This is a genomic window from Enterococcus sp. AMC1252 (assembly GCF_058216515.1).
Map to the genome: position 1 here is coordinate 2,248,818 of NZ_CM177097.1, position 461,373 is coordinate 2,710,190.

Below are 461,373 nucleotides of genomic sequence, written 5' to 3' on the forward strand. Positions count from 1 at the left end.
AATAACAGAGATTCTTCGAAACTTGGTATTGCATTAAAAATAATGGAAGATGCTAGATATCAATTGGATGAAGATGATATGAGAGATTATTTTTCAAGATTAGTTGCTGGAACAATAGATAATCGTAAAAATTCAAAAATCTCACCTCGCTTTTCAAGTATCTTATCTGAGCTTACAACTACAGATGCAAATTTATTAAAATTAATTTATAACAATAACTCAGCCCGAAGAGCTGCTTTAGCGAGGGTTAGAATCGTCAACAATAAAACAAAGGTATGGCGAGATATCGAAGGAAAGATAATTTTAACACCTAATAAAATTACTTATCAACCTACTTCATTCGAGACATTAGTTTCATTTGGTCTAATTAATTACAACGAAACTGAGGTTGCCTCTAGCAAAACATTTCGTGATGTCTATTCTTCCTTTCAGAGTTCTAACTATTATAAAAATCTAAAAAAAAGAGCAGCTGAAATTACAAAAAAATCAAACGCTTATCCTCCCGCTGAATCTTCTATTCAATACGCTAGAGGGAGTGTAAAATTGACACAAAGTGGCAGAGACTTTTGCTCACTAATTTTTCCTAGCGAGATCAACAATTAGTTTAATTCTTTCTCTGCAACCAAAGTTAATAAGAAATTGTGTTGCAGAGAAAGTGACTATACAGTTAACAAAGAAGTCAAAAACGACTTCACTATTCAGTTAAAAATACCCATTTATAAAAAGGGTTGATCGTTTTGAAATAAAAAACAGATTTTTTATACATTATCATCTTCTTCAATCTTTCGAACCACTTTGGCTGGACTTCCTACTACGACCACATTATCAGGAACATCCTTTGTTACTGTTGAATCCGCAGCAACAATCGAATTTTCTCCAACTGTAATACCAGGTAAAACAGTCACATTTGCCCCTAGCCATGCATTCTTCTTAATACAAATCGGCTCTACTTTAATGCCACGTCTTTTTTTAGGAGAAATCAAATGATTCACTGTAATTAGTCTAGATCCTGGGCCAATCAATACTTGATCTTCAATCGTAATTCCACCCAAATCAACAAACGTTACATTCTGATTGATAAAAATATCTTTTCCGAATGTGATGTGCTGGCCAAAATCGCTATAGAAAGGTTGTGAAATCGTTACTGATAAATCAATTTTTTGACCGGTAATTTTCTCTAAATATTGTAAGACCTCTTCATTAGAATAATATTGTGCGTTCATCGTCATCATCAATCGCTCATTATTTTGTTTAACCAAATGGATTTCTTTAAATAAAGATGAATCATTTAAAATCTCTTTTCTTACAATTTTCTGCAGTAAACTTATGTTTGACATTTTCTTTCCCTCCTAATTTATTCACTAAATTTTCACTATCCAAATTATACCTGAATCGTTTATACTTAACTAATACCAATAAAACATAGACAACTATTCTTTTTAGTTATAGGAAGGAATGCTAACATGGAACTTCGTGTATTAACTTACTTTTTAACTGTGGCAAGAGAAAAAACAATTAGTAAAGCTGCTGAAGTCTTACATCTATCTCAACCAACTCTTTCAAAACAATTAAAAGAATTAGAAGATGAGCTTGGTGTTACATTATTTATTAGGGGAAATCGATCCATCACATTAACAGATGATGGTATCTATCTCATGAATAGAGGGAAAGAAATCCTTTCTTTAGTTGAATCAACAACGACAAATCTTATTAAAAATGAAGTGATTAGTGGTCAAATATCGATTGGCGGAGGTGAAACACAGGCCTTCGAGTTTCTTGGAACTATTTTGCATGAACTAAGAGACAACTATCCAGAAATCGATATACATCTTTATAGTGGAAATGCGGATGATGTACTAGAAAAAATTGATAAAGGCCTTTTAGATTTTGGATTAGTTATTGATCCTGTAGAAAAACAAAAATACGAATATATTCGCCTGCCTTTAATTGATCATTGGGGAATTTTAGTCAATACCTCACATCCTCTTGCCAACAAAAAGACAGTCACCCCAAAAGACATTTACCATACTCCTCTCCTTATTTCAAGCCAATCATTAGTTGATAATCAACTCTCTGAATGGCTTGGTGGAAACATGGAACATTTGAATGTTATTGGTACGTATAATCTACTTTATAATGCTTCTATTTTAGCAAAAGAAGGTATTGCGAGTGTTTTATGTATTGAAGGTATTGTAAATACAGCGAATACAAATCTAACGTTTATCCCTTTTTCACCCTCGTTGATTGCAAATATCAGCATTGTTTGGAAAAAAAATCAAATTCTTTCAAGTGCTGCAAAAGAATTTTTGCGCCTACTGAAATGAGTCTTGTCTCCCTCGATTTATTATATTTTCAAACAGATAGCATCTACTGAATTTTGGATAAAAAACTAGACCTAAAAAACATAATCTCTAAGTATCTTCTTCATCACTACTCATTTCTTGTGCTATAATTTATTTATTACTAATTACTGAGGTGTTAAATGAAAACTTTTGGTATTTCAACAGGCAAAGCAGCACTATTATTTTTGCTTGGAATCTTTATCGATTTTTATTTAGACATTAAAGGCATTGAATTAATTTTTTATAATGATAACTGGCTCTATAAAGGGTATGGAAATACTGTGGGTATGTTGTTCGCTGGTTCTATCATCAGTATAATTGGGCTTTCTAGTAGGTTGAGAACTGATTCGATAACATTGACAAATAAAAATAAAATAGGCACTTTTATTTTTATTTTGTTTGCTTTGATTTTATTTTTCGTATCAGCTATAAACTTATTCAAATACTTCTTTACTTAAACCTTGGTAGGACTATTTTAACTCCTACAAGTTGTAGGGATTACTTTCATCCAGCATTCAATGCAAAAAAATAGACAGTAGAAATTAGTAAATGTTTAATAATAGCAAATGTAAAAAACCAGAAATCTTGTTAAATTAAGAATTCTGGTTGTGCTATTTAAATTCTGTTTTGTTTTAGTGACAGAACCGTTATTAAAAGTTACTTACCATCGATAATTTCTACTCGTTCTGCTAAAACCCATCCATTCATTCCATATGAAGAATATAACACTTGATAGGTCATGTGCTCTTTCCTTACTTCTTCTTCCAGCTCTTGTATTGAATCATACATTATCGGCCAGGCATAATTTTTTGTTTGATCTAGCAATTCTTTATTTTCTTTTAAAAAATTTTCTATCGGTCTTTCCTCTAAATCTAAAATTATGCTATATGGCATTTCATCCTTTTTGAAACAACGTATCCAGTTCATTTAGAACTCTTCTGGCTATTTTTCTCTATACCTTTGTTGATATAGCTCTCAACTTTTTTAACACCTTCGTTTATTCCCAAGGTAGTAAAATGAAATACTTCAGCGTTTAAGTAAATTACTAGTTTAGCGCTTGATCGTGAACTTCCTTTTGAGCTTCCTCTTGAACCTACACCATAACTCAATTCTGCCTTAACTCTACGTATTTTATTCATCTGAATTATAATTTCGTCACTACCAACCAAAATCCTTACACCCTTTGTGCATTTAGTTATTACAACTTCTTTCAAGAATAACCTTTCATAAATTATCTCAGACAAATATATTGCTCCTACAAAATAGATTGTTCCAAATAGAATTAGCAACACTTCACCATCAAGATTAACGCTAGTGTTACTAATTATCTCTATTCCAAATAGAAATACAAAGATAATTGTAAGAACTAACAAAATTCTTACTGACGTTTTTTTTAATTTTGAATTAGAATAGTTAAACTTTCCTTTCATTAAAACTTTTGCTTTTTTGTACACCCTTTCTATCTACCTTTCTATCCTTTTTGGGAACTAACCTAAAATTGTATGTTACTGTAAATTTCTGTCTCTACTGAACCAATATTTGGAGCAATTATATAATCATAAGGAAGTTTATCTAATGTTTTAGGTATTTCTGCTATAGGAATTATTTCAAGTCCACTAGATTTTAAAAAAATTAGAAATTTTAGTTTCCCTTTATATTGGTATATCCATTCAAGAATTTTTTTGTCCTTTCCTAAAATATAGCTGGAAAAAATATTCGGATTCCCAAATCTTTTATCATTCTCATTAGTTATATATTCTCCCATTGATAACGCTTGATCTTCTGTATACTCAATTAAAAATATTCCTAGCTCTTTTCTACCATTAAAGGCCTCTAGTCTATCTAAATGATTACCTACATTTTTTCTTATTGAAGAAAACAGATACTCATGAGAATGCTGCGGATAATGGAAAGAATGTTTAACAAACGGACGATCTGAACTAAGCTCTCTTTGAATTTTCATGCTTGCTTCATCAAATTTCTTTTTCTTTGCAATATGCTCCGCACCTTTTTTATTTTCTTTGGACGAAGTAACTGCAAAATGTTCTAAATATCCATTACTCATAACGAAATCAGGAAAATCATTTGATTGAGGATTAGGTTTGAGACGATCCAATATTTTCCTAATCTCATTTACTAATTTACAGTTTCTTGCATTAGCATCATTTTCCAAATGATAGTCAATTATACTTTTTACCTTTTCTAACGCTAATTCTTCTTTTTCATTTTGCTGTCTCTCATTTTCACTCATTATAGCTTCCTTTCTTATTGTTTTTGGATCTCATACATGCAGCTGCCTATCCTTTTGATTAGTATTTGATTCAAGTTAATGTAACTGGCTCAATAATTGATAGCTGTCTTACACCATTCAGTATCTTTAACGGGATTTTCCCATTACTCCGACCATGATTCTTATCCCAAGAGGCAGGTGAAATAAATAATTCTACAAGCTTATCATGTGGCACTATCATCCAATCTTCCAATGGTTTGTTATCATCTTTCGGGAAAGCCATATAAATGTCTTTACCAAAATATTTCCGTTCCACTGATATTCTTCCCTTTAACTGAATTTTTAGAACATGGTTTGTTTTACAGTGAACTGCTATAAAATCTGCACCTTGATCATCAACTGGCAACCAAGAACACATATAACCATAATCAACTAATACTGACGAAAGCTTCAGAAAATTTCTATGTTCTCTAAAGGTAGGTGACATTTCATTAAAATTTAGTTTTTCCACGACGACACCTCATTTCTATTAATTATTTAGCTTATCAATAAACTTATCCTTTTTGCTACAATTTTGTACCTTATAAATAGTAACTTATTTAGCTATTAAAATAAAAATGGAGTAAATCATAATAATGTCTAATATAGAACCACTTATAAAACATACCCATAATTTTTTGGACTTGATATGCATTTGTAATCCAGCAACTATTCCACTTAGTCCACCTGCACATAAATTTATAATGGCTAATTTTCTCAAACTAAATTTTGTCTTATAATTTGGATTAAACGTTGAAAATGTATACATCCAAACAAATAGATTCCAAAAAATTGGGATTAACGATAAAGTTAATGGACCTCTCATTTTTTATCTCCAATCTGATTAATAATAGTATTCATCCTTTTTAGGAATCACTTTTTTCTTTTTGCCAACAGTGCTAATGTTGTTACACCCACTGAAAAGGTTCCTAACAGGGCATACACAACATAATAGAACCAACTAACAGATAACAGTTTAATAAATACAAAAATCAATGCAAATACTACTATCCACGGTACAACCTTACTTAATACTTTCATTCAATTATCCTTTCTGATCCTTTTTGAAAATCCTATTTATCAAATTGCGAATCTGCAATTGCCCAAGAATTAAAATCATTTAAACTTGTACTTTTTTGTCTGACAACGCACACTCGTTACAAATATGTATATCTAAATCTATAGCGCTTAGATTAGATCTTGCAGCCAATGCTACATCACCTGGCAAATAACTTTTACCACATCTTGGACAAAGACACGTTGAGATATACGACTGCATTGTCTCGCACTCAAGCTCATAGGCTTTACTATACACCCCAATTTTCATTACAAATAAGTTTAGCTCCATTGCTCACCCTTCTTTCCTATCCTTTTTGGTAACATCTATTTGTAAGTTCTTTAATTCCTTCAAAAACATGTTAATATTCTCTCCATACTTAAATATTCGTGGACTTTCTGATATATTGTAACTTTTTACAATAAAAACAATATCATTAGTAAAATTATCAATTGCCCACATGAGTGAACTTATTAGAAGATCATAGTAATGGGGAGGTAGGTTCTGTGTAAAACCTGTAACGTTTATATTTTCTTCTAATCTTTGAGGGTGTACCCAATTAGATAATTCATCATAGTTTGCAAAATACTCTGTTCCTGTGTAATACTCATCGCTTAGCTCTTTTAATGATTTATCACTCGCCAATTCATACCAAATTTTAAATGGTGATTTGGCAAAGCTTTCTTTAATAGATAATTTGTATTCTTTTTTTAAATCACTTAATATTTCTCTATCTTTATCAGTAAATAAGTCTGCATTGTTACTATTTGAAACTCTTTCCCACTTTACACTATTTTCAAATCCTTTTTTATTAAAGTAAGACATAAGGAATCTCTCCTTTTCATCAGATTCCGAATACACTTTAAAGGCAATCTGCAATTCAAAGACAGTTCGCTGTAATGGAAGTACCCCGTCTATAATATTATTCTCTAAAAGAAAAAAGATAGTATTCAAGCGTAAATTTATATTGCCAACAATTAAAAATAGGAACTTATCGGTATCTTCTAACTCACCTGTTTTTTTTGTACCTAACTTTTCCAGGGTTTTCAGACGTCTATTTGTTTCTTCAAATATTTTTGTATAGCTAGGAAACTTTACTAACATAAGCAATGACTTCCTCCTTCAGTTATTTATCCTTTTTGGCGATCATTGATAATTTTTTCCCATCAATTTAATTTTGGACTTTTTTTTGATCACATAAAAAATACTCAAAACAATCCAATAACATATTGGTACTATTACCCAAGACATATATAAAAACAAGCCAAATCCAATCATAAATCCCTCTTCTTGTCGAGCAAATAAAAAAGAATAAATCACATGCCAATCCACTACATAACTAATCACTCCAGCTATCAATCCTGTCATATATAAATGAAGTTCAAACGTTAATTTCCACTTTATCTTATTGATTAAATGATACAAAATATAGTGAATTACTCCTATTTCTAAAAACACAAAAACAGGCATTAATAAGAATAACATTGCACAGCCTCCTTCAATTATCGTTTTTGATAAATATTTCTTTTAAATAGTTTACAGGTTTTGGAACCTCAAAAATTGAAGTTGCTAACATGAAAACTGTATGTATTCCGTGTTATTCGTAATGGACGAGTAGTCCTCACTATCTAAGTATTTCTTAAAATCTTTTTCTTTAAACTCAAACTCTACAATAAAGTCATCGATAGAATCATTTTTGCTTTCTACCATGTAGGTCATCACTTGAGCCATGCGCTGTAGTATCCAATACTTTCATTTTTATAGTCTTTTGTCTCTTTTTCCATGCTATTCTCCTACCTATAGTTTTAAAAAAAAAATTATTTGTCAAGTTAAACTAAAGAAGTTTTTACTTCCAACACCATACTTTACCAATAGATTCCATTGAATCTTCCTAATAATTGTAACAAAAAATAAAAGATAAAAAACAATACAAATAACCATTTAAAAAAATAACTTAATACTTGTTTATAAACTAATTTCTTATATTCCTTTGATGTAGTATCAATACTGTGTTTTTTCATAATACCGCTTGTTTTTCCAAGAATTGTTTTCTGAAATTCTGTTAATTTTAATCCACACCCACTTAGATATGTTATTAATTGCTGTACATCTGCATCGTTTTGATTGACTATCCCAACAGAGATAAACATATATATATAATCTTTTTCAACTTGTGTAATATTTGATGGTTTTTTTTTGTAATAAGTTCCCCATACATTAGGCTTCACTTTTAATTGTAGCGTATATGTAGTAGTTGATTTTACAGTAACAGAATCATAGGCGATTCCTAAAATATCATCTAAATCAACCTCTTTATTTTTCCTTAATCCATTATCAATAAATAGTTTTCTCTCTTTTTTATCAACCAAAAAATGATACTCTTTTCTCCATAGGACGAGTTGGGACAAAAGACCAAACAACAGAAAACTGATTGATAAAATAAATATCATATACATTCCCTTATTTCTATCAAAATCAAGTATAAATAATGCAAAGAAAAAAAGTACCACCGTTAAAAACATTAACAATGTCACAAAAGGTCTCTTTCTATAGCGTAACTTTAACTGTTGTCCCTCCACTTAGTCTGCTTCCTTTCTATCCAACGTAAATAAATTTATCTCTTCACCATCAACATCATCTGATTTTTTTATCATAAGTACCAATTCATCAGGAGATTTTCGATTGTATATAAGCATATAGCTATTTAGCGTATCTTGTTTATCGTAAAATGAATAAATTATGTCACCTTTATCAAAATTTTTTCGAGCAATGGATGACCTGTTCGACTTAGATCCGTAACTAATATGAATAGTTCTATTTCCATCCATTTTTATTTGATTAGGCTCTATGATGACCTCTTTAGGAATTGATTCAAACCCATAGTCAATTGAACTATCACTAATTACCCACGTTCCTTTCATTTTTGCTTGTAAAAAATTTGAACTAAGATACATAGCCCCAATAATGGAGAAGAATAAGGCAAAGAAAAATGCCCATTTTTTTTGCCAAGTACTCAAAAAGTCCTGGTTACTTTGTTCCATATACTGATTCTCCCTCTATTAGTTGACATACCCATTAATAAGTAATAGGAAACAGTCACTCCAAATATTCTAATAAAATCTGGTTGTTTCATTTGCTTACATGAAATGATTACCCACAGTCATCCTTTTTGGCAATCAATCAATATTAGTTTGTACTTAACTCTTGTAACTTTTGAGAAAATTTTTCTACATTATTACCATACTTAACAAGACGTGGGCTTTTTAACACTTTGAATTTCTTCGCTATATAAGCAATATCATCAACTAAATTCTTCACATCCCACATTAACGAACCAATTAGAAGTTCATAGTATTCTGCTCGTAGTTGCTGCCTAAAATTATCAGGCGTAAGATTTTCTTCTAATCGTTGTGGGTGTACCCAATTTGATAATTCATCATAGTTAGCAAAGTATTCTATTCCTGTGTAAAATTCATCGCTGATCTCTTTCAATGACTGATCACTTGCTATTTCGTACCAAACTTTAAAAGGCGATTTTTTTGTTTGCTCCCTAATAGATTCTTCATAGTCTTTTTTAAACTCTTTTATCACTTCTCGTTCTTCATCACTAAATAAATTTGAACCATCACCGTTCAATACTCTGTCCCATTTTATTGAACTCTCAAAACCTTTTTTGGTAAAATACGCTTTGAGAAACTTTTCTTTCTGATTGGAACTTGAATATACTTTGAAAGCTACTTGTAATTCAAATACTGTTCGTTGCAACGGTAATACGCCATCTGTAATACCATTTTCTAATAAATAAAAAATGGTATTTAGCCTTAAATTTATATTTCCTATCAATAGAAATAGAAAACTATCCTCATCTTCTAACTGTCCGGTCTTTTTTTCTCCCAATTTTTTTAATCCTACTAAACGCCTTTTTGTTTCTTCAAAAACTTCTTTGTAGCTAGGGAATATTCTCTCCATTATAGTTTTATTCCTCCTTGCTATAACTTTTAGATTTAATATATATAACTATTAATCCTTTTTGATAGATACTGTTGTATCAACATCTTCAATCATTTGTTCAATCGCTTCTTCTATATCCTCCGATTTAAAATAATCTGACATGTACAAGCCATGCAAAATCAGACCTAGTTCATTTAAATTTACTTCCATTAATACTCAACTTCCTTTCTGATGCTTTTTTAAATTGACATTACTGCAACAGTCATTTAATATTAAAATCAAGGTAGCTCTTTGTTCTACCTAAAACGAGAGTTTTCGATAATTTGCATAATTAATGATTCAATGAATATGAAATACTGGTATTACTGGAAGTTGTCCTAGTTTTGGGATAGCTTTTTTATTTTACCTAAAACGTCGTTTTAGGTAATCACTAGATTACTTGTTCAAGATAATCCCTCAGTTTAAAAGTTGAAATGAGCTTAGAATCTCTCTACCATTAACGTAGTTTTACCGAATATAGATTTAGTTATAAGTTTTGGTACTTTCTTCGTCTTTTTTCTCTGTAAAGAGACGCTTCACTTATTCCAGTTTTACGTGAGACATTTTTCGTGGTATCTTTCTTCAGCACTTCCATTGCTAGATCCAATTGATCCTTGCTGAATTTTTTTGGCCGTCCTTCTCGAAAATCAGGATTTAATCTAGCAATCGCTTTACCTTCTTGTGTACGTTCTACAATTATATCACGTTCAAATTCTGCAAATGCCGAAAAAATTGTAAATGTCAATCTTCCAGTTGGTGTGTTCTCGATTATACCCATATTTAAAATATGAACTTTGATTCCTCTTTTGAAAAGATTTTGAACAGTCTCTAGTCCTTGAACCGTTGATCGAGCGAAACGATCTAATTTTGTGACGACTAACGTGTCACCTTCAGATAATTCTTTAAGCAGCGTTTGAAATTCTTTTCGATCGATTTTTGTTCCTGTGAATTTTTCAGTGTAGATTTTTTCGCAACCGGCTTTTTTTAAAGCGACAATTTGAGATTCTAAATCTTGTCCCCAGGTACTCACTCTTGTATAGCCAAAAATCACAATTTTTGCCCCATTTCTCACCTTATTTATGATAGTAAGATATGACAGTCTTACAAGCCTTATTTTATTACACCACACAAGCACTATCAATACTTTTGAGTTTTGATAGCTAATCTAAAAAGAAAATGAGTAAAAATACCTTACTCATTAAAGTTTTATCAAATATAATGTTGTTGTGGATCCCATGCTAAAAAATCTACTCAATTGAAATATTACTTTTTTCCCTTTCAGAAAAAGAAACCAATTCTACTTCACCATGAATAATTCCTCCATCTGGTAAAATAACAACATTATCTGTGTCTTCAAGATCTGAAAATAGTTGTTCAATGATTTCTTCGTCATTTTCGGGTATATTTATCTCAGCACGGGTTTGTTTAACTGGTTTGTACTCTGCTGCACTAACTTCACTCATACCTCCAACACCCATTATTAAAATTGACAATAACAAAAAACACAGTTTCTTCATAAATTCCTCCTACTATTCATTCTGATAGATTTTATACAACTCTTCTTGATTTTTTTTCAAAAAATCTTTTAGCTCTCTATAAGTTATTGCATTGGGATCTGTATCAGGATTAATCTCAGCTACTTTATATTCTAATCCATCATTAGAGATTTTCTCTAACGTAGCATTTCCTTTCCCACTAATACTTCCTATAATTCCACCTCCACTAGGAGCAACAACCTTATCGGTATCATCAAGATCAGGAGAATAATTGTCTATTTGATCATCAGTCAAATAGCCAAATCTGGCATATAGTTCTTCAGTACTCATATTATTTAATGAAACTGTATGTGATTTTATATCTTGTTTATCATTTTCAATTTTAGGAACATGTATTTCTGAATAACTCGTGGTTGAAATTGAACCATTTTCAGCTTGAACATATTTATCACTTAAATTTAGTTTTTCTATGACAAAAAAAATACTTAAACAAGCACAAATTAATAATAGCGATTTTTTCATAATTTAACCTCCGTTACTTTTAGTAATATAATCATAATATGTTCACGTCACTTTGTAAACGTTTTTAGTTCGTTTTACCTTTTATAGCGTTCGGTAATAAAATAATTTACTTGATATATAGACGTACTGTTCGTACTGCAAGCGTTCCTCTGCCTGCTCTAACAACTTAAAGGAAAATCTAGTTTTTAGTTCTACAATTATATTAGCGCTTCCTGAAATTCCGAGAACATTAGCATCTGAAATTTCAGAGTACACATTTTCACAGCCTACTTCATTTAGCAACCATTCTTTCACTGGTTCATATAGATCTTTCTCTTTCATTTTTCACCTATGCCAAAAACCACTGTTTTTGGGAATCCCTTATTTAAGAGAATCTGACTCAATGTGCTTATTTCGTATCTGTATTTCAACAAAAAAAGAGTGCAATTATCTGCACTCTTCTTTAACTCAATTTTAACCAAAATAAATAGAATTTCTTGCTGTATAGTAGGCTCTACCATGAATATATATGCTCATGTTTCTCAACAAAAGAAAGATGAAACTGCAACACGTTTTGCTAATTATATGAGTAACTAAACTGAACCTACATCAATCTCTACATCAGAAAAACAAAAAGGCATTACAAACGTTGTTATTTCAACATCTGTAACGCCTTTTATTGTCTCACAATGGAGACGGCGGGAGTCGAACCCGCGTCCAAACACATTGTCACTTAAACTTCTACGCTCATAGTCATACTATTTTAAGGCTTCGCTGAAGTTCATGCCGCATAACAGGCCCAAACTCTCGCTAGTCTGATGATCTCTTCTAAATTTTACAGACGGAAAAATTTAGCGTATCCCACTTAATTTGAGACCCTTACCCGAGCACATGGGCGATGCCGGGAGGATCTTCACCCGCTGTTTTTACGCAGCTAGAGCGAAAGTATTGTTTTCGTTTTTAGCAGTTATATTTAACTGTAACGTTTTTACGTAGACGTAACCTACGAAACGCAATTCAAGCTCAACTATGCCTGTCGAATCCGTAACGTCCCCGTTAAGATTAAATAGCATAATATACGCTTTAGTTAGTATAACATATTATTCTTGATTTTTAAAGGTTTAGGTGTTGATTGTTCGCCTTTCTATTACAACTGGATAACACTCACTAAACTGGTTCACAGATTAAATAATCAATGTCCTGTTCCGAAAGTATTAACTAAAACCGTACCAATCACAATAAAACCAATACCAATCATTGTCGGGGTGTTTACTTGTTCCTTCCAATAAACCACTGAAAAAATAGTAATCAAGATAATTCCAATTGCTCCCCAAAGTGCGTATGCGACATTTAACGGCATAAATTTGATTGCTTTAGATAAGCTATAAAAACAAACAATATAAGCAGCTAAACATTCGATTGATGGTACCAATTTGCTAAATCCATCTGTGGCTTTTAATAAATTTGTAGCAATGACCTCACTTATTATAGCTATAAAAAGATAGACATATCCTATCAAAAACTTCCCCTCCTCATGTCATTCCTAAGCCATTATATCAAAATTCCAACAAAATTAAACGTAGATTTTTCTTAACCGCCTCACAGATTTTTTTATATAAAAAATCACCAACGGATTTAACGAATCCATTGATGATCTTCAATTCAGTTTTTTCAGTTGATTCTGTTTAAAATCAAGGTTCAACGAAGCAATTAAGCATCCAATTGATGCCAAACTTATCAACAACCATGCCATATTTTTTAGACCAGAATGTTTCTCCTAGTGGCATTGTTACTTTACCGCCTTCGGCCAAACGATTAAAAATCCGGTCGATTTTTGCTTCATCTTCTGTGCTGATTACTAAAGAAACATTATTCCCTTCAATAAATGTCAACCCCATACCATCTGGCACATCAGAAAACATGACTGGTACACCTTCGATCGTCATTGAAGCATTGATAATCAAATTTTTCCATGCTTCTGGTGTCGGATGTTCAGGATCTTGAGGTGCCTCTGCAAAGGTCATGACCCCTTCACTTTTAACATCAAATACAGTTTCATAAAAAGCAATTGCATCCGCTGCTTCATTCTTAAAATTCAAGTACACTTCTAACATGATCGTCATCCTTTCAATCTATTTTTACTAATTATCTCATGCAAAAATAAATTAAGCGAAAAGGAAGCTCATATTTCAATAAAAATCTGTCCCTTGTAAAAGTACCATTATAAATTGTTCCAAGTACTCTTGATCCGTTTTATCATATCCATATGTTACTGAACTATCTAAATCTAAAACACCAACCAATTTTCCATCCTTGACCATTGGCACGACAATTTCTGAGCGCGCAGCAGAATCACAAGAAATATAATTTTGATGATTTTTCACATCATCGACAATCAAGGTCTTACGCGTTTCAGCCGATTCACCGCAAACCCCTTTTCCCATTCTAATTCGAGTACAAGAAACTTTCCCTTGAAAAGGACCTAAGACTAGCTCTTCTCCGTCAAATAAGTAATAACCGGCAAAAACGGTATTAGGTAATGCATTTGCTAATAGTGCAGATGAATTGGCAAGATTGGCGATTTTATCATGTTCGATTTCAATAATAGCCGCTTGTTGCTGTACCAATAATTTGTACGCAGCTGATTTTTCTTCTGGTGATTTCCACATTGTACATTCACTCTCTTCTCTAAGACTAAAATAAGAAATAGTTGTATTTTTTTCTTATTATATCATAGATTAGTCGTAGCAAATTGAGAAGACTAATTCGTTTCCCCCACTCACTATAGATTTACTTACCAACTTCTTGTTTACGGTATTCATGTGGTGTCATTTGCAAATACTTCGTAAATACTCTGGTAAAATAGGAAGAATCAGCAAAACCAACTTCTGTTGCAATTCGATATAATGGTAAGTCTGTTTCATGTAAAAGACGGCACGATTCTTCTATTTTCAAAATATTGATATAATCATTTACACTAATGCCCAATTCCTTGCGAAATAAACGTCCAAAATATTGCGGATTTAAATAAACATGGTTGGCAATATCGTCAATCGTTATCTTCTGATTGAAGTTTTTCTTGATATATTGGATTGCTTTATTGATTCCTTCGCTAAATTGTTTATTGTATTGATCTGAGAGAGTGTATTTTTTTTTACGAGTCATAAACTTATCTAAATACTGCATCATTTGATTTTTTGAATAAGGTTTTAATAGATAACCACAAATATTATAAGACAATCCTTGGCTTAATAATTCAAAATTAGAATAAATCGATGTCCAAATCGTATAAATTGTTGGCTTGATTTGTAGCATTTCTTTTTGTAATTCTAACCCATTCACACCCGCAACTTCTATATCCATTACAACTAACTCAGGCTGAAATACCCTAGCCTTTTTTAATGCCTCTATTCCGTTTTGAACCTCAACCACATTTAAATTTTCTCTTTGATAATTTTCTTTGATAATATCTTTTATAAATTGACGTTCTAATTCATCCTCTTCAACAATCATTATATTTTTCATGTACTTCATCCTCTGGTCATACTATTAATCCTTTAGAAGCTGGGAGCATCACCTCAACAACTAACATATTTAACGATTCTACCATTCGCACATGTGCTTGATCTCCTAATAAATCAACTAATCTCGAATTACTTTTAGCAATTGCATATAGAAATTCTTCTTCTACAGCTAATTCTCTTTTTCTATCTAAGTGAATCTGCTCTTGAATCGTAATAACGATATTTCCCTTGGTTTCAGCTACTGTAAATAATAGAGTAAACTCATCTCCATACTTTGGGAGTCTGATTTCTAATAAGTTTTCTACAATTGGGATCAGCGTCATTACAGGTATACGATACTCCATCAAATCTTGGGGAAGATCAACTTCATAGGATAAACGCTTCAAAGATCTAGTTGTACTGAGCTCCAAATAGTTGTTTAAATAGATAAATGCCTCTTTTAAAGAGATACAGTGATTTTGCGATTGATAATTATAACGGATAACACTAGATAGTTTATATATTGCTTCTTCTAAATCAGGATTCTCATTAAAATGAGCTAATCTTGCCAATGTTGTCAGTGAATTAAATACAAAATAGGGCGTTAATCCTTTCTTGTTATCCTGGTTTTCAATATGTTTGATTTTTTGAGTGAGGATTTTTAAGTTATTTTCAGTTTTCCTCTTTTCTTTTTCCAACTTCTCCATCGTTAACGTTTGCGATAGAAACGCAGCAAAAAACGAAGCAAAGTTTTCAACTTTCTCTAACTCATTCTCTTCAAAAAGATGTAAGATATTCATTTTTTCATTTGCACCAACCTTATCGATGTCAGATACGATCAATAAATTGATATCTGTTTCATCTTTAAAAAAAGGACCAAAAATCAGCAAACCACGCTCGTTGCCGCAGTATTGAAACGGATAGATAAATTTACTTAATCCATAACTGCAACGGTGACAATAAGAAGCGATTTTCTTCTTTCTAAAAATACCACTGCTTGAGGGGCAAGAAGAACAATCCGTTGATCGCTTACAGAAGCTTTGGTTTGTTTCATCAATCGTTGAACTCACTTTATTTAAAATTTGAAAATGCGGACGGACCTTGAATGGAAACCTTTTTAGTAGTTCTTGAGACTGCTCGATCGTTTGTTGAGAAAGCTCTGAACTGGTGTAGATAGTTAGATAAACATTTTCCACACTAATTGCTCCTTTTAACACAATTTTGTTGTACATACAGTATAACATAAATAACATTTACTACAATTTCAGCTTTTAGCTAAATAGTTGTATGATAGTCTAAAATGGAGATGAAATAGACAAATATGATCAACAATTGTATTTGCCACAGCAATCCTTTAATTTGCGTAGTGATTTTCTATAAATCCAATGCTTTGATAATTTTTAACTAGTTTTTTACCTTTCCATTGATTGAATCTCTTATACTATTGAAATTGAACGTCTTTTTATTTATTTAATGTTTGATCACTCTAATGGGTAAATCGAATTGCGCCATATAGTCTCTAATTTTTTCAAGTTCTTCATCTGTATACGACATATCAATATCTTTTAATGGATATGTCTGACCTAATTGTTCATATTTAGCTACCCCTAATTTGTGGTATGGTAAAATATCGATACTTTTCAAATGCCCATTTGTTTGGATTTCTTTAATATACATAATAGTGGCTTTTAGTGTTTCTAAAGAGTCATTTAACCCTTTGATCAAGGGCATTCTAACTGAAATATTCGCACCTGCTTGAAACAGTCGTTCTAAATTCGTCATGATACGGTCATTTCGTGCACCAACTAATTCACGGTGCCGTTGCGGATCAAAATGCTTCACATCAAATAAAAATAAGTCTGTCACATCAACAAATTTTTCCATTGTTTCCCATTTTGTATACCCGCAGGTCTCAATTGCGGTGTGAATACCATTTTCTTTACATTCAGCCAAAAGTTCAACAGCAAAATCGCCTTGATAGGTTACTTCACCACCCCCAAGAGTGACTCCACCATTTGAACTCATATAAAACAGCATATCTTGTAAAATTACATCCATCACTTCAGTAACGGTCATATCTTGTCCCATTATTGTCAAAGCATTTTTAGGACATTGCTCTTCACAAATGCGGCAGCCACTACAAGAGATTTCTCGATCAATATAATGTTCTTTCTTGCCATCGGTTGTTGTACGTATTTTGTGAATATTCTTAGGGCAAACTTTTGCACAAATACCACAATCATCACATAATGTTTGTTGTTTCATTACCTGAAAACCAGATTCCACACTTTCAGGATTTGAGCACCATTTGCACCGTAACGGACAGCCTTTAAAGAAGACTAACGTACGAATCCCATCTCCATCATAAATCGAATATTTCTGAATATTAAAGATCCGGGCCGTTTTTTTTGCTGGTATCATCTTCTCTCACTACTTTCCATTATTTTTTCGGTAAATATTTTCTCAACATTTCTTTTCCAGCCTCATTTATTTGATAGGTCGTTAATAATTGGTTTTGCTCATTGATATAGGCATCCGCTTCTTCTAACAAACCATTTTCCTTTAACGCAAGTACATGATCTAAAAACGCAGCTTCATTAAATTGCTTTTCTGTGCCATATTCAGGGTGCAAACAAGTCATCAATTCTTGAAAATGCATTTTTTTGTCTTCTAATTCTTTTAATACACGAAAACGTAATGGTAATAAGGTTTCTGCCATTATGCTGCCTCCCTTTTAAAGAATGAGAGTGGATTAACTGATACCATGATTGCACCAAATGTTATCAATAATGCACCTAGGATAACAGTTGGTGTAATGGCTGAAAAATCTTGGGAAACAATTGCTGAAAAAATAATTCCCCACATCACATACGTACTGTTTAAGGCCATCCCTTTAGCTACTCCGCACATACTGTTGGCGTTATACCATTGCAAAAATGAGATTGCGGCAACTAGCGCTGCTAAAGCTAACACGACTAACGTTTTTGGTGATTGGAACACTTGTTGAAAAACACCAAATCCATTGACTAAAGGCATCACGATCAAGAAAAAGGTCAATCCAGATGTGATGTCACGAATCGTAATTGTTACTTTAGGATCTAAAACAGAACCACCAAAAGCAGAGAGAACACCTTCTAGACCCCATCCTAAAGCCGCCACTGCTGCACAAATAATCCCTAAATAAAAATTCTCTACGTTCCCTGCTGGCGGTGTATAGGAAATAACAACTGCACCGACAACACAGATCGCCATGCCTGCCCAAACACGCTGAGTTATTTTTTCCTTCAAAAAAACCGCAGACAATAATGCGCCAACGACTGGACATAAAGCCGAAATCGGTACTGCATATGTTGGCCCTGCAAAAGCAATCCCTAAAAGGTAGGCTCCCTGAGCAACTGGACCACCCATTAAAGCAGCTAAACAGGTCATTTTTCCTGGAAATAATTTTAAACTTCTGATAATTTCTTTTAATCTCCCTTGCTGAGCATTATAAATAATCAACCAAATCGCAGCTAAAAAATCATTAAACCCTGCAAAAACTAAAGGTAAGGCATAGGCGTTAGGTTCATCTGAAAAAAGAAACAACGAAATTGCCAAAGCCAGTAATGCACTATTCAATCCAAAAAGTAATCCAGAAGATAAACCATTTAGTAGTCCTTTCCGCTCGAAACTGCTCGCTTGTTTTACTTTTGCTTGTTCTATGGTAGCAGTGCTTAAGTCATTTATATTATTCATTTTAATTTTCCTCCATCTGCAAAATGAATTTAAGATAAAAGTTGTTTAATCACCCCAGTGTTTGGAATGGACTAAACAACTTTTTCTCACCATTCTTGAACATTTAAACTACTGTGAAAGAATAAGTGTCCTTTCAATATAAATTAGAAATGCTCGATCATTGTCCGACTAATGATCTCATCTTGTACTTCTTTACATAATTCAACAAAGTACGCACTGTAGCCCGCTACACGAATAATCAAATCACGATGTTTTTCAGGTTGTTTTTGGGCTTTCAGCAGCAAATCATTGTCAATATAACTAAACTGCATCTGACCATTCCCTAATATCGATGCTGTACGTAAAAGGTTAATCAAGCCGTTTTCGCCTTCTGGCGTCTCTAAAATCCCTTTAAGTAATTTGAAATTATGCACCATACCGATCGTCATACTTTCAACACCTAATTTGCTGACAGACTTGATAATCGCTGTTGGACCAAATTTATCTGCTCCTTGACTTGGAGAGATACCGTCAGAAAGCGGTACCCAAGCATTACGGCCATTGGGTGTTGCAGCAGTCATTTCTCCAAATGGTGTATTATTGGAGATCGACAATGTTCCATGACTCATTTTCGAATAAAGCATGTCATACTGCTGATGCTCTCTCTCTGTCCAGTTGATGATTTCAGCTGCAATTGAGTCTGCATAATCATCATCATTTCCATATTTAGGTGCACTTAAACAATCACGTTTCAGTTGCTCATATCCCACAAAATCTGCATCTAATGCTTCTTTGAGTTGCTTTAATGTATATTTTTGTTCTTCAAAAACTAACTTTTTGATCACAACCATAGAATCAACGTACGTCCCTAAACCAGACCAGACTAATCCTGGTCCATTATTAACTACCGCACCGCCATGAGTGACATCTTTTCCTGTCTCCATACACCCTTCCACCATCAATGACATCAATGGTTTTGGTGCAACATCTGCATGGACACGTTGACTGATTACAGTACCGATTGCTGATAAATTAACGATTCTTCTCAACTGCTCTTTAACCGCTTCATCAAATTGTTCAAATGTTTTAAATTGATCTAAATCTCCCGTATCGATTCCTTGTTTTGTACCATGCCATTTCATGATGCCGCGATTTAACACAAACTCAATTGCAATCGGCCATTGTGTATAGCCTGTTGAAGTCCATTGATAGATTCTGCCAGATTTTTGTGGTTCTACACAGCCCATTAAACAATAATCTCGTGCATCTTCAATCCCAAATCCTTTAGCTAGCATCATCTTGATATGAGAGTCATCGAAATGACAAGCTGGAAAACCCATCCCCGCTTTTACAACTTCTACAATTTTTTTCAAATACTTTTGTGGTGATTGGTTATGAATACGGCACGCTAATGAAGGTTGATACACTTTCGTCAAACGAATCGCTTCCATGATTGCATAAGTCAATTCATTCGTTGCGTCCCCACCTGTTCGTTTCACACCGCCAACAGTACAGTTGATGAAGGGCTGATAACCTGCGAAAAATTTGGCTCCGCCTTCACTAGACAGCCACATATATTCTGAACATTTGATAAAGAAACAGCCTAGTAACTCAATTGCTTCTTCTTCAGTCATTCGACCCGCTTCAAGGTCAGCTTTATACATTGGATAGATATATTGGTCTAAACGACCTAATGAAATCCCAGTTTGATTTTCTTCAATAACAAATAATGATTCCATTGTCCAAATTGATTGCAACGCTTCTTTAAATGTTTTAGGTGGATTTGCTGGAACAGCTAATAAAATTTCTGCTGTTTCTAAAAGTTCAGCTTTCCGTACTGGGTCACTTTCGACTTCGGCCAGTTCTTTAGCATGGTCAGATAAACGTTTAGAATAATTTAAAATCCCTTCACAAGTTTCAATTTCAGCTCTATAAAAATAAATTTTTTCGATATCTTCTGGATTGCTCATCAATAATTCAGAAAGTTTTGTTTCCGCTTCTTCTTTAATTTTATTGATTCCTTTTTCGATCAACAAAATGTCATACCCCGGGCACGTATCTCCTCCACCATTGATTTGATGATATGATAAATCACTTACGAATGCTTCACCGGAAAATTCCCAAAGCCCCGCTTCTTCATATTGAGACTGACAGACTTCATCTAATGAGCGAGTTTCCCAGAATGGGAAGATATCTTCACGAAGCGTTCTTTTTGTTTCTTCACTAATCTCAAAAGGATCTTGTGGTCGTGAATCAATCGTATCCAGTTCATCTAGTACCCAACGCCAAGCAATATCTGGGGCAACTGCCCCAGCTCTAGGACGACCACAAGCATGGCCTACAATCAATTCATTATCTTGAATCAATAATGGCGCTGTTTCACATGCGTGTTTAAAGGCTTTTGCTCGTAAAATAATTTTTGGCATCCCCCAATATTTTTTAGCAATTTCTGTCACTGCTTTTGCCCGATGTGCTGTTACTGAAGGACGAATTGTTAAATAGTGATCCTTTAATTTTTTTAACCTAGGACTAAATCGACTTAATTCATCTCCAGGAAATGTTGAGATATTTGATACCACTACTGGATCTTCTTCTTTTAACTCTTGAATAACCCCTGAAAATACTTTAACCAACTCTTGAGAATCCGAACCAGATAGATTCTTTGTTGCATCGAGTAATTGTTTCTCTAAAACTTCATTGTTCATTTAATTTTCCTCCCTTTTCCTCTTCTTACATGTTCCATCTAATTTGTTTACGCTTACATGCTTTAGTTTAACTTGTAAAATTCATAGTTTTTTTTAAAATAAAGACCTTATATTGTAAAAAAAAGACGTTGTGTACACTTTTATTATTAAAGATGTTCATACTCTTCATAGCAACTTCAAACGAATTCACACTTTTTTCACTCTTTTTTACGTTTGATTTAATCTATTAAGGTTATAGTTTAATCATAGTAAACAACAACTAATTTTGTGGATGAACGTGGTGTTAAAACTCTTTGAGGACTAACGGATGTTTATTCTCGACCTGATGAGGTGTAGGTTCGAATCCTACCGTCCACGTACGTACAGAGTTTGTACTTGAACATAGATTCATGAGCGATAGCGAAAGGAAAGATGTTTATGAAAAAAATCTTGGTTACAGGAGCAACATTATCTGCTATTACATTTGCGGCCTATTCATTTTTGAAACGTATGCCAAAGTGTCAATATGATTATGGAAATCTATAATAAAAAAGAGCTCATGAACGGAAACAGTTCATGTAGTGACCCCAAAAAGTTAGACTTTTTATAGAGTGGATTTTTTCACTCTATTTTTTATGCAGTTTGTTGATTAAATTGTCGAAACTCGACTGGACTTTTCCAGTTAAGTTTTTCTTTAATCCGATGATGATTATAATAATAAATGTAGTTCTCAATTGCTTGTCTTAACTCATTTTGACTTTGATAGACTTTACCGTAATACAATTCTTGCTTTAGAATGCTGAAGAAATTCTCCATAGGAGAATTATCCAAACAGGTTCCTTTTCGAGACATACTTTGAAAGATACTGTTGTCCTTTAATGTTTGTATATAGGCGTTCATTTGATACGCCCACCCTTGATCAGAGTGGAAGGTGCGACGATAGGGACAATCATTTGTTTGAGTGATAGCTTCTTCTAGACCGCTCATAATCGTTTTACCGTTTGGTTGATTAGACAGACTGTAACTTAAAATTTCACGGTTATACATATCCATAAATGGATCTAAATAGAGTTTTTTCTGACGAAGAATACCTGCTTTATCTGCTTCAAAGTACTTAAATTCAGTTGTATCTGTTGTGATTTTTTGGTGAGGAACAGAGGTGTTGAATCGGCGATGAATCAAATTTCTAGCGATCTTACCAACGGTTCCTTTATATGAATTGTATTTCCTTGATTTCTTAGTGAAAGCATTGACTTGTAACTGTAGCTTTTGAATTAATCGCTGCACTTTCTTTTTATTTACTTGAAATCCACGTCTCTTCAATTCTTGTGTTATTCTTCTATAGCCATAATGTTGATGTTCCTTACGGATCGCTTGAATTTCTTCTTCAATCATTTGTGTTGAATTTATTCTGTCTAAACGTTTTTGCCAGTACATGTAAGTGGCTTTTGGAAACCTTAAGGTTTCCAGAATATCTTTTAATTGAAAGTGTCCTCGGAGGCTGTGAATGATTCGGGCGATTCGTTCATTTTTTGTTCGTCCTCTAAACGTAGCCTCCTCAATTCTTTTAAATAGGCATTCTCAATTTTTAACATTCTATTTTCTTTTTCTAGTTTATCTAATTGAGATTGTTCACTTGGTAATGGTTGGGCTTCATTTAATTCCTTCTTAGGCATTCTAGGTGGACGTCCTTTCTGTTTAGAAAGTCCATCTATACCAAACTGACGATATGTTTTAAGCCAATTCGCAATCAATGGTGGATTGTTCATTTTGAGAAGATTGGCTACTTTTTGATAGGACAACTCTGTAGTTAAATACAACTCTATCGCATCTAACTTAAATTGAACAGAGTAATTCTTATTTTCCCGACTACGAAGTAATCCTTCTTCACCAAATTCTTTATAGCCATTAATCCATTTACTTATTTGAGAATTATTTTTAAACCCATACTTTTTTGCGAGAAACGGTGTGCCTCCTTGACCAGATAAGTAGTCATGGACAATTTTAAGTTTAAATTCAAAACTGTATTTTGCCATACAAAAAAACCTCCAAAAGTTAGATTTTCAGGTCTAACTTTTGGGGGTCGGTACATCATGAGCTCTTTTTTATTTCACAGAACCACTAGTCATCCCAGAAATAATGTTCTTTTGCAAAATTAAATAAACAATTGAAATCGTAATTATGCCAATCACATATGACACAAATGATGGGCCGTAATCACTGAAATATTGTCCTTGATAATTATATTGGAATAATGGAAGTGTCCACATACTGTCATCTTTATTTAAAATTAGCAGAGGTAACAAAAAATCATTCCAGATCCATAATGCATTAATAATCAAAGCTGTAGCATGCATGGGTTTCATTAATGGAAAAGCAATCTTAAAATACATAGTGAACTTATTACAACCATCTATTTGAGCTGCTTCATCCAACTCTACAGATATGCCTGTTTTAATATATCCTACATATAAAAACAACGTTTGCGGTATTGCATATGCCAAGTACAAAATAATTAATCCAGGTATATTTGATAACCCTAGTTTTGTCATCATCGAGGTAATGGGGATCATGATAACTTGAAATGGAACAAATATTCCTAAAATTAAAAATGAATACATCACTGTAAACGCTCTTTTTTTAGAAATATTTCTTGCAATAGAAAATGCTGCCGTCGGAACCAAAAGAGTAATCAAAAGAATCGATATGACGGAAATAATCGCAGAGTTAAAGAAATAACCAGCTACTTCATCCTCTAATAAACGAGAAAAATTTTCTGCTGTAAAGGGATACGGTACTCCAAAAAAATTGTCAGTAATCTACGGTGTATTCTTAAATGAGCTGACAACTGTCAAGTACAAAGGAAGCAAAATAACCAATACACCGATAGCCAAAAAAAGATAATTTGTATATGCTGTTTTCTTTTTCATGTCTTTTCCTCCTATACTTCAAATCGTTTAGTCAATTTAATTTGAACAGCAGCCCTTTTCTTTAAATGCTCCATATCTTGCTTTCATTTCTTTTTTTTGAGAGAAAAATTCAATTTCTGTTTTCCCATTTGTATTTTCCTGCTTTTTCTGGCAGGCCGCCATACTTAGCATGTCACTGACGACTATAACTATTTTTGTCCACTTTTTCATTTGAATCTCCTACACTTTCAGTTTTATTAATCACGCGGTTCAAAACTAGTGTCATTTATATTTTTGTAAAATGATAAACATTATTTGAAAAGTCTCCTTTACTATAAGGAATAGTCAAGCCAACATTCATCAGCTCATCCCCACCATATCGTCGTCCAGACGTCGATTCCTGATAGACCGCTTCTTTATTAAGCCCTTTTAATTTGATTGTCGTGATTGGCGCTTCCGCTATTGCTAATTTTCTGACATATGTCACAACAGCTTCATTTTGATCTTTAGCGACATAACTGAACGCTACTTCATTGTTACAATCGATAAATCTATCCAATCGATAAAGTTGACCTTTTTGAATAAGCGGTCTAATTCCCTTATAAAAAGCAATTTGTTTCTTGATTATCATCAATTCTTGAGTAGAAAGTTTTGTTAAATCAAGCTCATATCCTAAATTACCAGCCATTGCAACTGCTCCTCTGGTTTCAAGCGAAACACTTCGACCAACTTGATGATTTGGTACCGCTGAAACATGGGCACCCATCGTAACAGCTGGAAAAATCAAGCTGGTTCCATATTGAATATCCAAACGACAAATCGCATCAGTATTATCACTTGTCCATGTTTGCGGCATAAAGCATAACATTCCTAAATCATACCGTCCGCCACCACCAGCACAACTTTCAAATAAAATTTCTGGAAAGCTTTGTGTTAATTCAGTTAAGATACGATAGAGGCCCAACATATAGCGATGTGCTACTTCTTTCGCATTCTTATCCTTTGAATGGGAAGATACATTCGTTATATTACGGTTCATATCCCATTTTACATATCGAATATTAGCAGAAGTAAATATCTCGGTCATCGCTTGAATAATATAGTCGCAAACACCCTTTTGTGATAAATCTAAAACCAATTGATTGCGACTAAATGTGTGTTCACGACCACTAGCATGCAAACACCACTCCGGATGCTTACGGTATAACTCACTATCTACCGAAACCATCTCAGGTTCCACCCACAAACCAAAAGCCATGCCGCGCTCATTGATTTTTTTCGCTAAACCGTTCAACCCACTTTCCAATTTACTTTGATTCACAGTCCAATCTCCTAAAGAAGAATTGTCGTCATTTCTTTGTCCAAACCAACCATCATCTAAAACAAACAATTCAATACCTGCCTCAGCTGCGTGATCCGCCAATTCCAATAATTTATCTGTGTTAAAATCAAAATAGGTTGCTTCCCAATTATTTAATAAAATGGGGCGTTCTTTCTCTTGATAACTCCCTCGTAAAACAAACTTATTTACAAACTCATGAAGTTCACGACTCATCTGGCCTAATCCCTGATCATGATAGGCTAGAATTGCTTCTGGTGTTGTAAAGGTCTCTCCTTTATTTAATTGCCAGCCAAATGTTTCATGATTGATCCCGATAAATAATCGCGTGTTTAGAAGTTGATCTACAAAAACTCCTGCTTCAAAATCACCGCTATAAATCAATTGTAAGCTGATGATTTCACCATAGTTTTCATTTGTATCTGGTTCTACTAAAGCAATAAATGGCGTACTAGCATGACTCGATGCTCCTCTTCTAGAATTAATGACAGATAATCCTTGTTGTAATTTACTCCTTTGCACTGTTTTTTCTCTAGCATAACTGCCTGCCAGTCTTATAAGGTCATAATTTGAACTTGGTAAATCGATCATAGTACTAAGTGCTTTATCTAGTAGCAAGTTTTGATTTGAACCGTTAATAAATTTTGTATGCGTTGCAACAACATTGGTTCCATAAAAAATTGTAAAAAACAATTGAACTCTTAATTCCAAAAGTGAATCGATTAATTCAATTTCTAGCGTTAGGCATTCGTTATCTTTACTGACACTCGATGGTAGATTAGTCAACTTTTCTTTCCCAGAATAAATTTTGTGCGTATGGTATCGTAAATCTACTAATGCATCCTGTTCATTTATCACCTCAAACGCTGGAGTTCTAAAATCACCTAAACCTGTACTGCTATAAACTAACGGTTGTGTATCAAGCGAAAATGTACGATCTATTGAATAAGGACCTGGTGAAAATGCTCGATCTAAATATTCATATTGATTTGATTCATGGTATTCTTTAATCTGTTTTCCAAAATACTTCTGTACCAAGTAGCCTTCTTTTGTAATCCCTAGAATCAAACTTATTTTACCTGAATGTAAGTGAAACATTTTATTGCGATCATCAAATTGTATGTTCATTTCTTCACCTCTATTATTGATATCTCTCATTTTATATCATAAAACCGTTTACAAAAATGGCGAAATGTTGCCAGCATATGGTAAAATGTCCTTAATCAATCGATAGAGGTGAAGTTCATGGATTTCTCTTTTTATGAATACGAAAAAAAACAACTGGATATAAATATTGATTTCTGTGGTAGAGAAGCCTGCCTACCAAACTATTCGTTTGGTCCATCTATAAGAGAAAACTACGTTCTTCATTTTATTTTAAATGGTTCGGGTTATCTACACATCGATGAACGATCCACTCATCTTGTAGCTGGGGACTGCTTTATTTTACCCAAAGATCGCATTACATTTTATCAGTCTGATGAACTAACACCATGGGAATATGTATGGATTGGAATTGGTGGAACAAAAGTCGAAGAGTTTCTTCAGCGTTCTTCATTAATAGAGTATTTTTACTTAAAAAATGTTGCTGATAGTGCTTTTATTAAAGAATTTATTTTATTAGCAGAGTTATCAGAAAATGTAAATGATCCCAATATCGATTTATTGATGGATAGCCAAATATATAAACTACTTTATATATTAGCAAGCGAATTCCCATCCAATAAGCAAATCAAAAAAAAACAAAAAGAGCGTTATTTTTTAGAAGCTATTAAATATATATCTAACCACTATAATAGTGCCATAACTGTTACAGATATTTGTTCCCATTTGAATTTGAGTCGAAGTTACCTCCATACGATTTTTAAAGAACAGATTGACTACTCACCACAGCAGTATTTACTACAATTCAAAATGGGGAAAGCAGCCGATTTATTAGTTAATACGTCAAATGCTATATCGATGATTTCATCTTCGGTTGGTTACAATGATCCGCTAAATTTTTCTAAAGCCTTCAAATTATACTACGAACAATCAGCAACTGAGTATCGAATAAACCATACTGAAATCAAACAGGATCGATTGATCTTTTCGAAAAAAACGAACTAAGACTTTTGTAAAACGACTTACAATAATAAAAAAAAAAGCCCGCGACTGGCTTTCGTTCCGTCACTGACTTATTTAAATGCCAAATGAGATTCTCCTGTTTCTGCGCTATCTAAAAATTGATACAAAATCAATTCAAGAATCGCCAATATTGGAATGTGAGAAGTGATTTCTACTTTCGTAAAATCATTTGTATCAATAAAGTTTCTTTATTATTATTTCTTCCGCCAGTCTATCTTGATTTTTTATTGTTGGATTCCTCGAGTTTTCCTTTTGACGGATTAAACGTACACCGAAGTTCGCCTTTTTTAAAGTGATTTGGAAACACTTTATGAAGTGAAAAGTAGCTTGTATTTTGTTCCATTTTGAGGAACAGGTCACATGAGTAATTTGAATTCTATATAGCAAAAAGGACAAAAACAAGATTTACTTACTCGTTTTTGTCCTTTTATTATTAGTAAGAATAGAGTTAGTTCGTTAAATCTTCTCCATTTGTTGCAATGACTTTTTTATACCAGTCAAATGATTTTTTCTTCGAACGTTTTAAAGTCCCATTTCCATCGTTGTCGCGATCGACGTAGATGAAGCCATAACGTTTTTTCATTTCGCCTGTTCCAGCAGAGACTAAATCGATACAGCCCCATGTTGTATAGCCTAGTAAATCTACCCCATCAAGCTCTACCGCATCTTTCATCGCTTGGATATGTGCTGCCAGATAGTCAATGCGATAATCATCGATCACGTTGCCGTTTTCGTCTGGTGTATCTACCGCTCCTAAGCCGTTTTCAACGATGAATAATGGTTTTTGATAACGATCATATAGATCATTCATTGTTGTACGTAAACCTAGTGGATCGATTTGCCAGCCCCATTCACTTGCTTCTAAGTATGGGTTTTTCACTGAGGCAAAGATATTGCCAGCTGTTTTTTCGTTCACTGCTGGATCCGTTGATTGTACACGTGATGAATAGTAAGAGAATGAAATAAAGTCGACTGTGTGTGCTTTCAATAATTCTAAATCGCCGTCTTCAATTGGCAATTCAATGCCTTCACGTTCCAACTGTTTCAACGCATACGCTGGATATTCCCCACGAGATTGAACATCGATAAAGAAGAAATTCTCACGATCAGCTTTGCGAGCTGCCCAAACATCTTCTGGTTTACATGTATAAGCATAGTTTGTTCCAGCCGCTAACATACACCCTACTTGGTTTTCTGGATCGACTTCGTGGGCGATTTTGGTTGCGATCGCACTTGCCAATAATTCGTGATGTGCCGCTTGGTATTTGACTTGTTCTTTGTTTTCACCTTCTTCAAAGTAAAGTCCTGCGCCCATAAACGGTGCGTGTAAAATCATATTGATTTCATTGAATGTCAACCAATATTTTACCAAGCCTTTATAACGGTTAAAGATTACATTACATAAATTCTCATAAAACCCAACCATTTCACGACTGCGCCATGCGCCGTATTTTTCCACTAAGTGCATTGGACAATCAAAGTGAGTGATCGTTACAAGAGGCTCTATATTGTGTTTGCGGCATTCTTTGAACAAATCTTCATAGAACTTCAAGCCTTCTTCATTTGGCTCTGTTTCGTCTCCTAGAGGGAAAATACGACTCCATGCAATTGATAGGCGATAAGTCTTAAAGCCCATTTCACCAAACAAGGCGATATCTTCTTTATAGCGATGGTACATGTCGATTGCATTTTGAGCCGGATAAAAATGGTCCTCATCAAACGCAAACATCTTTTTCTCACCTGTGATCACCGGAAAACGATCTGGTCCAACGGGTGCAAGATCTACGTTCGCTAAGCCACGTCCTCCTTCGTTATAGCCGCCTTCACATTGATTGGCTGCAGTTGCGCCGCCCCATAAAAAGTCTTTTCTAAATGCCATTCAAATCATCCTCCAATATATTAGAATAAAGGGATTCGTGTTATCGAATAACCTTCATTACTTGCTCACCTGGTTCAGACAATGCTTTGGTCAACGTAATAATATCGCCAAAATCTGCTGAATTTGTTACCACAACGGGTGTAATTATATTATAGCCTTTTTCAGCAATTTTTTCTAAGTCAAATTCAATTAATTTATCTCCAATTTCAACATTTTGACCTTTTTCAACAAAATATTCATAGCCATCTCCATTTAATTGGACTGTGTCAATACCAATATGAATCAGTAACTCCACACCTGAATCGCTGGTTAATCCAATTGCATGTTTAGAATCAAAAATTGCCGTTACAGTTCCTGAAACTGGTGCATAAACAACACCCTCTACTGGTTTGACTGCAAATCCTTTACCTAGAATCTCTTCAGAAAACATGCCATCTTCAACAGAAGTCAACGCGACTATTTCACCTTTGATTGGTGTTGCAACTTCTGTAATAGAACTTACATCCGCTGATTGACTGTCTTCACTTTTTTTAATGGTTGTCTTTGTTGTTTCCGCTACTGGGTCTTTATATAAAATATATGAAATGACAAATGAAATAACAATACTAATAACTGCTCCAATACAAGCCATATATAAATGACTTAACGTATCATCACCAATGTAACTTGGAAGTGTTAACAAGCCTGGTGAACCGCCAGTAAAGTTTTTCACTCGGGTGATCCCCATAAATAAACCACCGATTCCCCCACCGATCATTGCAGCGTATAAAGGCGTTTTAAATTTCAAGTTGACCCCATATAATGCGGGCTCAGTAATCCCAAACAAACCTGTTAAACCAGCAGAAGCAGCTACTTGTTTAATTGAAGAATCTTTACTTTTAACACCAACGGCTAATGAAGCAGCTCCTTGACCAAGGTTTGACGCTAACATTCCTGGATAGATTACACTATCATAACCAGTTGTCATACGATTGTTGATCCCAATCGGTACTAAACCGTAATGTGTTCCTGTCGCAACAAACAATGGAGTCAACGCGCCAATAATCGTTGGAACTAACCAAGGACTAAAGTTTTCCAGAGCCTTGATTCCATTTGATATACCATCACTAATGAAATAACCAACAGGTCCAATAACCACTAAAGAAACAGTACCAACAATTGCAATTGTAATCAATGGTTTACTGAAAAATTTGATTGCTTTAGGCGATATTTTATCAGCAATCGGTTCAACATAAGACATAAACCAAACAGCTAAAATAATCGGAATAACGGATGATCCGTACGTTACCGCAGAAATTGGTAATCCAAATAAATGAATGCCGCCTTCTCCAGCTTCTTTGATTGCGTTAACCATTCCAACAAAGTTTGGATGCAGTAGTATGCCTCCAACCATCATTGCTAAATACATATTCGTTTTAAATTTTTGTGCAGATGACGCTGCTAACAAAATAGGTAAAAAGTAAAAGGCTGAATCTGCCATAAAATCAATAATAATGTATGTTTGCCCAGTTTTATCGATTGCATTAAAGACAACCAAAAGTGACAAAACAGCTTTTAACATCCCAGCTGCTGTAATTGCTGGTAAAATCGGTGTAAAAATACCTGTGATCGTATCAATAATTTTCGAAGCAGTACCACGATCATCTTTTTCATTAGACTCAACTTGCTCTCCATCTAAAGTGGGTACTTCTTTTAAGATCTCTTTATAAACACTGCCGACATCACTGCCGATAATCACTTGATATTGTCCCCCTTTTGAAACAACACCCATCACGCCAGCCGTATTTTTCAGTTCCTCTGTTTGCGCTGCTTTTTCGTCTTTTAAATTGAAACGTAATCTTGTAGCGCAGTGAGTCAAACCAGAGACATTTTGTTTGCCACCGATTTTTTCAATAATTGTTTGTGCTAATTCTTGATAATTCATTATTCATCCCCCAAATTTTAAACATTAAATCGTACAGTTTGATAACATAAAAAAATACCTAAGAAACCTCTTATTCCAAAGAGATTTTTCTTAGGTATAGCCTGCTCTAACACAGTAACAATCCTTTAATTGTTGGTAATTCTTCTGATATGGATAGTGAGATAAATCATCTCATCTTCTTGTAAATCACGACCAAATTCTTTGCTAATATACTCACGAATTTTCAATGCACAAAGGTATTCTTCTTGATATTTTTCTTTCAACATAAACAAGAAACCTTCATCTTTATCTTTATCCAACTCTATACCGCTAAATAATCGCTGTACAAAGAACTTTAAATGAGTAATAAATCGCTCATAATTCAGCGTGTATTCATCTAAATCAGTTTTATAATGATATTTAACAATATTGATGATTTTTTGAATGACTTTTGTCATTTCAGAGACTTGACTGACTTGTGATAAATCTAGTTCTGCATTGACAATATGCAATGCAATAAAACCCGCTTCATCTTCAGGCAACACAATTCCCAAACGATTGGAAATCATATTTAACGCTTCTTTTCCTATCAAGTATTCATGATTGTAAAAACGTTTAATTTCCCAAAGAAGTGCATTTCTAACAGGTAAGCCATTATTATGACGCTCAATCGCATAATCAATATGATCTGTTAGTGTCAAGTAGATATTTTCGTTCAACTTTTTTCCTAAGGAAACTTTTGCAAAACCAATAATTTCATTTGCCACCTGTAGATGCTCTAAACGGACATTTGCTAGTAGCTGAGTAAGCTTATTTGTGTTTAAATCGGCATTGCTTGTATATACTTTTTCAATAAGAGTATCATCAATGACATCACCGATATTTTTTTTAAAGCCAATACCCTTGCCCATCACTAGCACTTCAAGACCGTCGGCATCAAGAGATTTTATAATATTATTATTGATTACTTTTTTTACTTCCATATTGTCCCCTCAATGAAATTAGATCAGCTAGCTAATTAAATGTTGATAAAAAGAAATAAAGTATAGCCTGAAATTTCAGTAACAATCTTGATTTCTCTTGTTATTAAAACATGAAAGTAAAGCGTTGTCAACAAAGGAAAAAACTACATTTAGTTTTTAAGGTCTACTAATTTCTTAAATCAACTATTTTTGTTACTTATCGTAAAATAATAAATAGTAAAACAGATTTATTACACTCTCTTGCTACTCATCTTTTTCTGATTCTCTCTATCCAACTGGATACAAGTATCTGCTTTTTAAAGTTTCTAACTGACTAGCATCTACTTCTAACACTTCTTTTAAGTAATTCTCTAATGTACCATAATGCTCTTCTACAGTTGTGTACGCACCATCAAGATACTCTTTTCGGGTTTGCTGAAGTGAGGCTAAAAAAGCTAAAACATCTTCATTACTTGTATATTTTTTGTAGATCGCCATTCTTTTGGCATTTCTAGGTGCATTCATCTTATCAGTCAACAGGTAATCCTCATAGATTTGTTCTTTTCCTACTCCTAGTGCCCCTAAATACAAAGCAGCTGCCCAGCCAGTCCGATCTTTTCCACCTTGGCAATGGAAAATTAATGGTGTCACAGAGTTTTGTAAGAGTACTTCAAAAAATTGTTTATATGCTTTAATAGCATTTTCTCCTACTACTAATTGTTTCATTTGTTTAATCATAACGTTACGATTTTTGATTAATTGAGCTCGACCTGCTTCAGTTTTAACCATTTTTTCCAACTGGATGATTTTATCTTCATCCTTTTTAGAAACTGATTGTGTACTAGCTTGTTGAGCGACATCGGCATGTGGATTAAAATTAAGCACCTCACTGGTTGAAATTGATTTATTTGGGTCTTTCGCGATTTCTTCTGGTGAACGAAAATCAATAATTCGTTTGATACCCATCGCCTCTATATAAGCCTGTTCCTCATCATCTAATTGATGAAGTGCATCTGAACGAAAGACTTTGCCCCAGCTTGTTAAACGACCATCTTCCGTTAAATATCCCCCCATATCACGGCAATTATACAAGTTTTTTAATGGTAAGCGTCGTTCTGCTCCAATAAAAGTTTCTGAACTCACGCTTAATTTGAAGTAAGTTCGCTTTTTAGGATTAGGGTCCACCACTTTTTGCCAACCTTTTTCAGTGAATTCTATATAGTTAGAATCCGTTTTTCCTGTGCCATCGGCTCCAGAGTAGACTTTTACCGGAAGCTTTGCCATGCTAGGAATATAGATTGCTAATCCATCCTCATCTCTTTTTACTTGAAGTGATTGCATCATTTCACGCTCCTAATTATTCTCAAGATTTGCTGATTCTTCGGCTACACCTTGACTATCTAATTTTTTCATAAATGGCAGATACAGTAATAATACCACAACAAATTGAATCAGCTGAACAACCAATCCTTGCCAACCAGCTGCCATAAAGCCTGATAAGAAGGTAGGTAGATTTTTAGGTACATTGACACTAATTACAGGTAAAAATCCAATGATTGTTGCCAAATAAGCAATTCCAACACAGACAGCTGCTGAAAGAGTTAATGGAATAAAGATGACCGCATTCATAATCATTGGGATACCAAACTTCATTGGTTCAGTGATCCCAAAAATACTTGGTACTAAAGAGATTTTACCAATCGACTTGAATTTTTCACTCCTACTCATCCATACAAGAATCACTGCTAAGGCTAAAGCTCTAGGACCTTTAAAAGCGTCTAAAAAGAATGAATTGATAATATTAGTAGCTACTTCTCCAGCAGCTACTGCTTCCATATTCGCATATGCTTGAGTTGTGAATAAAACAGCGATAACAGAACCAACAACCATACTTCCATGAATACCAAAAAACCATAATAATTCTGATAGGAACATAATAAATAGTGCAGACCATATAGAACCACCTAAAGATTCAAGTGGTGTTTGAAGATTAGTATAAATAAAGTCGTGAACATTTCCAAATTTTGTTTCAGCAAATGCTGTGCTTATTAGAATAACAACAATAAAAATAATAGCAGCGGGAACAATTGCTTCGAAAGTTTTAGCAATTGCTGTGGGAACACTTTCTGGCATTCTGAACGTAATTCGTTTTTCTACCATTTTAGCAAACAACCACGTTACGACCAAAGCTACGATCATCCCAACAAAAATACCTTTTGAACCTAAATAGGTTAATTCGAAAGCCATCGCTGGTTTTTCTTTACCGATATCAAATGAAGTTATTGGGGTTAAAACGAAGAATGACGCTAATGACAAAATAATCGAAGAAATCATATCTCCTTTTTTCTCCTTAGCCATTGCACTTGAAATACCAATAATCACGTAAATCGTAATTAAATTACTTGAAATTGATGTTCCCAATGAACAGGCCTTCACAACAATTTCTGGTAAGCCTGGAATCATTCCAATAATAGTTGTCAAACTTCCGACGATAGTAATCGGCAGAGTCATCATCATTCCATTAGCAATACTCTTAACAAATGTATTATTTGAAAACTTATTAACAAATACATTCAACCCATTAGTAAATGAACTTTTTTTCGTTTCTGACATTTGTACTCCTCCTTTACCTAACCCTAATTAGACGCAATCACTTCTTGAGCTTTCTTAAAGACTTTTTCTCCGTTCATCATGCCATAATCCATCATTTCGATCACAAGTACTGGAATAGTTGGGTATTCTTTTTCTACATCATCCAACTGGTACCCAACTTGAGGACCTAATAAAATAATATCTGAACCTGCTACACGTTCTTCTAACTCACTTAATCCACACGCCGAAATATCTGCTTCGATTCCTTGTGACTTTGCGTACTCTTCCATTTTCTTAACTAACATTCCCGTTGACATTCCGCCTGCACATGCTAATGTAATTTTCATCTTAATCACCTTTTCCATTTAGTTTTATGCGTTCTGTTTAATTAAGATACGCATTTCTTGTAACTCTTCATGCAAATCAATAAATTCTTTCGTAAAATCTGTTGCTGTGATTGCGGCCATCATATGATCTTGGGCATGAGTCAAAAACATATTAGCTGGTTCATCTGGATTGTTCGCAAATTTCTGTAAAATATCTGTATGATGTTGATGCGCAATTTTTAGATTGCTCTTACTTTCTTCCAGCATTTTTTTAGCTCCCGCTATTTCCCCACCTTTTGCTTCCTTGATTGCATTCATGGCCAGTGACTTTGCATTACCAGCATAAACAATGATCTGCATTACATCTGTCTCTGAAATCATTTGACATTCTCCTTTCAAACACTAATTACGTTGTCATAGTTATATAAGCAATAAACATGCCAAACAGTCCTACGCTTGGTAAAACAATGATTTTCTAAAATGTGTTTCGTATTCCACTGAATTAAAACACATTCTACTCCAATATAAAAACACATTGTCAAAAATAAAACACATGACTTTGACTAATTCATTTCACACGATTATACTAACCATAGAACACAACACACACTATTCATTAAAGGTCGGGGTAAAATGAAAAGAATCGATAAAGTGGCAGAATTACTAATGCAATATTCTGAAAAAAAACCAGTCACTGCGAGCATCCTTGCAGAGCAATTAAACATTACACGAGCGAATGTCAGTAGTGACCTAAATCAGTTAGTCAAATTAGGAAAAGCAGAAAAAACCGGAACTAAGCCTGTTTTTTTCTTCTCAACTACTCCAAAAGAAAAAACTGAGACTAATATTTTAGACAACTTCATCAAAAAAAGCCCTAGTTTGTTTCACTGTGGTGAACAAGCTAAAGCTGCTGTTTTGTATCCACCAAACGGCATGCATATTTTATTAACTGGCGAAACAGGTGTTGGGAAAAGTATGTTCGCCGAACTGATCTATACTTATGCATCCTCTCAAAATAAAGTGAAAGCGGATTCTAAATTTGTCACATTCAATTGTGCTGACTATGCAAATAACCCTCAATTATTGGTCGGCTCTATTTTTGGTGTATTGAAAGGTGCTTATACTGGCGCAGACAGTGATCGACCTGGATTATTAGAAAAAGCCAATGGGGGGATTCTATTTCTTGATGAAATCCATCGTCTTCCTCCAGAAGGTCAAGAAATGTTGTTCACCTTCATTGATCGTGGTGTTTATCGTAGACTTGGTGAGACCAATAGTGAACGCCAGGCACAAGTTTTACTAATCTGTGCAACAACAGAAGATACTGCCTCTTCTTTACTGCAAACGTTCATTCGTAGAATTCCCATGAGAATCGAAATTCCTAGTTTAGCTGAACGAGGTTTAGAAGAACGATTGAGCTTAATTGCAACTTTTTTTCAAACTGAAACTAAAAAATTAGGTACACCAATAGAAGTTTCGACGAATACGATTCGTGCATTGTTAGGTTACCATTGCCCAAATAATGTAGGACAACTTAAGGCAGATATTCAGCTTCTCTGCGCAAAAGCATATGCCCAGTTCATCGCTCGGCAAGAAGAATCCATTAAAATTAGTAGTTATGAATTACCTCATTATATCCGTGAAGGCCTTTATAATACTGAAGATCGTAAAAAAATATGGTTACTTCTACCTAATATGAATACTCGCTTTTTCCTTTTTAATGAAGAAGAAACCACTCTTTTTTTACCTAAAGATACAAAAGGAAATGATATTTACCAAATCATTGAACAAAAAATGAATGATATGGAACGGATCGGTCTCGATTTTTCACAAACTTCTGAGATTATCGATACCACGATCACGAATTACTATCGCTCGTACGATACGGATTCAATAATTGATTTAACTAATTTAGAACAAATTGTTGGTTCAGAAATCGTTGCAACCGCGAATAAAGTATGTGAGAAAGCGTCTCGATTATTGAATGTTTATTTATCAGATAATGTTCGTTATGGCCTCTCTCTTCATCTATATAACACGATTCAACGAATAAAAAGAGGCCAAACTATCATTAACCCTCGAATTGCTGAGATAAAACAAGAGCATCCTCGACATTTTGAAACGGCTCAACACTGCCTTTCTGTTATTGAAACTGATTTCAGCATTCAGCTGCCTGAAGACGAGGTTGGCTTCCTTGCATTATTTTTTACAACTGATGAAAATAAAAGCAAAAAAAGAACGAAAGTTGAAGTCATTGTCGTAGCTCACGGTGAATCCACCGCAACAAGCATGGCAACGGTCGTTAACAAACTTCTTGGTGAACAAATAGCAGTAGGCTTTGATATGACTCTCGAGGAAAAACCAATCACCGCATTAACGAATATACAAAATTATCTTTCTTCCAAAGATCAGTTAAAAGATGTGCTTTTACTGGTAGATATGGGTTCTTTGATTAATTTTAGTGATGAGTTAGAAAAAAAATTAAAAATCCAAATTCGCTGCATTGAATTAGTTAGTACACTTCACGTCTTAGAAGCGAGCAGAAAAGCCTCACTAGGTTATGGCTTGAACGAAGTATTTGAATCTACTATAAATATCAGAGGTCTTTCTACCTATAAAAAAAACATAGAAGAAAAAAAACCATCAAAATTGTATATACTCACTTTATGTACTACAGGTGAAGGTTCTGCTCAATTGATCAAAAAAATGTTAAGTAGCCGTTTGAAACTGAGAGGTGCTGCCTGTGAGATAGTATCTCTACAAATCACAGATCAAAAATTACTTGAACGAACCATCACAAATTTAAACCAATCTGGAAAAATAATCTGTACGATCGGAACGTTTCAATTACCGTTCGCTGCACCACATTTTTCGATCACTGATGCATTAGATGAAACAAAAACAGAAAAAATTCAATCACTCATCGATTATGAAATTGCTTTTGAAGGTATGCGTATAAATATTGCAAGTATGTTGGACTATAAAGATGGCGAAAATTTAATTATGTCAATACGAGAATGGGTAGAAATGATGGCGAATGAGATCAATCCTGCTATTTCTTATGAAGTAAAAGTTGGGTTAGCTTGTCATATTGTTTGTATGATCGACCGTTTAAAACAAGGAAAAAATGTCAGTACTTTTCCGCAATCGATTGCTTTTAGGGAAAAATATTCAGCTGAAATTACCATTGTTGAAAAAAATAGTCGCTTTTTAGAAGCTTACTATGCTATTAGTATTCCTACAGATGAAGTCTTTTATATTACTGCTTTTTTTATGAATGAATCATTAATTTAAATTCATCGTTCAAAAATATTAAGGATAGCAATTAAGACTTAGATTTTAGAAATTTTGAAACTATACAAATAAAGGGTCGGATCAATCTAAACTATACAAGATTGATTCGATCCCTTTATTTTCCGACTCTACTTAATTTTTTTAGTTACTATCCATAATTTTTAAAATGGAAAACGAACATTTACCAGTTCTGAAAGCGGCTCTTTCTATCGTTCACCAAAACTGCATTCTTTTACTAAATCTATTCATACTCTTCTTCTGTAGCAAAGTATTGATTATGAACGACCACAAATACAAGACCTATCAAGACCATAACTGATGCAAAATAAAATGGAAGACTTGTATTCCAAATTTCCCCTAGCTTCCCCGCAATAAACGGAGCAATCGCTCCTCCAAAAAAGCGAATAAAACTATAAGAAGATGATGCCACGCTTCTTTCAATCTCAGGTATTTCCATTGCGATAGTTGTCAAAAGTGTATTGATCAAGCCTTGAAAAAAACCTGCCATGATAACGCCAAGAGCAACTAATTCAGGTTTTTGTGCGCTAAAGCCAATAAAGAACAGGCACACAAAGAATAAAAACAATGCAAGTAAAATGGTTCGATACGTATTGATCTGTTTCTCTAAAATAGGTGCGATGAATACCGAAGCAATTGCTAGCAGCGTTCCCCAACCAAAAAAGACAAACCCAACTTGCATTTCCGAAAATCCTTCAAGTAAAAATGGTGCGTATGCTAGTAAAGTAAAGAAACCAAAATTATATAATAGTGCGATAATTCCGACTGAACGTAATTTATGATTACTTAGAGCTTTGATTCCAGCCCAAAGAGATACTTTTTTCTTTGGTTTGGCTATAGGAGCCAATAAAAAACCAATCGCAAAAGTTGCAATAAGCATCAATGTAGCAACCCCAAAGAATGGCATACGCCAAGACATACTTCCTAATACACCGCCTAGCAACGGACCAATAGCCATTCCTAGACCCATTGATGCTTCATACATAATAATTGCTTTCTCCGTTTGACCTGCTAATACTCCTACAATAGCTGATAAAGCAGTTGAGATAAATAAAGCATTTCCTAAACCCCAACCTGCACGTAAGTAAATCAGACCTTCAATTGTTTCAGAAAAACCTGCTAAACACGAAAATCCAATAATAATAATAAGTCCAAAAATCAATGTTTTCTTTGCACCAATCCGACTAGAAATAAAACCAGTAAATAACATCATAACACCGGTCACTAACATATAGCTTGTAAACAATAACGTTGTTTGAGCTGGCGTTGCATTTAATTGACGAGCAATTGTCTTTAATATAGGATCAACTAAACCAATTCCCATAAATGCAATCATACATGTAAATGCGACTGCGTAAGCAGACCGAAGACCTGCCTTATTCACAATCTCCTCTTGTTCTTCTAAAATCTCTGTTTCTTCCATTCGATTCCCTTCTTTCTATAAAAAGATACTACAAAAAAATAAACATGTCAATATTTACATGTTTATAAGAACATATATTTTTGTGGTATAATAAAGAAAAATGAAGAAAAGGAGACTAGCTTCAAATGAATACTCTTAGTTATATTTTACTTTGTATGTTAGTTAGAAAACCTTGTACGGGTTATGAATTAAAGCAATACCTAACTCTTTTCTGGGAAGCACATCACAGTCAAATTTACACGTCTCTAGCGAAACTTTTAAAAGAAGGATATGTATCAGTAGAAAATGATGATACCCATTCTCAAAAAAAAATCTACCATCTAACAAAAAAGGGGGAAGAAATCGTTAACGTCTGGATTCAAGAAGAAACCAAAGAGCCCTCTCAAAAAGATGAGTTTCTAGCAAAAATATACGTAGCTTCTATCTTAGACAAAAATACCGTCAAAGGACTGCTCTTTGAAAGAAAGCAGCACCAATTAAAAATCCTAAAACAAAACCAAGAAAAGCAAAAACAAATCGAATTGTTAAGCGATCCTGTTGAACAGAAAAAAAATTTTGGGCGTTTCCTTGTTATCCAAAGAAGAATACGTATCTGCGAAGAAGAACTGCGTTGGTGTCAGTGGGCGGAAGAACAGATTGAACAATTATTTCAGTCAATCTAGAAACTTGATCCTATTTATATACTAAAAGGAGGAAAAACATTTCAGTGTCTTTCCTCCTTTTTCATCTTTTTGTTGTCTATAGAACATCTTTTCGTAAATTTAACAGGATAACTGATAACATAGAAATAAATAACCCAAATATCACAAGAAACAGATGATTTTGTTCGCCTGTCTTAGGAAACAAACGATTAGTAATCTTTTTGGTAGTATTTTGATTTTTCAGATTGATTTCATCTTTATTTGCGTAGTTATCTTTATCACCATTAATTTCTTTGTTATTTTCTTCGACAAACACAACAACGGTCAAAACCACGGTGTCATAAGCATATGTTATTTCATATCTTCCTGCTTTTGAAGTATCGACATTCCCAATTACGGTAATATCTTTGAAGCTTATTTGACCCCCATCTTTATCAGTTGCCCCTTTGAAATTGTCTTCAGCTTTCCAACGGTCACCAACTTTAATAGTTGAGTCATTTGCCTGAATACTTAGTTGATTCTCTTTTACAGTCACAGCTATCTTACTTTTAGCTTGACCATTCGTATAATCAACACTATATATTCCTGGAGTTTTCGTATCCACAACGCCAGTTAACATAGCGTCATTATACGACAATTCATTCCCATCCTTATCAGTCGCTGATACAAAATTATCATGACCTTTCCAGTCATCTCCTACATAAATAATGGAATCATTTGCATTGATACTTTCTTTATTTTCTTTTACAATCACTTCAATTGTTTTAGATGATCTTCCGTTTGTATAGGTCACATGATAGATTCCCGGAATGCTTGTATTCACAATATCTGCTGTCATGCTTGTATTAAATTCTATACTTTGCCCATCTCTATTAGTAGCTGAAAGGAAATTATCTTCTGATTTCCATGTATCGTCAACATAAATCATTGAATCTTTCGCATCAAGCGTTTCTAGGTTCTCTTTTACAATTACTATAATTGTTTTTGACATAGTACCATTTCTATAGGTGACTTCATAGCTTCCTGGAATATCAGTATTTACACTATCCGTAGTCATAGATGAGGAGAACGGAAGTATATTACCATCTTCATCAGCAGCTGAAATAAAATTATCGATTGGATCCCAAGTATCTCCCTCATAAATTATAGAGTCTCTAACTTCTAGCGTTGGTTGTTTTTCAGCCCAATAATAATTTCCATTCATTGTTAAGCCATCGTACTGCTCTGCTAACTCATCTGAAGTATATGCCTCTCCTTTATGATCCCTTTGCCATTTACCATAATAAGGTAAAGAATTACTTGGAGCTGGCAGTGTTACTTCATCTTTAAATTGAAAGTTTTCACCTAGATTAATATGCTTAAGTTCGTTCATTCTTGCAAACATCTCATACATATAAACAACTCGGCTCGTATCAAAACTAGAAATATCAAGACTATTGATTTTACTATTGCTAAACATATTATTTATATTCGTTACGTTTCCTGTATCAAAATTCGATAAATCTAAGCGACTCATTTGAGTTTCGCTAAACATATCACTCATGCTTTTTACCAGGCTAGTATTAAAATTAGATACATCTAAATCATTTATCGCACTCCAACTAAACATATCACTCATATTTCTTACTTTTTCTGTGTTAAAATTAGATAAATCGAGACTATCCAAGGTAAGATTACTAAACATCCCGCTCATATCATCCACATTACTTGTATTAAAATGAGTGATATCTAGATGTTTTATTCCGCTTCCATAAAACATCCCACTCATATCTTCTACACTACTTGTATCAAAACTTGATAAGTCCAAGCTTCCAATATTTTGGGTATTTAAAAACATACTTCTCATATATACTACATTACTTGTATCAAAACTTGATACATTTAAGTCTACTAAACTACTCATGTAGGTAAACATAAAACCCATGTCAGTTACTTTGCTTGTATTAAAATTCGATAAATCCAAACTTTTTAAACTAGATAAATTGGAAAACATATCTCTCATTAATGTAACAGCACTCGTATCAAGCTCACTTAAATTTTCGAATTCGGTAACACGATCCAAATTTGAAAATAAATGGGAAGAATTGCTGCTAGCTTTTACAGGACCATCAAAAACTACTTTATTAATTTGATTTCTGTACAAAAACCAAGGCGAACTATTTTTAGTATTTATAAATTCACCACTACCAATATGTAACACTCCAGTATTATCAATTTGCCATTTACTCGTACCAAACAAGCCTGTAGCTATGATTACTCTCAAGTTTTGTTCATTATTTTCTTGTTTTGTTCCATCCGATAATTCTATCTCACTTTCATTTTCTAAATTATCCATTTCAGGTTTTTCCTGAGATGTAGTAATTTCAGTGTTTTTGTCATCATTTTCGATGGTGCTCTCTGGCTCATTTTCTACCACGACTTCTGTATTTTTTTCTATCGGCTCATCTAATTTATAATCATCTATTATCGTTTCTGCATTCACAAATACTGGACAAGTATAACTTATTAGTAAAATAAATAAGCAATAAATTTTTATTTTTTTCATAATAACCTCTTCTACTAATATACTAAAAAAAAATATATCAACGTTTGAAAACGTTGATATATTACTTATACCGGCGGCCGGGGTCGAACCGGCACGCCCTCGCGGGCACTGGATTTTGAGTCCAGCGCGTCTGCCAATTCCGCCACGCCGGCATTAAATAGATTTGTAAGGCGGTAACCGGATTTGAACCGGTGATGAAGGTTTTGCAGACCTCTGCCTTACCACTTGGCTATACCGCCATATTCTAAATAAATAATCTCTATAAGAGAAAACTGGGGTAGCTGGATTCGAACCAACGCATGACAGGATCAAAACCTGTTGCCTTACCGCTTGGCTATACCCCAAAAATTAAAGCTAAGGGCGACTGATGGGAATCGAACCCACGCGTGGCGGAACCACAATCCGCTGTGTTAACCACTTCACCACAATCGCCATAAAACAAATAATAAATTAATACTAAGGGCGACTGATGGGGATCGAACCCACGCATGGCGGAACCACAATCCGCTGTGTTAACCACTTCACCACAATCGCCATAAATATTAACAGGGATAGTAGGAATCGAACCCACAATGACGGTTTTGGAGACCGTAGTTATACCGTTTAACTATATCCCTACTATGTAATGGAGGAAAGTGGATTCGAACCACTGAACCCTAAGGAACGGATTTACAGTCCGTCGCGTTTAGCCACTTCGCTATTCCTCCAAATGGCGCAAGACAGAATCGAACTGCCGACACACGGAGCTTCAATCCGTTGCTCTACCAACTGAGCTACTGCGCCAAATAAATATGATACTAACGGTCTGGACGGGACTCGAACCCGCGACCTCCTGCGTGACAGGCAGGCATTCTAACCAGCTGAACTACCAAACCGTAATTTAATGGAGGTTGACGGGATCGAACCGCCGACCCCCTGCTTGTAAGGCAGGTGCTCTCCCAGCTGAGCTAAACCTCCAAAAAATATAAATGACCCGTACGGGAATCGAACCCGTGATACCGCCGTGAAAGGGCGGTGTCTTAACCGCTTGACCAACGGGCCAATAAAATAAAAACTTAATACGGAGAGTAAGGGATTCGAACCCTTGAGACAGTGTTTACCGTCTACATGATTTCCAATCATGCTCCTTCGGCCTCTCGGACAACTCTCCAGAGTTAAAAGAAGCAAAATATTACTCATAAATCCTATATTAAGGAACTCCGGCAGTAGGACTCGAACCTACGACATCATGATTAACAGTCATGCGCTACTACCAACTGAGCTATGCCGGAATAATCAGCGTGGCGACGTCCTACTCTCACAAAGGGAAACCCTTCACTACAATCGGCGCTAAGAAGCTTAACTTCTGTGTTCGGCATGGGAACAGGTGTATCCTTCTCGCTATCGCCACCACACTGGGTGTTGTTGCTATTCAATTGAGTGATTATTCACTCAAAACTGGATTGAAGTAAGGTAATCAAACAGTCCGAAAAACTTTTTTATTTCGTTTCTTTGGTTAAGTCCTCGACCGATTAGTATTGGTCCGCTCCGTACATCACTGCACTTCCACTTCCAACCTATCTACCTCATCATCTCTGAGGGGTCTTACTTTCTTAAAGAAATGGGAAATCTCATCTTGAGGTGGGCTTCACACTTAGATGCTTTCAGCGTTTATCCCTTCCCTACATAGCTACCCAGCAATGCCCTTGGCAGAACAACTGGTACACCAGCGGTAAGTCCATCCCGGTCCTCTCGTACTAAGGACAGCTCCTCTCAAATTTCCAACGCCCGCGACGGATAGGGACCGAACTGTCTCACGACGTTCTGAACCCAGCTCGCGTGCCGCTTTAATGGGCGAACAGCCCAACCCTTGGGACCGACTACAGCCCCAGGATGCGACGAGCCGACATCGAGGTGCCAAACCTCCCCGTCGATGTGGACTCTTGGGGGAGATAAGCCTGTTATCCCCAGGGTAGCTTTTATCCGTTGAGCGATGGCCCTTCCATGCGGAACCACCGGATCACTAAGCCCGACTTTCGTCCCTGCTCGACTTGTAAGTCTCGCAGTCAAGCTCCCTTCTGCCTTTACACTCTGCGAATGATTTCCAACCATTCTGAGGGAACCTTTGGGCGCCTCCGTTACTCTTTAGGAGGCGACCGCCCCAGTCAAACTGCCCACCTGACACTGTCTCCCACCACGATAAGTGGTGCGGGTTAGAGGGTTCATAACACAAGGGTAGTATCCCACCAGCGCCTCCACCGAAACTAGCGTTCCGGGTTCATCGGCTCCTACCTATCCTGTACATGTGGTACAAACACTCAATATCAAGCTACAGTAAAGCTCCATGGGGTCTTTCCGTCCTGTCGCGGGTAACCTGCATCTTCACAGGTACTAAAATTTCACCGAGTCTCTCGTTGAGACAGTGCCCAAATCGTTACGCCTTTCGTGCGGGTCGGAACTTACCCGACAAGGAATTTCGCTACCTTAGGACCGTTATAGTTACGGCCGCCGTTTACTGGGGCTTCAATTCTGAGCTTCGCCGAAGCTAACCCATCCTCTTAACCTTCCAGCACCGGGCAGGCGTCAGCCCCTATACTTCATCTTTCGATTTTGCAGAGACCTGTGTTTTTGATAAACAGTCGCTTGGGCCTATTCACTGCGGCTGACCGAAGTCAGCACCCCTTCTCCCGAAGTTACGGGGTCATTTTGCCGAGTTCCTTAACGAGAGTTCGCTCGCTCACCTTAGGATACTCTCCTCGACTACCTGTGTCGGTTTACGGTACGGGCAGTTGTTTTCTCACTAGAAGCTTTTCTTGACAGTGTGACATCAGGAACTTCGGTACTATTATTTCCCTCCCCATCACAGCTTGTCCGTATAGAGTAAAGCATTTGACTCTACTCAAGACTTACTGCTTGGACATGCACTTCCAGTCGCATGCATTCCTTAGCCTCCTGCGTCCCTCCATTGCTCAAACAAAAACAACTGGTACAGGAATATCAACCTGTTGTCCATCGCCTACGCCTATCGGCCTCGGCTTAGGTCCCGACTAACCCTGGGCGGACGAGCCTTCCCCAGGAAACCTTAGTCATACGGTGGACGGGATTCTCACCCGTCTTTCGCTACTCATACCGGCATTCTCACTTCTAAGCGCTCCAGCCGTCCTCACGATCGACCTTCAACGCCCTTAGAACGCTCTCCTACCATCACACCAGAGGTGTGATCCACAGCTTCGGTAATATGTTTAGCCCCGGTACATTTTCGGCGCAGGGTCACTCGACTAGTGAGCTATTACGCACTCTTTAAATGATGGCTGCTTCTGAGCCAACATCCTAGTTGTCTGTGCAACCCCACATCCTTTTCCACTTAACATATATTTTGGGACCTTAGCTGGTGGTCTGGGCTGTTTCCCTTTCGACTACGGATCTTATCACTCGCAGTCTGACTGCCGAATATGAATGAATGGCATTCGGAGTTTATCTGAATTCGGTAACCCGAGATGGGCCCCTAGTCCAAACAGTGCTCTACCTCCATCATTCTTAACTTCGACGCTAGCCCTAAAGCTATTTCGGAGAGAACCAGCTATCTCCAAGTTCGTTTGGAATTTCTCCGCTACCCACAGCTCATCCCCGCACTTTTCAACGTACGTGGGTTCGGTCCTCCAGTGCGTTTTACCACACCTTCAACCTGGCCATGGGTAGATCACATGGTTTCGGGTCTACGACTACATACTCATTCGCCCTATTCAGACTCGCTTTCGCTGCGGCTCCGGCTCTTCACCTTAACCTCGCATGCAATCGTAACTCGCCGGTTCATTCTACAAAAGGCACGCCATTACCCATTAACGGGCTTTGACTTGTTGTAGGCACACGGTTTCAGGATCTATTTCACTCCCCTTCCGGGGTGCTTTTCACCTTTCCCTCACGGTACTGGTTCACTATCGGTCATTAGGGAGTATTTAGCCTTGCGGGATGGTCCCCGCGGATTCCGACGGAATTTCTCGTGTTCCGCCGTACTCAGGATCCTCCTAGGTGTTGCCAACATTTCGTCTACGGGGCTATTACCCACTTTGGCGAACCTTTCCAGGTTCTTCGACTATCTTGACAGACTACCACAACGGAGTCCTACAACCCCAACAAGCAAGCTTGTTGGTTTGGGCTCTTCCCGTTTCGCTCGCCGCTACTCAGGGAATCGAATTTTCTTTCTCTTCCTGCAGGTACTAAGATGTTTCAGTTCTCTGCGTCTACCTCTATCCAGCTATGTATTCACTGAATAGTAACATCCTATAAAAGATGTTGGGTTTCCCCATTCGGAAATCTCTGGATCATAGCTCACTTACAGCTCCCCAAAGCATATCGGTGTTAGTCCCGTCCTTCATCGGCTCCTAATGCCAAGGCATCCACCGTGCGCCCTTATTCACTTAACCTTATGACCTTACGGTCAGTTTGTTTGGTTCGTTTCTCTAGCGATAGAGGCGTCACCAATAAAATAAGCTTCGAACAGTTAATTAACTCTTCAACGCGGTGTTCTCGGTTTGTTTTGATTACTTTTTTTACTTCAATATCCAGTTTTCAATGAACAATAGTAGTAACCTAACGGTTACTAATGGAGCCTAGCGGGATCGAACCGCTGACCTCCTGCGTGCAAAGCAGGCGCTCTCCCAGCTGAGCTAAGGCCCCATGGTACTTATTTACTTGAGAGTAAACCTCTCAAAACTGAACAAAGTATCGACGAATGTGTAAGTTTCCGTAATATTCCTTAGAAAGGAGGTGATCCAGCCGCACCTTCCGATACGGCTACCTTGTTACGACTTCACCCCAATCATCTATCCCACCTTAGGCGGCTGGCTCCACAAGGGTTACCTCACCGACTTCGGGTGTTACAAACTTTCGTGGTGTGACGGGCGGTGTGTACAAGGCCCGGGAACGTATTCACCGCGGCGTGCTGATCCGCGATTACTAGCGATTCCGGCTTCATGTAGGCGAGTTGCAGCCTACAATCCGAACTGAGAGAAGCTTTAAGAGATTTGCATGACCTCGCGGCCTAGCGACTCGTTGTACTTCCCATTGTAGCACGTGTGTAGCCCAGGTCATAAGGGGCATGATGATTTGACGTCATCCCCACCTTCCTCCGGTTTGTCACCGGCAGTCTCGCTAGAGTGCCCAACTGAATGATGGCAACTAACAATAAGGGTTGCGCTCGTTGCGGGACTTAACCCAACATCTCACGACACGAGCTGACGACAACCATGCACCACCTGTCACTTTGCCCCCGAAGGGGAAGCTCTATCTCTAGAGTGGTCAAAGGATGTCAAGACCTGGTAAGGTTCTTCGCGTTGCTTCGAATTAAACCACATGCTCCACCGCTTGTGCGGGCCCCCGTCAATTCCTTTGAGTTTCAACCTTGCGGTCGTACTCCCCAGGCGGAGTGCTTAATGCGTTAGCTGCAGCACTGAAGGGCGGAAACCCTCCAACACTTAGCACTCATCGTTTACGGCGTGGACTACCAGGGTATCTAATCCTGTTTGCTCCCCACGCTTTCGAGCCTCAGCGTCAGTTACAGACCAGAGAGTCGCCTTCGCCACTGGTGTTCCTCCATATATCTACGCATTTCACCGCTACACATGGAATTCCACTCTCCTCTTCTGCACTCAAGTCTCCCAGTTTCCAATGACCCTCCCCGGTTGAGCCGGGGGCTTTCACATCAGACTTAAGAAACCGCCTGCGCTCGCTTTACGCCCAATAAATCCGGACAACGCTTGCCACCTACGTATTACCGCGGCTGCTGGCACGTAGTTAGCCGTGGCTTTCTGGTTAGATACCGTCAAGGTAAGAGCAGTTACTCTCCTACTTGTTCTTCTCTAACAACAGAGTTTTACGATCCGAAAACCTTCTTCACTCACGCGGCGTTGCTCGGTCAGACTTTCGTCCATTGCCGAAGATTCCCTACTGCTGCCTCCCGTAGGAGTCTGGGCCGTGTCTCAGTCCCAGTGTGGCCGATCACCCTCTCAGGTCGGCTATGCATCATGGCCTTGGTGAGCCGTTACCTCACCAACTAGCTAATGCACCGCGGGTCCATCCATCAGTGACACCCGAAAGCGTCTTTCAAATCAACACCATGCGGTGTCGACTGTTATGCGGTATTAGCACCTGTTTCCAAGTGTTATCCCCCTCTGATGGGTAGGTTACCCACGTGTTACTCACCCGTCCGCCACTCCTCTTTTCAAATGAGTGCAAGCACTCGGTAGAAAAGAAGCGTTCGACTTGCATGTATTAGGCACGCCGCCAGCGTTCGTCCTGAGCCAGGATCAAACTCTCATAATAAAAGTTGAACACAATCCGAAGATTGTTAAGCTCATTTGTTTGCTAGCATATTGCTTCGCTTTGTTAAAAATTGTTGTTTGTTTTTACCGTTGTAAAAACAACCTACACATTTGGTTCGTCTTACTTTGTTCAGTTTTCAAAGGTCTACTGTGCCACCTCGCAGCAACTTTTATATCATACCAAATCTTCGATTTGATGTCAATACTTTTTTTCAAAAGTTTCAAAGTTTTTTTCTGCTTGATGTTATCGAATGTTTTGCGACAACTTCATTAGTTTACCAGGTCGTTTGTTATTTGTCAACAACTTTCTTCCTGATTTTCCAAGGTGTTTTTGCTGTTTTAAATTAACAACTTTGTTATTCTATCATGTTTGTATTACCTACGTCAAGCATAAAAAAAAGATTTTTTTCCACTTATCCTCATATAGGCTCACTCACAAGAACATGTATAAATATAACAAGACTTATCGTAAAAAGCAACTAGAAAATGCCTATTTTCAATTCTTTTTTTCGATAACGAACAAACCGTATAAACTTGATACAACCATTCGCTTTTTCCGATATGTTTCAATTTATGAAGATCAGATTATTCGGTTAAGTCACAAAAAAAGTAGGAGCATATATGCTCCTACTTTACTATTTCATCTTTATCTACTATTGGAATATAAATTCGAAATATCGTCCCTTGGTGAACGACGCTTTCAGCATCTATTCTTCCCTTGTAATTCTCAACTAATTGTTTGGCTATTGATAACCCCAAACCATTCCCACCTTTATTGCGGGCTCTTGCTTTATCAACACGGTAAAAACGATTAAATATTTTCTCCAAATCTTCTTCTGGTATCCCTTCACCAAAATCTTGAATAGCAATTTCAAACTCATTCAATGTTTTCGAAATAGAAATATGAACTTCTTTGCGAGTTGTTGAATACTTAACTGCATTATCCAAAATAATAATCAAAAGTTGTTCAAAATGATTACGATAGATACCTAAAGTTACTTCATACAGCAAATCATCATCTAAAGTAATAACAAAATCTGGGTATAATATTTTAAAGTTATTAAACACTTGATATACGACTTGCTTAGCATTTGATGTATGATTTGAATATTGAACATCTACTTGTTCTGCACGTGATAGGTCCAACATTTCTTGAACCAGACTCTTCATACGAACAATCTCTTGCAAGCTGGCTTCTAAAGATTCGTCTAAAACTTCTGGATCCTCTTTTCCCCAACGATTCAATAAATTCAGATGCCCCTCAATAATCGCAACTGGGGTACGCAATTCATGAGAAACATCCTCCACAAACTGCTCTTGTTGTTCAATATAACGTCTCATACGGTCTAACATTTCATTGAAGATCTCTGCAAGATCAGCCAACTCATCATTGGAATGAATATCCGGCATATGAATATCTGATTGAGGATCTTTCCGAATAGTATCCATTGTGTCTCTTAATACTTTCAATGGTTTTAAAAAGTATGACGATAAAATAAATCCTAATATGCTACTTAAAATCAAGGAGATACCTTCTAGTACAAATAATGTTAACAACAAACGATTTCTAATATCGTAAAAAGAAGACAGCTCATAAAAAGCTTGTATATAACCAACCGTCTCCCTATTCTCTTTGGAATGGATTGGCTGAATCATCAAAAATCCTGTCTTATCATCTATAGTTTTGATTTCAGCTGACTGTTTTTCTTTTTTTAGCAACTGATTTTGTGCTTTCTGTGTTTCAAAAATTAGTGTCCCTTTCGTGTCATAAACAGACAAGAATAAGGCTGGTTGCCCTAACTCAGAAATCATACTATCCATTTCCATCAATGATCCTTCTACAGATATCTTTTTGTTATCTAGATCATTCTCATCCACACTTGGAGTTTTTAGTTTTTCATAGGCATCTGAAACCGTCAAATTTCCTTCTGCATTCGCTAATCGATTACCCACTTCAGCAACAGTTCTCTCTACATTTTCACGTTCTTTTTCAACGATTAGATTAACTGAAGATTTATAAGTAATTACTGCAAAAATAGTGAATACAACAAATATGAAGAAAGAACTTGCAGAAGCCCACTTGATGGTCAAGGAAGGCCCCTTCAGTTCTTTTTTTGTTGCTTTTTTCATTTTTATTGTCTTCACGAGCGCATCACGTAACCTGTTCCACGAACAGTTTGAATGTAGCTCTCCTCGCCTGGAACATCAATTTTGTTACGAAGATAACGGATATACACATCGACAACATTAGTTTCGACTTCTGTTTCGTAACCCCAGACTTTATTTAATAGTACGTCACGGGCTAGTACAACATTTACATTTTCCATTAATGTTAGAAGTAACTCATATTCACGTTTAGTCAATTCAATCATTTCTGAATTACGACGGACAACGCGGTTCTCTTTTTCGATTGTTAAATCACGATATGTAATCGTTGTTTGTTTCGCCACATTTTTATCACCTTCAATATCGATTCGGCGAAGTAACGCACGTAAACGTGCTAATAATTCTTCAATGGCAAATGGTTTAACAATGTAATCGTCTGCTCCATGATCTAAACCTGATACACGATCAATCACAGAATCACGTGCAGTCATCATAATAATTGGTGTGTTCTTCACTTGACGTACACGACGACAAACTTCAAGTCCATTCAATTCAGGCAACATCAAATCTAAAAGGATAGCATCCCAATCATTATTTAAAGCCGCTTCTAAACCAGTACGTCCATTGTAGTGAACCTCTGTAGTGTAACCCTCGTGTTTCAGCTCCAGCTCTACAAAACGTGCTAAGTTCTTTTCATCTTCAATAATTAGAATATTACTCATTGGTTATTTGTCCTTTCTCTTTAAAAGCTATCTTAAAGCCTACCCATTATACCCACTTTTAACTCAAAAAGCTAGCAACAACCTGTTTTCTCCTTAATAACAGACAGAAAACCATGAGAAATCTTTGAATCCCATGGTTTTCCAACTTATTATTCTTCGTTATACCAACTATAGTGGTAAGTGCCTTCTTTATCAGTACGTTGATACGTATGAGCACCAAAATAGTCTCTTTGAGCTTGAATCAGATTTGCTGGCAAACGTTCTGAACGGTAAGAATCATAGTAAGCTATCGCTGATGCAAAAGTTGGAACTGGAACACCCGCTTGAATAGCAATTGATACAACATCACGAACAGACTGTTGATATTTTTTAGTAATATCAATAAAGTATTCATCTAATAATAAGTTTTCGATTGTCGGATTTTTATCGTATGCATCTGTGATTTTTTGTAAAAATTGAGCACGGATGATACAGCCTGCACGCCAGATTTTAGCGATTTGACCAAATGGCAAGTCCCACTCGTAATCTTCTGATGCAACACGCAATTGAGCAAATCCTTGTGCATAACTCATAATTTTACTGAAATACAAAGCTTCACGAATTTTTTCGATTAATTCCTTTTTATCACCTTGATAAGCAGGAGTTTCAGGTTTAGCTAATACCTTACTTGCTTTTACGCGTTCATCTTTATACGCAGAGATATAACGTGCAAACACAGATTCCGTAATCAGCGGTAATGGTACACCTAAATCCAATGCACTTTGACTTGTCCACTTACCTGTTCCTTTATTTCCGGCAGCATCCATAATCACATCAACGATTGGTTTACCTGTCCCTTCATCGTCTTTTCGAGTTAAAATATCTGCTGTGATCTCTACAAGATAACTATCTAGTTCTCCTTGATTCCACTCTTTGAAAATCTCAGCCATCTCATCAACAGAAACGCCAAGAATATTTTTCATTAAGTCATACGACTCAGCAATCAGCTGCATGTCGCCATACTCGATACCGTTGTGTACCATCTTAACATAGTGACCGGCACCATTTGGGCCAATGTAAGTCACACAGGGTTCGCCATCTTCTGCTTTAGCTGAAATTTTTTCTAAAATTGGAGCAACTAATTCATACGCTTCTTTTTGTCCCCCAGGCATAATTGAAGGTCCTTTTAACGCACCTTCTTCACCACCTGAAACACCAGTACCGATGAAATTGATTCCTGAATTCGCTAATTCTTCGTTTCTACGAATCGTATCTTTAAAGAATGTATTCCCACCGTCAATCAAAATATCCCCTTTATCTAAATGAGGTAATAATTCCTGGATGGTCGCATCTGTCGCAAAACCAGCTTGCACCATCAACATAATACGGCGAGGTTTTTCGATAGAGTCTACAAACTCTTCAATAGTATAAGTCGCTTTAAAATTTTTATCTGGATGTTCTTCCACGACATCCGTTGTCTTTGAACCTGTACGATTAAATAGAGCAACTGAGTATCCTCTGCTTTCTATATTCAATGCCAGATTTTTTCCCATCACGGCCATTCCGACTACACCAAATTGTTGTTTTGTCATCTTGTATCCTCCCACTATCTTAGAAAAGAACTTCATTAGAACTTTCTTATAATCTACATCATTATAACGTAGAATGCTTGATATGAAAACAAAATAGTTCGAATAATTTTATTTATTCTTGTTTATTTTTTCGATTTTGGACAATTACAAAGAAATGTCGATTAAAATAGTTCTCGCTAACTAAAATAAATCCCCTAGGCTCCATGGTTAGCCTAGGGGATTTTAACATTTTCTAAAAAATGTTTTATGCTTCTTTAGAGATTACGTCTTTTCCATCGTAATGACCACATGCTGGACATACGTGATGGCTTTTTCTCATTTCACCACAATTTGAACATGCATTCAAACCTTTAATAGTTAATTTGTAATGAGTACGGCGTTTGCCCTTTTTAGCTTTTGAAGTTCTTCTAGCTGGTACTGCCATTGGTGTTCCACCTCCTTGTAAAGATGTGTGCATAAAATGCACGATATATTCCAATCTTACTAGTTATCGTCATCTTCAGTTGTTTCATTAAATAATTCAGATAATTTAGCAAGACGAGGATCCATTGTTTGTTGTGCTTCAACTTGTCTTTTCTGTTCATACTCTTCTTCTGACAGAACTTCCCAGTCATTGCCTTTTGGCATATCTTGACTTGTTTGTTCTTCTTCTGACAATACTTGAATCGGAATAGATAAAAGAATGTTATCTTCGACAGATTCATCTAAATCAATCGTTGGTTTTTCCAACAAAATAATTTCTTCATCTGCCAAACGTTCATCTCTTTGCTGATATTGTTCCGAAGTCATAAAAACCTCATCCACATCAATCGCAAGAGCAAGAGGAACAGGTGTTAAAGAACGTGAAGATGGCACTGTTACAATAACATCGATTCTATAGTGCAGCAAATACTCTTCTTTTCCTACTGTTAATATCCCAGTTGCTTTAACAGGACTAACATCTAGAATTAAATTGTCTCTTTTCAGTAAAGACTCTTTTAAATCAAGTGTCTCTGAAAATTCACATGGTTTGTCTTTGTATTTGTTTAGTTCCAGTAAAGACCATTTCATATTCATCACCTCATAACGCAACAAAAGCAATTATACAAGGGTTTGAAAGCTTTGTCAATGAAATTTTCTTGACAGTGTTTTCTTCTTTCAACTTTTTTCAAAGTCTTCTATTCTATTCTTGGTTTTTAATGGTAAAATAATGCAAAGGAGGAGTTAGTATGAAAGCTTTTGAGTTTAAAGACGTCTCTTTTATTCGGGATAAAAAGACGTTGTTAAATAACGTTAACTGGTCAGTCGGCACATCTGAAAACTGGGCTATTCTTGGTCTCAACGGAGCTGGGAAAACACTACTTTTACAGTTGATTTGTGGCTACTTATGGCCGTCAAAAGGACGCTTGGAAGTCTTAGATCAAGTATTCGGCCGAGCTTCAATACCAGAGCTACAGCGTCGAATCGGTTGTGTTAGCACAGCTTTACAGTATCGGATGAAAAATTGGGAGGTTGCTGAAAAAATTGTTCTTTCCGGAAAATTTGCTAGTATTGGAATCTATCAGCATTATACTGATAACGAACTAGAACAAGCAAAGAAAATCTTAAAAAATGCTGGTGGAGATTCTCTTATTGGGAAGAAATATGAAGTTTTATCCCAAGGAGAACGCCAACTAGTTTTGATTTCAAGAGCCTTAATGGCAAATCCAGAATTGTTGATTCTAGATGAACCTTGCAATGGTTTAGATTTATTTGCTCGAGAAAAACTCCTGTCTCAAATTCAGAACATCGCCAAGCAAAAAAATCATCCTACATTGCTCTATGTCACACATCACACCGAAGAGATCCTACCGTGTTTCAATCATTTAATGCTATTGAAAGATGGACAAATTTTTGCCAAAGGAACGCAAAAAGAATTATTTAATGAAGAAACATTTGCAGAGTTTTACTCAGAACCCATTCAAATCATCCCTTTAAAGGACGAACGATTTGCTGTTTATCCAAAGTAAATAATCGTCAAACAAAAAAGTTAGAGCGTTGCTCTAACTTTTTTGTTTATGATAAAACTTACTCAATACTCTCATCTTTTTCTTCAGCTTGTTTAAATGCCTCGATTGCCGCCAAAAATTTCTCACCATATTTATCTAATTTATTCTGGCCTACACCTTTTACTTGCAATAATTGAATAGAATTTTTAGGAAGTTTTTCGCACATTTCTTTCAAAGTGCTATCTGAAAAAATTAAGTATGGTGGCACCCCTGCCTCCTGAGCTAAATCCATTCGTAACGCTCTTAATGTTTCAAATAGTCCATCATTGACCGCGACTTTACGAACACGTTGATCTTCTTTCCTAAACACCGTCTGCTCCCCTAAAAGTACTTGAACCCCAGTAGGTGATACCGATAAGAGTGGATATTGTCCATCAGACGGATTTAAATATCTTTCAGCTGTCAAATAGTCAATCAGTTGATTTACTTCTTTTTGCGTCCGATCTTTCATCAATCCATAGGTAGGCAAACGATTAAAATGCCACTGATCGATTTTTTGGTCTTTTGAGCCAGTCAATACTTTGCCAACTAAACCCTTACCAAATTTTTCACCCATTCGTTTTACACACGATAAAACTTTTTGAACGTCAATTGTAATGTCTACTAACTCTCGCTCGTCCAAACAATTAGAACAACGGCCACAGTCATGCCCTTTTTCACCAAAATAGCGCAAAATAAATTTTTGCAGGCACATTTGGGCATTAGCATATTGGGACATCTCTCTCAATTTCATATACTCTTTTTGTTTATAGTCAATAGTCATTTCTGATTGATCGATAAAAAATTGCTGAATTTGAAGGTCTTGCGGCGCATAAAGTAAAACAGCGTCACTTGGAAGTCCATCGCGCCCGGCACGTCCAGCTTCTTGATAATAAGACTCTATATTTCCTGGAATTTGTGCATGGATGACAAAACGAACATTACTCTTATTTATTCCCATTCCAAACGCATTCGTCGCAACCATTACTTGTAGTTTATCGAATAAAAACTCTTCTTGGTTATGATTTCGTTCCTTCTCATTCATTCCGCCATGATACATACCTACCGCTATTTTTTTACTTTTAAGTAAATGATAGATACGCTCAACTTCTTTTCTAGTACTAGCATAAACAATACCAGACTGTCCTTGATTCAATTTCAAATATTCCAGCAGAAAGACATCACGATTTTGATCTTTAACAACTTGGAAGGATAGATTCTCTCGGGCAAAACCTGTTTGGATTTGATTCTCTTTCGGAATATGTAATTGTTTTAGGATATCTTCTGCTACTTGCGGTGTCGCTGTTGCAGTTAATGCAATCACGGCTGGCTGTTGTTGGAACTGTTCAATAATTTCAGCCAAACGCAGGTAACTTGGACGAAAATCATGTCCCCATTGTGAAATGCAATGTGCTTCATCTACCGCCAACAAATCGATTGGAACGTGCAACAACAATTGTTGAAAATCAAATGATTCTAAACGCTCAGGCGCTACATATAAAAGTTTCACTTCACGATTAACTGCCATCTGGACACGTTTATTCATTTCTTGCTGTGAAATTGTACTATTGATAAACGTAGCTGGGATTCCCATCATATTTAATGCATCAACTTGATCTTTCATCAGAGAGATCAAAGGCGAAATCACCAATGTTAAGTTCTCCAACATCAAGGCAGGCAATTGATAGCAAATTGATTTTCCACCGCCTGTCGGCATGATGCCTAAGACATTTTCTTTATGCAAAACATGATTGATAATATCTTCTTGACCTTGACGAAATTCGTCGTATCCAAATTTTTCTTTTAGTAAATCTTTAATGTCAATCATGAAATTCTCTCCGTTCTTTGCGTCTGGTTGTTATTTTAGCATGCGTTATAGTGCAATTCAAGGGAGTCTTCCCTTCTCTGTGAAACAATATACACTACGTGAAACATACTTGTTTTTCCTTCAAGATCCAAAAACCTTTATTTATCAGGGTTTATATAGTAATATACGCTTTTCCCTACATTTTTTATTACTAGTTATCCACAAAAAAAGGGGAACAAAACGTTTTAAGTCTTGTTCCACCTTTTTAACTTTTTTCTTTATTCAGCTACTTTTTTCTTTTTACTTGCTTTTTCACGTTCGTTTTTATTAAGAATTTGTTTTCTCAAACGAATGCTTTCTGGTGTTACTTCACAATATTCATCTTCATTTAAGAATTCTAAAGATTCTTCTAATGTAAGAATTTTTGCTTTTTTGATTACAGAAGTTTGGTCTTTATTGGCAGAACGAACGTTAGTCATTTGTTTTGCTCTTGTGATATTTACAGTCAAATCATTATCACGGTTGTTTTCACCGATAATCATTCCTTCGTAAACATCTGTTGTAGGCTCTACAAAAACTGTTCCACGCTCTTCAATACTCATAATACTGTAAGTTGTTGCTTTACCAGTATCGATTGAAACTAATGCACCTTGATGACGTCCGCCAATTGTTCCTTGAATCATAGGTAGATATTGATCAAATGTGTGGTGCATGATACCGTATCCGCGAGTCATTGATAAGAATTCAGTTGTATAACCGATCAAACCACGAGCTGGAGCTAAGAAGATCAAACGAATTTGACCATTACCTGTGTGGATCATATCTTGCATTTCGCCTTTACGTAGGCTTAATGATTCGATGACACTACCCATGTATTCTTCTGGAGTATCGATTTGAACACGTTCAAACGGTTCGCATTTTACCCCTTCGATTTCACGTTCAATAACTTCTGGACGAGAAACTTGTAATTCATAGCCTTCACGACGCATATTTTCAATCAAGATTGATAAATGTAATTCGCCACGACCAGATACTGTCCAAGAATCAGGACCGATTGGTTCTACACGTAGGGATACATCTGTTTGTAATTCTGACATTAAACGTTCTTCAATTTTACGAGAAGTAACAAATTTACCTTCACGACCAGCAAATGGAGAATTATTTACTAAGAATGTCATTTGTAATGTTGGTTCATCGATGTGTAAAATCGGCAAAGCTTCTTGATGTGCCACATCAGCAACTGTTTCACCAACGAAGATATCTTCCATACCAGAAACGGCAATTAAATCGCCGGCTTTGGCTTCATTGATTTCAACACGTTGTAAACCAAAGAAACCAAAGATTTTAGTAACACGGAAGTTTTTCACGCTACCATCTAATTTCATTAAGGCAACTTGATCGCCAACTTTCATCGTTCCACGGAAGACACGACCAATACCAATACGTCCTACATAATCATTATAGTCTAATAATGACACCTGGAATTGTAATGGTTCATCTGAATTGTCAACGGGTGCAGGTACGTGCTCAATAATTTGATCAAAAATTGGTGCCATTGTTGGTTCTTGATCTTCCGGGTTATCAGAATCGCTTGACGTTCCATTTAATGCAGAAGCGTAAACAACTGGGAAGTCCAATTGATCATCATCCGCACCTAATTCGATAAATAATTCTAAAACTTCATCAACAACATGTTCAGGACGTGCTGATGGTTTGTCAATTTTATTTACAACAACGATTGGTGTTACTTTTTGTTCCAATGCTTTTTTCAATACGAAACGTGTTTGAGGCATTGTTCCTTCGTATGCATCAACAACTAAAACGACACCATCTACCATTTTCATGATACGCTCTACTTCACCACCGAAGTCCGCATGTCCAGGTGTATCCAAGATGTTAATACGAGTGCCTTTGTAATCAACCGCTGTATTTTTAGCTAAAATCGTGATTCCACGTTCGCTTTCAATCGCGTTTGAATCCATCGCACGTTCTTGTAATTGTGTGTGTCCATCTAAAGTATCTGATTGTTTTAAAAGTTCATCTACTAGTGTTGTTTTACCGTGATCGACGTGGGCGATGATTGCCACGTTTCTAATATCTTCTCTGTATTTCAATGTAATTGCTCCTTATCCTTTTGCCTTACGTCACTTGTTCATTAAATCCGACTTTTTATTATACCAAATTTTTTTCATGAAATATAGTCTAAAGCTTTCAAAAGTTGTGAAAGCTTCATATTTTATTGCCTTTTTTTGAAAAAATAACACATTTACTGAAAAAAAGCAATATTTTCTTTCAAGAGAGTACCACATTTCTATAATACAGACAGGCTTTTTTTATTTTATATTTTGTGGTTCTATTTTTGAATAAAGTTTTCCAGAATTTCTGTATATGCTGTAGGAGTTGCTGCTAGAAAATATTCACGCTTAGTAAATGTTAATGGTTTTCCATCTATATTAGAGTACTTGAATCCAAATTCATCAAGTAAAACCAAACCTGCTGCATAATCCCACGGGCTTAGATTGGAAATATAGCCGATATGATTACCTTTAAGCATTGCAATCAGTTCCACTCCAGCACAACCGCTAACTCTGATGCCCATACTTGTATGTCCTATTTCTCCAGCAGAATGAATATTTTTTCCATACATATACGCATTCATTCCCAGTAATCCCTTTGATAACTGAACATCATTTGGTTGTGTCAGCTTTTGATCGTTAAGAAACACACCGCGGTTTTTCCCGCCCCAATACAATTCCTCTTTCATCACATCATAAATAAAACCTAATTGCCCGATACCTTCTTCAAAAAAAGCAAGCATAATACAAAAATTTTCCTGCTCCATTACAAAATTCATCGTACCATCGATTGGGTCAATGATCCAAATTCGACCAGCTAAAGAATCAATAGCATCAAACCCTTTTTCTTCAGCTAAAATCCGATCATTCGGATAGGTTTGCTTGATTTTTTTGATAAGAAATGATTGCGTTTCTTCATCGATATTTGTAACTAAGTCAGTTCTGCCTGACTTTTGAGAAACTTTAAATTCATTAGTCAAACTCACACGAATGTAGCCTGCTGCTTCTTTTAACCATTCTTTGATTTCAACGATCATTTTTTCATTTGTCATTTTAATCAGCTCCTAGCTTCAATCTACCTACCTCTTGTTTTTTTGCTTGTTGAAGTGTTCGATATAAAGAATACCCAGATACTTTTTGAAATTCATTCCCTAAACGCTTTTCTTCACCGATGCTTTTAACTACGGTTTTAAATTCTTTATACGTATTCAAAAACACTTTAGTATCAATTCCAGTTTCATTTGCTTGTTCTACTGCTGACCAAAGATTGGTTACGCTCACCATTTCATCCGTTGTCCAGTCTAAATCTAAAGGATATTGATAATCTTTCATGCCTTCACCTCATCTTATAGTTTGTCACAAGCTAAGAAAACTATTGACATAGCCTGTCATTTCTTATTCTTATTTTGCCAGTTTGTCAAAATCGGTAAAAATAAAACACCTTTTTCTATTTCTACTTTTTGAGCTGAGTAAATCCCAGCATTTCCTGAGCACATGTAGCTCATCAAACAAATCATAAAGAAAAATAATGCTGCTTCACTTCCAAATAATTCAATGCCCATGATAAAACAAGCAATTGGCGTATTCGTAGCTCCGGAAAAAACACCTATAAAACCTAATCCAGCTAAAAATGGAATTGATAAATGCAGAATCGATGCCAAACTGCTACCTAATGTCGCACCAATTTCAAATAATGGTGTCACCTCACCACCTTGGAAACCTGCACCTAGTGACAACACTGTGAAAAAAAGCTTTCCAAGAAAATCAAACCAGTGATTATCTCCACTAAATGCCTCCTTTAGTAGCGGTAGGCTTAATCCTAAATAGCGCTGAGTCTGTAGAATAAAAACTGCAGCTACTACCACTACTCCTCCAATAAAATTTCTCAAAACAACATTTCTAAACCAAGTTGCGTATATTTTTTTGATTAAAACAATGGAGCGGCTAAAAAGCCAGCCAACTAAACCAAAACACACACCTGCAATCATCAACTTAATGAAGATCAGTAATGACCAACTAGGTACTTGTCCCATACTATAGTGTGTATGCGTTATACCAAATGATTCAGTAACAAAATTTGCAAAAAAAGCTGCAAAAAAACTCGGAAATACCCCATCAGATCGTAAACGTCCAATTACCAAGACCTCTAATCCAAAAATGGTACCTGCCAAAGGAGTACCAAAAACAGAGCTAAATCCTGCGCTGATTCCACTTATAATAACAATTTCTCGTTCAACTTTATCTAATCGAAAAAGGTGCCCAACAGCGTTTGCTACTGTCCCTCCCATTTGAACAGCTGTCCCTTCTCTACCCACAGAGCCGCCAAATAAATGCGTTGTGATTGTTCCAAATAAAGTCAGTGGAATAAGCCGTAACGGAATGTTTTCCTTTTCACCATTAGCCTGATCAATCACAAGATTATTCCCCCGAATCGCATTTGCACCGTATTTCTTGTAAAGAAAAGCAAAAATAGCCCCACTGATCGGCAGAAGAAATAAAAGCCATGGATTCTCTAGTCTAATTTGGGTCACTTTATCTAAACTTTTTAGGAAAAAAGCTGACAACATCCCCATTATTAAACCTATCAAGGCAGTAATCGTCAACCACTTGACCATATAAAGGCTAATTTTTATCGGCATATTGATTTCACTTTTCATTTGGTCATCTCCTTATAAATACATCAACTACTCTATGATACCACTTCTTAAATCCACGCTGTTAAATTATAGCAATTTTTGTTAAAAGAAACGAGAAATAAATAATCTATCTCTTGTGACCAGCCTGTAAAGTTTTATTCAAAATAAAAAAGAATCTACCTTTAAAAATCACTTGCAAATGCCCGATATTGTGCTACTATAAATAGGAAATTTTGAATTGCTTTACTATCTGTTTACCAGTAAACTTGATCGTTGATTTTGTTAGAACTGTAGAGAAAATCTACCAACGGATTGTTCTCTCATAATGAAAGGATGTTTTCATTGAAAGAATTAACACATGGTAATCCTGCAAAACTAATTTTTTTCTTCACGATCCCGCTATTGATCGGCAATATTTTCCAACAATTCTATAATATGGCCGATATGATAATCGTTGGTCAAACTTTAGGGAAAGATGCTCTAGCAGCTGTAGGTTCAACGGGAAGTATTACTTTTTTGATCATTGGCTTTGCCCAAGGTTTGACAGCAGGACTGTCCATCTTAACATCACAGCGGTTTGGTGCACAAGATTATCGAGGAGTTAAAAAAAGTTTTGCCACAGGAATCATCATCAGTGCCATCGTAACAATCATTTTAACTGCATTGAGCTTGATTTTTGTTCGTCCGATGCTACAGATTATGCAAACCCCACAAGAAATCATCGATGATGCTCAAACCTTTATTTCTATTATATTTATTGGAATCTTTGCTGCAATGGCTTTCAATCTATTATCAAATGTGATTCGAGCTCTAGGAGATAGTCGAACCCCTCTATTGTTTTTAATTATTGCCAGTGTTATCAATGTTGGACTGGACTTGATTTTGATCCTTAATTTTCATATGGGTGTAGCTGGAGCTGGTATTGCAACAATCACAGCTCAAATTATATCCAGTCTTCTATGCGTGGGCTATATTCGTTGGAAAATTCCTAACCTTCAATTACGTAAAAAAGATTTTTCCATTGACAAACGAGAGTTTCAAGCTCATTTGAATATTGCTTTACCAATGGCTTTTCAATCGTCAATCATTGCGATCGGTGCGATTATTTTACAAGCAGCATTAAACAGTTTAGGTACGGATGTTGTAGCAGCTCAAGCAGCTTCAGGAAAAATCGAACAGTTCGCGACTCAGCCAATGATGTCGTTTGGGATTGCAATGGCAACATTTACCGCCCAAAACTATGGCGCAAAAAAATATAAACGAATTTTACAAGGCGTAAACCAATGCCTTGCAATGAGTATTGGGTTCAGTCTTTTGGCTGGTGGAATCGTGATACTCTTTGGACAGAACTTAGTTACTCTTTTTATCAGCGGAAAAGAAACTGAAGTGCTCAACCTTTCTCAGATTTATTTTAATATCAATGGTAGCATGTATTGGCTGTTAGCAATTCTATTTATTATTCGTTATACGTTACAAGGTCTTGGACAAAGCGTGATTCCAACCTTAGCAGGGATCATGGAGCTGATCATGCGTTCTTTTGCTGCAATTATTTTAACTGCGTCTTTAGGCTTTGCCGGCGCTGCTTTAGCCTCTCCACTTGCTTGGGCTGGCTCTGTAGTTGTGCTACTGGCCTCTTATCTAAAGGCAATCAAACGTTTAAAGAAATTAGAGTATGAACAAACAATTGTTAGCCAATAATTTACGTACTAAAAAACGCTTGACTCTCTATTTGAGAATCAGGCGTTTTTTTATATGGATTGTTTTCTCGGGAAAAATTGACGCCATTTCGCTTTTACTGAGTTCGTCATCGGCTCAGATGCTTCTTTGACCGCACAATATTTATCCACCATGGTAACAATATAGCTCTCTTTGTACTTCGGCGGTGCAATTGTAGCACCCCACATATGTTTGATGATGATATCACGTTCTAAATCTGAAAGTTCGGTTAACTTCTCAGCATTTTTCACTGCAATTCTAGGATGCATATAAGCATGAGATCCTTCATCGAACTTCGTCGTACGCCAATCATAGTAAAACAAATCATGTAAAAGTCCAGCACGAGCTGTTGCTCTAGCATCACCATTCCATTTTTTAGCTAGTTTATAACTATAGTAAGAAACGCTGATTGAATGATCTAAACGAGTTGAGTGAACATGCTGCGTATAATTTCCTAAACGCTGTACTTCTTCCGTTTCCAATAAATCTTCAACATAAGACATATATTCTTGATCTTCACGCCATTTTTCAGTCATTAATTCTGGTTCCACCTTTTTAGAGACTTAAAATTTCTATTTTTACTGAGTTTAAGAAAAAGTCTTTTTTTAACTTGATGAAAGTATAGCACCTTGATTTTACAAATGCTAGGATTTTTGAATTCCGTAACCAAACTTTAACATTTACTTTATAAATATTCTTTTTCTTCCTTACAATTGTTATATCATATTACCAAAATAATATAAAAATTAACGTTCAAAAAAACAAATCAATGCATTCTACCAATATGTCTATAGCAGGCAGGAAAAAATTGCCTGAAATGAATGAGATAAAAGAAAATTTGTTCTTTGTGCCTAGCATCATTTTCCTGTTAAGTATCGGTTTTATTTAATGAAGAAAAAAATTATTTGACTTTTAATTGCACTCAAACATCTACAAAAGCCTTAGAAAAAATGTTGATGCTTTCTAAAGCTTTTGAAAATCTGTATTCACATTTTAATAAATTGATCCTTTTCATAGTTACTTTTCATTCTGTTGTTTTGCAAATTCAGCTTTGATTTCTATAAATGATTGAAACACTTGCAAAAATTGAAAAAGTTGAGCTCGGTTTTCAAACTCTATTCTGGTCTTTGGTAATTCTTTTTTCCTGTAAGCTTCGTACACTAAAGCGATTCTGTCCAATATCTCTTGTCCATCATTATTTTCAGCAAAAGTTTCCGCAGTATATTGTAATAACTCTTGAATGTTGTTCACTTGTTCTGGTTCAACTGTGATGTTCTCCAATATCCGTAACATATCTTTCAAGCTATTACTTTGCAATCGCCGCATCGTAAAATATTCGATATAATAATGATTTGAAGACATCAATTGATTCTCTGCATGATTTTTCGCCCAATTTTCACCCGTTCGGATGAAGTTCTTTAAATCATTACATTTTTCAAACAAATTTCTTTCTTTCACATGCTGATTTAAATACGCTGCCATATTATTCAGAATTTTACGAAACATCGTTTCAATAATTTCTTGGTCTTCTTTTAAGCGTTTTTCTGTATCCGGCATATACAAATTCATGAGTAAGGCAAATCCAACCCCTATTGTCATTAATAAAAACTCATTTCCAATAATCCCCCAAGATAAATCTTGTTCTACTAGGTATTGAGTTACTAAAACGGAACTAACTACGATCCCATCTGAAAGCTTAAAATACACCGCCGCTGGGATAAATAACAGTAAATAGACCCCGAAAGCAAGTGCATTAAATCCTAGAATAGAAAAACATAGGTAGGCAATAACAGTAGCTAGGGCTAAAGAAAGTAACCGGTAAAATCCTGTTAATAAAGAAGTTTTCTTTGTGTTAGTCACACTCAACACAGAAATAATACCTGCTGACGCAGGATATAATAACCCAAAACTTCCCGCAACCATCATTGACAAGGTCGCACTCACTGCGGTCTTGATTGTTCGTAATCCAATTTTCATTTGACTGCTCCTCACAAAATGATTAATCTTTTGTTTTATTACTAGTAATTTTACCTCTATTTCGGTTATCATTAAATAGAAAACTGATTAAATGTTGATTATAGGAGAGAAAGCTCATGGAAGTCGGTCCTTTTCGCTTAGGTATGCGTACATTGAAAACAGCTCTAGCTGTGATGCTTTGTATTATTTTGTTTAAAGTATTCGATCGTGGAGCACCTATGATTGCTGCTCTAGCAGCTGTCTTTTCTTTGCGGCAAGATTTAACGACAAGCCTTACCTTTGGTAAATCAAGAATACTTGGCAATACTCTAGGTGGCGGTTTAGCAATTGTCTATTTTTTAGTCAAAGATCTTTTTTCCAATGATTTTTTAGTTGAATTATTCTTATTGCCTTTTTTAGTGATTGTGGTCATTGTCATTTCTGACGGCATGAACAATAATTCTGGAATCATCTCTGCAATTGCGACATTATTATTGATTTCATTGAGTATTCCACAAGGTGAATCGGTTTATTTTGCTTTATCCAGAGTGATTGATACGTTTATTGGCACATTTATTGGCATCGGATTGAATTTCTTTATCAAGCCAAAACCAGTTGAAGAAAAACATGAAATCGAAGAAGATATGGCAGAACTTGCGAGAAAAGAAAAAGAATTAGAAGTTCTTAAACAAAAAATACAAGCGACTATAGAGAATCAAAGCAAGAATAAATAAGTGATTGCAACAAGAGGTTTTTAGGAGATGGCAATGTCTCTAGCACACAGGACATCCTCTTTGATTCAATAGCCAAAACATCACGTTTACTTTTATTGATAAGGTCTGATTCAAACGGATGCGTCATTTCATCTTGAAGTATTTGTTCAAATAAGAAACCAAAGCTATCTTTTAGAGCGTTTTATACGCCACCAACTTTTCTAAGTTTTAGCTTTCTAGAATGGTCTTTGCTAATTCAACGGTTTTTAGGAACTCTTTTCTTACTTCAACTAGCCTTGCTTCCTTTCACATCTATTTTACCTGAATTTCCTCTACACGAAAAAAACTGTGTAAGTAGCTTTTCTAGAATTCGCTACTTACACAGTTTATTTTACTCCTGTTTTATATAAAAACTTCATATCTTTAATCAACCATTCTAGTTAATTATTTCCTTCTTGGCTAGAATTTCATTTCATTTTTCTTATTATTCTTTCAGCCTCCCTTTCTCCTGAACGCACAGCTCCTTCAAAATATCCATTCCATATTGTTGCCGTTTCGGTTCCTGCCCAGTGAATCCCGTCAACCTCTTGTCTAATAAATTCACCATATTTCAAGAAACCACAAGGTATAAAATGACTCGTAAAACAACCATTTGTGAAGACCTCTTTATTCCAGTCCTGTGTTAAGAAATATTTTGGCTTTCTAGCTGCTTCTCCATATAATTTTACTAGTTCTTTTATTAACAACTGCTTTCTTTCTTCTTCTGGTAGTTTGTTTAATCGAATAGAGTCAACACCATAAACGAAAAACGTTAGAATCCCTTCCTGAGCATTCTCATTAGAATTATCAATAGACTCCATGATCCAGCCGTTACTCATATTAAATTGACCAGATAGACCTTTTTCTCGCCAGAAAGGTTTATCATAGACTGCATGATACTTTGAAGCACTTCCAGGTAAATAGTTTTGCAACATTTTTTTCTTCATAATTGGTAATTCTGGGGTAAAAGTAATCGTTGCATTCACAACGCTTGGAGGTAATGCTATCAATACAAATTTACTTTTATAGCTCTTCCCATTTTCTGTTTTGACAATATATTCATCAGCTACTTTTGTTATAAAACGAACATTTTGGTTGAGCTTCAAACTTGTGCCATAATCTTTAGCCATTTTATTTGCTAATGCTTGAGGCCCACCAACAATGCGATCTTGCTGAGCTCCTCCTTTTGTTTCTAAAAGAATCTCAGTTCCTTGACCTGAAGCAATGTAATAAAGCATTTGAAAAAGCGAAATTTCTCCTGCATCCGACGCCAGTAAGCCACCAGCTAAAATTCTACCTAAAAATTCTGCCACTTCTTCATTCTCTGTTTGGGTATTTAACCATGTATCAAATGTAATTCTATCTTGATAATCGATATCTCGACTATTTTGAGGTTCCTCTAAATTAACATTCTTTGCTAAATCATCAATAATAGTAAGCAAAGACTTCATTTCGTCTGACATTTGATCATGCATGGCATTATAGTAAGAATATTGCCCTTTCCCAAAAAGCTGTGTTGAGAAAGTTTTCATTCCATATTTCTCTACTAATTCATACATACGGTCTTGTGTTGGCCCAATCCACTGTCCGCCTAAATCAATTTGGATATCTTCATCAAGCCATTTTGTTTCTGTACGCCCTCCAACTCGATCTCTGGCTTCTAAAATACAGGTTTTTATCCCTTTTTCTTTTAGTGCTAAACCGGCGGATATACCTGCAAATCCTGCACCTACAATTATTACGTCATAGTTATTATTTTTCATATAACGACCTCCTTCTAATGTTTAAATAAAGTATAAACGTTAGAACGGTTCTAAGGTCAACCCTTTTCTATTCTCACTTGAATTTCGGTCAAATATTCTTTCTTGTCATTTGTTTCATGAAAATCAATTAAGTAAAATTCATAAAATGGCGGAATAGCACGATAATGTATATTCCTTAGCTCTGTTAGTATCTCCTCAATGTATTTTCCCGTGTTCTCATAAATCCCTTGATAATAATAGGAAGCATAAGTTCCTTTTTCTAGAGTAGAGTGGTCTAGTTGGTTACTCATCAATGTTCCAGCTAAAATAAATACTCCGTTATATTTAAGTTGGGATGAATGCCAGTCAATTATTCCTCCCACATGATTAACTTGATACAATTCAGAGAGATCTAGAAGTTCTCCATATAATTTTCTCATTTCTTTTTCAAAACTGGCTTCATCTGTAAATTCAGTAAGACGCTGAAATACACGTCGTTCCTTTAATTCCTTAATGGTTAATTGATTCAACTGATTTTCGACAGTTTTAAGTTGTTCCATACTTTCTATTCGGGAGTTGACTCCAGATAATTTCTTTTTTAACAAAAGAATCTCCGCTTCCAAAACTTTAGCTTTTTCTTGAAGTAGATGCGCAGTATTTTCCACCGTCCGATTTGTTAAATAGGACTGAATTGTTTTTAAAGGAACCTTCAATTCTTTTAAATCACGAATAATATTTAAATTATAGATATCTCTTTCAGAAAACAATCGATAATTATTTTCTTCTCTTTCTGGTTGGATTAGGTTTAATTTTTCGTAATGTCGAATTGTGTGAGTGGAAATACCATACATTTTTGCAATTTCTTTTATTGTAAAATAAGCTTTTACCATGATTTTACTCACCCCTTTACTGCTGTAGTGGATACTAACTAAGCAATTTTTTTATATTTTTCAGTTTTTTTCTTTCCTAGCTTGAAGAATATGGAACAAAAGAATCATCCACCTTTGTCCCATACCATAAATACTCAAACTAGCTGAAATAGAAGCAACTCCTTCAGATTGCTGTCTTTTTTTCCAAGATAATATTTAGCTATTTTTAGTAATTCTAGATTGAGTACATTTCTGTCTGAAGGCCTTATCTAATTCTGTGATCATCAAAATTAAAATACCTGAAACAATAGAAATTATCCAACCTATCAAAGATATATTTGTTGTATAAAAAGCCTTTTGCATAAGCGGAACATACGTTAATAACAGTTGCATCGCAATCATTAGTGTAATAATAAAGAACGCTTTCGGATTAGTAAAAAATGACTTTGAAAAGACTGATTGGTTAGTTCGAATATTGAATAAATAGAAAATTTTGCTAAATACTACAATATTGATCATCGTCGTACTAGCAACATCTTGACTAACTTTTTGAGAAAGTAGCCATTCATAGGAAACAAGACAAAATACGGCCATTAAAATTGAAACATACGCCATTTGCCAAATATCTTGTTTAGTTAATAAACTACTTCCTGATTTTCTTGGTCTGCGCTTCATAAGTCCTTGTTCAGCAGGTTCAAATATAAACACAAACTGAATCGTGATTGCAGAAACCATATTGATCCACAGCAGCTGAATTGACTGCAAAGGCATCTCCTTTTGCATCAGAATGGTGAACGCAATAATTAGTCCTTCTGCAAAAGATGTTGGCAATAGAAATAAGATACTTTTCTTAATGTTTTCGTAAATTCTTCTACCTTCACAAATTGCCAGAGACATTATTCCGAAGTTATCATCTGTTAAAATCATATCCGCCGAATCCTTTGCAACATCTGTTCCCTTCATTCCCATCGCTATGCCTATATCTGCCATTTTTAAAGCAGGTGCATCATTTACACCATCTCCAGTCATGGCTGTTACTTTTCCATTTTCTTGTAAGGCTTGTATTATTTCCAGCTTGTTTTTAGGAGTCGTCCTTGCAAATACTTGATTATCTAGAACTGCTCTTTTAAGCATATCAGGCCCCATATCATCTAACTCTGTTCCTGTCACAACATTGATTTCTGCGGCTAATCCTAATTGTTTGCCGATTGCTTTTGCAGTTAATGGGTGATCTCCTGTGATCATTTTGATCTCCACACCAGCTTCGTTCATTTCTTTTAATGCTGTAATGACCTCTTTTCTTGGCGGATCAATAATACCAGCAACACCAATTAAATTGATCCCCTCGCTCAGCAAGTCCTGTGTGATTTCCCGAATATCGTCAGGAACAATTTTATAGCCAACTGCAATGACTCGCTTCCCTGTGGTAGATAACATTTGAACTTGTTTGTCCCAGTATTCTTCTGGGAATGAAGGATCTTGTCTTTTTGCCATTTCAAATAGTTTATCTGGTGAGCCTTTGATGAATAATATAGTTGGTTGATTGTGATTTTTGACCAACTTCGCCATATAGCGATTGTCAGAATCAAAAGGCAGCAAATCAATTTCTTTATAATTAGGGATTCCCAAAAAACCAAACACTTTATGATACAGTGTCAAAAAAGAACCATCTGTTGGTTCACCACTAATTATCCATTGATTTTCTTCTTGGATTAAAACGGTATCATTTGCTTCATACCCTGATTCTAGAAAAAGTTTTAATTGCGAATCTATTTCAGCTGGGCTTCCGTTCTTTAGGATTTGTCCTGTCGGCTGATAGCCATCCCCTGTGACCTGATAGTTTTTGTCGAATAAGACGATATCCTTAATCGTCATTTCATTTTTTGTTAACGTTCCTGTTTTATCGGTTGCAATAACATCAACAGAACCCAGTGTTTCCACAGCTGGTAGTGTCTTGACTATTGTATTTTTTTTCTTAGCCATATCGCTAACACCCATTGCTAAAACAACCGATGTCGTCGCAGGTAATCCTTCTGGTATTGAGCCCACAATCATAGTAACAACGGCTAGAGATAATACGACTAACGAATATGTTTCTAAAAATAAGCTGACTATAAATAAGCCAATTGCAACGCCCATGATCACATAAGTGATTCCTTTTCCTAACCCCTCGATCTCTTTCATTAAGGGGGTTCTTCTTGTTTGAGTTGTACTCACCTCTGAAGAAATTTTACCAATTTCAGTTTGTGTTCCTGTGGCTACTACCAGCCCTTTCCCACTGCCGGAAGTAACAAGCGTTGAAGAAAACGCCATATTGATTTGTTCTGCTAAAGGTGTATTCTGTATTGCTAACCTGTCAGTTATCTTCTCTATAGAATCTGGTTCACCTGTTAAGGCAGACTCTTGCACGCGCAAGTTATCTGCTTCTATGATTCGTAAGTCAGCTGGAACATTATCTCCGGCTTCTAAGAACACGATATCTCCAACTACAATTTGTTCTGCTGGTATCTCTTTTCTCACACCCTCACGGTAAACTGTTGCTTCCGATGAAAGCATTTCCTTGATACGTTCTAATGCATCCGATGCGTTTGCCTCTTGATAATAACCAATCAAAGCATTGACAAATACAACAATTGAAATTATAACCGCATCAGATTTGTGTCCCATTACAAAGGTAAGCGATGCAGAAAAAATTAAAATATAAATTATCATATTGTTAAATTGGCGTAGTAATAACTGCCATTTTGAAACTTTTTTTACATTTATTTTATTGAGTCCAAACTCTTCTAAACGTTCTTTGGCTTGAGAATTATTTAATCCTTCATCGCTGTCTTTTATTCGATATTTTCTCATTATCTCTTCAATCGTTAACTGAAAGTCTTTTTGTGCATCCATGTCTCTACCATCCTTTTTTTTATTGTCTAACAAAAATAAGCCCCTTATGTTCTACTAGTCTATGCAGACTGTACAGTAGAAAATAACGTGCTAATAGATTTTATGCCATTCAATAAAAAACAAAATAGACAGACTGAGCTTTTCTGATCACCTTCCGCCGAATCACTACTCATAATGTAAACCACCTCCTTTTCCTTAAATTAAACGTATGATATCAAAACATTAGTGCGATTGTCAATAGTTTGATTTCTACCTTTTACAACTTAAACGCTTGTTTATGACCAGTTACTATGTAAATAAATAATCTCAAATTTACTTATCTAACTAAATATAAATAACTAAAATCAGTTAAAATAGGAGTAGACTAAAAAAGTATTTTTAAGAAATAAGATAAGATTTACAAGGAATGAATCTCGTTAGTTATATAAATCTATTTTTACTCGCTAAAGATAACTGTTTTAGTTTACTCCTAAATTCCCCAATTTTAGTTTGCTTGCAATTTTTATTAGACGTATACGTATCTTTTATTTAATCATGTAAAACAAGATCCATTGGCTGCGGTCCAGCCAACCCAATAAAAATAAAATCTTCATCCCCAGTGTTTTTCATCCCATGTTGTTCACCTGGTAAAGACACAATGAGGTCTCCTTTTGATATCTGAACTTCTTCTCCATGTCCTGGAAAAAAAGTTCCTGTTCCTTTTGTAACAAACCAAAGGTCATCTGACGTAGTATGTGAATGATTAACTACACTTTGACCTGGTTTTAAACACCACACTGCGCCAGCAGTCTTTTCAGTTTCATAAAATATAGTTTTCTTACCTTCACGATTACAAAAATTGCTTACTTCATCTAATTTAATTAATCGTTCATCCATTCTTGTTTTTGACATCCTACATCTAATCCTTTCTGTTTAAAATCAAATAAATAATTGTACTAGTCGAAATAATTGTTGTGCAGTTTCTCTGATTGCTTCAAGAGTATTATCTCGATCAAGTATTTCTCTTTCTGAGGCAATTTTCCTAATTGTTGGGAAAAAAGCATCAATTCCTTTACCATTACACTTTACTGCATCCTTGGACACGCCGCCTGACAATGCAATAACCGGCTTGTTGTATTTTTTGGCCAAGGTCGCAATTGCCACTGGTACTTTTCCCATCATAGATTGAGCATCCAACATTCCTTCTCCAGTTATAACTAAATCATGTTGTTCAATCTGATGTTCTAAATCAAGAATTCTTGCCACCTCAGCAAATCCAGAAACAATCTCGCTATCGAAGTACGACAACAATGTAAAACCTAGTCCACCAGCTGCGCCTGCTCCTTTTGTATGTTGATAGATCGTTTTCGTCAATTGATTTGTCAAATAAGCAAAGTTTTTAAGTATGCTATCAATTTCATTTTCACTTTCTTTTGTTACCCCTTTTTGCTTGCCAAAAATTAAAGTCGCTCCGTTATCTCCATATAATGGATTTTCAACATCACTTGCTATCCGTATAGAACAATCTGCTAATTCAGGCAAAACTAAGGAATCATCGATTTTACTCAAGTACTTCATATCTTTCATCAAATGACCAAGTGATCGCCCTTTAGCATCAAGAAAATCGTATCCTAAAGCACTTAAAAATCCGATACCACCATCATTCGTTGCACTACCGCCTAAACAAATAATAAACTTGCGATAACCCGCCTGGATGTTTCTTTTCATCAGTTGACCCAATCCGTATGAAGTAGCAGACCAAGGATCAAGTTCTTTTTTTTCAACTAACATAATCCCTGATGTTTCTGCAACTTCTAAAACGACAGTTTCATGGTCAACGCCATATTTTGCATTTACCTCTTGGCCTAACAAAGGTCCTTGTACTTTTTCAGAATAAATAAAGTCAGGCTCGTTGTAAAATAAAGCTTCGACGGTTCCTTCTCCCCCGTCTGCGATTGGAAATACATTTACTTCAATCGTCTCTTCCATGTTAAAAGATTCTTTGATCCCTTTTTTTGCAGCTTCCCCAACTTCGACTGACGTCGCGCTACCTTTAAACGAATCCATCGCTACTACTATTTTCAAACGATCACCTTCCATCATTTATTGCAAATTATCCATTTACTACATTCGTCGGCTGGCCATTGAGATAGGCACTTACATTTTCCACAGCGATATTCATTAAACGTAAGCGAGATTCTTTAGAGGCCCAAGCGATATGTGGCGTAATAATTATATTTTTGGCCTTCAACAAAGGATTATCCGCTTCAATCGGCTCTTTAGAAACAACGTCTAAAGCTGCTCCACCTACCTTACCTGACGCTAAAGCATCCGTCAGATCTTGTTCATTAATCAATTGTCCTCTGGAGTCGTTGATAATCAGTACACCTGTTTTCATTTTTGAAATATTTTCTTTATTAATGAATCCTTCATTTTCAGGCAGTAGTGGGCAATGCAGTGTTATAACATCTGATTCAGTAAAAATCGTTTCAAGATCCACTAAGGTTGCTTCGTCCGTTACACTTCCGTCTGCCTTTCCATTAGTTGCAATCACATTCATACCTAAGGCCTGAGCGATTTCTCCAACTTTTTGTCCAATTCTCCCATGGCCAATTATTCCTATGGTTTTTCCGGATAATTCTATCAATGGGTGATTCCAATAACACCAATCCTTAGAGTTTGACCAGTCCCCATTTTTTACACTATCTGAATGCGCGCCGATATGATGACATAATTCTAACAATAATGCAATCGTATATTGGGCAACTGCATTTGTACCATAGGTCGGAATATTGGTTACAATTACACCTTTGGCTTTGGCGGCAGTTACATCAACTACATTGTAACCCGTTGCTAAAACACCAATATATTTTAAGTGCGTCGCAGCTTGAATTACATTTTCCGAGATAGGGGTTTTATTCGTTAAGATAACTTCTGCATCACCGATTCGTTTAATAAGCTCTTCATCTGGAATAAGACTACGATCATAAACGGTCAAATTACCTAAGGCTTCTAACCCTTCCCAGGATAAGTCTCCTGGGTTTTCTGTATATCCATCAAGAACAACAATATTCATAATTTTTTTCCCTCTCTCTTTTTTAATCTTCTAATAAAGCCCATGCACGGTTGATTACTCGTTTGGTTTGTGCAACAATCACATCTGCATCTTCATTATCTCTAGGAGTCACTTCAAAAGATAAAATCATCGGTTCGTCTTTATTAAAGAGACCTTCTTCTTTACACACTTTGAAAAAGTCGGTTAATTCAGCTGTATCATTTGCACTATTTGGATAACCAAATCTTGGATGTTGGTCCCCATAAGCATCAAAACCTTCTTTAACGACAGCGTTTCCGATGTGTAAATGTGTAATATAAGGACGAGTAGTTTGAATCACAAATTTACTTGTTTCATAAGTTGTCGGGAAATGGGACAAATCAACAATCAGCCCAAAATTATTGCAACTTTTACGAACATCTGCCGCAAATTCTGCTGCTAAAGGTGCAGGCCCAATCAAAGATTTTTTATCCATATCAAAATCAAACACTTCTAACTCTACCATCATCTCTTTAGTAGCAGCATATTTACAGACGTTTATCGTGGTTTTTAATAGCTGATTATAGGCTTCTGATTTTGTCGCTTCCTCCCAGTGTCCAGATAAAAAGGCAATCCCTTTAGCACCTAAATATTCTGCTTCATCAACGGCTTCAAGCAACGTTTTTTCTGCTAAAATACGGTCATCTTCACTTATTGCATTTGGATTTAGCCCTGGCCCCAACAATCTAGGTTGAGCCCCATAGCCAACTCTTAGTCCAGATTGTTCCAACAATTGTTTCACTTCTAAACGAGTTTTATCATCTTTAATTTGAGTAATTTCAATTGCTCTGAAATCAGCATCTTTCGCTATTTGTAAAAGGGTTTCCTTTAAGTCATAATCTTTTGGTGGATAGCTCATCCATTGAATTAAACCTAAATCAAAATATGTTTCAATTTTTTCTTTCATTTCTATCTTCTCCTTTTGCTCCATTTTCTATTTTCTCAGCTTATTAATCTCCAAAGCTTTTGATTTGGTCGAGTGCGCCACCCATATCACAAAGTTGTTCAGGTTCACAAATAACATCGATTACATATGTTTTACCTGATTCAACCGCTCGCTTAAATGTACTTACTAATTCTTCAGGATCAAAAACTCGCTCTCCTATACAACCAAATCCTTCAGCAACTTTCACATAGTCGATCAACCCATCTTGGTTATAGGGCATATCAACACCGTATTCAAAACCATACGCTGAAATTTGATTTTGGCGAATCAAACCTAGATAAGCATTGTTCACAATAATCACGACAATTGGTTTTTTAGCGGCCGCAGCCACTGCAATTTCTTCACCCATAAAAGTAAAGCCGAAATCACCTAACACAGTGACAGATGTTGCGTTTGGATCTGCTACTTTCGCACCAAAAGCTGCTGGTACTTCAAAACCTAAAGTCCCTGCGCCACCAGATGGTAAATAACGTCTAGGACGATCAATATTTTGTAATTGTCCACTCCAAATTTGTGTGATACCACATCCAGCTGTAAACATCGTATTTGCATCAAAGAACTCATTAATTTCTCTAAATACTCTGTGAGGCTTGATTGGTTTATTATCAAAATCTGTTTTTCTAGCTAATTCTTTTCTCAACTCGGGAAGATCCTTGACGCCATCCCTGTTCACTTGTGCTATATTGCGAGATTCAATTGCTTCTAACAAGTCATTGATTGCTTCTTTTGCATCTGAGACGATGCCAAGATCAGGTGCAAACACTTTGCCTATTTGATTTTTTTCAATATCGATATGAATAAATTTCCGACCATTTCGATAAACATCTAAATTTCCCGTATGACGGTCAGTAAAACGATTTCCGATACCAATCACTAGATCAGAATCTAGAAAAATTTTATTACCAATTGGTTGCCCTACCTGGATTCCCGCATGTCCAGCATTTAACGGATGATCAATAGGAACACCACCTTTTGCCATGTAAGTTTGAATAATAGGGATTTGAAGCCTTTCCGCCAGTTTAATCAATTCTTTTTCAGCTTTTGCTAAGATCACGCCACCTCCCATGATAATTACAGGAGCTTTTGATTCATTGATCATATCAAGTACTTGATTGATTTGTGCTGGAGCTGCCTTAACCGTTTCCACTTTTTTAGGTTCATACTTATTGATATCAAAATCGATTTCTACTTGTTGAATATCAAGCGGCAAATCAAGTAATACAGGTCCAGGTTTTCCTGAACGCATAATATAAAATGCTTCTCTTAAAATATCAGGAATCTCATTAGCATCTAACGGGCAGTACACTTTCTTACATACTGTTGATGCAATACTAACCATATCAACACATTGGAAGGCATCTTGTTCCATTTGCCAGCTGTTAGCCTGTCCTGTAATTGCAAGAACTGGGATTGAATCAATATTTGCTGTATATAAACCTGTAACAAAGTTTGTTGCCCCTGGTCCAGAAGTACAAATTGCTAACGCAATTTCATGTGTTGCTCGATAATAACCATCTGCCGCGTGAACACAGGCTTCTTCATGACGCATACAATAATGTTCGATTGGCGCTCCTTCTAAATATTTATAAACGGGATTGATCCCCGCACCTGGAATACCAAAAGCATCTTTGATTCCTTCTTTAACCATAATTTGTACAATTGCTTCTGCAGCGTTCATATTTTTTCCTTCTTTCTACTCTTTTATTTTTCGTTCCACAATGTGGCATTGCGTTTCACTTAACAACATGTTACCATGACTTCATAGCATGGTCTTTGACTCTTTCAGACTAAAAACAATTCTGATTTTTGTACAAGATGAACAAATACAGGAGGTAACACATGAATGAAAAAAAAGTAAAATTAAATCAATCTGTGATAAAAACGTTTGCGATTATCGAATGTTTCACTAACGCTAAACAAGAAATGTCACTGGTTGAACTTGCTCAAACAGTTGAGCTTCCAAAATCAACAACATTGCGCTTTTTGTATACACTTATGACATTGGGCTATATTCAACAAAATCCGGAAAATCAACAATACTCATTATCTAAAAAATTTGAGATCATATCAGCAAACCTAATTTCATCTGAAAATTTGATTCAATTAACTCAACCTGTACTCTATCGTTTATCCTCTTTATTGGCAGAGGCTACTTGCTTATCTGTGCGCGCAGGAAATCAACTACAATATATTAACTCGATAGATAGCCAGGAAAGAATTTTAAGTATTACTCAAAAAATAGGAAAAAAAGCGCCTTTATATTGTACTGGTGCTGGAAAGTTATTTTTATCAACTTTTTCAAATGAAGAATTGACAAACTATTTAGAATCAGTTGAACTACAGGCTTTTACGGCAAATACGATTTCAGATAAACAACAACTGATAAAAGAAATCAAACAAGTAAAAAAACAACAATTTGCTGTTGACAATGAAGAATGCGAACTGGGAGTTTTTTGTATTGCATCACCTATTTTAAATTCTGCTAATCAAATCATTGCAGCAATCAGTGTATCAATCCCAACCATTAGAATAAGTAATGAAAAAGTCCAAACTGTCTTAAACTTATCAAAACAGGAAATAGCAACTATCAACTAAATAAATTCAAAATGATTCAGCTGTATTAAACTTACAAAAAAGGAGAAACTATTATGAAAAATCTTAGAGAAATTTTAAGCGTTCCCCGTTTTTCAGATTTAGTAGTTTTAAATAAACAGGCAAATTTAGATGTTCCTTTGCATACAGTCGAGATATCCGAAACACCTGATGTTGCAAATTACTTATCACCTCATTCTTTATTGTTAACAACAGGAATGGCTTATAAAGATGATCCAAATGAATTATGTACACTTATTGAACAATTGAATAAGCTCCCCAGTGCTGGGTTGGCAATCAAGTTAGGACGTTTTATTCCTCAAGTAAATAAAAAAGTTCTGGATTATGCCGATTCTCTCAACTTTCCAATCATTCAACTTCCAATGAATAGAACGTTAGGAGCTATTTCTCATAAATTGCTTAGTCACGTGTGGAGTGATCAGACCGAAGAGATGTTTTTCTCTCTTGAAATACAGCAAAAATTTGCTGAGTTGCTTTTTCGTGGAGCGTCAACTTCTACTTTGATCGATCAATTAAGTCATATGATCAAGCAACCTATTATGCTAATCGATTCATTTGGCGAAATTTCTGCAACTAGTCGACATCATTCTGTGACAAGTTTTTTAAGCCCTGCAACAGAAAATAAGCTTTTAGCTCGGGTAACTGATAATCAAAAAAATGCCAAGAAAGAATCTTTCTTGTTTGATACTAATGAATACGAACGTACTTTAGTCAGTGTAATTCCAATCAATTCTGACAGTTACATTCCTTATTTACTGATCCTTTTCAAAGTAGATCAGTTAAGTTATCCTTTTTCACAGTTTGCAATCGAACAGTCTCTGATTATTCTGGCTCTCTCTGTGCACAAAGAGCAAACAATCAAACATGAAAATCGCCTAGCAAAGCGTCATCTATTCCACCACTTGCTTCAGTCTGAAAAAAATGGACATTCACTAGATTTTGCTAAACTGCCGTCAATTGTTAATTCATTTGAATCAAATTATTTTCGAGTGGTGATTGCTTTAGTTCAAATACCTAAACATAAGATTTTCTATGAAAAAGAAATAGATCTATTTGTTTACGATTTTATGGAAAAATATCTCTCTGAAAAAAATGGCAGTATCTTGCTATTACCAACAGATGAAGATAATCGATATGCTTTGCTGTTCAGAAATAAAGAGAATTTACAAGTCATACTTGAGGACTTACATGATAAAGTATTGAATTTGCTAGACGTCAGTCTTTATTTTGGCGTCGGTGATCCAGTCAATCAATTGAATTTGTTTCATTTTTCATATAAAGAGGCAAAAAGTACACTTCAATCATCGCCTACACAGACAAACTTTATTTTTTATAATACTGCTCAAGGAATTAATCGCATTGCTGAAAATCTTTCAGAAGATGAAGTGAAACATTTCTGTCAATCTATACTCAAAAACCTTGCCTATCCAACCAACCAAACTAATTTGGACTTAAGAAAAACCCTTACTACCTATTTAGATTGCCAATGTAAAATCACAGAAACGGCTGAACAACTTTTTGTTCATCGAAATACAGTAAAATATCGCATAGAAAAATGTAATCAACTCTTCGGACAACCTGTCGATGATTCTATACTATCTCTTAAATTACGAGTTGCTCTATCTCTTTCAGAAAATGAAAGCGTCATCGAAACGAATGTGAAGGAATGAACTTTCATTAACCAGATTGGACTACTCAGTTTATAAAAAAATTTGGCTTACTCAAATCAAGTATGCCAAATTTTTTTTTGCTCCTGTTTCTGAATTGGACGATTGTTACTTGTCCAATTTTTTTCTTTTATCAATTTTAATATCGTACGACTAAAGAGAGAAGAAATCGTTGAAAAGACAATCCATTGAACATTACCTACACATGGCGGAGTCGTATATGAACCATAATAAGCATAATACTTTTCTGGCTGAGAGATAAAAACTTTTGGATTTAAACGTAGACTCTTTTTTCTTAAATCCCAATTTATTGTTGTACAACGTTCCTCAATCTGCAACAACTCTTCATTTCCTACTATTTTCTTGAATAAAACAGCAAGAACTAACGGTTCATTTTCTTTTGAATGGTGAACAAAATGAAACTCGATAGGATGAACAGCATTTTCCAAACTATGTTCACTTGGAATATGAAAGTGAATATCCTCTAGATAAAAATATTTACCGTCAAAATGCACTTTATTATTTTGGGATTTTGGAATAAAATGAAACGTATGCTTAGACCACTGTATTTGAAAATCATCACACTCGTACTCTATTTCTAAAGCATCTTGGTTTAATTTATTTGTGATTTTATTTCTAGACAAAGCAATTGGTGACTGCATATACTTGGTACAGGCTTGATGGTAGTCCTCGCACAAGTTTATCCATGATTCTGGCCCTTTGTTTAATGAATAATCCCACTCTATTTCTTTTTCCATAACGAAGTATCCTTTCTAAGGTTATAAAACGCTTACAAACCATATTTGAAGATAGTATAATCGATGGCGTTGTTGTTGTATTTGTCCAAATAGAGCAAAGAAATTTAGAAATATTAGCCAGAATGTACCATGAATTAAATTTCATTTCTTATTATGATATAAAAAAGCGTTTACATTTCCAGTTTTAATCAATACATGATCTACTACAACCGCTATAGGAGGAAAAAAATGAATAACAGCAGTGAAAAAATTGACACGCATTACTGGAAAAGAATTGTCGTATTACTATGTTTTGGTTGGGTCACTATTTGGGTTTATCGCGCATCCCTAACCCCTTTATTTTCAGAAATCCAAGGAACAGTCGGGCTTCATACCAATGCTCAAATGGGCTTGATCTCCAGTTGCTATTTTTTAGGAGCAACAAGTATGCAGATTCCAGCTGGGATGTTAGTCGATCGACTTGGAAAAAAAACGGTGATGATTCCCGGGTTTATTTTATTCGGTGTAGCAGCATTTATGATCACTCAAGCGCAATCTTTAACACTTATTTATTTTGCTAGTGTACTTGCTGGTTTGGGTTGTGGTTCGTACTATGGTGCAGCGTTCTCACTTTCATCTGAGAGCATTCCACAAAATAGAAAAGGTCTTTCCACGGCTATCATTAACAGTGGTTCTGCAGTTGGTATGGGAATTGGCATGATTCTCTCTAGCCTTTTAGTCAAGCAATTAAATTTTCCATGGCAATCAATGATGTTCCTTTGTTTCGGTCTTATTGTTACAATGATCATCGCTTTTACTTTTGGTATAAAAAGTAGTCCAGCCAAACAAAAAAACGAAGCCGTTGACACTGCAGATACAATAACAGAAGTACCTACTACTGGAGAAAAACCAACTGGACTTTTTTCAGCTAAAATGCTTGTTTCCTACTTGTTGTATTTCGGTACTTGCTACGGCTACTACATGGTTGTTACATGGCTACCTGCATTTTTACAAGATGAACGTGGTTTTAAAGGAGTTGCAATTGGATTTTCATCAGCTCTTGTAGCTTTTGCTGCTATTCCAGGAGCTTTGATTTTCAGTCGAATTTCTGATAAATGGCAATCTAAGAAAATAACAATCATCTTAGCACTGGAACTTGGCGCAGCAGCAATGTTACTTTTGACCGTAACTGCTAAGACTTCTTCGTTATTATTAGTCGCGTTGATTCTTTATGGTTTCTTAGGAAAACTAGCTGTCGAGCCGATTATTATTTCATTTATCAGTGATCAAGCGAACCCTTTAATTTTAGGTACTACACTTGGGGTTTCAAACTTTTTCGGTTTAAGCGCATCGATTTTTGCACCAACAATTACAGGAGTTATCTCTGATGCTTCTGGAACAAGAGAAATGGGTTTTTATATCTCGATCATTATTATGGTACTAGCTGCAGTCGCTTTTTTCATCGTGAACAAAGTACCTGAGAAAAATAGTGCCTATGAGCTAGATTAACTCGCAAAAGGATAGACTGGGAATAAAACGCCAGCAACAATAAAATCATTAACTAAAAAAAGAAACAGTTAGCAGAGTTTTTCCGCATACTGTTTCTTTTTTTACTAATGGTTATTGTTCTTCTTTCTCATCCCCATAAAAATTCACATTGCTATTTGTTCCTTTTTTTGAGAAATTTTCAATCAGTTCTTTGACGTCTAAACCTGTTGTTTCCTTCAATGTTTCTTGTGTACCCGCTAATAAATTCGTTGCATAGTTCGTAATCCGGTTCGCGCCAGCATTTTCTCCACCACCACCTGTATCAACGACAGAAATTTTGTCGATATTGCTAAGTGGTTGAGCCGCTTCTTTCATCAATTGCGGTAACATTTCCATTACCATGCTTAAGACCGCAGCTTCCCCGTATTCCTTAAAGGCATCCGCAATTTTTTGTTTTGCTTCCGCTTCGGCAGCACCACGAGCTAAAATAGATTCAGCTTCCGCTTGACCAGCCAAACGAGTTTGGTTCGCTTCAGCCTCTGCTAAAGATTCCACACGGAAACGTTCAGCTTCTGCTTCTGCTACTTCACGAGCTTTTTGAGCTAAGGCTTCTTGTTCTTTCGCATAACGATCTGCATCCGCCTTTTTCTTCACTTCTGAATCGTATTGTTTCTCACGACGAATGATTTCTTTTTCTTCCAACTCGATTTGTTTTTGACGCTCAATAACTTTAACTTCCATTTCTTGAGCAATAACATCTTGTTGTGCTTTGGCTGTTTCTAAGTTATACGCTTGGTCAGCTTTGGCCTTAGCAATATCTTGTTCTTCTTTGTATGTTGCTAATTTCAGTTCTTTTTCTTTTGATGCTTCAGCAATTTCAGTTTGTCTTTGTAATTCAGCTTGTTGAGATTCTTTTTCAGCTTCCGCTTTTTTAATACGTGTTTCTTTCCACGCTTCTGCTTCAGCGATATCTGCATCACGTTTTACTTGTGCGATTCTAGGCTTCCCTAAAGAATCTAGATAACCATTTTTATCACGAACTTCTTTGATCGTAAACGATACAATGATCAGACCCATTTTGGCCAAATCTACACTAGCAACTTCTTGTACGCTTTGGCTGAATTTATCACGGTTTTGATAGATTTCTTCTACCGTCATTGAGCCTAAAATCGAACGTAGGTGTCCTTCTAACACTTCCCGCGCTTCATTTTCTAGCTCTTCACGTGTTTTACCTAAAAATTGTTCCGCCGCAGTTGCGATTTCTTCAACTGAAGAGCCAATTTTGATGATCGATGTGCCATCACACATCACTGGAACTCCTTGTTCTGTATAAACTTCTGGCGTCGATACGTCCAACTTGCTTGATAACAAACTAATTCGGTTAGATCGTTGGAATACTGGCAGCACAAAGGCACCTCCACCTCGAACGATTTTTATCTTGTTGCCACGCTCATCGGCATGTACATTCTTGCTACCTAAATAACTCCCACTAATAATCAACGCTTCATCTGGTTTGGCTGTTTGATATTTCGAGATAAAAACAATCAACATCATCAATAAAATAAACACAACCAGAACAATTGGTCCTAAAATCCCTAATTCCATTTTCTTCTACCCCTTCTCGTTTATAATTGTAAACTACCCTCATAAGGAACTACATAGCACACACGATCTTTGATTTCAATAATCAGAACCTGTGCACCTCTTTCGATTGGTTGATCTTGTGGCGCATAAAAAGCTGCTGGCCGGCTAATTGATCCTGTAACACTTTTAAATTGAATCTCACCCATGCCACTGACCGGAATCGGAGTAACAACCGTTGCAGTATTTCCTTCCATGTCTTTTTCAGAAATCGAAATAGTTGATTCTGCATTTTTCATTGGCATCAAAACATAAAAATTCAAGAAAAAAACGAGAATCGAAGCAATTGCTCCACTGACGACAAACAACAACAGATGATTCCAATCAAGTAATCGCTCTCCTAGATAACCAAATAATGAGGCAAACGCCAACCAAGGAATAGCTAGCATTGGATCGATAGGCCCATCAAAATCAAAGACATCTCCAAAAATCACCAATAAAACAGCAATTCCTGCACAAATAATCAATGTGTAAAGGTAAATTGTTTCAATCGGAATCCCTTGTATCATGTTCTCACTCCTTTCTCCTTTTAGGTCCATCAAGCTCCCAATTTTTTCGTTGCTTTATGCTTTAGCACTAAGCAAGTTCTTCCCTTCTCTCCCGACGTTCTCATGAGATACTTATATTTTACCAATACTTTGTACAAAATGACAGTGAATCTTGAAGAAATCATTTGAAGAATGTATCTGCTTTCACAAAAAAAATTGGAACAAGCTAATCCTAATGAAAAGATTTGCCGTTCCAATTTTAAAAAGCTTTATTCATTTGATTTTAACGCTTCGATCATATCAACTTTTTTCAATTTTCTATGCATAAAAACCATGACCAATAGTGTAAAGAACAAGGTTATCAATGCAGAATAAAGATAACTAAACCAATGGATCGTCGGAGAAAACATCAACATGTCCACTTCAACTGTTGTCAAAACATAACTATGCACAAGTTTTCCAAAGAAACAGCCGAAGAATATACCGATCAACGTTAAAATAATATTTTCACGATAAACATACATCGTCACTTCTTTATCATAAAAACCCAATACTTTGATTGTTGATAGTTCTCTGATCCGTTCTGAAATATTGATATTCGTCAAATTGTACAAAACGATAAATGCCAACAAACCAGAAACTGTGATCAAAACCCAAACCACAATGTTTAAACTATGAATCGTATCATCTAAAGCATCGCTTGATATAGATAGGAAAGAAACATTTAACACTTTTTGATTTTCCATCAATTCTTTACCGATCGAAGCCTCTACTTTTTCATTTGGGACTTTATCAAATAGTAAAAACTCTGTGTTATAGCGAGGTATTTTTTTGATCACTTTTTCATAATAGGCCGGTGACATATAAGCAAAGTGACCTGTATAATTTTCAGCGATCGCACTGATTTTAAACTTGTATTCTTGATTATCACTATTCTTCAAAACAAGTGTGTCACCTGGTTTGTAGTGAAATAGATTTGCCAGCTTCTCATTGATGATCACACCATCATCCGTTAGCTGATATTTTGCCCCGGATTGTCGATCATTAAACAAGATAAATTGATCGATTTCTTTAGGATTTTCAGGAACATAGATAGAAACATCTTGTTTAGCATTGGATTCTTTCGTTGTTTTTAAAGACTCAATATATAATGGCATTGTTTTGTTCAAACCATCCACTTTGTCCAGTACCGTTTGATAGTCCTTGGTATCTTTCTCAGAACTATCTTCTTTAAACGTCACGATTGCCTGATAATGCCAAATTTTATTAAACTGTACTTCTACAATATCTGAAATTGAATCTTTTAATCCAAAACCTGTGATGATCAAAGCCATACAACCAGCAATTCCTAAAACAGTCATCAACATGCGCTGTTTATAACGGAATAGATTACGCGCTGTAACTTTTTGAATAAAACTTAGTCGATTCCACATTGGTTTTATGCGCTCTAAAAAAATTCTTTGCCCCGCTTTAGGTGCTTTGGGACGTAATAGACTTGCAGGTGTACTGAATAAATCGATTCGTAACACTACCATGGCAGCTCCAGCTGTACATAACACAGCAACCAAAATCCCAATCAAGCTATAATTTAAATACCAAGGCGTAACAAAATCAGGAATGTTATACAACTGTCCATAAGCGTCAAAAATAATCGTTGGGAATAAATAATAACCAACTAACAGCCCTAGAACTGCTCCACATACACTAGCGATTGTTGCGTAAACTAAAAACTTGAACGCAATTTCGCCATTACGATATCCTAACGCTTTCAGACTGCCAATCTCCATCCGTTTTTCTTCGACCATTCGTGTCATTGTCGTTAAACTAACTAAAGCTGCTATTAAGAAAAAGAAGATTGGAAAGACTGTTGATAATGAAGAAATACGGTTAGCATTATCTTCGTATTCAGAATAACCCGGGTTATCATCTCTTGTAAAATAATAATAATCCGCCGCTTTTAAATCCGCCAATTCTTTTTGTTGCTTCTCTAATTGTTGTTTGGCATCATTTAATTTTGGTAATGTTTCTGTTTTTTCCTTTTGGAACTCCGCTAAGCCTTGATCATAGGCCCTTTGACCTTCGTCAATTTTGGCTTGAGCTTCATTTAGTTTTGCTTGCCCATCACTTTTTGACTGCTCTAATTGAGCTTGCCCAGCTGCTAGCTGTTCTTTCCCAGCAACTAATTGCGCCTCAGCTTGGGCGATTTGCGCCTCGGCTTGAGCCAATTGTTGTTGTCCTTCAGTGTACTGAGCAATTGACTGATTGATTGTACCAATCGTTTGATCAAGAGTTTGTAATCCTTCCGAAACCTGAGCTTGTTGGCCTGATAGAGTAGCTACCGCTGTGTTGATAGTTGTCATAACCCCTGCAATATTTCCTCTTTCTGGTTGGGCGATCAATTGATTGATCGCCGCAGAAATTTCAGCTGGTGCTCCTAATGATTGGACTGCTGCTTGCAATTGAGGAGCAGCTTCTGTAACACTTTCTGCTAATAAATCGTCAGGTACGCGATCTAAAATAGCCACGGATGCTGCCAAACTTTGATAGCCATTCATTAATTGATTCAACGATTCATTTGATGTCGCTAATTCATTATGTTGTTGCTGTAAGCCAGGCAACGCATTTTGACCTTGTATCACCTGTGCAGAAGCTTGTGCTAGTTCATTTCTTTTTGCTTCAAGCATGTTTTTTTGATTAGCAAGTTCACCCTCGCCGCTTGTGATCGTCGCTTGGTTTGCTGAAAGTTCATTTTCAGCGTCTGCTATTTGCTGTGTATATGTTGCTTGAGCTTGCGCTAACTCTTGCTTCCCTGATGCTAATTCTTGCTTGCTCGTCTGCAGTTTCGTTTCAGCTTCATTTAAAGCCTTTTCTCCATCAGCAATCTCTTTTTGAGCTTTTTCAAATGAATCCTTGGAAGCATTACGGATTTCTTCTACACGCTGTTCAGGGCGATTTTTCATCGCTTGTTCAACTGATTTAACTGCTTTTTCCCGTTTGTTTTTATAGTCAGATGAATAGCTATCTAAATTACTGAGTCCCTTAAATGATACAAGGATTTCTGTAAAATTTGCAAGATTCATATCTTTTTTTGGAACGACTGCAAAAAAATCTAGCGAGCCTTTGCCGATTGTTGTATTTCCCCTTGATGTATTTTCGATATATTCAGGAGACTGGACGAATCCGACAATTTTAAACTGTTCTTTTTTTAGTACCTTATCTTTGTTGTCTTCTTTTGAAAGTGTCAGTGTTTCCCCAAGTTTATAGTGTCCTCGCATTTGTGCAAGATCATCTAGCACAATTTCTCCACTTTTTTCTGGCATACGTCCTTTGACGATTCGATAATCCATCAATGATTGTTTTTTTCCTAGATCATAACTAACAAATTTTACTGCCACATTCCGTTCACTGATAGCAATATCTTTGGTGTATCTGGGGAAAACCGACTCAACCTCTTTGACCTGTTTCACTTCATCAAGGTCTTTATCTGCCAAACCAAGTGTCGAAACAATTCGAGCATCTGGTAATTTTTGTTTTTCATAATAGTTCGAGGCGGTCTGAGTCATATCAGGGCCTGTGGCTTTTAGACCAACAAAAACCATGACGCCAAGGAAAATAATACCCATAATCGATATAAAGCGTGTTTTGGACTGCTTAATTTCACGAAAACTTGTTTTGAGTAAGGCTGTTTTTTTCAACGCCGCCACCTACCATTCTATCTCAGATACAGGTTTTGGTTCATCATTGATTGTCACACTTCGAACCTTCGCATCATTGATCCGGATCACTCGATCCGCCATTGGCGCAATTGCAGAATTATGTGTAATAATGATAACTGTAGTACCAGTTTTACGTGCCGTATCTTGTAAAATCGTTAAAATTTGTTTTCCAGTTTCATAATCTAAGGCTCCTGTCGGCTCATCACATAATAACAATTTAGGCCGTTTGGCAATAGCTCTGGCAATCGTTACACGTTGTTGCTCTCCTCCAGATAATTGAGCTGGAAAATTATCAAGTCTAGCACCTAACCCAACGGATTTTAATACGTCTTGTGGATCTAATGCGTCTGAAACAATTTGAGAAGCTAACTCAACATTCTCTTTTGTCGTTAAATTCGGCACTAAGTTATAAAATTGAAAAACAAATCCCACATCATTTCTACGATAAGTCGTTAATTGCTTTTCATTGAATTTGGCAATATCGGTTCCATCGATTACGATCTGCCCTTCATCACAAGAATCCATCCCACCTAAAATATTTAAGACAGTGGATTTTCCTGCACCACTCGGGCCTAAAATAACTGCAACCTCGCCTTTCTCTACTGAAAAAGTAATACCATCATTTGCAGCAATTGTAGTATCTCCCATATGATATCTTTTATATTCGTTTATTACATCAATATAAGCCATAACTTCTCAATCCCCTCTCAAAAGAATTTTATCATAAGAAGCCTAACAAGTCCTCTAACAGATCAAAAAGGTTTTTGATTTTTTGATTTTTTTTCGTATAATAGAACGATGAGATCAAATCGACATACCGATGTGGTAAAGTCTATGTATAGAAATAAGTATATTCTCGATCTCTGAAATTAGTTAGGAGAAAAAATATGGCAAGAAAAAAACAAAAACCGCCTTTTAGTCCAGCAATTATGCTTATAGCGGTTTTAATTATTTTAGTTTTAGGGGTGTTTGGTGTCCAAGTTCCAGATGATATTCAGGAAATGTTTGGTATCCATACACAAGAACAAAAAAAAACCAGTTCGACAAAACCTGCAAGTTCGACCAACCCAGGTCCAAAAGAACTTGGCCCTGCAACCTTCTCAACAGCTGAGTTAGCAGATAGTAAAAAAGGTTGGATTGATTATCATGCATTGGATTCACTTGGTCGTGCTACTGGTGCTGATGCGTTATTGAAGCCTACAATGGTTAATACAGGAACTTCTGCCAATAAAGATATTCGTCCCCCCGGTTTTATTTCTGGTTTAGAACCAACAACTCATTCTAGAGGACATTTGATTGGTCGTCAGCTTGGCGGTTCAGGTGATGATGCAAGAAATCTCACAACACTTTATCAAACCCCTGTAAATACACCTTTTATGACTAAATATGAAAACCAAATTCGGCAAGCTTTAGACAAGGGTGAAACGGTTCGTTATCGAGTCACACCTGTTTATGAAGGAACTGAATTGCTATGTAAACAAATTGATTTAGAAGCAAGAGGCTTAAGTAAAAATACCACTATTGATTTTCGTGTTACGATACTAAATGAAAAATAGCCTGTTCGGCTTTTAATTTTAGGAGGCAGATATATGGATTTTCTAACGATAAAAGACCAACTTACAAAATCTAATCCACAAAGTTTTTTGACCGCCGTTTTGGAAAATGAACAGGACGAAGAAAGTAGCATTATTTTCAGCCAAACTTTAGAAGAGCAGTTTGAACAAAATGTTCAATACCTTGCTTCTGATGAAACAATCTCCTTAGAGGATATTTTAACTTGGCTAGAAAAAGAATTTTTGGTTGTAGCACAAACGATCGATGGAGATTATATTGCTGGTACGACTGAGCAGACTTTTGTGATCCCTGTTTCACTTTATAAAGCAGATATTGAAACGTATGATTTATTTCTCTCTGATTTTTTTATTGCACTCTCAAATGATGCAATCAACTCTTCTATTTTACCCAAAAATGAATCACTATAAAAAAACAGATTTCAGCAGAACTGCTGAAATCTGTTTTTAAATTATGCACGATAACGTTCTACTCCGTCTAAATAAGTTGCTTCTAACTCCATATTTGAATTCAACACAATAAAGTCAGCATCACGGCCTTTAGAGATCATACCGCATTTATCATCGATTTTACAACTAACAGCTGGAACTAATGTGGCCATCATAATAGCTTGTTCTGGTGTCGCAATTTCCCAGTCAACAACATTTTTGATTGCTTCTTTTAATTTTAAGATACTACCAGCTAAATTACCTGATTCTAAACGAGCTGTTCCATCTTTAACGACAACTGGAAACTCGCCCAATATATAATCACCTTCTGGCATCCCACCAGCCATCATACAGTCAGTAATCAACGCTACATGATCATGACCAGCTTTTTCCATTAAAATATCTGCTGCATTGGGATGAACGTGATGTCCATCACAGATTAATTCAGAAAAGACATGTTTTAATGACATCAATGCACCAACCATCCCTGGCTCACGATGATTCAATCCGCGCATTCCATTATACGCATGAACAAATACACTAGCACCAGATTCTACTGCTTCTGTTGCTTGTTCCAATGTTGCATCACTGTGCCCTAAAGCTACAACAACACCTTCATCTGTCACAGCTTTTACAAACTCTTTAACGCCTTTACGTTCTGGAGCCAATGCAATCTTTTTAATCAGACCGCCTGAAGCTTCTTGCCATTCATTAAAAGTCGCTAAGTCTGGATCACCAAAGTAGCTTGGATTTTGAGCCCCTTTGTGTTCTTCTGTGAAGAATGGACCTTCGAAGTATATCCCTTGAACCTTCGCTCCTGGAACTTCTTGATAGACATCCCCAATTGTTTTTGCAACATCTTTCAAACGTTCTTTACTTGATGTTAATGTTGTTGGTAAAAATGATGTTACCCCACAAGATAATAGCCCTTCTGACATAACTTTCAATCCTTCAGCGTCGCTATCCATCACATCATGATTCATATAGCCATGAATATGGGTATCTACCAATCCTGGCGCAATCCATTTGCCTTCTTCTTTGATAATTTTTGCATCTTTTTCAGGAACTTCTTTATAAAAATCTCCAAATAAACCATCTGTTATTTCTAAATAGCCTGGTCCTTTTACATCACTTTTTAAAAAGAACTTTTCAGCAAAGATAAACGTTCTCATCTTCATCCTTCTTTCTTTAATTTTCTACTATAAACGTACTCTTAAAATCAGTTAAAGTCAAGAATGGTGTAGACCTTTTCAAAAAATATTTACCTAACTTTCGTTAGATTTTAATTGTTTCAATACGAAGGATTTGTTCAGATAAAACTTGATATTCTTCTGCTTGCTCTATTTTTCCTTTAACGTACATCAGCTGACTTTTCAATTGAAATAATTCACTTAAATAATAATAACTATTTCTATGTCTTGACCAGACAATTCCTTGATCGATGTAGATTTGTGCTTCTTCCAAGCGTTTTTGATCTGTTAAAAATTTAGAATAATTGTAAAATATCTTTGTTAATTCAGCAGTCACTCGTTCATTTGGTAATTTATGAAAATAATGAATACTTAATTTCAAATACTTCTCAGCATCCGCATTTTTACCAATACTACTGTATGTACTGCCAATGCAGCTGATCACCTGAATTTCAAAATCAGACAAATTAACTTTATTTGCTTGGTATGTGAATGAAAGACCTTTTTTAAGATCAAGGATCGCTTGTTCGTAATCACTACAGAGATAAAATTTACAGCTACCTAAATAATAATAATAACGTTGCCAATCCGTATCCAAGTGTAAACGTTCTTCAATCTGAGTATCTTTCATGTAAGTCAATATTTTTTTGTATTCTTTATGTCGAAAGTAATCTGCTATTTTTTCAAATATTTGAGTGATCAAACGTACTTCATCAGATTTGAACTGCATGATTTGATCCATTGTCACACCTAAACGCTGACAAATTTGCTGCATTACTACAACATTAGGTAACTCTTCATTGTTTTCGATCCTACTCAAGACACTTTGTGAACAAATGTCTTCTGATAACATTTTTTGCGTTAATTTTCTATTCTTACGAATCTCTTTAATAACTGCTCCAAAAGAATCCATACCTTCACTCCTAAGCCAATTTCAATGATCTATATATTAATAAAAAAGTCTTGTTCATCAAAAAGATTCAAAATATGCGAATTCGCATTATGCATTTATTGTACTTTATTGCATAATATACTGCAAGAACATTACCTAATACTAGACCAAGACGATTTAAAATAATTTTGCTTTGCAAATAAGGGGTGTTACTCATGACACAGGAGAAACGAATTAGCTTTAGTTGGGACAAAAGTAGTTATCAGGGCTATGTCGAAAAAGAATATGAAAATGCTTATTTGGTTGTTGTTTCGGATCCAAGTCCGGATATGGAAGAAAAATACACGAATCGTATGGTAATTAGTAAAAAAGAGTGCAAAACTACAGACTAACCTTGTAGATTGCCTTCACAAAACGAGAGTGGCACAAAACTTTTTCAGTTTTGTGCCACTCTTTTTTTATAAACTTTACTCTTATTTTTGCTTATAAGTACTTAAAAATTCACGCATTTTTTCAGTCGTAAATTTCAAATCTTCCATTTTAGGAAGATACACAATTCTGAAATGGTCTGGTTGAGTCCAATTAAATCCTCCACCATGTACCAACAAAATATGATGTTCATGTAGGAAATCTAAGACAAATTTTTCATCATCATAAATATTAAAACGTGCAGTATCGATTTTTGGGAAAATATAAAAAGCCGCTTTAGGTTTCACAGCAGAAAGGCCTGGAATAGCGTTGATTGCATTATGAATATATTCCCGCTGTTCATAGATTCTTCCTCCTGGTAACAATAAGTCATCCACACTTTGATAACCACCTAAGGCTGTTTGAATAATCTGCTGAGATAATACATTTGAACACAAACGCATTGAAGCCAGCATATTCAACCCTTCTATATACCCTTTCACATGTTTTTTGTTCCCGCTAAGAACCATCCAACCACAACGGAAACCAGCAACTCTATGTGATTTCGACAACCCGTTTAAAGTGACTACGAATAAATCTGGCGCCAAGGTTGCAATCGGAATATGAGTCAGTCCATCCATAACCAAACGATCATAGATTTCATCTGAAAAGATAATCAAATCATTTTGTCTTGCTATTTCAACGATCTGTTCAAGAATTTCCTTTGGATACAAAGCTCCTGTCGGATTATTCGGATTGATCAATACAATTGCTTTTGTATTCGTTGTAACTTTAGATTTAATATCATCAATGTCTGGATACCATTCTGCTTGTTCGTCACAAATATAATGAACAGGATTTCCGCCAGCTAATGAAATGGATGCCGTCCATAATGGATAATCCGGCATTGGTACTAAAACTTCATCTCCATTATTCAATAATCCTTGCATACACATTGAAATCAGCTCACTGACACCGTTACCAGTATAAATATCATTAATCGTCACATTAGGGAACCCTTTGACTTGGCAATACTGTTCGATTGCTTTACGGGCTGAAAAAATTCCCTTTGAATCAGAATAACCTTCTGAATTACGAACATTCATGATCATGTCACGAACCACTTCATTTGGCGCATCGAAACCAAAGGGGGCGGGATTACCAGTATTAAGTTTCAAAATGCGAATGCCTTCTTCATGCATTCTGTCCGCTTCTTCTAAAACAGGACCACGTACATCATAACTTACACCATCAAGTTTGCTAGATTTCTCAAAATTTCTCATACTGTATCCCTCATTTTCAAAATTTATATCTTTAAAGTTACGCCACCTAGAAAAAAAAAGCAATGAAAAAATGAAAATTTTCTAAAAAAATTTTCTATCATATTGACCCACCTTATATATTTATCCGTAAAATAAGAGCCACATCATTCTATTAAACGAATCCTACCTTAGCTGAATAGAAATCTGGCAATTCCTTTTTATGTAAAAGAAATTACCAGATTTTTTATTTATGTTTGTAGACTCTAGCTTCATAGGGAGCAAATATTGTATGTTGATGAATAGCGTGATCATTGAGGTTGCATATTATCAAATTCCATTCATCAATTTGAACATTCTCTGGTAAATCAGCAGAGGCAAATTCTCGTGACAAATTGACAATCACTACAAACCGTTCTTCTCCTAGACGTCGTCCGTAAACGAATAGCTGCGGATGATCTGGTAAATACAGTTTATACGTCCCATAAATCAATGCTTCATTATGATTTCTCAACTGAATTACTTCTTTGTAAAAGTTAAGCACTGAATTTGGATCCACTGATTCATCTAATACGTTAATCACCTGCTTATTTGGATTAATAACCATCCAAGGCATTCTTTTTGAAAAACCAGCATATTCTTCTGCCGTCCACTGCATCGGTGTTCTTGAGTTATCCCTTGCTGTTTTTCGAATCACATCCATCGCTTTTTCTGGTTGTATTCCAGCATGAATCATTTCATAATAAAAATTTTTAGTGTCCACTGCATCTATATCATCAATTGAAGCAAACGGCATATTCGTCATACCTATTTCTTGCCCTTGATAAATAAAAGGAGTTCCTTGCAATAAAAGAAATGTAAGTGCTAATGCTTTAGCTGATGATTGCCAAAACACCGTTTCTTCACTACCAAAACTTGATACAGAACGAGGAATATCATGGTTTTCCATGTACAAAGCATTCCATCCTTTACCATCTGCTAATGCTTCTTGCCAAGTCGTAATTGCTTGTTTGAAATGAATGACGTCTAACGACTCTTGTTCTTCTTTATTCCAAAGAGAAATATGGTCAAACTCAAACAGCATATTAAAATAACCTTCATTTTCTCCTAACCATTGATACGCTTCATTGGCACTGACACCATTAGCCTCACCTACTGTTAAAATATCACGTTTTTTAAACACATCTCTCAGTTCTTCCAAATGAGCTTCAATTCCAGGTACATTTTTAAAGGATTCAAAAGGATCACTTCCAACTGATGTTTCCAAAGGAGCTTTCTTAATATGAGAGATTGCATCCACACGAAATCCATCGATTCCCTTATCCAACCACCAATCGATCATTGAAAACAACTCTCTTTTTACCCGAGGATTTTCCCAATTCAAATCAGGTTGCTCTTTAGCAAAAACATGAAGGTAATATTGATTAGTTGTTCCATCATACTCCCATGCTGATCCACCAAAAATCGAAACCCAATCATTAGGCGGTCCGTCCACCTTTCCGTCAGCCCAAATATAATAATCTCTATAGTCATCTTTTATTGACGATCTTGATTCCAAAAACCATGGATGCTGATTAGATGTATGGTTGATGACTAAATCCATGATAATCTTGATCCCCAATTCATGTGCTTCTTTCAAGAGCAAATCAAATTCTTCCATTGTACCAAATGTTTTAAGAATTTTTTGGTAATCACTGATATCATACCCATTATCTATGTTAGGCGATTCATAGACTGGCGTGATCCAAATAAAGCCTATTCCTAAGTCCTTGAGGTAGTCTAACTTTGAGCGAATACCGTTCAAATCGCCAATACCATCATCATTAGTATCCATAAAACTTCTTGGGTAGATCTGATAGCCAACTGCTTCTTTCCACCAAGTACGTTTGATTGTCATCTGTATCACTCCAATTTGTTTTTGTCTTGCATCTATTATATAAGATATGATTAAAAAGTGTATCTGAAATGCATGTAATTTTGATTATAGCTTGAAGCATATACATAGAAATTAAACAATTGATTTGCTATAGTTAAATTGTTTGAATAATAAAAAATAGAGGTGGCCCATGAAAAAATTAGTTAGAGTTAGTATGTCTTATATGATTTTTGGATTGTTAGCAGGGATTTTTTATCGAGAATTTACAAAATGGAATGACTTTACTGGCACTACACAACTCAGTGTTTTACACACACATGTATTGATTTTAGGAATGTTCTTTTTCTTGATTGTTTTGCTGTTAGAAAAGAATTTTCAATTGAGCAAAGAAAAGAATTATAAAAAATTCTATATTATTTATAATATTGGCTTAGGTGTCACATTAATGATGATGACCGTACGAGGTATTTTTCAAGTCTTAGGTCAGCCAGAATCAGCTGCTATTTCAGGGATTTCTGGACTAGGGCATATTATCATTACTGTTGGTTTGGCTTACTTCTTTCAAGTTTTATTTAAAGCGGTTAAAGAATAGTCTAAACAGATTTAGATAAAAGCTATTATTTTTTTTATACGTTTAATTACTTTCCTAAGGTGCGTCTTCTTTATGAAGCACACCTTTATTTTTTACGCAATAAATACAAAAGACCACTACAAAAAATAGTGGTCTTTCATTCCGGTGTTCCTATCAAAGCAATATAGCTATCTATGTTAACGATGCGCATATGTTTTACATCAAATTGTCCTCTACTATTATAGTTTCCTCTCACCTCAATTTTATATTGGTGCATCGGTAGCGACAGTACATAACTGGCAAACGGTCTGTTTTTGATTACGCAATTAATACAAACATCCTCTTCCCAAATTAACATTCCTGTTATAGCATATGGCTTTTCTTTAAACACCTTGATGTGGGTTAATAGTCCTATATGGGTTTCCATAACTTTATGATACACGAAATAACCTCAATGTCCACTCTCTTGTTTCTAAATGAAGAATGACTATTTTCCATTCAATTTTAGAAGATTTATTTTTATAACCAATACTCTCCTTAAGAAATGTTTACTATGCTAAAATACCACCATCCGCAATAAATTCATTTCCTGTCGAATAAGAAGAATCATCTGATGCCAAAAACAACACTAACGCTGAGATTTCCTTTGAATCAGCCATCCTTTTCATTGGGATTGTCTGTTGGAATTGTTCAATCGAAGCTTTTTGTTCTCCCGTTGCTTATGTGACCATTGGGGAATAACACCACCTGGATGCACAGAATTGACAAGAATATTCTTATCAGCAAATTCTAAAGCGGCACATTTGGTCAACTCTCTGACCGCAAATTTAGAGCTGACGTAGCCATCCCCGCCAATACTTCCTTCAAATCCTTCGATCGATGAAACATTAATGATTGAAGCTGGTTGGCTTTTTTCATTAGACCAACAGATGTTTTCATTACTAAGAAGACAGACAGTTGATTAATTTCAATTGTTCTCATAAATTCATCTTGACTGGTATTTTCTAAACTATTAAAGACACTAATACCCGCATTATTAACGAGTATATCTAACACACCTTGCTCTTCAGTGATCTGCTTAATAGTAGCTTGCCACTGCTCTTCTTTTGTCACGTCCAAGTAAACAAAGTGAGCGTTCTCACCTAAACCTGCGACAGTCTCTTTTCCTTCTAATCTCATTGATGCCCCCTCCAGTCTTAACATATAATAAAGTTTGGAAAAACGCTTACATTTCATTGTAGCGCTTTATATGATTTTGTAAATGGCCGTACAATAATTGCAAGATATATTAAAACAGTACTTCTTCAAAAAGAAGGTGTTTTGCTTGGTTTTTGAGTTTATTCTTACGTTGATAAAATAATAAGATGATCTCTTATTCTCTTTATGGTTGTTATCATAAATAAGTTTTTATATGAATCAAATTATTATAACGGATAGATTTATATGTCCTCCACAATCGTAAGGGTCTTACATAAAAATACCAACCAGTTAAGGTTGGTATTCACAAAATATAAGCGGGCCTTCTTTAAAAACTAAATGTTTAAGTAAATTTGTCTTTCGAGTCATTCATTACTCTATCATTTATTTTTTTCCTCTAAACGAGTGTAAAATAAAAAGGCTAAAAAACCTTATGCGGCCAAGAAGACTCGAACTTCCACGGGGTTGCCCCCACCAGCCCCTCAAGCTGACGCGTCTGCCATTCCGCCATGACCGCATTTTATGAAATGATTTGAACAGAAACTTCAATCAATATCTTGTTGCCATTCTAGCAACAAACTGAATTTACTGTGTAAACCTATGATAAAATATGCCTTTGTATTTGTCAATATTCTCTGGTACATCTTAGACTAATAACCAAAATTTCAATATTCAGTTTAAAAGCGATCAAGAAAAAAAAGGACTTGGAACAACTGAACACTTCCAGCTAAGCCCTTTTTCTATTATCTTTTCTGTTTATACTCAAATTGCTGGAGTAATGCTTCATATGCCTGAGACACATCCTGAGGAATGGTGACCTCCCTTATATAATTACGACCTTCAGGCCCGTACCCTTGTTTATCATTCCTTAATCGCGGAATTTCACCTAAAACTAAAGAAAGAAAATAGTCTTTACTCCATAAGCCATTTAGCTTTGGCTCGTCAAAAATAATCGTTTCATCTATTGCTGTAACATAAGGGACTCTGGGTACATAATTTGTAAATACAGTATTGGTCTCTTGCCATTCTTTTTCAAAGGTCGCCTTTATTCTTCTTTGTAAAATGGGGTCTTCCAATAACAATACTGTTTTGGGCACTTTCCTCATTGATTTTACAACATTCAATGAATAAAGAGCATTTTCACCAGAGTTCGTTGACTTCGTTTCTATTAAAAATTGAGCTGGATCTAGGTTATACTTTTCTTTAAAGTACTCTAAATACATTTCAGTTTCACTTGTGTCACTCACGTTGATTCCTATATCTTTAAAGTTTTTGCGTAAAAAAGGGGTAGCGTGACCAATACCGCCGACAAGTAAACATGCAGATACTCTTTCTTGTTTATATAATTGGATCAATTCATCCGCAAGATATGGTAGACTATTTCCAGCTAAAATAGCTAAATCATAAGTACCTGTAACTTTTTCTTTGGCAGATAAATAGTCAATGACTTTATTCCATTCAGCGATCATTTTATCACCTACTCTGTATTTAATCGATAAAACAATAATGTGATTGGGACAGAAGTGTTTAACTCCGAGAAATAAGAAGGTATTCACGAAAATTATTTTTAAAATTTTTGTGAATTTCAGCTTATTTCCGAAGGAGTTACTTCTGCGCCCACCGTTTATTCGGATTCCTTAAGGCTGGGATGTAACACATAGGGTTATGTCCCAGCCCCATTACAGTATAGTTACACCTTTATCAACTTTCCATGGCATTTGCCGCAGACAAATTTTTGCGTATTAATTCTACGTTTTCTTAAAATCAACGTCTGGCATTTCTCACATTGATACTGATGATAAGATTGAGGCTTTTGCTGAACTAAAGGTCGTACGTAGCGGCTGCCACCTGTTTGTTTTAATAGTGTCTTAAAATCTGAATCTTTATGTTTGTAGCCTTTGCCTTCCATATGGAGATGATAATGGCATAATTCATGCTTGATTACTTTGATCAATTCCTCTTCACCGTATAATTCGATGACTTTCGGGTTGAAGTCAATATCATGAGAATTTAAATGATAACGCCCACCTGTCGTTTTCAACCGCCGATTGAAAAAAGCTGTATGTCTAAATTTTTTTCCAAAAAAAGCCGACGAGATTTCTTCTACTAGCTTTTGTAACTGATCATCGGTAAATACTGGCTTTGTTGGTTTTTCCTCTTTCGAAAAACGACTCAAAATCAATCTTTCCTTTCAGCTTGTGGCAGCATCGTTAAACTGATGCGTCCTTTCTTCATATCCACATCTTCCACCCAAACGGTCACAACATCACCTACTGCAACAATATCCGTTGGATGTTTCACAAATTTTGCGCTTAATTTTGAAATATGCACTAAACCATCTTGTTTTACACCAATATCAACGAATGCACCAAAATCGATCACGTTGCGAACGGTTCCTTGTAGTTCCATTCCAGATTTTAGATCTTCCATTGATAAAACATCTTTTCTTAAAAGCGGCGCAGGCATCTCATCACGCATATCTCTTCCTGGTTGAACTAAAGCCGCAATGATATCTTTTAAGGTCTCACTTCCGACTGCTAACTCTGCTTCTAGTTGTGTTAATACTAGCCCTTTAATCCGTTGAGCAGCCTCTCCTGTACCAAGTTCTGCTAATTTAACATTCGCTTTTTCTAAAATTGCTTTGGCAACATCATAACTTTCTGGATGAATCCCTGTGTTATCTAAAATGTTTTTCCCATTTGGAATGCGTAGAAATCCAATCGCTTGTTCATAAGCTTTTGGTCCTAAGCGAGGAACTTTTTTGACTTGATTACGAGCAGTGAACGCACCATTCTCATCACGATAAGCCATTAAATTTTGTGCAGTTGTTTTATTTAAGCCTGATATATGTTGTAAAAGCTGTGGACTCGCGGTGTTTACATTAACACCAACTTGGTTAACTGCTGTTTCTACCACAAAATCTAATTGTTCTGCTAAACGTTTTTGTGATACATCATGTTGGTATTGACCTACCCCTACTGCTTTTGGATCGATTTTTACCAATTCAGCTAAAGGATCTTGCAAACGGCGTGCAATGCTGACTGCACTTCTTTCTTCTACTTGTAAGTCTGGAAATTCAGTTCTAGCTACATCGCTGGCCGAGTAAACAGAGGCTCCCGCTTCATTGACGATCACGTAAAAAACATCTCTTTTGATTTGTTTTAATTGTTCAGCCACAAATAATTCTGATTCACGACTAGCCGTTCCGTTACCAATTGCCACCATTTCAACTTGGTATTCTTCTATCAACTTGCTAAAAGCAGGACCTGCTGCCGCACGTTTTTCTCCTGAAGCTGGTTTATGAGGATAAATAACTTGGATTGCTAACACTTTTCCAGTTGCATCAACGATTGCCATTTTGCATCCTGTACGGTAAGCTGGGTCAAACCCTAAAACAACTTTGCCTTTCAACGGCGGTTGTAGTAACAGATTACGTAGGTTCTCACCAAAGATATTGATCGCTTGTTCATCTGCTTTTTCAGTAAGTTCATTGCGAATCTCACGTTCGATCGCTGGACCAATAAATCGTTTATAACTGTCTAAATAAGCTGTTTCAACATATGGTGCTGTCGATGACTGTTTGTTTGAACCAATCAATTGTCTTTCTAAATAAGAAGCAATTTTTTCCTCTTCTACTAGCAATACTACTTTTAAAATATCTTCTTTTTCCCCACGATTTGTAGCTAAAACTCTATGAGAAACCATTTTACTAACAGGTTCTGAAAAATCATAATACATTTCGTAAACAGATTTTTCATCTTTTTCTTGATCTTTGACCGTACTGACATACTGACCATGTTTAAAGGTAAAATCACGAATCCAACTGCGGAACTTAGGCTCATCCGATACTCGTTCCGCTATGATTTCATGAGCACCTAGTAATGCAGTCTCAGCTGACTCAACTTCTTTTTCAGCATCAATATATTTTTCAGCCTCTAACGTTACATCAGCTTGAACTGGAAAACTCATTAACCAATCTGCTAACGGTTCTAAACCTTTTTCTTTCGCAATCGTCGCTTTAGTACGGCGCTTTTGCTTGTAAGGTCGGTATAAATCTTCTACTTGCTGCATTTTTGTCGCTTTTTGAATGGATTTAGACAGTTCCTCTGTCAGTTTTCCTTGTTCTTCGATTAGGCGTAACACTTCATCTTTACGTTTTTCTAGATTGCCTAAATAAGTGTAGCGTTCCTCGATTTCACGAATTTGTACTTCATCTAAACTACCTGTCATTTCTTTACGATAGCGGGCAATAAAAGGAACAGTGTTGCCTTCACTCAATAAAGTCAGCACTGTCGTTAGTTGTTTTGGACGGTATTCTGTCAATTCTTTCTGAAGTAAATCAACTACTTCTTGGTTATACGCTTCTGCCATATTTACATACCTCTCTTCATTAACATACCGTTTCATTTTAGCATATTATCCACTTGAAATATAGGCAGAGCCCAAAGCTTTAAAAAGACTTTACTCAGTGAAGATAAAAACAAGAGCTTAGAAATCAGGTTCCCAAGGTCCATTCAGATTTTGATACTCGACATCTTGTACGATTCCTTTTTGATCAAAAACAACACCATGGACTGATCCACCAAACACGGCTCCCCCATCAATACCAATTTTGTTATCGGATAGCCACAAATCAGTTGTCTCCATATCTCCATGCAACATCGGCGTAATCGTATGACCAAAAACGATTTTTTTCCCTGTATTGTTTTTACCTTGATGAAATGCTTCTCTGATCCAAATAAAATCGTGAGGGCTTGTTTCATGCCAATCTTTTTTGGTCAAGTCTACACCGGCATGGACAAAAATATAGTCTTTCCATTCAAAATACAGCGGTCGATCCATCAAAAAATCGATCAAGTCTTTGTAGCGACTACGAATCATCATGCTGATTTCTGTCGGAGAGTATTCTTCTGTCGCTCCTTTATGAAGCAAACTTTCCATCGTCTCTTTACCACCATTACGAATATAGCTAGCAAACCAATCTTCAGGCTTGTTTAGAAATTGCAGGAAATATTCTTCATGGTTTCCTCTAAGGTAAATGGCTCCGTATTTTTCGGCCAATTCTTTACCAAGTAAGAAGCTTTCCTTTGTTTTTGGACCACGATCGTTTAGATCACCGATCAATACCAACTGATGCATTGATGGATCATAATACTGGATCAACGCCTTAAATAATTCATATTCCCCATGAATATCACTGATCGCATAAATAAAGTTTTTCATTTCTACCACTCCTTTCGAGTCTTCTTTGTTCATAAGTATAACGCAAAACCCAACGAATGATTCAGATAATCTCCTATAATCGTGTAGGTACTTAACAATCTGACAGAATCTGAAATTAAGCTTAGACTTTTCATGAAAAAGAGAGTAAACTTACATAAATGACACTATGTCATAAAAACAGTAGGAAAGAGTTGAAATGTATGAAGAAGAAAACTATTTTCGGAATTCTTGCAGTCTTGGTAGCTGCAGTCGTTATTTTCTTAATTGTTCAAGGGAATTCAAGTAAATCCAAAGCAGTTACTGTGCGAACAGATGTGGTTAAAAAAGAAACAATCGTCGAAAAACTTTCTACCTCAGGTACCTTGATTCCAAATCAAACACAATCGCTTATCGGTACAGGTAACGTAGTTGATGTAAATGTTCAGGTTGGAGATAACGTAGAAAAAGATAAGGTTTTAGCAACGTATGACAATGGCCTGCAACTGATTGCCGGTTTTGCTGGCACGATCACTCAAGTCAATATTAAAGCGAAACAAGCTGATGCAAACGCCCAACAAGGAAAACCATCGATTCAAGTAGATGATCTTTCCACATTGAAAGTGCAACTAGAATTATCTAATTCGGAAGCATCTGCTGTAGCGATCGACCAAAAAGCCGAAATTTCAAGTGGTAATCAAAAGTTTTCAGGCAAAGTCGTAGAAAAAGATCCTATTGCCAAAAGTGCTCAATCAGCAACAGGAACGACCGCAAGTTTAGGGGCAATCGTTACGTTTGATCAAGCACCAGATAATCTCTTTGCGGGATTTGATGTAGACGTGGATATTACAACAAACACGGCAGAACATGCTTTAGCTCTACCAATTGAAGCTTTAACTTACAATGATAAAAACGAAGCAATCGTCTATGCGGTAAAAGATGGCAAAGCACAAGAAACTAAAATCGAAATTGGCATTCAATCAGATAAATTGATTGAAGTTAAAAGTGGACTAAAAGAAGGCGATACTGTTATTCTGTCTCCAAATTCTGATATCAAAAACAAGACTGAAGTAACCAAAGAATAGAAGGTGAAATGATTGATCGATTTAAAAAATGTAGTAAAAATCTACCGTACTGGCGGAGAAGAATTAATAGCCTTAAAACATGTTTCCTTGCATATTTCAGAAGGAGAATTTACTTCGATTATGGGTCCCAGCGGTTCTGGTAAATCAACAATGATGAATATCCTTGGTTTACTGGATCGATTTGATGAAGGAACGTATCATTTAAATGGGCAAGATGTGACGAATTTAACTAGCAATGAAAGTGCTCATGTCAGAAATAAAGAAATCGGTTTTGTGTTTCAATCCTTTAATTTGATGCCGCGGATGTCACTTTTGGACAATGTTGCACTGCCAATGGTTTACTCAGGTATTTCTGCGAAAGAACGAAAAGAACGTGCGTTAGAGGCATTGCGAAAAGTTGGTTTAGCTGATCGTGTTACTCATCGTCCAAATGCAATCTCAGGTGGACAAAAGCAACGTGTTGCCATTGCTCGCGCCATTGTCAATGATCCTGCTGTTTTGATGGCTGATGAACCAACAGGCAATCTGGATTCAAAAACAACATTGGAAATTATGAACATTTTCCAAGACTTAAATGACGCTGGCACGACAGTGGTCATGGTCACTCACGAACCCGATGTTGCTCAATATACTAAGAGAATCGTGTCTTTTAAGGATGGCGAAATCATTGATGATCAACCTGTCAAAGAGCGAAAAACACTATAGAAAGGAGCCGTTCTTATGGGAATTATTGAAAGTTTTAAAATGGCGATCGATAGTATTTTAGCTAATAAAATGCGTTCGTTTTTGACCATGTTGGGAATTATCATCGGCATTGCGGCTGTAATTGCTATTTTAGCCGTTGGTAATGGTGCAACGAGTCAAATCACCGGGACATTTAGCGACTTAGGTGCTTCAACAATCTCTGTTTCCACAAGTCGAGATGCAAGCGATAGTCAAAAAATCACGAGTAAAGATATCAAAGCACTAAAAGATGGTATTCCTCAAATTGATCATCTCTCTCCTACTGTTTCGATCCAAGCAGTTGGAGCTGCTAATGACAAATCGAAAGCAACGTTGATTATGGCAGGAACACCAGATCTACAGTTTACGAATCAGACAATGGATAAAGATATCGTTTATGGTCGTTATTTCAATACTACAGAATATTCAGAAGGCAGTAAAGTTGCTGTAATCAGTGCAGACTCTGCCCGCTATTTTTTCAATGGACGGGAAAACGTCGTTGGTGAGAAATTCAATTTACGTGGACAAAAAGGACAACTTAGCGTTCGAATTATTGGCGTTACCAAAAGTACGGTAGAAAAAATGGTCGGTTCTTTTGATGAAGAAGAAATGATGGGCTATGTCTCTATCCCTTTGATCACTGCCAATACGCTAAATCCTGACGCAACAAAAATCACTAGTTTGACTGTGATAGCAAAATCCAAGGATGATATCGATGCAGTTTCTAAACAGATCGTAAATATTTTATCTGTACGTCACAATGCGGTCGGCGAAAAAGTTTATACTGCGACAAATTTCCTACAAGCATTGGATCAAGTCAATAACGTTTTAGGCTTGTTTATCAATTTTATTGCAGCTGTAGCAGCCATTGCCTTACTTGTTGGGGGAATTGGCGTGATGAATATCATGCTCGTTTCAGTTACAGAACGAACAAGAGAGATTGGTACTAGAAAAGCATTAGGTGCAACAGATCGTAATATTTTATTCCAGTTTCTAACGGAATCCGTCATTTTGTGTTTAATCGGCGGCTTGATTGGCTTAACGCTAGGCGCAATCTTAGCAGTCACTGTTGCTAGTGCTTTAGATATTACTGCCCAGTTTACGCTAGGATCGATTGTAGCAGTTTTACTATTTTCCAGTGCTATCGGGATTTTCTTTGGTGTTTATCCAGCAAGAAAAGCAGCTAAACTTGATCCAATCGAGGCTTTGCGTTACGAATAGTTATCTAATAGTCGAACAAAAAAAGTAGGACAGAAAAAACTTCTCGTCCTACTTTTTTGTTCATCCTACTTTTTTCATTCCAGAAGCAATACAATCAAATAACTCCTTTGGAATCTGAAAATGACCGAATCTCAAACGTGATCGATACTCTTGCCACAAGGGGAAATCAGTCAACGCTTGAAGAGAAAATGGTTTAATATTATCTAGAAAATCAATGTCTTTTCTAACTGGAATAAAATCTGGTGCCATTTCAAATGAATACGCCTCACCCGGTAAAATCTGCCCGATCGCAATGAATTCTTGGCAGAGTTCTTTGGTTTTTAAGCTTTGCTTAGGTGCATAATAAATCAGCCAGTCACCTGCTTTCATTTTATTCAAAGGTGCTGATTTTCCATGACACAATTGGCAAAAACCTCCTGCCACTCCTAATTCTACATGGTCCTTAGACGCGACCCCAATCCAATAATTCATACAATCGTCTCCTGTTCATCTTTACAGTTGAATCGTTTCTCTGCTATCCATTCCCAAAATCACAATCGCTTCTGAGAAATGGATCTCGTATAACTCCAGCATAGCGCCCGCTTGTTTAATATTTTCTTCGTAACTAGGAATTTTTTGAATCCATTGTTCTGCTACATCATACACGGTTAACTCACTCTTTTTCACTTTTGCATAGTGTACCCGAACATGATTCGTTGTTTCTTTGGGGATCGTTGTAAATGCAACGTTGGCATTTTTTTGAAATTCACCGATTTTTTCATTTCCTTTGAACGTTGAGAAAAAAAGACATTTTTTAGTTTCGTCATAGAAAAAATTAACGATTCGTACATTAGGTACCTCTTCAACACTAGTTGCTAGTGCGATTTCTGTTTGCTCAGCCATTATCTTTTTAAACGCTTCTGTTGTTTTCATAACTTAATTGCTCCTTTATTTTTTAATTGTCTACCTGACAAGTTCAGTCTAACAAACAAACCCTGACAACTGATTGTCAGGGTTTGTTAAAAAGAATTTTAAACGCTGTTTAATTATGAAAGATTTTGCCATTTCGACGATAATTGATATCTTCTCGTCCTTCACGAAAGTTGATGAATCGAGCTACTGCATAAAAATAATCAGATAATCGGTTTAAAAAAATCAGTGCATCCATATTGATTTCTTCCGACTCTTGTACACGGACAACGCAGCGTTCTGCCCTTCTAGCAACTGTTCTAGCCATATGAAGTAAGCTAGCAATCGGACAACCACCAGGTAAAATAAATTCCGTTAATGCTGGCGGAACATCTGCGTATCGATCGATCCGTTCCTCTAGCCAAATCGTTGGTTGAGCATTGGTTCGATAGCCTTTTGTATTGTTTGGTGTAGCGAGATCGGTACCACAATCAAATAACACTTGTTGAATCTCTTCTAGTTCCTTTTTGATCTCTCGATAATTTTGCATCTGACTGATAATATAGCCGATCATTGAGTTCAACTCATCAATCGTGCCGTAAGCTTCTACCCGCTCTGATCCTTTGCTTCTTTTTTCTCCACCGATAATACTTGTTTGGCCTTTATCTCCGGTCTTCGTATAGATTTTCATCTGTCTTATTCTCCTTTAGGCTGTTCTAAATAAGCGGCTAATTCATCGATTCCTTGATTTTCTACAGCAGATATCAAGAAAAATTTCTTTGCCCCAGCTAATGCTAATTGTTTTTTTATTCGTTCAATGTCTTCTTTTTCAGCTAGATCGATTTTAGTGATCACACCAATACAAGGTTTAGCAAATGCTGCTGCAAAAAGCGGCGAAAAGGTTTGTTTCTTCTCAACAGCACTTGCCATCAATACGATCACTTGCGCATCAACAGCTGTTGTTAAAAGAGCACTATAGTAATTACGATGCTGGATAAATTCTCCTGGTGTGTCAATAATTTGATCATGAAACTCGATTGCTTGGGTTTTATTGTAGGAAAGTTCTTCTCCTTTCAATTTTTGTGAAAGGGTTGTTTTTCCGCAACCAACAGAACCAATAAAGATTGCTTTTTTCATTTATTTCTTCCCTCCAGCTGATACGACCTATTCTTGTAACTGTATAACGTGTACGTCCCTTGCTGGTAATCACACGACCAAAAATCAGTTAAATCCCGATTAAAATAATGATCCAAGACTCGTAAAACGCCTAAGTGACCTACAATCAAAATATCTGCTTGCGGATTTTTAGAAAGCTTTGCTTCTATTTTAGAGAAACTTTGTAGCACTCTTTGTTTAAATTTCTCAAACGATTCTGCCATAGGAGGTGTATGATCAAGCGGATCATACAGCCAAGCTTGCCATTGTTTAGGAAATTGAGCTTCAATTTGATCAGCTGAAAGTCCTTCCCATGAGCCAAATGACTTTTCATTGAATCCAGATATGACACAATATTGCTCTTGCGGTTTGACTATTTTTGCAGTTTCTAGCGTTCGTTTAAGTTGGCTGACATATATGGTTGAAAAAGGAACTTCTTTAAGTTTTTCAGCAATTTGATGACTTTGTTTTATACCCGTCTCATTCAATGAAACATCCATGCTTCCGTAAAACTTTTTTTCCTGATTCAATGGTGTTTCGCCATGTCTAATTAAATAAATCATTGATAACACCTCTAATTTCTAAAAAAAATCAGGATAAAAACAATTTGTGCAATACAATGAAATGCACCCAGCGTATCACCATTCATCCCGCCGATTTTTTGATACACCAAGTGACGATAAGTAAAACTCACTAGGATAACGACTAAATAGCTCAAACAGCCCTGTAATCCCAATAACCCGTATATTAAGCCAAATGCCACTAATTGACAAAATCCAATCCGCCAAGTTTCAACTCCTAAAAATAATCGACCTAGTCCTTTCGTATGTCCTGCATAGCGCATTTGTTGAAACAACAAGGCAACTCCAGCTTTCCCAATGATTTGTAAAGCGATCAGTAAGCGAATCAAGGAAACAATATCTACATTCACACTTTGAGTCATAATGGGAATGATCAAAAATAAATAGTAAAAAATCAAGGCAAGAACACCGTTACTGCCGACTCGGCTATCCTTCATGATTTCAAGCATTCTTTCTTTACTTCTAGAAGAAAAAAGACCATCGCACATATCAGCTAAACCATCCATATGAAACGCACCTGTCAACATCACATCAAAAAGCAATGCTCCGATCCAGGCAAGGATTGTAGAGCGTAAAAACCAATAAAGTACCCAAAGAACTACGCCATCAAGTAAACCGATCACTAATCCTAAAAGAGCAAACCAAAGAATCCCTTTCTTAAATCGTTTTTCGGCATGGTCGATTTCGATTGGAAGTGGTATTCGTGTAAAAAACTGAAGATATAAAATCAATGTTTTTATCATTTTATTTTTTGCGGAATCCCACAAACAACAAAATAGACCTGCTCCGCTTCCCTCGCTAAAAATTGATTGACTTTTCCTAATAGATCTTGAAACCAACGCCCTAGACTAGTCATTGGAACCACTCCAGAGCCGACTTCGTTTGTCACTAAAACTATATTTGTATTCGTTTCCATTATCGTTTTAGTCACTTTTTCCCACTCACTAAAAATCTGTTCCTCGATTTGCTGACGTTCTTTAGCCGTGTACTGGTCAAAAACTGTTTCGATTTTTTCTAACTCAAGGTTTCGCCCTTTGGACATGATATGAAAAAATAGATTTGTCGTCATGATCGTGACACAGTCCAAGAGATATGCATCGTAGTCTTTTGACGTTTCTTTGATCCATTCATCAATCGCTAAAAAGCGCTCCTCTGTATGCCAAGTGTCAGGTCTTGAATTTTGGTGATGCTGGATTCGTGACGTCATTTCTTCATCTGGATATTCCATGACACTTGTTGCAATATAGCAAACAGAGGATTCTTTTTTTAATAGACTTTCCGAGAATGTTGATTTTCCACTTTTGGCGCCACCTGTCACTAATGTATAACTCATCTTGCATCCTCCTTCGTGAAGTAACCGATTTTCTTGATGGGAATTGCTTGATTTGCTAAATGAAGCGTCTGATTCTCTTCAACAGCAACAAGTAAAACCGTGGCTGGTCCAGCAGAACGTGTATCCATAAACTGAATTTGATCAAAAATCACTGTTAGTCCACTTGACTCAGCAAGTTTGAGCGCCTCATAACTAACGCCTTTAGAACCAACAGGCAACATCTCTAGAACCTGAGACTGTTTTTGAATAGCGTAGAAGTCTTTATAGGTAAAAATCTGCTGTTCTTGCTTTAACACATCACTTCCCATAAAAGGCTCACCCACTTGATACAACCAACTACCAGGGAGCACTTTAGCATATCTTAAATCAGTTTTTTGAATAGATCCGATCACGGTCACGCCAAGTGCCGTCATTTCTGTCAGCATATTCTCCTCAGTGCTCCCATTAATCAGGATATTTTCTAATTCAGCTTTTTTTAATTCGGCAATGAGTCCTTTCAACATTCTTTTACCAGTTGGTTCCATTTCACCACCGATCGCATCAATCACCATAGTGGGTTTACCACCAATGGCTAAAACTTCTAGCAATGCTACTCTCAAACAAAAAGCTGCTGTGATTTCAGATGGTGCTTTTACTTTATCGGCTTCTTTTAGTCCAATTGCCGCACTACTGTCACAAGCTGCAACAATACCCAGATCATCTGTAAAAAAAGCAACTGATACATCACGAAGATTTTCTTTCAACTTTTATCCTACTTTCTTTTTAGCAACAAGATGATTAGAAGTTCTCACTAAAAAAGAAAGGACAACATCAGCTAGAAGCAAATTCAATAAAGAAGCAATGCTCAAAGGAATAAACAAAAGATAGACAACATTACCTATCAACGGGTACAAGAGCAGTAAAGATAATGGCGTGTTGATCAAATAAGCGATCAAAATCGCTAGAAAACGATTGATCGAGTATTTTTTCGTTACCTTTTCCCTGATTATTCCATAAGAAAATAAACAACACCCCATCAAAAAAGCTGTGATCAAATGAACGGGGATCGTTAATGGAAATCCCGCAATGGCTGCGCTTGTCAAATGGCCAAAAATCCCCAAAAGAAACCCTATACCTGGACCAAGAATGATCGTCCCTACAAAACCAGGAAGTGAATCCAAAGCAATCGACCCAGTTAGTTTGATCATTGATCCAATGACAGATAATGCTATAAACATTGCCGTTATTGCCAATTGCTTTGTCATCTGCTCACTCCTATAATTTATTCAATGTCCAAGTCACTGTATCCCCGTCTTTTAAGAAGTACTCAACTGCCCCCACTTCTGGTTGTTTGCCATTCACATCATATAACCAATACTTACTTGTTTTTGCATCTTGGAGATGACCCTCGATACCGCTGATAAAGTCTTTGTCCATCTCAACTTTATAATTTGTTTCCATGACTGTTTGAAGTGATTCATCTTTTTTGACTTTGACTTCTTTTTTATCAAATTCTTTATCGTCTTCCTTTAAGATGATCGTTACCTTCAATCCGTCATCTTGTGTTTTTTTGGCATCATTTGTTTTCCCACATGCACCTAATAAAAAGATCACAGTTAAAACCATTGCTACTTTTACAAATTTTTTCATCATTCATTCCGCCTTTATCTCTATTTATTTTATATCGTATTTCGTTAAAATACGTTGAAGCTTTGTCTGAATTGCCCTAAACAGCAAACACGAAAAGAATGCATTTGCAAAACAATATGAAACTGTATAAGGGACAGCCGTCAGTAATAAGGCTAAATATCTTTGCCACGAAAATGTCCGGTCAATGGAAAAAACAGTCCAAACATCCATAAAAAAGGAGAAAAACAATCCTGCAAAAATGCCATATAACGCCAAAAACCAATAATTTTTCCCTAGAACTTTTTGCATCCATGGCACCCCAGCAATGAAACCGATCATCCCCCAAGAGAACATTTGAAAAGGGGTCCACGGCCCTTGACCAAATAACATATTAGATGTGATCGCTGAAAGCGACCCTACTAAAAAACCAACTTCCGAACCCAAACAAATCCCACATATAATAATAATCGCTGTCATAGGGGTAATCGCTGGAACCATATAAAACAAGAATCTACCTAAAACGGCGATTGCTGTGACAACTGCAATCAATACTAATTCTTTGATATTTAACTGCTTTTTCTCATAGCGATAATAAATTGGAATACACGCAACTATCACGAGTAACATTGAAACCACTTGATACTGACTCGCTTGAAAAAGCGCAATCCCGATAAGAGTCAAGATTACCACAAGAATACTTCTAACGACGGTTGGGTTTACCTTCTTATTCATTCGCCACTCCTTTAGCGGCAACATAGGCCGTAATCACTTCATCAGTCGTGACCAAATTTGAAAATAGTTCACGTGAAATCCGACTAGCCGCTGTTGTATAAAACGTATGGTGACTAAAAAATTGAGTGGGCGTAGCCGTTGTCAATAAATCATTTTGGAAAAACAGCCCACATCGATCTGATAATTCTGCAGCAAAATCCAAATCATGTGTCACCACTAGAATCGTTTTGCCTTGCTTAGACAATTGTTTTAATAAGTTGATCAATTGCTTTTTCCCATAATTGTCGATCCCTTTTGTCGGCTCATCCAATAATAATACTTTAGGGTCCGTCAAAAGAAGCTTTCCAAGGGCTGCGCGCTGACACTCGCCACCACTTAAATCCAATGGATGCTGCAGCAGAATTTCGCTTAGATCAAGCAAGTTGACAACGTGATCGATTCGATTGCGCTTGTCTTGTTCATCCATGTTTTTGCTCTCTAAATAATTGTTATAATCATCTACTACTGAATCTCTGATAAACATCATTTGCGGCTCTTGCGGCAAGTACCCCACTACCTGTTGATTTTTTTTGAGCGATTGATTGAAAAGCGTGATTTTGCCACGATAACACTCATGAATGCCCGCAATGACTTTAAGTAAGGTTGATTTTCCTGTACCATTGCCTCCGACAAGGGAGAAAATTTCTCCTTCAACTAAATCAAGGTCGACACCTGCTAAAATATCTCGGCTATTTTTCTCATAACGAAACCAACATTTTTTTAATTGAAGGATTGGCTTTTCTTGCGTTTTGGTTTGATTGGGTACTCTTTTCTCTTCGATAATAGGTCTTTTAGGAAATTCTTGTGCTAAGAACTTCTTTCCTTCAATCACAGTGATTGGACTTTCCCCAGTCAAACCACTTGCATGGTAAATTTGTACTGCACTTGGCAAGCCAACTATAAAACGGCTAAGATCACGATGATTGCTCCTGATTTCTCTGGCTATTTTCGTTGGTACATCTGAGAGAATCAATTCTCCCTTATCCAAAAGCACCACTTTATCCGCTAGTGAGAAAACTGATTCTAAGCCGTGTTCAGCTAATAATATGGTCAAACCCATTTCTCTATTTAGTCGCACTAAAACATCCACAAAGTTCTGAGATGCAATTGGATCGAGCTGTGTGGTAGGTTCGTCTAAAATCAAAATATCAGGTCTCATCACTAAGACAGAAGCTAAATTCAGGAGCTGTTTTTGTCCACCAGATAAATCTTTCGTTTGGTAGTCTACTAAATCCTGAATCCCTAAAAAATTGACCATTTCTGCAACACGGCTTTTTATTTCAGAAGGCTCCAGTCCGATATTTTCTAACCCAAACGCTAATTCATGCCAAGCACTATCTGTTACGATTTGGTTTTCTGGATTTTGCATCACATAACCAATTTTACTCGTTGAAAAAATATCTGGAATGACTGTGATTTTTTCATTGTTTAAATAAATTGATCCAGTTTGCTTCCCAGCAGGTGTTAGTTGAGGCTTTAGCATTTTTAGAAATGTTGACTTACCACTTCCAGAAGCACCACAAATCAACACAAAGTCGCCTTCCTCTATTGAGAGCGACACATTGTTCAACACTAATTTTTCACTGCCGGCATAACTAAAGCTTAGATCTTGGATTTCAAGATAGTCCACACGATCACCTCCCTAATTCGATTCAATGTTGGTAACAAAGCTAAAATTAAAATCACTAGATAATCCAACCAACGTTGTTTTAACGTTAATAACAGATCCTCTTGATACGGATAAAAATTGAATTGATAGTCTCCCTGCGTAACAAACATTATGAAAAGACTGCCCAAACTGATTATTATAAATAAAGAAAATGAATCTAAACGTCTCCAATGATAGACCGTCCGACTGCTTCTAGTAGTCACGCCATACCCTCTTGCTTTCATCGAATCTGCAGTATCCATTGCATTTTCCAGTGCCCAAGAAAACAAGTTGCCAAACAAGTCTAATCCATAGGATGCCTTTTCTTTAACATTTCTTTTTTGCGTTCGCTGGATCGTTTTTTGTACCTGATCCAACTCTTGGTAATACGTTCTAAATAAAGGTATAAAGCGAAAAACCATCGTCAATAGTAATGCAGACTTAGGAAATCGTTTCCCAAAAAGATAAAAAAATTTTTCAGAATCCACTGAAGTTTGAAAATTTTGAAATAAGTAAATGACAGAAGCAATCATCATTCCCATAAAAAAGCCATAAACAAAGGCCTCAAGTGTAATCGGTTTACCTATAAAAAAGAATAAAATGGTCCCGCCTCTATGTACAAACAAAGGATTTGTGATCGTGATCAAGATCAAAAAAATCAAAGGGAAGATTATTGAATGCTTTTTCCCTTTTTTTACGTGTAACAATCGGAAAGATAAACTTCCGAAAAAACAACAACCAATAATAAGCGGATTTATAGTACTCATAGCGATCAGTAACATCAGTAGATAATAGCAAGAAATGACTAACGGGTGTCTTTGTCTAAAAAAATGTGGATTCATCTCAAACTCCTATTCTTAGCTTAAACAATAAAAAAACAGCAGTCACTTTTGTCTAAGTGTGCTGTCTGAATTGACTACTATAACGAAATGTTATTATGTCAGAACAGCAAACATCCTCTGTATATAAGATGTCTTTATAAAAAGTGTGGCCGTAAACACATGATTCATGAGTCTTCCAAACACTTTCTATTTGTTACTTTTGCTATATCTTCATTGACATAATCATTCATCGTTTTAAACAACTTCATTGTTGCTCAACCACTTTTATTATATAAATTTCTCCCTTTAAAGTCAATATCCATTAAACGACTTACTCTTTTAAAAAGGGGATTTTCTTAACGCAAAAAAATAGCTCAAAAAATCAGCTATCCACTAACTTTAAGAACCATTTTTGTTTATTAACTGATTATTTTTGCCAATCTGCTGGATATGTCACATAAATAAAGCGGGCATGTCCAGAAACAGAGAACTTGATTTGGCTTCCTTTAGGAATCAAAATAATTTCTCCAGGACCTGCCGTAATTGTTCGACCCTCGATAATCACGTCTAAGCGACCTTCAATAATATAATCCACTTCATCATATTCTAATAGCCAATCAAATGTCGTATCTTCCATCACCATCAAGCCACATCCTAGACGTGGGCTTTCTGCTAGCGTAACTAGGTCTTTACAGTATACTTTGTGTGCTGGATTCCCAGTATCTAAACGGTCTTCTTCTGACACATTTAATAATGGCAGCTTAATAGATAAAATACCACTTGGATCGACATTTTTTGTTCTATTTTCTACTGAACTTAATTGCTCTGACAATACTTCTCTAACAAGAGCACGGATTGTTTCTTCATTTAGATTATTCATGAGTCACACCTACTTCGCTTCTTTTTTCAACATGCGATTCGCCATAAACATCGCCACAACAACGGCCGTAATACCGCCAACTAGTTTTCCTACGATCATTGGGAAAATCATCTCTTTGGCAACGCCTGCTGTAAAACCTAAGTGATCGCCCATTACAAATGCTGCTGATACAGCAAATGCGACATTGATTATTTTACCGCGCGGATCCATGTCTTTCATCATTTGAAACATTGGAATACTATTGGCTAGAGTAGCCACCATTCCAGCTGCTGCAACTTCATTCATTCCTAAGACTTTTCCAAGTTTCATCAACGGTTTGTTGAAGAGTTTCGTAATGACAAACACTAGACAAAAGGCCCCTGCTAATGTCAGTGCGATTCCACCGACAACTTCAATTCCTTCTGTTACAGGAGTAATGCCCTCAATGATCGTAACACCCACTAACAATTGTAAAGCGCCTAGAACTAAGCCAGCGATTGCCACAATCACTACAAATTTTCCGAATACCGTAAACCCTTTGATCATCGCATCTGGTTTTAACCATAGTCCGATCATGATCAACACTGCAACAAGTAAAATTGGAACAAGATTTTTTAAGATCATCACAACTGGAAATCCAGCAATCACACCACCTACAAAACAACCAAGAGGAATCGTAATCAAACCAGATAAAACACCTGTGGCTAAATACTGTTGATCTTCTTTTTCGATGATTCCAAGAGCTACAGGAATGGTGAAAACAATTGTAGGACCCATCATCGCACCAAGAATTGCTCCGGCAAATAAACCTGCTTGAGGATCTTGCGCTAATTGCATTGCTAAAGGAAAACCACCCATATCATTTGCTAATAAAGTTGTTGCAAACATTGCGGGATCAGCACCTAAAGCGGTATATAAGGGCACCACAACAGGTTTCAAAATATTGGCTAGAACAGGCGCTAATGTAATGATCCCTACCATTGATAGAGCCAAAGAGCCCATTGCCATGATCCCTTCTTCAAATTGCTCACCTAACCCAAATTTATTGCCTAAGCATTTATCGATTGCCCCCAAAACCATGAAAAAAGCAATAATATACATGATTATTTCATTAATACTCATTCACTTCACATCCTACTTTTTTATTCATCTATCTCCACTGAATCAATAATACCTACAATCACGGCATCCACTGGTATTTCTGGATTATCTAATGACATTCTGGCGGCACTGCCTGTTGAGACTAATACTAGATCATCTAACCCAGCACCTGTATTATCAGCTGCAACCAAAGAATGTTGAGGGCCATTGTATTCATCTAATTCAACAACTAAAAATTTTAACCCATTTAGTTTTTCATCTTTTCTGGTTGCCCATAAACTACCTTTTACACGTCCGATGAACATTGTGTCTCCTCATTTCTCATTAGTCCAGCTAATGTTGATTTTTTTCTCGCGAATATATTCTTTTGCATACTCTGTGATGATTGTCTGGTCTGATAGTTCTACTGTATTTTGAACGTCGTTGATGCTGTCAGAAAGATCTTTGACAGTCAGATATTTTTTGTTTTTCAACGTTTCATAAGGAGGTACAGTTTTTTTATCTGACACGTTTTGTTTTAATTCAGCTAAAGATATAAATGTGCCGCCATATCGGTATAATTGGGCTTCAAAATCAAGAATTGTTTTTTTTAACCCATATCTTCCAGCTGTCAGTAATGATAGATAGGTTCTGCCATCTTTAATAATTACAAACTCTTTGCCCGCTTTGATTGTTTGAATGATTCTTTCTTCTAGTTCGTTTTGCGGGTTGAAATTCATCGTATTTACTAAATTCTCAAAGGAAAGTTCGGTTATAACCACTAAGTCGGCCGTTTTATTTCGAGTTTTTTTGTGTAAATAATCCACATATTCACGTGTCAGCCATTTTTTGTTTGTGCCCAAAAGATCACAGGACTCTACGCGATTTTGTTCAATTTCAGTTAGTCGTTTCATTACTTTTTTAGTGATTTTCTCAACTAAAATATCAAAATCATTTTTTTCCATTTTTGATCCCTACTTTACAATATGACCACGGGTTCCTTTTTTAAACGAGCAAGCATTTGCTTCATCGTAGTCAATGTGCATTGCTGTCGCAAATTTATCACTGACTCTGATCACAACATCATCAAAGATCAAGGAACGTTGCTCACTATTGATTCTAACTTTTACGATTTCACCTTGGGTCACATTCATTTTTTTAGCGTCGTTTGCAGACACATGGACATGCCGTTTGGCAATGATCAGCCCTTTTTCTAGTGCAACTGTTTTATTCCCATTAATAAGAACGATGCCTGGTGTTCCTTCGATGTCGCCACTTTCTTTTACTGGAACTTTGATTCCTAACGTTAAAGCGTCTGTCCCAGAAATTTCTACTTGAGAAGATGCCCGGGCTGGTCCTAAAATCACCACATTGTGCAATGCCCCTTTCGGTCCTAAAAGTGTCACGCGCTCTTTTGACGCATATTGCCCTGGTTGAGATAAATAGTTATTGATTGTTAATTGATACCCAGACCCAAACAAAGCCTCGATATGTTCTTGTGATAAATGGACATGTCGTCCGCTGGCTTCTACTAAAAAGCTTCGTTCTTCATTGATTTTCGCTACGACTTGATCGACCAAATTATCTATCAGTTGTTCATTCATGCTATTTTCACCTCTGTGCAATTTTTTTACATTCGTTTGTTTAAAACAAAGGAAAAAGCTATTTTAGAAAAAGAACATGATAAGACGAAGGAGACCACCTTTTCTTAAATACGCTTCTTTTACTAAGTTTCTTTTTCCTTTGATTTTTTGGTGAAATGTTTTATTTTACTGGTGGTAAAATAGCGTCAACTTCTGTGTGTGGACGTGGGATCACATGAACAGATAATAAATCTCCTACACGTTCTGCAGCTGCAGCACCTGCATCAACAGCCGCTTTCACAGCACCAACGTCACCGCGAACCATCACTGTTACTAAACCGCCGCCGACTTGTTCTTTGCCGATCAATGTTACGTTTGCTGCTTTAACCATGGCATCTGCTGCTTCAATAGCCCCTACTAATCCTTTTGTTTCGATCATTCCTAATGCATTTGCGTTCATAATATAATTCCTCCTAGAGTTTTTTTAGATTCTTTACTTAATCCATTTTGAATTAAGCCTAAACATTTATTTACATAATATTAAAAAATATTATTGTAACTTGGCTAAAATACGTTCTACTAAAGTATCGACTAATTGATCCTCATTGATTGACGTTGAACTAGACGAAGCGCTTGGCTCTTCTCTTAAATCTTCAAGTTCACGAACACCGTATGCGATTCTACGAATATTGAATAAATTTTCTGGACTGATATTATCAGAAGTTGAGCTTCCGCCAACAGCACCACAGCCTAAAGTCAAGGCTGGCGCCATATTCGTTGTAGCGCCAATACCACCAAGAGCGCCAGGTGTATTCACTAATACTCTTGATACTGGTTTTTTCAATCCGAAAGCTCTGATGATACTATCGTCTTGTGAGTGGATCATCATTGTATGACCTGCACCTTCATGATAAAGGATATCCATAGATAACTCGCAAGCTTCTTCCCAATTCTCAACGGTGTAAAAAGCCAAAATCGGCGCTAATTTTTCACGAGAATAAGGAACTTTATGACCGACTTTTGTTTCTTCAGCAATCAATACTCTCGCGTCTTTTGGAACAGACAAGTTGGTCAATTGTGCAATTGCTTGAACAGACTTTCCGACGATTTGCGGGTTCATACTGCCATTAGGACGCATAATATATTTTTCCAACTGAGCTGATTCACTTGGTGATAGGAAGTAGGCTCCTTGTTTCTTCAATTCCGCAATGACTGCAGCTTTGTTGCTTGTTTCAACAATGATAGATTGTTCTGAGGCACAGATTGTGCCATTATCAAATGTTTTGGAATCCATTATACGTTTGACCGCTAATGGAATATCTGCACTTTTTTCGATATACGCTGGACCGTTACCTGGTCCTACTCCAATGGCAGGTGTTCCAGATGAATAGGCCGCCTTGACCATTGCAGAACCTCCAGTTGCCAGAATCAACGATGTATCATCATGTTTCATCAGTTCAGCCGTTCCTTGCATTGTAGGTGTGACCATACAACTAATCGCACCTTTTGGACAACCAGCTTTTTCAGCTGCTTCAGAGATAATCTTGATTGTTTCTAAAATCGCATTTAAGGCATTTGGATGGGGCGAAAAGACGATTGCATTGCCTGCCTTGATTGCAATCAAGGCTTTATAGATAACCGTTGATGTTGGGTTTGTTGATGGGATCAACCCTGCCACAACACCAACAGGCACTGCCACATCAATTACTTTTTTCTCGCTATCTTCATTTAAAATGCCGACTGTTTTCATCTCTTTGATATAATTCCAGACAAATTTTGATGCAAAGCTATTTTTCACAACTTTATCCTGCCAAATACCAAAGCCGGTTTCTTCATTAGCCATTTTGGCTAATTTTTCACGAGCATCATAAGCAGCGGTTGCCATTGCTTCACAAATTTGATTGATTTGTTCTTGTGACATCTTTGCTAGTGTTTGTTGTGCTGACTTTGCAGCACTTAGTAGGTTTCTCACTTCTTGGATAGACGCTAAGTCTTTATCAAGGGTTACCATTTGTCAGCCTCCTTCATTTCTTGTCTTTTTTAGCGTTCTTTTTATTCGTTGCCTTATTCGCTTTTTTTATGTCTTTCTTGTCTTCTTTGGGTATTGAATCTGCTATAATTTCTTCTTCAAAAATTTCTATTTTCAACTCTTCCACTTGTGAAACCAGTTGTTCTTGTGTAGTCATATTTTCTGGTTCCGCTTCTTCTTTTAACGTTGTTTTATCAAGTAAAAGAGTTTGTGTGGCTGGATCCATTCGAGGAATCACATGACTTGCACGCAAACAACCTAGCATTTCAGCAACGACTTTTCCGGCATCCACTGCAGCGGTAATTGCGGCTACATCACCGATCAACTCTACTGTCGTGATACCCCCTTTTACTTTTTCAGATTTCAACAATTTAACATTGGCCGCTTTCAATGCAGCATCTGCTGCACTAATCGCACCTAAGTAGCCCGTTACTTCGATCATTCCTAAAGCTTCTAACATGGTTGATTTTCACATCCTTTAATAAGTAGTTGGATTTTCAGCAACCATCACAATAGCATCCGCAAATGCATCGCATGCAGCTTTACATGCTGATTGGCTTCCAGTCAATAAGCCACCGCCGAAATTCGTTTCAGAAGGTGGTCCAAAAAAGGCAGCGACTTCAACATCTGCCGCTTTTAATGCCGCATCAAGTCCGTACATCGCTTCTAGTGGTGGTGCAATCAAGTAGGCCAACGCAGAGCCTTCTTGAATCCCTGCTTCTTTTGATAAATAAGTTCCTGTACGTGATACACAGTGTGCAAAATACGGAATCGAATTCTCTTCATTCGCGCTATAAAAGCTTGCACCATTTTCGATTTCCTGAACGGCAACAGCTAAACCGCTTTTAACTTCTGCCGGACTTGGTCCAGCTAATATCCCAATCACTTCTCCAGCTAATTTCGTTGTGGCGTTATCTGCGCCACCATAAAAACTTTTTGCATAAACAACTTCTACTGCAGCCGCTTTTGTCGCTTCATCTAATGCGACATACGTCACATCATCACACGTTGCAGTAATCAGTCCCAAACTACGATGCTCTGGTCCTAATCCTAGAGCTCGGGCCATTGAAGGCGCTACATTGGAAATGACTTTAACACTTAATACACTTGCACCTAAACGCTCATTCTTCATTATTTGAGAACCTCCTTATTCTACTTCTTTCAAATCGATACCAGATTTTTTATATTCCAACATTTTATGGATTAATTCCGCAATATATGCACCAGCTTCAACTGCTGGCGTTCCACCTTTATGAATATTTGAGATGACTGTTCTTCTAGCTTCCGGCATTCCAACGGTTGGTTTATACGCGATATACGCACTCATTGATTCTGCTGTAACAAGTCCTGGACGCTCACCGATCAAGTAACACACAACTTCTGCTCCTGTTAACTCAGCGATTTGATCCATCGCAGGAACGCGGGCATGTTTGATAAAGACAACTGAGTCATCATCAAAATCTAAACCGAACATCTTCAACCCTTGTTTGATCGAAGGTAAAATTTCTTTGATATTCGCTTCGATTGCAGCCGAACTTAACCCATCTCCTACAATGACTTGAACTTTTTGATTTGGTTTAACGTTCGCCTTGATTTTTGCTGTATTTTCTTCATCAAATTGACGTCCTAAGTCTGGTCGAGTGACGTACTCATCTTTATCTTGGCATTTCGTTGCGACTTCAACAAAGTTCATTTCTTTAATTAATGCCTCTGGTACATATGAAAAAACAGCATCTTGGGCCGCCGCATGGTCAGCTCTAAAACGTAACATTGATTGTGTTTTGTAGCGGGGACCACTTCGCCATAACCCTAAACGGGCTGGTGTCTTAGCCTTCATTTTTAAATAGCCTTCACGATCAACTGGATCAGGAACTAGAAATTGTTTACGAATATCTACTTCTGTAATATCATCGATCAAACCGTCTTCTACTTGTTGCGCTTGGTTCGATGTATCAGAATTATGAGGATTTACTTGGGTTGCTTTTGACTCAACGATCGGCTTTTTTGTATCTGTCATTTCTTCTAAAATCGAAACGATCATTGATTTGATTTCATTATTATCCACCATTTATGTTTTCACTCCTTTATTTTTTTAAGAAGACAGAAGCATCACCAGCTAAATCGGTCAATTGTCCGTTTGCCATGAAGCCCATTTTTTCCATCCATTCTTCAAATTCTTTAATTGGACGTTTGTTCAACATTGCTCGGATCGTCGCTGTTTCATGGAATCCTGTTGTCTGATAATTTAGCATGACGTCGTCACCATGAGGAATGCCCATGACAAAATTCACACCCGCAGTTCCCAATAATGTTAACAAGTTTTCAGCATCGTTTTGGTCTGCTTTCATATGGTTGGTATAACAAACGTCACATCCCATAGAAATGCCAGATAGTTTGCCCATGAAGTGATCCTCTAGGCCAGCACGAATAACTTGTTTTGAGTCATATAAATATTCAGGTCCAATAAAACCAACAACTGTATTGACCATAAATGGATCAAAGCGTTTGGCAAACCCATAACATCTTGCTTCCATCGTTACTTGGTCAACGCCATAATGAGCATCAGAAGATAACTCTGAACCTTGTCCAGTTTCAAAATACATCACGTTGGGCCCTGCTACTTGTCCTTGTTGCAAAGCAAGATGTTTTGCTTCAGCTATGTCATTGGCATTAAAACCAAATGCTGTATTGCCTTTTTCAGACCCTGCAATCGATTGAAAGACTAGGCCTGTTGGGGCACCTTGTCTCATTGCTTCCATTTGTGTTTTAACATGAGCTAAGACACAGGTTTGAGTTGGGATTTCCCATTCACTTCTAAACTCTTCAAACTTCGTTAAAATTCGTTTCACGCTTTCAGTCGAATCGTCAACAGGATTCAAGCCAATAACAGCATCTCCGATTCCATAAGATAACCCTTCCATCACACTAGCCATGATGCCATCTACATCATCTGTTGGATGATTTGGTTGTAGGCGAACCGAAAAACGACCTGCTTCACCGATTGTTGTATTCGCTGTTTTGATAATCTTGATTTTTTGAGCGGCATAGATAAGATCTAAATTTGACATTAGCTTAGCAACAGCAGCGACCATTTCAGAGGTCAATCCACGCGCTACTTGTTTGATATCATAGTCCGTCGTTTTAAAATCTAAGATCCACTCTCTTAATTCTTCCACCGTCCAATGTTTGATTCGATTATAAGCACGTTGATTCACATCGTCGATGATGATTCTAGTCACTTCATCTTCCTCATAAGGGACTGCGGGATTATTAAATAGATCCTCCATTGTTAATTGTGCTAAAACAACTTTTGCTGCCACTCGTTGTTCAGAGGAAAGTGCTGCAACTCCTGCCAAGCGATCTCCAGATTTTTCTTCATTGGCACGGGCCATCACATCCATCACAGATTCAAATTGATAGACTTTACCAAATAATTTCGTTTTTAAAATCATGAAATAATAGCCTCCTTTATATAGTTTTATAATTAGAAACGCTGTATTTATTCAAACACTAACGTTTTTACTACCACGGGTAAAACACTGCCATCAATAATCGGCGTACCAATATCAACATAATCACCATTTTCAACTTGAATCCCGTCAATACATACAAAGGGATAATCAGGGGGTAAATAATTGAACAAGGCTTGCCCTAGTGATTTTGCATTATCCTCTTCTAAGATCACGATCAGCGGAAACTTGTAAACGATCTGCTCTTCAAAGCCAGATACGATTGCTTGCGCTGTGTCGATTATTTCCTGAAACGTTGGACTGCTCTTTCCTGATAGACCTAATGCGACTGTTTGACGTTCGTTGTTGACCGAAAACCAATTCAACTTTTCTTTGATAAGTGAAGCCAATGCCTTTGTTTCATTTTCTTCATCCACTCGGGACATTCTCAGTACAGGAACATTCTTGATGGGCAGACTCTTTTGATCGTAGGTAATCGTACTACCACTGACTTTAGTTGTATGCGAACCTGCACCAACAACTGTCGCTCGAATCGTTTCAAGAGACGGAATCACTTTTTTCTCTTGAAATAGTCGAGAAGTAGAAATCGCTCGTCCTAGTAACACACCAATGTCCCCATACTGAAACGGATCAGAATGTTCATTTTGAATACAATCTGCTACCCCACCCGAAAATGATAAACACTCTACTTTAGTATCCAATTTCAATCCTTTATTGGTTATCAATCGTTCATAATATGGATTTAAATCACCAATCCCTACACTGTTTTCAAGGATTGAGACCAACGTTTGGATAATCGGTTTCAATAATTCAACTGAACCCGTCATGCCTTCTTTGATCGACCAATTTTCTTTTTGGATGATTTCTTTCAATTTCGGTGCAATATACTGGATATTTTTCGTTTGAGGATCTAATCGAATCAGACGTCCCCCAATATCAAAACAAGCAGTATCTAGTAAATCATCATCATTAAATAAAACAAGGTTTGTCGTGCCTCCACCAATATCCAAATTAACTACTGAGGTATGATGTTCTTTAGAATAAGTTTGTGCTCCTGCTCCTTTACCCGCAATGATACTTTCAAGATCTGGACCTGCCGTAGCAACGACAAAATCTCCAGCATAGCCACTCATTGCTTGTAAAACAGAGCTGGAATTGTCTTTTCTAGCTGTTTCTCCTGTGATGATCACTGCACCGATTTGGATTTCTGCTTTCTTAATGCCTGACTTTATATATTGTTCGTCTAAAAATGTCTTGATTGCTTCAACATCGATAATTCTATGTTCTTTTAACGGGGTGAAGATGATATCACTGCGGAAGATGACTTCTTTTTTTGTGATTTCAATTCTTGGAATCGTGAAAGCTGAAGCCATATTATTCATTGTTAATTTAGATATGACCATTTGAGTGGTAGAGGTTCCTAAATCGATTCCAACACTTAGCATTGACTCAGTCATTATTTCACATCCTTCCTATAAAAAAGACGCTTAAAAAACCTCTAAAAGAGTTTTTTAAGCGTCTTTGCTTGTCTAGATAAACGACCTTGTTTATCCTCTATTCTTATTTTTTAAAATAGAAAAATGTTTTCGTTCCGTTTTGATCAGAATTTACTTCTAGCTTGCCACGTAACTTCTCTTTTACATAACTAGTCACGATTTGCAGCCCTAGGTTATTTTGTTTGGTATCCTCTGTTTTATAGCCAATTCCGTCATCTTCAATTGAAATATAAACATATTCGTCTTTTTCATAAACCGTCACTTTAATCATCCCGTGATTCCGATTTAAAAAGGCATGATCATAGCAGTTTTGGATCAACTCATTGACTACTAAAGCAATCGTTACAACAATATCGCTTTCCAAAATAAGTTGATCATCGATTTCTGCTTCCATCGTAATGTGATAAAGCTCTTCGTAACAATGATGCATATTTTCTATGACCGAGTCTAAAACGGACTTCAATGAGATATTGTCTTCCAACTGTTTGGACAATAACTCATGGGTTCTCGCAATAGCCATGATTCGGTAAACACTTTCGGTCAATACTTTTTTAGCTTCATCAGTTGAACAACGTCTTGCTTGAATTCTTAAAATCGAGACCACGCTTTGCAGATTGTTTTTCACACGATGATGGATTTCCTTGATCACAACGGCTTTATCACTGATTTCTGCTTCTTTTTTTCTCACTTCAGTGACATCATGAATGATCACGATCACCGTTCCTTCTGCTTCATCAAAAATATATTTCATTTCAAAGTACAAATTCCCAAATTTGATTTCTTTTTCCATCGATCCAGGTGCATCGTTTCGAGAGCGCAAGTAATTTAATTGTTCAAAAGTTGACATATCCAACGAGAGATTGTCATAATGCATCCCAAGAATATCATCCAAATAACCAAAACCGTGATAGTAGGATTCTGCGGCTCGATTCATCTGAACCAAATAACCTTTACGATTAAATATCAAAATTCCTTCATCAATATTGTCCGTTACAAAATCTTTAGAGGTGATGGATATAGGACTATTTTCATAGTTTTCAGCCTCACTTTGAGCAACCAAAAAATGCTTCATCTTTTCATCCACTGAATCTTCAACGATCACGACACCAATATTTTTTCGCTGGTTACGAATCGGATACACTCGTTGACGGACCATAACATTTTCTTGTGAGCGGGCAAGTAATCCAACTGTATTTAAAGAGGTTTCAAAGGTTCGATAAACAGCTGCTTCGTTTTTACGTTTCGCTTTTTGTCCCACAATATCTTTTGAGTATAGCGAATTTTTAGAAAGCGGTGGACGCTGGAACACAACGATTGCATCCCCTGTTAGTTCATTCATTACATCAATAAAAACATCGTTATCAGGATATAAATGCCTTGAAAGAATTTTTTCAGCTTGAGAAATTAGTTCTTCGATATCTTCCATAGATAAATCTGTATATTTATTGCACAATTGTTTGATTTTTATTTTAAAATCAGTCATCTGCAGCCACAAACATTTCTGCAATTTCAGCTATCGGACATCGTTTGTTCATACTCAAATCTCTTAACAACTGATACGCTTGGTCTTCTGACATATTCTGTTCGATCATAATGATCCCTTTTGCTTTTTCGATCAATTTTCGATCAGATAATTTCTTTGTCAATTTTTCAAGTGATACTTCGTATTCTCTCGTCTTAGTTCCTGTCGCAATTGCCACTTCGACCATAGGCGTTAAAGATTTTTCCATGATAGGTTTGATCAAATAACCACTAATTCCATATTTTTTTGCCTTCTCAATATTTTCTTTATCACTATAGGCAGTTAATAAAATGATTGCTTTAGCATATTTCTCAGCTAAAATCTTCTTACTGGCTTTCAAACCGTCTAAAAGTGGCATGCTGATATCCATGATAACTAGATCGGGCTGATGTTGTTTACAGACTTCGATTGCTTCTATCCCGTCTGCTGCTTCTGCTACTACATTGTAGTTTTCGGCTTCCAACATTCCCCTGATATCCATTCTTGTAATAGGTTCATCGTCTACAATGACAATTCTTCCGTTCATAATGGCTCATCCTTTTCTTTATGTTTTTGTGATGTGGGTCTCATTAAATCCTAAAATAGTGCCTAATCCAACAAGTACTTCCGATAATGCTGATTCTACCGATGAAACATCTCCAGTGATGACAACTGACCCACTGAAACGATCGATAAAACCAATTTTTATATCACCAGCTTTTGTCGCAATATCAACTGCGATGATCGCCGCTTCACTAGGCGTGATTGTTAAGATGCCGATTGCATTCGTCTCTACATCGATCAGCCCTAGTTTTTCATAAATTTCCGGATTAGGATTTGCAATAATATGCGCCAATGTTATTTGTTTACCAGGGACATATTCTTGAATCATCCGTTGTTTTTCAGTCAATAAGTCCACCTCTTTTTCTTTACTGATTTACAGTATATTGATTAAACTAAAACTTTATTTAATATTATCCAAAATTTGTTCGATTTCTGCTCTTGCAGGAACTCTAGGATTCGTTTGGGTACATCCATCAAGCAAAGCGCCTTCAGCAATTTCACCTTTGAATTGATCAAAAATCTCCGAACTCACTCCAGCTTGTTTCAGACTACTGGGCATTGCAAGTTGTTTCTTTAACTGCTCAATTGCTCGAACCAACTGCTTAACCCCTATTTTTGCCGTTGATTTTTCATAGCCAATTAATTTAGCTAAATATGCATACTTCGCAGCTGTCCGCTCATTATATGAGTGATTGAAATGACCACATCCCGCATTATATTGGATTACTTCACTCAGTAAGAGTGTATTTAATCGTCCATGAGGGACATGTAATTTAGCTCCCGCAGCATGTGCAATCCCATGGTTAATACCTAGAGAGGTTAAATTGAACGCCATACCTGCCATACAAGAAGCATAATGCATTTGCTCACGAGCCTTTAAATCTTCACCATTTTTGTAACATCTCACTAAGTTTTCAAATACAAGAACAACAACTTTCTCACATAAAGCATCAGAGAATACGTTTGCTTTAGTTGAGACATAGGCTTCAAGCGCATGCGTTAACACATCCATCCCAGTATCAGCTGTAATATTTCTTGGCGCACTTATCACCAATTCAGATGCTAAGTAAGCTTCATTTGGTTGGATCTCAGACGTCACTAATGGATATTTCACGCCCTTATCTTGATTCGTGATCACAGAAAAATTTGTCACTTCAGAACCCGTGCCACTAGTTGTTGGTATAACAATGAAAGTTAAGTCAGTGATTTCTCCTAACTGTTGTGCAAAAAATTTCATTGCTTTTGCAGCATCAATCGGTGAGCCACCACCAACTGCAAGAAGAATTGTTGGCGCAAAGGCTTTCATTGATTCGATGCCACCTATAACGTTTTCAATTGGCGGGTCAGGAACAACGTTACTAAAAATTTTCAGTTCATTTTTTTGGATAAGATGCGTTGTGACTTGCTCGATCTTATTAGACTGGACCATAAAAGGATCTGTTACGATAAAAATTCGTTGATTTTCATACATATTCAGTCCTTCAAGAACCTGTTCACCGATATGGAGCTTAGTTGGAAAAGTAATTGTTTCCATGTGATTCTCCTTTCATTTCTTCAAAAAAAACCGCAAAAAAGACGTCTATCATCTTCTTCACAGCTTCTTTGCTTGCTAAAAAAACACTACTTTGTGCTTTTAATTTATTCAGATTATCTTACTTTATTGATTTTTGAACACAAAAATAAGGCTTCAACCGTTGCACTGTACTTCATCGTACATACGCCACATTTTTGTGTATACCATTCAGAAAGAGTCCATCCTGAAGAGTATGTTCAATGTGCCCTATTGTTTTGCCTCGAAACAATAGTACGGGATATTAATATAGAAAGACCTGACTTATAGCATTACTGCTCATTACAGTGGCGGGACCGTATTGGAATCTAACCAAATTTCCATCTAAATCAATACATATTCAATTTCTACATTTGTATTATATCACAATCAAAAAAAGAAACAAGTTTTTTTCTAGCAAAATCTCTTCTGATTTTTTCTCCTCAAGCTGCTATTTTTTCGTTATAATGAAAGCACTACGCCAAATAAAAAAGAGGTGCTTTTATGAAAACTGAACGACTACTTGCGATAATCATGATTTTGTTAGATAAAAAACAAATTAGCGCTTCCCAGTTAGCTGAAACATTAGAAGTTTCAGTTCGAACCATTTATCGAGATATCAATTCGCTCAGTGAAGCTGGCATACCAGTAACTACGTCTCCTGGTGTAAATGGCGGTATCCAAATTATGGATAACTATAAAATAGATAAACAGTTTTTTACGTCAGCAGACATCACTTCATTATTGATTGCTTTAGAAAGTTTATCAACAAATGTATCACCTATCCAAATAAGCCAAACATTTGAAAAAATAAAAACACTCGTCCCAGCAGGTTTTATGGAAGAAATCGAGTTCAAGACAAACCAAATAGCAATTGACCTCACTCCATGGACTAGCAACTACACCCTACAGCCGCTTTTAGAAGTCATAAAATCTGGTATGGATCAACAACGTTTATTGCGCTTTGATTACGAGGACAACCAAGGACGTAAAACAACCCGACTCGTCGAACCTTATCGACTTGTTTTAAAAGAAATAAGTTGGTATTTACAATCTTATTGCACTGAAAAATCTGATTTTCGTACCTTTAAAATTTCTAGGATGACTAATTTGGCGTTATTACCGACCTCTTTTGCCCCTAGAAATTTCCAGCCTAAACCATTAGGAAAAGAACCTTTTTATGGTAAAGATTTTACGACCATAACTCTTAAAGTGACACATAAGGTCAAAGAACAACTAATCGATAAATTTGGACAACTGAATTTTTCTTCTACTGACTCAGGATCTTTGATTGTTAAGTTTCCTTTTATGGAAGATGAATTTGGTTACAATTTACTTTTAGGATTTGGAAATCAATGCGAATGCCTTAAGCCACGACACGTTAGAGACGAATTAAAAAGACGGATCGAAAATTTGCTCGAACTTTACCAATAATCAGACTAGAAAAAAGCTTCTCAGACTGTACCAATTTTAGTACAGCTTGAGAAGCTTTCGTATTTTTATTTCTTTTTCTTACCGCCAAAAGCGTCTTTCATTTTATCAAAGAAACCTTCTTCTTGCTGTTCACTTACAGTTTGACCGCCAGCTTTAGCAAATGTACGTAATGCTTCTTTTTGTTCATCATTTAAGTTTTTAGGTGTAATGATTTTGACCTTCACATGTTGGTCCCCATTAGCGCCACCTCGCAAGCGTGGTGCACCTTTGCCTCTTAAACGGAAGTTTGTTTCTGTCTGAGTACCAGCAGGGATTTTCAACTTCACGTCCCCATGAACAGTTGGTACTTTGACTTCATCGCCAAGCGCTGCTTGTACAAAACTTAGTGGTAAATCGTAGTAAATTTCAGAACCTTCTCGGTCAAAAATATTGCTATCTTCTACGCTGAACACAACATAAAGATCACCATAAGGTCCACCATTGATACCAGCTTCTCCTTGATTGGCCAAACGCATTTGTTGTCCATCTTCTACTCCAGCTGGAACATTGACTTTCACTTTATGCGCTTTTTTCTCATGCCCAGTTCCATGACACGTTGGACAAGGATCTTTGATTTCTTTCCCCGTACCATGACAAACATCACACGTTTGCCGACTCATCACGCGACCAAGTGGCGTTTGACGTTCAACGTTGACTGATCCTGATCCATGACACTTGTGACATGTTTCTGGATGCGTACCTGGTTTAGCTCCGTTACCACCACAAGTACTACAATTATCTTCACGGTTGTACTTGATTTCTTTTTCTACACCAAAAATAGCTTCTTCAAACTTAAGGTTGACTGTATATTGCAAATCAGACCCTTGTCTTGGTGCTGAAGGATCCACACTACGCGAACCGCCACCAAAGAATGAATCGAAAATATCTTCAAATCCACCAAAACCGCTACTTGAGAAGCCGCCACCGCCAAAGCCGCCGAAACCACCGCCGCCGCCATAATTTGGATCAGTGCCTGCATGACCATATTGATCATACGCTGCTTTCTTTTGAGGATCGCTTAAGACTTCATACGCTTCAGAAACTTCTTTGAATTTGTCTTCTGCATCTGCTTCTTTATTGATATCTGGGTGATATTGCTTAGAAAGCTTACGGTAAGCTTTTTTTATTTCATCATCTGAAGCACCTTTGGCAAGGCCAAGCACTTCATAATAATCTCTTTTCGTAGCCATTAGTTCCCCTCCAACTATTATTCCATTTATTCTAAAAAAGAATCGACGCTAACTTATTTGTATAAAAACATCGTTGTAATCATACCACAAATCACGCAAAAGAAAAATAGCTGCACTTGATTTGCTAGCCAACATTGTTTACAAATAAAGATAGGCAAAGACCAAAGCGATGACTTTGGTCTTTGCCAGCTTGTTAACGATTATTTATCGTCGCCTTCTACTTCTTCAAAGTCAGCATCTACAACATCATCTGCTCCACCTTGTGCAGCTTCAGGATTTTCTTGCGCTTGTTGTTGCGCTGCTTGTTCATAAAGTTTTACTGTTAAGTTTTGAACGATTTCGTTTAATGAATCACGTTTTTCTTTCATTTGTTCGATATCGTTTGCTTCAACAGCTGCTTTTAACTCATCACGAGCATCTTCTGCTTTTTTCACTTCATCAGCATCTACTTTGCCTTCTAATTCTTTCAATGTTTTATCAACAGTGAACAACAAAGCATCAACATCGTTACGTAAGTCAACTTCTTCTTTACGCGCTTTATCTGCTTCAGCATTAGATTCAGCATCTTTCACCATACGTTCGATTTCATCATCTGATAAACCTGAAGATGATTTGATTGTAATTGTTTGCTCTTTTTGTGTTCCTAAATCTTTCGCACGTACATTTACGATACCATTTTTATCGATATCAAAACTTACTTCGATTTGTGGCACACCACGAGGAGCGGCTGGAATATCTGTTAATTGGAAACGACCTAATGTTTTGTTATCTGCTGACATTGGGCGTTCACCTTGTAATACATGGATATCAACGGCTGGTTGATTGTCTGCTGCGGTTGAGAAGACTTGTGATTTACTTGTTGGAATCGTTGTATTACGATCGATCAATTTAGTAAATACGCCACCCATTGTTTCGATACCTAATGATAATGGTGTTACGTCTAATAATACGACATCTTTAACATCACCAGTGATTACGCCACCTTGAATTGCAGCACCCATTGCTACTACTTCGTCTGGGTTTACTGATTTGTTAGGTTCTTTGTTTGTTTCTTTACGTACAGCTTCTACAACAGCTGGAATACGTGTAGATCCACCAACTAAGATCACTTCGTCGATTTCAGATGGGTTCAACCCAGCATCTTTCAATGCTTGACGTACAGGTGTTTTTGTCCGTTCTACTAAATCACTTGTTAATTCATCAAATTTAGCACGAGTTAAGTTCATTTCTAAATGCAATGGACCAGCGTCTCCTGCTGTGATAAACGGCAAGCTGATTTGTGTTGATGTAACACCTGATAAATCTTTTTTCGCTTTTTCTGCAGCGTCTTTCAAACGTTGAACAGCCATTTTATCTTTAGATAAATCAACACCGTTTTCTTTTTTGAATTCAGCCACCATGTAATCGATGATTTTGTTATCAAAGTCATCTCCACCTAGTTCGTTGTCACCGGCAGTTGATAATACGTCGAACACACCATCACCTAATTCAAGGATCGATACGTCAAAAGTACCACCACCAAGGTCAAATACTAAAACTTTTTCATCTTTATCTGTTTTATCTAAACCATACGCTAATGCTGCAGCCGTTGGTTCGTTAACGATACGTTCAACTTCTAACCCAGCGATTTTACCAGCGTCTTTTGTTGCTTGACGTTGTGCATCGTTAAAGTAAGCTGGAACTGTGATAACTGCTTTATCAACTTTTTCACCTAGATATTCTTCTGCAAAGCCTTTTAAGTATTGTAAAATCATCGCAGAAATTTCTTGTGGTGTATATGATTTACCGTCCGCTTCTACTTTATAGCCAGCTTCGCCCATATGACGTTTGATTGATGCAATTGTATGCGGGTTTGTTACAGCTTGACGTTTTGCAACTTCACCAACTTGGATTTCACCATTTTTAAATGATACTACTGAAGGTGTTGTACGGTTACCTTCTGGATTTGCAATGATTTTTGCTTCTCCACCTTCTAATACTGCAACTGCTGAGTTTGTTGTTCCTAAGTCAATACCAATAATTTTACTCATAATTAATGATCTCCTATCTTCATTTTGATTTTAATATTCAATTTATATAATACAAGCATCTTAACTTGGTTGCTATTGTGCAACAATTACCATGCTTGCTCGTAAAACGCGGTCATGTAATTTATACCCTTTTTGCAACACTTCAACGATAGTATCCGCAGGTGTTTCATCACTTGCTGGAATCGTTTGGACTGCTTGATGTAAATTAGGATCGAAAACTTCACCCATTGTCGGGATTTCTTCGATACCCTCTTCTTTCAATGCTGCTTGTAAACTTTCAAGAACCATTGAAATACCTTTTTTAAGGCTTGCTCCTTGTTCATCATCCACTTCAATTGCCATCGCACGTTCTAGATTATCGATCGAAGGTAATAATTTTTTTCCTAAGTCTTGCGATCGGTAACGAACCAGTAGTTCACGTTCATTTTTAAAACGATTGCTCATATTAGCAATTTCAGCACGTGCTCTAAGAAACTTATCTTCCATTTCTGATAATTCAGCTTGAGCATTTTCTAATTCAGTCATTTCAGCTTCTACTTCTGAAACTCCTGAATCATCGATAGCTTCCATATGTTCTTCTTGTATTTCTTCATTTGTTTCTTCTTTCTTACTCACTCTGGCAACTTCCCTTCTCATTTCCGTAGAATTAATAAAATTCTATATTTTAACTTTTTACTTATTCATCAAGAAAACGATAATAAGCACCAAGTTTTGAAGCTAGTTCATGGCGGAAAACATCCACTAAACCAAACATTTTTGAATATGGCATACTAGTAGGTCCTAATAATGCAATGGTCCCTTTACCGTGACCTGTCACTTCATAGGTCGCGGTGATCATACTCATGTTATCAAGCAAATCATTGCCTATTTCTGAACCGATTCGAATTGCTATTTGAGTATCGGTCTTTTCATCTGTCGACAATAAATGTGTGAGTGCATCCGTATTTTGCATAAATGAATAAACAGATTTTAATTGATCAATGTCTTGCTTCATTCCAAAATCCAATACATTCATACGGCCACTAACAAAAACTTTTTCTTCAAAAGCATGCCCTAACATTGCATCGAATAAATTCATCATCCCTTCAGGCGTTTGAAAATATCGATGTAAAATCATCGGAATTTCCGTCCTCAGTCGATGATAAACAGTCAATAACGGTTGTCCGACAAGCTTATCATTGATGATTTGCGTCATCTTTTCTAAATCTTGGCTGGAAACAGAAGCAGGAATTGCAAATACTTGGCTTTCAACATTGCCTTTATCTGTAACGATTACAGCAATAATTTGTCGCTCATTCAAAGGAACGATCCGAAAACCTGTTAGCCTTCGTTCTTTTACTTCTGGGCCTAACGAAAATGCTGTATAGCTAGTCAAATCCGAAAGGATCTCAGCCGATTGTTCAATGATATCATTGATTTCATGGAACTCTTTGCCAAAAGAACGACGAATTGTTTCTAATTCATCATGTTCAACTTCAGCGGGGCTTAGTAAATGATCCACATAATAACGATAACCATCCATTGAAGGAATTCTGCCAGACGACGAGTGCGTTTTTAACAGCAATCCATGTTCTTCTAAGGCTTTCATATCATTACGAATCGTTGCAGAACTTGACTTGATTCCTTCTTCCATCAATTTCTTTGATCCTACAGGAGTTCCTGTATTCGTGTATTCTTGGATGATAAGTCGCAAAATATTCTTTTGTCTTTCTGTTATCATAGTTACCACCCTTCATTAGCACTCATGTTGTTCAAGTGCTAATACAATTATTAATATAGCAATTTCTTTCAAAATTGTCAAGAGAAAAACACACTTTTTTAGCACTCTTTATATCTGAGTGCTAAAACAATAAAAAAAAACGAAACTAATGGAGTTTTAACTCTAGTTTCGTTCTTAATTGTATCGATAAATACTACTTTATCATTCTTTATCAATCAGAAATTCTTCAAACACGTCATTCCCAACAAAAAGACCCTGTTCCGTGAGCTGGATATGGCTTTCATTTTCAATTAACAGTCCTTTTTGAACCAAGTTCGGAATCGTACGTTCATATACTTGATTCAATGATACACCAAATTTTTCTTTAAATCGTAATTTTGATACACCACTCATCTTTCGTAATCCTAAGAAAAGTTCTTCTTCCATTTGATTGTTTAGTGTCAATATTTCTGTTTCAACAGTTGGTAGTTGATTTTCTCTTAACGGCTTTAGATAATGTTGGATCGGTCCGTGATTGCGATAGCGTGTATGCCCTAAATAACCACTCGCTCCAGCACCAAATCCGTAATAATGATCGTTGTTCCAATAAACCAAATTGTGCTGACTTTCTTGACCCTTTAATGCAAAATTACTAACTTCATATTGGGGACGTCCAGCTTTCTCCATTGCTATAATGGTTTCTTCAAACATCTGCGCTTCAACTTCTTGATCCGGCAATTGTAAGCGACCTTGACGTACCCAGTTCATAAACATTGTTTTATTCTCCAAAATCAAAGAATAAAGTGAATAGTGCGGTAAATCAAGTTCGATCGCACGTCTTAACGTATCTCTAAATCCTTCTAACGTTTGCCCAGGCAAAGCATAGATCAAATCGATGCTCACATTTAAAAAGTCTTCTTTCTCTAAAAATTTCATCGTTTCATAGACATCTTCAGCCGTATGTTTTCGTCCAATTTTTTTTAGTAGCTGATTATCGAATGTCTGAACACCCATCGACAAGCGATTTACACCATATTCTTTCATTACCTGTAACTTCTCCTGGGTCAAATCGCCAGGATTTGCTTCTACGGTAAATTCATTTTTATCATCAAAAGGCAAAAGCTCGCGCACACCTTTCAATAGAATAGCTAATTGCTTCGCCGAAAGCGAAGTTGGTGTTCCGCCTCCAATATAGATCGTTTCAGTATTATTACTTGGATATTGTTCTTTGGTTAAACGGATCTCTGTCAAAAGACTTTGAATATACTCATCTACCGGCTGACCTTCTAAAAATACCTTGTTAAAATCACAGTAGTAACAGATGTGTTCACAAAACGGAATATGTATATAGGCTGACATTTTATCATTTTTCAATTTTTTTCCTCCAATTCATAGAAGTCGCTCCATTTTTATTAGTAAAGGAATCTCAATAAAGTATCTCACTTATCTATTTTGACTTTCTTCTATTAAATTTTAGTATGCTCTATTAGTCTAAACAATCTATACTTACAGTGTTTTTAGAACACGTCTCTTATCTTAACATATTCAGTAATAAAATAGTCTACTTTACTCTCTATAAGATAAAAACAGCAAGGAAATATCGCAAACTCGATACTGCCTTACTGTTTGATTAATAGCTCCTCTTTTTCAATACTTTTTTACACCCAGTTATAGGAGTTCTCGGTACTTTCTCATATATATTTTTTTAATGATTGTTACTAAAAGTAAATACGCGATGATTGTTGGAATCAAATAGAAGAAGTAATTTCCTGACAGAGGTGCAAAACCGATACTTGCACCTAAATTTGTGAATGGTAAGATTGTTCCAAGTAAAATACCAATTGACGTAACCAATGTTAAAATGCCAGATGCTCTGCTTTGAAGAAAAGGAATCTTAGGGGTTCTCAATACATGAAGCACTAACATTTGTGACCATAGTGATTCAATGAACCAACCTGCATGGAAAACAGCGATAAATACCAGTTGCTTATCAGCAGTTAGCGAGAAGAAGCTACCACCTAAAATCGCTGGACAAATAATAAAGTACATAAATAAATACGTTACGATATCAAAAACAGAGCTTGTTGGTCCAAACCATCTCATGAATGAACCAATTGATTTAGCTTCCCATTTTTTGGGTTTTTCGACATATTCTGCATCCACATTATCCCATGGAACAGACATACATGATGTATCATAAATCAAATTCAAAAAAAGTGATTGAATTGGTGCCACTGGGAGAAACGGTAAAAAGATACTCGCCGGAATAACAGAAAATACATTACCAAAATTTGAACTTGCAGTCATTTTGATATACTTCATTGTATTACTAAATACTCGGCGACCTGATATGATTCCTTTTTCTAAAACCATCAGGTCTTTTTGTAATAAAATGACATCTGCCGACTCTTTGGCAATGTCAACTGCGGTATCGACAGAAATTCCAACATCTGACACCTTCATCGCTCCAGCATCATTGATTCCATCACCCATGAAGCCAACGGTTTGTTCATTTTTTTTCAAGGCTTTGACGATTTTTGTTTTTTGATCAGGGGTTACTTTTGTGAAGATATTGTATTCATTGACCGTTTGTTCTAATTCAGTCTCAGAAAGCCTAGCAAGAGCTGAACCATTGATCATTTTTTCAGCACCTAGCCCAACCTCTTTACAGACTGAGCGAGTGACTAACTCATTATCACCTGTTAAAATTTTCACTGAAACACCATTATTTTTCAGCGCTTTGATAGCTTTTGATGCCGTTTCTTTAGGTGGATCTAAGAATGCCAGATATCCTTGTAGGATTAGTTCTTTTTCGTCTCCAACTGAATAGTCATCTAATTGATTGTTGACTTCTTTATCTGCAATTGCTAACACGCGCAAACCATCCTCATTTAATTCGTTGACAGTTTTTAATACTTGTTTTTTTATTTTCGGAGTTATTGGAACAATCTCTCCGCTCTGATTGATATGAGAACAGGCTTGCAACATTTCTTCAATTGCTCCTTTAGTGATCAAGAAGCTTTGATTTGATCTTCTATTTTTGATTACGACGCTCATTCTTCTACGATTAAAATCGAACGGAATTTCATCGATTTTAAAGTAGTCCTCTTCATCGATCGATAGCTCCTTTGTAGTCGCTTCAATGATTGCTTTATCAATCAAATTACGAAGACCTGTTTGAAAATAACTATTTAAAAATGCTGATTGCAGAACTTCTCGATCTTCTTGACATGAAGTGTTGTAATGATATTCTAAAATCACTTTATCTTGTGTTAATGTTCCTGTTTTATCTGTACATAAAATATCCATAGCACCAAAATTTTGAATAGCATTGACATTTTTCATGATTGTGCCTTCTTTTGCCATATCTCTAGACCCTTTGACCAAATTAGTCGTCACAATCATTGGTAACATTTCTGGTGTTAGTCCAACAGCTGTTGCAATGGCAAACATCAACGCTTCACTCCAGTTCCCCTTAGTGATGCCATTGATCAAAAAGACTGCTGGTGTAATAACCATCATAAAACGAATCAACAACCAAGTGGTTTTATTCACGCCTAATTCAAAACTAGTTTTTTTCTTATCATCCGCTACATCTTGTGCAATTTTCCCAAATAGCGTGTTGTCACCAACCCGAACTGCTACTCCTACTCCGCTACCGCTGACTACATTACTTCCTAAAAATAGCAGATTTTCGTAATCTGTCTGATTATTATTTGTGGAAACAAAATTTTTAACTTTTTTTTCAACTGGAAAACTTTCACCCGTCATGGCCGATTGCGATACAAATAAATCTTTCGCATGAATCAAACGGAGATCCGCTGGAATCATATCCCCAGCTGAAAGTTTCACTAAGTCACCACAAACAACTTCATCCATCGGAATTTCCATTTCTTTATTTTCTCTGGTGACCGTTGTGGTGATTTGGATCATATTTTGTAGTTTATTGACAGCATTGCTGGTTTTTACCGATTGAACCAATGTCATTGTTCCACTCAATAAAACCATGACAAGCATGATCAAAACGCCAGCAATATCTTTTTCACTTGGTTCCGCATAAACATATTCAGTAAAAAACGAAATTGTTGCCAAAACCATCAATACAACAGTAAAGGGTGTGACGTAAGATTTTATAACAGTATAGACAATTGATTTCTTTTTATCATCCGTGATTTTATTGACACCAAACTGCTCTTTTGAACGATTTACTTCTTTCGCTTTTAACCCGTCCCACGAAGAGGAAAAGCTGTCTAAAACTTTATCAATAGATAGATTTGCTAATTTTTGGTAGGCTTTTTCATGGATCATGTTCTTCATTTCTTTTTGCATCTGGATTATCCTCTTTTCTTTTCGTTGATTGCTGTTTTATCGAACTATCTTCTGGCACATTAACCACATCCTTTCCACACAAAAACGAGCGCACTGAAAACTCAGCACGCTTTGCCGTGAGTCTTCATAATCGTTGAGTTTTGGCACTATACAACGTAAAAAGCATCTGCTTTTAGCTACCTTAAGAAAAGCCTTCATTCGACAATTCCTGTTCTACCCATTGGCGTCTCTCGACATTTTTGGGCAGTAGCCTATGTTTGTATAGGAGCCTCACCTAACAAGAAGAATTACACTCTTATTCTAATGATTTACGCTATTGTTTTATAGACTAAAAAAATTATATTACTATAACTTTTTTTGTATATAGTTCTGCAACCTATTTGAAATCATTGCTAAACCATCTAAAAAAAGAATAGAGGTATAAACAAAAAGGAATGGTTTGATTCATCTTTTTTAGTTATGATAATGCTATAGACGAACATCCCAATTTCGTTTATGCATAAATCCATACTCCTTTTTACAATGTAAACTCTGATAAATCCCACTTCGCTTTTCTAGTGAAGTGGGATTTATTTTCTCTAGAAATATTTATCTTTGGCCCCTATATTTGAATACAAAAAGGAATACTTCTATAAGCAAAAAGAGATGGTTTAACTTTGTCTCTCAAACTATAATGTACGAGTAAATAACCTATTTACAGCACATAAGCAAAACGTTTATCGTTTCTTATCAGTGGGAGACTCCACTGATAAGCCCCCTTCAATCGGTCTGCTATTACCAATGGAAGGGGGCTTTTCCTTTTTCTTACTATTAATTTTTTATATAGTTTTTCAAAAAAAGAACTATTTTAGAAAAACTTATTTTATCTTGTATGAGACTAGTTTTTTAGTGAAGGAGATGGAAAGCATGAAACTAAAACACTTAGATTATTTTTTAGCCTTATCCAAAAACAAAAGTTTTGCGAGAACTTCTGAGGAACTGGGTATTTCTCAACCGTATTTAAGTAGCCACATTCGAGAACTAGAACAGGAACTAAACGCGCAATTAATAACAAGGGATTATGGCAATAATACACTAACACCAGCAGGTTCCGTGTTAAAAAAGCGAGGGGAAGTCATTTTTCAAGAATTCGAAACGGCAATCGCTGAAATCAACTTTCTTGTTCATACTGGAGAAACAGCGACCATCAAAATTGGGACTAATTTGGCTGACACTGACTATTTGATTGCTAAAGTATTAACGAATTTCCAGAAATGCTATCCCTCCGTTTCACTTGATTATAGCTATTATCCTAATTTAGAAGACGCTCTAGAAAATAAAGATATTGACATCGCAATTGGTATTTTTTCAGAAACCAACGATGCAATAACTAGTGAATTGATTTTCTCTGAATCCTATGTCGTTTTCACAAGCAATAAAAACCCATTGGCCTATTTGAATGAAATATCAGCGAATCAATTACTGAATATACCTCTGATACATTATTCAAAGCAAATTTTCGAAAAAAATATTATCGATTCATGGATCTTATCAAACCATCCAGAAGTTAAAAAAAATCGTTCTTATGAACTTCCATCAACAATATCTATATTAAACTTCGTTGATCAAAATTTTGGAGTAGCACTTCTTCCTTACTCTTTAGTAGATTCACTTCCTTTTTACCTAAATGTTTCTGCTATTGAAATCATTGATGCTCCTTTTAGAAATATTTCTATTGGTTACGCTTCAGGTTTTCCGCTTTCCAATACACACAAAGAACTCCTTGATCAACTTCAGTTTATTTTTTAATTTATACTTTGAAAGGGGAACGATACCGTGGAGCTAAGTCACTTAAACTATTTTTTAGCGCTTTGCGAACAAAAGCAATTCACCAGAGCAAGTAACTCACTAGGAATTTCACAAGCAGCACTCAGTAAACAAATACGCAATTTAGAAGACGAAATTGGGACTACTTTATTTTATAGAAACGGTCCAACCTGTCAACTCAGCCCAGCAGGAAAAATACTTAAATCCCATTGCTGGCGTATCAAGCAAGAACTATTATATATTTATGAAGAAATTGATGATATTTCTCCTTCAAAAGATTCATCCAAGACGATCAACATGTCTCTCTTCTTAAATGATTTAGAATTTAAGTTAAACGACACTCTTTCAACTCTGCTTCAAGAGGACCAAGATTTACAGATAAACATAATCGTTTCAGATAATATTTTCAAGTCCCTTGAAACCTTAGAATCTGACATCGGAATTGCTCCTTCTGTAAAAAATATCCCGTCAACAATCAATAAAATCGATATTTATTCAAATGAATATCAACTTATACTGCGAAATGATCATCCAATTTTAGAGCACTCAACTATTACTCTAGATTTATTTGATGACTATCCTTTTGTTTTCTTTAATCAAAAATTTCTTGAGACAAAGACTATTTATGATTGGATGCAGACTAATCTTTCTACACGCTCAAAAAAAAATGATAGCCAAGTCGATACAACCGAATTAATCCTTTATACAGTAAGTAATACAGATGCCTTTTCTATTGTTCCACAATATCTAGAGTGCCACTTAGAGGGATTGAATATCACTTCAATCAACCACAAAAGCCTTCCGCTTAGAGTGATGTCAATATATTTTCTTAAAAATAAATATATGAGTTCTAAATTGAAACAGGTTCTAGCTTCATTCACTGGCAATTCATTTCATTGAATCTACAGAAAAAAACAAGCTAGGATGGACTCTTAGAGTTCCATCCTAGCTTATTACGGTTTATTATAACAATCGTTTAAGTTACGATCGTAGATTAAAACTTAAACGATCGTTAATCATAATCCGTAGTCAAATTATTTATCCCTAATGCTTCCATCTTCTTAAATTCGTTTTGAGGGACTCCCCATAAATTTACCGACAAGCCTTTACTTTGAGCCTTAGCAATCAAATCTGCTCTATTAACAACACTTTCATACTTGATATCTAAACCAGCATTTCCACCTAAACTACTCATTTGAGTAATCATTGGTTCATCTAAAGTTTTAGCTAACAACTGAACTTGAGTATCTGGGAGACGCTTTTTCATTTCCACTAAATTCGGGTAATCAAATGAAATAACCACTGCTGTACTGGACATACCATAAGAAGTAATTAGGTTTGCTAGACTATCATAATCAGCAGGAGCAAGATCTTTTGCTTTAACTTCAATAAATGGAATACTTTGTTTATTATTCATGATCGCCAGAAAGTCTTCCAGTGTAGGGACAACTAATTGCTCTTGCGAATAGCTTTCCTTATTCGATCCTTGATCGATTCGCAATGCTTTTATTTGTGCTAACGTCAAATCACTGATTTTCCCTTTACCATTTGTCATTCGATCAACGGTTCTATCATGCATGATTACCCATTGCTTATCTTTTGTCAACCAAATATCTGTTTCAATTCCCCAGCTATCGGATTGTTGAAAAGAAGGTAGAGAGTTTTCAGGTGCAACTTTGTGATTCCCGCGATGGGCTACATAGCGAATATCATCCATCATTTCACTAATTTCAATATTTTCAGCTGAAATATAGCCCTCCGTTGTTCGATACACTTTCTTTTCAGAATTAAAAACGATTCCTTTCACATAAGCCATGCTATTTGCGGGTAATTGTTTAGCAGACTTAGATAAATTTCTGTTCTGAAACAGTGTTGTTTCTTGCATAATTCGAATGCGAACTGGACGCCTCAATTCAATTTCAGCAGTCCCGGCATCACATTCAGCCTTTAATCCATTCATTGCGATTAATTCTGCTTTAGCTTGATAAACCCCATTATTAAAATCAAAATCTTCATAATCGACATGAACTTTATACGAGCCATCAAGTTGTTTGACTCCCACATAAATGTTCTTATCACTTTGATCCTCTTTAGACCACACAGGAACTAATATTTTTTCAATATCTGCAGCACTTTTAGTCTGAATATTTACATCAAACTGACCTTTGCCAATGTTTGCATTATCCACTTCAGCTTCTATACCAGGCTGATCAACCACAAACTCACCAAAATCAACTAATTCAGTTTTTCCATTTTCTTTTGTAATCAATAGTTTGACCTGATATCGTCCTGCTTCTTGATGTTCCTTGATTGGAATATCAGTTTCCCACGTACTACTTTTAGGATGATATTGTGCTTGATGGATTTGCAAATCGTTTGGTCCATTCACTTCTGCAAAAGTTGGAAATTCAACTTTTTCTATATGTTTCACACTTGATAGATTTACAATCACTTTATAAATGGTTTGTTTATTATTCATATTTCGTAAACGAAAAATAGGTCGTGTTGCTGGATATTTGACTAATTCATCTTGCGACCATGGATCCGTCAACGACTCGATAAATTCAGAATTCACACGACTTCCTGCTGATAAAGGCTCATCAGATTGTCGAAAATTAATGGCAAATTCCTCTAAATTTACTGGGGAAACTCGATACCCATCATAAGATGGATTAGAATTATCCTGATAATCTAGATTGTAATAGTACCAAATAAAAAAAGCCGTTCCACCTAAAATAAATAGTATAAATAAAGTTAGAAGTCCAAACAACTTTATTTTCCTTTTATCACGTTTCTTTTTTTTCATACAATGCCCCTTATAGTTAGTTCTCCTTTAATATCGTATTTACAGTATACCAATTTCTTTTGATCCTAGGTAAACAGATTCGCTATTTTACAAATTTTTATACTATTGTTTCCTCTTTCAATCTTCATTCAAGCGAAACTACTTTCCATAAACAACAATAAAACTGAACAAGCAGCAATCAAATGCATCGCTACTTCTTCAGTTTATAAACTAGGAACTTGCTAATGCGATAATATAATCAGATTTAAAGCAGGATTAATCAATATTGTTCAAAAAGTAATCTGCAGTATCTTGTTCATCTTGTTTTAACTGCACAATCAAATTTTCTGCCCCATCAAATTTCACTTGGTCACGTAAATAATGATTCCAACGAACCGTTACATACTCACCATAAATATCTTGATGGAAATCTAAAATATACACTTCTACAGTTAGCTCACGGCCATCACCAAACGTATCATTGTGACCGATCGAACCCATGCCAACATGCCATTTATCCCCAACTTTAATTTCCACAGCATACACACCGATTCTAGGCAAACGCACTGTGCTCTTTACTTTGATGTTAGCGGTAGGGAAGCCTAATAAACGACCTCTAGCATCTCCATGAACAACTGTTCCATCCGTTTCATAAACATAACCCAATAATTCAGTGACCTCTTCCATCTTACCTTGTTCCATTAATTCACGAATACGTGTCGAGCTAATTTTCGCTCCATCTAACTCTTCTTTTCCTACTGTAACCACTTCAAAGCGATCTTTCGCATAACCTGGTAAATGAGCAACATCTGCGATATCTTTTGGACCATAAGTATAATCAAATCCTGAAACTGCTGCTGTAGCATGCAGTCCAACAATATATTGATCCACAAATTCTTGCGGCGCTAAATGCGCAAATGCTGAAGTAAATTCGATTACATATAAAATATCTACTCCTAAGTTTTCCATCAATTGTTCTTTTTGCTCTAAGCTTGTTAAATATTTCATATTCTCAGGTAAAACTTTTTGAAAAACAATCGAAGGATGTTGATTAAATGTCATTACTGCTAGTTTTAAATCTTTGTCCTCAGCAATCTTTTTTCCTGTTTCAATTACTTTTTGATGTCCACGATGAACACCATCAAAAAAGCCTAGTACCATGACAACGTCTTCAGCTGGGATTTGTTCTAAATTATATGGATGTCGAATTGGAATGATCTGCATGTAAAAACTTCTTTCTATTAATTATTTCTTAACACTTTGCTAGGTTTCAATACATTGGGTTTAGTTGGATGAGCCATGTACAAGCTAACGACTTGGTCTTGGTAAAATAACGCCACTAAATCTTGCGGCATCTCCTTTAACGCCAACTCAGCGAGACTTAGCCGAACCCCGTTTTTAACTCTACTATAAAGCTCCTCAGATAAGTCAATGCGTTGAAATCGCTCAATAGCCACTTCAATAGGTAATAGCGTTTCAGAGATTGTATCTTGGTTCATTATATCTGCGACTTGCGCTAAGGTTAGACTTTGCTCAGCCGTAAGACCACCACTTGCTGTACGCGTCAAATCAGACATATGTGCAGGTACGCCCAAAGCAAGACCTGTATCTACAGACAGCGTTCTGACATAGGTCCCTTTCCCACAGATGACTTTAAAGCGCCAACTCTGAGTACCATTTTCTATATGAAATTCAGGTTCAGTTGTACGTTCAAAGGAATAAATCATCGCTTCTCTAACTGGTCGTTCAACATCTTCTCCATTTCTAGCATATTCATAAAGGCGTTTACCATTGACTTTAACTGCTGAAAACATTGGCGGAATTTGTGTGATTGATCCTGTCATCTTTTCCATTGCAGCATCGATTTCTTCATTTGAAAAAGGAGCAGATAAAGCAATCTTCTCAACTATTTCTCCGCTAGCGTCTTCTGTTGTTGTCGAAAAACCTAGGGTTATTTCGCCCTCGTATGTCTTTCCTGAATCAACCATATATTCTATCACTTTTGTCCCTTTTCCGATACAAATAGGTAAAACACCAGATACATCAGGATCCAGAGTACCACCGTGACCAATTTTTTTCGTATGTAAAATTTTCCTTAGTTTAAAAACGCAGTCGTGACTGGTCATGCCTGCTTCTTTCCATAAAGGTAAAATACCGTCCATCTACTATTTCCTCCAAAATTAAAGTATCAACTGATTTATTATAGCATAGAAGAGAATAGAAATTCATTTTTAAAAAATAGGTTTTGAGTATTAATAGTATTTCTATCAAAAAAACGCAAAACAAAACTAGCGAACCGTTTTGTTTTGCGTTTATGGATTTGATAATTCTATTAAGCGGAATGACCCACTATTACATCACCAGCATAGCCAAATCCCACACGTGTCATATTAGGATTCATCTCCCAGTCTCGGTGTCCTGTTCCAGACGGTGACACCATGTTTGTCTCATTGTACCAAGCCATAATGACTGAGTTTCCTGGAGCAAACATGAATGCAATTACTTCGTCTCCACGATTCCAATGATCTGATGGTATTTGGAAATCTTGCATCATTGCTGCTCTTCCACTAGCTGCTGCAGCAAGACCAGCATCCCAACTTACTGGATTCAATCCATTCGCTGTGCGTAATGCATTAAGCGCTTGGAAAGTTGCGTCAGCTGAAGTCACTGGCGGTTCCACTGGCCTTTCAGGTTTGTCGGGTGCTACTATATTCCCTTGGTTATCCGAATGATCTCCCTCAGGCGTACTTGGCGTTGTTTCTTTAGGCTCCTCCGTTTCAACAGGAGGTGTGGTTGTTGTTTCTTTTGTTGTTTCACTAGTACTTTCACTTTGCGCAGATTGTTTTTCCGGCTTGTTAGAAGTCTCAGTTTTCTTAGCCTCTTTCTTTTTCGTTTCATTAGCTAATTGAGATTTTAGTGCTTCTTGTTGTTCTTTTAAGAGTTTATTTTTTGAATTTTCAGCACCAGAAGTTTCAGAATCTACTTCCGCTTTCAAAACATTCAAATCTGCTTGTTTAGCAACAAGATTTTCTTTTTCTTTTTCTAATTGGGCTGTTGCTTCTTCTACAGCAACTAAATTATTTTGAATATCTGTTTTCTTCGTTTCAACAAGTGTTTTATCTTCTTTTTGTTGTTTAATCAAATCATTATTGGCTGTCATAATTGAAGAAATAGCTTGCACCCGACCGACCGCATCTGTGATTGATTCTGAATTTAAAAGAATATCAAGGATTTGAGTTCCTTGTCCATTCACTTGAACATTTCTTCCTTGTTTTTGAATTGCTTCTGTTCGTTTATTGATACGTATATCTAAAGCGGCGATATCTTTCTTTAATTGCTCAGACTCTTTCGTTAAATCTGTTTTTTGTTTATTCAATGCAACGCCTTCATCAAAAATCGAAGAAATTTCCTCTTCTAACGAAGCAATCTGGGATACTACACCTTTTTGTTTTTCTTTTAATGCCGAAATTTCTTTATCTTGTTGTTCTATTTTTTTATCAGCTGTTTCTGCCAGTGAATGAATCGGTGTCACTGTTCCTGCAACTGTAACCATACTAACTATTAATAATGTCAAATTCTTTTTTTTCACTATTAACCCTCCATTTTTCTTCAACAGTATCTGTCATAAGACTTGTACTATAAATAATAGCATAATTCCTGTCTATTTAATCGATAAAAATGTTACAGTTCTTTTCAATACCGTTACAAAAAATTATTCTGTTACAAAAAAAGCGAAAAAGAGGCTAGGACATAACTCATCGAGTCACATCCCAGTCTCAAGAAATCTAAATAAACGGGAGAGCAGAAGTAATTTCTTCATATTTCCAAAGTCAAACACTTCTGTCCCACACTTTTTTGATAGCTACAATTAAGTTGCTTTTCTATTCACCTTGATTCAATTTACGAATCAATTCATCAATATGATTCCCATATTGCACAGATTCATCTTTTTCAAAAATTAGTTCTGGCGTTTTGTATAAAGTCAAACGCTGACCTAATTCTTTACGGATCAATCCTTTGGCTTTATCTAATCCTTGTTGCGCTTTTTGATGATCAGAAGCTAGATCAGATAACAAACTGTAATAAATCGTCGCTTGCTGCAGATCACCAGTTACTCGAACATCGGTAATCGTAATATCTTGCACACGGGGATCTCTTACACGTTTTCTCAATATATCATTGATTTCACGCATGATTTCTTGACCCACTCGACGGTCACGATAATTTGCCATACTGTTTCTCCTTCTCTCTACTTTTATTTGTTATTATTGTTTGATTTCTTCCATAACGAAACCTTCAATTACATCATCCACTTTAAGATCATTGAAGTTTTCAACCATTGCACCACATTCAAAGCCAAGTTTGACTTCTTTAGCGTCATCTTTGAAACGTTTCAAGCTAGCTAGTTTACCTTCAAAAATCACGATTCCATCACGAATCACACGAACGCCACTATCACGACGGATAGAGCCTTCCGTTACGTAACAACCCGCAATCGTTCCAACTTTAGATACTTTATAAAGTTCACGAACGGTCATTTGACCTGTAATCTTCTCTTCAAATTCAGGATCTAACATCCCTTTCATTGCTGTTTCGATTTCTTCGATTGCTTTATAAATAATACGGTGTAAACGAATGTCAACTTCTTCTTGCTCTGCTTGTTGCTTAGCTTGTGGTGTAGGACGAACGTTAAAGCCAATAATGATCGCGTTACTTGCCGCAGCAAGTGTTACATCACTTTCATTGATTGCTCCAACAGCTGAGTGAACGATTTTCACACGAACGCCTGCAACTTCGATTTTTTGTAAGCTTGCCGCTAATGCTTCTGCCGTACCTTGTACGTCAGCTTTGATAATCACGTTAACATCTTTCAATTCGCCTTCTTTTAGGCTTTCGAACAAGTTATCCAATGTTACACGATTGTTTGATGAACGTTGTTCAAGAACCGCACGTTTGCCACGTTCTTCACCTGCTTGACGAGCTGTTTTTTCATCTTCAAAGACAACAAAACGATCGCCTGCTTGAGGTACATCATTCAATCCAGTGATTTCAACTGGTGTTGCAGGTCCTACGGCTTTATCGCGACGACCAAGGTCATTCGTCATAACACGGACACGTCCAAAGGTATTCCCAACAACGATTGGATCTCCAACTCGTAATGAACCTTGTTGAACAAGTAATGTAGCAACTGGTCCTTTTCCTTTATCCAAACGAGCTTCGATTACTGTACCAATTGCACGTTGGGTTGGATCAGCTTTCAAATCTTCTACTTCGGCGATCAAAAGAATATTTTCTAGTAATTCGTCAATGTTTTGATTGAATTTCGCTGAAATGTTTACGAAAATCGTATCTCCGCCCCATTCTTCTGGGATCAAGCCATGTTCACTTAATTCTTGTTTTACGTGATCAGGGTTAGCACCTGGTTTATCGACTTTATTAACTGCTACGATAATCGGCACTTCTGCTGCTTTCGCATGGTTGATTGCTTCAACCGTTTGCGGCATTACACCATCGTCTGCCGCAACGACCAAGATCGTGATATCTGTAATACCCGCTCCACGAGCACGCATACTTGTAAACGCAGCATGTCCTGGCGTGTCTAAGAACGTAATTGGTTTACCATCGATATCGATTTGGTAAGCACCGATATGTTGAGTGATACCACCCGCTTCACCTGAGGTTACTCGAGAATTACGTAAAGTATCAAGCAATGTTGTTTTACCATGGTCAACGTGACCCATAATCGTCACAACTGGTGGACGTGTTACAAGATTTTCTTCGACTAACGCTTCTGGTTCAAAGAATTTATCGATATCAGCGACATCAACTTGAACTTTTTCTTGTGGTTCCATACCATAATCTACGGCTAATAGTTCAATCGTCTCTTTATCTAGTGATTGGTTTTGATTGACCATAACGCCCATCATAAATAGTTTTTTGATGATTTCAGCTGGCTCACGGTGAATTTTCTTCGCGATATCGGCTACGTTCATTCCTTCTGTATACTCTAATACATCTGGCAATTCACGGAATTTACGAGCTGGCACTGCTGGTTTTGTTGATTCTTGGTACTTCCCTTTTTTCCCTTTTTTGTTGAATCTGTTGCGGTTTTGGTTATTGTAGCCATTACGGTTACGATTTTGACCGCCGCCTCCGCCGAAACTATTGTTGCGGTTTCCAGAGTTTGTATTGTTACGGTTTTGATTCCCTTGTGCGCTATTGCTATTTTGTCCTTGTTGGGGACGATTTTGTTGCCCTGATTGCGCTGCTGGACGGTTTTGATTTGCATTTTGAGTAGTACCTTGTGTATTACGGTTTTGATTATTTTGTTGTCCTGATTGTGCTGGACGGTTTTGATTTTGGTTGTTTTGCTGCGGACGATTTTGTTGTCCTTGATTTGAACGATTTTGAGTCATATTTTGGCTGCTTCCTTGCATGTTTCGATTTTGGTTGTTACGGTTTTGATTCGTTTGTTGTCCTGATTGTGCTGGACGATTTTGATTTTGATTATTTTGCTGTGGACGGTTTTGTTGTCCAGTTGGTTGTTGTGATTTATGTTGATTTTGGTTTGGTCTATTTCCATTTTGGTTAGCTGGTTTTGGATTTGCTGGTTTTGTTTGCCCTTGATCACTTTGTGTTGCTTGTGATTTCGCTGCAGGTTTTTGTTGTGTATTTGCAGGTTTATTTCCTCCAAATGAATGACGAAGTTTTGTTTCGTCCTCAGAAGAAATTGCGCCCATGTGATTTTTCACATCCATGCCTAATGCATGTGCTTTTTCGACAACATCTTTACTTGATTGATTGATTTCTTTTGCTAATTCATAAATTCTTTTCTTACCCATGCAATCACCTTCCTAACCTTTGATTAGTTCCTTGAACTTCTTTGCAAAGCCCTGATCATTGATCCCGATCACCATACGTGTTCTGCCAATCGCATGACTTAACTCCGAATGTAAAAACGACTCATCGCAAGGAACGTTGTAATAAGAACATTTGTCCTTTATTTTTTTTCTTGTATTATCACTAGCATCAGAAGCAACAAAAACAAATTTCGCTTTATTACTTCTGATATCACCGATGGTCAATTCCTCACCAGTCACTAGTTTTCCAGCTCTCATAGCCAAACCTAATAAATTTAATACTTTTTCCTTATCCATTGCCAAACAACTCATTACGTGCTTTTTGATGTTCAACATAGTCTAATAATTCTTGGTAAAACTCATCTGTCAATGTTGTTTCCAACACCCGATCTAATATATGTTTGTCCCAAGCGTCTTGAACTTCTTTAGGCTCAAGTGAAACATATGCTCCTCGACCTGGCATTTTACCAGTTGGATCGATCGCCACTTGACCTTCTTTAGAACGCGTGATTCGAACTAATTCTTTTTTCGGTTTCATTTCACCTGAAACAACAGATTTACGCATCGGGATTTTTCTTTTTTTCATTGTATTCCCTCCAAATCGTTAGACTTGTTCTTCGTCTTCTGCTGTTTTTTCTTCAAACTCAACATTTTCGTAATCATCAGCAGTCATATCAGATGCTACGATTGCTTCATCGTACACTTCTTCTTCGGGCGTTTCTTGATTTTCTGCATAGTAAGCTTCCATTTCAGATTCAGGTTTGATATCGATTTTAAAGCCAGTCAATTTGGCAGCTAAACGAGCATTTTGACCTCTTTTACCGATAGCAAGTGACAACTGATAATCTGGAACAACTACCGTACAGGCTTTATTGTTATTCGGATCGAAAATAACATCTACTACTTGAGCTGGATTAAGTGCGTTGCTGATGAAAACAGCAGGATCTTCACTCCACTCAACAATATCCATGTTTTCACCTTTTAGTTCATTCACGATTGCTTGAACACGTTGGCCTTTTGGTCCAACACAGGTTCCGACAGGATCGATGTTAGGGTCCGTTGAACGAACTGAAACTTTCGAACGGTCTCCAGCTTCACGAGCAATGCTGACAATCTCTACTATTCCATCATACACTTCCGGAATTTCTTGTTCAAATAATCGCTTTAGTAAATCTGGGTGACTACGGCTCACGAAAACTTGTGGACCTTTTGATGTATTTTCAACTCTTGAAACGTATACTTTAATACGATCATGAGGTTGGTAAAACTCGTTTGGCATTTGATCTTGCTTCGATAAAACAGCTTCGATCTTTCCTAAGTTTACATAGATGTATCGACGGTCTTGTCTTTCAACGATTCCTTGCATAATATCATTTTCGTAAGCACTGAATTCATTGTAAATAATGTTTCTTTCTGCTTCACGAACGCGTTGTAAAATAACTTGTTTCGCAGTTTGCGCTGCAATACGACCAAAATCTTTTGGCGTTACTTCAAAACGGATTTTATCGCCCATTTCGTAAGCTTTATTGACTTCCATTGCTTCTTTCAGTGATACTTCAAGTTGTGAGTCAAATACTTCTTCCGTTACTTCTTTAACAGCATATACATGGATATTGCCTTTTTTGCCATCAAATTCTACTTCAACATTTTGGGCTTGCCCATAATGTCTTTTATATGCGGAAACTAATGCTGCTTCCAATGCATCAATCACAATCTCTTTAGAAATACCTTTTTCAGCTTCTAATGCATCTAGTGCATTTAACATTTCTTTGCTCATTTTTTTATCATTTCCTCCTACTGTCTAAATGAAAGGTGAACGGAGCTGATCGACTATTTACAGGTCGATTCTTGCATCTCGTGATAAGCCAAAACTAGAACGTTCTGCTTGGTAGTTTACTTAATTAAAACTGAATTGCTAAACGAGCTTTTGCAATGTTTTTTCGTTCGAATGTATAGTCTTTGACTCTTGTTTTAATTTTGACTGTCAAGGTCAATTGATCTTTATCAACTGTTTTTAAGATACCTTCAAATTGTTTTTCACCATCGATCGTTTGATACAGTGAAACATGAATGTATTCTCCAACTGCGTTTTCATAATCGCTTTCTTTCTTCAACGGACGTTCGGCTCCCGGAGAGGATACTTCCAGAAAGTAAGCCTGAGGAATCGGATCTGGATCCATAGCATCAAGCTTTTCATCTAGTTGCTCACTAACAAGTGCACAGTCTAAGATATCTATACCGCCTTCTTTATCGATAAAGACACGGAGAAACCAGTCTCTTCCTTCCTTGACAAACTCTACTTCTACAAGTTCAAAATTTTGTTTTTCTAAGATTGGTGTGACTAACTCGGTAACAGTTTCCACAACACTACTCAAAATTTTCGCCTCCTTCGAGATTTATGTAACGCACTAGTTTTTTAGAAAAGCCGATATATGCAACTAAATCATAGAAAAGCAAGACAAATCAACGTTTCATCTTGCTTTTCCCTTACGTTACTCCATTAAAAAGAGTGAGCAGAAATCCGCTCACTCAAACTAGTATCATTACTTATAATGTATTCTACCACAGTTTTTCTAAAAACTCAAATTTACGTGTTTGAAAGCCAGTTATTCTTAGCCCTTAAAATCTATTTCCTACCATTATCATTTGTTAAACACAGTTTTTAAAAAGCTAAGCTATCGATATAAATGATTAATCACTCTCCTTTTTCATAACATCGGCTCTAGTGCCCCATTTATTTACTTTAAGAGTCGCCAATGCGATAATTCTTACGATATGAATTGTAAAAAAATGGAATAATCCATACAGAGGAGCCAGTAGATAGCAAAACGGATGTTTAAACATGTAATGTACGTTTCTAGCATATGCTGAAAGACAAGCAAGAACCAGATAAAACAACCAATCTTGCCAAGTCAAGTTTCCAAAATACCACACCATATTATAAAATATTGCGATTAAAAAAATAACCCAAAGAACAATCTCAGTCATTGACCATAAAAAAACGATTGGCTTTTTCCGAATTAACTTTAGCGAAATAAATGTTTCCCTAAAAAAAGACTTACTCCATCTCGTTTGCTGTCTCAAAAAAACACCTACTGTTTCAGGTACATCTGTTATACATTTTGCCGTCTCTTGATATACTGTCTTTCCACGCTCGATTGCATAATTGGTAAGACATCGGTCATCCCCAACATGTGCTGGGGCACCAAACACAGTTTGATTTAAATAACGATTCAAATTGTCCATAACAACAGCACGACGGTAACAACTAATTGGTCCTGAGCAGACTAAAATATTACCTGTGACTGATTGTGAAGCTCTCTCTACACGAAACGCATTATCATACCTCATATCAAGTAAATATGAAAGCAACGAACTTTTACGATTTCTAGCGTTAATGTGTCCAGTTACAGCTTGTACATTTTCATCACTAAAAGGACGCATTAATTCATATAACGTATCAGGAAAGATTTCTCCATCAGAATCCATCGTAAAAAATATATCTCCTACACTATTTTCAAATGCATACGCTTGTGCAAAACGTTTGCCTTGGTTGTAGGGTAATTGATGGATGTGCATCTTACTTGTAAACTCAGTTGGGAATGTTTCAATTGCTTGTTTCATCACTTGATCTAAAACATAGTTTGGACTGCCATCATCGACAATAAAAACTTCCTCAACTGGATATTTCTGTATCGTTAAGCCTTGGAGAAGCGTTAAGATTGCTTCTTTAGATTCGTTATAAACTGGTATGACAACCGTTACTTTCAAATTTGGCGGCGTACTTTCGTCTACTTTGTAGAGCATCGATAGACTCGTTTTAATAACTAAATATATAATCATACACCAACCATAAATACTAAACGCTTTGGATATATAACCCGTTCGCCAAAAACCAATTAAGCCAATCAACAATGCACATAACATAAATGTAATACACGATAATATCAAATGCGTTCTTCGGTTGAACTTACTTTCCATTACACTTTCTCCTTAACACCGCCACGGTTAGTTAATACAGTCGCTTCCGTACGACCACCGCCGATTTTAAAGACTTTTTCATGATTACTTTTGTAAATATTGCACATGTCAACAACCGCATTACTTTCCTTTAGTAACCTTTCATAATCTACGATACTATGTTTAGTTAAAATAACAACACAATCATATGCCGCATAATCACAAAAATCATTTTGAATAACGGATACCTCTGTTCCATACTTATCGGCAAAAGAAGAAACAAAAGGATCCAGAATTGTTAACGCTGTATAGTTTTCCTTTAGAATTTCATACACTGATAACGTTGGTGACTCACGAACATCATCGATATCGGGTTTATACGATACACCAACCAATAAAACTTGAGAATTTTTTAATGATTTCCCTTGAGCATTCAAAGCATCACGAATTTTTTCTACCACTCGGTACGGCATATTCATATTGATTTCTTGTGATGTTTCAATAAATTTGTTGAAAAATCTATTTTGTTTTCCTTTCCAATGTAAATACATTGGATCAAGCGGAATACAATGTCCGCCAACACCAGCCCCTGGATAAAAAGGCATAAATCCAAAAGGTTTTGTTGCAGCAGCATCAATAGTCTCCCAAATATCAAGATCCATTCTCTCACACATCAAAGCCATTTCATTGACAAAAGCAATGTTGACACTGCGAAACGTATTTTCAAGCAATTTACTCATCTCTGCTGTCTCTGGTGAACTCACAACAACAACTTTATCTAGTATGGCATCATACAAGGCTTCTCCTAGTTCAGAACTTTCATTAGTTAATCCACCAATCACTTTAGGAATATTCTTAGTTTGAAACTTCGCATTACCTGGATCAACCCGTTCTGGAGAAAAACACAGAAAATAATCTTTATCTACATGTTTACTTGCATCATCAAAGCGCTCGGCAAATAGTTCACGCGTTGTACCTGGATAGGTTGTACTTTCCAACACTATCAATAGAGGATTTTCCATATAGCGTTCTAGTTTTTCTGCTGTAAACGTTAAGAATCCCGTATCAGGTTCTTGATTTTCATTAAGTGGAGTCGGCACGCAAACACTTACAGTATCTAATGATGAAATAATACCAAAATCTGTCGTTGCTCTAAAATTACCTCTGGATAAACCTTCTAATATGCTAGAATCTGAAACATCTAAAATATGCGATTTTCCACTGTTTAAATTAGAAACTTTATCTGGATCAGTATCGATTCCTATAACCTCAAATCCTGTAGCAACAAATTCCATCGCAAGTGGCAAACCCACATAACCTAAACCGATAATACCTACTTTCGCTTTCTTATTTCCAATTTTTTCTAATAAAGAACTTTTCACTGTATCATTTATTTTTACCATTGAACAACAACCCCTTTCATTTCTGTTTTAGAAATGCTCTCTTTTGAAATAAAAACACTAACTTTCTTCTACTTAATATCTCCTTTCTTATTTTGACGTTATTGCTATAATTTTAAATATATAGACAATATATCTTAACAACATCATCATTATACTTTATTTATAACAAATGTATATATATTTTTACAAAAACATTATATAATCTTATTCTTTTGAAAAGAATATATTCATCCAACGAATTAATTTAGTTATTACTAATGATCTATCACTCCCCTGAAAGGGGATGAATAGAGCCCGAGAGAAGCCCCCTTCTATATCCTCACTTCACTTTTTCATTCTTTTGCTTTACTATAGATAAGAAGATTCGAAAGGAGCACACATATGTCTCAAATACAAGTAATCAAAGGAACCAAAGATACAATAAAAAAAATGAAATCATTCTACGAGAGAAATCTTTTGAATAGGAATGTTCCTTATTCTGAATTTGTTGCTAAAGTTGGCAATACAACAATCACGGCCTACACTTCTGGAAAAGTTGTATTTCAAGGTCCTGATGCAGAAAATATTGCTGCTAAATGGGGAAAACCAACCCAAAGTAAAGGAACAAAATCTGCTACCTCAAAAAAGACAAGCTCACTCCCAGCCAATTTCAGTCAACTTTCTGTCTTAGGTAGTGATGAAGTTGGTAACGGTAGTTATTTCGGTCCCGTTACAGTTTGTGCAGCTTATGTGGATAAAAACATGGTCACAAAATTGAAAGCCCTTGGTGTGAGAGATTCTAAGGAACTTACTGATCCTCAGATCATACAACTTTCAAAAGTAATCAAAGAATTGATCCCATATAAATTATTGATTGTCGAACCAGAAAAATACAATCAGATCCAACCTAAGTACAACGCTGTTCATATGAAAGTTGCACTGCATAACCAAGCGATTTATTTGCTATTAAATGACATTACACCAATCAAACCTGAAGCGATTTTAATCGATCAGTTTACGCCGGAAGCAAATTACAAAAAATACGTACGAAGCGAACAAAATCAGGTCAGTGAAAAATTGTCCTTCGTCACGAAAGGCGAACAATATCACGTTGCAGTTGCTGCGGCTTCGATTATCAGTAGAGCAGCCTTTTTAGAAGAACTAGATAAAGAATCTGAAGAATTAGGTCTGAAGGTTCCTTCCGGAGCTGGAACCACCTCCGATAAAGTTGCCGCAAAAGTTTTGGCTAAAGGCGGAATGGAATTACTGAGTAAATATGTAAAACTTCATTTTGCAAACACCGAAAAAGCGAAAAAAATTGCGTCAAAATAAAAAATGCCTAAGACAGCGACCAGACCTGTCTTAGGCATTTTGCTATTCAGCTTCTTGAATTTCTTTATCTAAATCAGCATAATCGATTGCTGTATGAATAAATGTTTCATCATTTTTAGGGAAATGTTGTAATAAAGAATCCATTGGTTCAATTTCTATGATCCCAGACACCAATTCAAAATCCATTAAATGTCCGCCAAATGTTTGTTCATCATCAATAAAATGCAAATGAAAATCTGCGGCTGCAACACCTTGAAATAATTCTGGAGTAAAAAATCCAACAATCGTTCCCATAACATCATCTTTAATAAACTCAGGTTGCTCTTTGGATACTTCAACTAAGCGTTTGTATGGTTTTTCTTGTTTAGGCATTGCACGGATATGAACTTTTTTGAACTTCCCATAGATTTTAATTGCATGAAAAAGATTCTCACTCTTTAAATATTCACGGATCAGTGTTTTGATTTTCATATTATTTGTAACATGATCCACAGCAACAGTAATGACTGGTTTAAAAGTAGTCACGGCAGCATAGGGTGTTTCCTGTTTCTCATCTATTACAATTAAAGCTCCATCTTCTCTGCCTTGATAGGCTTTCCCATTTAAAATAATCAATTCACCATCTAAACCAGACAATGTACCAATCCCGAAATCGCCTTTTTTCAAAATATTAGCGATCGTTTCGGTACCATCCATTAAACCTGCCATTAAAGCACCTAATGTCCCATGCTGATATAAGACTGTCTCTTTCGTCATCGTTATCACCCTTCTAATAGAACTGATCTGGCAAAATTGTTTCTCCGAGCTGCTCATTGTCTTTGTAGTCGATAGGAATATCAATTACTACTGGACCTTCGGTTTCAATTCCTTTTAAAATAGCCGCTCTTAACTCTTGCGCATTCTCGGCTCTTAAACCTTTCGCACCAAAAGCTTCTGCGTATTTCACAAAATCAACTGGACCAAAATCAACACCTGAGATCCGATGATATTTTAATTGCTCTTGAAATTCGACCATATTATATCGTCCATCATTCCAAATCAAATGTATGATATTCAATTTTTTGCGTACAGCTGTTTCAAGGTCTTGTGCTGAAAACAAAAAGCCTCCATCACCAGACACTGATATTATTTGTGTATTTGGACGAACAAGTGCTGCTGAAATGGCCCACGGAAGTGCGACACCTAAAGTCTGCATCCCATTACTGAAAAGTAAATGTCTAGGTTGATAACTCCTAAAATGGCGAGCCATCCAAATATAATGGCTGCCTACATCAACAGTTACAGTCATTTCGTCAGTTACAATATTTTGCAGTGTTTCAATGACCTCCAAAGGATGAATCAAACCATTATTGACTCCCTCCTTCACGTCATCTCGTTTTACTAATCGTTCCTGTAATGTATTTAAATAGTCAATCGCTTTTTCTGATAATATTTTAGTTTCAATACTAGGTAAAAGAACGGATAACGTTTCTGCAATATCGCCAATCAACTCTCGTTCTGGCTGAAAACATTGGTCAATTTCAGCTGGAGTATCATCAATTACAATGATCTTAGCCTCTCCTTCGGCATTCCAATTTCTAGCCTCGTATTCGATTGGATCATAGCCGACAGCAATGACTAAGTCACTACGCTTTAATAACATATCTCCTGGCTGATTACGGAACAAACCGATTCGTCCAAAGAAATGACCTTCCAATTCTCTAGAGATAACCCCAGCTGCTTGAAATGTTTCAACAACTGGAATTTCAGTTTTCGCTACAATTTCACGAATCGCTTTAGCTTCTTTTTCGGTAGAGGCTCTCATCCCAATTAGCAGGACAGGCAACTCTGCTGCTTGAATTAGTTTTGAAAGATGCTGAATATCGTCAGATGAAGCCGAACCAATTTTAGGATCATTTAAAGGGTTGATACTAGCAGATTCTACTGGACCATCCACGACATCTTGAGGAATACTAATAAAACTAGCTCCTTTTTTGGAGGACTTCGCCAATCGATAAGCATTTGCTAAAACTTCCGAAATCGTCTCTGGATCTTGAATTTCTGCACTGTACTTAGTAATTGGTTCAAACAAAGCAGCGTTATTCATACTTTGGTGGGTTAATTTCAATAAGTCTCTACGCTTCACTTGACCGCCTATTGCCAATACAGGATCTCCTTCTGCTGTCGCTGTGACTAAACCTGTTGCTAGATTACTTGCCCCTGGACCACTTGTAGCAACTACTACACCGGGATTTCCAGTCAACCGCCCGACAGCCGCTGCCATAAAGGCTGCATTTTGTTCATGACGTGTGACAATCAATTCTGGTCCATCATCGACTAGTGCATTAAACAAACCGTCAATTTTCGCTCCCGGAATCCCAAAAACATAGTCGACATGATGGTTTTTTAAACTTTCTACAATCACTTCAGCGCCATTCCTGCTTTTCTCCGCCATCTGTTACACTTCTTTTAAAATGCTGTTACATACCGAAAAACCCTTTATTAAAAAGAACAAAATAACTAATCATATAAATTATCCTATTTTTATAGTACAGATTTCAAACCTGTTACATCACCTATTATAGCACTTGATCTTTTATTTGTTTAATGATTTGTTTGCTAAACATAAAATAAAACTGCTGACTAAAAAAATCTAGTTTCATCTATCAAATGTTATCTCGAATCTTCTGTCAATTTTTATTTATTCTGTCTTTTTTCTGTATAAGCTTAAGAAAAGTTAAAGAAAAGATGTATGTCATTTGGATACGAGGGCAACATTTTCTATGATCTGTTCCATACTAGTTCAAAAACAGTTACTTTTATTATAAAAAATTTAATACTTACCTAGTTGACTTTACTAGCTATATTCACTATATTTAGGGCGATCAAAATAACTTGTTAGGTGAGGCTCCTATGGAAACACAGGCTACTGCTCAAAAATGTCGAAAGACAGTAATGGGTAGGACAGGAATTGTCGAATTAAGGCTTTTCACAAAGTAGCTAAAAGCTCTGCTTTTTACGTTTCATAGTGCTAAAACTCAACGATGAGAATGATGAGAAGCTCTATTTGTGCTGAAATCAATCCCCCTTCGCTGAGTCATTTTATGCGAAGGTTTTTTGTTTTTTTCGAATAATGTAGGCAGAATACTTGATTTTGGAGGTGAATCTATACCAATTGAAGAAACTCGACTTGAATCGTCTGTCACCCATTACTCATAGCAAAAAGAACTCTTTATCCCCATCTAAAACAATTCCTAAAGCCGAACTTTATTTGATGATCAATTAAAACGATTAGCGAGGAATAAAAAATGAAAACAGGAAAGAAATTCTTAATTTATATGGTTCTTTGTGTCACCCTGATTTTTACAGGAATCGGGAGCTGTGCAGCAATCAGCTTTCATAAGGGAAAAGAGATAGCACAATCTCAAGTCAATAAGATGAAAAATAATAATTTTACTAGCAATCAACAGGCAAATACGGAAGACATGTTGATTGATGATGACGGACGTAAAGTTGAAGAGAAACAAAATACAACAACCATTCACGAATTTTTGAATGATGGAGTAAAACAATGAGTTGGCCTAAGCGATTATCCAAACTCCATTATTTAGACTTTTACATTTTTATCCCTTATCTAATCCTGTGTGTTGTTGGTGTCTTAATGGTTTATAGTTCTAGCTCTTATCAATTATTAGATAGTGAGTTAGGAACGGCCAGTAAAGCAGTCAAACAAACCATGTATTTTCTGTTTAGCTTGGTTTGCATGAGTTTTGTATATCGAATCAATTTAAACGTCCTTCGCAAACCCCAAATGATGTATGTCATTTTGGCACTGACTTTTCTCTCAATCATTGCATTACCTTTTATCGGTACTAGTGTTGGTGGTGCAAAGCGTTGGATCAATCTAGGCGTACTTTTGTTTCAACCATCTGAATTAGTGCCTTTGGTTCTTATTCTTTATTTGGCATCCAATCTTTCAAAAGAGGATATTTTGACCCCTTTTACATTTAAGAAACACAAACAATCATTGCTAGTCGCTAGTTTCTTTATGTTTTTTGTGGCTTTACAGCCTAATATAGCAGGTGCTTCCATGATTTTTATCCTTGTGCTCGTTTTGTTTTTGTTCAGTGGACTCTCTCCTTTGTTTATGTCGCTCGCTTTAGTTGGATTTGTTGTGGCAAAAAGACTAGGAACTGTTCTTTTGTTATCGATCCCGACAGATTGGATGCCGCAGAAATTCAGTTATTTAGTCACACGTTTTGAAGTAATGCAAAATCCCTTCATTGATCCGACCGGCAAAGGATTTCAGACATCTAATGCTTACTACGCAATGCATAATGGTGGATTTTTTGGATTAGGTCTAGGCAATAGTATTCAGAAAAAAGGCTTTCTTCCTGCTGCTGATACAGATTTCATTTTTGCTATTTGTATTGAAGAGTTAGGGTTGATTTTCTCTTTAGGTATTTTGTTTGCCGTGTTCTTTATTGTTGCTCGTTTATTTTTGCTAGCAATAAAATCAAAAAACCTTTACTACTCTTATCTTTACATTGGTTGTGGTATGCTGTTGTTCCTTCAAGTGACAGTAAACGTTGGCAGTCTATTAGGTTATATTCCAATGACTGGACTAACATTTCCTTTTATTAGTTATGGAGGATCTAGTTTACTAATTTTAAGTATTACTCTGGGTATAGCCTTGAATGCACGGGGAACTGAGCTTAGAGAAACTTTTAGACGTCGAGGAGGGGTGTCATGAGAAAAGCCTTAGTCGCAAAAAGTGAACCCGTAAATTATGCCTTGCTTTTGCCTGTTTTTTTACTGATACTTGTTGGGTTTCTAGCTCAGTATGGCGCTTTTCAAGCAGATCCTGCGATTGACTCAGTTGGCTCTTTACTGAAAAAACAATTTTTATGGACTCTTTTAGGGACTGGAACAATGTTTGTCACGATGTTCATCCCTATAAAATATCTATGGCAATCGACACCGATCCTTTATAGTCTCTCTCTTCTTTTAATGAGCTTACTTATAAAATTTCATGATCCCGTCATGGCTGCCGCTACAGGAACAAAGCGTTGGCTTCGGTTAGGTCCACTTTCATTTCAACCATCAGAATTCATGAAACTTGGCTATATTTTGATGTTAGCTTATATTGTCACCCGAAAAAGACAACAATCAGAAAATCCTTCTACTATAAAAGAGGACTTCCGTTTGTTAGGTGAATTATTCGTTGTTAGTTTACCTGTGTTCTTTTTGATGTTTTATCAAAAAGATTTTGGCACAAGTTTAGTTTTTATCTCGATTTTTCTAGGTATAGTGCTTGTTTCGGGCTGTTCTTGGAAAATTTTAACAGTCGGCTTTGGTATTATAGGCACGCTTGGTGTCAGCGGCATCTTGTTGGTGTTGACTGAACGTGGACAAAAAGTTCTTTCGTTTCTACATTTTAAACCGTATCAATTCAATCGAATCCACGCTTGGCTCAATCCTTTTGAATATGCGGACTCGATTTCATTTCAACAGGCGCGTGGGTTAACGGCCATTGGTTCAGGAGAATTGCTTGGCAAGGGGATGACTAATTTGCAGGTTTATGTTCCAGTCCGAGAATCTGATATGATTTTTACTGTGATTGGTGAAGCTTATGGTTTTTTGGGTACTTGTACCTTAATTTTATTGTTCTTTTATCTAATTTATCAAATGTTGATTTGCACATTAAATGCCCAACGTGAATTTTACGCATACATCACAACAGGTATAATTATGTATTTCTTGTTTCATATCCTTGAAAATATCGGATCTAACATTGGACTGCTTCCTTTGACTGGGATTCCTTTACCTTTTATCAGTCAAGGCGGCACAGCTTACTTAGCTAATTTTATTGCTATTGGGTTGATTCTTTCGATGTATTATCAGAAGGAGAAAGAGTAATTTAGGTTTGTTTTCATTTCCACTATTTAAGTTAATCTGAATACGAATATATTTTTCTATCTAATTTCTTCCTAAACGAATGTTTGTACTCTCTTCAAATTTCAAAAGTGAATTAAATAAAAAATAGAAGTCTTGATGTAGTACAAAGACTTTAACTGATACTCAAGATCAAGCAAAATTCACGGATTAATCCTTTAATAATAATTTAAACTTGAATTATAATTTTCTTTATGTTAAATTTAAATTACTAAAAATAAGGAGTTGTTTTCATGAGAAAGAAATCATTAGTATTAGGATGTTTGATAGTAGTCGGAATGTTTTTTGGAACTAGTTATGTTGATGCAGAGGAATCTGTTGAAAATTCAAGTTCCCCCATTCCTTTTAGTATACTGAGAGGTGCTCCGGCAAAAAGAGAAGCAGTAGTCCAAAGTGGTCAAAAAATTCGGATTTTAGTAGGTAGCTTAAGAACAAATGAATTTGTATCAAAATACGCAATAAAATTTAAAGCTGAGTCAGAAGATAAAGAAAGTTTTCTTCTTGAAGAACTTTACGATCATGGTTATTCTTGGCAAGTCGCATCTAGAAAGTTCTTCTATACTAATAGTCCTGTAACAGTAAATACCAATATATTGGATGAGACAATAAAAGGTTGGACTAGCGGAAACCGAATTTTTGATTTATATAATTATTCAGCTCAACCATTAAAAATAACTTTTTCAGTTAATTCCTCAATCCACCCAAGAGACTTGCCATGTGTAGATTACAGCGACATTGACTTTGACTTGTAATAGGCGAACAAGGAGACTGCTTAAGGGCTGTCTCCTTGTTTTGTAGTATGAGCAATCTATCAAATTAAAAAAGCTGAGTCCATAAAGTATGGACTCAACTCTTTCGTAAATACTATTCTTCTTCTTCCGCCATGAATGTGTTAAACACTTCTTCGATCATATCCCATTCAGCGTCTGTTTCGATTTGTTGTAATTCCCCTTCTGTTCCTTCGTTGTTTTCGATGTATGCATAAGCTTGCAATTCTACATCTTCTTCCTCTGGAACACCAGCTGGATATAGAAGCACGTAGTTTTTACCAAATTCTTCTTGTCCGTCTACTGTTAATAAAATTTCATATAAGGTTTCGTTTCCTTGTTCATCAACTAAGGTGATATGCTCATGCCCTTCGTGATCATGATCATGGTTATGTTCTTCTGTCATTTGTCTTGCTCTCCTTTTATCTTATCCTTGTTTTTTAACAAGTCATTTAAATTTTATTGCTAGCGCCGTCTAAATAATTTTGTAATATCATGACAGCAGCTACCTTATCAATCACTTTTTTTCTTTTGGCTCTAGATGTATTCGCTTGTTCAACTAACATACGTTCAGCTTGAACTGTCGTCAAACGTTCATCTTGATAAGTAACAGGAATTTGAAACATGTCTTCGATTTTCTTACCATAAGCCATTGATGCTTCAGCTCTAGGTCCGATTGAATTATTCATATTTTTGGGAAGTCCCACGACAAAACGTGTCACTTCATATTCTTCGACTAATTCTGCTAAACGTTCAAAACCAAATTCTTCCTGCTCTTCGTTGATTCGAATAATCTCGACACCTTGTGCCGTCCAGCCAAATGGATCGCTCACTGCAATTCCTACTGTCTTAGAGCCGACATCAAGTCCCATTACTCTCATCGAATAGTGATTCCATGATCAGATAAGTAATATTTAACCAGCTCTTCCATGATCTCATCCCGTTCGTGACGACGAATCAAATTTCGAGCGTCTTGATAACGAGGAATGTAGGCCGGGTCTCCAGAAAGCAAATAGCCCACAATCTGATTGATCGGATTATATCCTTTTTCCTCTAAAGCCTTGTATACAGTAGCTAGAGTCTCACTTACTTCCTTCTTACGACTGTCATCAAAATCAAAACGTACAGTTTCATCTGTAAAACCCATTTATCTACACCTCACTTTTATTCTATTCATACAGTTTCATTCTACTAAAAACAAGGCGAAACTACAAACAAAACTTAACATTTTCTGCTATATATTAAAGATTTCCTTTAATTTTAACAGAATCGACGGATTATCGGGTAAATAATTTCTTTTTAGTTAAAAATTTGAAAGAAATTTCTCCCTATTTTTTCTAACAGTTGTTTTTTTATTGTATACTAATTAAAAGAGTTGAATATAGAGTAAAGGAGTTTTTTTATGTTTATCTTGCTCATCTGCTGCATCAGCGTGTTATTGATCTGTTTATTTTGGATTTTGTTACAACAATCAAAAAAGCCAACTGGGTATATTGGCATTGGGCTGATGCACCTTTGGAATCGCGTTTATCTTCCTTTAGTAAAATGGACAATGACAAAGATTGTTTTGAGAGATAAAATGGCGATTCTAGATATCGGTGTAGGAAATGGTGTCTCAAGCCGCTATCTTTTACAACAAGCAAATTCATTATCTATAACAGGCATAGACATTTCTAAAGACGCCATAGCGCAAGCAAAAAAGAACACTCAAAATGAAACACTTAAGTTTGAAACAATGGATGTTCATAGCCTAAGTTTTGCTCCTGAAACATTCGATTTCGTAACGGCTTTTCAAACACATTTTCATTGGAATAATTTAGACAACGCATTGTCTGAAATAAATCGGGTTTTAAAGCGTAAGGGACTCGTTGTTTTTTCTTTTGAGACAGCAAAAATCAATTACTTTTTGCCTAAATTTAAAAAATCGGCGGATTTCCAAACGTATCTATCTGACCACGGCTTCTTATTGTCTGCTCATCATACAACGAATCAATGGTCTATGTATGTTTTTCAAAAAGAATAGAATGATATGAAACGAAAATATCGTTTCATATCATTCTACTTTATTATAAGTTGGTCATAAGTTTGACCAACAACGCTTTTTGAGCATGGAGACGATTGGCCGCTTCTTGATAAATTGCGGAATGCGTCCCATCAATAATATCTGCTGAAACTTCTTCTCCTCTATGAGCAGGTAGGCAGTGCAAGAATAGATAATCTTTTTTTGCTTGCACTACTAGTCGATTATTGATTTGGAATGATTTGAATACTTTTTCCCGCTCTTTTTGTTCAGCTTCATCTCCCATACTTGCCCAAACGTCTGTTACCAAAACATCTGCATTTTTCGCAGCTTGGTCTGGTTCGTTCACAATTTGGATTCTACTACCACTTACTTTTGCATTCTTTTTGGCAATTGCAATCACTTCTTCTTTTGGTTCGTATCCTTTTGGGGTTGCGATACTCACATCCATTCCAACTAAACTTCCACCAATCAAAAATGAATGTGCCATATTGTTTCCATCACCGATATAGGTCAATTTGATTCCTTCTAGCTTCCCTTTTTGTTCATAAATCGTTTGAAAATCTGCGAGTATCTGACAGGGATGATGATCGTCCGTTAAACCATTGATCACAGGGATCGATGCTTCGTCTGCCAATTCAGCAACCATTTGATCTGAATAGGTACGAATCATGATTGCATCGACATAATTAGACATAACTTTAGCCGTATCCTTCACTGGTTCTCCACGTCCCATTTGAGTATTCTTAGAATCCAAAACAATCGCTTGTCCTCCAAGCTGAATGATTCCTGCTTCAAACGAGACACGGGTACGAGTACTATTTTTTTCAAAGATCATCGCTAGTATTTTCCCCGCTAATACTCCACGATAGGCTTGTGGATCAGCTTTGATTGCAACTGCTAATTCAATAATCGCCATAAATTCGTCTTTTGTTAACTCAGTTAGATTTAAAACACTTTTACCATACATAGAATTCGTCATTTTTTTCTCCTTATATATAAAATCTGAACGAGCTCGTTCAATGTTGAAAAAAATAGGAAGAAGACTTTTCCCTTCATGCCATTTTTATCTTTCTTCACTCAGAATTGTTCTCGAATGCAAAATCACTTAAAACCTTATCTAATATCATCAATCCATGATCAATTTCTTCTGTATCAATCGTTAATGGCGGTAAAAGTCGTAAAACATTTTGTCCAGCTTTTAAAGTTAGCAATCCTTCTGTTTCCAATAAATCCATCACTTGTTTTAACGAACTTCCGTTAGCTAACTCAATACCTATCATGAGCCCTTTACCACGAACAGCTTTGATCGTCTTATTTTTTTCTGCTATTTGTGTTAAGCCAATCCATAATTGCTGACTTTTCTTTTGAACTTCTAGTAAAAATTCCCTCTGGTTTATTCGATCAGCCACTTTTGAGGCGACACTCATCGCCAATTTATTTCCACCAAAAGTCGACCCATGACTACCAGGTCCAAACGCTTTTACTAAATTCTTTTTCCCGACCATAGCACCGACAGGGATTCCATTGCCTAACCCTTTGGCCAATGTAAAAATGTCCGGCTCGATCTGATAACCTTCATGGGCATAAAAAGTACCTGTTCGTCCAATTCCCGTTTGAATTTCATCAATGATTAATAACGCGCCAAACTGCTGACAAAGAGACTGTATCGTTTGAACCCATTGCTCATCAGCTGGTACTACGCCCCCTTCACCCTGAATCAATTCTAACATGACAGCTGCTGTTTCTTGATTGATTTCCTCTAACAATGGCTCAAGTTGGTTGAATGGTAAATAAACAAAGTCAGGTACCAAAGGTTCAAATCCTATATGAATACTTTCTTGTCCCGTCGCACTCATCGCACCATATGTTCGACCATGGAAAGAATTCGTAAACGTAATGATTTTACTTTTACCCGTCATTTTGCGAGCTAACTTGATTGCAGCTTCATTCGCTTCCGCTCCACTGTTACAAAAATAGCTGATATACTCTTTTCCATTTGCTAATTTTTCAGCTACCTGTTCTTGTAACTGATTTTCATATAAATTAGGCGTATGCCATAAAAGATTAGCTTGTTCCTTTAATACTTGATTCAATTCTGGATCATTATACCCTAAATTCATTACGCCAATACCACTAGTAAAATCAAGATAGTTTTTGCCATTTTTATCGGTCAAAACAGTTTGAGAACCTTTGATTAATTCCAACTCTTTTCTTTGATAATTTTGAAATAAATAACTCATGCAAAGACCTCCTTGGACTTGATAATGGTTCCAGCATATTGAATTTGATTTGTGATGTGAACTTCCTTTACACCACCTTTGATAGCATTTACAGCACTTTCTAATTTTGGTAACATTCCGCCTTTGATAATTTTTTCTTGCTTTAGCTTAGGAACTTCACTAGTGGATAGTTCTTTTAACCACTGATTTTTCTTCTTTACACCAGGAACATCGGTTAGTAGATAGAGCTTTTCAGCTTTTAATTCTTCTGCTATTTTACATGCTACATGATCAGCGTTGATGTTCAGCCATTCACCTGCTTTTGTTAAACCTAGTGGAGCAATAATCGGAATATGCTTAGTTTCGAGCAAGTGTTCTAACAATTCTGTATCTACTTTGTTGACCTCTCCAACCGCTCCTAATGTCTTTTTATCAAGAAAAGATCCCGTAATGATTTGACCACATGACGCATTTAGTCCTACAACAGAAAATCCTTTTTGCTGAAAAAGGCCTGTAATCGCAGGTTGCACTTGACCAATCAAAACCATTTGAGTGATTTTTAGTGTTTCATCTGTTGTTACGCGCAGCCCATCTTGGATCACCACAGGTATATTTAAACGCTGCATCATCTCAGAAATATAATGTCCACCCCCGTGAACAATAACAACTTTTTTTCCCTCTTTTTGCCAATGATCTACTTGTTCAAAAAATGTTTTTGTTAAGTTATCGCTGGCTACTCCCCCCATTTTGATAACAATGATTTTTTTCATGCTTGTCTCTCCCTTTATGTTTTAAACCTTCTATTTTTTATCTTGTTTCATTAATACTTTTTATGGATAGATCGGTAACTGATCTAAGCCACATCTTTCCTCAAATCCAGCAAAAATATTTAAATTTTGAACTGCTTGCCCAGCTGCGCCTTTGCCTAAATTATCAATGACAGTGACGATTGTAACCATGTTTGTCTGCGCATTGTAAGCGAGTCCAATATCACAGTAATTTGAGCCAATTACCTGTTTAAGTACAGGATAGTGCCCAGCTTCTTGAATTCTTATAAAAGCATTTTTTTTAAAATGTGATTGATATAACTGAACTAACTCCTCGTCAGAAATCGGTTGTTTTAATTTAGCGTAAGCTGTTAAAAAAATCCCTCTAGTCACTGGAATCAATGATGTTGAAAACTGAACTGCTGTAAGATCTGGTGTCCATTTTTTTAGTTGCTGCATGATTTCAGGAATATGCTGATGACTATTCATTTTGTACAACGTCATATTATCATGCGCTTCCGAAAAATGAGCTGTTTGAGATAGTCCTTTACCCGCACCTGAAATACCTGATTTAGCATCGATTATAATAGAATCTAAGATCAATTTATTCTCTTTCAATAATGGTGCTAACGATAACTCTGCTGCCGTAGCATAACACCCTGGGTTGGCGATCCATTTAGATTGTGGCATTTCTCGATACTCTGCTAAACCATAATCAAATTTTTTGATCAAACGCATTGGAGCCGCTTTTGAACCATACCAAGTTTCATACTCACCAAGCTCTTTCAATCGAAAATCACCAGATAAATCAATCACAGGAAAATCAGCGTCAACAAATGATTCCGCCAGATCTTTTGAAACACCAGACGGAGTTGCTAAGAAAACGAGATCACTTTTCTTCATAATTTTATCTGGATCGACTTGCATTAGGGGTAAACTAATAAGTTGCTTCAAGTATGGATAAACTTTATCTAGTGATTTTTTATTCATTGAATGGCTATGAATTGAGGCTATCTCAACAAATGGATGCTGTCTGAGATAGCGTAAAAGCTCCAACCCACTATAACCTGTTACACCAATAATTGAGACCTTCATCAGCTTCACTTCTTTTCTTTTTATTCTTGTCAAACAAGTGTTGTTTTTCATATTATAAGTTTTCCTACGATGCAAGTCAATGGTTTTTTATTAATTTATAAACTAAAAATAAATATTTATGCATTTTACAGAATGATATTCATTCTATTTTGAATAAAAAAATGGATCTATGGAAAAACTCTTTAAGTTTTTCCATAGATCCAACTTAACTTTTATCCCGTCCGTAATCCATTACCTATACAGAAAGATAAATTGTGATTGTCCCATCTTTCTTGTAATGTTCCACGTCTGTCAAATAAGTACGTCTTTCTTCCAATGCTTCGTCTTTCCAAATTTTTTGCCAGACTTCTCCCACACCTTCAGGGCTAGCAACAGCTACTGGGATTTCTACATAATCACCCGCAAGAATAGTTGAACTCTCAGAAAAATCAGCTTCTTCATTTCCAACTAACAAGTCATAACTTCCATTATAATTCCTTTCATAATTTGAATAGACAGCGAAAACTTCCCTCTCCAAGTGCATCGTTGGAACATGATTCCATAAAGCGATAATTTCATCCAAACGATTATTATTCGTACGAATTTTCTTACCTTTAATTGTTTTCTTTGCTAATTTAATTGTCATTATCGTCACTCCTTTGTATTTCTGAAATGAGCATAACATAAAAATGATGACAACTTTCTGTCATCATTTAAGTTGATTCTATAAATTTTTACATTCACTATAAATAAAATTTAACCATTACAATACCAATTAAAATAATAATACCTGGTAAATAATTAGACACTCTGATTTTTGTGATGCCCATTATATTTAAACCAATACCTAAAATCATCAAACCACCGATTGCACTTATTTCCACCATCAATACATCCAGTAACTCTTTAGGAATATAGCGCATCAAACTACTGGCAAGTATGGCAATGATGCCTTGATAAAGAAAAACTGGTACTGCAGAAAAAAGAACCCCAACACCTAATGTTGCTGTCAACATAATCGACAAAAAACCATCCATAACTGCTTTTGTAAACAATGTTTGATGATTATTTGCTACACCACTTTCTATTGCACCAATAATTCCCATTGACCCAATCAAAAAAATAAGCGAAGCAGTTACAAAGCCATCAGCAAAATTACTATCTGGCTTTGCATAACGCTTTTCCAACGTCAAACCAAGTTCATTCATTTTATCTTCAATTCCTATTAGTTCTCCCAACATCGCACCTAAACATAAACTAATCAAGATCACAATAAAAGAAGACGTTTTAAAGGCCATTTGAATACCCAAGACCACAACGCCAAGCCCAATACCTTTTGTTACAGTATCTTTCATTTGTTCTGATATATTACGTAAAATAGCGCCAAGTAAACTCCCAAAAATAATTGCTAACCCGTTAATCAATGAACCTAATAAAATCATCTTTTTCATCCCAATCATTACATTTTTTCATACGTTTTCTATTATACGATAAGAAATACGAAAGAGACATTTTAAGCTCTACAAAATTCTAGACGAAAAAGTCACAGTTTGTGCACAATGTTCGGTCTACACGTTTATTTTTATAGTTCCATACTATTTTTTCCAGCTATAATCAACTATACTAATCATAGATATGATGATAGAACCAAAAAGTGAGGAAAATTAATGACAACAATAGACATAGAGAAAGTCCTGGAGACTTGTTTACTTGCTGGGAAAATTATGTTAGAAAGTGATGCTGAAATGTATCGGGTAGAAGACACCATGAGCCGTATCGCTTTAGCTTCAGGAGATTATCGCCTTGTCAGCTACGTTACACAAACCGGTCTTTTTGTGGGATTAGACGGTACTTCAACGATTCGAATGGTTCAAATATTAAACCGATCGATCAATTTAGAAAAAGTCTCTAGAATCAATCAGCTTTCTAGAGAGTATGTCACTGGACGTTACACCTTAGATGAGCTTTTAGAAGAGCTTAAAACCTTAGAACAAGAAAGAAAATTTTTCCCTTTATGGCTAAGATTTATCAGCGCTGCTGTTGTTAGCGGAACGATCATGATTTTGTTTGGTGGTGTCTGGGCTGACCTGCTTTTGACCTGTTTAATCGGAGGGTTTGGCTATATTCTTTATTATTCCAGTTTAAAAGTTTTACGAATTAAGTTTCTATCTGAGTTTTTAGCAGCTTTTTTTATTGGCTGCGCAGCTCTTTTAAGCAGTAAAATCGGGTTAGGCATCAATCAGGATATGATCATTATCGGCTGTGTCATGCCTCTTGTTCCAGGAGTTCAAATCACTAATGCTTTACGTGATTTACTTGCAGGACATTATCTTTCTGGCGTATCCCGAGGTACTGAGGCGATGATGACCGCCTCTATGATTGGCTTTGCTATTGCTTTTGTTTTTCAATTATTTTATTAGAAACAATACTTGTACATTCAAAGAATGTATTTTTAAGAATTTGGAGGTTTTCAAATGACCACTTTACTGATTCAGTTTTCTTTTAGTTTCTTAGCATCGGCTGCTTATGCTATCATAACGAATGTTCCTAGACGGTCTTTAATTGCCTGTGGCTTATCCGGTGCTTCTGGTTGGATGTTCTATTGGTTTACGATTCAATTAGGTGGTAATGCCGCTTTAGGTTCTTTATTAGGAGCACTGAGTGTTGCTGCAGTTAGTTTTATCTGTTCAAGAAAATTAAAACTGCCTGTTACTATTTTTAATATTCCAGGCATGGTTCCTTTAGTTCCAGGCGGACTGGCTTATCAAGCCGTACGAAATTTAGTTATTGGTAATTATGAAACAGCCATTTACTCTACTGTACAAGCCATCATGATTGCAGGAGCCATTGCGTTAGGATTAGTTTTATCTGAGGTGTTGAATCACAACATTAGAAACTTTAGAGAAAAACGAGAGATCGTGAGTTTGATTAGAAAGAAACATGAAAAGTGATACTACTTTTTAGAACGAGGTGAATTGATGAGTGTAGAAACTGTTCTTTCAAACGCAAAATAAGAAAGGAGCAGGAACATGATTAAAAAAATTGATGTCTTAACATCATTTGAATTAGAATCAATAATAAGTATTTGGTTAATAGCGAATTGTGAGGCCCATCCTTTTATCCCAAAAAGCTATTGGCAACAAAATATCGATTTTGTAAAAGAAGAATTGCCTAAAGCCGATCTTTATGTTTACTATGAAAAAGATAAAATAGTCGGTTTTTTAGGACTGAACGAAACGTATATTGCTGGAATTTTCGTGATGAAGGCACATCGAAATCTAGGAATCGGTCAACAGCTTTTAAACGAAGCAAAAGAGGTTAATGATGTGCTCAGCCTTTCCGTCTATGCAAAAAATCAGAATGCAGTAAGTTTTTATAAAAAGCAAGGTTTTAAACAGACCAAGCAACAAGTGGATAATACTGGTGAGCTAGAATATCAACTCATCTGGGAAAAATAAAAAAAGGCTGGGCTATAACTCTAAGAGTTATAGCCCAGCCTCAAGCAATCCGAATAAACGGTGAAACAAAAGCAGATTCTTCGGAAAAAATATTTGTGTTTAGGCCTCTGTTTTTAAAACGAACGATAGACATATTGATTCTTTGGTTCTTCCACTTGCTTGACTTTCGTAACAGCGACAGCCGGAATATCTCGTTTAAATGGGGCATAATATTCAGAATGGATCTTCCCTGTTAATTCCACCCAATCATTATTATTGAATGTTTGATCCTCCGGCATATTCGTCAACAATCCAAATACCCCAGAATCAGCTACACAGTGAATGATCCCAAAGCGGAAGACAAATGTACCAGGTTGTTCCTTTCTTTTAGAATTAAAGATAAAACCTTTGTAAGAAATCGTCTTACCTGTAAATTCACTTGGGTAATTGTAAATCAATTCCATTACTTCTAAATAATTTTCATCGGTAACAGTCACGTGATTATCTTTTACATATTTCGTTAATGCTTGTTTCATTTGCTCGTTGTAATCTGTTTTATCAAAATAAATACTCGTATCTGGTTTTAAAAACTGCGTGTCTACATCGGGATCGCCAACTGACTCTTTACTTAATGGGAAGTTAAACCCTTTTGCTTCAACGATTGATGTATCCAAACTAATCGTAGGAAACATAAATCCAACAATCAATGGTAATGCTAATAACAGATAAGCAACTCCTCGTTGATAAGGTTTATTCAAGCCATGATCATGTCCAGTATGGTTATGGTGAGTTTCTGTTTTTTTATCTTCTTCTTTGTTCCAAAGAATCAGTTGAACGATTGCCAAGACAAACGAAAGTGCCATCGATAAAATCGCCAAATAGCTATAGTGGACATTTATATATTGATTCAATTTGCCAGTTACCTGCAAATACATCATCAAAATCGTATAACCAATCAAAATCAAAAAACGAATCATCTACTCTTCCCTCCTTAAATCGCTAGTGCATAAAGACTGACAACAACTGTAACGATTCCAACAAATTTTAACATGAATGATGTTTTAAAATAACGCTTCATCATCAGTAAATTCTTGATATCCACCATTGGTCCAAAAACAAGAAAACCTACAACTGGTCCACTACCGAATAGACTTAATAGTGAAGATCCAATAAACGCATCGGCTTCCGAACACAATGACAACGTCGCAGCTAAAATAAGCATCACTAGAATCGCCAAAATCTTAGTATGACCCAATTGTAAAATAGCGCCTGTCGGTAAATAAGTCTGCATAGCAGCAGCTAATAAAGAGCCAAAAATCAAATAACGACCTGAATCAAAAAATTCATCAATTCCGTGAGTCAAAACAGACCAACTTTTGCGCCAAGCTGTTTCCTTTTCATGATGATGTTCTTCTATTTGGCACGCATGATCTAGTTCTGTTTGAGTTAGGATTGGTTCTTTATTGATATAGGCTAGCCAGATCCCCACGACCAAGGCCACTAGCATACTACCTACGACCCGCCAAACAACGAATTTTATCGAATTGCTAAATGCGATGTACGTAGAAAAAAGAACAATTGGATTTATGATTGGAGCCGTGATCATAAAGGCAAAAGCCGTATACGTAGGCACTTCCTTTTTGACAAATTGATGAACGATTGGTACAATACCGCATTCACAAGACGGGAAAAAGAATCCTAATACACTTCCCATAACAATCGATAAAAACTTGTTTTTTGGCAATATTTTTTTGACCCGTTCCGGCGTTAAAAACACTTGTAAAGCGCCTGAAATCACGCAACCAAGCATCACAAACGGTAACGCTTCAATCACAATAGACAAGAAAATGGTACCCATTTGTAAAACTGAATGAGGTAAAAACTCAAACATCTAATTCCTCCTACTGCTAAAAATAACATCAGTAATCGTATAATATACGGATGCTTTTTTTAACATTCAAAAATATAACTAACTATACTGCACCTCCAACGAAAATACAAGATAAGCTAGAGTATATTAAAACATCTATAAGATTTTCATTTCATAACAAAAAGAGTAAACCCAAAGTTAAAAATCTGGCTTACTCTTAATTGTTCAAATTGCAAATAGCTCTGAAGCTGATTCTGGATCTGTATCAAAGACATTAAAATCAAAGTTAACCCCTAGTCCCTTTTCAGCTAAAATCGATTCCATCGCCATTCTTGCATGCTCTTTGGTATTATTTTCTTTACTTAAATGTCCTAAATAAATTCGTTTGGTACGGTCTCCGATCACATCTGCCATCGTCAATGCACCGTCGTCATTTGATAAATGACCTTTATCACCTAGAATTCTCTGTTTTAAGCTCCATGGATACGGACCCATTCTTAAAATCTCCAACTCATGATTGCTTTCGATTAAGTAGGCATCTGCATCTTTAATTATTCCACGTACGTGATCACTGCAATATCCTGTATCAGTCAACATCACGAACGAACGGTTATCCTTGAAGAAACGATAGAATTGCGGAGCTGCTGCATCATGTGAAACACCAAAGCTCTCGATGTCCATATCACCAAAAGTTAACACTTTCCCCATATCAAAAACATGTTTTTGCTCAAGCGCAACATTTCCAATCAACGGATCCATTGCCGCCCAGGTCTTTTCGTTAGCATAGACATCTAATTTATATTTTCTAGCAAGAACACCAACACCATGAATATGATCACGATGCTCGTGGGTTACTAAAATAGCATCAAGATCTTCTGGTTTACGGTCGACTTCTGCCAATAAAGAGGTGATTTTTTTTCCACTTAACCCAGCATCTATAAGCAGCTTCTTCTTCTCTGTTTCAATAAAAAGGGAATTGCCAGTACTACCACTAGCAAGAATGCTGATGTTAAAAGCTTTTTCTTGACTCATTTTTTTCTTCGCTTCCCTTCTTTAGTCTACAGCTACTTATTATACAACCATCATTACTGATTTTCCACCTTTGGCACAGTATTATTTGTAATGATTGTATTGCTCATGGCATTTACTTGTTCAATTTGCAAATTGCTGCCACTGGATTTAATTCCGACAAACCATACTGGAACGTACACATTTTTCTCTCGAATTTTGTAAATTCTTGTATAGGCTAATTCCCTAAAGGTGATTTTGGCATTACTAGGAATCTTATTATTGATGTAAAGGGTCTCAATCGCATCACGTTCAGATGACAAATCCATTTTATCTCGTAACTCTTCGATTCCTTGAATATGAGTTTGCGTATACTTGTAAATTTTGTGCAAACTATCAGACTCATCTGATTTCTCCAATTTAAGTGAAATTTGAGCTGTATCATCTTTAAAAGGAATACTCTTATAGCTTTGAGAAGCAATAGCCTCAGGAAATTCTCCATCTAACGTAGAAAAATCAGGCATATAGCGGTACTGACTACCAAATAGAACACTGTCTTCATCATTCAAAAAAGCTTCTAATGATTTTTTTACATTTTTTTCATCAATAAAGTAACTAGTCTGAGTGTAATTCAACTGAGGATAAGCAGTTATGGAATTGTCAACAAACTCAACCCCGTTTTTCAAGAAATTACGGTCTCTAGTTTCCCGTTCATTTTGAATCGCATCATAAAAATTTGTTTGCTCACCACTCAAATAATAGCCTTCTTTTTTTTCGCCTGAGAGCATTCCTTTAAATGAAATCCCATCTTTATCTAATCGCTTTTCAATACTATCCGTTTGGTCTGAAAAAGAAACATTGCTTTCTTCTTTCAATCCTTCTTGGTAGATACCGAATAGGAACATATTTAAACCTAGAAAAGCTAAGAAAAAAATCCATTCAATTCGTTTGAAGTCCATTATTCCACCTCCACATTCGCCAGCTGTTCCAGTAATTCGGGTTCTGGATACCATTTTTTATCATAGCGAATATACCATTCTGGAGTTAGGTCAACCACTTGTGTGATTTCTTCGATTTTATGCCATGTATACCCAATTACCATTGAATCGATTTTCTCTGAGTCAGCACCGTTTGCAATTAATTGTTCCAATAAACTTTCAGTACTTTTCAAAATAACTTCTTCCTCAGATGGAATTGGCACTTGAATCGTATCCACACTTGTCTCAATTACTACACTCGATTTTTCAGCCTTGTCATTACCAATCGTCACTCGTACTTGTCCTTTGTCATTTTCACTAAAGACTGGAAATCCTTCTACAAATGTTCGATAGTTGATTTCAGCATCCGTGCGGTCAAAGTAACGAATATTTCCCATATTTGTGCCTAATTTTTTTACATAATCAAAGCTATCAGAATAGATATTGTCAGCAGCTGTTCTGGATTCTAAATCACCGTTAAAATGGATCGTTCCTAATTTTTCATCTGCTATCAAACGTTCACTACCACTCGTATAAGACAAATCCTTACTGTCTTCGTTCGTTTGAATATCATCAGCATTGGCGAAAAAAGCATTACGAAACTTCGTTACAGGCTGAGATGCTAAAATATAACTGTATTTTTTCATTTTAAGGTCTTCCGATAAATAATAGTGTTTCCCAGCAACCGCTTGTTGCTCTGAAATTTGGTTGTACTGAACACCTACTTTATTCATTAGATTCAAAACTTTTTCATTATTGATCGTGATAGATGCTTCATAAATATCTTTACGATTAAAGTCTAAGAAACGAATCTTATTCTGAGCTAAATCTACTTGAATACAAGTAAAGTAAACTTCATCGCCACTAATATCTCCTAGTTGTACATCCAAATTATAAACAGAAACATATTCACTTAATAACAAGGGACCTTCATACAACAATTCAAAGCCTTGAGCCATTGATAAATACTTATCAAATTGTTCCGAATCACCTTTGACAGTTTGAGCCAAGTTTCCAAACGTACTATGTTTGATTTCATTTTGAATATTCGTAATCAAATTTTCACTGGTATTCATTTCTGATTTCCCATCTTGCATTCTAATTAAACGTAATGGTAAGAACACATCCGTATCCAGTCGTTCATTCACAACTGTAGTTGCAAGTTGAGGATCATTTTTGATTGGCTGTCCTTTTTTGGACGAACTGATCCAAATACTCAATGAAAAGTACAAACTAAGCAGTACTAATAAAACCAGCCCAATCCTTACGATTTTTTCTGTTATCTTCATTCCCACCAGTCCTCCTCATAAGGTTCATAAGGCAAGGAGATATAAAAGGTAGACCCTTGACCTTCCTGGCTTTCTACCCAAATCGCACCATTGTGAGCTTTGACTACTTCTCTTGAGATAGCGAGTCCAAGACCTGTCCCACCTTGTTCTCTGGCACGGGCTTTATCTACACGATAAAAACGTTCAAAGACTTTATTCACATCTTTTTTAGGAATACCTAAGCCTTGGTCCGTTACACTGAATACAACATTATTATGCGTTTCTAACAGACGACAAGTGATTGCTCCGCCATCAGGAGAATATTTGATTGCATTATTTAAAATATTATCTAAGACTTGAATAACTTTATCTGTATCTAGTTCCACCCACAGATCACGTTTTGTAAATTCCCGATGAATCGTGTAATTTTTATCATTTGCTTCGACCATCATGTCAAAACGATCTAAAACAAAATTGATCAATTCGTTAAAATTTACATATTCTAATTGTAATTCTCCATTACCAGAATCCATCCTTGAAAGATTCAACAAATCATTGATCATGCGGATCATCCGATCCGTTTCTTCCAATGTAACTTTTAAAAAGTTAGGTGCGATTTCCGGATTTTCCCAAGCACCTTCGCTTAAAGCTTCGATATAACTTCGCATACTTGTTAAAGGTGTGCGTAACTCATGAGATACATTGGACACAAATTCACGACGTTCACGCTCATTTTTTTCTTGCTCCGTCACATCATGCAGCACACAAACGAGTCCTGTAATAAAACCAGACTCACGACGAATCATCGCGAAATCAACGCGAATAATCATTTGATCTTCTTCTCTAGAAGACAATGAACGGTCGATCAGAATTTCTTCTGGTTCTTCCAACAATTTTCTCAATGTATAATCAGTTTCTATATCTAATAATTCCAGTAAAGAAGACCCAATCACATCTTCATCCTTCACATTCAATAAAGAAAGAGCCATTTCATTGATCGTAATCACTTTGCCACGTCTATCTGTTGCAATAACGCCATCGGTCATATGTGCCAGTACACTATCCAAACGATTCCGCTCTGCTTCCATCGTTTCTTGGGCTTCTTCGATTCGTTCAGAAAGCTGATTGAATGTCTCTGCCAACTGTCCTAACTCATCCTTACCATAGACTTTGACTTTACCAGTATAATCACCTTTAGCAATACGTAAGGCTTGTTCTCTCATCTCGCCGATGGGCTGAGTAATCGATCTGGCAATCAAAAGAGTAACTATGATCGAAATTGCTCCAGCTATAAGCGATGCCGTAAAGAAGATACGAGCTGTATCTGTAATCTCTTGATATTTGCCTTCAGTGTTACTTTTAACATAAAGAACCCCGATGACTGTGTCGCCAGTCGGGGATTGGATAGGCTGAACATTGATATATACACGTTTATCATTATCCATTGCTGGATATTTTTTGGCACTAAAATCATTTAAATCACGGTAATCATTTTTTTTACCTACGATCCCTTGTTGATTTAAATCACTTGTCGCCCTTACGATCCCTTTATCGTCAACAACTCGTGCTTCGATTGTTTCCGATGCTGAAAAATCACTTAATGTTTTTTTTAAATTGGCATCGATTTCTGTTCGATCGCGATCTTTTTCACCTAACTTAGTGCTAAGTGTACTGGCAAGTTGAGTCACTTGTCGATCAACATTTTGTTTATAATCATTAATCGTTGTTGATTCCAGTTCTCGGATAAAGTATCCTCCGATAATTTGAATCGCAATCAATAGCAACAAAATAAATGATAGAGCGATCTTAAAGTTTACCGATTGAAAAAAGTGAACTTTTTTCTTCATAAATCACTACTCCTGTTCAGGGTTTCGAAGGTAATAACCGACACCACGACGAGTGACTAAGTAAGTCGGATGACTTGGACTGTCTTCGATCTTTTCTCTTAAGCGGCGGACAGTTACGTCAACAGTACGAACATCGCCAAAGTAATCATATCCCCAAACAGTTTGCAATAAATGTTCACGAGTCATCACTTGCCCAATATGTTTCGCTAAATAATACAGTAATTCAAACTCACGATGAGTCAATTCTATTTTGCTACCTCGTTTTGATACCATATAAGCATCTGGATGAATTGTTAAATCTCCAATAGATAGTTCCGATTGTGTCGTTGACTCTGCTTCTTTAGCACTTGTTGCACCACGACGTAGATTTGCTTTAACGCGAGCTACGAGTTCACGATTAGAAAATGGTTTTGTCACATAATCATCTGCACCTAACTCTAATCCTAAAACTTTATCGATTTCAGAATCTTTAGCTGTAACCATAATGATTGGCATATCATAAGTTTTGCGAACTTCTCTAGCAACTTCTAATCCATCCATTTTTGGCAACATCAAATCAAGGATAATCAAATCTGGTTCTACTTCTTTAACTTTTTCAACTGCTTCTTCACCATCATAAGCAGTAAATACTTCGTATCCTTCTTTAGTAAGGTTGTATTTCACAATTTCTGAAATCGGCTTTTCATCATCTACAACTAATATTTTTTTCATGTAAGAGGCACCTCTTTTTTCTTTTGTCTTTTCGTAGTCTAATCATATTCTCCCTTATTATACCTTATTTTGTCCATTGTTTCACCTTTGACAAAAGAGTCCTTACTCTTTCTTATCTATATCTTGCAAAAATCAAGGTTTTCTGACTATAATTAGAAATAAGTTTTTTTAAAGGAAGCGATAAAATGAAAGCACCACGATTACAGGCTGGTGATGAAATCCGAGTCATTGCACCATCCAGCAGTTTTTCACGTTTAACAGATTTGGGAATTAAATCGGCGGAAAAAAAATTGTCGGACTTAGGGTTTCACGTCACCTTTTCTGAACATACAAATGAACATGATGTGCTTGGTTCTTCTTCGATCATGAGTCGGGTCAAAGATTTGCATGAAGCTTTTTCCGATGAAAACGTCAAAGGAATTTTAACAGCTATCGGTGGATTTAATAGCAATGAACTACTACCTTATCTTGATTTTGAATTGATCAAACGCCACCCTAAAGTTTTTTGTGGATATAGCGATATCACGGCTTTATGCAATGCAATCACAGCTAAAACAAAAATACTTACCTATGTTGGCCCACATTTTTCTAGTTTTCAAATGGATGAGCTACAAGACTATCAAACCGAAAACTTTTTACATGCAACAACTGATGAAAAACCTTTTGATGTGATTGCCTCTGAGTCTTGGAGTCAAGACGAATGGTATTTACAAGAACCTAAGCGAATGTTACACGCGAATAACTGGAAAGTCTATAGCCATTCAAAACCAGTTACTGGAAGATGTTACGGTGGAAACTTAGGCACGTTTCAATTGCTTTTCGGGACACGCTTTTTACCTGACCTTGAACGATCGATTTTATTTGTTGAAAATGCTGAAGAAGATGACTATCATGATTTCGCCCGTGGTTTAGCTGCTTTACTTCAAGTAGTGAAACACCCTCAAGCCTTATTGATCGGACGATTTCCTAAAGAAACAGAAATGACTGAAGAGCGACTGTTAGCCATTTTAGCAAAATATCCTTTATTACGAGAAATTCCTGTGATTTATGATATGAATTTTGGTCATACTCAGCCAATATTTACAATTCCTATTGGCGATCAAGCAACTGTTGATACGTCACAGAAAAAAATCACCTTTTTCTAAATATAAAACCTCTAATAGAAGTTTCACTACTAGGTGAAGCAAACATTAGAGGTTTTCTTTTTTATAGTCTTTTTCCAGTTGTTCATACATCGCAATCTTATTATTCAGTAACTCTAAATGACTTTTAGCTTTTTCATATTCAGCCATAATTTTTATTCGATGAGTCAATAATAAATTTTTACGTTCGGTAATCGTTGAATCACCAATACTTTTCAACTGAGTATATCGTTTGATTTCCTTTAGAGAGATCCCCGTGTTTTTCAACTTATTTACAAAGTTTGCCCAATCAAGCTCTTCTGCTCCATAAACACGATAATTATGTTCATCTCTAGAAGGTTTGATCAATCCTTCTTTTTCATAATAGCGCAGTGTGTGTTCTGAAATGCCAATTTTTTTTGCAAATTCACTAATGGTATACATTTATTTCACATCCTTTTTAAATTTCCACTTGCTTTAGAGACGACTCTAAACCTTATACTTCGATTGTACCATCTAGCTTCTATTTAATCATTAGCTAGTTTCATGATTAGATGAGCGTTTTGTTCAAGGTCTAGCGAAGCGAAACATTGCTATCACATGTTATCTAGCTTCACGAGCAAGACTTTCAGCTTTTAAATTTAGGAGGAATTAGTATGAAGTACACAGTAATCACAGGTGCAAGTTCAGGTATCGGTTTGGAAACGGCAAAAAAATTTAGTGAGATGGGAAAAAATTTGATTTTGGTTGCACGAAGAAAGGATCGTCTCGATCGCTTAAAAAATGAGATCCTATCTAATCAACCAACACTTAAGATTCTTACTAAAACAGTCGACTTATCTCAACAAAACAATGTGTTAAATCTTTACAACTCTCTGAAAAAATATGATATTGAAACATGGATCAATAATGCTGGTTTGGGCTACTATCACTCAGTGGCTGATCAAGATTTAGAAAAAGTCAGCCAAATGCTCCATTTAAATATTGAAGCTTTGACTTTATTATCTTCCCTTTATGTCACGGATTATGAAAACAAAGAAAATGCACAGTTGATCAATATTTCTTCTGCCGGTGGATATAAAAATGTGCCTAATGCCGCTACGTATTGCGCAACAAAATTTTATGTAAGTGCCTTTACTGAAGCTATTGCTTTAGAATTACAAGGAAAAAAAGCCCCTCTCAAAGCTAAGGTCTTAGCACCAGCTGCGACTGAAACAGAATTCGCTCAAGTTGCTAACGGATCAAATTCTTATGATTATAACAAAGCCTTTACAGCTTTTCATACAGCGAAAGAAATGGCTGAATTTCTCATTATCCTTTATCAAAGTCAAGAGGTCGTTGGATCAGTTGATCGAGATACATTTGAGTTCAATTTATCAGGACCTATTTTTGGTCATTATCCAACTGGGATCAAAAATAGGTAACGCCATCAAAAAAACGTACCAGATAGATTCCCTCTATCTGGTACGTTTTTTGTTGGATATCTTTACTCTTCAGTATCGAGCAAGTATTTGCTAACGATAGCTGCAAGTATACCACCGATCAGTGGTGCTACGATAAATACCCAAACTTGAGATAATGCTTCCCCTCCAACAAAAATTGCTGGTCCTAAGCTTCTCGCTGGGTTGACAGATGTACCAGTTAGCGGAATTCCTACTAAGTGAATCATTGTCAATGTCAAACCAATCACGATTCCTGCAAGTTTTGCATTTCCTTTTTTGGCACTTGTAACAGTCATGATAACCAAAACAAAAATAAATGTTAAAATAATTTCTACCGTTAAGGCACCAATCGCACTAAATTCACCAAAACCATTTTGGCCTAAGTTTGTTGTTTCTCTTCCTGAAGCATTTAAGATTGAAAGTAAAGCAAAAGATGCAATCAAACCACCAACGATTTGTCCAACGATGTAATAAATCAAGTCCATTGTTGAAATGCGTTTGTTGACCCACATCCCCAATGAAACTGCAGGATTCAAATGAGCACCAGAAATCGTACCAATACTATATGCCGCTGCAATGATCGTCAAACCAAAAGCCAAAGCGATTCCGGTTGTACCAATCCCTTCTATCCCGCCTCCTAAAACAGCTGTCGCTGTACCAAAGAAAACCAAAATAAAGGTTCCAAGACATTCTGCAATTGCTTTTTTCATAGATTTCCCTCCCTTCTCTTTATTCTTTCACAGATTATCATAATCATGAAAATTCTCGTGATATTTTCAACTAAAATTGAGAGAAAATTTAATGAGTAATATCTCAATATCGTTGATAAATACAATCATAAGAGGAAAATAAAAAAAATACCAACAAAAAGCATCTAATAAATGCTCCTTTGTTGGTATTTAATATCAATCTAAAAGCTGGATACCTATCCCTAAAAGTCCAGGTCCTGTATGAACGACTAGTGCTGGGCTGATTGTGCCAAAATAAATCTTTTCAGCTTGGGGAAAGTGTTCTTTCAATTTTTCGTAAAAAATTTCAGCTTCTTCTACCGCCTGTCCTTGAGCAACTGCCAAAACAAATTTTTTGTGATCTCCAACAAAGGCTTTCACTAATTCAAAAGTTTTATCCAAACTTTTTTTTCTCCCCCGCGCTTTAGCTACGGTATGATAAACACCATCTCCATTGCAAGAAATAATCGGGTTTAGTTTTAATGCATTTCCTAGTATTGAAGCAACCAACCCAATTCTTCCTCCCTTTTGCAAGTATTCCAGAGTTGCGACATTAAAAAAGACTTTCGCTTTTGCGACATTTTTGGTTAATGTTGTTTTGATTTCGTCCCATGTACGACCTTCTTCAATTAATTTAGCTGCTTCAACCGCTTGAAGACCACTGCCAATTCCAATATTTTTTGTATCCAAAACAAATGTTTCCAGTCCATCAAATTCTTCTGCAATCAAACGAACAACATTAAATGTCCCACTCAATCCGCTAGAGATCGTAACTGCTAAAACTTTTTCATAGCCGTCTGCTTTGATCTTTTCAAAAATATTCGTAATTGTTTCACCATCTGGTAATGACGTACTAGGAATTTCAATGGGTAAGCGTTCATAAACTTCTTCTGGTGTGATATCTACTTTATCTGTATAAATACGGTCTTTATAAATGATTTGTAAGGGAATCATGTACATCCCATATTGTTCAACCAATTCTTGCGGTACATCTGTCCCTGAATCTACTAAAAGAGCAATTTTTTCTTTATTCATTTACTTGTTCTCCATTTTCTTTTAAGTTTTTTTGTGTTAGTTCAATAACTTTTTCAGTAAATAATTTGGTTGCAAACGATAGCGTCGCCCCTTTTACAATCAGAAACTCTACTGGTATCGGTTGATTAAATGCCGCAACCGGTTCTTTCCCCAATGCTTGAGCAACAACTACTGCTATAGCAGCCTCCTGCTCGTCACAAAACAAATTATAGGCTTCACGAATTCCAACAGCCGCTCCTTGATAAAGAATGCCTTGCTTGATTTCAGGTATCGTTAAAACTTGTTTCAATAAAGTAATTGCGATTAAAAACGCTAGATGTTTTTGATTGTATCGTTTTTTAATAGGAGCTGGAATCAGTCCTAATTTCACATAATTATTGACCATCGATGAAGTTAGTAATGTATGTTTTTCTTTTAAAATAACTGGTGACAAGTAACGTTCAACAAGTGTAATCACTTGATCCATATATAATTCTAATTCGGGTAATTCATGCCATCTCGGTAAGTGGACACTTTCCAATTCTTTCCCCCAAATTTGTAAAGAGGATTTCAGTTCATTCACAAGACCCCTCCTTCTATTTACTAAAACAGTTTAACATTATTTCAAAAAACATTCAATCTAGTTTTAATAACTAGATTGAAAATCGATAAAAAAGATGAAGTTAGGGCATGACTCTACGAGTCATACCCCAACTTCATCCTTTACTATGGATTCTTAAAAATCACTAAAGCCATCGTCATCACTCCGCTTGAATGGATCAAATCCAAATTTTCCTCTGTTTAGAAAATCAGGCGCTCCGAAGAGCTCACGAGGATCGAAGGCTGAATCGGTATTTCCAGGTCCATTACCAAAACCACGACTTCCATGTCTGCCACGCATATGCGGCCCTTTGAAATCACGTTCTTCTGGGATTTCGGCTTCTAGAGCTTGGAGTAATTTATCCATAATATGTTGGAAAGATTCTTGTTCCGTCTCCGACAATACATCAAAAAGCGTTTCTTCCTCTTGCTTACTGTTATCAGCTGCTGCCCTGCCTGCTTCTGTTAATCGAATCACCATTACGCGACGATCACTTTCCAATGGTTCACGACTAATATAACCGTTTCTCTCTAACTTACCTAATAATTCACCTAATGATTGGGGACGCATATCCAATAAGTAAGATAACTCTTTTTGGGTTGTCTCAGGTTTAAGTTTTAATAAATTCAAAACTCTACCTTGTCCTTTATGCGGATTTCCAAAGGGGCCATATTCTCTGCGACGTTTCATAAAATATTTTTGCATCATTGCTTGTAAACGTAAAAACTGTTTGATCAATGTTTGTTCTTCCATAATTAGTTCCTCCAATATAAGTTATAGATAAGGTACCTGCCTTATATTGTAAAGGTACCTTCTGTTTTTGTCAACAATCATCTAAACATAAACTTCAGAACATTCTAAAGCTACCTTTATAAAAAAAGACACTGAAGCAACTCATCGAGTTTGCTTACAGTGTCTTTTCATCTTTTTTATAACTTTTTCAGTTGACGTTTTCCTATAATAATTCCGATAAAGAAGAACAATTCTAATAAGACAAAAAATAAAATAAAGCTATGCATAAAGAATTCTTCTGGTAAAACATTGATGATCGGGTCCGTAGCTGGATCAAATAACCAGTCATCATTATTGAAAAATATTCCATGAAACGCTACAAAAAACTGATCAAACCCGATTACCATTAAACCACCAAAGAATACTGGAATAATCATTCCCCATTGGAATGGTCGTATCAATCGCCACACTCGCTTTGATTTGATCAAACGGAAAACAAACAGAAAACTTGGAATTCCTGTGACGATCAACACACCATAACACAGTAAAAAAAGACGCTTTACTTCATAAAAGTGAAATGCACCACTTTTTGATACAGGAAAATCAGATAACTGCAGTGTGTGATGAAATGGGTTATTTAAATAGTTCATCAACTCATCAAAGTTTTTTAGCAATGTAGGTTGATCCATGTCCACATAATTCAAAATTTTCAAGGAATCAATATCCAATATATAGAGCGGACGAAAATTAATAGTAATTGTAATGCTCAAAGATATGATGGTCAAAATCAGACATACAATTCCCAGTCGCTCAAGCCAAACCCAACTTTTTTCCTTTTTATCCACTATTTTCATGTCAAAAAGTCCAATCATCGAGAGACTCAACAATATACGTCGGTTGTTTAGGTAAGCTTGGAACTGCTGACTTTGATGTAAAACCAGATAAAACTAACAAACTATCAATACCATTTTGAAGTCCGGATTGAATATCAGTTTCATAGTTGTCGCCAACCATGATCACATTTTCTTTATTCAGTTTCATCACTTTTAACGCTTCATTCATAATGATCGCATTTGGTTTCCCAATCATAATTGGTTCTGTTTGTGTTGCTGTTTGAACTAAGGAAATAAACGATCCCGCACCTGGCAGCAGTCCGCGTTCTGTTGGAATGCTTTTATCAGGATTTGTCCCAATAAAAGTTGCACCATTTCTGATGCACAGTGCTGCTGTTGCAAACTTTTCATAACTGATATCAGTATCTAAACCCACAACTACATAATCTGGCGATTCTTCATCCCATTGAAAACCAGCAGACAAAATCAAATCAACGAGCCCAGACTCTCCAATCACATAAACGCGGTCGCCTTTCTCTTGTTCTTTCATGTAATCAATTGTTGCAAGACTTGCCGTATAAACTGTTTTTGCTGACACATGGATATCAAACTCTTGTGCTAATCTTTCAGAAACAGCTTCTGGTGTTTTTGTTGTATTATTAGTCACGAAAAGAAACGGTAGATTTAATTCCTGCAGACGTTCAACAAATCTTTTTCCTGCTGGAATAACTTCTTTACCTAAATAAATCGTGCCATCTAGATCAATTAAATACCCTTGATAATGCTTTTTCACAAATCATTACTCCTCACGTTGACGAATAGTAAATGAGCGGCCTTGGCCAGCACCATTGTCTTGTTTCCCAATAACTGCCTTTTTCGGTTCATTTTCTTTACGGTTCTTAATCACTGGCTTCGTTTTATTAGTCACTGGGACACGTTTTTCTTCTGTATGCGCATGATTGTAATTCGTTGGTTTTTTATTTGTTTTTTTGCGGCGTGTTTGCTGTTTCTCACGCTTGCCACCAATTCGTTCAATCACGAAATATGCACAACCAAAGTTACAATACTCATATAAATAATCTTCTAACGTATCGATTCTCTGTTCAGGTGCAGCTTTGCGATTCGATTCACTGAAAAAACCTTTTAAACGAAGCTGATCATAGCCCCAATCGCCAACAATATAATCATATCTTGAAAGAACATCACTAAAACGTTCTCCTAATCTCTCTTCATCAAATGCTTCCCGATGATTTTTTACTAAAAGATACTCGCGCGTACCGATCGTCACATGTTTATCATCAACAAGGGTTACGACTTCACCTTTTTTCTTTTCTTTGACAGGTTCTTCTTTTATCTCTTCAAGGACAGCTGTAAGCTCTTCTGTTAATGTCGCTGTATTTTCTTCTTTTTGCTTAAGTGGTTTAGTTGATTTTGATGTTTTTTTTACTTTTTCTGTCATTTTTTCACCGCCTAGATTTTATTATACCTTGTTTTTATTGGATTGGGTAGTGTGTGTTCAAGTAGTCACTTAAAACTGTTCTGATAAAATCTGGAAATAGAAATTCAATATCACCAGCAAGTTCGATTGTCGGGAAAAAAGGAATGAACATGAAGTGATCCACAGTGGTAAATGTGTACTTTCGTTTGAAATCGATGGGCTGATTTTTCCAAAAGACTTGTTTTTTCTGTTTATCATATACTATACCATCATAATACAATTCACCAAAAACTTTACCACGAAACCCCATTCCTGTAATTGGAAACTTTCGTAAATAGTGTCTATTTTTTTCCATTTCTTTAACCATACGAATCAGTTCAGCACCAGACAACGTTACACGAATCAAGTGCATTGGGTGTGGCAATGTTTCGTGAAGCTGATCTGCATCAACGATTCCTTTCGGTAGATCTGATAGAAATAAACCATTATTTAAAATTGCTGCTTCCGTCTGACCTTTTTCTTTTAAAGCTTTTAATGTAGTTACGATTAATGGATGTTCAGCAGTTAGATCAACTAAAAGAGGGAAAGAAATTTCACCAATTTTTTTTGCCTTTAATAACTGATGGCCTAAAGCTAAATAATCGTCAATTTCTCTTTGATCATCGGCTAAAAATTTCTGTTTGGCCATTGGCACTGCCTTCGCTTCACTATGAATGATTTTCCCATTATCAACCGTTAAATGAACTTCCCCAAGATACTGACCAAATTTTCCAGCCGCAGACAGTTGTGTTCCATTGATTTTTTCACCATATTTGAATAAATGATGGGTGTGAGATCCTAGCAATACATTGATTTCAGGAAATTCGTTTGCAATTTTAATATCTTCATCAATTCCCAGATGACTCATTAGAACTATAATATCGCATTTGGATTGGACTTCTCTTAGCAACAGCGGCAGCATCTCTTTTGTCGAACGTATATCCCAACCATTTGGATTATACGTTAAAGGAAAGGGCGCAGTTAAAGCAATCAAACCAATTTTAGTTTTATCTTTTATTTCTATAATTTTATAGGGATTCGCCCATTTAGGTGCTTGTCCTGAGTCTAAATCAAATAGATTACCTAATATAACATCAAAATTCCGATGATCATATAAATGATTCAATTGCTCTTTAGAATTTCCAACACCTTCATTGTTACCAATCGTTGCTGCATCATAGCTGATGGCATTCATCAGTTCTATATTCGCTTGACCGTCTGTTGCTTCAGTCAAAGGGTGCCAACGATCAATAAAATCTCCTAAATCGACAGTTATAACGGTTTTCCCTGATTTCTTATATTCTTCTTGATGGCTGATCAGATACCGCCTGATTTTGGGCCAATTTTCTAAATGTGAATGTAAATCATTCGTGTGAAAGAGCACGATTTCTTCCATAAGTATTGCCCCCAATTTCAGTTTATAAAAATATAGTACCATACTTCCAGATGAAGTATAATAAAGTAATCGGTAAATTAAAGGAGAAAAAAATGAAAATCAATGGACCTTTTGGAACAATTTGGCTGGATGCTAATCATGAAGGATTGACTTTAGTCTCTTTTTTTGAGCTCAAAAACCACCAAACTAACCGTTTTACAAAACAGGCTGCAAACGAACTGACAGAATATTTTTCTGGTGAACGAACACATTTTACTGTGCCTTTATCTATTCAAAGCGGCACTGCGTTTCAAAGAAAAGTCTGGGACGCCCTTTATCAAATTCCTTATGGAAAAACCTGCAGTTATTTAGATATCGCTCAAGCAATCGATTCACCAAAAGCTGTACGAGCAATTGGTCAAGCCAATAGTAAAAATCCTCTTCCAATCATTGTTCCTTGTCATCGAGTGATTGGTAAAAACGGTCAATTAACAGGCTATCTAGGTAGTTCTGAGCAGGATGGACTTAGTATCAAAAAATTCTTGTTACATGTGGAAAATGTGCCCTTCAATAAAGATTGAACTTTCTAAATGACTCCAAACAAAAAATAACGAGGAACAAAACCTTTTTGTTTTGTTTCCCGTTATTTTTATATAAATAGAGCGGATGGGATTAAAAAAATTAGTTATTATCCTTATTTTCAGTACTATCTTTACCACGATATTTTTCTAGGTATTGCTCTTTTGTCATAACGTCATCTACACTCATATTAAACTCAACAAGCTCTAAGCCAGTCATATGAGCAATTCCATCTTTTACTTTCTCAACAGTTTGATCAAAAACAGTTGAGATGTTCACATCGTATTTGCAAATCACCGATACATCAACTGCAACTTGCTTTGTCCCTACTTCCACTCCAATGCCCTTAGTAACATCTTCGTTATCTCTAAAGCGGTCAGCAAAATCTGTAAACAGGTTACCGCTCAATCCTAAGATTCCGTCAATATCAGAAATAACGACACCTACGATTTTTTTGATTACAACATCACTAAACGTCAGCTTCGCTTTTAATCCACTTGGATTATTTTCTACTGCTTCTACCATTTGCATTCACTCCTTCAATATAATTTTAAATTCCTATCATCGATTTGACTGAATCTATCAAGGAATAAATATCCAAATCTTCATCTCGCATTTTTCCGATAATAAATCCTACTATTGCAAAAATCAACAAAACTAATGTTTTTCCAAAGCCAATTAGTAATAAAAGGAGCGCTAATAGGAAAAACAAGGTTGTCCAAATGATTCGAAATCGATAAGGTTTCAACTGTTTGATCCAACTTTTTTTCTTCTCTTGATCCATGGCCTCTCCCTCCTAAATCACTCGTGATTTTTTTTTACCAAAAGCTGTGGATTCTGCTGGTTCTTTTTCTCTCAGGTCAACCACCACACGGCTATCAATTGATTCCAGAGCTGTATTTAATGCACTTTGTATTGTTTGCTTAAGTTCTTCCCCTAAAGGCTGATAACGCTCTTTACTGCCAACGTCTACCTTTAATTTGACGACTACTTTTTCTTTACCTTTAAGCTTAACAATCATTTTTGCTTTATCTGGATGGATAATGGTACTGTATGCCTCTTTCACAATTTGTTCTACAGTGCTTTTGGGGATTTCAATCCGATTTTTACCATCCTTCACAATTAGGCGTTTCCTTCTTCCAGAAACTGAAAGTACGACAACCAAACTAAGCAATAAAAAGCCTCCCAGGATAAGTAATGTCCATTCAAGAAACGTAAATACCCAAGGATAATTGGAAAGAATCCCATCTACTTGATAGGACAACCAAGGGATGCTTACCAACTGACTAAGTGAACCTAATATTCCAATAAATAGTAGGAGTATGATCAATAAAAAAATTATTTTCAGCAATCGTTTCATATACTTCCCTCCTTTGAGACTATTCCTTTCGCTGTTAATTAAATTGTAACGCCTAAAAAAAAGTATTACAAAAGATACGAATTTATTTTTTTGATCTCGGCAAGTCACTGTGTTCACATGATGAAAAAAAAGAATGAACCTCTATGTTCTAGCAAATAATTTGCTGGCTTTCATAGGTTCATTCGTTTTTTAATTATTCATCCAAATATTCTTCTTTAGAAAATTCTGTATCTTCATATTCTCCGCTATCTCCATAAAATTGATTGTAACGTTGTTTGAATTTACGGAAGATATAGGTAACTAATACCTTAGCAATCGCATAAATTGGAATACCAAAAATCAATCCGAACATCCCCAGTAAATCTCCCATCACCAACAAGACGATTACAATTGTCAATGGATGTACGACTAATCGTTTTCCCATCACCTGAGGTGCGATCAAATGCCCATTCAACATTTGGACAACCATCCAAACTATACTCATTTTAATAAACATCCCAAATGACACCATCAATGCAACAATTGCGGCTGGAATGAAAGCTATGACAGGTCCAATATAGGGAATCACTGCAGTGATTCCAACAATAATCGACAAGGTTCCTGAATAGGGCACTTTGACCAACCAAAAACCGATAAAGGTCAAGATCCCAATAGCAATGGAGACCAAAATTTGCCCTTTTAAATAGGCACCAACTTGGCTACTCATCGTTGCACCAATTTCTTTAGCATCATTTCTAAAACGCGGTGGTATAATTTTTAAAATAAATGAGAAGAACTTCCGATCATCTTTCAATAAGAAAAATGTGATAATCGGTGCCGTTACCATTACTAGTGCAAAACCGGTCAAGGTAGAAAAGACTGTAGAAGCTCCTTCCACAGCTTTACTAAAATAACTTCCTATTCCATCTGAAACATTATCAAACCATCTTTGAATACTGTCTAAAGCATTAGCTAAAGGTTTTTCTAAGGCAGAATTATGGAAAAAATCCGTAACCATTTTGTTCAGATCGTTCATATACTGCGGAAAACTTTTGACCAAACCGTCAACTTGTTTTTGTAAAATTGGAACAACCAGAATAATCCCGACAACAATCAATGCAATCAAAATAATAAAAATAGCTGAAACGCCATATACTCGTTTCACTTTATGTTTTTCCAACCAATTAACCACTGGATTAAATAAATAATATAAAATCAATGCTAGAATCGTTGGCCCAATAATCGTTTTGAACACAACACCAATTGGTCCAAAAATAAAACCAATCTGATGAAAAACAAAAATAACTGCTCCTAACAATAATAATGCAACCAATGTGAATAATAGATTTTTTCCGCCAAGAAATTTGATCCAACGTGTTTCTTGTTTCTTTTCCATTTACTTCCCTCCTTAAACCAAAAGTGTAATGGGCTTATTTAGCTTCGACTGAAAATAGGACAATCAGAGGGCAACGCTTTTTGCCACATTCAGATTTTATCTTTTTTCATAGCGTCTAGTCTATAAAGTTAAATAACTTCACTTCTTTATTGTAGCGAAAAAATCAATATCTGTAAAAAAATTATCACTTCTTTATTTTACAATTAAAATAGAAAATCACCCAGCCGTTAGATAACTGACCGAGTGATTTTATCTGTTAATTCGCTGCTTTTCTTCCTTTACGTTGAGTTGCTTCCATAATAACTGGAAGAATCACCGGACGGCGCTTTGTTTGCTCAAATAAGTAACGGCTTAACTGCTCACGAATATCTTGTTTTAACTTGCTCCATTCAAAATCGCTGCTTTCAAGATGTTTTTCAACGATCTCAGTTACAATACTGCTGCTTTCTTTCATTAAGTCTTTGCTTGTTTTCACATAAACAAAACCTCTTGATGTGATTTTAGCAGGTGAAACGATTCTTTTTTCCCGGCGATTGATTGTCACTACTGCTACAAAAATACCATCTTCGGATAAGATTCTGCGATCACGAAGCACGATATTTCCGATATCGCCAACACCAATTCCATCAATCATGATGTTATCGGCAGTTGTGCTACCAGCAACATTCATTTTTTGTTTGCTGTATTCAAGGATATCCCCTCGACCAGTAATGAAAATATTTTTATAAGGAATTCCTAATTCGTGAGCTAAATCTGCATGAGCTGCTAATTGACGATACTCGCCTTGAATCGGAACAAAATATTTAGGTTTCATCAAGTTTAGCATCAACTGCAGATCATTGGGGCTTGCATGACCAGAAACTCGCATATTATCAGAGATTTGCTTCACAACACCACCAGCACGATACACGATATCCTCTGTTTTCGCAACAGCTGTTTCCATCGCAGTCGTTGGTGTCGTCGTGATATAAACTAAATCGCCTTCTTTGATTTTAACAACACGATGCGTACCATTAGCCATTTTTTGTAATGACTTGATAGGCTCACCCATTGTTCCCGTCTCTAAAATCACTAATTGCTCTGCTTGATATTTTTTCATATCTTTCACACTAATGATTAAATCCTCACTAGGTAATTTTAATTTATCAAGCTTGATAGCAGTATTGATGATTCGTTGGAAATCCTGACCTGTTAAAACAATTTTGCGGTCAGAGCGGTAGGCAGCATCTAAAATTTGTTGTACACGTTGTAAATTACTTGCCACACACGCCACAATGATTCGGCCTTCCCAGTAACGAATCGTATCAAAGACTTCATCAGCGATTTGAAGTTCAGAAACAATTTGCGTTGGATTTTCAGCATTAGAAGAATCGCTCAACAATGCTAAAACTCCTTCATTACCGATTTCAGCTAAACGACCAAAATCTGTTTGATACATTGGAATCGCGCTTTGATCAAACTTGAAATCTCCTGTGTAGACGATATTGCCTTCTTTGGTTTTCAAATTGATTCCGATAGAATCAGGAATCGTATGCGTTGTTCTAAAGAAACTGATTGTTGCATGTGCAAAATCAATTTCCGTATGTGCATCAACCACATGAAAATCATCAAAATCCTTAGAATCTGCATGATCTCCTACATTTAATTTTGCTAACTCAACGGTTAATTCCGTACCGAATACTGGTACATGAACTTTAGATAAAAGATAAGGTAGCGCTCCGATTGCATCGGCATGACCATGTGTTAGGAAAATTCCTGCAACACGGTCAATATTTTCCACCAAATACGTAAAATCGGGAATCACCACATCAATTCCTAATAGCTCATTTTCTGGATATTTTAATCCACAATCCAGTACAAAAATTTCATCTTCCACTTCCGCGATGTACATATTTTTACCATTTTCACGAACGCCGCCTAAGGGAACGATTTTTATTGTACTCACTCATTTCACCTCTCTATATTCTCATACTGAATCAAAAATCCAGTATGCTTAAAATTTTCGCCTTTTCTTCAGAAGTACATGATACAAGAGGTAAACGTAAATCACCAACAGAAATGCCCATTTGGTTCAACACTGCTTTTACAGGAGCTGGTGAAGGCACTGAAAACAATGCATTCATCTTTGGTAATAACTGACGCTGAATGCGTGCAGCTTTTTTTATTTCTCCTTGATCCAGCGCTTGAAACATGTCATACATTTCCGTTCCAAAAACATGACTGGCAACTGACATTACACCTTGTCCACCCAAAGCTTTAATTGAAAAAGCTAAAGAATCTTCTCCAGTATACACTAAAAAGTCTTTTGGCGCCTTTTCTATCAACTCGGTCAATGCCTCTAAGCCAAAACACTCTTTGACAGCAATGATATTATCCAATTCTGCTAAACGTAAAGTTGTTGATACATCAAGGCTTGCCACTGTTCTTCCTGGAACATTATATAAAATAATCGGCAAATCGCTTGCCTCTGCAATTGCTTTAAAATGTTGGTACAATCCTTCTTGGTTTGGTTTATTATAATAAGGTACCACAGCCAAACCAGCATCAATGCCTCTGATTGCAGAAATTTCTTGCACAAATTCAACTGAATCTCGTGTATCATTGGTTCCCACACCACAAATGATTGGAACTCGCCCATCAACTATGCGAATCACTTCATTAAATAAATCGATTTCTTCATCATGCGTTAAAGTTGGAGATTCTCCCGTTGTTCCCGCTAAAATAATTCCTTCTGTGTGATGATCAAGCAAATGATTCACTAATTGAGGCAGCTTAGCAAAATCGATTGCGCCACTCTCGTCAAAAGGTGTAACCATTGCTGTAATGATCGTTGCATTTTTTAAATTCATACTTACTACCTCCTAATTTAAAAGCGTAACGGGTTCGTCCAGCTCTGACAAGAAAATAGGAAATTATGACTGAGGTGCTCTTTATCTCATTCATAATTTATCTTTTTCCCGAAGAGCTAGCCCGCGAAGCTAGATAACATTAAAGCGTAGCGGGCTCGTTTAGTCTCGTAGAAAAATAGGAAAATATAGTTGTGACTCTTTCTGTCACAAACAGATTTTATCTTTTTTCATAGAGTTTAGCCCACGAAGCTAGATAATACATGGTAACAACGTTCCGTTCCGCTTCATTCACTGTGTTTCAAAGCAAAGCTAGCTACCATTTAAATCCTTACCAAATCCATCTCATGCAATGTTTCAGCAATTTGAACCGAATTCCAAGCCGCGCCTTTTAATAAATTATCTGAAACTACCCACATATGGTAGCCTTTATCGATATCAATATCTTGACGAATTCGTCCGACGAATGTTTCTTTACGATCGATACTTGTTAAAGCTTGCGGATATAGTTGTTTGCTTGGATCATCTTGCAAAACAGCTCCTGGTGCATTAGCGATCAATTCTTTGATTTTACTCACATCTGAACCATCTTCTTTAACTTCAATATAAATCGATTCAGAATGACCTGATAAAACTGGAATACGAACGCATGTGGCAACGACTTTAATACTGTCATCTTCCATGATTTTCTTTGTTTCATTGATCATTTTCCACTCTTCATACGTATAATCAGCCTCTGCAAAGACATCAATTTGAGGTAGCGCATTAAAGGCGATCGGATAGTGTTTTTTATCGCCGCCTGACGGTAAAATATTGGCTTCTAATTTATCCGCAGGCGTACCATTGATATGTGCCAACGCTTGTGATTTCAACTCGTCCATCGCATTGATCCCTGCTCCGCTAACTGCTTGATAGGTTGAAACGATCAAACGGTCTAACCCATAGGCTTGTCTGATTGGCTCAAGTGCTACCATCATTTGAATCGTTGAACAATTTGGATTAGCAATGATTCCTTTATGGCGTTTTAAGGCTTCGGCGTTGACTTCCGGCACGACTAAAGGGACTTCTGGATCCATTCTGTAATGGCTCGTATTATCAACAACAATCGCTCCACGTTTAACAGCTTCTGGTGCAAATTGTTTTGAGATACTGCCTCCAGCACTAAACAATGCAATATCCACATCTGTAAATGATTCAGGTACCAACTCTTCGATTACAAGGGACTTTCCCTTAAACGTTACTTCTTTTCCCGCAGAACGTTTTGAAGCTAAAAGTTTTACCTGATTCATCGGCAATGATGATTCTTCCAACATTTCGATCATTTTGGTGCCCACAGCACCAGTTGCGCCTACCACGGCAACATTATACATTTTTTTCATACTTATTGATCTCCTCTCAAATTCCTGAAGAAAGTTGCTTTTTCTATTTTACCATAATATTACGTTTTACTACATAGGAAGTAATAGGATTTTGTTTTAATTTTGTCAAAAAAGAAAAGGAAAATTTTGAAAAATAAACTTTCAAATCATTTTTTAATGGCGTTCTTATGATCCGTGCAACATATTCGACTAATTATTTTTACAGATTTATACTGTCTTAGCACCACATTTTTGAGAGGATGATTAGATGTACACTGTAGCGGATTATTTATTAGACCGTTTAAAAGAATTGGGAATCGATGAAATATTCGGCGTTCCTGGTGATTATAATTTACAATTTTTAGACCATATAACTGCGAGAAAAGATCTTGAATGGATTGGTAATGCAAATGAGCTAAATGCTGCTTATATGGCCGACGGATATGCCAGAACAAAAGGAATATCAGCTTTCGTCACAACTTTTGGTGTCGGTGAATTAAGTGCTGTTAATGGTTTAGCAGGAAGTTTTGCTGAAAACGTACCTGTTGTTGAAATTGTCGGTTCTCCAACAACAAGCGTTCAGAAAGATAAAAAACTTGTCCATCATACGTTAGGCGATGGCAACTTTCTACACTTTGAAAAAATGCATGAAGAAGTAACAGCCGCAATTGCTCACCTGACAGCAGAAAATGCTTTAACTGAGATCGACCGTGTACTCACTATCGCTATGATTGAAAAGTGTCCTGTTTATATTAATCTACCAATCGACGTTGCAGAGTTCGAAGCAACTCGTCCACTAAGCCGTTTAAATCAAACAGCAGAAAAATTAACAGATATTGAAACGTCTATTTTAGATAAAGTCGAAAACGCATTATCTCAAGCAAAAAATCCAGTAGTCATTGCGGGACACGAAATTTTAAGTTACCATATCGAACAGCAGTTAGACGAATTTATCCAAAAATTTAATCTGCCAATCACAACTTTGCCACTTGGAAAAAGTGCATTTAACGAAGAAGACCCACATTATTTAGGCACTTACTCTGGTTCCACAACAGAAGAACCTCTAAAAACTCGTGTTGACACAGCAGATTTAGTTTTACTATTGGGTGCTAAACTGACAGATTCTGCTACTTCTGGCTTTAGTTTTGGCTTTACAGATGAACAAGTCATTTCGATTGGTAGCACTGAAGTCTTGTTTTATGGAGAACAAGGCGAAGCAATTCAGTTAGATCGTTTTGTCTCTGCTTTGACAACTCTTTCTTTTTCTAGATATACAGACAAAATACTACCAGTAAATCGAGTTTCAAACCAAGAAATCACAAATAACAAATTAACACAAAAGCAGTTTTGGAAAATGGTCGAAACTTTTATTATTCCAGGTGATACCGTAATTGGTGAACAAGGCACCTCTTTCTTTGGTTTAACAAATGTTGCACTAAAAAGAGAAATGAGTTTTATTGGTCAGCCATTATGGGGCTCGATTGGCTATACGTTTCCCTCTGCTTTAGGTAGTCAACTTGCGAATAAAGCGAGCCGTCATCTTTTATTTATCGGAGATGGCTCACTGCAATTAACCGTCCAAGAGTTAGGGACTGCTTTAAGAGAAGAATTAACGCCAATTGTTTTTGTCATCAACAATAACGGTTATACGGTTGAACGAGAAATCCATGGTGCAACCGAACAATATAATGATATCCCTATGTGGGATTACCAAAAATTACCGCTAGTATTTGGTGGTACTAGTCAAACGGTTGCAACTTATAAAGTTACTACATCAGTTGAATTGGATGAAGTCATGAAAAATGCTAGAAAAGATGCAAAACGATTACAATGGATCGAAGTTGTGATGGATCAAGAAGATGCACCTGAGTTATTGAAAAAATTAGCGAAGATTTTCGCAAAACAAAATTCTTAAAGCTACCGTTGAGAAGACGGAATCTATTGACTTTCCACACTATTTTGTTATAGTTAAAAGCGACATTTACTTAATTTGAAGGAGTGAATAACATGGCACGCGTTGAAAGTTTTGAATTAGATCACAATACAGTTAAAGCCCCTTACGTTCGTTTAGCGGGTACGGAAACAAATGGTGACGCATTGATTGAAAAATACGATTTACGGTTCTTACAACCAAATGAAGATGAATTACCAACAGCAGCAGTTCATACATTAGAACATTTATTAGCTGTGAATTTGCGGGATCACTTAGAAGGAATCATCGACATCTCTCCAATGGGTTGTCGTACTGGGTTTTACATGATCATGTGGAACGAACATTCTCCAAAAGAAATTCGAGATGCTTTGGTTAAAGTATTGAACTTTATCGTTGAAACAGATTTTGTTCCTGCGGTTTCTGCTAAAGAGTGCGGTAATTATAAAGACCACTCTTTATTCTCTGCACAAGAATATGCAAAGATTGTTTTAGAAAAAGGAATCAGTTTAGATCCATTTGAACGAGTTTTATAAAATAATAAAAAAACGTCAAACCCGTTTCATTAAGGTTTGACGTTTTTTATTTATCCTAATGCGACATCTAAAATCATCATAATAATGAAACCTAGCATCACACCAAATACTGCAAAATGACGCTTACTTGTCACCGTTTGCTGTGCTTCTGGAATCAATTCTTCAACTACTACATAAATCATTGCACCCGCAGCAAATGCTAAGGCATATGGCAAAAGCAACGTTACTTTCGTCACTAAAACCGCACCGATGATCCCAGCTATTGGTTCAACGATCCCTGAAGCTTGTCCATATAAAAAAGCTTTCTTGCGACTTAAGTTTTCTTGTCTTAACGGTATCGAAACAGCTGCACCTTCTGGAAAGTTTTGAATACCAATTCCCAATGCCACAGAAATTGCTGCTAATACCGCTTTTTTTGGATCATCTGCCGAGTTTGCTGCACCAAATGCCACTCCTACAGCCAATCCTTCTGGAATATTATGCAACGTAATAGAAAATACCAACAAAATCGTCCGCTTTAAATGACTTGGTAATCCTTCTTTCTCATGGTTCGGTCCAAAGTGCATATGTGGCAACGTTTTATCGGCAATATATAAAAATAACCCACCCAAGCCAAAACCAAAACTAACCACAAGCCAAGCAATGTTGCCGTTTTCTTCTGCCTGTTTGATTGCAGGATCTAGCAAAGACCAAAAACTTGCAGCAATCATCACGCCAGCGGCAAAGCCTAGCATCATATTCAAAATATCTTTTTTGATTTCCTTAAAAAAGAAAACCAGCCCAGCCCCCAAAGCTGTCATAAAATAAGTGAAACCCGTCCCTACCAATGCTTGCTGCCAAGCCTCTAAAGATAACAGCCAATTAATTATTCTGAACACCCCATCTTTCTCAATTTTTTTCTTAGCTTAACTTTATCATATCAATGATTTTATGACCACGTGTAAAACAAAGAATGCTTTCATTTGGTACAAAAAAATAGAAAGAGTATACTTTAGATAGAAGTAAAAAAGAGAAATGGAGTGAGCAAAATGACAGAAACAATCAATGCTGCTGTTGCGATGATCAAAGTCTTAGAAAGTTGGGACATCGATCATATTTACGGAATCCCTGGTGGTTCCTTTAACTCCACAATGGATGCCTTGTATCAAGAAAGAGAAAAGATTCAGTATATTCAAGTTCGCCATGAAGAAGTCGGCGCATTAGCTGCAGCCACAGATGCAAAACTAACTGGAAAAATTGGTGTGGCTTTTGGTTCAGCAGGACCAGGTGCTACTCATTTAATCAATGGATTATATGATGCACAAATGGATCATGTTCCTGTTTTAGCACTCTTAGGTCAAGTTGCTACAAGTTCTATGAATTACAATTCCTTCCAAGAATTAAATGAAAATCCGATGTTTGCTGATGTCAGTGTTTATAATAGAACAGTAATGACCCCAGAAAGTCTGCCTCATGTTGTCGATGAAGCAATTAAAGCTGCGTATAAAAATAAAGGCGTAGCCGTTGTAACCATTCCTGTCGACTTAGGTACAAAAGAGATTCCGCTTATTGACGTTTCAACTGCAAAAAATCATCGAACAGGATCGCTTCTGCCTCATTATAATGATTTAATCAAAGCGATCCCTTTGATAGAAGCTGCCGAAAGACCGATTCTCTATATTGGTCAAGGTACTCGTGGGGCTTGGTCTGAAATCAGAGCTTTTTCTGAACATTTTTCAATGCCAATCATTTCAGCTGTTTTAGGAAAAGGTATTGTTCCTGATGCTTATGAAAACTTTCTTGGGTTTGCTGCTCGGGTAGCGACTAAACCAGCTAATGAAGCCTTAGCTGAAACAGATTTGATCGTATTCGCTGGTAGTGACTTTCCATTTGCTGCATATTTCTTTAATCCTGATGCTAAATTCATTCAAATCGACATTGACTCAACAAAGCTAGGTCGACGTCACAAAACAGATGTAGCGATTTTAGGTGATGCTGGAGAAGCCTTAAAAAGAATGGTTGAGTTAGGTGAATCACGTCCTATAGATCGATGGCTAAAAGCGAATCGAAAAAACAAAGAAAATTGGGTTACTTGGTTAAGAAGCTTTGATGATAAGGATGATAAACCCCTTCGTGTTGAACCAATCTTTAAAGAAATTCGTCAAATTGCAGATAAAGAAGCGATTTTTGTAACAGACGTCGGTAATACAACTGTTCATGCAATTCGTCTTTTAGATATGAATGGCAAACAAAAATTCACAACTTCTGGTTGGTTCGCTACCATGGGCAATGGTGTACCAGGAGGGATTGCAGCTCAACTTAGCTATCCTAACCGTCAAGTATTCACTTTAAGCGGTGACGGTGCTTTCGCTATGGTTATGCAAGATATCATCACCCAAGTAAAATACAAACTGCCAATTATCAATGTTGTCTTTTCGAATGATTCCTTTGGTTTCATTGAAGCAGAACAAGAAGATAGTGAACAAAAGAAATTTGGGGTCTTTCTAGAAAGTGCCGACTTCGGAAAAGCTGCTGAAGCCTTAGGTGCTCTAGGCTTTACTATTACCGAACATAGTCAATTAGAACCTGCTTTTAATGCTGCTAAAAAAAGTACTCGTCCGGTTGTGATCGATGTAAAAATCAGAAACACTCGTCCCTTACCAGTTGAAGAATTAGTTTTAGATCCCGACAAATTTAGTGAAACGGAAATCAGCGCATTTAAAGAAAAATACGAAGTACATGATATGCCTGTTTTAAAAGAACTATTGAAGAACTGAAAAACAACAGATGCGTTTTTTTACGCATCTGTTGTTTTTTATATTTTATTTACTTATCATCATGTCTGTGGAATTTTTCTTTAATATCTTCAAAACCTTCTTTGATTTTATCGCCTAATTTTTCAGCGCCTTCTTTGATATCCTCACCGGCATCACGAGCTTTATCTTTTACATCGCCAAAAGCTGATTGCGCTTTGCCTTCAAGTTCTTTGCCTTTATCATCTGTTACTTTACCTTGAACTTCTTTAGCTGTACCTTCAACTTTGTCTTTTGCATCATTTATGCGTCCATTTAAATCTGCCATGTGAAAATCCCTCCTAGTTAATTTATAATACATAACTAGCATAGCACCATTTTTGACTTGCTACAAACGATTCGCTTTTGACTTTTTTTACCTCTTAATTAGTATTACTTAACCAATCTTTCGCTTGTTGGATTTCATCCATAGTTATCTGATGGCCAGAATTAGTAACTGTAATCGAAACGTCAGCATTTCTATTTTTCAATTGGTTGATCAATTGATCGGATGCTTCTTTAGAAACTATTGGATCATTTTGGCTCACTGATAACCAGAGCTTCTTAGCCAAAAGTGAAAAGTCTTGATTATCAACTCCTAATGACATTGGATGAAATAAAATTGCCTGATTAATAGCAAAATGTCGCTCCAGTAAAATATGTGCAGCAATATTGGCCCCATTAGAATAACCAACAATCACCCAATCATCTAACGCTATACCTTTTTCTGCACTCACAGTGGTAATGTTTTGCATTAATCGGTCACTTTCTTCTTCTAAGCTGACTAAGTCGAACTGATTCAAGCCATTACGCTTAAAAAAACGATTCATGCCAGACTCTTGAATTGTTCCACGAAAAGCAAGTAACGTAGCATCTTCATCCAAAAAACTAGCGATTTCAATCAATGAAGATTCATCACCACCAGTGCCATGAAGTAGCAGTAATTTTTTCCCATGTAAAGCACCCTTTTCAAATATATAATGCATGCTAGCTCTCTCCTTCTGGTCAGTTTCCAGTCAATAAATTTACAAAAAAACAACTTACTAAAAGTAAGTTGTTTTCATTTTAACATCTTTCGTTTTGTTTGTCACTTTCTCACGCTCCTATAGTCTCTCCAAATAATCAGCAATTAATTTAGCTCTATTTGAAACACGTTCCTTTAACCGTATCGGTTCTATCTGTAAAATCGTTTTTCCAAAACGCAGCAGGTAATCTGCGATAAATTCTTCTTCATCTGGATGATAATACCCAGAAATCAAATATTGTTCTTGAAGCACTTCAATTTTCATCGATGGATACTGTTCTTTCGAAAAAAAATCTTTCCCCTGTTCATCAACTTTGATTGAAAAATCAAGTAATTGCTCATTTTGGTAAAAAATCTCAGTTTCTCTTAGTAACACTTCAAGAGACAATGAAGCTATGCTTTCTTTTTCAGCAATTGCTTCAATTTTATCACAACGAATCACACGAATTTTTTTAGTCTCAAAATTCCAAATTTTAGCATACCACTGTCCAAACTTCGAAGAAAGTTGAACAAATTGAGCGTTGATCGATTTTCTTTCTTGATTTTTTACATAACGAATATCAAATACTTTTTCATGAATAATTCCTTGAATGATTTCTTTTAAAAATAAACTGACGTTACTATGATTGACTTGCTCAAGTGTCACGATTTTGCGCATTACTAAAAGTTCTTGACGTAATTTTTCTGGTAGAACGTTATTGTATTTTAATTCAAGTGTGCTGCTTTCCATATTAAAGGGCGTTGAACGATAACCATTAAGCGTCAGTAAGGCAAAATAAAGAGCATAAATCTCCCCTTCAGTAAATAAGCCGGGTGTCATGATCTGAGTATCTAATAGCTGATATTTACCATATCTTCCAAGGTCAGAATAAATTGGCAGTCCGACCTCTTCAAGGGACTGTACATCTCGCAATGCTGTACTTTTTGAAATACTATAGCGGTTCATCAACTCTTTTAAGTTAAAACTATTTCGATTCGCTAAGTACAGAATCATATCATTGATTCGCTCTGCTTTTTTCATAAGCCCTCCTAAAGGTGTCATGTTTTGATACCTTTAATCAGTATACTAAATATGTAGCAAAAATAAAAGAAAAGAGGAAACCATATGACGTTAGAAATCGCTGTATTTTTATCAATGAATGGACGGGGGCAAGAGGCCTTAGCTTTTTATAAAAGACACTTAGGTGCTGAAGAATTACTAGTCGTAACATATGAAGAGATGGCTAAAAAGGATTCGAGTTTACAGCTAACAAAGGAAAATAAACACTGTATCTCCCATTCCGTTTTACAAGTAGGGAAAACTAAAATAATGATTGCAGAGAACCCAATAAATCCCGCCGAAACTTTTTCACTTGGAAATAATTTTTCTTTATGTATTCAAAGTGCTGATTTGGCTGAAATCCAAACGTTTTATTCTAATTTGACATCAGATAAGCGAGTGAAGATCATTGAGCCGTTGAATCATAATGTTTTTAGTAGTGCCTACGGTATTATTGAAGATCCATTTGGCGTACAAATTCAGTTGATGCATGATACCCGTTTAAAATAGGCCATAGTAATCTGTATCTTCCAAGAAAAAAACATTTAAGCAAAAAGGATAGATAAATGACTAGGGCAAAAATAATTCTTTCAAATATAAGTTGGAATTCACAAAAATTGGAAGAACATCAAACTGTGATGCTCGGCAGTTTTTGTGAATTCCCTTTATTTCTTGGAGTTAGACACTCCTATTCCTTCGTCTAATTTTTAGTGTCACGATATAGTTTTCTAATGGTGGTTTAGTTGATTTTATAAATGGTACGACTTTGGTACGGGTTTTCCGGATATAAGAAAACAGACCCCAGCTCTTCAAATTCAACAGCTCCAGGACTAACTTGAGTTTCTAAAGTAATACCACCGTGATGTATCATTTTTTCACCTCGAACTTCTGGCCCTTCGTTACCAAACTGGGCTGTAAAAATCACGACTGCTGGCCGATCCGTATACATTTGTACTGAGAGATCCTTTCCTGGGGCTGTAATGATTGCCTGAGGTTTAGTAAAACCCGTCTGATTCAAGATAAATGGATGATCTAATCCATCTACTAAGCTATTTTGTTCATAATTCGTCTCAAACACTTGATTCATTGACTTAGGTTGTCTGAAGTCAAAAGGTGTGTCAGAAACAGAACGTAGTTCACCTGTAACAGTCGTATCATTGTTTACTACTGCAAACGTGTCAGCATCTACAAATAGTTCATGTTCATCAACAGATCGTGACGCATCTCCAGTCAAATTGAAATACACATGATTGGTTGGATTATAGAGTGTTGGTTGATCGGTAGAGGCGTGATAATCTATGATCCATTCATTTTTATTTGTCAGTGTATACGTTACACGAGCTTTTAATTCTCCTGGAAAACCATTTTCTCCTTCTGGGCTCAGATAAGAAAAAATAACTGAAACTTGATCATTTGTTTCTTCTATTTTAGCGTTCCATACTTTTGCTTCAAAACTTTCAAAGCCGCCGTGCAACGTATGTCCATTTTTAGGATCAACAGGTAATTGATACCTTTGATTATCGATTGAAAATGAACCATGTTTGATTCTACCTGCAACACGCCCAATTGTTGCACCAAAATACATATCTTTAGCTAAGTATTCCTCAGCAGATTCAAATCCTAAAACAATATTTCGCTCTTTTCCACTAACAGGTACGATCAAATCCACGATTCTGGCTCCTAAATTTGTGACATTCAGCGTTAAACCATTATCGTTAGTAAGCGAATACAAAATAGCCGTATCACCAAATTGTTGATTACTTATTTTCATTATTTTCCTCTCTCTTTCGTTTGAAATCGATTGTCTATTGAATGAACTAAAACTATTTTATCATCTTTCTCAGCCTTTTTTTCGCCAACTTTTATTTTCAAGTACTTTTGTTTATATTTACAATTTTTTTGTCAAGTTGCACTTAGAGTATAAAAGTAAGATATTCCGTTTTGTTTAAACAGAATACCTCATTAATTCCTTCTAAATACTTTCTACCAAATACTATACTTTTTTCAACTTTCGAGTAATGAATTTTTCAAACTCTACAACTATAAAAACAACAATCCCTGAAAGGAAAGCCAATTTTATATAAGACCCGCCAATATCTGCTGTTCCTAAAGCAAGATGCATAATTGGCGTAAAAATCAATAGTGATTGTAAAATGAATAAGACTAGTAAAGACAACCATAAAATTTTGTTTGAAAGTATACTTTTATTAATTGAAAATAGATAAATCTCTCGACAATTGATCATATAAAAAACTTGTCCAAACACGATCGTTGTAATCAAAGTCGTCTGCATAACGGCTTCAGAAGCATTACGTCCTTCTAAAAACCCATTGACTAAAAAGCCTAACGCAGCTAATAAAAGCGACACATAGACGATACGAAAAACAGCATATCGATCTAAAATAGTTTCTTTCGGATTACGAGGAGGTTGATCCATTCCATTTTTTGCTAACGGTTCAAAACCTAGTGCAAAAGATAATGTAATCGTAGTCACCATATTCAGCCATAAAATTTGTACAGAAGTTAGAGGAAGCGGTCTATCTAACAATAAGGAAACTACGACTAATAATCCTTGTGCAAAAGCTGTTGGTAAAGAAAAATAGATTGTTTTTTTCAAGTTTTCATAAACTCGTCTACCTTCTTTGATTGCAACAGTAATGGTCGCAAAATTATCATCTGCTAAAACCATATCTGCTGCATCTTTGGTCACCTCAGTCCCTTTGATTCCCATAGCGATACCGATATCTGCTTGTTTAAGAGCAGGTGCATCATTGACACCATCTCCTGTCATCCCAACAATTTGTCCATTTTTTTGAATCGCATTCACTAAGCGCAGTTTATGTTCAGGCGTTGTTCTTGCGTATACATCATTCGTTAAAACAACATTCGCTAGTTCATCATCATTAAGTTGCTCAATATCTTTACCTACCAATGCATTTTTATAATTTTCAAGACCAATTTCCTTAGCTATTGCCACCGCAGTATCCTTATGATCTCCTGTAATCATTTTCACTGAGATGCCTGCTTTTTGACTGATACGAACTGCTTCAATCGCTTCTTTTTTTGGCGGATCGATAATCCCAAATAAACCAGCAAGAATCATCCCACTTTGTAAATCTTCGTGGGCAAGCGTTGTTTGTGTTTTCGTTACTTCCTTAAAAGCTGCCGCTAAAATCCGTTGTCCTTTAGTCGCTTGTTGACTGATTTTTTGTTGCCAGTAAGGTTCATCAAACGCTTCTGATTTTTTGTCAACTAACTGATGATCAACCATATTTAATAAAACATCTGGCGCTCCTTTTAAATAAATATAACGCTTCTCTTGGATATCGACCAACGTGGCCATGTATTTATAGGATGAGTCAAATGGAATTTTGTTGATATCATGCTCTTCTTCCACTAGAGCAGTATGATTTGCCCAATCCAGCAGAGCTCCTTCCGTTGGGTTGCCAATCACTTCTCTTACACCGTTTTTATAAGTGATCTTTGTATCATTACAATAGGAGGCGATTTCAGCCATTTTTCTTAGCGTATCATCTTGCTCAACTTGACGAATGGAGTCTGCTCCATTTAATATCGTGTCAATCGTTTCTTCTGACGTAACAATTGCTACAACTTCCATTTCATTTTTTGTTAGCGTTCCAGTTTTATCTGAACAAATAACTCCCATACTACCTAACGTTTCAACTGCAGGCATTTTCTTGATAATTGCGTGTTGGCGTGCCATTCGTGTTACACCAACAGACAAAATAATAGACAAAACGGCTGGTAAACCTTCTGGTACTGCTGAAACTGCTAAAGCAATCATAGAAGAAAGTAACTCATTAGCCATTAAATCTCGGAAAAACAAACTAAACAAAACAAGAAGAACAATCAACGCCATTAAAAAGAAAAAAATTTGTTTATTCAATTGCTTCATTTTTTTGATCAAAGGTGTTTCGTTACTACCTACATTCTTCAAATGCTGATTGATCTTGCCAATCTCTGTTTGATCACCAATTTGAACAACAATTCCTCTACCTGTTCCACTGTTAATCAAAGTACCAGAATAAGCCATGTTTAAATGGTCACCTAAGTCTGCGTCTTCTTCAAGAGTTCGATTACTTTTCTCTACAGGAGTTGATTCACCTGTTAAGATAGCTTCATCAATCACCAAATTATACGCTTCAATCACTCGAAGATCCGCTGGAACAATATCACCTGGGCTTAAATAGACAATATCACCTGCTACTAAAGATTCTGCTTTGACTGTTTCTTTTTCACCTGCTACTAAAACGACTGCCTCTGAGCTCATCATAGAAGAGAGGCTTTCCAACGAGTCTGTAGCTTTTGCTTCTTGCACATAACCGATAATTGCATTGATGATGACCACTAATAAAATAATCGCCATATCAATAAAATGACCGCTAACACCTTTTAGTAACGCTGACACAAGTAATACATAAATTAATAAATCATGAAAATGATGTAAAAATTTTTGTAACTTGCTTGCTTCTTTTTCTTTAGAAAGAGTATTACTGCCTGCTTCTTGTTTCGATTTCCTCAGAGTTCTGTCAAGTCCATTTAGATCAGATTGTAATGCCGTTAATACTTGCTCTGTTGTCATTTTATACCATTTCATAACGACTCCTCCTTAATAGTTACTTAACACTTTCTTAAAGTGTACAAAAGTAGAAGAATAATTCATAACAAAAAGCTTTCTATTAGAAAAATCAACTTTTTTTAACTGCTAACTCACTTCTTTTTTCAACACATACAAAAATAAGACCCAGCTCATAAATGAGCTGGGTCTTATAACCATTGCTGTTTGAATTAAGCTTCTGGGTTGGCGTTGGCATCTTTGATACCATACTTTTTGTTGAAACGATCCACACGTCCGTCTGCTTGTGTAAATTTTTGACGTCCAGTGTAAAATGGATGAGAGTCAGATGTAACTTCGACACGGATTACAGGATAAGTGTTTCCGTCTTCCCATTCAACTGTTTCGTCAGAGTGCTTAGTAGAACCTGACAAGAATTTAAAACCAGTTGTTGAGTCCATAAAAATAACTGGGTGATATTCTGGATGGATATCTTGTTTCATAGTCTTTTCGCTCCTTTGCCCTGATCCATTTGCTGCATCAGAGTTTATTTGTCGGTATACAACAGTACTATAATAGCATGATTCGTTTATCGATGCAATTATCTTTTAATATTTTTTTTTGCTTGTTTGCCAAATGAGACATCGTGAAATTCTTCAAAGAATTTTTGATTGTTTTTCGTTTTACGTAAAAATTTAACAAATTGCTCTGTGTATTCTAAAGAATCACCTGTCATATGGTTACGCAGTTTCCAAGTTTCTTCCAACTGATCAGAAGACATTAGCAAATCTTCTTTACGGGTACCTGATTTTTTGATATCAATTGCAGGGAAAATACGACGATCTGCCAAATCACGAGATAAGTGCAGTTCCATATTACCCGTTCCTTTGAATTCTTCAAAAATAACGTCGTCCATTCGACTTCCTGTATCCACTAATGCTGTGGCAAGGATCGTCAAACTACCGCCCTCTTCGATATTTCTAGCAGCACCAAAGAAACGTTTTGGCTTATAAAAAGCTGCAGGATCGATTCCACCACTCAAAGTCCGTCCGCTTGCTGGGATCACTAAATTATATGCGCGAGCTAAACGAGTGATACTATCCATCAGAATCACGACATCTCGTTTGTCTTCGACCAGACGCATTGCACGCTCTAAAACTAATTCAGAGACACGTGTATGGTTTTGCGGTTGTTGATCGAATGTTGAAGAAACAACATCGCCTTTCACACTACGTTCTAAATCGGTCACTTCTTCAGGTCGTTCATCGATCAATAATAAAATTAATTCTATATCTGGAAAATTTTCTGAGATACCATTGGCGATTTCTTTTAACACACTCGTCTTCCCTGCTTTTGGAGGTGCCACGATCAATCCCCTTTGTCCAAAACCAACAGGAGAAAAGATATCGATCATGCGTGTTGATAATCTGCCTGAAGTTGTTTCTAACTTGATTTGTTTTTCGGGGTAAAGTGGTGTTAATGCTGGGAAATGCGGACGCTCTTTTGCTTCTTCTGGATCTTTCCCATTGACACTTTCAACATGCATCAACCCATAATAACGTTCCGATTCTTTTGGAGGACGAGCTTTTCCAGCAACTTTGTCGCCGTTTCTTAAACCAAATCGGCGAATTTGCGAAGATGAAATGTAGATATCTTCAGCACTAGGTCCATAGTTAATTGGGCGTAAAAAACCATAGCCGTCTTGAGAAACTATATCCAAAATTCCTTCCATGAAGAAAAAACCTTGCTTCTCAGCTTGCGCTCTGATAACGGCTAATGAAAGTTCTTTTTTATTCATTTGACTATAATAAGGGATCTTGAACTCTTTAGCATAAGAATAAATATCTTTTAATGTGCTGTTTTCAAGCTCCGCCATTGTTAAATAGTCACTCATTTAGCCACCTCGATTTCTTCTTCTGTTTCAATCATTTGAATATCGGCACCAAGTGCTGTTAATTTTTCTATAATATGATCATAGCCACGTAAAATGTATTCTACGTTATAAATCGTTGTTGTACCTGTTGCCATCAATCCTGCTATTACTAGACAAGCACCAGCTCTTAGATCTGACGCCACGACTTCAGCACCATGCAATTGTGCAGGACCATTGATTACGATCATATTGCCTTCGATCGATGCATCTGCACCCATTCGTACTAATTCTGGTATATGTTTGGTCCGTTGTGCATAGATGCTATCAATAACCTCACCAGTTCCTTTGGCTTTTAACATCAAAGGTGTGATTGGTTGCTGCAAATCTGTCGCAAAACCTGGATAAGGATAAGTTTTAACAGTGGTCATTTTTAGATCATGGGACGGATGAACTTCGATCATATCTTCTTCGATCGTCATTTTTACGCCCATCTCTTGTAATTTGGCAATAAAACTTTCTAAGTGTTCATAAATCACATTACGAACTTTTATGCCTTCACCCATTGCAGCAGCTAAGGCTAAGTATGTCCCTGCTTCAATACGGTCAGGAATGATCGAATGACGACAGCCGTGTAGTTTTTCAACGCCTTCAATTCGAATAATATCCGTTCCAGCACCACGGATGTTTGCCCCCATATTGTTCAATAATGTTGCAACATCGATAATTTCTGGCTCACGCGCAGCATTTTCAATAATCGTTTTGCCTTCTGCTTTCACTGCGGCTAACATCACATTGATCGTAGCACCAATAGAAACCATATCCATAAAGATTCTCGTTCCATGAAGCCCATCTTCGGTTCTTAGATACATTGCGCCGTGTTCATTAGTTACTTTAGCTCCAAGAGCTTCAAAACCCTTTATATGAAGATCAATGGGACGTGGACCTAGATAACAACCACCTGGAAGTCCAACAACCCCTTCGCCAAATTTCCCTAATAGTGAACCCATAAAGTAATATGAAGCACGAAGACTATTGATTTTGCCTTTAGGCATTGGAACAGAAACGATTTCTGTTGGATCTATAACTAGTGTATTGTCAGTAAAAGTTGTTTTAGCACCCATGATTTCTAAAATTTCAATTAATGAATGTACATCTTGAATATCAGGGACACCATCTAATGTTACTGGTGAATCAGCTAAAATAGCTGCTGGAATTAGAGCAACTGCACTATTTTTAGCTCCGCTGATCGATACTTCTCCTGTTAAAGGACGATTACCATTGATTACGATTTTTTTCATTTATTATTCTCACCTATCTATGTAAAACAAATAGTTTTATTTTTTTTTTATAATATACCCAAACTATTCTAACACATTAAAGGACAATAAAAAAGCCAACAGCCATTCGCTTTTGGTTATTTTTCTTCATTCACCTAATTTTTCAATCATTTTTGAGCATTTCAAAATAAAAAGGCGTAGTATAAATATTATTTTTAAATAAAAAACTGAGATTACAGAAGTCTGTAGTCTCAGTTTTTCTAGTTATAAAATCAATTATGCTTTATTAGCAGAACCGAACCATTCGATACGTTGTTCAACTAATTCAGTAACAGCTTTTGTTCCTGGTGCTAATAATTTACGAGGGTCAAAGCCTTTACCTTCAAGATCTTTGCCTTCTTCGATGTATTTACGAGTTGCTGCTGCAAATACTTCTTGACACTCAGTGTTAACGTTGATTTTAGAAACGCCCATTGAGATGGCTTTTTGAACTTGTTCTAAAGGAATACCTGATCCACCGTGTAATACTAATGGAATGTCACCAACAGCGTCAGCGATTTCTTGTAAGTGATCAAATGCTAAACCAGTCCAGTTTTCTGGGTAAGAACCGTGGATGTTACCGATTCCGCATGCTAGGTAGTCAATACCTGTAGCAACCATTTGTACACATTCTTGTACGTCAGCTAATTCGCCAGAACCGATGATTCCGTCTTCTTCACCGCCGATTGAACCAACTTCACATTCTACAGAAACGCCTTTAGCATGTGCTTTGGCAACAACATCTTTCGCTTTTTCGATGTTTTCTTCAAATGGTAAGTGAGATCCGTCAAACATAACTGAAGTATAACCAATTTCGATACATTCTAATGCATCTTCATATTCACCGTGATCTAAGTGAAGAGCAACTGGTACAGTAATGCCCATTGAATCGATCAAGTCTTTAACTAAATCGTAACATACTTGGTATCCGCCCATGTATTTAGCCGCACCCATAGAAGTTTGGATCAAAACTGGCGCTTTTTTAGCTTCTGCAGCTTCAAGAATCGCTTTTGTCCATTCTAGGTTGTTTGTGTTGAATCCTCCGACACCGTAGCCGCTTTTGCGAGCTGCTTTAAGAAATTCTGTTCCTGATACTAATGGCATAATAAAATTCCTCCTAAGTTTTAAAAAAACTTTATTTGTTAAGGATATCCTTAACCAACAGTTATATTTTAGCAGACTTTTTAGTACTTTTCTACTAAAATTGACTTTTTCAGAAAACTTTTGTCCAGACTTTCACAAAACTGTAGACACTTTCTTCTTTTTGTCAAAAAAAAGAGTGAAATAGCCTCTAGTTCCTACCTTCACTCCAATAAACATTATAATGATAGACGAATCCAAACGACTAAAATAGTTATTAAACTGATAAATCCCATTAGTCCAAACATTGTCCATTTCGTTTGCTTCGGTAGGTCAAATTCTTCGTTCTCATTTAATAAACTTCGATAAAAACATAAGCACAAAAGAAATCCTGGAATATTCAATGTTAATAATTGCTGAACCATATTGAATTTTATGTAAAAACCTAATAAGGAATGCCGACAATCACTTGAATTACCAATGATGTATAGACCAAAAAGCTGAAAAATCATTAAGAAAACAACAATACTTGTTAGAGCCAAACTCGGTATATTTGTAAAAATAGTAATCACTTCAACCTTTTTGACCGCTGCAAAAATCAAACTATATACACCAAACAACGACAAAAGTGTCGACCAATAGCCAAACAATATTCTTTTTATTTTAACTGAGTGTAAAAACAGTGACATCACATTCCCTCCTCAAATTCTTTATTTAAATAAGTAACATATTTTCTGTAAATCAAGTCCATTAGTACACTTAATCCCACTAATGATTGAGCTATATGCTCTTTTCCAGAAACTGTAAATGGTGTTGAATAATAAAAATATGCATATTGAGCATGCTCCGCAAAAAAATTATGTGAGAAAGCTGTGATTGCTACAACAGGAATTTTTCGAGCATTTAAAGACAGAATATTTTCTTTGACATCGTCTGTTTCCCCACTTAAAGACACAAATAAAACGATGTCTTCTTTTGTGATCATTGACATGCTGATGTCTAGTTCTGTTTTTACGGGAATAATAATAGAACGTTTGTCACAGATCATCAACATCTTAGAAAACTCTTCGATCACTTTTCTTTGAGAGTAACCAGTCGCATAACAATAAACGGTATTAGCTTTTTGAATCGCTTTACTCAATGACGTAAAATCAGTTTGTTGAGCTAATTTGACTGTGTTTTCAATATCTTTTGTTTGCAGATCGATTAAGTCTGTTCCTGTCGCCCCGATGTTAGTTTGTTTAGATTGCCGCATAAAATACTTGAATTCTGAATAGCCTGAAAAACCTAACTTTTTAGCTAATCGTAAAATGGAGGATTTGGAACTATGGACTTTTTCACCCAACTCAACGATACTTAGACGCATGATATCTTGTTCATTTTCTAAAATATAGCCTAGAATCGCCCAATCCATCTCACTTAATTGTTTTTGGTGTTTTTGCATCAACGTTTCTAAATTCATATTCGATCCCTCTTTTCCTTAGTTCTATTCCCCTAGTATAAAGGATGAAAAATCAAAACGATACTAAGGGAATTTTCTAAGGAAAACTACGTTGAAACAAGACTATGACAACTTAGGCCAAAACTCTTTGTTTGCTTCTATTAAATCCTCTAGAATCTCTTGAGCGATTCGAGCATTTGGAACAATCCTTGACAGCATCAATGCTTGCCATAATTTCTGGTATGAACCTTCTGTCCAAGCTTCCACAACTAATTTTTCAACAGCAACTTGTTGCTCCATTAGTCCCTTTTGAAAATGTGGAATTTTCCCTTGAACGATTGGCTCTGGCCCGTTACTTCCAACGATACAAGGAACTTCTACCATCGCCGTTTCATCAAAATTGACTACAGCACCTTGATTTTCAACAATCAACAACATTCTTTCATGAGTATTGTATGCGATAGCTCTTGCTAGATCCACAATGTATGACGCATGTTCATCAACTTCAAGTGTTGTTCCTTCAGCAGTTTTGGCCTTAGTAATTCGATTACATTCACCAAAAACATGTTTTTCACGTCCAGCCATCACTTCATTTGCTCTTGTATATTCTGGATTGGAATGCGCTACTTCATCCTGCGGATAGAAGTAATATTTCAAATACGTATTTGGCAAAGTAGTTGGATCAACGGCATATACTTCCTTAGCCTTAGCAAACGTATGCATCCAACTAGCATCTGTATGCTGCGATTCCTCAACTTCTTCTTTTAATGAGTAACCATATTCTTGCACATGTTCTTTAATTTTCGGCATCAAATCATTGCCTTTTTTATCTCTAATATCCGTCCACCAACCAAAGTGATTCAAGCCATAATACCGCACCACCATCTCTTTTCTAGAACGTAACCCAACAGCCTTAGCCATCCTCTCTTCAATACCGACTGGCATATCACAGATATTGATAATTTTAGTAGTCGGACGTAATTTACGTGTCGCTTCAGCAACAATTGCTGCTGGATTTGAATAATTTAACATCCAAGCATCCGGCGAATATTTTTCCATATAATCTATCAATTCTAACACGCCACCAATGGAACGCATGCCATAAGCAATTCCTCCTGGCCCACAGGTTTCCTGTCCAATCACACCGTATTTCAATGGTATTTTCTCATCTTTTTCCCTCATAGCATACAAACCGACCCGAATATGAGCCATTACAAAATCAACATCGGTAAACGCTGTTTTAGGATCAGTTGTTGCTAAAAATTGAATCTCTGGCGCCTGCTCTTTTATAATGATTTCACAGGCATCTGCGATTTGTTTTTGTCTTTCTGGATTGTTATCATAAAATTTGATTTGTCTGATTGGAAATTTTTCTAAGTTATCCAATAACATTAAAACGATTCCTGGGGTAAAGGTACTTCCTCCCCCTGCAATTACGATTGAAAATTTCTTCATTTTTTCCAGCTCCTTCTCTTTTATTCGTTTTATTATGTTTCATCGCCCAAAGCCAATAAGTTTTCAAATTGTTCTCTCACTTGGGGCACATCTAAGCCGACGATCACTTGAAATGCCGTACCACTTCTAACGACACCGTGCGCTCCACCTTCTTTAAAAGCGCTATCTGGCAGAACGATTGTTTCATCTTTCACAGTGATTCTCAAACGTGTGGCACAATTATTGACCTTTTCAATGTTATCACTGCCGCCAAACGCTTCTAAATAAACAGCAGCTTGTTCTGTGTATTGATTGGCACCAGCAATCGCAATATCGCCTAACGTTCCTGCTTTTTTCGCTTCTTTATACTCTTTTTTACTATATAATTTAACTTCTTGATCTTCTTCTCTTCCAGGTGTAGCAAAATTAAACTTTAAAATCAATGCACGAAAAACAATAAAGTAGATCAAGGTGAAAGATAAACCAATAATCAATTGAGTGAAAATCATTCCTTTATGATTTGCAAATAACGGAATCCAATTTTTCGCTAATAAATCAATAAACCCACCGCCCATATCGCCTACAACCCCAAAGAAATACATTGTTGCAGCCATCGTTGCTGCTAACACAGCATGTAAAACAAATAATGGCGGTGCAACAAATAAGAACGTAAATTCTAACGGTTCTGTAATACCAGCTAAAACGGCAGTCAATGTTACGGGTATTAAAATTGCTAACACTTTTTTCCGTTTATCAGGTTTCGCTGTGAAATAAAAGGCTGCCGCAATTCCTGGTGATGCAAAAATTTTGGAGTTTCCATGTAATGCAAACCCACCTTGTGGGAATAGCTGTTTGATTGGCGTCGTTGTTTGCGCAAATTCATTTAAGTGAGCCATCCAATATTTCGTAATCCCATTTTCAACAACAGCTGGTCCAAATACAAACGGTGTATAAATGAAATGATGTAGTCCCGTAGGAATCAAAATTCTTTCTAAAAATGTATATAACCAAACACCAAAGGTTCCAGCACTTGCTAAGAAAGTCTGCATTGATCCAATACCCATTTGAATTTTTGGCCAAATTAGGCAAATAAGAAATGCGATCGGCAACATCGTGAAAAATCCTAAAATCGCAATTAACGATGAGCCTTGGAAAATCCCTAAGAAATCTGGCAATTTAGTATCGAAGTAACGATTATGCAACCAAACGACGATTGCTGAAATAAATATTGCCCCAATAATGCCCGTATCTAACGTCTTGATACCCGCAATCATCTTCATGCCACTATCGCCGCCCACTTCTTGGGTAAAATCAACACCAAAGAATGAGCCAAAATAGTCCAACATACTACTGATAAAATAATTACACGTCAGATAAATCACAAAAGCTTCCATTGCAGCTCTAGCATTCGCTTTTTTGGCTAACCCAATCGGTAATCCTATAACAAATAATAATTCCATTTGATTGAATACCGTCCAAGCACCGCTTTCTAAAACAGACCAAATCCCATACCAGACGGTTCCTTCATTTGCAATACTCCCAACGATCATCGGATTTTTGAAAATAATCGCTAGCGCTACCATAATACCGGAAAATGAAAATAATAATACCGGTGTAAACATTGCTCCTCCAAACCGTTGCACTTTTTCCATCACTAATGAAACACCCTCCTTCTGTTTATTTGTTTTACATGTTAGTTATACCACCCGATGAATACGCTATCAATGCTTTGAAGAACTTCTGGGAAGTCAGTTGACAACAAGAGAAAAAGTGTCAATCTCTGGGAAATTTACCATAAAATCTGATAACAAAAAAGCGACTAAGACATAACTCTTTGAGTTATCCCTCAGTCACTGTATATTTTATTATGCGGTTAACATAAAAAACAACCTAAAGTAATTATTTCGTCATGTTGATCAATCCATAAACTACCCAAAGTTTCAAAATAACCTGGCTCCAACTGATCTAAAAATTACTTAGCAATTCTTTCTGTTTCTTCTTTGCTTAACAATTGTTGACCTTCACCTAGCACATGGCTTCAGTTCATGGTACTAAAACCACCAAAGTGACTTGAGTTAAAAATTTCCTTACAACAAAAAAACAAACACTAGCCAATAGGAAGTTGTTTGTTTGTTTTTTTTGTTTGTGTATTCATTATTTCTTCTTATGCTTTTTCATTTCAGGGAAACTCCCTGTACTTTTAAAAATTCGCTGCTCATCTTCATTTGCAAATCGTCCCAATACAGAATGTGTAGGAATGATATTCATAAATGCATTCTCATCTACTGCATAAACAATTTGCTCCAAATCATACAATTCATAACGTGTTATCACCATCATGATCATTCTTCCTTCAACACCAGAATAACCGCCCATCGATGGCAGTAGAGTCATCCCCCGAACCATCTGCTTTGAAATTGCCTGTGTCACGATTTCTGGCTGAACGGTCACGATCATCGCCGTTATCTTTTGGTGACTTGTATGGATTGTATCCACTACTTGAGTCATACAGTAAATCGAAATAATCGTATATAACGCACTTTCCCAGTCAAACACAAATCCTGCGATTGCCACAATGATTCCATTTAACATAAACATATAATTGCCAACCGTTTTCCCAGTAGTTTTGGATAAAACCAATGAAATAACATCCATTCCGCCAGTCGTAAATCCCATCTTAAGCGACAATCCTGCACCAATCCCAATCAACACACCACCTGCGATCGCATTCATCAAAGGATTGGTCGTGATTACTTCGATTGGAATCAAAATGGTCGTTAAAGAAACCCATGCGACATTTAAAAAGCTGTAAATCGTTGATTCTTTTCCAAGTTTCATAAAACCTAAAATAAAAATAGGAATATTTAGTAATAAAATAAAAAGTCCAGTATCTAGCGTGATTCCCAAATGTGTATGCAATAGCGTTGCAATAATTTGCGCAACTCCATTCATACCAGCAGAAAAAACTTTCGCCGGAATCAAAAAAAAGTTCAAACTGATTGCTACTAAAATTCCGGTAACAAAAATCACAGCAAACTTTTTCAATGTCTCACTTTTTTTATATGAAATAACCCACTTACTCATCCAAAACCTCCCAATCTTCTGGAAAGCCGTAATCATTCTTTCCAGCTTCTATGTTTTATTTTCTAACATAGAATCCCTCGAATTAGAATAACAGGTTGCTTAATAAAAGAAAAGAAAAAAAGCAGAAAATGAGGATTATTTTATTCTTATGATCTGACCGTTCAATCGATCTGCTTTCCTTGATTCAACGCTCCTATCAAAAATGTTTTTTTTACTTGTTTCTTCCCTATTTAATGGTACTATAAAAGTAAGAAATACTGAGAGGAGATTAGCAAATGGCAGCAAAAGAAGCAAGTTTTGATGTAACATCGGAAATGAATATGGAAGAAGTCAAAAACTCGATCCAGATTGCAATGAAAGAAATCAAAAATCGTTTTGATTTTAAAGGGTCAATCGCAGATATAAAATTAGAAAACAATAAATTAGTCGTGGTCGCTGAAGATGATTATAAAATCGAACAAGTAAAAGATGTCTTGTTCAGTAAACTAGTCAAAAGAGCTGTACCTATCAAAAACATCCACTTTTCAACAAGTGAAAAAGCCCTTGGAGGTTCTGCTCGTCAATATGGCGATTTGATCAGTGGCATTGATAAAGATAACGCCAAAAAAATCAATGTTGCGATCAAAAATTCTGGTATCAAAGTGAAATCGCAAATTCAAGAAGACCAAATCAGAGTCACTGGAAAAAGCCGTGATGACTTACAAAAAGTGATTGCTTTGCTTAGAAATTTAGACTTACCTGTGGAGTTACAATTCACAAATTTCCGTTAATAAAAAGTATAACGAGTTAAGACCTTGCCAACTCGTTATACTTTTTTATTTTATTGGCTTAAAAAATCAGCCAATGCTTGCGAATCTTTCCCACTATTCAACCCTACAATCAAGCGAATTCGAGCTTTTGGTCCATTTAATCCTCTAGAAAAAATAATGCCCATTTTCTTTAAATTAACACCGCCGCCTTCATAATCGTAAATATCTTCTGCTATGCCGTTAGAACACCTTGACACTAAAACAATCGGAATATTTCTAGCTAGAACCCTTTCCAATGCAGGTAATGTTTCTGGTGGTAAGTTTCCTGCCCCCAATGCTTCTATCACAATACCATCCGTTTGCTCATTATTCACTAAATCAAATAAACTACCATCCATGCCAGCATATGCTTTGATCACATAAACTTCTCCAGCAACATTCTCTATATCGCAAACCTCTTGAGTGCTTACTTCACTTGCAAAAAAAGTTCGTTCTTTAGCAATCATACCAATTGGACCAAACGTTGGTGTCCGAAATGTGGCTACATTTGTGGTGTGCGTTTTTGTCACATAGCGGGCTGTATGAATTTCATCATTCATTACAACAAGCACACCTCTGCCATAAGATTCATCCGAACAGGCTGTCCAGACCGCACTGATGAAATTATATAAACCATCTGTCCCAATTTCATTGCTTGAACGCATTGCTCCTGTTAAAACAACTGGAATTTTATGTTCCAATGTAATATCTAAAAAGTAAGCTGTTTCTTCTAATGTATCTGTTCCGTGAGTAATGACCACTCCATCGACATTTTCAGTATAAGCTTTTTGAATGCGTTGTTTTAATTCCAGCATTCGCTCTAATGTCATGTGAGGAGAAGGAATATTGAAAATCGGTTCAACAATCAAATTGACTTTTCCTGCTAATAACTCTTCTTGATCAAGCAATGGGTTCATGTTGTTCGTTGTCACATTTCCATCTGCTTCCTTTGACATTGAAATCGTGCCGCCTGTATGTAAAACTAGGATTGTTTTCATCTTTCGTCTCCCTATGATTATTTTATTTGAATCACTCTGAAATTATACTGCTCAAAAAAGAGCCGATAATCAAGACTTCGGCTTTTTTCAACTCACTATACTCATCACAAATGAGCATTAATTGATGGATCAATACTTGTTTCAGTATACCAGTTAGGTGTATTTTTTCCTACCATCTTCTGTCTAATCAAGGTGCCAAAATCCTTCCAAAAACTGCTTAGTCCGATCGTGAGAATAAGATGTTTGAATCTGGTCCCAATGAGGCGGAAAAAAACGCTGAACAGCGGACGTTGAAAAACGCTGATCTAAAAGTAATACGACGCCTCTATCACCAGTATCTCTAATAACTCTACCAGCTGCTTGCAAAACTTTATTCATCCCAGGAATTTGATAAGCAAATTGAAATCCTTGATTGTTTTCCTGATCATAATAGTCTTTGATCAACTCTTGCTCATGATTGATTTGTGGCAAGCCCACTCCAACAATTGCTGTACCGACCAATCGACTCCCCTTTAAATCGATTCCTTCTGAAAAGATGCCTCCTAAGACACAAAAACCAACCAAAGTTTCTAGCGGATCCAACACAAAATCAGCCAAATAGGCTTCTCGTTCAGCTTCATTCATCATGCTTGCTTGTAACTTTGTTTTAACGTTTGGATTCCTTTTTCGAAACAGTTCATAGATAATGTCCATGTAGGAATAGGAAGGGAAAAACACAAAGTAATTGCCTTCTTTTTGCTGGATCATATTCGTCAGACTATCAACAATTTTTTCATAACTATTCGCACGTTCTTTGTAAGTGGTCTGGATATATTTTTCGATTATCAATAATTGATTTTCTTTTGGAAAAGGACTTGGGATTCGATAACGTAAACTTTCCTCTCCCCCACCTAAAATTTTTTGATAATAATCAAGCGGTGTTAAACTTGCTGAAAATAAAATACTGGCTTTACCTTTGTCTAATTTTTGTTGTAAAAGATAGGTCGGATCGATACAAAATTGCTTGACCAAAATGTCATGATTTTGACAATTTACATACGTGCAATAATGATCATCATACCCTTCACTGATTTTAGTATAATTAAGCACCTCAAAATAAACAGATAAGACTTGATTCAATTCAATATGATCTTGGTTTTCTGGAAGCCATTCTTTGATTTTTTCAGCTGCAGAATAAGCTGCTCTAACCAGAGAATCAATGGGTGCATTTTGATGTAAAAATTCTTTTCCTGCTTCCTCACAGATCAATTTGATTTTATCAAATTCTTTTTCGATTTTGCTAAGTGCGCGAATCAGCTTATCTTGTTTTTTATCAAGAGTTCCCTTTAAAATCGACAGCTTATTTTTAGATAACTCAGCTGAATACATTTCTCGCGAACGATTAACTAAATTATGCACCTCGTCTACTAAAAATACATTTTCTTTAACTTCTGTCTGCTCCTCAAAAAAACGTCTTAAATAAACAACTGGATCAAATAAATAATTGTAATCGCAAATCACTAAATCACACCACAAACTAACATCTAAAGACAATTCAAACGGACATAAGGTATGCTTTCGTGCGTAAATTTCAATAACTTCACGTGTAAACTGATCTTCATTATTTAATAAATCCCATAGACCTTCGTTCAAACGATCATAATAACCATTAGCGAAAGGGCAAGCTTCCGGTGTGCAATTTCGCTCACTCAAAAAACAAATCTTGTCCTTGGCTGTTAGTGTTACGCTCTTTAATTTCATGTTCTTTTGTTTCATCGCTTCCACGGCATCTTCTGCAACTTGACGAGTAATTGTTTTAGCAGTTAAATAAAACGCCCTTTCAGCTTGTTCCTCACCGATCGCCTTTAGGGTTGGAAATAAGGTTGAAATTGTTTTCCCAGTACCAGTCGGTGCTTCAACAAAGAGTTTCTGATCACTCAAAATCGTTTTGTAAGCTGCAACCGCTAGTTCTCTTTGACCTGCCCGATAATCTCCATAGGGAAAAGGTAATTTTTGCAATGATCGGTTCCGAATTTTACGCCAATTTGCTTTAAAAATCAGCCACTGCTCATATTTTTGTGTTAGATCTTCAAAAAATACTTTTAGCTCGTCTTTAGTAAATTCTTTCTCTTGGCGAGTGATTTCGTCAGTTGTAGTTTGATAATAGGTCAACTGTAATGTAATTAGTTCCAAGCCTTCTTGCTGACAGTAAATATGGCCGTAACACATCACTTGATACCAATACATGTCAATTTGTTCTTCCAACAAATCTGAAAATGCTGGTTCTGATGTTTTGATTTCATCAATTACTGTCCGCTTTTTATCATCAACAAAAATGCCATCTGCTCGACCTTCAATTATGTATGTTTGATGATTCAATTCTATGTTAATGGCTAATTTGACTTCTTTTTGATAATTTTCGCCAGCTATCTTTTGAAGTTTCCGATGAATCTTAGCACCTTCTAACGCGGTGTGTTCACTCGTATGCCTAGCATCAATACTCCCTCTGCGCAAAATAAACTCCACTAATCTGCGGACTGCGATTCTTTGTGTATTCTGCATGTTCAATCCCACCTATCCTATCACTATTATAGAACATACATTCGTAAAATAAAAGAGGAGAGAACAAAATAAAACTGTTTTGTTCTCTCCATATAAAAAAGCATCAAGTAGAATAATCACTATTTATTTTGACATATTCATAACTTAAATCACAGCCAATTACTTCAAAAGTTTCCGATCCTTGATGTAAGTCTACCATTAAATAGATATCTTCATTTTGTTCAATGTATTCTGTTATTTGATTGATACTTTGTTTCTCCTCATTATTATTAGAAAAAATCGGATAGGCTCCATAAAAAATTTCTACTTTATTCTGATCAAAAATCAACCCATCGGTTTTACCAAGAGCCATTGCAATTCTTCCCCAATTAGGATCATTACCAAATAATGCCGTCTTGACCAAAGGGGAGTTGATAATCGATTTTCCAGCTTGTTTTGCTTGTTCTTTTGTTTCAGCATTTTTGACTGTGACAAACATCGTTTTTGTAGCTCCTTCAGCATCTTTGACCACATCTAAAGCTAGCTCTTTGCAAACTTGATTCAGTGCCCTTTGTAATTCGCTTGTTTTGAGTTCATGATACCCACTAGCTAAAAAAGCTACAGTGTCACTTGTGCTTGTATCCGTATCAATACTGATTGTGTTAAACGATTGGTCGACAGCTTCTTTCAGCATAGTATATATTTCTTCTTTTTCAACTTTAGCATCTGTCACGATATATGCTAACATTGTCGCCATGTTAGGCTCGATCATTCCTGAACCTTTAACAATACCTAAAATAGTTGCATCTCCGACTTTTAAACTGCGAACTTTGATTCGTTGATCCGTTGTCAAAATAGCATGGGCAAAATCGGCATAGTTTTCTTTTAGATCAATTGATTCTTTTTTTAAGAAGTCTTCTATGATATCGATTGGCAATTGCGGACCAATCATTCCTGTAGACGAAGGTAAAATATCTTCTTTTTTGATCTTCAGTTTATCGGATAAAGTTTCTAAAATTCTATATTCATTTTCTCTTCCTATTTTTCCAGTTGCAACATTGGCGATACCACTCGTCACTACAACTGCTTGTAATTCAGCATTTTTCACATGATTTTGCCCGATAGGGATACATTCACCACAAAATGTATTCTTCGTAAAAACAGCTGCTGCATGACAAACTTCATCAGCCACAATCAATCCAAAATCTTTTCTTTTTTTCTTGATCCCGACATGTGTCCCATAAAACTTAAATCCTTTTGGCCCATTTTCATACTTTCCCATCAATAACACCTTCCCATACATGATCAACTTACGTTCAATAAAGAACATTGCTTCCTAATTTTATAAAAGTATAAATCAAATGGTGAAGATAGTCAATGCATTTTATATCACAATTAAGCATTTAAAAGGATTTTTATACACAAATAAAGACTAATTACGCATATTAATGTAAAATGAAGCCTTTTTTTATACAAAAAAACACCCAGATTTCTCTGGGTGCTACAAATTTAATCAACTGATTAATTATTTTTACCAAATATACGTAAGAACGCTAAGAATAAGTTGATGAAATCAAGGTATAACTGTAATGCAAAGAATACTGCAATTCCTGTTCCAGCTTGTCCACCCGTTTCATTGTAAACTTGGCGGATCCTTTGATTATCATACGCCGTAATTCCTGCAAAAATCAACACCATCAAAATTGAAATGAAAAATGAGACTGCACTACTACGTAGGAAAAAGAAATTAATCACCATTGCAATGATGATTCCAATCAATGCGCTATACGCCGCATGTCCCATTGCTGATAAATCTTTCTTCGTAAACATCCCAACGAGTGACATTGCGCCAAACGTTGCAGCTGCACTTACAAACGCACTTACCACAGTTGCTTGAGCATACATTAGCAATGTTGCAGATATTGTCACGCCATTCAAGATGGAATAAACTACGAATCCACTAACTGCTAAACTTGGATTCTTTTGGGCTTTTAGTCCTAAGAATAAAACTAAGCCAATTTGTAGAATCCATAATCCAAAAAATAACGCTGAAGACTTTAACAATGTAACCAAAACGATTGGATAAACCGTTAGGATCAGATATGACACTAGTGCACTAACCCCAATACCCATCGCTAGAAATGCGTAAATTTTTGAATAAAACTTATTTAAGCCAACATTGGCTACTGCTCCATTATTCATCTATATCTCCTTCTTTCTCTTCTAAATCTGCTAACGTCACTTGAGGGGGTTGTACCATCACGACCGCATCAAGTACCCGATCTTCTTCTTCATTGACAGCTTCAATCGAAATCGTCACAACATCCTTCATCTTATCTACTTTGATCACTTCAAACTGAAACGTCAGTGTCTCATAATGAAAAACTGGCTCAACAAAGTTCACCGAAAAATTGACCACATGAGAACCCGGTCCTGGTAAATGCTTTGAAATTGCACTGGTAATGATTCCCATCAGCATAATCGATGGAACGATTGGTTTGCCATATTCTGTTTTTTGGGCATAATCATGTTGGATATATAAGGGATTGGCATCGTTTGTTAAGCCCAAATAAAGAAGTAAATCTTTATCTTCGATCGATTCGGTTAAAGACAGCGAATCGCCTTCCTCAATATCTTCGATGGTTTTGCCTAATTTTCTCGGTTTTCCGATATTCAAATTAGTACACCTCCACTAATGATAAGATAATTGTACCAAAATGACGATAAAAGGCAAGTTAAAAAGAAGAGGCTTCAGCAAAACGTAAAAACGGATTGTTGAAACTTCTTCTTTAAGTTTATTATTTTATAGTACACTTCTCGTTGTATTACTTAACAAGGTTTCATAAGCCTGTTCAAATTTTTGAACATCTCCAGCCCCCATAAAGACCATTACAGCATTTTCATGATCTAAAAGTGGAGAAACATTATCTTCTTTGATAACTTGCCCACCTTTTTGAATTTTATTCCCTAAATCTTCGATTTTCACATCACCTTGTTGCTCTCTTGCAGAACCAAAGATATCACAAAGATAAACAGCGTCTGCCAAATCCAGCGCCTCTGCAAATTCATCCATCAATGCGATTGTACGTGTGAATGTGTGTGGTTGGAAAACAGCAATGATTTCTTTATCTGGGTATTTTTGACGAGCACCATCGATTGTTGCAATGATTTCTGTTGGATGGTGAGCGTAATCATCAACAATGATCATGTCTGAAACTTTTTTCTCAGTAAAACGACGTTTCACACCTTCAAAAGTCAACATTTCTTTTGCCACTTTTTCCATATCTAATTTTTCAAAATAAGCTACGGCGATCACACCTAAAGCATTCATGATATTATGTTGACCAAAAGCTGGTAAAACAAAGTGTCCGACAAACGTTTCGTGATGGTAAACATCAAAAGAAGAACCTTGTGTTGTTCGTTTAATATTTTTAGCTTGAATGTCATCATCATCTGCTAATCCATAATAGTAAATCGGTACATCTGTTTTTAACTGGCGTAGATATTTATCATCACCATAGGCAAAAATCCCTTTTTTCACTTGTTCAGCCATCGTTTGGAAAGCAGAAAATACGTCTTCAATACTTTTAAAATAATCAGGGTGATCGAAATCGATATTCGTCATGATCGCATAATCTGGAGAGTAAGCTAAAAAATGACGACGATATTCACACGCTTCAAAAGCAAAAAACTCAGCATTGGGATCACCATGACCTGTTCCATCACCAATCAAATAACTTGTTGGTGCGATTCCAGTCAAAATGTGAGAAAGTAAGCCTGTTGTACTTGTCTTCCCGTGAGAGCCAGTTACAGCTACACTCGTATAAGGTTGGATAAAGCGCCCAATAAAATCATGATAACGAATAATTTCAGCACCTAGTTCTTTCGCACGTACCAATTCTTCATGGGTATCAGGGAATGCATTTCCTGCAATAACAATCATATCTTTTGTAATATTATCAGCATTAAACGGTAAAATACTAATACCAGCTTTTTCCAAATCACGTTGTGTGAAGAAATACTCGTCTACATCAGATCCTTGCACTTGATAACCTTTTTCAAACAATACGAGCGCCAACGAACTCATTCCAGAACCTTTTATCCCAACAAAATGATGTAATTTATTTTCTTGATTGCTCATTTTAATCCTCTTCTCTTAAAGTCTATATAAAACGTAGCTTTTTTAAACATTTTCCAATCGTACGCAACCCATTATCATATAAAATTGTGAAATAATCAACTAAAAAAAACTCAGAATCCTTTACTTTGCAACAGTAATAGGACTTCTACCATCATCTCTTCTATGTTACGTTCCAACTAAGCAACTATAATGAGTTACAGTAAAAAGCTGAGACAAAACCAATTTGGCTTTGTCTCAGATCTTTTTCACTTAAAATACTTACTGTTCTCTAATTCCATACTTGAATCTTTTATAATACCACTTAAGGATTTATCTAAAATCCCCTTTTTTTTCTCATGTTCAGCTTCTGCTACTTTTTGACCATACGCTGTTTGACTTTTAGCATTTTCTTTGGCTGTCTTCAGCTCTTTTCGAGAACGCGGCAAGGTATGACTAATATCTTCTTCTTTACCAAATCTTTCCATATCGGGCTTGATTTGTTGGTATTGACGTCTTGTTACTGGGATTTCAGGTGAACCTTTGGGAATATTAAACTTTTGAACGGTCGGGTCTTCATTCCCCTTTACTTGAAATGCTGCAGGCTCATCATCAAAAAGCAAATAAGAATTTTGGTCTTTTTTCATTGATTCTGCTAATTCTTGCTCAGTCAAAACTGGTGCTTTTTCCTCTGGGATCACAGACGCAGGAATATACTTTGGTACAAAATATGAACGAGTATCATAAGTAAAATCTTTTGAAAAAGCTGCTTTATTTTTATTAGAAGACTGCTGAGAGCCAAAACCGTAAGAACTTCTTTTTGGTAGATTACCAAATAGATTGTTTTTTTGCTTTGGTGAAGTCGTTTTATTGTGAGTCATCATATAATTTGGCAGATTAGATTTATGGCGAGCTAATTCTGCGACTTGTTCTTGACTATGTGAGACATGTTGATTGTTCGTTTGTGTAGCTTGTTTGTGCAACACTGGTTGTACACTTATCGGATCAATTACTGGTGCACTTTGTTGTGGTTGTACTACTGTTTTAGAAAGCATTGGTTCTTCTTGAAACAATGTTCGTTTATTTTCAGAAACTAATTTTACGCCTAATTCGTCGTCATAAGCTGGAAAACGAAAATGTTTTCTTTTGATTTGAGTTGGGTTTTCCATTCGAGTCATTCCTTTATTCTACTTTCTGTCAATTCTACCATAAAAAAGTGGAATTCTAAACAATTTGCCTTACTTTTTCTTTTTTCTTATTGTAATTTTATTTGAACGTTTTAATTTCTATAAAAATTAGTCGCTGAAACAAAACGCAACGTTTCGTTCAACGACTAACTGAATAGTTATTTCTATGGGTAAATACGGTTCAATAAACGTGGGAATGGACTCGCTTCACGAACATGTTCGATTCCAGCTAACCATGTAACGGTACGTTCTAACCCTAGACCAAAGCCTGAATGTGGAACAGAACCGTACTTACGTAAATCTAAATACCAAGAATATTCTTTTTCATCTAGATTATGGTTACGAATTTGTTCTAATAAGTAATCATGGTCGATGGCTCTTTCAGAACCGCCGATGATTTCACCGTATCCTTCAGGCGCGATCATATCCGCACAAATCACGACATCGTCACGAGTTGGATGTGGTTTCATGTAGAATGCTTTGATTGCTTTTGGATAGTTTAAGATGAAAACTGGACGATCAAATGAGTTAGCAATAAATGTTTCATGTGGTGAACCAAAATCATCGCCCCATTCAATATCGTCAAATCCATTTTTCTTCAGTAGCTCAACCGCTTCATCATATGAAATACGCGGGAATGGTAGTTGTGTATATTTTTTCAGAACTTCTCTGTCACGCTCTAAAACATCTAAAGCATGATCACAATTGTCTAATACACTTTGAACTAGGAAAGCTACGTATTGTTCTTGTACTTCTAAGCTTTCTTCTTGATGCATGAAGGCCATTTCCGGTTCGATCATCCAAAACTCGATCAAGTGACGACGCGTTTTTGATTTTTCTGCTCTAAATGTTGGACCAAAGGAGAATACTTTACCGAAAGCTAAAGCCGCTGCTTCCATGTATAATTGTCCGCTTTGAGATAAATAGGCTTTTTGATCAAAATAATTTGTTTCAAATAAATCTGTTGTACCTTCAGCTGTACTCGCTGTTAAAATCGGTGGATCGATTTTAACAAAGTTATTGTTATTAAAAAATTCATATGTCGCACGAATAATTTCGTTACGAATTTGCATGATTGCATGTTGACGTGAAGAACGTAACCATAGATGACGATGATCCATCAAAAAATCTGTCCCATGTTCTTTAGGTGTAATTGGATACTCATGGCTTTCACCAATCACTTCGATCCCTGTTACACCAATTTCATAACCAAATTTTGATCGGCTATCTTCTCTGATTTCACCAGTAATCCATACAGAAGTTTCTTGAGTTAAACTTTTTGCTAATTGAAAAACTTCTTCTGGGACTTCACTTTTTACTACAATTCCTTGAAAATAAGCTGTTCCATCACGTAATTGTAAAAAGGCAATTTTTCCGCTCGAACGTTTATTAGCGATCCAAGCCCCTATTTTGACTGTTTCCCCTACATGATTTTTTGAATCAATAATTTGAATTTGTTCCACGATCGTCTCTCCATTCATCTATTCTTTTACCTATCCCGAATTAAGTATTTTATTTAGTTGATTTTTTCTCAATAAAGGCCGCAATCCGTTTGACTGCTTCTTTTAATGTATCTAAATCCGTTGCATAGCTGATCCGAACATTTTCAGGAGCGCCAAATCCAGCACCTGTTACGAGTGCGACTTGCGCTTCTGTCAATAAATCGTCTACCCATTTAGTGACATCTGTATAGCCGCACATTGTTAATGTTTCTTTGATGTTTGGAAACAGATAAAATGCACCATGTGGTTTTTCCATTTTAAATCCTGGCAATGCTGCGAACAACGGATAAATCTCGTTTAAACGTGCTTCAAATGCTTGTCTCATGATTTCAACCGTGTCTTGTTCGCCAACTAATGCTTCGATTGCCGCATATTGACTGACAGCGGTTGGGTTGCTTGTAGATTGTGATGCAATATCATTCATTGCAGAAATGATCATTTCATCACCAACCGCATACCCAATACGCCACCCTGTCATAGCATAGCTTTTAGAAACTCCATTGATAATGATCGTTTGTTTTTTGATAGCTTCAGATAATATCGCAATCGGTGTAAAGGTAGCTCCATTATAAACAAGTCTACCATAAATATCATCAGCAACGATCAAGACGTCATTTAATACTGCCCACTCACCGATTTTACGTAGTTCCTCCGCAGAATAAATCATTCCTGTCGGATTAGAAGGTGAATTTAAAATCAACAATCTTGTCTTATCTGTTCTGGCAGCTTCTAATTGTTCTACTGTTACCTTAAATTTTTTTTCTTGGGCACATGAGATAAAAACAGGTACGCCTTCGGCTAACTTAACTTGTTCTCCATAACTTACCCAGTAAGGAACTGGGATGATCACTTCATCATTTGGATTTAATACCGCTTGAAAAAGAAGATATAAAGCAAACTTGGCTCCGTCTGTCACAATCACATTGTTTGCTTGATAATTTAATTGATAATACGTTTCAATATGTTTTACTACAGCTTCACGTAATTCTTTGATTCCAGCTGACGGCGTGTAGTAGCTAGCTTTTCCACTTTCAATCGCTTGAATTGCTGCTTGCTGTATATTTTTAGGCGTAGTAAAATCTGGTTCACCAACTGTTAAACTTAAAACATCTTTGCCAGAAGCTTTTAGCTCATTGGCTTTAGCAGCTGCAGCTAGCGTTACAGAGGGTTCTAATTTTTTTGCTCGATTTGATATCTCCATATTATCGCTCCATTCATTTTTTATCAGCGGGAGGAATGAACCAGTTCAGTCTAATAGGCTCAAACCTAAATAAATATCACTTTAACTGTGTTCATACCATCATTTCTACTTGTTTCAACAAGTAGATGATTATCATACAATTGCTGTTCTCTTCAAACTATCTCATAAAACTGTCTCGTCAGACATTTTTGATGATCATAATCTCTTCAGCTTTTTCAAATGACAATAGATAGTAGCTTAACGATCCACCATCATTTTTGGTAACGACTTCCCACGTTGGTTTATCGTTATAAAGTCCTAAACTGATTTTTTGAATGTTCTTTTCTTTATAATCTGTTTCCATTATCTGGCGAATGTGGCCTTCTTCTACACCATCTTTTTGATTTAGGACAGTGACTTTGTCACCTGATTTTGGGATAATCACAGCTAGTGACTCTCCTTTGTCGTCCTTACCAGTTACGCTAAAATAGGTTTCTTTTCTAGTAAACCAATAAAAATTATCCACTGTTTCCAGATGTGCATATTCTTTGGCTATTTCTGTTGCTTCTTTTTTCGCTTGTGTCCTTGGATGTGTTGAGCGAATATAAAAAATAGTTATCATTACAATAATCACTAATAAGGCCGCAATTACACTTATTAGGATCTTGATTTTTCTTGATTCCTTTTGATCTTCTTGTTCTTGCAATCTTCTCGCCCTTTCCAAACTTACTGGCTACCATTATAGCAGAAAATCAGTTTGATTTAATAGATAGCAGACAAATTTATTTATTTAAAAATTCTTTTAGATCTGAAGTTATCTCAGCTAATGATTCTTCTTTCACTATTAAATCTTTCGGCAATGATTTTAACATGCGTTTACCATATCTTGCTGTTACCAAACGTCTATCCAAAACGACTAATGCTCCTTTGTCACCATCAGAGCGAATCAAACGCCCTAAGGCTTGACGCAAACGCAGTGCAGCTTTAGGCAAAGCCTCATGAGTAAATGGATTGATTCCTTTCTCTTCAAGGTAATCGTAACGAGCTTTGACAAAAGGCCGCTTAGGATTTTCAAATGGCAAACGTGTGACTATCAACAGTGACAATGCTTCTCCTGGCAAATCGACACCTTCCCAAAAACTGTCAGCACCAAGTAAGACACTATTTTTTGAATGTGCAAAACGTTTCAGGATTTTTTCACGACTACCGCTTATGCCCTGAGCTAAAAGTTCTCTCCCAACATTTAAAAAATGAGGATGCAAACGATAATATACACTAGATAAAATCTCATGTGACGTAAATAATACCAATACAGAACGATCTTGCTCTTGTGACAATTCTTGGATTACAGACGCGATATATGCAGAAAATTCTGTAGCATTCGCTTGACTGATTGCAATACCTTCTGTGGGAATATATAAGCGTGCATTCTGCTCGTAATTATAAGGATCTGGCAATGTCTTAAATAAAACATCCGTCAAGCCTAGTTTGTTTGGCAAATACTTCTTGTCATTACCAAACTTCAAAGTTCCGCCTGTGTATAGAATTCGTTGGTAGCGGTCATACCACGTCGTCTCAGGTAAAATACTTGCCTCTAAATCATTGATTGCAAGCAATCCATATCCTTGAGGTGTGGTGCTGTATTCTTTGATCCAGCGTGGATGCCATTCGTTGACATAAATATCAAAACATTCATACAGAAACACAATCCGTTCAAAAAATTGCAATAGACTGACAAATATAATCCGCTCAGATGCTGTATATTTGTCCACCTGATCAACAATCGACTGTTGTAACCTATTTTGAATCTCCTGCATCTCAGTTAAAAGTACTTCGATTTTTTGAATTGAAGTTTCTCCATTTAAGGATAAATGATCGAATAGCGGCTTAGTCAACAGTGTAGCTTCCAAATTCGGTTGCATTTCATTTTTAAATAGCTGGTTTATTTCATAGAACAAATCACTGAACTCTTCCACCAAATCATTTAACGCCTTAGAGTAAATACGCAATAACCGCTGTTCTTGCACTTCTGATTCAAAAATTTGATTAACTTGATCAAACAATTGGTCTTCTTCCAGATAAAGATTTGCCTGCTTTTTAAATGAAACATAGTTAAACTGGCGATTAGCAATCTTCCCAGCAATATCTGGTAGATGGTGTGCTTCATCAATGATTAGGTATGAACTTTTAGGTAAAAGCGGAACCTCCCTGAGCGTTTCTTGCGCTAAGAAAGCATGATTGACAATTAATACATTACTTTGTCTGACTTTTTTATACAGAAAACGCACAAAATCCTCTTGATATAAAGAATCTTGATCAGATAAAAAATCAAGTCCTCGATGAGCAACATCCCGCCAAAAAATGTGATTAAAATTCGTCAATTGTAATTCATCAAGATCACCTGTCTGCGTTTCTACTAGCCAGACAAGAACACCCATTTGATACAAGGCATATTGTTTTTGCTGTACCGGGTTCTTCAGTGTAGCTTTGAACCGCTGTAAATCGATATAATGACGATGACTTTTAATGATCACTGCTTTGATTGGTTTAGGACAAATCTGATTGGCTAACGGTATATCTTTTTCAATCAATTGATTTTGTAAAACAATTGAGACAGTACTAATAATAACTGGATTTTCTGGCGTTGCCAAGTAACTTAGCGGGAATAAATAGCCAAGTGTTTTTCCTGTTCCAGTGGCTGCTTCAATAAACAAATTTTTATTTTCATCACCTGTAAAATGGTCAAATACTAAATTCATCATGCGGCTTTGCTCTGATCGATAGCCGATTACATCTGAAAATCTTTTTTCTTTAGCTTTTTTATTTTGAGGAAAAACTGGGTTTCCATATAATTTTTCTTCAAATAGCGGAACTTCTTTTCTTCTTAAAGCAATTCCAGAAACAACGTGCTGTTCATTTGCTAAAGGTTGAATATCTCGTTTCATTTCTTCATAAATATGATGGATATAAGAGCTAGTGTCCATACCAGTTTGTTGACTCAAGCGATCGATTGTTTCCATCGTGATCAACGGTAAGCGATGCATTTTAGCTTCAATTAAAAGCAAAAGTTCTGCCGTTACTTGCGCATCGCTATCTGCTTGATGAGGATTGTCATGAACCAATCCTAAGCTCTCAGCCAAGTCGCCTAAACGAAAACTTTTTTCTGTCGGCAAGAAAATCTGAGCGAGTTCCACCGTATCGATTCCAGGGATTTTTAATTTTGGTGTACCACAACGTATTAATTCTTGCGTTAAAAACGAATAATCAAAATAGATATTATGGGCAACAAAGACAGTATCCGCTAATAGATTGTAGATTGTTAATGCAACATCTTCAAAATAAGGTGCTTTTTGCACGCGAGAGTTACTAATACCTGTAAGTTGCTGAATCTGCTTAGAGATCGCTTGATTAGGATTGACATCAGTCGCAAAACGGGAAATTATTTTTCCTTCTTGGATCAATACACAGCCGAATTGAATAATCCGGTCAACCGATGGGTCGGTCCCAGTTGTTTCTAGATCAACTACTGCATATGTCTGCTTTTTCCTCATGGGTTTCCCGCCTTTCCTCTATCCTTGAAAATTATACTACAAAATCAACTTTTTTTTTAGTTTTAGTTTGAAAGGTTATGAGATGAGTTTTTTTGGGTTGTCTTTGTTCAATTTGTATTACAAATTTGATTATTTTTCTGCTTAGTAAAAAATAATCATTTTTATAAATTTAGTTATGCTTAAATTGAAATATTTTAATTATTCAACATATACAGTTACATTACTTTTCATGTTTAGAATCAGATTCTTTTTTATAATATTGTTTAAGTTCTTCAAAGTTCTTTATTTGCTTATTCTGTATTTTAGAAGATATAGTTGCAGGCATAAGATCATTCAAGGGTCTAAGATCAATTTCAAAAGTTTTTAATATGCATGACTTATTTGTCAATAATTTGTATTCTTTTTTCATAATTTCTAGCCATTCTTTAAACATCTCAACTCCTTGCGTTGATTTTTTGTAGAGATCAATGAGCCACTCTGAAGTATAATTATTGAACTTTACATAATAAATTACATCTTTTTCATCGAATGATTCAATGTCATGTTCTTTCTTGGAATAAGAATTTAAGAGAGAAGCCGGTATATGAGCTACCCAATTTCTTTGAGTTGTTATTTCATTCAATTGTTTTTGTTCTTCGTCACTCAATTTGAAAACAGATATATTTTTCTTTTTTGCAGCTTTTCTATAATTTTGGTAAGATAGTGCAAAATCAGCATGATCTCCAATAATATTAAGCAAATAATTAGAGCTAAAGTTAATTTTATCCCTAAATTCTTGATAAACTTCTTCAGAAATTGTAGGCTTTTTTCCTATTCTAATTTCACTTTCATTAATAAATATTCCTAACTCATTAGTACTTCGTTCAAATGAGTTTAAGTATCTAGTAGTAGCAATGAGTAATTCGGTGAGATAAAACAGAAAATCTTTCTCTTCATTTAATTCAAAATTTTTAATACTCATACTTGACCTCTTTCCTATTAGATTATTCAATAATATCAATGGGCACTTTAAACTCGATATAGTTAAACGGTCCTGATCCACCACCATTTAATGCTAAATCATAATTATATCGAATAGAAATACTATCTCCAATCTCAATTAATTCACCAATGGTAAAATTACTTTTATAGTATCCTTTTTCTCCTTTTGCTGCAGGTTTTGATTCCATTCCCCCTTGGCCTTGTTTGAAGTCTCGCTCTTTGCCATTAACCATCCAAATTTCTGAACCACGCATATCAAAAGTTTCTGGATAGTTACTATTTTCAAACTCAAATTCAACCGTGATATAATTGTATTTATTTTTAGAATTAGAATATAGATCTCCCTTTGCTCTTTTAGCAGAAATCTCTATCATTGGAGTAGCTCCATTTAAAATAACTGCTTTTTCATTTTCTTTATATTGATTTTTTGTTACTGTGTATTTTATTTCTCGCTTAATTTCTTGCTGCTTACTAACAAAAGTACGCCCTTCTTCTATCATTTTTAGAGCTTTCGATTCTTCTGTTGAATAATCTTTTCTGATACATGAGGTCAAGAATAATACTGCTGAGCCTAAAAACAGAAAATAATATACTTTTTTACCCATTTTTTCTCCTTTTTTATGAAAAATATCTCCTTCGAGTTTTTATAGTATCTTACCATTAATCTTTGCATGTAAGCATGCTTTTTTCAATATTATTCTTGATTTATTCATATTTTTTTCCTTATTATCAACTATAGACTTAGGAGCTTTTAGTAAGACAACCGTTCTTTCTAAGAAGTTAGTTTTAGCTTCTATACCTATTTTAATTAATTTTCTCAATTCACTGCTACTAGCAATTATAAATTAATATAAAAAAGAAGTTGATTATTCATCAACTTCAAATTGAATAATAATTTATGTATCCCCAAGGAACAACATAGCGCCCTATGGCTTGACTCCCACCAGCATACATAACACGCTCTAAAGTACCTTGCCTCCATTTCAACCGATAACCAACACAAAAACAAACGCTTTCTTTTTTAAAGAAGGGAATATTTGATAAATTTATTTGATTTTCAGAAAATGTGTATGAATAGATTAACTGAGGAACATCCGAAAAAATCAAAGTCAGAAAAAGGGTATCCCTTCGTTCTCCTTTCGCTTATATTCCTTTTTAATTCTAAAACTTCTGATTCATTATGTTAAACACCGTTGTTTTTCAAACCACAAATGCGTTCGATCTTCCTCTTGTATGGTTAAAACCCACGACTTTTTTCTGATAATCTTATCCTCGTATTGCTAATTCGCTCTATCATTACGACTATTCTCCATTTTTTAATAAACGCTATTTAACTTTTTTACTAGAATTTTGTACAGCTTTAAACAATGTTTGAAATTGACCTTTAAACGTCATCGTCTGCTCAAAAATATCTTCACCATCATTTAACATTTTTACAGTCACCCATCCTAATGTTTCTGTGATTGTACTTGCAACTGTCGCATTGATTACAGCACCTGCTACAGTCCCTACGGCAGGAATAAATTTTATTATATTGCCAACAGCACTTTTGCCCAAGCCAACAACGACAATTTCCTTCCCTAAACTTTTCCCCATACTCTCAGACCAAGATTGACCAAAAATTTTATGCAAACGAGCCATCATTGTTAATTGAACTGGCACCAATAGCAATGCATCCGAAAATGGAATCGGTGAACACCCTATGATTGCAGCTGTTAAGGATGCAGCATGGATGGTTGTATGACACTTTTTACGAGTTTCCACGTCCACACCTTTTAAAAACTCATCAAAGATGCTATCAAATTGACTTTTACTTTTAGCCAGAACCTTTTCAGCTTGCTCTTTTGATTTTCCATAACTTGCTATGATAATTGACGATGTTTTCTGGGGGAATTTTTTTATTACCTCAGAGAAAAAAGAGTCAAACTCTTGTTCATCTGTTTTATTTTCCAAATCACTCATTTTTTTTTCTTGTTGCTTTTCAATTTCTACTGCCTTTTTTAAGCGTGAATTTTTGTTTTCTGTAGACTTTTTCTTAAAAATTTTCTTCATATTATTTACCTCCATTATGTCTAAACAATATAGGTTACATAACTATTGCAAATGATTCTTTTAACACTTTATTCTAATCATACAGTAGAAATCTTATTTCACCAATCGACAGCACTTTTGACTTAGCATTTCCATACGAGATGTATTGATATATAGTTTGCAACTAGTAAATCATCACTTTGAAAGAGCTTATGATCGTTTTTCAATTTATACAATTTTACTTATGTACTACAAACAATCAATTTACTTATACAACATAGCAACTTCCAAAGAAACTTATTACGAAATTTAATTGATTAAATAAAAAAAGAATAGCGCAAAACTTTTCCAGTTTTGTGCTATTCTAAAAATATCACTATTTTCTATTCTGTCCATTATTTTTCAACTGGCATCAAGCTCAAGTGTTGCATATATTGATCCATTAAAATATAGCCTTCTAAACGACGTAAAAGATCAACTGAGCAACGCACTTTTTTACCAAATAAAGAACGACTATACGCAATTTCTCGCATCTCTTGTAAAAATCCATCTAGCGAAGATACTAATCCACCACAGCTTAATCGGCCACAAATCATAACATCTTCTTTTCGTTGCCTTAATACTTGTCCCCAAGAATAGTTTAAATATTCAGCTTGATTGATTTGGGCAAGCAAATCTGAGCGTAAAACACTCTTTTTTTGGGTGCCATTTTTCTTTGTTCCAAGACGCATTCGCTTATTCATGAAACATAAGTAAATTTCATCTTCCAAGTTTTCCATCTCGCTCTTAGAAAAATTAGGGATTTTCGCTGGTGCTTCAATAGTCTTGCTAACTTTCATCAGCTTAGAAAAACGTGGCCAGTTACTTGGTGTTGCTTTTTGCGTTTTTCTTTTCTTGAATACTAACAAATCCAGATCTAACGGCTTAGTTTTTACTATCTCTTGTTTTATTTCTTTTTTTGCAGCAAATTCAACTGTTTCTTTTGCTTTTTCGCTCTCTATTTGTTTACGTTTCAACTTGATTGATGGACGTTGTATTTTTGGTTGTTCCTTATTTTCTGGCTCTTGGGTTAGCAAAGTTGTAGGTTCTTCTTCTACTTGGGAATCTTCTTGAATTGGTTTTTCCACCAATTCGTTCTCCAACTTTTTTTCTGATTCTTCTCCTGCTACTTCCTCAACCTCTTTGATTTGTTCTACTGGCTCTGCAATAGTAACTTCTTCAACGGCACCATCATCCACAAGGTCTGCTTCTACAGCTACAGACTCGTTCATAACGGAAGGTTCTGTGTTTTCAGTCTTGTCATCTTCAATCACCAAAGGTTGCGCTCTTTTTAGATGAATCGTTTGAATGCTTCTAGAGATAATCGGATTACTTTTAGCTGTATTCATCTCTATTTTCCCTTGGTTGATCGTATCGGTTAAATCCGTGATGATTTTACGCAAACGGAAAATTTCGTTGGAGGTTTCAAGCATTTGCTTCATCATTCCTTGCATTTCTCCAGAGTTCAACGATGTATCACCTTTATATACTAGAGATCGATCCTTCTTTTCAAGAGTAATTTCTTCAAACCATTGTTTCAGATTCATACGAAGTTCTCTTCTAGTAGGCTCAAAGCTCCCCATCAGAAGTGTATAGTACATTATTTCAGTTTCAACATACATATAAATCTTTTTGACTACCAGCTCTTCAAAAGCTTCTGTTTCGTCCCAGCTATCACAAATTGCATCAAAAAAAGCTTCACCTTCAGCTAAATTTTGATAATCTTTTGCTAGATTCAACTTTCGAACTAAATAAAATGAATAAGGTGTCTCTACATTATCGGCATAGATCTCACGGCCAAGATAATCGGGATCAACTTCTTTACAAAGGTAGGTTGATCTTTCTTCTTTTTCTGATTGACGTTGTCGCTTACTAATCGTTCTCACTTCCTCAATTTTTTTCCTGTATAAATCGTATCATTTTTTTAGAAAAAAGAACAGACTTCCCTTCCATTATACCGATAAAAAGAAAAAAATGTTCTCATTTTTTTACAAATATACGAAATTAAAAGAAAAACGATGGAAAAAATCACCTTTTTACCTACATAACGTAAATAAAAAGAATAATTCATTTTAAAAAGATCTTCTCGAAACACAAGGCGAAATGCACCAACAATTTGAACCCGTTAATCAAAAAGAGCAAAATACTCTCAATAAGTATCTTGCTCTCTTTAAATTAATTGATTTGTGCTTTCTTTTTATCGCGTCTTGCTAGGGCAGGTAAAATCATCCCTAGTAAAATCAATACAACTGGTGTAATAATATTAGAAGCTAACTGGAAGAACCATGCTTTAGGATCTGCCGCAAAGTCAACTTTCGGTACCATTCCTAAAATACATGCAAAAGCTGTAAATAGGAAACACCATAACCCAAATCCAAAAGCGATTTTAGGATTTTTAATAAACTTGTACTCAGAAGAGTAATTTTTATACGCTTTATTTAACATCATATAGGCAAAGAATACCCATAAATAACGCATCGGCATTACAACAGAATTCAAGTTTGTCAACCATTTCACCAATTCTTTGATATTATCAATACCAAACATTGGTAAAACAATAATAATACTGACCAAAATACCAGTTAGCAGGTAGCCATTCACTAGCGTACCTTTTTTACTTCTCTTACGTAATGCTGCTGGAACATATTCTGGATCTGCATCAGCTAAAAGAATTTGCAGCGGCGCATCGATTGAGAAGGCCAAAGCTGAAATTTGTCCGATACCATTTGTAATGGCATAGATGATCATTAGTAAATTACCCACACCATAATACTCACCTAAAAGTTGGAAAGCAGTATAAGCACCATTCGCCATTAAATCTTCTGGGATATTATTACTTGCAAATAACATACCCATCGCAAATGAACCTAAAACGGCTGATACTCCAACCATCGCTGCTAAGAAAATCATTCCCTTTGGAAATTCCTTTGCTGGGTTTCTCATTGAGTTTACATAAGGTGAAATTTTTTCCGCTCCACCTACCGCAAACACTAGCATGGAAACAGTCGTAAAGTAACTAAAATCAAATTTAGGGATATACGTACTGATTTTATCCATGTGCGGTGTTGCAAATTCTACAGTAGAATTCATCATTGGTGCTCCAACTGCCAATAAGATAAATAGCATCGACATCACGAAGATCGCCGTTCCAGCCATTCCACCAATCACTTTTAAGGTCATCAATCCTTTAGTTGATAGCAACAAGAAGATCAAGAAAATCGCTAGAGAGATCAATGTAATTCCCACAACAGAGAAATTATTCACAATATCTCCATTCCCTTGAATTGCCCAACCAAAAGCGATCAAAACAAGTTGAGGCTTCTGAGCTAAATATGGGATATGTACAACCCAATACGTCCAAGCAGCATAATATGCTAAACGCTTTGTACTCGTATTTTGAACCCATGAACTAACTCCACCACTGCTGTCTTTAAAAGTTGAACCAAGTTGGCCAACAATCAACGCATAGGGAATAAAATATAAGACCAAAATCAAAATCCATGAAGTCACAACAGAAATTCCTTGTTGTGCATAGTTATTCACGACGTTACCTAAGCCCCAAACCATGTTGAAAGCGATCAGACCAACGGTGAACCATCGCAATTGCTTTTGTTCCATAGAAACACTCCTAATCATAATTAAGTATAAAATATCTTTTTAATCATAATCATTTTTGTATATTTAAACAAGCTTTCACTTCTAAAAATAGCGATTTTATTAGCAATTTATTAGATTAGTCATAAAACACTTACTTTTTCTAATAATACAGTTTTGCCATTCTATTTACAACAGACAAAAAAGCTGAAAGACACTATCATTAGAGCGCTCTCAACTTTTTATTTTAGTATTAATACAGAGAAATATTTTCTAATTTTCACACTTATTTAGTTTATTTTCCTATGTTTTGATACGAAACGTTTTTGGTGCTTTTTTATAGATAATAATAAAACCAATCAACACATAGACTATACAACTCAATACAACGATCGTCACATATAAATACCCTACAGAATGTAATTGGATATTCATATACGAAATCCAATAAAATACTCCTGAAATAATTTTGTATAACGGGCTCACAACTTCCATATCTCCTGTAAATGGCTGAATAATATAATAAACAAACAACTCATGAAAAGAAAATAAAAACGATAGAGCGATTAAAAGAAGCACTAACATAACAAAAAACTGCCCACTCAAAAAGAAATCATTCATCACTTGAAGAATCAAATAACAAATAAAAACTCCCACAGAAACAATACTATTATAATAAAACGTTTGCTTAAAACGATAATTAAATCCCGAAAGAATCGTACTCGCTTCTCGATAAAAAGGATAATACAGCATCGAAACGTCACAATTGACAAAAACCATCTGGACTACTTTTTTCCCAAAGCTTGCCATATACATAACGAAAAATAAGTTAGGAAACGTCTTAACCAGCTCTCCATTATCTGCTTTGCTGAAGAAACCAAATAAACTTGCACTAATAATCGCTACCCAAGCCGTAGCAATGAAGTAAAAACGAAATAGCAATGCTTTATTCAAAATTGAGCGATACCGACTAAATAATAAAGAATTTAAGTATTGACTGCCCGATAACTTTTGAGACACCTGATCTGAGTTGATGACTAATTTTTTTTGCATGGTTAGCCCTTCTGCTAGGTATCGGTTCTGTTTCTGAGTGCTTTCATTTATCGACTCCAAATTCAGACTGGCATGTTCTATCCAATAAAGTAAAAAATCGTTCTCTCGTTTAAACGTCAACAAATACCACAAAATACCTATTAACAAAAGAAACAATAATACAATCCCCCACCAAGACAAAAAAACGGTCATTATTGGCTGAACTATTTTGAAGTACTCACTCAAACCACCCATAATAATTAGCGATAGCCCAACGATTGCTCCAAATATTTTTCGTTTTACAGCTGAAAACTTCCACGTGTAAACCATTCGCCCCAATAAAGAAAAAAAGTAATTTCCTACTAAATAACTGAAAAAAATAAAGAAAACAACTGATGCTCCTTGTCCAAATAAAGTAGCAAAAACAAGTGCTGCTGGGAGGTAGACAATTCCTTGATAGCCTATATCCAACAACATATCTCCTCTAACAACAACTGTTCTTGATAATAAAAACTCCTCATAAAAATCAATCATCTTCTTATCAAGTATCATCGTAAATCGATTATAAAATCCTAAAAAAAGAACATTCAACACGAACCAGAGAAAAAGTCCATTTGTCAAAACACTAGGTTTAAACGAGATCAGTAGCTTCACTAAATTTTCCTGCATCACAACACTCTCAATTAATGCTGCTATACCAGTGTAAACAGCTAGCCAGATAAATTTGTTAAAAATACTAAACAGTAGACTTAAAATGAAGGCAATAGCAGCAACGACTTGCTTTACTGGATAGTAGCTATAAAGAGAGATTGGAATTTTCTTACCAATCAATGGCAACTTTTTTAAATAATAAATCAAGCCATTGACCTTTTTAGCAACACTAGTTAATTTAAAATAATTGTAGTTTCGGAGATACGTAAAAAATACCTTCACCTTTTACTCCTCCTTGTTTTGAGTGCCCAATTCATTATCATTTGATAACAACTGAACTACTTCTTCTTCAAAATCTATATCATGAATGCGTGCAGGGTCAACTCCTATTAATTTCTTGTGATGAAGCAATACAACTTCATCACACAAGTCTTGAGCCAACTGTAAAATGTGTGTAGAAAAAATCACGACTGAATCTCTTTTAGCTTTTAAAATCAACTCCTTCATCTCATGCGCTGCAACAACATCAAAAGAAGTTAATGGTTCGTCAAGCAGTAAAATGGGTGGTTGAATGATCAATGAAACTAACATTTGCACTTTGTTTTGCATCCCATGAGAATAATCTTTGAGTAAACGATCGTGATCGCCCAACTCAATACCCACAGAAGTCAAATATACTTGTGGCGATTGAGGTTCTTTAATTCGGTCTTTATTAATATCAATAAAAAATTTTACAAATTCTACCGCTGTCATAAATGCTGGTAAATGTGGCATTGTATAAACGAAGCCGATTTCTGTATTTTCATAACCTACTTTTATTTGCTTATTTTGTTCAATACTGATCGTGCCATCATCAAGCGTCAAATTTTTTGAAATACAATTAAACAGTGTTGTTTTTCCCGCACCATTCCTACCCAACAATCCATAAATTTTCCCTTTTTCAAATGTAAAATTCGCTTGTTCAATCACTTGCTTCCCTTCAAAACCCTTACTTACATTTTCCAATACCAATTTCATCCCTCAACACTCCCCTAACAATTATTTCATATCTTAGACTTACTCACAGTTATTAGATCATAACTAGCAATAATAAGGAAGTCCCCTCTACTTGCATTACAGAGCTATCAACTTAATGATACATCTCTCTTTTTAAACAATAACTGCATCACAAAATAAATAATCAAACTATAAACTAAAATTCCACCAGCCATTTGCCAAAAATTCAAGTAGCCTGGATAACTATTAGCCGCATCAGTATTTTCCATGATCGTATTTTTAATATTCAACATATTAAACGGATTCCACTTTAACCACTGATGTTCAGGTATCACAACGTTTAAAAAAGAATTAATGATGCTACTACCAAATAAAACACCTAAACCAACTCCAACGGCTAAACTTTGCGAACGAATCGCTGCTGATATAAACAATGTAATTGTAATATATAAAAGAAGTAATAATAGATTAGCACCCGCATAAGCGGCAGCTACCGTCAAAGCATTCCAACCATGGTAGCCTTTGACAACAGCTAACGGTGATTGACTGCTTAATAATAAATTAGCTGAAATCAAACTGCTCAGATACAAAATAACTGTGCCAATCACACTATATAGCACACAAACAATAAATTTTGAAAATAGAATCTGACTTCTCGTAAATGGACGGATCAATAAAAACTTGATCGTTCCGCGGCTAAATTCTTCTGCTACGATCGAGGCAGCAACTACGACAACGAACAAATTAAGAAATGAGGTCATTTCAGTCAAACTGGCAAATAAATCATTTGCTTTCGTCATAACTTCACCACTTTGAGATTTAGCCGTTGATCTTACTAACAATGTAATGGCAAACGTCATTACGACTAATATGATCCACATAATCCAAGAGGATTTTTTCTTGATTAGTTTTTCCCACTCATTCTTTATTAAAACACTCATACTATAATCCTCCATCTTCTGTCCAGCGTAAGAAGTTCTCCTCTAGAGAATCTACGTGAACTTTTAACTCTTTGATGCCAATTCCCGCCTCTACTAATTGTTTGACTAAGCTCGTTCTATTATCTTCTGTCAGTTCGATCTTTAGATATTTTCCATCAACATTCACGATATATTCTTGCTCTTCTAAAAAGCATAAGGCCTGTTGCTGTTGATCGGTTTCTAATAGTAAAATCAATTTGCTTTCATCTTCTGGATTATTCATTGGCCCAACATAAGTGATTTCCCCTTTTTGGACGATTACTAAATCATCACACAATAATTCCATATCACTCAATTGATGACTTGAAATTAGTACACCTACACCTTGATTTTTCAACTCTTGGATCATCTCACGAAACTCTCTCATTCCTTTTGGATCTAATCCATTCATTGGTTCATCTAAAAGTAGCAGATCCGGTTTATGCAAAATCGCTTGAGCCACACCAAGCCTTTGCCGCATCCCTAAAGAGTATGTTTTAACTTTTTGATTGATGTTATTTTCCAAATGAACACTGCGAATCACCTGATTTAATTCTTCCTCTGAAATTGCTTTAGGTGACATGCGTACATATTGTTTTAAATTTTCCATTCCAGTCATATAATTATAAAATTCTGGATTTTCAACAATTGCCCCAACATGGGTCATCGCCTCTTTAAAGTTTTCCGAAAGTGATTGACTCGCAATTTGAATCGTTCCTTGGTCATGACTCATCAACCCTACCAACATCCGGATGATTGTTGTTTTACCTGCGCCATTAGGACCTAATAAACCAGTAACTTTTCCGCTTTTAACGATGAATGAAGCATCTTTGATAATCAATTTTTTACCAACACGTTTTGAAATAGCTTCAACTTTTAATACTTGATTTTGTTCCATACTCTACCTGCTTTCTGCTTCAATGTATTTTTTCAAAATAAAAATACTGGCTATAGTACTTGCTCCTAATAATACTAAATCAAAAATTAAATCTTCTAGATATAACGGAACGTATCCTATAATAATTTTAAATTGATAACTTTTGATAAATGCGATTTTTCTGTACCCACTTACTAACTGCTCACTGATTGTTATTTCTGCCGCAAATAAAAGGAGAAATAGTAAGTATTTTGATACCCGTTGCAATCGGACTGGTGCTTTCGTACTGATCAAACTACTTAATAAATAAAAGAATTGAACATAGATCGATACTGAAAGGAAAAAATAACTAGCGACTAGAAGGTGTTTCCAATACTCTTGGAAATCCGTCATATCTACTTGTTTATCTAGCAAAAAAACTAAACCAACTAGGCACAAGTAGTAACCCAACATAAAAATCGTGGTAGTAATCCAACTAAATAAGATATTACTGAAATAAAACTTTGTTTCACTAATAGGTAGCAATCGATAAGGACTTTTTTTCCAGGCTTTGATCTGACGAAACATCTCCCAAATGAAATGAATAAATAAAAATAAAAATACAACTACTAAAACAACTTGAGAAATTCCTTCAATATACATTTGTTGAGTCCCTAATTTATAGCCAATAAATGCGCTAAGAACTATGAAAGAAAAAATACTGAATAACCAAATCAATCGACTCTCTTTTCTATATTCGTTCCATAATTTCAACATCTATCAATCCTCCGCTTCTACATATCGATCGATCAGCCAGATACTTAAGCTAAAGTAAATACTTGCAATCATCAGCTGGATAATCCACCGAAAATAAATTTCCTGCTTTAGACCCAAATTATTCATTACAAATCCTTTTACTATACCTAAATCCAAAACAGATAAATAATCGATCAACACCGTAAATATAATGAACAAAACAATTTCCAAAACCCAACGAAATTTCTTTTGAAAATAAGTCTTGATTGATGCGTAGATACAAACAAGTAATTGCACCAATAAAAATAAAACAATGATATCAATAGCTGCTGCTAGACCTTGAATCCACGTCATATCTATTGTATATGGAATATTTATTACCAAGTAATTGATGATCCAACCAATAATCACATTCCCCATAAAAAAGCTAATACCTGTGATCGTGCTGAAAATCAAATTGTAAGTATATAATTTAACTGTACTGATCGGCAACAATCGAAAATCAGCCGACCTAAAAATTTGATAAATCCGGTTTGATTCCAACACAAAAAAGAGCAAAAAATAAACTAAGAGCGAAAAAATAAAGAATGCAGTACTAACCTCAAACGATTGTTGATTTATGCTATAAACATTAATACATCCCAACAAAAATGTAAGAAAAAATGTAGCACTATAAACTAAGAAGAGTGTTTTTGAAAAAAATAGCCAAAAGAATTTACTCAAATTTCATACACCTCGCGATACAAATCTTCTAAATCTTTATGTTTGACTTCTTTGATCATTTCTAAAGATTCATGCAAGATGATCTGTCCATCACGTAAAAACATCACTTCATCAACAATATTTTCAATTTCTCTGAGCTGATGGGTCGTAATAATAATCGTACTTTCTTCATCAAACCATTGCAATAATGATTGAATGATCTTCTCTCTTGATAACAAATCTACCCCACTCAAAGGTTCATCTAATAAATACAACTTGGCTCTTCTAGCCAAAGTCATACTTAAAGCAAATTTTTCAGCATTTCCTTTGGATAAGTTTCCTACCTTTTCAGACTCACTCAAATTCATAAAGCGTAATAACTCATATGCTCTTCGTTTATCAAAATCTGAATAAAAGCGCGCATAAAATGAAATGATTTCTTCTAATTGTTGATTTGGTTGAAAATTGTTTTTGTCTTCTAAATACGCTACAAATGATTTTGTTTTAGTCCCAACAACGCAACCATCAATTAAAATTTGCCCTTTCCAATTTAAGGCCAATCCTGAAAGTAAACGCATGATTGTTGTTTTGCCAGAACCATTTTCACCAATCAATGCGATAATCTTGCCAGATGTAACAGAAAAATTCAATGCTCGAAAAATTTGTTTCATTCCCTTACGGTAGCTCAACTGTTCAATCTTCACTAATTCTCCCACTATTATTTCTCCTTTTCAATGTATTCTTCTAGAACATCTTTTATTTGTTCTTGCGTCCAACCAAATTTATTCATTTCAACCAGAAAATTTTCAATGACTTGTCCAACTGCTTGATTTTTTAAGTCACTGATTTTATTAGAATCTTCTGTAACAAAACGACCCAGTCCACGTTTAGAAAATAAGATATCCTCACGTTCTAGTTCTTGTAATGCACGTTGTACTGTATTGGGATTTGTGGCTAATTCGACAGCCATTTCTCTTACAGCTTTAACTTTATCACCTGGCTGAAACTTACCAGAAACGATTTGTTGAATAATAAAGTCCATAATCTGTAAATAAATCGGTCGATCTGTGTGGAAATCCATGACTTTCCCTCCAATTTATTTTCATCTTCACTAGTGTTCTAGTTAAATAGTACACCATTCAAATAAGAAGTTCAATATTTTTTTGAATTAGGGGGAACAGAATTAAAAGAGGGAACAAAATCAATAAATTGATCTTGTTCCCTCTTTAAGTTATTTTAGTGATCTATTTAATTTCTCAACAGCTTCTCTAATATCTTTTGCCAGTTTAATTGCAGAAATCACTCCTACTCCTGCAACTTTTTTCTATTATTTCCTGTATCTCCCCCCTCTTTTGCAACAACCAGTAAAGCCTACTTTTAATTTCAAAATAAAAGGATAACAGATTGTATTGGGAGTGACTGATGAAATTTTTTTATGACTGAATTTCTTCTATTGGAATGTTCAAGGCTTCAGCAACTCTTGAACCGTAGTCTTTATCTGCAAGGTAGAACTGTTTAATCTCTAGCACTTGGATATTTCGATCCTCTACTTGACCTAGATTATTTTTGATTGTTTCAACTAACCGTTCTTTTTCTGCTTCTGGAATCAAGCGATACAAATCTCCTGCTTGTGAGTAGTGATCTAAATGATATTCATAGGTCCCAACCTGACCTTCTACAGCAAATGGAGTGATCGCAGCAGATTCGTCTTGGACTGGCCCGTCTTGACTATTCGGTTCATAATTGACTGCCCCACCATAATTATTAGTTTGCATGAACCCATCTCGTTCATAATTATTGACTTCATTGATTGGTTTATTGACAGGTAATTGATCGTAATTCACTCCTAAACGGTAGCGAGCTGCATCTTTATAAGCAAACAATCTTCCTTGCAATAATTTGTCTGGTGATACTTCTACTCCGGGTACCAAGTTAGCTGGTGAAAAAGCAATCTCTTCAACATCAGTAAAGTAATTTTGAGGATTTTCATTCAATGTTATGGTCCCAACTTCGATCAATGGATACTCTTTTTGTGAAACAACTTTTGTTACATCGAATAAATCATATTTGTAGTTTAGCCCTTCTTCATAAGGAATAATCTGTACACAAAGAGTCCATGAAGGATAATCACCCATTTCAATCGCTTGAAATAATTCATCCGTCAAATAATCAGTATTTTCACAAGCGACTTGTCCGGCAACCTCATCGGTAAGATTTTTTACTCCTTGATTTGTTCTAAAATGATATTTCACCCAGAAAACTTCACCTTGCTCATTGACCCATTTAAATGTATGACTGCCATAGCCATGCATCGCCCGATAACTTGCTGGTATCCCTCGGTCAGCCATCAAAATAGTCACTTGGTGAACAGATTCAGGCGAATGAGACCAAAAGTCCCACTGCATGTAAGGATCACGTAAATGTGTCTTTGGATCTCGCTTTTGCGAATGAATAAAATCAGGAAATTTTAAAGGATCATTGACAAAAAATATGGGTGTATTATTGCCGACAATATCATAATTTCCTTCTTCTGTATAAAATTTGACTGCAAAACCTCGGACATCACGATACGTATCGATATACCCAGATTCACCTGCTACATGAGAAAAACGAATTGCTACTCTTGTTTTTTTGCCAACTCCATTAAAAAGACCGGCTTTTGTAAATTGGCTCATATCATTCGTGAGTTCAAATTCACCAAAAGCCCCAGCGCCTTTAGCATGAACGACTCTTTCGGGGATTCTTTCACGATTAAAATGGGCTAACTTTTCCAAAAGATGCACATCTTGAATCAATACAGGTCCCCTTTTACCCGCAGTTTGTGAATGTTGATTATTAGCGACAGCTTGTCCTTCATTGGTCGTTATTTTTTTACTCATATTTTCACCTTCCTATACATATATTCTTTACATATCAACAATAACTCTAATATGATAATTATTCAAACAAAAGAGGTTGGTACGAAACATATCACGTTTCGTACCAACCTCTTTAAAAGTCATAACTTAGCTACTCATCTAGACCTTCTTTTTTTCCTTCCCTAACAGCATGAAGACCTAATTTTATCTCTCGTCGTTTTTGGACTAACACGTAAAGAAACCCAATCAGAAATGGCAAAACAAAACTACCAAAACGATATAATAATAACGACGATACAGCATCCACCGTTCCAACTAATGGTTTAAATAGTAATAAATAAACAAATTCAAACGGACCAATTCCTGCTGGTGTCGGAAATACACCAGACAAAATAACAGAAAAACTGGTAAAAGAAAGTACTAGAAGAAAATCGATATTTGGATGATTCTCAACTAATACAACATAAGGAATCACATACCAAAACAGTAACTTTGCAACATTCCAACCGAAAATTCGGAGCATTGCTGAGCGATCTTTTGTAATCGTTTGAACAGTTTCTCTCAATGAATAGATCTGCAAATTGCACTTGTCTACCCAATCTCTTAACTTCTTACGTTTAAAATATTTATTTGTCCATTTTATTAAAATCACTTGAAGATTGATACTGCTTGAAAGAATTAGCAATGAAAAAATGATAACAAATGTCAGGCCCACACCTACTAAAATAAAGGGAATCATTTTTGGTGAGCGCTCATAAAATAAAGAAAATTGGAAAATCAAACCAAGTATCGATAGAAAAATAACCGCAACTTTGTACATGATCATATGCAGCGCTGTTACGCCGACACCTTGAGAAACAGCTAGTCCTTTTTTCTTATAAAAATAAATTTCAGAAAGCAACGTCCCTGTTCCAAACGAAATCACTCGATAAAAAGCCACATAGCACGATGTAAAAAATCCATCTTTCGTTGTGAAATTTTTCTGAAAATAAGAAGCAATTTCTTTGATTGAGCGTCCTTCTACAATCTGATAGATGACACCTAACAAAATAACTAAGGCAACAACAATCCAGCTTGTTTGCATTAACTGAGCAAATATATCACTGAGAGAATTATCCATCACATAGATGATTACTCCGATAAAAATTGCTAATAACCCAATATTCAGAAAAACTTTTGTTTTAGAATTGCTTTTCATGGTTTCTCCCCACTAAATTTATATTCACGATTATTTTTGATAACTAAAACAAATAACTGCAATAGTCACAAGTGTACCAAAAATAAAGCAAAAATAAAAGCGTAACTTTCTTGTTTTATGATGAAATAACTGCTGTGCTAATAAACCACCAACTCCGCCACCAATCATGCCAATAAACAGCAGATTAAATTCTGAAATCCGCCATTTTCTCCTTTTGGCTCGCTGTTTATCTACATACATTTCAAAAAATTCAATCAAATTTATAATAAGTAAATACAGCCATGGTAAATGCTTCAATAACTCGGTCATACTTTTTCCTCCAACATTATTCTCTTATTAGAATACCTTGAAAGAGTACAAACTGTAAAGGTAATTCAACACTCAAACAAATGATTGATCCTATGATTTTGGCACGAAAACCGTAAGTCCATGTTTGACCACTTTCATTTGAATTGGTAAATCTTCACTAGGATCACCATCAACACGTGTCCCTACTTTCTTTTCACTCGTACTTTTAATACTTATTTCAGAAGCCGTTATATACTTAATATCAGGAAGTTCATAAACTTTTCCCGCAATAATTTTAGGTAGATAAAATGCTAATTTGAAAAAATTTAATTTCGGTAAAATCGTTAAATGAAACAAGCCATCATCTGGTGAGGCTGAATCATCAAAATTCGTATAACCACCAACCGAATTCGTCATTGTCACTGTCACTAATTGCGTTTTCCCTTGCCATTGTTCTTTTTCTGTTTTGATTTCTAAGCGATATCGTTTTTTCTTAGCCAGCAATTTGAAAAAATTCTTCACAAAAATAAGTTTCCCATATTTTTGTTTCTCTTTTTGACTAATCCTAGCCGCTGTATCTGCTAGAATTCCGATTGTCATTGTACTTACAATCACTTTTTGATTGATCATTCCATAATCGATTTTTCTAGTATTACCACCTAAAATTATATCGGCCGCTTCTTCAAATTTCATAGGAATCCCTAAGACTCTAGCCATGTTGTTCACTGTTCCACCTGGTAATAAGCCCACTTTTAGGTGGGGTAATTCTTTTTGAAAATCTTCTATATTATGATTGATTGTTCCATCTCCACCAATAAAAATCAATGTATCGATATTTTCAGTTCGTGCTTTTTCAACTGTTTTTTGACTATCACAATCTGGACCAACTTGCTCTAATAGAAAATTCGTGTCTGTTTGTCCATGATTTTTAGCATACTCTACAAACTGATTTGCTAATTCTTTGCCCTTATCTTTACCTGACGTTTCATTAAAGAGAATCATTACATTATTCATTCAAGTTCCTCCTAATATAAATGCTAACAACGTTCCACTGTGTTTCAAAGCGTAGGACGCTCAACCACGACAGAAAAACAGGAAGTAAGTCACTACTTGTAACTTTACTCCCTCTTTTAAAATTTTGCTATTATTATCACTAGTTACTTAGCATTAGATTCTGCAATTTTAACGATGACATCCGTCGCTTTTTCCATTGCTTGTAACGAAACAAACTCAAAGCGTCCATGCATATTCTCTCCACCAGCAAAAATATTAGGTGTTGGAATACCTAGATAAGATATCTTTGAACCATCTGTTCCACCACGAACAGGTTCGATCAAGGGTTCAATATCAAGTTCGATCATTGCATTTTTTGCTAATTCAATAATACTCATATCTTTTTCGATTACTTCGCCCATATTGTAGTATTGATCAAATAAATCGATTTGAACACGTTCTTGATCAAACGATTGATTGATGATTTCTTGAATTTTAAGAATCAAAGCTTTGCGTGCTTCAAATTTTTCACGATTATGATCACGGATGATATAGGTCATTTGTGCTTCTTCTGGCGTTCCGCTCATCTGTGCTAAATGGAAAAAGCCTTCATCACCGTCTGTTTTTTCAGGCACTTCATTTTGCGGTAATTGGTTATGAAAATCGATTGCCAACTGCAATGCATTGATCATTGTATCTTTCGCCGTTCCCGGATGAACATTTTTCCCTTGAATCGTTACTTCTGCTTGCGCTGCGTTGAATGTTTCATATTGTAATTCCCCCACTGGACCGCCATCCATCGTGTAAGCAAAATCAACGTTAAATTGTTCAACATCAAATTTATCTGCGCCCACACCAATTTCTTCATCTGGTCCAAAAGCTACACGGATCGTTCCATGTTTGATTGATGGATTTTTGATCAAAATTTCCATAGCTGTCATAATTTCAGCAATACCAGATTTATCATCTGCACCTAAAAGCGTCGTACCATCTGTTGTGATCAACGTTTGATTCGCATAGTTTTTTAGATTAGGAAAATCGGTTGTATTTAACGTGTATTTCCCTTCGCTATCTAATTTGATCGTTGACTCACCATCATACTTTTCAATAATCTGTGGATTAACGTTTACTGCATTAAAGTCAGCTGTATCCATATGAGCGATAAATCCAATTGAACGAACTTCTTTATCTATATTACTTGGTAAAGTAGCAATTACAAAACCATTGGTTTCATTATATACAACATCGCTCATACCAATTTCTTCCAACTCTTTTTTCAAGGTTTGAGCAAAAGCAACTTGTGTTTGCGTTGACGGAGTTGTTTCACTCTTTGGATTAGAGCGTGTTTCTGTTTTTACGTAGCGTAAAAAACGAGGTAATAAATTTTCATACATTATTCGGTTCCTTCTTTCCACTTTATCTAAATTTAAACGGATTCGTATTTACCTCAGATTCGATAAATTCTATGTCCCAATTATAATCTTTTTTCCATTGATTGAATAGTTCAACCAACTTGGGTTTACATAATTGTTCAATATAATGTCCAGGATCGATTACAGACAAACCTTCTGTCAACATATCATGTCCTGTATGATAATAAACGTCTCCTGTGATATAAACATCTGCCTGCTTTTTGATGGCATCGCGGAAAAATTTTTCACCACTGCCCCCACAAATAGCAACGCGCTGAATCATTTTTGTTTCGTCTTCCGCTACGATTCGTAGCCCCTCTAAATCGAATGCTTTTTTGACGGTGGAGATAAACTTTTTTAATGGGACTGCTTGTTTTAAATGCCCTACTCGTCCTAAGCCATATTCTTTGGTAATGTTTTCTATTGGATACACATCATAGGCGGGTGTTTCATAAGGATGTGCCGCTAACATTGCTTTGATTACTTGTGTTTCGATCGTTTCAGGAAAAATCACTTCGATTTTTGCTTCTTGAACAGCCTCTTCTTTGCCAATCATACCAAGTGTTGGATTAGCACCCGTAACTGGTGTAAATCTGCCTGTTCCGATCAACGAATAACTTGTATTTGTATAATCACCTTGAAGTCCAGCTCCAGCTTGACCTAACACTTTACGCATCTTCGCTGCATCATCTACAGGTACAAAAACGGCTAATTTTTTATAGCCAACAGTGTGAGTTTTAGTTAAGTAAGTCGTATCTTGAATTCCTAAAAGCGCACAAAACCAATCGTTTAATCCATTATCAATAATGTCCATATTAGTATGCGCAGCAAAAACAGCAATGTCGTGCTTCAGCAAGTCCGCATACATTTTTGTTTGTAGATCATCTGTATCTAAGCGTTTTACTGGTCTGAAAATAGGTGGGTGTTTTGCAATAATCAAATCAACTTGCTTTTCGATTGCTTCTGCAACGACTTCTGGTCTCACATCCAGTGTGACTAAGACACGCTCCAATTTTTTATTCAATGTCCCAATGTGTAGTCCGACAGGATCATCTGCTTCTGCTAACCATTGTGGACAATAGGCTTCAAAACGGTCAATAAATAACGTACCTTCAAGACTCAATGGATAAAACCTCCTTGATTTCAGTGATTTCTTTTTCTATTTGTTGGATTCTTGCTCGCTGATCCCCTGATGCTTTGGCTAATTGAGCTAAAATAGCTTCTCGTTGTTTCACTTCACTCTGCCATTTTTTATGAAAAATAGGTGATTGTTTTTTGAGTAGAACAGGTCCAAAAAGACGTTCTTTTTCTGAATAAGCAACTCTGGTCACTTTTCTGGCAGCCACGATGATTTCATATATTTTATTATTTTCTTCTAAAATATCTTCGTCAACAATTGTATAGCCATGGACTGTTAGCCAATCACGCAACGGTTTTTCACCAATATTTGGTTGTAAAACTAGGTGCTCATTGCCTTGAAGTCGTTGGTTCATCCAACCCGCTTCCAAAATATCACGAATCAACACACCACCCATGCCACAAATCGTGACTGCTGTAATTTGGTCTACTTCCTCTACAGCATCTAAACCATCTGCTAGACGGACAATAATTTGATCACTTAAACCATTTTTTCGCACTTGTTTTTTTGCTGCTTCATAAGGGCCTTTTACGACTTCTCCCGCTACCGCAAAATTAAGTTTCTTTTGTAAAACTAATGCTACCGGTAAATACGCATGGTCAGAACCGATATCTGCTAAACGGCTTTGTTCAGGGACAAATTCTCCCACTCGTGCTAAACGTTTTGATAATTGATTTTCATTCATTCGTCATATTCCTCCGTGGCTATTATACCATTGAAAAATGAGGTTGAAAACTTTGAAAGAAGGAATTTATGTGCAAATTTTTTTGCGAACTAAATCAACAAGGGCATAAAAGTCACAATAATCAGTTGTCTTTTTATGCCCTTGTTGTTAGTCTTTATTCTTGAATGCGGTTATTTGAATAGCTCATTGTTTCTTATTTTGAGCATGTCTTTCTTGCATTTCTTTTCTTATTTTTTTATGTGCCTTTTTTGATCCTCTTTCAAGATCCCGGTTTCGCTTGCGATCATGGTAATTTTCAAATAAAGCTTCTAGATCATAATTTGGCGGATATAATACTTTTGCGCTACGATCTAATTTCAATTGACGTTTATGAACAGTCACTTTTTTATTATCCACGAAAATCACTACATTATCAGTCATTTCCACCATTTCATAAACTAAAGCAATCTGCTTTTTCTCTGTCCAAAACACTCGATCTCCTTTTTCATAGGTTGGAAAGGTTGTTTGCTCTTTTGTTTTTTTCACTTTTTGCAACGCTATTTCTTTTTTTGTTGAATAGTTGCGATCGTGTAAATAAGTTTGAGCAAGTTTAACGACATGCTTATCCAGGTTCATCTTATTTGCAATCCAAAAAGCGTTGCTTTCTCCTGTCTCTCCTAAAATCAGTTGATATTTCGGTGTTAAGTTTTCTGAATCAAAGGCCATTGCAGCCGTTAAAAAGTCTTCGTGTTGTTCAGAAAAACGTTTGATCTCGCCATAGTGCGTCGTGGTAATAATGATACTGCCCTTTTTATAGAAAGCTTCCATGATTGCGATTGCGAGAGCTGCGCCTTCGTTTGGTTCTGTTCCACTACCGATTTCATCTAATAAAATCAAACTATTTTGCTTAGTTTTAGCCAAGATTTCAGAAATATTTTGCATATGACCAGAAAAGGTACTTAATGCATTTTCAATACTTTGCTGATCCCCAATATCAACAAAAATTTGATCAAAAATGGCAATATTCGTGCCCGCATCTGCAACAATTTGCACGCCGATCATCGTTTGCAAAGTAACCAGACCAACGGTTTTTAGTACAACTGTTTTTCCACCAGCATTTGGCCCAGTAATAGTTAAACCACGATAGTCTGTTCCTAACGATAAGTTCAAAGGAACAGCTGTATCCCCCAACAATGTATGTTTCACATTTACAAACTCAATGATGCCATCTTGGTTGATTTCAGGCTCTATACCATTGATCTCTCTGCTGTATTTTGCCTTGGCAAAAATCATGTCATAGTGCGCAACCACTTCTAAATTTGACTGAATCGATATCATTTGTTCAGCAATCAATCCTGTTAATGTAGATAGGATTTGATAGACTTCTGTTGCTTCTTCCATTTTCAATTGGTACAATTTATCGTTTAGCTTTGTTACCGCTACAGGCTCTATAAAGACAGTTGTCCCTTTAGAGGAGGCATCCACAATCGTTCCTGAAAGTTGATTTTTATAGGTTGCTTTGATTGGCACTGTGTAGCGATCGTTCTTCTTAACGATGACTGCTTCTTGAATTTTGGGTTTATTTTGGCTATTTCGAAGAAATGAATTTAGTTTTGATTCAATTTCTTTTTCGCACTCTTGCATGGCCCTACGAATTTTACGAAGCTCACGACTAGCATCATTCTCCACTTGATTATTCCGAATGACTTGATAGATGTCATCTTCTATATCCGAAAATAGCTGCAATGATTCGCTGTATCTGGCTAAGAGTGGTGCAATAAATTGATTTTTTTGCATAAATGATTGGATTAAACGGCTGCTCCTAAGAAAATCTGCATAGCTGACCAACTCATTTGGTTCTAATATAAACCCTTTTTCAACTTGGTTCGTTAGGTGTTCAATGTTGTTTAGCCCCATAAATGGAACATGTAGATTTGCTAAAAGTAGCGCTTTTGCTTCTGCTGTTTCTTGAAGTCTCTTCTTAACTACATCTAAATGGTTACTCGGTTGCAAAGAGTTGATTCGTTCTTTTCCGTAGTAACTAATTGCATACGTCATTAGTTTTTCTTTAATTGTATTAAATTGGGTTTTAGTATAAGTTTCTTGATTCATCAGTATCTCCTTCTCTGTTTAAGAGATACCTATCTTATTTTGAATAGGCCAAAGAACTTCCTTTTAAGCTTTGTATAGATTTATCGATCGACAGAATAGACAAAAAGGGATGAAGCTTCCCTTCATCCCTCGCTCATCAATAAATTAAGATAGATATACTACAGTCTATCAGGTATCGTTTTATGAGTTAAGATAGGTATCAACATAGGCATGCTAAAGAGGCCATCTAAAAATGGTTGTTTATTCTTCAGCTATTCATTTCCTTTAGTTAGATACTTACACTCACAAAAACACCTCTATGGCTTTCTTTGGCTATTCATTTCTCGCTGAAATTATACCTTAATTTTTGAAATTGGTCAATAAAAAAATCAAATTTTTCCTGAAATAAAATAGCAGTCATAAGGAGCGATTTCTAAGTCCTCCAAGAGCGATTCAATTTTTTTATCAGTCAGTGGACAATCTTTCGTAAAATTAAAAGCAGTAACACGGAACGACCAAAGACTTTTCAGCATAAACCTGACCTTCACCACTATACTCTTTTGTTGCTCCATAAAAGATAGTTTTATTCCCTTCGCAAATTATAAAAATAGAGTCCTTTCCCTGTGTCAAATAAATAAGAACAATGATAACTTCCAGCTTCTTTTTTTCCATTTTATGGTAGTCAATTTTACGGTTACCATTTTCTTTGTACATAACAAAATAAACCTCTACATTATCATTTACTTGTGCATTGATCGAAAAATTCACATGAGTCTGCTGTTTGACCGCTCCGAAAGGATATTTATGCTGTTCCAGCCACGGATTGAAATAAATAGTCGTCATTATTTTCACCTACATTTTACGAGGATTGTACCATTTTTTGATACAGCTCCACGTATAGTTGACTTGATTTTTCCCAGCTGAAATCTTTTGCCATTGCTGTTTTCATCAAATCCTCCCATGTTTTATGATCATTCCAATACAGATCTATCGCCATATTTGTACTATACAACAAATAATAAGAACTGAAATCAGCAAAACCAAAGCCCGTTCCAATTTTTGTCACTGGATTGAATGGGATCACAGTGTCTTTCAATCCGCCAACTTCATGGACGATTGGTAAAGTCCCATAACGCATGGCAATCATTTGAGATAAGCCGCAAGGTTCAGTGACCGATGGCATCATAAACAAATCGGAACCTGCGTAAATCAATTGTGCTAACGCAACATCAAACATAATCTTGGCTTTAAATTTAGTTGGATAATGCTCAGAAAAATATTGAAATGACTGTTCGATTCCAGAATCCCCTGTACCCAGTAATACCAATTGAATATCTTTTTCTAAGAGTTTAGCCAACTCATCTAAAATCAAATGAAAGCCTTTTTGATAAGTTAAACGACTGACGATACCGATCAGCGGCACATCTTCACGAACAGGCAATGCCATTTTCATTTGTAAACGCTCTTTATTTTTCTTTTTTCCGGATAGATCGTTTATTGAAAAATTAGCAGGAATCGATTGATCTGTCTCAGGATCATTCATCTCGTAGTCGATACCATTTAAAATGCCACTTAACTTTTCTTGTTCCATTCGTAAATCACCATCCAAACCAAAACCAAATTCCGGTGTTTTTATTTCTTCAGCATATGACGGACTTACTGTATTCACCTGATCCGCATACAAAATTCCTGTCTTCAAGAAATTGACCCCGTCGCCGAAACGAGCTGCCCCATCATAATAACGATCCCGCCCCATCCCAAACAGATCTGGCAATAAATCTTGGCTGTACGCTCCTTGAAATTCGATATTATGAATGGTTAAAATGGTCTTGATCGAACGATATGCTTCGATCCATTGATATTTTTCCTTTAATAAAAAGGGAATCATTGCTGTATGGAAATCATTTACATGGATAATATCTGGTAGTAAGTCGATTTTCTCCAGCATTTCAATGATTGCTAACGAAAAGAAGGCAAAACGTTCTCCATCATCCTCATAACCATAGACAGTTTCGCGATCAAAATAATAAGAGTTATCAATAAAATAGTAGGTTATGTCATGCCTCATCAAACGCTTAACTCCACAATACTGGTGCCGCCAACCAACATCTACATAAAAATTACTAATCTCTTCACATTGTTCTTTAAAAGTGTCAGACATTTTAGTGAAGTAAGGTAACACAACCGACACTTCTACTCCTTTTTTAGCGAGTTCTTTCGGTAGCGCCCCTGCCACGTCCCCTAAACCACCCGTTTTAAAAAAGGGAGCACACTCTGCCGCTGCAAATAATAGTTTCATCACTCATCTCCTCCATTGACATCCACTTCAACCACTTGATTTTTGTGGATCACGATAGGATTTTGTGCTGTACCAGAAATTTTTACACCGGCCTTGACTATAACATTTTTGTCTAATATGGCATATTCAATCACTGCATCTTTTTCGATTTGAGCATTTGACATAATGATCGCTCTTTTCACTTTAGCCCCTTTTTTTATGATCGCTCTTCTTGAAACTAAGCTACTCTCTAAGCGTCCTTCGATAGTACAACCAGTGGCGCATTGACTATTTGTCACACTAGAATCTTCTGAATAATAGGTTGGTACTTCATTTTTACGTTTTGTATAAATTTTTTGTTTAGTGTACATCAATGCATTGAATTTTTGGGCATCTAACATATCCATATTGGCTTGATAGTATGATCTCACATCCTCGATATTACTCAAATAACCTGTATACTCATACGCTGTTGCCTGAACATCTGCTATTTTTTCACCTAAAAATTCAATAAGATTAGTTGGACTGTTGTTCAGTTGTCCGATTGTTAATTGTTCTATCAACCACTTCGTCTGAACAATAAAGATGTCCATCGAAAGATTGAATTGTTTTTCCTTTTCCAAAACTTCAGAAAATGATTGCACGCCCGTAATATTCCCCATTGTATCAACTTCAACGATCCGATTATTTGCGGATAAGTTTGCACGATCCATTCGTTTATAGACGACTGTCATTTTATTATTTTGCTTTTGATGGGTTTTCAAAACAGAACGTAGATCGATTGCGCAAAGCATATTACTCCCCATAAAAACAGTGTATTCAGATTCCGATTTTTCAAGATAATCAATGACTGCAGCATAGTATGGTAACCCTTGGGCTTTTTGTTTTAAAAACTCCTGATAGAAATAGACAAAATAACTATTTTTTAAGGAATCTAAGTTCCATTCTTTCCCACCGCCGATATGATCAAAAACCGAGCGTGTTTCTCCTTCATTGAATATCATGAAAATCGAATTGATATTTGCATTGGCAATGCTAGAAAGAGGAAAATCGATCAACCGATATTTACAGTCAAAAGGTAATGTATCCAATGGTCGATTTTCAGTCAATGGTAGTAACCCTTCAAACGTGGATATATTTCCCAAAATAGCACACATTTTTTTAGTCCTCATCGCTTTGCACCCCAATCACTTCTGAATAGCCGATTACTTCAATATCATTTTCTTTATAAACCACCGCATTATCACCAATGATCGCATTTTCTCCAATAATCGCATTTTTGATTTTAGCATTTTTACCAATCGTAGCTCCCGGCATGATGACACTATTTTCAATTATTGAACCAACTTTTACTTGAACGTCAGTTGATAAAATACTATCTTTCACATGTCCAGCTACATAGCAACCATCAACAATCAAAGAATTTTTTACAGATGCTGTCTCAGTAATAAAATGCGGTGGTGAAATAGTATTTTTTGAAAACATACGCCAATTTTTGTCACGCATATCCAGCTCATTTTCTAAATGAATAAATTCCATATTAGCTTCCCACAAAGATTCAATCGTCCCAACATCTTTCCAATACCCGTTAAAGCGATAAGCATATACTCGTTCATCAGCTTCTAAATAGGATGGAATCACATGTTTTCCAAAATCAAGCATTTGATCATCCTTTATATAACTGTTTAATAATACACTACGTAAACGACCCCAATTAAAAATATAAATTCCCATTGAAGCTAAATTGCTCTTGGGCTCTGCAGGTTTTTCATCAAATTCAATAATTCGATCATTTTCATCTGTATTCATGATGCCAAACCGAGATGCATCTTTAAGGGGCACTTCGATGACCGCCACTGTGAGTGAAGCATTATTTTCAATATGTTCTTCTAACATTGCTTCATAATTCATCTTGTAAATATGGTCACCAGATAAAATCAGCATATACTGAGGGTCCATTTGGTCGATATAAGAAATATTCTGATAAATCGCATGAGCTGTTCCTTCAAACCATTTTTCCCCATCAGAACTAGAATATGGTTGCAAAATTGTCACACCAGAATCAATACCATCTAAGCCCCAGCTCGCACCATTCCCTATATGATTATTTAAGGCCAATGGCTGATATTGTGTCACAACACCTACATTTTTAAGACCTGAATTGATACAGTTACTTAATGTAAAATCAATAATTCGATATCTACCACCAAAGGGTACAGCAGGCTTTGCGATATTCTTTGTCAGCTTACCTAATCGCGTCCCTTGTCCTCCAGCTAAAATCATTGCAAGCATTTCTGTTTTCATCTATTGCGGGTGAAACTCCACCCTACCCCCTTTCAAAAACCCATGTTCTCAACTTGAAACTCAAAATTTCTATTTTTTCATACTGCTTTGAAAATAATTATTCTCGTTTCTTTGTTCGTATATCAATCTCTTGTGGTTTTAAAATGATCCCCCCAAGAGAAGGAACAATGGTTGTTATTTGGTACTCAAATTGTTTAAAAGATTCTGCTCTGGTTTGACTGACTTGATTAGACTTAATCCAGGTTCCCCCAAATTCTTTCATCTCGGTATTTAACACTTCTTCATAACTTCCCGAAAAAGGTACACCGATCGTAAAGTCCTGCCATTCAACTGGTGAAAAATTCAAAATGATAATCAAAAAATCTCTTTCGTTTTTCCCTCTTCGGATAAAACTTAATACGGTCTTTTCACTATTATCCGCATCAATGATCTCAATTGATTCCACTCTATGATCCAATTCCCACAGGGCTTTTTCACTTTGATACAAACTATTTAGTCTTTTAGTAAATTGCTGCATATCATGATTCATTTCATCATTAAGATCGACCCATTCCAAACTTTCATCACATTTCCATTCGAGAAATTGCCCCCACTCACTGCCCATAAATAATAATTTTTTTCCTGGATAAGTCATCAGAAAAACATATAGATTTCGTAACTGAGCAAACTGTTTATAGCGATCGCCCCACATCTTATGCATCAAACTTCTTTTCCCGTGAACAACTTCATCATGAGATAACGGTAAAATATAATTTTCTTTTAGCATATACATAAAAGAAAACGTCAGTAGTGAAAAATTGTATTTACGGAATACTGCATCCATTTCGTAAAATCGTAATGTATCATTCATCCAGCCTAAATTCCATTTATAGTCAAATCCTAAAGTGCCACTTTCAATCGTTCCTGTAATAGGTGTTTCTGTAGAACTCTCTTCGGCGATCATGATTACCTCAGGATGCTTTTGCTTTATAACTTTATTTAGCTTTTGTAAAAAATAAAAACCATCCCAATTTTGATTACTACCATCTTTATTAAGAGCTAAAGGTCCCTCATCATAATCTAAATAAATCATATTAGAAACAGCATCAACACGAATCCCATCAATATGAAACATCTCGATCCAATAAAACGCACTAGAAATCAGAAAACTTTGTACCTCGGGCTTACCCAAATCAAAATTTAACGAACCCCAACGATTGTTTTTTGCCTGAATGGGGTCAGTATATTCAAATTGAGGTGTTCCATCAAAATAAGCCAATGTGTCGTCATTAACACAAAAATGTCCTGGCACCCAATCAACCAAAACCCCAATATTATTTAAATGACACGCTTCCACAAAATCTTGAAATTCAATTGGCGTCCCGTAAGAAGAACATAAGGCAAAGTACCCTGTTAATTGGTAACCCCAAGATTCCCTTAAAGGATGTTCCATCAATGGCATAAACTCAATATGCGAAAAACCCATTTCCTTAACATAGGGAATCAGCGTGTCTTTGAGCTTGTCAAACGTATACGGAGTTCCATCAGCATCATATTTCCAAGAGCTAGTATGAACTTCATAAATGTTTAACGGTTGTGTGAATTGATTTCTCCGCTCCTTCCGTTTTTGCCACGTTTTATCCTTCCAGCTCTTTTTGGGTATTGAATAGATTATTGACGCATTATTGGGTCGTTTTTCGAAAAAGACAGCAAAAGGATCAATTTTGTAGACCTCTCTGCCATCTTTTTGCTTTACCAAATATTTATATAATTCACCTTCTTTTGGTATCCTTGAAAATAATTCCCAGACACCAAACTCATTTCTTTTCATCGATAAGGAACGATCCCACTGATTAAAATCGCCAACTAACCAAATTGCTTGGGCATTTGGCGCCCAAACTCTAAAAATAAAGCCTTTTTCATTTTTTTGAATAGTTGGATGACAACCAAAATAATCTTGACTATAAAAGTTTTCGCCAGTTTTAAAAAAGTTTAGCTGATTCTTTTCATTCGACATCTCTTTACCTCTCTCTCTAGACATCTATTTGAAACAGAGAATAAATCTTCAAAAAATAGTTCCTACTATTTGTCTTTTTAAGAAATACTAAATTGAATTTTTTACAGTTAAAATAGCTTTTTCTCTAATCCACTCAACATTAAAATTATCTGAGTAATGATACTTTTAATCTAACAACAAAATGAAAAAAAAGAAAGAAATATCCCTTTGATAAAAAATTGACAAACAGAAATTAAATGACTTACTTTCACTTTTCTTTCAGTAAACCTTGATGTTTTCTGTTTAATCAGTGTTTCTGCTTTTTTATTCCTTAATTTCTTCTTTGTATGCCCATTCTTTTAGTGATATATTTATACTAATAAGAAATAAATTTAAATAAGGAGGAATAATTATGAATATTTCGTTCCAAAATAAAGTTGTCATTGTAACTGGTTCAACATCTGGCATCGGTGAAGTAACAGCAGAAGAATTTGCTAAAGCCGGGGCCAATGTTATCGTATGTGGTCGTAGAACAGATAAAGGAGTCGCAGTAGTTGATAAGATCCAACGTAATGGAGGAAAAGCATTATTTATCCAAACAGATGTAAGTTGTGACTCTAGTATGGATCATTTAGTAACAGAAGTGATAAAAGCTTACGGAAAAATCGATGTACTGATAAATAATGCTGGTATCTACAAGTCATTTGCTTTTGAGCAAATCGACATGGAAAAAGAATATGAAGAAGTTTTTTCTGTTAACGTAAGAAGCTACATTTATTTATCTAAGTTGGTTTTAAAACATATGTTAGAGGAGGGAGCAGGAAATATTATCAATATTTCCTCAATTGGAGCATTAAATGGTGGGCCTGGTATTGCTACCTATTGTGCATCAAAAGGAGCAATTTTACAACTGACCCGTTCAATGGCTAAAGAATTTGGTGGGCGTGGCATCCGTATAAATAGCGTTTTACCTGGTTTGATCCATACTGAAATGATGCCAGAAGATGGACCCATGGATCAGGTCATCGACAGTATGATTCCATTAAAAAGAGCTGGTAACAGTGAAGAAATTGCCCAACCAATTCTCTTTCTCTGCAGTCCATATGCTTCGTTCATCAATGGTGCATCAATAGTAATTGACGGTGGACAAAGTGCTTAGTTAATTTAACAAAAAAGGAAGTACAAAACCTTAGAGGGCTTGTACTTCCTTTTCTTATTTATTTAGCTAACCAGTTTCCAACTTCCTCTAGAGCATCCCCAATTCCTGCTGGGTTTTTACCACCTGCTTGCGCCATATCTGGACGGCCGCCACCGCCACCGCCTACTTTTGGTGCAATCGTTTTGATTAAGTCTCCTGCTTTCAAGCCTTTTTCATTCGCAGATTTGCTCATTGCGGCTAACAAGCTAACTTTCTCTTCTTGAGCTGTTGCTAAAACAAGCACATCAGAAAGTTCTTTTTGTTTCCATTGATCTGCTAACTGACGTAATTGGTTCATATCTTTTACGTTTACTTTAGCAGCAATGTATGTTGTTCCATTAACCTCTTTGATTTCTTTGAAGATATCTCCAGCTTGTTGATTTGCTAATTTACCAGCAAGTTGTTCGTTTTCTTTTTGTAAATCACGTAGTTGCTGTTGTAATTGTTCTGTTTTTGATACAACTTCTTTCAATTGTGGTGACTTAACGATTCCAGCAATTGCTTTTAATTGTTTTTCTTCTTCATTCATTAATTCATAAGCTTCTTTACTAGTTACTGCTTCGATTCGGCGTACACCAGCTCCGATTCCTGATTCAGAAACGATTTTGAAAATACCGATATCTTCTGTATTCGTCACATGAGTTCCACCACAAAGTTCGATTGAATAGCCACCGATATTTACAACGCGAACTTCTTTACCGTATTTTTCACCGAATAAAGCCATAGCACCCATGTTTTTGGCTGTGTCAATATCTGTTTCAACCGTTTCAACAGGAATTGCTTCCCAGATTTTTTCATTGACGATTGCTTCCATTTGAACTAATTCTTCTGGTGTTACTTGTCCAAAATGAGTGAAGTCAAAACGTAAATGACCTGGCGCTACTAATGAACCTGCTTGATTCGCATGATCACCTAGAATATCTTTCAAAGCGCGGTGTAGTAAATGAGTGGCTGTATGATTTTTCAAAATACGGTTACGCATGTTTGTATCTACATGTAATTCGTATGTTGCCCCTTCTTTTACTGTTCCAGTGACTTGAACAGTGTGTAGGAATTGACCATTTGGCGCTTTCAACACATTTTCAACATGTGCCACAATTGTTCCATCTTGATCTTTGATAGTTCCCTGATCGGCCACTTGTCCACCCATTTCTGCATAGAACGGTGTTTCAGCAAAGATCAATTGTGCTGTCCCTTCTGAAAGTTCACTTAGGATTTCTTCATCTTTTAAAATAATCAATAATTGACTTCGAGTTTCAAGATTATTATAGCCAACAAATTTGCTTTCAACTTTAATATCAGTCAATACTGCTGATTGAACGCCCATTGATGTTTCTTTACTACGAGCAGAACGAGCACGTTCTCTTTGCGCTTCCATTTCTTTTTCAAAACCAGCATGATCGACTTTTAAGTCTGCATCTTCTGCTACTTCTTCTGTTAATTCCACGGGGAAACCATATGTGTCATACAATTTGAAAATATCTTTACCATTCAGTGTATCTTCATCCGCCGCTTTTACTTTCGTAATCAATTCATTTAAAATATCTAAACCTTCATTGATTGTTTCATGGAAACGCTCTTCTTCTGTACGAACTACTTTTTCGATAAATTCTTTTTGTTGTAACACCTCTGGATAATAACTGACCATCACTTCACCAACAACAGGAACTAATTTGTACAAGAACGCTTCATTGATACCTAATTTTTTTCCATGCATCACAGCGCGACGTAATAAACGACGTAATACATATCCACGCCCTTCATTTGAAGGTAACGCACCGTCACCGATTGCAAAAGATAGTGCACGAATATGATCAGCGATTACTTTAAATGAGATATCTGTTTCTGGTGCTTGACTGTATGTCACTTGTCCGCTTAGTTTTTCAACAGCATGGATGATTGGCATAAATAAATCTGTTTCAAAGTTTGTTGGAGCGTTTTGAACGATTGAAACGACACGCTCTAACCCCATTCCCGTATCAATGTTTTTATGTGGTAATGGTTCATAGCTATCATCAGCTTGATGATTGAACTCAGAAAATACTAAGTTCCAAATTTCTAAATAACGTTCATTTTCACCGCCAGGATAGTTTTCTGGATCATCTTCTGCTACATCGTTAAACGACTCACCACGATCATAGAAAATTTCAGAATCTGGTCCGCATGGTCCTGCACCAATATCCCAGAAATTGTCTTCGATATCAATAATGTGATCCATCGATAAGCCTACTTCTTCACGCCAAATACGTTTCGCTTCTGTATCTTTTGGATAAACAGTAACGTATAATTTTTCAGGATCAAACGCCATCCAATCAGGAGAAGTTAAAAATTCCCAAGCCCAATGAATCGCTTCTTTTTTAAAATAATCACCAATCGAGAAATTCCCTAACATTTCAAACATTGTATGGTGACGCGCTGTTTTCCCAACATTTTCAATATCATTTGTACGGATAGATTTTTGTGCATTGGTAATTCTTGGATTTTCCGGCACTACTGAACCATCAAAATATTTTTTTAATGTAGCAACACCAGAGTTGATCCATAATAATGTTGGATCATTGACTGGTACTAGAGATGCACTTGGCTCCACAGAGTGTCCTTTTGATTTGAAAAAATCTAAATACATTTGACGAACTTGGCTACTTGATAATTGTTTCATTGTTCGATTCCTACTTTCTACAATAATTAATTGATCGTTGTTTTTCTGCAACAAAAAAGCGGCATCACTGCAACACAAGGACGAAAAACCGCGGTACCACCTTGTTTGCAATGAAGTCGCTTGATACATTCATTACCTCTTAAACTCCATAACGCAGAGTCGCGTTGATATTTCTATCAAAAGTTATTTAAAGGGAGCAATTACATTTTTGTGCTATTCTTCTTTCAGCTATGAAGAACTTTCTGTAAACACTAAAAAAACGAATCATATCCTTTAGTTTCCCTACAAATTATAAGTAAAGATTGAAAAAAAGTCAATGTTTTCTATTAACGTTCAATTTTAATCACTTTTCGATAAAGATAGTCTTGCGGATTTAATTTTTGATCCATTGAAATCACATGAGAAGAATAAAAATAGCTGGATAACGGCAACATGTTTTCAATCAATGTCTCTTTTTCTACTGATTGCTTAAGCAATTTACTTTTAGCTAAATCATCGGTCAATTCAAAATGATTTTGTTGTGTGTCAATCACTAAACCAAACATATTTGCACCATCCATCTTACTTTTTATCTGGCGTCCAGACTCATTATTTTGAAGCAATAATTCATTACCCCAACGAAACAACCGACGAGTACCGCCGCCTACTGCAAACTCCCATTGGTCTTCTGATAATAAATCAAATCCTTGTCTTTTAGTAGCACGTTTCAATTCTTCGTGTGTAAAATCATTGTGACTATAAACAAAATAATAATCCGATTCAGGTAAGAACTCTAAATAGAATTCATTCTTAGCCAGTAACGATTTTGGAAATGACCAAGTCAAGCTTTCTTGAGCTGTTAGTGTAGGAAAGAGTTGCTCACAAATACTTTTTTCGTATGGGAAAAATTTTTCTACTTCTCCCTCAAACGTACCTGTTATCGTATCAAATACGCCTAAAAATTCAGTGCCCGCAGGTAGTGCATATTTTTGAACGAACATGGCCGGGATCGCGACTTTTCTTAAACTTGTTGTATGATCATTTATGTAATCAGTAATGCCTTCTAAAGAATCTAAATCATAGGTCGTTTCTTCGTCCAACCACTCAGATACAGGTAAAATCGTTTCATTCGTCAAGGTTGTTTTGAAGGTATTTTTTTCTAGACCTTCCACGTCAAATCCTAATAATTCATGTGACCGCAATCCTTCTGCGCCCAAATCCCATCCAAGTATTGCCTCACTATTTCCTGGGATAAACACAAATAATTCACCATCAAATTCCAATTCAAAGGTTCGGCATTTAATGCCATACAGCTCAAAATTTACTAATTGGATCGTACTGACTTCTACAGTTGGCGGAACAAAATACATTAATAGTTGATTTAAGAGCGTTTCTTTTTCAGGATCTTTCAAATTTTTCCAATTTGCCCATTCAACTTGTTCAAATAGATCCACACAATTCCCTCCTCGTAGGTTTCAAAAATATCTGTTATGATTAAGTATACCATTGAATGATTCTTTCATTAAGAAAATTATCTGGAGGGTTCATATGCACATACATTTTGGAAATGAACGATGGCATCAAGCAGCGGCTTTTGCCTTGCGTTATGAAGTTTTTGTCATCGAACAAGGAATTTCAGCGCACGATGAGTTTGACGAACTAGATACTCTAGATCGGGATTATTTTGTTGTTTATGAAAAAGATCTTCCGATTGCAACGATTCGTTATCAAGCTAAAGACGACAAAACGATTCAACCTGATCGCTTTTGTGTCCAAAAAGACTATCGTGGCCAAGGAATCGGGAAAAATCTACTTTCATTATTAGAAGAAAAAGCACTAAACGCTGGGTATTCCTCTAGTGTTCTTTCAGCAGAAAAAGCAGCTTCAGGATTTTATACCTCACTAGATTACACGATCAATTCACAAGAATATTTTGAAGATGGTATTCTTTGTGTGGAGATGATAAAAAATTTAAGGAGTCTTTGAGATTACCCCTAGACTCCTTAACAGAAAATAATTTATAATCGTCTTAATACAGCGTGGCTTTTTCCTTACCAAAAAGAATACTCGCTTGTTCAGGAAGCAACGTTCCATTATTTTCATCACGCCCTTGAAGCAAATAAGTTGGCTCCGTGTTTTGTTTCTCTGTGGCTTTTTTGCATAATTCTCCTATATCGCCTGATTTATTTCGATTGAAGATCAGCCCTACCTTCATATCATCAAAGTCTGTCAACATCGCCACATCTCCAGCACTATCCCCTGCAACTAAAATTGGCCCATTATTGTTATGCTTTTCAGCAATATGTTTTTTGATTGTTTTTGTTTTGCCATCACCTTGCGTTTGGTCATAAGCTGTATCAAATTTAGTTTGGATAATGTCATTCTCTTTTACAAGTCTCATAGCATAGATATGATCTGTTGGCACTTGATAGCCATATTTTTCTTCGGTAGCAAAAGGAATGATGACATCAATGTACGATGCAGAACAAACATAAACCTCGATTCCATTTTCCATCAATGTTTTGTATAAATTTTGCATTTCAGCAATTGTTCTAATGCCTTTTTGCACGTTCACTTCTACTTGCCCCGCTTCATTTTTCAATGATTCTGGACTTTTTAGAGTAATCGTTTCTATAGGAAGTTCAAGTGAATGGTCGATTGCCTCACGGGTCAGCGCTTGCACGTCGTCTGTTGTCATACCGGTGAATAAATATGTCACCCATGGATAACTAATATCTGAGCTGAACGTATCCCCTATTGCATCATATAAATATCGGATTTTTGTTGAAAAATCTTTATATTCATCCATCTCTTTTATTTCAGCAAGTTTTTTCTCTCCATTCATACCTTCATACGATTGTTCTATTATTTTGTAGTCATCGACAATATCATTTGTAGCCTTGTCAATGTTGACAGGATTTCCGTCTGAATTGTTCCATTCGTCCTTGAAATCCTCTTTTGGAATGTTCATTTTTAGAGCTTTTTCTAATTCTTCTGGCGTCATCTTAAATTTCAAATTCTCAATTTGATACATGAAAGTTGCTTCACCTATGTCATTAAAAATTGTTGTATTATCCCAATCAAAAACAGCGTACGGCTTATTCTTTGCATCATAATCCTTACTTTCGGCTCCATTTTGTTTGATTAGGTTGTTTAGCGCTTGATAGTTTTCAACAAACCAACTATTTGTTTCTAAATCTGTTTCCTTGGTTGAAGATACTTTAGTGATAGAATCGCTAGATTCCTTTGTTGCTTCCTTAGAATTTGTACTACATGCTGATAATGAGCCAAGCAATGTTGTTGTAACGATTAAAAATATTGTTTTTTTCAAAATAAATTTCCTCCCATTTTCAATTAATGTTCAAAAATTCACCGTTGAATATTACTGAGCTTCATTGATCAGTTTAATAGATATCTATTAAAATAGTATAATGTATCCGCTTTATTATTTCAATAGCTAAAAATAACATTATGTTAGGATTTGTTTATCTAACAATTTAAATTAACGATTTCTTCTTATTGAGAAAAAAATACGATGATTTTATACCAATATAGTATTGATATAAAATCATCGTTTGAAAGATGTTTTTTACACTAGCTTGTCAAATTAGCAGAAAAATCATTACGACTATTTATAGCTATTCTTTTTAGCTTTTTTAGCTGTTCGCGTTTGCTGACGGCGTTCAACTTTACGTTTTTGTTTATTACTAGCTGAAATTGCCCATTCGATTTTCTTTTTATAGCCTGGTTTGATTTTTTTCTTTTTCTTTTTCACCAATCCAATTAGAGTTGGGTCTTCCAAAGCGTCTTTTGACTTTTCACGTTTCGTCCGACGGTTACGATCATAAGTATCAACCAATTCACCATTTTTAATTTCCTTTGGATGAAATTCGATTCCTAGTTGCTCAACTTCAGAAATTGCCTCTTCATCCGCTGGCGAATAAAGCGTGATCGCCGTTCCATCTAAGCCATTTCTTCCTGTTCTACCAACACGGTGAATAAAGAAGTCTAAATCACTTGGAACTTCCGCATTGATGACATGAGAAACACCTTCAATATCGATTCCTCGTGCAGCTAAGTCTGTCGCCACCACATATTGAAATTCAAGATCTTGCACTTGGCGCATCACACGTTTACGTTCTCTCGGAGAAATATCGCCATGGATTTTCGCTACTTTTAAGCCTTGATCTTTTAAATAGTCAGTGATTTCATCAACCCGTTGCTTTGTATTAGCAAATATGATCACTAGATAAGGATGACCAATCGTCAACAATTGGTAAATCAAACGATTTTTGTCTTTTCCTTTTGTAGAAATCAACCAATTATCGATAGTCTCCGAAATAATGTTTTTCGGTTGAATATGTTCTATAACTGGATTTTCCATATATTTCTTCAAAAAAGGTTTTAATTTTTCTGGAATTGTCGCAGAGAAAACTAACATTTGCAGTTTATTAGGCAAACGTCCAGCAATTTGATCAACTTCTTCTAAAAAGCCCATGTCTAACGTCATATCTGCTTCATCGACAACAAAAGCAAAAGCAGTATGTGCTTTTAATGCTTGTTCATTCATCAAGTCTAAAATACGACCTGGTGTCCCAATAACCACATGAGGTTGCTGATGTTTTAATTTGGCAATTTGTCTTTGTTTATCCGTTCCGCCGACAAAGTTCGTCACACGAATTTCCGGCTGACTGAATTTTGCGATTTGGATTGCTTCTTGATAAATTTGATTCGCTAATTCTCGACTAGGTGCCGTGATCAGAATCTGTACTTCATCCAATTGAGGATTTACTTTATTCATCAATGGTAATAAAAATGTATGTGTCTTTCCGCTTCCTGTTTGGGATTGACCGATTACACTTTTTCCTTTTTTAATCACAGGGATCAATTTTTCTTGTACTTCTGTTGGTTGTTCAAACCCTTTATCTGCTAATGCTTCCATGATAAAATCGTTGAATTGAAATTGTTTAAATGAACTCATTTACCTCACCTCTTTCAAACTTGTTGTGTAAGTCCTCATGCATTATACCACAAAAACCACAAATCCTTATTCATTTTCTCTATTTTTCTGATCTTTTATCGTGCTGATCGTATAGGTATGACTCGCTTTTTCATAAAATAAACGACGGTTCCTTCTAATTAGTACATAGAGAATATTGATGAAAAATAATAGAAGTAAAAAAGAACAAAATAGAAACAACATAAAGCTTACAAGCTGTAACATACGATTCGTTGAATTGAGTAAATCAGCAGAACTAGTCATGTATAAGCTAATCAAGCCATAAACAAAATACAAATAACCGTACCGAATGAACAACGCTCTGAAACGAATTTTTTCACGTCCTTCTTCTACAATCCGAATACGAACAATTTTTTTCCCAAGCGTTTCTCCATTGGTAATTTTTGGCAATAACATAAACACTAAAAACACCATAATGAAAAACCACAGACGCTCTTCAAGTACAGAATATCCTGTAAACCATTGTTTATACTCTGATACGAAATTCAGAAGAAACATCACAAATGATTGAACGATCGAAATCATAAACCAATCAATCAAAAAAGCCACAAAGCGTCTGAACAAGCTGACTGACTGCCCTTTTTTATAAGCAACCTCATCCAGTTCATCTCTAGTCGGAAATAAAAATGTCAACATCGGTGTGATCGCATATCCCACAATCCCGCCAAAGGTATTATTGATCAAATCATTGACGTCTGCTAGTCGGTATGGTCTAGGATAAATAAAGTACAACCCGCTCAACTGTGTTAATTCAAAAAACAGCGACAAGAGAAAACTAGCAAGAACCACTTTTTTTAATGAAAATTTGTAATAATAACGTAAATACACCCCTAAAGGGACTACTAACAAGATATTGAATACAGGTTCCAAAACGACGCCTTGCCTTAACGCAGGAACAAAAGTGCTCGGATCATGAATATTCAGGACAGTCTCTTGTAAAAAACGACTGACAAAATAAAAGGGTCGCAATTCTAAATAGTGACTGGTGTATTGTGCCACCTCCGCTTTTGGCGGCAATGGTAATATAACTAAAAAATAAGCACATAGTAAATAGAAAACAAATGAATAAAGGATCAGTGCTCTTCTAAATAAAAATGTTCCATATTTTCGGTATTCACGAATAACGAGCACAAACGAAATCGCAAACGCCAAAAAAGGAAAAGCAATCATTGCTGTTTTGATTGGTGCAGCATATGCTGACATCTAACCACACTCCTTCCTCTTTAGTGTAGTAGAAAATAAAACTTTTGTCATTTCTAATAACTAGAGCTTTAACAAAAAAATATATTTTGCAAATTGGAAAAATTGCAGTATGATTGACTTGTAGCGTATGTGACTTTCCTACACTAACTAATTAGATGATTCAATCTTTATATACGGAGGCTTTTCTATGTTAAATCCTTACTTTGCATTTGGTGTTCCGATTTTCTTGATTTTTTTGTATATTTTATTTGCTATTATTAGAAAAAAAAGCAAATTGCACTATATCGGATTCGTTCTTTTACTAATTGCAACCTTTTTGATGGCGTTTAGTTTTCAAGTCTTGCAAGGGTTGTGGACTTTGAAGGATAGTCATTCTAGCGAGCAACTAAATAAGTTGAGCTACTCGCCAGAATTATTGTGGATTCCTCTTATTTTAGGTGGAGCGTTAGCTGTTCTCAATCTTTGGCGTGGTGTGAAACGAGTGCAGTCGTTTCAGCAAAATAAAGACAAACAGTAAGTATTTAAGTAACATCTTTAATCGTAAGAAAGCAATGACCTTTTAGTATATCAATCAATTCTTTACTCCATTTGTTTGTAGAATGCTCTTTCTAATTGCTTAATTTCTTCTTTTCCATTTATTGCATATTTTGCCATTCCATATTCACCAATTTTTGACCCTAGTATATATTTAAACATCCAAACAAGAACAGGTATTGGCAAATAATAAAACAGGAGTTTTTTAGGTAATAATGGAATTTGCTTTTTTTTAATCAACTGCAACATTTTTCTTGTGTTTAGAACTAATTCCTCTAGTGACTTTTTTGACTTTGCTAATGCATAATTATCACCATTGAACTTATTTATCGCATTGGAGATGCCGACAACAACTGCAATATGTGCTTTTTGCCATGCATCCATATTATTAGTTGTGACTGGAGCAAATCCAGCTCTGTTAAATAATGCGACCAATGTCTTAAGGCGATTGGTGTTAGAACCATCTAACTCTGCGAACGTTGTCGCTTGGAATATTCTTTGCACCCCTGTACTGATAAAATAGTTTACTTGGTGCCGAACTAGCTCTCCTGCAGCTGCTGGAAATCCTAATAATACTCTTTTGGAACCAACAGCCATACACCATTCATCATACCCAGTGGGAGTGTTAACTACAAATACAATTGATGATGAGTTATTCTTCTTCAGGGCAGGTAATACGGAATCAATTTGCTGATATTTTACGCAAACGATAATATAATCATATTGATCCTCTGATTCTAATTCGTTGATGACTTTGATTCGATACTCATTTTTTTCACCAGTCAATACGTTCTCTATACATAAACCATTGTTGCTCAATTGTTGATATCGTTCACTTCTAGCCAACATGGTCACATCGGTTCCTATTTGTAGTAATTTCCCAGCGAATATCGAACCTACTGCACCTGCTCCATAAATCAAGATCCTCATTTCATTAGTCCCTCTTTTTCTGCCAAAAACGTAAATAATTGTTCATTCGCTGCACTAGGATATCGGTTCTCGACTTTCTTTTGGCTTGACGCTGTTATAGAGGCTGTACAATCACTAGCTATTATGCAGTTAAACCCTTGTCCTTCAAGCTCAACAACAATTTTCTTTACACAGTTTCCAGTCGTGAATCCGCAAACAACAATATTGTTTATTTCATTCTCTTTTAATTGTTGAACAAGATCACTGTCAACACAACAATCATAACTACTTCTACCTGTTATCATGGTATCACCTACTGCATATATACCATCTGTAATTTCTGCTTTCCAAGTTCCTTTTTCCAATTGCTTAAATAATCGAGCAGCCAAAGGAGTTTTTGAATACCTTGATGTATCCGCTTTATCAATGATTAATGGGGCATGGAAAACTTTAATTTGATTTTCTCTTGCAAAATTCAATAACTTTTTTGTATGAACCAACACATTTTTCTTTTGATACTCACGCTTAATTAATTGATAAAAAAATCCTTTATCTGTCCAGTTTTTCTGAAATTCAGCAATCAAAATTACAGTGTTAGTCATTCTTTTTCCCCCTGCCTCTTAATTACCACTAATGTGACATTCACAGTATAATACAGTACATTTTTCAGTCAATACTATTTACTTAAGTGCTACATATGACCGAAAATGTGGCAATTCGGAAAAGAAAGCGAGAAATTTATGAAAAAAAAGAGAAAACAAGTGTATGAATCAAAACAATGGATTGTCGATTCTTTACTAGAATTGATGATCAATCAAAACTTTTATACGATTACGATTAAGCAAATTGCTGACCATTCGGAGTTACATCGCCGAACATTTTATCGTCATTTCGCTTCTAAAGAACAAATTCTTGATTATAAAATTGAACAATTGATGGGCTCTTACATTCCCTTAATACTCAATACACCTGATTTAACTGAATCAAAAATTTTTCAACTTCATTTCAAGTTTTTAGAGGAGCATATAAGTTTTCTGAAATTACTGAAAAGAGATAATCTTTTTAATTATCTTCTAGAGAAATACAATCATTATGCCCCTATCTTATTCGATACATTAAATACTAATCTTACTGACCCTAATGAAATCACTTTTATTTCAGCGTTTAAAGCTGGAGGCTTCTGGAATGTCGTTTCTCACTGGATAGACCAAGAAAACCGATTAAAACCAGAAAAAATTGCAAAATTAATGGAAAAATTTTTTTCTGATAATTATTAAATACTTTGTATTGATCCTATTGATCACTCTAGCATATTCTTATTTTTCTGTTGAAGAACGATGTAAAAAAGTATCTAAAACGTAGTTATTAATCCTACATCTTAGATACTTTTATTCATCATAATTAGAAATGAATCGCCTAAGCGAATAACTCTTTAGTTCTTCTTCACAAACTCAGATTTCAATTTCATCGGTCCAAAGCCTTCAACTTTACAATCGATATTATGACCATCTGCCGCATCAAGTACTAAACGAATTCCTTTAACCTTCGTTCCTTGTTTGATTGCACCACTTGCCCCTTTGACTTTTAAATCTTTGATAACTGTCACACTATCACCATCAGCTAACACATTGCCATTTGAATCTTTGATGACAGCTGTTGTATCTTCTGCTACGTCTGTTGGTGACCATTCATGTCCGCATTCAGGACAAATCATCATGCCACGATCCTCGTAAGTGTATGTTGAGCCACATTCAGGGCAGCTTGGTAAATTTTCCATTTAGTTTAAACTCTCCTTCATTATATCGTTCTCTTTTAAAGTGTTATCACTTCATTCTATCGCACTTCTAAACGAAATAAAAGAATCATTATATTTACAAATAGTAAAGTAAACTAGTTTTATTTACTTTCTTTCCCTTTTTCTACATAAGAAAGATCGTTTACGCTATCGATCGTATATTTGCCATCTTTATACGTTACTTTTGAAACACTAGCATTTTTTAATCCACCATCTGGTAAATCTGCATTTGCATCTAGTTCACCTAACAACGTAATAATACTCATTCCATGGGACACGACCAACACATTATTTGCACCTTCTTTTTCAGCCTCTTTCACAATATCATCCAAGCCAGCTGTTAGACGGGCAACGATTGTTTTGCTGTCTTCTGCTGGCCAGTTCACGCCTTCTTCAACATTTTTCTTATCTAGATCAGATAATACGTCAGCAAATTCGATGATTCCTTTATAGAAACCGACTTCTTTCATCCATTCGTTGTATTCTTCATATGTTTTACCTTGTTCTTTTGCTACCGCTGTCAGCATTTCTTCATTCATCAAGCCTTCATAAGTACCAAAATTATATTCTCTTAGACGTTTATCTTTCGTCATTTCCTTTGTTAACGTTTCTTGCCCATTATTTTTTAAGACTAATTCAGCCGTTTCAATTGCGCGTCCACTGTCACTAGTCACTACCTTATCAAATTTAACATCAGATAACCCTTTGCCTAATTGTTCTGCCACTTCAACGCCGGCTGGTGTCAATGGTGCATCGATCCATCCTTGAGAACGATCCACAGTGTTCAACATCGTTTTACCATGACGAGCAAGGTAAATCACTACTTCTGAATTTTCCTTTTCTTTTGTATCAGCTTTCTTTTCTTCGTTGGCAGTATTATTACTACAGCCCATTAAAACCATTGATAACATCGCTACACCAACAACCATCTTTTTAAATTTCATAACATTTTCTCCTCCATACTATTCCTTATTTTTAGTTAAACTCTTTTAGGTTATGTTTGCCAAACAAAAAAGAAAAAACCCAACTATACCAAATAAAATTATTTGGTATAATCAGGTTTAGCTTGTCTAAGACAATCACTATCCGTTATTTAACTAGCTTTAGTATAACGGATGTCTTTCTAAATGTAAATGCTTTCAGTCGTTATTTTTTATATTCTTTGCATAACTGCTGAATCTCCTTGTAGATTTCATCAACTTCTATTTGATTTTTAGCATTAGCACCACTGGCTAAAGGATGGCCTCCTCCATGATGTTTTTTTGCTAACTCATTGATCACAGGTCCTTTTGAGCGTAAACGAACTCGATAATACCCTTCTGGTTGCTCTACAAAAATCCCCCATGCTAAAACCTCATCGATCACACCTGGTAAAGACACGATCGCAGCTGTCTCCGAATCAACAATGCCGTATTCATCAAGTAAAGATTGAGGTAACATCACCATAGCAGCTCCATGCTCATCTACTTTAATATTTTGATACACATAGCCAGCTAATTTGGCGACGCTCATTGGAATTTGTTCTAATTCACGATTTAGTTCAGCAGCGTTGAATCCATACGTCATCAATTCAGCCGCTACCTCCAAGGTATGAGGCGTAGTTGATGGGTATAAAAATCTGCCGGTGTCGCCGATGATTCCAGCATATAGCAATCGAGCAGCCTTAGTATTCATGATCAGTTCATCTTGATGAAGATGATAAAAATCAGCAATGATTTCACTGCAACTGCTTGCTTTTGAATTGACCCAGACTAAATCTCCGTAAGGATCATCATTGGGATGATGATCGATTTTAATCAATTCAGCACCTAATTGATAGCGATCGTCACTAATTCGAGGAGAATTCGCTGTGTCAGTGACAATCACTAAAGCATTTCGGTAAGTCTCATCATACACTTCATCCATCTCCGCTAAAAACTCCAAGCCCTCAACAGGTCCTCCTGCCTGATAGACTTTTTTATCTGGAAAACTCGCTCTTAAAATTTCCGCTAACCCAACTTGCGACCCAATTGCATCTGGATCAGGTCGTTGATGGCGGTGAATAATAATTGTTTGGTAGGCTTTGATTTTTACTAAAATTTCGTTTACAACATCCATGTTCTTTTTTCCTCCTAGGTACGCTCCATTACTTGGCAAACGACAATTGCTTTTGCCACAAGTGCATTTTCCAAATACACTTCGATATCTAATTTAGCTGAACGACGCCCAATTTCTAAGACTCTCGGACGGATATTCAACTCGCTTTCTAATTGTATCAAACGTAAATAGTGCAAGCTCATTTGCTCGATCAAGACATTCCTTCTTTGGTTGGTAATCATCGTCCGTTGCGTCACATTAGCGATGATTTCGCTAAGTACGCCAAAAGAAATCGTCCCCACGCTGTTGACCATTTGAGGCGCGACTGAAAATTTAAATTGCGGTTCATCCGCTTTACTTCCTTCCTCTACAGGCATCACTTCACCAGAAATTTGATCAGAAATCGTATCCGCAATCTGTGGTTGGCGTTGCACCAACTGCATGGCTTTCATCACATCTTGTCTCGAAACAAAACCGACTAAAGACAAGTCGTCTTCAACAACTGGCATTACTTCTAACCCATCCCAAATCATTTGATGACTAACACTTGCCACACTCATCATTTTTTTGACAACGATCGGGTCTTTGGTCATTACTTTGTCCATTGATAGGGTCTCTGATTTGCCGAGGACATCTTTGGCCGTAACGATCCCAACTAACCGTAAGCTTTTATTGACTACAGGAAAACGTGAATGATGCGTTTTCTCCGAAAGTTTTTGATAATCAGCGATTGTATTTGTTGAATACAGATAATTCGTTTTTTCTAATGTTGTGTAGATATCACTAACTAACATGATATCTTTTTTGATCAATTGATCACTCAACGCTCGATTGATCATCGTAGCTACCGTAAAGGTATCATAAGTCGTTCTCAAGACAGGCATTTCTAATTCATCTGCCAACTCAGCAATTTCATTTTCTGTATCAAACCCACCCGTGATCAAAACAGCCGCTCCATTTTCTAAAGCTAATTTTTGAACACCTTGACGGTTCCCAACAATCATCAAAGATCCTGGCGTAATATATCTTGTCATGGCTTTTTCTGTCATCGCACCAATCACAAACTTATTTAACACTTTATCTAGACCCGCTGATCCGCCCAAAACATCTCCTTCGATGATCCTAACGACCTCACCAAAAGTAAGTTTTTCAATGTGCTTTTTTAATTTACGCTCAATCCGAATTGTCCCCACACGCTGAATGGTTGAAACTAATCCGATATTTTCAGCATCTTTGATTGCCCGATAAGCAGTTCCTTCACTAACGCCAAGATTTTTAGCAATACTTCTAACAGAAATACGATCACCAATTGGCAATCCTTCAATATACCTCAATATTTGATCATGTTTCGTCGCCATAATATCCTCCTTATTTTAAAAGCTGATCGAGCTTGTTCAGTCTTGAATGGAAAATAAGAAAAATGCATGAGGTGCTCTTTGCCTCATTCAATTTTTATCTTTTTCTCGAAAGACTAGCTCGTGAAGCTAGTTTAAAATCTATGTTTTAAATCATCTATATTTTGTTCTATTCTACTTATCGCAAATCATTGCTAGTTACTTAAATAAATCAGAATACTCCCTTTCTAAAAAGTAATCTGTTTTATTCCTTTTTGAGTCTGTTTTGAAACAGTTATAACTTCTATAATAATTGTCTTCACTTAAAAAGTATAACAAAAAAACTAGATTTTAGTACAGTTATTCTCCTTATATTGTAACAGAAGTTAAAAATAAACGAACATAATCTCACTTCAGTTTAAATTTGTTTAAAAAAAGTGCTGTAAACAAACCTATTTAATGCTTTACCTAGACAAAAATAAGTACTTTCCAATTATTTTCATTATTTTTTCACTGACATTTTCTCAAAAAAAGGAGTATGATAAGAACGGATTGTTTATACTTTTTAAGGAGATGGATAGATGGAATCAGTAAATAGTTTTCAAGAAAATACCGAAGTACAAAAAAATCGCTGGTGGATTTTGGTTTCTGTGGCCATGTTTACGTTTATGTCTACATTAGATGCCAGTATCGTCAATATAGCATTACCAACAATTTCCAAAGATATGAATGTGCCGATGAATCAGTCTGAATGGATCGTTTCGATTTATTTAATGATCGTTTGTGCTTGTTTATTACTTTTTGGCAAAATCGGCGATAGCTTTGGCAAAATCAAAGTCTATCGCATTGGAACAGTTATCTTTACAATTGGCTCATTATTGTGTGGATTTAATCAATCATTAGCATTTTTGCTATTTGCACGTATCGTGCAAGGGATTGGTTCCAGTATGACAATGGCAACAAACTCTGGAATCATCACTGAAGTTTTTCCGTTTAAGGAACGTGGACGCGCATTGGGTTCAATTGGGGCTTTCGTTTCTCTAGGTTCAATTGCAGGTCCTGGAATTGGCGGGTTGATTCTTTCGCAATTTTCATGGCCCTATATTTTTTGGATCAATGTTCCGGTTGGAATCATCACAATTTTGATTGGTGAAAAATTTTTACCTAAAGATATTATCAAAAGTGGTAAAAAAGTCGATATGCTCGGTTTTAGTTTATTTGCAGTATTTATTATGACGTTTTTTGGCGGCATTTTTATTGGACAAGAAATTGGTTTTAATGCACCTGTGTCGCTGGTATTATTTGCTTTTGCACTTCTTTCATTTATTATTTTTATTAGAGTAGAAAAACGTGTTCGTCAACCACTGATTACTTTTTCGATTTTCAAAAACAAAATTTTTACGATGAGCTTAATAACCGCGGTTTTAATCTTCGCCTCTAATTTTTTTGTTAATGTTGTGATCCCATTTTATTTACAAAATTCACGCGGATTACCAGCCAGTAAAGCTGGATTGTTAATGATGGTCTTTCCACTATTGATGGTCGTTGGTTCACCTATTAGTGGATTCCTAACAGATAAAATTGGGACTAAACTGTTAACTTTTTCTGGATTGATTTTGTTGTCGATCACTTCATTGATGTATATGTTTTTAAACCAAACAACCCCACTTTGGTATTATATTTTGGCGACGGGCATCATGGGATTAGGTAATGCGCTTTTTCAATCACCTAATAATACGACTGTTATGAGTAGTGTTTCCAAAGAAGATTTGGGTGTAGCTGGAAGTATGAACTCTTTTGCTCGTAATTTAGGAATGGTTTTAGGAATTGCTTTGGCTACAACGATTTTGTATAACGCTATGAGTGCTGTTTATGGTCAACGTGTAACGACCTTTATAAGCGAGCGACCAGATATCTTTATTTTTGGAATGAGAATCACTTTCTTAGGCTCTTTTATTTTATGTTTAACTGCTTTAGGTCTGACTTTGTTTCGTTCATTAAAAGCTAGAAAACAATAGTAAACAAAAAAATGAAACTGCAGCAGTTAAATCTGCCTTCAGTTTCATTTTTTTCCTTAGAGAAACACCAGAATTTCTTCTTGTTACTCATCTTCTTTACCGTTTTTGATATTCTTGATAAAATTTTCGAACAATTCCGTTCCGATTCCCATTTTCTTATAATTTTCAAGAATCGACTTTAATTCCATCAATAAATAGCCTACATACAAGACGTAAATCAGCCCTACACCAGCGCCTCCTGGAATCAAAGGAGCTAAGGGAATAAAAAACATGAGCAACACCATACTCGCTACTTTTCGTAAAATCCCATTGATTCCTACTTTACTTAAAAAGTTAATGGATGGATTAATTTTTGCAGCTAGACTGCCGCTTAAAAAATCAATGATCATTGCCACACAAATCAAGGTTAGAACATAAATTGCTTTGTGATCTGCATCCACTAAGAAACGATTTAAAAACTCGAACATCTTCATAATTACCACCTTTTTCATTATTTACTTCAACTGATTATTGTTCACTAAATCAATCCGGCTAGTTCAAACTAACTGTCTAAACTCATCTTATTATGAACACTTTTTAACTAGCGGAATGACTATAGTTTACTTGATTTGTCACTAAAGAAACTGGCGTATTCCTCCCATTATAATGTCATTTTTCCATCAATAGTTTCCCACTCTCATAAGACTCAGCAAATCGAATCATCGCTTTATCCAATTCACGATAAAATTTACTTTCACTCATGTGATGCTTCATGTAGATTGCGATATTTGTAGTAAAATTGCGATCCATATATTTATCGTATAATAGCTCTCTGTCATATTCATCCAATTGATTCATCGCTTCTGTTATTTTTACTAATTCGACTTCAGCGAGGTATTTCCGATCGACTGGCTGTTCACTTTTTTGTGAGAATTCTCCATCTGTTTTTCTCATTTCAAATGTGTAGGCAGTCGTTATCTTTGGCGAATGTTTCTCTCCAGCAATTCGCACTAAAGTTCGATATTTACCTAATAAATTATGAACCTTTTTCTTTGTTTTTTTTCGATCAATTTCGGGAAATAGTAACATCATTTATCCTCTCCTTTTATTTAGTAATTACGCTTTATGCGACTTATCATTATTTAGCTTTGATTTGCTTTCTTAATAAAAAAATAGTGCAGGTATTTCTTTTTTACAGCTGATTTCAATTTCAACTCCCTCTTCATTTTAGTTAATTAGCTAATATGCGATAAAACCGTTGACTAAAATTAGCATTTACGCTATTATATAAGTATAGTTAAATAAGCTCTATTCTAATTCCGCCGCTTTCTTATTTTAGAAAAGGACTGCTAGAATGGCTTGCCTAACTATTTACTGATAAATTAGCTTACAAGAATATTATAATAGTTTAAAAGCTAATTGTCAATTAAAAATAGCTTAAAAGCTAATATTTTTTTCATTTAAGCTTATGAAAGGTTGAAAAACATGAGTTTAACTTACAGAATCAAAGAACTTGCAGATAAGAAGAAAGTTACTTTTGCTGAAATCGAACGAAATACAGGCATTTCTAACGGACAAATCCGTCGCTGGGATACCTCTTCTCCTAAAATAGAAAATATCCAAAAAGTTGCGGATTATTTTGATGTATCTACGGACTACTTATTAGGAAGATCTGAAATCCCTTCTATTAAGGAAGCAGATCAAGAAGAACATCTTTCTTCTCAAATCATGTTTCGGATGAATACCGAAGGGTTATCTGAAAATGAAGTAGATGAATTGAAAGATGAAGTGAATCGATTTCTACGTTTTAGGCGATCAGAAATCGAGCGAGAACGAGAACTAAAACAAGACGACAAGGCGTGATTGGATGACAGAGCAAATTGATGAATATCTTAGTTTTTCAGATAAAATAAACGATTATATCTCGGCTTTGATGGTCGCAAATAATATCGGTTATGAAAATTACGATTGTTCCTATCTTTGGGATTTCGTAAAATCTAAGGGAGTTTCAATGCGCGGTTTTCCATTTGATGGCGTCGCAAAAGATCGTATTTCTGGTATGATCGTTAAAGACTCTTTAGAGACAACAATTGGCTATAATCAAAACATGGGTGAAAAAAGAAAGAATTTTACGATCAGTCATGAGATTACGCATTATTTATTTCATATGACTGAAAATGATACAATTTTTACTGATACAGAGCGTAGTCTGCACTATTCTTATAACGAAGTACTTCATGAGTTTCAAGCAAATATTGGGGCTTCTGCGATTCTTGTACCTGATGTTGTATTCTTCCGCTTTTTGAAAGAAGGCTGGAATTTGTCTCAACTATCGAATCATTTTGGTATATCCGAAAGTGCTCTTTATGTTCGTTTGATTCATACAATGCAGGCTAATTTTGGTGTTTCTTATATCGCTGCTAAAACAAACGCGGATGCTATTCGGTATAAATTTAGTGGAAAAGGTCGCCCTGCAGCAGTTGAACTGGGGACAAATTTGGAAGCACGGTTGTTTCGAACAAATAGGTTTATTGAGGCATTGTGACTTCCCATCTATTGTATCCCCTACTTCAGTTAACTAATACATTCTTATTTCATTAATTCCTTAAAAATATTTAATAAAAATACTATTCTTTTGTAACGAATAGTATTTTTTATGTTAAAATAATTTTATATCTTTTTTATAAAAAGGAGGAAAATATGAAAAGTAAAAAAATGATGGTGATGATGGGGACAATATTTTGTCTTGGTATGGGCGGTGTTATAGTACCAATCTCCACTGGCGTTACCACTTTAAAAACCGAGGCAACAGCTATAACTGATGCCTCATTGTTCAAAAATCATGGTAAAGGTATCACAAGTGTTGCGGTTAATGTGGGTGAAAAGCAAGATGATTATATTTCTGGTACAGTAGACAGAACTGCTGGTATTTATTTTGTTCAGCTTTGGGTCAACGATATCTTGATCTGTGAATCCCCGGTTATTGACAATGTTCCGAATGGTGGAAATTTTTTCTTTGAAGTTCCAATCAAAGGCAGTATCCACTCTTTAGAAGACAAAGTAAAAATTGTTGGTCTATCCAAATCCAAAGAAGCACTTGATACGTCTGAAGTGATTCTTCAAGATGGTGCTTACACTTTGATTGCTAATGAATTTACACTGTTTAAAGATCAAAGTGTTACTGGTATAGCTGACCCTGATATTTTTGAAGTGGAATTGGCTGTAAATGGTAAAATAGTTGACCAACAGGAAGTCGCTTTTGATGATCAATTTACTTTAAATGCACATCAAGCAATTCGATTCTTAGACGATATTGTGGAAGTAATTGGTTATGACATCAATGGAAATGATGTCAAACACACCCCTGTTAGTGTTAATCCAGTTAAATTAATTATGGCTCTAAACTATTTCACACTAGGTGACACATTTGTCGAAGGTACTGTAACTGGTGAAGGTGCTGCAAAAGTCTTGTTATATGTAAATAACAAACGTCAAGGAAAACCCACTAATTTGAATGCTGACGGCTTTTTCAAACTTCCTGCTCGATCCATCCGCGCTTTAGATGATGACGTAAAAATTGCGGTCTTAAACAACGATGAAGCTGAAATTGGTCGCTTTACTTTAACAGTTAATCCTACAGGCTTCTCAAGACCTTTTATTGGCCAGTATTCTGATAAACTTGATGCACTTCCAGGTGAAAATGTTGGTTTTCAAACTTCCTTTAGAAATTATGGCTTTCCTGATGAATTTGGTTTAGGCTTGGAAACAATCCCAACAGCTTCATGGATCAAGCCTGAGTTTTATTTCTATTATCAAAGGGATATGGAAATTGCTGCTTTTACGATAGGAAATGGTAGTGATTGGGCTCCTCTTGTTTCAGTCACAGAGTTAGATCCAGCTAAGATTGTCTACACTGATCTAGAAAATAGAACCATTGATGGAACTGAATATAAAGGATTTAAGCTCTCATTTCAGGAGGATTTAGGTATCAATAGTTCATTTGGAGGTACTTTCTTGAGTGGCTGGCTTAAAACACCATTAAATAAAACGAATGACATTTCAGTTATAGCTTTTGGAAGCTCAGATTCAAATGTAACGAATTACAAACCAATCGTGCATGCCTTTAAGGATACAAGTAATCTGACTCAAACTGATAATCAAAATAAGCTAATTTTTGGTCATAAAAAAACCAACTATAATGTAAAATACTAACTATACGTTTAACCGCTACTTTTATGATTTTATTAAGTAGCGGTTATTTTAGCTATTCCAATAACAAAAAAACCACCACGACCGTCGTCTGTGGTGGAAATGAAGGTTGTTATTTACTCTTGGTAGGAGTAAGTATGAAAAACCAATTCGGGATAATTGGCATGAAGACATATTAGCATCTCTATTTAAAATAAAAATGAACAGCTATTTTGTATTTCATAAAAAAATCATGAGGAATTACTCATAGAACTATTTTTTACGTTTCCCTTTAGATAGTCTTTTTCCAAACCTTATTAGTTCCAACATTTTTATGCCTGTGCTACACTTTTAATAGTAGCAATGAAATGTTTCATTATAGGAGGAATGTATTATGTTAGATCAAGAAAAAGACAATTTATCTGTTCTATTCTCTGACGAAGTTCAAGGTCCCTTTGTAACATTTATTCTAAATACTCATGTCGCTCATCAAGATGTCGAAAAAGATTCTTTAGCACTTAAAAATTTTGCCAAAGCTGCAAAAGTGCGCTTCGAGAAAAAATATACTGAACTCTCTTGGCTCCCATTTCAAGAAAAGATCGATGCTTTACTTGCTGATGCATCATTTTGGCGAAATGCTACTAAAAGTGTCTCGATTATTATTAGTGAGAAGGACATTTTCATTCACCGCTTACATGTGCCTGTTGACAATCAATACTACGTTGATGATCGTCCCTATCTCCTTGGTATCATTAAAAATAATCAATTTAACTACCGCTATTATTTAATGGCTTTAAACCGTGATGCTATGCAACTTTATCTGGTTGAAAATAATCAAGTTAAAGTTGTTGAGTTACCTGATGAGGCGCCGACTGATCTAGTTGGAGCTCTAGGTGATGAACTAACTGGCGGTAGCATGAACTACTCCATCCAAGGTGGAACAGGCTATAACGGCTCTTCCAAAGAAGGCGTTGCCTATCACGGTGTCAATACAAAAGATGAAGAAGTGAAAATTGATTGGACCAATTATTATCAAGCAATCGATAATTACTTAAAAGATACATTTGTAAACTCTGATAACTTACCAATTCGCTTATATGCTTTACCAGAGAATCAAACATTATTTAAAAAAATTGCGAAAAATCCTTATCTAGCAACGGATGCTTCTATCACTCTTTCTCCTGCGCAAGTTTCTTTTCAAGATATTGAAAAAGGTGCACATAAAATTAATCAAGAATTAGAGTCCCTTGAAACAGCCAAGTATAATCAGTTACTAGACAAAAAATTTGTTGATCAACTTGTTGATATCGTCCCTGCTTCCGATGAGGGAAAAGTATCTCATTTCTTTATCTCTACTGCTAATTTTGTTAATGAAACAACCGAGATGTCAACAGAAGAATTTGACCGACGCAAAGTGTTGAATAAAATCACAGATAATGTTCTTAGAACAGGTGGAAAAGTATTTGTATTAGATCAAAAAGCTGCTCCTGACGAAAAAACACTATTAGCTATTCTACGATATTGATCCTTTATTGGACAAGAGCCACTCAACACATAGGTTGAGTGGCTCTTTAATTAAGTTGATTAAATATTTTTTTAGTTATAAAACCATGTAAAAACTATCTATTAGTAAGGATAACCTTATTCTCATCTAAACAATCTGAACCCTTCCTACTTTCAAATCTATGCAGCTCCAAGGCTGCGCCTTCGGAATAGATTTCTACGATATAAATCTATCATTACTTTCATATTTAACGCTCAATACTCCTATACTATAACAGAAATAAATTTTTTTTGACAATTAATCCTCATTTCTTAACAAATTTTTATTTTTAAGAGAGATATCACTAGCCAACTGGTGCTAAATATGCTATATTAAGAGTGTAGTTTTTGTTCGGTAATATATGTGTAGCTGTTTCAAATAAACATCTTCCACATTTTCACCTTTCAAGTAATTGCAAAATATGTGTATATCACAAGGAGGATTTTTATTATGGAAACAGGTACAGTAAAATGGTTTAACTCAGACAAAGGTTTTGGATTTATCACTGCAGAAAACGGTAACGATGTATTCGTACATTTCTCAGCTATCCAAGGCGACGGATTCAAAACTTTAGAAGAAGGTCAAGCAGTGACTTTCGACGTTGAAGAAGGCCAACGTGGTCCTCAAGCTACTAACGTTAACAAAGCATAATTAATTTAACTTTAGTAAATTCAAAACCTGGCGAACATTCGTCAGGTTTTTTTATATCAAAAAATGAAGTTCAGAATACACATATTCTGAACTTCATTTTTATTTTTCTTTAATTAAGCGCACCAATTCTTCCCCAAAATCAGAACAACTTAATAAAGTCGCGCCTTGCATTTGATCTGCAAAATCTTTTGTTACTGTTTTATTCACTAAAGCTTCTTCAATACTGTTTGTAATCAAGCGACTAGTCTCATCCCAGCCTAAGTAATCAAACATTAATACACCAGATAGTAGTAAAGAAGATGGATTCAACTGATTCAATCCAGCAAATTCTGGCGCTGTTCCGTGAGTTGCCTCAAAAATGCCATGACCTGTTTCCAAGTTTAAATTGGCTCCTGGTGCAATTCCGATACCACCAACTTGAGCAGCTAATGCATCTGAAATATAATCACCATTCAAATTCAACGTTGCAATCACATCATAATTTTCAGGATGGAGTAGAATATCCTGTAAGAAAATGTCAGCAATCCGGTCTTTTATGATCAATTTTCCAGCTTTTTCAGCATCTTTCAGTTGTTGATCAGCTACTGACTTTCCTGCCATAGTTTTGATCTCCAAGTATTTTTCCCAAGTGAAAACCTTGTTTCCAAATTCTCTTTCAGCTAATGCATAACCCCAATTTTTAAACCCGCCTTCTGTGAACTTCATGATATTCCCTTTATGAACTAAGGTTACTGATTTGCGATTATTCTTCAGTGCATGTTCGATTGCTCCACGAACCAACCGCTCTGTACCTTCTTTAGAAACAGGTTTGATCCCAATTGCCGATGATTCTGGAAAACGAATCTTATTAACACCAAATTCCGTTTTTAAATACGTAATCAATTTTTCTGCTTCTGGACTTTCGGCTGGAAATTCAATCCCAGCATAAATATCTTCCGTATTTTCTCTGAAAATCATCATATCTGTCTTTTCCGGATGTTTTAACGGCGATGGCACACCTTCAAAATAGCGAACTGGTCGATAACAAATATATAAATCTAATTCTTGCCTCAATGCCACATTTAGTGAACGGAAGCCTCCACCTATCGGTGTTGTCAAAGGTCCTTTGATTGCTATCAAATGGTTTTTAATCGTTTCTAATGTTTCGTTAGGTAACCAATTTCCTGTTCTATTGAATGCTTTTTCACCAGCTAAAACTTCTTGCCAGATAACTTTCCGTGTCCCGTTATAGGCTTTTTCTACAGCTGAGTCAAAAACATTTTTAGCGGCCAACCAAATCTCCGGACCAATTCCGTCTCCTTCTATAAAAGGAATAATTGGACAATCCGGTACGACTAATTTACCAGATTCAAAAACAACTTTCTCCCCATTTATCATGCTTCCATTCCTCCAGAGTGTAATGTAGTGCTCACTTCATTATATTTTAAAAGCTTAGGACCTATATAATGAGAGCGTGGCCGAATCAAACAGTCCTCTTTCTTCTGCTCTTCAATGTGCCCTAACCAGCCAGAAACGCGACTCATCGCAAAAATCAAGGTAAACAGATCACTATCGATGTCTAGACAGTGATAAACAGTAGCAGAATAAAAATCGACATTAGGAATCAACCCCTTTGTCTCTTTTAAATAATGTTCAACTTGGCAAGATAAAAAGTACCACTGCTCTTTTTGCGTAATCGCTGTTAACTCTTTTGCTAATTTTTTCAGGTGTTTTTTTCTTGGATCTTCGGTTTTGTATACCCGATGACCAAAGCCCATGACTTTTTCTTTACGATCCAGTTTTTGATTTAAATAATCTTCTACATTTAGATTATCTGAATCTATTTCTTTTAACATATCAAAGACCTTTTCGTTAGCTCCACCATGAAGTGGTCCTTTTAGTGAACCGATTGCGGCCGTTATACAAGAATAGACATCTGACAATGTGGATGCACAAACTCTCGCTGTGAATGTACTTGCATTTAAGTCATGATCTGCGTGCAAAACCAAGGCCTGGTTCATTGCAGTTACTTGTACTTGATTCGCTTCGCTACCTGTCAACATATAGAGAAAATTTGCTGCGAATGATAAGTCACTTCTAGGAGGGATTGGATCTAATCCTTTTCTCAAGCGAGCATAAGCGGCAATGATTGTTGGCATTTTTGCCTGTAAAGCAATACTTTGCTGATACGCTGAAGTATCATCCGTTGCTTCCGCATTTGGATCAAACACACCTAACAATGAAATCGTTGAACGCAAAACACTCATCGGATGAAGATTTTGCCGTGTTTGAATCTTTAAGCAAGTAATGATCGTATCAGATATTGGCATTTGTACGGATAGATCTTGTTTAAATTGCTGTAATTCTTGATTTGTCGGGATTTTTAGATACCAGAGTAGATAAATAACTTCTTCAAATTGAACATTTTCAGCGACTAGATCATCAATATTAAATCCTGCAAACAAGAGCTGATTTTCTACGATTGAACTAATTTTTGTTTCAGAAACAACGACTCCTTCTAAGCCTTTATGAATCTCCATCCAAGTTCCTCCTTAATTTAAAAAGCATAATAGGCTAGGCCAATCGACTGAAAATGGGAAAATATGACTGAGGTATTCTTTGCCTCAATCATATTTTGTCTTTTTTCACGAAGTTAGTCTATGCAGCTAGATAATAGTAAACAACGTACTGGGTTGGTTTAACTCTGTCTGTCTTTAGCCTTTTTCCTAAGCCCAACATTTAAGCACGAACTACGTTACATTAATTCATTTTATTTATAATGATTCGTAGCACTCTTCAGAATTTTAATGCTTAGAAAATAAAAAGATTCATGCACAGCATAGTACTAACCCACGTATTTAAAGAGATTATAATAACAACCTTCATGTCGTTTTATCTCATATTTTTTGCGTAACCCAAATTAATCTTGCAGTTTTTTCCGAATCACCATTGGCAAAATTCCGCCATGCTGATAATAGGTGATGTCAACTGCTGAATCAAAACGAAGAATTGTCTCAAACTCGATTACCTCTCCATTTAGTTTGCTTGCTGTGATTTTTACAGTATCTAAAATCCCTTTTGTTTCATCAATATCAATATCAAACAGCTCAGTTCCTGTTAAACCTAAGCTATCTGCATCTTCACCTGCTTTAAATTGTAATGGCAAGACACCCATCATCACTAAATTCGAGCGATGGATTCGTTCATAACTTTTGGCGATCACAGCCTCTACACCAAGTAATTGCACTCCTTTAGCAGCCCAGTCTCTTGATGAACCCATTCCGTAATCATCGCCTGCTAAAATCACTAATTTTGTCCCTTGTTTCTTGTAATTCATTGCAGCATCATAGATAGCCATTTTTTCTTGCGTAGGTGCAAAAATAGTATAGCCCCCTTCAACATCAGGAACTAATTGATTACGAATGCGAATATTGGCTAAAGTACCTCTCATCATCACTTCATGATGTCCACGTCTGGCACCATAGGAGTTGAATTCACGAACAGACACACCATGATCGACTAAATACTGACCTGCTGGGCTATTTTTTTGTATACTTCCTGCTGGCGAGATGTGGTCCGTTGTAATTGAATCACCGAATTTTGCCAATACAGCTAACTGCTTCAATGGTTCTCTTGCGGTTCTTTCTCTTGTCATTCCTGTAAAATAAGGAGGATTAGCAATATACGTTGATTCTTCTTCCCATCCGTATAAGGGATCAGCGTTCGTTTCGATACGATTCCATTCTTCATTATCACTAAATACTCGTTCATATTCTTGTTGGTAAAGTTCTGGGGTAACACATTCATCAATCAACACTTGAATTTCATCTCTAGAAGGCCATAAGTCATTAAAATAAATCGGAATATCATTTTCACCGATTCCAATCGGTTCATTAAACACATCGATATCAACCGTTCCAGCTAATGCGTACAAAACAACTAGCGGCGGTGAAGCTAAATAATTGGCTTTAACTAAAGGATGGATACGCCCTTCAAAGTTACGATTTCCGCTAAGTACACCCGCAGTTAATAGGTCATTATCTTTAATTACTTCTTCAACTTCAGGCTTCAATGCTCCAGAATTTCCAATACAAGTTGTACAACCATACCCAACAAGATGGAAACCCAATTGCTCTAGATACGGCAGTAGGCCTGCTTTTTCTAAATAAGCTGTAACAACTTTTGATCCTGGTGCTAATGATGTCTTCACATAATTGGGTACATTTAAACCAAGTAGTGCAGCTTTTTTAGCTACCAATCCTGCACTTAACATCACAAATGGATTAGATGTATTCGTACATGAAGTGATTGCAGCAATAGCCACTGCTCCTGGTTTCAATTGATGCTGCACCCCTTCCAAATCTAATGTAACACTTTTTGTCTGTTGTTTCTCTGAAAGTCCAAAGCCTTGTAAACCAACTGGGGCTTTTACCGCTTGTTCAAAAGCTGTTTTCATTTCTGATAATGGAACCAGATCTTGCGGTCGCTTTGGTCCTGCTAAGTTAGCTTCGATTTTACTTAAATCGATTTCAATTACGCTTGTATAATGAGGTTCTTGGTCATTTACTGGATTATAGAATAATTGGTTTTCTTTTAGGTAGCGCTCTGCAACTGCTACTGTTTGCTCTTTTCTTCCTGTTAATCGCAAATAACGAATCGTTTCATCATCTACAGGGAAAAATCCACACGTGGCGCCATATTCAGGGGCCATATTTGCAACAGTTGCTCTATCTGCCAAGCTTAAACTAACTAAACCTGCACCAAAAAATTCAACAAATTTCCCTACAACTTTTTGTTCTCTCAATACTTGGGTAACTTTTAGAGCCAAATCTGTGGCTGTGGCTCCTTGAGACAATTCATTGACAAAGCGAACCCCGACGACTTCTGGAATAGGAAAATAAGATGGCTCTCCCAACATACTTGCTTCGGCCTCGATTCCGCCAACTCCCCAACCTAAAACACCTAATGCATTGACCATGGTTGTATGTGAATCTGTTCCAACCAAGGTATCCGGATAAAGAAGGATCGTATCATCTTCCAGTTGTTTTTGTGTTACGACCGTTGCTAGATATTCAATATTTACTTGGTGGACGATTCCAGTTGCAGGAGGTACAACACGATAATTATCAAAAACTTTTTGTGCCCAACTTAAAAATCGGTAACGTTCTTGATTTCGTTGAAACTCCATTTTCATATTTAACTGAAGTGCTTGTTTCACTCCAGCAACATCGACTTGGACAGAGTGATCGACCACTAAATCTACTGGAACTTCTGGATTGATTTTAGTTGGATCACCGCCAAAGTCAGCAATTGTTTTTCGTAAAGAGGCTAAATCAACAACCGCTGGAACACCAGTAAAATCTTGAAGAATCACTCGAGCTGGTTTAAATGGAACTTCTCCTTTATTCGTATGAGTTGATGACCATTTAGCTAAATTTTCAATATGTTCTTGGGTAATACCGAGGCCATTTTCCTGACGTAATAAAGACTCCAATAATACGCGAATACTAAACGGTAGCGTAGAAACAAACTGATGTTGCTCCGTTTCTAATGAAGCTAATGAATAATACTGATACTTCTGATTCTTCATTTCAAAAAAAGTTTCTGCCGATTGCTTATTAGTAATCAAAAACATCCCTCCTAATTTTAAAGGCGTTGTAAGCTTGTTCTACTTCGAATAAAAAATAGGAAAAATGAACGAGAGGATTTTTACCTCATTCATTTTAGCCATCTAGCCCACATATACTAAATAATTCAATTCACATCTATGTACAGTGTAAAGTACTCCTTTATAATATGACTTGATTTTAGCCATTATAACGGCATTATAAATAAATGTAAACCTTTATAACGATGAGAAAAGTTACATTAACTAACACATTTACGTTACATCTATGTCACATTTTAAATCCCTTATATATAAAGAAATAATCAAACTTAATATAGCTTACACTTGGATAAAATTAGCTAATTGACATATTAAACACATTATTTTTTAATTTAAAACCCATAATAAAAAAACTAAAAAGCACCCTAAAACAACTGACATTTACTGAGTTATATTTCATCTATTTCTCATGATTTTTATCGCTTTCATGTAAGACTAAAATTTTTTATTTCTATTATGAAATTCTTTAAAAACGCTATAAAAGGGTTGCAAAATCTTCTGACTTTGCAACCCTTTTATCTATATATCTAACGTAACTTTTATCTCTTGAACAGGAATATCATAAAATCGATCTTCTCTTCTACCTAAGAAGTCTTTTCCTTGTTTTGGGAACAATGCATACATCAACACATCTTCTGTTGATTTGGCATATTCTCCAATTCCTTTTTTGTATTCTTGAAGTTCTGGATGTAGCAAATCCGCTGGTCTCACTGTAATGACTTCTTCTTCACCAATAATTAATTTCGTCATTTCTTCTGAAATCCCAACTGGAGGTTTTCCATATAATCCTTTGACATAGTCTTTTATTTCTTTTGGCACCATTTTATAACGCTCTCCACTGATGACATTCATTACAGCTTGGGTCCCTACCATTTGGGATAGCGGTGTTACTAATGGCGGATAACCTAGATCTGCACGAACCTTGGGTACTTCTCTTAGGACTTCTTCATATTTATCTGCTAGACCTTGTTCTGTCAACTGGCTTAATAGGTTTGATAACATCCCGCCAGGTACTTTGTAAATCAATGTTTTTGGTTCTGTATCTTTTACTTTAGGATTCAATATGCCTTCTTCTCTAAATTTATCACGGATTGGATTAAAATAGTCGGCTGCTTCTGCTACTTTCTTCATATCTAAATGCGTATTGTAGCCTAAATTCTCTAATGCTAACGCCATTGATTCTGTTGCTGGTTGGCTCGTTCCACCAGAGAAGGAGGAAATTGCTGTATCGATAATATCAGCGCCTGCCTCCACTGCCTTTAAATAGGTCATTTCAGAAATACCGCTTGTTGCATGTGTATGGACTTCTAAAGGAACATTGATTTTACTTTTGATTTCTGTGACTAAACGATACGCATCATCTGGTGTCAGAATACCTGCCATATCTTTAATACAGACTGAGTCAGCACCCATTTTTTCTAGTTCTACAGTCAATCCTACAAAATAATCAATCGTATGAAAATCACTAGTCGTATAGGAAATTGCTGGTTGACAGTGGCCGCCAAATTTTTTTGTTGCTTCAATTGACGTTTGCAAATTTCTTGTGTCATTTAATGCATCAAAGACCCGAATAATATCGATACCATTTTCGATTGATTTTTGAACAAACGCTTCTACAACATCATCAGCATAATTTTTATAACCAAGTAAGTTTTGTCCGCGTAAAAGCATTTGTAACTTTGTATTTTTAACGACTTTTCGAATGGCTCTTAGACGTTCCCAAGGATCCTCATTCAAAAAACGAATACAAGCATCAAATGTTGCCGATCATTCATACATTTCTAAAGCATGATAGCCAGCTTCATCCAATGTATGAATGATCGGCAACATATCACTTGTCGGCATACGTGTAGCGATTTGACTTTGTTGTCCGTCTCGTAAGACAGTTTCTGTAAAAAGAATTTCTTTTGTCATTTCATCTTTCCTTTCTCAATGAGTTGACTGATTGTTTGATTCATTTCTTCTACGCTATGGCGTCTTTGTCTACCACAGATTTTGGCGTCATCTTCACAAATAAAACAGGTTCTAGATTTGTGATTTAATTCAGTGCGGCTGATTGAATACAATGCTTGGTCTTTTAAATACACCACATCTAAGTCCATTAAACGCCCATAATGGTGGGTTTCTTCAACTTCAATTAGTTTTTTTTTCAGTTTTTTTGGTATTTCATCAAGGACTAGATAATATTCAGAACCTGTTTTCAATGCTCGATGTTTACGAGCAACTATTTGGTTAGGAGGAAAAAGAGTGTTGAGCTCTTTAATGACAGTTAAAAATACGTGTCTTAGTTGTTCGTTGGTCTTTACAGGTCCTGGGATATTCATCGTAGCGCTTAATAAGGTGCATGTCGGATACCTTTGTAAAAATTCTTGCTGAATTTCTACTCGTTTTTCTCGAGTATTTAGCATTTCCACTAAAGTTATTATTTCTCCTTTTAGCTGAAACTTAGACATTTCTGACCACATCGATAATTGAACCATCACGATATTCGATCAATGCAACCACTTTATCGCCATACTCGATGGCATCTGGTCTATCTACGATACTGTAGGCTTTTTCTTGAAGTTCTTTCATCGTTAACTGCGGCACATCTAGTGCTTTAAAATGTTCTACTAGATCTTGTCGTTCTGGATTGATAGCAATACCCACTTCTGTCACCACAACATCTATACTGCTGCCAGGTGTTACGACTGTATTGACTTGTTCAACAATTGTTGGAATTCTCCCTCTGATCAATGGCGCAATCACCAAACTCATCTTACAAGCTGCACTTGTATCAGAATGTCCCCCAGATGCACCACGAATCACACCATCTGATCCTGTAATAACATTCACGTTGAAATTCGTATCGACTTCAAGAGCCGATAGAATCGCTGTATCTAATTGATTGATCACAGAGCCTTTACTTAATGGTGAAGCATACATATTTGCATCGATTTCATAGTGATTATCATTGCTACCTAAAGAAATCGCGGATGGATGATCAAAATCTTGGACATCGATGATTTTTTCAACTAAGCCTTCTTCTAATAGTTCGACCATCGCATTGGTGATACCGCCTAGAGCAAAACTTGCTGTGATACCATCTTTGACCATTGCTTCTTTCAAGAATCTGGATACAGCCAACGCAGCTCCACCTGTTCCTGTTTGGAAAGAAAAACCATTTTTATAATACGGAGAATGGGTGATTACCTTCGCAGCATATTCTGCAATCAAAAGTTCTTTCGGGTTTTTAGTAAAACGAGTCGCTCCTTTGGCTATTCCCTCAGGATCACCGATCGCATCGACTTCTACTACAAAGTCCACATCCGTTTGCGGAATACTGATTGGTGTATTTGGATAAGGCATCAAGCTATCTGTAATGATTACCACTTGATCTGCATATTTTGCATCGATCATGGCATAACCTAAAGAACCGCACGTCGCCTTGCCTTTGGTACCATTTACATTACCATAAGCATCTGAACTCGGTGCTCCTAGAAATGCTACATCGATGTGAATATCTCCTGTGGCAATGGCTCTAGCACGCCCCCCATGTGAACGGATTACAACTGGATTATCCATGATTCCTTCAGAAATGGCAGCACCAACTTTATCACGTAAACCACTAGAAGTAATATTTGTTACCACACCATTTTTGATATGTTCAATCAGAGGTTCATGAACATTTGCAATCGAGCTAGGTGCAATCGATAGGTTTTTGATCCCTAAGGCCGCAATCTCTTCTAACACCATGTTCATCACAAAATCACCTTCACGGAAATGATGATGGAAAGAAATTGTCATGCCGTCTTTTAATCCTGTCTTTTCAATAGCTTCCCTTAAACTATCTAACAGCTTTGTATCCCTTGGTCTAACTGGATTGATCGTACGACTTGCTTCTTTGTAAGAGTTTATATTTGCTAGCTCACCTTTAAATAGACCGTATTGTTCAGCATAATTATCTGGAATTTCTTTGCCTACATTATTTTTCATATTAGACTTCCTCCTCAGAAATTAATTTTGCTGCAATCGCAAGAGCAATTACTCGCTCCGCTCGTTCAACAATCGGTTTATCCACCATTTTTCCATTCACCGAAATCACGCCTAAACCTTTTGCTTGTGCTTCACGAATTCCCCAAATTACTTCTTTCGCGTTTTGAATTTCTTTTTCAGTCGGTTCGTATACACTATTGACTAACGGAATTTGACGAGGATTGATAACTGATTTACCATCGAATCCTAATTGTTTTATCAATTCAACTTCAGCTAAGAACCCTTCTGTATTGTCGACGTTTGAATAAACTGTATCGATTGCCGCAATTCCAGCTGCTCTAGCCGAATGCAGGATAAAACTACGAGCAAAAAATAATTCTTGTCCATCTGGATAACGGTGTGTTTTCATATTTGTTACATAATCTTCTGCACCAAGTGCAATCCCGATCAATCGGTCACTTGCTAGTGCGATTTCTCTAGCATTTAAAACGCCTTCAGCTGATTCGATCGCTGCCATCATTTTAGTCGTACCAACAGTGATACCATATTTTATTTCCATTTCAGTAATCACTGCAGCTACATCAATAATGTCTTGAGCTGTCTCTGTTTTTGGTAAACGAATCACATCGACCCCTGCTAAAACCATTGCCTCAACATCTTGAGCGCCTACAGTGTATAATCCATTAATTCGTACAACCGTTTCTACACTCGAATAATCAAAGGTCTTCAAGGCATGATAAACAAGTAACCGAGCACTATCTTTTTCCTTTAAAGAAACAGCATCTTCTAAGTCAAACATCAACGAATCAGCACCATATAAAGTCGCATCTCTTAGCATTGAAGCATTTGCTCCAGGTACAAACATCATCGTTCTTCTTAAACGTTCCATGTATTTAACACCTGCCAGTCTACATTTTCTTCACCAGCAGCGCGATAAACAGCCGCCATCGTTCTAGCTTGAATGGTACAATCCAATGCGCCCTTATCAATCGCTTGAACCTTCGCGTCAATAACCGACAAATGATTTAAGGTCTCTTGTATTTTTTCACGAATTTGACGTCCAAATTGTTTTTCAACACTACTATCCAGTTCAATGAAAATTCCTTGTCCGCTGTTTTTCCCAATAGTAATCATAATATCGCTTGATTCAGTTGTCCCAGCAGATGCGTTTTGTTTGATTTCCAAAATGTACACCTCATTACTTAATTTTTTTGTTTGATTATTTCTTCAAAAGTTTTTGGCGGAACAAGAGGTTTAATCGCTGCATAGTTTTCCTGTTCCATTAAAGCTCGCACTCTGGTAGCACTGATAACTTCTTCACCACTCTTTTTTCTTGGTAAAATAACCAGATTCAGCTCGGAACCAAAGGTCTTTTTCATTGCTTGATTGTAAATCTCCGTTACTTGTGAAAAGGGTTCTTCCCCAACAAATCTGGTTGAAATTGACAGAGCAGAAGCAATCTTTTGTTTAAATAATGTGGCATCCAAAACAGCTTGTACTTGGGCAATATTAGCCTTCGCCTGATCCTTCAAAAAATAAGAGGGAAAGGTTGCACTGGATACCATATATTCTCTTGTTGGTAACACAACGACATTTGATACATGACTAACTCCTGCTTTTACCAGTTCAAATCGTGTCTTTGCATCAAACCGCGAACCTTCCTCAGACAAAACAAATAGATAAACTGTTTCCGCACATTTTGCTGCTTCTGTCACTAAATATAAATGACCATTCGTAAATGGATTGGCATTCATTACAATTGCTGCATTATTCTTTGTCATTCTTTTATGTTTTTTGAGTTCTGCTAAATAGTCTTCAAAATCTGGAAAGCCCTGTTCCATAAAAACCAGTTCGGTTGTTGCCGCAATTTCAGTAAAACCCAAAGAGTGAAACATCCGACTAACTTTTGGCTTTGTATACAAAAAATAATGCTGATACTCTTGTTCCTGCAACCTTTCCCGCAATGCTTGAATAATTTGAGAAAGCAGATTTTCATTTTGATAAGAAGGATCAACCGCAATACATTTTAGAATATTTCTAAAAATCGATCCTGTTCCAATAAGCTTCTCTTCGTCGTAGAAACCAATAGTATAGTCTAATTGATCATCTGGAATTAGATCAGCGGCAACCAAAAAATCTGACCACTGCTGTTTCCCTACTTGATCTCGATCAAGCCAAATTCTTCTGACATTCATTGTTTATCACTTCCTACTTCTTCGGCGGGAATAATTTATTTAACATGAAAGACGCAAAGTAAATCACGAAAATAACAACAAACACGCCACCCCACCCAAAAATCAATAGTTCCAATGATTTTAGTAAATCAGCTGACATAAGCTAAGCTCCTTTCCTTTTCTCCTATAAAAATTCTACGCAAGCAACGCCAATAATAAACCGCCCGCAATAACAGACGCAATCTGTCCAGATACGTTTGCACCTGCTGCATGCATTAATATAAAGTTTTGTGGATCTTCGTCTGTTGCCATTTTTTGAATCACTCGGCTAGACATTGGGAACGCTGAAATTCCTGCTGCACCAATCATTGGGTTGATTTTTTCTTTTCTAAACAGATTCAATAATTTAGCAAATAAGACACCACCAACAGAATCCATAATAAAGGCAACTAGTCCAAGACCAATGACCATTAAGGTATCAATTTGTAAAAATTCTTCGTACTGCATTTTCACTGAGATCGCCAACCCAAGTACGATACTGATCAGGTTTACTAACTCATTTTGCGCTGTCACAGATAAACGATCCAAGACTCCACATTCACGTAGTAAGTTCCCGAACATTAAAAACCCAACTAAGGGAAGCGAAACGGGTGCTACTAATCCAGCGACAATCGTAATCACAATAGGGAATAAAATTTTCGCTGTTTGTGATACTTCCCCAGCACGATAGTTCATACGGATTTTCCGTTCTTTTTTTGTTGTAACAGCTTTGATTGCAACTGGTTGAATAATAGGAACCAAGGCCATATAAGAATAAGCTGCCACCATAATTGCACCCATATATTTCGAATTCAACGTATTTGCAACAAAGATAGACGTTGGACCATCTGCTGCTCCAATGATCCCAATAGAAGCTGCATCATTTAAATCAAAGCCCAATAAAACGGCCGCAATAATCGTAAAGAAAATACCAAACTGAGCGGCTGCCCCAAACAATAATAAAAATGGATTTTGCAATAATGGTCCGAAATCGATCATAGCGCCAATACCGATAAATAGTAACAATGGAAATAGCTCTGTCGAAATTCCCATATCAAACAACACTTGAAACGGACCAGCTTCTCCACCAGCACTTAGTACACCTGAATTGGGAAAATTGACTAAAATCGTTCCTAATCCCATCGGAACGAGTAAAGTAGGTTCATACTCTTTTTTGATTCCCAAATACATCAAAATGGCACCAATCAGCATCATTACAATACGACCAGGTTCTTGTCCCATTCCTACTACGCCTTCAATTAATGTCTCCACAAATGTCACTTCCTCTTTTAAAATTTAACTACTTTTTTCTCTTTAATCAATCGTAATTAATGGTGCTCCTGGATTGACCATATCACCTTGCTTAACATGAATCCCTGTGACCATACCAGCTTTACCAGCTACGATTTCATTTTCCATTTTCATCGCTTCAAGAATCATTAACGGCTGATTTTCCTGCACCATATCACCAACATTTACCAAAAGTTTCAAGATTGTTCCAGGCATTGGTGATGGCATTGCATCATTTCCAGCTGGTGCACTTTTTGCAGGTGCTGATTGCTCAACTGGTGCAGGAGTTGGTGCCGCTTCTATAACAGGCGCTGACGGTGCAATGGATGGTGCGATCGGAGCTTGTGCCGCGCCACCAATTTCTTCCATTTCTACTAAATACTCTTTACCATCAATAGCGATTTTGAACTTACGTAACATTTTTTTTCCTCCTAAAATTAAAAGTATAATGGCTCATCCTGCTCCGACTGAAAAATAGGATAAATTGACTGTGATGCTTTTTGTCACATTCAATTTGTATCTTTTTCCGAAGAGCTAGCCCATGGAACTAGATAACACAAAAGTATAATGGGCTCGTCCTGCTCTGACTGAAAAATAGGATAAATTGACTGTGACGCTTTTTGTCACATTCAATTTGTATCTTTTTTCCGAAGAGCTAGCCCATGGAACTAGATAACACATCTGTAGCAACGTTCCCTATTAGTTAAATAATCTAAAACTAATCCGTTCTCTTTTCCTTAATCGACTGGATCACAAACTGACTCTCTGTACGATCAGCCGATGCAATACTAGTAGCAATCACAGAGACCAACTGTGCTTCCGGATTTCTTTTTAAAATGCGTTTAACAATAAACTCACTCTCTGGTCGATCACCGGCAGCGATAGCTGTTGCAATCAATGAAACAAATTGATGTTCCATACTTTCTACTGGTAGATATCCAGCAATTTCTTGCCACTCCTTTTCTGATTCTACAATGGGAGAAAGTGGTAGTTTATCCGTTTTCATTTCTTTTTTTTCTTTATTAAATAACCGTTCAAATAGACCCATGAACTCACATCCTTTCTGCTCATGAATCCATTATAGGTAAAAACGATTACAATAAAATGAAATCATCAAGCTTAAATTGTTCTTTCGCTGTTCCTCTTCACCCTTAATTCTTCAAAACATACAAAAACGCTTATATATCAACGTTTCAGAGCATTTAAGGTTTTATTAACATCTTATTAACATCTCTTTAAGAAACCGTTATCATTCCTGTTTTTTTGGTGTTCTTTTTCCTCTTGTTATCTGTTTATCTAAAGTTTCTTAGCTTAAACTAAACATTGTTAAACGAAACAAGAAAGGGCTTTCTAAAACTACCTTACTGTTATTTTTCTATAGACCCAACACCATAAAGATACGCCCGATTGTTTCGGAAAACGAATTTAGTGTTGAAGGAGAGAAAAAAATGTTATTAACTGTTTTGTCTTATGTGATGATCATCGTCTTTATGTTTGTGATCATGAAAAAGAAAATGTCACCGTTTACAGCTTTGGTTTTGATTCCACTGATTTTTGCTTTGATTGCAATGTTTGCAGGTGTTTCTAAGAAAGGCTCTATTGGAGACTTTGTTATGGAAGGAATCAAAACAACATCCACAACGGGTATCATGTTATTGTTTGCCATTCTTTATTTTTCAATTATGTTGGATGCTGGCTTATTTGACCCAATCACAAAAAAAATGATCCACATTGCAAAAGGCGATCCGATGAAAGTATTGATCGCTACAGCTGTTGTTGCCGCAGCCGTTTCGCTTAATGGAGATGGTACTACAACAACCTTGATTTGCTGTTCTGCTTTTATTCCTATCTATAAGAAACTAGATATGAAATTGATGAACTTAGCCGTCATTGTTATTTTGCAAAACACAATCATGAACTTACTTCCATGGGGTGGACCAACTGCTCGTGCGATGAGTGTATTGAATGTTGGCGCTGAAATTTTAGCTTATCTAATTCCTGGGATGATCATTGCCTTACTTTATGTCATTTTCATCGTAGCGCCTTCTATGGGTAGAAAAGAGCGTGCTCGTCTTGGAATCAAACAACTGACAGATGAAGAAATCGATGCCATGACAACTGTTACAGATGAAGAAACATTGGCAATCCGCAGACCTAAAATTTGGTTATTCAATGCGATCTTGACCATTTCATTAATTGCGTTGTTAGTAACAGACTCATTTGTGGGTCTTGGTTTACCACCGTTGTTCTTATTCTTAACTGGTACAGTTATTGCTTTAATGGTCAATTATCCTGTCTTAAAAGACCAATCAAAACGGATTGGTGCAAATGGTGGCGATGCGGTTCAAGTCGTTATTCTAGTTTTTGCAGCTGGTGTTTTCATGGGGCTTTTCCAAGGGACTGGTATGGCAGATGCATTAGCTCAAAGTTTCACAAAAATCATTCCAAATCAATTGGCTGGTTTTTGGGGCTTAGTAATTGCGTTGATTTCAGCTCCGGGTACTTTCTTTATTTCAAATGATGGGTTCTACTTTGGGGTCTTACCTGTTTTAGCAGAAGCTGGTCGTGCTTATGGATTTACAGATATGCAAATGGCGCTAGCTTCATTGATGGGACAAGCGTTCCACTTATTAAGTCCATTAGTTGCTTTCATTTATCTATTACTTCGTTTAACCGGTTTAGATATGGGGCAATGGCAAAAAGAATCGGCAAAATGGGCACTAGGAATCTTCATTATCTTTGTTGTAACGATCGTCTTGACTGGACATATGCCGCTTTACATCCCTCAATAACTATTATTATTCATTGAAAATCGCACAATTCATAAAAAGACTTGCGCGATTTTCTTATCTTTTTCTTAGCAATACAGAATTAAAATATTCATTTATTTTTCCTACTATTAATTACAAGAGGAGTAAGCAGATGAGTAAAATATCAGAAGCAGTTGGAAAAAATTTAGATTTAAGTCTCAACGAACCTTTGAAAGAACTTGTTTATCAAGCATTTCGTAAAACAATCATTCTCGGTGAAATTCCTGCGGGACAACGGATCAATGAAAAAGAATTTTCCGAGGTAACGAATATTAGCCGTACACCAATTCGCTATGCGTTACAAAAATTAGTTGAAGAAGGATTAGTCGATCATGTCAAAGGAGTAGGAATCATCGTTCGAGGCATATCCCTTAATGATGCTAATGAAATTTATGCTATTAGAAAATCTTTAGATGTTTTAGCAACAATCACAGCAATGAAAGAAATGACTGTTAAAGATTTTGATGAACTAAAAGCATTATTAGACGAAACTGAACGGTTAAATGAAGAAAATGAAATCGACCAAGTCTTACAAAAATTTTCAGATTTTAATGAGCTGATCTATGAAAAAAGCAAGATGTTACGTTTAAAATCGATTGTCATGAAATTGCGTGAGTACCTCGTCTATTTTAGAGATATCTCAATTCGTTCTAAAGAACGAAGAGATAAAGCATTGAATGAACATTGGCTGATTTATAAATGTATGCTTAATCAAGAAGAAGAGCAATTAGAATTATTGATTACAGAACATTTAGATTATTCTCAGACCTTTATCCTCAAAGAAATGGAAAAACATTTAAATGAAACAGATTAATAAAAAAACGATGTCTAAACAAATAGGTACCTTTGCATTAGAAGCGTTACTATATGAGGCAGGTCTTTACCCTAAACCTGGTTTAGTCGATCCTAAAAGTAGCGGCGCGCATACAGACATGAATTATTTTACCTTTATTGATAGTAGCACCGCTCTTGCCCCATTTCTTACAAAATATGTTGATTTAGGTTTTTCTCATAAAGGAAGCCCTCTTGATCTTTTCAAAAAAGTCAGAGCAGCCGGGCGTCAAGCTGAATGTGCAATGTTAACGAAAACTAATAATATCAATACCCATAAAGGGGCAAATTTTTCTTTTGCATTACTTTTAAGTGCGACTGGAAAAATAATAGCTGAGCAACAACGGACTGTTCCCTTTTCAGTTCAAGATACCTCTGCTGTTTTTAACTATGTAAAACAGATGACAAAAGGGTTACTTGAAAATGATTTTGCTGGTTTAGCTCAAAAAAAACAATTGAGTTATGGAGAAAAACTTTATCTAGAATATGGTATCGTTGGAATTCGAGGCGAAGCTGAATTAGGATATCCTACACTCAAGAATATTGCGTTACCTTTTTTAAGACAACATCAAAAAAATGATCAACGAATACTATTTCTACTATTATTACTATCTTTAATGTCTACAATCGAAGATTCTAATTTAATCAATCGTGGGGGCATTGCTGCATGGCAAAACGTAAAGAAACAATCAGCTGAGCTTTTGCAACATTTTCCCTCAAGCATTTCAGAAACAGAACTAGAAAATGCTTTGATTCTTTTTGATCACCAACTGATTCAAGAGAATCTTAGTCCAGGTGGCTCAGCTGATCTATTAGCACTAAGTTTCTTTTTTGGTCGATTAGAAGGTCTATTTTGAGTTTTACATAATCAAAGGTATTAAAAACGAGGCTAGGACATAACTCTATGAGCTACATCCCAACCTCAAGGAATCCGAATAGACGGCGGGCGCAGAAGCAACTCTTTCTGAAATAAGCTGAAATTCACAAAAATTTGAAAAACAATTTTCGTGAATTTCTTCTTATTTCTCGGAGTTAAACACTTCTGTCCCAACCTCGTTTTTATAAATATAATCATTAATCACTAGTTCCTGCCTCTTTGCCTTCTGGATTAAACAGATAACCAATTCCCCAAACCGTTTGCAAATATTTTGGTTTTTTGGGGTCATCTTCAATTTTATTTCTTAAATAATTAATATATACCGTAATCAAATTTTTATCCATATCTCCATCGCTCCAGACGCTGGCATAAATCTGTTCTTTACTAAATACTTGATAAGGATTTTCCATAAAAAATAAAATCATCATGATTTCTTTAGATGTCATATTTACAATTTCGCCATTTTTACTGAATTGATATTGATTTTTATCAAACGAAAAAACCCCATCTCTCAACATCGTTTCTTCACGTGTTTGACTTAGTGTTAGTAATTGCTCAGTTCGATTTAATGTACTGATGACTTGCGCTCGTAAAACATTTGGTGCAAAGGGTTTAGAAAGGTAAACATCCCCTCCTGATTCTAGACCACTGACAATATCTTGCTCGCTTTTTTTGCCACTGACAAATATAATTGGCGTCAAAGGTTGCTGTTCCCGAATCAATTGAGCCAAATGGTAACCATCGTTTTCATGTTCTAAACTTACATCTAAAAGAAATAATTGAAACTCGACGCGGTTCATGATATCTAATGTTTTTTCGATCGTTTCACTCTGGTACACCAACAATCCCGTTGATTGAAGCGATTTCCAAATCAATCGGCGAATTGCTGGGTCGTCATCAACCACTAAAATTTTTTCATTTCGCAACATGTACACCTCATTATTCTTTTTACATTATCTATACAATAGCGGAATTATCTTTAAATTTCAACATGAAATTGTTATGATATCAACAGACTTTCAAAAGGAGCTAGACCAATGAAACGAACAAATAGAATTGTGAATATCATGATCGCAGCCATGACTATTTTTATTGTTGTATCCGTTTTCTTGGCAATTCGGGGGTTTTCCGTTATTCGTAAAACTACTACTGCTAGTGGACAAGATTTTTTGTTACAGTCGACAGAATACGTTGGTAAAGTGATTCAGCTTTCTATGAAAAATCGACATCAAGCGCTTAATTATCTAGCAATCGATGGCAATTTAAAAAATAGTGATGACCCAGAAACTTACTTAAAGAGCAGCTCATCTTCTTTAAATACATTTTTTGATTCTCTAAATAATGAAGCGGATGCACTTTTTTATATAGAACCTGATGGCTCACCTTTATACGCCTTTCATTGGGACGCTAAGAAAAAGCAAGTCTCTATTGCTGATATTCAAACGATTCGTCCTTTTATCAGTCACGATCTCACCTTGAAACAGCTGTTAGATAAACCAACGGCTCAAAATGGTGATTCGTACTTTATCAACAAAAAAGCCTATGTCAATTTTTATCAAGAAATCCGAACAAGCTCCGGGGCACTTGATGGTTATTTAATTTTACCACTCAATTTAGAAGCTTTTTATAAAAATTTTCTACAGGATTTTGAATTGGACTATAAAGGCTATCCAATGATCAAGGATCGCTCAATGACCGTCGTTATGCATCCTGTAAAACAACAAGTCGGTTTAGATATCATCAATGGTCGAGAAGAACTTTATCCTGACTTCGACTATTCTGATTTAAAACGATTAGAAAAATATCAACTAAACCATACTGCTGGAAAACTGACCTATAAATCCTATTGGTGGGATGAAGATACACCGACTGAGGTTTTAAAAATAAGCGCATTTGAATGGATTGATGTTGGTCTTGCTCATTGGGTCGTTGCACTTAATGCAGATTATAATGAACGAAACGATGACATCATTAATTTTGTGATCGTTTTATCTTTCCTTCTAGTTTTATTATTACTTTTGATCATTATCTGCTCTCTTTTTATTCATAATTTCAGAAAAAAGGAAACGATCGAAGCAGAAAATCGACAGTTGATCGAAAAACAAAAACAGCAAAAAATACAACATCAGCTTGAATTAGAACTTTATCAACGAAATAAAATGGAAACTGTTGGTCTATTGACTACCTCGATTGTCCATGATATGAACAATTTTTTAACACCAATTATTGGCAACACACAATTATTATTGGAAGAACATAGCAACAATTCCATACTAAGATCAGATTTAGAGGAGATTCTCCATGCTGCTCAAAAAGGAAAGCAACTATCGTCAAATGTACTACGTTTTTCTAAACCACAAAAAAGTGTTCAAGAATGGATTGACATCTCTGCAGCGATCGGAGTAGCTACTCACTTGATTGGTGAAATCATTCCTAAAAAAGTTCAACTCATCTTATCCATCCAAGAAAACCTAGGAACAACCAAATTGGAAGAAACAGATTTACAAAATTTGATTTATAATTTGATCACTAATGCGTATCAAGCAACGAAAGATAATACAAACAAGGTACAGAAAATTCAAGTCACTGTCTCTCCCTCCTCAAAAGAAATAACTGAATTATTAAAAACTCGCAGTCACCGAATGGGTCATATCGACCATTTTGTTACCTTGGAAATCACTGATAACGGTTCAGGAATTCCACCGGTGTTAAAAGAAAAAATATTTGAGCCTTTCTTTACAACGAAAGCTGCCGACGAAGGTACTGGCCTTGGCTTATTTGCAGTGGCCTCGATCGTTGCAAAGTATGAATGGCATCTTTCACTAAAATCTAAAGAAGGTCAAGGTACAAGCTTCTTGATAACCTTCCCCGTTCATTCATCTAATAAACCTAAATAGACAAGAAGTTGGGATATGACTCTTGGGGTTATGTCCTAGCTTCTTGTCTGTCTTTAATAGGAATAACTAAGATAGCTATGTTAGACCTTATAGTATTTTTTTCTCTCATTTTTCGTTATACTAAGATGGAAATCATTTATTGAAGGAGTTCTATTATGGGGAATTATTTTAGCATTATCATTGGGACTATTTATCTTATTGGCGTATTTATGATCCCGACATGGCGTAAAAAGAAAGTAAACCAAGATTGGAAATTTTATGAGTTACTTTGGTTCTCAATTTGTTTTATTGTTTATGTTATTAATTTAGAAGTACGGCTTCATACTTATTACTTTTTGATACCGTCAATTTCCCTACTGTTTTTTCTTTTTTGTTATTTTAAAGAAAAACGTAGATTGGTAAATGGGTTAGTATTTAATTTATTTCTAGTTGTTGGCATGACCTATTTAGGCTCTTTATTGGTTAGAACAATGGATCCATTATTGATTATTTTAGCAGGAATCACTGGTATTTTCTTGTTATTGCTTCTATTGATTGGGCTTTACGCCTTAGTCGTGTTCTTATATTGGAATGCTATTGTTGTAATGCGTAAAGAGGGGCATTCTTTAGCCAACCTATTAACCTTGCTTTTAGCAATCGGCTTAACAGTCTTTTTGATATTTAATCATTATTCTACTCGAATTTTACCATCGTGGGCATCTTTGTTATTCGGGATTTTACCTTTATTTATGTTTTATTTTTCCATTGTTTTTTACAATTTTTTAACGATTTCGATTATTTATCAGTTCAATCAGCCAAAATATGAACAAGATTTTATCATTGTTTTAGGCTCGGGTTTGATTGATGGGAAAACAGTCCCACCACTTTTAGGCAAACGGATTGAAAAAGCAATTCAATTTTATACGGCGCAAACTAAAGCCACTTTGAATTCGCCAAAAATCCTTATGTCTGGAGGAAAAGGCGATGATGAACATATTGCAGAAAGTCTCGCCATGAAAAATTATGCTCTTGAAAAAGGCATTCCAGAAGAAGATATTTTAATCGAAGCAAATTCAAAAAATACTTTAGAAAACATGAAATTCTCTAAAGAAATCATGGAAGCGACTTTTGGTGGTATAGATTTTCATGCGATTTTTATTACTAATAATTTCCATTTGTTTCGCGCAGGTCTTTTTGCAAAAATGGCCAATCTTAAAGCGGATGGAATTGGCGCTAAAACAGCTTTTTATTTTCTACCAAATGCTTTTTTAAGAGAGTTTATTGCAATCGTAATGATGCACAAACGACGCCACTTGATTATATGTGGTTTGATCGCCTTGATGATGACTCTCTTGGCTTTAGCAGAGTTTTTTCTAGTCTCAAATAGCTAAAATAAACAACGAGGTTGGGACAGAAGTGTTTAACTCCGAGAAATAAGAAGGAGTTGCTTCTGCGCCCACCGGTTATTCGGATTCCTTGAGACTGGGATGTAACTCATAGTTATGTCCCAGTCTCGTTTTTATTTAATGAAACTGTACATGACGAATCTCATCATAACCAATCTTATGGCCGTCTACATAAATTCCTAATTCATCATGCCCTTGGATCATGCCAATAATATCAGCTCCATAATTTCCCTCACTATCCAGTTCTTCTTTTTGAACACTCACTTCAACTTGATTTTGAAACGCTTGAGCTAGTACTTCATCGATTTCTATCCAGCTCATTTGAATCTTTTTTTCAGCTGGCTGTCTTTTTTTCTCTTGTTCAATGATTGCGGTATGTTCAGATAAATAAAAACCTGCCCATTTTTTCATTTTTCTATCTTGATATTGTTCAAAATAGTAATCTCGTTCTTTGCTCATTGCAACCCCTCCATTCCCCCTGAATGTCCACCAACCAACGATGCTCTTGAAATTGCTGTACCACCAGATGAAACTGAGCTTGCATGAACCAATGAAACATAGCCAAAACGTTGACGAATCTCATCAATCAACTGATCTAGCTTTCGTTCTTTCAATTGTTCATCTGGCTCATGAAATAAATCTAGTTGTACATAAGTATTATAGTTCAATTTGGAATAAGTAATTCCAATATGTCGTACTTCTTCCCCATGCCAATGTTGTCTAAATATCATTAGACAGTATTCTATCAAGACTTTACTGCTATTCGTCAGTGGAACCTTCATTTGCCTTGAAAATCCTGAGTCTCCTGCCTTACTGGCTCTTGAAAAGCCGATGGACAAATGAACACATTCAGTCTGACAGTGTGCTTTTCTAAGTCTGGCGGCCACTTGTTCTGCCATTTCTCGGATCACAACTTCGATCTCCTCTTGTCTCAAATAATCTCGCATTAAAATCTGAGAATTATTGTAAGATCGTTCTTCCGGTATGTATTTTTCGGACAAACGGCTCCGATCAATGCCATGGGCATGAGCATACAACTGTTCTCCGATAATTCCTAAGTTTCTTTTGAGACTATTCAAATCAGCATGAGCTAAATCATAAATGGAACGAATCCCTAGATTATTCAATCGCTTCGCCAGCCGCTGACCAATCCCCCACATATCAGTCATTGGTTCAATTGGCCAAACTTTTTTAGAAATATCCTCATAATGCCATTCAGCAACTCGTTCTTCATTATGCTTGGCTTCAATATCCATAGCTAATTTGGCTAACAAAGGATTATCACCAATCCCAATCGTAATCGCCAACCCAGTTTCTTTCTTGATTCTTTGCTTGATGATTTGGGCTAATTCTATCGGCGATTGGCCAAATAATCTCCAGCTGGCTGTCACATCTAAAAAGGATTCATCAATCGAATAAATATGTAAATCTTCTTCTGCTACATACTCTTTATAGATAGCATTGATTTTCATGTTCTCCTTGATATACTCATTCATTCGCGGTGGGACAATCACCAGCTCAGGGTGATTTGGTACGTCATATTTGCGTGTCACATTGGTGATACCTAGGACTTCCTTGGCTTTGGGAGAAGAAGCTAAAACGAGACCACCACTATTTTCCGCATGACTCATCACAACCAGCATTTTTTCCATTGGATCATAACCTCTAGCTACACACTCGACTGAAGCGTAAAAGGATTTTACATCAATACAAAAAATCGCTCTTCTGGGCTCCTTTTCATAATCAAAAAACATAGTGACCCTCTCCTTGATTTATTTCATAATTAATTATACGAACGTACGTTCTTTTTGTAAAGGGGAACACCTTTTTAAATTTAAATATAATAAAACAATTTTTTTAGAATTATAGAAGAAACTGCTATCTTAATATGTAAAAAAGCATTATAGTTATCTTAATATGTAATAACATTAAAATTTAAGAGTGAGCTTTTACGCTTACATATTCATCTACTTAGAAGTAAAGGACAAAGAAACATTAATTAAAAGGAGTGTACGCAGTGTCGATTTATGAAAAGTTTATTCAAAATGAACGATTACGACGTTTTTTTGTTTTAGCTGTCGTTATGTTTATTTTATTTTTAGCAAGAAGCATGATCACAATGATTTTGTTAACATTTATTTTTACATTTTTAGCGCTCCATTTCGTGAAATTTATTCAGCGATTTTTAAAAGTACCATCACTTATACTTGTTTTAGCAACTTATTCTTTGATTGTCTTTTTAATTTATCTGGCTATAACAAAATATGTGCCGGTTCTGATTCATCAAACTGTGCAAATGTATGATTCAGTTGTGCACTTTTATCAAAATCCAACTGATAGCCATAATCAATTATTGATGATTATTAACCAATATATAGAAAAATCAAACTTGATGACGCAAATTCAAAATGGTGCCAGTATGGTCTTACGTTATATTCAAGATATTGGTTCGATTGGGCTTTCTTTTGTCCTTTCTTTCATCTTAAGTTTCTTTTTTATGATCGAGAAAAAACAAATGGCAGAGTTCTCTAAACTATTTCTAAAGAGTGATTTTGATTGGTTCTTTAAGGATATCCATTTTTTTGCAGATAAGTTTGTAAATACCTTTGGCGTCGTGATGGAAGCACAATTTTTTATTGCCGTTGTTAACACTGGTATTACAACAATTTGTTTGGCTTTGATTGGGTTTCATCAATTACCCAGTTTAGCGATCATGATTTTTATTTTGAGTTTGATTCCCGTTGCAGGTGTGATCGTTTCTTGTATTCCACTAAGCTTTATTGCATATTCTCAAGGTGGTATCAATGATGTGATTTACATTTTAGTGGTGATTATTATCGTTCATTTATTTGAATCTTATGTCTTGAATCCTAAATTTATGTCTAGTAAAACAGATTTACCAATTTTTTATACTTTTGTAATTTTACTGATCAGTGAACGACTATTTGGTGTTTGGGGATTAATTGTCGGTATTCCGATTTTCACTTTCTTTTTAGATATTTTAAAAGTTAAACCAATCCATTCTGATACTGAAAAATTCTCTGAGCCATCAAATGAATAAAAAAAGTGAACGTCTGGATTTTATCCAGTCGTTCACTTTTTTGTGGTTTTGGCTGTTTTCGTATTTGGAAAATCAGTCAGGCAGCAAAGACTAATTGATTTCGGACCAAATAACTACATCTTAATAGCTACCTGTTCCAATAACCCGAATACACGGCCATATATAAGGAATATTACCAAATTCCTTTGCTCCCTTTGAGCTAAAACTAGTCATTTTCTACTAAAATAAATGCTAGCTGAACCACCTTTGTTCAACCTTTTTTAACGTTCCAATTTACTGCAAGATAAACTCTTTTGTCAATTTCACTTTATCACTAAATAGTTTAGTCGCTTCAACTGATACTGGTGTTGTCATATCAGATAGCTTATAGGGAACTTTTAAATTCAATGTTGCTCCTGGTTGAATCTCTGTCATTGAGTCAACGTAACCCGATTCTCCCATAATTGCTAACTGCAATGCAATGCCATTTTGAAAAGCTTTCGTTGTGATTGACGTTAAAAACATCGCATTTTTATCGCTGTTATTTGTAAACTCGTAATCGATCACACCGACATCTTCTCCGTTGTAATCTTTTGCAAATGATAACTCCTTGATTGCAACATGATACTCTCCCAAGTCACCAGCATCAGTCGCCGCAGGTTCCTCTGATTCTTGTTTTTTAGTAACCTTACTTGTCGTTGGCTCTTTTTTAGACTTTGTTTCTTCTTTAGAATCAGATCCCATATTAGCCAGAACACCACCTACTACTAAAACACCGACCCCAATCAAAATAATTTTCTTCATGTTCATTTTTTTGTCTCCTTCGTTATTTAGTCCGTTAATACACATTTATACTACTGAATAATCAAAGAAAAATCTTATGCAATTTGCATAGTCGAAGGTAAACTTGTAGTCAAAATCGTTTCACTCCACCATTGGTCACTTTAAGATATAACCAAAAATAAATCATCCACCCCAAGGCCATCAAAATATAGCCAGCTCCCCGCAAAATCAATTTTTTGGAATTAAGTAAAGGAATCTTTTCATGGAAATTCATAAAATTAGTAAATAATAGCATAGGGAGAATAAAGATAATACTTCCTTCTAATGCTCGTAATATTTTTTCAGTAATGGTTTGTCCCTCAAAGATTGTTGCTGGTAAACCAATCAATATGAAAACATAATAAACAACTGCCAATGTCATTTTCCACGGCTGTGCTGTACGGAATCCTGGTATATATTTCCTTAAAAAGGATCTGATTGGCATTTTGGCGTTGCTTTCTCCGTATATTTCATTGTTCTCATGACTATTTTCTGGATCGTCCAAAATAAGCTTGTCTTCTTCATCATGTGTTCCATTTGTTAGTTGATTCCACTTTTCTCTCACCACGGTTTGCATTTCTACTGCTGACTGGTAACGGTTTTTAGGATCGAACCTTGTTGCCTTCAAAATAATTTCATGTAAAAAAGGATCAGAACTTAACTGATTTTTAGGATACTCTTTGGTTGAACAAATATTGATGACAACCCCCACCGAGTAAAGATCACTTCTTGCATCTGACTCTGCAAATCCAAATTGTTCAGGTGAAGCAAATCCAATTGTGCCTAATTGAACGGTATCTGTTTCTTTCGTTCCATCAAACACACGCACTGCATCAAAATCAATCAATTTCAGCATTCCATCATTCGTCAACATAATATTTCCCGGTTTCACATCACGATGAACTAACCCCTTGTTATGGAGCGCTATTAAAGCATCTAGTAAAGACAGTGTTACTTTTAAGATTATCTGTGTCTCCATCACTTCGGAAGATTTAATAATTTCTGTCAATGTTTTACCATGAATAAATTCTTCATATAGATAGATTTGGTCCCCTTCGATCAGAACTTCTTGAATTTTAGGTAAATTGACTTGTTTGATTTTTTGTAAGGTGATCAAATTATCCATCAAATACAGTGGATAACACTTTTTCACAAAAAATTCCTTTGTATCATTTTTTCTTACAAGGAGCGGGCCATTTGTTTTATCTGTTAGCGGTTCAATTTCTTTGTAAGAAAATGGACCTGAATTATTTGTATTTTCCATTTTTACACTCCATTTTTTGTTTACTTTTTTTATTATATCAAATAAATCAATAAAATACGTCCGCCTTTTTTTAAAAACAATGTATAATAGCAATAAGATATTTTAGATGTAGGAGATTTTAGCATGCAAGAAAAAGATACAGACAAATTACTTCACTCATTGAAACAAGCTGAAAATTTTCAAACAGCTCTTTCTGAAACGAAAGAGTATACAATCGACAAAACCTTGAAAGATTATTTGAGTAGTTGGCTAATCAATAAAAATTTGACCAAAAGTTTAGTGTTGAAAAAAGCAGGAATCACTGAAGCAACAGGCTATCAGTATTTCGATGGAAAAAGAAATCCTTCTCGAGAAAAAATCGTTGCTTTAGCAATTGGCTTAACATTGAATTTAGAGGAAACGAATGAGTTAATGAAAAAAACAGGCTATGCTCAACTCTACCCCAAACAATCTTGGGATGCTGTAGTGATTTATGGCATCACTCACGGTTTGACTATTTCAGAGATCAATGATCACTTATATGATGAAGGTCTAAAAACCTTTTGGGAGTAGTCACCACTTAGAATCAAAAAAATACAACCTATTCACCTAACAGAATAGTGTTGTATTTTTTGTTTATCCTTTTTTTGATTTCTTTTTACTTCTCAGTGTGACTAAAAATGACACTGTCGGTAAAATATAGCAAAATACTGCATATGGTAGATAATTGATGGTTGCAATCCCCAGAGTTCCTGAAATAAATACTCCACTCACTCCCCATGGAATCAAAGGATTCACAACTGAGCCTGCGTCATTCAATCCCCTAGATAACTGGGACAACGGAACCTCTTTTTCTTTGAATTTATTGATAAAAGATTTTCCAGGTAAAATGATCGACAGATACTGTTCACCGATCAGTACATTGATTCCGATCGAGCTCATCATCGTAATAAAAGTCAACTTACGGCGGGAATTGATTACTGATTCAACCCGTTGGAGCAAACACTCGATAATTTCCATTTTCACTAGTAATCCACCTAAGGCTAACGCCAAAATAATCAGTGATACTGACCACATCATACTTTGTATACCTCCCCTAGAAAGCAGTTCATCCACTTGTGTGTTGCCAGTATGAGAAACAAAGCCATTTTGGATTATATCAGCTGTTCCTACAAATGAAAAGTGCATATTAGAAAAAAACATCAGCATAAGTGAAGCACAAATACTTAACAGTAATGTAGGAATTGCAGGGATTTTTTTCCACGCACAAACGAACAAGATCGCTAAAGGAATCAATTCAACAAAAGAAATCGTAAAATTGCTATTTAATGTGTTTACGATATCGTGAATACTTGTACTATCTAAAGCGCCGTCATAGCGTAATCCCATGGCTAAAAAATAACCAAACGAAAGCAGCGCTGCTGGAATGGCTGTTTTATATGTATTTTTCAAATGGTCAAATAAATCGACTTCCGAAATTGCTGCAGCTAAATTCACTGTATCAGAAAGTGGTGAAATCGAGTTGCCTAAAAAAGCCCCCGAAACAATTGTACCTGTTGTCAATGCGGGATCGACTCCAATTAAACTACCCATTCCTAAAAAGGCAATCCCGATTGTTGAAATCGTGGTAAAAGAGCTACCAACAGCGCCACCGACAATACCGCAAACAATAAAAACGGTCGGAATAAAAAACTTCACTGATAAGAACGAAAAACCTAAAACCATAATTGTCGGAATCGTTCCTGAAGCGATCCAAACACTAATCAACGCACCTATTAAAATAAAAATCAGCATTGGAATAATACCAGAAGAAACACCATCGATCAGCGCATCCTGAATGAAATCCCAAGAAAACTTTTTATAGACCGCAAACAAAAGTAAATAACCAATCGCAATCAAGATCGCAACATGAGCAGGAATTCCAAAGCCAATAATACTTGTACCAATCATTGACAGCAACGTTATCAATAAGAAAACAGATTCATTAAAAGTCACTTGATATTGTTTCATACATTGTTCCTCACATTTTTTATAGAAAGTCGATGAACGTTTTGGTCATTTTCTTTCATTTATTTTTTATAGAAAAGCTGCAGCTATGACAAAGCGTTAGTACCGCTTTGTCATAACCACAGTAATCATTGTTACAGTTGTTTATTCAGCGTAGATCGCTTCTAATTTTTCTTGGATCGCTGTTTTGATTTTTTCTGCATATTCATCAAAAACTTCTTTGTCATTCATATATGGAGACATCCCTGCAGCACGTAAGATCGTTACTTTATCTGCACGTTCCCATTCAGCGCGAGAAAAACCTAGGCTGTTTACAAATTCAAATGGACTGTGTCCATATTCTTCAATAGCAAAATCCGTATGTGATGTAATGAATTCATTGTTATATAATCCGCCTTTTGCATAAGATGCATAATCGTAGAAATCATGATTTAATTTATTCATTTTCACAAGATCGGTATTGCCTTTTTCATTAAAGACATAATCCACCATATTGAAATCTGGTTTTGTTAATGCATGGATTTCGATTGTTTTGTCGCCTACTTTAAACTCTAACCCATCGATAAAGTGATAGAAATGATAAGCCCCTTCAATACTTGCACCCATTAATTTACCGTAACCCGTTACGTTCAATGGCAGTACTTTGTGAGCAGTCCAAACAGCAGCTGCAGTTGCTCCCGCTTTAGATCCTTCAAGAATGTAAGCACCTAATAGCGCTGGAATATCTGCTCCTTTTTCAAATACATAAGTTGCAAAATATGAAATCACATCACGCATGCGGATGTCTTTGATTACGACACCACCAGCAGAATAAGGAATATACCCCATTTTATGTGGATCGATCGTTACAGATTCAGCTTGTTCGATTGCTTTGAATGAGTCATAAACTTCTCTTGTCAACCAATCATTTTTTTCTTGGAAGATGTTATGTTTTGCATAAACTTCTTCAATTTTATCCCACTCGATAAATTGATCATTTTCATCTAAGAAGATTGAGCGTCCATAGCCGCCGTATGCTGCATCAACATGCACATAGAAGTAGATGCCTTCTTTAGCTAATTTATCTCGTAAAGCAATGATTTGATCAATACGGTCAACTTGCCCTTCTTCTGTTGACCCAACAACACCAACTACTCCAAGTGTAGGAATTCCTTGTGCTGCTAACTCACGAATTTGCACTTCTAATTTGTCAATATCCATGCGGTATTCGCTATTTACTTCACCAGCAATTACTTGATCTAAACCAATTCCGATAATGTCAGCCGCTTTTAACCATGAATAGTGTTTTGTTTGTGGTACGATCCATTTACCTAATTTGTCCAAGTTTTTACCACTACGCGCTGATTGCGCTTTGATCTCGTCAAAGTTATCTTGTACTTTATCTAAAATATCTAAAACTTCTGTTGTAGACATGTTCAACAATTCCCAGTCTGTTTTGCCTGCCACCATTTCCGGCACAACAGCTTGAATTGCAAATGGTAATGATTTCATATTGCGGGCATACCATAAACCTTCTAGGTTAGCAATCGAACCATCTGCTGCAATATGACCCCAACCATCTTCATACCCCATCAATGTAGCAAATTCTAAGCCGACCTCTTCTTCCATTTGTGATGTTGCTGGCGATGACTCATATGCTACGTTATTGCCGTTCCAAAGCATTGCAGTTGTATAGGCGATAATTGATGGCATCAATGTTTCAGCGTTCATATGCCCCCAGAAACGGCCTGCTGAGTGCCATGGAAGTGATTCTGTACGTAAACGAGAAGATAAAACATTGAAGACACTTCTCATATTGTCCGCTGTTTCTTGGAAACTTTCAGAGCTTCTATCTTGTGGCGTAATAACGGGTAAATCTTGTGGCATGTAGTTTTGTCTCCAGCCCACATGTTCATCGATCATTTTATTTAATAGCTCTTTGAATAAATCAACGTTCTCCCCTTTGTCACCTATAAATAATGCTTTTAAATTTGTATCATCAGTGTTGAAATTTTTCATGATATTTTCCTCCAATAGTTTCATAATTAATCATGCTGAAAATGTTGTTTCTTATTTATCTGTTTTCTTCCATTCTGGTTTCTTTTTCTTATAAATGATCAAGGCAATACCGATCATGATAACCGTTGCTGCCACTTGGAAAATGATATATGCCACATGTCCATTTTGGGGAACAGAGGTTGGTGGAATCAAGCTGACTAGAATCGTAACAACCACACTAACGATTGCTAAAACGGAGACAAACCACATCAAGCCATTGCCTTTACTTCCTAATCTAAATGGACGTTTCACAGTCGGCATACTATAACGTAACTTAATCGCTGAAAGTGAAATCAATAAATACACCACACAATAAAGAATCGTCGTTGTGATCGTGATGATTAAGAAGGCTGCACTAATATCAGGAACCACTACATATAAGAATGACACAAGTGATATAACGATTGCTTGGATCATAACGAAAACAATTGGAATTCCTTTTGCGTTACGTTTTTGGAAGAATGGTGGTAAGTTCCCTTCTTCTGCTACTTTGATCATTGATTTACTTGGACCTAAAACCCAAGCGCTCAATTGAACTAACACACCGACTAAAATCATCAATGAAATAATATTATTGAAAATCGCTGGAATCCCAAGATCTTGTGTCATGATCACAAACGGTTGTGTGATATTGGCAAGTTCCATTTTTCCAGCTGGTACACTATCTGCCACGCTTAAACCAGCTGCTAAGTTAAATACAACTAATAGTAAAACCGAAGCAATCACAGCGATTGGATAATTGCGTTTTGGGTTATCAATATTGTTTGCATGGACAGATGAAATTTCTACTCCAGCAAAAATGAAGATAATTCCTGTTAAAGTTGGTAAGCTACCAAGATCGCTAAAATCAGGTAATAACTTGCTTGCGTCAAAGTGACCTAAATAACTATCTTGATTGATCCCATGTTTTGCCATATACATCATTCCTAAAACAACTAAAGCCACAAAAGGAATATAAACACCGATCACAGCACCCCAATCACCTGCAATTTTTACCATGTCAAATTTCAAATTAAGCAACGTAATTCCCCAATAAGAAATCAGTATCATAATAAAAATAAATAGATTATTGTGTCCCAAATCTGGACGGTCGATTACATAACCTAGTAGCACACCTACAGTTGAAGCGACCATTACCATTCCGAAAAACATTTGCACCCATAATAACCATGAAGTAACAAAACCCCATTTTTCACCAAATGCATTACGTACCCATACTTGAGGTCCACCTTCTTCTGGCCAGCCAGTTGAAAGTTCGGCTGAAATCAAGGCAATTGGTAATGCAAAGCAGCAAGCTGCGATCAACATATAAAAAATTTGTGCCCATCCAGTTGACGCTAATGTTGGAACACTACGAACCGTTCCAAAAAAGGCCATGGTAATTCCGATTAATCCAAATAATGATAATTTCTTATTCATGTTTTTATTTGACCTCCTGATTAAATTTATTTTTTGTTTCCCACATGTGAAATCACTCCCAAAGTATAGGTACCTTTAAGCCTCAAGTCAAAAAGAGCAGAATTAAAAAAATAGCCCGTTATTTAACATTTATATACTCTATACAGCGCGTCAATGCTCCACTGCACTAAAGCGTTTGTGTGAAAAAAATAACATAAAACAGCTAATTGTAAAAAGGTCGTTCGTAATTGTTAGAAATTATACTTGCCACTTTCCACTTTCAAAAAACCTAGATTAAAGAGAAGTAGCTTTATATGAGAAAGACCTCATTTAAAAATAATAAAAGAAAAAAAGAAGTATTTGACAAGTCGGTTTATTTGTCGTAAAATTGCTACAAAATAACATATCAAACTTTAATAAAGCGAAGTAGCAAGAATGTCCCTATTTCAGAGAGTCAACATTTAGTGAGAGTTGGCATATACATTTTTTGTGAATTACACTTTTAGTTTCCTACCGTAAGTAGGCGTCTTTCTACGATACAGATTTGAGAGGTATATGATGTTTCATATACAATTTGGGTGGTAACACGGCGAAGTTCGTCCCATAGGCTAATAGCCTATGGGGCGTTTTTTATTTTATTTAGGAGAGGAAGAAGAGACATGACAAACATTATTGATGAATTAGAATGGCGTGGCGCCATTAACCAACAGACAGATAGCGAAGGTTTACGTGAATACGTTGAAACTGAGAGCATTTCACTATATTGCGGTGTTGACCCTACAGGAGATAGTATGCATATCGGGCATTTGATTCCTTTTATGATGCTAAAAAGATTCCAAGCGTTTGGACATCATCCATTTATTTTGATCGGTGGCGCAACTGGAACGATTGGCGATCCAAGTGGACGTACTACAGAACGTCAATTGCAAACAATGGAAACTGTTCAACATAACGTTGATTCTTTAACCAGACAAATGGAAAAATTATTCGCAGTGGATACTGATAATACATTAACCTTAGTCAACAACTACGACTGGACACACAATCTGACTCTTTTAGATTTCTTAAGAGACTACGGTAAATTCTTCAATATCAATACAATGCTTGCCAAAGATATCGTAGCAAGCCGTTTAGAAACAGGCATTTCGTTTACAGAATTTACGTACCAAATCTTACAATCAATGGACTTTTTACACTTATTCAAAAACAATAACGTTCGTATGCAAATCGGTGGTGCTGACCAATGGGGGAATATCACCGCTGGTCTAGACTTGATCCGCAAAAAAGAAGGTGCCGATGCAAAAGCCTTTGGTTTAACGATTCCATTGATGTTAAAAGCAGACGGAACAAAATTTGGTAAAACAGCAGGTGGTGCGGTTTGGTTAGATCCAGAAAAAACAACCCCTTACGAATTCTACCAATTCTGGGTAAACCAAGACGATCGTGACGTAATCAAATACTTGAAATTCTTTACCTTCTTAACAAAAGAAGAAATCGATGCCTTAGAAGTCAAAGTACAAACAGAGCCACATTTACGTGAAGCGCAACGTGTGTTAGCCGCAGAAATGACAAAATTTGTTCATAGCGAAGCTGATTTAAACGATGCTCTAGCAATCTCAGAAGCATTATTCTCAGGAAACGTAAAAAATCTAACTTCTAAACAAATTGAAGACGGGTTTAAAAATATGCCTACCGTTGAAACAAAAACACTTGATCAAAATCTTGTAGATTGGTTGATCGAACTTGGCATTGAACCATCTAAGCGTCAAGCTAGAGAAGATATCTCAAATGGAGCAATCTCAATCAATGGTGATCGTATTAAAGAATTAGACTTTGTCGTTACAGCAGAGCACAGTTTTGATGGGAAATTCATTATTGTTCGTAAAGGGAAGAAACAATACACTTTAGTGAAATTACTTTCTAAGTAAAAAATAATTAGTCTATTTTTAAAGGGTGAAGGAAAACTGAAAATCAGTTTTCCTTCACCCTTTTTCATTTACTTATTCAATTTACTGGACAAAATACAAAAAAGTTTTATAATAAAAAATGCTTGCTACGAAGTACACAGTGATTAAACAGAATGTTGCCACCATGTATTATCTAGCTTCGCGGGCTAGCTCTTCAGAAAAAAGATAAAATTTGATTGTGGCAAAGAACGCCACTCTCCTATTTTTCTGTCAGAGCTGGACGAGCCCGCTCAGCTTTTAAATTAGGAGGAGCTTATGAAAATCGACAAGATACAAGACGGCCACGGCGATGAGTTTTTCCGTTCTCTATTAGCTTTAGAAACATTGGAGGATTGCTATAATTACTTTGATGACTTAATGACACTTAAAGAATTAGATTCTATGATTCAGCGATTTGAAGTTGCAAAGCTATTACTACTAAATAAAACGTACAGTGATATCGCTGAAGCTACTGGCAGCAGTACTACAACGATTTCTAGAGTGAAACGCATTATTGATGAAGGAAATGGCGGATTGCTTGAAATGGTTCACAGAATCGATGAACAAGACGACAAAGAACTTCATCGCTAAAATATAGGCTAATATACCAGTAGACGAAAAAGACGTTTAAAATAGATACTAAAACAAAAGACCGAGCTTGGCCAGCTCGGTCTTTCTTTGTGTGACAAATATGCTATTTAAATATGAATTGGCAAACCTAAAGCCAACTCAGAAGCATCCATAGTAATTTCCCCTAAAGATGGGTGTGGATGGATCGTTAATGCGATATCTTCAGCATTCATGCCAGATTCAACCGCTAATGATAATTCAGAAATCATATCACTTGCGCCAACTCCGCCGATTTGTGCTCCGATAATTACATTGTCTTCGTTTGTTGTTACCAAACGTACGAATCCTTCAGTTTTACCTAAAGAAATAGCACGACCGTTACCAGCGAATGGGAATTTGTACGCAGTTGCTTCTAATCCCGCTTCTTTGGCTTCAGCAATTGTCATACCAACGCTTGCTAATTCTGGATCAGTGAAGGCTACAGCAGGCATTGCTTTGTAGTCAACTTCTACTTTCTTACCGGAAATTGCTTCTGAAGCAATTTTCGCTTCATAACTTGCTTTATGAGCAAGAGCAGCGCCTGGCACGATATCTCCAATAGCAAAAATGTTTGATACGTTTGTTCTACCTTGTTTGTCAACTTTAACTAAACCACGTTCGCCAACTTCAACACCTGCTTGTTCTAAACCAAGATCATCAGTGTTTGGACGACGTCCAACTGTTACCATTACATAGTCAGCAGTGACTGATTCTTCTTTGCCGTCTACTTCATATTTTACAGTTACGCTGTCGCCGTTGTCGATTGCTTCTTTAGCCATCGCTTTTGTCACAACTGTTACATTTTTCTTCTTAAAGTCATCTGTAACTAGTTTAACCATATCTTTTTCATATGTTGGTAAGATTGAAGGGCTACCTTCTAAAATTGTTACTTCAGAACCAAGGTTCGCATATGCGCCACCTAATTCTGCACCGATAACACCGCCACCGATGATAACAAATTTCTTAGGTACTTCTTTCAAGTTCAAACCACCAGTAGAATCTAAGACACGTCCGCCAAATTTAAATCCTGGAATTTCGATTGGGCGAGAACCAGTTGCTACGATTGCATTATTGAAAGAGTAAGTTTGAGCTGAATCTGGATGAATGACACGTAATGTGTTTTCATCAACAAAGAAAGCTTCTCCTTCAATAATTTCGATTTTATGTTTTTTAAGAAGGAAACCAACACCGCTTGTCAAAGTATTAACAACTTTATTGTCTTTCCATTCTTGTGTTTTTGTAAAGTCTAACTCAACACCTTTAGCTGTTACACCAAACATAGTTGAATCTAGTGATTCTTGATAGTGATGTCCTGCTGCGATCAATGCTTTAGAAGGAATACATCCAACATTTAAACATACACCGCCGATAAACTCACGTTCAATGATCGCAACTTTTTGACCCATTTCAGCAGCACGAATCGCTGCAACGTATCCTCCAGGGCCTGAACCAATTACGACTGTATCTAATTCAATGGCGAAATCTCCTACTACCATGTGATAATCATCCTTCCATTAATAATAATTCTGGATCAGCTAATAAACGCTTGATGTTGTTCATTGCTTTTTGAGCAGTTGCGCCATCAACGATACGGTGGTCAAAGCTCATTGAAAGTTTCATTACACGTCCAACAACGATTTCACCGTCTGCATTTACAACTGGTTGAGTAGCAATTGTACCTACACCTAAAATCGCAACTTCAGGGTAGTTAATAACTGGTGTAAACCAGCCGCCGCCAACTGAACCGATATTACTGATTGTGATAGAACCATCGCGCATATCCGCACCAGTTAATTTGCCTTCAATTGCAAGAGCTGCTTTTTCGTTGATTTCATCAGCGATAGCAAACATGCTCTTAGTGTTAGCATTTTTAACGTTTGGTACATATAAACCATGATCAGTATCAGTTGCGATACCAATGTTATAGTAGTTTTTATAAACGATTTCTTGTGCTGCGTCATCAATTGATGCATTCAAGATTGGGAATTTTTGAACTGTTGCAGTCAATGCTTTTACAACATATGGTAAGAATGTTAGTTTCGTACCGTTTGCAGCTGCAACATCTTTAAATTTCTTGCGGTGATCCCATAGTTTAGATACTTCAACTTCATCATGCAACGTAACGTGTGGTGCAGTATGTTTACTGTTAACCATCGCTTTCGCAATTGCTTTACGAGTTGGTGTCATTTTCTCACGTGTTTCAGCTTCACCTAAATCAGAAACAAATGGTTTAGCAGGAGCTTTTGGTGCAGCTGCTGTTTCAGTTGTTGCTGATGCTGCCGTAGTTTGTTCAGCTTGTGCTGGCACTGCTGCTTGTCCGCCACCTGAAATAAATGCTTCGATGTCCGCTTTTGTTACACGTCCGCCTTTTCCAGTTGGTGCAACTTGAGTAATATCTACGTCTTTTTCACGAGCAAATTGACGTACTGATGGCATAGCCAAGACGCGTTTGTTCGGATCAGCTGCTGCTACTACGCCTGTTGACGCTGAAGGAGCTGGTGCTGCTGGTGCTGGTGCACTTGCTACTGGTGCTGAACTTGGTGCAGAGTTATGTCCTGGCGCATCGATTTCGATCAATACATCCCCAACGTTTGCTACTGTACCTTCTGGTACTACGATGTTTTTAACTGTTCCTGTAACTGGTGAAGGAATTTCTTCAACAGATTTGTCGTTTTGAACTTCTAATAATGTATCATCTTCATTGATTGTATCGCCTGATTTAACAAACCATTTTACGATTTCGCCTTCTGCAATACCTTCACCGATATCTGGTAATTTAAATTGGAAAACGCCGCCACCATTATCAGCTGCTGGTGCTTCTTGAACAGCTGCTGGTTGTGCAGGAGTTTGTTCTTGAGCTGGAGCCGCTGCTGGTGCTGCATCATTTTCAGGATGTCCTGGTGCATCGATTTCGATCAATACATCCCCAACGTTTGCTACGGTGCCTTCTGGTACTACGATTGCTTTAACTGTTCCTGTAACTGGAGATGGAATCTCTTCTACAGATTTATCGTTTTGAACTTCTAATAATGTATCATCTTCATTGATTGTATCGCCAGCTTTTACAAACCATTTTACGATTTCGCCTTCTGCAATACCTTCACCAATATCTGGTAATTTAAACTGATAAGCCATTTTTTAGTCTTCCCTTTCTTTTATGTCTAACTTCACAAGATAACCTTGGCAACAATAAGTCCAAACTTTCTCATGATAACGAATCAGTGAAAGTTCAGCCTTATTGTTCAAGATTGAGTTATTCTGCTCGACTATTAATTAAAATTCTGCGATTTCTCTAGCTTTCGCTTCGATATCTTTAGCATTTGGCAACCAAATGTTTTCTGCTTGTCCAAATGGGAAGATTGTATCTGGAGCAGATACACGGCCAATTGGCGCTTCTAATGATAATACTGCACGTTCAGAAATTTCAGAAACAACCATAGCGCCAACGCCAGCTTGTTTTTGAGCTTCTTGAACAACGACTACGCGACCAGTTTTTTCAACTGATTTAATGATTGTTTCAACATCTAAAGGAGCGACCGTACGTAAGTCAATGATTTCAACAGAAATATTGTCTTTTGCTAAATTGTCAGCAGCTTTAATTGCTTCACGAACCATTGCACCATAAGTGATGATAGAAACATCAGTACCCTCACGAGTAACAGCTGCTTTATCTAAAGGTACTTCGTATGCTTCATCCGGCACTTCCTCACGGAATGAACGGTATAGTTTCATGTGTTCTAGATAAACAACTGGGTCATTGCTTCTGATTGCAGAAATCAATAGTCCTTTTGCATCATATGGATTTGATGGGATAACAACACGGATACCAGGAGATTGAGCAATTAGCCCTTCCAAGTTATCTGAGTGAAGTTCTGGTGTGTGTACACCACCACCAAATGGCGCACGAACAGTAATCGGCATGTTACGAGTTCCGCCCATACGGTAACGAGTACGAGCCATTTGACCAACGATTTCGTCAAAGACTTCAAATACAAATCCAAAGAATTGAATTTCAGGAACTGGACGGTATCCTTCTAAAGCTAAACCAAAAGCCAAACCACCGATTCCAGATTCTGCTAAAGGAGTATCGAAGACACGGTCTTCGCCAAATTTTTCTTGTAAGCCTTCAGTTGCACGGAAAACTCCGCCGTTTTTACCAACGTCTTCACCGAAGATCAGTACGTTTTCGTCTTTCTCTAATTCAAGAGCTAAGGCATCTGTAATTGCTTGGATCATTGTTTTTTGTGCCATGATTATTTCGACTCCTTCGCTTCGTAGAATGCAATTTGTTCTTTAATGTTTTGAGGTTGAACTTCAAACATGTTTTTCAAGAAATCAGATACTTTTTGTTTTGGAACTTTATCTGCTTCTGCAATTGCTACTTTAATTTCTTCTTTTGTTTTTTCGATTACTTCGTTTTCTTTTTCTTCAGACCATAAACCTTTGTCTTCTAGATATTTACGGAAACGAACTAGTGGATCTTTTTGTACCCATTCGTCATCCATGTCTTTTGAACGGTAACGAGTTGGATCATCACCTGATAATGTATGTGGACCATAACGGTAAGTTAATGTTTCAATCAATACAGGACCATTTCCTGCTGCAGACCATTCACGCGCTTCTTTTGCAATTGCATAAACTGCTAATGGATCCATTCCGTCAACAACGATTCCTGGAATTCCTGCTGCTACAGCTTTTTGTGCTAATGTTTTAGCTGCAGTTTGTTTTTCACGAGGTGTTGAGATCGCAAAACCATTGTTTTGGATGATGAACACGCCATTTGCATGATAAGCACCTGCAAAGTTGATTGCTTCATAGAAATCACCTTGTGAAGAACCGCCATCACCTGTATAAGTGAAGACAACGTTTTTCTTACCGCGTTTTTTCATTCCTAAAGCAACGCCTGCTGCTTGGATGTATTGCGCACCAATGATGATTTGTGGTGGTAGAGCATTTAATTCTGGTGCGTAGTGGTTACCTGCTACATGTCCACGAGACCATAAAAATGCTTCAGTTAATGGTAAGCCGTGTTGAACTAATTGAGGTACATCACGGTAACCTGGTAATAGGTAATCTTCTTTTTCCATAGCAAATTGACTTGCTAATTGACTTGCTTCTTGTCCAGCTGTTGGTGCGAAGAAGCCTAGACGACCTTGACGGTTCAAAGCAGTTGAGCGTTGGTCTAACACACGTGACCAAACCATACGAGTCATTAATTCTACTAATTCGTCATCTGATAAATCTGGTACAGCGTCTTTGTTTACGATTTTCCCATCTTTATCTAAAATTTGAAATGTTGGGAAATCAGCGTCGACTTTTTCCATAAGTGCTTTAAAGTCAATAGGTTTTTGTTTCTTTGCCTTTGCCATTTTGTCACACAATCCTCTCTGTTACGTTTCTTTTTTTCGAAAAAAGTAAAACAGCGTTAAAAACTGTATTACTTTTTATCGACTACACTTACAAATTATCACTAAACAGATAAAAGAGCAAGTAAAAAGTGAGCATTTCTTTAAATTTGATTAAAATACTCGAAACCTTTCGTACCAAAGGTTAGTGATTAAAATCACAAACAAGAAACCGTTTTACAAATAGCCTTCCTAATCGTATCTTTTGACAAACAGCTGTTATAGTCATCTAGATCATTGTTATGCTACAGCAGATTCACAAGTTAGAAATTGTTTGCTAAAAAATGAACAGAGTTTTTTCAGATACAAATAAAAGAACAAAGACAAAAATTTAGCTACTTTGTCTTTGTTCCATAAAAAACGAATATTAATGATTTTAAAATTATTTTTATCCACTCTTTACGAATAACAAATTCGATCACAAAGAAAATTTTCGTCATTCGCTCTTGAAAAAAGATTTAAAAAAAATGAATCAAAACAGTTATTTTGTGAAATCTACTTTTCAATAAAACAAAAAATAGTTTTTTTCTAAATCAAATCCACTCTTTCATGATATGGATATATAATCGTTTAGCAACTTCTACTGTGATCAAATATAGTACAATGATTAAAATGAACCATCCCCAATAATTAGCTGGAAGTTTCACAAAGTCGAAAACCTCCCTAATTGGTGTCAAGACAACCAGCAATCCTAAACCAATTGCACCTAAGCTAGAAAGAATCACAGCGGGAGATGCAATACTTTGAATAAATGGAAGTTTTCTAGTTCGCACCATTTGAACGACCAAGGTTTGGCTCACTAATCCAACAACAAACCAACCTGTTTGGAATAAATGTTGGCTACCGATCGTGTTTGCACTAAAGACAAACCACATCACTGCATAAGTCATAATATCGAAAATACTGCTTACAGGTCCAATGCACAACGTAAATTTCATCAAGCCATTGGTCTCCCAACGGACAGGTCTTAATAAATCTTCTTCATCTACATTATCCCAAGGAATAGCTAACTGCGCGATATCATAGATTAAATTTTGGATCAATAATTGAATAGACAGCATTGGTAAAAATGGCAAGAAGGCACTTGCAATCAAAATTGAAAAGACATTCCCAAAATTGGAGCTGATTGTGATTTTAATGTATTTCATCATATTACTAAAAACTTTTCTGCCTTCGATTACTCCATCTTCCAAAACGTTCAAACTCTTCTCTAATAAAATGATTGAGCTGGCATCTTTCGTAATATCAGCTGCTGTATCAACTGAGATTCCTACGTCTGCTTTACGAAGAGCTGGTGCATCATTGATCCCATCCCCCATAAAACCTACAGTATGTCCATTTCCTTGAAGCGTTTCAATGATTCGAGATTTTTGCATAGGATTCAATTTTGCAAACAAATTCGTTTTTTCTACTTCCTCTTTCATTTGTTCATCAGACATGTTGTCGATTTCAGAACCAAGCACAACATGAGATACCTCAATTCCTACATCACTACACACTTTTTTAGCAACAATGTCATTATCACCAGTTAAAACTTTTACATTGACACCATGTTCATGCAAAGACTTGATTGCTGTGATCGCTGATTTTTTCGCTGGATCTAGGAAGCCCATAAAACCAATCAATGTCATCCCTTGCTCATCTTCTACACTATAAATAGCTTCACTATGAACATCTTTTTTTACCGCAACAGCCAAAGCACGCATGCCTTGTTCATTCATCCGAATATTTACTTCACGCATCTTTTTTTGTAATTCCGGTGTTAATGGTACAATTTCCCCATTTATTTCAGCATGTGTACAAACTGCCTCCATCTCTTCGACAGCACCTTTAGTGATCATAAATTGATGACCATCTGCATTGACGACCACGGTTAAACGACGACGAGAAAAATCGAAAGGAATTTCATCTAATTTTGTCACTGAGTGATAAGGACTTTGATTCTTGTTTTCCTCATAAAAATTAATCACAGCAATATCCATTAAGTTTTTCCAGCCGGTTTGATAGTGAGAATTTAAAAAGGCCATATCTAAGACTTGATTATTGACCTCACCTAAAGGATCAAGATGCTGAACTAAAACAACTCTATCTTCTGTAATTGTTCCTGTTTTATCAGTGCAAAGAATATCCATGCTGCCTAAATTTTGAATAGAGGGTAATTCTTTCACGATTACTTTATGTTTAGATAGACTTAACGCCCCTTTTGCTAAGTTGCTTGTTACGATCATTGGCAGCATTTCCGGCGTTAAACCAACTGCTACAGCAATTGCAAAGAAGAACGCTTCACCCCATTCGCCTTTGGTAAGACCATTGATCAAAAATACGATTGGAAATAAAATCATCACCATTCGTAATAAAAATTTACTAACCTTTGATAACCCAATATCAAAAGATGTTTTTCCACGTTGTGTAGTTGCATTTTTCGCAATATCTCCAAAGAAAGTATTTTGACCCGTCTTTAGGATGATCGCTCTTCCTTGTCCACTCAATACGTCTGTGCCCATAAAAATTAAGTCTTGCATATCTAAGGCAGAAACAGATTCCGACTCTTTATCGATTCCTGCATCAACGAATTTTTCTACAGGCATTGATTCTCCCGTTAAAGAAGATTGATTGATAAACAAATCTTTGGTCCAAATCAACACAGCATCAGCAGGGATCATATCTCCTGTCGCAAGAGTTACAATGTCTCCTGGCACAACTTCATCCATCGGAATTTCTTTAGTTTTTCCAGCACGTGTCACTGCTGTAGTATTTTCGATAAGTTCTTTTAAATTCAAGCTAGCTTTTTGTGAACGATATTCTTGAATAAATGCAATAATAACACTAGCTAAAATCATGATTCCCATGACAAGTGCTGCTTCAAAATCTTTTGTTACGGCTGAAACTACCATCAATAAAGCTAACACATAAACGAATGGATCTCTAAAAGCTTCTAAAAACATCATAATTGCTGGTGTTGGTTTTTGTGCAGATACTTCATTTGGTCCGTATTCTTCTAAACGGTGTTTGGCATCCTCTTCCGATAATCCTTTTTCTGATGTGCGAAGCTCCATCATCAATTCCCGTTCTGACAACATTGCAAGTTTTCTTAATTCTTGGTCTTTTGTCGTTTTTTTCATAACTGCTATTTTTTTGTTCATCATGTTCTTTTCCTCCTGGTTCTAGCATGCTTCATCTTATCTAGAAAGGGGAAGGAATTATTATTTCAATTCCATCGTTTCAAAGATGAAGGCTACATATTTTTTGTTTCTCGATTGACTGGGGTCTTCCATATAACTCTTCCTCTCTATCTTTTATTTTGGAACGATGGATTTTTTTGTTAGGTGGTGACTTTATTGTCTTGAATACTGCTCCTTGTACTGTTTAACTATCTGTTTTCCTTTTAGCTGCTTGTTTCTTTTGGCGGAACTTCGCTCCTTGCAGTCGCCAAGTACTTTTCATCATCTGCTCTGGCAGAGCCAGTCTACTCTTTAACTCTTAGAGCTTTTGCTCGCTGACTTTTGTTTTCCTTCTGGCTGCTTGTTTCTTTTGGCGGAACTTCGCTCCTTGCAGTCGCCAAGTACTTTTCATCATCTGCTCTGGCAGAGCCAGTCTACTCTTTAACTCTTAGAGCTTTTGCTCGCTGACTTTTGTTTTCCTTCTGGCTGCTTGCTTCTTTTGGCGGAACTTCGCTCCTTGCAGTCGCCAAGTACTTTTCATCATCTGCTCTGGCAGAGCCAATCTACTCTTTAACTCCTAGAGCTTTTGCTCGCTGACTTTTGTTTTCCTTCTGGCTGCTTGCTTCTTTTGGCGGAACTTCGCTCCTTGCAGTCGCCAAGTACTTTTCATCATCTGCTCTGGCAGAGCCAGTCGCAGTGATTCAAAGCAAAACGCACACTCAACAATAGAGTGTGCGTGAAATAGCAACTTAAATAAAAGTATCTCTATCGTTGAGCTTTAGCACTATAGGGCGTAGATAATTTCTTATCAGCTACGTTATGAATGACCTTCACGATCATTCCTGTTCAACCAACTAAGAGTCTCTCGATTCTTTCGCGGCAGCAGCATGTGTCCAAATAGGAGCCTCACCTAACAATTATTCAGTTATGAATCCTTAACCATCATAGTTCATATTTTTACAATTGTCAAAAGAAAATGAAATAATAAAAAATCATCCCTCCTTACGCATCTTTCTTCAACTCTGCTCGTCCTTGATAAATTTCTGTCCTTGAAAATTTTGCTGTTTTTAATTCTTCGTCTGATAATTGATCCACAAGATCATAAAACCAGTTACCTAAATCAAAAAACTGAGCATTGGTCATTTTTTTAGATTCTGAAAATAAAATATTTTCAGCCTGATTCACTTGTAATTTCAATATGAGTTCCGAAAGGTAACTTTTAATTGGGACAGAATAATCTTCTCCAGTCCCTTCATCTGTCACTTGGATCATCGGCAGAACTTCGGCTTCACACGTTTTCTTAAAAGGATTAAACACAGCAGCTTTCACTTGTCTCATAAACCAATCTTCTTCATATTTCATCATTGTAATGCACTCCTTTTCAATCTTTATCACATTACCAGACATTTGTTTCTCATCTTTTTTTAATGTACTCTTTCATTATAGCAGTTTCGACACACAAAAGAGCATATAAAAAGAAACTGAATCCCAGTACTAACTGCTTTCAGTTTCTTATAACTATTTTTCGTCTACTTTTTGGATAAATCTTTTATTGCTTTCAACTTCAAATATAAAATAATTGAACACGGAACAAGGGTGACTATATTCGTCAAGAACACGGCAATATCTCCTTTTAATAAACCATAAATGACCCAGAAAAATACCCCCACAGCAAACATAATGTATGTTGCTAATGAAATGCCTTCAGTTTGATTGGTTTTTATTGTTTGAATAGCTTGTGGAATAAATGAAATGCTTGTACAAACTCCTGCTATCATGCCTAAAACTGTAATCATTTTCCCACTAGTTCTTCTACTTTATTTTTTAAAGCATAAAAGTTTTTATTCATTTCTAAAAGTTCATTAGCAACATCTCGCAATACAACAGTTGTCATCAATTGATCCTCTGCATGCATAAAAAGCAAAGTCAGTTCGACATTTTTTTCTTTTGCTTCTTGTGTAATTATAGTAAAATGTTCCTTTTCTCCAAGGCGTAAAGAATCGTTGGCTTCAGCAATCGATTGTTCAGCCTCTGCAAATTTTCCTTTACGCGCATAGTCCATGCTTTCCATTACTTTTGATTTAGCTGTTCCTACCGTACTAATAATATTAAAGGCAGTTAATTCTAATCCATCCATTATTTTCACTTCTTTCTATTGATAAGTCATAGTGATTATTTCGTAACCCTCGATTTTAGCTACATTAAATATAAGTTTCTCGTTAACAATTTTAAAAGATAACTCTTTATTTGTTTTTACTTGAATTAAGTTTACGGGCCTACATTTTTTCAGTTGTAATTTTGAGGTTAACACTGTTAAATCCAGTTCGATTGTTTGATTATATAATGGGATTTTATCTTCGATCGTATCTAAATCCAAGGCACGTCGTTCAGGAATGTAATGTAGTAGATTCAATATCACACTTTTTCTGGTTACTTGATGATTTAAGATTACATCAGCAGATGTTGGTAAGTTGCTACTCACTAGTTTTCTTCCATCTAATAAAAACTCGATTCCAGCTAAGATTAGCTCTTTATAGGCTTTTACTCCTTGTTTTTTATACATTTCAAATAAAGGAAATGTATAATAAAGAACTTGATCGGCGACTGTAACAACTGGGTTTCCTGTTTTTTGTCCAACTGGTGCCTGAAAATGAGAATAATAATGCTGATAATTCCTTTCAACAATAGGGGCCGCCTCTTCTCCTTTTATGGCTGCATTAATTGGACTGACAACTGTTCCTTGACCATGTAGTACTAATTCACCTTGGGGCAACTTGGGAAAGAAGGCAGAACTAAAATAACCATACATTGGAATAGATCGTATTTCTTCCTGGTATTTGATGCCCCAATGTTCAATAAATTGTTTTCCTTCTACCAATCCACTGTGATATGTGGCTAAAATTTTCCCCCCGTGCTTTATATACTCGTGGATTGTTTCGGCTAGTTCATGCGTCAACACTAGTTTATCTGGCAGTACTAACACCTGATAGTTAGACCAATCCATCCACTGATCAACGATATCAAATTGATAATGAGCTTCATTCAGCATATTGACTGCCCCTGCTAATGATAAATCAACTTTTTCAGTGCTTGTTTCAATGATTCCAGGATGTAAAATAGCAATTTCCGCTATAGCTTTGGCTGCTTCATTATACACTTCTAGTTCTTTGACTTGGCTGTATACGTTACCTATCAACTGGTACGTTGTTTTTTGCAAAGTTCCATCTGGATACATTTGATCACCGATCGAACATTTTGCTCCATGGGCAAGTGCTAAAAAGGATTCATATTCCAGTGCAGCTTGATTTTTGTAACTTCCAAAATCAGCCCAAACCTTATGAAATTTCCCAGTCATGCCTAAATATTCCTTACCTAAATTTTTAGCATAGCGAACGACTGTCGGAAAATGTTGATAGCCCCAAACTCCACTAGGTAACGATTCGATTTCTAAATGGCTGTATTGTGTAAGATTTGGTCGAATACTGGGTAAAATATTCCCTTCATTAAAAAAAATCGGACAATTTTGGTCTAAGTTTCTAATAGTTTGATAGATTTCTTTTTTTAAAAACTGTTCTGTTTCTTTCGCAAAAACACAGCAATCATTTTCATTTTTGGGATCGTATCCATTTTCCAGCATTTTTTTCAAACAATCATTGCAACAGCAAGGATCTTGCCAAACAATATCGAAAAATAACCCATCAAGTTTATCATCAAAATGGTGAATCAGATCTGTAATCTGATCTTTTAAATAGTCTAAATACGGCGTGTTAAAGCACAATGTTTTCCAACCAGGAGCAAGTTGACCATAATCTTCAAAACCGTACATACTGCCGTCAGCTTTCCGTTCCAACCATTCAGGATGTTTCTCAGCTGCATAAGCATCCCAGCCAACGCTTACGTAGATCGGCGCTTTGATTCCAATCTCATGACAGGCGTCTACTTGCTCCATCAAAAAATTTTTTTTCATTTGTGGATGCTTAGCTGGTAAATCTGTTTGATAGTAAATATACCCATGATGGCATCTACCCGTCAGTGTAACTGAATTAACTTCTGCCTTTAGCAATGTTTGTTGAAATACTTTTTTATCAAAATTTCGCCCTAATTCAAAAGGCAATGCGGGCGTATGAAAATCTAAATGGATCTGCCGCGATGCTAACTTACTCATCTTTACCCGCCTCCCTAAATTGGAATTTCGTCCATGGTTGGATATAAGGAATCAAAAATAATTCTTCGTCTATAATTTTAGCTACTTGATTTTTTTCACCTTTTTGATTTGGCATTTCTTGCTTCACAATATTCAGCTCCCCCTTGTACTGACCAAACGTATTGTTGCCAATCGTAATATCACCTAAATCAATTGAATCAGCTGTATTATTAGCTGGAATATCGCTTGTTTGGTAGTTTAGTTTGACGAAAGTTGAACGAATACTGTAACTATTGATATCTCCTCGATTGAAATGCTGATGTGTCAAAACGATATCTTTTTCAAGGTCTGTTGTCCCTTTTGAAAAAGTGACATCCAGCTGAATTTGATTCGTCAATAACTGGCTAAGTGCTTTCAATTCATCTTCTGAAGCAAAAGCATTTGCAATGATGATATCATCAATCACTCCTGTAGCAATCAAGTGTTTAGCCTGTAAAGTAATTGATAAATCGCGATGAGATTCAAGTGTGCATAAACCATCTGTATATGGATGAGGTCCGTGTTCTGCTTCATGCGAATTTACGAAAGCAGCTGTGCGCAATCCTAATTTTTTATATTTTTTAGAACACTTGATGAAATATTCATAATCCAGTCCCGTAAAACGTTGAGGATAAAAATTATGACAGCCAATGATTCGTTTTTTATTCGGCTGATAGGAAAGAATATTTTCCAAATAATACGTATCGTTGCTGATATTTACTTCTAAATCCAAGTCTGTCTGATCAAATGTCATCATCGACTCTACTAAACCATCAAAAGACGAATCCAAACGAATGCCGGTCGCTCCCATTTTTTTAAAGAAAGAAAGATCTTGATAATTAATCTTAAGTTGATCGAATACAGCTGGATTTAAATCCAATATAACCTCCATATTAAAGCTTCTTGCATGTTGGATCGCTATTTTTAATGAATCGATCACGTTTTTTTCTTGTCCCGGTTCAATCATCAAAAGGTTGGTAAACACTCGGCCAAAACCGTATTTTGCCGCTAAATCGATATACGCAAGTGTTTCTGTTTGTTTTTCTTTGTACGGATAAATTGAAATTCCTAGCATAACTATTCCCGCCTTTTTTATTTAACTTATATTGTTTCCACCAAGTTTTCTGCTAATGCAGCTTCATCTTGTTTTTTCGCTTCAATTTCTTTTTCCACCATATTTTTATCGAAGGCTTTAAAGAACGGTAAATAAATTAGACCTGCTACAAGGATATTGACGATTGCCAAAACAGCAGCACGCCAGTCAAGCCCTGTTGCCATCATAGCCCCAATCGGAGCTGGCAACGTCCAAGGAGCAATCGCAATTGGATAATTAACTAAATGGAAAACGCCCATCGCTAAATAAGTGATAATCCCCATAACAACTGGTGCTGCGATAAATGGAATGGCAAAAAATGGATTCATAACAATCGGTACCCCAAAAATCAAGGGTTCATTGATATTAAAAATCCCTGGTACTAATGTAAACTTACCCATTTTCTTACAAAACTCTGATTTTCCAAAAAAAGCCATCAAGAACGCCAATGAAAGGGTTGCTCCAGCTCCGCCAATCCAGATAAACCATTGGAAAAATTGTTCTGTCATAAAATGTGGAATGGCTGTTCCAGCAGCGGCAGCATTAATATTAGCATTTAAATTTTCATACCAGAACGGATATAAAATCGGTGTAGCAATAATCATACCGTGAATCCCGAATATCCAAACAATCGTGATCAATAAAACTGGTACAATCACTGACATTACATTATCCCCAGCAAAGTAACGAATTGGAGAAAAGACCCATTGTAGCGCACTGTTAATATCAAAATTAAGGCCAACTTTGATGATCCAAGCTGTTACAATAACAATGGCCCCTGGAATCAAAGCAGCAAATGAATTGATCACTGAAGTTGGTACTCCGTGAGGCATTTTGATGACCATGTTTCGTTTAACGCAAAAACGGACAACTTCTACCGTAAAAATTGAAATAATAATCGCTGTAAATAATCCGCCTGCTCCAAAATTCCCCATAGGTAAAACCGTTCCACTAAACGTCAAACCAGCTTTTTCTGCAACTTCTGGATCAATAGTCCCAGGTGTGACTGCTGCAATCAAAAAGGCCAATACTGCCAACACACTTGTTGACACTTTATCTAGCTTATAATCTTCACATAGACTAGAAGCAATTCCAATACACACATAAACAGACATAAAATCCATCGTGAAATTCATTGGAATTTTTAAGTTATCAGCATAAGGTGCAATAAAATCTTTCCACGCATCGATTGGTAGATTCAGCATAATAATAAAAACTGAACCAATGATTGTGACCGGAATGATCACACTCATCCCATTTCTAACAGCAGTTAAGTAACGGTTATTAGCAATATTCCCCATGATCTCAACGACTTTACCAAAATTAAATTTACTTGTTTTTGTTTCCATTTTTTTCTCCTCTCCGTTTTTGAACCGTTTCAATTTAAACATAAAAATAAAAGAGTAAATAACTTTTATTTTTTTACCGATTGCTGGATCAAACGATATAACTCTGGAATTCCCATTGGTGTGTATAAAATACCTTCAATCGGTATCAACGGAATATTTCTAGCATCTGCTTCTTTTTGTAAATGAGCTTTTCTAAAACTAACTTGAGGAGCTAACAGTAATGCATCCCATTCCTCCTGTTGCATTTTCAGACTAACTTCTTCTGTCCCTGTTGCCTCCATATAAAAATCTTCGTTACCGTTTTTCTTCGCTTCTACTACTAAGTTTTCAGCTAAAATCGATGAACTCATACCTCCGCCACATGCTAATAATACTTTCATAAAAATTCCTCCTCTATTTATGAACCGTTTCAATTTTATGATGTAATTATAATATGCAAACGCTTAACTTTCAAGCCCTTTTTTTATTTTTCTTACTGAATCGCGCCAAAGTAAGCTAGTTTCTAGCTCTATTACTATGTTTTTAGTAATTGTAGGATCTTTGATTTTCTGTATTAACAAGGTCCCCACAGTCTCACCAATTTGTTTTACTGGTTGTTCTACTACAGTTAATTTCGGCTGAAAAATATCACTTAATTCGAAATGATCAAAACCAACAATCGATATATCTTCTGGTATCACTAACTGACGTTCATAAACGGCTTGAACTGCTCCTAAGGTCATATAGTAGTTCGTACTGTAAAGAGCTGTTATTTCTCCTTTATTTAACATTTTTTTGGCCTTTAAATAACCTGATTCTTTTTTATAATCGCCAATTTCAATCGTTGAGCTAGCATATAAACCCAATTCTTTCATTGCATCAACAAATCCATTTAATCGCTCTCTACCGATAAAACGATCTTGACTCCCCGCAATAATACCGATTCTCTCATGTCCTAACTCAGCAAGTTTTTGAACAACATCATATGAAGCCTGATAATTGTCAACTAAAACTGTATCCGTTTGAAAATCACTGATTGGCGAATCTACTGCGACAATCGGTATCCCTTCTTTTTCAAACTTATCTAATACAGCTAACTTTTTTTCTAGATGAAAAATAACAATACCATCTACGGATCTAGAACGTAAAAACTCCAATTTTTGTTCTAATTTACTCAGATCATTTTGATAATCACAAAGAATCAAACTATAATTATTTTCTTCTAGATAAGATTCCAAATACGTAACGATAGATGTTGCAAAGACATCCGTTAATGTATTGATCACTACACCGACGGAAAGGCTTTTGTTGTTTTTCAGTCCTTTAGCAATAATGTTTTCTTCATAACCTAGCTTTTCAATTGCTTCACGAATATTCGTCATATTAGCTGCTTTTAGTTGATGACCATTTAAATATCTTGAGACTGTTCCTAAGGAAACACCTGCTTCTTTTGCTACTTCTCTAATTGTTACCACCGTACCAAAAACTCCTTCCTACTATTTGCTAACTCCATACTAACGAAGCTTTAAGCTTATTTCAATAAAAAGATTGCATGTTGTTAGATATTTTTGTATTTACTTTTTAGACCTCAGGAATTGGCTCATTTAAAAGAATATTTCCGTTTTGACTAAAATAATCCACCTGCATAGCCACTAAATCTGTCCGCCAATAGGCTACTCCTGCTTCTCCAGCAAGTTCTGTGAACTTTTCAAATGTAATGTCACCTGCTTGTGCTTTTAAAACTGCTTCTTTTATTGCTGCAGAAGATTCTGTACCGGCTATCGTTTTAGGTTTTCCATTCATTTGAATCTCAATATAGGTTTCTTCATCATAATAACGATAAACTCCTGCTTCTACCAAATAATCGTATTTTTCAACGCCAATCTTTTTTAAATCGCGAATCAACTCGGAAAATCCACTAGCATTTTTTTCATTATTCACGATTTCTTCAATTGTCTTTAAATCAAGACTCATTCTCTTCACTCCTATTAATCGTATAAAAATAGATCTAGGTCAAAACTTATCAAGCTTTGACCTAGATCTTAGTCAGTCAAAATTAGTGTGGTTCTTTACTAAATCGATTGATTATTGATTATTTAACTTCTTCTACTTCTGCCATATCTTCAATATATTTATACACTTGTTGTCCAGCAATTCCGCCTTCTCCAACAGCTGTTGTGATTTGGCGTAGCGTTTTTTCACGAACATCACCAATCGCAAAAACACCTGGAATACTTGTTTTCATATCTTGATCCGTTTCAATCCAACCTTCTGCATTCGTTAAGCCAGATTTTTTGAAAGGTTCAGTCAATGGATCAAGTCCAACATAGATAAAGACGCCGTCTGCTTCGATCTCTTTGACTTCATCAGTCAACACATTTCTTAATTGCCCACCTGTCACGACCATATCGTTTCCAGTGATTTCTTCTAAAACAGTATTCCATTCAAAAGAAATTTTCTCATTGGCAAATGCGCGATCTTGAATGATTTTTTGCGCACGTAACTCATCACGACGATGCACGATCACAACTTCTGAAGCAAATTGCGTTAAGTAAATTGCTTCTTCAACTGCTGAATCACCACCACCAATAACTAATAAACGTTTATTTCGGAAGAATGCTCCGTCACAAACCGCACAATAAGAAACACCACGACCAGCAAATTCCTCTTCGCCTTTAACACCTAGTTTACGATGTTCACACCCAGTGGCAATAATCACTGTTTTTGCTTGATACGTTTTATCATCACAAATGACTTCTTTATATGAACCTTGATCTTTGATATCCATTACAATACCATATGCATTTTCAGTACCAAATTTTTCAACATTTTCATACATTTTATAAGCCAACTCAGGTCCCATGATCGAATCAAAACCTGGATAGTTTTCTACCTCAGCAGTATTGTTCATTTGTCCACCTGGCGCTCCGCGTTCAATCATCAACACTGAAAGATTGGAACGTGACGCATACAGCGCTGCAGTCATTCCAGCAGGTCCTGCCCCAATTATAATTACATCATACATAAGTTTTTTCACCCTCCGAATTTTTCAAGTACATTTACTTTACAACTTAAACGAGTGATTGTCTATATTTCTGCCCAAATTTTCCTTTAGAGAATTGATTTTAAAACGTATTTTGATCTGCTTACTAAATTCAATATTGAAACTTTACTTTTTACATTGTGAAAAAGAGCAGGACAACAGAAGAAATCTGTTTTGTCTTGCTCTTTAACTTTAAATAAATAATAGTCAAAATTAGTGTTTTCAGAAATGATCTGAAATTGCTTCACGCTTATTTCTTTTTTTGAATCCAGTAATAACTACCTTCAATAATGATGTTGAATACCATGTGAAATGGCGGAATCAAATGAACTGAATTTCTATATTAATGATGATGCACTAGTGTCGAAACATTTTACTTCCCCGATATCTTTAAAATATTTCAATCAATTCTTTAATTGTTAAAAAATGGTGTTATTATATATGTTTTGAAATGAAATCATAATTGCGTTCTGATAATTTGGCAGCACTTGTTTGAACGCCTTTTGAAAATTTTTCAAACGTACGAATACCAATTAAATTCCCACGTTGGTCAAAAATTGGAGCACCGTAGTTTCCATCTTTACTTGCTTGGTTAACCCAAAAATGAGAAGCAACGTTGTAGCTGATCGTTGCTTGGCTTTCCCACATTTCGCCTTTTTTGTCAGCGTCATAACCTGGCATCGTTACAGAACCACAAACTAAAATAGTTGGTTTTTTTACAACTGGAACTACAGACACAACATCACCTATATTTTGTCCCTGTTCGTTTGATTTTAGTGTCAAAACAGCTAAATTTCCCCATACATCTTCAAAGTCAACTGACTCAACTTGAAATGAACCAAAAGGAGCATTTTCTCCATTTTTAGCAGGTGTAACAAATGAATGTTCAAGGTTTTCACTATTTTTTAAATTTTCAACCACATTATATGAAGTAACTACTTTATTCTTAGCGATAACTGTGCCCGTACCAGTTACCCCGTTTGCATCAATAAATGCAACACTTTGGAAACGTCCTTTTGTCGTATCATTGATTTTTGATTTGATTTCTGTTAATTTTTCTCTTACTGGATGAGCAGCTTGTGCTTGTGGTGCTATTGTAACAGCTGCAGTAGATAATACTGCACTACAAAGTAAAACTGTTACTACGCTCGATATTTTCATTGATTTACCATCCTTCATTTTTCTTTTTTGACTCCACCACTTCACATGGTATTCAACAACTTATTCAAAAGCTCTATTACAATTTAGACTATTGGAATTACTTAATTATTTTAAATCAGTTAAATTTTTTCCCAAACTGGGGCTTTTCCTGGTTCTTCTCCACGAGTCCACCATTTAGCTTTATATTTTGCTCCTTTATAAGTCACTACATTGCCTCCGGAATAAGCCAATTTTGATTGCCATTCTTCGATAATGCCAGAGCTTAATTTTTCCCATACATCAGAACTTCCTGGTTTATTTCCTTGCGTCCACCATTTTGCCTTGTATTCAATTCCGTTGTAGAAAACTTTATCGCCAGCTACATACGTTTTTGATTGAACCCATGTTGTTTGAGTTTCCGCTGGTTTTTCAGGTTCCTTTTCAGTTTGTACAATAACATTAGCCGATAAGACCGAACGATTCCCAGCTTTATCTACAGCTGCAATCGACATGCTGTAAGCCGTATTCGCTGATAAATCATTCATTTGGAAATTAGTTGCTCTGCTTTCACCTATTTTTGAACCATCTCGATACACTTCGTATTTATCTACACCAATATTATCTGTTGCAGGATTCCAAGTAAGTTGAGCGGAAGTAGTTGTAACATTGTTTGCTCTTAAACCTGTTACTTGGCTTGGTGCTTGAGTATCCATTATGATTTCTTTTTCTGTCCGAACAGCTAGCCCTGCTGACATGACAGAACGATTTCCGGCTTTATCTACAGCTACAATCGAAAAAGTATATGACGTATCTGAAGCTAGAGTATTTGCTGTAAAAGTAGTTGTTTTACTTTCACCAACTTTTGAACCATTCCGATACACTTCATATTTATCAACACCAACATTATCTGTTGCAGGATTCCAAGTAAGTTGAGCCGAGTTACTTGTAACACTACTTGCTCTCACACCTGTTACCTGGCTTGGCGCTTGTGTATCAACTTCTTTTTGCTCTAAATGCTTTGCAATAAACTCATAATTAGAACCAGTGATTTTTGATCCACCGTTTTTGAATGCCACATTCCCCATACGATATTCAGATGTATGAACAGCGATCAATTGATTATTTTCATTGTAAACAGGAGCCCCAGAAGTTCCTCCGATAGAGTCCATATCGTAATATAGTCGCTCAGCTGTTTGCGAAATAATGGACCCTTTTCCTTCCCATAACTCTCCGTATTTGTCTTGGCTGTATCCTGGTAACTTCCCTTTCGTGCCAACCGGGATGCTTGGTACATTATTCACAGGGATTATTGGGACAACATCTCCAATATTTTTACCATTGCCATTTGGTTTTAACGTCACAACCGCAACATCATGATCACGATTATTTTGAACAGTCCAACCAGTATGAATATCAATAGATTCTATTTTAAAAGAACCATACGGATAGTAATAACCATTACGAGCTGGGCTTACATTTGCTCGGCTAATATCAGAACTTGTTTTTAAACTTGTTACAACGTGCCCTGCTGTCAACACTTTATTTTTTCCAATAACAGTTCCTGAGCCAAATCCTCCATCTGCTTTTGAAAGATAGACAATACTAGAGTATGGCGCTTTTGTCGTATCCATTATTTTTGCACGAGTATCTTCTCCAAGTATCGCTCTTTTTTCTGGTACTTTCGTTTCTGCATAACTATGCTCATTCAATGTCACCATTGATAAGGTCATACCACAAAGTAAAAATGTCATCATTTTCTTCAATTTCACTATTTCTTCCTCCCAAAAATTTTCTGTCTTGGTCTACCATTTTATACGAACTGTTAAACATCTAAAGTTCAGAAATCGTAAAAAATTAGAAATAAATGAGCAGTCTAAATGTTAACTATTATTTTCTTTAATAAAACAGTATAAAATTTCGATAATATTTATACTGTTTTTTGACCTATTTTCACATCCACTCAGTAACAAAGCTTTAATAAACAAGAAAAAACGATTCAAAGTGAGAAATTATTGCTCACTTTGAATCGTTTTTATTTTAACCTTCACTATTTTGTAACTTATACATATCTGCATACAGACCATTTTTGGTCAATAAATTTTCATGATTGCCACGTTCTACAATTCGCCCTTTATCCAATACTAGAATTAGATCTGCATCACGAATTGTAGATAATCTATGAGCGATTGCGATCGTCGTTCTGCCTTGACGCATATTGGCCAAACCTTCTTGAATCAAGCCTTCTGTTTCAGTATCGATATTTGCAGTTGCTTCATCCAACACAAGAATTTTTGGATCTGCAACGATCGTTCTAGCAAATGAAATCAACTGACGTTGACCGCTTGAATAACTTGCGCCTCTTTCGATCACTTTAGCATGGTACTTTTTAGGCAATGTTTCAATAAACTTATCTGCCTGAACAAATTCAGCAGCTGCTTTGATCTGTTCATCCGTGATCTCTGGATTCAGCATTCGAATATTCCCAGCGATATCACCATAAAACATAAAGGCATCTTGTAAAACCAAGCCTAATTTTTTTCTTAACTCAGGCAATGGATAGTCACGAATATCACGATCATCAATCAATATTTCACCTTCATAAAATTCATAAAAGCGCATCAACACATTGATTATTGAACTTTTCCCGCTTCCTGTATGACCGATTAAAGCAACGGTTTCTCCAGGATTCGCAATAAAGCTGATATTATTCAAGACTTTATTCTTTCCATCATAAGAAAAACTAACATTGCGAAATTCAATTTTCCCACGAATAATTTCTGCGTTAGCCCCAACATTTTGTTGTGGTGTCAACTCTTCATTATCAAAAATTTTCAAAATTCGACTGCCCGCAACCATCCCATCCGTAAAGACGCTTAGAAAATCCATCATTTGTGTCATTGGATTGAAAAATGCCTGTACATACGTCACAAAAGCATAAATCAAGCCAACTTCTACAGGAGAATGCAACGCATCATAACCAAATAAGGTCAATGTTAAACCAATCGCAAGTGTATATAGAAAATTAATGATTGGACCTAACAGCAATGAATTGGTTCTGATCATTGAATAACGTGTCCGTAAATAATCATCATTGGTTTCTTCAAACTCTTTTTCTAAACGATGCTCTTGTCTAAATTGTTGAATAATTTGCATCCCTGAAATATATTCATTCAGTTTTGTATTCAACTGACTTAGTTTTTCCCGCATACTTCTATAAATCCTTGAACTGAATTTTTGATAGTACCAAATCACAATTAATAAAATAGGAAGGAAGATCAAGTTATACAAGGCGATCTTCCCGCTGATCTGAAACATTGCAATAAATGAAGATACAACCGCAAAAATTCCTGTTAATACCATCAAAAAAACATACCAAAATTCAAATAACGTTTCTGTATCATTGGTCACTCGAGACACAATCGAACCTGCTGGAGTTTGATCAAAATAACGCATCCCTAAGGTTTGTAGTTTTTCAAATAACTTCACGCGAATATATTGATAGGTTTTCAGTGAAGCAGTTGAATATAAAAACCATTGGAAAAACCAGACAATACTTTTAACGATCACGCCAAATAGATATAAACTAGCAAAAAAGAGTATGACTTGAGTAGTAGCCGTCTTGGGTGTTAGATAGTCATCCATAAAGGTTTGGATGATTCTTGGCAAAATGATGTTAATAATCGCAAGTACCAATGCAAATAAAATCGCTGTTAAAAACGTACGGCGAAATGGCCGAGCAAATTTAAGCAATCGTTTGACGATCGACACTTGTTCTTTTAATGGAACTGATTTGGTCCATTCTGATTCATATTTTTCTTCCATTATGCTTCACTCCCTTCGATTTTCGCTTCTAATTGTTGTTTATCCCACATACGTTTGTACCAACCAGCTAATCGTAACAATTCTTGATGGGTACCACGCTCAACAATTTTTCCTTCATCTAAAACAATGATTTCCTTTGCATGCATCACACTACTTAATCGATGGGCGGCAATAATCGTTGTTTTTTCTTTTCTTGCATCTTTTAAATTAGAAAGAATCGCTTCTTCCGTTTTTGCATCCACTGCTGATAAAGCATCGTCTAAAATCAGTAATTCAGGATTTAAGATCAATGCTCTAGCAATTGAAATACGTTGTTTTTGACCACCAGATAAGGAAACACCACGCTCCCCTACTAAGGTATCATAGCCTTTAGGAAACGCCTTGATTTCATTATTGATAAAGGCCATTTCAGCTGCTTGCTCCACTTCTTCCTCAGTAAAATCAGGATTAGCAAAACGAATATTATCCCGTACCGTCATTGAAAATAGAAAATGATCTTGAGGAACATACCCCATTGCGGTCATCAAAGCATCCAATGAGTAATCTTTAATATCATGACCGCCAAACATTACACGACCTTTGTAATGATCATATTCGCGCATCAATAATTTTAAAATCGTCGTTTTCCCAGCGCCAGTTTTACCGACAATCCCTAATGTTTCTCCAACACCGACTGTAAATTTGATTTGTTCCAAGGTTGCATGGTCATCTTTAGGATAAGTGAACTGAGCAATTTCCATTGATAACTGACCTTTAGCCGGTGTTTGGATGGCATCTTTTTTCTCAACGATATGCGTTTTTTCATGTAACAGCTCATTCACACGGTCGTAACTTGCATTCCCTCGCTCCAGTACATTAAACAAACGACCAATTGCAAACATCGGCCAAACGAGCATCCCAATATAACTTATAAATGAAATCAACTGACCGATCGTAATCGTGCCTTCCATAATAAAACGTCCGCCCATAATAATTGTCAGGACATAGGAAATCCCAATAATCAATGTAATGAATGGATCAAATAACGCATCAAGAAAATTTACTCGCTTATTTTTTACAATAGCGTCATCGATCTTTTCTGTAAAATCTTGAATATCTTCCTTTTCCTGACCGAATGTTTTAATTACTTTCATCCCAGTAATACTTTCTTGCGTTTTATCATTGATCGTTGAAAACGCAGCTTGTGAATCTCGAAATGCATCGTGTAATTTTGAGCCTAAAACTCTCGATGTCACTGCCAATAATGGTAACGGAATCAATGCGATCAACGTTAAACGCCAATCAACAAATAAAATCATAGCGATGATTGTAGCCCCACCTGTGATCAATGAATCTGCAAAGGTTAAAATCCCCGCTCCTGCAACATTTTGAATTGCATTCAAATCATTGGTTGCGTGTGCCATTAAATCACCTGTTCGATACTTCTGATAAAAAACACTATCCATTCTGGTGAAGTGATGGAATAATTGTCGTCTTAAATCTTTTTCTAGTCTTGCAGCGCTTCCCCAGATATAGATTCGCCAAATATAGCGAAAAATATATTGCGCTAAAGCTGCCACTAACAACACACCAACCCAAAATAAAATAGGCTTGATCGTCAGATTTTTATCTGCAATTTTATCAACAACAATTCCGATGACTTTTGGTGGAACTAACTGAACAAGTGCAACCATCACTAATGAAAAAACCCCAATAAAGTAACTTTTTTTCTCTTGTTTGAAAAACCACCCTAATTTTTTAAATATAGACATGTATCATTCTCCTTTTCTAAATCGACTACTGTGCGCTCACATCTTTCATTTGTTGTTTTCCCATTTCAATACAACTCCTTTCATTTAATAAAAAATAAGTGCAAAAAAAAACGGGCCAAAAAATCGGCCCGTTTTGTCCTTGAATTATGAATAGCATCTAAAAAACCTTATTTGTCCCCTTGGTTCTTCATTTGCTGCATCATTTGACGAATCTTCTTCTCAGAAGGCTTTTGTCCCATAGACATCATCATCATTCGTAACATTTCCTCATTAACGGGAGGATTCTTTTTAAAATAGTCTTGCATATATTTGCGCGCAAGGAAAAATCCACCTGCTGCACCTGCTAATAAAGCGATAATCGCGATCAATACTACTAAACCTGTTGACATATAAATCTCTCCTTTCTACTAGAGAAGCTGAATAAGAACTTCTGCGGGTTTGTTGTGCAGTCATTATTCTTACCAGACTTACTATTGCTCATTTTTAAGGGGACTGTTGATCCCTTTTTATTAAATTGCTCTCAAGAAATCATTTTACTAGAAATAGACTAAAAAGAAAAGGTCTTTTGTCATATTCCTCACAAGAAATTTCCGAAAGACCATTTCTTTTCTATTCTTACTGTTGTTTTTCAATTTTATCCAATAAATCTGGATCAAATTTTTGTGATTTTAACATCGCAATTTCATAACCATACGGTGCTTTACTTGTCTTTTTATCAGCACCTACATAAGGTGTTTCTAAAATTTTAGGTAACTCTTTTAATTTTTCATGGTGAACGACTTTATTTAATGCATCAAAACCAATCGTTCCAAAGCCAATATTTGCATGTCGGTCTTTATGAGAACCCATTGGATTTTTAGAATCATTCACATGGACTACTTTCAAACGATCTAAGCCAATAATTTTATCAAATTCTTCTAAAACACCATCGAAATCGTCTTTTACATTATAACCAGCATCATTGATATGACAAGTATCCATCGTAACAGATAATTTTTCATTCAGTTTAACGCCTTCGATAATTGTCGCTAATTCTTCAAAAGTACGACCTAATTCAGTCCCTTTTCCTGCCATTGTTTCAAGAGCAATTTGCGGCACTTGCTCTTTCCATAAGACTTCATCAAGACCTTTGATAATTTGTTTTAGACCAGCATCCACACCAGCGCCTACATGTGCACCTGGATGAAGTGTGATTTGTGTTGCGCCTAGTGCATGAGCACGCTCAATTTCCTGACGTAAAAATGAGGTTGCAAAGCCAAAATTTTCTAATTTGATCGTATTTCCTAAATTAATGATATAAGGAGCATGGACAACGATATTGCTTAAATCATGCTCTACCATATATTTTTGACCTGCTTCGATATTCATCTCTTCAATTGGTTTACGGCGTGTATTTTGCGGCGCGCCTGTATAGATCATAAAAGTCGTTGAACCATAACTCGCTGCCTCTTCCGCTGAACCTAATAACATTTTTTTACCACTCATACTAACATGTGAACCTAATAACATAATAATCCTCCTACTTTTAAAAGCTAAACAGGCTCTCTTAGCTCTGAATGAAAAATAGGAAAATCAGAGGGTGACGCTTTTCGTCACAATCGGATTTTATCTTTTTTCCGAAGAGCTAGCCTGTGAAGCTAGATACTTTTAAAAGCTAAACAGGCTCTCTCAGCTCTGAATGAAAAATAGGAAACTGTGATTGAGGTGCTTTTGGCCTCACTCATAGTTTGTCTTTTTCAATCAGTACCAGCCTGTTAGCTAACGATAAATAAATATAAACTGTTTCAGTCTTAAAAAGAGTACGTGAAACAATCAGAAAAAACAATCTTTTTGCCTCTTCTCCATAACACAAGCTATTTCTTATTTTTTTCTGTAAAGCGGATATAACTAGCAACCCATTCTTCCATTGAAATTTTGCTGACTAATTCCCCAATCAATTCATAAGGAATAGTTTTCGGATTGCTAAACCGAATACAGCTTTTCCCCATATTCAACTTTGTTGGAACTACTTTTTGGTATTCTTCCTGAAACCAAGCCAGTAATTTTTTATTCCCCATGATGCCCATATGATACAAAGATAGATGTTTTTTTTGAGAAGCCAAGCTGATAAACGGCAATGGTTCATCTTTTCTGCCTAAATATCCCTCTGGAAAATCGCTCAAAGGCACAACATATGTCGGCATCCCATATTGTAAACGTAAGACGAATCCCTCAGGTATATTTTCAGCGATGACTACCGCTAAACGTTGATAAGAATCCTTCCATTTTTCATCGATATTCTCTACATATTTTTCTACTTCATCCATACTAACCCCTCCTTTATTTTGCTAAAAATTGACGATATAGCTCCTTTGATTTGAATCCTTTTGTTAGAATATCAATCATTTCTTTTTTCCTTTTTTCTTGTGTCACTGCTTGTTTAGCACTATAAATATATCTTGCCCAATCTTTTTTATACCCAGGTGTTAATTGGTCAAACACACTTTTTGCTTCTTTGTAATTTCCAATGAACGCTTCTACTTCTGGTATATATTGAATATAGTCAGACACACGAGCACTACTGACAACTTTCGATTTTTTTTTACGTTCAATATTTTTCATGCCAGTTACTGTAAATGTCTCATCTAAACTCACCATTCGATTAAATTTTAAAGTACTATTTGCTATATAGCCATCACTATCATCAACATTAAGAGTTGGGAAAATTTCATCTCTATGTACAAACGTCGAATATTTTTTATTCCCTTTTTTAGGATACGCAACAAAGAGGACCCCATTTTTATTAAGTAACTGCTTTTCGATTACCTCTGAAACAACTTGTTTAAACTTCTCCATCGTCTCTACAAAAATAAAAAGCAAGTCTACCGGTTTTGTGGGAAGTTGTTTCTGCGCTTCTGTTATTTCAACTAAATACTCTTTACTTGGCTTATTAACCACCACTTTCGTTGAATAGCTCATTAAGTTCAATTTTTCAACAATCGATTTTCCCATTATTCTCAGCCTTCCATTTTGTTCTACAACGCACTGTTAGTGTACCATAAAACGATTACTTCTTTCACTTTTCTGGATTAAAATAACTCCCCCACAGTTTACATCATGGTATACTAAGCATATCATCCAACCAGAAAGTAGGTAACGATTATTATGACAATCATTGAAGACTACATCTCCACTATTCCAGAAGATCGCCAAGTAAAAGTCCAACAACTCTATACGACAATCAAACAACTCGTTCCGCAAGCTACAGAAAAAATGTCTTATGGAATGCCAACCTTCTATTTAAATGGAAACTTAGTTCACTTTGCTAATGCTAAAAATCATATTGGGTTTTATCCTGCGCCAAGTGCGATTGATGCTTTTAAAAATGAACTGAAAGACTTTAAAACAAGTAAAGGCGCGATTCAATTCCCTTTAGATCGTGAATTGCCTATAGACTTGATCAAAAAAATCGTATTATTCAGAGTAGAAGAAAACACAGAAAAATAAAAAATCATTGTATACTGAAAAAGCAAACAAGATCTAGCTTCCCTATCTAGTTTTATTAAGTTTTCTTGATTAAGTTTCTATAAATATCTGAACAACTGTTCATTATAGAATTTTTTTGCTATAATATCACGGAATGTATCATTATATTGAGGTGAAGCTTTTGGACAATCAGAATAACTCCCGTCACACGGAACAAAATTCTAATAAAGTACCAGAGAAGAAAAAGATTTTTTTAATTATAAATGTAGTGATTCGTGTACTGCAATCATTATTTGTGTTTGCGGTCGTTATTTTACTATTAGGTGGTGCTTTAGGTCTTGGTATTGGTATTGGCTATTTTGCTTTTTTAGTTGAAGATACACAACCACCAACAAAAGAAGAGCTCCAAACTGAAATCAGTGATATCACTGAAGTTTCCCGAATGACTTATGCAGATGGCACAAATATTGCGATGATCAAATCTGATTTGGTTAGAACAAGAGTTGACAGTGAACACATCTCCCCTCTCTTGAAAAAAGCCATCATCTCTACTGAGGATGAGTACTTTGAAGAACACAAAGGTGTGGTTCCAAAAGCTGTGATTCGTGCCCTTGTTTCTGATGCAACAGGTTTGGGAGGTTCATCTGGGGGGTCAACACTGACACAACAATTGGTCAAACAACAAATTTTGACCGATGAAACGACTTTCAAACGAAAAGCCAATGAGATACTATTGGCTTATCGAATCGAAAAGTTTTTTTCAAAAGATGAAATCGTTACGACTTATCTAAATGTTTCCCCTTTCGGCCGTAATAATAAAGGTGAAAATATTGCAGGCGTTGAAGAAGCAGCAAAAGGTCTATTTGGTAAAAATGCCAATGATCTAACACTTCCTCAAGCAGCATTTATTGCAGGTTTGCCACAAAGTCCGATCATCTATACACCGTATAGCAACACAGGCGCTTTAAAGGATGACGAGAATATGGCCTATGGAATGAAACGAAAAGATTTTGTTTTATTCAGTATGTATCGGGAAAAAGCCATTACTAAAGAAGAATATGAAGCAGCCAAAAACTATGACTTGAAACAAGATTTCCAACCACAGCAAGAATCTAATCAAAATACTCAAGGTTACTTATATAATGCCGTATTGGAACAAGCAACTAACGTCGTAATGGATCTTAATATAGAAAAAGCTGGGGTAAAAAAAGAAACGTTAGATGAACTAGGTCTTTCTCAATACAAGGATCAAGCCCGAAAGGAAATTCAAAATCGTGGTTATACGATCCAATCAACAATCGATCAAACCGTTTATGATACCATGCAAAACGCTGTCGCAAACTTTGGCTACATGCTAGATGATGGTTATGGTGCTGGACTTGTTGAGACTGGGAATGTTTTGATGGACAATAAAACAGGGAGAATCATCGGATTTGTAGCGGGTCGTGACTTCAATATCAGCCAAAGTAACCATGCGTTAGATACAGTCCGACAAGTTGGTTCTACGATTAAGCCTATCTCCGTTTATGGACCTGCTATCGATCAGGGAATGATCGGTTCAGAAAGTCGTTTGGCCAATTACCCTACTAGATACAGTAGTAGCGAAAAAGAGCTGGCTAATGCAACAAATTCTGGAACAAACACCTTTGATACAGTTCGTCATTCATTAGAATGGTCTTATAATATTCCCGTATACCATTTAAATGAAGCAATGAAAATGCAAATGGGTGATGATAATTTCTCTTACAATAACTATCTAAGTAAAATGAATTACCCAGCAAATGACGCTTGGTCGTATCAATCTGCTCCTTTAGGGTCAGTTGAGACAACTGTTCTAACACAAACAAATGGGTTTCAAGCACTCGCTAATAAAGGCCAATATCAAAAAGGCTATATGATCGACAAGATCACAGATAATAGCGGAAAAGTTATTTATGAACATAAAGATACACCTGTTCAAGTCTATTCTGAAGCTACAGCTTCGATTATGAATGACATGATGCGTTCTGTCTTAGATTCTAAAATAACGACTCCATTCAAAAATATGATCAATGGTCTTAATCCTGCTTTTGGAAATGTTGACTGGATCGGTAAGACAGGAACAACAGATTCATATGTAGACGCTTGGTTAGTTGTTTCGACACCGACTATTACCTTAGGTTCATGGACAGGTTATGATACCCCTACAGCAATGAGTCCAAATAGTGGTGATCAAAATAGTGCTTACTTAGCAAATCTGGCAAATGCAATCTATTCAGTTAAACCGGATTTATTCGGTGTTGGTGAAAAATTCACTCTTTCAAAAGACGTGATCAAATCAACTGTATCAAGCTTTACAGGAGAAAAACCGGGTACTTTTACCTATAACGGTGGAACCTATACTGCTCCTGGTCCAAATGTCGAATCATTCTATGCAAAAGATGGCGCTCCAAAAAGCCAATACAAATTTGGCTATGGCGGATCAGATGCAAATTACAGTGCTTATTGGGGACGTTATGCCACAACGCCTTCATCGGGTTCGACACCTTCCCCTTCTTCTGAAAAAAAAGAGGATAAGAAAAAAGAAAATACAACACCTTCTTCTAGTGAAAAAAAGAATAACTAATCTTTTTAAGTTAAATTTAGAGCCTCAAACAAAACTACAACAGGTTTTGTTTGAGGCTCTTCTAATTTAATTTGTATTATTTAAGCGATAGACCTCTTCTAAATCTTCTGCTAAAAAAGGCTGATCTTTATAATAAAATTCACGGTCTTTTTCACTGATTTCTCGGATTACTTTACAGGGATTTCCAACCGCAACCGAATTTGCTGGAATATCTTTTGTGACGATGCTTCCTGCTCCAATCACACTATTTTCACCGATCGTTACACCTGGACAAACAGTCGTGTTTGCTCCAATCCAACAATTATTCTCAATGGTTACTGGATTGCCATACATCAAACGCCGATAATCAGGGTGAACCGGATGCCCTACTGTTGCGATTGTCACACCGGGACCAAAAGCAACCTTATTTCCGATCTTAATAGATGCATCATCAATAAAACTGCACCCCATATTAAAAAAACACTCCTCACCTAGCTCAATATTACGACCATAACAAAAATAAAAAGGAGGTTCGATCCATGCATTTATTTTTGTTCCAAAAATGTCATCCAACAAATGAAATCTTCTTTCTAATTCATCAGGTGAAGTTTGATTAAAAGCCATCATCCTCCGTTTTGCCTGCAATCGCTCCTCTGGCAATCCTTCACAATCATCTAAAAATAGTTTACCAGCAATGATTCTTTCTCTCATGTTCATTGAAATTTCTCCTTTTTCATTTATATAGTTTGATCCTCGCTGAATTTCTCTCAAATTCTTCTTAGAAACCATCCCCAAAGTTGAATTTTGCCCACTAAAAAACACTCCCTTATTAGAAGTATACTAGCTTTGAGCTCTAGTTTCTACTTTATAGGGAGTGTTACTAATACGAGATACTATTTTCAGTTATTCTATACTATTTAGTCGAACCTTTTTGATCCATACCATAAGGTAAGATAACTGTTTTATCTTCGATTTCTTCTTTATTCATTAATTTTGTCAATAAGCGCATTGCCACAGCACCAATATCATATAGCGGTTGTGTCACACTTGAAAGACGTGGACGAGAAACTTCTGTGAGCAATGAGTTATTACTTGTGATGATTTCAAACTCTTCTGGTACTTTTACACCAGCATCGATCATACCATCTAATAAACCAATTGCTAATTCATCATCCGTTACATAAGCTGCAGTCGCTCCACTATTGCGGATACGTTCAGCCAATGAGATACCAGCTTTAAACTTATATTCAGCTTCAAAAATCAAGCCTTCATTATAAGATAAGCCATTATCAGCTAACGCTTCTTTATAGCCTTTGATGCGATTTTGACCATTGATAGGGTCAATCAATGCACCACTGACAAAGGCAATTTTTTTATTGCCATTTTTAGCTAGCAAGTTCGTAGCATCTTTCGTTGCTTCTGCATAATCGATGTTTACACTACCGACTTGCTCATCAGGATCAATCGAGCCTGCCAAAACAACTGGGGTTTTAGAGCGAGAAAACTCGCCACGAATCTCATCTGTAATATGATGACCCATAAAAATAATTCCATCCACTTGTTTAGCCAAAAGATTATTCAGTACATTAACTTCTTTTTGATCGTTGCTGTCTGAATTTGCTAAAATGATATTGTATTTATACATCGTTGCAACGTCATCTATACCTCGTGCTAGTGACGCAAAAAAGATATTGCTGACATCAGGAATAATAACGCCTACAGTGGTTGTTTTTTTACTTGCTAAACCACGGGCTACAGCATTTGGGCGATAATCTAAGCGGTCAATTACTTCTAACACTTTTTTACGCGTAGCAGGTTTTACGTTTGGATTACCATTAACTACACGAGATACAGTCGCCATGGATACATTCGCTTCACGAGCAACATCATAAATAGTAATTGTTTGTTTTTCCATGTCTATTCTCCTAAATATTTATATTTGTTTTCATTTTCTGAAAACGCTGTTTACATTTCTCACTAAGAATAGCAGAGTTTTTTTATTTTTGCAACCGTTTTATCCTATTTTCATGAAAATTTACTCTATATTTCAAAAAGCGCTTTACGTCATTTCGTGGTATGATAAAGACAGGTTTTACAGTAACCAGTCATAAAAGAAAGAAGGATATCTATGAATCAAGAAAAAATGAATGAACTAAAAAAATGGATGGCTAGCGAAAATATTGACCTCACTTATATTAGTGATCCTGGGCATATTGCCTATTTCTCTGGCTATAAAAGTGATCCTCATGAACGGGTTTTAGCATTATTTGTCTCATTAAATCATGACCCTTTTTTATTCACTCCAGCTTTGGAAATTGAAGATGCTGAAAAAAGTTCATGGACTTATCCAGTATATGGCTATCTTGATAGTGAAAATCCTTGGGAAAAAATTGCCCAATTGATCAAAAAAAATGGTAATCCAAATAAAATTGCTACTGAAAAAGAAGCTTTGACTGTTGCCCGTTTTGATATTTTAAATAGTTATTTTCCAATGAGTGATTTCTCGGGTAATGTCACACCAGTCATTGAAAAATTACAGCTGCTTAAAACACCTTCCGAAGTGGCGAAGCTTATGGAGGCAGGAAATTGGGCTGATGTTGCTTTAGAGATTGGCTTCAACGCGATTAAAGAAGGGGCTAAAGAACAAGAGATCTTAGCTGAAATCGAATACCAATTAAAACGACAAGGTATTCGTTCAATGAGCTTTGACACTTTAGTTTTAACTGGAAAAAATGCGGCGAGCCCACATGGTAATCCTGGAAATACAACTATAGCCAAGCAAGACTTAGTTTTATTTGACTTAGGTGTTGTTTACAACGGTTATTGTAGTGATGTTACACGAACAGTTGCCTACAAAGAACCGACTGATTTTCAAAAAGAAATCTATTCGATCGTGTTAGAAGCACAATTAAAAGCGATGGATGCGGTAAAACCAGGAATTACTGCTGGAGAATTAGATGAGGTTGCGCGCGGCGTTATCAGCAGTTACGGTTATGGTGAATATTTCAATCACCGTCTAGGTCATGGTATTGGAACAACTGTTCATGAATACCCTTCTCTAGTGACTGGAAATGATTTAGTTATTGAAGAAGGTATGTGCTTCTCTATCGAACCAGGTATTTACATTCCGAACCAAGTTGGTGTGCGTATTGAGGATTGTTTACATGTGACTAAAACAGGTTGTGAAGCTTTTACAAAAACACCAAAAGAATTAATGATTATTGATTAAACGATTAAAAGAACGCCAGTACTCTATCGAGAATACTGGCGTTCTTTTAATCATTTCTCTATTTTTCTTTGAGCTCGTCTACTGTTTTTTCAACAGCTTTTTTTGTTTCTTTTTTTGCTTCTTCTGCTTTTTCAGGAACATCTTTTGTTACTTCCTTAGCTTCAGCAACGCCTTCTGAAACAGTTGCTTTCGCTTTTTTTGCAGATTCTTTAACATCGATAAAAATATCATCTGAAACATCTTCTGCAATATCGCCCAATTCATCAACTTGATCGTTTACATCTTGAGCAGTCTTTTTAAATCGGTCAGATAAATCATCTGTTTGTTTTTTAAATGATTCTAGAACAGTATCTGAAACACCTTGCGCTTTATCTAGTGAATCTTTCGTCTTATCTTTAACATTGCTGGCTAGATCACCTGCTTGTTCTCCTAGCACGCTAGCTTTTTCTTTAGCAATCGATGATAATTCAGATCCTTTTTGCATAGCGTAATCCGTGTAGTCCGTTGCTTTATCTTTAAAATCATCTGCTTGGTTCGCTAGATCTTCACGTAATTCTTTGCCTGATTTTGGTGCCAATAAAAGAGCCGCAACTGCTGCTGCTGTTCCTCCGATAATTGCTCCTAAAAAAAATCCACCTTTTTTCGCCATGTTTATTCCTCCGTTATCTTTTATTATTTAGTTGCTTCACTTGTTTTTGATGATTTTTTGGGACGAAATGCTCTAAAAGCTGCTCCGCCTACTTTGCTGACAACACCCGCTTTAGCAGTTGTTTTTCCAACTGCACCAACTTTTCCAAGTAGGTTTTTACTAGAGTAATTCAATTCAGAAACACTCTCACTTAAATCTGCAACTGCAGCAAACAACGGATCGATCGTTGCTACTTTTTTGTTTACATCATCCAACAACTCATTACTTTTTACTAAAAGACCCTCTACTTGTCTTGATAAAATATCTACATCTTTTGTTACGACTTCAATCGTCTTATTGGCTTCGTCCACTGTGGTAGTAACTCTTTCTACTGTTTTGCCGATTTTTATCAATACCAAAACAATAAATACTACTAATACAGCAAACGCCACTGCAGCAATAATTGCTGCAACCTCTCCACCTGTCATATTCTTGCTCCCTCCATCAATTATTCCATGTTCTTAGAATAACACCAACTGGTCTTTTTAACAAATTATTCAGTTAGTTTTGTTCTCTTAATTATAACAATTTCTAACCTAAGTCTCTACATACACTTACAAAAATTTGCCTGTAATATATAGAAAAAAGACAGAACAATATTTTGCTCTGTCTTCAAATGAAAAAGATCATATGAACCGTTGTTGTCTATTACTTTTTAGGTGTTTCTTCTTTAGCAAGTTCAGCACCTAATTCGATAATATACTCACGTAAGTTATCCTTAACTTCTGGGTGCACCAACCCATATTCAATACTTGTTTTCATGAATCCAAACTTGTCACCAACATCATAACGCTTACCTGTAAATTCTCTAGCAAATACACGTTGTGTTTTATTTAATGTATCGATAGCATCTGTTAATTGGATTTCACCACCAGCACCTGGCTCTTGCGACTCTAAAACGTGGAAAATTTCTGGTGTCAGCAAGTAACGACCAATAATTGCTAAATCACTCGGTGCTTCTTCAGGTGTAGGCTTTTCGACAAAATTATTCACGTTATACAATCCTTTAGAAACCTCAGCTTCTGGATTAATGATTCCGTATTTTGATGTTTCTTCATGTGGAACTTTCATTACAGCAATCGTTGATGCATGTGTTTCCTCATAATCATTCATCAATTGTTTTGATAACGGAATTTTATCTTCCATAATATCATCACCCAACATGACAACAAATGGTTCATTGCCGACAAATGCTTTAGCTTGTAACACTGCATGTCCTAATCCTTTTGGATGAGACTGACGGATAAAGTGAAGATTAACATCTGTTGTCTCTTCTACTAACTTCAATAAATCTGTTTTATTTTTCTCACGAAGATTACTTTCTAATTCAAAATTCGCATCGAAATGGTCTTCAATTGGACGCTTTGCTTTTCCTGTCACAATTAAAATATCTTCAATTCCAGACGCTAATGCTTCTTCAACAATAAATTGAATCGTTGGTTTATCTACGATTGGCAACATTTCCTTTGCCATCGCTTTTGTTGCTGGTAAAAATCTTGTGCCCAGACCAGCTGCTGGTATAACCGCTTTTTTAACTTTCATGCCAAATGGCCTCCTAAAAATTTATATAGAAAATTCGTTTTCCATTTTACCATCTCGCAACATAATCTCTTTTGCTGCTTGTCTTACATCTTGACCTTCATATAGTACCTTATAAATAGCTTCTGTGATCGGCATATCAACATTTAATTGTTGTGACAATTCATAGGCCGCTTTCGTTGTCGATACACCTTCAACGATCATTCCCATGTTTTCAAGAACTTCATCTAAACTATGACCTTTTCCAAGAAGATTTCCAGCGCGCCAATTACGAGAATGGACACTGGTACACGTCACAATTAAGTCACCGACTCCGCTTAATCCAATAAAAGTTAAAGGATTCGCTCCCATCGCTACACCTAGACGGCTGATTTCTGCTAAACCGCGTGTCATGATTGCAGCTTTTGCATCATCTCCAAAACCCAGACCATGAATCGCACCAGCGCCTAGAGCAATAATATTTTTCAAGGCAGCACCTGTTTCTACACCAATCACGTCATCATTCGTATAAATTCTAAAATAATCATTCATAAATAAATCTTGAACATAGGTTGCCTCTGGTAAATTCTCACTTGCAGCAGTAATCGTTGTAATATCATGAACCGCTACTTCTTCGGCATGACTTGGACCAGATAAAACAACTACACCCCGTCTTTTTTCAGATGGAATTTCTTCCATCAAAACTTCAGATATACGTTTATGACTCCCCTGTTCCAAGCCTTTACTAGCGTGAATAATCAACGGTTGATTTGTACATTTCGCTGTAAATTCTTGTGCAACCGTCCGAATCGCTTTTGTTGGAACAACAAACAAGACTGCATCTGCGTCTACAATACATTCCTCTAGCGACATCTTCCCTTGAATTGACTCTGGAATAACCAGATTTGGAAGATAGTGATGATTCGTATGATGCGTGTTGATTTCATCAATTTGTGCTTTATTATGTCCCCAAATGCGAACCTCATGACCATTTTCTGCTAAAACTTGTGCCAATGCAGTTCCCCACGAGCCAGGACCTAAAACAGCAACTTTTTGTTTCATTGGTGAAAATCTCCTTTCAAAATAAGAAAAGCTAGCTCAAAACATATCTATAAATGTACCTACTATTCAGCTTCCTATTTCTTTAACTAACCAAAATAAATTACTAATTTCATAACTTTCATACCCACTTAACATTCTACCATAGCTTAAGAGGAATAGGCAGTTCTAAACAGCCTTTTTTACGGTTCCCTTTTCACGATCATAAAACTTTACTGTTCCCTTTTTCCGGCGAATAACTACTATCGCAATCGCACCAAAAAATAATACAAGAGAAACTAATTGTGAGACCCGTATACTCCCAAATGCGTACAAGCTATCTGTTCGCATTCCTTCGATAAAGAAACGGCCAAATGAATACCAGATAATGTATCCTAAGAAGACTTCGCCTTCTTTCAAGAAATTTTTCTTTCTTCTTAACATGACCAAAACGATAAAGCCTAAAACATTCCAGATTGATTCATATAAAAACGTTGGTTGATGATACGTTCCATCAATATTCATATTATCAATAATGAATTTAGGTAAATGTAATCCTTCCAAAAATGCCCGCGTTGTGGCTGGTCCATACGCTTCATGATTCATAAAATTACCCCAACGTCCGATTCCTTGCGCCAAAATAACACTTGGTGCTGCAATATCTAAAAAAGTCCAAGTCGAGATAAAACGATGTCTTGTAAAGAAAAACAATGCAAGACCTCCACCGATCAATCCACCATAAATCGCTAGACCACCATTTCTAGTCAAAATAATTTCGATTGGATTGTCAACATAATCTTGCCACTGAAAAATAACATAATACAAACGGGCACCAATAATCGCACTTGGTAAGCCCCATAACATAAAGTCGATAACGTCATCTTCTTTTAAACCGACACGAACCGCTTCTCTACTACTCAGCCAAACAGCTAGTACGATTCCGGAAACAATAATAATTGCGTACCAGTACACAGCGATTCCAAAAAGATTTAACGCAACTGGATTTACTTGTCCTAACATTTGGCTTCCTCCTAAATATAAAAGCTGAATGAGCCTTTTAGCATCTACAAAAAATAGGAAAACATGACTGTGATATTCTTTGTAACAGCCAATTTTTATCTCCTTTTCCAAGATCCTGGCTCACGAAGCTAGATGATCCTAAAACATAACAGGCTCGTTTAGCTCTGACTGATAAATAGGAAAAATTGACTGAGACGTTCTTAGCCTCTTTCCATTTTTATCTTTTTTCCGAAGAGCTAGCCTGTGAAGCTAGATGATCCTAAAACATAACAGGCTCGTTTAGCTCTGACTGATAAATAGGAAAAATTGACTGAGACGTCCTTAGCCTCTTTCTATTTTTATCTTTTTTCCGAAGAGCTAGCCTGTGAAGTTAGATGATCCTAAAACATAACAGGCTCGTTTAGCTCTGACTGATAAATAGGAAAAATTGACTGAGGCGTCCTTAGCCTCTTTCCATTTTTATCTTTTTTCCGAAGAGCTAGCCTGTGAAGTTAGATGGTACCTGAATTTTCTTCAATCAATCGAGTCAAACGTTCTTCGAATGATTTTGTCGCATCATATCCCATAGTCTTCGCACGGAAATTCATAGCTGCAACTTCAATGATAATCGCAACATTTCGTCCTGTTTTTACAGGGATACGAATCTGTGGAACATCCACACTAGCAATTTCTACCATTGCATCATCTGAACCTAAACGATCGTACTTCTTATCTTTTTCCCAAGCTTCTAAATAAACCACAAGTTGTACTTGCATAAAACCGCGCACAGCACTTGCTCCAAATAAATTCATCACGTCGATGATTCCAATTCCCCGAATTTCGATCAAATGTTGTAAAATTTTTGGTGGTTCACCAACAACCGTCAATTCATCTTGTTGATAAACGTCTACACGATCATCTGCAATCAATCGATGACCTCGTTTAATCAACTCTAGTGCAGTCTCACTTTTACCAATACCGCTATCGCCTTGAATCAAGACACCTAAGCCATATACATCAACTAAAACACCATGTACACTAGTTCTTGCAGCTAAACGACTATCTAAATAGCTTGATAGCTCTCCTAACAATCTAGATGTAGAAATAGGTGAACGTAGAACGGCTAACCCTTTTTCCTTTGCTGCTTGTACCATCTCTTCTGGCGCTTGCAGTCCTCTAGAAATAATAAAAGCTGGTGTATCCTTCTCACATAAACGACGCATGACCATCAAACGCTCTTCTGGTATCATTCGTTCAGAAAATGTAATCTCTTTACTCCCGAACAACTGCAGACGGTTATGAGGGTAATAATTAAAATAACCAGTTAACTCTAAGCCAGGACGGGAAATATCTCCTGTAGTAATTTCTCTATTTAAACTTTCTTCATCGCCATAAACGACTTCTAAAGAAAGCTTTTCTACCAGTTGATGAATTTTTACAACTTCTTCCATATTGATCATCCATTCCTTTCAATTCTCTACTCGTTCCATTTTATCATTTCATGTAGGAAGTTTCTAGCTATTAAGAATATTGTCCATATTTTAGGGAACTATATTTGGTTTCCTTTCTTAATTACTCAGTAATAGATATCCATTCATTGTTCCTCGACTAATAATTGACTATCTCCTATTAATTTGTATACTTAGTTTGTAACCTGTACTAAGCTAAAAACAAGCTAATTGGATGTGCTTCTTATGAAAAACAATTTAAAAGAACAAGTGAGAAATCTGCCTTTAAATCCAGGCGTTTATTTAATGAAAGATAAGCACGGAACTATTCTTTACGTAGGTAAAGCTAAAAGACTGCGCGAACGGGTCAGTAGCTACTTTATCAAAAACAAACAACATTCTAGTAAAACGAGAAGACTGATTCAGCAGTTAACTGATTTTGATGTCATTGAAGTAGAATCCGAACTTGATGCACTTTTGTTAGAATGCCAACTGATTCAAGAATACAAACCAATCTATAATCGTCAAATGAACTCTTTTGAGAAATATAAATATATTGAAATCAATACCAAAAATGGAAAACTAGCGGTTAATATATGTTCTATCCCGACAACTCAACATTGCTTTGGACCATTTTCAATCAATAGAAAGCTTCAGGAATTAAAACTAATTCTGGAAAACTTATATGGATTAAATCAAAATAATTACTGGCGACAATCTTTTTCTGAAAATCCCATACCTTCACTAGATCAAGAAATCATCGCTGAAGAGTTACTTGGTGCATTCACCTTCAATAATCAACTACCTCAAAACCGTTTAGAGGCGAGAATGCTATTGGCTTCCGAAAACCATTCATTTGAACAGGCAGTAAAATTACGTGAAGATTGGCACTTTCTCACTCGATTTTTCAATCAGAATAAAAAACTGATTCTAGCAAACCAAATGAACTGGCAACTTCTATCTATTCCCCTTGGAGCCAAAATAAAATATTATCTAATCCACCAAGGTCTTGTTCTTACCAGTCGAATACTTACCAAGCAAACCTTTTCTAAGTATACTCCTGATGAATTAGCCAAAAAAATTCTTCCTAAAAATCCGCCTGAAAATATTCAGCAATTTTCAAAAGAACAAGTCGATTTTATCACTATTTTGTATAACTACATTAATCAGCACAAAGAATGTGAACTAGTTGAACTTCTAGATCCTTTCGCATAAAGAAAAGGATAAAACCCAACTTATCGTTTGGGTTTTATCCTTATTCTTTGTATTTATCCAGATTACGTTCACTAACAATCATATTAACTAAAGACATGATCACTGCCATTAGAATCGCTGCTCCAAAGCTAGAAAATCCAAAATTCATCTCTCCAACGAAAGAAGACGTCATCTTCAAAATCGCTGCATTCACAATGAAGCTAAACAAACCAAATGTAAGCAAGGTAAATGGAAGGGATAAAATCGTCAGCACTGGTTTTACTAACATATTTAATATGGACAGTACAAAAGCTGCGATAATCGCCATCCAGATACTTCTCACGTAAATCATATTGGGAAAAATTACTGAGAGTGAAATAAATGTCAACGTATTAACGATCAAACGTTGAAAGTATGTCATTAGAAGTCACTCCAGTCATCATCATTCACTTTTTCTGCTTGTTTTCTTTGTTTTTGTTCGTTAGCGTATGGATTGGGATTACGGGTATTTCTGTTATATGGATTTTGATGGCCATAATCGTTGCCATTTCTATTTCTACCAGAAGGAATCAATACAGCTAAAACAATGTATAGTAAAATAGGACTGCCAATAAAGATAAAGCTAGCTACCACATAAATTACACGTACAATCGTTGGATCGATACCTAACCATTCTGCAATTCCCGCTAAGGTTCCTGTTAATACCACATTATTGGGAGATTTTGTCAATCGTTTTCTCATTTTTTTCACCTCTCATCACTTAGTTTTTATAATAGAATGGATGAGTAATCATCCCTTATTTCTAATTTATGCTACATCGATAGTTATGATTTGTGTTCCTAGCTATCGATGTAGCCTCGACACTTTTTAAGCAATCAAGTTCTACACATCTATTTATCCGTGTCTTTTAAATAAATGTTTCCTGTTGTTGTAGAAGCGTTGATTTGAGCCATATCATCATCATTTAATCGTCTGAATTGTAGTAATTGGTTCGTTCTTTCTTTTTTCTCACGAATCACTTCATAGTCACTTAAACGGCTATTGATACTACCTAAGCTCGTTTTCACTGTACCTTCGACGCCTAGTTCAGTTGGTAATGCGATTTTTACATTACCATTAACAGAACTTGCTTCTACTTTGCGTAAAGTTTTTTCTTTCGCTGTGATCCGAACATCACCATTGATTAATGAAACACCGATTGTTTGTGGTGTTGCAGCAATTGTTACGGTGCCGTTAACTGTTTCAATGATATTGTCTAATATCTCACCATCCAAGACTTTGATATCACCATTCACGCCTTCGATTTCCAGCATTGTTGCATCGATTTTATTAAATGTGATCGAACCATTGGTAGATTTAGTGTAAACATCTTTCGCTTTTAATGATTCAACTAATACATTGCCATTTAATAGTTTAATTGATACATGATCAAATGTTCGCTCAGGTAAGTAGAAAATTAAATCTGCACGAACGCGTTTATTTGGAATTTGGAATGAAATGACTTCATCATCCACATCGATTTGGCTTCTTTCCAAGAACGCTTCAAGCGGTGTTTCAGCATCCATTTTACCATAAAGTTTGATTTTACCTTCTACTTTAACATCTGGCTGATCCCATGTTTTAAACACGATATTGCCGTTTGCTACTTTAACATCAATCAAACTTGCAAGTGGTGCTGGATAGTTAAATTCATGATCAAATTTCGTTGTAGCAACGCCAGGAACTTTAAAACTAACGTCTTTCCATTCCATATTGTCATTCATTGTTTCTGAGAATGCATTAAATGTTTTCTTAAGGAAAGAACCTAATTGAGAACCCGCTTCACTCATTTTTTCGCCAACTTGATTGATTGTATCAGTTGCTTGATCTTTCCAATCATCAGGGATATCAAATTTTGAAGTAACACGATCTTTTGTTTCAGACCATTGCTCTTTGCGAATATTTTTCAGTTCAGCTTCTAAAGTAATTTTTTCTTGGATTCTTTCATCTAGCGAATCTTCTAAAGATTTGATTTCAGCTTCTAGAGACGTTCTTAACTCTAAATCTTCATTTGTTAACTCGCTTAATTCTTCTTTGGTGTTTAATTCCATCAATTTTTCTTGTGCTTCTTTGATTTCTTCTTTAACACCTGCAATTTCAGCGTTGATTTCATCCAGCTCAACAGATGCTCGATTTGCTTCTGTCGCTAGATTGTCTAGAATTTTTTCTAAACGTTCGTGGTCTTGCGCTTCTTTTGCTTTGACTTCTTCATCAGAAACTTCAGGTTCAACGATTTCTTCTTCGTTTTGATTTTCTAACTTATTTACTAAATCTACGACTTTATCATTTTCTTTGGTGTCAGCAGTTGCATTTACTTGGTCGGCAGCTTTTTTGATTTGTTTTTCATCTTTTTCTGTCGCCATATTTTCTAATAAGACTAAAGCTTCCTCTGAAGATAGGATACCTTTTTTAACTAAGTCTAATACTCTTTCTCTTTCTTTCATGGAAATTGCCTCCTTAGCAAATTTTTCACCCGAGGGTGTTTTCCTTATGTACCTATTATGCCTTCTTTTTAAGTATTTGTCATAGGACTTAAGAATGAATTTTTGGTAGTCCTCAAGGGTAACAAATGCTTTATTTTGATTTTCAATGCCTATAATAGGAAGAAAGTCACAATTGGTCGAAGAAAAACTGATATATGACCAGTTAAGTTATCCATTAAGAATCAACGAATTTAGAGCTAAACACTTGTACCTCCCTTTTCGTTACTGAATCATTTCAGATAACATTTAATGCGTATAAATAATTTCTTTTTTATGATGTTTGCCTTCCGTACTAGAGCCAAAAGTATAATAGACCGTTACTTTGACCTTATCCGACTTAATTTCAGAAAGCTCATTTGTTAAATCATACTCATAAACGGACTTGCTTGAAACACCGCCAGACCATGCAATGAGACCAGTCGTTCTATCAGCTCGGACCCATTTTTGATTTTTTTCTATTGAAAATTTTGTTTCTGATTCGAAAACAGTAAGGACATTTTCTGAGTTGTTCGTCATCAGCAATTTTTTCCATCAAAATTAATTTGTTTTCGTTTCTTGTGCCCTTTCCTTTACATGTGTTTTAGGTGAATTCGTCTTCGAACATCCTACCAGTCCCAACAAAAGCAACACTATTAATTTTTTCATTCTGTACCTTTCTTTTGAGAGCTAACTACGTACGACCAACGGGTTTCATTGATTTCGTCCAAAAATTGTCAGATATTCCTTGCTCCATCCCCATAATAAATTTTTCTCTGATATCAGGGTATGTTTGAGCTAAACCACTCACAAGCTGCTTGACCTCTTCCCGCTTGGTTTTCTTATCAACAGGACAAGGATTGAAAATCACTGGCAGTTCTTCTCTTTTTACAAACTGGATGATCTGTTTTTCTTCTACATAAAGTAACGGACGAATCAATGTGATATCTGTTTTTGATAAGTAGCTGATTGGCTCAAAACTAGCCAGTTGTCCATGAAATAAAAAGTTCATAAAATAGGTTTCGATCGCATCGTCCAGATGATGACCTAAGGCCACTTTGTTACAACCTGCTTCTCTTGCATGCTTATATAAAATTCCTCGACGCAACTTTGCACAAAGGGAACATGGCGAGCGTTCTTCTCGAATATCAAATACAACCTGAGCAATATTGGTCGGAACAACATCAAGTTCATATCCTAATCCTTCCACAAATTCTTCTAAAGGACTGATGTCCATATCAAACCCCATTGCTAAAGTGATTGGAACAATTTCAAACTCAAAACCTAAACGTTTTTGTTTACTGATCATATCTAAAAAGTAAAGTAAGCTTGTACTGTCTTTTCCACCGCTCATTCCAATTGCTACTTTATCACCTGGTTGGATCATTTGATGTGTTAAAACCGCTCTCCGAATTGGATTGTAATAGGTCTGGTTATCTTTCTTTTTAAAACTCATCGTATGCTCCTTTTTTATTTAAAAAAATCTTTTTTTAAGCTATAACCTTCTCCAGAAACAATATCATATTGAATCAAGCGATAGTCATCATATAATTCTTCTTGTGCTTTATTTAAAGCAAGTGTTTTATGCCATTTTTTATCTTTATAATAGAAGCTCTTCTCAAAAGCTGGAACTTGTTTTTCTAATTCAGATAGTAATTGATAAAAACCAGTCATTTTCATTCCACTTTGTTCAAACAATGAGGGAGTAAAGAAAAACGGACTAGTAATAGCATCATGGTTATTTTTCTCATTGAGCTTACCTTGATTATCGTACATTAAGAATTCAGTTTGGTGCATAGTTACTTCATCATTGTCTGCTTTGATTTCATCTGAGTAGATACTAGGCAAATGATCACCCCAAAAAACGACTAAAGTTCGTCTTTTTAGCTCTTTTAGTGAGCTTGTAAAGTGTTTCAATGCCTCACTGCTATAAGCCACATCTTGCATATAGCTATCAATGGCTTTCTTATTTCCTAAACTTTGCGAAGAATAATCTGAAGTTTTGTATTTATCGCTATATGGCATATGTGTTTGCATCGTCACTAAATGAACAAATTGCGGATTTTGCTCTTCTTTCAGCAAGTCTAATACCTCTTTATAAGCCGATTCATCGGATATATAGGGGTTATCTTCAAGTGTTTCTTTATATTGCATGGTTTCTTCACTGATAAATTGATCAAAGCCCATCGTTTGATAAACGTCTTTACGCTTATACATCGATGTATTATATGGATGAATTGCGGTTGTCTGATAGTTTTCTTGATTCAAAAGCGAAACAATCGACGGAATTTCTTCCATTTTCGGAATCAACATTGTATAAGGCGTCGTCAGTTGAGGATTGAATAATTCCATAGAAAAACTAGTCAAAGCCTCAAATTCAATATTGGCCGTCCCTCCACCATAATTTTGAGAAAGCATTTGACCACTGTACGTTTTTTTAGCAATATCGTAATATTCTTTTAATGGATCTATATTGGCAGTAACGCCATTTAAATTTTGCGGATTTGAAAAACTTTCACTCATGACAAAGATAATGTTTGGTTGTTCTTCTGATGAACTTTTTGTCTCTTGAGCTGTTTTTGTATACTTCGTTGTGATGTCTTCAATGGTCTTTTTTGAGTAGTTTTTTGGTTTATCCATAGCATCCACTTTTAAGTTATATAAAAAACCACCCATAAATCCAGTATTATAATAATTCATTTTTTGACTATAGGGAATCCACAGAGCAGTTTCGTTATAGGCTTTCCTTAATAGATTATTTGGGTTGTTAAAATCAATGATATACACCAATAATGCCATTGTGATCATTAAGCCTGAAAGTCGAATGATCTGCATTTTTTTTGACAGTAAGCGACTTTTGTAAATGGCTCTTCCGAAAAAGAGCAAGCCAGCCACCGCAACCAATAAAATGATGAGGAACGGAACCGTTCCAATCATTTCTCTTAGTAAACCAAACTCAGTGATCATCTTTAAATCGTCTGGATAAATTGGTTCAGTTCTGTAAAACATTTTTTGATAATCGGCAAAGCCTAAAATACTAATCGTGATTGTATAAAGCATACTACCAAGGATCAGTGAACCTGCTAAACTACATAAAAATAGTAAAAATATCAGCAAGACTAGGCTTCCTAGCATAAATTTTTCTGTATGCCATGAAAAAGCAAATTTAAACATTAAATCTAGTGACAATTCATTTTGACACCATTGTAAATACAAGTTGCTAATTAAAACCAGTAATAGTAATCCTATGGTGATCAGCGAATACTTGACTGGTTTTTTATTGACTATCTGTAATTTTTTCTTCACAACATTCTCCCTTTTCTCTTTCCTAACACATCCTCTAATATTTTATGCTTAGACGAAAAAAAAGTAAAGCGCCCACTTAGGAGAACTTTACTTTGAACATAGTAACCTTATCTTTTAGCTGCTTTAAAAATTTCTTCGATCAGAACCATTACTTGTCGAACTTCTTCATTTTTGATTATTGGTTCAGCCTTTTTTCTCACAACATTGTAGAAATTTTTATAAAATGTATCATATTCAGCTGATGCTAGCGGCAAAGCTTTTGTTTTCGTCGCCTCTTCAGATGGTGGTGCCATTGTTTTGGTCAGTCCCACACCTGCTTGAATAGGTTTTGGCGCTTGAATATTCTGTTTTCCCGATTCGATTACCATTTCCCCTTTTAAATCCCAATCATGGATCACAGCTGTACCTTGTGTTCCTTTTAAATACCAGCGTGGTAGTTTAATATAATTCGTTGTGCCTACTTCAACGATTGCTCGGACGCCATTTTCAAAAATGATATACGTGATAAAACCATCATCGACTTCATCCCCAAGAATATAACTTAAATCGGCTGATACTTTTTCGATGGGACTATCGACTAAAAATAATAGTTGATCTAATAAGTGGACACCCCAATCTAGGAGCATCCCGCCACCATGTTTTAATTCATGACGCCAATCTCCAGGGATTCCGTTAGCTCCTTGAACCCGAGATTCGATTTGGAATAATTCACCGATTTGTTGATTTTTGTATAGTTCCCGCGTGATTAGAAAATCTGGGTCCCAGCGGCGGTTTTGATGAACCATAAACGTTCGGTCTGTTTCTTTGGCGACTTTTACTATTTCGTCTAATTCTTCTACATTCATCGCAACTGGTTTTTCACAAACTACGTGTTTTCCAGCTTTTAAGGCTTGAATCGCTAGTTCTTTGTGAGAATCATTTGGTGTAGCGATCAGTACTGCTTCGATTATTTCATCGGTGAGTACGTCTTCTAGCGTATTGTAAATTTTATGATTGTGTTGGCTGGAAATTTTTTGACGTTCTCCTGAAATATCATATGTGCCAACGACGTGGATTCGCTCGTTTTCATTAGGCATAATGTTGTGGACATGGTAAGAACCCATGCCGCCATAACCGATTACGGCAAAATTGATTGTTGTCATTTTTTAAGTCCTTTCTATAAAAGTCTACATGATTTTGGGTAGTGAAAGAGTGGATCAGAAACAAGCGCTACCCGCTCTTTGACATCTAGCTTCACGAAGCAGCTCTCCAGGAAAATAGACAATCTTCACATGGAACAAAAAACGTTCCACATTCAGATTCCTAATTGCTGTAAAACACAGTAAATGCAATGAACTGAGGTTGCTCAGTACCTACTACTTGGTTTCTTGAGAGCTAAACGCTTCGTTGCGCTTTGCTGTGAACCACGAGGCATATCGTGAATCGATGTTGAACAATACAAACCGACTAGAAGAAACGTTGTTTCATTAGTTTATACCCACCACATTTGTGCAGGTTGTTCCTTGATCATAATGCTTTTTAAGTTCGTGATTGCACGAGTTAGACCTTCTTCTGTCGACATGATCGGATCTTCATGTTCGATGCTTAGAACATAATCGTACCCATAAATTCTGAGTGCACTAATAATGTCTGACCAGACTTTTAACTCATGACCGCATCCTACTGAGCGGAAAGTCCACGCACGTGTTTTAACGTTTCCGTATGGCTGCATATCCGTCAATCCATACATGTTGATATTATCTTGATCTAAATACGTATCTTTCGCATGAAAATGATGAATGGCATCAGCTTCACCTAAAATTTTCACTGCAGCAACTGGATCAATGCCTTGCCACCATAAGTGACTTGGATCTAAATTACAACCGATTGCTTTACCTGTTGCTTCACGGAGTTTTAACATCGTATAAGGTGTATGGCATAAGAAACCTCCGTGTAGCTCGATACCGATTTTCACTCCAGCAGATTCTGCGATTGTATTGATGTTTTTCCAATAGGGAATCAACTTTTTCTCCCATTGATAATTATAATTATCATCATATTCTGTTGGCCAAGGTAAAACGGGCCAATTGACTTGAGTATCCGTTGGATTACCACCCGATACACCAGAAAAACCATTGACGACTGACACATTCATTAAAGAAGCGAGTTTGATTGTTTTTTGCACTAATTCATCTGCTTCTTGGGCCGTTTCTTTGAGTGGAGAAATAGGATTATTGTGACAGCTTAATGCACTGATCATTAGGCCTTTGTCAGCAAGTTTGGCTAAATACTCTTTTCTAGCCTCCGAACTCGCTAATAATTTATCGATATCCAAATGGGCATTACCAGGTGAACCGCCTGTTCCAATCTCAACGGCTTCTAATCCTGCTTTTGAGACTGTATCGATCATTTCTTCAAAGCTTAAATTATTATATAAGGGGGTAAATACACCTAATTTCATTGTTCAGTTCCTTTCTTGTTTGTACTAGATTCTAAAGGTTCATGGTGACCGTAATTTGGATAAGTATTTTGCATTGGTTGACACCAACGGACACCGTTTTTGATGACTTTTTGGACCTCTTTATTATAATAAGATGGATACGTTTCATGTCCTGGTTGGAAATAAAAAATTTTCCCATTCCCACGATGATAGGTGCAACCACTTCGGAAAACTTCTCCGCCAGGATACCAACTGATAAAAATCAGATCATCAGGTGTTGGAATATCAAAATGTTCTCCATACATTTCTTCTTGCTCTAGTTCAATATACTCACCGATTCCTTCAACGATTGGATGACTCGGCGCTACAGTCCAAATCCGACAATGTTCTTGCGCTTCCCGCCATTTTAAATCACAAGAAGTGCCCATTAGTTTCATAAAAATCTTTGACATATGACCTGAATGAAGTACGACTAACCCCATTCCTTCAAGAACACACTGATGAACACGTTGAACAACTTCATCAGAAACTTCATGATGTGCAACATGCCCCCACCAAATCAAGACATCTGTATTGGCTAATACTTCTTCTGTTAATCCATGTTCTGGTTCGTCTAAAGTAGCGGTTCGTACTGAAAAATCATCTTCCTTTAAAAATCGAGCAATTTGTTGATGAATCCCATCTGGATAAATTTTTTTTACAGCATCATCAGTTCTTTCATGTCGGAATTCATTCCATACCGTGACTTGGATCATCATCTTTCCCTCCTAATTTAAAAGCATATCGGGCTCGTTTAGTCTCGACTGAAAAATAGGAAATCATGACTGAGGCGCTTTTTGCCTCATTCATAATTTATTTTTTTTCCGAGATGCTAGCCCGTGAAGCTAGATAATTTAAAAGCTGAATGGGCCGTTTAGCATTGACGAAGAATAGGAAAATATGACTGTGACGTTTTTTTGTCACGTTCAGATTTTATCTTTTTTCCGAGATGCTGGCTCATGAAGCTAGATAATTTAAAAGCTGAATGGGCCGTTTAACATTGACGAAGAATAGGAAAATATGACTGTGACGTTTTTTGTCATGTTCAGATTTTATCTTTTTTCCGAGATGCTGGCTCATGAAGCTAGATAATTTAAAAGCTGAATGGGCCGTTTAGCATTGACGAAAAATAGGAAAATATGACTGTGACGTTTTTTGTCACATTCAAGTTTTATCTTTTTTCCGAGATGCTGGCTCATGAAGCTAGATAATTTAAAAGCCGAATGGGCCGTTTAGCATTGACGAAAAATAGGAAAATATGACTGTGACGTTTTTTGTCACATTCAAATTTTATCTTTTTTCTGAGATGCTGGCTCATGAAGCTAGATAATCTTGATTTAATTAAAAAATACAGGTTGATTCGTTTCAGATGCTTTGTAAATTGCTTCAAGGATTTCTGTTACAACTAAAGCTTGTTCTGGTTTAACAATAGGTTCAGTGTTATTGATGATTGCATTGATCCAAGACTGCGCCTCTAATACCTCTGGTTTGTCGCCAGCCCCATCGTAAAAATCAACACCACCTGGTTCTAATTCGATTTTTTTCTCGAAAAGCATGCTATGATCCTCTCCATTAATCGTTAAACCATTGTTCATGTCGGCCCCACCCTTCGTACCATGAAGAGTTGTTTTTGCTTCTTTTACATCTAAACTATTCAATGCCCAGCTTGATTCCAAAAAGATCGTTGCACCATTTTCCATCATGATAAAACCAAAAGCTGAATCTTCAACGGTAAATTTTTTAGGGTTCCATGCTCCCCATGCATTAGCTGCATTTTCAGTTTTAGCAAGTTTATGGTAAGCTTTTCCTACTACATATTTTGGTTTATAATTGTCCATCATCCATAATGTCAGATCTAACGCGTGTGTACCAATATCGATCAACGGACCGCCACCTTGAGCTTCTTCATCAAGAAAAACACCCCAAGTCGGGACTGCACGGCGACGGATTGCATGCGCTTTCGCAAAGTAAATTTCGCCTAACTCGCCTTCATCACAAATTTCATGTAGATACGTTGAATCTTTTCGGAAACGATTTTGATAACCAATCGTTAATTTTTTGCCTGTTTTTTTTGCTGCATCTATCATACTACGCGCTTCAGCAGATGTTTTTGCCATTGGTTTTTCGCACATCACATGACAATCTGACTCCATTGCTGCAATTGATAATTCCGCATGTGTGCTGTTTGGCGTACAAACATGAACAACATCTAAGTCCATTTCTTTAAGCATTTCTTGATAATTAGTAAATGTTTTAGCAGTTAATGTTCCATAATGCATTTTTGCTTCTTCTGCCCGTTTGCTAATTAGGTCACAAAATGCAATAAGCTCCACTTCCTTAACCTGTGCAAGTGCTGGTAGATGCTTTCCATTGGCAATTCCGCCACAACCGATAATTCCTACTTTCAACGTCATCAAAAAACCTCCAGTAATCTACTCATATTATTTTGTGGAAAAATAAAACGGTTCCACTTCTACAGTAATACTATACAAAATTTTAGAAGAGTTTTCTTCCTAGTTTACGGGTAGAAAATTCCTGGATATTGCTGTGAAACACTATGATTGGCTACAAAGTAGACAGAATAGATGTTGAACAGTACTTGGCGACCGTTTCACTCACTCCAAATTAGCCACACCATAAAAATGGAACAGCTTAAATCAAAAAAAACTTTACAATCCAATAACCCCATTAAAAACAAAAAAAGCCCTTCCCTTCTATACTAAAAAAGGAAGAACTTTATTGCCGTTGCTTAAAAATGCTCCACTCAACCAATATTACCAGAAGCCATTATTCGATGTCTTTGCTCCCGCTTATGTTGCTGAATGATTTTTAATGCTCGTTTTCTTGTTTTTCGATTTGTACACTTCAACCTTCTGCGTGCACTTGAAAGATCTTGCTTCTCCATCAAATCACCTCTTGGCATCTATTCTTTGGTTTCTTTACCAACTTGCTTTGTGTACACCTGGAATCTTTCCTTGGTGTGCTAAAGTTCTAAAATTAATTCGTGACATGCCAAATTTACGCATATATGCTCTTGGTCGTCCATCAATCAAATCACGATTTTTCAAGCGATTTGGATTGGAATCTTTTGGTAATTTTGCTAAAGCTTCGTACTCTTTATTTGCTTTTAACTTGATACGTTGTTCAGCATATTTTTCAATCAACGCTTGTTGCTGTTTTGATTTGGCGATTTTTGATTTTTTAGCCATTTTTTCTTTCACCCCTTCTAAATCGTAATGATTACTTTTTAAGAGTGATAAGAATAACATCTAATAACCTAAAATGCAAGTATTCTTTTTTATTTCATATCCAACATATATCCTTTTGAACGGACTGTTTTAATGAACCTTGGATTCATTGGGTTTTGTTCTATTTTATTTCTTAAATGAAACACAACATTGGCAATGCGATAATTTTTTTCTGGTTCATTTTGCTCTGGGTTCCACATCTTTTCTTTAAACTCTTCGTAAGGTATTGCACGACAGGGATTATTGTATAGAAGTTCCATAGCTTGGAACTCTTTTTTTGTTAAAATGATTTCTTCTTCTCCATCGATCACAACACTTAAATTACTTGGTACCAGTTCTAAGCCTGCTGATTTCAATGAGTACATATTAGTATTTCCTTCATCCACAAATTTCCTAGTTTTATCACAACGCATCAACAAATTTGTTATTGTATAAAAAAATTCTTCTTGGTCTATCTCAACTGGAAAGCAAGCATCTACTCCAAGCTGTAGATAAACAATATTAGAATGTTTTCCTCCATTCGTAGATAATAAATAAATCGGTAGCTCACTCACTTGACGAGTAATTTCCATTAACCAACGACAAGTAACAGGCATAGCTTCTTCTTGAATCACCAGTGCGTCAAACTTATTATCATCTATAGAAAATTCATCTTCTGTTAGAGAGACAATGTCCCAACCTTTTTCTGTCAAAAACTCAACATGGGCAGATTTTTTCGTCGTTTCTAAAGCAAAAAAACCGATTGTATACATAGATAATCCTCCATTTCTTTGTTTTGCTCTTCCTAATTAATAATACATTTCTAAACTAGTTATGTTTAATCTTTCAGCCGACATTGCTACCTATGTATTCTGAAAGATGTTCCTATCAAATTGAAACATCTTTCAGCAGCTAAATCTTGATTGTAGTGATGGCTTAAATAAAAAATATGCATACTTTTATAAGCATGTTTTTTTAGATCGTTCTTCAATTTGGGACATCTTCTAAAGTCCAGGTCACACTTCCTTGATATTTCCCAAGGTAATTTGATCCGTTTAAGGTAAACTGCAGACCTTTTTTATCTGTCCATTTATTAGAAATTGGGATTACTTCATTTTCAGTGTCACTTTGTCCTTTTTCAATGATTACTTTTTGTCCTGTAACGATGGAATGCTCACCTTTAGAATCAATATAACTATATGTTCCCTTAAGCGTTTTAGCATCTGAATTTAGAGCACTTGGTGTCATACTTAACTGCCAATTGCCTTTGTCTCTATTATCGAATACAGAAACATTTCCTGTTAATTGTACTGGCTTTGTCAACTCTCTTCCCAATGGAATGGAAAATACCATTGATGAAGGTACACTCTCTAATTTCAGTTCAGGTATTTTTGTTTTAACAAGCCACTGATTTTTTGGATTTTTATCCGCATGATCCATGATGACTTTATAGATTATTCCTTTTTTATAGGGAATCTCAACCTTTACATCGGCTTTCCCTTCATACAGAATCTCATCAGTCTCTTCGTCAATGATTGTAAATTCATGCTCAGCATGTAATTGTTGCGTACTTGTCATTAGTGAAAAATAACCTGAATCAACTGGATCAAAAGGTTTAATCGCAGTAGTATCTGGGCTAATTTCGGCTAGTTTATCTTTCCCTATTAACTTCATCCCACCAATAAAAGTTTGAGCGTAATCATTTTTAATCGCCGTTTTTAAAAAGCTTGGTACCGTGCTTGAATTGTGTGTAATTTGGTTCTCACTTACTATTAAAATCTTGAAATTATCTCTAAAATCCGGTAATTGTCCAACTAATTTATTTTTCTCTAAATATAAGGTATGGAGGTTTGGTAAATCGGCTAGTTCTTTTGGCACAGTCCCGGTCAAACCATTTCTATCTAAAATCAGATAGCCTAAATCTTTTAAATTTCCCAACTGTTTAGGAATTTCTCCCGTCAAAGAATTATCAAAGATTCTTAGATCTTTCATTTTGCTTAATTGCCCTAATTCTTCTGGAAGAGTTCCAATCATCTTGGTATTTCTTAGATACAAGAGTTCCAAATTTTGAAAATATTTAATATTTTTTGGAATATGCTGCTCTGGAAATGGTCTGGTTGTATCCGTGTTGATTTGTTTGATTTTATCTAAATCAGACAAATAGACATCTTTTCCAATTTTTTTTGGACTGAGTTGACTATTAATATTATTAATAATCCATGGTTGATTTTCAAAAAAGTCAGTAGTGACTATTTCATCGATGACATTTATCGGAACTTCTACTACTTTAGTTATTTGGCTCAACTGTTGACTTTGAAGTTTTATCTGAACAGAGTCTTTTTTTACTGTATTAAATACTTTTTCTTCTGTGAATCCAACGATATTTACTCTATCATTTGGAAGTGAACTTTCTATATTTTTCAGAAGTTGCGTCGGGTCTAAATCATTTGTTGAACTATTGATCCACACAGTTTGCTCAACTGGAGTTGCTGAAATAGTGGGTATCAGTTTTGAGCTGCCCGTTTCAGTATCAGACGATACTCCTTCTGTCCCAGTTTTTCTGATGTTAGATGCAGACAGTGGAATATTGAATGTGTCACTGGATGAATCGTAATACTTCATAATTTTCAAAAGGTTTAAGTCATTATATTTCACCTTAATCGTAACAGAGTTACTTTTAAGTTCCTTCAATAATGTATCTGACAGCTCCACGGCTATTCTTCTTGCCATCAGCCGTTGAATCTTTACTTTGCTTGTAATTGATTCTCCATTACGATTGAAAACTTGAATACTTGGTAATTCAGCAGTAGGAAAAATCGCTTCCTTATCTTCTAAAATAATCGATAATTTTTCTGGGTAGTACTTTTCATAAGCAGAGCCTAAACTTTGGGTTATATTGTACTCTGGTGCTAGTCCTTTTTTAACTGACTGACCTCTTACTGCTGGCGGAGAATAGCTTGGTGTACCTGGTGCTTCAATCGAACTTGAAAATATATTGAATTTCGGACTATAACTAAATGCACTGTATGCGCCAATCCTAATCGCTTCATTATTATCAGATACAATAACATAATTTTGAGGCACTCTCTCATTATAAAGTGTTGATAACGACATTCTCAACATTTCATCTTTTTTATTCTCTCCAACAAAGAAATCTAACTTGGTTCCTGTATAGCCTCCACCTATTAAATTCAAATAAACTTTTTTTAAACCGTTTTTGCTGATTGTATTAAACGAAGGCGATTGATCTCCCCCTTGTTTAATATAAATAACCTGAGGAAACTCTAAATATACATCTTTTACAACTTGCTTATCATCTGTATAAACAAGCTGATAAGACATCAGCCCTTCCACATCTTCCTTAATCCCTGCTGATTTCTGACTCAAAGATCCATCCTCATTCAGATAAACTATATACTTCCAATCTGCTGTCCCTCCATTACCGCCTGTAATGTAGTTGATCTTTAACGAAAGTTTCCGTTTATTGTAAATGCCAACATTGTTATAATAAACCACATCACCAACTTTGTAATTTTTTTTATTCGATTCCCCAAATCCTTTAAATAGTGGGGTACCAGATTCGTCAGTAACGTCATTTAATATATCTTCCCATGTAGCTCCTTGATATTCCGGACGTATCATGGGTTTATCTGGATAAAAATAAGACCCATCTATACGTCCTTTATTATCTATCTCTGCATAATAATCCAAAGGATCATCCGCTACAACTTGTTGAACATCAAATAAAATGAGACTTGCAAAGGAGAAACAAAAAATAATAATAGGCAGTAATTTCCTTTTTTTACTCATTATTTTCCTCCTTTCTTTCGTTATTGTTTGTATCTATCTTTTTGTTTATCTTTTTCAGTACGTTTTTTTCGTTGCTGTTTGCGCATTTTTGCTTGACGTTTTCTTTCTAATTCGAGTTTTTTCTTTCTTTTCTTATACAGTAATACTACTAGAATAATGATCCCCACAACGACTAAAATACTTGCAGCGATAATACCGCCTATCGCCCAATAATCTGGTTCTTTCTCAATTTCAATCGCTTCATCCGTAAGTTTTTTAGCTTCTTTAGATGTGATTTCAAACTCTTTTTTAAAGGCCCACTCGTCCTCTTTTGTGGTTGCAACTAAATCCAATGTATATTTTCCTGGAAGTAGTTCTTGATTATCCCAGCTGATTGGAAAATCGAAATTGGAATTAGGTGCCATTGCCATCTCTTCTTTAGTTGTTTGATGGATGATTTCTACTGAGTCTTTTTTGCTTACTTTTGCCACAACTTTTAAATCATTAACAAATGTCGGTTTAGTATTTTGAATATTTGCGGTGACTGCTGTTCTATAGTTAATCAGATCTGGTTGAATGGCATTTAAGTTTAGTTCTGCTTTTACTGGATCGTCCTTCTCCGTTAGTTGAATACCTACTACCATCGCATATTTATTACTAATTTGAACGCCGCCTTCTGAACTTTTCTGCTCATCATTGGCTTCGTCTTTGTATACATAAAAGCCGCCAACAATTTTTCCAGCTATCTCTTCTTTAGGCATTTGCAATGTAAATTTCACTGCTTTTTTCTCTTTTGGAGCTAATTTAACCTTCTGTTCTCCTGAAATCAATTTTGTGATTGGATAGGATAAGCTTGAATCAATTTTTCTATCCTTTTCACTAAAATCAACCACACCATTTTGATTGGTTGTCGCAATATTCGGAATGATATTCAACGTAATTTCTTTGTCTCCTGAGTTAGAAACTTTTAATGTTAACTCTTGTTTTTGTTCGGGTTTCATTCTGAGATCAAAATAGGTTTGTGATTTATCCACTTGATTTTCAGGAATATCTGCGCTAACAGAGTATTCCATATCTGCCGCTTGTGATTGAATTGGACAGATTAAAAATAAGAGAATGAACAGTAAATTATATAGATTTTTTTTGACGTTTTTCATCGTTTATTTCCTCCTATAATAATGAGATTGGGACAACTTAAACCTTTCAGTCTCCCAACTTTTTAAAACAGATGTTTTACGTCTATGGGGAAATAAATGGACTTATTAGTGTTTCTTGCATTAGACACAAGAAAATAAGAATTGGATTTTATCAAAACAATTTCCTATTTTCTTGGTATGCAATTGGTTTTGTCTTGCTCTCATTACTTGTGATTATTTACCAGGGGTATCTTGTAACTCCCAGTAGATAGTTGTTTTATATTCTGTATTTGCTTTAGCAGTACCCGCTAGGATAGATAGTTGAACATTCGTATTTTTTTCGTCAGAACCGTTTTTATTCCAGGCTTGCAACCAAGTTCCTTCACCTGAACCTTTGGCAGCGGTCATGATCTTTTGTGCTTTTGGTGAGAGTACAAGGTCACTTCCTTTTGGTGGAGTGATCGCTTTACCCGAACTTGATGAACGAACGCTACTATTTTTCAATGCTAGCGTTGCACCTTTTAGCTTCTCTTGCTTATCACTAGAAAATTCATCAGCCTTCACATATAATGCCCAGCCCGCAGAAGTACCTCTAACGTCTGTTACTTGAACATAAGGGGTCTCATTGATGGCTGATTCTACTTGGTCTGACCCGCTAATATTGACTTCACCAAATTTCAAGTTAGGTACACGGTCGATTGTTAAAAGTCCTTTATTTCCTGTTCCATCATTTCCCTCGTCTCCTGGATCTGTCGGTCCCACAGGAGGGCGTTCTTCATTCTCGTCCCCAACTAGCATTTGAATGTTCACGACTGAATTTGCATCTGACTTTTCTGCATGCGCTTCTGTACTAAAATTACTTCCAACATAAATCGCCATAGTTAAACTAGCAAGTAGTGTGATGTTCTTTTTCATAATGTCTCTCCCTTTTTCCATCATTTATTTTACAGGTCCATTGATCAGCGACCATGTTAACTCAGCCTTGTATTGACCGACTTTAGCATAAGATGGGATCACTAAACAAATGGATTTATCAAGATCAGTTGTCTTATCATCCATAAAAATACTTGTGTATCTTCCCATCCCTTTATCCTTATCAGCTGTCAAAATAGTTTCATTTACGCTTGCAGAGTTAATCACTACGCTTCTTGATGTTGGAGGATTTTGCATATCCCCTTGTTTACTTGAGACCTCTCCCTTTGGAATAAACAAGCCCCAGCCTTTAACAATCGTATCCTGATTTCCATTAATTGTGGATGAAAAGTTTGTCATAGAAACTTGAACATTCCAGCCTGAACCTGTTCCTCGTTCATCGATTACTTCGATCCCTAACTTTTTATCGGCTTCTACTTGTGCTTTCCCAGTTTGTCCCATTTTGATTTGCCCAAATTTAAAATCAGAAACAGCATTGATTGTAAAATCTCCCGTTCCAATTCCAGGTCCTATCGGTTCTTCTGGTTCTTCTGGTTTACCTGGCTCAATTCCACCAGATTTTAAAACTTCAATCTCCGCCGTTGTCGTCTTTTCTGTTGGTGTCTCTGCATAAGTATCATGTCCTGTTACCAATAAGGTTGCAGTTAAAGTTAATCCCATTAGTATAGTTGTTTTTTTCATCTTGCTCTCCTTCACCTAACTAAATTTAGTTATTACCAGTTGGTGTATTGATTAATGTCCATGTCACAGTCGCTTGATAATTTCCAAGTAAGTTTCCACCTGGAATCGTTAATTCAACTTGATCAGCCCAATCATTGACCCATGATCCTTTTCCTTGGTCTTTTTCTGCACGTAAGATGGGTGTTGCTGATTTTCCAATCAATGTTCCTTCTGCATTGGCGGCTTTTGGTGGATTAGTTATATCCCCGTTTACCGTTGTTTGAAAAGTTCCAGCTGGCAGTTTAATCGTTGCACCTTTTAAGATTTTTGTTTCTTCTTTTGTATCTTTGAATTCATCTATTTTGGCTTGAACATTCCATCCGGCACCAGTCCCTCGCTTATCGGTCACTTGAATTCCTAATGTTTTCCCGTCAGGAACTTCTGCTGTGGTTTTTGTCTCACCACCAGTAATTTTTGCTGATTTGAAGTTAAAATCTGACACAGCGTCAATCGTCAGCAACCCTTTTTGTCCAGTTTCTGGACCAACCGGTTTATCCTTATCAACTGGATCGTTAGGATCAGTATTTTCTGGATCTTCTGTTTCAAAATTAAAGGTTGCCTTCGTGTTGAAAGGCTCTGTTGTTTCAGCTTTTGCTTCCTTTACTCCAGCCGTTAATAGTGCCGTTAATAGTAAAGTACTGCTTAATAAAATTGTCTTTTTCATTCTATCTGTTCACTCCTTTTATTTTTTACCTGGTGTATCAGACATTGTCCATGTTAGTTCTGCTTTATAATCACCAATCAATACGTCTTGCGGAATTGTTAGACTAACAGCTTCTTTACCAAAGCTATTCATCCAGTTACCTGCTCCTGTTTTATCAGGTGCTTCAAATACTGTTTGCGGTTTGTTATTAACACTTAGTTCTCTAGCTATTGGCGCATTAGTACCTGTGCCACCATTAGCCGATTTGACTGTTCCTTTTGGTAGATATAATGAAGCGCCTCTGATAATTGCTTTATCATCTAATTTGCCATCTTCTTTAACTTTCATAAAGTTTGAAATAGCGACTTGAACAGTCCATCCCTTAGCAGTCCCCCGAGAATCCCTCACTTGTAGATTAGGCGCTTCATTCGTTGCTGAAACAACTTGATCTTGTCCAGTCAATTTCACCGTACCAAAATCTAACGGTGAAACAAAAGAAATGGCTAAATTCCCTGGATTCCCAGTTTCTCCTCCTTCTTCTCCACCAGGATTTTCTGGCTCCACTGGTTTTTCATTCTCATCCCCTGGTTCTAACGTAACTGAGCCTACGGACTTAGCATTTCCTTTTCCGTCTCCTTCTGACTCATTGGCAAATGTAGTACTTGGTGTCGAAACAGCTCCTAACACAACTGCAGATAAAAGGATTGATTTCCATAATTTCATTTTTCTTCCCCCTGATATATAGTAGTAAGTTACAATAATGGTGAACAACGTGATGAATAAAAAACCAAGAGTTGTCCCGAAAATTTTCATCATTTCACCCGTGTTCGGTAATCTTTTTCCTTGTCCATAGCCTAAATCTCCCCAGATATCACTTTGTTCTTTAGGTGAATCTCTTAGTGTTTTAGGTGTGTTGTCATGGACAAATTTGATACTGGCTTGACTACTTGCTTTATTCCCACTGTGTGCTTCTTCTGCATTCCCGATAAACGGAGTAAAAGCAAAATAAAGAATCACTGTAAGCAAAACAAGTAATCGAGACTTTCTCATAGAATCACTCCTTCATTCTTTCTTTGCATGAGAATCATTTGATCCTTCGTACATCACTCTTTTACGAAAAAATGTTCTTAGTTATTTTTTGTATCAGAGTTATTGCTGTAGTACACTTTCAATAATACAGTTAACTTTTATCTCACAAAACATTTTGAAAGCGTTTTTTTGTTCCTTTCGAGCACTTTCATAACTTTTATTTAACAATTACTTCCTTTTCTTGTAAAATTAATCTAAAATATACTAAAATAATTTACTTAAACTTTATTTTTTTTACAGAGTACAGGAAAGGAGTCGTCAATGGCATTTAGATCAACGGTTTATGTAGTAGAAGATGACTATGAGTATAGGAAGAAAATTATTCTTTCTTTAAAAAATTATCATTCAAATTTTGTTCAATTCAATGTTTCTTCGATTGATAACCATTTATTCTTTATGGAGGAGCTTCAATCGCTTTCTATTGCGGATACAGATATTTTTATTTTTGATATTGATTTAAAAACAACTTTTACAGGAATTGATTTAGCTTTAGAAGTACGTAAGCATAATCGAAACTGTTCGATTATTTTTTTAACAAGTTTAGAAGATCAAGCGATTCCTATCATCAATAGCAATATTTTACCGATAGGCTACCTGATAAAAAATACTGTTTCTTCCATAAAATTAAGTCAATCGCTCTACGAACTATTAGATAAAATTGAAGACAATTTAAATAATAGTTGGAGAGAAGATCCAAACATCGTTATGATAAAAACAGGTGCTAAAAAAATCTACGTTAATGGTAAAGATATTCTATACATAGAATCAATGAAAGGATTGCGTGGAAAAATTTTAATTAAAACATTTCATGAAGATATCATCATTAACGGACAAATCGGTAAAATAAAAAAACTGGTGGAACATCAGCCTTATTTATTTACATCATTGCAGTCTTACATCATTAATTTAACCTCAATTACAGTTCTTGATAGAGCCAAAGGGATGATTATCTTCTCTAATGGGGATGAGCTATTGGTGGGCATCAAAATTATTGATAAATTGAAAAAAGTATTATAGGGGGGCTTTAGTATGGATAAGTCTTTCGTTACTTCCATAATAGCGGTAAATTTTTTACAAATGATTTGGCTGATCACTTATAAAAAACTACTTTCATTACGTGAAACCTTTATTTTGAGTGGATTTATTGTTATTCAGTTTATATCAGGAATGTTTATCACCGGATCCTATATTGCTTTTTCTCAGTTATTATTTCTTGCCTTACAATTCATTTTCGTTGCGAGGAAATTAAACAACTGGTTTATCCCATCATTATTGATCAGTATTGAAAATTCTTTGATACTTTTGTCATGGATTCCGACCTTAGACACATGGGATATTTTACATATAAATCAGATAATTACTGATTTAACGTATTCTAAATACTTATACTTGTTTATTCTTTTACAACAACTCCTCTTGTTTTTCTTGATTATATTAGTCAGTTACTTAAATAAACGTTTTTCACTATCAAATTCAATTTCATTACTGCCGAAAAAGTATAAACTGCTATCTATTCTAATGCTGCTACTCTTACTTTTACTTAGTGGTCTCAAGCAATTTAGTGTTCTTCAAGGAGATCCTATTTCTGTTTTATACAGTTCTGGCATTGTGATTGGCTCTACCATAATCATAACGTTTAATTTATTACTTGCTATCAAGTACAACAATGAAAAAAAATATATTGAATTACTCTCAGAAGCCTATAAACAAGAAAAAAATAAGGTTACTCTTTCTGAAGAGTTTCGCCAAGAGTATCAAACCTTATTACTTAGTTTAAATAGCTACTTAGAACAAAAAGATAAGGAAAAAGCCATCTCCTTACTTAATAGCATCATTGACTATTCAGATCCTTTACTGACTCCTAACTTATACAAAAAGATTTCCAGTATTAGCAATCCAGCTGTTAGAGGATTATTAACTAGTTTTCTGACGAAATGCCTAACAGCTAATATTGATATCCGTTTAAACGTAACTGATAATTTAACGAATGTAAAAATGAATATTGTAGATTTTATTCGATGTTTATCAATTTTATTGAATAATGCATATGAAGCCACTGAACAGACCAATCATTCCTTCATCAGCATCACAATTGAAGGAACAAAGGACTTTCTTCCCGTAGAGGTTCGTAACACCTACAATGAAGAAAAAAAAGTTTCGTTTCAGACATTGCTACAAAATAATTTTTCTACCAAAATAGGACATCAAGGAAAAGGATTGCATATTTTTATGACCATTTTAGATCAATACCCAGAATGTGATTATACGATTACACAGAAAGAAAACCAATTTATTGCTAATTTCACATTATTGAAAGCTGTCCATGAAAGGAGGCATCTATGACTTTTCCTTTTTTTGCTAGTTTGCTAACATTGAACTATCTCCAGATTATTTGGTTTTTAGGAAATAAAAAATATACTACTCTTCGTCAGACCATTGTCCTTTCGTCGATTCTTATTTTTCATATTCTGTTTATTTTTCTGTTTAATACACCTTTTATCGGACTATTTTTATTTCTTTTTATTGTTTTTCAGCCAATTTTCATCGTTCGACATTTAAACAGTTGGTTATTGATGGCCTTGTTTTTGTATTTGGAAAGTTCTTTGATCATTACATCTTGGTTATTTACCTACGATTTACCTGTTTACTTATCAAGGATCGGAAAGATTTCTCCTGAATTACTCCAACTGCTTGTTCCTTTTTTATTGATTGCACAACAACTCCTATTATTTGTGCTCATTTTATTTGTTAAATGGCTCGATCGAAAATTCCAGCTTTTCGATTCTATTGCGCACGTCCAAAAAAATTATAAAATGACAGTGTTATTCCTTACTTTTTTTTTAATTTTTTTATATTTTTTACGTCAGTTTGCGGTATATAACATCTCTTATAGCTCATTTTTATACTTAACAGTGATTTTACTCGGATTGAATAGTGTATTTCATTTTACTGTTTATTTATATAGTCGTTATTATCAAGAACAGTTACGAAAATTGGTTTTGTCTCAGCAGTACAATAATGATTTAGATAAAATTACTTTGGCTGATGAATTTAGACATGATTATCGTAGTATTTTAGTTAGTTTGATGGGCTATATTGAAGAGGATCGAATGGACGAAGCTTCCGCATTTATTTTGTCAGTAACAGATTATTCAAAAAATTTATTAGACGAGGATAGTTATGATCAATTAAAGCGATTGATGATCCCACCAATTCAAGGATTGCTTTTACGGTTTATTGAGAATTGTGAAGAAAAGGGGATTCATTTGAGAATTTCTATTCCTCAAAAAATCTATGATGTGGATATTTCAGTTCGCTTGATTGATTTTATTAGATGTTTATCCGCTCTTCTTGATTTCATAATAACTCAGCGAACCACTGAATCAGGGGAATCAATCTATTTAACTTTGAAAAAAACGCAGCACTCTCTTTTTATTGAACTAAGTAACCTTCCTAAACAACAATACTCGGAAATCAAACAGCCTGATTACTTGGTTACAGATAAAAAAAATCTAAAAATCTATGGGGTAGCTACCGTACCCATGATGCTAAAAAACTACAGAAAAACTTTCTTTTCTTATTACTTGAATCAGAAAAATTTCTTAATTATACTTACTCTTCCGCTAAAATATGCGTCTATAGTTTCAGAACCATAAAAGGTAAGAGGCTGGGACAACCTGATGTGACCCCCAAAAGTTGTACGTGAAAATACAATTTTTGGAGGTTATTTTTTATGAGTTATTATGAGGTAGAATTCAAATTAAAGCTAGTGAAAGAGTACTTAGAAGGCCCTCTGGGCGGACGAGCGTTGGCTAAAAAATACGGACTCCCATCAAATGCCTTAATTTACAATTGGAAACACTCCTATCAATTATTTGGGAAAGAAGGGCTCAAAATACACCGTTCACCAACAAAATATACTAGTGAATTTAAGCGAGATGTATTACACTTTATAGAAACGACAGGTGCTTCTTTCGGTGAAGCAGCAAGACAATTCAAGCTGCCTAGTGGGTCGATGATTTCTCGTTGGCAAAAAAACTACATCGCTGGTGGTCAAACTGCTCTGTCTACTCAAAAAGGGAGACCAAAAAAAAAGATGAACAAACCAACAAAAAAACTGCAAAAAACAAGCAAACGATCTCGTGAAAAAGAATTAGAACGTGAGAATGAACGTTTACGAATCGAGGTTGAGTATTTAAAAAAGCTACGGACTTTCCAACAGACTATTATGGCGAAGCGAAAAGACGAGTTCAAACCAGAATAGCCATAGAACTTATTGGAAAGTACCGTCAAGATCATGTGTTACAAGCGATTAAGCTACCGCGTTCTACCTTCAATTACTGGAAAAAACAGATAATAAGCGAAGAAAAAATGACTCCCTTGGAGAAACTGATCCAAACAATTTTTGAAGAGAATGATCACAATTATGGCTATCGTCGAATCAAGCTGGCTTTACTGAATATGGGCTATCAAATCAATCATAAGAAAATCCAACGGATTATGAAGAAATATAACTTAGTATGTATAAGCTTTACTCGTCGTTCAAGAAGTTATCGATCTTACAAAGGTTTAGTGGGAACCTTGGCTAAAAACAAGATGAATCGCCGCTTTTCCAGCAGGATTCCAAAACAAAAAATCTTTACAGATATTTCAGAATTCCACTATACTGAACGAAATTCCGAAGGAATTAAACTAAAAAGAAAAGCGTATCTCAGTCCTTTTCTTGATGGTTTTAATGGAGAAATCATTGCCTATCAATTTCAGCAAAAACCAACGTTGGATTGTGTATTGATTCCTTTAAAAATAGCCATTAAAGAAAGTAAAAAGACCCACTTTCGAACAACCATCCATTCCGATCAAGGGTGGCATTACCAAAATCAACAGTATGTCAGACAATTGAAGCAAGCAAGGCTATACCAGAGTATGTCAAGAAAAGGAAATTGTTTGGACAATGCATTAATGGAAAATTTCTTTGGTCTAATGAAACAAGAAATGTATTATGGTCGTAGTTTTTCTAGCTTTGAGGAATTAAAACGAGCAGTTACAAATTATATTGATTATTACAATCATCATCGGATAAAAGCAAAATTGACTGGTATGAGTCCGGTTCAATACCGAATTCATACCAGTCGAATGACAGGTTAATCTACGTACAACTTTTAGGGCGCACATCAACCACTCATGAGGGTTGTCCCAGCCTCTTACCTTTATAATTGAGAATTCCCCTCATCACCTGTGGCTGTAAGTCTTTCTGAATTTGAAGCTTACTTAACTTTTAACATATACCCCTTGGATCGAATCGTTTGAATGAACCTAGGATTAGTCGTATTCTGTTCTATTTTACTTCTTAAATGAAAAACAGTATTCGCAATGCGGTAATTTTTGTCATCAATTCCTGTATCAGCATTCCACAGTTTTCTTTTGAATTCTTCATAAGGAATAGCTTTACCTGGGTTATTATATAAAATCTCCATTGCCTGAAATTCTTTTTTTGTTAAAGGAATTTCCCGCTCTCCATCAATCACAACACTTAAATTGTTTGGTAACAGTGCTAATGCTGTCTGATCAATTATATCTGTTTGGTCTAATTCATGATTGAACGTATGATCTGTCAAAAGGTTATTCAACGTTAATAAGAATTCTTCTGGATATATTTCTGGTGAAAAACAAACTTTTGTCCCTAATTGTAAATAGACAATATTTGCGTGAGAATCGCCTTCTTTTGAAATCAAATAAATTGGAAGACAAGTATTTCGTGTTAGTTCGATCAGCCAATTGCAAGTTGTCGGCATATTTGTTCCTTGGATAACGATTGCATCTACTTTAGTTTTTTCAGATGGAAGTTCATTGCTTTTTATCAGTACAATATTCCAGCCTTTTTCAATTAAGTACTCCATATGAATACTATTTTGGGGTTCTTCTGAAGTTAAAAAGCCAATTGTATACATCCTGTAATCCTCCTGTTAATTTAATATTATTTGATTGGTCCATCAACTAGTGACCAAATTAGTTCTGCTTTGTAGCTCCCTAATTTTACATAGGTCGGGATTGATAGACTGATAGCATTTTCCTTAGCTGTTTGGTCCGTCATAAAGACATCTGTATAATCTCCCAAGCCTTGATCTTTTTCCGCTGAAAAAATCAATTGATTGGTATTGGCTGTCGAAATGATTACTTCCGTTGTTTTTGGTGGATTCTCTAAATCCCCCCCTTGACTAGTAATTGTTCCTTGGGGAATTTTTAAACGCCAACCTTTAAGAATTGTTTCTTTATTTTTTCCATCTTTTGATGAAAAATCAGTCATTGCCACTTGAACGTTCCAGCCACTGCCGACACCCCTTTTATCAATGACTTCTAGACCTAGTTGCTCGCCCATTACTACAGAAGGGTTCCCTGTCTTACCTAATTGAATTTGGTTAAATGAAAATGCTGAGACTGCATTTATCATAAAAGCACTTGGATCTGCAATGACTTCAACGGTTGCGGTGTCTTTTTTTTCTGTTTCTGCTATAGGAAAAAGAGATTCGTATTTCGTCTGATAAACTATTTTATTTTTTTCTGAGAGTTCATTCATAGCTGCCCAAAGTTGTTGTTTTAATTCAGACTCTAATGTTTTTTTAAGCTCTTCTTGGCTATTTATTTCCGCTGCTAATACATCTATTTTTCCCATTAAAATTGATTCAGGATCATTTTTTAGCTGTTCGTTTGCTAAGCCTCTAGCTGTCATTTTAAAGTCGTTTGTATTATTTCCTTTATAAATGATATTGTCAGCACTTATTAAACGGGTCTTGGTTTCAGCATGGAAGATTTTTACTTGATAGCCAGGTGCAAAAGGAAACGTATCTTCTCCTAATGTATTTTTTGTTCCTTTCAGTTCTTTGCTGTAAATGACCTGGCCTGTTGAATCACTCACTTGTATACTGATGTATTTTTTTCCTGCATAATAAGCATGGGGATCTTTATTCGCCACTTTAAAACTTGCTTGTTGAAGATTTGCATTTGTTTTAAAAGAAGCCGCAAGTACGTTTCCTAATCCGTGAAAACGTATTTCTTGATTTAATAAAGTACTTGTATTGATTTTTTTGAAGGTAATAGTATCGTTGTTTTCTTTTTCTTTGATATACATATAATGTTGGTTGAAAGTATAACCAAGCTTCAAGCTATCTACTATCTCTAGGGTATAGACCCCATTTGGTACATTATCAAATTGAATTACTGCGCCTTGAATCACGGATTCTTTAATGATTTTTTTGCCATCTAACAACCGAACTCTTTTCCCTTTGATTTGCTGAAAATCATCGATTTTTACATTCACAGTAAGTGATCCAGTTAGACCTAAGGGAGCAATGGTTTGGTTATCTACAAGTTCAAAATTTGAATTGATCATGATTTGTCCATCAATGCGTTTTCTTGTAGTATCAAGTTGACCCTTTGGTATCACATCCACTAAAGATGCGACTGCTGGATATCTTTTGGAACGATTCATTTCCCCTTGTTTAGTGCTGGTTTTCATTTTCCAGCGATCTAAAGCTGGGGTAAAATCAAATCCGCTTGTTTCGCTGTAATATTTATTCATCAACTCAGGAAGCGGATAATTTGCGGGATTGAATCCAGATTGTTGGGCTAATACACGATAGCCCTGGTACATTTTAGCGTAGGCTTCTTTTCCAGCTTTTTGTTTTAACATAGTCAATAACACTAAGCGTTCTCGAAGGTTTAAATCATCCGTATAGCCTTTTTTTTCATTCACGATTTTTTGATATAATCCATTGTCGATTTGGGTTCTTTTCCCAAAGTTAAAGAGCCAGCTGAAGTTATCTGCCGTCTTTCCAAATTTCTCGTATTGAAATTGTGCTGCCAGCAAGTTATTTGATACTTCCCCAGTGTAAATGCCAACATCATCAAATCCCGCCTGATAACCATGACCAATTTCATGAAGTGGTCCCCAACCTTTTTTTTCTAACCACATATCCGTACTGTTACTAGTATTAGCAGCCCAGTTTACATTATAATATGCCCCACCCGCTCCGCTGACATCTGCTTTTAAAAAGTAGCGATTTTCGCTTTGTCTATTTTCCGGTGAAGAGTCATTCAAACCGATATATTGATCAAACGTCATAAGTATGTCATCTAGATGTTCGATTAGCTCATCGATTGTTTTAAAGTCTTTGAGCTTTCTAACTAATTCTTTATCTCTTTTAGGTAAAAACAACTGAAATCTGGTTCCCTTAATTAGTGCGTAATTGCTGTCATATTTATCCCAGATAGTAAAAAAATCAATTGGATTCCCATGCCATTCATAGATCGGTAGTTTTTTTTGTTGGTTCGTATCAACAATTTCATATTCTATGGATGCATTTGTTTGGCCATATGGTGTAGTGATAAAAGGAGCAGTCGAAGAGCTTGAAGAAATTTCTACCCATTGGGTTCCCACTTTTTTGGATACTTCTTCTTTGGAATCATTTGATAATAACCATACAGTCAATTCGCCTTTAAAAGAGGGATTTGTTTGCCTGATTTTCAATGTTGTATTTTCCCTTAAAACAAAGCCTAAATCTTGACGGTCATGATATCTCCCTTTGGTGATTCCTGCTTTAAACAACCAAGTCGGTTCTTTTATAGCTAAAATTTCTGTTGTTTCCACTTCTGCGGACGCTAATTGGGTTCCACAGAACATAATCAGGAATAAAAATAAACTCACCATAAAATAATAATGTTTCTTCATTTTATCCCTCCCTATACTAGACAAATAACAATCGTTTTTATTATGTCAATATTATAATGTAATCCGTTTTTTAGACTAAATTATGTATTTTCTTTATTTTTCCTTCCATATCAAAGATATTCCCAGCTCTAATTTGAGCTAGGAACATCCTCCAGTGTCCAGGTTACATTACCGCTGTATGTGCCTAAATAATTAGACCCATTCATTTTGTATTGTAATCCTTGTTCCTTATTCCAACTATCTGAAATGGGAATAATTTCGTTATCAGCGTCACTTGTGCCACTTTCAATCACAACTTTTTGACCTGTTACAATCATGTTTTCTGTGCCTTTTTTATCTTTGTACGTGTATTCACCTTGTAGTGTCTTTAAACCAGATGTTAATGCACTTGCTGTGAAACTCAAGCGCCAATGTCCATTATCACGATTATCGAATACTGAAAGTTTCCCAGTTAACTTGACTGGCTTAGTCAAGTCTTGACCTAAGGAAATAGCAAATGACATATCCTCTGGTACACCTTCTAATTTTAGTTCTGGAACTTTTGTTACCACCACAAGTTGATTATTCGGATTCAATTCTGCTTTATCTACGGTTACTTTGTATTTCATTCCTTTAACATAAGGAATCGAAATGGCTTTGTCTGCTGGTCCTTCGTACAAGACAGCTTTTGTCTCTTCATTAATGATTGTAAATTGATGCGTATCATATAATGAAATTGCCGAACCCACTTTTCCTGTAGCATGAAGTGAAAAGTATCCTTGATCCGTTTCATCGAACGGTTTAATGGTAGTAATATCGGTACCCTTGATCGCAAGTGTTGCATGTCCAGTTAATTTTAATTCGTCTGTTCCTTTGATAAAGGTATTCGCATAATTTTTAGTTGTAGCACTGGTGATAAAGCTTGGAAGCTCAGCTGAATTTACTGTGATTTGGTTATTACTGAAATCTAGATAAGTAAATCCATCTTTAAATGTCGGCAGTTGTCCAACAAAGTTATTCATATTCAATGCCAACGTATTCAATTTAGTCAAAGACGCTAAACCTTGAGGAATTTCTCCATTCAGTTTATTTTGGCTCAAGTCTAAATATTCTAAGTCTTTTAAATTAGAAAAACTATCTGGAATACCAGAAGTGAAGGTATTTCCATATATCCGCAAATCCTTCAATCGGCTTAAATCTCCCAATTCCTCAGGTAATATGCCTGCCATTCCTTTATCTTTTAAAGATAAAAGAGTCAGATTTATCATATATTTGATATTTTTAGGAATCAGCTGATTCGTAAATACCCCATCCGTATCTGTATTAACTTCAGTTATTTTAGCTAAATCAGACATGTAGACGTCTTTGTTGATTTGTTTAGGTTTTAATTGATTGTTGATTGCATTGATAATCCAACTTTGGTTTTCAAAAAATGCACTGGTCACAACATCATCCGTTACGTCTACCGGTACAGTAACAACACTTGTCATTTCTGGTAAAAGAGTACTTTGAACCTTCACATCAATAGAATCTTTTTTTACTGTATCGAATACTTTATCTGTTGTAAAACCAACTATTTTAATAGAATCTTCCGGAAAGGTACTTTTCATTTTTGTTAAAACTTTTTCTAGGTCTAAGTCTTTTGTCGTACTATTAACAGGAACCTTTTGTGGTACAGCTGTTGCAGTGATACCTGTAACAATCTCAGCGTAGCCTGTGTTACTGGCAGATGAAACTGGTTCAACACCATATTTTCTGACATTATTTACTGTTAACGGTAACTTGACTGAACCACTCTTAGAATCGTAAAAAGTTGCTGCTTTTTTATTGTCTATACTTTTAAAGCTTGCACTTATTCTAATCGTATTACTTCTCAACTCTTTTAGTAACGTCTTAGGGATCGCAAGATTTAATTTCCCGTCAGAATTTTTACTAATTTTGATTTTACTTGTAATATCTATGCCATCTGACTTAGAAATTTTGAGGTTTGTAGCATCAAATGTTGAAAATAATTTTTCTTTATCCTCTAAAACAACATCTAGCTCTTCTGGATAGTATTGTTCATAAGTAGCAGTAACCGCTTGATTAATAGAATAATTTGCTTGAAAACCATCTGTGACTTTAGCCCCATCAATACTTGGCGCATTATAATCAGGAACTGTAGGTGACTCAATGTCACTTAAAAAAGAAGTCATACTACTAGCATAGTTCTGTGATTGATAACCACCAATAATTACTGGATATTCACTTTCTGACATAATGATATACCGTTGATCAATGTACTCTGTACTCAATAATCTTAGCTTAAGAAATGGCCCACTACTTGCGCTTTCAAATTGTGATACTTGACCTCCTAGTAGAAACTCTCTTGGTTTTTGAAGGTAGATTTTCTTTAAACCAGTCATACTAAATGTATTGTAAGGAAAATCTTCTGCAACTATAGGGCTGATTGGATTCGAAATAATTTGTGGAAATTCCACATAAATATTTTTAACAGCTTCTTTCGTATCACTATAGACTAACTGATAAGATACCCAACCTTGGGCAGAAGATATATCTCGCATATTTGAAGCCACTTTAATTGAGCCACTAGAACTTAACGTTAATTGGTAACGCCAGTTCTCACTGGTAGGTCCAGTCATATAGGTGAATTTCATAGACAGTGGTCGATTATTGTACACTCCAACATTGTTATAATACAACACTAATCCTTTTGTAAATCCTACATTTTCGTCTAAATATTTAAAATAAGGAGTCCCATCACTGGTGACAACATCCTTCAAAAGATCTTGAGCTTTTTTTGTATACGCTGGTCGAATAATTGTTTTATCCGGAGTAAAAGCTGTTCCTCGTGTGATTCTACCTTCTGGACTCATCTCTACGAACAAATCTTCAGGCGAAACGGCTTGAACAAATTGTGCTTTAAAAAGAAATAGGATAAAGATGAATAAGCAAAAAATAATACGATTCAACATTTTTACTTTTGTTTTCATTTTTTATTCCTCCTTTCTTTATTTAGAATTAATCTTCTCTCTTTTGTTGCTTATTTGGACTTTTCTTTTTGCGTTTATTACGTTTTCTTGCTAGGGCTTCTTTACGTTTTTTATCTTTTATCACTTTTACAATCAACAGAATAACAGCGACAATTACTATGACAATTCCTGCAATAATTCCGCCGATTGCCCAATAGTTGGGTTCTTTTTTGACGTCGATTGCTTCTTCGTTTAATTTCTTGACTTCTTTGGCTTTGATCTCAAAATCTTTTTGAAATTTCCACTCATTGTCCTTGGTAGTAGCCACTAAGTTTACAGAATATTGACCTGGCGCTAGTTCTTGATTATCCCAACTAATTGGAAAGTCAAAATTTGAGTTTGGTGCCATTGCCATCTCATCTTTAGTTGTTTGGTGGATAACCTCTGTCGATCCTTTTTTGCTTACTTTCGCCACAACTTTTAAATCATTTACGAATGTTGGCTTTGTATTTTGTAAATTAGCTGTTATGGCTGTTCGATAGTTCAATAAACTGGGTTGGATCGTATTCAATTTTAATTCAGGTGCTACAGGATCATCTTTTTCAGTTAATTGAACACCAACAACCATGGCGTATTTATTAGTAATCTGGACGCCGCCTTCAGATTTTTTCTCTTCTTCCCCTGATTCATCTTTATACACGTAAAATCCGCCCACGATTTTACCAATTAATTCCTCTTCAGGCATTTGTAAACTAAAAGAAACCACTTTTCTCTCTTTTGGTGCTAGGGTCACTTTTTGTTCTTTAGATAAAAGTTTTGTCAAAGGGTACTTAAGAGTAGAGTCTATCGCTTTGTCTTTTTCACTAAAGTCAATGACACCGTTTTGATTGGTTGTTGCCACATTGGGAATAATATTCAACGTGATTTCTTTGTCCCCAGCATTTGAAACATTCAGTGTTAAATCTTGTTTTTGTCCTGGTTTCATTCGTAGATCAAAGTACGTTTGACTTTTATCTACTTGATTTTCCGGGATATTAGCACTAATGGAATATTCCATATCTGCCGCTAAAGCGGGCGTTCCTATGAAAAATAATGTAATTAAAAATAAACTGTAAATCATTGTTTTGACGTTGCGCATCGTTTTTTCCTCCTGTAGTAAATGAGCTTGGGCTAACCTAAAACTTTTGAGACACCCAACTTTTAAAACAGATGTTTTAACGTCTGTGGTGAATAAAATAACGATTAGTTTATTTAGTGTGATCAATCGTTAGAAAGTAGGGGTGGAACAAAATAATTGTTTTGTTCCATGGTCCACTTACTTTCTTAGTATCAATCGATTTTGGCCTTGCTCTTACTCATTTTTATTTCCCTGGTGCGTCTTGAAGCTCCCAGTAAATGGTTGTTGTATAGCTTGTATTTGCTTTAGCTGTACCAGCTAAAATAGCTAATTGGATACTTTGGTTCTTTTCATCAGCTTCTGCTTTTTTCCAAGATTGCATCCAAGTACCTTCACCGGCTTTTTTGTCTGCCATCATGACTTTTTGGTTCGTTGCTGTTAATGACACATCAAAACCTTTTGGTGCAGCGATTGCTTTCCCTGAACTTACTGATGAGACTGTATTATTTTTTAGTGATAATGTCGCACCTTTTAGTTCATCTTTGGTTGCACTTGTAAATGGATCTGCTTTGGCATATAGTGTCCAACCAGCAGAGGTTCCACGAACATCTGTTACTTGAGCATACGGATTTTCATTCATTGCATATTCCACTTGATCGGAACCGCTAATGTTTACTTCACCAAAAATTACATTTGGTACACGATCGATTGTTAAAAGACCTGTATTTCCTGTTCCTGGATTTTCTGGATCAGTTGGATCTTCTCCTCCTGCTGGGGGGCGAACTTCTTCTTCATCTCCTGCCAACATTTGGATATTGATTGTTGATTGCCCATCTGATGCCTTTACTGCTTGCACCTCAGTGTTAAAGCTATCAACTGCTAATACACCTAATACTAATGACGAAAACAAAACCAAACTTTTTTTCATTTTAAATTCTCCCTTTTCTCAATAAATTATTTTACTGGTGCGTTCGCCAGTGTCCACGTTAAATCAGCTTTATATTTACCTACTTTTGCATAACTAGGGATTGTCAAACGAACACCATCTGCCGCTGCCGTTTTGTCATCCATAAAAATATTTGTATATCTACCTAATCCTTTATCTTTTGCTGCTGAAAATACAGTTTGAGCGGTACCAGCAGTATCCAATGTTACAGCGCTCGATTCAGGACCATTAGCCAGATCCCCTTGTTTACTTGTAACAGTCCCTTTAGGAATTTCTAATTTCCATCCTTTTACGATGGTGTCAGTATTTTTATCGATTGTTGAGGTAAAGTTTGTCATAGCAACTTGGACGTTCCAACCAGCACCTGTTCCACGATCATCAACAACTTCTACACCTAATTTTTTACCTGCTTCAACAGTTGCAGTACCAACTTCACCAATTTTGATTTGTCCAAAAGCAAAATCAGAAACAGCATTGATCGTAAAGTCTCCTGATCCTTTTCCTGGTCCAATTGGTTCTTCTGGTTCTTCTGGATTTTCTGGATCGATTCCGCCAGATTTTGTTACTTCAACTTCTGCTTTAGTTGATTTTTCTGTTGCCGTATCTGCTGCAAAAACACTTTGTCCATTGATGAAGACAAGACCCGCTAAAGCAATACCTGCTAATAAATTAATTTTTTTCATTTTTATTGCTCACTTTCTTTATGAGATTATTTTGTTCCTGTTGGTGTATCAATCAATGTCCACGTAATTGCTGCTTCATAATTACCAACAAGATTTCCCCCAGGAATTGTTAATTCGACATTCTCTGCCCAGTCATTGATCCAAGAACCTTTTCCTTTGTCTTTCGCTGCTGTAATAAGTTGTGTTGCAGCTGTACCAATTACGGTTCCTTGAGCATTTGAGGCTGCTGGTGGATTTAATGTATCGCCATTTGCAGCTGTTTTAAATGTTCCTGCAGGAATCTTTACACTGGCACCTTTTAACGTTTTTACATTCTTAGTATCTGTTTTATCTTCAAAGTTGCCGATTTTTGCTTGAACATTCCAACCAGCACCTGTTCCACGCTTATCTGTTACTTGAATACCTAATGTTTCTCCATCTTTAACGATTGATTTCGTTTTTGTTTCCCCACCTGAAATACTTGCTGAACCAAAGTTAAAGTTAGAAACAGCATCAATCGTCAACAATCCTTTTTGACCTGTTCCTCCACCTTCGCCGCCTTCACCTGGATCAATTGGTTTTTCTGGATCTATTGGTTCGTTTGGATCAGGATTTTCTGGATCTTCTGTTTCAAGACTAAATGTTGCTTTGCTATCATATGGTTTTGTACTTTCTGCATGAGCTGCTTTAGCTCCCATTGCAAGTGATGTTAATACGATTGCGCTTGTTAAGATAATTGTTTTTTTCATTTAATTTTCTCTCCTTATTATTTTTTTCCTGGCGTATCTGAGATTGTCCATGTTAATTGCGCTTGATATTCACCAACCAAGACATCTTGTGGAACTGTTAATTTTACAGTCTCTTTCCCAAATTGATCCATCCATGCACCAGCACCAGTTCCATTTGGTGCTTCAAAAACAGTTTGTGCTTTTGTATTTACTTCCTTCACTTCTCTTGTTATTGGTGCTGTAGCGGTTGTACCGCTTGATTTGGCTGTTCCCATTGGTAAATATAGAGAAGCACCTTTCATAATGACTTTATCGTTTTCTTTTTGTTTAAATTCTGTCATTGCAACTTGAACCGTCCAGCCTTTAGCTGTTCCGCGGATATCTCGAATTTGAAGACTTGGATTTTCATTTGTTGCAGATAATACTTCTTGTTTACCCGTTAATTGAAAATCTCCAAAATCTAATGGAGAAACATACGTAATTGCTAGAACTCCAGTATTTCCTGTTTCTCCTGAACCTTCTTCTCCTTTTCCAGGTTCACCGCCAGGAATTTCTGGTTCACCAGGTTCATCATCTTTCCCTGCTTGTAAGTTTACCGAACTAAAAGATTTTGCATCTTTTTTCCCTGTTTCGTCTCCTGCCGTACCATCTGTCGCAAGTGAGACGCTGGGTGCTGCAATACTACCTAATAGTACTGTTGTTAATAACATCGATTTCCATAGTTTCATTTTTCTTCCCCCAATTAAATAGTAATAGCCGATGATAAAGCTTAAAATTATTAATGTTAGGTAACCTGCGGCTATCCATAAAATCATCTTAACTTCACCAGTGTTTGGTAATCTTTTTCCTTGCCCTAGACCTAAATCACCAAATATTCCTCCTTTTTCAGTTGGAGGTTCTTTGCTTTTTAAAGGTGTATTGTCATGGACAAATGTAATACTCGCTTGACTACTTGCATGGTTTCCGGCATTTTTCTCTTCTGCTTTACTACTCTTTGGATAAGTACTAAAACAAATAATTACCAACAAAAATGCAAGTAATCTATTCCTCCACATATAATTCCTCCTCATTAATTCACTTGTATTAAAATGGTGCTGTAATACTGTTTAAATAATACCGATACTTTTAAATCACTTAAATCGAATGTAAACGTTTTTTTGTCTTTTTTACGTTTTTTTATAAATTTTTTATTAATAAACTCTTCATTTTATTGTCAATATAATTTACTATGTATTAGTATTGTTTGATTAATATTTTTTTTAAATACTAAGGAGTACTTTATTATGAGCTTATGTGCTAAAATCTACGTGATAGAAGATGATTATGAGTATCGGAAACGAATTATAAACTCTTTAGAAGACTATCACTCTAACTTTGTTGATTTTGATATTTCTTCTATAGATAATCATTTATTTTTTTTAAAAGATTTACAAACACTGTCTGTTGCTGATACGGATGTTTTTATTTTTGATATTGATTTGAAAACAACATTTACTGGAATTGATTTAGCGACTGAAGTGAGAAAACGAAATAATAACTGTTCGATCATTTTTCTGACTAGTCTAGAAGACAAAGCGATCTCTATAATCAATAGTGATATCTTTCCAATTGGCTATATCGTTAAAGACAGTACATCGCCAACAAATCTAAATAGTTCGATCCATAAATTATTAGCAAAAGTAGTACACCTCTTAAAAGATTTCTGGACCGAAAATCCTGATATTGTTACATTAAAAAATGGTGCCGAAAAAGTTTATATCAACTGTAAAAACGTCCTTTACATTGAATCCGTAAAAGGAGTACGGGGGCAAATTTTAATTAAAACTTTTTCAGAAGAAATCATTATCAACGGTCATATTGGAAAAATCAAAAAACTCTTACCACAAGACTACTTAATGACCTCGTTACTGTCGTATATCATCAACTTATCAACCATTGCTACGCTTGATCGAGCAAATGGAATTGTTACCTTCTCAAATGGAGAACAATTAAATGTAGGCATCTCGATTATTGATAAAATAAAAAAAGCCTTATAGGAGGCTACTTACTTTGGATAAATCTCTTTTCACATCATTTCTAGCTATTAATTGTTTCCAATTTATCTGGCTTCTCACCTATAAAAAAATTTTTATGTTACGTGAAAGCCTAATCTTAACTTTTTGTGTAGTAATACAATTTAGCTTAGGTTTTCTTATCAATTCACCTTATGTAGCTCTTTTTCAATTACCCTTTTTTGTATTACAGTTTATTTTTTCTGTTAAAAGGTTGAATAATTGGTTTTCTCCTTCCTTATTGATCAGTTTTGAAATTGCTTTGATTACTCTTTCTTGGATTCCAACTTTAGATACTTGGGATATTTTGCATTATAATCATCAAATTTCTAATGCAACCTATCATTCTTACTTTTACTTATTTGTTTTCTTACAGCAGCTAGTATTATTTTTAGTTATTGGATTAATGAATTATTTATGGAAACAATATTTTCCTCATGATACTCCTGCACTACTTCCAAAAAAGTACAGATTGCTATCTGTCTTTCTTTTATTCTTGCTTTTTTTAGCCGTTGTGATCAAGCAAATCAACGTTTTAAATGGCGATACGTTTTCTCTGATGTATAGCTTATTCATCATCGTTGGGTACACCTGTTTAATCAGCTGGAATTTGCTGATCGTACTTAAGTCTAATAACGAGAAGCAATATATTGCCCTCTTAACTGAAACCTATAATCGCGAAAAAAATAAAATTACTCTTTCAAATGAGTTTCGACAGGATTATAAAAGTTTCCTGCAAAACCTAACGACTTCTTTAGAATCTGGAGATCAAGAAAAAGCGCTTGATCAGCTCAAGCGCATTATTCAATACTCTGATTCATTGCTTACACCAAACTTATATCGAAAAGTTTCTGTCATTAATAATTTACCTATCCAAGCTTTATTAACTAGTTTTCTAAATAAAGTACTTAGTGCAAATATTCATCTAAGCTTACACATAACTGAAAATTTGATGAATATTGATATGAACATCGTAGATTTTATTCGTTGTTTTTCTATCTTGTTGGATAATGCGTATGAAGCTACTGAAAAAACAAATAATCCTTCTATTGAGATCACCATAACTGGAACGGCTAGTACTGTGACCATCGAAGTTGATAATACCTATAATAATCAAACCGATGTCCCATTCTCCACCTTTTTACAAAATAATTTTTCAACCAAAGAAGGTCATCAAGGAAAAGGTCTATATATTTTTATCAATATATTGAAGAATTATAAGTACAGTAGTCATAATTTTATAAATAAAAATAATCACTTTATTGCCAAGTTTACGATACCTAAAAAATTCTAAAACAGAGGAGGGAAAAACTGTGACAACCACTCTTTTTAATGGAATACTTGTTGTGAATTATTTACAATTCGTTTGGTTTCTCAACTATAAAAAGTTTATTACATCACAACAAACGATTCTTTTAGCTGTGTTGCTAGGTCTTCAAATCCCGCTCGACTTGGTATTTAATATGCCCTTTGTCTCATTAGCCATCTTTACTATTTTACAACCTATTTTTATTGTTCAGTCTTTTAAAAAATGGTTGCCTATGGTTCTTTTTTTATATTTGGAAAATTCATTAATCATCATTTCATGGTTATTTACAAATGATTTAATCGATTTTCTCTTGAAAACTGGGCAAATTTCTAATACTCTTTACCAACAACTTTTTCCAGTTTCATTGATATTACAACAACTTTTTCTTTTTGGGTTGATTGTTCTTGTTAAGCAAATCGATCTAAAATATAGTATATTCGACTCAATCATTCAGATTCAAAAAAGTTATAAGCTTCCAGCTATTTTGCTAACGATTCTTTTAGTTTCTTTAGATTCTTTTAAACGTTTAGCTGTTTTTCTTCACTCTAATATTGATTTTTTTTATCTAACGTTTTTACTGTTGACCCTTAGCATAATTTTTTGCACCACTGCCTATTTATATAGTCAGTATTATCAGCAACAGATGATGAAAAAAATATTGTATCAGCAATATAGTAAGGAAATGGAAAAAATTACTTTATCGGATGAATTTAGACATGATTATCATAATATTCTTTTGAGTTTAATGGGGTACATAGAAAATAATGACTTGCAAAAAGCGTTGGATTTTATTTCATCTGTAGAAAACTATTCTAAGAACTTGTTGGAAGAAGATGCGTATGATCAGGTAAATCATTTAACGATTCCTCCTGTTCAAGGATTACTGATTCATTTTATTGAACTGTGTGAAGCGAAGAATATTCAGCTAAGGATTTCGATTCCTCGAATGATCCAGGAATCAGACATCCCCCTTCAACTAATTGATTTTATTCGATGTATCTCTGCTTTGTTTGATTACGCCTTAAAAACAACTGTTCCGGGACAGGAATCAGTCTTAGATCTTTCTATCAAAAAAGAAAAGCAAATCTTTTACTTTTCTCTAACTAATTTAAAGAATCCTTCAACGTTGCTTAAGCATGCAAAAAAACAAAATATTCAAGCACAAAAAAAGTTGAAGGAACATGATTTGCTCAATGCTCAAAAAATTCTTCAACAATATAACCAAACAGAGCTTTATGTATATAGTCAGAAAGAAAAATTTCTAGTGACTTTTACACTCCAATTAAATTAGTTATTTTTTGACTATTATATTGAAAAAGTGGTTGGGACATAACTATAGGAGTCATATCCCAACCACATGCTATCCAGATAAACAGTGGGAGCAGAAGTAACTACTGTTCCATCCTCTTTTTGGCTATAGTCAACTACTTTTCTTTTAACTATTTTAAATCTAACATATACCCTTTAGAACGAACCGTTTTGATAAATCGTGGATTGGTTGTACTAGATTCTATTTTATTGCGTAAATGAAACATTAGGTTGGCCACTCGATAATTCTTATTTTCATCATTTATTTCAGGAGTCCATAATTTTTCTTTGAGTTCATCGTAAGAAATAGTTTGACCTGGACTATTGCATAACATCTCTAGTGCATTATATTCTTTTTTGGTTAAAGAAATTTCTTTTTTTCCATCAATTAGCACACTTAAATTTCTAGGAATTAGCTCGATTTCTTTTCTCTGAGATAAATTTGATGTATCCAATAACAAATGGTTGCTTTTATCGGCATAGCGAGTAAGTAAATTCGATAATGTATAATAAAGTTCCTCTTCCTCCATTTTCATAGGAAAACACGCTTCCACTCCTAATTGTAGATAAACTATATTTGAGCGGGAATCATCACTAGTAGTCAATAGATAAATCGGCACTTTTACGTGTTTTTTTAATTTCATCAAGCAACAACATGTTTCTGACATTGTCTCTTCAAAAAGAATAATAGCATCTAAATTACCTGGATAATCCGAATATTTCATTATATTAATCTCTCGCAAGCTCCACCCTTTATCTGTTAAAAAATTTAAATGTGCATTCTCTTCTTGTCTATTCTCAATCAAGTATCCAATCGTATACATGATTCGTCCTCCCTTTTCTACTATACTTATATTTTTAGTTTAAACAATTCTGAAATAAAAAATAGTAATTATATGTTTTTAAATAAAATATATTTTATTATATGTATATTACACTTATTTAACGATAAAAAAAACACCATGAATGCGCTACCAAACGACAATTATATTTATCTTTTGAGAACCCTATAGGTAATACACATCATGATAGAAAAGCTCAGAGAAAATCTTCTCTAAGCTCTTCCTATTTATTTTCGGCAGTCTTATCTTATTCTTTCATATTCATCATCTTGTTGGAGCATCTACTAATTGCCATTCGATTTTTCCAGTATAGGTGTCTTTATAGTTACCAATAGATGACTGTTTATAAAACAGCCCATTTTTATCATTCCACTCTTTTGATACATTTATTGTTCCCCATTTGATTCACTCGTTCCATTTGCAATCCTTTTGAACGAGTCCTCAGTTGGAATTTCTACTTGTATACACGGTTTCTCATAACAAGAATTCTTTATAGTGGCGAATTGCTAAATTATTATTATCAAAATTACGTTCTGTCATGTCTCTCTCTATTAAAATTTGAAAATGAACCTAAATTATAATTTGTCCTATTTACTCAAAGGTTCATTTGATAGCTCATTTTCTCCGACGCCATAAAACAATAATAATACCAAATAATAGAACAAAGACTATACCCACAGCTATAGCAATGACTATCATCCATTTATTGCTTTCTGGTTTTTCTACTTCAATTGCTTCTTCATTTAATTGGTCTGCTTCGTCTTCTGTAATTCTAAACTTTTTGCTAAACTGCCACTCACCTGTTTTTGAATGCGCCGCTAACTCTAGTTCATAATTTCCTGCAGCTATTTCTTGATTTTCCAATAAAATTGGAAAATTAAAGTTTGAGTTTGGTGCCATTGCCATATCTGATTTTTCAGTTTCATAAACAATTTTTTCCGAACCACTTTTTCTGACTTTCGCAGATACGGTCAGCTCACTAATAAACTCTGGCTTTATATTTTGAATATTGGCAGTAACGGCAGTTCGATAATTAAATAAGCTTGCCCGAACGGTATTTAATTTAAGCTCTGGCTCTACTTTTTCTAGATTCTCACGCAATTGTATACCGATCACCATAGAAAATACATTCTTGATCTGAACATCATTTTTCTTTGAAGCAGAATCGGTTGTTTTATTATTTTCTTGATCATAAACATTAAAGCCGCCAACTATTTTTCCTTCAAATGCTTTTTTAGGCATTTTCAAGCGAAATGTCACACGTTTTGTTTCTTTAGGTTTCAATGTGACCATTTGTTTTCCCGAAATCAGTCTTGTCATAGGATAAATTAGAGTGGAATCATTTTTTTCTGGTTCCACACTATATTCCAATTCTCCATTTTGACTTGTTGTTCCTATATGAGGGACAACCTCTAAATTTAATGTTTCACTGCTGGAACTTTTGATTTCAAGCTCTATATCCTGCGTTTGTCCAGGCTCCATTTTTAAATCGAAATATGTTTTTGATTGATCAATTTGGTTTTCTGGAATAACCGCTTGAACTGAGTAACCCAGCTCGTCTGCATATGTAAAATCACTAACACTCAATAACGTCATCAACAAAAATGTTGTTAGGCAATACTTTATTATTTTAAAAAATGTCATCTATTACTCTCCATCTAATTTTCTGTACTTGGAACATCTGCCAACTTCCAAAAAATAGTTGCTGTATACTCTCTTCCTGCCTTAGCAGTATTTGGCAAAATGTCTAATTTTATATTTTTATTTATTGCTTTATCACTTTTCCATCTGGTTGCCCAAACCCCTTGACCAGCATTTTTATCTGCCGACATCACTTTTTGAAGATCTTTATTTAGCGAAACTGAATAGCTTTTGGGAGGAGCGGCGTATTCAGAATTATATTCCTGAATATCGCCTTTTGTTAATGTTAAACTGGCTCCACTCAATAAGTATCTTTTTTGATCACTAGTTGTTGGCTCTGAAACAAAGTTAGATATTTTAGCATACAATGTCCAACCGCTTAGAGTCCCCCTTAAATCCGATACTTGGATATATGGATTTGAATTAATCGCATATTCTTCTTGATATAGACCACTTTTAACCACTTTCCCAAAACTAAAATTTGGTACCCGATCAATTTTTAACAACCCTGAGCTATTTGTACCATTATTTTTTGGATCTTCAGGATCTTGACCAAATAACGGTGGAACAGGATTTGTCTTCCCTTCGATAATTTTGGCATCAATATCAGTATTTATGGAGTCAGTTGCTTCGACTATATTAGTTTGAGCTCCATAGGCTATTACCAAAAAAGTTACAATCATAGTCCCCTTTAAGAATGTTGACTTCACCATTATCTATCCTCCCGTTTTTGGATTTACCAACTAACAAATCTTTCCCTTTATTCTGGTGTATTTGCTAATGTCCACTTTAATTTCCCTACATAACTTGCTTTACGTGCTGTATTTGGAATCGTTAATTGGACCCCTGTTTTTCTTGTTGGCTCTTGCTGAGCATTATATCTTTCAAAAACATTCGTGTAACGTCCCATCCCTTTTCCTTTATCCGCTTTAAAAACGGTGCCGGCAAGTTGACCAGATATTTTGGCTTCTTTTCCTACTGGCATGTTTTCAGGATCGGTCGATGAGCTTTTGGATGTCACTTCAGCTGTTGGAATCGTTAATTCCCATCCTTTTAAGTCTTCTCCATCATTTTCTCCGCCTGTTACTTTGAATGAATCCATCGCTACTTTCACATTCCAACCAGTACCATTACCTGTTACATCGACTACCTCGATACCAGATGCTTTATCTTTTGCAATCGTTGCAGCTCTTGTTTCTCCTAACGGAACAGAAGGGTAATTAAAGTCTGATACTGCTTTGATGATAAATTCTCCATCACGAGATGGTTTATCTGATATTTCTTCTTCTGCTGGTCCTGTCCCTGTTCCTGCGTCAACGGTCACCGATATATCAGAATTTAACTCATCTGCCCTAACTGTACTTGGTAAAAGTACTGCTCCAAACGTTAATGTTAATGCTAAACTAGATACTATTTTTTTGTTCATAAAAAATTCCTCCATTACTTTTTATTCAACAGCTTACTACGACAACTTCCTTTAAGACTAAAATATTATTTATTGTGTTTTTTTAATGTATGATATGTTCTAATTACTCTGTATCTTCTAAAGACCAGCTAACTGTACCTGTAAATTGTTTACCGTCTGTTTTATCTTTTTGACCAGAATTGACAGTTAATTGGACATTTCTAACTTCTGCAGCAAATCCTTTAGATCCAGGTTTTGTACCAACCATAATAGGCGTACTACCAGCACCAGCTTCAAGAGATACTTTAGTAAAACCAGTTACTTTATCTTCAGTATATTTTGTTAAATCTGGTAATTTTGCAATGGTTTGCGGTAATTTCCCTGTTTCTTTATCTCTTTGATCATCCAAATTAAAAGTAGAAATATTTGCTGTGTTCATAGACAATGTTGAAGCTAGCTTTTCTTTTGCATCTGTTGTACTAGTAAGGTCAGACAATTTAGCTTTTATATCCCAGTTTGTTTGTTGAGCCGCTTCACGATCTTCATATACTGCGATGTACTGTTTTGTATTCAACTGTTGATAGTATACTGAGCTTGATGCACTTGCTTCATTTTCTGTACCAAATTTGAAGGCTGTCGGTTTATTAATCAAACTTAATGCTTCATCATAAGGTCCAGGAATGACTGTATCATCTCCATTGCTGAATCCAATACCTACTCCTGTATTTGCTTCTTTTTCTGCTGCTTGAGCAGCTGTTGGCAACAATACTGCTCCAACGGATAGACCTACGATTAATGTTCCTAGTACTTTTTTATTCATTTATTCTCTCCTAACATATTCTACCTGTGAGGAAGTTGTCGTAGTAAGCTGTTGAAGTTCCTACCACTTATTTAACTTATATTAAAGATATTGATTTGCTTTTGAATATACATAAATGCATAAATCATCAAAAGAAAGCAGACAATTGATACAACCAGCAATAGCCAGTTCACCAATATTTTTGATTTTTTTAACTTTAACTTTTTTAATAAAATGCTGTCTCTATTTAAGGAGAAGAGGAACATTCCTAAAGAAATTGTGCCACAGGCTCCTAATATATACAGCCAAAGATAGACTCTCATAAAAACATCCTCTCTTAGTTTATTTTTAAATAATACTTTTCTTGAATTTATGAATCACCGCTAGCCTTGATTTGTTTATCTAAAACAATTGCAAAACTGATGACGATCAAGACCATTCCACTAATCAAGAATGTCAATTGTTTCACTGTTTCTCCCGTATTTGGTAAACTAACTCGTTTATTGATTGGTTTACTGTCATTAGCTGTAGGTGTATTATCATGTGGCGGTGGTGTTGGTGGCACGTCATCTTCTGTTTTTTTAAATGCGATGCCAACATCTCCTTCATCTATTTGATTAGCAGATACAGTTGGAGCAAAAATAAAAGCAAAACTGAAAAAGAGTATTATCGTTAGTAATCGTTTATTTGAGATTTTTTTTAAGCTCCGATTCATTCGTTTCACTCCCTTGTTCGTTTGTTCTTACTATTCTTTGCTTGTTCGGCCTTCTTTCTTTTTGCTTGCTTCGCTTTTCTTTTTCTAATTCGTTCGCGGATCATTTTTTTCCAACGTTTATTTCTAATGGATAACACTATGACGACGACTATAAATGATCCAATAGCTAATATAACGACATAAGGCAACCAGTCTGGTGACTCTATTTTAAAAACAGTTTCTTCGTTCATTTTCTTAGCTGTTTCACCGGAAACATTAAAATCTTTTTCCCATTTCCAATCTTCCTCATCATTTTGTGCGTGAACTTTTAACGTATAGTCACCAGCATCGATAGCGTCGACGCCCCAATCGACCGAAAATTCATAGGTACTATTTGGCGCCATTCTGGCGTTTTCTACGGTTTGTTTTTTCAAAATAGTTTCTGAACCTTTTTTAGTAACTGTTGCTTCAATTTTTAAATTGTCTGCAATTTTCGGTTCAGGATTATGTATGACAGCAGCGACTTGTTTATGCCCTAATTTCAACCCTAATTTGGCTGATATTAGTTCTAGCTTTTTAGCATTTTTGTATTCTTCTCCTGTTTCAGTGGTGACCAAGCCGATTTTGTATTGGTATTTATTGGAAATCGTTTGTTTTTTGGTCTTCTCTTGGTCTTCAACCGTTTCAAAGACAACAGCACCTAACTTAACTCCTTCGTAACTTTTTTTAGGTGGTGTCACTACTAGTTCAACTATTTTTTCCTCAAAGCTTTCTAATGAAATCTCTGATTCACTTACTTGGACAATTTCGGTTAAAGGATCTTTCAAACTTACATCTAGTTCTTTGGTTGGCTCGTCATACTCAATATTTCCAGTTGAACCTGTTGTGCCATTGGCAACAAAAACTTTTATTTTAGTTGGATTATTTTGAGTTGATTTCACTTTTACTTTCAACACTTGACTCTCATCAGGTTTGGTTTCAATAAAGAAATAAGATTTGTTCATTTCAAGTTGTGTATCTGGTCTAATTGCTTGAACGACAAAACCTAATGGGTCGGTCTCTTTGTTGGCAGCCATTGAATAGGTTGGAAAAATTAATAGTAAGACACCCGCCAATAAAACATATCGACAATATTTTGAGATTTTCTTTAACTGTGTAATCATGTTAACTTCCTTTCTATGTATAAAAACTACTTGGGTTTGCTTCGGTATGACTAAAAATACTTTTTTTAATCCAAGCTAGAAGCTATCTTCACAACACGTTTTTTGTAACTTACCTTAAGAGCATTCACGATACATACAGTGTTAAGCTAGCTAACGAAACGAATAGTTCATACATTTTTGTATAAGGTATTCATATTTGTTTATCAATGAACTCATTCATAGTACAATTACCTAATAACAAATAAAACAACAAGTAAGCGCTAACAAATTACATTTAACTTTTTTATTTATAAATTTTATTTTTCTTCACTTTAAAAGCAACAAGTAAACGCTTTCTTGTTACATATACAGCCTTTTTAATTTTTAATCTATTTAAACCTTTCTTTTTCTATCATTCTATTCTAAAATATATTAAAATTATTTTTTAAAATATTTATTTTTCTAGGAGGGGAAATAATGACTATAAATACAACGATTTATGTAGTTGAAGATGATAATCTTTATAGAAAAAGAATTATTCATTATCTTGAAAACTACCACTCCAATTCTTTTCATTACAAAATATCTCCTTTAGATAATCATTTGCTTTTTATGGACGATATTCCGACATTGAATATTTCAGATAATGATGTTTTCTTTTTAGATATTGATTTAAAAATGCAGTATTCTGGCATTGATTTAGCTAATAAAATCAGAGAAATTAATTCAAAATGTTCGATTATTTTTCTAACTAGTTTTGAAGACAAGGCGATTTCAATTATTAATAGTGAAATTTTTCCACTTGGTTATTTGGTAAAAAATCCTGTTGATTCAAGCGAGCTAAAAGCGACGATTGATAATGTTCTTCTAAAAATTGAAAGTCTTACCAAATCTTCTTGGAGACAAGATCAAGATATTACAACTTTTATGAATGGATACGAAGCTATTTATCTTAATTGTAAAGAAATTTTATATATTGAATCCTTAAAGGGCTTGAAGAGTCGCGTCTTGATCAAAACTCTTTCGGAAGAGTTAATTATTGAAGGAAAAATTGGTAAAATCAAAAACAACTTAAAACAACCTTACTTATTTTCGGCTCTTCAATCATATGTAATCAATCTTGAAAATATTTCATCGATCAATCGAAAAAATGGCACGATTACTTTTACTGGTGAGAAAGATCTTTTTGTAGGAACTAGAATCATTGATAAAGTAAAAAAAGGATTACAGGAGTATCAATATGCTAGATAGACCATTCTTTATTTCTTTATTATCAATAAATTTGATACAGCTACTTTGGTTATTCGCATATAAAAAGATATTGCTTTTTCGAGAAACAATGATATTGAGTGCTATTTTGGTTGTTCAGTTTATTGTAGGTTCACTAACTGACGATCATTTCGTCATCTTGTTGTTGATTCCTTTTTTTCTTTTACAATTTTCATTTCCTGTAAAAAGAGTTCAAAACTGGTTGACACCAGCTTTATTTTTAAGCTTTCAAAATGCAATTGTTTTACTTTCTTGGTTATTGACCTTGGATTTTTGGGATATTTTGTTTATTAACCACTATATATCCGCCGAGACGCATGCTACATACTTAAAATTCTTTATCTTTCTACAGCAATTTGTTCTCTATTTACTTTTGATCTTTGCCAACTATTTAAATAAACGGTTTAGTGTAACAACAACTCTTCATCTTTTACCTAAAAAATATCGATTTGTATCTGTTTTACTTCTATTTTTTTTATTTTTTACAATTGGATTACAACAACTTAGTGTTTTAGAAGGCTATTCAGCCCCTTTCTTTTATAGTACGTTCATGATTATTTGTTTTACAGCTTTTCTGAGTTGGAATATTTTGCTTGTGGTCAAGCAACAAAATGAACAGCAATATATTAGTATTCTTAAAGAAAAATATGAACAAGAGCGAGAAAAAATCGAACGCTCTAATGAATTTCGTCATGATTACAAACAGCTTTTGATTGGATTAACGTCTTATTTAGAAACGAATGATACAAAGCAAGCTCTTGGCTTACTGCATTCGATCATCGATTATTCAAACTCACTGCTTACGCCAAATTTATATAAAACAATTGCAGTGATTCATAATCCGCCGATTCAAGGTCTTTTGACTAGCTTTTTAAAACGTTGCTCAGAAACAGATATCCAACCAAAAATTCAAATAACTGAAAAACTTACAGATATCGATATGAATATTGTTGATTTTATTCGTTGCTTCTCTATTTTGTTAGATAACGCTTATGAGGCTGTTCAAGAAGCAGAGTTTCAGTTGATTGAGATAAGCATCACTGGTGATTCAGAATTTGTAAAAGTAACAGTTAAAAATACTTATAATAATGATGACGGGATCTCCTTTCATTCTCTGTTGCAAAATAATTTTTCGACTAAAAAAAATCATCAAGGTAAAGGACTATATATTCTGGCAAAATTGATCGATAAGTACAAAAAAGCCAATTATCAAGTTTCAAAAAAAGACAACTATTTTATAGCTAGTTTTTCAGTTCCAAAACTAGCAAAACAATAATTTAATAGGAAATGTAGGACAATGATGAATACACCTTGTTGTCCTACATTTTTTTCTGTATCTTCTTAACTCATAAACAAAATAATTTTTTCAATAAACTAGCTATAAATTGTGACTTTTAAAAGTTTTTGATATGATAAGACAAAGCTATGTTTTTTCTACTTAAAGGAGCATACAAATTTATGGAAACCTATTTAGCAACAGAGTTATTTGCTCTAAATTATCTTCAAGTTGTTTGGGCTCTTCTGAATAAAAAATATATTAATAAAAAACAATCGATTCTGTTATCTTGCCTATTGATTTCAGTTATTATTATTAGTTTTTTTATTAGAACCCCTTATGTTTTTTTACTATTGTTTGCTTTTTTTGCTACCTCAGCAATCTTTATTGTGCAATGGACTGGTAGCTGGATTTTGATGGCCCTCACGCCTTTTTTGATAAATTCATTAGTTATCATCTCCTGGCTTTTTACTTATGATTTATTGAATTTCTTGTTTCGATTGAACTACCTAGATGCAGATCAACGTCAGTTTCTCGTCCCTTTTTCTCTGCTTGCCCAACAAGTATGCCTTTTCTCACTAATTTTAGTGGCTAAGAAGGTCGATAAAAAATATATGATCTCTGACTCTATTTTGCATATTCGCAAAAGCTACAAACTCCAATCGATGATTGCTCTTTGTTTCCTTATCATTTTTGCCGTACTTAAACAAGTCGCAGTTACACTTTTTTTTGTAGAGTCCTTTTTTTACCTAACTTTCTTACTACTCACTTTAAACCTCATTGTTTACACTACTGCTTATCTCTACAGCCGGTATTATCAAGAGCAATTAAAAAAAGAGGTTCTATTTGAGCAATACAATCAAGAAATGGAAAAAATCACTGTTTCAGATGAATTTAGACACGATTATCGAAATATTCTTTTGAGTTTGGCAGATTATATCGAACAAGGTGAAAATAAAAAAGCTCTTAACTACATTGATTCAATCACTGATTATTCTAGAGATTTTTTGGAAGAAGATTCTTATGACGATCTTGGTAATCTATCTATCCCATCCGTTCAAGGTCTATTGCTTTATCTGATTGAAATGTGTGATAGAGAACATATCCATCTTCACCTTGCCATACCTAGCAAGATTCGAGAAAGTGATATTTCAATTCGCTTAATTGATTTTCTTCACTGTCTGTCAGCCTTATCTGAATTTGCCGTAAATGAAACCAAGGATAGCGAAGAAAAAAATTTGTATATGGTTATAAAAAAAGAAGTAAATATGCTTTGTATCGAATTAACAAATACAGCTAGTCCTAAAAAACAGTTGGAAAAGATGTCAGAACACTTAAAAAACTCCAAAAAATACTATAAAGAAAAGGGTCTTAATACGGTGACAAAAACCGTTCATCAGTACAATGAAACTGACTTTTCCCTTCAATCAAATAAGGATTATTTTTTGGCATTATTCACTCTTTGACTCAATTTATCATCGCAAAACAAAAGAGCCTGAAACATAACTTTTCAAGTTATGTTTCAAGCTCTTTTTATTCGAACAAACGGTGGGAGCAGAAGCAATTCCTTCTTATTTCTCGGGATTAGGTGCTTTTTTCCCAACCTCTATTTTTATTCTATTATTGTCTTTTGATACTTCAAAGGTGAAATCCCCACTTGTTCTTTAAATACATGATGAAAAGTTTTCACACTGGCAAAACCAGATTTTTCAGCCACTTCGGTCATCGGAACTTTTTCATTCGCTAAAATAAACTTCGCTTGATTAATTCGGTACTCCGTTAAAAAACTCATAAAAGTCGTACCAGTATTGGCTTTGAAAAAACGGGTAAAATAATAAGAGCTAAATCCGCTGTATTTTGAGATTTCTTCCAATGTAATTGATTCTTCATAGTGATTTTCTACATAGGTAAAAATTTGATCTAGCTGTTCTAGGTTTTCTTTATACTTTATAGTAGAAGCTTTAGCTCCTTTTTTGACTTCCGTTTGCGTTTGCGGAAGTCTTCTATAAAAAATTGTAATCAATTGAAAAAGCAAACTAAAGAGTGCATAATTTCCCCCCGTTTTTTTATTCCCATATTCCTCAAATAATTGCTGTAACAACTTCTTCATATCGATAGTCAAAGACTTCGACCATTTTGAACTGTGCTTTTCCCCTGTTTCAAACAATTCGATCAATGAACAATCATTCACTGATTTCATTTTTTTTTCATCAAATAGGCTCAAATCAAACTGATAAACAATCCGTTCACTATCAGGAGACGCTAGAAAATAATGAGGTTCACCACTGGCAAAAAAATAGATTTCCCCTTCTGCTACGTGCACGATTTCATCCCCCACGCCGATATTGACAGTCCCTCGTATTGAATAAATGATTTCGACTTCTTTATGCCAATGAGGATACACAATCGTCATACCATCATTGATGAAAGCTCTAAAAAGCAGATTTTCTTCAAATTCTGGTCTTTCTAAATATACGCTCATGATTCCCCTCCGTTTACTATTACTACTTCCACTTTAACAAAATTTTCTATTTTTACAATGAAAAATCAACCAAATAGTGAATTTTTCGTTCTATTTAATAGGAGTGTAAATCATTGATAGGAAGAAGTCTCATGCGGATCACTCCGATGATATTACGTGTCTGGATCAAGCCATAGTGACGGCTGTCTGTTGCGTAAGGGCGATTATCTCCTAACACAAGGCAATATCCCTTAGGAATCGTTTTTAAGCCGTTGAAAAAATTCTCTGTGTAGTTCCTACCATTTCGTTGACTTTCATTGATTTCATCTACAATAAATTTTTCATCAATTGGTTCTCCATCGATCAGCAAGACGTCATTACTATATTGAATCGTTTCACCTGAAAGAGCGATAACACGCCTAATTTGCTGTTTATCACTAATTTTAAACACAACTAAATCAAAACGATTAAGTTTCTTTGTCTTTTTAGCTATTAGTAAATCTCTATCATGAAAAGTTGGCATCATTGCATAACCTTGCATTCTTATCCCTTTAAAATAAATCAGACCGATCATGCCTAATAGAATTATCATACAAAAACAGGCAACTAGTAGATCTTTGATATAAGGAAAAATGCTTGTTTTTTGTTTTTTTTTCATAAGGTTTCCTACTTACTTCTCTTTGCTTAATGCAGATTCATTGACTTTATAATAACTAAAAGCAGCTTTTTCGTAGGTTTCACTTTTTTTTATATCTGCTAAAAAAGCATCAACTAATTCAACATTTCCATAAAAATTATTGGTTTGTGTGCTGGCATTCATTCCAAGTTGTTTGATTACATTATAATAACGATTCAAGGTCAGCTGTCCTTCTTCTGTATTGATTTTACTGGCTTTTTTAGTTCCTTGACTCGTCATAGCAGTGGCTAGATAACGAATGTTTTGTTGGATTTTTGTTTCATCATCTTCCCCATTTTTTGCTGTGGCTAATTCTTTTTCAAAATCTCTGATTAAATAGTAACATTTGACAAGAGTATCTGAATCATCTGATGTTAAATTCATTGATTGATAGTAAGCCAGATAACTTGATCCACCGATCAATGAGGTTGCTAATAGCAAAGAAATACTTAAAGAAATAAACTGTTTTTTTCTGATGTTGTTTAGGTAGAGACGTTTTTGAGCAATGCGTTTATTTTTCTTTTTATTTTTACTTTTTCTTTTTGGTAGTTTTGTCAGTTTCTTTTGGGTTCTAATCCATTGAATTAAAAAGTAACAAGCCAGAAAGAATAAAACGATCGCGACTGATATTCCACCGATCAATAGCTGATCTAAAATAGTCATTCTTTTCAGCTCCTAACGATCTTTTATTTTATTTTTGGATTTACTCGATGTCTTTTTTCCATTTGGTCTTTTTTTTGAAGAATCAATAGACTTTTTCCCTATTTTTCGTTTACGTATCATTACGAGCAAAACAAAAATCACAATAATTCCTAATAACAATCCACCTGCAATCATAACAATCAACTGCCAGTTCATTCCTTTTTCTTGAACTAAACCGACATCTCGTTCATTAAATTTATCTGCTTCTTGTGGATCAATCGTAAACTCTTTATCCCACGCCCATTTTTCATCGCCAGAGGTTACTAAAATTTTGGCTTTGTATTTTCCTGCCACCATTTTTTCACCATTCATGCTAATTGGGAAATTTAAAAAGGTATTTGGTGCCATGCGCATTGCTGTTTGTTTGCGTTCGTATAAAATGTTTTCTTTGTTTTTTTCAGTCACTTGTACTTCTACGGTCATATCATTCAAATAAGCGGCTTCTATATTTGAAAAATTGACGAAAATAGCATTGCGTGCGTTGTCTTGATTGGCTTTTACACTATTTAATTCTAAATTTGGTTGTGGAAGCTGATCGGTTTCCTGCAATAGTAATCCGATAACATAGGCGTATTGATTAATGATTTGTGAACCACCTTTTTTATCCACTTCTGAGCCTTGATTCGATCGCATCAGCTGAATACCACCTGCAATCGTTCCATCGTAAGAAGTTTCCGGCATCTGGATCGTCACTTCAAGATCTTTTGTTTCACTAGGGTTTAACTCAACTGACTTAGGTGCACTAACAATCTCTTTGAAGTCAAATTTTAAAGAAGCGTCATTTTCAATAGTAGAATCTCCATATTCGATTACACCATTTTGATTTGTTTTTGCTCCGTTTAAACGAACATCGACTGTTAGCTTTTCTTTTCCAGGGTTAGACAAAGCTATTTTAACAACTTGATGATCATTAGGTGCCATTTTCAATTTATAAAATCCGATATTTTCTTCTAATTGGTTATCTGGGAATGACACTTTATATGTAAATCCTGTGGCACCTCCGGGATCTTGTTCATTTGCTCTTACCTTTTCAAAATTTCCTAAACATAGAATAAGTATCAAACTTAGTGTTCCTAAATAGAGAATCCAATTTCTTTTTTTCATTTATTCACCTCATAAATTCTTAGCGTTCGGTTTCGTATGTATAGGGATTGCTAGACATAGAAAAGCAAGCTGATGGGAAAATCCACCAGCTTACCTCTACACACACAATTATTGCGCTGCAACGATTTTCCAAGTTACTTTTGCTGTATATGTGTCAATGCTCATATTAGAAGCAGTTGCAGAAGGAACAGTCAATTTCACTGAGTCTCCATCTGTTCCAGGTGCTCCAGCTGGCGCACCTGCACTTGGCGTATAATCTGCACTTTGACCAAACTCCATTACATAGGTTCCTTTTCCTTCTTTTGCTGCTTTATCAGCTGTTACGACTGTTTTAGAGCCGCCGCCAAAGGCTAATTCAAACCCAGTTGCTGTGTTTGAAGGTACAAGGTTTTTATTGCCACTGTCTGGTACGGCCATTCCATTTGAATAGTCGATTGTAGAAGAATCTAGAACAGTACTTCCGTTGGCTGCAGTACCAGTAAATTGTTGTGTTAATTCAGCTGTTACAGTATAACCATACACACCATTTGCACGGACATCTGTCCAGCCAACGATTGCGCCACGAGTGCCTGTTCCTGCTGGCGTTGCTTCTGTTAAGTCAATTGGTGCAGCATATGCTACAACATCTTTACTTGATGTTTTGATTGTTCCAAAATTTAAATTAGAAACTTGATCAATCATCAAAGCTCCGCCATCTTTATTATCTTCAATTTCAGGATGTTCTGGTAATTTTTCATCTGGCTTTTCCGGGTCAGGAGTTTTGCCTTTACCAGGATCGCCACCTTCTTCTACGGTTACTGTTCCTGTTGATGGTAATTCTTGAGGTGCTGCAAAAGCCTGTGTTCCTCCTGCTAATGATGCTCCTAAAATTGCTGCTACTAATGATACTGTACATAAACTTCTTACTTTCATTGTTAACTCCCTCTCTGATTGTGATATTTATTAAGGCAACTCGGCTAATATCCAAGTTATCTCCGTTTGATATTGTACTGGATGGATTTTGGTCGACTCCGGTACTGTTAAAGTGATGGCTGAATTGGTATAAGCAGGTTTTTGATACTCCTCATCCATAATTGCTTGCCCTTCTTTATCTACAAGTGGTTTTAAAGTAGATGGTTGGTTATCACTATTGGTATCTGAGGCACCAAATGCAATTGTCCAGACACCTCGTCCTGTACCTTTTGCAGCTGTTGCCACCTCGTATGCTGTATCGATTGCATTTAAACCAATCGTTTCTCTAGTGACCGCAGGCTTTGGGCTCTTTCCACTGGAGTTGGCCCATCCTTTGTCTAAGGAAAGATACGCGCCAATTAGTGACTGTTCTTCTTTATTTTGAATCACGGGATTATGAAATTGCGTGCGCTGTTTGACTTGTAATGTCCAACCAGTCGCCGCTCCCCGCTGATCTGTTATTTGAATGTAACTACCTCTTGGTTTTGTTTCATCAAAAAATTGTTGCGCCAATGCTTCATATTTACGATCTTTTTTTTGAATCAAGACTTTACTAAAATTTAAGGCAGAAACAAAGTCGATTCTAAGTGGTCCAGTTGTATGAGGCGTTTCCCCAGGATCCGTCGGTTTTTCTGGATTTTCTGGATCCACTGTATCAGAACGATCGTTACCAATAACCTCAACTATTCCAGAACCTTCTAGTGTTTCTACAGATTCTGCATGAGATGATTGCTGAAAACCTGCTAAACAAAAAATCACAGCAATACTCAACCAAAGTGATATTTTTAATTGCTTCATCTTTGCCCCCTCCTTTTACTATTCCGTAAAAATAGTAGGAGTAAAAAAAGCAGTACAAGCATCCCGCCTAGCCAAGCAAATCGCTGAATCTGTTCCCCCGTTTTTGGAAAGATTCCTTTTGGTTTTTCAATATTTGACATGTTTGAGCTTGATACAATTGATTCCGTTGTACTTATTTCTGTAGAAGAACTCTCTTGTGTTTCTTCTTTCTCTTCGTAAAATATGATTTTACCGCCTCTAGTAACTTGTCCATCGCCACCACCTTCAGCTGCTTGAATTGGTGAAGCACTTCCAAACAAACTAAATAATATTGCTAAGAATAAGGGCAAAATCATGTGTGTTTTCTTTTTCATCTTCTTGCCCCTTTCTATGGTTGTCCAGCCATGATTTTCCAAGTGATCGTACCGACATAATCTCCAGTATAAATCGTGTTAGTAGAATCTATTTGAAGTTTTATTCCATCAGTATCTTGATCCGTTCCCCAGGCATCACTAACTGTAAATTTCCCGTCTTTTCCTTCAGTATTTGCATAGATAACTTGTGCATTTGAATCGAGAATTGTCTCTTTGCCTTGATCAACATAGCGAAGGGCATTGATTAGTTCGTTGCCTTGATCATTGATCATTGGGCTAGTCAAAGTAGCTGTCAAATGCCAACCTTTTGTTGGATTTGCTCGTGTATCTGACACGATCAACTTTTCTTTAAAGATTGGATTTTCTACTCGTTTAGTTTTAGCGTCATAGGTCAGTTTGCCAAAATCTAGTGTTGCAGGAACAGAATCCAATGCTAAATTTCCTTGAAATTTATAGGTAACAGTTCCAGCCGTGTATGGTGTCTCATTTTCTGGAGCTGGGTTGTCCCACGTTAGTTTTGTATAGCCTTTAGCTAACAAGTTAGAGACAATCTCTTGAACTGATTTGTCTAGGGTCAAATCCACTGTCTCTGTCGTATTACCATCTAATTTGATAGGTTCATGCAGTTCATTGTCTAGTTCTCCAATAAATTTAATGGTTAAGCTTGCACTAATATCGTAAATAGTAATCATGACTTCTTTTTCAGCAGTGACTCCTTTGGCTGTTGTTAAAACCAGGACTACTTGTTGTGGTCCAAGAATAGAAGAATCAGGTAATTTGCCATTTTTATACGATACGGTAACTGGTTCATCAATAGCATTTTCTGTATCAACGCGAAGATTATCAAGATAAGTTGTTTGTACGTCTACTTTTGAAAGATCGGTATCTTTGGGGAAGGATAGATCCTTTTTAGAGTCTCCATCTGGAATTCCCTCATACAGAACTTTGGTCATCGAATCATCTGTTACTTCTGAAAGGATATCTTTATTGTGGACAATTTTACCAGTCGCACTATCATTGACCTCATAATGAACATTAGTGGATAACCCTTGTTCAAATAACATATACCCGTCATCTTTACCGCCATTTTGATAATTGTAAGCTGCTTTGTTTTTAGCAAAGTCAAAAGTATTGTTTGTTTTAGCAGAAACTTTAATTTCAAATACCTTCCCATTGAATTCATCTGTGGTTGGGTCTTTAGCTACTAGCAACAATTTACTTGAATTAAGTGGGTCAACCGAGATTGTAAATAAATTAGTCAAGTCATCTGAATTTCCATATGAACTAACTTTGATATTTGCTAAATCGATATCATAATAATCTGGGACAGTTGTTTCGATCACAAATTTATTATTTCGATTGACAACCCGATTATCTGCTACATCTTGAATGATGGTGTAATTCATGTTTAGATAGTTAGGATCTTTATGCGTTTGGCTATTAGTACTACCAATGACAACTGGTTTTGCAGGTGCGATTCGGGCTAAGGATTCGGTTTCGTACATTACTAACATTGGGTTAAAACCAGCACGTGCAGATGAGAATGACGTACCATACTCATTTCCTTGAAACATTAAGCCTGCCTTTGTTGAATTTTTATCTACAATATTCATACTTCCAGACAAACTTATTTTTCCTACTTCGGGCAAATCTAACTTATAGCCTAAATTTTCATCAGCATCATTTGTAACAAAAAAACGACTAAAATCAGTATCAAATTTAGTATTTACAACTTTTGCATCATTTATATTATTGTAATTCCAGATTCCTTTAACATTCAGTGCAGCTTTTGTTTTAGAATCATAAAATTCATACCTATAGGAATATCTATCTCCCTGTAAATACCAATCACCCATGTTAGATTCATTGCCGTAACTGTTGCCACCCATCATCATAAATAATTTTTCCCACTTTATTAGATAGTTGGGACTGACGACAGCAGCATTTTCAATATTACGTTCACTAGGATCTAATGCAAAGAAATTAGCACTTGGATAGATGCCTCCTGTCTCCTTAAAATCTAGTTTATCTAATACTAATTTCACGTCGACATCTCTACCTTTATATAGGGCGACATTGCGAATCCAGACGCCACGTTCGGTATGCATGATGTCATCTTTAGGATTAAACTTGATTACTTTACTATTGGCCAATATATGATATTCCGGATTTTTATTTACAAATTTTTCAACACTTGAAGCACCAAAGGGTTCATAATGAATTTTGTCACTTATTCGAAATTTTAGAGAATATTCACCAGATACTTCTGTAGGAGAAGTAATATTTGGATTAATAATATTTACCCCTGGAGTCGTAATAAAATCAGAATACCCAACAGGTGGTGCCGCCATTAATTTATCATTTTGATTCTGAGTAAAATAAAACATACCCAAAATAAGCACAGTAATCATGGCTGTTATTCCAATTTGAACCTTTCTTTTTCTCCTCATTTTTTTCCTCCTTTCTGTTTAAAATTACTCAAAAAATTTTGCATCCCTCCTTTCAATGAATCAACTACTGGGGAAGATAAAGGAAATGGATGTTTTTTTTCTAATCAGAAAGCTCTTTAGGAAGTGTTAATACATAACCTTTTGAGCGAATCGTCTTGATAACGTCTGCATGCTTTAAATCAAGTGCTTCAATTTTTTTACGTATATGGAAAATCAAATTCGCTACGCGATATTTCGGTGCAACTTCTCTTTTTTCCCATAAATAATGAGCAATTTCCTCATAGGTACGTACTTTTTCTTCTGAGGCATACAAATAATCTAGCAATCTATATTCCAATTTTGTGAGAGCAACTTTTTTACCGGCAATCACGATAGTGAAGCTGGACGGATCTAGGTCAAAAAATTGATCTTTTTTTATTGTTTTTTGAACTGTTCTGCTGAGTAGTCCATTTTTAATTGTCCATGCGATTTCGTCAAATGAATCTGATTCTAGTAGAAATCCAGTTACACCTAATTTTAAATAGATGATTTTTTCCTTTCCCAATGGTTTATTTGTCAAAATCCAAATCGGTTTTAACGTGCTTTCTCGAACTTTTATCAACCATTGGAATAATTTTTCGATTTGAACCTGTTCGCTTTTTTGAAGAATGATCCCTTGAAGAGAGGCTAGATCTACATCTTCCAAATCATGGACTATAATATCAAACTCAGTAAAAAATCTAGCTTGTTCCTTTTTTTGTATTGTTTGTTTATCTGAAAGTATCCCCACCGCATACATATCTTTTCACATCCTTTTGATTTTGCTGTATACTATCAAAGATAATCTGAATAGCTTATTCAGCTCTTTTTTCTTATTATCTGTTATAACAAGAGAATCTTTGTCTGAATCTATGATATAAATACATTTTAAATGTTGATTTGACGGCGTAATGACGGCGAGCAAATGCTCCTCCCCTTCGAGTTGTCATACTGAACTGATGGAGTTAACTGCTTTTCTCTTCTCGGTTAAGAAAGAACTAATATACGTATCTAACGTCATTTTGATCGACCCATGTCCTAGCAAATCACTGATTGTTGCTACCGTGGCACCATTTTCCAAACAGCGAGTTGCAAAGGTATGTCTTAACGCATGAAAATGAATTGATGGAAGCTTAGCCTTTTGACAAATTTGTTTAAAATGATAATTGATTGCTCTTGGTTCCAATGCTTTACTTGTCCCCACTACATATTCACTTCTCGATTCTTTTTTTACATTTTGCAGTAAAAGATTCATTTTTGGAGAAAGTGGAATAATTCTTACAGAGTTACTGCTTTTAGGAGGTAACTCTACTACCTTCGTTTTATTTTGCGTGTTTTCTGACGTTACGGATACTCTCTGTAATGTTCGCTTTACGCGAATCACTTCTTCTGTAAAATCTATATCTTGCCATTTTAACCCTGATATTTCGCCGATCCTCATACCTGTTTCTAACGCAATCAAGATAGGTAGACCATATTTATTTCGTTTTGCTTCTGTTTCAATTTTAGTTTGCTCTTGTTTAGTCAGACTCTTGACATTGTTTGGCTTTTGTTTTGGTAATCTAACATTTGTACATGGGTTTTTTTGAATAAATGACTGTTGAACAGCATAATTTAAACAGCTTCTCAATACTCTATATGTTGCATGGATCGAACTAACCGATAATTTATCTTTCAACGTACGAATCCAGTACTCTACTTGATTTTTTTTGATTGTACAAATTGGCTGCATGCCGAACATTGGTAAAATATGATGTGTTAATTTAGCGACATAGCTACTGTATGTGTTAGGCTTTACTTCTGATTGAATCTCTTTTAACCAGTAGTTTGTCCATTCATTTAAAGTACCTTGATAGTCTTGCGTGTAGAACTCTTCTGTATTTTGTTGTGTATATTTTAAATGAATCAGACGTTGTTTGACTTCTTTATACTTATATCCATAAATATAACCATAATAAATAGCACCATTTTCTTTTCTTCCTTTTGGATATCTCCCTTCCCAACGTCCATCTTTTCTTTTATAAATGTTTTCTCCTTTTCTAACCATTTAACAACATTCCTTCCCAATCTAATTTTTTTGACGGCTAACTTGACGGCTCAAGCCCACTCTCACTTGTTATTCTATAAAAAAAACAGCTCTAAAAAAGGATATTTTTTAAATAAATACAAAAAACAGTAGATTTATTCTCAAAAAACTTATTGACATCAGATAATCAAAATAGTAACATGAGTTTTAGAGACATATATTATTCTAAAAAAGCAAATAAAAGCTTCCGATTATAACAGATAATCGGAAGCTTTTATTTGTTTAATATCCATTTTTTTAGTTATTTAATAAAATTTCATACCCATATAGGCATTTTATACTAAACTATATTTTTTAATCTTATTTTAATTTTACGAAAAAAGAAACAGAAGGCCCATGGTTTATTTCCGGTCCAAAGCTTGGTAAAAATGATATATTTAATTGCTTTCATCTACATCATAATACAACACTCTACTCCCTCGATCCCATTTTCTTTCAAGCACTTAACTGTGTAGTTACATAAAAGGTCAGGTGATCTACCCAGTTCATTAAGATCATAACCTGTTTTTCATTCGCTACTAATACTCTTGTATCTTGGTTCCTGACCTTTGCTGTTGACAATCCCTATTTTGAACCCAAAAGGAGTGCTGATGCATATGGTGCTAGTTCTCAGTAAACGGCTTCTAAAAAAACAAACTCTTCTGCCTATATGCCCTGTCCGCAATATTTCTCAATTGTTTCGTTCGTTTGTTCAAGTTTTAATATTTATTTTTTCAGCTAAATATATTTTAAATAATCTTTTCACTTCTTATCTATTAACCTAAAACACCAGAGAACAAGTTCATCCCTCAATAAGTTTCCCCTCTAATCGGAGTGCTTTTTTCAATTATTTCCAGCGAATCGGAATTTGACCTTCACCAGTATAATAGACATTCTCTCCTTTATCTATCCGCCAACTAAATTCCAAATATTTTTCGTCCCCTTTTAAATCGTTCCATTCTAACCATTCATTGCTTTCGATGCTTGATGAATACTTCATCTCAGCGCCAGCAAATTGTTTTGATGGTATGATTGGATCAAACAATTGATAAGATGTTGTTCCTTTTTTCAAGGTGATTGTTGCCATTCTCCCTCTAGCATTGATTCGTAGTTCACTTAATTTATCTAAATTAGATAATGCTGAAATGTCAGTTGTTAAAACTTGGGTATATTCTTGACTATCACGTTCCTCATTATTTTCGAATCCATCAAACCATAATACGATTGTTTCCAAATTTGTTAATTTTTTAAAACTATTTAGAGTTAGTTGATTGTTTGCTTCCAACACAACTGTTTTCAAGTTTTTTAGTCCACTCAATTCCCTAAAGCTATTAAAATTCCCACCTTCCCCTTGGACTTGCTTTAATGCTGTCATCTGCTCAAATCCCGCAAGGCTAGAATATTCGTCAAAATCCGTATCAAAATGAGTCACTTTTTTTATGTCATCTTTCTTAAACAAGCCATATGTGTTAAACAGTGCTTCTCTTTCAAGTAAACTTTTTTCATCATTTTCATTCAATTGATCTAATAATTGATCAAATTCATGATCGGTGATCAAACCTTTTTCACGATCTTCACGCAACTTAGCCATATCAGCTTGATAGTGATCGAAGTAAACTCTGTCAACATCAGAAAATAAAGCATGTTTGATTCCAATATCATTAAAATAAGAATACGTTGACTCGGATACCGCTTCCACTTCTTCAGATGTGCCAATTGATAACCCTAATCCTAATGCCAATACAATCACTGATGATTTTACTGATTTTTTCAATTTTAAATTCCTCCTTGATTTTCAAAAAGTATACATCCATTTTTTATATAAAAATTATATACATATTCATGGTATCGAAAAAAAGTACTTGAGTCTATCTTTTTTACAACTTGATTATTACAATAATGTACGGCTAACTACTCCTAACTTAAGTATTAGATTAATGTTGTTGAATAGATTTTTAATTGTTAGTTTCAATTCCTGTCTCACTCTAAACAGAGTGAGACAGCCGCTTTTATTTAAAACATCTAATGCGCTAAGCATTTCAATCCACTCACTCTAAACAGAGTGAGACGTGTCTGTCGAATACACGCGTAAAAACGGACGAATTTCAATCCACTCACTCTAAACAGAGTGAGACGGGAAAATCAAAGGAGCATTTTTAGATTCAAAAAATTTCAATCCACTCACTCTAAACAGAGTGAGACCAGTAAATATTTAGAGAACACAACAGCATTGAAATTTCAATCCACTCACTCTAAACAGAGTGAGACGAAAATTCCGCTTATAGGTTAATGAGTTAGTTTGATTTCAATCCACTCACTCTAAACAGAGTGAGACAATAAGGAGGAAACAGTTTGAATAATGTAAAAAAATTTCAATCCACTCACTCTAAACAGAGTGAGACAAAATGATGCAACAGAAACAGATTTATTTAAGAGGATTTCAATCCACTCACTCTAAACAGAGTGAGACCGGATGATTATAGGGATCAGCTCTATTTTTCAGCAATTTCAATCCACTCACTCTAAACAGAGTGAGACGGAAAGAAAATATAACAAGACCTCGGCAGCAATTAGTATTTCAATCCACTCACTCTAAACAGAGTGAGACATTTAGTAGTAAAGCGCTAGATATGATTTCTAGCGGTATTTCAATCCACTCACTCTAAACAGAGTGAGACCGTGAAAATACAGTGTTTTCACATTAAAATGCTATATTTTCACCTAAACAAACTAATAAAATGTGATTTCAATGAGAAAATCTGTTTAAAATACTTCTTCATCCATCAATCATTGGTGCGGATCTCCCAATGATTTCATGTGAGCTTATGATCCGCACCTAAGTCGTTTTACTAATGTTATTACATACCGACCATCAATTTCTTGATTGTATCAGAAAGAAGTGTACTTGCTAAGCTGCTAAAAACATCCGACGTAAACTGTGGCACATGCTTTTTCAAAAAGGTCCTTACCATACCTTCATCCTTTGAAGCCGACTCTGTCAGCAATTCCATACAAGCTTGAAATTCTTTACTATCTTGCGGAAGCTCCATTAACAAAGATTTAAGGTCTGCAGAGAACTTGTCCCAATCAATATCTTCGCTTTTTCCGTTCGTGACTTTATTATTATTTCCTATCACGACTGTTGAATTATTGATACCACCAAAATCATTTCCCTTTATTTTCATTTATTCACCTCATTATTATTACCTGAAACAACTGTACTATCATTGATACTTTGATCGACACTCACAACTCGATTGTCAATCTGGATATTTTCTTGTTTCATATTAATCACTACTTTTTCTTTTCGATGAACGTCGTTGATGCAGCCCTCTATCACTTCTCGGACTTTTTCAGCAAACTCTTTGTTTTCACAATGAATCATATACGTAAATCCAGAATTCAGATTTAAATAGAGATAATACCCCTTATTTAAATTCCCCATAATCACTAAAAAGATATAAAAACCAATGATGATCATTCCTAATACTCCAGAAAAATGTCGCACAGCAAACCATCCTGCAGAAACCATAAATAAAAGCCCTGCCAACCAAGGTATCTTTGAATCTGGTTCTGCTACATATATTTGGGAAACATTACTGATTTGAAGTGTGCGATCATCAAGAGCGATGACATTTTTCTCTATTGAAATGTGAGTTAAGTCTAATTTGTTCTTTCCACTAGAATTTAAATTTAGCTTGCTCAACATATCTGCTATTTCCATTCATTTACACTCCTTAAAATAATTTATTTTTTACAATTACACATAATAATAGCACAAAATAAAAAAGTTTAGAATATCATTCTATGATTAAAATAAAAAATAATTTTGATTCTAAATAAAAACAGCTAAAAACAAAGAAGACTGTTTTAGCTATTTTATCTATTCATAAAAACCAGAATAGCTAGTTTAAACTATTCTCGGTATTCTTTTAACAAAATTATATATTCTGGATATTCATGTAAATTATTATTCAGATAATTTTTATTTGTATTTAAAAAGTGATGCCTTTTGAATGCATAATAAATCCAAACACCAATACCTATTATAACCAGTATAGTAAGAGCTTGACTCTCAGTTTCTGAAGAACCACTGAATATATTAATCAAGAAAAATATGAAACTTGCAAAAAGACCGTTTTGTCCATTTCTCTTCATTTCCTTTTCAACGGTTGAGTTTGCTTGGCTTACTGGTCTGTTACCATCCATTTCAATTTTGTCTTTCTTAGCTGCAGTAGCATCCACGGTATACTCAACGTCTTCATATACATATGTGATTTTCCAAAACGGTACATATGTATAATTTGATGTTAAACTATACGTTAATTTTGTTATTTTTGCATTCTTGTTTCTATCACCTGGTAAAATACTGTGCATTTTTTTACCTGCTTCTTCCTCAGTAAAGGTACTAATCGAGCGTAGAACTTCAGAAACTCTCTCTGGTGAAATCTTAAACTGTCTAGTGCCAGCAGTATAGTGATCATCAAAAGGTTTTACATCACTTGAAAAAACCAAATCGCCAACTTTTTCAGCGAACTTTGTAACTGATTCAGTCAACTCATCATTGATTATAAAACTCTTAAACGTTGTACCTGAAAAAATATCACTTGAATGATTCCAATCTACAACTGTACGTGTTTTTGTGGCTGGTTCGGAATATCTATTACCGTTTTTATCTTTTCTTGTCACATATCCAGTATATGTTTCTGATCGATTGTAGCCAATATCGGCACCCCATGCCTCTTCATAAGTAATGACTTACTATAACCTACTTGGTCGCACAAGTACTGTTATGTATTTATCAAATGTACAATTAGTAAATACAGATAGAACGGCACCAGAACTAGTGAAAATAACTGAAGTCACGTCTACGCCAAGTGAAACACTTATTAAAGGATACGGAGAACCTGAAACAACGATTCAGATTATTTCTTCTGCTAATGCAGTGATTTTAGAAGTTGCTACAGACAGCAACGGTTACTTTGATTTAACGATTCCTAAACAGCAAACAGGCACAGTGATACACCTGATCAATAAAGATGTCAAAGGAAATACTAGTGCTTCTTTGGTTTTAGTTTCTAATTAACAAAAAAACCTCTAAAAATTGTATCTATAACATACAATTTTTAGAGGTTGCTTCAATTAGAAACCTTCTTTTTTTTCAATGTATATTGCCTAGCTACTCAGCTTCTTAATCTGACTAACTTGCCTCTCAACTATTACTGATTTCATAAATTAAAATGTTTAAGATTGATCTATTTTTAGGATTTTTTTTAAACATTTATCAACAAAATTGGGTAAAAACTTGCCTAATATTGTAATCAAAAGGAAAACGAATCCCCATGTTTTAAACCACTGTCCCCATTGGATTTGCCCATTTGATAAAAAATTCAGCAACAATGTCAGTATTCCTGTTGTCAGTAATGAGGTTACTAGAGAATGGATGAGAGAATAGTGTCCATTTATTAATTTCATTTTATAACTCAACCCTCTCTGAGCTTTCGAAAAATTCAATTGTATCTAATTCTTTTTTGAAAAATTCCTTTGTATATTCTTGCTCATGATGGGCATAAAATGCTCCTTTATTTTGCCAAATCTCCCACAAAGCGAAACGTTCTTGCCTTCTTTCTAAAGGAACTATTTCAAACATCACGCATCCAGCTTCAGTGATCATCTCTTTTCTTAAATGTTGCAAATTTTCGACTAACTCTTCGTATGCTACTTTCCTCGTTGATTGAATAACCGCAGTACAATACACATAATCATTTTTCTCACTTAAATTCATTATTATTCCTCCTTTGAATAAATTCAGAATAAGGTATAGAGTATACTCTATAGCAAGAAAGAATTTTATATATAAGAGAAATAGGTTATCCTTTTAGATGAAAAAAAGTTATTTGAACACTAGTGCAATAGTTCAAAAGTAATTGAACTTCCCACATATAAAATCAGTAGCTACCAAGAAAAACTAAAACGTTTAGTTATCAGCATTTAGAGGCTGATCGCTAAACGTTTTTTATGCCTAGACATAATCCTATTATTTCTTCATTTTCTAATCCTATAACAGTCAAATAAGTCTCACTCCTCATAAAATGTTTAATGAATTATTCTACCTCTTCAAAGGATTCATATTTATCATTCCATAGTTCTTCTGAAAATACAGAAATACAAAGTTTTGTGGCTTGTTTTATGTTCATTTTTTCTAATTCTTTTACAAGCATCGGTATAACTCCTTTTGAAAATCTAAAATCTCTCCTAACGCTTTTTCGCCATTCATATTGCCAAATGTTTTCATATCAATATCTGCACAAGGAATATCAACTGGCGTTAGAAGTTTTTGCAAAATGGGCGTTTTATACCGAACTTGAGGACAAACCATAACACAATCAACATATGGTTTAAAAATTGGTTCTACCGTTAGTTGATTAATCTCAGCTTCGCCTCCATAAGCAATAAGTGTAGGATACAAAGTAGATAAGTTCTGAAAATCAGCAATCACATCATGGAGCTGCCCAAAATAAACTTCTTTAGCATCTGCCGCTTGGGCAATTTTTTGGCAAAACATGCTAGAAGTCATCCCACCTGCACAGCAAATATAAACAAGCATCTTCTTTCCTCCTACAATAATCATGATCTATTATTTTTGACTGTCTTTATATTCTTGTTCTGCTTGATCTAATAAGGGACGCAGATGACTTTCAACTTTTGACTCTACATTCATCCGCATCATGAACTGACTAGGTGTTTCAGCAAATCCATTTATAAGACTATCTTTATATTCTGTGACTAAAAATTGACTCGTCTCTTTTATTTCCTTAAAATCCATTATTTTTCCTACTCTCTATTTTTTTAACCAACGTACATAAAAAATTAAGTATATTTAGACTTCATTCCTACCTTGATTGATTTTTATATACTGATTATACTCGCTTTTTTAGAATAAAAGAACACTAAGTCGACATCACTCTTCTATCCCCATAAAAAAACTGTGTAAATAGCCACTGTATTATCAGCTATTTACACAGAGTCATTTAAACATTGGCTTCAGTTTTTCCTTTATAACGATTTATATAATGCTTCTCTAACCAACCTTGCCCCCAGCCAATCGCCACACAAAGCAACCAATAGATCACTGCCACTAAAATATACATCGACATATAATCAAAGGTTCTTCCACCAACGATTTTCGCTTTTTGGAAAATATCAGGAATCGTGATCATCGCAGCTAACGACGTACCTTTTAGCAAATCCATCGCAACGTTTCCTAAGGCTGGAATCGAAATCCGAAACGCTTGGGGCAAAATAATTTTACGCATTACTTTTCCAAACGGTAAACCTAACGCATACGCCGCATCCCACTGACCTACTTCGACTCCTGCAATTGAGCCACGATAAATTTCAGCAATAAAGGCACTACTCGTCAAACTAAAACAAATACAAGCTGCTGTTAGCGCAGTTAATTGATAAGGCAACCCAAAATACAAAAGAAATAACAAAACCAACCCTGGAACCCCTCTTAAAAAAGAAATGTAAAGACGGACAAATCCTTTGATTAATTTTGACGGTAACATCCCTAAAACAGTCAATAGAATACCAAGGATATTCCCCATCAAGAACGTCACTACACTGATTCCAAGAGTGTAAGGTAAACCCGTCAGTAAAAAGGGAATAGAATCAATCATTAACTGAAAATCGATTTTTGGTATATACATCTATTCTACAGAGACACTTTCTTCAACTTTTTCTTTTGGTTCTACTGAGACATCCGTTTGGAAATACTTCTCAGAGATTTTTTTCATCGTTCCATCGTCTTTCATTTCTTTTAATGTACCATCAATTTTTTTACTTAATGCTACGCTGTCTTTTTTCATTAAAAATCCAGTAAAGTTGGCGTTAAAGTAAACATTCTCTAAAATTTTTACTGGAATATCTGGCAATGCCCCAACTGACATTTTTTGTAAGTAATAATCATTCAAAATGACATCGGTCCGACCATTGGCAACATCTGTCAAATATTGATCATTTGTCGCATTGTCATATGTTACTAATTTTGCGCCATATTTTTCAGCGATTTTCATATAGTTTGTATTTGGTTCGCCAGCCGCTTTTTTGCCTTTTAAATCTTCAAGAGAAGCAATCCCAGAATCATCACTTTTTCGAACAATCATGCTATCAAATGAATACTTGATTGGCGAAGACAAGATGAATTTTTTCCCTCTATCTCCTGATAATCCAAAATCATTGGCAGCTAGATCGGATTCACCTTTATCTACGGATGTTATTTGGCCATCGACATTGTACTCTTTAAATTCAACATCCAGGTCTAAACGTTTGGCCACTTCTGTTATAACATCCACATCATAACCTGTTAATTCATTTTTATCATTATAGTAAGAAGATGGAAATAACGTTCCTGATGTGGCAACGGTTAACTTCTTCGCCTCTTCGACTTTTTTCCAGCTGTCATCTTTCCCCACAGTCTGCTCTTGTGTTCCACTACAGGCAACTAACACTAAGCTCAACGCAACAATACTAAAACTAGCAAATACTTTCTTCATTTGAACCTCCTATGATTCACGATAATAGTTTGGTAATAAGAATTTCTGCTCTTGCTCGAATAATTTTCCAACTTGGAAAAGTATATCTTCGCGGCCTTTAGAGGCCATAAACTGAATGCCTAGCGGTAAACCTGATGCTGTTACATGAGTCGGTAAACTGATTGCTGGCTGTCCTGTTAAGTTCGCAAGTTGAGTAAATGGGGTGATCGTCAGACTTTTCTCAAACATGTCATAGATCAACTCTCTTAACTGTAAAACTGATAAATTTTCTGCTTGCGCTAAGTCTTTACGGATCTTATCACTTTGCAACTCTGTATCCACTCTAGGCGCAATATCTGCGGTAGTTGGCGTTAAAAATAAATCATATTCTTCAAACAATTGCTCCATCGTATACGCCGCTTGATCCCACAGTTGAAGTGATCGTGTATACTGACTTGCCGGTATACGTAACCCATATTGGTAAATTCCCCAAGTCATCAATTCCATGTCTGACTTGGTAAGTGTTCGCTGAAACCCTTGTTGAATCTCTTCAAACATGGCAGCAGTTTCTGCCCCATTCATCAGATAATAGCTGTCAATCAACTGTCGACCATTCACAGGATAAGGAATTTCTGTCACAACATGTCCTTGTTGCTCTAAAAATGTTGTTGCTTGACGAATCGCTTTTACTGCCTCGACTGAAACAGGTGTCCCAACTGGAGACTCAGTCAAAAAGGCAATTTTCAACACTTTTTTTTCTGCCGCTTTTTGATGAGACCACTCAACTTTTGGTGCTTGATAAGGTGCTGCTTTTTCGGTTCCACGTAAATGATAAAACAATGTTTCCGTATCTCTCATGGAAACCGTTAAAGCAAAATTAATCGAAGCTCCTTGCCAACCTCGCCAGCCATCAGGACCTACTGGCATACTGCCGCGCGTTGGTTTTAGACCAATCAAGCCACTAAAGGATGCAGGAATCCGAATGGAACCGCCACCGTCACTTGCTGCAGCAATTGGAAACAAACCACTAGCAACTGCTGCAGCTGCTCCTCCACTAGAACCACCAGGTGAATAATCAAGATTCCAAGGATTTCTAGCAGGTCCATAAAGGGTCGGATCAGAAATATTTTTAAAGCCGAACTCGGGAGCGTTGGTTTTTCCTAAAGGGATGAAACCTGATCGTTCTAAACTCTTCACAAAATTATCCGTAGAAGCGGAAAAGTTTCCTTGAAATAAACGAGAAGCGGATGTTGATTTCATTCCAGCTTTGTCTTGTCCAAGCATTTTTAAAGGTATGGGTAAGCCAAAAAAAGGACCAGTTTCTGCTCCTCTAGCTTCATATTGTTGTTTCGCCGATTCGGCATCCCAATCAACAAATGCATTGAGTTCAGGATTTAGCTTTTTTACTTGTTGCTCCCGTTCATCTATCCACTCGAGTACACTTAGCTTTTTCTCTCTAAATTGTGTTGCGTAGTATAGGCCGTCTTTCATAGTCATCCTCCCTTATGTTTCGCTCGCTTTTATTATACAGGTTGTTGAGAGATTTTTAGATTTATTTGCTTAATAAGTAATTAGGAATACAAAATATACTGTATGTTTCTACTATTTAATCACTGTTCTTGATAATTTACATAGCGCCTTATTGTACGAAGTGACCTATAGAAAAACGATTTATTCTCACCAACTTAGTTTTCAATACGTTAATTTTTTTGCTAAACATTCGTTTCAAAATTATCCTTACCCTACTAACTCATTATTAGTTAAAGGATCTGAGACATAATAGTTCAAATTATATCTCAGACTACCTATAATTCTAAGGTGTATCACCTACCTGCCATAAAATCGTCGCACGATACCCTCCCGGTTCAACAACTTTTCCTGTCGGTACTTCTAATTGAAACCCACTCTTTCCGCTTTTCCAATCGTCACTTACATTATATTTATTACTGCCATTACTTGTTTTCGTCGCTAATATTTCTGAACTTCCTTCTATGAACGTGACGGAATCTGTCTCACTTTTCTTATAACGGATGGCTTCTGGTAACGTCTGTGTCGGATCTGTTAAACTAGTTAGTGGTGTTTCTAATGTTGCCGTTACTTTCCAAGAATTGCTCTTTTTGCGATTATCCCAAATGACTAAAGGTTCATCAAATGTCGCTTTCTCAACTTTAATAAAACGCAATCCATTTAACAGCATATGTCTTCCGAAACTTAATAGCTTAGGATGTGAATAGACGAATAGACTTCCTTCAAACTGATAGTAAACGTTTGTTTCTTTCTCCTTTATTTTGACCGCTTCTTCTAGTTCTGGTCTTTGCTTGACTAGATAATTTTTCTCTGTAAGGCCTTTAAGAACCTCTTGCACTTGCGGTTCCTTTGTTAAATCCAAAGTAGTCCCAATTATTCCTTCAAAAGTAAGCGGATCATGTAACGCTTCCCCTGTCTCATCTACAAAAGAAACAGTCACCTTTTGTTTTTGTATTTTTGTCTGAATAGTAGTTACGTTATTTGGATTCTTTTCAGCCTCATCAAGAATGACTTTATACGTAATCCCTTTATAATATGGAATTGAGATTGTTTCATTCCATTCTCCACTATAATACACTTCATTTGTTTTTCCATCTAAAATCGTATACGTGTGGCCATCTGTTAAGTTTTTCACCGGTTCATTTGGATCAATTGGTGCCCCTTTTTCTGAAAGAACCGCATGTAAGTTAAAAACAGATTGATCGGTAGTGCTAAATGGTCGAATCATTGTTAATTCATCGGCGTATATTTTCACTGTTTCCCCTGTTAACTGTAAATAGCTCTGTAATGGATTGTAGACGAAACTATTGCTTGTTTTCGCTTGACCACCTTGGATGAATGGCGGAAGACTTTCCTCATTGTAGGTCAGTTGTGTGTCATTTACAGTTAATGTTTTTAATTTATCCGTAAGTTCTGGGAGCTTTCCGATGAACTCATTGTTGGATAAATCAAGTTCGCTCAATTGTGTAAGCTGACTAAGTTCCGTTGGAATCACTCCTGTAAGATCAGTTTGAACTAGATCAAGTTTCGTCAAGTGACTTAATTCGCCAATTTCCTTTGGAATCCTTCCTTTTAGTCCAGAACTATTTGTCAGGCTTAATTGCTCCAACTTATTCAACGCATTGATTGTCTCTGGAATCTTTTGGTTGCCTGTAATTGAGTTTAATTGAATTGTTTTAATTTTACTCAGATCACTCATAAAGACCGTATTTGGTGGATCCCCTGGATTACCATCAATTTTTTTAGGGGCAAGTTGTCGATTGACTTCATCAATGAGCCAGGTTTGGTTTTCGAAAAAGTCAGAGGTTACAGGAACTGCTGGTGTTACTTTGATAGGTACAGTTATAATCTTCTCTTTTTCGCTCGTTAAACTTTGGATTACGACTTTAACATTATATGTTTTCACCGTATCAAAATAGATATCTTTATCTTCATCGTTAAACGCAACACTCAGCTTGTCTGCTGGTAACGTCGTCGCAACATCTGTAACTAACGAATTCACATCAAAATCACTACTACGGGTATACTGAGGAGCCTCGATGCCTAAAACTGGTTCCCCATAGATACTAGGAGTTATTTGAGCCAATGCAGTCATTTTTTCTGACTCTGTTTTTTTGTTGTCCTTCACCTTATAATTATAGAATTCCACGGGCACTTCATAAACATTTTTATCTTTGTTGTAATGTTTGAGTAGTTCTTCACCGTTTAACGCCTTAGTATTTAATTTAATATTGATCTGATTATTTTTTAACAGCTCCAACTTATCTTTTAGAATTTTAAATTCTACTTGATGATCATTTACATTGACGATCTCCATATAATGTGAGATATCTGTTCCATTTTTATCTTGGAACGCTACTTGACTAAAGTCAATTTTTTTAAATAACTTTTCTTTTGTATCATCCATTACGATGTTTAGAGAATCTGGATAAAATTGACCGTATGCGATATCCACACTCTGAGTAATATGATAGTTTGCCTCCAACTTATCTGTATTTTGAGTTCCTGTAGACTTTGGTGGTCCATAAGTTAGTTCTCTAAAAGAAGGGATATAACTTGCAAATAAATCTGAACTCAAGCTAGAGTCATAGCTTCCCTGATTACTAGCCAATAATAAAGAATAATTATTATCCTGAAGAAGAACAAAATGTTGCAAATTAAGTGCATTAGGCAAATCGTTAAACTCTAGTATCATAGCTGATGCATATCCAATAGATAAAAATTGATATAAGTAACGGCTAAACCTTATAGCTTTTCTACCTTCAATATCAATATCACTATTTAATATAGCTCTAACTAATCCTTCTTGTTTCACTACAAATTTTGTGTTCCCAAATGGACCTACTCTTGTCGCATTAAAAGCCGTAGGGAGTTCAAAAATAACATCTTTTATGCTTTCGTATTTTATACTATTTTTTGTGTATACATCTACACCTTTATTTTTTACTTGTCCATCATTGTATACCAAACGAAGCGCATAGCCCTTAGGCATACTTAGAAGATTAGTCCCCCCATCTGCTCTTATAGCAACAGCCGACTGATACCACGATTGAAATTGAATTAATAATGCGATGGGTCTATTTTGGTAAAAACCCATTTGTTGGAAAATCATGATACTATTATCCCCAGTCCCTGTAACGGTCTGAGGTAAAGAGTTGCCGTTAGAACCTTTCTTAAATTTTCCTTCTGGTCCAAGATAGTCTTCATAAGGATCCGACCCTACATAGGCAGGCCTAATAATCGGCTTGTCTATCACGACGGGATCCCGATTTCCATCTATAGCTTCACCACTACTAAGAACCTGCGTATAGTACTGGTCTTTGGTTGCCGCATGTCCAACAATTGTTGCTTCATAAAAAAATCCTATAAAAATAATGATACCTAAGTATAGCCAATTTTTCTTAGCCATCTTTACTCATCCTTTCTGATTGTCCAGTTAAACGATTATTTTTTTCTCTAGCATTGCACGTATTCATATACCTTGTTTTTCGTTTTTTATTTCTATAAAAAAAAGTCGCCCCTACAATTAGACATACGCTGATGAATAACACTATAAAAATGATTATTTGTTCAGTTGATGAATCTTTTGTTGCATTCAATCGCTTATTTAACTGATCAATTTCCATTTCACTTAAACGAAACTCTTGCTCCCATGACCAACTGCCTCCACCTTTAGCCGTTACAGTAGCTGACAGGATATAGCTGCCTGGCTCGGTCAATTTATATTTCAAGGAGATAGGTAAACTGATCTGTGTATTTGGCGCCATTCTCATGTTCGATTTTTTTAGTTCAAATGCGATTTTATCCGTTGCTTTATTTTTCACATTTACATCAACAGCCATATCTTCAGCGTAGATAGGGTTAATATTGGAAAAATTTAATAATAAGCGGTTGTGTTCCTTTTGTGTATCTACTGAGATAGAATTAAATTTAAGCGCTGGTTTTAGCTCATTTACTTCGCTTTCACTCAATAACATGCCAATTAAATAGGCAAACTTATTCACAACTAAGTTATCATCATCTGATTTTTTCATTTCTGAATTTTCTAGAGACATAACCTGGATGCCTCCTGCAATGTACCCCTCAAACGTATTCATTGGGGACTTGATAGAAAGAGTAATCACTTTGTTACTCTGCGGTTCAAGTTCAACTTTATTTGGTCCTGTAACAAGATCTGAAAAATCGTAAATAAGTGATGAATCCTTAACCAGATTGTTTGGGCCATACTCTATCACACCATTACTATTTGTTTTTGCACTATTATATTTTAAAGATAGCGTTAATTTCTTAGGAGATAAATTCGTTAGCTTTAATTGAACTGTCGATGTTTTTCCTGGTTCAATTACTAAATCATAATATCCGACATCTTTGTTTCTCTGATTTTTAGGGAGAATCACTTCATACGAAAAATCACTTAAATCAGTTGCATATTGTTCTGCACAATACCCACTATTCGCTGTTAATAAACAGCTGAAATAAAGCCATATGACTATGTATAAAAATTTTTTCATCTTAGTTCCTTTCTATTAAAAATAAATCACCTACAACGTTAGACTAACTGCTGCAGGTGATTCATCTATTTCTGTGAACAACTTACAACAATAACTGTTCCCTAGTTTATCTACATTTTTTTAAATTACCCTAAATTTTTCATGTTTCTTCTAATTGTTGGAATCACTCTAAATTATTTATGCTTTTTCTTAGTACGTATTGTCTAAGCTCCAAGATAAGGTTGCTTTATAGGCTTTTCCAGCTGATTCTTTGTCAGTAGTTACGACTAATTTTGTATCTTGAATTTCTGTCGCAAAACCACCATTTAATTTGTTAGCCGTATTCTTTGCAAGAATAGCTGCACTTGATGTACCATTAGCTTCTAGTGATACATCTTTGCTTTGATTTTTGTCTCCAAGTTCAATTGAATCATCTGGAGTAAATGCTGTAAGTGATGTATCATCTAGTGGTGCTGGTTTAAAATCATTAGTTACTGGATCAACATCTTCTCCGATATTGTATTTTTGAACATCCCCAAGTTTGAAGGTTAATTTTGCTGCTAGATTTTTATCTTCTGCATTTCCTGTTGTGAAGTTAGATAACGTTGCGTTGACTTTCCACGCTGATAATGTACCATCTTCCGTTTTTCTATCATCATTGACTACTAAATATTGTTTATCAGTTACTGTATTGTTGTATGTTGCAATATTTCCTGTCGCTTTTTGGCTACCAAAGTCCATTTTAGATGGCGCCCAAGCAATCGCTAAATTATCTTTGAATGGGCCTGTTCCAGGTTTGTTTGGTCCATCTGTCTCAAATCTGATCCCCAAATCAGTTGTTTCTTTTGAGACCTCTTTTGCATGTGCTGGGACTGCTGCTAACCCCAATGCTGCGGTTGTTGCTAATGCTGTTAATAATACTTTTTTCAAATTTATCACCTTTCTTTAATTGTAGATAAACTAGTAACAGTTATTGTTGTAAGTTGTTCACAGATTTATGTTAGTCTAATAATTTGATTTGATCTTTTAACAAGATAAATAAATAAATAATCAAGATCAGCGCAACCAAGGTAATGAGTAATAGCGCAAAGTTAATCACCAAATTTGTTTTTTTTACTTTTAATTTTCTAACTAAATATATATCTCTAGAGAATGTGACTAGAAAATAAATTAATGTCACACTAGCAATCGCTCCTAGAATATATACCCATAAATAATCAATCATTTTACACGTCCATTCTATACACTATAATAAATTTTCCGAAACATCAGAACCCCACAAAAAACGACTAGACAGGTCACTCCTGTCAATAAAAGGATGAAGGAGGAAATCATTTGACCCAAATGAGGTAAATAGCCACTTTTACTCCCGTTAGTATCTGGGTACTTAACTAGCGGATCTGCTGGTTTCTGCGGTAGAATCTTTTTCCCTTCGTCCTCTTCAAAATAAATTCCAACCTCATTTTGTCTAGTACTCGTAGTTGCCCAAACTGATTCTGAAGTAAAAGCAAAGACAATAGGGATAAAAACAAGCATCAACCATCTTTTTTTCATAACATCACCTTTTTTCTTGTTTCTTACTCACTCGATTCCGTTTGCCTTTTTTCTTTTTCTTTGCTATGCGTAATCTTTTCCATGCCTTTTCCCATTTTTTTCTTCTTGAAAATTGAATAACGACTAACACTATTGTACAAACGAATAACACAGCACTGATCACCTTCAACCATGTTGGTGTGATGATTTTAAAGACACTCTCTTCATTGATTTTTTTTGCTTGTTCATTCGTAATTGTAAAATCTTTCTTTAAATTCCATTCTTTATTATAATTTTTTGCATTTATGTTGAGTGTGTAATCACCAGAAGGCAAATTACTGATTCCCCAATCCATTTCAAAATCAAAATGACTATTTGGTGCCATACGATAATTTTGAACGGTCTTTTCTTTAATGACTTCACCCGAGCCTTTTTTGGTCATGGTCGCAACCATATTTAGATTCTCCAACACTTTGGCATCTGGGTTTTGTAGCGTTGCTAAGACCATTTTCTTTCCGCGAGTCATAGAAGCCTTTACTGAATTAAGCTTCAAGTTTTCTCCATTATTAATTTCGTCACCATTTTCTGCCATCATCAATCCAATTTTATAGGAGTATTCAGTTGAAACACCTTTATCCTCTTTGCCTTTATCTAAAGCAAAAACGATGCCTCCCATTTTTACACCTGAGTAACTTTCTTTCGGTGGAGTTAATTCAATTTTTACTGTCTTTTCTTCAAAATTTCCCACTGTGATGTCTGGTGTATCGATTTTAATTAAGTTTGTCACAGGTACTTTTAGGGTTTCATCTTTAGTTGATAAATCATCTGTATACTCGATGGTTCCCTCATTTCCTGTATAAGCAGAAACACCATAAATTTTTAAATGAACGTCTTCTTTTTTAGTACTCTGTACTCGTACCTCTAAAGTTTGCGACTCATTAGGAACTGTCTTTACATAGAAATAACTTTTTTCTGGATCAATTTGTGTTTTAGGCTGCACAGGAGACACAGTATAGCCTAATACATTGTCCTCTTTTGCAAAGGCTTCATTAGTTGAAATCACAGATATCAACACAAAACCTATTAAACTTAATAGTTTATAAACTCTCTTATTCAAAAAAATTCTCCTAACTAGAACAGACTATGACTTATCTGTTGCTTTGATGTATAGTGCAATTTTATACGTTCCATTTTCTTCTTTCTCACTTAGTTCTGTTATGGAATAGCCTTTTTCTTCAAAATAAGACTTCCAATACATAGAAAACTCTTGCCCATATTCATGTGCTTCTTCGATCGACCTAAATGAACCTAACTCTTTCACACAATCTCCATCTTTATATAGCTCTGCTTGCTCTTCATATAAATATTTTGTTATAGCATACGTGATATATACCACTGTTAAAGAGGTAATTAAAATGAGTAAGAAATACGGCCAAGCAATCGTACATAAAAGGAAAATAGATGGAATAGTAATGATAAGGAAGAAAAATAATACTAAATATTTTTTCCTTTTGTTAAATTCCCGTTCTTTTTTATTTTTGAAATAAAAGAAAAAAAGCAAAAACAAACTTGTTAGCATTAGTAAAAAATAAATAAACGTATAAACTAATAATTCTGGTAGATAAAAGTTGGATATAAAAATCAATTGCACGAGATACTTAGCATCCTTATTTACGTAAAAAATCATACTTTGATAAAAGGAAACAAAAACCAGTAAATAACTTATCCAACTAATAATCATGATCCCACCGCCAAGATAGTACTTTTGATACTTTCTAAAATAGTTATTGCTTTGTTTAATCACATTTAAAACCTTCCATTTCTTCTATTTAATCGCTTGTTGTCTTCTTTTCTTTTCCAGATTATTTATATTCATAATTAAATAGATAACCGTTGGACCTGACCGTTTTAACAATTTTTGGTGCACCTATATCCTTCTCTAATTTTTCCCTTAAATGAAAAATGATATTTGCTATTCGATAGTTTTTCTCATCATAAGAGCCTCCCCATATCTCTTGATGCATTTCCTTATACGAGACTGCTTTTGGAGATGCCGAATACAACAGAGAAAGAGCTTTGTATTCTTTTTTAGTTAAATAGACTGGTTTTTTGTTATCAAGGAGTACACACAAATTTTCACTGATCAATTTAAATTGTTTTTGACTATTCCTTTTACTAACCTCTTTGTTCTTATGCTCTATGTTTTTTTGCATTAATACCAATCCATTATGTATTGCTTTTACTACTTCTTCCTGGCTTACTTCTTCATTAAAAACACTAATGGCACCTAAGTTATATAATAATAAGCGATCATTTCCACTACACTTTTCTTTATAGATCCATACTGGACAAGAATTATGTTCTACAATTTTCATGTAGGAATTACATATATCAGCAAGTTGTGCATCTCCACCAAGAATGAAATAAGCGTCACACTCATCATTTTGAGTAAATACCTCTTGCCAACTTATTTCAAATTCAGGACATGATTGTAATTGATGACACCAATTTTCTTTTTTCCCATTCAATGTAAGCAATCCTAATTTAACCATTATTATCCTCCTTTTATAATTTTTATTGAAAATTAATTTGTTTTTTATCTCACTAGATATAGTTTATTCTTTTTTAGAATAGAACAAAATGCCATGTAAGCGCTTAAAATTCCTAACTACAAAAATAATTTATCTTTATTTTTCAAAAAAATAGTGTTACTATCATTCATAAATAAAATTATTAAGGAGAAATAAATGATTATATATGTTATCGAAGATGATAATCAGCAAAGAAAACAAATTATTCATTATTTAAGTGAATGTAAAAGTATTTTTTTTGATTTAGAGTTGTCAAAGCTTTCTAATCATTTAACTTTTATGGAAGAAATTTCTAAATTAACGATTAATGACAATGATGTTTTCTTTTTAGATATTGATTTAAAAACTACCTATACTGGAATCGATTTAGCATTAGAAATTCGCAAGTATAATACAAAATGTTCTATTATTTTTTTAACTAGTTTAGAAGATAAAGCCATCAGCGTATTAAATAATAATATCTTCCCTTTAGGTTATCTTATTAAAAATTTTAAAAATCCTTCAGAGACAAAAGAAATAATTACTGACATGTTAAAAAAAAGTCAACTTACCTCCAAAAACTTTTGGCGTTTTAAGCAAGATAAAGTTGAATTTTCTAGTGGTTCTGAAACATTATTTTTCAATGCTCGTGATATTTGTTATATTCAATCGTTAAAAGGATTTACTGGTCGAGTCTTGGTCAAGACATTAAATGAGGAAACGATAATTGAAGCGAAGATCGGAAAAATCAAGAAGCAGTTACAGCAGGATTATATGATGACTTCTTTGCAATCTTATATCATTAACCTTGAAAATATTATTTCCATTGATAGAAAAAATGAGCAGATTTTATTTGACGGGCAGCAATTACTCTCAATTGGTGCCAAAAGCATTGACAAAGTAAAAAAAGCGTTGCGGGTCTATAGCGATGATCGATAATGTTTATTTTGTCTTCTTACTATCGCTTAATTATATTCAAGCCGTTTGGATGATAGGCTATAGACAGTTTTTATCCTTTAAAGAATCTCTTATTCTGAGCTGTTTACTTATGATTCAAGGAATTATCAGTATCTGGCTTAATAATACATACTTTACATTATTATTGTTTCTTTTCTTTCTTGCCCAATTTGTTTTCGTCACAAAAAAACTGAATGATTGGTTGATTTCTTCATTATTGTTAGTTTTTGAAGATGCGCTCATCCTGATTTCTTGGCTGCCGACAATAGACCTCTGGAATATAATTTTGCTTAAAAGATTTATTTCTCCAGATACTTATATGACTTATCTTTTCTTTCTTGTTATCGCTCAGCAACTTTTATTAGCTCTGTTATTCTTTACTACACGATACATTTTGAAAAAATCAGCACTATTAAATACCTTAGCATTACTTCCTAAAAAACACCGTGGTCTTTCACTAGTTATTCTTTTTTGTTTGTTTCTTTCTATCGTATTACAACAATTTGGCGTTTTTAAAGGTTATTCTGCTGCCTACTTTTATAGTACGTTTATCGTCATTGGCTTTACTGTGTTCTTCTCTTGGAATATTTTTTTACTTACCAAGTACTACAAGGAAAAACAGTACTCCGCGCTTTTGTCTGAAATGTATACGAGAGAAAAACAAAAGATTGAACTGGCAACTAAGTTTAAACATACATATAAAGAACTGCTGACAAGTCTTACAGCTGATTTGAAGGCTAATGATTTAGACCACGCTTCTCAGCAGCTTAGCACTATTATTGATTATTCAGATTCATTTCTTACACCTAACCTTTATAGAAAAATTGTGATCGTCAATACACCGTCAATTCAAGGACTTTTAACAAACTTTATTCGAAAATGTGATATTGCTTCAATTGACTTGATCATTCAGGTCACACAAGATTTAAGTGTTAGTGCGATGAATCTCGTTGATTTTATTCGCTGCTTTTCGATTCTTTTAGATAATGCTTATGAAGCTGCTCTTACCAGTAACGATAAATCTATTTCTATTGAAATAGATGGAGACGTTGAATATATTACAATAACCATAAAAAACACTTATGTAGAAAATCCTGATATTGCCTTACAACATTTCTTTCAGAATAACTTTTCTACTAAAGAAGATCATCAAGGGAAAGGATTGCATATTTTTTCTAAAATAGTAGCAACATATAAAAAAGCCACTTACAGAATTTCAAAAAAAGATAACTTTTTTATCATAGTCTTTTCTGTTCCAAAAATAAAAAATCCAACTGTATAAAAATTACTGAGAATTTTTGTGCAGATAGATAAAAGAAGGTGAATGCTCCATATGGAAAGTCAATTTTACTATTACAGTTTTTTTACTTTGAGTTTCTTGCAGTTAACTTGGTTCTTAGGTTATAAAAAATACACAAGTAAAAAACAAACGCTTATACTTACACTAATTTTAATAATTGAATTCATTTCAACTCTGTTACAACTTGGTAATAGTGATTTATTTTTATTGTCATACTTTATCCTTCAGCCTATCTTTGTACTTCGTCATTTAAACAGTTGGATTTTAATGACACTATTTTTATTTTTGAATAACTCGTTTTTAATCCTTTCTTGGTTGTTTAGCTATGACTTTTTAAAGTTACTGTTTGAAACTCATCATATCAGCCTACAGCAATTTCAACAGTATATAACCGGCACAATACTCTTACAGCAATTGTTACTATTCCTTTTAATTCAAGGATTTAACTATTTTGACAAACAATTTTTGATATTTGATTCTATTTCTAAAATACAAAAAAAATACAAAATTCAGTCCATCACAGGCATCGCTTTTTTGATTGTTTTAGGGACTGCAAGAAGAATCATTGTAAATGGACATTTTACAGAATCTTTTTTTTACATCACTGCCGTCTTATTGATTTTAAATGTGACTGTTCATCTAACTGCTTATATTTATAGCCAATACTATCAACTAACATTAGAGAAGAATATTCTTGCCCGTCAATTTAATCAAGAAATGGAAAAAATCACATTATCTGATGAGTTCCGACATGACTATCGAAATATTTTATTGAGCTTAAACAGCTATATTCAAAATAAAGAAGCAAAAGAAGCCTTGGACTTTATTTCTTCAATCGTCAATTATTCGCAACCACTTTTAGAAGAAACACCCTATGAACAATTGGTTTATATAGAAATTCCATCTATTCAAGGGTTATTGATTAAATTTCTCGACCTTGCAAAAAGTAACGGAGTCACACTTAATTTATCTATCCCGACGCCGATTCAAGAAGCCGATATTTCAATACAACTTTCTGATTTCATTCAATGCTTATCGGTATCCCTTTCATATGCTTTGAATAATCACCAAGATATTCTTCTACTATTAAAAAAAGAGCAGAAACAAATTTTTATAGAGATTAGCAATACTTTAACAGATAGACAGGTTATGGATGATTTACTCAAAAGTTTAAAAGATGAGCAAAAAGAGCTAAAAAAATCAAGACTCCATCTAGTCAAAAAAATACTAAGTAAATACAAAAATACTTCTTTTAATCTTTACGCTAACACCCAACAATTTTTACTCCAATTTGATTTTCCAGTAAATGATTCTGATTTACCTATTAAAAAAAATAATTTTACTAGTGGCTCTTCTCACACTTCAAACGGAAAATTACTTTGAAGTGTTTAATCAAAAATAACCGCCAAACTAAGCTTGAATACACTTGATTTGGCGGTTATTTTTATTTTTGACACGGTCAAGATTCTACTACAAGATTCTGTGACTGGTAATCGATTGTCTATAGGATCTAGTCAGTTTCTTTATCATAGTAAAATCTATTTATTCGTGTTCCATCATATTAACGAAATACTCTCCTAAAAAATCATTGTTTGACCTCTTCAATATTCCTATTAACTCTTTTTAAACATGACTAATTCAAAAAAACAAGGAATAAACAAATCACTAACCCAAGAGCAACTACAGCAAAGTGAATCAACTGTTGCTTGGTACCACCAATATAATCTGGTGTTTCATGTTGATAGCTTGGATTAACAGTTTTTATATTGTAATCTAACGTACTACTGAAAAATATATCTGAGGGAATCATAAAAACCAGTAGGATGCCATAAATGATTGCTGTAATGGCGAAAATCGACATCTTGATCCAGATACTTGCCATTGCTCCTATCATTAGAGGAATTAGAATGTAGAGTGAACAAAAAAATAATTCTTTTTTTAACCTTTTATTTTTCATCTATTCGTCACCTTCCTATTAAAGTCTTAATTGATTCTGTTTAAGATATGTAGTCAACGCTTTTAATGTTACTTAAATAGTCATTTATTGAAAATAAGACTCCTCTTTCTTTACCGTATCATTAGCAAATGCATAGTAGCAAGGTTTATTATCAAAGAATATTTCTTCAATAAAATTGATTTTTTCTTCTGGTAAATCAGAAATGATTGCCGGTGGCACAAAATAGTCGTTAGACTCTTTAAATCGATAGAACAAGCTAGTGCCGCATTTATTGCAAAAACCTCGCTCACCAATATCTGAAGAATCTAAAATCGCTAAACCCTCTTTAACCGTAAAATGAACACTTTTACCAGCTTCTAAACTAGCAAAACCAGTCGATCCATTTAATTTTCTGCACATAGAACAATGACAAACCGTTAGATCGAAATTTTTTAATTCAAGTTTAAATTGAACAGACTCACAAAAACAAGTCCCTTTATACGTTTTCATTATTTTCCACTCCTTCTACTATTAAATAAAGAATATCCTTATTCTAAAACTGTTACTTATTTTAAGATGATGAGAGTAGCAACTACAAACATCATCTATTATTCTTCCATTTTTTTTATTCTGTCTAATAAACTGAATACTAAATTATTTAACATTCCTTCGATTGTTTTGGTGCTTATATTAAGATTATTGGTCGATATCATACAAGCAATACCATGAGAATAAATAAACATGTCAATAAATAAACTCGTTGCTCGTGCTTCCTCAAGCCTAAACAATTGTTTGACTCCATCTTTTATAAATTTCATATTATCGGAATTGATATATTCTTCAATCGTCATATTTTTAAAATTATTTAAGAGAAATAACGCTTCAAAATAATGTTTATATTCTTGAGCAAAGCGAATATATGATAACCCTATGTTCAAAAAAAAGTAATCATCAAAAGGGACTTTTCTCAAATAACTAAAGAGAAAGTCTTCGGCGGACAAGATGACATCTTCTCGCAAATTTGCCATGTTTCCATACACGCTAAATATTGGTTGTGTAGAGCAACCAATTCGCTTAGCAACACTTCTTGAATTTATTGCATCTAGTCCTTTTTCGTTTAGTAGCCCAAGAGCTGCTTTTAAAATCGTCGCTTGGTCAATTCTGACTGGTGGCGGCATGTTTTTAACTCCTTTATCCGTACTCAAAAATAAACTTAACGTTAAATATATCAATCGTTATATATCATATGATATATTTAAATTTATTCTTTGTCAATCAAATTTTCTAGTAAAAAATGGTTTTATTAATGACTTCACGACTAACAAAAAAGAAGTGAGTGGGACATAACTCTTCGAGTCATATCCCACTCACATGGAAACCGAATAAACGGTGGGAGCAGAAGCAATCCCTTCGGAAATAAGCTGAAATTCACAAAAATGTAAAGAGCAATTTTCGTGAATTCCTTCTTATTTCTCGGGATTAAACACTCCTGTCCCATCCTCTTCTCAATCAGTATAAATCGATTTCAATCTTTTAACCTCTCGATGCACAGGTTTTATTAAAAACAACACTGTCATTGCTTTATGATACATAGTAATCTTGTGGCTCCAGAACTATTTACCGGATATCAGAATAGTTCCCTTCATAAACATCGTCTGTTGTCCTAAAATAATCATACTATAAATGATTAAAACAAATTAATTTAGTATTCCCAATTCACAACTAGGTTTGTTAAATTAGTATTTTTACTAACATCTAGAGTTTTTAAATTCTTATTATTGTCTATCGTTAAACCTTTAAGAGTATTCAACCCTTGAATGTTTAATTCCTTTAAATTATTATGATTCAAATGGGCAAAATATAGATCTACATTATTTCTCAAATCTAATTTTTCCAATTGATTTTTGCTTATACTAAGCTCCTTTAACTTAGGATTTTTTGAAAGATCGATCTCTTTTAAATCCGAATTTGTTGCTCCTAACCGTACTAAATGTGGTAAATGTGAAACATCAATTGTACCAATTTTATTATTTGAAACATTGATAGTAGTTAAAAGAAAATTGTTACTAATGTCAATTTCTGTAAGCAAATTTTTACTTACATATAGAGTCCCTAGTTTAGGATTTTTACTAATATCAATTTCTGTAATGCGATTACCAGAAATATCCAACCAATATAACTCTGGATTTGTTGAAACATCTATAGTTTTGATTTTACCACTTGAAATTCGCAAGCTTTCTAATTTAGTTGCACCTTTAACATTTACTTCCTCCCATAAATTTGGTTTAGTAGATGCAGCGACCCGTCTTAATTCAGGGAGATTGCTGACATCGAGTTTGGTTAAATTTGTATGATCAAGTTGCAGTGAATTTAATTTTTTATTTTTAGAAAGGTCAATTGTTTTCAATTTAGTTTCAAACATTACTAAATTTTCCAAATTTGTCAAATACTCAATTCCGCTTAAATCAACAGGGCTACTATCTTCCCCCTTGAAACCTATATATTTTATTTTTTCAGCTTCTTCCTTGGCTATTGTATCTTGCGTATTCTTGCCTAATTCATCAGCGATTTTTTGGGCAAATAGTGCATCTGGAAATACATCTTTGATGACTCCTATCACTCCTATATTCGTTTCTGTAGTTAAAGCATTTGCTTGTAACAATGTTCCAGAATGCTGACTCTTGTTTGTGAGCGACAATAATGGGGTCTGATTATTTATGAAAAAAGTATTCGTTTCGATTGAGCTTTCTGCACCTACTTGCTGACTAAATCCCCCTATTCCTATAATGGTTCCTGCTAATACTAACCTAGTTACTTTCTTTTTAAATCTATTTCTTTTCATCTTTCTTCCTCCTAAAATAAATTCGTCTTTATTATACAAACTATAGAAAAGCTAGTTTTGCTTTCCTATAGTTTAATCTTACATATAATATTCCCGCCTTAAACATTTACATTGCAAACTTAAAGTAATGTTAAACTAACTTTGTTTTTTTAAAATTTAAACAAAAAAAATAAAAAAAGTAGGACAATAATCAGTTTTTTTTCTGACTGTTGTTCCACTCTTTTTTTAGGTTCATTTGACTCTTCCCGAACATTAAGCACTTAATTTTATCAATTCAGTTCCTGCTTTATCCCATAAGTCATTCATCATATCATAATACTCATCATCCATAGCAACATCCACGAGCATTTTCGTTTGATTGCCTACTGGCTCAAATAGGTAGTGCTCAAGCATTTCGGCAAATTCAGATACCTCCGCATACTTACCATCTGTGATTTCTCCTAAGAATGCGAACTTGATTTCTTTCTCTGGTTCAAACACGACGACTTTAGAAACAAGACCATTCCCTGACTCATCAACAAATGAAATCGTTTCGTTCAATTTCATCTCACCAGAATAGGTCGATCCTGCTTGAAAAGCAGCAGCCCATTTTTCATATTTGCTACGATCAACAACAAGTTGCCAAGCTTTTTCTGGGGTACAATTAAGTAAGAATTCTTTTTTGATGTGTTTCATTGTAAATCCTCCTTTTGGTTTTTTTTATTGATACTCTTTTAGTAAATTATTGTAGCTATAGTATAGCATGTAAGCGGACTCAGCATGGTCTTACATGTACTGTTGATTGATAAATTGCTACTTTTAAAAAAATTAGGAATGGTCGTTTTTAGTCCTCAAGTTAGTTTGAAGCTATCATCGATTATTCCAGCGATTTGATCAAGGTTCTCTACAGCAGAAAGATCTATTGTGATCCAATGCTTTTTATTCATATGATACGCTTGGTAGTATCCATTTTTATTTCTGACTATCTCATTTAATTCTGGATTTATTTTTAAATTTATGACATCTATTTTTATCTCTTCTTCTCCATAAAGTTTATTTCTAGGAATCGTCATGATAAGTCCAAACCATTTTTTCTTCCGTTTATGTCGAAAGACACAATAGTTAGGGAATTTTTCAAAAATATATTCTGGATAGATCGTGTACGTTTCAGCTATATACTCAATTATATCTTCACGTTTCATCATGTCTTTGATTTTCCTCTCATCAAGCTGAGCCTTCTTATTTTAAAATGGCTGCTTTCTGATATTTTACTTTTACATTTTAGCGTCACATGTAAAAGAATTCTGTTGTTTGATTTTTTTGAAAGCATTTCTATGGATATGGCAAAAAAAATTGTTGTATGCTATAATTATATGCGATAAGAGAGATATGCGCTAACATACCTCTCCTATGCAGAGCCCGTTTAAGACGGTAGCAAGTATTTTATATCATTATGAAATGATCGTTTAACTGGCTAAAGTTAATGAACGGTCATTTCTTTTTGTCGTTTTTAAGCAATACTACAACTAAACGAATTAAAGCGATGGTAAACATACCAAAGCTTAGGATCAGTTTAATTGTATCCAATGCTGACAAAAGGCTTTCTCTTTTGCTGAGAAACACAGTGAATGGTTTTGTGAACTGATGTTGAACAGTACAAGGCGACTTTAGGAGCGTTGCATCCTTCGAAATTTAAGTACTCACTTTCATAAGCACCACCACCTTTCAGAAGTCGCCACCGTCATAACTTCTCTACAATGATAAGTATATCATACTAATTAGACTTTTTAAATGAACTATTTTACTTATATCTAGCTGTCATTTGAGCATAAAAATAGCCTTTTAAAAAAATTTTTTTGTTATTTTTCCTTATATATAAGGGAGCGATTTTGAGTGTTATTTAATGAGATTTGTAAGAAAAATTATGTTGCGTGTTCGTATTCTTTTCGGATATACTTAAGAGGTAGAATAGAAAAACAGTTCATGTTAACATGAACTGTTCAAATCTGAATATAAAAATAAATTGGCACTTCAACGTCCGGCAGCAACCAGACAGTTGAAGCCTTGTAAAGACAGCAGAAACTGCCCAAACAAGTTGCCAATAGTGCTAGCAACATGTACTAGCTTCTTTCATTGTACCTAAAGTTTGCCTATTTTTCTATAGGTTTCTTGGATTCTCTTTGGGTTACTTTGAAATAGTAGTAGATGATTCTTTGGACTATTGTGAACGATATTGGGTGATGTTACCTGATATCGTTTTTTTTCTGTTCTACAAATCTAGTAAAAGGAGGTTCAGTTCAAACGCAAAACAACTAATCATAGATATAATACAAGGATGCAACGTTCACTTCGCTCACCTTGTACTTTGCAGCATCTGCTTTGCCTTAGTCGGTGGCAGGAATGCAAAGTAAAAAAAAAGGCACTTCATCATCTGACAGCAATCACATGATGAAGCCTTGCATAGACAGCAGAAACTATCTATACAAGTTGCCAATTGCTAGCACAAAAGCACTAGCTTTCTTTATTGTACCTAATTTTACTGGGATTTTCTAGTCTGTCTGGAAACTTTTGGTTGTGATTTTGTATTTTATGGAGGGTTTGGGCTTTATCTAGGGGATTGATGACGGTATTGGTAGTTAAGTTAGGATGATAAAAAGTTATAAGACACATTGAAGATTTGATTAGATACAAAGGGAGCAACGACTGTTTTACAGTCCTTGTACTTTTCATCATTAAATCACTACGTTCTTTGTGATTCAAAGCAGCTTTTTCTCACTGATTACTACAATAGCGTTTTTTGTTTTGCTTTGAAAAGAAAGTGATAGGAGCATCAGCAGGGCTTAGAAGAATAATACGTAAGTCGTTTGTATCACTGGTTTATTTAACTAGTTGCCTAAGTCAATGTACAGATATTTGCGTGACGTGTATGAAGCGTTGAATGATTTGTTCAGCGCTTCGTGTTATTAGTTTCAAGAATATTTTTTAAATGGGAGGAGATGGGTTATGAAAAAAGAAAGTCAGAGTTTAAAGGTGATTCCTTATCAGGATATTACGGATTTGCAGCATACGTTGGATCGGTTGCAGTCTTGGGAGGAGCCGCTTGCTGTGTTGGATCATTTTTTTCAGTTTCGGAAAGGGCCGATTAATAAGAAAAAGGTTGTGAAGGAATATTATGCTTGTGGGCATTTGTTTCATGCTTTTTTTGAGGAGTTTATAAGGTTGATGGAGATTGAGGAGGAGAAGGTGAGGAAGTTGGATGGGGAGAGGAAAATTATGGGGGAAGTTTTGACGAAGTGATGTTGATAAAAAATAAACTAGGTTCACTGCGTTGAGTGTTCCTAGTTTATAACATATGATTATTCAAAATCAAAATAGTCACTATCTATTTTGAAGATTTTATATGTCTTTGCAGTTTCAACGCCAACCTGATATTCAATCATTAAATCTGTTAGCTGAATGCCGTCAATTAAAACAATTCCTTGATTTTTAGCAAACTCTCTTGCACCAGAAGAAAAATCAGATGTTGTAATGAAAACACCTTTATTTGCGTTAACACTTGCTAAAGCTCCGTAGAATGATTGAATTTCTTTTCTAGGAATATTGTTCCCTTCTTTGTAACGTTTTGCTTGTATATAAACTGTACTAGTTCCTAAGGGATCTTGGTTGATAATTCCATCAATACCGCCATCATTGGATTTTTGAGTAACTTGAGCTTTTCCATTTTTACCACTATAACCCATCGCAACTAGTAAATCGACAACTAACCGTTCAAAAAAATATGGATCAGAAAGTCTAATTTGTGACAATAAGTCAGTTGCAACTTCGTTATTTACTTTAGTTACTATGTCTTGAACTCTCTGTTTAGGATCTTCTTCCGTTAAAGATTCTTCTTCGACCAACAGACCAGATTTTTTATTTCGCTCAGCAAGTTCTTGCTTATATTTAACAAATGCTGGTTGTTGTTCTAATTCTTTCTTTGTCAAATTACTTCCATATTTTTCTAGTAGTAATCGACCGTTATCAGTGATTCTATATACCGCTCTTGAAGGACGTTCAATTGCATTAGCTTGCAGTAAAGCACTCGTTGCAAAAGAAAAACGATTCATCAAAATACCTTGCCCGTTAGGATATTTAGGATATTTAATTTCAATAATCTTTTTAGGAACATTCAAATAATCAACTACATCCTTGGCAATTTCCTTACTTGAGTATTCTTGTCCATCTTTCATAATTTGTAATATATAAGGAATAAGTGAATCAAATGTAGGAATACCATCTTTAGATTGCTTTAATACTGACCAATCTTTATTCATCAAGTTCTCCTTTAATTGAATTTATTTTAACTACTAACTAAAAGGTATTAAACAAAATCATCTTCATAAATATTTTCTGCCATTGACTCCGCTTGTTCTACAACTGTTTTCACGGCATCCTCTTGAAAATCAGGTGGATAACCATATTGACGTAGCAATCGTTTAACAACTATTCGCATATTGGCTCGTGCTGAATCACGAAGATTCCAATCAATACTCATATTCTCTCTAATAAGGGCTGTTAGCTCGTGTGCGATTCTTTTTAATGTCTTATCACCCATAACTTGTTTTGCTGTCCCATGATCAGCTAAAGCATCATAAAAAGCAGCTTCATCAGACGATAAGCCTAAATCATCTCCCCTGTTTTGAGCACGATTCATTTCTTTAGCAATTTCAATAAGTTCTTCAATAATTTTCGCTGTTTCAATAGAACGTCTATTATATTTTTCAATAGAACTTTGTAGCATTTCAGAGAATTTTCTAGATTGTACTAGATTTGTCCGTTCTATTGCCTTTACTTTACCTTTTAATAATTTGTCCAACAAAGTGATAGCCACATTCTTTTCTGGAAGTTCTTTAACTTCTTTTAAGAATTCATCAGAAAGAATTGAAATATCTGGTTTCTGCAAGCCCAAGGTATCGTAAATATCCACAACATCTTCAGCAATAACTGACTTAGAAAGTAATTGTTTTAACTCTATATCGACTTGTTTACTTGTTTTTCTAGTACCAGTGGAATTCATTTTTATTAAAGCTGTTTTAACTCCTTTGAAGAAAATAATTTCAGCATTAATTTTCTTTGCATCAGGTTCAGTCGGACAAAGAGAAAATGCTTTAACCATAGCTTGGACGGTGTCTTTAAATCTCTTTGTCTCTTCTTGTCCTCTTCCAAGAACAAAATCCATCGTTTTAACCAATACATTTTGTTTTATTGAAGCACTATTTGAGTTAAATTCCGACCAATCACAACCATGAAGAAATTCTGTTAGCAATACGTAATTTTCAAGCATTACTTTAATGGCTGAGTCTGTATCAACACCCACTTGCATTTTATCATTTGGTGTATATTCATCTACAGCTTCCTTTAAACTATCAGCAATCCCAATATAATCAACAACAAGTCCGCCTTCTTTATCTTTAAATACTCGATTTACTCGGGCAATTGCTTGCATTAGATTGTGACTTTGCATCATTTTATCAATATACATTGTATTTAAACTAGGGACGTCAAATCCTGTTAACCACATATCAATAACAATGACAATTTTCAACTCATCTTCTTCATCTTTCATACGATTCGCTAATTTATCACGTCTTGATTTTGTTCCTATGAAAGGTTGCCAGTCTTTTGGATCAGATGATGAACCTGTCATCACAGTTTTTATTTTCCCTTTATTATCATCGTCACTATGCCAATTAGGTCTTAATGCTACTATTTCTTCGTATAAATCGATGGCTATTCTTCTAGACATTGCAACGATCATAGTTTTCCCAAAAGCAGCTTTTTGTCTGGTTTCAAAATGTTGCACAAAATCTTTAGCCATTTTTTGAAGACGAGGTTTTGTTCCTACAATAGCTTCAATTCGGCTCCATTTTGCTTTTGCATCAGAAATAGCATACTCTTCTTGTTCCTCCAAGATCATATCTGCCTCATCATCAATTTTAAGATCTTCTGAAGTAGATACTTCTATCATTCTATTTTCATAATAAACAGTAACCGTGGCTCCATCAGCTACGGATTGAGCCATACTATAAGTATCAATATAGTCACCAAAAACAGCAATTGTTGATTTATCGAATTTAGAAATCGGTGTTCCTGTAAAACCAATATAAGAAGCATTTGGCAATGCATCTCTCAAGTACTTGGCATAGCCATACGATGTTTTTATCTCGCCAGTCTTATCTTTTTTTATCGTTGCAGAAAGTCCGTATTGCGAACGATGAGCTTCATCAACAATCACAATAACATTACTTCTATCTGTTAAAGCAGGCATTACTTCACCTGATTCAGGAGCAAATTTTTGCATTGTACTAAATACAATTCCACCTGCATTCACAGACAATAAACTTTTCAATTCTTCTCGGCTATTTGCTTGTTTTGGCGTTGTTCTTAATAACTCACATGATTGACTGAATGTTAAAAACAGCTGATCATCTAAATCATTTCGATCCGTTAATACTACGATTGTTGGATTCTTTAATCTCTGAACTAATTTGGCTGTATAAAAAGCCATTGTTAAACTTTTACCTGAGCCTTGTGTATGCCAGATAACACCTATCTTATTATCATCTTCGCTACTAACAGCTCGTTTTGATTCTCTAATTGCTTTGTTTACGGCATGATATTGGTGATAGGCAGCTAAAATTTTTATAGTTTGATTCCCTTCATCTTTAAACAAAATAAAATTTTGGATTAAATCTAGAAGAACTTCTGGGCGACACATCCCTTTAATTAATACTTCTAATTGCATCATTTTAGTATTATTCTCAACTCGTCCATCAATTGTTCGCCAAACCATGAAACGTTCTTCATTACTGGTAATGGTTCCTGCTTTTGCGTTTACTCCATCACTAATAACCATAAATTCATTATAAGTAAAGATGGTTGGAATCTCATTTTGATATGTTTGTAATTGGTTAAAAGCATCTGATGTACTGACATTCTCATTTATTGCATTTTTCAATTCAAACATAACCAAAGGTAAACCGTTAATAAAAAGAAGAATATCAGGTTTCTTTATTTTTTTTTCTTTCACAATAAATTGATTAACTGCTAAAAATTCATTGTTAGATGGCGTTTCAAAGTCGAATAATATTACTCGTTTTGTGGTATTTCGATTTCCTTCACGAGTTGGAACTTCGATTCCTTTTGTTACATATTCATGAAACTGACGATTATTGACTGCCATGTCAGGATTTTGAGGAATAACTATTTTACGAATTGCTTCATCAATTACTTCACTAGTGCAGTATGGGTTTAAATTGAACAATGCATCTCTTAATCGCTCAACTAGAACAACT

Annotated in this window: 418 protein-coding genes, 15 tRNA genes, 3 rRNA genes, 1 other RNA gene, 3 pseudogenes, 1 CRISPR repeat array, 4 riboswitches and 1 other annotated feature (2 of these 446 running past the window's edge); of the genes and pseudogenes, 78 read left to right on the top strand and 362 right to left on the bottom strand. The window is 35.6% G+C overall.

Going from position 1 to position 461,373, the window contains the following annotated elements:
* Positions 1-603 carry the 3' portion of a DUF4393 domain-containing protein gene (locus AC4BB5_RS10595; RefSeq protein ID WP_490456120.1) on the top strand. The gene continues 216 nt to the left of window position 1, outside the view, so the window shows 603 of its 819 coding nt (coding positions 217-819); the start codon falls outside the window, past its left edge; its stop codon occupies positions 601-603.
* A 155-nt stretch (positions 604-758) separates the two neighbouring features.
* On the opposite strand, the gene AC4BB5_RS10600 is transcribed toward AC4BB5_RS10595, so the two are convergent.
* Positions 759-1,337, bottom strand: a complete 579-nt coding sequence (locus AC4BB5_RS10600) for a DapH/DapD/GlmU-related protein (protein ID WP_490456121.1) — start codon at positions 1,335-1,337, stop codon at positions 759-761.
* Between the two features lie 126 nt (positions 1,338-1,463).
* Here AC4BB5_RS10600 and AC4BB5_RS10605 point away from each other — a divergent pair, with 126 nt between their 5' ends.
* On the top strand, positions 1,464-2,324 hold the full coding sequence (locus AC4BB5_RS10605; protein ID WP_490456122.1) for a LysR family transcriptional regulator: 861 nt from the start codon (positions 1,464-1,466) through the stop codon (positions 2,322-2,324).
* Between the two features lie 158 nt (positions 2,325-2,482).
* Positions 2,483-2,800, top strand: coding sequence for a hypothetical protein (locus AC4BB5_RS10610; RefSeq protein WP_490456123.1), 318 nt, complete (start codon positions 2,483-2,485; stop codon positions 2,798-2,800).
* Between the two features lie 199 nt (positions 2,801-2,999).
* Here AC4BB5_RS10610 and AC4BB5_RS10615 read toward each other — a convergent pair whose 3' ends face one another.
* From AC4BB5_RS10615 to AC4BB5_RS10760, 30 genes and pseudogenes are all read right to left on the bottom strand, one after another.
* On the bottom strand, positions 3,000-3,269 hold the full coding sequence (locus tag AC4BB5_RS10615; protein WP_490456124.1) for a hypothetical protein: 270 nt from the start codon (positions 3,267-3,269) through the stop codon (positions 3,000-3,002).
* Positions 3,266-3,796: a hypothetical protein gene (locus AC4BB5_RS10620; RefSeq protein WP_490456125.1), complete on the bottom strand. Its 531-nt coding sequence runs from the start codon at positions 3,794-3,796 to the stop codon at positions 3,266-3,268. Before AC4BB5_RS10620 ends, AC4BB5_RS10615 begins: the two co-directional genes overlap by 4 nt.
* 38 nt (positions 3,797-3,834) lie before the next feature.
* Positions 3,835-4,593, bottom strand: coding sequence for a hypothetical protein (locus AC4BB5_RS10625; RefSeq protein ID WP_490456126.1), 759 nt, complete (start codon positions 4,591-4,593; stop codon positions 3,835-3,837).
* A 70-nt stretch (positions 4,594-4,663) separates the two neighbouring features.
* Entirely contained in the window at positions 4,664-5,083 is a 420-nt protein-coding gene (locus AC4BB5_RS10630) for a hypothetical protein (protein WP_490456127.1), read from the bottom strand.
* Positions 5,084-5,167: 84 nt separating this feature from the next.
* On the bottom strand, positions 5,168-5,437 hold the full coding sequence (locus AC4BB5_RS10635) for a hypothetical protein (protein WP_490456128.1): 270 nt from the start codon (positions 5,435-5,437) through the stop codon (positions 5,168-5,170).
* A 47-nt stretch (positions 5,438-5,484) separates the two neighbouring features.
* On the bottom strand, positions 5,485-5,652 hold the full coding sequence (locus AC4BB5_RS10640) for a hypothetical protein (RefSeq protein WP_490456129.1): 168 nt from the start codon (positions 5,650-5,652) through the stop codon (positions 5,485-5,487).
* Positions 5,653-5,962: 310 nt separating this feature from the next.
* Positions 5,963-6,772 (bottom strand): DUF5677 domain-containing protein, encoded by an 810-nt coding sequence (locus AC4BB5_RS10645; RefSeq protein ID WP_490456130.1) that lies wholly within the window; start codon positions 6,770-6,772, stop codon positions 5,963-5,965.
* 42 nt (positions 6,773-6,814) lie between these two features.
* Positions 6,815-7,153 (bottom strand): hypothetical protein, encoded by a 339-nt coding sequence (locus AC4BB5_RS10650; protein ID WP_490456131.1) that lies wholly within the window; start codon positions 7,151-7,153, stop codon positions 6,815-6,817.
* A 380-nt stretch (positions 7,154-7,533) separates the two neighbouring features.
* The gene (locus AC4BB5_RS10655) at positions 7,534-8,247 is read right to left on the bottom strand and encodes a hypothetical protein (RefSeq protein ID WP_490456132.1); all 714 of its coding nucleotides are present in this window, start codon (positions 8,245-8,247) and stop codon (positions 7,534-7,536) included.
* Positions 8,248-8,709: a hypothetical protein gene (locus tag AC4BB5_RS10660; protein WP_490456133.1), complete on the bottom strand. Its 462-nt coding sequence runs from the start codon at positions 8,707-8,709 to the stop codon at positions 8,248-8,250.
* Positions 8,710-8,854: 145 nt separating this feature from the next.
* Positions 8,855-9,637 carry a DUF5677 domain-containing protein gene (locus tag AC4BB5_RS10665; protein WP_490456134.1) on the bottom strand — a complete coding sequence of 261 codons (783 nt, stop codon included), beginning with the start codon at positions 9,635-9,637 and terminating at the stop codon, positions 8,855-8,857.
* 51 nt (positions 9,638-9,688) lie between these two features.
* A complete protein-coding gene (locus AC4BB5_RS10670) occupies positions 9,689-9,829 on the bottom strand; it encodes a hypothetical protein (protein WP_490456135.1) in 141 nt (46 codons plus the stop codon).
* A gap of 316 nt (positions 9,830-10,145) precedes the next feature.
* On the bottom strand, positions 10,146-10,709 hold the full coding sequence (locus AC4BB5_RS10675) for a recombinase family protein (protein ID WP_490456136.1): 564 nt from the start codon (positions 10,707-10,709) through the stop codon (positions 10,146-10,148).
* 196 nt (positions 10,710-10,905) lie between these two features.
* Positions 10,906-11,175 carry a hypothetical protein gene (locus AC4BB5_RS10680; RefSeq protein ID WP_490456137.1) on the bottom strand — a complete coding sequence of 90 codons (270 nt, stop codon included), beginning with the start codon at positions 11,173-11,175 and terminating at the stop codon, positions 10,906-10,908.
* Between the two features lie 12 nt (positions 11,176-11,187).
* Positions 11,188-11,676 (bottom strand): hypothetical protein, encoded by a 489-nt coding sequence (locus AC4BB5_RS10685; protein WP_490456138.1) that lies wholly within the window; start codon positions 11,674-11,676, stop codon positions 11,188-11,190.
* A gap of 81 nt (positions 11,677-11,757) precedes the next feature.
* Positions 11,758-11,997, bottom strand: a complete 240-nt coding sequence (locus AC4BB5_RS10690; RefSeq protein ID WP_490456139.1) for a hypothetical protein — start codon at positions 11,995-11,997, stop codon at positions 11,758-11,760.
* A 345-nt stretch (positions 11,998-12,342) separates the two neighbouring features.
* Positions 12,343-12,710, bottom strand: a transfer-messenger RNA (tmRNA) gene (gene ssrA, locus AC4BB5_RS10695).
* A 137-nt stretch (positions 12,711-12,847) separates the two neighbouring features.
* Positions 12,848-13,171, bottom strand: coding sequence for a DMT family transporter (locus AC4BB5_RS10700; protein ID WP_490459058.1), 324 nt, complete (start codon positions 13,169-13,171; stop codon positions 12,848-12,850).
* A 175-nt stretch (positions 13,172-13,346) separates the two neighbouring features.
* Positions 13,347-13,778 carry a VOC family protein gene (locus AC4BB5_RS10705; protein ID WP_490456140.1) on the bottom strand — a complete coding sequence of 144 codons (432 nt, stop codon included), beginning with the start codon at positions 13,776-13,778 and terminating at the stop codon, positions 13,347-13,349.
* A gap of 66 nt (positions 13,779-13,844) precedes the next feature.
* Positions 13,845-14,324, bottom strand: a complete 480-nt coding sequence (locus tag AC4BB5_RS10710; RefSeq protein ID WP_490456141.1) for a GAF domain-containing protein — start codon at positions 14,322-14,324, stop codon at positions 13,845-13,847.
* 121 nt (positions 14,325-14,445) lie between these two features.
* Entirely contained in the window at positions 14,446-15,180 is a 735-nt protein-coding gene (locus AC4BB5_RS10715) for an AraC family transcriptional regulator (protein WP_490456142.1), read from the bottom strand.
* Between the two features lie 16 nt (positions 15,181-15,196).
* The gene (locus tag AC4BB5_RS10720; protein ID WP_490456143.1) at positions 15,197-16,354 is read right to left on the bottom strand and encodes a sensor histidine kinase; all 1,158 of its coding nucleotides are present in this window, start codon (positions 16,352-16,354) and stop codon (positions 15,197-15,199) included.
* A gap of 274 nt (positions 16,355-16,628) precedes the next feature.
* Positions 16,629-17,579, bottom strand: coding sequence for a choline TMA-lyase-activating enzyme (gene cutD / locus AC4BB5_RS10725; protein ID WP_490456144.1), 951 nt, complete (start codon positions 17,577-17,579; stop codon positions 16,629-16,631).
* A 19-nt stretch (positions 17,580-17,598) separates the two neighbouring features.
* Positions 17,599-17,877 (bottom strand): hypothetical protein, encoded by a 279-nt coding sequence (locus tag AC4BB5_RS10730; protein ID WP_490456145.1) that lies wholly within the window; start codon positions 17,875-17,877, stop codon positions 17,599-17,601.
* The gene (locus tag AC4BB5_RS10735) at positions 17,877-18,893 is read right to left on the bottom strand and encodes a DMT family transporter (RefSeq protein WP_490456146.1); all 1,017 of its coding nucleotides are present in this window, start codon (positions 18,891-18,893) and stop codon (positions 17,877-17,879) included. Before AC4BB5_RS10735 ends, AC4BB5_RS10730 begins: the two co-directional genes overlap by 1 nt.
* 143 nt (positions 18,894-19,036) lie before the next feature.
* Entirely contained in the window at positions 19,037-21,577 is a 2,541-nt protein-coding gene (gene cutC / locus AC4BB5_RS10740) for a choline trimethylamine-lyase (protein ID WP_490456147.1), read from the bottom strand.
* A gap of 612 nt (positions 21,578-22,189) precedes the next feature.
* Positions 22,190-23,592, bottom strand: a pseudogene (locus tag AC4BB5_RS10745) (IS3 family transposase).
* 69 nt (positions 23,593-23,661) lie between these two features.
* The gene (locus AC4BB5_RS10750; RefSeq protein WP_490459059.1) at positions 23,662-24,375 is read right to left on the bottom strand and encodes a carbohydrate ABC transporter permease; all 714 of its coding nucleotides are present in this window, start codon (positions 24,373-24,375) and stop codon (positions 23,662-23,664) included.
* A gap of 147 nt (positions 24,376-24,522) precedes the next feature.
* Positions 24,523-24,696 (bottom strand): hypothetical protein, encoded by a 174-nt coding sequence (locus AC4BB5_RS10755; protein ID WP_490456148.1) that lies wholly within the window; start codon positions 24,694-24,696, stop codon positions 24,523-24,525.
* A gap of 55 nt (positions 24,697-24,751) precedes the next feature.
* Positions 24,752-26,932: an alpha-galactosidase gene (locus AC4BB5_RS10760; protein ID WP_490456149.1), complete on the bottom strand. Its 2,181-nt coding sequence runs from the start codon at positions 26,930-26,932 to the stop codon at positions 24,752-24,754.
* Positions 26,933-27,049: 117 nt separating this feature from the next.
* Here AC4BB5_RS10760 and AC4BB5_RS10765 point away from each other — a divergent pair, with 117 nt between their 5' ends.
* Positions 27,050-27,913 (top strand): AraC family transcriptional regulator, encoded by an 864-nt coding sequence (locus AC4BB5_RS10765; RefSeq protein ID WP_490456150.1) that lies wholly within the window; start codon positions 27,050-27,052, stop codon positions 27,911-27,913.
* A gap of 466 nt (positions 27,914-28,379) precedes the next feature.
* Here the strand turns inward: AC4BB5_RS10765 and AC4BB5_RS10770 are convergent, their stop codons facing one another.
* The 7 genes from AC4BB5_RS10770 to AC4BB5_RS10800 all read right to left on the bottom strand — a co-directional run bounded on the left by AC4BB5_RS10770 (position 28,380) and on the right by AC4BB5_RS10800 (position 35,974).
* The gene (locus tag AC4BB5_RS10770; protein ID WP_490456151.1) at positions 28,380-29,810 is read right to left on the bottom strand and encodes a 6-phospho-beta-glucosidase; all 1,431 of its coding nucleotides are present in this window, start codon (positions 29,808-29,810) and stop codon (positions 28,380-28,382) included.
* A gap of 40 nt (positions 29,811-29,850) precedes the next feature.
* On the bottom strand, positions 29,851-31,734 hold the full coding sequence (locus AC4BB5_RS10775; RefSeq protein ID WP_490456152.1) for a beta-glucoside-specific PTS transporter subunit IIABC: 1,884 nt from the start codon (positions 31,732-31,734) through the stop codon (positions 29,851-29,853).
* Positions 31,735-31,859: 125 nt separating this feature from the next.
* Positions 31,860-32,696, bottom strand: a complete 837-nt coding sequence (licT, locus tag AC4BB5_RS10780) for a BglG family transcription antiterminator LicT (RefSeq protein ID WP_490456153.1) — start codon at positions 32,694-32,696, stop codon at positions 31,860-31,862.
* 267 nt (positions 32,697-32,963) lie between these two features.
* On the bottom strand, positions 32,964-34,019 hold the full coding sequence (locus AC4BB5_RS10785; RefSeq protein ID WP_490456154.1) for a tyrosine-protein phosphatase: 1,056 nt from the start codon (positions 34,017-34,019) through the stop codon (positions 32,964-32,966).
* A gap of 9 nt (positions 34,020-34,028) precedes the next feature.
* Entirely contained in the window at positions 34,029-35,288 is a 1,260-nt protein-coding gene (locus AC4BB5_RS10790) for a PTS sugar transporter subunit IIC (protein WP_490456155.1), read from the bottom strand.
* A 23-nt stretch (positions 35,289-35,311) separates the two neighbouring features.
* On the bottom strand, positions 35,312-35,614 hold the full coding sequence (locus AC4BB5_RS10795; RefSeq protein ID WP_490456156.1) for a PTS sugar transporter subunit IIB: 303 nt from the start codon (positions 35,612-35,614) through the stop codon (positions 35,312-35,314).
* Positions 35,615-35,638: 24 nt separating this feature from the next.
* Complete coding sequence (locus tag AC4BB5_RS10800) at positions 35,639-35,974, bottom strand: PTS lactose/cellobiose transporter subunit IIA (RefSeq protein WP_490456157.1); 336 nt, start codon at positions 35,972-35,974, stop codon at positions 35,639-35,641.
* A gap of 252 nt (positions 35,975-36,226) precedes the next feature.
* Here AC4BB5_RS10800 and AC4BB5_RS10805 point away from each other — a divergent pair, with 252 nt between their 5' ends.
* Positions 36,227-38,887: a sigma-54-dependent transcriptional regulator gene (locus AC4BB5_RS10805; protein ID WP_490456158.1), complete on the top strand. Its 2,661-nt coding sequence runs from the start codon at positions 36,227-36,229 to the stop codon at positions 38,885-38,887.
* 241 nt (positions 38,888-39,128) lie between these two features.
* Here AC4BB5_RS10805 and AC4BB5_RS10810 read toward each other — a convergent pair whose 3' ends face one another.
* Complete coding sequence (locus AC4BB5_RS10810; protein ID WP_490456159.1) at positions 39,129-40,328, bottom strand: MFS transporter; 1,200 nt, start codon at positions 40,326-40,328, stop codon at positions 39,129-39,131.
* Between the two features lie 125 nt (positions 40,329-40,453).
* Between AC4BB5_RS10810 and AC4BB5_RS10815 the strand changes: the two genes are divergently transcribed.
* The gene (locus AC4BB5_RS10815; RefSeq protein WP_490456160.1) at positions 40,454-40,990 is read left to right on the top strand and encodes a PadR family transcriptional regulator; all 537 of its coding nucleotides are present in this window, start codon (positions 40,454-40,456) and stop codon (positions 40,988-40,990) included.
* A 76-nt stretch (positions 40,991-41,066) separates the two neighbouring features.
* Here AC4BB5_RS10815 and AC4BB5_RS10820 read toward each other — a convergent pair whose 3' ends face one another.
* The 23 genes from AC4BB5_RS10820 to AC4BB5_RS10930 all read right to left on the bottom strand — a co-directional run bounded on the left by AC4BB5_RS10820 (position 41,067) and on the right by AC4BB5_RS10930 (position 55,262).
* Positions 41,067-43,514 carry a bacterial Ig-like domain-containing protein gene (locus AC4BB5_RS10820; protein ID WP_490456161.1) on the bottom strand — a complete coding sequence of 816 codons (2,448 nt, stop codon included), beginning with the start codon at positions 43,512-43,514 and terminating at the stop codon, positions 41,067-41,069.
* Between the two features lie 68 nt (positions 43,515-43,582).
* Positions 43,583-43,666, bottom strand: a tRNA-Leu gene (locus AC4BB5_RS10825).
* A gap of 16 nt (positions 43,667-43,682) precedes the next feature.
* Positions 43,683-43,753 (bottom strand) — tRNA-Cys (locus AC4BB5_RS10830).
* A 33-nt stretch (positions 43,754-43,786) separates the two neighbouring features.
* Positions 43,787-43,858: transfer RNA gene (locus tag AC4BB5_RS10835), tRNA-Gln, on the bottom strand.
* Between the two features lie 15 nt (positions 43,859-43,873).
* Positions 43,874-43,946 (bottom strand) — tRNA-His (locus tag AC4BB5_RS10840).
* A 29-nt stretch (positions 43,947-43,975) separates the two neighbouring features.
* A tRNA-His gene (locus AC4BB5_RS10845) sits at positions 43,976-44,048 on the bottom strand.
* Positions 44,049-44,060: 12 nt separating this feature from the next.
* Positions 44,061-44,131: transfer RNA gene (locus AC4BB5_RS10850), tRNA-Trp, on the bottom strand.
* 9 nt (positions 44,132-44,140) lie between these two features.
* Positions 44,141-44,221: transfer RNA gene (locus tag AC4BB5_RS10855), tRNA-Tyr, on the bottom strand.
* 3 nt (positions 44,222-44,224) lie between these two features.
* A tRNA-Phe gene (locus tag AC4BB5_RS10860) sits at positions 44,225-44,297 on the bottom strand.
* An 18-nt stretch (positions 44,298-44,315) separates the two neighbouring features.
* Positions 44,316-44,389: transfer RNA gene (locus AC4BB5_RS10865), tRNA-Asp, on the bottom strand.
* 9 nt (positions 44,390-44,398) lie between these two features.
* Positions 44,399-44,471 (bottom strand) — tRNA-Val (locus AC4BB5_RS10870).
* Between the two features lie 12 nt (positions 44,472-44,483).
* Positions 44,484-44,555: transfer RNA gene (locus AC4BB5_RS10875), tRNA-Glu, on the bottom strand.
* A gap of 20 nt (positions 44,556-44,575) precedes the next feature.
* Positions 44,576-44,664: transfer RNA gene (locus tag AC4BB5_RS10880), tRNA-Ser, on the bottom strand.
* A gap of 47 nt (positions 44,665-44,711) precedes the next feature.
* A tRNA-Asn gene (locus AC4BB5_RS10885) sits at positions 44,712-44,785 on the bottom strand.
* Between the two features lie 7 nt (positions 44,786-44,792).
* A 5S ribosomal RNA gene (gene rrf, locus AC4BB5_RS10890) occupies positions 44,793-44,908 on the bottom strand.
* A gap of 97 nt (positions 44,909-45,005) precedes the next feature.
* Positions 45,006-47,917: ribosomal RNA gene (locus AC4BB5_RS10895) — 23S ribosomal RNA — on the bottom strand.
* A 180-nt stretch (positions 47,918-48,097) separates the two neighbouring features.
* Positions 48,098-48,170 (bottom strand) — tRNA-Ala (locus tag AC4BB5_RS10900).
* 83 nt (positions 48,171-48,253) lie between these two features.
* Positions 48,254-49,814 (bottom strand): 16S ribosomal RNA (locus AC4BB5_RS10905).
* The 16S, 23S and 5S rRNA genes sit together here with 14 tRNA genes alongside, the layout of an rRNA operon.
* A 626-nt stretch (positions 49,815-50,440) precedes the next feature.
* Positions 50,441-51,943, bottom strand: coding sequence for a HAMP domain-containing sensor histidine kinase (locus AC4BB5_RS10910; protein ID WP_490456162.1), 1,503 nt, complete (start codon positions 51,941-51,943; stop codon positions 50,441-50,443).
* An 11-nt stretch (positions 51,944-51,954) separates the two neighbouring features.
* Entirely contained in the window at positions 51,955-52,641 is a 687-nt protein-coding gene (locus AC4BB5_RS10915) for a response regulator transcription factor (RefSeq protein WP_010765234.1), read from the bottom strand.
* A 149-nt stretch (positions 52,642-52,790) separates the two neighbouring features.
* Positions 52,791-54,212, bottom strand: a complete 1,422-nt coding sequence (gnd, locus tag AC4BB5_RS10920) for an NADP-dependent phosphogluconate dehydrogenase (protein WP_490456163.1) — start codon at positions 54,210-54,212, stop codon at positions 52,791-52,793.
* A 244-nt stretch (positions 54,213-54,456) separates the two neighbouring features.
* Positions 54,457-54,636: a 50S ribosomal protein L32 gene (gene rpmF / locus AC4BB5_RS10925; RefSeq protein WP_010763436.1), complete on the bottom strand. Its 180-nt coding sequence runs from the start codon at positions 54,634-54,636 to the stop codon at positions 54,457-54,459.
* Positions 54,637-54,695: 59 nt separating this feature from the next.
* Complete coding sequence (locus tag AC4BB5_RS10930) at positions 54,696-55,262, bottom strand: YceD family protein (RefSeq protein WP_490456164.1); 567 nt, start codon at positions 55,260-55,262, stop codon at positions 54,696-54,698.
* 158 nt (positions 55,263-55,420) lie between these two features.
* Here AC4BB5_RS10930 and AC4BB5_RS10935 point away from each other — a divergent pair, with 158 nt between their 5' ends.
* Positions 55,421-56,200 (top strand): ABC transporter ATP-binding protein, encoded by a 780-nt coding sequence (locus AC4BB5_RS10935; protein ID WP_490456165.1) that lies wholly within the window; start codon positions 55,421-55,423, stop codon positions 56,198-56,200.
* Between the two features lie 58 nt (positions 56,201-56,258).
* Here the strand turns inward: AC4BB5_RS10935 and recQ are convergent, their stop codons facing one another.
* From recQ to AC4BB5_RS10960, 5 genes are all read right to left on the bottom strand, one after another.
* Positions 56,259-58,046: a DNA helicase RecQ gene (gene recQ / locus AC4BB5_RS10940; RefSeq protein WP_490456166.1), complete on the bottom strand. Its 1,788-nt coding sequence runs from the start codon at positions 58,044-58,046 to the stop codon at positions 56,259-56,261.
* 257 nt (positions 58,047-58,303) lie between these two features.
* On the bottom strand, positions 58,304-60,139 hold the full coding sequence (gene typA, locus AC4BB5_RS10945) for a translational GTPase TypA (protein WP_490456167.1): 1,836 nt from the start codon (positions 60,137-60,139) through the stop codon (positions 58,304-58,306).
* 239 nt (positions 60,140-60,378) lie between these two features.
* Positions 60,379-61,152, bottom strand: coding sequence for an inositol monophosphatase family protein (locus AC4BB5_RS10950; protein WP_490456168.1), 774 nt, complete (start codon positions 61,150-61,152; stop codon positions 60,379-60,381).
* 1 nt (position 61,153) lies between these two features.
* A complete protein-coding gene (locus AC4BB5_RS10955; RefSeq protein ID WP_490456169.1) occupies positions 61,154-61,432 on the bottom strand; it encodes a UPF0223 family protein in 279 nt (92 codons plus the stop codon).
* 56 nt (positions 61,433-61,488) lie between these two features.
* The gene (locus AC4BB5_RS10960; RefSeq protein ID WP_490456170.1) at positions 61,489-62,757 is read right to left on the bottom strand and encodes a voltage-gated chloride channel family protein; all 1,269 of its coding nucleotides are present in this window, start codon (positions 62,755-62,757) and stop codon (positions 61,489-61,491) included.
* 321 nt (positions 62,758-63,078) lie between these two features.
* On the opposite strand from AC4BB5_RS10960, the gene AC4BB5_RS10965 reads away from it, so the two are divergent.
* Positions 63,079-64,434: an MATE family efflux transporter gene (locus tag AC4BB5_RS10965; RefSeq protein ID WP_490456171.1), complete on the top strand. Its 1,356-nt coding sequence runs from the start codon at positions 63,079-63,081 to the stop codon at positions 64,432-64,434.
* A gap of 50 nt (positions 64,435-64,484) precedes the next feature.
* Here AC4BB5_RS10965 and AC4BB5_RS10970 read toward each other — a convergent pair whose 3' ends face one another.
* Together AC4BB5_RS10970 and AC4BB5_RS10975 are read right to left on the bottom strand one after the other, a co-directional pair.
* Positions 64,485-64,988, bottom strand: coding sequence for an HD domain-containing protein (locus AC4BB5_RS10970; protein ID WP_086313437.1), 504 nt, complete (start codon positions 64,986-64,988; stop codon positions 64,485-64,487).
* A gap of 481 nt (positions 64,989-65,469) precedes the next feature.
* Positions 65,470-66,429 (bottom strand): aromatic acid exporter family protein, encoded by a 960-nt coding sequence (locus AC4BB5_RS10975; RefSeq protein WP_490456172.1) that lies wholly within the window; start codon positions 66,427-66,429, stop codon positions 65,470-65,472.
* A gap of 116 nt (positions 66,430-66,545) precedes the next feature.
* Here AC4BB5_RS10975 and AC4BB5_RS10980 point away from each other — a divergent pair, with 116 nt between their 5' ends.
* Positions 66,546-67,142, top strand: coding sequence for an FUSC family protein (locus AC4BB5_RS10980; RefSeq protein ID WP_490456173.1), 597 nt, complete (start codon positions 66,546-66,548; stop codon positions 67,140-67,142).
* Between the two features lie 446 nt (positions 67,143-67,588).
* Here the strand turns inward: AC4BB5_RS10980 and AC4BB5_RS10985 are convergent, their stop codons facing one another.
* The 8 genes from AC4BB5_RS10985 to AC4BB5_RS11020 form a co-directional block, all read right to left on the bottom strand.
* Positions 67,589-68,923 carry a flavin monoamine oxidase family protein gene (locus tag AC4BB5_RS10985; RefSeq protein WP_490456174.1) on the bottom strand — a complete coding sequence of 445 codons (1,335 nt, stop codon included), beginning with the start codon at positions 68,921-68,923 and terminating at the stop codon, positions 67,589-67,591.
* Positions 68,924-68,979: 56 nt separating this feature from the next.
* Entirely contained in the window at positions 68,980-69,792 is an 813-nt protein-coding gene (locus AC4BB5_RS10990; RefSeq protein WP_490456175.1) for a MerR family transcriptional regulator, read from the bottom strand.
* A 195-nt stretch (positions 69,793-69,987) separates the two neighbouring features.
* A complete protein-coding gene (locus AC4BB5_RS10995; protein WP_490456176.1) occupies positions 69,988-72,666 on the bottom strand; it encodes an HAD-IC family P-type ATPase in 2,679 nt (892 codons plus the stop codon).
* 528 nt (positions 72,667-73,194) lie between these two features.
* Positions 73,195-73,557: a cupin domain-containing protein gene (locus tag AC4BB5_RS11000; RefSeq protein ID WP_490456177.1), complete on the bottom strand. Its 363-nt coding sequence runs from the start codon at positions 73,555-73,557 to the stop codon at positions 73,195-73,197.
* A 27-nt stretch (positions 73,558-73,584) separates the two neighbouring features.
* Entirely contained in the window at positions 73,585-74,730 is a 1,146-nt protein-coding gene (locus AC4BB5_RS11005) for a glycerate kinase family protein (RefSeq protein WP_490456178.1), read from the bottom strand.
* Positions 74,731-74,758: 28 nt separating this feature from the next.
* A complete protein-coding gene (locus AC4BB5_RS11010) occupies positions 74,759-75,721 on the bottom strand; it encodes a D-2-hydroxyacid dehydrogenase (RefSeq protein WP_490456179.1) in 963 nt (320 codons plus the stop codon).
* 22 nt (positions 75,722-75,743) lie between these two features.
* Complete coding sequence (locus AC4BB5_RS11015; RefSeq protein WP_490456180.1) at positions 75,744-76,646, bottom strand: sugar phosphate isomerase/epimerase family protein; 903 nt, start codon at positions 76,644-76,646, stop codon at positions 75,744-75,746.
* 43 nt (positions 76,647-76,689) lie between these two features.
* The gene (locus AC4BB5_RS11020) at positions 76,690-78,363 is read right to left on the bottom strand and encodes a thiamine pyrophosphate-dependent enzyme (RefSeq protein ID WP_490456181.1); all 1,674 of its coding nucleotides are present in this window, start codon (positions 78,361-78,363) and stop codon (positions 76,690-76,692) included.
* A 161-nt stretch (positions 78,364-78,524) separates the two neighbouring features.
* Here AC4BB5_RS11020 and AC4BB5_RS11025 point away from each other — a divergent pair, with 161 nt between their 5' ends.
* Positions 78,525-79,280: an IclR family transcriptional regulator gene (locus AC4BB5_RS11025; RefSeq protein WP_490456182.1), complete on the top strand. Its 756-nt coding sequence runs from the start codon at positions 78,525-78,527 to the stop codon at positions 79,278-79,280.
* 53 nt (positions 79,281-79,333) lie between these two features.
* On the top strand, positions 79,334-80,968 hold the full coding sequence (locus AC4BB5_RS11030) for a PucR family transcriptional regulator (protein ID WP_490456183.1): 1,635 nt from the start codon (positions 79,334-79,336) through the stop codon (positions 80,966-80,968).
* A gap of 56 nt (positions 80,969-81,024) precedes the next feature.
* Here AC4BB5_RS11030 and AC4BB5_RS11035 read toward each other — a convergent pair whose 3' ends face one another.
* Positions 81,025-81,723: a carbonic anhydrase family protein gene (locus tag AC4BB5_RS11035; RefSeq protein WP_490456184.1), complete on the bottom strand. Its 699-nt coding sequence runs from the start codon at positions 81,721-81,723 to the stop codon at positions 81,025-81,027.
* 228 nt (positions 81,724-81,951) lie between these two features.
* Between AC4BB5_RS11035 and AC4BB5_RS11040 the strand changes: the two genes are divergently transcribed.
* The gene (locus AC4BB5_RS11040) at positions 81,952-83,211 is read left to right on the top strand and encodes an MFS transporter (protein WP_490456185.1); all 1,260 of its coding nucleotides are present in this window, start codon (positions 81,952-81,954) and stop codon (positions 83,209-83,211) included.
* Between the two features lie 111 nt (positions 83,212-83,322).
* Here the strand turns inward: AC4BB5_RS11040 and floT are convergent, their stop codons facing one another.
* The 4 genes from floT to AC4BB5_RS11060 all read right to left on the bottom strand — a co-directional run bounded on the left by floT (position 83,323) and on the right by AC4BB5_RS11060 (position 89,725).
* Entirely contained in the window at positions 83,323-84,795 is a 1,473-nt protein-coding gene (gene floT, locus AC4BB5_RS11045) for a flotillin lipid rafts scaffold protein FloT (protein WP_490456186.1), read from the bottom strand.
* 20 nt (positions 84,796-84,815) lie between these two features.
* Positions 84,816-85,340 (bottom strand): NfeD family membrane protein, encoded by a 525-nt coding sequence (locus AC4BB5_RS11050; RefSeq protein ID WP_490456187.1) that lies wholly within the window; start codon positions 85,338-85,340, stop codon positions 84,816-84,818.
* 248 nt (positions 85,341-85,588) lie between these two features.
* A complete protein-coding gene (locus AC4BB5_RS11055) occupies positions 85,589-89,023 on the bottom strand; it encodes an FtsX-like permease family protein (protein WP_490456188.1) in 3,435 nt (1,144 codons plus the stop codon).
* Entirely contained in the window at positions 89,024-89,725 is a 702-nt protein-coding gene (locus tag AC4BB5_RS11060) for an ABC transporter ATP-binding protein (RefSeq protein WP_490456189.1), read from the bottom strand.
* A 197-nt stretch (positions 89,726-89,922) separates the two neighbouring features.
* Here AC4BB5_RS11060 and AC4BB5_RS11065 point away from each other — a divergent pair, with 197 nt between their 5' ends.
* Both AC4BB5_RS11065 and AC4BB5_RS11070 read left to right on the top strand, forming a co-directional pair.
* Positions 89,923-90,591 (top strand): DNA/RNA non-specific endonuclease, encoded by a 669-nt coding sequence (locus tag AC4BB5_RS11065; RefSeq protein ID WP_490456190.1) that lies wholly within the window; start codon positions 89,923-89,925, stop codon positions 90,589-90,591.
* Between the two features lie 33 nt (positions 90,592-90,624).
* Positions 90,625-91,017 (top strand): hypothetical protein, encoded by a 393-nt coding sequence (locus AC4BB5_RS11070; RefSeq protein ID WP_490456191.1) that lies wholly within the window; start codon positions 90,625-90,627, stop codon positions 91,015-91,017.
* A gap of 41 nt (positions 91,018-91,058) precedes the next feature.
* Here the strand turns inward: AC4BB5_RS11070 and nagA are convergent, their stop codons facing one another.
* Entirely contained in the window at positions 91,059-92,207 is a 1,149-nt protein-coding gene (nagA, locus tag AC4BB5_RS11075; protein WP_490456192.1) for an N-acetylglucosamine-6-phosphate deacetylase, read from the bottom strand.
* A 103-nt stretch (positions 92,208-92,310) separates the two neighbouring features.
* Positions 92,311-93,138, bottom strand: a complete 828-nt coding sequence (locus AC4BB5_RS11080; RefSeq protein WP_490456193.1) for a helix-turn-helix domain-containing protein — start codon at positions 93,136-93,138, stop codon at positions 92,311-92,313.
* 194 nt (positions 93,139-93,332) lie between these two features.
* On the opposite strand from AC4BB5_RS11080, the gene AC4BB5_RS11085 reads away from it, so the two are divergent.
* Positions 93,333-93,509 carry a hypothetical protein gene (locus AC4BB5_RS11085; protein WP_490456194.1) on the top strand — a complete coding sequence of 59 codons (177 nt, stop codon included), beginning with the start codon at positions 93,333-93,335 and terminating at the stop codon, positions 93,507-93,509.
* 81 nt (positions 93,510-93,590) lie between these two features.
* Here AC4BB5_RS11085 and AC4BB5_RS11090 read toward each other — a convergent pair whose 3' ends face one another.
* Complete coding sequence (locus AC4BB5_RS11090) at positions 93,591-94,808, bottom strand: pyridoxal phosphate-dependent aminotransferase (RefSeq protein WP_490456195.1); 1,218 nt, start codon at positions 94,806-94,808, stop codon at positions 93,591-93,593.
* Positions 94,809-95,031: 223 nt separating this feature from the next.
* On the bottom strand, positions 95,032-96,681 hold the full coding sequence (locus AC4BB5_RS11095) for a glycoside hydrolase family 13 protein (RefSeq protein WP_490456196.1): 1,650 nt from the start codon (positions 96,679-96,681) through the stop codon (positions 95,032-95,034).
* Positions 96,682-96,850: 169 nt separating this feature from the next.
* On the opposite strand from AC4BB5_RS11095, the gene AC4BB5_RS11100 reads away from it, so the two are divergent.
* Positions 96,851-97,252 (top strand): DUF2871 domain-containing protein, encoded by a 402-nt coding sequence (locus AC4BB5_RS11100; protein ID WP_490456197.1) that lies wholly within the window; start codon positions 96,851-96,853, stop codon positions 97,250-97,252.
* Between the two features lie 530 nt (positions 97,253-97,782).
* Here AC4BB5_RS11100 and AC4BB5_RS11105 read toward each other — a convergent pair.
* The 7 genes and pseudogenes from AC4BB5_RS11105 to AC4BB5_RS11135 form a co-directional block, all read right to left on the bottom strand.
* A complete protein-coding gene (locus tag AC4BB5_RS11105; protein ID WP_490459060.1) occupies positions 97,783-97,926 on the bottom strand; it encodes an SDR family oxidoreductase in 144 nt (47 codons plus the stop codon).
* Positions 97,925-98,467, bottom strand: a pseudogene (locus AC4BB5_RS11110) (SDR family NAD(P)-dependent oxidoreductase); the annotation flags it as partial. The gene AC4BB5_RS11105 and the pseudogene AC4BB5_RS11110, both read right to left, overlap by 2 nt.
* 395 nt (positions 98,468-98,862) lie before the next feature.
* Positions 98,863-98,945, bottom strand: a tRNA-Leu gene (locus tag AC4BB5_RS11115).
* A 226-nt stretch (positions 98,946-99,171) separates the two neighbouring features.
* Positions 99,172-99,897: an ElyC/SanA/YdcF family protein gene (locus AC4BB5_RS11120; RefSeq protein ID WP_490456198.1), complete on the bottom strand. Its 726-nt coding sequence runs from the start codon at positions 99,895-99,897 to the stop codon at positions 99,172-99,174.
* A gap of 221 nt (positions 99,898-100,118) precedes the next feature.
* Positions 100,119-100,604: a SprT family protein gene (locus AC4BB5_RS11125; RefSeq protein ID WP_490456199.1), complete on the bottom strand. Its 486-nt coding sequence runs from the start codon at positions 100,602-100,604 to the stop codon at positions 100,119-100,121.
* A gap of 2 nt (positions 100,605-100,606) precedes the next feature.
* A complete protein-coding gene (locus AC4BB5_RS11130; protein ID WP_490456200.1) occupies positions 100,607-102,799 on the bottom strand; it encodes a Tex family protein in 2,193 nt (730 codons plus the stop codon).
* 117 nt (positions 102,800-102,916) lie between these two features.
* Entirely contained in the window at positions 102,917-103,651 is a 735-nt protein-coding gene (locus AC4BB5_RS11135) for a metallophosphoesterase (RefSeq protein ID WP_490456201.1), read from the bottom strand.
* A 200-nt stretch (positions 103,652-103,851) separates the two neighbouring features.
* Between AC4BB5_RS11135 and AC4BB5_RS11140 the strand changes: the two genes are divergently transcribed.
* The 3 genes from AC4BB5_RS11140 to AC4BB5_RS11150 are packed head-to-tail and all read left to right on the top strand — an operon-like array spanning position 103,852 to position 106,656.
* A complete protein-coding gene (locus tag AC4BB5_RS11140) occupies positions 103,852-104,712 on the top strand; it encodes an efflux RND transporter periplasmic adaptor subunit (RefSeq protein WP_490456202.1) in 861 nt (286 codons plus the stop codon).
* Positions 104,713-104,724: 12 nt separating this feature from the next.
* Positions 104,725-105,417, top strand: coding sequence for an ABC transporter ATP-binding protein (locus AC4BB5_RS11145; RefSeq protein ID WP_490456203.1), 693 nt, complete (start codon positions 104,725-104,727; stop codon positions 105,415-105,417).
* 15 nt (positions 105,418-105,432) lie between these two features.
* Positions 105,433-106,656 carry an ABC transporter permease gene (locus AC4BB5_RS11150; RefSeq protein WP_490456204.1) on the top strand — a complete coding sequence of 408 codons (1,224 nt, stop codon included), beginning with the start codon at positions 105,433-105,435 and terminating at the stop codon, positions 106,654-106,656.
* Positions 106,657-106,716: 60 nt separating this feature from the next.
* On the opposite strand, the gene AC4BB5_RS11155 is transcribed toward AC4BB5_RS11150, so the two are convergent.
* From AC4BB5_RS11155 to AC4BB5_RS11295, 29 genes are all read right to left on the bottom strand, one after another.
* Complete coding sequence (locus AC4BB5_RS11155) at positions 106,717-107,127, bottom strand: EVE domain-containing protein (protein ID WP_490456205.1); 411 nt, start codon at positions 107,125-107,127, stop codon at positions 106,717-106,719.
* A gap of 21 nt (positions 107,128-107,148) precedes the next feature.
* A complete protein-coding gene (locus tag AC4BB5_RS11160) occupies positions 107,149-107,568 on the bottom strand; it encodes a pyridoxamine 5'-phosphate oxidase family protein (protein ID WP_490456206.1) in 420 nt (139 codons plus the stop codon).
* 109 nt (positions 107,569-107,677) lie between these two features.
* Positions 107,678-108,235, bottom strand: coding sequence for a cob(I)yrinic acid a,c-diamide adenosyltransferase (locus AC4BB5_RS11165; protein ID WP_490456207.1), 558 nt, complete (start codon positions 108,233-108,235; stop codon positions 107,678-107,680).
* Positions 108,236-108,240: 5 nt separating this feature from the next.
* Positions 108,241-108,681: a EutP/PduV family microcompartment system protein gene (locus AC4BB5_RS11170; protein WP_490456208.1), complete on the bottom strand. Its 441-nt coding sequence runs from the start codon at positions 108,679-108,681 to the stop codon at positions 108,241-108,243.
* Entirely contained in the window at positions 108,678-109,262 is a 585-nt protein-coding gene (locus AC4BB5_RS11175) for a histidine phosphatase family protein (RefSeq protein ID WP_490456209.1), read from the bottom strand. The genes AC4BB5_RS11170 and AC4BB5_RS11175 overlap by 4 nt, the downstream gene beginning before the upstream one ends.
* 11 nt (positions 109,263-109,273) lie before the next feature.
* The gene (cobS, locus tag AC4BB5_RS11180; RefSeq protein ID WP_490456210.1) at positions 109,274-110,023 is read right to left on the bottom strand and encodes an adenosylcobinamide-GDP ribazoletransferase; all 750 of its coding nucleotides are present in this window, start codon (positions 110,021-110,023) and stop codon (positions 109,274-109,276) included.
* Positions 110,020-110,613, bottom strand: a complete 594-nt coding sequence (gene cobU, locus AC4BB5_RS11185) for a bifunctional adenosylcobinamide kinase/adenosylcobinamide-phosphate guanylyltransferase (RefSeq protein WP_490456211.1) — start codon at positions 110,611-110,613, stop codon at positions 110,020-110,022. Before cobU ends, cobS begins: the two co-directional genes overlap by 4 nt.
* On the bottom strand, positions 110,610-111,356 hold the full coding sequence (locus tag AC4BB5_RS11190) for a hypothetical protein (protein WP_490456212.1): 747 nt from the start codon (positions 111,354-111,356) through the stop codon (positions 110,610-110,612). Before AC4BB5_RS11190 ends, cobU begins: the two co-directional genes overlap by 4 nt.
* A 3-nt stretch (positions 111,357-111,359) precedes the next feature.
* Positions 111,360-111,857: an ECF transporter S component gene (locus AC4BB5_RS11195; RefSeq protein WP_490456213.1), complete on the bottom strand. Its 498-nt coding sequence runs from the start codon at positions 111,855-111,857 to the stop codon at positions 111,360-111,362.
* 10 nt (positions 111,858-111,867) lie between these two features.
* The gene (locus tag AC4BB5_RS11200; protein ID WP_490456214.1) at positions 111,868-112,242 is read right to left on the bottom strand and encodes a DUF4430 domain-containing protein; all 375 of its coding nucleotides are present in this window, start codon (positions 112,240-112,242) and stop codon (positions 111,868-111,870) included.
* Positions 112,243-112,266: 24 nt separating this feature from the next.
* Positions 112,267-112,953: an ECF transporter S component gene (locus AC4BB5_RS11205; protein ID WP_490456215.1), complete on the bottom strand. Its 687-nt coding sequence runs from the start codon at positions 112,951-112,953 to the stop codon at positions 112,267-112,269.
* Positions 112,946-114,622 carry an ABC transporter ATP-binding protein gene (locus AC4BB5_RS11210; RefSeq protein WP_490456216.1) on the bottom strand — a complete coding sequence of 559 codons (1,677 nt, stop codon included), beginning with the start codon at positions 114,620-114,622 and terminating at the stop codon, positions 112,946-112,948. Before AC4BB5_RS11210 ends, AC4BB5_RS11205 begins: the two co-directional genes overlap by 8 nt.
* On the bottom strand, positions 114,595-115,482 hold the full coding sequence (locus AC4BB5_RS11215) for an energy-coupling factor transporter transmembrane component T (protein WP_490456217.1): 888 nt from the start codon (positions 115,480-115,482) through the stop codon (positions 114,595-114,597). Before AC4BB5_RS11215 ends, AC4BB5_RS11210 begins: the two co-directional genes overlap by 28 nt.
* A 406-nt stretch (positions 115,483-115,888) precedes the next feature.
* On the bottom strand, positions 115,889-116,341 hold the full coding sequence (locus AC4BB5_RS11220; RefSeq protein ID WP_490456218.1) for a cupin domain-containing protein: 453 nt from the start codon (positions 116,339-116,341) through the stop codon (positions 115,889-115,891).
* 9 nt (positions 116,342-116,350) lie between these two features.
* Positions 116,351-117,442, bottom strand: coding sequence for an ethanolamine utilization protein EutH (eutH, locus tag AC4BB5_RS11225; protein ID WP_086313482.1), 1,092 nt, complete (start codon positions 117,440-117,442; stop codon positions 116,351-116,353).
* Positions 117,443-117,462: 20 nt separating this feature from the next.
* Positions 117,463-117,726 carry a EutN/CcmL family microcompartment protein gene (locus tag AC4BB5_RS11230; RefSeq protein ID WP_490456219.1) on the bottom strand — a complete coding sequence of 88 codons (264 nt, stop codon included), beginning with the start codon at positions 117,724-117,726 and terminating at the stop codon, positions 117,463-117,465.
* Positions 117,727-117,735: 9 nt separating this feature from the next.
* Positions 117,736-118,365 carry a hypothetical protein gene (locus AC4BB5_RS11235; protein ID WP_490456220.1) on the bottom strand — a complete coding sequence of 210 codons (630 nt, stop codon included), beginning with the start codon at positions 118,363-118,365 and terminating at the stop codon, positions 117,736-117,738.
* A gap of 9 nt (positions 118,366-118,374) precedes the next feature.
* On the bottom strand, positions 118,375-119,004 hold the full coding sequence (gene eutD, locus AC4BB5_RS11240; RefSeq protein ID WP_490456221.1) for an ethanolamine utilization phosphate acetyltransferase EutD: 630 nt from the start codon (positions 119,002-119,004) through the stop codon (positions 118,375-118,377).
* A 160-nt stretch (positions 119,005-119,164) separates the two neighbouring features.
* The gene (locus tag AC4BB5_RS11245; protein ID WP_211272478.1) at positions 119,165-119,443 is read right to left on the bottom strand and encodes a BMC domain-containing protein; all 279 of its coding nucleotides are present in this window, start codon (positions 119,441-119,443) and stop codon (positions 119,165-119,167) included.
* 90 nt (positions 119,444-119,533) lie between these two features.
* Entirely contained in the window at positions 119,534-120,994 is a 1,461-nt protein-coding gene (locus tag AC4BB5_RS11250) for an acetaldehyde dehydrogenase (acetylating) (RefSeq protein WP_490456222.1), read from the bottom strand.
* A gap of 13 nt (positions 120,995-121,007) precedes the next feature.
* On the bottom strand, positions 121,008-121,472 hold the full coding sequence (locus AC4BB5_RS11255) for a BMC domain-containing protein (RefSeq protein WP_490456223.1): 465 nt from the start codon (positions 121,470-121,472) through the stop codon (positions 121,008-121,010).
* Positions 121,473-121,490: 18 nt separating this feature from the next.
* Positions 121,491-122,144: an ethanolamine utilization microcompartment protein EutL gene (gene eutL / locus AC4BB5_RS11260; protein ID WP_490456224.1), complete on the bottom strand. Its 654-nt coding sequence runs from the start codon at positions 122,142-122,144 to the stop codon at positions 121,491-121,493.
* Between the two features lie 15 nt (positions 122,145-122,159).
* Positions 122,160-123,077 (bottom strand): ethanolamine ammonia-lyase subunit EutC, encoded by a 918-nt coding sequence (gene eutC / locus AC4BB5_RS11265; RefSeq protein WP_490459061.1) that lies wholly within the window; start codon positions 123,075-123,077, stop codon positions 122,160-122,162.
* 19 nt (positions 123,078-123,096) lie between these two features.
* On the bottom strand, positions 123,097-124,464 hold the full coding sequence (locus tag AC4BB5_RS11270; protein ID WP_490456225.1) for an ethanolamine ammonia-lyase subunit EutB: 1,368 nt from the start codon (positions 124,462-124,464) through the stop codon (positions 123,097-123,099).
* Between the two features lie 47 nt (positions 124,465-124,511).
* A complete protein-coding gene (gene eutA / locus AC4BB5_RS11275; protein WP_490456226.1) occupies positions 124,512-125,939 on the bottom strand; it encodes an ethanolamine ammonia-lyase reactivating factor EutA in 1,428 nt (475 codons plus the stop codon).
* A 103-nt stretch (positions 125,940-126,042) separates the two neighbouring features.
* The gene (locus tag AC4BB5_RS11280; protein WP_490456227.1) at positions 126,043-127,461 is read right to left on the bottom strand and encodes a sensor histidine kinase; all 1,419 of its coding nucleotides are present in this window, start codon (positions 127,459-127,461) and stop codon (positions 126,043-126,045) included.
* Complete coding sequence (locus tag AC4BB5_RS11285; protein WP_490456228.1) at positions 127,454-128,026, bottom strand: ANTAR domain-containing response regulator; 573 nt, start codon at positions 128,024-128,026, stop codon at positions 127,454-127,456. The genes AC4BB5_RS11280 and AC4BB5_RS11285 overlap by 8 nt, the downstream gene beginning before the upstream one ends.
* 18 nt (positions 128,027-128,044) lie before the next feature.
* Positions 128,045-128,389 carry an ethanolamine utilization microcompartment protein EutS gene (eutS, locus tag AC4BB5_RS11290; RefSeq protein WP_086313494.1) on the bottom strand — a complete coding sequence of 115 codons (345 nt, stop codon included), beginning with the start codon at positions 128,387-128,389 and terminating at the stop codon, positions 128,045-128,047.
* Between the two features lie 54 nt (positions 128,390-128,443).
* Entirely contained in the window at positions 128,444-129,577 is a 1,134-nt protein-coding gene (locus AC4BB5_RS11295; protein ID WP_490456229.1) for a 1-propanol dehydrogenase PduQ, read from the bottom strand.
* Positions 129,578-129,816: 239 nt separating this feature from the next.
* Positions 129,817-129,959: riboswitch (adenosylcobalamin (AdoCbl) riboswitch) on the bottom strand.
* A gap of 137 nt (positions 129,960-130,096) precedes the next feature.
* Between AC4BB5_RS11295 and AC4BB5_RS11300 the strand changes: the two genes are divergently transcribed.
* A complete protein-coding gene (locus AC4BB5_RS11300) occupies positions 130,097-131,026 on the top strand; it encodes a helix-turn-helix transcriptional regulator (RefSeq protein ID WP_490456230.1) in 930 nt (309 codons plus the stop codon).
* A 65-nt stretch (positions 131,027-131,091) separates the two neighbouring features.
* Here AC4BB5_RS11300 and dnaJ read toward each other — a convergent pair whose 3' ends face one another.
* The 6 genes from dnaJ to mgtA (AC4BB5_RS11330) form a co-directional block, all read right to left on the bottom strand.
* Positions 131,092-132,255, bottom strand: a complete 1,164-nt coding sequence (gene dnaJ / locus AC4BB5_RS11305) for a molecular chaperone DnaJ (RefSeq protein WP_490456231.1) — start codon at positions 132,253-132,255, stop codon at positions 131,092-131,094.
* A gap of 200 nt (positions 132,256-132,455) precedes the next feature.
* Positions 132,456-134,285 (bottom strand): molecular chaperone DnaK, encoded by a 1,830-nt coding sequence (gene dnaK, locus AC4BB5_RS11310; protein WP_010771895.1) that lies wholly within the window; start codon positions 134,283-134,285, stop codon positions 132,456-132,458.
* A gap of 72 nt (positions 134,286-134,357) precedes the next feature.
* Positions 134,358-134,900 (bottom strand): nucleotide exchange factor GrpE, encoded by a 543-nt coding sequence (gene grpE / locus AC4BB5_RS11315; protein WP_490456232.1) that lies wholly within the window; start codon positions 134,898-134,900, stop codon positions 134,358-134,360.
* Positions 134,901-134,961: 61 nt separating this feature from the next.
* Positions 134,962-136,005, bottom strand: coding sequence for a heat-inducible transcriptional repressor HrcA (hrcA, locus tag AC4BB5_RS11320; RefSeq protein ID WP_490456233.1), 1,044 nt, complete (start codon positions 136,003-136,005; stop codon positions 134,962-134,964).
* Between the two features lie 201 nt (positions 136,006-136,206).
* Complete coding sequence (gene hemW, locus AC4BB5_RS11325) at positions 136,207-137,343, bottom strand: radical SAM family heme chaperone HemW (RefSeq protein WP_490459062.1); 1,137 nt, start codon at positions 137,341-137,343, stop codon at positions 136,207-136,209.
* Positions 137,344-137,652: 309 nt separating this feature from the next.
* Positions 137,653-140,313, bottom strand: a complete 2,661-nt coding sequence (mgtA, locus tag AC4BB5_RS11330) for a magnesium-translocating P-type ATPase (protein ID WP_490456234.1) — start codon at positions 140,311-140,313, stop codon at positions 137,653-137,655.
* Between the two features lie 118 nt (positions 140,314-140,431).
* A riboswitch (M-box (ykoK) riboswitch) is annotated at positions 140,432-140,602 on the bottom strand.
* A gap of 617 nt (positions 140,603-141,219) precedes the next feature.
* On the opposite strand from mgtA (AC4BB5_RS11330), the gene AC4BB5_RS11335 reads away from it, so the two are divergent.
* Together AC4BB5_RS11335 and AC4BB5_RS11340 are read left to right on the top strand one after the other, a co-directional pair.
* Positions 141,220-142,101, top strand: a complete 882-nt coding sequence (locus AC4BB5_RS11335; RefSeq protein ID WP_490456235.1) for a LysR family transcriptional regulator — start codon at positions 141,220-141,222, stop codon at positions 142,099-142,101.
* A 27-nt stretch (positions 142,102-142,128) separates the two neighbouring features.
* Positions 142,129-143,019 (top strand): LysR family transcriptional regulator, encoded by an 891-nt coding sequence (locus tag AC4BB5_RS11340; protein WP_490456236.1) that lies wholly within the window; start codon positions 142,129-142,131, stop codon positions 143,017-143,019.
* Positions 143,020-143,131: 112 nt separating this feature from the next.
* Here AC4BB5_RS11340 and AC4BB5_RS11345 read toward each other — a convergent pair whose 3' ends face one another.
* The 12 genes from AC4BB5_RS11345 to AC4BB5_RS11400 form a co-directional block, all read right to left on the bottom strand.
* Entirely contained in the window at positions 143,132-144,925 is a 1,794-nt protein-coding gene (locus tag AC4BB5_RS11345) for a glycerophosphodiester phosphodiesterase family protein (RefSeq protein WP_490456237.1), read from the bottom strand.
* Between the two features lie 255 nt (positions 144,926-145,180).
* A complete protein-coding gene (gene ribF / locus AC4BB5_RS11350; RefSeq protein ID WP_490456238.1) occupies positions 145,181-146,128 on the bottom strand; it encodes a riboflavin biosynthesis protein RibF in 948 nt (315 codons plus the stop codon).
* Positions 146,129-146,145: 17 nt separating this feature from the next.
* Positions 146,146-147,066, bottom strand: a complete 921-nt coding sequence (gene truB / locus AC4BB5_RS11355; protein ID WP_490456239.1) for a tRNA pseudouridine(55) synthase TruB — start codon at positions 147,064-147,066, stop codon at positions 146,146-146,148.
* Between the two features lie 170 nt (positions 147,067-147,236).
* Positions 147,237-148,493: a PcsB-like coiled-coil domain-containing protein gene (locus tag AC4BB5_RS11360; RefSeq protein ID WP_490456240.1), complete on the bottom strand. Its 1,257-nt coding sequence runs from the start codon at positions 148,491-148,493 to the stop codon at positions 147,237-147,239.
* A 292-nt stretch (positions 148,494-148,785) separates the two neighbouring features.
* On the bottom strand, positions 148,786-149,136 hold the full coding sequence (rbfA, locus tag AC4BB5_RS11365; protein ID WP_025870867.1) for a 30S ribosome-binding factor RbfA: 351 nt from the start codon (positions 149,134-149,136) through the stop codon (positions 148,786-148,788).
* A gap of 33 nt (positions 149,137-149,169) precedes the next feature.
* The gene (infB, locus tag AC4BB5_RS11370; RefSeq protein ID WP_490456241.1) at positions 149,170-151,746 is read right to left on the bottom strand and encodes a translation initiation factor IF-2; all 2,577 of its coding nucleotides are present in this window, start codon (positions 151,744-151,746) and stop codon (positions 149,170-149,172) included.
* A gap of 12 nt (positions 151,747-151,758) precedes the next feature.
* Positions 151,759-152,061: a YlxQ-related RNA-binding protein gene (locus AC4BB5_RS11375; protein WP_490456242.1), complete on the bottom strand. Its 303-nt coding sequence runs from the start codon at positions 152,059-152,061 to the stop codon at positions 151,759-151,761.
* Complete coding sequence (gene rnpM, locus AC4BB5_RS11380) at positions 152,054-152,350, bottom strand: RNase P modulator RnpM (protein WP_490456243.1); 297 nt, start codon at positions 152,348-152,350, stop codon at positions 152,054-152,056. The genes AC4BB5_RS11375 and rnpM overlap by 8 nt, the downstream gene beginning before the upstream one ends.
* Positions 152,351-152,368: 18 nt before the next feature.
* The gene (nusA, locus tag AC4BB5_RS11385) at positions 152,369-153,541 is read right to left on the bottom strand and encodes a transcription termination factor NusA (RefSeq protein ID WP_490456244.1); all 1,173 of its coding nucleotides are present in this window, start codon (positions 153,539-153,541) and stop codon (positions 152,369-152,371) included.
* A 124-nt stretch (positions 153,542-153,665) separates the two neighbouring features.
* A complete protein-coding gene (gene rimP / locus AC4BB5_RS11390; protein ID WP_010760992.1) occupies positions 153,666-154,139 on the bottom strand; it encodes a ribosome maturation factor RimP in 474 nt (157 codons plus the stop codon).
* Between the two features lie 316 nt (positions 154,140-154,455).
* Positions 154,456-155,745 (bottom strand): glycosyltransferase, encoded by a 1,290-nt coding sequence (locus AC4BB5_RS11395; RefSeq protein WP_490456245.1) that lies wholly within the window; start codon positions 155,743-155,745, stop codon positions 154,456-154,458.
* Positions 155,745-157,127 (bottom strand): nucleotide sugar dehydrogenase, encoded by a 1,383-nt coding sequence (locus AC4BB5_RS11400; protein WP_490456246.1) that lies wholly within the window; start codon positions 157,125-157,127, stop codon positions 155,745-155,747. The genes AC4BB5_RS11395 and AC4BB5_RS11400 overlap by 1 nt, the downstream gene beginning before the upstream one ends.
* Positions 157,128-157,508: 381 nt before the next feature.
* Between AC4BB5_RS11400 and rnhC the strand changes: the two genes are divergently transcribed.
* On the top strand, positions 157,509-158,438 hold the full coding sequence (rnhC, locus tag AC4BB5_RS11405; protein ID WP_490456247.1) for a ribonuclease HIII: 930 nt from the start codon (positions 157,509-157,511) through the stop codon (positions 158,436-158,438).
* 42 nt (positions 158,439-158,480) lie between these two features.
* Here rnhC and budA read toward each other — a convergent pair whose 3' ends face one another.
* Together budA and alsS are read right to left on the bottom strand one after the other, a co-directional pair.
* Positions 158,481-159,194 (bottom strand): acetolactate decarboxylase, encoded by a 714-nt coding sequence (budA, locus tag AC4BB5_RS11410; protein ID WP_490456248.1) that lies wholly within the window; start codon positions 159,192-159,194, stop codon positions 158,481-158,483.
* A gap of 13 nt (positions 159,195-159,207) precedes the next feature.
* Positions 159,208-160,872, bottom strand: coding sequence for an acetolactate synthase AlsS (gene alsS / locus AC4BB5_RS11415; protein WP_490456249.1), 1,665 nt, complete (start codon positions 160,870-160,872; stop codon positions 159,208-159,210).
* A gap of 432 nt (positions 160,873-161,304) precedes the next feature.
* A riboswitch (M-box (ykoK) riboswitch) is annotated at positions 161,305-161,474 on the top strand.
* A 251-nt stretch (positions 161,475-161,725) separates the two neighbouring features.
* Between alsS and AC4BB5_RS11420 the strand changes: the two genes are divergently transcribed.
* The 4 genes from AC4BB5_RS11420 to AC4BB5_RS11435 all read left to right on the top strand — a co-directional run bounded on the left by AC4BB5_RS11420 (position 161,726) and on the right by AC4BB5_RS11435 (position 165,124).
* The gene (locus AC4BB5_RS11420) at positions 161,726-161,992 is read left to right on the top strand and encodes a hypothetical protein (RefSeq protein ID WP_490456250.1); all 267 of its coding nucleotides are present in this window, start codon (positions 161,726-161,728) and stop codon (positions 161,990-161,992) included.
* Complete coding sequence (locus AC4BB5_RS11425) at positions 161,989-163,170, top strand: FtsW/RodA/SpoVE family cell cycle protein (RefSeq protein ID WP_490456251.1); 1,182 nt, start codon at positions 161,989-161,991, stop codon at positions 163,168-163,170. The genes AC4BB5_RS11420 and AC4BB5_RS11425 overlap by 4 nt, the downstream gene beginning before the upstream one ends.
* The gene (locus tag AC4BB5_RS11430; RefSeq protein ID WP_490456252.1) at positions 163,167-164,336 is read left to right on the top strand and encodes an FtsW/RodA/SpoVE family cell cycle protein; all 1,170 of its coding nucleotides are present in this window, start codon (positions 163,167-163,169) and stop codon (positions 164,334-164,336) included. Before AC4BB5_RS11425 ends, AC4BB5_RS11430 begins: the two co-directional genes overlap by 4 nt.
* Positions 164,337-164,605: 269 nt before the next feature.
* Positions 164,606-165,124, top strand: a complete 519-nt coding sequence (locus tag AC4BB5_RS11435) for a hypothetical protein (protein ID WP_490456253.1) — start codon at positions 164,606-164,608, stop codon at positions 165,122-165,124.
* 112 nt (positions 165,125-165,236) lie between these two features.
* Here the strand turns inward: AC4BB5_RS11435 and AC4BB5_RS11440 are convergent, their stop codons facing one another.
* From AC4BB5_RS11440 to AC4BB5_RS11450, 3 genes are read right to left on the bottom strand one after another with little or no spacing between them, the layout of a single operon-like run.
* Positions 165,237-165,545 carry a DUF1292 domain-containing protein gene (locus AC4BB5_RS11440; RefSeq protein WP_438756578.1) on the bottom strand — a complete coding sequence of 103 codons (309 nt, stop codon included), beginning with the start codon at positions 165,543-165,545 and terminating at the stop codon, positions 165,237-165,239.
* 46 nt (positions 165,546-165,591) lie between these two features.
* Positions 165,592-166,020 carry a Holliday junction resolvase RuvX gene (ruvX, locus tag AC4BB5_RS11445; protein WP_490456254.1) on the bottom strand — a complete coding sequence of 143 codons (429 nt, stop codon included), beginning with the start codon at positions 166,018-166,020 and terminating at the stop codon, positions 165,592-165,594.
* A complete protein-coding gene (locus AC4BB5_RS11450; RefSeq protein WP_010760982.1) occupies positions 166,017-166,286 on the bottom strand; it encodes an IreB family regulatory phosphoprotein in 270 nt (89 codons plus the stop codon). Before AC4BB5_RS11450 ends, ruvX begins: the two co-directional genes overlap by 4 nt.
* Positions 166,287-166,541: 255 nt before the next feature.
* On the opposite strand from AC4BB5_RS11450, the gene AC4BB5_RS11455 reads away from it, so the two are divergent.
* On the top strand, positions 166,542-167,162 hold the full coding sequence (locus AC4BB5_RS11455; protein WP_490456255.1) for a class I SAM-dependent methyltransferase: 621 nt from the start codon (positions 166,542-166,544) through the stop codon (positions 167,160-167,162).
* Between the two features lie 43 nt (positions 167,163-167,205).
* Here the strand turns inward: AC4BB5_RS11455 and argF are convergent, their stop codons facing one another.
* The 6 genes from argF to AC4BB5_RS11485 form a co-directional block, all read right to left on the bottom strand.
* Positions 167,206-168,141, bottom strand: coding sequence for an ornithine carbamoyltransferase (gene argF, locus AC4BB5_RS11460; RefSeq protein WP_490456256.1), 936 nt, complete (start codon positions 168,139-168,141; stop codon positions 167,206-167,208).
* Between the two features lie 94 nt (positions 168,142-168,235).
* A complete protein-coding gene (gene argD / locus AC4BB5_RS11465; protein ID WP_490456257.1) occupies positions 168,236-169,402 on the bottom strand; it encodes an acetylornithine transaminase in 1,167 nt (388 codons plus the stop codon).
* Positions 169,399-170,151, bottom strand: coding sequence for an acetylglutamate kinase (gene argB, locus AC4BB5_RS11470; RefSeq protein WP_490456258.1), 753 nt, complete (start codon positions 170,149-170,151; stop codon positions 169,399-169,401). Before argB ends, argD begins: the two co-directional genes overlap by 4 nt.
* A gap of 60 nt (positions 170,152-170,211) precedes the next feature.
* Positions 170,212-171,243, bottom strand: a complete 1,032-nt coding sequence (argC, locus tag AC4BB5_RS11475; protein ID WP_490459063.1) for an N-acetyl-gamma-glutamyl-phosphate reductase — start codon at positions 171,241-171,243, stop codon at positions 170,212-170,214.
* Between the two features lie 235 nt (positions 171,244-171,478).
* The gene (locus tag AC4BB5_RS11480; protein WP_490456259.1) at positions 171,479-171,868 is read right to left on the bottom strand and encodes a GyrI-like domain-containing protein; all 390 of its coding nucleotides are present in this window, start codon (positions 171,866-171,868) and stop codon (positions 171,479-171,481) included.
* Between the two features lie 97 nt (positions 171,869-171,965).
* On the bottom strand, positions 171,966-172,664 hold the full coding sequence (locus AC4BB5_RS11485; RefSeq protein WP_490456260.1) for a DUF554 domain-containing protein: 699 nt from the start codon (positions 172,662-172,664) through the stop codon (positions 171,966-171,968).
* A gap of 225 nt (positions 172,665-172,889) precedes the next feature.
* Between AC4BB5_RS11485 and AC4BB5_RS11490 the strand changes: the two genes are divergently transcribed.
* From AC4BB5_RS11490 to AC4BB5_RS11500, 3 genes are all read left to right on the top strand, one after another.
* Complete coding sequence (locus tag AC4BB5_RS11490) at positions 172,890-173,642, top strand: threonine/serine exporter family protein (protein ID WP_490456261.1); 753 nt, start codon at positions 172,890-172,892, stop codon at positions 173,640-173,642.
* Between the two features lie 54 nt (positions 173,643-173,696).
* The gene (locus AC4BB5_RS11495) at positions 173,697-174,173 is read left to right on the top strand and encodes a threonine/serine exporter family protein (protein ID WP_490456262.1); all 477 of its coding nucleotides are present in this window, start codon (positions 173,697-173,699) and stop codon (positions 174,171-174,173) included.
* A 78-nt stretch (positions 174,174-174,251) separates the two neighbouring features.
* On the top strand, positions 174,252-174,680 hold the full coding sequence (locus AC4BB5_RS11500; RefSeq protein ID WP_490456263.1) for a GNAT family N-acetyltransferase: 429 nt from the start codon (positions 174,252-174,254) through the stop codon (positions 174,678-174,680).
* Between the two features lie 113 nt (positions 174,681-174,793).
* Here AC4BB5_RS11500 and AC4BB5_RS11505 read toward each other — a convergent pair whose 3' ends face one another.
* From AC4BB5_RS11505 to yycF, 7 genes are all read right to left on the bottom strand, one after another.
* The gene (locus tag AC4BB5_RS11505; protein WP_490456264.1) at positions 174,794-175,636 is read right to left on the bottom strand and encodes a TIGR03943 family putative permease subunit; all 843 of its coding nucleotides are present in this window, start codon (positions 175,634-175,636) and stop codon (positions 174,794-174,796) included.
* A gap of 14 nt (positions 175,637-175,650) precedes the next feature.
* The gene (locus tag AC4BB5_RS11510) at positions 175,651-176,550 is read right to left on the bottom strand and encodes a permease (protein WP_490456265.1); all 900 of its coding nucleotides are present in this window, start codon (positions 176,548-176,550) and stop codon (positions 175,651-175,653) included.
* A gap of 204 nt (positions 176,551-176,754) precedes the next feature.
* Positions 176,755-177,561, bottom strand: a complete 807-nt coding sequence (locus AC4BB5_RS11515) for an MBL fold metallo-hydrolase (protein ID WP_490456266.1) — start codon at positions 177,559-177,561, stop codon at positions 176,755-176,757.
* A 53-nt stretch (positions 177,562-177,614) separates the two neighbouring features.
* Entirely contained in the window at positions 177,615-178,496 is an 882-nt protein-coding gene (locus tag AC4BB5_RS11520) for a two-component system regulatory protein YycI (RefSeq protein ID WP_490456267.1), read from the bottom strand.
* Positions 178,496-179,803: a YycH family regulatory protein gene (locus tag AC4BB5_RS11525; protein WP_490456268.1), complete on the bottom strand. Its 1,308-nt coding sequence runs from the start codon at positions 179,801-179,803 to the stop codon at positions 178,496-178,498. Before AC4BB5_RS11525 ends, AC4BB5_RS11520 begins: the two co-directional genes overlap by 1 nt.
* Positions 179,800-181,629 carry a cell wall metabolism sensor histidine kinase WalK gene (gene walK, locus AC4BB5_RS11530; protein WP_490456269.1) on the bottom strand — a complete coding sequence of 610 codons (1,830 nt, stop codon included), beginning with the start codon at positions 181,627-181,629 and terminating at the stop codon, positions 179,800-179,802. The genes AC4BB5_RS11525 and walK overlap by 4 nt, the downstream gene beginning before the upstream one ends.
* 6 nt (positions 181,630-181,635) lie before the next feature.
* Positions 181,636-182,340, bottom strand: coding sequence for a response regulator YycF (gene yycF, locus AC4BB5_RS11535; protein ID WP_086313537.1), 705 nt, complete (start codon positions 182,338-182,340; stop codon positions 181,636-181,638).
* A 185-nt stretch (positions 182,341-182,525) separates the two neighbouring features.
* Here yycF and AC4BB5_RS11540 point away from each other — a divergent pair, with 185 nt between their 5' ends.
* On the top strand, positions 182,526-183,485 hold the full coding sequence (locus AC4BB5_RS11540; protein WP_490456270.1) for a S66 family peptidase: 960 nt from the start codon (positions 182,526-182,528) through the stop codon (positions 183,483-183,485).
* 45 nt (positions 183,486-183,530) lie between these two features.
* Here AC4BB5_RS11540 and AC4BB5_RS11545 read toward each other — a convergent pair whose 3' ends face one another.
* Positions 183,531-183,905: a MerR family transcriptional regulator gene (locus tag AC4BB5_RS11545; protein WP_490456271.1), complete on the bottom strand. Its 375-nt coding sequence runs from the start codon at positions 183,903-183,905 to the stop codon at positions 183,531-183,533.
* A 212-nt stretch (positions 183,906-184,117) separates the two neighbouring features.
* Between AC4BB5_RS11545 and AC4BB5_RS11550 the strand changes: the two genes are divergently transcribed.
* Entirely contained in the window at positions 184,118-184,885 is a 768-nt protein-coding gene (locus AC4BB5_RS11550) for an SDR family NAD(P)-dependent oxidoreductase (protein WP_490456272.1), read from the top strand.
* A gap of 62 nt (positions 184,886-184,947) precedes the next feature.
* On the opposite strand, the gene AC4BB5_RS11555 is transcribed toward AC4BB5_RS11550, so the two are convergent.
* The 8 genes from AC4BB5_RS11555 to AC4BB5_RS11590 all read right to left on the bottom strand — a co-directional run bounded on the left by AC4BB5_RS11555 (position 184,948) and on the right by AC4BB5_RS11590 (position 191,684).
* A complete protein-coding gene (locus tag AC4BB5_RS11555; protein WP_490456273.1) occupies positions 184,948-185,613 on the bottom strand; it encodes an MIP family channel protein in 666 nt (221 codons plus the stop codon).
* Between the two features lie 195 nt (positions 185,614-185,808).
* Entirely contained in the window at positions 185,809-186,666 is an 858-nt protein-coding gene (locus AC4BB5_RS11560) for a DegV family protein (RefSeq protein ID WP_490456274.1), read from the bottom strand.
* On the bottom strand, positions 186,659-187,228 hold the full coding sequence (locus AC4BB5_RS11565) for a DUF1836 domain-containing protein (protein WP_490456275.1): 570 nt from the start codon (positions 187,226-187,228) through the stop codon (positions 186,659-186,661). The genes AC4BB5_RS11560 and AC4BB5_RS11565 overlap by 8 nt, the downstream gene beginning before the upstream one ends.
* A gap of 153 nt (positions 187,229-187,381) precedes the next feature.
* Positions 187,382-187,999, bottom strand: a complete 618-nt coding sequence (locus AC4BB5_RS11570; RefSeq protein ID WP_490456276.1) for a MarR family winged helix-turn-helix transcriptional regulator — start codon at positions 187,997-187,999, stop codon at positions 187,382-187,384.
* A 176-nt stretch (positions 188,000-188,175) separates the two neighbouring features.
* A complete protein-coding gene (locus tag AC4BB5_RS11575) occupies positions 188,176-188,832 on the bottom strand; it encodes a TIGR01906 family membrane protein (RefSeq protein WP_490456277.1) in 657 nt (218 codons plus the stop codon).
* Position 188,833: 1 nt separating this feature from the next.
* Positions 188,834-189,604, bottom strand: a complete 771-nt coding sequence (locus AC4BB5_RS11580; RefSeq protein WP_490456278.1) for a TIGR01457 family HAD-type hydrolase — start codon at positions 189,602-189,604, stop codon at positions 188,834-188,836.
* Positions 189,605-189,610: 6 nt separating this feature from the next.
* Entirely contained in the window at positions 189,611-190,270 is a 660-nt protein-coding gene (locus AC4BB5_RS11585; RefSeq protein WP_490456279.1) for a YutD family protein, read from the bottom strand.
* Between the two features lie 34 nt (positions 190,271-190,304).
* On the bottom strand, positions 190,305-191,684 hold the full coding sequence (locus AC4BB5_RS11590) for a bifunctional metallophosphatase/5'-nucleotidase (protein WP_490456280.1): 1,380 nt from the start codon (positions 191,682-191,684) through the stop codon (positions 190,305-190,307).
* A gap of 92 nt (positions 191,685-191,776) precedes the next feature.
* On the opposite strand from AC4BB5_RS11590, the gene AC4BB5_RS11595 reads away from it, so the two are divergent.
* Complete coding sequence (locus AC4BB5_RS11595) at positions 191,777-192,244, top strand: methylated-DNA--[protein]-cysteine S-methyltransferase (RefSeq protein ID WP_490456281.1); 468 nt, start codon at positions 191,777-191,779, stop codon at positions 192,242-192,244.
* A gap of 100 nt (positions 192,245-192,344) precedes the next feature.
* Here the strand turns inward: AC4BB5_RS11595 and AC4BB5_RS11600 are convergent, their stop codons facing one another.
* From AC4BB5_RS11600 to AC4BB5_RS11630, 7 genes are all read right to left on the bottom strand, one after another.
* Positions 192,345-192,767, bottom strand: a complete 423-nt coding sequence (locus tag AC4BB5_RS11600; RefSeq protein ID WP_490456282.1) for an Asp23/Gls24 family envelope stress response protein — start codon at positions 192,765-192,767, stop codon at positions 192,345-192,347.
* A 25-nt stretch (positions 192,768-192,792) separates the two neighbouring features.
* The gene (locus AC4BB5_RS11605; protein WP_490456283.1) at positions 192,793-193,026 is read right to left on the bottom strand and encodes a DUF2273 domain-containing protein; all 234 of its coding nucleotides are present in this window, start codon (positions 193,024-193,026) and stop codon (positions 192,793-192,795) included.
* A gap of 12 nt (positions 193,027-193,038) precedes the next feature.
* Complete coding sequence (gene amaP, locus AC4BB5_RS11610) at positions 193,039-193,602, bottom strand: alkaline shock response membrane anchor protein AmaP (RefSeq protein ID WP_490456284.1); 564 nt, start codon at positions 193,600-193,602, stop codon at positions 193,039-193,041.
* A 193-nt stretch (positions 193,603-193,795) separates the two neighbouring features.
* The gene (locus AC4BB5_RS11615; protein WP_490456285.1) at positions 193,796-194,977 is read right to left on the bottom strand and encodes an AI-2E family transporter; all 1,182 of its coding nucleotides are present in this window, start codon (positions 194,975-194,977) and stop codon (positions 193,796-193,798) included.
* Positions 194,978-195,233: 256 nt separating this feature from the next.
* Positions 195,234-196,922 carry a ribonuclease J gene (locus tag AC4BB5_RS11620; protein WP_490456286.1) on the bottom strand — a complete coding sequence of 563 codons (1,689 nt, stop codon included), beginning with the start codon at positions 196,920-196,922 and terminating at the stop codon, positions 195,234-195,236.
* A gap of 31 nt (positions 196,923-196,953) precedes the next feature.
* Positions 196,954-197,826 carry a 4-hydroxy-tetrahydrodipicolinate synthase gene (dapA, locus tag AC4BB5_RS11625; protein WP_490456287.1) on the bottom strand — a complete coding sequence of 291 codons (873 nt, stop codon included), beginning with the start codon at positions 197,824-197,826 and terminating at the stop codon, positions 196,954-196,956.
* Positions 197,827-198,146: 320 nt separating this feature from the next.
* Positions 198,147-199,202, bottom strand: a complete 1,056-nt coding sequence (locus tag AC4BB5_RS11630) for an aspartate-semialdehyde dehydrogenase (RefSeq protein WP_490456288.1) — start codon at positions 199,200-199,202, stop codon at positions 198,147-198,149.
* A gap of 247 nt (positions 199,203-199,449) precedes the next feature.
* Here AC4BB5_RS11630 and AC4BB5_RS11635 point away from each other — a divergent pair, with 247 nt between their 5' ends.
* Together AC4BB5_RS11635 and AC4BB5_RS11640 are read left to right on the top strand one after the other, a co-directional pair.
* A complete protein-coding gene (locus AC4BB5_RS11635; protein ID WP_490456289.1) occupies positions 199,450-201,096 on the top strand; it encodes an alpha-keto acid decarboxylase family protein in 1,647 nt (548 codons plus the stop codon).
* 92 nt (positions 201,097-201,188) lie between these two features.
* Complete coding sequence (locus AC4BB5_RS11640) at positions 201,189-201,647, top strand: S-ribosylhomocysteine lyase (RefSeq protein ID WP_490456290.1); 459 nt, start codon at positions 201,189-201,191, stop codon at positions 201,645-201,647.
* A gap of 50 nt (positions 201,648-201,697) precedes the next feature.
* Here the strand turns inward: AC4BB5_RS11640 and AC4BB5_RS11645 are convergent, their stop codons facing one another.
* A complete protein-coding gene (locus tag AC4BB5_RS11645) occupies positions 201,698-202,516 on the bottom strand; it encodes a ZIP family metal transporter (RefSeq protein ID WP_490459064.1) in 819 nt (272 codons plus the stop codon).
* A gap of 159 nt (positions 202,517-202,675) precedes the next feature.
* On the opposite strand from AC4BB5_RS11645, the gene spxB reads away from it, so the two are divergent.
* Positions 202,676-204,403 (top strand): pyruvate oxidase, encoded by a 1,728-nt coding sequence (spxB, locus tag AC4BB5_RS11650; protein WP_490456291.1) that lies wholly within the window; start codon positions 202,676-202,678, stop codon positions 204,401-204,403.
* A gap of 49 nt (positions 204,404-204,452) precedes the next feature.
* Here the strand turns inward: spxB and AC4BB5_RS11655 are convergent, their stop codons facing one another.
* The 3 genes from AC4BB5_RS11655 to AC4BB5_RS11665 form a co-directional block, all read right to left on the bottom strand.
* A complete protein-coding gene (locus AC4BB5_RS11655) occupies positions 204,453-204,707 on the bottom strand; it encodes a CsbD family protein (RefSeq protein WP_490456292.1) in 255 nt (84 codons plus the stop codon).
* Between the two features lie 94 nt (positions 204,708-204,801).
* Positions 204,802-205,404 carry an alpha/beta hydrolase gene (locus tag AC4BB5_RS11660; protein ID WP_490456293.1) on the bottom strand — a complete coding sequence of 201 codons (603 nt, stop codon included), beginning with the start codon at positions 205,402-205,404 and terminating at the stop codon, positions 204,802-204,804.
* 117 nt (positions 205,405-205,521) lie between these two features.
* Positions 205,522-206,463 carry a helix-turn-helix transcriptional regulator gene (locus AC4BB5_RS11665; protein ID WP_490456294.1) on the bottom strand — a complete coding sequence of 314 codons (942 nt, stop codon included), beginning with the start codon at positions 206,461-206,463 and terminating at the stop codon, positions 205,522-205,524.
* A gap of 84 nt (positions 206,464-206,547) precedes the next feature.
* On the opposite strand from AC4BB5_RS11665, the gene AC4BB5_RS11670 reads away from it, so the two are divergent.
* A complete protein-coding gene (locus AC4BB5_RS11670; protein ID WP_490456295.1) occupies positions 206,548-206,991 on the top strand; it encodes a VOC family protein in 444 nt (147 codons plus the stop codon).
* 229 nt (positions 206,992-207,220) lie between these two features.
* On the opposite strand, the gene AC4BB5_RS11675 is transcribed toward AC4BB5_RS11670, so the two are convergent.
* From AC4BB5_RS11675 to AC4BB5_RS11725, 11 genes are all read right to left on the bottom strand, one after another.
* Positions 207,221-208,252: an aldose epimerase family protein gene (locus tag AC4BB5_RS11675; RefSeq protein ID WP_490456296.1), complete on the bottom strand. Its 1,032-nt coding sequence runs from the start codon at positions 208,250-208,252 to the stop codon at positions 207,221-207,223.
* A gap of 222 nt (positions 208,253-208,474) precedes the next feature.
* Entirely contained in the window at positions 208,475-211,099 is a 2,625-nt protein-coding gene (locus AC4BB5_RS11680) for an HAD-IC family P-type ATPase (protein ID WP_490456297.1), read from the bottom strand.
* Between the two features lie 191 nt (positions 211,100-211,290).
* Positions 211,291-211,560: a type B 50S ribosomal protein L31 gene (locus AC4BB5_RS11685; protein ID WP_025870994.1), complete on the bottom strand. Its 270-nt coding sequence runs from the start codon at positions 211,558-211,560 to the stop codon at positions 211,291-211,293.
* Between the two features lie 98 nt (positions 211,561-211,658).
* Entirely contained in the window at positions 211,659-212,951 is a 1,293-nt protein-coding gene (gene rho / locus AC4BB5_RS11690) for a transcription termination factor Rho (RefSeq protein WP_490456298.1), read from the bottom strand.
* Entirely contained in the window at positions 212,948-214,228 is a 1,281-nt protein-coding gene (gene murA, locus AC4BB5_RS11695) for a UDP-N-acetylglucosamine 1-carboxyvinyltransferase (protein ID WP_490456299.1), read from the bottom strand. Before murA ends, rho begins: the two co-directional genes overlap by 4 nt.
* 255 nt (positions 214,229-214,483) lie before the next feature.
* Complete coding sequence (locus tag AC4BB5_RS11700; RefSeq protein WP_069661959.1) at positions 214,484-215,350, bottom strand: class II fructose-bisphosphate aldolase; 867 nt, start codon at positions 215,348-215,350, stop codon at positions 214,484-214,486.
* 215 nt (positions 215,351-215,565) lie between these two features.
* On the bottom strand, positions 215,566-216,015 hold the full coding sequence (locus AC4BB5_RS11705) for a hypothetical protein (RefSeq protein WP_490456300.1): 450 nt from the start codon (positions 216,013-216,015) through the stop codon (positions 215,566-215,568).
* Positions 216,015-216,788 (bottom strand): MurR/RpiR family transcriptional regulator, encoded by a 774-nt coding sequence (locus AC4BB5_RS11710; RefSeq protein WP_490456301.1) that lies wholly within the window; start codon positions 216,786-216,788, stop codon positions 216,015-216,017. The genes AC4BB5_RS11705 and AC4BB5_RS11710 overlap by 1 nt, the downstream gene beginning before the upstream one ends.
* Positions 216,789-216,890: 102 nt before the next feature.
* Positions 216,891-218,222, bottom strand: a complete 1,332-nt coding sequence (locus AC4BB5_RS11715; protein WP_490456302.1) for a 6-phospho-alpha-glucosidase — start codon at positions 218,220-218,222, stop codon at positions 216,891-216,893.
* 32 nt (positions 218,223-218,254) lie between these two features.
* The gene (locus AC4BB5_RS11720; protein WP_490456303.1) at positions 218,255-219,856 is read right to left on the bottom strand and encodes an alpha-glucoside-specific PTS transporter subunit IIBC; all 1,602 of its coding nucleotides are present in this window, start codon (positions 219,854-219,856) and stop codon (positions 218,255-218,257) included.
* A 499-nt stretch (positions 219,857-220,355) separates the two neighbouring features.
* Complete coding sequence (locus AC4BB5_RS11725; RefSeq protein ID WP_490456304.1) at positions 220,356-221,285, bottom strand: YitT family protein; 930 nt, start codon at positions 221,283-221,285, stop codon at positions 220,356-220,358.
* 275 nt (positions 221,286-221,560) lie between these two features.
* Between AC4BB5_RS11725 and AC4BB5_RS11730 the strand changes: the two genes are divergently transcribed.
* On the top strand, positions 221,561-222,055 hold the full coding sequence (locus AC4BB5_RS11730; protein WP_490456305.1) for a YajQ family cyclic di-GMP-binding protein: 495 nt from the start codon (positions 221,561-221,563) through the stop codon (positions 222,053-222,055).
* 50 nt (positions 222,056-222,105) lie between these two features.
* Here the strand turns inward: AC4BB5_RS11730 and AC4BB5_RS11735 are convergent, their stop codons facing one another.
* The 37 genes from AC4BB5_RS11735 to glgB form a co-directional block, all read right to left on the bottom strand.
* Entirely contained in the window at positions 222,106-223,071 is a 966-nt protein-coding gene (locus tag AC4BB5_RS11735) for an asparaginase (protein WP_490456306.1), read from the bottom strand.
* Between the two features lie 183 nt (positions 223,072-223,254).
* Positions 223,255-225,612, bottom strand: coding sequence for an ATP-dependent DNA helicase (locus tag AC4BB5_RS11740; RefSeq protein ID WP_490456307.1), 2,358 nt, complete (start codon positions 225,610-225,612; stop codon positions 223,255-223,257).
* Between the two features lie 103 nt (positions 225,613-225,715).
* Positions 225,716-226,873, bottom strand: a complete 1,158-nt coding sequence (argJ, locus tag AC4BB5_RS11745; protein WP_490456308.1) for a bifunctional glutamate N-acetyltransferase/amino-acid acetyltransferase ArgJ — start codon at positions 226,871-226,873, stop codon at positions 225,716-225,718.
* A 239-nt stretch (positions 226,874-227,112) separates the two neighbouring features.
* Entirely contained in the window at positions 227,113-227,793 is a 681-nt protein-coding gene (locus AC4BB5_RS11750) for a Bax inhibitor-1/YccA family protein (RefSeq protein WP_490456309.1), read from the bottom strand.
* Positions 227,786-228,268 (bottom strand): MaoC family dehydratase, encoded by a 483-nt coding sequence (locus tag AC4BB5_RS11755; protein ID WP_490456310.1) that lies wholly within the window; start codon positions 228,266-228,268, stop codon positions 227,786-227,788. The genes AC4BB5_RS11750 and AC4BB5_RS11755 overlap by 8 nt, the downstream gene beginning before the upstream one ends.
* A gap of 126 nt (positions 228,269-228,394) precedes the next feature.
* Positions 228,395-229,732: a UDP-N-acetylmuramate--L-alanine ligase gene (murC, locus tag AC4BB5_RS11760; protein WP_490456311.1), complete on the bottom strand. Its 1,338-nt coding sequence runs from the start codon at positions 229,730-229,732 to the stop codon at positions 228,395-228,397.
* Positions 229,733-229,977: 245 nt separating this feature from the next.
* Entirely contained in the window at positions 229,978-230,877 is a 900-nt protein-coding gene (locus AC4BB5_RS11765; protein WP_490456312.1) for a hypothetical protein, read from the bottom strand.
* A gap of 182 nt (positions 230,878-231,059) precedes the next feature.
* Positions 231,060-232,358 carry an asparagine--tRNA ligase gene (asnS, locus tag AC4BB5_RS11770; protein ID WP_490456313.1) on the bottom strand — a complete coding sequence of 433 codons (1,299 nt, stop codon included), beginning with the start codon at positions 232,356-232,358 and terminating at the stop codon, positions 231,060-231,062.
* Positions 232,359-232,407: 49 nt separating this feature from the next.
* Positions 232,408-233,598, bottom strand: coding sequence for a pyridoxal phosphate-dependent aminotransferase (locus AC4BB5_RS11775; protein ID WP_490456314.1), 1,191 nt, complete (start codon positions 233,596-233,598; stop codon positions 232,408-232,410).
* 178 nt (positions 233,599-233,776) lie between these two features.
* A complete protein-coding gene (locus tag AC4BB5_RS11780; RefSeq protein ID WP_490456315.1) occupies positions 233,777-234,283 on the bottom strand; it encodes a cell wall elongation regulator TseB-like domain-containing protein in 507 nt (168 codons plus the stop codon).
* A gap of 76 nt (positions 234,284-234,359) precedes the next feature.
* Positions 234,360-237,128: a helicase C-terminal domain-containing protein gene (locus tag AC4BB5_RS11785; RefSeq protein WP_490456316.1), complete on the bottom strand. Its 2,769-nt coding sequence runs from the start codon at positions 237,126-237,128 to the stop codon at positions 234,360-234,362.
* Between the two features lie 220 nt (positions 237,129-237,348).
* Positions 237,349-238,089, bottom strand: coding sequence for a hypothetical protein (locus AC4BB5_RS11790; protein WP_490456317.1), 741 nt, complete (start codon positions 238,087-238,089; stop codon positions 237,349-237,351).
* Positions 238,090-238,111: 22 nt separating this feature from the next.
* The gene (locus AC4BB5_RS11795) at positions 238,112-238,714 is read right to left on the bottom strand and encodes a hypothetical protein (RefSeq protein ID WP_490456318.1); all 603 of its coding nucleotides are present in this window, start codon (positions 238,712-238,714) and stop codon (positions 238,112-238,114) included.
* A 721-nt stretch (positions 238,715-239,435) separates the two neighbouring features.
* Entirely contained in the window at positions 239,436-240,161 is a 726-nt protein-coding gene (locus AC4BB5_RS11800) for a YcjF family protein (protein WP_490456319.1), read from the bottom strand.
* Positions 240,162-240,535: 374 nt separating this feature from the next.
* The gene (locus AC4BB5_RS11805; protein ID WP_490456320.1) at positions 240,536-242,065 is read right to left on the bottom strand and encodes a cell envelope integrity TolA family protein; all 1,530 of its coding nucleotides are present in this window, start codon (positions 242,063-242,065) and stop codon (positions 240,536-240,538) included.
* Between the two features lie 289 nt (positions 242,066-242,354).
* Positions 242,355-243,797 carry an amino acid permease gene (locus tag AC4BB5_RS11810; RefSeq protein WP_490456321.1) on the bottom strand — a complete coding sequence of 481 codons (1,443 nt, stop codon included), beginning with the start codon at positions 243,795-243,797 and terminating at the stop codon, positions 242,355-242,357.
* A gap of 279 nt (positions 243,798-244,076) precedes the next feature.
* Positions 244,077-245,738, bottom strand: coding sequence for a hypothetical protein (locus AC4BB5_RS11815; protein WP_490456322.1), 1,662 nt, complete (start codon positions 245,736-245,738; stop codon positions 244,077-244,079).
* Between the two features lie 3 nt (positions 245,739-245,741).
* Entirely contained in the window at positions 245,742-246,473 is a 732-nt protein-coding gene (locus AC4BB5_RS11820) for an ABC transporter ATP-binding protein (RefSeq protein WP_490456323.1), read from the bottom strand.
* A 107-nt stretch (positions 246,474-246,580) separates the two neighbouring features.
* Complete coding sequence (locus AC4BB5_RS11825) at positions 246,581-247,393, bottom strand: ABC transporter permease (RefSeq protein ID WP_490456324.1); 813 nt, start codon at positions 247,391-247,393, stop codon at positions 246,581-246,583.
* Position 247,394: 1 nt separating this feature from the next.
* On the bottom strand, positions 247,395-248,309 hold the full coding sequence (locus AC4BB5_RS11830) for an ABC transporter ATP-binding protein (RefSeq protein ID WP_490456325.1): 915 nt from the start codon (positions 248,307-248,309) through the stop codon (positions 247,395-247,397).
* Positions 248,310-248,312: 3 nt separating this feature from the next.
* Positions 248,313-249,044, bottom strand: coding sequence for a hypothetical protein (locus tag AC4BB5_RS11835; protein ID WP_490456326.1), 732 nt, complete (start codon positions 249,042-249,044; stop codon positions 248,313-248,315).
* Between the two features lie 3 nt (positions 249,045-249,047).
* Positions 249,048-249,518, bottom strand: coding sequence for a hypothetical protein (locus tag AC4BB5_RS11840; protein ID WP_490456327.1), 471 nt, complete (start codon positions 249,516-249,518; stop codon positions 249,048-249,050).
* A 224-nt stretch (positions 249,519-249,742) separates the two neighbouring features.
* Positions 249,743-250,441, bottom strand: coding sequence for an ABC transporter ATP-binding protein (locus AC4BB5_RS11845; protein WP_490456328.1), 699 nt, complete (start codon positions 250,439-250,441; stop codon positions 249,743-249,745).
* Positions 250,442-250,443: 2 nt separating this feature from the next.
* Entirely contained in the window at positions 250,444-250,806 is a 363-nt protein-coding gene (locus tag AC4BB5_RS11850) for a GntR family transcriptional regulator (protein WP_490456329.1), read from the bottom strand.
* 352 nt (positions 250,807-251,158) lie between these two features.
* Positions 251,159-252,604, bottom strand: coding sequence for a catalase (locus AC4BB5_RS11855; RefSeq protein ID WP_490456330.1), 1,446 nt, complete (start codon positions 252,602-252,604; stop codon positions 251,159-251,161).
* A gap of 130 nt (positions 252,605-252,734) precedes the next feature.
* Positions 252,735-253,781, bottom strand: coding sequence for a lysylphosphatidylglycerol synthase transmembrane domain-containing protein (locus AC4BB5_RS11860; RefSeq protein WP_490456331.1), 1,047 nt, complete (start codon positions 253,779-253,781; stop codon positions 252,735-252,737).
* A gap of 30 nt (positions 253,782-253,811) precedes the next feature.
* Positions 253,812-254,090: a DUF1294 domain-containing protein gene (locus AC4BB5_RS11865; RefSeq protein ID WP_490456332.1), complete on the bottom strand. Its 279-nt coding sequence runs from the start codon at positions 254,088-254,090 to the stop codon at positions 253,812-253,814.
* 90 nt (positions 254,091-254,180) lie between these two features.
* Positions 254,181-255,083 (bottom strand): diacylglycerol/lipid kinase family protein, encoded by a 903-nt coding sequence (locus tag AC4BB5_RS11870; RefSeq protein ID WP_490456333.1) that lies wholly within the window; start codon positions 255,081-255,083, stop codon positions 254,181-254,183.
* Between the two features lie 143 nt (positions 255,084-255,226).
* Positions 255,227-256,456 (bottom strand): peptidase T, encoded by a 1,230-nt coding sequence (gene pepT, locus AC4BB5_RS11875; protein WP_490456334.1) that lies wholly within the window; start codon positions 256,454-256,456, stop codon positions 255,227-255,229.
* 22 nt (positions 256,457-256,478) lie between these two features.
* The gene (locus tag AC4BB5_RS11880; protein WP_490456335.1) at positions 256,479-257,597 is read right to left on the bottom strand and encodes a Nif3-like dinuclear metal center hexameric protein; all 1,119 of its coding nucleotides are present in this window, start codon (positions 257,595-257,597) and stop codon (positions 256,479-256,481) included.
* Positions 257,587-258,297: a tRNA (adenine(22)-N(1))-methyltransferase gene (locus tag AC4BB5_RS11885; RefSeq protein WP_490456336.1), complete on the bottom strand. Its 711-nt coding sequence runs from the start codon at positions 258,295-258,297 to the stop codon at positions 257,587-257,589. Before AC4BB5_RS11885 ends, AC4BB5_RS11880 begins: the two co-directional genes overlap by 11 nt.
* A 183-nt stretch (positions 258,298-258,480) precedes the next feature.
* Positions 258,481-260,388 (bottom strand): endonuclease MutS2, encoded by a 1,908-nt coding sequence (locus AC4BB5_RS11890; RefSeq protein ID WP_490456337.1) that lies wholly within the window; start codon positions 260,386-260,388, stop codon positions 258,481-258,483.
* Between the two features lie 471 nt (positions 260,389-260,859).
* Positions 260,860-261,210: a hypothetical protein gene (locus tag AC4BB5_RS11895; protein ID WP_490456338.1), complete on the bottom strand. Its 351-nt coding sequence runs from the start codon at positions 261,208-261,210 to the stop codon at positions 260,860-260,862.
* Positions 261,211-261,226: 16 nt separating this feature from the next.
* Positions 261,227-262,666, bottom strand: a complete 1,440-nt coding sequence (gene glgA / locus AC4BB5_RS11900) for a glycogen synthase GlgA (RefSeq protein WP_490456339.1) — start codon at positions 262,664-262,666, stop codon at positions 261,227-261,229.
* Positions 262,666-263,817 (bottom strand): glucose-1-phosphate adenylyltransferase subunit GlgD, encoded by a 1,152-nt coding sequence (gene glgD / locus AC4BB5_RS11905; RefSeq protein WP_490456340.1) that lies wholly within the window; start codon positions 263,815-263,817, stop codon positions 262,666-262,668. Before glgD ends, glgA begins: the two co-directional genes overlap by 1 nt.
* Positions 263,807-264,949 carry a glucose-1-phosphate adenylyltransferase gene (locus AC4BB5_RS11910; RefSeq protein ID WP_490456341.1) on the bottom strand — a complete coding sequence of 381 codons (1,143 nt, stop codon included), beginning with the start codon at positions 264,947-264,949 and terminating at the stop codon, positions 263,807-263,809. Before AC4BB5_RS11910 ends, glgD begins: the two co-directional genes overlap by 11 nt.
* A 97-nt stretch (positions 264,950-265,046) precedes the next feature.
* A complete protein-coding gene (glgB, locus tag AC4BB5_RS11915) occupies positions 265,047-266,945 on the bottom strand; it encodes a 1,4-alpha-glucan branching protein GlgB (RefSeq protein ID WP_490456342.1) in 1,899 nt (632 codons plus the stop codon).
* Positions 266,946-267,336: 391 nt separating this feature from the next.
* On the opposite strand from glgB, the gene AC4BB5_RS11920 reads away from it, so the two are divergent.
* Positions 267,337-268,083, top strand: a complete 747-nt coding sequence (locus AC4BB5_RS11920; RefSeq protein ID WP_490456343.1) for an SDR family NAD(P)-dependent oxidoreductase — start codon at positions 267,337-267,339, stop codon at positions 268,081-268,083.
* A 58-nt stretch (positions 268,084-268,141) separates the two neighbouring features.
* On the opposite strand, the gene alaS is transcribed toward AC4BB5_RS11920, so the two are convergent.
* The gene (gene alaS, locus AC4BB5_RS11925; protein WP_490459065.1) at positions 268,142-270,781 is read right to left on the bottom strand and encodes an alanine--tRNA ligase; all 2,640 of its coding nucleotides are present in this window, start codon (positions 270,779-270,781) and stop codon (positions 268,142-268,144) included.
* A 326-nt stretch (positions 270,782-271,107) separates the two neighbouring features.
* On the bottom strand, positions 271,108-272,214 hold the full coding sequence (locus tag AC4BB5_RS11930; RefSeq protein ID WP_490456344.1) for a DUF7278 family profilin-like fold-containing protein: 1,107 nt from the start codon (positions 272,212-272,214) through the stop codon (positions 271,108-271,110).
* A gap of 94 nt (positions 272,215-272,308) precedes the next feature.
* Between AC4BB5_RS11930 and AC4BB5_RS11935 the strand changes: the two genes are divergently transcribed.
* Positions 272,309-272,746, top strand: coding sequence for a GNAT family N-acetyltransferase (locus AC4BB5_RS11935; protein WP_490456345.1), 438 nt, complete (start codon positions 272,309-272,311; stop codon positions 272,744-272,746).
* A gap of 43 nt (positions 272,747-272,789) precedes the next feature.
* Here the strand turns inward: AC4BB5_RS11935 and AC4BB5_RS11940 are convergent, their stop codons facing one another.
* The 3 genes from AC4BB5_RS11940 to AC4BB5_RS11950 all read right to left on the bottom strand — a co-directional run bounded on the left by AC4BB5_RS11940 (position 272,790) and on the right by AC4BB5_RS11950 (position 276,983).
* Complete coding sequence (locus tag AC4BB5_RS11940) at positions 272,790-274,094, bottom strand: HAD family hydrolase (RefSeq protein WP_490459066.1); 1,305 nt, start codon at positions 274,092-274,094, stop codon at positions 272,790-272,792.
* 294 nt (positions 274,095-274,388) lie between these two features.
* Complete coding sequence (locus tag AC4BB5_RS11945; RefSeq protein WP_490456346.1) at positions 274,389-275,741, bottom strand: DEAD/DEAH box helicase; 1,353 nt, start codon at positions 275,739-275,741, stop codon at positions 274,389-274,391.
* Between the two features lie 66 nt (positions 275,742-275,807).
* Positions 275,808-276,983 (bottom strand): VanZ family protein, encoded by a 1,176-nt coding sequence (locus AC4BB5_RS11950; RefSeq protein WP_490456347.1) that lies wholly within the window; start codon positions 276,981-276,983, stop codon positions 275,808-275,810.
* Between the two features lie 187 nt (positions 276,984-277,170).
* Here AC4BB5_RS11950 and AC4BB5_RS11955 point away from each other — a divergent pair, with 187 nt between their 5' ends.
* Positions 277,171-277,500, top strand: a complete 330-nt coding sequence (locus AC4BB5_RS11955; RefSeq protein ID WP_490456348.1) for a hypothetical protein — start codon at positions 277,171-277,173, stop codon at positions 277,498-277,500.
* A 62-nt stretch (positions 277,501-277,562) separates the two neighbouring features.
* On the opposite strand, the gene AC4BB5_RS11960 is transcribed toward AC4BB5_RS11955, so the two are convergent.
* Entirely contained in the window at positions 277,563-278,447 is an 885-nt protein-coding gene (locus AC4BB5_RS11960) for a ketopantoate reductase family protein (RefSeq protein WP_490456349.1), read from the bottom strand.
* Entirely contained in the window at positions 278,444-279,028 is a 585-nt protein-coding gene (locus AC4BB5_RS11965) for an isochorismatase family protein (RefSeq protein WP_490456350.1), read from the bottom strand. The genes AC4BB5_RS11960 and AC4BB5_RS11965 overlap by 4 nt, the downstream gene beginning before the upstream one ends.
* 138 nt (positions 279,029-279,166) lie before the next feature.
* Here AC4BB5_RS11965 and AC4BB5_RS11970 point away from each other — a divergent pair, with 138 nt between their 5' ends.
* Positions 279,167-279,703, top strand: coding sequence for a TetR/AcrR family transcriptional regulator (locus AC4BB5_RS11970; RefSeq protein WP_490456351.1), 537 nt, complete (start codon positions 279,167-279,169; stop codon positions 279,701-279,703).
* 155 nt (positions 279,704-279,858) lie between these two features.
* Here the strand turns inward: AC4BB5_RS11970 and AC4BB5_RS11975 are convergent, their stop codons facing one another.
* The 4 genes from AC4BB5_RS11975 to AC4BB5_RS11990 all read right to left on the bottom strand — a co-directional run bounded on the left by AC4BB5_RS11975 (position 279,859) and on the right by AC4BB5_RS11990 (position 283,655).
* A complete protein-coding gene (locus AC4BB5_RS11975) occupies positions 279,859-280,203 on the bottom strand; it encodes a zinc ribbon domain-containing protein YjdM (RefSeq protein WP_490456352.1) in 345 nt (114 codons plus the stop codon).
* A 119-nt stretch (positions 280,204-280,322) separates the two neighbouring features.
* Positions 280,323-281,165, bottom strand: a complete 843-nt coding sequence (locus tag AC4BB5_RS11980) for a histidine phosphatase family protein (protein ID WP_490456353.1) — start codon at positions 281,163-281,165, stop codon at positions 280,323-280,325.
* A gap of 202 nt (positions 281,166-281,367) precedes the next feature.
* The gene (locus AC4BB5_RS11985) at positions 281,368-282,318 is read right to left on the bottom strand and encodes a DHH family phosphoesterase (RefSeq protein ID WP_490456354.1); all 951 of its coding nucleotides are present in this window, start codon (positions 282,316-282,318) and stop codon (positions 281,368-281,370) included.
* A 14-nt stretch (positions 282,319-282,332) separates the two neighbouring features.
* Positions 282,333-283,655, bottom strand: a complete 1,323-nt coding sequence (locus AC4BB5_RS11990) for a DRTGG domain-containing protein (RefSeq protein ID WP_490456355.1) — start codon at positions 283,653-283,655, stop codon at positions 282,333-282,335.
* Positions 283,656-284,212: 557 nt separating this feature from the next.
* Between AC4BB5_RS11990 and AC4BB5_RS11995 the strand changes: the two genes are divergently transcribed.
* Positions 284,213-285,649, top strand: a complete 1,437-nt coding sequence (locus AC4BB5_RS11995; protein WP_490456356.1) for an MFS transporter — start codon at positions 284,213-284,215, stop codon at positions 285,647-285,649.
* Between the two features lie 83 nt (positions 285,650-285,732).
* Here the strand turns inward: AC4BB5_RS11995 and AC4BB5_RS12000 are convergent, their stop codons facing one another.
* Positions 285,733-286,122 (bottom strand): phage holin family protein, encoded by a 390-nt coding sequence (locus tag AC4BB5_RS12000; protein WP_490456357.1) that lies wholly within the window; start codon positions 286,120-286,122, stop codon positions 285,733-285,735.
* A 175-nt stretch (positions 286,123-286,297) separates the two neighbouring features.
* Positions 286,298-286,720: an ArpU family phage packaging/lysis transcriptional regulator gene (locus AC4BB5_RS12005; RefSeq protein WP_490456358.1), complete on the bottom strand. Its 423-nt coding sequence runs from the start codon at positions 286,718-286,720 to the stop codon at positions 286,298-286,300.
* 393 nt (positions 286,721-287,113) lie between these two features.
* On the opposite strand from AC4BB5_RS12005, the gene AC4BB5_RS12010 reads away from it, so the two are divergent.
* From AC4BB5_RS12010 to AC4BB5_RS12030, 5 genes are all read left to right on the top strand, one after another.
* On the top strand, positions 287,114-287,491 hold the full coding sequence (locus tag AC4BB5_RS12010) for a helix-turn-helix domain-containing protein (RefSeq protein WP_490456359.1): 378 nt from the start codon (positions 287,114-287,116) through the stop codon (positions 287,489-287,491).
* A gap of 4 nt (positions 287,492-287,495) precedes the next feature.
* Positions 287,496-288,173 carry an ImmA/IrrE family metallo-endopeptidase gene (locus AC4BB5_RS12015; protein ID WP_490456360.1) on the top strand — a complete coding sequence of 226 codons (678 nt, stop codon included), beginning with the start codon at positions 287,496-287,498 and terminating at the stop codon, positions 288,171-288,173.
* A gap of 155 nt (positions 288,174-288,328) precedes the next feature.
* Positions 288,329-289,840: an immunoglobulin-like domain-containing protein gene (locus AC4BB5_RS12020; RefSeq protein WP_490456361.1), complete on the top strand. Its 1,512-nt coding sequence runs from the start codon at positions 288,329-288,331 to the stop codon at positions 289,838-289,840.
* A 370-nt stretch (positions 289,841-290,210) separates the two neighbouring features.
* Positions 290,211-291,341, top strand: a complete 1,131-nt coding sequence (locus AC4BB5_RS12025; protein WP_490456362.1) for a baeRF6 domain-containing protein — start codon at positions 290,211-290,213, stop codon at positions 291,339-291,341.
* Positions 291,342-291,809: 468 nt separating this feature from the next.
* Complete coding sequence (locus tag AC4BB5_RS12030; RefSeq protein ID WP_010760878.1) at positions 291,810-292,010, top strand: cold-shock protein; 201 nt, start codon at positions 291,810-291,812, stop codon at positions 292,008-292,010.
* Positions 292,011-292,109: 99 nt separating this feature from the next.
* Here AC4BB5_RS12030 and icd read toward each other — a convergent pair whose 3' ends face one another.
* The 13 genes and pseudogenes from icd to AC4BB5_RS12095 all read right to left on the bottom strand — a co-directional run bounded on the left by icd (position 292,110) and on the right by AC4BB5_RS12095 (position 306,183).
* Complete coding sequence (gene icd / locus AC4BB5_RS12035) at positions 292,110-293,387, bottom strand: NADP-dependent isocitrate dehydrogenase (protein ID WP_490456363.1); 1,278 nt, start codon at positions 293,385-293,387, stop codon at positions 292,110-292,112.
* On the bottom strand, positions 293,384-294,529 hold the full coding sequence (locus tag AC4BB5_RS12040; protein WP_490456364.1) for a citrate synthase: 1,146 nt from the start codon (positions 294,527-294,529) through the stop codon (positions 293,384-293,386). Before AC4BB5_RS12040 ends, icd begins: the two co-directional genes overlap by 4 nt.
* 380 nt (positions 294,530-294,909) lie before the next feature.
* A complete protein-coding gene (gene acnA, locus AC4BB5_RS12045; protein WP_490456365.1) occupies positions 294,910-297,618 on the bottom strand; it encodes an aconitate hydratase AcnA in 2,709 nt (902 codons plus the stop codon).
* Between the two features lie 558 nt (positions 297,619-298,176).
* A pseudogene (locus AC4BB5_RS12050) lies at positions 298,177-299,571 on the bottom strand (oxaloacetate decarboxylase subunit alpha).
* Complete coding sequence (gene citX / locus AC4BB5_RS12055) at positions 299,568-300,110, bottom strand: citrate lyase holo-[acyl-carrier protein] synthase (RefSeq protein WP_490456366.1); 543 nt, start codon at positions 300,108-300,110, stop codon at positions 299,568-299,570. Before citX ends, AC4BB5_RS12050 begins: the two are co-directional and overlap by 4 nt.
* On the bottom strand, positions 300,103-301,632 hold the full coding sequence (gene citF / locus AC4BB5_RS12060) for a citrate lyase subunit alpha (protein WP_490456367.1): 1,530 nt from the start codon (positions 301,630-301,632) through the stop codon (positions 300,103-300,105). Before citF ends, citX begins: the two co-directional genes overlap by 8 nt.
* A gap of 1 nt (position 301,633) precedes the next feature.
* Positions 301,634-302,521: a citrate (pro-3S)-lyase subunit beta gene (gene citE, locus AC4BB5_RS12065; protein ID WP_490456368.1), complete on the bottom strand. Its 888-nt coding sequence runs from the start codon at positions 302,519-302,521 to the stop codon at positions 301,634-301,636.
* Positions 302,509-302,817 (bottom strand): citrate lyase acyl carrier protein, encoded by a 309-nt coding sequence (citD, locus tag AC4BB5_RS12070; RefSeq protein ID WP_490456369.1) that lies wholly within the window; start codon positions 302,815-302,817, stop codon positions 302,509-302,511. Before citD ends, citE begins: the two co-directional genes overlap by 13 nt.
* 17 nt (positions 302,818-302,834) lie before the next feature.
* A complete protein-coding gene (gene citC / locus AC4BB5_RS12075) occupies positions 302,835-303,827 on the bottom strand; it encodes a [citrate (pro-3S)-lyase] ligase (protein WP_490456370.1) in 993 nt (330 codons plus the stop codon).
* A 13-nt stretch (positions 303,828-303,840) separates the two neighbouring features.
* On the bottom strand, positions 303,841-303,966 hold the full coding sequence (locus tag AC4BB5_RS12080) for an OadG-related small transporter subunit (RefSeq protein ID WP_276204494.1): 126 nt from the start codon (positions 303,964-303,966) through the stop codon (positions 303,841-303,843).
* Between the two features lie 35 nt (positions 303,967-304,001).
* A complete protein-coding gene (locus AC4BB5_RS12085) occupies positions 304,002-305,117 on the bottom strand; it encodes a sodium ion-translocating decarboxylase subunit beta (RefSeq protein WP_490456371.1) in 1,116 nt (371 codons plus the stop codon).
* A gap of 42 nt (positions 305,118-305,159) precedes the next feature.
* Positions 305,160-305,555, bottom strand: coding sequence for an acetyl-CoA carboxylase biotin carboxyl carrier protein subunit (locus AC4BB5_RS12090; protein WP_490456372.1), 396 nt, complete (start codon positions 305,553-305,555; stop codon positions 305,160-305,162).
* 298 nt (positions 305,556-305,853) lie between these two features.
* The gene (locus AC4BB5_RS12095; RefSeq protein WP_490456373.1) at positions 305,854-306,183 is read right to left on the bottom strand and encodes a hypothetical protein; all 330 of its coding nucleotides are present in this window, start codon (positions 306,181-306,183) and stop codon (positions 305,854-305,856) included.
* 400 nt (positions 306,184-306,583) lie between these two features.
* Here AC4BB5_RS12095 and AC4BB5_RS12100 point away from each other — a divergent pair, with 400 nt between their 5' ends.
* From AC4BB5_RS12100 to citG, 3 genes are all read left to right on the top strand, one after another.
* Positions 306,584-307,927, top strand: a complete 1,344-nt coding sequence (locus AC4BB5_RS12100; protein ID WP_207696804.1) for a CitMHS family transporter — start codon at positions 306,584-306,586, stop codon at positions 307,925-307,927.
* Positions 307,928-308,057: 130 nt separating this feature from the next.
* Positions 308,058-308,759, top strand: coding sequence for a GntR family transcriptional regulator (locus AC4BB5_RS12105; RefSeq protein ID WP_490456374.1), 702 nt, complete (start codon positions 308,058-308,060; stop codon positions 308,757-308,759).
* Positions 308,746-309,633 carry a triphosphoribosyl-dephospho-CoA synthase CitG gene (gene citG, locus AC4BB5_RS12110; protein ID WP_490456375.1) on the top strand — a complete coding sequence of 296 codons (888 nt, stop codon included), beginning with the start codon at positions 308,746-308,748 and terminating at the stop codon, positions 309,631-309,633. Before AC4BB5_RS12105 ends, citG begins: the two co-directional genes overlap by 14 nt.
* Positions 309,634-309,850: 217 nt before the next feature.
* Here citG and AC4BB5_RS12115 read toward each other — a convergent pair whose 3' ends face one another.
* Positions 309,851-310,579, bottom strand: a complete 729-nt coding sequence (locus AC4BB5_RS12115; RefSeq protein ID WP_490459067.1) for a response regulator transcription factor — start codon at positions 310,577-310,579, stop codon at positions 309,851-309,853.
* A 111-nt stretch (positions 310,580-310,690) separates the two neighbouring features.
* Here AC4BB5_RS12115 and AC4BB5_RS12120 point away from each other — a divergent pair, with 111 nt between their 5' ends.
* The gene (locus AC4BB5_RS12120; protein WP_490456376.1) at positions 310,691-312,550 is read left to right on the top strand and encodes a sensor histidine kinase; all 1,860 of its coding nucleotides are present in this window, start codon (positions 310,691-310,693) and stop codon (positions 312,548-312,550) included.
* A 155-nt stretch (positions 312,551-312,705) separates the two neighbouring features.
* A complete protein-coding gene (locus tag AC4BB5_RS12125; protein ID WP_490456377.1) occupies positions 312,706-313,920 on the top strand; it encodes a YdcF family protein in 1,215 nt (404 codons plus the stop codon).
* Between the two features lie 132 nt (positions 313,921-314,052).
* Here AC4BB5_RS12125 and AC4BB5_RS12130 read toward each other — a convergent pair whose 3' ends face one another.
* Positions 314,053-314,394, bottom strand: coding sequence for a hypothetical protein (locus tag AC4BB5_RS12130; RefSeq protein WP_490456378.1), 342 nt, complete (start codon positions 314,392-314,394; stop codon positions 314,053-314,055).
* A complete protein-coding gene (locus AC4BB5_RS12135) occupies positions 314,391-315,689 on the bottom strand; it encodes a Y-family DNA polymerase (RefSeq protein ID WP_490456379.1) in 1,299 nt (432 codons plus the stop codon). Before AC4BB5_RS12135 ends, AC4BB5_RS12130 begins: the two co-directional genes overlap by 4 nt.
* A gap of 263 nt (positions 315,690-315,952) precedes the next feature.
* Here AC4BB5_RS12135 and AC4BB5_RS12140 point away from each other — a divergent pair, with 263 nt between their 5' ends.
* Entirely contained in the window at positions 315,953-316,996 is a 1,044-nt protein-coding gene (locus AC4BB5_RS12140) for an AI-2E family transporter (RefSeq protein ID WP_490456380.1), read from the top strand.
* Between the two features lie 273 nt (positions 316,997-317,269).
* Here AC4BB5_RS12140 and AC4BB5_RS12145 read toward each other — a convergent pair whose 3' ends face one another.
* On the bottom strand, positions 317,270-317,785 hold the full coding sequence (locus AC4BB5_RS12145; protein ID WP_490456381.1) for a DUF5067 domain-containing protein: 516 nt from the start codon (positions 317,783-317,785) through the stop codon (positions 317,270-317,272).
* Positions 317,786-317,888: 103 nt separating this feature from the next.
* On the bottom strand, positions 317,889-319,061 hold the full coding sequence (locus AC4BB5_RS12150) for a serine/threonine-protein kinase (protein ID WP_490456382.1): 1,173 nt from the start codon (positions 319,059-319,061) through the stop codon (positions 317,889-317,891).
* Positions 319,062-319,184: 123 nt separating this feature from the next.
* On the opposite strand from AC4BB5_RS12150, the gene AC4BB5_RS12155 reads away from it, so the two are divergent.
* Positions 319,185-319,613: a helix-turn-helix domain-containing protein gene (locus tag AC4BB5_RS12155; protein WP_490456383.1), complete on the top strand. Its 429-nt coding sequence runs from the start codon at positions 319,185-319,187 to the stop codon at positions 319,611-319,613.
* A 63-nt stretch (positions 319,614-319,676) separates the two neighbouring features.
* Here the strand turns inward: AC4BB5_RS12155 and nhaC are convergent, their stop codons facing one another.
* From nhaC to tyrP, 3 genes are all read right to left on the bottom strand, one after another.
* On the bottom strand, positions 319,677-321,050 hold the full coding sequence (nhaC, locus tag AC4BB5_RS12160; RefSeq protein ID WP_490456384.1) for a Na+/H+ antiporter NhaC: 1,374 nt from the start codon (positions 321,048-321,050) through the stop codon (positions 319,677-319,679).
* Positions 321,051-321,191: 141 nt separating this feature from the next.
* The gene (gene tdc / locus AC4BB5_RS12165; protein ID WP_490456385.1) at positions 321,192-323,045 is read right to left on the bottom strand and encodes a tyrosine decarboxylase; all 1,854 of its coding nucleotides are present in this window, start codon (positions 323,043-323,045) and stop codon (positions 321,192-321,194) included.
* 51 nt (positions 323,046-323,096) lie between these two features.
* Positions 323,097-324,503 carry a tyrosine-tyramine antiporter gene (tyrP, locus tag AC4BB5_RS12170; protein ID WP_490456386.1) on the bottom strand — a complete coding sequence of 469 codons (1,407 nt, stop codon included), beginning with the start codon at positions 324,501-324,503 and terminating at the stop codon, positions 323,097-323,099.
* A 383-nt stretch (positions 324,504-324,886) separates the two neighbouring features.
* Positions 324,887-325,089: a binding site (T-box leader), on the top strand.
* 52 nt (positions 325,090-325,141) lie between these two features.
* On the opposite strand from tyrP, the gene tyrS reads away from it, so the two are divergent.
* Together tyrS and AC4BB5_RS12180 are read left to right on the top strand one after the other, a co-directional pair.
* A complete protein-coding gene (gene tyrS / locus AC4BB5_RS12175; protein WP_490456387.1) occupies positions 325,142-326,410 on the top strand; it encodes a tyrosine--tRNA ligase in 1,269 nt (422 codons plus the stop codon).
* Positions 326,411-326,704: 294 nt separating this feature from the next.
* Positions 326,705-327,019 carry a YerC/YecD family TrpR-related protein gene (locus tag AC4BB5_RS12180; RefSeq protein ID WP_010760824.1) on the top strand — a complete coding sequence of 105 codons (315 nt, stop codon included), beginning with the start codon at positions 326,705-326,707 and terminating at the stop codon, positions 327,017-327,019.
* A gap of 107 nt (positions 327,020-327,126) precedes the next feature.
* On the opposite strand, the gene lpdA is transcribed toward AC4BB5_RS12180, so the two are convergent.
* The 23 genes from lpdA to AC4BB5_RS12295 form a co-directional block, all read right to left on the bottom strand.
* Positions 327,127-328,533, bottom strand: a complete 1,407-nt coding sequence (gene lpdA / locus AC4BB5_RS12185; protein ID WP_490456388.1) for a dihydrolipoyl dehydrogenase — start codon at positions 328,531-328,533, stop codon at positions 327,127-327,129.
* Between the two features lie 7 nt (positions 328,534-328,540).
* Entirely contained in the window at positions 328,541-330,172 is a 1,632-nt protein-coding gene (locus AC4BB5_RS12190) for a dihydrolipoyllysine-residue acetyltransferase (RefSeq protein WP_490456389.1), read from the bottom strand.
* A gap of 138 nt (positions 330,173-330,310) precedes the next feature.
* A complete protein-coding gene (locus AC4BB5_RS12195; RefSeq protein ID WP_348920386.1) occupies positions 330,311-331,288 on the bottom strand; it encodes an alpha-ketoacid dehydrogenase subunit beta in 978 nt (325 codons plus the stop codon).
* Between the two features lie 2 nt (positions 331,289-331,290).
* Positions 331,291-332,406, bottom strand: a complete 1,116-nt coding sequence (gene pdhA / locus AC4BB5_RS12200; RefSeq protein ID WP_490456390.1) for a pyruvate dehydrogenase (acetyl-transferring) E1 component subunit alpha — start codon at positions 332,404-332,406, stop codon at positions 331,291-331,293.
* 569 nt (positions 332,407-332,975) lie between these two features.
* Positions 332,976-335,588: a magnesium-translocating P-type ATPase gene (gene mgtA / locus AC4BB5_RS12205; RefSeq protein WP_490456391.1), complete on the bottom strand. Its 2,613-nt coding sequence runs from the start codon at positions 335,586-335,588 to the stop codon at positions 332,976-332,978.
* A gap of 772 nt (positions 335,589-336,360) precedes the next feature.
* Positions 336,361-336,528: riboswitch (M-box (ykoK) riboswitch) on the bottom strand.
* Between the two features lie 77 nt (positions 336,529-336,605).
* On the bottom strand, positions 336,606-336,968 hold the full coding sequence (locus AC4BB5_RS12210) for a DUF6483 family protein (RefSeq protein WP_490456392.1): 363 nt from the start codon (positions 336,966-336,968) through the stop codon (positions 336,606-336,608).
* 164 nt (positions 336,969-337,132) lie between these two features.
* Positions 337,133-337,399 carry a SemiSWEET transporter gene (locus tag AC4BB5_RS12215; RefSeq protein WP_490456393.1) on the bottom strand — a complete coding sequence of 89 codons (267 nt, stop codon included), beginning with the start codon at positions 337,397-337,399 and terminating at the stop codon, positions 337,133-337,135.
* Complete coding sequence (locus AC4BB5_RS12220) at positions 337,396-337,740, bottom strand: PTS lactose/cellobiose transporter subunit IIA (RefSeq protein WP_490456394.1); 345 nt, start codon at positions 337,738-337,740, stop codon at positions 337,396-337,398. Before AC4BB5_RS12220 ends, AC4BB5_RS12215 begins: the two co-directional genes overlap by 4 nt.
* 15 nt (positions 337,741-337,755) lie before the next feature.
* Entirely contained in the window at positions 337,756-339,768 is a 2,013-nt protein-coding gene (locus AC4BB5_RS12225; RefSeq protein WP_490456395.1) for an alpha-amylase family protein, read from the bottom strand.
* Positions 339,761-340,861, bottom strand: coding sequence for a DUF871 domain-containing protein (locus AC4BB5_RS12230; RefSeq protein WP_490456396.1), 1,101 nt, complete (start codon positions 340,859-340,861; stop codon positions 339,761-339,763). The genes AC4BB5_RS12225 and AC4BB5_RS12230 overlap by 8 nt, the downstream gene beginning before the upstream one ends.
* Positions 340,862-340,887: 26 nt before the next feature.
* Positions 340,888-342,228: a PTS sugar transporter subunit IIC gene (locus AC4BB5_RS12235; RefSeq protein WP_490456397.1), complete on the bottom strand. Its 1,341-nt coding sequence runs from the start codon at positions 342,226-342,228 to the stop codon at positions 340,888-340,890.
* A gap of 65 nt (positions 342,229-342,293) precedes the next feature.
* On the bottom strand, positions 342,294-342,608 hold the full coding sequence (locus AC4BB5_RS12240; RefSeq protein ID WP_490456398.1) for a PTS sugar transporter subunit IIB: 315 nt from the start codon (positions 342,606-342,608) through the stop codon (positions 342,294-342,296).
* A gap of 63 nt (positions 342,609-342,671) precedes the next feature.
* Positions 342,672-343,682 (bottom strand): LacI family DNA-binding transcriptional regulator, encoded by a 1,011-nt coding sequence (locus AC4BB5_RS12245; RefSeq protein WP_490456399.1) that lies wholly within the window; start codon positions 343,680-343,682, stop codon positions 342,672-342,674.
* Positions 343,683-343,788: 106 nt separating this feature from the next.
* Positions 343,789-344,181: a DUF1398 family protein gene (locus AC4BB5_RS12250; RefSeq protein ID WP_490456400.1), complete on the bottom strand. Its 393-nt coding sequence runs from the start codon at positions 344,179-344,181 to the stop codon at positions 343,789-343,791.
* Positions 344,182-344,299: 118 nt separating this feature from the next.
* A complete protein-coding gene (gene trxB, locus AC4BB5_RS12255) occupies positions 344,300-345,232 on the bottom strand; it encodes a thioredoxin-disulfide reductase (protein WP_490456401.1) in 933 nt (310 codons plus the stop codon).
* A 453-nt stretch (positions 345,233-345,685) separates the two neighbouring features.
* The gene (locus AC4BB5_RS12260) at positions 345,686-346,411 is read right to left on the bottom strand and encodes a trypsin-like peptidase domain-containing protein (protein ID WP_490456402.1); all 726 of its coding nucleotides are present in this window, start codon (positions 346,409-346,411) and stop codon (positions 345,686-345,688) included.
* A gap of 119 nt (positions 346,412-346,530) precedes the next feature.
* A complete protein-coding gene (locus AC4BB5_RS12265; protein ID WP_490456403.1) occupies positions 346,531-348,159 on the bottom strand; it encodes a fibronectin type III domain-containing protein in 1,629 nt (542 codons plus the stop codon).
* A 268-nt stretch (positions 348,160-348,427) separates the two neighbouring features.
* The gene (locus AC4BB5_RS12270) at positions 348,428-350,212 is read right to left on the bottom strand and encodes an ABC transporter ATP-binding protein (protein ID WP_490456404.1); all 1,785 of its coding nucleotides are present in this window, start codon (positions 350,210-350,212) and stop codon (positions 348,428-348,430) included.
* Entirely contained in the window at positions 350,212-351,963 is a 1,752-nt protein-coding gene (locus AC4BB5_RS12275) for an ABC transporter ATP-binding protein (RefSeq protein ID WP_490456405.1), read from the bottom strand. Before AC4BB5_RS12275 ends, AC4BB5_RS12270 begins: the two co-directional genes overlap by 1 nt.
* Positions 351,964-352,130: 167 nt before the next feature.
* Positions 352,131-352,352, bottom strand: a complete 222-nt coding sequence (locus AC4BB5_RS12280; protein ID WP_010760812.1) for a YneF family protein — start codon at positions 352,350-352,352, stop codon at positions 352,131-352,133.
* Positions 352,353-352,578: 226 nt separating this feature from the next.
* Positions 352,579-353,472 (bottom strand): deoxyribonuclease IV, encoded by an 894-nt coding sequence (locus AC4BB5_RS12285; protein ID WP_490456406.1) that lies wholly within the window; start codon positions 353,470-353,472, stop codon positions 352,579-352,581.
* Between the two features lie 344 nt (positions 353,473-353,816).
* A complete protein-coding gene (locus AC4BB5_RS12290; RefSeq protein ID WP_490456407.1) occupies positions 353,817-354,269 on the bottom strand; it encodes a DUF1801 domain-containing protein in 453 nt (150 codons plus the stop codon).
* A gap of 13 nt (positions 354,270-354,282) precedes the next feature.
* Entirely contained in the window at positions 354,283-354,954 is a 672-nt protein-coding gene (locus tag AC4BB5_RS12295) for a YdeI/OmpD-associated family protein (RefSeq protein WP_490456408.1), read from the bottom strand.
* A gap of 153 nt (positions 354,955-355,107) precedes the next feature.
* Between AC4BB5_RS12295 and AC4BB5_RS12300 the strand changes: the two genes are divergently transcribed.
* Together AC4BB5_RS12300 and AC4BB5_RS12305 are read left to right on the top strand one after the other, a co-directional pair.
* A complete protein-coding gene (locus AC4BB5_RS12300) occupies positions 355,108-355,449 on the top strand; it encodes an iron chaperone (RefSeq protein WP_490456409.1) in 342 nt (113 codons plus the stop codon).
* 133 nt (positions 355,450-355,582) lie between these two features.
* Entirely contained in the window at positions 355,583-358,033 is a 2,451-nt protein-coding gene (locus AC4BB5_RS12305; protein WP_490456410.1) for a transglycosylase domain-containing protein, read from the top strand.
* Between the two features lie 66 nt (positions 358,034-358,099).
* Here the strand turns inward: AC4BB5_RS12305 and AC4BB5_RS12310 are convergent, their stop codons facing one another.
* On the bottom strand, positions 358,100-358,729 hold the full coding sequence (locus AC4BB5_RS12310; protein ID WP_490456411.1) for a sugar O-acetyltransferase: 630 nt from the start codon (positions 358,727-358,729) through the stop codon (positions 358,100-358,102).
* Positions 358,730-358,925: 196 nt separating this feature from the next.
* Positions 358,926-359,927, bottom strand: a complete 1,002-nt coding sequence (ccpA, locus tag AC4BB5_RS12315; protein WP_086313689.1) for a catabolite control protein A — start codon at positions 359,925-359,927, stop codon at positions 358,926-358,928.
* A gap of 213 nt (positions 359,928-360,140) precedes the next feature.
* Between ccpA and AC4BB5_RS12320 the strand changes: the two genes are divergently transcribed.
* On the top strand, positions 360,141-361,241 hold the full coding sequence (locus tag AC4BB5_RS12320) for an aminopeptidase P family protein (RefSeq protein ID WP_490456412.1): 1,101 nt from the start codon (positions 360,141-360,143) through the stop codon (positions 361,239-361,241).
* Positions 361,242-361,299: 58 nt separating this feature from the next.
* Here AC4BB5_RS12320 and AC4BB5_RS12325 read toward each other — a convergent pair whose 3' ends face one another.
* The 6 genes from AC4BB5_RS12325 to hprK form a co-directional block, all read right to left on the bottom strand.
* Positions 361,300-361,890, bottom strand: a complete 591-nt coding sequence (locus AC4BB5_RS12325; protein WP_490456413.1) for a YtxH domain-containing protein — start codon at positions 361,888-361,890, stop codon at positions 361,300-361,302.
* Positions 361,891-361,913: 23 nt separating this feature from the next.
* Positions 361,914-362,357, bottom strand: a complete 444-nt coding sequence (locus AC4BB5_RS12330; RefSeq protein ID WP_490456414.1) for a DUF948 domain-containing protein — start codon at positions 362,355-362,357, stop codon at positions 361,914-361,916.
* Between the two features lie 220 nt (positions 362,358-362,577).
* Positions 362,578-363,471: a UTP--glucose-1-phosphate uridylyltransferase GalU gene (galU, locus tag AC4BB5_RS12335; RefSeq protein WP_490456415.1), complete on the bottom strand. Its 894-nt coding sequence runs from the start codon at positions 363,469-363,471 to the stop codon at positions 362,578-362,580.
* A gap of 21 nt (positions 363,472-363,492) precedes the next feature.
* Complete coding sequence (locus AC4BB5_RS12340) at positions 363,493-364,509, bottom strand: NAD(P)H-dependent glycerol-3-phosphate dehydrogenase (RefSeq protein ID WP_490456416.1); 1,017 nt, start codon at positions 364,507-364,509, stop codon at positions 363,493-363,495.
* A 165-nt stretch (positions 364,510-364,674) separates the two neighbouring features.
* Positions 364,675-365,505 carry a prolipoprotein diacylglyceryl transferase gene (lgt, locus tag AC4BB5_RS12345; protein ID WP_490456417.1) on the bottom strand — a complete coding sequence of 277 codons (831 nt, stop codon included), beginning with the start codon at positions 365,503-365,505 and terminating at the stop codon, positions 364,675-364,677.
* A 491-nt stretch (positions 365,506-365,996) separates the two neighbouring features.
* A complete protein-coding gene (gene hprK / locus AC4BB5_RS12350) occupies positions 365,997-366,935 on the bottom strand; it encodes an HPr(Ser) kinase/phosphatase (RefSeq protein WP_490456418.1) in 939 nt (312 codons plus the stop codon).
* A 243-nt stretch (positions 366,936-367,178) separates the two neighbouring features.
* Here hprK and AC4BB5_RS12355 point away from each other — a divergent pair, with 243 nt between their 5' ends.
* A complete protein-coding gene (locus AC4BB5_RS12355) occupies positions 367,179-368,147 on the top strand; it encodes a GIY-YIG nuclease family protein (protein ID WP_490456419.1) in 969 nt (322 codons plus the stop codon).
* Positions 368,148-368,187: 40 nt separating this feature from the next.
* Here the strand turns inward: AC4BB5_RS12355 and AC4BB5_RS12360 are convergent, their stop codons facing one another.
* The 19 genes from AC4BB5_RS12360 to AC4BB5_RS12450 all read right to left on the bottom strand — a co-directional run bounded on the left by AC4BB5_RS12360 (position 368,188) and on the right by AC4BB5_RS12450 (position 387,886).
* On the bottom strand, positions 368,188-368,547 hold the full coding sequence (locus AC4BB5_RS12360; RefSeq protein ID WP_490456420.1) for a phage holin family protein: 360 nt from the start codon (positions 368,545-368,547) through the stop codon (positions 368,188-368,190).
* Positions 368,547-368,867, bottom strand: coding sequence for a PspC domain-containing protein (locus AC4BB5_RS12365; protein ID WP_490456421.1), 321 nt, complete (start codon positions 368,865-368,867; stop codon positions 368,547-368,549). Before AC4BB5_RS12365 ends, AC4BB5_RS12360 begins: the two co-directional genes overlap by 1 nt.
* Before the next feature lie 149 nt (positions 368,868-369,016).
* A complete protein-coding gene (gene liaX / locus AC4BB5_RS12370; RefSeq protein WP_490456422.1) occupies positions 369,017-370,609 on the bottom strand; it encodes a daptomycin-sensing surface protein LiaX in 1,593 nt (530 codons plus the stop codon).
* Between the two features lie 285 nt (positions 370,610-370,894).
* Positions 370,895-371,164, bottom strand: a complete 270-nt coding sequence (locus tag AC4BB5_RS12375) for a hypothetical protein (RefSeq protein ID WP_490456423.1) — start codon at positions 371,162-371,164, stop codon at positions 370,895-370,897.
* 154 nt (positions 371,165-371,318) lie between these two features.
* Entirely contained in the window at positions 371,319-372,080 is a 762-nt protein-coding gene (locus AC4BB5_RS12380) for a tRNA 2-thiocytidine biosynthesis TtcA family protein (protein ID WP_490456424.1), read from the bottom strand.
* Between the two features lie 14 nt (positions 372,081-372,094).
* A complete protein-coding gene (locus tag AC4BB5_RS12385) occupies positions 372,095-373,930 on the bottom strand; it encodes an LTA synthase family protein (protein ID WP_490456425.1) in 1,836 nt (611 codons plus the stop codon).
* A gap of 107 nt (positions 373,931-374,037) precedes the next feature.
* On the bottom strand, positions 374,038-375,072 hold the full coding sequence (locus AC4BB5_RS12390) for a Gfo/Idh/MocA family protein (RefSeq protein WP_490456426.1): 1,035 nt from the start codon (positions 375,070-375,072) through the stop codon (positions 374,038-374,040).
* 329 nt (positions 375,073-375,401) lie between these two features.
* The gene (locus AC4BB5_RS12395) at positions 375,402-376,370 is read right to left on the bottom strand and encodes a sugar phosphate isomerase/epimerase family protein (protein WP_490456427.1); all 969 of its coding nucleotides are present in this window, start codon (positions 376,368-376,370) and stop codon (positions 375,402-375,404) included.
* Entirely contained in the window at positions 376,367-377,104 is a 738-nt protein-coding gene (locus AC4BB5_RS12400) for a ThuA domain-containing protein (RefSeq protein ID WP_490459068.1), read from the bottom strand. The genes AC4BB5_RS12395 and AC4BB5_RS12400 overlap by 4 nt, the downstream gene beginning before the upstream one ends.
* Before the next feature lie 621 nt (positions 377,105-377,725).
* Positions 377,726-378,802: a Gfo/Idh/MocA family protein gene (locus tag AC4BB5_RS12405; RefSeq protein WP_490456428.1), complete on the bottom strand. Its 1,077-nt coding sequence runs from the start codon at positions 378,800-378,802 to the stop codon at positions 377,726-377,728.
* A gap of 350 nt (positions 378,803-379,152) precedes the next feature.
* Positions 379,153-379,293: a putative metal homeostasis protein gene (locus tag AC4BB5_RS12410; RefSeq protein WP_490456429.1), complete on the bottom strand. Its 141-nt coding sequence runs from the start codon at positions 379,291-379,293 to the stop codon at positions 379,153-379,155.
* Between the two features lie 34 nt (positions 379,294-379,327).
* Positions 379,328-379,597, bottom strand: coding sequence for a 30S ribosomal protein S14 (gene rpsN / locus AC4BB5_RS12415; protein WP_490456430.1), 270 nt, complete (start codon positions 379,595-379,597; stop codon positions 379,328-379,330).
* 89 nt (positions 379,598-379,686) lie between these two features.
* Positions 379,687-380,388, bottom strand: a complete 702-nt coding sequence (locus AC4BB5_RS12420) for a winged helix-turn-helix domain-containing protein (protein ID WP_490456431.1) — start codon at positions 380,386-380,388, stop codon at positions 379,687-379,689.
* A 214-nt stretch (positions 380,389-380,602) separates the two neighbouring features.
* Positions 380,603-383,425, bottom strand: a complete 2,823-nt coding sequence (locus AC4BB5_RS12425) for a leucine-rich repeat domain-containing protein (protein ID WP_490456432.1) — start codon at positions 383,423-383,425, stop codon at positions 380,603-380,605.
* Positions 383,426-383,445: 20 nt separating this feature from the next.
* Positions 383,446-384,561 (bottom strand): WxLIP family cell surface protein, encoded by a 1,116-nt coding sequence (locus tag AC4BB5_RS12430; RefSeq protein ID WP_490456433.1) that lies wholly within the window; start codon positions 384,559-384,561, stop codon positions 383,446-383,448.
* Between the two features lie 213 nt (positions 384,562-384,774).
* The gene (locus AC4BB5_RS12435; RefSeq protein ID WP_490456434.1) at positions 384,775-385,455 is read right to left on the bottom strand and encodes a WxL domain-containing protein; all 681 of its coding nucleotides are present in this window, start codon (positions 385,453-385,455) and stop codon (positions 384,775-384,777) included.
* Between the two features lie 24 nt (positions 385,456-385,479).
* Positions 385,480-386,154 carry a WxL domain-containing protein gene (locus AC4BB5_RS12440; protein ID WP_490456435.1) on the bottom strand — a complete coding sequence of 225 codons (675 nt, stop codon included), beginning with the start codon at positions 386,152-386,154 and terminating at the stop codon, positions 385,480-385,482.
* 25 nt (positions 386,155-386,179) lie between these two features.
* Complete coding sequence (locus AC4BB5_RS12445) at positions 386,180-386,857, bottom strand: WxL domain-containing protein (RefSeq protein ID WP_490456436.1); 678 nt, start codon at positions 386,855-386,857, stop codon at positions 386,180-386,182.
* 18 nt (positions 386,858-386,875) lie between these two features.
* Positions 386,876-387,886, bottom strand: coding sequence for a WxL domain-containing protein (locus AC4BB5_RS12450; RefSeq protein ID WP_490456437.1), 1,011 nt, complete (start codon positions 387,884-387,886; stop codon positions 386,876-386,878).
* Positions 387,887-388,186: 300 nt separating this feature from the next.
* Here AC4BB5_RS12450 and AC4BB5_RS12455 point away from each other — a divergent pair, with 300 nt between their 5' ends.
* The 5 genes from AC4BB5_RS12455 to AC4BB5_RS12475 all read left to right on the top strand — a co-directional run bounded on the left by AC4BB5_RS12455 (position 388,187) and on the right by AC4BB5_RS12475 (position 393,070).
* The gene (locus AC4BB5_RS12455) at positions 388,187-388,942 is read left to right on the top strand and encodes a LytR/AlgR family response regulator transcription factor (RefSeq protein WP_490456438.1); all 756 of its coding nucleotides are present in this window, start codon (positions 388,187-388,189) and stop codon (positions 388,940-388,942) included.
* A gap of 12 nt (positions 388,943-388,954) precedes the next feature.
* Positions 388,955-390,268 (top strand): GHKL domain-containing protein, encoded by a 1,314-nt coding sequence (locus tag AC4BB5_RS12460; protein WP_490456439.1) that lies wholly within the window; start codon positions 388,955-388,957, stop codon positions 390,266-390,268.
* Positions 390,265-391,581, top strand: coding sequence for a hypothetical protein (locus AC4BB5_RS12465; RefSeq protein ID WP_490456440.1), 1,317 nt, complete (start codon positions 390,265-390,267; stop codon positions 391,579-391,581). Before AC4BB5_RS12460 ends, AC4BB5_RS12465 begins: the two co-directional genes overlap by 4 nt.
* A 77-nt stretch (positions 391,582-391,658) precedes the next feature.
* Positions 391,659-392,189 carry a transposase gene (locus AC4BB5_RS12470; protein WP_490456441.1) on the top strand — a complete coding sequence of 177 codons (531 nt, stop codon included), beginning with the start codon at positions 391,659-391,661 and terminating at the stop codon, positions 392,187-392,189.
* 11 nt (positions 392,190-392,200) lie between these two features.
* Entirely contained in the window at positions 392,201-393,070 is an 870-nt protein-coding gene (locus tag AC4BB5_RS12475) for an IS3 family transposase (protein WP_490459069.1), read from the top strand.
* Between the two features lie 119 nt (positions 393,071-393,189).
* Here AC4BB5_RS12475 and AC4BB5_RS12480 read toward each other — a convergent pair whose 3' ends face one another.
* The 8 genes from AC4BB5_RS12480 to AC4BB5_RS12515 all read right to left on the bottom strand — a co-directional run bounded on the left by AC4BB5_RS12480 (position 393,190) and on the right by AC4BB5_RS12515 (position 404,109).
* Positions 393,190-393,873 (bottom strand): DNA-binding response regulator, encoded by a 684-nt coding sequence (locus AC4BB5_RS12480; protein WP_490456442.1) that lies wholly within the window; start codon positions 393,871-393,873, stop codon positions 393,190-393,192.
* A gap of 26 nt (positions 393,874-393,899) precedes the next feature.
* On the bottom strand, positions 393,900-396,650 hold the full coding sequence (locus AC4BB5_RS12485; protein ID WP_490456443.1) for a putative mucin/carbohydrate-binding domain-containing protein: 2,751 nt from the start codon (positions 396,648-396,650) through the stop codon (positions 393,900-393,902).
* A gap of 128 nt (positions 396,651-396,778) precedes the next feature.
* Positions 396,779-399,622: a leucine-rich repeat domain-containing protein gene (locus tag AC4BB5_RS12490; protein WP_490456444.1), complete on the bottom strand. Its 2,844-nt coding sequence runs from the start codon at positions 399,620-399,622 to the stop codon at positions 396,779-396,781.
* A 28-nt stretch (positions 399,623-399,650) separates the two neighbouring features.
* Positions 399,651-400,739: a WxLIP family cell surface protein gene (locus tag AC4BB5_RS12495; protein ID WP_490456445.1), complete on the bottom strand. Its 1,089-nt coding sequence runs from the start codon at positions 400,737-400,739 to the stop codon at positions 399,651-399,653.
* A gap of 223 nt (positions 400,740-400,962) precedes the next feature.
* Positions 400,963-401,646, bottom strand: a complete 684-nt coding sequence (locus AC4BB5_RS12500; RefSeq protein WP_490456446.1) for a WxL domain-containing protein — start codon at positions 401,644-401,646, stop codon at positions 400,963-400,965.
* A gap of 26 nt (positions 401,647-401,672) precedes the next feature.
* Positions 401,673-402,347, bottom strand: a complete 675-nt coding sequence (locus AC4BB5_RS12505) for a WxL domain-containing protein (protein WP_490456447.1) — start codon at positions 402,345-402,347, stop codon at positions 401,673-401,675.
* Positions 402,348-402,373: 26 nt separating this feature from the next.
* Complete coding sequence (locus AC4BB5_RS12510; RefSeq protein ID WP_490456448.1) at positions 402,374-403,075, bottom strand: WxL domain-containing protein; 702 nt, start codon at positions 403,073-403,075, stop codon at positions 402,374-402,376.
* A gap of 17 nt (positions 403,076-403,092) precedes the next feature.
* A complete protein-coding gene (locus AC4BB5_RS12515) occupies positions 403,093-404,109 on the bottom strand; it encodes a WxL domain-containing protein (RefSeq protein WP_490456449.1) in 1,017 nt (338 codons plus the stop codon).
* 228 nt (positions 404,110-404,337) lie between these two features.
* Here AC4BB5_RS12515 and AC4BB5_RS12520 point away from each other — a divergent pair, with 228 nt between their 5' ends.
* The 3 genes from AC4BB5_RS12520 (at position 404,338) to AC4BB5_RS12530 (ending at position 407,705) form a co-directional block, all read left to right on the top strand.
* Complete coding sequence (locus AC4BB5_RS12520) at positions 404,338-405,090, top strand: LytR/AlgR family response regulator transcription factor (protein WP_490456450.1); 753 nt, start codon at positions 404,338-404,340, stop codon at positions 405,088-405,090.
* 229 nt (positions 405,091-405,319) lie between these two features.
* A complete protein-coding gene (locus tag AC4BB5_RS12525) occupies positions 405,320-406,399 on the top strand; it encodes a GHKL domain-containing protein (RefSeq protein WP_490456451.1) in 1,080 nt (359 codons plus the stop codon).
* Between the two features lie 19 nt (positions 406,400-406,418).
* A complete protein-coding gene (locus tag AC4BB5_RS12530; RefSeq protein WP_490456452.1) occupies positions 406,419-407,705 on the top strand; it encodes a hypothetical protein in 1,287 nt (428 codons plus the stop codon).
* A gap of 148 nt (positions 407,706-407,853) precedes the next feature.
* Here the strand turns inward: AC4BB5_RS12530 and AC4BB5_RS12535 are convergent, their stop codons facing one another.
* From AC4BB5_RS12535 to AC4BB5_RS12565, 7 genes are all read right to left on the bottom strand, one after another.
* The gene (locus AC4BB5_RS12535; RefSeq protein ID WP_490456453.1) at positions 407,854-408,546 is read right to left on the bottom strand and encodes a winged helix-turn-helix domain-containing protein; all 693 of its coding nucleotides are present in this window, start codon (positions 408,544-408,546) and stop codon (positions 407,854-407,856) included.
* Between the two features lie 633 nt (positions 408,547-409,179).
* Positions 409,180-410,208 (bottom strand): WxLIP family cell surface protein, encoded by a 1,029-nt coding sequence (locus AC4BB5_RS12540; RefSeq protein ID WP_490456454.1) that lies wholly within the window; start codon positions 410,206-410,208, stop codon positions 409,180-409,182.
* A 14-nt stretch (positions 410,209-410,222) separates the two neighbouring features.
* Positions 410,223-410,918, bottom strand: a complete 696-nt coding sequence (locus AC4BB5_RS12545; protein ID WP_490456455.1) for a WxL domain-containing protein — start codon at positions 410,916-410,918, stop codon at positions 410,223-410,225.
* A 47-nt stretch (positions 410,919-410,965) separates the two neighbouring features.
* Entirely contained in the window at positions 410,966-411,631 is a 666-nt protein-coding gene (locus AC4BB5_RS12550) for a WxL domain-containing protein (RefSeq protein ID WP_490456456.1), read from the bottom strand.
* 103 nt (positions 411,632-411,734) lie between these two features.
* The gene (locus AC4BB5_RS12555; protein WP_490456457.1) at positions 411,735-412,430 is read right to left on the bottom strand and encodes a hypothetical protein; all 696 of its coding nucleotides are present in this window, start codon (positions 412,428-412,430) and stop codon (positions 411,735-411,737) included.
* A 349-nt stretch (positions 412,431-412,779) separates the two neighbouring features.
* The gene (locus AC4BB5_RS12560; RefSeq protein WP_490456458.1) at positions 412,780-413,124 is read right to left on the bottom strand and encodes an EF2685/EF0750 family sortase-dependent surface protein; all 345 of its coding nucleotides are present in this window, start codon (positions 413,122-413,124) and stop codon (positions 412,780-412,782) included.
* 5 nt (positions 413,125-413,129) lie between these two features.
* Positions 413,130-414,266: a WxLIP family cell surface protein gene (locus AC4BB5_RS12565; protein ID WP_490456459.1), complete on the bottom strand. Its 1,137-nt coding sequence runs from the start codon at positions 414,264-414,266 to the stop codon at positions 413,130-413,132.
* A 456-nt stretch (positions 414,267-414,722) separates the two neighbouring features.
* Here AC4BB5_RS12565 and AC4BB5_RS12570 point away from each other — a divergent pair, with 456 nt between their 5' ends.
* The 3 genes from AC4BB5_RS12570 to AC4BB5_RS12580 all read left to right on the top strand — a co-directional run bounded on the left by AC4BB5_RS12570 (position 414,723) and on the right by AC4BB5_RS12580 (position 418,256).
* A complete protein-coding gene (locus tag AC4BB5_RS12570; protein WP_490456460.1) occupies positions 414,723-415,496 on the top strand; it encodes a LytR/AlgR family response regulator transcription factor in 774 nt (257 codons plus the stop codon).
* Positions 415,486-416,790: a sensor histidine kinase gene (locus AC4BB5_RS12575; protein ID WP_490456461.1), complete on the top strand. Its 1,305-nt coding sequence runs from the start codon at positions 415,486-415,488 to the stop codon at positions 416,788-416,790. The genes AC4BB5_RS12570 and AC4BB5_RS12575 overlap by 11 nt, the downstream gene beginning before the upstream one ends.
* Before the next feature lie 182 nt (positions 416,791-416,972).
* Complete coding sequence (locus AC4BB5_RS12580) at positions 416,973-418,256, top strand: GHKL domain-containing protein (protein WP_490456462.1); 1,284 nt, start codon at positions 416,973-416,975, stop codon at positions 418,254-418,256.
* A gap of 146 nt (positions 418,257-418,402) precedes the next feature.
* Here the strand turns inward: AC4BB5_RS12580 and AC4BB5_RS12585 are convergent, their stop codons facing one another.
* From AC4BB5_RS12585 to AC4BB5_RS12650, 14 genes are all read right to left on the bottom strand, one after another.
* Complete coding sequence (locus AC4BB5_RS12585; RefSeq protein ID WP_490456463.1) at positions 418,403-419,272, bottom strand: AraC family transcriptional regulator; 870 nt, start codon at positions 419,270-419,272, stop codon at positions 418,403-418,405.
* Positions 419,273-419,366: 94 nt separating this feature from the next.
* Positions 419,367-419,909, bottom strand: a complete 543-nt coding sequence (gene lepB / locus AC4BB5_RS12590; RefSeq protein ID WP_490456464.1) for a signal peptidase I — start codon at positions 419,907-419,909, stop codon at positions 419,367-419,369.
* Between the two features lie 12 nt (positions 419,910-419,921).
* Positions 419,922-420,590 carry a hypothetical protein gene (locus tag AC4BB5_RS12595; RefSeq protein ID WP_490456465.1) on the bottom strand — a complete coding sequence of 223 codons (669 nt, stop codon included), beginning with the start codon at positions 420,588-420,590 and terminating at the stop codon, positions 419,922-419,924.
* 12 nt (positions 420,591-420,602) lie between these two features.
* On the bottom strand, positions 420,603-421,733 hold the full coding sequence (locus tag AC4BB5_RS12600) for a WxLIP family cell surface protein (RefSeq protein WP_490456466.1): 1,131 nt from the start codon (positions 421,731-421,733) through the stop codon (positions 420,603-420,605).
* A 108-nt stretch (positions 421,734-421,841) separates the two neighbouring features.
* Positions 421,842-422,645 carry a WxL domain-containing protein gene (locus tag AC4BB5_RS12605; protein WP_490456467.1) on the bottom strand — a complete coding sequence of 268 codons (804 nt, stop codon included), beginning with the start codon at positions 422,643-422,645 and terminating at the stop codon, positions 421,842-421,844.
* Positions 422,646-422,675: 30 nt separating this feature from the next.
* The gene (locus AC4BB5_RS12610; protein WP_490456468.1) at positions 422,676-423,482 is read right to left on the bottom strand and encodes a WxL domain-containing protein; all 807 of its coding nucleotides are present in this window, start codon (positions 423,480-423,482) and stop codon (positions 422,676-422,678) included.
* On the bottom strand, positions 423,479-423,835 hold the full coding sequence (locus tag AC4BB5_RS12615; protein WP_490456469.1) for an EF2685/EF0750 family sortase-dependent surface protein: 357 nt from the start codon (positions 423,833-423,835) through the stop codon (positions 423,479-423,481). Before AC4BB5_RS12615 ends, AC4BB5_RS12610 begins: the two co-directional genes overlap by 4 nt.
* A 14-nt stretch (positions 423,836-423,849) precedes the next feature.
* Positions 423,850-426,285, bottom strand: coding sequence for a WxL domain-containing protein (locus AC4BB5_RS12620; protein WP_490456470.1), 2,436 nt, complete (start codon positions 426,283-426,285; stop codon positions 423,850-423,852).
* A gap of 100 nt (positions 426,286-426,385) precedes the next feature.
* Positions 426,386-427,063: a winged helix-turn-helix domain-containing protein gene (locus tag AC4BB5_RS12625; RefSeq protein ID WP_490456471.1), complete on the bottom strand. Its 678-nt coding sequence runs from the start codon at positions 427,061-427,063 to the stop codon at positions 426,386-426,388.
* Between the two features lie 186 nt (positions 427,064-427,249).
* Positions 427,250-428,350 (bottom strand): tyrosine-type recombinase/integrase, encoded by a 1,101-nt coding sequence (locus AC4BB5_RS12630; RefSeq protein WP_490456472.1) that lies wholly within the window; start codon positions 428,348-428,350, stop codon positions 427,250-427,252.
* Between the two features lie 865 nt (positions 428,351-429,215).
* Entirely contained in the window at positions 429,216-430,142 is a 927-nt protein-coding gene (locus tag AC4BB5_RS12635; RefSeq protein WP_490456473.1) for a hypothetical protein, read from the bottom strand.
* A 262-nt stretch (positions 430,143-430,404) separates the two neighbouring features.
* Positions 430,405-431,046: direct repeats of the CRISPR family, unit length 33 nt; unit sequence ATTTCAATCCACTCACTCTAAACAGAGTGAGAC.
* A 180-nt stretch (positions 431,047-431,226) separates the two neighbouring features.
* Positions 431,227-431,553 carry a hypothetical protein gene (locus tag AC4BB5_RS12640; protein WP_490456474.1) on the bottom strand — a complete coding sequence of 109 codons (327 nt, stop codon included), beginning with the start codon at positions 431,551-431,553 and terminating at the stop codon, positions 431,227-431,229.
* On the bottom strand, positions 431,550-432,092 hold the full coding sequence (locus tag AC4BB5_RS12645; protein ID WP_490456475.1) for a hypothetical protein: 543 nt from the start codon (positions 432,090-432,092) through the stop codon (positions 431,550-431,552). Before AC4BB5_RS12645 ends, AC4BB5_RS12640 begins: the two co-directional genes overlap by 4 nt.
* A 191-nt stretch (positions 432,093-432,283) precedes the next feature.
* Positions 432,284-433,057, bottom strand: coding sequence for a hypothetical protein (locus AC4BB5_RS12650; RefSeq protein WP_490456476.1), 774 nt, complete (start codon positions 433,055-433,057; stop codon positions 432,284-432,286).
* A 103-nt stretch (positions 433,058-433,160) separates the two neighbouring features.
* Between AC4BB5_RS12650 and AC4BB5_RS12655 the strand changes: the two genes are divergently transcribed.
* Positions 433,161-433,454, top strand: coding sequence for an Ig-like domain-containing protein (locus AC4BB5_RS12655; protein WP_490456477.1), 294 nt, complete (start codon positions 433,161-433,163; stop codon positions 433,452-433,454).
* A gap of 390 nt (positions 433,455-433,844) precedes the next feature.
* Here the strand turns inward: AC4BB5_RS12655 and AC4BB5_RS12660 are convergent, their stop codons facing one another.
* From AC4BB5_RS12660 to AC4BB5_RS12725, 14 genes are all read right to left on the bottom strand, one after another.
* A complete protein-coding gene (locus AC4BB5_RS12660) occupies positions 433,845-434,153 on the bottom strand; it encodes a putative quinol monooxygenase (RefSeq protein WP_490456478.1) in 309 nt (102 codons plus the stop codon).
* Positions 434,154-434,579: 426 nt separating this feature from the next.
* Positions 434,580-434,975 carry a PTS sugar transporter subunit IIB gene (locus AC4BB5_RS12665; RefSeq protein ID WP_490456479.1) on the bottom strand — a complete coding sequence of 132 codons (396 nt, stop codon included), beginning with the start codon at positions 434,973-434,975 and terminating at the stop codon, positions 434,580-434,582.
* Positions 434,976-435,005: 30 nt separating this feature from the next.
* Positions 435,006-435,194: a hypothetical protein gene (locus AC4BB5_RS12670; protein ID WP_490456480.1), complete on the bottom strand. Its 189-nt coding sequence runs from the start codon at positions 435,192-435,194 to the stop codon at positions 435,006-435,008.
* Positions 435,195-435,399: 205 nt separating this feature from the next.
* Positions 435,400-436,080 carry an amino acid ABC transporter permease gene (locus tag AC4BB5_RS12675; protein ID WP_490456481.1) on the bottom strand — a complete coding sequence of 227 codons (681 nt, stop codon included), beginning with the start codon at positions 436,078-436,080 and terminating at the stop codon, positions 435,400-435,402.
* Positions 436,081-436,926, bottom strand: coding sequence for a transporter substrate-binding domain-containing protein (locus AC4BB5_RS12680; RefSeq protein ID WP_490456482.1), 846 nt, complete (start codon positions 436,924-436,926; stop codon positions 436,081-436,083). It lies immediately after the preceding gene.
* A 9-nt stretch (positions 436,927-436,935) separates the two neighbouring features.
* Positions 436,936-438,396, bottom strand: a complete 1,461-nt coding sequence (locus AC4BB5_RS12685) for an amidase (protein WP_490456483.1) — start codon at positions 438,394-438,396, stop codon at positions 436,936-436,938.
* Between the two features lie 322 nt (positions 438,397-438,718).
* Positions 438,719-441,841, bottom strand: coding sequence for a leucine-rich repeat domain-containing protein (locus AC4BB5_RS12690; protein ID WP_490456484.1), 3,123 nt, complete (start codon positions 441,839-441,841; stop codon positions 438,719-438,721).
* The gene (locus AC4BB5_RS12695; RefSeq protein WP_490456485.1) at positions 441,834-442,943 is read right to left on the bottom strand and encodes a WxLIP family cell surface protein; all 1,110 of its coding nucleotides are present in this window, start codon (positions 442,941-442,943) and stop codon (positions 441,834-441,836) included. Before AC4BB5_RS12695 ends, AC4BB5_RS12690 begins: the two co-directional genes overlap by 8 nt.
* Positions 442,944-443,132: 189 nt before the next feature.
* On the bottom strand, positions 443,133-443,852 hold the full coding sequence (locus tag AC4BB5_RS12700) for a WxL domain-containing protein (RefSeq protein WP_490456486.1): 720 nt from the start codon (positions 443,850-443,852) through the stop codon (positions 443,133-443,135).
* A 70-nt stretch (positions 443,853-443,922) separates the two neighbouring features.
* Entirely contained in the window at positions 443,923-444,147 is a 225-nt protein-coding gene (locus tag AC4BB5_RS12705; RefSeq protein WP_490456487.1) for a hypothetical protein, read from the bottom strand.
* Positions 444,148-444,161: 14 nt separating this feature from the next.
* On the bottom strand, positions 444,162-444,476 hold the full coding sequence (locus AC4BB5_RS12710; protein ID WP_490456488.1) for a hypothetical protein: 315 nt from the start codon (positions 444,474-444,476) through the stop codon (positions 444,162-444,164).
* Between the two features lie 4 nt (positions 444,477-444,480).
* Positions 444,481-445,572, bottom strand: a complete 1,092-nt coding sequence (locus tag AC4BB5_RS12715) for a WxLIP family cell surface protein (protein WP_490456489.1) — start codon at positions 445,570-445,572, stop codon at positions 444,481-444,483.
* A gap of 24 nt (positions 445,573-445,596) precedes the next feature.
* Positions 445,597-446,259: a hypothetical protein gene (locus AC4BB5_RS12720; RefSeq protein ID WP_490456490.1), complete on the bottom strand. Its 663-nt coding sequence runs from the start codon at positions 446,257-446,259 to the stop codon at positions 445,597-445,599.
* A gap of 58 nt (positions 446,260-446,317) precedes the next feature.
* Positions 446,318-447,007 (bottom strand): winged helix-turn-helix domain-containing protein, encoded by a 690-nt coding sequence (locus AC4BB5_RS12725; RefSeq protein ID WP_490456491.1) that lies wholly within the window; start codon positions 447,005-447,007, stop codon positions 446,318-446,320.
* A gap of 195 nt (positions 447,008-447,202) precedes the next feature.
* Between AC4BB5_RS12725 and AC4BB5_RS12730 the strand changes: the two genes are divergently transcribed.
* The 3 genes from AC4BB5_RS12730 to AC4BB5_RS12740 are packed head-to-tail and all read left to right on the top strand — an operon-like array spanning position 447,203 to position 450,665.
* Positions 447,203-447,964, top strand: coding sequence for a LytR/AlgR family response regulator transcription factor (locus AC4BB5_RS12730; protein WP_490456492.1), 762 nt, complete (start codon positions 447,203-447,205; stop codon positions 447,962-447,964).
* Entirely contained in the window at positions 447,954-449,264 is a 1,311-nt protein-coding gene (locus AC4BB5_RS12735; RefSeq protein ID WP_490456493.1) for a GHKL domain-containing protein, read from the top strand. The genes AC4BB5_RS12730 and AC4BB5_RS12735 overlap by 11 nt, the downstream gene beginning before the upstream one ends.
* A 51-nt stretch (positions 449,265-449,315) precedes the next feature.
* The gene (locus tag AC4BB5_RS12740) at positions 449,316-450,665 is read left to right on the top strand and encodes a hypothetical protein (RefSeq protein ID WP_490456494.1); all 1,350 of its coding nucleotides are present in this window, start codon (positions 449,316-449,318) and stop codon (positions 450,663-450,665) included.
* A gap of 250 nt (positions 450,666-450,915) precedes the next feature.
* Here the strand turns inward: AC4BB5_RS12740 and AC4BB5_RS12745 are convergent, their stop codons facing one another.
* The 7 genes from AC4BB5_RS12745 to AC4BB5_RS12775 form a co-directional block, all read right to left on the bottom strand.
* Positions 450,916-451,239, bottom strand: a complete 324-nt coding sequence (locus AC4BB5_RS12745) for a hypothetical protein (RefSeq protein WP_490456495.1) — start codon at positions 451,237-451,239, stop codon at positions 450,916-450,918.
* Between the two features lie 84 nt (positions 451,240-451,323).
* On the bottom strand, positions 451,324-451,728 hold the full coding sequence (locus AC4BB5_RS12750; protein WP_490456496.1) for a GFA family protein: 405 nt from the start codon (positions 451,726-451,728) through the stop codon (positions 451,324-451,326).
* A gap of 98 nt (positions 451,729-451,826) precedes the next feature.
* Positions 451,827-452,396 (bottom strand): TetR/AcrR family transcriptional regulator, encoded by a 570-nt coding sequence (locus tag AC4BB5_RS12755; RefSeq protein WP_490456497.1) that lies wholly within the window; start codon positions 452,394-452,396, stop codon positions 451,827-451,829.
* A gap of 524 nt (positions 452,397-452,920) precedes the next feature.
* Positions 452,921-454,060, bottom strand: a complete 1,140-nt coding sequence (locus AC4BB5_RS12760; RefSeq protein ID WP_490456498.1) for a leucine-rich repeat domain-containing protein — start codon at positions 454,058-454,060, stop codon at positions 452,921-452,923.
* Between the two features lie 252 nt (positions 454,061-454,312).
* Complete coding sequence (locus tag AC4BB5_RS12765; protein ID WP_490456499.1) at positions 454,313-454,735, bottom strand: SRPBCC family protein; 423 nt, start codon at positions 454,733-454,735, stop codon at positions 454,313-454,315.
* Positions 454,736-454,890: 155 nt separating this feature from the next.
* On the bottom strand, positions 454,891-455,244 hold the full coding sequence (locus tag AC4BB5_RS12770; RefSeq protein WP_490456500.1) for an MmcQ/YjbR family DNA-binding protein: 354 nt from the start codon (positions 455,242-455,244) through the stop codon (positions 454,891-454,893).
* Between the two features lie 286 nt (positions 455,245-455,530).
* The gene (locus AC4BB5_RS12775; protein WP_490456501.1) at positions 455,531-455,662 is read right to left on the bottom strand and encodes a putative holin-like toxin; all 132 of its coding nucleotides are present in this window, start codon (positions 455,660-455,662) and stop codon (positions 455,531-455,533) included.
* Between the two features lie 1,380 nt (positions 455,663-457,042).
* Here AC4BB5_RS12775 and AC4BB5_RS12780 point away from each other — a divergent pair.
* Entirely contained in the window at positions 457,043-457,336 is a 294-nt protein-coding gene (locus AC4BB5_RS12780; RefSeq protein WP_490456502.1) for a hypothetical protein, read from the top strand.
* Positions 457,337-457,395: 59 nt separating this feature from the next.
* Here the strand turns inward: AC4BB5_RS12780 and AC4BB5_RS12785 are convergent, their stop codons facing one another.
* Together AC4BB5_RS12785 and AC4BB5_RS12790 are read right to left on the bottom strand one after the other, a co-directional pair.
* Positions 457,396-458,352, bottom strand: coding sequence for a restriction endonuclease (locus AC4BB5_RS12785; protein ID WP_490456503.1), 957 nt, complete (start codon positions 458,350-458,352; stop codon positions 457,396-457,398).
* 47 nt (positions 458,353-458,399) lie between these two features.
* Positions 458,400-461,373 carry the 3' portion of a type I restriction endonuclease subunit R gene (locus AC4BB5_RS12790; RefSeq protein WP_490456504.1) on the bottom strand. It continues 140 nt past the right edge of the window, so the window shows 2,974 of its 3,114 coding nt (coding positions 141-3,114); its start codon lies beyond the right edge, outside the window; it ends in the stop codon at positions 458,400-458,402.

Coding starts and splice junctions, on each gene's coding strand:
- AC4BB5_RS11750 (WP_490456309.1), bottom strand. CDS start 227,793: ATGAATAATGGAGCAGTAGCCAATGTTGGCTTAAATAAGTTTTATTCA.
- AC4BB5_RS11585 (WP_490456279.1), bottom strand. CDS start 190,270: ATGACAGAAAAAGTAAAAAAAACATCAAAATCAACTAAACCACTTAAG.
- AC4BB5_RS11980 (WP_490456353.1), bottom strand. CDS start 281,165: ATGAAATTTAAAAAGATGGTTGTTGGTGTAGCGATGTTATCAATGGTT.
- glgA (WP_490456339.1), bottom strand. CDS start 262,666: ATGAAACTATTATTTGCAGCGGCAGAGTGTGCTCCCTTTTTTAAAACG.
- AC4BB5_RS11515 (WP_490456266.1), bottom strand. CDS start 177,561: ATGAGTCAAGAAAAAGCTTTTAACATCAGCATTCTTGCTAGTGGTAGT.
- trxB (WP_490456401.1), bottom strand. CDS start 345,232: ATGTATGATGTAATTATAATTGGGGCAGGACCTGCTGGAATGACTGCA.
- AC4BB5_RS11725 (WP_490456304.1), bottom strand. CDS start 221,285: ATGAGTAAGTGGGTTATTTCATATAAAAAAAGTGAGACATTGAAAAAG.
- AC4BB5_RS10710 (WP_490456141.1), bottom strand. CDS start 14,324: ATGTGGAAATCACCAGAAGAAAAATCAGCTGCGTACAAATTATTGGTA.
- AC4BB5_RS11085 (WP_490456194.1), top strand. CDS start 93,333: ATGACACAGGAGAAACGAATTAGCTTTAGTTGGGACAAAAGTAGTTAT.
- AC4BB5_RS11440 (WP_438756578.1), bottom strand. CDS start 165,545: ATGACAGAAGAACATAACCATGATCATGATCACGAAGGGCATGAGCAT.
- rnhC (WP_490456247.1), top strand. CDS start 157,509: ATGTCTCAAATACAAGTAATCAAAGGAACCAAAGATACAATAAAAAAA.
- AC4BB5_RS11160 (WP_490456206.1), bottom strand. CDS start 107,568: ATGAAAACAACAGAAGCGTTTAAAAAGATAATGGCTGAGCAAACAGAA.
- AC4BB5_RS12305 (WP_490456410.1), top strand. CDS start 355,583: ATGTATCATTATATTGAGGTGAAGCTTTTGGACAATCAGAATAACTCC.
- lgt (WP_490456417.1), bottom strand. CDS start 365,505: ATGTTAGGACAAGTAAATCCAGTTGCGTTAAATCTTTTTGGAATCGCT.
- AC4BB5_RS11810 (WP_490456321.1), bottom strand. CDS start 243,797: ATGGAACAAAAGCAATTGCGATGGTTCACCGTTGGTCTGATCGCTTTC.
- AC4BB5_RS12690 (WP_490456484.1), bottom strand. CDS start 441,841: ATGGCTAAGAAAAATTGGCTATACTTAGGTATCATTATTTTTATAGGA.
- AC4BB5_RS11735 (WP_490456306.1), bottom strand. CDS start 223,071: ATGAAAACAATCCTAGTTTTACATACAGGCGGCACGATTTCAATGTCA.
- AC4BB5_RS12015 (WP_490456360.1), top strand. CDS start 287,496: ATGACAGAGCAAATTGATGAATATCTTAGTTTTTCAGATAAAATAAAC.
- murC (WP_490456311.1), bottom strand. CDS start 229,732: ATGAGCAATCAAGAAAATAAATTACATCATTTTGTTGGGATAAAAGGT.
- AC4BB5_RS11510 (WP_490456265.1), bottom strand. CDS start 176,550: ATGTTTGAGTTTTTACCTCATTCAGTTTTACAAATGGGTACCATTTTC.
- AC4BB5_RS10685 (WP_490456138.1), bottom strand. CDS start 11,676: ATGAAAAAATCGCTATTATTAATTTGTGCTTGTTTAAGTATTTTTTTT.
- tyrS (WP_490456387.1), top strand. CDS start 325,142: ATGACAAACATTATTGATGAATTAGAATGGCGTGGCGCCATTAACCAA.
- rpmF (WP_010763436.1), bottom strand. CDS start 54,636: ATGGCAGTACCAGCTAGAAGAACTTCAAAAGCTAAAAAGGGCAAACGC.
- AC4BB5_RS12510 (WP_490456448.1), bottom strand. CDS start 403,075: ATGAAAAAAACAATTATCTTAACAAGCGCAATCGTATTAACATCACTT.
- AC4BB5_RS11570 (WP_490456276.1), bottom strand. CDS start 187,999: ATGGAAGAACAAACATTGATCAAACAGTTTTTACGTTTACAAGCAATG.
- AC4BB5_RS12280 (WP_010760812.1), bottom strand. CDS start 352,352: ATGTCAACAGGTTTAGTAGTATTGATCGCGATTATCGCTTTATTAGCA.
- AC4BB5_RS12240 (WP_490456398.1), bottom strand. CDS start 342,608: ATGAAAGTATTATTAGCATGTGGCGGAGGTATGAGTTCATCGATTTTA.
- cobS (WP_490456210.1), bottom strand. CDS start 110,023: ATGATAAAAACATTGATTTTATATCTTCAGTTTTTTACACGAATACCA.
- AC4BB5_RS12225 (WP_490456395.1), bottom strand. CDS start 339,768: ATGAGTAAGTTAGCATCGCGGCAGATCCATTTAGATTTTCATACGCCC.
- AC4BB5_RS10995 (WP_490456176.1), bottom strand. CDS start 72,666: ATGGATGCACAAAAAGACTTTCAGTTAACGATTGAAGAGATAATGAGA.
- AC4BB5_RS12105 (WP_490456374.1), top strand. CDS start 308,058: ATGAGTAAAATATCAGAAGCAGTTGGAAAAAATTTAGATTTAAGTCTC.
- AC4BB5_RS12730 (WP_490456492.1), top strand. CDS start 447,203: ATGATTATATATGTTATCGAAGATGATAATCAGCAAAGAAAACAAATT.
- hprK (WP_490456418.1), bottom strand. CDS start 366,935: ATGGAAGAAGTTGTAAAAATTCATCAACTGGTAGAAAAGCTTTCTTTA.
- AC4BB5_RS12560 (WP_490456458.1), bottom strand. CDS start 413,124: ATGAATCGGAGCTTAAAAAAAATCTCAAATAAACGATTACTAACGATA.
- citG (WP_490456375.1), top strand. CDS start 308,746: ATGAAACAGATTAATAAAAAAACGATGTCTAAACAAATAGGTACCTTT.
- AC4BB5_RS12645 (WP_490456475.1), bottom strand. CDS start 432,092: ATGGAAATAGCAGATATGTTGAGCAAGCTAAATTTAAATTCTAGTGGA.
- rpsN (WP_490456430.1), bottom strand. CDS start 379,597: ATGGCTAAAAAATCAAAAATCGCCAAATCAAAACAGCAACAAGCGTTG.
- infB (WP_490456241.1), bottom strand. CDS start 151,746: ATGGGTAAGAAAAGAATTTATGAATTAGCAAAAGAAATCAATCAATCA.
- AC4BB5_RS11485 (WP_490456260.1), bottom strand. CDS start 172,664: ATGATTTTATTAGGTTCATTGATTAACGGGTTAGCAATTATTTTTGGG.
- budA (WP_490456248.1), bottom strand. CDS start 159,194: ATGACGAAAGAGACAGTCTTATATCAGCATGGGACATTAGGTGCTTTA.
- AC4BB5_RS10800 (WP_490456157.1), bottom strand. CDS start 35,974: ATGATTTCAGAGACAGATGTAATGCAGATCATTGTTTATGCTGGTAAT.
- AC4BB5_RS12570 (WP_490456460.1), top strand. CDS start 414,723: ATGACTATAAATACAACGATTTATGTAGTTGAAGATGATAATCTTTAT.
- AC4BB5_RS11975 (WP_490456352.1), bottom strand. CDS start 280,203: ATGGAAAATTTACCAAGCTGCCCTGAATGTGGCTCAACATACACTTAC.
- AC4BB5_RS11425 (WP_490456251.1), top strand. CDS start 161,989: ATGAGTTGGCCTAAGCGATTATCCAAACTCCATTATTTAGACTTTTAC.
- AC4BB5_RS10980 (WP_490456173.1), top strand. CDS start 66,546: ATGGAAGTCGGTCCTTTTCGCTTAGGTATGCGTACATTGAAAACAGCT.
- AC4BB5_RS11205 (WP_490456215.1), bottom strand. CDS start 112,953: ATGAATAAGAAGGTAAACCCAACCGTCGTTAGAAGTATTCTTGTGGTA.
- AC4BB5_RS11705 (WP_490456300.1), bottom strand. CDS start 216,015: ATGTCACTGTTTTTACACTCAGTTAAAATAAAAAGAATATTGTTTGGC.
- AC4BB5_RS11455 (WP_490456255.1), top strand. CDS start 166,542: ATGTTTATCTTGCTCATCTGCTGCATCAGCGTGTTATTGATCTGTTTA.
- AC4BB5_RS11050 (WP_490456187.1), bottom strand. CDS start 85,340: ATGATACAAGGGATTCCGATTGAAACAATTTACCTTTACACATTGATT.
- pepT (WP_490456334.1), bottom strand. CDS start 256,456: ATGTATGAAAATTTATTACCTCGTTTTTTACGCTACGTAAAAACAGAA.
- AC4BB5_RS12125 (WP_490456377.1), top strand. CDS start 312,706: ATGGGGAATTATTTTAGCATTATCATTGGGACTATTTATCTTATTGGC.
- AC4BB5_RS12490 (WP_490456444.1), bottom strand. CDS start 399,622: ATGAAAACAAAAGTAAAAATGTTGAATCGTATTATTTTTTGCTTATTC.
- AC4BB5_RS11595 (WP_490456281.1), top strand. CDS start 191,777: ATGAAAATCAATGGACCTTTTGGAACAATTTGGCTGGATGCTAATCAT.
- hrcA (WP_490456233.1), bottom strand. CDS start 136,005: ATGATAACAGAAAGACAAAAGAATATTTTGCGACTTATCATCCAAGAA.
- AC4BB5_RS11545 (WP_490456271.1), bottom strand. CDS start 183,905: ATGTATACCATTAGTGAATTTGCAAAAAAAATTGGCATTTCAGAACAC.
- AC4BB5_RS11935 (WP_490456345.1), top strand. CDS start 272,309: ATGCACATACATTTTGGAAATGAACGATGGCATCAAGCAGCGGCTTTT.
- AC4BB5_RS11715 (WP_490456302.1), bottom strand. CDS start 218,222: ATGAAGAAATTTTCAATCGTAATTGCAGGGGGAGGAAGTACCTTTACC.
- galU (WP_490456415.1), bottom strand. CDS start 363,471: ATGAAAGTTAAAAAAGCGGTTATACCAGCAGCTGGTCTGGGCACAAGA.
- AC4BB5_RS12535 (WP_490456453.1), bottom strand. CDS start 408,546: ATGTATACGATTGGATACTTGATTGAGAATAGACAAGAAGAGAATGCA.
- AC4BB5_RS10615 (WP_490456124.1), bottom strand. CDS start 3,269: ATGAACTGGATACGTTGTTTCAAAAAGGATGAAATGCCATATAGCATA.
- ruvX (WP_490456254.1), bottom strand. CDS start 166,020: ATGAGAGTAATGGGACTTGATGTCGGCTCTAAGACAGTAGGAATTGCA.
- AC4BB5_RS12685 (WP_490456483.1), bottom strand. CDS start 438,396: ATGAAAGACGGCCTATACTACGCAACACAATTTAGAGAGAAAAAGCTA.
- rho (WP_490456298.1), bottom strand. CDS start 212,951: ATGAGTGACTATTTAACAATGGCGGAGCTTGAAAACAGCACATTAAAA.
- AC4BB5_RS12435 (WP_490456434.1), bottom strand. CDS start 385,455: ATGAAAAAGAACATCACACTACTTGCTAGTTTAACTATGGCGATTTAT.
- AC4BB5_RS12660 (WP_490456478.1), bottom strand. CDS start 434,153: ATGAATTTAAGTGAGAAAAATGATTATGTGTATTGTACTGCGGTTATT.
- dapA (WP_490456287.1), bottom strand. CDS start 197,826: ATGAATTTAAAAAATGCAACGATCATTACAGCAATGGTTACACCTTTT.
- AC4BB5_RS11605 (WP_490456283.1), bottom strand. CDS start 193,026: ATGGATCAAGAGAAGAAAAAAAGTTGGATCAAACAGTTGAAACCTTAT.
- AC4BB5_RS12310 (WP_490456411.1), bottom strand. CDS start 358,729: ATGAACATGAGAGAAAGAATCATTGCTGGTAAACTATTTTTAGATGAT.
- AC4BB5_RS12005 (WP_490456358.1), bottom strand. CDS start 286,720: ATGATGTTACTATTTCCCGAAATTGATCGAAAAAAAACAAAGAAAAAG.
- glgD (WP_490456340.1), bottom strand. CDS start 263,817: ATGAGGACTAAAAAAATGTGTGCTATTTTGGGAAATATATCCACGTTT.
- AC4BB5_RS11635 (WP_490456289.1), top strand. CDS start 199,450: ATGTACACTGTAGCGGATTATTTATTAGACCGTTTAAAAGAATTGGGA.
- AC4BB5_RS12550 (WP_490456456.1), bottom strand. CDS start 411,631: ATGAACAAAAAAATAGTATCTAGTTTAGCATTAACATTAACGTTTGGA.
- cutC (WP_490456147.1), bottom strand. CDS start 21,577: ATGAACAATGAAGTTTTAGAGAAACAATTACTCGATGCAACAAAGAAT.
- AC4BB5_RS11000 (WP_490456177.1), bottom strand. CDS start 73,557: ATGTCAAAAACAAGAATGGATGAACGATTAATTAAATTAGATGAAGTA.
- AC4BB5_RS12620 (WP_490456470.1), bottom strand. CDS start 426,285: ATGAGGAGAAAAAGAAAGGTTCAAATTGGAATAACAGCCATGATTACT.
- AC4BB5_RS12295 (WP_490456408.1), bottom strand. CDS start 354,954: ATGGGAAAATCGATTGTTGAAAAATTGAACTTAATGAGCTATTCAACG.
- AC4BB5_RS10635 (WP_490456128.1), bottom strand. CDS start 5,437: ATGAGAGGTCCATTAACTTTATCGTTAATCCCAATTTTTTGGAATCTA.
- amaP (WP_490456284.1), bottom strand. CDS start 193,602: ATGAAACGATTGCTGAAAATAATTTTTTTATTGATCATACTCCTACTA.
- AC4BB5_RS11490 (WP_490456261.1), top strand. CDS start 172,890: ATGACAACAATAGACATAGAGAAAGTCCTGGAGACTTGTTTACTTGCT.
- AC4BB5_RS12610 (WP_490456468.1), bottom strand. CDS start 423,482: ATGAAGCAATTAAAAATATCACTTTGGTTGAGTATTGCTGTGATTTTT.
- AC4BB5_RS11430 (WP_490456252.1), top strand. CDS start 163,167: ATGAGAAAAGCCTTAGTCGCAAAAAGTGAACCCGTAAATTATGCCTTG.
- AC4BB5_RS10650 (WP_490456131.1), bottom strand. CDS start 7,153: ATGTTATTCTTATTAATGCCTGTTTTTGTGTTTTTAGAAATAGGAGTA.
- AC4BB5_RS12555 (WP_490456457.1), bottom strand. CDS start 412,430: ATGAATAAAAAAGTACTAGGAACATTAATCGTAGGTCTATCCGTTGGA.
- AC4BB5_RS11825 (WP_490456324.1), bottom strand. CDS start 247,393: ATGAGTGTTTTAATAAAGAATGAGTGGGAAAAACTAATCAAGAAAAAA.
- AC4BB5_RS12440 (WP_490456435.1), bottom strand. CDS start 386,154: ATGAAAAAAACAACTATACTAATGGGATTAACTTTAACTGCAACCTTA.
- ribF (WP_490456238.1), bottom strand. CDS start 146,128: ATGCAGATCATTCCAATTCGACATCCATATAATTTAGAACAAATCCCA.
- rbfA (WP_025870867.1), bottom strand. CDS start 149,136: ATGGCAAATTATCGTGACCGTCGAGTGGGTCAAGAAATCATGCGTGAA.
- AC4BB5_RS12220 (WP_490456394.1), bottom strand. CDS start 337,740: ATGGATGGATTAGAATTAACTGCCTTTAATATTATTAGTACGGTAGGA.
- AC4BB5_RS11165 (WP_490456207.1), bottom strand. CDS start 108,235: ATGAAAATCTATACGAAGACCGGAGATAAAGGCCAAACAAGTATTATC.
- AC4BB5_RS12505 (WP_490456447.1), bottom strand. CDS start 402,347: ATGAAAAAAATTAATTTATTAGCAGGTATTGCTTTAGCGGGTCTTGTC.
- AC4BB5_RS12485 (WP_490456443.1), bottom strand. CDS start 396,650: ATGAAGAAACATTATTATTTTATGGTGAGTTTATTTTTATTCCTGATT.
- murA (WP_490456299.1), bottom strand. CDS start 214,228: ATGAAAAAAATCGTAATCAATGGTAATCGTCCTTTAACAGGAGAAGTA.
- lpdA (WP_490456388.1), bottom strand. CDS start 328,533: ATGGTAGTAGGAGATTTCGCCATTGAATTAGATACAGTCGTAATTGGT.
- AC4BB5_RS11375 (WP_490456242.1), bottom strand. CDS start 152,061: ATGGATAAGGAAAAAGTATTAAATTTATTAGGTTTGGCTATGAGAGCT.
- AC4BB5_RS10935 (WP_490456165.1), top strand. CDS start 55,421: ATGAAAGCTTTTGAGTTTAAAGACGTCTCTTTTATTCGGGATAAAAAG.
- eutD (WP_490456221.1), bottom strand. CDS start 119,004: ATGAATGAACAACTGATAGATAATTTGGTCGATCAAGTCGTAGCGAAA.
- AC4BB5_RS12765 (WP_490456499.1), bottom strand. CDS start 454,735: ATGAAACACATCAAAAAAGAATTCTTACTTAATTGTACCCCAGAAAAA.
- AC4BB5_RS11420 (WP_490456250.1), top strand. CDS start 161,726: ATGAAAACAGGAAAGAAATTCTTAATTTATATGGTTCTTTGTGTCACC.
- AC4BB5_RS12445 (WP_490456436.1), bottom strand. CDS start 386,857: ATGAAAAAGACAATTTTATTAAGCAGTACTTTACTATTAACGGCACTA.
- AC4BB5_RS12325 (WP_490456413.1), bottom strand. CDS start 361,890: ATGGCGAAAAAAGGTGGATTTTTTTTAGGAGCAATTATCGGAGGAACA.
- AC4BB5_RS11955 (WP_490456348.1), top strand. CDS start 277,171: ATGTTAAATCCTTACTTTGCATTTGGTGTTCCGATTTTCTTGATTTTT.
- AC4BB5_RS10970 (WP_086313437.1), bottom strand. CDS start 64,988: ATGACTGAAAAATGGCGTGAAGATCAAGAATATATGTCTTATGTTGAA.
- AC4BB5_RS12320 (WP_490456412.1), top strand. CDS start 360,141: ATGAATCAAGAAAAAATGAATGAACTAAAAAAATGGATGGCTAGCGAA.
- AC4BB5_RS11435 (WP_490456253.1), top strand. CDS start 164,606: ATGAGAAAGAAATCATTAGTATTAGGATGTTTGATAGTAGTCGGAATG.
- yycF (WP_086313537.1), bottom strand. CDS start 182,340: ATGAAAAAAATATTAGTTGTAGATGATGAAAAGCCGATTTCAGAAATT.
- AC4BB5_RS10755 (WP_490456148.1), bottom strand. CDS start 24,696: ATGAAAAAGTGGACAAAAATAGTTATAGTCGTCAGTGACATGCTAAGT.
- AC4BB5_RS11450 (WP_010760982.1), bottom strand. CDS start 166,286: ATGGGTTTTACAGATGAAACTGTACGTTTTGATTTTGATGACAGTCGT.
- AC4BB5_RS11135 (WP_490456201.1), bottom strand. CDS start 103,651: ATGAAAAACTTTATTTATGCGATCAGTGATATTCATGGGGAATATGAA.
- AC4BB5_RS12750 (WP_490456496.1), bottom strand. CDS start 451,728: ATGAAAACGTATAAAGGGACTTGTTTTTGTGAGTCTGTTCAATTTAAA.
- AC4BB5_RS12010 (WP_490456359.1), top strand. CDS start 287,114: ATGAGTTTAACTTACAGAATCAAAGAACTTGCAGATAAGAAGAAAGTT.
- AC4BB5_RS10765 (WP_490456150.1), top strand. CDS start 27,050: ATGGATTTCTCTTTTTATGAATACGAAAAAAAACAACTGGATATAAAT.
- AC4BB5_RS11795 (WP_490456318.1), bottom strand. CDS start 238,714: ATGGGTAAAAAAGTATATTATTTTCTGTTTTTAGGCTCAGCAGTATTA.
- gnd (WP_490456163.1), bottom strand. CDS start 54,212: ATGACAAAACAACAATTTGGTGTAGTCGGAATGGCCGTGATGGGAAAA.
- dnaJ (WP_490456231.1), bottom strand. CDS start 132,255: ATGGCTACGAAAAGAGATTATTATGAAGTGCTTGGCCTTGCCAAAGGT.
- AC4BB5_RS11775 (WP_490456314.1), bottom strand. CDS start 233,598: ATGGAGATATCAAATCGAGCAAAAAAATTAGAACCCTCTGTAACGCTA.
- eutL (WP_490456224.1), bottom strand. CDS start 122,144: ATGAAGAATGAGCGTTTAGGTGCAAGTGTATTAAGTGTTAAAGTCATT.
- AC4BB5_RS10705 (WP_490456140.1), bottom strand. CDS start 13,778: ATGACGATCATGTTAGAAGTGTACTTGAATTTTAAGAATGAAGCAGCG.
- eutH (WP_086313482.1), bottom strand. CDS start 117,442: ATGAGTATTAATGAAATAATCATGTATATTATTGCTTTTTTCATGGTT.
- AC4BB5_RS11560 (WP_490456274.1), bottom strand. CDS start 186,666: ATGAATAAAGAAAAAATTGCTCTTTTAGTAGATTCAGGGACAGATGTA.
- alaS (WP_490459065.1), bottom strand. CDS start 270,781: ATGAAACAATTATCAAGTAGCCAAGTTCGTCAAATGTATTTAGATTTT.
- AC4BB5_RS11830 (WP_490456325.1), bottom strand. CDS start 248,309: ATGGAACAAAATCAAGTATTAAAAGTTGAAGCTATTTCAAAACGTGTT.
- AC4BB5_RS11680 (WP_490456297.1), bottom strand. CDS start 211,099: ATGAAATGGTATAAAATGACAACAGAGCAAGTATTAACGGCATTACAA.
- AC4BB5_RS10955 (WP_490456169.1), bottom strand. CDS start 61,432: ATGAAAGATTATCAATATCCTTTAGATTTAGACTGGACAACGGATGAA.
- AC4BB5_RS11130 (WP_490456200.1), bottom strand. CDS start 102,799: ATGGCAGAAGCGTATAACCAAGAAGTAGTTGATTTACTTCAGAAAGAA.
- AC4BB5_RS12285 (WP_490456406.1), bottom strand. CDS start 353,472: ATGTTATTAGGTTCACATGTTAGTATGAGTGGTAAAAAAATGTTATTA.
- AC4BB5_RS12735 (WP_490456493.1), top strand. CDS start 447,954: ATGATCGATAATGTTTATTTTGTCTTCTTACTATCGCTTAATTATATT.
- AC4BB5_RS11100 (WP_490456197.1), top strand. CDS start 96,851: ATGAAAAAATTAGTTAGAGTTAGTATGTCTTATATGATTTTTGGATTG.
- AC4BB5_RS11630 (WP_490456288.1), bottom strand. CDS start 199,202: ATGAAAAAAATGTATAATGTTGCCGTGGTAGGCGCAACTGGTGCTGTG.
- AC4BB5_RS10985 (WP_490456174.1), bottom strand. CDS start 68,923: ATGAAAAATAATAACTATGACGTAATAATTGTAGGTGCAGGATTTGCA.
- eutA (WP_490456226.1), bottom strand. CDS start 125,939: ATGACTGAGTCAATGCTAAGTGTTGGAATCGATTTAGGAACCTCTACC.
- AC4BB5_RS11910 (WP_490456341.1), bottom strand. CDS start 264,949: ATGAAAACAGAAATGCTTGCAATGATTTTAGCTGGAGGACAAGGGACG.
- AC4BB5_RS12150 (WP_490456382.1), bottom strand. CDS start 319,061: ATGGAAAATACAAATAATTCAGGTCCATTTTCTTACAAAGAAATTGAA.
- argB (WP_490456258.1), bottom strand. CDS start 170,151: ATGAAAAAAATCATTGTTATCAAAATGGGGGGAGTAGCCAGCGATAAC.
- glgB (WP_490456342.1), bottom strand. CDS start 266,945: ATGTCGAATGAAAAGAATCAGCTAAACTTTTTTAAAACTGGCGAAAAC.
- AC4BB5_RS12680 (WP_490456482.1), bottom strand. CDS start 436,926: ATGAAGAAAGTATTTGCTAGTTTTAGTATTGTTGCGTTGAGCTTAGTG.
- AC4BB5_RS11950 (WP_490456347.1), bottom strand. CDS start 276,983: ATGTCAGCATATGCTGCACCAATCAAAACAGCAATGATTGCTTTTCCT.
- nagA (WP_490456192.1), bottom strand. CDS start 92,207: ATGAGAACGTTTATCTTTGCTGAAAAGTTCTTTTTAAAAAGTGATGTA.
- AC4BB5_RS11175 (WP_490456209.1), bottom strand. CDS start 109,262: ATGATTTATTTAATTAGACATGGCGAAACACCATTGAATCAGGAAAAA.
- AC4BB5_RS12545 (WP_490456455.1), bottom strand. CDS start 410,918: ATGGTGAAGTCAACATTCTTAAAGGGGACTATGATTGTAACTTTTTTG.
- AC4BB5_RS10790 (WP_490456155.1), bottom strand. CDS start 35,288: ATGTCAGAAACGAAAAAAAGTTCATTTACTAATGGGTTGAATGTATTT.
- AC4BB5_RS11200 (WP_490456214.1), bottom strand. CDS start 112,242: ATGAAAAAATTTGTAAAAGTAGCAATGGTTTTAACTGTGATCTTTTTA.
- citE (WP_490456368.1), bottom strand. CDS start 302,521: ATGGAACGTTTAAGAAGAACGATGATGTTTGTACCTGGAGCAAATGCT.
- AC4BB5_RS12120 (WP_490456376.1), top strand. CDS start 310,691: ATGAAACGAACAAATAGAATTGTGAATATCATGATCGCAGCCATGACT.
- AC4BB5_RS11865 (WP_490456332.1), bottom strand. CDS start 254,090: ATGACCGAGTTATTGAAGCATTTACCATGGCTGTATTTACTTATTATA.
- AC4BB5_RS11335 (WP_490456235.1), top strand. CDS start 141,220: ATGAAACTAAAACACTTAGATTATTTTTTAGCCTTATCCAAAAACAAA.
- alsS (WP_490456249.1), bottom strand. CDS start 160,872: ATGGCGGAGAAAAGCAGGAATGGCGCTGAAGTGATTGTAGAAAGTTTA.
- AC4BB5_RS11400 (WP_490456246.1), bottom strand. CDS start 157,127: ATGGTAAAAATAAATGATACAGTGAAAAGTTCTTTATTAGAAAAAATT.
- walK (WP_490456269.1), bottom strand. CDS start 181,629: ATGAAGAAAAAAGTTCACTTTTTTCAATCGGTAAACTTTAAGATCGCT.
- AC4BB5_RS11965 (WP_490456350.1), bottom strand. CDS start 279,028: ATGACTAACACTGTAATTTTGATTGCTGAATTTCAGAAAAACTGGACA.
- icd (WP_490456363.1), bottom strand. CDS start 293,387: ATGATAAATGGGGAGAAAGTTGTTTTTGAATCTGGTAAATTAGTCGTA.
- AC4BB5_RS12430 (WP_490456433.1), bottom strand. CDS start 384,561: ATGAAAAACGTCAAAAAAAATCTATATAATTTACTGTTCATTCTCTTA.
- pdhA (WP_490456390.1), bottom strand. CDS start 332,406: ATGGCAAAGGCAAAGAAACAAAAACCTATTGACTTTAAAGCACTTATG.
- AC4BB5_RS11140 (WP_490456202.1), top strand. CDS start 103,852: ATGAAGAAGAAAACTATTTTCGGAATTCTTGCAGTCTTGGTAGCTGCA.
- AC4BB5_RS11855 (WP_490456330.1), bottom strand. CDS start 252,604: ATGAGTAAAAAAATAACGACCAATGAAGGACAAGCTGTCGCTAATAAT.
- AC4BB5_RS12450 (WP_490456437.1), bottom strand. CDS start 387,886: ATGAGAAAGTCTCGATTACTTGTTTTGCTTACAGTGATTCTTTATTTT.
- AC4BB5_RS11685 (WP_025870994.1), bottom strand. CDS start 211,560: ATGAAACAAGATATCCATCCAGAATATCACCCAGTTATTTTTATGGAC.
- AC4BB5_RS11525 (WP_490456268.1), bottom strand. CDS start 179,803: ATGAAGATAACAGAAAAAATCGTAAGGATTGGGCTGGTTTTATTAGTA.
- AC4BB5_RS12400 (WP_490459068.1), bottom strand. CDS start 377,104: ATGATCCAAGTCACGGTATGGAATGAATTCCGACATGAAAGAACTGAT.
- AC4BB5_RS12135 (WP_490456379.1), bottom strand. CDS start 315,689: ATGTTTTTTGATTATGAAAAGGAGCCCAGAAGAGCGATTTTTTGTATT.
- AC4BB5_RS10735 (WP_490456146.1), bottom strand. CDS start 18,893: ATGAATAATATAAATGACTTAAGCACTGCTACCATAGAACAAGCAAAA.
- AC4BB5_RS10600 (WP_490456121.1), bottom strand. CDS start 1,337: ATGTCAAACATAAGTTTACTGCAGAAAATTGTAAGAAAAGAGATTTTA.
- AC4BB5_RS10730 (WP_490456145.1), bottom strand. CDS start 17,877: ATGGCAGAAACCTTATTACCATTACGTTTTCGTGTATTAAAAGAATTA.
- AC4BB5_RS11020 (WP_490456181.1), bottom strand. CDS start 78,363: ATGAACGCTGCAGAAGCAATTGTACAAATTATGGTTAAAGAAGGAATC.
- AC4BB5_RS12665 (WP_490456479.1), bottom strand. CDS start 434,975: ATGCTTGTTTATATTTGCTGTGCAGGTGGGATGACTTCTAGCATGTTT.
- AC4BB5_RS11295 (WP_490456229.1), bottom strand. CDS start 129,577: ATGGAAACAATTACTTTTCCAACTAAGCTCCATATCGGTGAACAGGTT.
- AC4BB5_RS10645 (WP_490456130.1), bottom strand. CDS start 6,772: ATGTTAGTAAAGTTTCCTAGCTATACAAAAATATTTGAAGAAACAAAT.
- AC4BB5_RS12095 (WP_490456373.1), bottom strand. CDS start 306,183: ATGGGTCTATTTGAACGGTTATTTAATAAAGAAAAAAAAGAAATGAAA.
- AC4BB5_RS11025 (WP_490456182.1), top strand. CDS start 78,525: ATGAATGAAAAAAAAGTAAAATTAAATCAATCTGTGATAAAAACGTTT.
- AC4BB5_RS11575 (WP_490456277.1), bottom strand. CDS start 188,832: ATGAAAATAGTGGATAAAAAGGAAAAAAGTTGGGTTTGGCTTGAGCGA.
- AC4BB5_RS12260 (WP_490456402.1), bottom strand. CDS start 346,411: ATGAAAATATCGAGCGTAGTAACAGTTTTACTTTGTAGTGCAGTATTA.
- AC4BB5_RS10605 (WP_490456122.1), top strand. CDS start 1,464: ATGGAACTTCGTGTATTAACTTACTTTTTAACTGTGGCAAGAGAAAAA.
- AC4BB5_RS11655 (WP_490456292.1), bottom strand. CDS start 204,707: ATGGCAGATTTAAATGGACGCATAAATGATGCAAAAGACAAAGTTGAA.
- AC4BB5_RS11030 (WP_490456183.1), top strand. CDS start 79,334: ATGAAAAATCTTAGAGAAATTTTAAGCGTTCCCCGTTTTTCAGATTTA.
- AC4BB5_RS12405 (WP_490456428.1), bottom strand. CDS start 378,802: ATGACGTTGAAAGTAGGAATTATCGGTTGTGGCGGAATTGCCAATGGA.
- AC4BB5_RS12155 (WP_490456383.1), top strand. CDS start 319,185: ATGCAAGAAAAAGATACAGACAAATTACTTCACTCATTGAAACAAGCT.
- AC4BB5_RS11970 (WP_490456351.1), top strand. CDS start 279,167: ATGAAAAAAAAGAGAAAACAAGTGTATGAATCAAAACAATGGATTGTC.
- AC4BB5_RS10990 (WP_490456175.1), bottom strand. CDS start 69,792: ATGGTAAAAGCTTATTTTACAATAAAAGAAATTGCAAAAATGTATGGT.
- AC4BB5_RS11700 (WP_069661959.1), bottom strand. CDS start 215,350: ATGCCATTAGTATCAGGAACAGAATTTCTTAAAGCAGCTCGCAAAAGC.
- AC4BB5_RS11870 (WP_490456333.1), bottom strand. CDS start 255,083: ATGAATAATGTAATGATTCTCTTTAATGAAACGTCAGGTAAAGATAAG.
- AC4BB5_RS12500 (WP_490456446.1), bottom strand. CDS start 401,646: ATGAAAAAAAGTTTGGTTTTGTTTTCGTCATTAGTATTAGGTGTATTA.
- AC4BB5_RS11300 (WP_490456230.1), top strand. CDS start 130,097: ATGAAAACTGAACGACTACTTGCGATAATCATGATTTTGTTAGATAAA.
- AC4BB5_RS12390 (WP_490456426.1), bottom strand. CDS start 375,072: ATGACAACAATCAATTTTGCCGTAATCGGTTATGGCGGCATGGGTTCT.
- AC4BB5_RS11060 (WP_490456189.1), bottom strand. CDS start 89,725: ATGGCTTATATTGATGTAATAAACGAATATAAAAGATATCATATGGGA.
- AC4BB5_RS11090 (WP_490456195.1), bottom strand. CDS start 94,808: ATGAGAAATTTTGAGAAATCTAGCAAACTTGATGGTGTAAGTTATGAT.
- AC4BB5_RS12395 (WP_490456427.1), bottom strand. CDS start 376,370: ATGAAATTAGGTGTATTTACCCCCTTATATAATAATTTAAGCTTTGAA.
- AC4BB5_RS12615 (WP_490456469.1), bottom strand. CDS start 423,835: ATGAAAAAGAAAACACACATGATTTTGCCCTTATTCTTAGCAATATTA.
- AC4BB5_RS10680 (WP_490456137.1), bottom strand. CDS start 11,175: ATGAAGAAACTGTGTTTTTTGTTATTGTCAATTTTAATAATGGGTGTT.
- AC4BB5_RS11250 (WP_490456222.1), bottom strand. CDS start 120,994: ATGGTAACCCTTGATAAAGACTTAGCGTCTATCCAAGAAGTGAGAAAC.
- AC4BB5_RS11820 (WP_490456323.1), bottom strand. CDS start 246,473: ATGAAATTGGTATTGGAAAATGTAAGTAAGGGTTTTGAAGGGAAGCAA.
- AC4BB5_RS12595 (WP_490456465.1), bottom strand. CDS start 420,590: ATGACTATTTTAGATCAGCTATTGATCGGTGGAATATCAGTCGCGATC.
- AC4BB5_RS11040 (WP_490456185.1), top strand. CDS start 81,952: ATGAATAACAGCAGTGAAAAAATTGACACGCATTACTGGAAAAGAATT.
- AC4BB5_RS11995 (WP_490456356.1), top strand. CDS start 284,213: ATGGAATCAGTAAATAGTTTTCAAGAAAATACCGAAGTACAAAAAAAT.
- AC4BB5_RS11505 (WP_490456264.1), bottom strand. CDS start 175,636: ATGATTCGTTTTTTGATTTTGATTGGTTATACGATTTTGATGATGTAT.
- citC (WP_490456370.1), bottom strand. CDS start 303,827: ATGAATGTCAGAAGAATTTGGCTTGATCGAGATCAAGTAGGGAAACAG.
- AC4BB5_RS11920 (WP_490456343.1), top strand. CDS start 267,337: ATGAATATTTCGTTCCAAAATAAAGTTGTCATTGTAACTGGTTCAACA.
- AC4BB5_RS12605 (WP_490456467.1), bottom strand. CDS start 422,645: ATGAAAGTAAGAAGTTTATGTACAGTATCATTAGTAGCAGCAATTTTA.
- AC4BB5_RS12340 (WP_490456416.1), bottom strand. CDS start 364,509: ATGAAACAAAAAGTTGCTGTTTTAGGTCCTGGCTCGTGGGGAACTGCA.
- AC4BB5_RS10805 (WP_490456158.1), top strand. CDS start 36,227: ATGAAAAGAATCGATAAAGTGGCAGAATTACTAATGCAATATTCTGAA.
- AC4BB5_RS11215 (WP_490456217.1), bottom strand. CDS start 115,482: ATGAATCCACATTTTTTTAGACAAAGACACCCGTTAGTCATTTCTTGC.
- AC4BB5_RS12355 (WP_490456419.1), top strand. CDS start 367,179: ATGAAAAACAATTTAAAAGAACAAGTGAGAAATCTGCCTTTAAATCCA.
- recQ (WP_490456166.1), bottom strand. CDS start 58,046: ATGATTGACATTAAAGATTTACTAAAAGAAAAATTTGGATACGACGAA.
- hemW (WP_490459062.1), bottom strand. CDS start 137,343: ATGTCAGCCTATATACATATTCCGTTTTGTGAACACATCTGTTACTAC.
- AC4BB5_RS12710 (WP_490456488.1), bottom strand. CDS start 444,476: ATGAAAAAAAGATGGTTGATGCTTGTTTTTATCCCTATTGTCTTTGCT.
- AC4BB5_RS11150 (WP_490456204.1), top strand. CDS start 105,433: ATGGGAATTATTGAAAGTTTTAAAATGGCGATCGATAGTATTTTAGCT.
- AC4BB5_RS11945 (WP_490456346.1), bottom strand. CDS start 275,741: ATGAGTTCATTTAAACAATTTCAATTCAACGATTTTATCATGGAAGCA.
- AC4BB5_RS10760 (WP_490456149.1), bottom strand. CDS start 26,932: ATGAACATACAATTTGATGATCGCAATAAAATGTTTCACTTACATTCA.
- AC4BB5_RS10930 (WP_490456164.1), bottom strand. CDS start 55,262: ATGAAATGGTCTTTACTGGAACTAAACAAATACAAAGACAAACCATGT.
- AC4BB5_RS11555 (WP_490456273.1), bottom strand. CDS start 185,613: ATGAAAAAAGCAATTGCAGAATGTCTTGGAACCTTTATTTTGGTTTTC.
- rnpM (WP_490456243.1), bottom strand. CDS start 152,350: ATGAAAAAAAGAAAAATCCCGATGCGTAAATCTGTTGTTTCAGGTGAA.
- AC4BB5_RS12290 (WP_490456407.1), bottom strand. CDS start 354,269: ATGGATGAAGTAGAAAAATATGTAGAGAATATCGATGAAAAATGGAAG.
- AC4BB5_RS12380 (WP_490456424.1), bottom strand. CDS start 372,080: ATGAGTTTTAAAAAGAAAGATAACCAGACCTATTACAATCCAATTCGG.
- AC4BB5_RS11885 (WP_490456336.1), bottom strand. CDS start 258,297: ATGAATGAAAATCAATTATCAAAACGTTTAGCACGAGTGGGAGAATTT.
- AC4BB5_RS12675 (WP_490456481.1), bottom strand. CDS start 436,080: ATGTATATACCAAAAATCGATTTTCAGTTAATGATTGATTCTATTCCC.
- AC4BB5_RS12760 (WP_490456498.1), bottom strand. CDS start 454,060: ATGAAAAGAAATAGATTTAAAAAGAAAGTAACTAGGTTAGTATTAGCA.
- argJ (WP_490456308.1), bottom strand. CDS start 226,873: ATGGGAAAGTATGAAAATGGGCCAAAAGGATTTAAGTTTTATGGGACA.
- AC4BB5_RS12580 (WP_490456462.1), top strand. CDS start 416,973: ATGGAAACCTATTTAGCAACAGAGTTATTTGCTCTAAATTATCTTCAA.
- AC4BB5_RS11860 (WP_490456331.1), bottom strand. CDS start 253,781: ATGAAAAGCAATTCTAAAACAAAAGTTTTTCTGAATATTGGGTTATTA.
- AC4BB5_RS12025 (WP_490456362.1), top strand. CDS start 290,211: ATGTTAGATCAAGAAAAAGACAATTTATCTGTTCTATTCTCTGACGAA.
- AC4BB5_RS11615 (WP_490456285.1), bottom strand. CDS start 194,977: ATGGAAAAGAAACAAGAAACACGTTGGATCAAATTTCTTGGCGGAAAA.
- AC4BB5_RS10795 (WP_490456156.1), bottom strand. CDS start 35,614: ATGAAAATTACATTAGCATGTGCAGGCGGAATGTCAACGGGAATGTTA.
- AC4BB5_RS12330 (WP_490456414.1), bottom strand. CDS start 362,357: ATGACAGGTGGAGAGGTTGCAGCAATTATTGCTGCAGTGGCGTTTGCT.
- AC4BB5_RS11660 (WP_490456293.1), bottom strand. CDS start 205,404: ATGCATTATATATTTGAAAAGGGTGCTTTACATGGGAAAAAATTACTG.
- AC4BB5_RS12410 (WP_490456429.1), bottom strand. CDS start 379,293: ATGGAGAAGCAAGATCTTTCAAGTGCACGCAGAAGGTTGAAGTGTACA.
- AC4BB5_RS11550 (WP_490456272.1), top strand. CDS start 184,118: ATGAAGTACACAGTAATCACAGGTGCAAGTTCAGGTATCGGTTTGGAA.
- AC4BB5_RS11790 (WP_490456317.1), bottom strand. CDS start 238,089: ATGAGTATTAAAAATTTTGAATTAAATGAAGAGAAAGATTTTCTGTTT.
- AC4BB5_RS11285 (WP_490456228.1), bottom strand. CDS start 128,026: ATGAACGGAAGAATTGTCATTGTAGACGATGAACCTATTACAAGAATG.
- licT (WP_490456153.1), bottom strand. CDS start 32,696: ATGGAAGTAAAAAAAGTAATCAATAATAATATTATAAAATCTCTTGAT.
- AC4BB5_RS12480 (WP_490456442.1), bottom strand. CDS start 393,873: ATGTATACAATTGGCTTTTTAACTTCAGAAGAACCCCAAAATAGTATT.
- argF (WP_490456256.1), bottom strand. CDS start 168,141: ATGACGAATTCTATGTATGGTAAAAGTGTTTTAAATCTAACTGAGTTA.
- AC4BB5_RS11895 (WP_490456338.1), bottom strand. CDS start 261,210: ATGACGACTATTTATTTCAATCCGTGGCTGGAACAGCATAAATATCCT.
- AC4BB5_RS12375 (WP_490456423.1), bottom strand. CDS start 371,164: ATGACGAACAACTCAGAAAATGTCCTTACTGTTTTCGAATCAGAAACA.
- AC4BB5_RS10975 (WP_490456172.1), bottom strand. CDS start 66,429: ATGAAAATTGGATTACGAACAATCAAGACCGCAGTGAGTGCGACCTTG.
- AC4BB5_RS10640 (WP_490456129.1), bottom strand. CDS start 5,652: ATGAAAGTATTAAGTAAGGTTGTACCGTGGATAGTAGTATTTGCATTG.
- AC4BB5_RS12745 (WP_490456495.1), bottom strand. CDS start 451,239: ATGAAAAATAAAAGGTTAAAAAAAGAATTATTTTTTTGTTCACTCTAC.
- AC4BB5_RS10670 (WP_490456135.1), bottom strand. CDS start 9,829: ATGGAAGTAAATTTAAATGAACTAGGTCTGATTTTGCATGGCTTGTAC.
- AC4BB5_RS11080 (WP_490456193.1), bottom strand. CDS start 93,138: ATGGATTCTTTTGGAGCAGTTATTAAAGAGATTCGTAAGAATAGAAAA.
- AC4BB5_RS12090 (WP_490456372.1), bottom strand. CDS start 305,555: ATGTTACGTAAGTTCAAAATCGCTATTGATGGTAAAGAGTATTTAGTA.
- AC4BB5_RS10910 (WP_490456162.1), bottom strand. CDS start 51,943: ATGAAAAAAGCAACAAAAAAAGAACTGAAGGGGCCTTCCTTGACCATC.
- AC4BB5_RS11540 (WP_490456270.1), top strand. CDS start 182,526: ATGAAAGCACCACGATTACAGGCTGGTGATGAAATCCGAGTCATTGCA.
- AC4BB5_RS12770 (WP_490456500.1), bottom strand. CDS start 455,244: ATGATGAAACGTGAAGATATAATTGAGTATATAGCTGAAACGTACACG.
- AC4BB5_RS12235 (WP_490456397.1), bottom strand. CDS start 342,228: ATGGAAACAAAAACAAGTAAATTTAATTTTGGTAAAGTCGTTGAGATC.
- AC4BB5_RS12725 (WP_490456491.1), bottom strand. CDS start 447,007: ATGGTTAAATTAGGATTGCTTACATTGAATGGGAAAAAAGAAAATTGG.
- AC4BB5_RS11710 (WP_490456301.1), bottom strand. CDS start 216,788: ATGAATTTAGAAACGTTGATGCAAAAACACCAAAAACAATTAAGTGAG.
- AC4BB5_RS10665 (WP_490456134.1), bottom strand. CDS start 9,637: ATGGAGAGAATATTCCCTAGCTACAAAGAAGTTTTTGAAGAAACAAAA.
- AC4BB5_RS12585 (WP_490456463.1), bottom strand. CDS start 419,272: ATGAGCGTATATTTAGAAAGACCAGAATTTGAAGAAAATCTGCTTTTT.
- tyrP (WP_490456386.1), bottom strand. CDS start 324,503: ATGAATAAGAAATTATCATTATTTGGATTAATCGGAATTACCATGGCC.
- AC4BB5_RS10950 (WP_490456168.1), bottom strand. CDS start 61,152: ATGACAAATGAAAAAATGATCGTTGAAATCAAAGAATGGTTAAAAGAA.
- AC4BB5_RS10785 (WP_490456154.1), bottom strand. CDS start 34,019: ATGATGCAATCACTTCAAGTAAAAAGAGATGAGGATGGATTAGCAATC.
- AC4BB5_RS12625 (WP_490456471.1), bottom strand. CDS start 427,063: ATGTATGCGGTGGGGATACTTTCAGATAAACAAACAATACAAAAAAAG.
- liaX (WP_490456422.1), bottom strand. CDS start 370,609: ATGAAAGAAAGAGAAAGAGTATTAGACTTAGTTAAAAAAGGTATCCTA.
- AC4BB5_RS12420 (WP_490456431.1), bottom strand. CDS start 380,388: ATGTATACAATCGGTTTTTTTGCTTTAGAAACGACGAAAAAATCTGCC.
- AC4BB5_RS11800 (WP_490456319.1), bottom strand. CDS start 240,161: ATGAAGAAAATTTTTAAGAAAAAGTCTACAGAAAACAAAAATTCACGC.
- AC4BB5_RS12425 (WP_490456432.1), bottom strand. CDS start 383,425: ATGAGTAAAAAAAGGAAATTACTGCCTATTATTATTTTTTGTTTCTCC.
- AC4BB5_RS11345 (WP_490456237.1), bottom strand. CDS start 144,925: ATGAAAAAAAAGAAACGTGATAAAAGGAAAATAAAGTTGTTTGGACTT.
- AC4BB5_RS10820 (WP_490456161.1), bottom strand. CDS start 43,514: ATGAAAAAAATAAAAATTTATTGCTTATTTATTTTACTAATAAGTTAT.
- AC4BB5_RS10960 (WP_490456170.1), bottom strand. CDS start 62,757: ATGAAAAGTGAAATCAATATGCCGATAAAAATTAGCCTTTATATGGTC.
- AC4BB5_RS12000 (WP_490456357.1), bottom strand. CDS start 286,122: ATGAAGATGTTCGAGTTTTTAAATCGTTTCTTAGTGGATGCAGATCAC.
- mgtA (WP_490456391.1), bottom strand. CDS start 335,588: ATGATGAACAAAAAAATAGCAGTTATGAAAAAAACGACAAAAGACCAA.
- AC4BB5_RS12465 (WP_490456440.1), top strand. CDS start 390,265: ATGACTTTTCCTTTTTTTGCTAGTTTGCTAACATTGAACTATCTCCAG.
- AC4BB5_RS12360 (WP_490456420.1), bottom strand. CDS start 368,547: ATGACATACTTTCAACGTTTGATCGTTAATACGTTGACATTTATTTCA.
- AC4BB5_RS12030 (WP_010760878.1), top strand. CDS start 291,810: ATGGAAACAGGTACAGTAAAATGGTTTAACTCAGACAAAGGTTTTGGA.
- AC4BB5_RS10610 (WP_490456123.1), top strand. CDS start 2,483: ATGAAAACTTTTGGTATTTCAACAGGCAAAGCAGCACTATTATTTTTG.
- AC4BB5_RS11890 (WP_490456337.1), bottom strand. CDS start 260,388: ATGAATCAAGAAACTTATACTAAAACCCAATTTAATACAATTAAAGAA.
- AC4BB5_RS11245 (WP_211272478.1), bottom strand. CDS start 119,443: ATGAACGCAAATGCATTAGGAATGATCGAAACAAAAGGATTAGTAGGG.
- AC4BB5_RS12190 (WP_490456389.1), bottom strand. CDS start 330,172: ATGGCTTATCAGTTTAAATTACCAGATATTGGTGAAGGTATTGCAGAA.
- AC4BB5_RS10660 (WP_490456133.1), bottom strand. CDS start 8,709: ATGGAACAAAGTAACCAGGACTTTTTGAGTACTTGGCAAAAAAAATGG.
- AC4BB5_RS11640 (WP_490456290.1), top strand. CDS start 201,189: ATGGCACGCGTTGAAAGTTTTGAATTAGATCACAATACAGTTAAAGCC.
- AC4BB5_RS10770 (WP_490456151.1), bottom strand. CDS start 29,810: ATGGCATTTAGAAAAGACTTTTTATGGGGCGGCGCAACTGCAGCCAAT.
- AC4BB5_RS11500 (WP_490456263.1), top strand. CDS start 174,252: ATGATTAAAAAAATTGATGTCTTAACATCATTTGAATTAGAATCAATA.
- AC4BB5_RS12575 (WP_490456461.1), top strand. CDS start 415,486: ATGCTAGATAGACCATTCTTTATTTCTTTATTATCAATAAATTTGATA.
- AC4BB5_RS11220 (WP_490456218.1), bottom strand. CDS start 116,341: ATGAATAATCTAAATGAAGAAACAATCCGTGCTCTTGTTAGAGAAGTA.
- AC4BB5_RS10775 (WP_490456152.1), bottom strand. CDS start 31,734: ATGAATTATCAAGAATTAGCACAAACAATTATTGAAAAAATCGGTGGC.
- lepB (WP_490456464.1), bottom strand. CDS start 419,909: ATGAAAAAAAAACAAAAAACAAGCATTTTTCCTTATATCAAAGATCTA.
- AC4BB5_RS12515 (WP_490456449.1), bottom strand. CDS start 404,109: ATGTGGAGGAATAGATTACTTGCATTTTTGTTGGTAATTATTTGTTTT.
- AC4BB5_RS12040 (WP_490456364.1), bottom strand. CDS start 294,529: ATGGAGATTCATAAAGGCTTAGAAGGAGTCGTTGTTTCTGAAACAAAA.
- AC4BB5_RS12630 (WP_490456472.1), bottom strand. CDS start 428,350: ATGGTTAGAAAAGGAGAAAACATTTATAAAAGAAAAGATGGACGTTGG.
- AC4BB5_RS12655 (WP_490456477.1), top strand. CDS start 433,161: ATGTATTTATCAAATGTACAATTAGTAAATACAGATAGAACGGCACCA.
- AC4BB5_RS11670 (WP_490456295.1), top strand. CDS start 206,548: ATGACGTTAGAAATCGCTGTATTTTTATCAATGAATGGACGGGGGCAA.
- AC4BB5_RS11600 (WP_490456282.1), bottom strand. CDS start 192,767: ATGGTAGAAGCAGTAGAAAATAATCCAAGTGGATTAAAAGCGAAGCTG.
- AC4BB5_RS10915 (WP_010765234.1), bottom strand. CDS start 52,641: ATGAGTAATATTCTAATTATTGAAGATGAAAAGAACTTAGCACGTTTT.
- AC4BB5_RS12210 (WP_490456392.1), bottom strand. CDS start 336,968: ATGATGAAATATGAAGAAGATTGGTTTATGAGACAAGTGAAAGCTGCT.
- AC4BB5_RS11070 (WP_490456191.1), top strand. CDS start 90,625: ATGGATTTTCTAACGATAAAAGACCAACTTACAAAATCTAATCCACAA.
- AC4BB5_RS10810 (WP_490456159.1), bottom strand. CDS start 40,328: ATGGAAGAAACAGAGATTTTAGAAGAACAAGAGGAGATTGTGAATAAG.
- AC4BB5_RS12785 (WP_490456503.1), bottom strand. CDS start 458,352: ATGAATAAAGATTGGTCAGTATTAAAGCAATCTAAAGATGGTATTCCT.
- AC4BB5_RS10815 (WP_490456160.1), top strand. CDS start 40,454: ATGAATACTCTTAGTTATATTTTACTTTGTATGTTAGTTAGAAAACCT.
- AC4BB5_RS12565 (WP_490456459.1), bottom strand. CDS start 414,266: ATGATTACACAGTTAAAGAAAATCTCAAAATATTGTCGATATGTTTTA.
- nhaC (WP_490456384.1), bottom strand. CDS start 321,050: ATGAAACAATATCAAGTGACTTTTAATGAATCTGTTTTCTTATTGATA.
- tdc (WP_490456385.1), bottom strand. CDS start 323,045: ATGAAAAATTTCAACACTGATGATACAAATTTAAAAGCATTATTTATA.
- AC4BB5_RS11960 (WP_490456349.1), bottom strand. CDS start 278,447: ATGAGGATCTTGATTTATGGAGCAGGTGCAGTAGGTTCGATATTCGCT.
- AC4BB5_RS11255 (WP_490456223.1), bottom strand. CDS start 121,472: ATGTTAGAAGCTTTAGGAATGATCGAAGTAACGGGCTACTTAGGTGCG.
- AC4BB5_RS11740 (WP_490456307.1), bottom strand. CDS start 225,612: ATGCAGAATACACAAAGAATCGCAGTCCGCAGATTAGTGGAGTTTATT.
- floT (WP_490456186.1), bottom strand. CDS start 84,795: ATGGAATTAGGGATTTTAGGACCAATTGTTCTGGTTGTGTTTATTTTA.
- AC4BB5_RS11785 (WP_490456316.1), bottom strand. CDS start 237,128: ATGAGGAAAAAGCAGACATATGCAGTAGTTGATCTAGAAACAACTGGG.
- AC4BB5_RS12740 (WP_490456494.1), top strand. CDS start 449,316: ATGGAAAGTCAATTTTACTATTACAGTTTTTTTACTTTGAGTTTCTTG.
- AC4BB5_RS10715 (WP_490456142.1), bottom strand. CDS start 15,180: ATGAAAAATATAATGATTGTTGAAGAGGATGAATTAGAACGTCAATTT.
- AC4BB5_RS11480 (WP_490456259.1), bottom strand. CDS start 171,868: ATGACAATTAAATTAGCAAAGAAAACAATTAAAGGTAAGAAAATTCGT.
- AC4BB5_RS12705 (WP_490456487.1), bottom strand. CDS start 444,147: ATGATTGATTATTTATGGGTATATATTCTAGGAGCGATTGCTAGTGTG.
- AC4BB5_RS12520 (WP_490456450.1), top strand. CDS start 404,338: ATGAGCTTATGTGCTAAAATCTACGTGATAGAAGATGATTATGAGTAT.
- AC4BB5_RS12080 (WP_276204494.1), bottom strand. CDS start 303,966: ATGTCAGCTGATTTACTAAAATCATTGGAACTATTGATTTTTGGGTGG.
- spxB (WP_490456291.1), top strand. CDS start 202,676: ATGACAGAAACAATCAATGCTGCTGTTGCGATGATCAAAGTCTTAGAA.
- argC (WP_490459063.1), bottom strand. CDS start 171,243: ATGAAGGTCTCAATTATTGGTGTAACAGGTTATAGTGGGTTGGAGCTT.
- AC4BB5_RS11095 (WP_490456196.1), bottom strand. CDS start 96,681: ATGACAATCAAACGTACTTGGTGGAAAGAAGCAGTTGGCTATCAGATC.
- AC4BB5_RS12230 (WP_490456396.1), bottom strand. CDS start 340,861: ATGCTAGGAATTTCAATTTATCCGTACAAAGAAAAACAAACAGAAACA.
- AC4BB5_RS12755 (WP_490456497.1), bottom strand. CDS start 452,396: ATGCCGCCACCAGTCAGAATTGACCAAGCGACGATTTTAAAAGCAGCT.
- AC4BB5_RS11665 (WP_490456294.1), bottom strand. CDS start 206,463: ATGAAAAAAGCAGAGCGAATCAATGATATGATTCTGTACTTAGCGAAT.
- AC4BB5_RS12600 (WP_490456466.1), bottom strand. CDS start 421,733: ATGAAAAAAAGAAATTGGATTCTCTATTTAGGAACACTAAGTTTGATA.
- AC4BB5_RS10625 (WP_490456126.1), bottom strand. CDS start 4,593: ATGAGTGAAAATGAGAGACAGCAAAATGAAAAAGAAGAATTAGCGTTA.
- AC4BB5_RS12455 (WP_490456438.1), top strand. CDS start 388,187: ATGGCATTTAGATCAACGGTTTATGTAGTAGAAGATGACTATGAGTAT.
- AC4BB5_RS11520 (WP_490456267.1), bottom strand. CDS start 178,496: ATGGACTTCAAACGAATTGAATGGATTTTTTTCTTAGCTTTTCTAGGT.
- AC4BB5_RS11270 (WP_490456225.1), bottom strand. CDS start 124,464: ATGATTTTAAAAACGAAATTATTTGGTAAAGTCTATCAATTTGAATCT.
- AC4BB5_RS12145 (WP_490456381.1), bottom strand. CDS start 317,785: ATGAACATGAAGAAAATTATTTTGATTGGGGTCGGTGTTTTAGTAGTA.
- AC4BB5_RS11495 (WP_490456262.1), top strand. CDS start 173,697: ATGACCACTTTACTGATTCAGTTTTCTTTTAGTTTCTTAGCATCGGCT.
- cobU (WP_490456211.1), bottom strand. CDS start 110,613: ATGAGTTATACATTAGTGACAGGTGGCGCCAAAAGTGGAAAATCAACA.
- AC4BB5_RS10690 (WP_490456139.1), bottom strand. CDS start 11,997: ATGAAAGAGAAAGATCTATATGAACCAGTGAAAGAATGGTTGCTAAAT.
- AC4BB5_RS12275 (WP_490456405.1), bottom strand. CDS start 351,963: ATGTCTATATTTAAAAAATTAGGGTGGTTTTTCAAACAAGAGAAAAAA.
- AC4BB5_RS11065 (WP_490456190.1), top strand. CDS start 89,923: ATGGCAAGAAAAAAACAAAAACCGCCTTTTAGTCCAGCAATTATGCTT.
- cutD (WP_490456144.1), bottom strand. CDS start 17,579: ATGATACCAGCAAAAAAAACGGCCCGGATCTTTAATATTCAGAAATAT.
- AC4BB5_RS12180 (WP_010760824.1), top strand. CDS start 326,705: ATGAAAATCGACAAGATACAAGACGGCCACGGCGATGAGTTTTTCCGT.
- AC4BB5_RS11985 (WP_490456354.1), bottom strand. CDS start 282,318: ATGGATGTTGTAAACGAAATTTTAGTAAAAATCAAAGCCTACCAAACA.
- AC4BB5_RS12100 (WP_207696804.1), top strand. CDS start 306,584: ATGTTATTAACTGTTTTGTCTTATGTGATGATCATCGTCTTTATGTTT.
- argD (WP_490456257.1), bottom strand. CDS start 169,402: ATGAGTTATTTATTTCAAAATTATCAAAGAAAAGAGTTGGAATTAATC.
- AC4BB5_RS12540 (WP_490456454.1), bottom strand. CDS start 410,208: ATGACATTTTTTAAAATAATAAAGTATTGCCTAACAACATTTTTGTTG.
- AC4BB5_RS11395 (WP_490456245.1), bottom strand. CDS start 155,745: ATGGAAAGTAAGTTCAACCGAAGAACGCATTTGATATTATCGTGTATT.
- AC4BB5_RS12020 (WP_490456361.1), top strand. CDS start 288,329: ATGAAAAGTAAAAAAATGATGGTGATGATGGGGACAATATTTTGTCTT.
- AC4BB5_RS12270 (WP_490456404.1), bottom strand. CDS start 350,212: ATGGAAGAAAAATATGAATCAGAATGGACCAAATCAGTTCCATTAAAA.
- AC4BB5_RS12250 (WP_490456400.1), bottom strand. CDS start 344,181: ATGAGTCTTGATTTAAAGACAATTGAAGAAATCGTGAATAATGAAAAA.
- citX (WP_490456366.1), bottom strand. CDS start 300,110: ATGTCTAAGTTTCAGCTAAAAGGAGAAATAATAACTTTAGTGGAAATG.
- AC4BB5_RS12300 (WP_490456409.1), top strand. CDS start 355,108: ATGACAATCATTGAAGACTACATCTCCACTATTCCAGAAGATCGCCAA.
- AC4BB5_RS12215 (WP_490456393.1), bottom strand. CDS start 337,399: ATGATTACAGTTTTAGGCATGATAGCAGGAGTTTGTACAAGCATTTCA.
- AC4BB5_RS11590 (WP_490456280.1), bottom strand. CDS start 191,684: ATGGAAGAAATCGTGCTCTTTCACACGAATGATTTACATTCACATTTA.
- AC4BB5_RS11850 (WP_490456329.1), bottom strand. CDS start 250,806: ATGGATTTCCACACAGATCGACCGATTTATTTACAGATTATGGACTTT.
- AC4BB5_RS12195 (WP_348920386.1), bottom strand. CDS start 331,288: ATGGCACAAAAAACAATGATCCAAGCAATTACAGATGCCTTAGCTCTT.
- AC4BB5_RS11835 (WP_490456326.1), bottom strand. CDS start 249,044: ATGTTGAAATTATGGAACGAATATAGAAAAGAGAGTCGATTGATTTGG.
- AC4BB5_RS12365 (WP_490456421.1), bottom strand. CDS start 368,867: ATGAGAAAACGATTGACAAAATCTCCCAATAATGTGGTATTAACAGGA.
- AC4BB5_RS11195 (WP_490456213.1), bottom strand. CDS start 111,857: ATGACAAAGCAATTGGCAATAACGGCAATGTTTATAGCATTATCTGTC.
- AC4BB5_RS11230 (WP_490456219.1), bottom strand. CDS start 117,726: ATGTTCATCGGACGTGTAAAAGGTAGTTTATGGGCAACCAGAAAAGAT.
- mgtA (WP_490456234.1), bottom strand. CDS start 140,313: ATGCAAAAAGAAATGAAGAACATGATCCATGAAAAAGCCTACCAAAAA.
- citF (WP_490456367.1), bottom strand. CDS start 301,632: ATGAAAAATAATGTAGGCAAAGAAATTCCAGATAATTATGCTGAACAA.
- dnaK (WP_010771895.1), bottom strand. CDS start 134,285: ATGAGTAAAATTATTGGTATTGACTTAGGAACAACAAACTCAGCAGTT.
- AC4BB5_RS11155 (WP_490456205.1), bottom strand. CDS start 107,127: ATGAATTATTGGATTGGGGTCGCGTCTAAGGACCATGTAGAATTAGGA.
- AC4BB5_RS12640 (WP_490456474.1), bottom strand. CDS start 431,553: ATGAAAATAAAGGGAAATGATTTTGGTGGTATCAATAATTCAACAGTC.
- AC4BB5_RS11170 (WP_490456208.1), bottom strand. CDS start 108,681: ATGAAAAAAGCAATCTTTATTGGTTCTGTTGGTTGCGGAAAAACAACC.
- AC4BB5_RS11235 (WP_490456220.1), bottom strand. CDS start 118,365: ATGGAAAAAAATGATTTTGATATTTTAGTTGAGAAAATCACTAAAAAA.
- AC4BB5_RS12495 (WP_490456445.1), bottom strand. CDS start 400,739: ATGCGCAACGTCAAAACAATGATTTACAGTTTATTTTTAATTACATTA.
- AC4BB5_RS11010 (WP_490456179.1), bottom strand. CDS start 75,721: ATGAATATTGTTGTTCTTGATGGATATACAGAAAACCCAGGAGACTTA.
- AC4BB5_RS12780 (WP_490456502.1), top strand. CDS start 457,043: ATGAAAAAAGAAAGTCAGAGTTTAAAGGTGATTCCTTATCAGGATATT.
- ccpA (WP_086313689.1), bottom strand. CDS start 359,927: ATGGAAAAACAAACAATTACTATTTATGATGTTGCTCGTGAAGCGAAT.
- truB (WP_490456239.1), bottom strand. CDS start 147,066: ATGGACGGTATTTTACCTTTATGGAAAGAAGCAGGCATGACCAGTCAC.
- AC4BB5_RS11035 (WP_490456184.1), bottom strand. CDS start 81,723: ATGGAAAAAGAAATAGAGTGGGATTATTCATTAAACAAAGGGCCAGAA.
- AC4BB5_RS11120 (WP_490456198.1), bottom strand. CDS start 99,897: ATGATCGCTGAATGGAATAAAGTCATTGACTATTTATCTGCCAAAGAA.
- AC4BB5_RS12470 (WP_490456441.1), top strand. CDS start 391,659: ATGAGTTATTATGAGGTAGAATTCAAATTAAAGCTAGTGAAAGAGTAC.
- nusA (WP_490456244.1), bottom strand. CDS start 153,541: ATGAGCAAAGAAATGTTAAATGCACTAGATGCATTAGAAGCTGAAAAA.
- AC4BB5_RS12460 (WP_490456439.1), top strand. CDS start 388,955: ATGGATAAGTCTTTCGTTACTTCCATAATAGCGGTAAATTTTTTACAA.
- AC4BB5_RS12670 (WP_490456480.1), bottom strand. CDS start 435,194: ATGGATTTTAAGGAAATAAAAGAGACGAGTCAATTTTTAGTCACAGAA.
- AC4BB5_RS12130 (WP_490456378.1), bottom strand. CDS start 314,394: ATGAGCAAAGAACGAGATTACTATTTTGAACAATATCAAGATAGAAAA.
- AC4BB5_RS11015 (WP_490456180.1), bottom strand. CDS start 76,646: ATGAAAGAAAAAATTGAAACATATTTTGATTTAGGTTTAATTCAATGG.
- AC4BB5_RS11990 (WP_490456355.1), bottom strand. CDS start 283,655: ATGGCGACGAAACATGATCAAATATTGAGGTATATTGAAGGATTGCCA.
- AC4BB5_RS11730 (WP_490456305.1), top strand. CDS start 221,561: ATGGCAGCAAAAGAAGCAAGTTTTGATGTAACATCGGAAATGAATATG.
- AC4BB5_RS11675 (WP_490456296.1), bottom strand. CDS start 208,252: ATGAAAATAAGTAATCAACAATTTGGTGATACGGCTATTTTGTATTCG.
- AC4BB5_RS12695 (WP_490456485.1), bottom strand. CDS start 442,943: ATGAAAAAATTTTTATACATAGTCATATGGCTTTATTTCAGCTGTTTA.
- AC4BB5_RS11765 (WP_490456312.1), bottom strand. CDS start 230,877: ATGGAAAACCCAACTCAAATCAAAAGAAAACATTTTCGTTTTCCAGCT.
- AC4BB5_RS11280 (WP_490456227.1), bottom strand. CDS start 127,461: ATGACTGATTTTAAAATAAAAATCAAACAATTGTGCAATAAATATACA.